Below are 423,872 nucleotides of genomic sequence, written 5' to 3'. Positions count from 1 at the left end.
TATGGGCCACATGCAAAGCAGGGGGCCCAACAGGGGCGTTCGGGCCGGGGGGGCGGGGGCGGCGCGGATGCTGCGCATCCGCGCCGCCCCCGCCCCCCCGGCCACCCCCGGGTCGACCAAAAAGGAAAGGCCCCGCTCTGCGGGGCCTTGATTTTTGGGCGAAATCCATCGGGGATGGTGCGTGCAAGCACGCACCCTACGCCGGGGTAGGGTGCGTGACCTCACGCACCTCACTTAAGGATCGAGCGACCGGCATATTCGCCGATATCGCCCAGCATCTCCTCGATGCGGATCAGCTGGTTGTACTTCGCCAGCCGGTCCGAGCGCGACAGCGAGCCGGTCTTGATCTGACCGCAGTTGGTCGCCACCGCCAGGTCGGCAATCGTCGAATCCTCGGTCTCGCCCGAACGGTGCGACATGACATTGGTATAGCCCGCGCGGTGGGCCATATCGACGGCGCGCAAGGTCTCGGTCAGGGAGCCGATCTGGTTGACCTTCACCAGCATCGAATTGGCGCAACCCTGCTGGATGCCCATCTTCAGCCGGTTCGGATTGGTGACGAAGAGGTCGTCGCCCACCAGCTGCACCTTCTTGCCCAGGGTCTCGGTCAGGAGCTTCCAGCCCGCCCAGTCATCCTCGGAGCAGCCGTCCTCGATCGAGATGATCGGGTAATCGGCAGCGAGGCCAGCCAGGAAAGCCACGTTCTCTTCGACCGACAGGCTCTTGCCCTCGCCCTTCATCTCATAGCGGCCGCCCTTGAAATACTCGGTCGCCGCGCAGTCCAAGGCCAGATAGATGTCCTCGCCGGGCTTGTAGCCCGCCTTTTCGATCGACTTCAGGATGAAGTCCAGGGCATCCCGCGCCGAGGAGAGGTTCGGCGCAAAGCCGCCCTCGTCGCCGATCCCGGTGTTGTGACCCGCCGCCTGCAGCTCTTTCTTCAGCGTGTGGAAGACTTCCGAGCCCATGCGGATCGCGTCGCGGATATTCGCGGCGCCCACCGGCATGATCATGAATTCCTGGATGTCGATCGGGTTGTCGGCATGTTCGCCGCCGTTGATGATGTTCATCATCGGCACCGGCAGGATGCGGGCCGAGGTGCCGCCGACATAGCGATACAGGGGCTGCTGGGTGAACTCTGCCGCGGCCTTGGCCACCGCGAGCGAGACGCCGAGGATCGCATTGGCCCCCAGGCGGCCCTTGTTCGGCGTGCCATCCAGCTCGATCATCGTCATGTCGATGCCGACCTGCTCGGTGGCGTCGAAGCCGATGATCTCTTCGGCGATCTCGCCATTGACGGCCGCCACCGCCTCCAGGACGCCCTTGCCCATGTAGCGGGACTTGTCGCCATCGCGGCGCTCCACGGCCTCATGCGCCCCGGTCGAGGCGCCCGAGGGCACGGCCGCGCGGCCCATGGCCCCGCTTTCCAGGACGACGTCCACCTCGATGGTGGGATTGCCGCGGCTGTCGAGGATCTCGCGGGCGTGAATGTCGATGATCGTGCTCATGGATTGGTCCTATGGCAGAAGGGTGCTCTCGCATTCCGTTTAGCGGCGGATTGTAACAAGGGAAAGGGTCAAGCGGCCTATCGGCGCAGGATCAGCGTCAGGATGCCCGAGGCGACGATCAGGCCCGCGCCAAGGAGCGTCACCAGGTCGGGCGTCTCGGCGAAGAAGACCGCGCCGATGACCAGCGCGAAAAGCAGCCTCGAATAGCGGAAGGGCGCGATGCGGGCGACATCGCCCGAGCGTGTCGCCTCGATCACCGCCCAATAGCCGCCGGTGCCGAAGACGAAGGCGGCCAGGAGCGAGGCGGTCTGGGCCAGGTCTGGCGTGACGAAGTCCTGGAAGGGGAGCATGCCCAGCGACAGGACCAGGACCGAGCCCACGCCCCAGGCCGAGACCTGCTCGGTCGAGATATCCTTGGGGATATTGCGCGAGGCCAGGTCGCGCAGCGCGAGCCCCGCCACGGTGACAAGCACCCAGGCGGCCGCGGGACGAAAGCCCTCGAGCCCCGGGCGGATCACCAGGAGCACGCCCGCAAAGCCCGCCGCAATGGCGAACCAGCGCCAGGGCGCAACCCTTTGGCCGAAGAAAAGCGCCGCGCCCAGCGTGACCGCCAGTGGCAGGGCCTGGAGGACGGAGGAGACAGTGGCGAGGGGCACCGAGGCCAGGGCCGTCATATAGGCGAAGGTCCCCACCATCTCGCCCGCATTCCGCGCCACGACCGCAGGATGCCAGAGGCCTTTGGTCAGGCTCTGCCTGCGCGCCTTGGTGAGGCCTCCGAAGAAAAGGAGGCCGAGGGCGGTGGTCAGAAGCAGGATCTCGCCCGTGGGAAGGCTTTGGGCGGAGAGTTTCAGGAAAAGGTCCTCGACGGCGAAAAGGGCCATGGAGAGGGTCATCAAGAGAATGCCGCGGAGGTTTGGGGAGAGCGGCATGGGGGTGTTCCTGGGGTCGGGCGGGGCTGGCCCCGGGGGATATTTGATCAAAGGGGGATTGGAAAGGGGGGCTCTGCCGACTGGGGTGGGGGCGCGAAGTGGGGCGGGCGTCCCGCCGACTGTGGGGAGGGCGCTGGGTGGAGGGGGCTCTACCGACTGAGGTGGGCGCGCGAAGTGGGGGGGCGGTTCCGCCGACTTTGGGGGGGGCGGCGGAGGGTGGCCCTGCCGAATGAGCGGGGGGCGGACCTCATCTCCCGGCACGCAGCGCCGAGGACATGATCCATGTGACCAAAGGGGGCGGCTGCACGCGGAATGAGGTCTGGAGCCCCGAGCGGGGGGGGACGACCGGGGGGGCGGAGGGCCTTGCCCCTATGCGCCGCGTCTTGCCGGCTCCGCCCTCTCCCTGGTCAGCCGGGCTTGGCAAAGCGGCCTTGACCTGGAGGCCCCTTGCCTTGCCCTCAGTCCTTGACGCGCTTGGCGTAGAGCTCCAGCCGGTGGCCGATCAACCGATAGCCCAGGCGCGCCGCGATGCGCTCTTGCAGCGCCTCGATCTCGGGATCGACGAATTCGATGACCTCGCCGGTGCCCATGTCGATCAGGTGGTCATGGTGGTCGCGCTCGGCATCCTCGTAGCGCGCGCGCCCGTCGCCGAACTCCAGCCTGTCGAGGATTCCCGCCTCCTCGAAGAGCTTGACCGTGCGGTAGACCGTGGCCAGCGAGATCCCCGCGTCGAGCCGCGCCGCCCTGGCATGCAGCTCTTCGACATCCGGATGGTCCTCGGCCTCGGAGAGGACGCGGGCGATCACCCGGCGCGGGCTCGTCATGCGCAGGCCCCTCGCCTCGCAGCGCGCGATGATGTCAGCCATGGTCCACCTCCTGCCGCCGCTTTACCCAGAGGCCGGGCGCTTGGGAAGGGGGCTTGGAGGCGCGCCGCGCCCGGGGCCGTCCAGAGGGCGCCGGGTCGCGCGATGGAGGAGCAGTCGGCAGGGCGCGGGGGCAGGGGGGGAGCAACGGCCCAGTCGGCAGGGCCCCCGTCCTCCCCCGTCCTCCCTCGCTCCCATCCGCCCTCGCCCCCATCCGCCCTCCAACCCGAAGCGCCGGGTTTCCTCTCGCCCGGCTTGGCGCTAGTCAGGGGATGCGGGCCTTTCCCGCCGGGGAGGGCGTCATGCGCAAGGACAGGCTGGACAGTGTCGGACTGGGCGTGCTTCTCGCCGTGGCCCTGCTCCTCGCGGGCAACCAGATCGTCATCAAGCTGGTGAATGCGGGCATCCAGCCGATCTTTGCGGCGGGGCTCCGTTCGGCCATGGCCGTGGGCTTCGTCGGCCTCTGGCTCTGGTATCGCGGGCTCTGGCCCCGGATGCGGCTTGCCGACCTTGGTCCCGGGCTCCTGATCGGCACGGTCTTTGCGGCCGAGTTCATGGGGCTTTTCATGGCGCTGGACCTCACCACCGTGGGCCATGCCAGCCTGATCATGTATTCCATGCCGCTCTGGATGGGGATCGCCGCCCATGTCTTCATCCCCGGAGAGCGCGCGACGCCGATGAAGGCCCTGGGGCTGGGCCTGGCCTTCGCGGGCACGGCCTGGGCGATCCTGACCAAGGGCTCGGGCGGGCAGGCCTCCTGGCTCGGTGACCTCTGCGCGCTGGTGGGCGCGCTGGGCTGGGCGGGCACGGCCTTCATCGCAAGGGTCTCGCGCCTGCGCCATGCCGGGCCCGAGGCGCAGCTTTTCTGGATGGTCCTGGTCTCGGCCCCGATCCTCCTGGCCGCGGCCCCGCTCTTTGGCCCGCTCCTGCGTGAGCCCCTGCCCATCCATTGGATCGCCCTTGTCCTGCAATCGGCGGTGGTCGTGGCGGGGGGCTTCGTCGCCTGGCTCTGGCTTTTGTCGGTCTACCCGACCTCGACCGTCGCCTCCTTTTCCTTCGTCACGCCGCTCCTGGCGATTCTCGCCGGGCATTTCCTCTTTGGTGAGTCGCTCTCCATGGGCCTGATCGGGGCGGCCTGCCTGGTGTCTTGTGGTATCGTTCTTATCAACCGCAAGGCGAGTTGAGGCCGCAGAATCAACGCTGACCTGTAGACCCCGCTTCACATCCCGGATTAGTCCCAAGCCCCAAACCCCCCTCTCCCCAAGGATTTCAGGCCGCCATCCACAGGCGCCCCCCTTTCGCCCACAGACTAATCCACAGGCGGGGCTGCACCTGCAAAAACGCCACAGTTAGACAGCCTCTCAGGGTCAAGCACAAAATCTGGGGGAACAACGTAAAAAATTCGTTGCCGTCCCCCAGATATTGCGCCAGTTTCCATTCGGCGGGCCAGGGGCGTTGAAAAGACCTCGAAGGGCCTGCGGGGACATCGAGCATCTGCCTTACTCCTGTGACGGGGTGGCGCGTGGCATCTGCCGCGCGGCGGCGGCTTGCGCTTTGCCTCATGGGGACAACGGCGGGGCAGCCTCGCGGAAAAGGGATGTGGTCATGAAGATCGAGCGGAAGTTCACCACGGCGGAAGACGGTGCCTATGGGGCCCTGGCGTTCCAGCTGACGACCTCGGAAATCCGCAATCCCGATGGCAAGGTGGTGTTCCGCAACGAGGCGGTCGAGGTCCCCGAGGGCTGGTCCCAGGTCGCGGCCGACGTGATCGCGCAGAAGTATTTCCGCCGGGCTGGCGTTCCTGCCGTGACCAAGCGCGTCCAGGAAAAGGGCGTGCCGCGCTTCCTCTGGCGCCAGGTCGCCGATCTCGAGGCGCTGGAGCTGCTTCCGGCCGACAAGCGCTATGTGGGCGAGACCTCGGCCCGCCAGGTCTTCGACCGCCTGGCCGGCGCCTGGGCCTATTGGGGCTGGAAGGGTGGCTATTTCTCGACCGAGGCCGATGCCAAGGCCTATTACGACGAGATGCGCTATATGCTCGCGCGCCAGATGGCCGCGCCGAACAGCCCGCAGTGGTTCAACACCGGCCTGCATTGGGCTTACGGCATCGACGGCCCGGGGCAGGGCCATTTCTATGTCGATCACAAGACCGGCGTCCTGACCAAGTCCGAATCCGCCTATGAGCATCCCCAGCCCCATGCCTGCTTCATCCAGTCCGTCCGCGACGACCTGGTGAACGAGGGCGGGATCATGGACCTCTGGGTCCGGGAAGCGCGTCTCTTCAAATACGGCTCGGGCACCGGCACGAACTTCTCCTCGCTGCGCGGTGAGGGCGAGAAGCTTTCGGGCGGCGGCAAGTCTTCCGGCCTGATGGGCTTCCTGAAGATCGGCGACCGGGCTGCGGGCGCCATCAAGTCGGGCGGCACGACGCGGCGTGCGGCCAAGATGGTGATCTGCGACATGGATCACCCCGATATCGAGGAATTCATCAACTGGAAGGTGATCGAGGAGCAGAAGGTCGCCTCGCTGGTGGCGGGTTCCAAGGCGCATGAGGCGCGGCTGAACGACATCTTTGCCGCGATCCGGGCCTGGGATGGGTCGTCGGAGGATTCGGTCGATCCGGCCAAGAACCCGGCCCTGAAATCCGCGATCAAGGCCGCCAAGAAGGCCATGATCCCCGACACCTATACCAACCGCGTGCTGCAATATGCGCGCCAGGGCTTCACCTCGATCGAATTCCCGACCTATGACACCGACTGGGATTCCGAGGCCTATAACTCCGTCTCGGGCCAGAATTCCAACAACTCGGTCCGCGTGACCGACGCTTTCCTAAAGGCCGTCAAGGCCGATGCCCCCTGGGAGCTGAGCCGCCGCACCGATGGCAAGGTCGCCAAGACCGTCTCGGCCCGCGAGCTTTGGGACCAGATCGGCCACGCCGCCTGGGCCTGCGCCGACCCCGGCATCCAGTTCCATGACACGGTCAATGCCTGGCACACTTGCCCGGAAGATGGCCCGATCCGGGGCTCGAACCCCTGCTCGGAATACATGTTCCTGGATGACACGGCCTGCAATCTGGCCTCCTTGAACCTCTTGACCTTCCAGAAGAACGCAAAGTTCGATGCGGAAGCCTATATCCATGCCTGCCGGTTGTGGACCGTCACGCTGGAAATCTCGGTGATGATGGCGCAGTTCCCCTCGAAGGAAATCGCGCAGCTGTCCTATGACTTCCGCACGCTTGGCCTCGGCTATGCCAATATCGGCGGGCTTTTGATGAACATGGGGCTCGGTTATGACAGCCGCGAGGGCCGGGCGCTTTGCGGTGCCCTGACTGCCCTGATGACCGGGATCTCCTATGCGACCTCGGCCGAGATGGCCAAGGAGCTTGGCCCCTTCGCAGGCTATGAGCGCAACCGTGACCACATGCTGCGCGTCATCCGCAACCACCGCGCGGCGGCCCATGGCTCCCAGGCCTATGAGGCGCTGAACGTCGATCCGGTGGCCCTGGACGCCCGCAACTGCCCCGATGCCGACCTCGTGCAACTGGCGCGCGGCGCCTGGGACGAGGCTCTGGCCTTGGGTGAGGCCAATGGCTTCCGCAACGCCCAGACCACCGTGATCGCCCCCACCGGCACCATCGGCCTGGTCATGGATTGCGACACGACCGGCATCGAGCCCGACTTCGCGCTGGTGAAGTTCAAGAAGCTGGCGGGTGGCGGTTACTTCAAGATCATCAACCAAAGCGTTCCGGCGGCTTTGGAAACCTTGGGCTACCCCGGCCACCAGATCGCCGAGATCGTGGCCTATGCCGTGGGCCATGGCTCCATCGCCCAGGCGCCGGCCATCAACCACACGGCCCTGATCGGCCACGGCTTCGGCCCCCGCGAGATCGAGAAGATCGAGGCCGCGCTGCCCACCGCCTTCGACATCCGCTTTGTCTTCAACCAGTGGACCCTGGGCGAGGACTTCTGCCACAAGACCCTCGGCATCCCGGCCGAGAAGCTCTCTGACCCCTCCTTCGACCTGCTGCGGCACCTCGGCTTCACCAAGGCGCAGATCGAGGCGGCCAATGACCATGTCTGCGGCACGATGACGCTGGAAGGCGCGCCGCATCTGAAGCCGCATCACTATTCGGTCTTCGACTGCGCCAATGCCTGCGGCAAGAAGGGCAAGCGTTACCTCTCGGTGGAATCCCACATCCACATGATGGCGGCGGCGCAGTCCTTCATCTCGGGCGCGATTTCCAAGACGATCAACATGCCGAATTCGGCCAGCATCGCGGAAACCCTGGCCGCCTATGAGCTGTCGCATTCGCTGGGCATCAAGGCCAACGCGCTTTACCGCGATGGCTCCAAGCTCTCGCAGCCTCTGGCCAGCGCGCTCATCGAGGATGACGAAGAGGCCGAGGAAATCCTGGCCTCGGGTTCGGCCCAGGAAAAGGCGGCGGTGATTGCCGAGAAGATCGTCGAGAAGATCATCTACAAGGAAATCATCCGCACCAACCGCGAGAAGCTGCCGGAGCGCCGCAAGGGCTATACCCAAAAGGCCATCGTCGGCGGTCACAAGGTCTATCTGCGGACCGGCGAATATGGCGACGGGCGGCTGGGCGAGATCTTCATCGACATGCACAAGGAAGGCGCGGGCTTCCGGGCGATGATGAACAACTTCGCCATCGCCATCTCGGTCGGCCTGCAATATGGCGTGCCGCTGGAGGAATATGTCGAGGCCTTCACCTTCACCCGCTTCGAACCGGCGGGCATGGTGCAGGGCAATGACTCGATCAAGAACGCGACCTCGATCCTGGACTATATCTTCCGGGAACTGGCCGTGTCCTACCTCGACCGCACCGACCTCGCCCATGTCAAACCCCAAGGCGCCGCTTTCGACGACCTGGGCCATGGCAACGACGAGGGCAAGCGCAACGTGACCGAGGTCTCGGAAGCCGCCGCCTCCAAGTCGGTGGAGCTTCTGAAGTCGATCTCCTCGACCGGCTACCTGCGCAAGCGGATGCCGCAAGAGCTGGTGGCGCTGCAAGGCGGCATGGCCTCGCCGGTGGTGGGCTTCTCCGAGGCCGCCTCGACCTATACCGCCACGGCCTCGACCGCGATCTCGACCGGCACCGTGAGCCTGGACCTGCGCACCAAGGCCAAGATGCAGGGCTATGAAGGCGATCCTTGCGGCGAATGCGGCAACTACACGCTGGTGAGGAACGGCACCTGCATGAAGTGCAACACCTGCGGCGGGACCTCTGGCTGCAGCTGATCGGCTGCGCCCTCTTGACGCGACCATCGGGCCCCTGACCTGGGGCCCGACTTTTCCAACACCTGAAAGCCCCCCATGCATATCATCATCGGCACCGACCGCATCACGCCCGAGGCGATCCATCCCTTTGCGGGCGGCGTCATTGCCACCCTGCGGGGCGAGGCCTTGAAGGCGGTGCTGGATGCCACCTTCCGGGGCAAGGGCTCGATCGAGATGTCGGGCGGGGACCTGGACCGCCGCCCGATGAGCGTCACCGCCATCGAGATGGCGGGCCAGGATACGACCGTCACGCTGGTCTGCGCCGGGCCGCGTCGCGACCTGCATTAAGACCGCGCCGCTTCCGCCTGATTTTCCATGATTTATGCCTTTTTCGCACTTCTCTTCCTTGTCCTCGGCCTGCTTTTGTGGCGCGACCATGGGCCGCGCCCCAAGCTGCCCAAGCCCGCTCCCGTCAGCCCCAAGCGCCACCGCCGCAAGGCGCCGCCCCGCCGCGAGATCCTGGTCGATGGCTCCAATGTCATGTGGTGGGACGGCGATACGCCCAAGCTGGAAACCTTGGTCACCGTGGTCTCGCGCCTCAAGGCTGAGGGCTTCACGCCCGGGGTGATCTTTGACGCCTCGGCCGGCCATCGGCTCTTTGGCCGCTACCGCGACGATGCCTATATGGCGGCCGCGCTTGGCCTGCCTGCCGAACAGGTCCTGGTCGTCCCCAAGGGCGAGGTCGCGGACCGGTTCCTCTTGATGACCGCCCGCGACCGCAAGCTCCGCGTCGTCACCAATGACCGCTACCGCGACTGGCTGGAGGAGTTCCCCGAGGCAAAGGGGCGCCTGGTCCAGGGCGGCTTCCAGGGCGGCATCCTCTGGCTCGACCCGCTGATCTGACAGCAAGAGGCTTGACGGAATCGTACGCATGTACAACCCTGTCGCAAAGGGGGGCCCATGGATTTCGTGCATTTCCTCTCCAGCCACATGCTGGACCCGAAGCTTGGCGGCAAAAGGCTCTATCGTGACGTGGTCGAACAGGCCATCCGGGCCGAGGCCCTGGGCTATGACGGCGTCGCGGTGCCGGAACATCACCTGGTCAATATCCTGCTGATCCCCTCGCCTTTGCAGATGGCGGTCAAGATCGCGGCCCATACGACGCGGCTGCGCATCATGACCTCGGTCTGCCAGCTGCCGCTTCGTGACATGCGGATCTTTGCCGGAGAGGTGATCCAGGCCCAAGCGCTTTGTGACGGGCGCCTGATGCTGGGCGTGGGCAAGGGGGCCTTTGCCTATGAGACCGACCGTCTTGGCGTGCCCTTTGCAGAGACCAAGCCGCGGTTCGAAGAGGCGCTCCAGGTGCTGGAGGCGCTATTGACCCGGGAAGAGGTCGCCTGGAGCGGGACGCATTACAACTTCCCCGCCCTGACCGTGATGCCGCGCCCCGAGGACCCGATCCCGCTGATGCTGGGCGTCATGCTGCCTGCGGGGATCGAGGCGGCGGCGGCGAAGGGCTATCACGTCCAGACGACGCCTTTGGGCGCCGCCCATGGCCAGCTCGAGGCGCAGGTCGCGGCCTTTCACCGGGGCCGCGCGGCGGGGGGGCATAAGAACCGCCTCTCCTTGCAGCGCGGGGTCTATCTCGTGGGCTCGGAGGCGGAGCGGCGGCGCATGGTTGACCGCGCGCATCTGTACTACGGCAGTTTCGACAATGTCTTTGGTGGTCCCGGGATCGTCGACAAGGGCGTGATCCGCCCCCTGCCTCGGGCCCAGACGGCGGAGGAGCTGGGGGAGAATATCCTGATCTGCCAAAGGGATGAGATGATCGACCGGCTTGGCGCTTATGGCGATCTGGGGATCGACGAGGTCATCGTGACCTCGGTCTTCGGCCAGCCGCAGGAGGAGACGCTTGCAATGATGGAGAGGCTTGCGACCGAGGTTTTCCCGGCGCTGAGGAGGTAAGAGATGCCCGTAATCCGGATCGAAATGTTTGAGGGCCGCACGACAGACCAGAAACGCGCCTGCGCCGAGGCGGTGACCAAGGCCTGGGTCGAGACCTGCGGCGGGACGCCCCAGTCGGTGACGGTGATCTTCACCGATGTGGCGAAAAGCGATTGGGCGACGGGCGGGCGCCTCGCTTCGGATCCCAAGGAATGACCGGGTTTTCCGTGGCCGGGCAGGGGCCCGCGCTTTTCATGATCCATGGCATCGGGGCGCGGCGGGCGACCTTCGACCGCATGGTCGAGGGCCTGCGCGACCGTTTCACCTGCATCACCTATGACCTGCGCGGCCATGGGTTGACGCCTTGGGACGGCGCTCGGTTCGGGCTCGATGACCTGGTCGATGACCTCGAGGCGCTCCGCGCCCGGCTCGGGATCGAGGCGGCGCATGTCGCGGGGCACAGCCTGGGCGGCATGATCGGCCCGCGTTACGCTTTGCGCTATCCCGAACGGGTGCTGTCGCTGGGCCTCTGGTCCACGGCGGCCTTCCGGACCGAGGATGACAGCGCCAAGGTGCGGGCGGTGGTGGCGGCGATGCGGGAGAAGGGGATCGGCCCGGTGCTCGATACCCTGACCGCGCGCTGGTTCACCGATGACTTCTGCGCGGCGCGGCCGGATGTGATCGACTGGCGCAAACGGCAGGTGATGGCGACCGACCCCACGGTCTTCCTGAATGTCTTCGACATCTATGCCGAGACCGAGATGGCGCCCTGGCTGCATGAGGTCAAGGCGCCCGCGCAGATCATCACCGGCGAGAATGACGGCGGCTGCAATCCCAGGCTGAACCGGCTGATCCAGGGGGCGATGCCGGGGTCGGAGCTGGAGATATTGCCGGGGCTGAAACACGCCATCTTCATCGAGGCGACGGAACAGGTCTTGCCCCATGTCCGGCGGTTTCTCTTGGCCAGGGAAGGTGCGTGAGGGAAGGCGCGCGAGATCACGCAGCCTGCATACCGGCGCGCATGGTGCGTGTGATCACGCGGCCTGCATCATCCGGGGACGCCTCTACCACCTCGCCGCGATGCCCGGGGGAGGGTGCGGGCTTGCACGCACCGAGGCTCAGAGGAACTTCTGCATCAGCACGAGGTCCATGTAGCGACCGAATTTCCAGCCGGCCTCGCGGATCCGTGCGGCCTCGGCATAGCCCATGGCTTCGTGGAAGCGCAGGCCCGCGACATTCTCGGCGCTGACCCCCGCGATCATCTGGTGAGCGCCTTCCTCGCGGGCATGGGCCTCGATCGCGGTCATCAGCGCGCGCCCCATGCCCCGCCCCTTCTCGGTCGGGGCCAGGATGATCGTGTGCTCCATGGTCTTGGAATAGCCGAGCCCCGAACGGAACTGCGCATAGGTCGCAAAGCCCAGGATGGCGCCCTCCTCATCGGCAGCCACCAGGAAGCCATGGCCCGCCGTGGTGCGCGCGACGATCATCTCGGCCACATCTTCGGGGCGCTTGACCACCGGGTTGAAGGTCACGGCGGAATTCTCGATGAAGGGGTTCCAGATCGCGGCGATGGCCTGGGCATCGAGCACGGTTGCGGGGCGGATCATCCCAGGCTCCTTTGACCAAAGGGCGTATCGAAGACGGCGGTCAGGCGCTTTTCCGGGGCCAGCGCGATCTCGACCCGGTCGTCGGCCAGGTGAAGCCCGGCGCGCAGCGCCTCGGCCTCGGGATGGCCGATGACCAGGCGTTGCAGCCGCACTCCCATGTCTGGCAGGGCCAGGGCCGGATGCGGCCCATCCCATTGAATCAGCGCGGGAAAGGCGCCGTCATGGGGCAGGCACCCATCCTCGGGCACCGCCATGCGCCAGCGATACTCCCCCCGCGAGAGCGCCATGGGCACCCCCGTCCCGCCAGGCGCGCGGGCGAGGTCGGCCGAGAGGTCATCGCTTTCCACAACCCAATTCGTGATCCGCGGCGCGCCCTGGAACCGGTCGAGGTCGAACCAGCGCGGACGGCCCGGAGGCGGCGCCTCGGGGTCCACCGCGATGACCTCGAGGTAAAGATCGCCCAGGCCCAAAAGCCGGTTATGCGTGCCGAAGGCCGGATGCTTGCCCCCGCCGGTCAGTTTCACCCCCAACTGCGCCTCGACCCAGGCGACGCCCGCCTCCAGGTTTTCGGCCGCAATCGCGATATGGTCGAAGCGCAACATCAGTTCACCCTCCCCTCGGCCCGCAGCGCCAGGGCCAGAGACTGGAAGCGCGCCTGCGCCACCTCTCCGAACAGGTCGCGCCCGGTGTCGTTCAAATGCAACTCCAGCACCCGTTTCTTGGGCTGCCAGTCGAGCTTGCCCGCCTCGGAGGGATCGCCCGCCGCAAACATCGCGCCAAAGCGCATCGCCTTGCCCAGAACCTCGGCCTGGTTGATGTCTTCATCCGAGAGGAGCCGGAACAGGCTCTCCATCCGGCTGCCCGAACGGCTGTTCTTGTAGCGGTGCAGAAGCGCCAGCCCCAGGAAGACCCGGCCCGGATGGTCAAGGCCCCCGAGGTTCGCCCGCGTCGCATTGTCGAAACAGGCCTCGGCGCGGTAGTCAGGGTGCGCGCGCCAGGTCGTGTCATGCAGAAGACAGGCCGCCTTGATCAGCCGCAGCCGGTCAGAGCTGACCCCGGGGAAAAGCGGCAGGAGGAATTCGTAAAGCTTCTTGCCCGTGCCGGGGATGCGCGCCGCCGTCAGCTCTGCCATCCGCGCGGCCTCGATCAGGGGATCGCGCTTGCGCAGGTGGTCGGGCATGACCTCATAGAGGAGCCCCTCGCGGATGCCATAGGCCGAGACATCCAGCTCGGAGGGTTTCAAGACCGTGATCAACTGCGCCAGGACCTCGCAGGCCAGGGGCACCAGGTCCATCCGCTCCGACGAGGTCCCGGTCCGCGCCCGCAAGACGCCCGCGTCCGAGGCCTGGATCCAGGCGATCGTGTCCAAAAGGCTTTGCGGCTGCATCCGGTATTCATGCAGCACGGTCAAAGGGTAGCTCCGCCGCTCCATATCCAGCCGGGCGATGACCCGCCAGGAGCCGCCGACGAGGTAGATGCGCTCGCCCTCCGACTTGATCTCGTCCTGCAAGGTCTTGAGAACCTTGGCGATATGCGCCGCACGCTCTTTCGGCCCGCCCTTGACCTGCATCAGGCGGAAAGGCCCCAGCGGAGAGGTCGCACGGCGGCCCACTTGCCCGCCCGAAATCCGCGCCAGTTCCATCGAATTGCCGCCGATGTCGCAGACCACGCCCTTGGCATCGGGCCAGCCCAGAAGCACGCCCTGGGCCGAAAGCCTCGCCTCTTCGTCGCCATCCACGACCCAGATCTTGAGGCCGGTCTGCTCCAGCACCTCGCGCTGGAACTCCGGCCCGTCCTCGGCCTCGCGCGCGGCGGCGGTGGCGACGACGGTCATGGTCTCGATCCCCATGCCCTTGGCCAGAAGCGCGAACCGCTTCAGGGCCACCAGGGCGCGCTTGCGGCCCTCGGGGTTGAGGCGCCCGGTCTCGGCCAGGCCCTTGCCAAGCCCGCACATGATCTTTTCGTTGTAGAAATAGGCGGGCGAGCGCGCGGCGCCGTCGAAGACCACCATCCGGACCGAGTTCGAGCCCACATCGACCACGCCCACGCGGCTCAGCGCGCGTGCCTTGGGGTCGTCAAAGAGATGGCCGCCGAAGTGATCCCAATCGGGCTCCGGGTTGCGAATGATCATGAGGTGAGTCTTCCTTGGCCGTCTTGGTTAAGGTGTGGCCGATAGTAGGCCACGGGTCAATCGCGTAGGGTGGGTGAAACCCACCGCTGCGGGCGTGGTGGGTTTCACCCACCCTACTCTCCGGCCAGTTTCGGCACATCCTTGGCCCCCGCCGTGCCACGACCCGAGAGCGAGGGGTTCTCCATGAAGAAGCGGTGGCAGTTGAAGAGGCTGCGGTCGGCGGGTTTCAGGTCGCGTGTATAGGCGCCATCTGGGGCCAGGACCCAGGCCTGCGCCTCATCGGCGAGGTTGGCCGCCATGATCTGGCCCATGATCTGGTTGCGCACCGTCTGGTTGTGGATCTCGACCAGGGTCTCGACCCGGCGCGAGAGGTTGCGGTCCATCCAGTCGGCCGAGGACATGAAGACCCGCGCCGCCTTGGAGGGCAGGCCCTGGCCATTGCCGAAACAAACGATGCGAGAATGTTCCAGGAAGCGGCCCACGACCGATTTCACCCGGATATTCTCGGACAGGCCCTTGATGCCCGGACGCAGGCCGCAGATGCCCCGGATGATCAGGCTGATCTTCACCCCGGCCTGGCTTGCGGCATAAAGCGCGTCGATGACATCGGGCTCGAAGAGCGAGTTCATCTTGATCCATATTTCCGCAGGCCGCCCCGCCTTGGCATGCTCCGCCTCGGCCGCGATCATTTCCAGAAGCCGCGACTTCAGGTTGATCGGTGCAATCGCGAGGTTTTCCAAACCTTGCGGCTGCACATAGCCCGAAAGGTAGTTGAAGACCTTGGTCGCATCGCGCCCCAGTCCCGGGTCGCAGGTCATGAGGCTGAGGTCGGTGTAAATCCGCGCCGTGATCGGGTGGTAATTGCCGGTGCCGTAATGGGTATAGGTCACCAGGTTATCCCCCTCGCGCCGCACCACGGTCGAGATTTTCGCATGCGTCTTCAGGTGGATAAACCCGTAAACCACATGAGCCCCCGCGCGCTCCAGGCGGCGGGATTGGAGGATGTTCGCCGCCTCGTCGAAACGGGCCTTCAGTTCCACCAGCGCCGTGACCGACTTGCCATTCTCGGCCGCCTCGCAGAGCGCCGAGACGATGGGGCTGTCGTGGCTGGTCCGGTAGAGGGTCTGCTTGATCGCGAGCACATTGGGGTCGCGCGCCGCTTGCTCCAAAAAGCGGATGACCATGTCGAAGGTCTCATAGGGGTGGTGCAGCAGCATGTCCTTTTGCCGGATCGCGGCGAAGATATCGCCGTTGTGGTCGCTGACCCGCTCGGGCACGCGCGGCGTGAAGGGCGGCCACAACAGGTCGGGGCGGCTGTTCAGCACAAGCTGCTTCAGGTCCGCGACGCCGAGAAGGCCACGCACCTCGACCATCTCGTTCTTGGAGACCCCAAGCTCCTCCATGATCAGCGCCCGCAGGTCGGGCGGCGCGCCTGCCGAGAGCTTCAGCCGGATCACCTCCCCCCGGCGGCGGCGCTTCAGCGCGGTCTCGAACTCGCGCACCAGGTCCTCGGATTCCTCTTCGACGTCCAGGTCGCTGTCGCGCAGGACCCGGAACATGCAGTGGCCGCGGTCGGTATAGCCGGGGAAAAGCATGTCGAGGTGGAGAAGAAGCAGCTCTTCCAGGGGCAGGAAGCGGTGTTCGCCGGATTTGCCGGGCAGGGGGACGAAGCGCGCGATCTGCTGGGGGATCGGCAAGAGCGCCTTCAGGCTGCGGCGATCGGACAGGCGCTCCAGCTCCAGGGCCAGGCAAAAGCCGGTGTTGGGGATGAAGGGAAAGGGGTGGGCCGGGTCGATGGCAAGCGGCGAGAGCACGGGGAAGACCTTGGAGAGGAAGTTCTCCTCCAGCACCTTCAAATCGCGGACGGTCAGTTTCGACCGCGTCAGGATGGTGATTCCCTCACTCTCCATCTCGCGCTTCAGCTTGTTGAAGACCGACTGCTGCATCTGCATCAGCCGCCGCGCATCCTCGTGAATCAGCGAGAGCTGTTCGGAGGGCGTGCGGCCATCGTCCGACAGCATCGCATCGCCGTTCCTGACCTGCGCCATCAGCCCCGCCACGCGGACCGTGTAGAATTCGTCCAGGTTGGTGGCCGAGATCGACAGGAACCGCAGCCGCTCCAGGAGCGGCACGGCGGGGTTCGAGGCCTCTTCCAGCACGCGCCAGTTGAAGGCCAGCCAGGAGAGCTCGCGGTTGAAGAAGCGCCTGGGGCCTGCGGTCTCGGCGGCGGGATAGGTCGTGGGCTGCGGAAAGGGGGCTTTGAGGAAATCGGCCTGGGTCATGGTCTGGCGCCTTCTTTTGGCGCGATCCTTTCACTCTGCGGCTTCAGTGTCCATAACCTCGGCGGCCAAAGCGCGGGTGATCGGGCGATGCTGGGCCAGGGAGCGGGCGTCGAGGAGCCCGACCAGGTGGCGGGCGGCCTCGACCGACCGCTCCATCCGGGGCAAAAGATAGGGGATCAGGTTGGGGGGCACCTCGACCTGGCGGTCGGCGAAGAGCTTGGCCAGGATGGCCGAGAGCAGGTCATCGTCGGGCGGCTCGATCCGGGCGAGGCTGGAGGCCTGGAGCCGCGACAGAAGGTCGGGCAGGCGCACCCAGTCGCGCGGCGGCTCTGGCGCGGTGAGCAAAAGTGCGCCCCGGTTCAGGCGGTTGCAGAGGTGAAAGAGCGCCTCGGGGTCGGTGACGCGGTGGGCGTCGTCGATCACCACCCGGGCCTCGGGCGGCAGGACCATCAGCGCGGGGCCCAGGTCGCGGGGGTCGAGCCAGATCGTCTCGGCACCAGCCGCCCAGACATGGGCCAGATGCGTCTTGCCCGAGCCCGGCGGCCCGGTCAGGATCAGGCGGCGGTTGGTCCAATCGCCCTCCAGCGTCGCAAGCGCCAGGGCATTGCCCGGCGAGACGACGAAATCCTCCCGCGACCAGGCTTGCAGCGCGGGCAGGTCAAAGGTCAGCTGTCCGTTCAAGGCTCATCCCCGGGCGTGTCTCCGGTGTAGAGGCGGCTTTCCTGGTAACGGGCGATGACGAAGCGGGTCAGCACGCCGATCGTGGCCGACAGGGGCACGGCGACCAGCATGCCGACAAAGCCGAAGAGCCCGCCGAAGACCGAGAGCGCGAACATCAGCCAGACCGGATGCAGGCCCACGGATTTGCCCACGAGGCGCGGGGTCAGGACATTGCCCTCGATGAACTGGCCAAAGCCGAAGATGAAGGCGATGAGGCCTATCTGCAGCCAATCGCCCCAGAACTGGTAAAGCGCAAGCCCGATGGCGAGCGCGCCGCCCAGAAGCGAGCCGATATAGGGGATGACGGTGATGGCGCCCGCGAAGGCTCCGATCACCAGGCCGAACTGCAGCCCCGCCGCCATGAGCGCCGTGGCGTAATAGGCGCCGAGCGCCAGGCAGACCGTGACCTGTCCGCGCACGAAACCCGCAAGGACCGAGTCGATCTCGCGCGCGATCTGGCGAATCGTGGGGGCCTGGGCGCGGGGCAGAAGCCCGTCGATGCGTTCGATCATGTGGTCCCAGTCGACCAACAGGTAAAAGGCCACGACGGGCACGATGACGATGAAGAGAAGTGCCGAGACGACGGACAGAAGCGAGGAGATCACCCCCTGCGCCAGGCTCCCGCCCTTGGCCTGGATGGCCTGGGCGATCTCGGCCAGGGTTTGGCGCATGGTCGAGGTGCTGTCGGAAAGCTCGGGGAACTGGGTGATCAGCTGGGTGGTGAGCTTGGCCGAAATCTCGGGCGCGGCGTTGATCAGGGCGGTGAGCTGGCTGACCAGCATGGGGATGACGGCCAGGACCAAAAGGATGAAGAGCACAAGGGCCGCCAGGGTGATGAGCGCGGTGGCCGCAATGCGCGAGAGGCCCATGCGCTCCAGCCGGTCGGCGACGGGGTCGAGGAAATAGGCGATGGCCCCGCCCACGAGGAAGGGCAGCATCACGGGCCCGAGGAACCAGAGGGCCAGGAAGAAGACCAGGGCGACGATGGCCCAGAAACGTCCGTGGAAGTTGATCGGCACCATGGGCCCCCTGTTGCGTCCTTGGCAGATATCGCCTTGGCGCTGGCGCGATGCAAGGGTGCGGCTGGAAAGGGGGCGCGATTGGGCCCCGTCGGAAGGGGGCGGCCTTCGACGCGCGCGGCTTGGCGTGGCAGGCACCCGGCGCGGGGAAAGCCAGGGCCGGGAAGAAGGACCGGGGGACCTTGTGGAGGAGTGGCCGCGCGTGCGTGGGGGGAGGACCCTGTCCTGCACGGCCAGCCTGGCGCTGACGGAGTGGTCGCGCGTGCGTGGGGGGGGGATTGCGATCGTCATGCGAATTGCATTTCGCGCCAGCGGGGTGCGGCAGCCGCGCCCCGACGGCCTGAAGCAAGACGCCCCTGCATTTCGCGCGCACGTGGGGCCCCATCCCTGCGCCTGATTGCGCAAGGCATCAACACCCCGGATTGCACCGCGCGCGTGGGGGCATCATCAGGACGCCCGCGATGAAACTCATAAACTCCGATTGCACCGCGCGCGCGCGGGGGGGGCGGCCCAGATGACCGCAGCGTGACAGGAATGGATGCCTAGCGCCGAGCGCGCGGGGGGGCGCTGGGTCACAAAGGTCAATCCGCCCCAGGCCAAGCCCTAGCGCCGCGCACGCGTAGGGGGCATCGCTGGCCGTGGGGCTGTGGTTGATGTCGAGGGCTTTGCGCCGCGCGCATGGGGGGCATCCGCTTGGGCGGGCTTAATTATGTGTTGAGCTACGTCCTCTTGCACCTCCCGCGAGCGTTGGGGGCATCCGCCCGGCCCTTTCCACACGGTCCCCCAGGTCGTGTCTTGCAACCCGCGCGCGTGGAGGCATCCGCACCGGGCTGGACAGCTTACATCACGCTTAAACGTCCTTCTTCCCGCGCGTTGAGGCATCGGGGTCCGCTGCTTTCATCAGCAGCCGTGCCCGCTTGCACCTCACGCGTGCGGGGAGGCATCCGCGCCATGGCGTGGCCTCGATGCCCTGCTGCGTATTGCGCCTCGCGCCCGCGTGGGAGCATCCGGGATTTCCCCCAGGCATTTCGTCGCCTTGGCCTGCTTGCACCTCGCCCGTGCGGGGGGCATCCGGGGCTTCGGAAACGAGGTCGGGTGGCCCCGTGCGATGGGGTCGGCGGGGATTGGGAAATACCCTCCACTCGGGGGCGGCCGCGCGCGGAGGGCAGGGGGCTGCGGCCCGACGTTGCCGGTGACTTGGCCGAAAGGTCGCCGCCATGCCCCTCCGGTTTGGTCCGGGGGGACTGACGGAAGCTCTGGCTTCCGCGCAGCATCGCCCTGGCAGCTTTCGGCCTTGCCGGGGGGGCAGGGCCGGGCTTCGGCGAAGGTCTCCCGCAAATGTGGCTTGACGCCCCCGTCATTTGCCCATCCGCCAGTGGAGTGGGCCGTGAACCCACCGCTCGCGCTCGGCCCTCACAACTGTCCCGTGACTTGCGCCATGGAATAGTCCGCCAGACGCGAGGCATGAAGGAATGGGCTCGGAGGTGACGAGGCCACGACCGGGCTTCAAGCTGCGACCGCAAGTGCTGATCCGGGGGCGGTGGCCCCAGACAGGCGGCGATGCCAGGGATCCGGCAGCCCAGGGATTTCGATTCAAGCCGTGGCCCAAACGCCCGCGGCCCGCAACGCGCGTCCGGAGACCGCAATCTCAACTTGCGCGGCGCAGGCCCTCGCTTGCTTGGCCCGAGGAGAACTGGCTGAGCGTCCGATCCAGCGCCACGGCCTCATCCCGCAGCTTTTGCGTGGCCAGCATCGACTGCTCGACCATGCCCGCATTCTTCTGCGCCACCTGGTCAAGCTGGTTCACCCCCAGGTTCACCTCGCCCAAGCCCAGCGACTGCTCTTGCGCCGCCCCGGCAATCGAGGTGACCAGTTGCGAGATGTCGCCCACCCGGGCCACCATCGAGTTCAATACCTCGCCGGCCGATCCCACGGCATCCACGCCGCGCCCGACAAGCTGCGACGAGGTGCTGATCAGCGTCTTGATCTCTTTCGAGGCATCCGAGGACCTTTGCGCCAGGGCCCGGACTTCGCTGGCCACGACCGCGAAGCCGCGACCCGCCTCGCCCGCCCGTGCCGCCTCGACCCCCGCATTCAGCGCCAGAAGGTTGGTCTGGAAGGCAATGTCGTCGATCACCCCGATGATCTGGCTGATCTGGTCAGAGCTGCGTTCGATGCCATTCATCGCTTCGACCGCCGTGCCCACGACCTTGCCGCTTTCCTCCGCCTCGCGCCGAGCCGACTGCACGATCTGCTCGACCTCGCGCGCGGAGTTGGCGGCCGATTTCACCGAGGCCGTCAGCTCGTCCAGCGCCGCCGCCGTCTCTTCCAGCGTGGCGGCCTGGTTCTCCGTGCGGCGCGACAGGTCCTCGGTCCCGGCGTTGATCTCGTCCGCCTGGACGCGAATGGCGCGCGACGAGGCGACGACCCGGCTGATCAATTCGGCAAGACGGCTCACCGTCTGGTTGAAATTCACCCGCAGCCCTTCGTATTCGGACGGGAAGGGATCGCTGATCGCATGGCTCACATTGCCCGAAGACAGCTGCGACAGGCCGACCGACAGGGCGGTCACCACGCTGTGGCTCTCGGCCTGGGCGCGGGAGATCTTGTCCTCCATCTCCAGCGCCTCGCGCAGGCGCGCTGCCACCAGGGCCAGGTAATGCGCGATGCCCGACAGCTCGTCCATGCCCTTGGCCGCTTCCTGCGAGCCGATCGTCTCTTCGGCAATCTTGCGCAGATCGTCACGCACCGTTTGCAAGGGTTTCGAGATCGAGCGTCCCAGGGCCAGGTTCGACACGACGAGGATCACCGCCGAAACCCCGGCCGCCGCGATCATGATCTGAAGCGCGAAATCGACCGTCGCCGAGGCCTCTGCCCCCGCGACCTCCCCCGCCTTGGTGATCTGTTCGCCCAGGGCTTCCATCTTGACTTCAAGGTCAAGGAAAGCGGCCTCGAACTCCGGCAGGGCAGCATCGCCGCCCCCAAAGACCTTCAGTGCGCCCGCGACCACGCCTTCCGCCGCAGCGGCATAGCGTTGAACCAGGGGTTCGACCTCTGCGACCGTGGCCAGGGTCGCTGGATCGAGATCCAGGAGCTTCAGCGCTGCAATCTCGTCGACGAAGATCTTGGCATGGTCGGTCGTATCGGCGCGGATCGCATCCTTGACCTCTGCCGGGGCCATCGGACCCTTGAGCATGGCGTTCAGCACATCGCCGCGCAACGCATCATGCATCATGTCGCCGTTCATCGAATGCAATACAGCCCGGGTCGAGATCGTGGCATGGTCCAGCCCGGAGGAACTGCGCGACAGGCCGACCTCACCGGCGATGAACGTCAAGGCAAGCCCGATCAGGGTGACCAATCCGGCAAGGCGCAACCGCCCCTTCAACGAAAGGCCAAGGCCCGGCCTGGTTTTCGAACGCTGCACTGGCATCTCCATCACAAGGCTAAACACGCAAGGGCAAGATGGCCTTGATTCCTTGAAACCCGGTTAACCCGGCCCCATTGACTTGCCTGCCCCCTGTCAACCCGCTAGGAACGTTGCAAACCCTGGAGGCCCTCATGCGTCTGTCGCGCTATTTCCTGCCCGTCCTGAAAGAAAACCCCGCCGAGGCGCAGATCGTCTCGCACCGCTACATGCTGCGCGCCGGCATGATCAAGCAGCAGTCGGCGGGCATCTATTCCTGGCTGCCCTTGGGCCTGCGCGTCCTGAACCGCATCCAGGAGATCGTGCATCAAGAGCAGGTCCGCGCCGGTCACATCCCGCTTCTGATGCCGACGCTGCAACCGGCCGACCTCTGGCGCGAGAGCGGGCGCTATGACGACTATGGCCAGGAGATGCTGCGCATCAAGGACCGCCAGGGCCGCGAGATGCTTTACGGGCCGACCAACGAAGAGATGATCACCGATATCTTCCGCGCCCATGTCAATTCTTACAAGGACTTGCCGCTGACGCTCTACCACATCCAGTGGAAGTTCCGCGACGAGATGCGCCCGCGTTTCGGCGTCATGCGGGGGCGCGAGTTCCTGATGAAGGACGGCTACAACTTCGACGTCGACCGCGACGCGGCGCTCCATGCCTACAACCGCCACATGGTCTCCTACCTGCGCACCTATGAGCGGATGGGCCTGACGGCGATCCCGATGCGGGCGGCCTCGGGTCCCATCGGCGGCGACAACACGCATGAATTCCTGGTCCTGGCCCAGACCGGCGAGTCGGAGGTCTTCTACGACGACCGCGTCACTGCCCTGAAACTGGGCTCCCGCGAGGTCGATTACGACGACCGCGCCGAGGTGGCCGGCGTCTGCGCCGAGTTCACCACGCTTTACGCCCGCACCGACGAAACCCATGACGCTGGCCTCTTCGAGCAGATCCCCGAGGAACACCGCAAGGTGGGCCGTGGCATCGAAGTGGGTCAAATCTTCTATTTCGGCACCAAGTATTCCGAAGCCATGGGCGCCGTGGTCACCAATGACAAGGGCGAGAAGGTCCCGGTCGAGATGGGCTCGCATGGCATCGGCGTGTCGCGTCTTCTGGGCGCGATCATCGAGGCCAACCACGACGACAAAGGCATCATCTGGCCGGAAGGCGTGACGCCCTTCCCGGTCGGCATCGTGAACCTGAAGCAGGGCGACGCCGCCGCCGACGCCGCCTGTGCATCCTTGGAAAAGGCGCTCCTGGCCAAGGGCCTGGAGCCCCTCTACGACGACCGTGACGAGCGCGCAGGCGCCAAGTTCGCCACCATGGACCTGGTGGGCCTGCCCTGGCGCATCACGGTCGGTCCGCGCGGCCTGGCCAATGGCGTCGTGGAACTGACCTCGCGCCGCACGGGCGTCTCGGAGGAACTGACCCCCGAAGCCGCCGTCGAGCGCATCGCGGAAATCTACGCCGGTCGCTGAGCGGCCCGCTGACCGGGAGCCTATGGCTCCCGGTCGTCAGAAGACCTCGGCCACCGAGGGCGGGGCGATGCGCAAGGACCAGGCCCGGACCAGGACGGCGACGCCCAGGGTGAAGATCACCAGGGTCGCCAGGTTCGACACGATGCTCAGCGCGAAGAACGGCACGGGGGAGTCGATCCAGGCCGCGCTTCCCGTCAGGAAAAACAAAGTGATCAAGAGGACGGCGATCACCACCGTGCTCAGGATTGGGCCGATGAAGAGCCCGCCCAGCACGGGCAAGGCCGTCCGCCCGGCCCGGGCAAAGGCCTGACCGGGGCTGAAGCTCTCTCCGGCGACCGCGGCCGGAAGCGCCATCCCCGACAGGGCGGTCCAGAGCAGGGAAATCGCGAACCAGGCCGTGAACAGGGTGCCGAGGAAGACCTCGGTCGGCGTGCCGCCGGCCAGGACCATGGCCGCGCCGATGGCCAGGACAATGGGCGGGACCACAAGCAACAGCACCGGCAGGATCACCTTGCGCATCGACTTCGAGAAGCCCGCCAACAGGGGCTCCTGCTTGAGCATATGGCCCAGAAGCCCCTGGGTCAGGGCAAAGGTCCCGATCAGCAAGGGGCCGAGGTAATAGCTCTCCTTGATCGACAAGAGGCTTGGCAGCGACAACACAACGGCAGCGATCGCGTAGAAGACCGGGTTCTTGCGCAGGCAATCGGCGGTCATGGCATAGATCGAAAACATAATTCCCTCGGGGGCTTGATATTGCCCAAAGAGAATGCTAAGGCCGCCCCGCCGTCAACCCCCGGACCCAAGGCCCGCCCCCGCGACAACAGCCGGATTTTGCGACAGCGAAATCCGGAGAAAAGCCGTGAAGGGGAGGGCTTGGCCCTCCCCTTCTCCTTTGGGTTCAGTCGAAGACCGCCGCCTGCCGCAACGAGGGGTCGAGCCCCCGGTCGATCCGCCGGGCCGAAACGAAAAGCGCGGCCTGGCCGAAGACCAGCGCCAGTCCAAGGGCAACCAAGCCGGGCAGGTTGTTGAAAACAATATAGGCCATCGAGAACCCGAAAAAGCGCGCGGTCAGGGATATCACGGCCACCTGCAGCAGCACAAAGGCCGCCAGGGCGATGACCAGGGGCCCCGCCAGGGCCAGACCCAAGAGCCGCCAGATCCCCTTGCCCAGCCAAAGCCGCAGGATCGGCAGCGCCCCCGTCTCGGTCTGGGTCGCAAGGGCGGGCAGGGCCGGCCAAAGCACCAGCGCCAGAGCCAGCCCGAGGAGGACGAAGCCAAGTTGGAGCAACTGGCCGTAGAATCCAAAGGCAAAAGAGGTAAAAGACCCAAGACCCACCTGGCTCATGACAAAGCTCTGCAAAAGCGTGACGACCAGGCCCGGAAGGGCAAGCAGCACCCAGACCCGGCCCAGCGGCCTCAGATCCCTTAAGCTGCGTGGCAAGAGCGGCCGTTGCAGCACCAGGTGGCGCTGGATCGCCAGGCACAGAAACGCCGTCGGCAGGTTGGCCAGGGCCGAGTTCAGCACCAGGACCAGGGTCAAGCTCTGATCCCCGAAGAGGTTCCCTTGGATCATGCCGCGAAAAAGCGGGAAAACCGACAGCAAGAGCCGCAAGATGGCCCAAATCACCAGCAGCCCGGCCGCGCGACCCAAAAGGCGGAACCCGATCTCGTACATTTGCCGCATGATCTCTCCTTTCGCGTCAGGCTAGGCGATGGATGCACCTCCCGCAAGCTCTGGACTTCCCGCGCTTTTCCGCGTTTCCTTTCGCCCAAACGGAGGGGACCATGAAACAGGCACTGATCACTTGGGGCGGTTGGGACGGGCATCAGCCCGACAAGGTGGCGGCTTTGTTCGCCGAGGACCTGCGCGCGGCGGGCTTTGGGGTCGAGGTGCATGACACGCTCTCCTGTTTCGACGATGCGGAGCGGGTCAAGACCTTCGACCTCATCGTCCCGGTCTGGACCATGAGCACAATTGCGAAAGAGCAGTCCCAGGCCGTCGCCGATGCGGTGGCGGCGGGGACGGGGCTTGCGGGCTGCCACGGCGGCATGTGCGACGCCTTCCGCAACGATGTGCTCTGGCAATTCATGACCGGCGCGCAATGGGTGGCGCATCCGGGCAATGACGGGGTGGAATACCAGGTCCGGGTGACCTCGGACCATGAAGTCGTCGCGGGCATCGTCGATTTCGGCGTCAAGACGGAACAGTATTACCTGCATGTCGACCCGGCCGTGAAGGTCCATGCGGTCTGCGACTTCCCCCTGGTGGACGGCCCCCATGCGGCCAATGGGCCGGTGCAGATGCCCGTGGTCTTCACCAAGATGTGGGGCCAGGGCTGCGTCTATTACAACGCCTTGGGTCACCAGGCCAATGTGATCGACCATGGCGCCCCGCGTGAGATGCTGCGGCGGGGGATGCTCTGGGCGGCACGCTGAGATTGGGGGATTTTGCATCCCCCAAACCCCCTGCAGGATATTTATGAAAAGATGAAAACGAGGTCACGCAGGGTTCATGGGGCCCGGCTTGACCTTTCGGCACCTTTGGGGCCAAGGTCGCGGCCAAAGTCGGAGGCCGCATGACACGTCCATTCTCGGGGTTCGAATTCCTGATCGCCTGGCGCTATCTCAGGGCGCGGCGGGCGGAGGGCGGGGTCTCGGTCATGACCTGGATCACGCTTTTGGGCATCACGGTCGCGGTCTTTGCCCTGGTCGTCACGCTCGCCGTGCGGGCCGGGTTCCGGGCGGAATTTGTCGATACGATCCTGGGCGCCAATGCCCATGTCTCGGTCTATCCGGTTGGAGAGGTTGACGAAAACGGCAACCTCATCCGGGGCTTCACCGATTACGCCGCCCTGACCGAAAAGGTCCGCACCGTGCCGGGGGTGACCTATGCCGCGCCCATGGTGCGGGGACAGGTCATGGTCTCGGCCAATGACCAGGTCGCGGCGGGGGATGTCCATGGCATGGCCAAGGCCGACCTGGAGGCCTTGCCCCGGATCGGCACCGGCTCCAAGGCGCAGGGCTCGCTGGCCGATTACGACCAGGGCGTGGCCTTGGGGTCGGAGCTGGCGCGGACCCTGGGTGTTGGCATCGGCGACAAGGTCAAGCTGATCTCTCCGGACGGGCCCAAGACCGCCTTCGGCCAGGCGCCGCGCGTCAAGGCCTATCCGGTGGTCTATATCTTCACGGCCGGGCGTTTCGACATCGACAAGGTCCGGGTCTATCTGCCCTTCGCCGAGGCGCAGAGCTTCTTCAACCGCGAGGGCCAGGCCGACGAGATCGAGGTCATGGTGGCGGACCCCGACCATGTCGAGGCGATGACCGATCCGCTTCTGGGCGCGACTTCCCCCAATGGCAGCCTTTGGACCTGGAAGCAGAGCTACGGGAATTTCCTGCGCGCCCTGACGATCGAGGACAATGTCATGTTCATCATCCTCTCCATCGTCGTGACGGTGGCGACCTTGAACATCGTCTCGGGCCTGATCATGCTGGTCAAGAACAAGGGCCGCGATATCGGGATACTCAGGACCATGGGGCTGACCGAGGGCTCGATCCTGCGGGTCTTCTTCCTCTGCGGCGCCTTTACCGGGACCATCGGGACCGTGGCGGGGGTGGTGTTGGGATGCCTGTTTGCGCTTTACATCGACCCGATCTTCTCGTTTGTGAACTATTGGTCGGGCGGCGGGGTCTGGGATCCCTCGATCCGGGGGATCTACAACCTGCCCGCGCAGTTGCAGCTGGGGGACGTTGCCTCGGCTGCCGGGCTGGCCCTTGGGCTCTCTTATGTCATCACGATCTTCCCGGCGCGGCGTGCCGCGCGGATGAACCCGGTGGAGGCCTTGCGCCATGAGTGACACGCTGGTTCTGGAGGGGATCGACAAGGGCTACAACCGGGGAAAATCCGGCGAAGTCATGGTCTTGCGCGGGGCCTCCCTGCGGCTTGCGCCCGGTGAGGTCGTGGCCCTGGTCGCGCCCTCGGGGGCGGGGAAATCGACGCTTCTGCACATCGCGGGGCTTCTGGATCAGGCCGATGCGGGGACGGTGACCTATGGGGGGCGCGCCATGGGCGGCCTGTCGGACCGCGAGCGCACGGCGGCGCGGCGCGGCGAAGTGGGCTTCGTCTACCAGTTCCACCACCTTCTGCCCGAGTTCACCGCGCTGGAAAATATCGTCCTGCCGCAGCTCGCCCATGGCGTGCCCAAGGCCCAGGCCGAGGCGCGGGGACGGGATTTGCTGGGACGGGTCGGCGTCCTGGACCGCGCCGGGCACCGTCCGGCCGAGCTTTCGGGCGGCCAGCAGCAGCGCGTGGCCTTTTGCCGGGCCCTGGCCAATGGGCCGAAGCTCCTCCTGGCCGATGAGCCTACCGGCAACCTCGACCCCGAAAACGCCGCCCATGTCTTTGCCGTGCTGATGGAGATCGTGCGGGAGACCGGGCTCTCCGCCCTGATCGCCACGCATAACATGGAGATGGCGGCGCGGATGGACCGCCAGCTGCGGCTGGACCAGGGAAGGATCGTCTAGGCCGTCCAGCTTGCCAACTGGTCCAGCTCCACCAGGCTGAAGCTGCGGATGCGGTCGGGCTGGTGCCGTTCGACCATGCCCTCGGGGCGGCCATCGGGGTGCTCCACGAAGCCAACCCGCTCGATGGCCAGCATCTCTTCGACCGCGAGGCCGATCCTCTCCCCCTCGACCCGGACGACGATGACGGCGGAGAGCGGTCCGAAATCGACCCTGCCGCCGACGAGGATCTGCGACAGGGCAAAGATCGGCAAGAGCCCGCCGCGATGCGAGATGGTGCAGAGATGGAGGCCTTGCGAATCCGTGTCGATCACGGATTGCGGCAGGCCGACGATCTCTTCAACGGAGTCGATGGGCAGCGAGAAATCGCCGCCCGCGCGGAACAAGAGCGCCGTGCCGCGCCGCCCCCGCATGCGGGCGCCCTGCGCCTGGCCCGCGCCGCTGCGCCGCGTCAGGCTGGCGAAGGCGCCCAAGGCGGGGTCCTGCATGATCCGGTCGGGGTCCAGCACGTGATACCAGCGGTCCTCGGCGACGGGGACGACACCGAGGAAGAGGTCGCCGCGCCGGGCCAGGACCCGGGGCATCGGCGAAATCAGGCTCTTTTTGATCTGGATGATGTCGCGCACCCGGTCGGCGCGCAGGGCCAGGCGCTTCTCTCCGCCGAAATTCAGCACGATGGCCCCGGCCGCCTTGGGTCGGCTGCCCTGATGCGGCATCCCGCACATCAAGAGCGGGTTGATCAGCGCGATTTCAAGGTCAAGCCGCTGGATCGACCCCTCGCAGGGGCCCGAGACCAGTGTCGCGCCGCCGACCTCTGTCTCGGGGACCGTGCCATGGACCCGCGCGACGGGCAGGACGAAATCCCGCCCGTCGAGTTCGAAGAGCAGGTATTGTTCCGAGATGTCGCTGACCTTTGCGGTCGCGCGCTGGTCACGGGTGGCGGGGATGCCGAGGGAAATCAGGGCAGAGGGCTCCAGCATGGCGACGGCCAGATCCTCGATCAGGCCGAGGCGGGGGAAGATCTGCTCCTCCCGCCCCGTTGCGGCGGTGGCGATGTCCTGAAAGCGGATGTGGTCGCCCAGGACGATGCGCCGCGTCGCCTGGGCGCGGAAGGCGACGAGGCCGGTCTGGATCCGCAGGACGACGAGGATGCCGGGCGCAGTCGCGGGCCAGCCGAGGAGCGCGGCGAAATCCACCACCGGCACGGCAAGCCCGCGCAGGGCCAGGCAGCCGATGACGCCGGGCCCGGAGGAGGCGAGGGGTTGCAGTTCGTGCGGTTCGGGGATGACCTCGCGGACATGGACGACCTCGACGCCGATGACCTTGTTGCCGCAGTCGATCAGCGCCACCGAGGCGGCCGGCTGGGGTTGCCGGTTCCCGTCGGGGCGGCCCCCGGCCTGATCGGCCACCTCTTCTGCCGCCAGAGGGAGCGCTTCCCCGGGCAGGGTCCCGGCGCCGGAGGGGAAAGACGTGTCCATCAGGCGACCTTGGTCACCGCGGCCAGGGTCGAGATCTGGCCCACGACCTCGCGGCTGACGGTCTCTTGCTCTTGCGCCGAGGTCGAGATGTCGTCGATCGAGCGCGCCGTCTCTTCGACGGAGGAGACGATGCGGCCAAAGGCCTGGCGTGCGGCATCGGACCTTTCGGTGCCCAGGTTCACGCGGCTGGTGCTTTCCCCGATCATCCGGCTGATCTGCATGGCCGCGGCCGAAGATTTCTCGGCCAGCTTGCGCACCTCGTCGGCCACGACCGAGAAGCCCACCCCGTATTCCCCCGCCCGCGCCGCCTCGATCGCGGCGTTGAAGGCCAGCAGATTCGTCTGATTCGCGATGTCCGAGACGACCTTGACCATCTCCGCGATCTCGGACGAGGACTTGGCGATCAGCTCGATGGCCGAGATGGCGTTGTTCAGCGCCTCGAACCCGGTGGAGGCATTGGTCTTCGTCTCGGTCGAGAGCTTTTTCGCCAGGTGGGTCGAACCGTTGATATGGCTGATCGAGCCGGTCAGCTTGTCGACCGAGCCCTGCATGGCGGCGGCCTTTTCCCGGATCAGGTTTTCAAGCTGGACCTGGTCGGTGATGTCATGGGCATATTTGATCACGCCCACCGGCTTGCCGTGATGATCCAGAAGCGGTGAATAGGCGGCCTGGATCCACAGGTCGCGGCCATATTTGCCGACGCGGTGATAACGGCCGTGGCGTGTCTGGCCGCGCCCAAGGTCCAGCCAGAAATCGCGATACTCCTGGCTGCGGATATGTTCGGGCGTGCAGAACATCGCGTGATGCTGCCCCTTGATCTCGCGCAGCGAATAGCCCGAGACGCGCAGGAAATTCTCGTTCGCGGTGAGGATATTGCCCTCGAGGTCGAATTCGATCACGGCCTGGCTGCGGTCGATGGCCTGGAACTTCGAGGCGAATTCCGTGTCGCGCTGGCGCTGTTCGGTGATGTCGGTCGCGAATTTCACCACCTTGAGCGGCTTGCCGTCCATATCGAAGACCGGGTTGTAGCTGGCGCGGATGAAGCGCTCGCGGCCCTGGGCATCGATGCGCAGATAGACGCCGGCATCGAACTCCCCCTGGCCGAGCTTGGCCCAGAAGCTGCGATAGGCCTCGGACTCCGCCATGTCGCGGGGCACGAAGATGCGGTGATTCTGGCCGATGATCTTGTCCAAGGGATAGCCGATGAAATCGACGAAATTCTGGTTTGCCGCGAGCACCTTACCGTTCATGTCGAACTCGATCACGGCCTGGCTGCGATCGATGGCACGGACCTTGCCCTCGTAGTCGGCGATCTGGCGGCGACGCTGGGAAATGTCATCGGCCACTTCCAGCACATAGGCCAGCCCGTGGTCGAGATCCTTGACCGGCACCAGCGTCGTTTGCAGGAAGAAATCCTGCCCATCGGGCCGATAGCGCCGCACCTCGCCGGAATGACCCAGGCGGCTGGCCTCTTCCCACTGGCGCGCGAAATCAGGGTTCGCCTTGCCGTCGCGCGTCCAGAAGCGGGAGGCGGGTTTGCCCACGATCTCGTTCAAGGGCAGGCCGACCAGGTCGACGAAAGAAGCGCTGGCCCGGGTGATCTCGCCGTTTGGCGCATATTCGACCACGATGCGGCCCCTGGACAGCGCCTCCCAGCGCGATGAGCGATCATTGGCGGCGCGACGCTCTTCGGTGACGTCCATCGCGACCTTGACCACGCGCGAGAGCGTGCCATCCGGCCCCAGGATCGGCGAATAGGTGGCACGCAGCCAGACCGGCTGGCCATCCGCGCGCAGCCGCTTGAATTCACCCGATTCGAAGTCGCCCTCGCCGAGCTTCTTCCAGAAGGCCTTGTAGGCGGGGCTGCGGGTGTATTCCGGCTCGCAAAGGATCTTGTGGTGCTGACCCTCGATGTCCTTCTCGGCATAGCCCATGAGGTCGAGGAAGGTCTGGTTCGCGGTGATCACCTTGCCGTCCGGGTCGAATTCGATGAAGGCCATGGCCTTGCCAAAGGCCTGGAGCCTGCCGGCATCCTCGGTCGCGGCCACTTTCGCGGCGGTCACGTCCATGGCGAATTTCACCACCCGGATGACGCGGCCCGCCTCGTCGCGGATCGGCGTGTAATTGGCGCGGATCCAGACCGGGCGCCGCGACTTGGTGATGCGCTCGAACTCGCCATCCATGACCTCGCCTTGGGCGAGCCTGTCCCAGAAGTCGGCATAGGCGGGCGAGTTGACATGGGTGTCGCGGCAGAAGATCGCATGGGACCTTCCAAGGATCTCTTCGATCTCGTAGCCCATCAGGTTCAGGAAATTCTCGTTCGCGCGCAAGACCTTGCCATCGGGCGTGAATTCGATCGCGGCCTGGGTGCGGTTGACGGCATCGAGCCAGCCCTGCAATTCGCTGTCCAGAACCATCGAACGGCCGACGACGATGACCACCTCCTCGCCCGCCGGGATCGCATGGCCCTGGACCGTGGCGAAGCCCGTTTCGTCGACGGCATGGGCCACGAAACTCTGGGCCTGGCCCTGACTTGCGGCGGTCAGAAGCTCTTCGATCTTGTCGCTTTCGCGGAACAGCTCGGTGATCAGCCGCCCCTCGGCCGGGCCGGTCTTCGACAGGACCTCGACCGCCTTGGCATTGGCCGAGAGGATGACACCATCCGTCGCCCGGCATCGCAAGATGACATGGGTCGCGGTGAAGGCCGCCAGCAGGCCTGCTTCTTCGGATTGGTTGAGCTTGAACGACATCGGGGCACTGTCCTCGCAAAGTTTGTCGCGACGCTAGGACAGAAAGCTTAATGGTCGCCTAAAGCAAAAGGGCCCCCGGTCTCCCGGAGGCCCTGATCATGCAGGGGGAGCGGTCAGGCCAGCTTGACGCGGATCATCTGCCAGGAATGCGGCGGCAACTTGGCCTGGAGACGTCCATCGGCGACCTGCGCGCCCGAGCCCTTGTGCGGCACGACGGCGGCCTGGTCGGTCAGCGAGTTGACCGCGTTCAGGTCGGAATGCGTCATCACCTGGTGGTCGATCACCGTGGCCGCACCAAAGCCTTGAAGGGCGAGGTCCAGCTCGAAACTCTCGGTCGCATGGCGGTTGACGGCAAAGAAGCTCAGCGTGCCGGCCTCTTCGTCATGGGTGCCGGAAATGTCGATGAAAGGAACATTGTCGGCCACATCGGCGTCATAGCCCGGGCAGGTGACAGCCAGCTGCAGAGCCTTGCCGCGCCCATAGATCGAGGCGAAGTAATAGGGGTAATAGATCGACTGCCGCCAGGCCGCGCCGCCCGGCTCGGTCATGATCGGGGCAATGACATTCACCAGCTGGGCGATGCAGGCCACCTTCACCACATTCGACTTGCGGATGAAGGTGTTCAGGATGCAGCCGACCTGCAGCACGTCCTCGAAGTTGTAGATATCCTCCAAGAGACGCGGCGCATGGGGCCAGCCGGAGTTGCCCTCGAGGATCGCGCGGTCTTGCGCATTGGAGTGATACCAGACGTTCCACTCGTCAAACGAGATATGGACATCGCGCTTGGAGCGCTTGTTGGCCTTCACCAGATTGATGACGCTTTCGATCGTACCGATGTAATTGTCCAGTTTCGCGTTCAAGGCCAGGTAGTTGGCGGTGTTCTTGGCGCGGTTGGCGAAATACATGTGGAGCGAGATCAGGTCGACCGACTCGTAAGTATGCTCCAAGACGATCCTTTCCCATTCGGGATAGGTCTTCATATCGGCATTCGAGCTGCCGCAGACGATCAGCTCCAGTGATTTGTCGAAGGCCCGCAGGGTCTTGGCGGTCTCATTCGCCAGGCGGCCATATTCCTCCGCCGTCTTGTGACCGACCTGCCAGGGCCCATCCATCTCATTGCCCAGGCACCACATGCGCACATCCCAAGGCGCCTCGCGGCCATTCTTCTTGCGCAGGTCGCCCCAGTGGCTGCCGGTCGGGCCGTTGACATATTCGACGAAATTCCGCGCCTCATCCAATCCGCGCGAGCCGAGGTTGATGGCCAGCATCGCCTTGGTGCCCGCGCTGTCGCACCAGTCCATGAACTCATGGATGCCGACCTTGTTCGACTCGGAGGTATGCCAGGCGAGGTCCAGCCGGGTCGGACGTTGGTCCTGTGGGCCGATGCCGTCTTCCCAGTTATAGGCCGAGACGAAATTGCCGCCGGGATAGCGGACGTAAGGAATCTTCAGGTCGCGGACCAGGTCCATCACGTCCTGGCGCATGCCGTTCTTGTCGGCGGTCGGATGGCCCGGTTCATAAATGCCGGTATAGATCGCGCGGCCCAGGTGCTCCAGGAAGGCGGAATAGATCCGGTCGTCGATCTTGGCGATGGTGTAATCGCGATGCGCGGTGACTTTAGCTTTCATGGCCGTCCCTCCTCGAACGGGCCGGAGACTCCGGCGTATTTGCTTTTCTGGTATACATCAGAAAAACGGGTAGCTCGTCAAGCCTGAGGGCGGCCCGCCGCTGTCATCCGCATCACGATATCCTGGTCGTAGTTGCCGAAGCCCCGACCAAAGATGTTGACGCCGCCCGGGTGGCGGGCGTTCTCGCGCACCTCGATCTTGAAGCGGACCGAGCGATGGGCGGGCAGGTCGACATCCTTCAGCGCCACCGGAGAGATCTTGACGCCGTCGACGAAAGTCCCTTCGGCATTGATCGAAACCGACTTCAGCATGCCATACTGGCTGCCCTTCAGCTTCCACCAGGAGGGCGTGTAGATCCCGCGCTGATCGCCGAAATCCCCCGGCGAGGTCCAGGTCCCGATCTCGACATTGTTGACCAGGAAAGTGATGTCCGAGGGCCAGTTCGACTCCGTCCCCGGCGCCTCGGAGGAGAGTTCCAGCGAAAACTCGACCTGCTCGATCTCGCCCTCCATCAGCCTGACATTGTTGGGAAATTGGTATTCGACAAAGCCGCGGGTGAACCACAAAAGCCCCGCCGACATGCGGCGCGGGTCAAGGAAAGTATCGGGCACATCCAGGAGCCCGATGATGCCTTCGGGTGCGCAAAGACCGCAAGGTGCCGAGACCTCGCAAGAGGTGTAAAGCCCCAAGGGCATGGCGACATCGACCGTGTTCGAGCCCTTGGTCGCGGGGTCCTTCTTGAACATCACCATGATCTCGTCAAAGAGCGTGTGGCAGACCTTCTGGTTGCCCTTCTTCGCCCTTTGCGTCTCGGTGCGGATCAGCCCCGCTTCCTCCAGCATCTGCACATGGGCCGAGACCGAGGACTGCGGCAGGTCCAGCGCGCCGGCGATGGCATTGACGTTCTGCGGCCCCTGGTCGGCCAGGAGTTTCAGGATATCGACCCGCACCTTCGATGCCAGCGCCTTCAGCGTCTCGATGCCCTCGGAGGGGTCGATGATCAGAAAATTGCGGCTCATCAGGGTCTTGGCCTCCGGCTTCCCGGGAAACCTGCCCGGCATGACAGAAGTGTGTATCAGAGAATCAGGTTTGGTCAAAGGTTGTGCGCGGGAAATGCTGCAAAGATCGGAAAAACAGCTATCATGGGTTGAGTGATCCTGCATGATTCGGCCTGTCCCGGTGGGTTTCCCATGGAAATCCCCATGGTCGGCCTGATAAAATCATGGATCATGATGTATATCAAAAAACCCGATTGACAGATGGCCGCTGGGCTTCATAATCCGCACACCAGATGGGCAAGGTCCCGGGGGAACGTCCTGCGCGCGCCGGCAGGTCACGAGGAGTTCGGGCGCCGGGGGAGACCCTGCAACGCGAGGGAGGAACAAGAATGAGAAAGCTTTTGGGCGCGGCAGCGCTCGGTCTTGTCATGGTCGCTGGTGGCGCCATGGCCAAGGAAACCGTTGTCTGGTGGGATTTCCTCGGCGGCGGTGACGGCGTGCGGATGAAGAAGCTCATCGAGGACTTCAACGCCGCCAACAAGGACACCGTCGAGATCCAGGCCACGACGCTGGACTGGGGCACGCCCTTCTATTCCAAGGTCCAGACCTCGACCGCCGTGGGCGAGGGGCCGGACGTCATGACCTATCACGCCTCGCGCCTGCCCTTGGGCGTGAGCCAGGGCTCCATCGCCGAGATCACGGCCGATGACATGGCGGCCATGGGGCTCTCGGCCGACAGCTTCGCCCCCGCCACCTGGGACGCGGTGCAGGTCGATGGCAAGCAGTATGCCGTGCCCTTCGACACCCATCCGATCGTCCTTTACTACAACAAGGACCTGCTTGAGAAATCCGGCCTGATCGGCGCCGATGGCCTGCCCACCGGGCTGACCGGGCTCGACAACTTCAACGCGGCGCTCGCCAAGCTGAAGGCCGATGGCAACGAATGGCCCATCGTCCAGGTGACGGCCGACGGCGGCTTTGCCTTCCGCACCGTCTATTCGCTTCTCTGCCAGCAGGGCGGCCAGATCGGCAATGACGGCGACTGGTTCCCGGGCGACAGCGTCGACAAGCTGGGCACCGCGATCAACGTCATCTCGACCTGGGTCAAGGAGGGCTGGAACCCCGCCAAGACCGACTATCCGACGACGGTTGCGCTGTTCACCTCCGGCAAGGCGCCCTTCATGATCAACGGCGTCTGGGAAGTCCCGACGATGGACGACCTGAACAAGCAGGGCAAGCTCTTCAACTGGGGCGCCATCGAGATCCCGGCGCTCTTCGACAAGACCTGCACCTATTCGGACAGCCACACCTTCGCCATCCCGGCCAATGCCGGCAAGGAGGTTTCGCCTGAGAAGCATGCGGCCGTGCTGCAAGTCATCAAGTTCATGGCCGACAACTCGCTCTTCTGGGCGACGGCGGGTCACGTTCCGGCCAACAAGGCCGTGACCGAGACGCCGGAATACAAGGCCATGCAGCCCCAGGCGACCTATCAGCCCCTGACCGCCAATGCCGTCTTCGACCCGAAGTCGGTGAATGCGGGCGTGGCCTCGCCGCTCTTTGACACCGCGGGCAATGCGATCACGCCTGCGATGAACGGCGAGCTCGACCCGATGGATGCCGCCAAGCAAATTCAGGAAGAACTGAACGCAATGTGACGTTGCCGTCCTGAAACCTGGCTGCCGGGGCTTCTCCCATGGCCCCGGCAGCCTCAACGTCTCGCCGCAACGTCACTTGGGGTCCCATGCTCAGAAACCGACGCACCGAATTGCTGACCGCCTTTGTCCTGGTTGCGCCCTTCCTGGCGGTCTATGGCTGGCTTTTCCTCTATCCGACCTTCCAGATGATCGAGATGACCTTCCTGAAGGCCCCCTTGATCGGAGAGGGCAAATGGGCGGGATTTGCCAATTACGCCAAGATGTTCCGCGATCCGGTGATGCGGATTGCCGTGCTGAACACGGCTTACTTCGTGCTTCTGACCGTGATCCCGGGAACCATCGTGGCTTTGTCCATCGCGCTGATGGTGCGCAGGCTGAAGGGCTTCATGCAAAGCCTGATCCTGGCGGCGTTTTTCCTGCCCTATGTCCTGCCGGTGACCGTGGTCTATGTGCTCTGGGACTGGATGACCAACCTGCAATTCGGCATGCTGCAGGGCCCCATCGCGCTGATCGCCGGAGAGCCCACCAACATCTGGCGCACCACCGGCTGGTTCATGCCGGGCGCGGCCATCCTGACGATCTGGTGGACCAACGGCTTTTCCATCCTGCTTTTCCTCGCCGGTCTGCGCAACATCCCCGCCGAGCTTTACGAGGCCGCCGAGCTGGATGGCGCCACCCGTTGGCAGATGTTCACCCGGGTGACCTTTCCGCTTCTGTGGCCCGTCACCGTGCTGTGCCTGACGATCCAGCTGATCTTGCAGCTGAAGATCTTCGACCAGGTCTATCTCTTCGCCCAGGGCGGGCAGACCCGCGCGACCATGGTCATGGTGCAGTATATCTACGAACAGGCCTTCCAGAAGAACAACGGCGGCTATTCCGCCACCATTGCGCTCGCGCTTTTCGTCATCGTCCTGGCCTTCTCGCTCTTCCAGTTCCAGGTCCTGCGGGTGAGGAGCGTGAAATGAGCGAGCACAGCGCCACCCCCGCCCGCCGCTTCGATCCGGGCGCGATCCTTCTGACGATCCTGACGCTCATCGCGGCCTTCATCTGGTTCTTCCCGATCTATTGGGGCCTGGTGACCAGCTTCCGTTTCGACGACGAGACGGTGACGGATTTCAGCCTGATCCCGACCAACCCGACGCTGAAGAACTATATCTTCACCATCCAGAACTCTGACCTGCCGATCTGGTATCTGAATTCGACCATCACTTCGGTGGGCGTCACGGTGCTGGTGCTTCTGATGTCGGCCTGCACGGGCTATGCGATCAGCCAGCTCCAATTCCCCGGGAGGAAGGCGCTCTGGTGGATGATCCTGGCCTCCTTCATGGTCCCGGTCTCGGCGCTGATCGTGAACCACTTCATCATCATCGCCGATGTGAAGCTTCTGAATTCGCATCTCGGCATCATCCTGCCCATGCTGATCGCGCCCGTTACCGTGATCATCTACAAGCAGTTCTTCGACGGATTGCCGCGCGACTTCCGCGAAGCCGCCGTGATGGATGGCGCGACCGAGTTCCAGCTTCTCTTCCGCATCTTCCTGCCGATGAACTGGGGCATCACGACGGCCCTGGCGATCATCACCTTCATCGGGGCATGGAATTCCTTCCTCTGGCCCTTCCTCGCCACCCAGGACGAAAAGATGATGACCGTGACGGTCGGCATCTCGGCCGTCCAGGATGCCTATGGCGTGGCCTATGGCAGGCTTCTGGCGGGGGCCGTGCTGGCCGGTCTGCCGGTTTCCCTCGCCTATCTGTTCTTCCAGCGCCGCGTGACGCAGGCGATCACATTGACCGCCGGGATCAAGGGTTAAGACATGGCTCAAGTCGAACTTTCCAACATTTCCAAACGTTACGGCGCGGTCGAGGTCATCAGGGACCTGGGTCTGACCATCAAGGACGGCAGCTTCTGCGCCCTCCTTGGTCCCTCGGGCTGCGGCAAATCCACCATGCTGCGGATGATCGCGGGGCTCGAGGCCGTCACGGGCGGGACGATCAAGATCGGTGACACCGACGTGACCCATACCGCGCCGAAATCGCGCGGCGTGGCCATGGTCTTCCAGTCTTACGCCCTGTATCCCCATCTGACGGTGGCCGAGAACATCACCTTCTCCATGTCGCTGGCCGGTGCCCCCAAGGCCGCCCAACGCGCTGCGGCCGAGAAGGTGGGCAAGCTCCTGCAACTCGATCAGCTCCTTGACCGCCGCCCCGCCGCACTTTCCGGCGGCCAGCGCCAGCGCGTCGCCATCGGGCGCGCCCTGGTGCGCGACCCCAAGGTCTTCCTCTTCGACGAGCCGCTGTCCAACCTCGACGCCCTGTTGCGCGTCCAGATGCGGCTGGAGCTCGCGCGGCTCCATGCCGACCTCAAGACCACGATGATCTATGTGACCCATGACCAGGTCGAGGCCATGACCTTGGCCGATCAGATCGTGGTGCTCGACAAGGGCAAGATCGCCCAGGCGGGCAGCCCCTGGGAGCTTTACAACCAACCGGCCAACCGTTTCGTGGCGGGCTTCATCGGCTCGCCGGGGATGAATTTCCTGGCCGGGCAGGGCACGGCCAAGGGCATCACGCTCCGCGACGGGACCGAACTGGCCTTGACCCGCAGCGCGCCGGGCCCGGTCGAACTGGGCCTGCGCCCCGAGCATTTCACCATCGCCACCGATGGCCCGATCCGTGGCCGCGCCTCTGTGGTGGAATACCTCGGCAATACCTCTTACGCCTATATCGACACCGACCACGGCCCCATGGTGGTCGAGGCCGATGGCGCCGGGATCAAGGCGGGCGACCAGGTGGGGCTTGTCCCGGACCTGTCAAAGGCCCATCTCTTCGATGCAAGCGGAGCCGCCGTCTGAAGGCGCTTCGACAACAGGGTGGAACACATGGATTATCGGCGTCTTGGCAAATCTGGCCTGCGGGTCAGCGAGTTTTCCTTCGGCTCCTGGGTGACCTTCGCCAAACAGGTCGATATCCAGCCCGCCAAAGAGCTGATGACGGCGGCCTATGACGCCGGGATCAACTTCTTCGACAATGCGGAAGGCTATGAGGCGGGTCGCTCCGAAGAGGTCATGGGTCAGGCGATCCATGAACTCGGCTGGAGCCGCGACAGCTATATCGTGTCGTCGAAAGTCTTCTGGGGCGGTGCCAAGCCGACGCAGAAGGGCCTCTCGGCCAAACACGTCACCGACGCCGCCCATGCCGCGCTGCGCAGGCTGCGGGTCGACTACCTGGACCTCTATTTCTGCCACCGCCCCGATGTGGACACGCCCATCGAGGAAACCGTGCGGGCGATGCACAACCTGGTGACGCAGGGCAAGGTCCTCTACTGGGGCACTTCCGAATGGAACGCCCAGCAGATCACCGAGGCCCATCTTGTGGCCCGGGTGAACAACCTGACCCCGCCCACCATGGAGCAGCCGCAATACAACCTCTTCGAGCGCGACAAGGTCGAGGGCGACTACCGCGCGATCTATGATACCTTTGGCCTTGGCACGACGATCTGGTCGCCCCTGGCCTCGGGCCTCCTGACCGGGAAATACAACGAGGGCATCCCGCAAGACGCCCGCGCCGCCCTGCCGGGCTATGAATGGCTGAAGGAGATCTTCACCTCCGAACGCGGGCAAAAGCGCATCGAACAGGCCCGCGCCTTGGGGCGTATCGCCGATGGGGCAGGGCTGACGCTGACCCATATGGCGCTTCTGTGGTGCCTGCATAACCCCCGCGTCTCGACCGTGATCCTCGGCGCCTCCAGGCTCAGCCAGTTGCAAGAGAACCTCAAGGCGCTGGAGCACAAGGCGAAACTGACGCCGGATGTGCTGGACGCCATCGAGGCCGTGGTGCAGAACCGTCCCGCAGAGCTTCAACGTTTCTAAAGGCATCATGGATATCTTCGGTCAGATCAACGGGCAGGACATTCCCGTCTACGCGCTTCGTTCCACCGGCGGTCTGACCGCCAAGGTCATCCCCTGGGGCGCGCGGCTGATCAGCCTGCGCACCCCCTCGCGCATCGGCAAGATGGGCGAGATCATCCTCGGCCATGACCGGCTGCAGGACTACCTCGACCACCCGACCTATTTCGGAGCGACCTGCGGCCGCTATGCCAATCGCATCGCGGGCGGGCGCTATGGCGATGTGCAGCTCGATATCAACGAGGCCCCGAACCACCTGCACGGCGGCTCCCAGGGCTTCGACAAGGCGATCTGGCAGGTCGCCGACCATGGCCCCGCCCATATCCGCCTGACCCATCTCTCCCCCGATGGCGACATGGGCTATCCCGGCGCGCTTTCCGCCTCGGTGACCTACCGGTTCGAGGGCGACGAACACCTGATCATCGAGATGGAGGCCAGGACCACTGCCCCCACCGTCGTGAACCTGGTGAATCACGCCTATTTCAACCTGAAAGGCGCGGGCGATATCCTCGACCACCAGATGATGGTCTCCGCCGAGGCCTATACGCCCGTGGGCGCAGGCCTGATCCCGACCGGAGCCCTCGCCCCGGTGGAGGGGACGAAATACGACTTCCGCCAGCCCACCCGCATCGGCGACCTGGCCGGAGACGATGGCTATGACCACAACTGGTGCCTGACCGGAGCCGCCCCGGCCGTCCGCATCCTTGAGCCCAGCTCCGGCCGCGCCTTGGAGCTCACCACCAACGAGCCCGGCGTCCAGATCTACACCTGCGGCATGATGCCCGAGGCCACCCCGGGCCGCGCGGGCGCCGTCTATGGCAAATTCGCAGGCCTGACGCTGGAGACCCAGAAATACCCCGACAGCCCGAACAACCCCGCCTTCCCCTCGGCGGCCCTGAACCCCGGCGAGACCTACCGCCACGTCATGGATTTCCGGTTCTTCACGGTCTGACAGGCCGGACTGGGGCGCTGCCCCAGACCCCGGGATATTTGCGCCAAGTTGAAAGGGGATGGGCGGAGGCCTTGATCCGGGGGCATCTCCCCTTGGGCCGCGATGTCTTTGGCTTTCAATTTGGCCCAAATATCCCCGCCGGAGGCTCCGCCCGCGTCGCTTGCGCTCCCTTGCCCCTTTCATACTGACCCAAATATCCCCGCCGGAGGCCCCGACATCCCCGGGCGTTCCCGCCTCAGATGATGGCGCCTTCGACAAAGGGGCGGCCTTCCGCGATGCGGGTGAAAGAGAAGGGCGACAGGTCCAGCGTCTGATAAGCGCCATGGACCAGGAGCTCCGCCGTGCCGCGCCCCATGGCGGGGCTTTGCTGCAGACCATGGCCGGAAAAGCCGTTCATGAACAGGAAGTTGCTCACCTCCGGATGCGCCCCCAGGATCGCGTTCTGGTCCAGCGTATTGTAGTCGTATTGCCCGACCCATTCGCGCACCACTTTCACCGCCTCGAAGGCCGGGATGCGGGTGGCAAGGGTTGGCCAGACCAGGTCCATCCAGAGGGAATGGTCCATCTGGAAGTCGGTCGGATCGGCGGCGAGATCCTCGGCGCCTTGGGCGCCCGCCAGGTAGGTGTTCACCCCGTCTTGCCGCACATGCACGCCCGAAGGGTCGATGGTCAGGGGCAGGTCGCGCACCAGGGGCTTTTCGGTCTGGATCAGGAAGGCATAGCGCTTGCGGGGCTCGATCGGGATCTCGATCCCGGCCATGGCAGCAGTCTTCGCCCCCCGCGTGCCGCTGGCATTGACCACCGCGCCGCAAGCCACCACTGCGCCCGAGGCCAGGGTCACACCGGTCACCCGGGCCCCCGCGCGGGTGATGCCCACGACCTCGTCCTGGACATATTCCGCCCCCTGCCGCCTTGCCATCTTGCGGAACCAGTCAAAGACCGTGATCCCCTCGAAATAGCCCTCGTCGCGGGTATTCAAGGACCCCAGGGTCACGCCATCGAGGTTGTAGAACGGATATTCGGCGGCGATCTCCTCGGGCGTCATCAGCCGCGTCGGCGTCCCGCATTGGGCCTGCACGGCCTGGTTGGCGCGCAAGGTCGCCTCCCCTTCCGGGGTGCCCGCGAAATACATATAGCCGAAGGAGCGGATCGGCAGCAGGGGCGCCTCCTCGCCCATCCACTTCGGCAGGTTCTGCACGAATTCCGCGCCGAACTGGCTGACGCGGATGTTGACCTCGTTCGAATATTGCTGGCGGATCGAGGAATGCGACAGCGAGGTCGCGGCATATTCATAGGTCGGATCGCGTTCGACCACCAGGACGCGGCCCTGGAAATCCGGGTCTCGCGTCAGCCAATAGGCCGTCGAGGACCCCATGATCGCCCCTCCGATGATGACGACGTCATAGGTCTGATGCTTGGGGGCCATGGTCTGTCCTTTCCTCTTGCGCCCAACCTAGCCGATGCCCCGGCCGCGCCAAGCCCAATTGCGACGTCCTTTTGTCATGCACGGCGCGCAACCCCGTCATGTTGCAGCATCTTTCGCTGTGAGGGCCCTTCGTTTCGCGGTAAGCTTCCTTCAAAGGACCTCCCGATGAACGAATTGAAATTCAAGCCGCTCAAGGCGGCGCTCTTCATGGCTTTGGCCGTCTTCCTGTTTTCCTGCATGGATGTCCTGACAAAGCATATGGCCGAGAGCTTTCCCGCGCCCTTCGTGGTGGCGGCGCGCTATGCGGGGAACCTGGTGCTGCTCCTGGCGCTGGTCGCCCCGCGCGAGGGGAAGCGGATCGTCCATCTCGGCCGGCCCTGGCTCGTGATCCTGCGCGGCGCCTGCCTTTCGGCGGTTTCCCTCACCGCAGCCCTGGCCTTCCAGCGCATGCCGGTGGCCGAGACCATCGCGGTCGTCTTCCTCGCCCCCTTTGCCGTCACGCTCCTGGCCGGGCCGCTGTTGGGAGAAAAGGTCCAGCCGATCTCTTGGATTGCCGCCGCCGGGGGCTTTGTCGGCGTCTTGATGATCGTGCGGCCGGGCTCTGGGCTTGACCCGCTTGGGGTCCTTTATGCCGGGCTGACGGCGGGGGGGAGCATCGTCTACAACATGCTCTCGCGCAGCCTCGCGCGGACCGAGACCTCCTGGTCGATGATGTTCTGGACGGCGCTGGTCGGCACGGTGATCTTTTCCAGCGTCACCCTGGGGCAGGGGGCGATCCCGGTGCCGCAGGGCATGGACCTGGTCTTCTTGGGCGCCATGGGGGCCCTGTCGCTGGTGGGGCATCTCCTCTTTACCCAGGCCTTCCGCTATGCGCCGGCCTCGACGATCTCGCCTGTCAACTACCTGCAACTGGTCTGGTCGGGGATCCTGGGCCTTCTGGTCTTTGGCCATATGCCCGATCCTTGGGCGCTGGCCGGGATGGCGCTGATCGCCGTTTCAGGCGTCAGCGGAGCGCTTTATCCGCTGATCCAGCCGCGCTTTGCCCGGAAAATCGGCGGGCTTGCCTGAAACTTGGGCGATTTTTCGGCCGCTGGGGGCCCTTGGCCCGCATGGGGCTGTAAGCCCCGCCCGCCCGTGCTAGGGATGAACCCCAAGCGCGGAGGCACTTATGGCGATCACGGCATCCATCCACCACCTGACCCATTACAGCTATGACACGCCGGTGCTTTTGGGCCCCCAGGTCATCCGCCTGCGCCCCGCACCCCATTCGCGCACCCGCGTCATCTCGCATTCGCTGAAGGTCTGGCCGGAGAAGCACTTCGTCAACCACCAGCAGGACCCTTTCGGCAACTGGCTGGCGCGGTTCGTCTTCCCCGAGCCCGCGAGTGAGTTCAAGATCGAGGTCGACCTGGTCGCCGACATGACGGTCTATAACCCTTTCGACTTCTTCGTCGAGGATTACGCCGAGCATTTCCCCTTCACCTATGCGCCCGACCTGGCCAGCGATCTGGCCGCCTATACCAAGCCCGACCCGATGACCCCGGCGCTTGAGGCCTTTTTGCGCACGGTGCCGCGCGACCGCATCCGCTCGGTCGATTTCGTGGTGAACCTGAATGCCGCGATCTCGGGGAAGGTCGCCTATACGATCCGCATGGAGCCCGGGGTGCAGACGCCGGAAGAGACCTTGACCATCGGCTCGGGCTCTTGCCGGGATTCGACCTGGCTTCTGGTGCAGGCCCTGCGCAACCTCGGCTTCGCCGCGCGCTTCGTCTCGGGCTACCTGATCCAGCTGAAGCCCGACCTGAAGGCGCTGGATGGGCCTTCGGGGACCGAGGTCGATTTCACCGACCTCCATGCCTGGGCCGAGGTCTATCTGCCGGGCGCGGGTTGGATCGGGCTGGACCCGACCTCCGGCCTTCTGGCGGGCGAAAGCCATATCCCGCTGGCGGCCACCCCCCATTACCGCTCCGCCGCGCCGATCTCGGGCGGCTATGCGGGCCAGGCCAAGGTCTCCTTCGACTTCGCGATGGAGGTGAAGCGCGTCGCCGAACATCCCCGCATCACCAAGCCCTTCTCGGACGCCTCCTGGGACCAGCTGAATGCGCTTGGCCGCAAGGTCGATGAGGCGCTGAAGGCCGGTGACGTCCGCCTGACCATGGGCGGCGAGCCCACCTTCGTCTCCATCGACGACTACGAGGCGGCGGAGTGGAACACCGCCGCCGTCGGCCCCACCAAGCGCATCCTGGCCGACAAGCTGATCCGCCGCCTGCAAACCCGCTTCGCCCCCGGGGGCTTCCTGCATTACGGCCAGGGCAAGTGGTATCCGGGCGAGAGCCTGCCGCGCTGGACCTTCTCGCTGTACTGGCGGACCGATGGCCAGCCGGTCTGGCAGAACCCCGACCTGATCGCCGCCGAGACGGCGCAGGGCGCCACCGCGCTCCAGGCCCAGGAACTCTTGCGCGAGATCGCGGCAGAGCTGACCCTGGACGAGACCTGCATCCTGCCCGCCTTCGAGGACCCCGCCCAATGGCTGGTCAAAGAGGCGAACCTGCCCGAGAATGTCACACCCTCGAACTCCAAGCTGAAAGACGCCGAAGAGCGCCACCGGCTTTCGACCGTCTTCAACCGCGGCCTGACCGAGCCCGTGGGCTTTGTCCTGCCGGTGCAGTCCTGGCAGAGCCGCGCGGCGCCGGGCCGTTGGCGGACCGAGCGCTGGCGCTTGCGGCGCGGTTTCATGTTCCTGGTGCCGGGGGACAGCCCCGTCGGCTACCGCCTGCCGCTTGATAGCCTGCCCTGGCTTTCGGCGGCGCAATACCCGTTCCACAACCCCGCTGACCCGACCGTGGAAAAGCCCCCGCTGCCGCCCGTCGCGGCCCTGGAGCCCGGGCGGAAATCCCAACCCCGCGCCTCTTTCGTGGCCGATGCGCCCCAAGGCGCGCAGGTGATGCAGGGAAGCCCGGTGGCCGAGGTCGATGGCTATATCCGCACGGCGCTCTCGGTCGAGGCGCGGGACGGCCGCCTTTGCGTCTTCATGCCCCCGGTGGTGAACCTGGAGGATTATCTCGACCTCCTCCACGCCGCCGAATCCGCCGCTCGCCGCCTGGGCCTCCCCGTCCATATCGAGGGCTACGCCCCGCCCCATGACCCGCGTCTGAACGTGATCCGCGTGGCCCCTGACCCCGGGGTGATCGAGGTCAATATCCACCCCGCGACCTCTTGGGAGGAGTGTGTGGCGATCACCCAGGGCGTCTATGAGGATGCCCGCCAGTGCCGCCTGGGTGCGGACAAGTTCATGATCGACGGCAAGCACTGCGGCACCGGGGGCGGCAACCATGTGGTGGTCGGCGGCGCCACGCCCAACGATTCGCCCTTCCTGCGCCGCCCCGATCTGCTGAAATCGCTGATCCTGCATTGGAACCGCCACCCCTCGCTGTCCTATCTCTTCTCCGGCCTCTTCATCGGCCCGACCTCCCAGGCCCCCCGCATCGACGAAGCCCGCCACGACGCGCTTTACGAGATGGAGATCGCGCTTTCCGCCATCCCCGGGCCCGACCAACAACAGCCCTTCCCCTGGCTGGTCGACAGGCTCCTTAGAAACATGCTGGTGGACTCGACCGGCAACACCCACCGCGCCGAGATATGCATCGACAAGCTTTACTCCCCCGACGGCCCCACGGGTCGCCTCGGCCTCGTCGAATTCCGCGGCTTCGAGATGCCGCCCGACCCGCGCATGAGCCTGGCCCAACAGCTGCTCCTCCGCGCCCTCATCGCCCGCTTCTGGCAGACCCCCGCGACCGGCGAACTCACCCGCTGGGGCACCAAGCTGCATGACCGTTTCATGCTGCAACACCATGTCTGGGAGGACTTCCGCGAGGTCCTCGCCGACCTCCGCGACCACGGCTTCCCCATGCAGGAGGAATGGTTCCAGGCCCAGGCCGAGTTCCGCTTCCCCTTCTGCGGCGAGGTCGAGGCCGAGGGCTGCAAACTGGAACTCCGCCAGGCGCTGGAGCCCTGGCATGTCCTGGGCGAGACCGGGGCCATCGGCGGGACGGTGCGCTATACCGACAGCTCCACCGAAAGGCTGCAGGTCAAGCTCACCACCCCGAACCCCGCCCGCTACAAGGTCACCTGCAATGGCCGCGACGTGCCCTTGGAAGACGGCGTGGGCGGCGTGCGCTACAAGGCCTGGGCGCCTGCAAGCGCTTTGCACCCGGTCCTGAAGATCGACGCGCCCCTGACCTTTGACATCTATGACACCTGGTCGGGCCGCGCCATCGGAGGCGCCACCTATCACGTCGCCCACCCGGGCGGGCGCAACTACGACACTTTCCCGGTGAACGGCAACGAGGCCGAGGCGCGGCGCCTCGCCCGCTTCCAGCCCTTCGGCCATCACGGCGGCCAATATGCCCCGCCCCGCGAACGTCGCCACCCCGAGTTCCCGATGACGCTTGACCTCCGGCGTCCGGCGGGTCTCTGATGGCTGCCCGTCCTCCGAAGAAACCCCCCGGTTTCGCCGAGGGCGGCGAGGAGCGTTTCGTGGAGAAGGTGAAGTCCCGCTACCGGCCCCTGGCCGATACGCCTGACGAGATGGTGGAGGCTGACGGCAGCCTCCGCCCGCTTTGGCGCGACTTTGCCCGGGCTTTCGGCGGCTTTGGCCCCGAAGAGGTCGAACGCCGCCGCATGCGGGCCGAGCAATACCTGCGCGACTCTGGGGTCTTTTACCGCCAATACGGCGCGGGCGGCTCGGTCGAGCGTCCCTGGCCCTTGTCGCCCATCCCGGTGATGATCGCCGAGGCCGAATGGGCCGAGCTTGTGCCCGGCCTGATCCAGCGCGCCGACCTGCTTGAGGCCGTGATGGCCGATCTTTACGGCGAAAACCACCTGATCGAGGGCGGGCACCTGCCGCCCGCGCTGATCGCGCAGAACCCCGAATGGCTGCGCCCGATGGTGGGGGTTCCGCCGCAATCGGGCCACCACCTGCATTTCATCGCCTTCGAGATCGGACGCGGCCCGGATGGCGGCTGGTGGGTGCTGGCCGACCGGACCCAAGCGCCCTCGGGCGCGGGTTTCGCGCTGGAAAACCGGGTCGCGACCTCGCGCGCCTTTGCCGAGCTTTATGCCGAGGGCCATGTCCATCGCCTGGCGGGCTTCTTCCGCGACTTCCGCGATGCGCTTTTGGGCCTGCGCCAGGACCGCGATGCAAGGGCCGCCATCCTGACCCCGGGGCCCTTGAACGAGACCTATTACGAACATGCCTGGATCGCGCGTTACCTGGGGATCACCCTGGTCCAGGGCGAAGATCTCGTCGTCGAGCAGGGCCGCCTGATGGTGCGCACCGTCGCGGGGTTGAAGCCGGTCGATGTGCTTTGGCGGCGGCTGGATGGGTCCTATGCCGATCCGATGGAGCTGGACCCCGGCTCGCGGCTGGGCACCGCCGGCATGGTCTCGGCGCTGCGGGCGGGGGGGCTGACCATGGTCAACGCGCTGGGGTCTGGCGTGCTGGAGACCCGCGCGCTCATGGCCTTCATGCCCGCGCTGGCCAAGCATCTCTTGGGCGAAAAGCTGAAGCTGCCCAATATCGCCACCTGGTGGTGCGGCGACCCCGAAGCGCGGGCCCAAGTGGCGCGCGACCCCGCGAAACTGCTCTTGTCGGACGCTTTCGCCACAGGTCTGCCCTATGACCGGGCCGAGGCGATCACCTCGGCCGAGGCGCTCTTCCCCGAGGCCCTGGCCGCGCTTTTGGACCGCGACGGCCCAAGGCTGGTGGCGCAAGAGGCCGTGACGCTCTCGACCACCCCCGCCCTGGTCGATGGCAAGCTCGCCCCGCGTCCCATGAGCTTGCGCGTCTTCCTCGCCCGCACCAAGGACGGCTGGCAGGTCATGCCGGGTGGCTTCGCCCGCATCGGCGCCTCGCCCGATCCCACCGCCATCGCCATGCAGCGCGGAGGCTCTGCGGCCGATGTCTGGATCGTCTCGGCCTCCGAGGTCGAGGCGGTGTCCATGGTCCCCGCCCCCGGCAGCTATCAGCGCATCGCCCCCGGGGCGCTGCCGTCGCGCGCGGCGGACAACCTCTTCTGGCTCGGCCGCTATATCGAGCGGACCGAGGTCATGGTCCGGCTGCTGCGGGCCCGCAACATCCGCCTGGCCGAGATGGGGGCGCTGGCGCAGCCCCTGCTGACCGCCATGGAGCCGATGTTCAAGGCGCGCGGCATCGAGACCGGAGGCATAAAGACGGGGCCGGGCATCCCCGGCGCGCTTCTGGATGTGCTGGCCTCGGCCATTGGCTCTGCGGGCCAGGTCCGCGACCGCTTCTCGCCCGATGCCTGGCTGGCGCTGACTGACCTGAACAAGACCGCCCGGCGCATGGCGCTGTCTGTGACGCCAGGGGATGACGCCGCCCGCGCGCTCTCGGCCCTCTTGCGGAAACTGGCGGGGATCACGGGGCTCGTGCATGAAAACATGTATCGCTTCATGGGCTGGCGCTTCCTGACGCTGGGGCGCCTGCATGAACGCGCCATGGCGATGACCGAGCTTCTGGCCGTGCTGGCCGACAGCAAGACCCCCGGTGTCCTCGACCTGGCCATCGAGATCGGCGATTCCGTCCTGACCCACCGCCGCCGCTTTACCGTCGCGACCTCGCGCGAGACGGTGATCGACCTTTTGGCCCTGGACGCGATGAACCCGCGTTCCATCCGCCACCAGATCGAGGGCATGGGCGAACAGGTCGCCATGCTGCCCGGGGCATCGGACCACGGGGTCCTCTCGCCCCTGGCCCGCGCCATGCTGCGGCTGACGACCGACCTTGCGGTGGAAAGCCCCGAGACGCTGGACGAAGAGGCGCTCTGGGCGCTTTATGGCCGGATCGGCGAAGTCTCCGACCTGATGACAGAGGCTTACCTGCGGTGATCTACGATCTGAAACTGGTGATCGCCTATGAATTCGACCGCCCGACCGGGGGCGGGCGCCAGCATCTGCGCATCTCTCCGGCCGATGTGCCGGGCGAGCAGACGCCCTTGCGCCAGGACATCACCATCCTGCCCGCGCCCCGCGAACGCCGCAGCTTTACCGATTTCTGGGGCACCGAGGTGCTGGAGCTGGTCATGCCCCCCGGCCTGACCGAGTGCCGCATCGCCCTGACCGCCCGCGTGATCCGCCATGACCCGGGCCCGGCGCTGGACATCTCGCCCCCCCCTTCGGGCCTGGGGGCCGAGCTGGCGGAGGTCTGCACCCTGGGCGGCAGCTCGCCGCAGCATTTCCTTGGCCCCTCGCCGCGCATCCCGCCCGACGAGGCGATCACGGCCTTTGCCGCCCGCGCGATGGCGAAGGCGCCGACGACCCGCAGTGCGATCGAAGCCCTGGGGCGCGCGCTGCACGCCCATATGACCTTCGACGCCAAGGCGACCGAGGTCGATACGCCGCCCTCCGTGGCCTTTGCCCTGCGGCGCGGTGTCTGCCAGGACCTGGCGCAGATCATGATTGCCGGTCTTCGGGCGCAGGGGATCCCGGCGGGCTATGTTGCGGGTTACCTGCGGACCCTGCCGCCTCCGGGCAAGCCGAGGCTGGAGGGGGCGGATGCGATGCATGCCTGGGTGACGGCCTGGGCGGGCATCGAGACCGGCTGGCTGGCCTATGATCCGACCAATGCCTGCTGGGCCGGGATCGACCATCTGACCGTGGGGCAGGGGCGCGATTATGGCGACGTGGCGCCGGTCACGGGGTCCTTGCGCACCGAGGGCGGCCAGCGCGGCACCCATGCCGTGGACCTGGTGGACGTGGCCGCAACGTCACGCCGCCGCGAGGTCTGAGCGGCCCCGCTTGGCGGCGCCCGCTGCTTTTGCTATGGATCAGGCTTGCTGGCCGGGATGCAGTCCGGCTGGATGGGTCCTTGGGGTGTGGCATGTCCGGTTTCGAATATCGTGTGGTTCCTGCGCCGCGTCGCGGGGAAAAGGCGCGCGGCGTCAAGACGACGGAAGAGCGCTTTGCCCTGGCCTTGACGCAGCTGATGAACAAGCTTGGCCGCGAGGGCTGGGAATATCAGCGCTCCGACACCTTGCCGGTCGAAGAGCGGGTCGGCCTGACGGGGTCGAAGACGACCTATCAGAACATGCTGGTCTTCCGCCGCAGCCTGGCCGAGCAGGAATGCGAGTCGGTGGCGACGATGGATCGCCCGGCGGAATGGGCGCCGCGCCTGGGCACTGGCACCCCCGTGCCCGAGGCCCTGACGGCCAGCCTTGCGCCCGCCGTCCCCGCCCTTGGCGCTGCGACCAAGCCCGAGGGTGCGGCTCCGGCCCTGGGTCCGGCAAAGGCCGACCTGGCCGCCGAATAGGACTATAGTCGTGCCAGGGCCCGGGGCAGGGCCTCGGCCAGGATGTCCAGGGCGGTTGTATCGCCCAGGCTGATGCGGATGCAGCGGTTCAGCGGGGCGGGCCCCGGCATCCGCACGAAGACGCCCTCCTGGCCAAGCGCCTCCAGCAGGGCGCGGGCATGGGTCCCGTCGCGGCCCGCATCCATCGTCACGAAATTGGTGGCCGAGGGCAGGGGGATCAGCCCATTGTCGCGCGCGATCTGGCCCAGCCGCGCGCGGGCCTGGTGGGCCCAGGCGCGCAGGCCCTCCAGATGCGCCTTGTCCGACAGCGCCGCGATCCCCGCCAGTTGCACGGGCCGCCCGAGGCCGAAGTGGTTGCGCACCTTGTCGAAGGCCTGTGCGAGGTCCGGCGCGCAAAGCGCATAGCCCAGCCGCAGCCCCGCCAGGCCGTAAGCCTTGGAGAAGGTGCGGAAGCGGATCACCCTGGGGTCATCGGCGGGAATCGGCGCCTCGGTCCCCTCGGGGGCCAGGTCGACATAGGCCTCGTCCAGAAGCATCAGGCAGCCCGCGGGCAGGTGGTCGCGCATGGCCGCGATGGTGGCGCCAGGGTGATGCGAGCCCATGGGGTTGTCGGGATTGGCGATGTACAAGAGCCGCGCCCCGGTCCGACGGGCCAGGGCCAAAAGCGCCTCCGGGTCCTCGTGGTCGTCGCGGTAGGGGGCAGAGTCCAGCATGGCGCCCATGCCGGCGACATGGAAGCCAAAGGTCGGATAGGCGCCCTGCGAGGTGACGGCATGGTCGCCCTGGGCCAGCATCAGCCGACAGACGAGGCCGAGGAGCCCGTCGATCCCTTCGCCCACCACGACATGGGAGGGGGTGACGCCGTGATGGGCCGCGATGGCGGCCTTCAGGTCATGGGCCTCGGGGTCGCCATACATCCAGGCCTCGTGGGCTGCGGCCGACAGCGCGGCCACAGCCTTGGGCGAGGGGCCGTAGAGGCTCTCGTTGGCACCAAGGCGGGCGCGGAAGGGGCGCCCCATGCGGCGCTCCAGCGTCTCGGGGCCGGTGAAGGGGACGGAGGTGGGGAGGGCTGCGGGGATGGGGGAAAGGCCGATCATGGCGGCAGAGTGCCAAAGAGCGGCGCCCTTGCCAAGAGGAGCGCGCCGAGGGGCGCGCAAGTCCCTTGTCTCGCCTCTGCGCCAGGGCGCAACCGGCTCGGGAGGGTGAAGTGCTGTGCGCATGGCCGTCCATTTCAGCCCAGCCGACCCGCCTCCTTCAAGCCTGCCAAAACATCCACGGGGTCTCCAAAGGGGGCAATGGCCCCCTTTGGGCAGGGGGGTCGGGGGGCGGCAGCCCCCCGAATGCGGGGGGTGCGGGGGGCGGCAGCCCCCCGCCTTTCGGGGCCGCCGCGCGGGCCGAGGGGGCTTGCCCCCGAGGCCCCTTGCTCTCAGTCCTGGCTCTCAGTCCTTGCCGCGGAAGGGCTGGACATATTGCAGCGCCATATCCCAGGGGAAGAAGATCCAGGTGTCCTGGCTCACCTCGGTGATATAGCTGTCGACCATGGGCTTGCCCTTGGGCTTGGCATAGACCGTGGCGAAATGCGCCTTGGGATAAAGCGCGCGCACCAGTTCCAGCGTCTTGCCGCTGTCGACCAGGTCATCGACCACCAGGATTCCGGTGCCGTCGCCCATCAGCTCGGCCTGGGGCGACTTGGTCACCACCGCCTCCGAGCGCTGATCCGCCGCGCCGCCGCCCATGTGGTAGCTTTTCACGCTGATCGTATCGACGACCCGGATATCGAGCTCGCGCGAGACGATCATCGCGGGGACAAGGCCCCCCCGCGTGATCCCCACCACCGCTTTCCAGGCGCCATTGTCCGGCCCCTTGCCATCCAGCCTCCAGGCCAGGGCGCGGGCGTCGCGGTGGATCTGGTCCCAGCTGACATGGAACCCTTTTTCATGCGGCAGACGGTCGATCATGATGCCTCTCTCAGGTAACGGCGACCTTCAGCCCGAAGAGGAAGAGCATCCCTCCGAACAGCCGGTCCAGCATGGTCTTCAGGCTGATATACCGCGCCCGGGTCCGGTCAAGCGAGAAGATGCGGGCAACCGACATGTTCCAGACGGTTTCATTCACGAAGATCACGGCCAGGAGCGCCAGGTATTGCCAGAAGGGCGTCCCGGGCGGCACGGTGCCGAGGAAGATGGCCGACATGACGACGACGGGCTTGGGGTTGGTCAATTGTGTCACCACGCCGAGCCAAAGCGCCGAGAGGGCGCCGCGTGGTGTCTCGGTCGCCGGGCCCTCGGAGAGCGGTTCGCGCGCATGGCGCCAGAGCTTGATCCCGGTCCAGACCAGGTAAGCCCCGCCGCCCAGCTTCAGGGCGGTCAGCGCCCAGGGCGCCCAGGCGAAGACCAGGCCCAGGCCCGACATGGCGCAGATGGCCCAGAAACAGGCGCCCAGCCCGATCCCCATGGCGAGGAAGCTGCCGACCCGGAAGCCCTCGGTCAGGCCGGTGCGGGCCGACATCAGGACCGCGGGGCCCGGAGAGATCGCGCCCATCAGGGTCAGGAAGCAGAAGCCGAGGAAGGCTGCGAGGGACATGGGAAAGACCACTTGAGAGGGGGGGCGGGCCTCCGGGGCATCGAGCCCCGGAGGCCCGCGCTGCCGGGGCCCTTTGCGGCAGGGCTCAGTCCTTGCGGCCGGTGACCGCGTCGATATCGGGCGCGTCCACGGCCTTCATGCCCACGACATGATAGCCCGCGTCGACATGAAGATTCTCGCCGGTCGTCCCCGAGCCCAGGTCGGAGAGGAGGTAAAGCGCGGCCTTGCCGACCTCTTCCTGGTCGACATTGCGGCGCAAGGGCGAGTTCAGCTCGTTCCACTTCATGATATAGCGGAAATCGCCGATGCCGGAGGCCGCGAGCGTCTTGATCGGCCCGGCCGAGATCGCATTGCAGCGGATGCCGTCCTTGCCCAGGTCCTCGGCGATATACTTGACCGAAGCCTCGAGCGCGGCCTTGGCGAGCCCCATGACGTTGTAATGCGGCATGACCTTTTCGGCGCCGTAATAGGTCAGGGTCAGAAGGCTGCCGCCATGGTTCATCATGGCAGCCGCCCGCCGCGCCACGGCGGTGAAGGAGTAGACCGAGATATCCATGGTCATGGCGAAATTCGCGCGGCTGGTGTCGACATAGCGCCCGCGGAGTTCCGCCTTGTCGGAAAAGCCGATGGCATGGACCAGGAAGTCGATCTTGCCCCATTTCTGCTCCAGACGGGCAAAGAGCGCATCCATGCTCTCCTCGTTCGACACGTCGCATTCCACCATCTCGTCCATGCCGATGGAGGCGATCAAGGGCTCGACGCGCTTCTTCAGGGCCTCGCCCTGGTAGGAGAAGGCGATCTCGGCGCCATGCTCGGCCAGGGTCTTGGCGATCCCCCAGGCGATCGACTTGTCATTGGCAAGCCCCATGATGAGCCCGCGCTTGCCCTGCATCAGTCCGGTTGACATTCGCTTTTCCCCAGCCACCTATCCGAAGCGCAGGTTTAGGCTATCGCATCCGCCGCTTCAAGGGAGGCGGCGCTTTTGGAGGACCATGATGGACCGCACGGGCATCTTTGCAGGCGAGGACCCCTTCGTCATCGCCAAATCCTGGCTGACCGAGGCCGAGGCCTCCGAACCCAACGACCCCAATGCCATTGCCCTGGCCACGGTCGATGCCGATGGAATGCCCAATGTCCGCATGGTGCTGTTGAAGGACATCGAAGAGGCGGCCTTTGTCTTCTACACCAATTACGGGTCGAAGAAGGCGCAGGAAATCGCCAGCGGGAAGGCGGCCTTCGTTCTGCACTGGAAGAGCCTGCGGCGCCAGATCCGGGTGCGGGGCCTCGTGACCAGGGAAGAGGGCCCCCAGGCCGATGCCTATTACGACAGCCGCAGCCTGAAGTCGCGTCTGGGCGCCTGGGCCAGCGCGCAAAGCCAGCCCCTGTCCTCGCGCGGGGCGCTGATGGCCGAGGTCGCCCGCGTGACGGCCGCCCAGGGCCTGAACCCCAGGCGTCCGCCATTCTGGGGCGGGTTCCGCATCACGCCGCTGGAGATCGAGTTCTGGGCCGACGGCGCCTTCCGCCTGCATGACCGCTTTCGCTGGAGCCGCGCAGAGGTCGCTCAACCCTGGGATGTTCAGCGTCTAAATCCCTGATTGAAAAAGCCTTTCACCGCAATCCGCCTTGCACTGCCAAAGGCGGATTGCGCGATATGGACCTATCCTTTGGGACAGTTGGTCAAGTTTTTTTTAACTAGGGTCTTGCGCAGGCGAAGCGTTTTCGCCCATCCATTGGCCTGCGAGACTTAGAAAGAACTCCCTTGGACATGGAAGACGACGGCAATCCGACCCTGACCGTTCAGGGTCGCGTCAAGTGGTTCGATCCCGGCAAGGGATTTGGCTTCATCATCGCCGATGAGGGCGGGACGGATATTCTTCTGCATGCCAATGTGCTGCGGAACTTCGGCCAAAGCTCGATCTCGGACGGGTCGATCATCTCGGTGCGGGTGCAGCAGACCCAGCGCGGACGCCAGGCGGTCGAGGTCATCTCGATTGCCCCGCCCGAGGGCGCGGTGCTGAACCTCTCCGACGACGGCGACCCCTTGCCGGCGGTCCATGACGACCTGGTGCTGGAGCCCGCGCGGGTGAAGTGGTTCGACAAGGAAAAGGGCTTCGGTTTCGCCAATGTCTTTGGCCGGGCCGAGGATATCTTCATCCATATCGAGGTGCTGCGGGTCTCGGGCTTTGCCGATCTGACGGCCGGGGAGGCCATTGGCCTGAAGTCGGTCGAGGGCAAGCGCGGGCGAATGGCGGTGCTGATCCACTCCTGGGAAATGGCGGTGCGCAAGTAGATGCGGTTTGCCTGGTGTCTTGGGCTTCTGGTCTTGCCGGGCGCGGCCCTGGCCTGCGGACCCGACGAGGTGACCTTCCGCGACGCCAAGGCGCGCTTCACGGTCGAGATCGTCGATACGGCGACGGAGCGGGCGCAGGGGCTGATGAACCGCGAAAGCCTGGGATCGGCCCAGGGGATGCTCTTCGTCTATGACGCCCCCGGACATCCGCATTTCTGGATGAAGAACACGCTGATTCCGCTGGATATGATCTTCATCGGCCCCGATGGGCTGGTGACCCGCGTCCATCCCGATGCCGTGCCCCATGACGAGACCTCGATCGACGGCGGGGCAGGGGTGCAATATGTGCTGGAGATCAACGGCGGATTGGCGGGCGCCATCGGGCTGAAGCCCGGCGATGCGATGATCTGGCAGGGCCTGGGCGATGCGGCCCTGATGCCCTGCAACTAGGCCTTTCCTTCGCCGCAGCGGCCTTGTAAACGGGAACGCGTCGGGGCGTAGCGCAGTCTGGTAGCGCGACGGTTTTGGGTACCGTAGGCCGGGGGTTCGAATCCTCTCGCCCCGACCATATCCCTCAAGGTGCTGGCGATGCTGAGTTTTGATCCTTCGTGGACGCGCGACCTGCCGGGCACCTTTCTGCGCGATGCGCCCTTCCGCGCCCCCGCCCCGCGCTACGTCGCGTTGAACCTGCCGCTGGCACGGGACCTGGGACTGGACGCCGGGGACCTCTCCGCCCATCCCGAATGGTTCGCGGGCCAGCCGCCCCAGGGCGCCGAGCCCGTGGCCCTGGCCTATGCCGGCCACCAGTTCGGCAATTTCGTGCCCTCGTTGGGCGATGGGCGCGCGCATCTGCTGGGCGAGATCCTGACGCCCCTGGGCCGCCGCGACCTTGCGCTCAAGGGCTCTGGCCGGACGCCCTTTTCGCGCGGCGGCGATGGCCGCGCGGCGCTGGGGCCGATGCTGCGGGAATACCTGGTCTCCGAGGCCATGGCGGCCATGGGGGTTCCGACGACGCGCAGCCTGGCCGTCGTGGCGACCGGCGAGGTGATCCTGCGCCAAGAGGGGCCCTTGCCGGGGGCGGTGCTGGTGCGGGTGGCCGCAAGCCATATCCGGGTGGGCTCTTTCGAGTTCCTTTCGGCGCGGGGCGAAGAGGACAAGCTGCGCGCGCTCCTGGCCCATGCGATCACCCGCCACGACCCCGACCTTGCGCCCGACGATGCGCTGGGGTTCTTCGACCGGGTGACGGGGCGCCAGGTGCGGCTGATCGCGGAATGGATGGGGCTGGGCTTCGTTCATGGCGTGATGAACACCGACAACATGGCGCTGTCGGGGGAGACCATCGACTATGGGCCCTGCGCCTTCGTCGATGCCTATGACCCGGGGGCGGTCTTCTCTTCGATCGACCGGCGGGGCCGCTACCGGCTCGAGAACCAGCCGAAGATCCTGGCCTGGAACCTCGCGCGGCTGGCCGAGACGCTGATCCCGCTGATCCCCGGCGCGACTGAGACCGTCGTGGGGCTTTTGAACGACAGGCTCGAGGCGATTGCCCCGGCCTACGAGGCAGCGTTCCTCGCCGTCATGGCCCGCAAGCTGGCGCTGCCCGCGCCCGATGCCGCCCTGACCGAGGGTTTCCTGAAGGCGGTGGAGGGGCTTGACTGGACGGCTTCGCTGCGCAGCCTTGCCGGGGAACCCGGGGTATACCCCGGGCTACGCGGGTGGCTGACGGAGTGGCAAAAGTTCCGGCTCCCGGACTACGCGACCCGCATCCGCGCAGCCAACCCGGCGGTGATCCCGCGCAACCACCTGGTCGAAGAGGCCCTGACTGCCGCGACCCGGGGCGACATGGCGCCCTTCGAGGCGCTGCTTGCCGTCTGCCGCAAGCCCTTCGACGACGCGCCAGAGCGCTTCACCCTGCCGCCGCCCACCGGCTTCGGCCCCTATGTCACCTACTGCGGGACCTGAGGCGCGGCCCCCTTCCGATTTCATTGGTCGATAAATATCCCCGTGCGGCGGGCTCCGATCTCTCCCCCGGCGTTGACCTTTGCCGCCGCAGAGGCTTTGATCACGCCATGAATCCGCGTTCCGACATCCACGACCGCCTCGCCGCCTCCTTGCGTGACGCCCGCAAGGCGCGCGGCCTGTCTTTGGACGCCGTGGCCAAGCTGTCGGGCGTCAGTCGGTCGATGGTCAGCCAGATCGAGCGGGGGGAGAGCTCTCCGACCGTGGCGACGCTCTGGAACCTGACCCAGGCCTTGCAGGTCGATTTCGCGGGGCTTTTGGAGGGCAAGGTTGCGCCGGGGATCGGGGTGGTGCGGGCCGATGCGGCTCCGGTCATCGCGGGGCATGGGGTGGGGGTCCGCATCCGCATCCTCTCGGCGCCGGAGGCGGCAGGCAAGCACGAGGTCTATGACCTGGATTTCGACGCAGGCGGAGAGCTGGTCTCGGACCCGCATTCGCCGGGCTGCCGCGAGCATCTGACGGTGATCTCGGGGCGCTTGCGGGTGGAATCGGGCGATGAGGCCGAGGTCTTGGGGCCGGGGGATACGGCGCATTACCCGGCCGACCGCCCCCATGCGATCAGGGCAGAGGGCGCGGCGCGTGCCTTTCTGATCGTGCAGGACAGCTGACAAGGCCGGGGGCTCTGCCCCCGGACCCCCGGGATATTTGAGCCAGTATGAAAGCGATATCCGTTTTGGCGGATATCTTTCCGCTATCTTGACTTTGGGGCGTGGCGGGGTAATATCCGCCAAAACGGATTAGGTTCTGTGATGGCGGATGAATTTCTGGATCATATCGGCGCGGTGCTGAAGGGCATCGAGGCCGAGGGGCTGATGAAGCGCGAGCGTGAGATCACCTCTCCGCAAGGGGCCAGGGTCACCGTGGCCCGCCCTGGTGAACCGGGCCGGAGGATGCTGAACCTTTGCGCCAACAATTACCTTGGCCTGGCGGATGATCCGCGCCTGGTGGCTGCGGCGGAGGCAGCGACGCGGTCCCATGGCTACGGCATGGCCTCGGTCCGCTTCATCTGCGGGACGACGGACCTGCATCGGGCCCTGGAGCGGCGCCTGGCCGCCTGGCTGGGGCATGAGGATTCGATCCTCTTTGCCGCCTGTTTCGATGCCAATGGGGCAGTGTTTGAGCCGCTTCTCGGCGAGGAGGATGCGGTGATTTCCGACAGTCTGAACCATGCGAGCATCATCGACGGGATAAGGCTCTGCAAGGCGCGGCGGTTCCGCTTTGCCAATGGGGATATGGCGGACCTCGAGGCGCAGCTTCGGGCCGCGCGCGAGGGCGGGGCGCGCTTCGTCATGGTGGCGACGGACGGGGTTTTCTCGATGGATGGCTATTTCGCCGATCTGGGCGCGGTCCGGCGCTTGTGCGACGCCTATGGCGCGCTCTTGATGGTGGATGATTGCCACGCCACGGGCTTCGTGGGCCCCAAGGGGCGGGGGACGCCCGCGCGGGCGGGGATTGCGGCCGATATCCTGACCGGGACCTTCGGCAAGGCCCTGGGCGGCGCGCTTGGAGGCTATGTGGCCGGGGCTCAGCCGGTGATCGACCTTTTGCGCCAGAGGGCGCGGCCCTATCTTTTCTCGAACGCCCTGCCGCCTGCGGTGGTTGGAGCGGCGCTGGCGGCCATCGACATTGCCGAGGCCGCCGATGACCGCCGCGCGCAGCTCTCGGAGAATGCGGCCTATTGGCGGGCGGGGCTGGAGGCCTTGGGCTTCTCGCTTCTGCCCGGATCGCATCCGATTGTCCCGGTGATGCTGGGGGATGCGCCTCTCGCACAGTCCTTCGCGCGGGAGCTGGATGCCGAGGGCGTCATGGTCTCGGCCTTCTTCTTCCCGGTCGTGCCGAGGGGCAAGGCACGGATCCGGACGCAGATGAATGCGGCCCTGACGCGGGAGGATCTGGATTTCGGCCTGGCGGCATTCGGGCGGGCGGGCAAAGCCGTGGGGGTGTTGTGATGAAGGTCCTGGCGAAGACGAAGGCAGAGGTCGGGCTTTGGGCGGAAGAACGCTCGGTCCCCGAGATCGGACCCGAGGATGTGCTGATCAAGGTGAAAAAGACCGGGATCTGCGGCACGGATATCCATATCTGGAACTGGGACGACTGGGCGGCGCGGACGGTTCCGGTGGGGCTGGTCACGGGCCATGAGTTTGCCGGAGAGATCGTGGCCAAGGGCGCGCTCGTCGAGGGGCTGGAAATCGGGCAACGCTGCTCGGGTGAGGGGCATTTGATCGGGAAGCTCTCGCGTCAGTCGCGGGCAGGGCGCTTTCACCTCGACCCGGCCACGCGGGGGATTGGCGTGAACGAGCCCGGTGCCTTTGCCGAATACCTGCGGCTGCCTGCCTTCAATGTCGTGCCCTTGCCGGATTCGATTGACGATGACATCGGGGCGATCCTCGACCCCTTGGGCAATGCGGTCCATACGGCGCTCAGCTTCGACCTGGTGGGCGAGGATGTGCTGATCACCGGGGCGGGCCCCATCGGCATCATGGCGGCGGCGGTGGCGCGGCATGTGGGGGCGCGGCATGTGGTGATCACCGACGTCAACCCGGCGCGGCTGGAGCTGGCGGGGCAGGTGGCGGATGTGACGCCGGTCAATGTCGCCAAGGAGGACCTGGCCGAGGTGAAGTCTCGGCTGAAACTCGCCCAGGGCTTCGATGTCGGCATGGAGATGAGCGGCAACCAGCAGGCGCTCGACCAGATGGTCGAGAGCCTGGTGATGGGCGGGCGGATCGCCATGCTGGGGATCCCGCCGGGGAAATCTCCGGTCGACTGGAGCCGGATCGTCTTCAAGGCGATCACGATCAAGGGGGTCTATGGCCGGGAAATCTTCGAGACCTGGTACAAGATGATCGCCATGCTGGAGAACGGGCTGGACGTGCGCAAGGTGATCACGCACCGCTTCAAGGCCGTCGATTTCGAAAAGGGCTTCGAGGTGATGCGCTCGGGTGCCTCGGGCAAGGTCGTGCTGGACTGGAGCTAAGTGGAGCGCGCAAGCGCGCAAGTCATTCATCTCGCCTCTGGCCTGCGGCCAACCGGCTCGGAGTTGCGCTCCGCGCTTGGATATTTGGGCAAATGTGAAAGGGAAGCGGCGCCTCAGTCATCCGCTCGCCAGTGATCTGAGGCCCAGTTGCCCGCGCCCCGGCCAGCCGCACCCTGAGGTCTTTCAACTTGGCTGAAATACTCATTCTGCTCTGGACGACGAAGCCTCCAGCTTTGTCTATCAGGCCAGACCTCGCGCAAACCCCTGCGTCTTTCATACTGGCCCAAATATCCACGGGGTTTCCAAAGGGGAGCGTGCTCCCCTTTGGTTGGGGGGTGCGGGGGGCGAAAGCCCCCCGCTACCGCCGGTGGCAGGCCAGGGCGCAAGCCCGCAGACCTGCCACCGGCAAACCCGCTCAGACCAGGGCGCCCTCCGCCGAGATCCGGGTCTTGCCCCCGAGATAGGGGTGCAGCGCGGCGGGCAGCTCCACCGACCCATCCGCCTGCTGGCCGTTTTCCAGCACCGCGATCAGGCAGCGGCCGACGGCGAGGCCCGACCCGTTCAGCGTCGCGACGTATTCCGGTTTGCCGCCGCCTGCGGGACGATAGCGCGCATTCATCCGGCGGGCCTGGAACTGGCCGCAGGTCGACACGGACGAGATCTCGCGGAACTTGTTCTGGCCGGGCAGCCAGGCCTCGAGGTCGAAGGTCCTTTGCGCGCCAAAGCCCATGTCGCCGGTGCACAGGACGATGGTGCGATAGGGGATGCCCAGTTTCTCTAGGATCGCCTCGGCGCAGCGCCGCATGCGTTCCTGTTCGTCGAGCGCGGTTTCCGGGGTGCAGATCGTCACCATCTCGACCTTTTCGAACTGGTGCTGGCGCAGCATGCCCGTCGTGTCCTTGCCCGAAGACCCGGCCTCCGAGCGGAAGCACTGGGTATGGGCGGTCATGCGGATCGGAAGCGCCGCCTCTTCCAGCACATCCCCGGCCACCGAATTGGTCAGCGTCACTTCCGAGGTCGGGATCAGCCACCAGCCATTGGTCGTCTGGTAGCTGTCCTCCGCAAACTTCGGCAGCTGGTTGGTGCCATACATGGCGTCCTCCTTGACCAGGACCGGGGTCCAGGTCTCGGTCAGGCCATGTTCTTCGACATGGGTGTCCAGCATCAGCTGCGAGAGCGCGCGGTGGACGCGGATCACCGCGCCCTTCAGCACCACGAAGCGCGCGCCCGAGAGCTTGGCGGCGGTCTCGAAATCCATCCCGGGCTTGACGCCTGCGATGTCGAAATGCTCTTTCGGCGCGAAGTCGAAATTGCGCGGGTTGCCCCAGCGGTGGATTTCGACATTGGCCTCCTCGTCGGCACCATCGGGAACGACGTCCAGCGGCAGGTTCGGGATGGCCATGAGCATGTCGCGCAAAGCCACGTCCTCATCCTCGGCCTCGGCGGTCAGCTGGGCGATATAGGCCTTCTTGGTCGCCACCTCGGCGCGGATGGCCTCGAAGGTCGCATTGTCCCCGGCAGCCTTGGCCGCCCCCGCTTTCTTCGACAGAGCATTGGCCTCGGCCGTGGCGGTTTCGGCCGCCAGGATCTTGGCCCGGCGATCCGCATCCAGCGCCAGGATTTCGGACGACATCCCCGACAGGCCCCGACGCGAGAGCGCCGCATCGAAAGCGGCGGGGTTTTCACGGATGGCGCGGATGTCGTGCATGGTCTGTCCTTTCAGCAAGGGAACCCGGGGTTCCGCCCCCCATATGCCGCAAAGAGGGCCCTTGGTGAAGGGGAAAGGCGCCTGCCAGCGCCCCCAAACCCGCCCTCTCGCCCCTTGCCTTGCGCCGGACCCTTCCCATCTGTAGGGTGCGGCGCAAAATCAGGGGAGAGCGCCTCCCCCAAAAGGACCATGACATGAACCTGACAGAGCTCTTCGTCTCTCCCGCCTATGCCCAGACTGCCCCCGGTTCCACCGGCTCGATGATCGGTGGCCTCCTGCCCATGGTGCTGATCTTCGGCATCATGTATTTCCTTCTGATCCGTCCGCAGCAAAAGAAGATGCGCGAGCTGAAGGCGATGATCGAAGCCGTGCGGCGCGGGGACCAGGTCGTGACCGGTGGCGGCATCCTCGGAAAGGTCACCAAGGTCGGCGAAGACAACACGGTCGAGATCGAGATCGCCCAGGGCGTCAAGGTCCAGGTCATCAAGTCGACCATCACCCAGGTTCTCTCCAAGACCGAGCCGGCGGCGTAAACCATGCTGCATACCCCCCTCTGGAAACGGGTCCTCGTCTGGGCCGCGGTTGTGCTGGGCCTTTACCTCGCCATGCCCAACCTGTTCTATTCCCGGGTCGAAACCCATAACGACGCCGCGAGCGAGATCGAAAAGTCCGGTGGGGGGGCCACGCCCGAGCAAGAGGCCGCGCTGGCGGCCTGGCCGTCGCTTTTGCCGTCCAGCCTGGTGAACCTTGGCCTCGACCTGCGGGGGGGCGCGCATCTTCTGGCCGAAGTGCAACTGGCCGATGTCTACAAGCAGCGGATGGACAGCCTCTGGCCCGAGGCGCGCGACGCGCTCAAGGCCGTGCGCGACCAGACCGGCGGCATCAAGCGGGCCCAGGCGCCGAATGGCGTCTTGAAGATCGCGATTTCGAACCCGGAAGGGATGCAAGCGGCGCTGGAGGCCCTGCAGCCCCTGGCCTCGCCGGTCGTGTCGCTGACCGGGGCGGGGTCGTCCAACTACGAGATCAGCGGGGCGGGGACGGAGATCACCATCGTCCTGTCGGAGGCCGAAAAGGCCGCGACTGACACGCGGACCATGCAGCAGTCCTTGGAGATCATCCGCCGCCGCGTCGATGCGGCCGGCACGCGCGAACCCTCGATCCAGCGCCAGGGGGCTGACCGCATCCTGATCGAGGTCCCCGGCATCGGCTCGGCTGAAGAGCTGAAGGCGATCATCGGGACCACGGCGAAGCTGACTTTCAACACGGTGGTGGGCACGACCCAGGACGCCGAGGCCAACCCGGGTCCCGGCAATATCGTGGTCAAGGATGCCGAGCGCGAGGGGCTTTACTATATCCTCGACGAGGCCCCGGTGGTCTCGGGCGACAACCTGGTGGATTCGCAGCCCTCCTTCGACCAGAACGGCCAGCCTGCGGTCTCTTTCCGCTTTGACACGACGGGGGCGCGGAAGTTCGGTGAATATACCGGTGCCCATATCGGCGAACCCTTCGCCATCATGCTGGACAACACGGTCATCTCGGCGCCCACGATCCAATCGGCCATCACCGGCGGATCGGGCATCATCACGGGCTCTTTCACCATCGAGGAATCGACCAATCTCGCCGTGCTTCTGCGCGCGGGCGCCCTGCCTGCGGGGATGAAGTTCCTGGAGGAAAAGACCGTGGGCCCGGAGCTTGGCCAGGATTCGATCGACGCGGGCCGCGCGGCCGCCGTCATCGGCCTGATCGCGGTGGGCGTCTTCATGGTGGCGAGCTATGGTCTCTTCGGCGTCTTCGCCAATATCGCGCTTCTGATCAACCTCGGCCTGATCTTCGGCATCCTGTCCTTGATCGGCGGCACGCTGACGCTTCCTGGCATCGCGGGGCTTGTCTTGACCATCGGCACGGCGGTCGACGCCAACGTTCTGGTCTATGAACGGATCCGCGAGGAGCTGCGCCAGGCGAAATCCGCTGCCCGCGCCATCGAACAGGGCTATGAGCGCGCCATGTCCGCCATCGTCGACGCCAATGTGACGGCGATGATCACGGCCCTGGTGCTCTTCTACTTCGGCTCTGGCCCGGTGCGCGGCTTTGCCGTGACCCTGGCCATCGGCATCGTCACCTCGGTCTTTACCGCGCTTTACGTCACGCGGCTCCTGATCGAAATTTGGTACAACCGGGCACAGCCCAAAACTCTGGTGGTGTGACCCATGGCTTGGCGTTTGCGGCTTGCCCCTGAAAAGACCAATATCAACTTCTTCAAGGCGCAGTGGCTGACCTTCGGGGGCTCGGCCCTGCTGATGGTTCTGTCCATCGTCGCCTGGGCGGTGATGGGGCTGAACTACGGCATCGACTTCAAGGGCGGCACGACGCTGCGCACCGAAAGCGCGGTTTCCATCGACACCGGCGCCTATCGTTCGGCGCTGGAGGGCCTGGGGCTCGGCGATGTCGCGATCTCGGAGGTCTTCGACCCGGCCTTCGGGCCCGACCAGCATGTCGCCTCGATCCGGCTTTCGGCCGAAGAGGGCGACCAGGTGACCGAGGCGCAACTGGCCTCGGTGCGCGCGGCGCTGGTGGCGATGGAGCCCACGCTGAAGGTGATCTCGGTGGAGACCGTGGGCCCCAAGGTCTCGGGCGAGCTGGTGACCTCCTCGCTTCTGGCGGTGGCGGTGACCTCGCTGGGGATCCTGGCCTATATCTGGATGCGGTTCGAGTGGCAGTTCGCGGTGGGCGGCGTCGTGGCGCTCTTGCATGACGTGATCATCACGGTGGGGATCTTCGCGGTCTTCCAGCTGAAGTTCGACCTGACCATCGTGGCGGCTTTGCTCACGACCTTGGGCTATTCGATCAACGATACGGTGGTGGTCTTCGACCGGCTGCGGGAAAACCTGATCAAATACAAGACCATGCCCTTGCGCGATGTGATGAACCTCTCGGTGAATGAGACGCTGGGCCGGACCCTGGCCACGGCGATGACCACGCTTCTGGCGGTGGGCTCGATGCTGGTCTTCGGCGGCGATGTGATCCGCGGCTTCAGCTTCGCGATCTTTGCGGGGATCATCCTCGGCACCTATTCCTCGGTCTATGTGGCCAAGAACCTGGTGCTGTTCATCGGGCTGGACCGCAGCGAAAAGCCCAAGGGCGGGGCCAAGGGCGATCACGAATTCGCCAATATCGACGCGTGAAGGACCCCGGGGTATACCCCGGGCTACGCAGGAGAATGCGATGGAGCTGAACGAGATCACTTACGGCACCGCCCAGGCGATCGAGGGCTATGGGCCGGGCTTCTTCCGCGTCGGCGGCCATGTGCTGCGCGGCGCGCTTCTGGTGACGCCCTGGGAGGCCGGCCCCTGGGGCGGCCTTTCGGACCCCGATGCGGTGCTGGCGCTGCGCGACAAGGTCGACGTCGTGCTTTTGGGCATGGGCCGCGACATCGCCCATCCCCCGGCCGCCTTCCGCGCCGCCCTCGAAGAGGCGGGCCTCGGGCTCGAGGTCATGTCCTCCCCCGCCGCCGCCCGGACCTATAACGTGCTTCTGTCCGAAGGCCGCCGCATTCTGGCCTGCCTTCTGCCCGTCGACTGAGCGTTCCAAATTGAGCGCCTGCGGCGCAAGTCTTTCATCTCGCCTCTGGCGCTGACGCGCCAACCGGCTTGGGCGCCTTGCAGGCGCAGCCTCCGGCGGGGATATTTGGGCCAGTGTGAAAGGGAAGGGGGGCGTCTTGCCGGGGCCTATCTGAGCCCCTGTGCAATGCAAGGCTGCGGTTCCAAGGTCTGCGTCATGTCCTCTGGGCAAGGCCTGCGATGGACAACCCTAGCCTCAGGTCTCGCGCTTGCCAGCCTCACACCCGCTGGAAGAGGCCGCTCCCTCTCCGCCCGCGCCCTTTTCCCTTTCACATTGGCCCAAATATCCTCGGTGGGGTCCGGGGAGGCAGACAGAAACCCCGGGCTTTCCGTCAATGCCGCCCTGTCAGCCAATTGCCAAAGGCCGCAAAGCGCGAGGGCGGGATGCCCAGGCGATCCTCGCGGCGGTCGGCGATGCGCAAAAGGTTGTACATCAGGTGGATGCCCAGCCAGCGGAAGGGCTCGCGTTCCCATTTGCGGACGCGGCGGTTGACCCAAGGCAGCCGCGTGATCTCGGTGTCGCGGCCGAGCGCCAGGTCGGCCAGGGTCCGGCCCGCGAGGTTGGCGGTCGAGACCCCAACGCCGACATAGCCTCCCGCCCAGCCGAGCCCCGTGTCGCGGTCGAGCCCCACCGTCGCGCACCAGTCGCGCGGCACGCCGATGACGCCGCACCAGGCGTGCTCGACGCCGTAGGGGGCCGCCTCCGGGAAGTGGCGGTGCAGGACCTCGGTCAGGCGGCGGATCGTCTCGGCATCGGGCTCGCCGTTCCTGTCCATCTTGGAGCCGAACTTGTAGGGCACCCCGCGCGCGCCCACGGTGATGCGCCCCTCACGGGTCTTCTGGCAATAGCAATAGGCATTGGCGGCGTCTTCGACGAGCTCAGCATTGTCCCAGCCGATCTTGGCCCAGACCTCGGGCGGCAGGACGGGCGTGGCGATTTGGGCGGAGTTCAGCGGGATCCAGTCGCGCTCATAGCCCGGGAAGCCGGGGGTGAAGCCTTCCGTGCAGCGCAGGATGATCGGCGCCGTGACGCGGCCCTTTTCCGTCACCACCTCGCCCTTGGCATAGGAGGTCACGGCGGTGTCCTCATAGATCACCGCGCCCGCGCGTTCGACGGCTTCGGCCAGGCCCCGCACCAGTTTCGCTGGCTGCACCCTGGCCACGCCTGAAATCGCCATGCCGCCCAAGGCCCCGGGGATCGAGATCCGCTGCGCCACCTGTTCCGCCGTCAATTCCCGCGTCCGATACGCCTGGCCCCATTTCGCCTGATGTGCGACGCTCTCCTTCAACCGCGCCATCTGGGCCTTGTTCTGGGCGAACATCAGGATCTCGGTGCGCAGGATATCGGCATCGATGTTTTGATCCGCACAGGTGCCGATGATCTCGTCCACCGTGCCCTCCAGGTGCCGGGCCATGTCCAGCACCCCGTCCTGCCCATGGGTCGCGGCATAGCGGTCATGGTCCCAGGCCAGCGTCCCCATGCACCAGCCGCCATTGCGCCCCGAGGCGCCAAAGCCCGCGAATTCCCGCTCCAGCACCACGACCTTCAGCCCCGGCGCCTCGCGCATCAAATACCAGGCCGCCCAAAGCCCGGTGAAGCCCGCCCCTATGATCGCCACATCGGCCGAGATATCGCCGGGCAGGGCGGGCCTGCGGGTTTCGGGCAGGCCGATATCGGCATACCAGAAGGAAACGTCTCCGATTTTCATGTCTGCACCTCTTTGGGCCAGAAGGCTCTGCGCCAGCTTGGGGCGGGATTTGATCAAAGGCAAGCGGGGAGGGGGGCGCTGCCCCCCGCTTCGCTCCCCCCGGGATATTTATGAAAAGATGAATGAAAAGAAGGAAACCCCGCGCGCGCTGCCTGCCCTGTATTTCATCTTTTCCGAAATATCCCCGCCGGAGGCGCTTTGAGCCGGAGGGCGCATGCCCGCAGGCGAGGCAAAGGCTTGCGGCGTCAGCCGCTCCTTTGGATCAGCGTGCGTCACCAAGCCAGGCGGTGAAAGAGGATAGCGGCGCGCGGGGCGGGCGGTCTTTCGGCCAGACGAGGTAATAGCTGCCTGCCGCCGGGATGGCGGGGCCGAAAAGCGGCCTCAGGCGTCCCGAGGCCAGGTCCTCCTCGATCAGGAACAGGGGCAGAAGCGCTGCCCCCATGCCATGGATCGCGGCCTGCTGCATCGTGGCGAATTGGTCGAAGAGCATGGCGGGGGGGCGCTGGCCCGGCATCCCGTGATGGGCGAACCAGCGGTGCCAATCACCTGACCGGCTTTCCAGCTGCAAGAGCGGCAGGGTCAGGACCTGGTCCGGGGTCTCAGTCCGATAGCTCGGCGCCGCGACGGCGAGGATCTTTTCCTCCATCAGCTTCAGATAGGCCGCACCCGGCCAATCCTCGCGGCCGTAGTGGATCGCGGCATCGAAGGGCGCGTCAGTGAAGTCGAAGGGCTTCAGCCGGGTGCTCAAGTTCACCGTCACCTCCGGGTGGGCCTTGGCGAAGCCCGCGAGCCTCGGCGCCAGCCAGCGCATGCCGAAGGCGGGCAGGATGGCAAGGGACAGCGTCCCACCGCCCGGATTGGCCCGCAAGGTCAGCGAGGCCTGGGCGATCCGGGCCAGGGCCGCCCGGGCCTCGGCCACGAAATCCTGCGCGGCAGGCGTCAGGCTCAGGCGGCCTTTTTCGCGGATCAGGAGGGGCACCCCCAATTGCGCCTCCAGCGTGGTCAACTGATGCGACACCGCCGATTGCGTCAGGTTCAGCTCCGCCCCGGCGGCCGAGGCCGTGCCGAGGCGGTCCAGCGCCTCCAGCGCCAGAAGTGAGGGCAGGGAGGGCAGATAGCGGCGGGGAAGCATGAGTTTTCCTCATGGGAGATGGAGAAGGTTTCGTTGGAAGCTAGCAGGCTTTCATGGCAAAGTCAGGAAAATCCATGAGGTGCAGCCATGACCCGTCCGACCCTGAAAGCCAAAGACGCCCCCGATCTGGGCAAGTTCGACTGGACCGATCCCTTCCGCCTGGCCGACCAGCTGACCGAGGAAGAGCGCATGCTGGGCGAGGCCGCCCGCGCCTATGCCCAGGACAAGCTGCAACCCCGCGTCATCAAGGCCTATGCCAATGAGACGACCGACCCGGAAATCTTCCGCGAGATGGGCGAGATGGGCCTCCTGGGCGCCACGATCCCCGAGGAATACGGCGGGCTCGGCGCCTCTTACGTGGCTTACGGCCTGATCGCCCGCGAGGTCGAGCGGGTCGATTCGGGCTATCGCTCCATGATGTCGGTGCAGTCCTCGCTCGTCATGTATCCGATCTATGCCTATGGCACCGAGGAACAGCGCCGCAAATACCTGCCCAAGCTCTCGTCGGGCGAGTGGATCGGCTGCTTTGGCCTGACGGAACCGGATGCCGGATCGGACCCCGCCGGCATGAAGACCACGGCCAAGAAGACCGCCAATGGCTATGTCCTGAACGGCGCCAAGATGTGGATCTCCAACGCGCCGATCGCCGATGTCTTCGTCGTCTGGGCCAAGTCGGAAGCCCATGGCGGCAAGATCAAGGGCTTTGTCCTGGAGAAGGGGATGAAGGGCCTGTCGGCGCCGAAAGTGGGCGGCAAGCTGTCCTTGCGCGCCTCGATCACCGGCGAGATCGTCATGGACAATGTGGAAGTCGGCGAAGACGCGCTTTTGCCCCATGTCGAGGGGCTGAAAGGGCCGTTTGGCTGTCTCAACCGGGCGCGCTATGGCATCGCCTGGGGCGTCATGGGCGCGGCGGAGTTCTGCCTGCATGCCGCGCGCAACTATGGGCTGGACCGCAAGCAATTCGGCAAGCCCCTGGCGGGGATGCAGCTTTACCAGCTGAAGCTTGCCAATATGATGACCGAAATCTCGCTTGGCCTCCAGGCCGCCCTGCAGGTGGGCCGCCTGATGGACCAGGCGCAAGCCGCGCCCGAGATGATCTCGATCATCAAGCGCAACAACTGCGGCAAGGCGCTGGATGCCGCGCGGCTCTCGCGTGACATGCATGGCGGCAACGGCATCCAGGAAGACTTCCAGATCATGCGCCACATGGTGAACCTCGAGACGGTCAACACCTATGAGGGCACCCATGACGTCCATGCCCTGATCCTGGGCCGCGCCATCACCGGTGTGCAGGCTTTCTTCTGATTGACGCCGCCCCCGAAACAATAGGCCCGCTCCCAGCCCGGGGGCGGGCCTTTTCCTTTGCGGCCAAGGGTTTTTCTTCGGCGCCGCGCAAGGCTTTGGTTGTCGCAGGCCCTTTCCCTCGTTAATCATGTCAGGCGCGGGCCCGCCCGTGATGTGACCGGTTGGAGAGTTCAGATGACCGCGCGAGCACGCCTTTATCGCAAACGGCTTTTGGCCAGCGGTGCCCTGATCCTCTGGGCGCCCTTGGCCCTGGCCCAGGCGGTCGAGAAACACCCCGCGCCGATCCTGCATGGCATTGGCACCGCGCGGCTGGATGCCGGGGCGCTCTTGCAGGGCTCGACCGATGCGACGCCTTTCGGCGTGGGGCTTTCCGGGGTCATGCTGGTCGATGCCCATGAAAACGGCGCGGCCCGGGCCAAGACCGGGCCGGGGGTCGATATCTCCCAGGCCGGGGCCACGGCGCAGGGCATTGCGCCGAAACTGGCGCCCTTCCTGGGCCAGCCCCTGTCCTACAAGCTGATCTCCGAGATCACAGCCGCCGTCACCGCGCATTACCGCGAGAATGGCCGCTCGCTGGTCCTGGTCACCGTGCCGCCGCAAGAGATCACCACGGGCATCCTGCAGGTCAACGTCAACACTTTCCGGCTCGAGGCGCCCCCGGTCCTCGCTGGCGATGCGACCGACGGCGATCATGTCGCGCGCCAGATCCGTCTGCGTCCGGGCGAAGAGGTCGATACGGCCAAGCTGATGGACGATGTGACCTGGCTGAACCTGAACCCTTTCCGCAAGGTCGCCGTGGCCTTCGAGCCCGGCCAGACCGCCGATGGCACGCGGCTGACCCTGCAAGTCCAGTCCAAAAGGCCCTGGTCGGCCTATGTCGGCGCCTCGAATGCCGGGGCCGATGGCACGGGCGCGGTGCGGGTCTTTGGCGGGTTCAACGTCTCGGCCCTGCCCTGGAAGGACCAGCAGCTCTCCTACCAGATCAACATGGCGCCCGGTTCGGGCGGGTTCTGGGACACCGAGGGCACCAAGGGCTATGTCAGCCACGGGCTTAGCTATTTCGTCCCGGTGACCCTGGACAGCGGCTTTCGCTTCAAGGCCACGGCGGGCTTGACCCATGTCTCCAGCTTTGCCGAGCCCGATGCGGTGTTTTCCACCGGCACCACGACGGATGGGGCGACGTTCGAGCTCTCCTTCCCCCTGCCGCGCAAATCCGGCACCTGGGCCTTGGTGCCCGAGCTTTACCTGGGCCTCGGCCAGGACGACTACAGCCGCCGCCAGTATTTCGGCGGGGCGATCTTTGCGACCGAGGCCAGCCGCCTGACGCGGGTGACGCTGGGCCTGCGGTCGTCGTTGAACGGGCGGCTCTTCGGGCGGCCCACCCATGGCGACTTCGACCTGTCATTGGTGACCGGGCGGCAAGAGGGCGCCACGGACAGCGATTTCAGCTATGCCAAGTTCCGCATCGGCCAGGAGATCAGCCTGGAGGGCGGGGCGCAGGTCGCACTGCGGCTCGCGGGGCAATATGCGCCGGGCGACCTGCATCCACTGGAGCAGCTGGGTCTTGGCGGCGACAGCACGGTGCGGGGCTATGGCGCCAATGCGGTCTCCAGCCAATCGGCCGTCAGTGCTTCGGTCGAATACCGCCTGACGCCGATCGATGTGCCCATCGGGGGCAAGACCGGGCAGTTGCGCCCGCAGCTCTTCGCCGACTGGGGCTTTGCGGCGGCGACGGCGACGACCGCTTCGGCGCATCTGGCGGGCATCGGCCTTGGCGGGACCCTTTCGGTGGGCGAGGATTGGGAGGCTTCCCTCACGCTGGCCAATGCCCTGAACGACGCCGGATCGGTCGAGGCCGGCGATGTCTCGGTCGCGCTGCGCCTGATCGCGAGGTTCTGATGCGGGCCCTGGCTCTCTTTCTTCTGGCCGCGCCCGCCTGGGCCGAGACCCCGCAGCAGACCACGGCGACCTATGACAATTGGACGGTGGTTTGCCAGGGGCCGGCCTGTGAGGCCGTGACAAGGCTGAACGTCAAGGGCCAGGACGGCCAGCTTCGCCCGCTGTTGTCCATGTCGTTCGCGTCGGGGCAGAGCCTGCGTTTGCAACTGCCCTTGGGCGTCGATCTGACCGCCGCGCCCGAGGTTCGGACTGATCCGCCGACTGCGCTGCGCTGGAAGACCTGCGTGGCTGCGGGCTGCCTGGCCGAGGCGGTGCTGGAGCCTGCCACGGTCAAGCAGATGACGGCCAAGCTTGAAGAGGTCGTGGTCCGTTTCGTGGCGCTTGGCCCCGAGGCGGGCAAGACCATCGAGGTTCCCGTGTCGCTGAAAGGGTTCGGCGATGCGGTCAAGTCATTGAAATAGACGGGGGACGACATGGCGCGCGCAAGGGTCTATCCGGGGTTCCGCCTGTCCGTGATGGCGATGCTGCTCTTGGGCTCGGCCTGGCCCGCGCGGGCGCAAGAGCTGCCACGCGACCCGGTCATCGTGGCGGGGGATATCACCGTCCAGGTCGCACCGGGGCGGATGGAGGTGGGCCAGGGCTCGCAGTTCGGCATCATCGACTGGGGCGCCTTTGGCATCGGGTCGGGGGCCGGGGTGCATTTCGCCAATGGGTCGGGGGCGACGCTGAACCGGGTGACGGGGGGCGAGGCTTCGGCGATCCTCGGCGGGCTGAGTGCCACGGGCTCGGTCTACCTGGTCAATCCTGCGGGCGTGGTGGTGGGCGCCTCGGGCGTGGTGGATACGGGCGGGCGCTTTGTCGCCTCGAGCCTGGATGTGACGAACGAGGATTTCCTGAACGGCGGAGACCTGAGTTTTGACGGCGCGGGCGGAGTAGTGATGAACCTTGGCCGCGTGGGGTCTTCGGGCGGGGATGTGGTGCTGATCGCGGGGGATGTGGTCAATGACGGCACGCTGACCGCGCCCAATGGCACGGTGGGGCTTGCGGCCGGGCGGCAGGTTCTCTTGCGCGATGCGGCGGTGGATGAGGGCTTGATCTCGGTCCTTGTGGGGGCGGGCGATGTGACCGACCGCGGCGCCATCGCCTCGGCGGCGGCGGAACTGCGCGCCAAGGGCGGCAATGTCTATGCGCTGGCGGGCAATACCGATGCGGTGATCGCGGCCACGGGGGTCGAAAAGGTCAAGGGCCGCGTCTTCCTGACCGCAGGCGGGGGCAAGGTCGTCGCCCAGAAGAAGGTCACCGCCCAGGATACCTCGGGCGGCAAGATCACCCTGACCGGCGACGACATCGACCTGGCCTCCAGCCTCCAGGCGGGCGCGGGCGGCACGGTGATCGTCAAGGCCCAGGACGAGACCACGTTCAGCGGCATGATCCAGACCGGGCCTGAGGGCTTCGTCGAACTGTCGGGCGGGCATATCGCCTATGACGGGTCCATCGACACCCAGGGCGGGACCGTGCTGATCGACCCGCGCAACATCGAGATCGCCGAGGCCAATGCCTCGCCCTCCCTCTCGGATGCGACCCTGCTTTCGACCAGCGATGTGCTGGCGCTCTTGTCCACGGGCAACCTGATCCTGGACACGACGACCCTGGCCACGGCGGCTTCGGGGACCATCGCGGTCACAGCCTCGATGACCTATTCCAGCGCCAACAGCCTGACCCTGCTGGCGGGGGGCGATGTCTGGATCCTGGGCAACCTGCAAAACGGCGGCACGGGGGATGTGACGGCGGTTGCGGGTTGGGACGGGGCGACGGCCTTTGACGCGGGCGCATTCGATGCGGCCGACCTGACCACGACCACGCTCTTCGGCCAGTCCAACGGGCTGACCTATAACCTGAACGGAGGGAGCTTTGCTGCCTCGGGCACGGTCCATGTCGGGCAGGGCGGCTTCACCTCCAGCACCTCCTTCGGGTCGCGCGATGGGGCGACGCGGGTCTATGGCAGCGATATCGACATCACGGGCGGGACCTCGGCCTTCTCCTTCAGCTCGAACCCCTATGCGCAGCTGGGCTATCACCTCACGGGCGGCGGCGACCAGGGCAGCGTCAGCGGAGCGATCACGGCGCGGGCGACCGGGTCGGTCTGGGTCCAGGCGGGCAGCGGGACCAATGCCTATGCGCTGATCGGCCATGGCGGCAACGAGCTGGCGGGCGATGTTGCGACCCCCACGGCCAATCTGTCGGGCGCCATCACGGTCGAGGCCGGGGAGGACCTGACCATGGCGGGCAGCTCTTCGAATGGCACGGATTCGGCCTATGCCATGATCGGCCATGGCAGCCAGGACTTCACCTTCATGCTGCAAGGCGGGCGGACCGGCGCCATCACCCTCGACATCGGCGGCGAGCTCAGCATCCAGGACGGCGGCAACTTCACCAACTCGGCCTGGATCGGGCATGAGACGGGCTCCGGCACGGTCTCGGGCTCGGTCACGGTCACGGCGGCGCGGATGGATGAAGACGCCGCGAGCGCGGTGTCGGGGCAATCCAGCACCGATGTCGGCCGCTGGGCCGATCTGACCCATGACGGCGAGGTCCGCCTGACCCTGACCGACAGCGACCTTTTGCTGACGGGCGACACGTCCTTCATCGACACCGAGGGCCTTTCGATCACCTCGGCCAGTGACCTGATCCTTCAGACCTCGGGCGCGCTGACGCTGGATACGGGCTTCTTCTACGGCAATGACGGGACGGGTGGGCTGGTGCTGGCGGCCTCCTCGGTCGACAACCAGGCCGGGGACGGCGCCTTTCTGGACATCGGCGGCGGGCGCTACATCTTTTCGACGCGGCCCGACCAGGACGCGGGCCTTCTGGGCGACGTGGCCTTCGACGGGCTGGTCTATGGCACGACCTATGACCCGACCGACCCCAAGGGCGGCCAGCAAGCCCTTGGCAACGTGATCTATTACAGCGTCACCCCGGTCGCCACGACCTCGGATGCGGTGATGACCTATGGCGATCTCACCATGCCGGTGACCTCGACCCTGGTGGTCGAGGGGGTCGAGGTCGATGCCGCAACCTTCGGCTTGTCGATCCAGCCGCGCACGGACAGCTCGCTGACCTTCTCGAACACCGGCTACATCAACGCGGGCACCTATCTGCAATCGCTGTTCACCGAGGTGACGGCGACGGCGGCGACCCAGGTCCTGGGCCTGGACGAGACCTTCGGCGACCTGACCGTCAACCGCGCGCTTTTGACCGTCTCGCTGGCCGACCAGTCCAAGGGCTATGACGGGGTGGGGCTTTACGACGGGGTCGTGAGCTATACGGGCTTCATCGACAGCCGCGAGGATGCAAGCCTGATCACCACGGGGCCGAGCTTCACCTACCTGGGCGGCGATGGCAGCGGGGTCAATGCCGGAGCCTATACGGTCCTGGCCTCGGGCGCGGTGATCTCGGGGGGCAACTACGACTTCGACTATACCGACAGCGCGACCCTTGTCATCGACCCCAAGGTCCTGACGGTCAGCTTCCTGGGGCCTTTCACCAAGACCTATGATGGCACCACCGATGTCACGCTGACCGAGGGGGATTTCGTCGTCGCGGGCCTGGTTGGCGGCCAGACCATCACCATCAGCCAGACCCAGGGGAGCCACAACACCGCCTCGGCCGGCGAGACCACGGTGACGGCTGACCTGTCCGATACCGCGCTCTGGTCGATCACGGGGGGGAGCCTCTTGAACTACTCCATCCCCACCCTGGTTTCGGGTGAAGGGCAGATCGACCGGGCGACGCTGGTGGTCTCGATCATCGGCACGCCGACCAAGCCCTACGACGGGACGCGGGATGCGGTCCTGACGCCTGGGGATTACTTCATCAGCGGTTTGGTGGCCGGAGAGAGCATCACCATCCTTCAGACCGCAGGCACCTATCTGACCGCCGAGCCCGGTTCGCAATCGGTGGTGGCCACGCTGGCCGATGCCGATTACCAGGGCGATGGCGAGACCGATCTTGGGAATTACACCCTGGACCCGGCGGCGACCGGGGTGGGGCTGATCGTGGCCGAAACCCCCGCCTCGCCCATCGAGCCCACGCCCGTTGCCTTTACCGCCGGGACCGAGACCGAGGCAGAGCCCGAGCCGCCCTTGCTGAACGGCTCGATCGAGGTGATCCAGACCGAGACGACGGGCCGCATCCTGGAAGAGATCCAGAGCGGCACGAATTTCTGCCGCGAATTCGTCGATCCGCAATATGCCATCGACTGCCTCTCGGACCGCTTGCAATCTGTGGCCGATGGGCTTTCGGCGACCGGGGAATATTCCGAGGTCCGGGCGGCCCTGGAGGATGCGGCCTCCGACCTGCATGCGCTGGCCGTGCAGAATGCCTCGGCGGCGCTGAGCCGGTCGGTCGGGCGGGCGAGCGATGGGTCGGGCCAGACCACGGGGCGGCCCCTGACGGCGGTGGACGAGGCGCTTCTGGCCGGTGCCAATGCCCAGGCGGCCGCGATCATCGCCAACACGCAACTGGTGCTTCTGCGCTCGGCCGCCAATTCCGACCGCCGCCGCGTGGCCTTCGAACAGGTGGGCGAGGTCCTGGGCTCGACCGTGGTCCTCTTGCGCTCCTGATCCGCAAAAGCACCGCCGCCCCGGGCTCGAGCCCCGGGGCCGCGACCGTAAGATCGCGTCCGATCCACAAAAGCACTGCCGCCCGGGGCGGCTTTGCGCTGGTGGTCAGCGCGGCGCGGCCACCGAGCCGCGTTCGACCAGGGTGCAGTCGATCTTGACCCGCGTGGGAACCAGCGGACCCGACCGCTCCAAGAGCCGCGCCACGGCCCAACGCGCCATCTCTTCATGCGGCAGGACGACCGTGGTCAGGGGCGGGGTCATCTGCTGGGCCAGGACGTCGTCGTCGAAGCCCACGACCGAGATATCCTGGCCGACCCGCAATCCCGCAGCCCTGATCGCCTCATAGGCGCCCAGCGCGATGCGGTCGGCAAAGCAGAAGACCGCCGTCGGGCGCTGATCCAAGAGCGCCGCCATCCGCGCCCGGCCGGTGGCCAGCGTCCAGGCGGGTTCGCTGACGAGGTCGGGGTCGAATTGGATGTCATGGCTCGCCAGGGCCATCTTGTAGCCCGCCTGCCGGTCGTTCGAGGCCTGGCCCCAGCTCTCGCCCGGGATATGGGCGATGCGGCGATGGCCCGCCTTGATCAGCGCCTCGGTCGCGGCAAAGGCGCCCAGCACATCGCCCGGCACCACCGAAGGATAGACCCCGCCCGCATCATGGCCGTTCAAGAGGATCGCGGGCAGCCGCGCCAGCCCCGCAGGCGGCGTGATCTCGCGGGTCAGAAGCGAGGCCAGGATGACGCCCTCCGCCCCCATGGAGGCGAATTGCCGCAGCGCCGCCTCCTCCTGCACCGGGTCGGCCTCGGTCACCACGACCATGACCATGGCGCCGCTTGCCGCAGCCTCGGCCCGCGCGCCTTCCAGGAAGGGGGCGGCAAAGGGCGTATAGCTGACATCGTCGATCATCAGGCCGATGATGCGCTGCCCCTCCGCCCGGGAGGGTTTGCGCGCATAGCCCAGGGCCTGGGCCGCCTCCTGCACCCGGGCGCGGGTTTCGGGCGCAATGCGGGCATTGGCCACCTCGTTCAGGACCAGCGAGACCGTGGCCTGGCTGACCCCCGCCGCCAGGGCGATATCGTTCATCGTTGGTCGCTTCATCACGGGCCCTCCCGCCCCCCTTATGGCGCCTTGCGATGGCCTTGCCAATGGGGTGATAATCCCGTAAGCTAATATTATTATCACGCGGGAGGACAAGATGCGACCGATGATTTCCCTGGATGGGTTCTGGCAGTTCCGCCACGAGGGCGACGCTTCTTGGCGCCAGGTCACGGTGCCCAACCCCTGGCAGGCGGATTGCGCCGATCTGCGGCTGACCTCGGGCCGCGCGGTGTATCGCCGTCAATTCGCCCATCCGGGGCAGGGCGCCCATGTCCTGCGCTTTGGCGCGGTCAATTACCTGTCCGAGGTCTTCCTGAACGGCGTGAAACTGGGCGAGAACGAGGGCGGCTATCTGCCCTTCGAATTTCCCCTGCCGGATGGTCTCTTGAAGGCCGAGAACGAGGTCGAGGTCCGGGTCCTTTTGCCCGATGGCCGCCCGAACGACCGGGGCATCGACTTCGCCGATATCCCGCATGGCAAGCAAAGCTGGTATGGGCCCCTGGGCGGCATCTGGCAGTCGGTGGCGATCGAGACTCGGGCGGCCGCCCATCTCAAGCATTGCGCCATCACCGCGCTGCCCTCGGGCGAGATCACGGTGAAGCTGGAATTGTCCCACGCCGCCAAGGGCTTGCCCGTCACCCTTGCCGTGGGCCCGGTCTCCGCCACCCTGACAGGGGCCGAGACCCTGACCGCGACGCTCACCCATCCCGCGCCGACCCTCTGGTCGCCCGATCACCCCAACCTGCATGAGCTGGTGGTGACGCTGGGCGATGACGTGACGCGCCACCGCTTCGGTTTCCGCTCCTTCGAAGCGCGGGGGGGCAGGATGTATCTGAACGGAGAGCCCTTCCATCTGCGCTCGGCCTTGGACCAGGATTACTGGCCCGAAGGCATCTGCACGCCTCCTTCGGTCGAGGCGCTGGAGGATCAGTTCCGGAAAGCGAAAGAGCTCGGCCTGAACAACCTGCGCTATCACATCAAGGTGCCCGACCCGCGCTATCTGGAGGTCGCCGACCGCCTGGGCATGACGATCTGGTACGACCTGCCCAACCCGGGGCGGCTGACCGACGGGTCAAAGCGCCGCCTGAAAGAGACCATGGCGGGGATGCTGAAGCGCGACGGCAACCACCCTTCGGTGATCATCTGGACCTTGATCAACGAGGATTGGGGCATCCGCCTTTGTGACGACCCGGCGCATCGCGATTGGCTGGCGGGGATGGTGGATTGGCTGAAGGCAGAGGACCCCTCGCGGCTGGTCTGCGACAACTCCCCCTGCCAGGGGAATTTCCATGTGAAGGGCGACCTCGACGACTTCCACTACTACCGCTCGATCCCTGAACGCCGCGACGAATGGGACGCCCTGGTGCGTGAACACGCAGCGGGGGCGGCCTGGACCTGGACGCCCTTTGGGGACGGGGTGCGGAAGGGGGACGAGGTCAAGATCTGCTCCGAATTCGGCGTCTGGGGCCTGCCGCAGCCCGCCCAGGTGAAGATCGACGGTCAGGAGCCCTGGTGGATGGAGACCGGGGCGCTTTGGGGCGATGGCGCGGCCTATCCGCATGGGATCGAAACGCGCTTTGCGGGCCTCGGGATGGATAGGGTCTTCGGGAGCCTCGAGGCCTTCGTGACGGCCGCCCAGTGGTATCAATTCGGCAACCTGAAATACGAGATCGAGCGGATGCGGTCCGAGCCCTCGATCATGGGCCATGTCATCACCGAGATCACCGATGTTCATTGGGAAAGCAATGGCTTGCTTGACATGAACCGCAACCCGCGCGTCTTTCACTCCCGCTTCGCCGAGGTGAATGGCGCGGTCGCCATCGTGCCCGACATCGCGCGCTATTCCGCGCGCTCGGGCGAGGTCTTTCGGTTCAAGGTCAAGGTCGCCTCGGGGGAAAGGACGCTTCAGGCCGGCGAATTGCGCTGGGCGGGCGGGTCTTTGCCCTTTGCCGGCGCGTCCCCGCTTGAGGTGGTCGAGGTCGGAGAGGTCGCCCTGACTTTCTCTGCCACTGAGAACCGTGTCGAAGAGATCGTGCTGGAGCTGGTGATCGGCGGCCAGGTGATCCAGACCAACCGCGTCCAGATCCTGCTCTTCGCCCCCCGCGCGCGGCCCCTGGTGAAAGTCGCGGCCCAGGGCGCCCTGGCCGACCGGGCGCGCACCTTGGGCTATACCCTCGTCCCCGCGCCCGAGGCCGAGGTCGTCCTGGCCCATGCCCTGTCCGACCCCGACATCCGCGCCTTGCAGGCGGGGGCACGGTATCTCGTGCTGGCCGATGGCAACATGAAGACCGAAGGCAACCTCAGGGTCGAACAGCGCGGCCGCGAGCAGCCCTTCATCCCCGTGGTGGACGATAGGCCCGGCGTGCCGATCGGCCCGGTTTTCCCCTTGCCGAACATCACCTTGCAGGCGCGTCACGGCACGATGTGGCGCGGCGACTGGATCGCGGGCTTCACCTGGCTGCGTCGCGAGGGCGCCTTTGCTTCGATCCCCGGCGGGCCGCTCCTGGACGTCGCCTGGTCGGGCGTCGTGCCGCGCCATGTCATGCATGGCTGGGCCCAGTGGGAGTTCGCGGGGCCGGTGATCTCGGCCGTCGTGGTGGGCTGGGTCCACAAGCCCGCCGTCCTGATCGGACGCCGGACGGTGGGTGAGGGCGAGATCCTGGCCTCCACCTACCGCCTGATGGGGGCGGATGATCCCCTGGCCGATGCGCTTTTCGACGCGCTGGTGGCCGAGACCGCTGACCCCCAGGCCTGAGGCGGCAGAAAAAACGCGCGCGGGGTCAAGAACCTCGCGCCGGTTCACCTTGCGTTAAACCCGCCCGGCCTAGGGTCCGGCATGACCATTTCGGACCCCAAACTGGCCAGCGAACTGGCAGAGCGCGACCGGCAATTGTCTGCGCTCCGCGCGACATTCCTGATCGCGGCCCACCATGGCGTGGCGCTGCGTCCAGAGGATTTGCCGCGCCTGGTCGAGGGCGACATCACGCCCTCGGTGCTGAAGGCTTTGGGGTCTTCGGGCTTCCAGGCCCGGCTGATCGAGAAGGCCGGGTGGAAGGTGCTTTCGGGCCTCGGCGCGGCGGTGCCCGCCATGACGGGGCGGCGCGACGGGTCCTGGGTGATCGTCGTGGCGCTGATGCCCGATCAATCCGTGGCCTTCCTCGACCCGGGGGAAGAGGCGCGGGGCGTGCAAACCCTTTCCAAGGCTGACTTTTTGGCCCAATGGGACGGGCGGCTGATCCTGGCGCGGCCCAAGGCAAGGGCCGAGGATCAGGCCTTTGGCCTGCACTGGTTCTGGGCCGCGATGCGGTCGCAGGGGCGGCTTCTGGGCGGGGTCGCGGTGGCCGTGATCCTCGGCAACCTCATCGCCTTTGCGCTGCCCCTGCTGTTTCAGGTCCTGATCGACCGGGTCATCGCCCATGGCGCCTGGAACACGTTGATTGCCATCGTCACGATCTATGTCGCCATGTCGCTGTTCGACGCGGGCTTTGCCTATACGCGCCAAAGGCTGATGCTGATCGCGGGGGGGAAGGTCGATGCGGTGACCGGCGCCCGGGCCTTCTCGCATCTCATGGCGCTGCCCCTCTCGGTCTTTGAGACGACGCCGGCGGGTGTTCTGGCGCGCAACCTGCAACAGACCGAAAAGATTAGGGGATTCCTGACGGGGAGGCTCTTTCAGACCCTGTTGGACGCGGCCTTCCTGCCGCTTTTGCTGGGGGTTCTGGTCATGCTCTGCGCCCCCCTGACCGGGGTTGTCCTGGGCTTTGCCCTGGCCATCGCTGCGGTCATCGGCCTTTTGCTGCCGATGTTTCAGCGCCGCTTGAACGCCTTGTACCAGGCCGAAGCCTCGCGCCAGGCTTTGCTGGTCGAGACCCTGCACAACATGCGGGCCGTGAAGTCGCTGGTCCTGGAACCCGCCCGTCGCAAAAGCTGGGAGGATAGCCTTGCCGGCATGATCCGCCGGCAATGGGATGTGGGCGGGGTGGCGGCCTTTGCCTCCTCGGCCACGGGGCTTTTGGAAAAGCTCATGCAGATCAGCGTCATAGGCTATGGAGCGGCCCTGGTGCTGGAGGGGCGGCTCTCCACCGGCGCGCTTGTGGCCTTCGTCATGCTGGCGGGGCGGGTGACCGGCCCCTTGATCCAGATCGTGGGCCTGATCAACGAATACCAGGAGGCGGCCTTGAGCCTGAAGATGCTCGGCGGCCTCTTGAACCAAAAGCCCGAACGCGGCACGACGGCGCGCCCCGCCCGCCATCCGATCCAGGGCCGGGTGAAGTTCGACGCCGTGGGTTTCACCTATCCCGGCGCCGCCACCCCCGCGCTGAAAGAGATCAGCTTCGAGATCGTCCCCGGTCAAGTCATTGGCGTCGTTGGACGATCCGGTTCCGGCAAGACGACCCTGACGCGACTGGTGCAGGGGATCGAGGTGCCGCAGACCGGGCTGATCCAGATCGACGGGGTGGATATCCGCCAGATCGACCTCGACCACCTGCGCCGCGCCCTTGGGGTGGTCTTGCAGGAAAACCTCCTCTTCCGCGGCACGATCCGCGACAACATCTGCATGGCGCGCCCCGAGGCCAGCCTCGAGGAGGTGATGATCGCCACCAAGCTCGCCGGCGCCGAAGAGTTCATCAAGCGCCTGCCCCAGGGCCTCGACACCCCGGTCGAGGAGGGCGCCGCCAACCTCTCCGGCGGGCAGCGCCAGCGCCTTGCAATCGCCCGCGCCCTGATGAGCGCGCCGAAGATCCTGGTCTTCGACGAGGCGACTTCGGCCTTGGACCCCGAATCAGAGGCCGTGGTGAACCGCAACCTCGCCGCCATCGCAAAGGGGCGGACGGTGATCGTGGTCTCGCACCGGCTCTCCTCCCTGGTGCGATCCGATGCGATCCTGGTTCTGGACCAGGGCCAGGTCGTCGACTTCGCCCCCCATGCCACGCTCTTGGAACGCTGTGACATCTACCGCCATCTGTGGGCCCAGCAGACCGAGCATCTGACATGAGCATCGCGCGCGAAGCCCTTGATTTCCAACCCGAGCTTGAGGCCCTGGTGGCCGAGGCGCCCCCTCTTGCGCTCAGGCTCTGGCCCTTTCTCGCGGCCGGTCTCTTCGTCGCGCTGGTGACCATCGCAGCCCTCGTCCGTCTGGATATCGTGGTCTCGGGCCAGGGGCGTCTCGCCGCCGATGTGCCGCCGACGATCCTCTCGCCCATGTCCCGCGCCGTCCTGCGCGAGCTTCTGGTGCGGCCGGGTGACCATGTCGAGGCGGGCCAGGTCCTGGCCCGATTGGATGCCACGCTGCCCGCAGCCGATCTCGCAGCCCTCCGCGCCCAGGCCGAGGCTTTGCGCGCCGAAGCCGCCCGGCTCCAGGCCGATCTCGACGGCGTGACGCTGGCCGCGACGACCCCCGCGCTGGCCCGTGAAGCCCTTGTGCAGGGAGAGGAATTGGCCCTCGCCCAGGCCCGCCGGGCCGAGGCCATGGCCCTGCGCGACGCCGCCCGCGACGCCCTGGCCGCCGAAGAGATGGCGGGCCCGGGCCTCACCCAGCGCCTCGCCATCGCTCGCGAGGTCGAGGGGATGCGCGACCAGCTCGCCGCGCGCCAGACCGGCTCGCGCCTGACGCAGCTTCAGGCCGAGGGGGACCGCATCGCCGCCGAGCAGGCGCTGGCCGCCCATGAGGCGCGGCTGAATGACCAGACCGCGCGTCTCGCCGCTGCCGAGGCCGCGCTCCGGGCCTTTGACAGCGACGCCCGCCGCGCCGATCTGCAAGCCCTGGCCGATCTCTCCCCGCGCCTCGCCGCCGCCGAAGAGGCCCTGTCCAAGGCTGAGCGCCTCGCCGATCTGACCGCGCTGACAGCGCCCGGTCCTGGCACCGTCGTCGCCGTGGCCGAGGGCGGTCCGGGCTCCTCCGTGGCCGAGGGTGCCATGGTCGTCGTCCTCGTTCCCTCCGACGTGCCCCTGGTGGCCGAGGTCACGATCCGCTCTGCCGATGCGGGCACGGCGGCGGTGGGTGACCCGGTCGAGGTCAAGGTCGATGCCTTTCCCTGGCGTCGCCACGGCAGCCTGACCGGGCGGCTCCTGGACATTTCCTCCGCCTCCTTCACGCCCGAGGGCGGGGGGGAGGCGCGCCATACCGCCAGGGTCGCCCTTTCGGGCGATCTGACCAACCTCGCCCCCGGCGCGGGACTCTTGCCGGGCATGACGCTGACGGCCGATGTGAAAACCGGCAGCCGCAGCCTGCTTGATTACTTCCTCGACCCCCTGATGCGCGGGATCACCGAATCGCTGCGCGAACCCTGATCCAGCCCCCCCCTGATCCAGAAAGGACAGACCATGACCATCGCCAACCATCCCTCGCTTGCCACCGCAGAGCTCGTGCCGCCCCTGACGCGCACCGTGCTGCATGTCGGCTGCGGCATGGCGGATCCCGCCAAGCTGCCCGCCGCCTTCTTCCCGGCGGGGGAGTGGAGCGAGTGCCGGCTCGACATCGACCCCGGCGTGGCGCCCGATATCGTGGCCTCGATCACCGATATGTCGGTCGTGCCCACGGGCTCGGTCCAGGCGGTCTGGTCGGCGCATAACCTGGAACATCTCTTCCCGCACGAGGTGCCGCTCGCGCTGTCCGAGTTCCACCGCGTGCTGGCGCCCGGCGGTTTCGTCCTGGTGACCATGCCCGACCTGCAACAGGTGGCGGCGCTGGTGGCCGAGGGGCGGCTGGAGGATGCGGCCTATATGTCGGCCATGGGGCCGATTTCGGCCATCGACATGCTTTACGGCCACCGCGCCTCGATCGCTTCGGGCAATCATTTCATGGGCCATCGGGGGGGCTTCGTGGCGACTTCGCTGGCCAGTCACCTGGAGCGGGCGGGCTTCCAGGCTGTCCGGGTGCAGCGCGACGGGCATTTCGCGCTTTGGGGCTCGGGCGTGAAGGTCTGAGGGGAGCGCCCCTTCCGCGGGGTCTTGTCGAGAAACCGAAGGCCCTATCCCGTCAATCAAGGGGGTAAGGCGCGGTTTTGGCAGTCCTTGGTCCGGTGGAGGCCTTGAAAAGGCCGCGCGAGAGGCGCGGCCTTTTCATGCCTGGAGGGAGTTATCTGCATTGGCAGGCAGTCGCTGGCCGCCTCGCCGTGGCACCAAACCGACGAAGGTTCCGTTTGCGGCGCATGCCCGCCTTTGGGGCGGGGGTGATCTGCCGTGTATCGAGACTATAGGCGCAGTGGGCAGGGCCCTGTTTTGGGAGCGGGCGCAGACCGGGGAGCTGCCGAGTATCCAGACCAGTTGCTCAAGGGGCCGGGGCACGGTTTGGGAGGGGGAGAAAACTGGGAAGCCGCCGCGTATCGGGACCACAGGCACAAAGGGCCAGGGCGCGGTTTTGGCGGGGGGCGCTGGTCTGGCATTCGCCGACTTGGCTCCACTCTGGGCACCAAAAGGGGCGGTCGGCAGCCTTTCCGGCAGAGGCCAAGGAAAAACCCCGGGACTTGCCCGGGGTTTGCTTGCCCTGTCTTGATCGGTGCCCTCAGGGGCGCTTGATGACCGAGGAAATGGCGGCCTCGAACCTTTGCGTGAAATCGGCCGCCTGGCCCAGCGTCCGCTCCCAGGCGCCGCCCGCCAGATGGGCGCGCATCTTGCCATGCAGCGCGGGATCGGTGGCAATCGCGATCGCCTTGGCCTCGTAATCGGCGGGGGAGGTCGCGATCCCCTCCACCGAACCCACCGCCGTCAAGAGGCTGGAGGCCATGCGGGCGGCGAAAGCGCGGCCTTGCAGGGTCACCATGGGCAGGCCCATGCGCAAGGCATCCGAGGCGATGGTCCCGGCATTGTAGGGATTTGTGTCGAGGAAGAGATCGGCCAGGGCCAGCCGCGCGCGATAGCGGTCGGGATCGACGCGGGCGGCCCAGATCAGCCGCTCGGGCGCGAGGCCCTTTTCCGCCCAGCGGGCCGAGAGCGCCGCCTTGCTTTCGGGATTGTCATCGACCAGCCAGAGCACGGAATTCTCGACCGAGGCCACGATCTTGCACCAGCTCTCCCACATCGAGGCGGTCAGCTTGTAGTGATGCGACATGCAGGTGAAGACGAAGGCGCCCTCGGGCAGGCCCTCGGCGGCGCGGCTGACGGCGGGCAGGTCGGGCTTGCGGCCGTCATTGGCCTGGTAGCAGCCCGCGATGCGCAGGGGCCTCGGCGCATAGTCCGCCTCGAGCTCGGGCGGAATGGTGATCTCGTCGCAGAGGATATAGTCGAGCTCGGGCAGGGGCACGGGGCCGATATAGCCGAGGTAGGTCGCCATGACCGGGGCGGGCTTCCAGCGCAGGATACCCAGGCGCGCGCCCTTGGTCAGGCCGTTGAGGTCGATCAGCACGTCGATCTCATCGGCCACCATGGCACGCGCCGCAGCCTCATCCGTCAGGCCATGGATCGGGACATGGTGGTCCAGGGCGCCGAGCACCCGGGCGCGGATGTCCGAGCCATCTTCGGGCGAGGCGTCATAGCCATAGACCTCGAACCGGCTGCGGTCATGCAGCTCCAGCAGTTCGGCGATCAGGAAGCTCATCGCATGGCGGCAGAAATCGGTCGACAGATAGCCGATGCGGATCCGGTCGTGCTTGTAACCGAAGGAGGGCGCCAGGCGTTCGGGCGCGGGCGGGGTCTTGCGGGCGATCCAGTCGGCCGCACCCTCGGCCTGAAGCTTCGGATCGTCCCAGAGCGCCAGCGAGGCCAGGGGGCCGCAGTGGAAGGCGGCCTCGTCCGCGGTCACGCCGGGCACGGAGAGATCGGTCACCGGCCAGGCGGTCATCCTTTGCCGCAGGTGGACCAGGTGCTGCTGCACATCCGGCTGGTGCGGCGCGATCAGAAGCGAGGACCGCAGCTCATCTGCCGCCGGGCCAAGGCGCCCCTGCACCTCCATCACGCGGCCCATCTGGTTGTGCAGGACCTGGCGCATGGCGGGCGGGGGCAGGGCGGAGCGCCAGGCGCCCAAGGCCGCATCGACCTGGCCCGACGCCTCCAGCGCGGTGCCGAGGTTGATGGCGGCCTCGACCATGTCGGGTTTCAGGCGCAGCGCGGTGCGGTAAGCCTCGGAGGCGCCACCCGCATCGCCACGCTTCATCCGCAGGACGCCCAGGTTGAACCAGGCGGCGCAGGAGGACGCCTCGACCCCATGGGCGGCAAGCCAGAATTCGTAAAGGATCAGCCCATCGGTGTCATTCGCCCCCTCGGCCAGTTGCACGACGCCCAGGAGATCGAGCCCCGCGACCGCGCGGCCGAGATAGGCCAGCTCGCCCGAGGGGACCTGGGTCAGGCCGCCGGGCCGCGCCATGGCCCGCAAGAGGCTGGCTTCGTCACCGGGCATGGGAAAGGGCAGAAGAAAGGGCATCGACATCGGGCTACCTCCGGGTTGTGGGGGAAGATCATCGTAAATAGGTGAACAAGAAGTGAACAAACCCTGGAAACTCCGAATTTTTCGCCGATGCGGGCGCTATCGATTCAAATTTTGCGGATTTTAACCCTGATAAACCGGCGGCCCGCCCCCCGGTTCAAGCTTCTGTTCACCCTTTCATAAGCCCTGCCTGACAGCCTTTCGGAGAATATCGCGCCCAGAACGGGCAGCGGAGGGGCGGGATTTCCTTGCCCGCCACCCCATAGTCAGACGGAGCCCCCCATGACGACGATCTCTTCGCTTACCACTGCCCAGATTGCCGCGCTGTCCACGACGGCGATTGCTGCCCTGACCACGGCCGATATCCGGTCGCTGACCACGGTGCAGATACCGGCGCTTTCGACGGCGCAGCTGGCGGTGATGACGACGGCGCATATGGCGGCCTTGCTCAGCACGCAGGTGGGCGTCCTGACCACGGCCCAGGTCGCGGCGCTGACCACGGCCCAGGTCGATGCGCTGACGGCATCCGCGGTGGGGGGGCTGACCACGGCGGGTGTCGTTGCCTTGACCACGGCGCAGGCGGCGGCGCTGGATTCGGGCCAGGTGGCGGCGATTTCGACGGCAGCGATGGCGCAGATCCAGACGGCGGACCTTGCAGCCCTGACCACGACGGCGATCAAGGGCCTGACCTCGGCGCAGCTTCTGGCGCTGGGCACGGATCAGCTCGTGGCCCTGACCACGGCCCAGGTGGCGGCCCTGTCGGTGGGCAATGTCGGCAAGCTGACCAGCGGCGACCTTGGCGCCCTGACGACGGCGCAGATCGGGGCGCTGTCGACGGCGCAGGTCGCGGCCATCACCTCGGCGCAGATCCTTGGCCTGACCACGGCCCAGGTCGCCGTCCTGACCACGGACCAGGTCGCGGCCCTGACCACGGCCGCGCTCAAGGGCCTGACCACGGCCGATGCCGTGGCCCTGTCCACCGCCCAGGCGGCGGTCCTGACCTCGGCCCAGGTGGGCGCGCTCTCGGGCGCCACGCTGGCCAAGCTCGAGACGGCCGATCTGGCCGCCCTGACCACCGCAGCCGTGAAGGGGATCGGCTCGGCCACGGTGACTTCCCTGACGACGGCGCAGGTCCAGGCCCTGACCACGGCCCAGGTCGCAGCCCTGGCGACGGCGGCCGTGTCGAAGCTGACCACGGCCCAGGTGGGCGCCCTGTCCACGACCCAGGTTGCGGCGCTGACCACGGGGCAGGTGGCCTCGCTGACCTCGACGCAACTGGCGGCCATGACCACCGGCCACCTGGCCGCCTTGGGCACGGCCCAGGTCCGCGCCCTGACCGTGGGCGCGCTTGCGGGCCTGGGTTCGGGCGATGTCGCGGCCCTGACCACGGCCCAGGCTGCCGTCCTGACCTCGTCGCAACTGGCAGGCATTTCCTCTGCCGCCATTGCCGGGCTCGAGACTGCCGATATCGTCGCCCTGACCACCGGAGCGGTCAAGGGCCTGACCTCGACCCAGGCCGCCGCGCTGAGCTCGGCCCAGATCGGCGCCCTGTCCACGGCGCAACTGGTGCAGCTGACCCCTGCGGTCATCGGCCGCTTTGCCTCGACCGCCATGGCGGGCCTGTCGACGGCCCAGGTCGCGGCCCTGACCACGGCCCAGGTCGCCACCATCACCTCTGCACAGCTTTCGGCCATGGGCACGGCGCAATTCGCCGTCTTGACCACGGGCCAGATCGCGGCCCTGTCCACCGCAGCCCTGCCGGGCTTCGGCTCGGCCGATATCGCGGCCCTGTCCACCACCCAGGTCGGCGCCATGAGCTCGGTGCAGATCGCAGCCCTTTCGACCGCGGCCATCGCCAACCTCTCCACCGCGGCCGTGGCCTCGCTCTCGACCACGGCGGTCAAGGGGCTGACCACGGCGCAGGTGGGCGCCCTGACCACGGCCCAGACCGCCGTCCTGACCACGGCGCAGATCGCGGCCATGGTGCCCGGACAGGTCGCCAAGATCTCGACCGCCGGGATCGCGGCCATGGGAACCGACCAGATCCGCGCCATCACCACGGCCCAGGTCGCCTCGCTGGGCTCGGCCCAGCTTGCCGCCATGACCACGGCCCAGGTTGCGGCCCTGACCACGGGGCAGGTCGCCGCCCTGACCACCGGCACGCTCCAGGGGCTTGAGACCGCCGATGCCGTGGCCCTGACCACGGCCCAGGTCGCCGCGCTGAGCTCGGCCCAGATCGGCAGGCTGACCAATGCGGTCCTGGCCAAGCTCGAGACCGCCGATATCGCCGCCCTGACCACCGTCTCGATCAAGGGGCTGAGCTCGACGCAGATTCCGGTCCTGACCACGGCCCAGGTCGCCGCGATCGAGACGGCGGATCTGGCCGCCATGACCACGGCGCAGATCGAGCGGCTGACCACGACGCAGATGGGGGCCCTGACCACGGCCCAGGTCGCGGCGCTGACCACGGGGCAGGTCGCGGTCCTGACCTCGTCGCAGTTCGGTGCGCTGGGCTCGGATCAGATCGCGGCCCTGACCACGGCACAGACGGCCGTCCTGACCACGGCGCAGCTTGCCGGGCTCTCCACCAGTGATTTCGCGGCCCTGACCTCCGACCAGGTGGCCGCGATGACCACGGCCCAGATCGCGGCCCTGACCTCGACGCAGCTTGGGGCGCTGTCTTCGGACGCGGTGGGGGCGCTGACCACGGCCCAGGTCGTGGCGCTGACCTCCGGCGCCTTGGCGGGCCTGTCGACGGCGGGCGCGGGGGCGATGACCACGGCCCAGGTCGCGGCGCTGAGCTCGGTGCAACTGGCGGCAATCGGAACGGCGGCCGTGGCGGCCCTGCCGACCGAGGATGTGGCGGCCCTGACCGTCACCGCGCTGGACGGGATGACCACGGCCCAGGCTGCGGCGCTGAGCTCTGACCAGATCGGCGGCTTGACCACGGCGCAACTGGTCAGCCTGACCACGGCGCAATTCGCCGTCCTGCGCAGCGCGGGGATCGGGGCCCTGTCCACCACCCAGGTCGCGGCCCTGACCACGGCCGAGATCGCGGCCATGACCACGGGCCAAAGCGCGGCCCTGACCACCGAGCAGGTGGCGGCCCTGACCACGGCCCAGGTCGTGGCCCTGACGACGGCTGCCGCCTCGAACCTTGCCACCGACCAGGCAGAGGCCCTGACCACGGCCCAGGCCGCCGTGCTGAGCTCGGCCCAGGTTGCGGCCCTGTCGACCGACGTGGTCGCAGCGCTCGAGACGGCGGACCTCGCGGCCCTGACCACGGCTGCGCTGCGGGGGCTTTCGACGACCCAGGCGGGGGCCCTGGGCTCCGACCAGGTCGCGGCGCTGCGCACGGCGCAACTGATCGCCCTGACCACCGGCCAGTTGACCGCGCTGTCGACGGCGGCGGTGGCCAATCTCGGCACGGCCCAGGTGGCGGCCCTGACCACCGCCCAGGTCGCGGCGCTCACCACGGCCCAGGCCGGGGCCCTGACCTCGGACCAGGTGCCCGCAATGACCACGGCGCAGATCGCCGTCCTGACCAGCGGCGCGCTGGGCGCGCTGTCGACCGACGCGGTCGAGGTGCTGACCACGGCCCAGGTCGCGGCCCTGGGCACGGCGCAGATCCTGGCCTTGCCCTCGGCCTCCATGGCGGCCCTGACCACGACCCAGGTCGCGGCCTTCTCGACCGGGCAGATCGCAAGCCTCAACTCCGCCCAGGTGGGCGCCCTGACCACGGCCCAGACGGCGGCCCTGACCACGGCGCAGATCGCGGCCCTGACCACGGCGGCCCTGGCGGGCCTGTCCTCGGACGCGGCAGAGGCGCTGACCACGGCCCAGGCTGCGGCCCTGACCTCGGCCCAGGTCGCGGCGCTTTCGACCGCAGCCGTGGCCGCTCTTGAAACAGCGGACCTGGCCAAGCTGACCACCGCCGCGATCCGGGGCCTGACCACGGCGCAGATCGGGGCGCTGGGCACCGCGCAGGTCGCCAACCTGACCACGGCCCAGGTCGCTGCCCTGACCACGGCCCAGATGCGCGAGCTGCCGACGGCCGACCTTGCCGCCCTGACCACGACCCAGGTCGCGGCCATGACGACGCAGCAGGTGGCCTCCCTGACTTCGGCCCAGGTCGGGGCCCTGACCACGGCGCAATTCGCCAAACTGACGACGCAGCAGGTGGCCGCGCTGAACACCGCCGCCATCGCGGGCCTCTCGACCGAGGCGGCCGTGGCCCTGACCACGACCCAGGCCGGCGCCCTGACCTCGGCCCAGGTCGCGGCACTCTCGACGGCGGCGGTCGCCGCGCTGGAAACGGCGGACCTCGCCAAGCTGACCACCGCGGCGATCCGGGGCCTGACCACGGCCCAGGTCTCGAACATGGGCTCTGACCAGATCGCGGCCCTGACCACGGCCCAGGTCGCGGTCCTGCCCACGGCGACGATTTCCAAGATCGGCACGGCAGCGCTGGCGGCCATGTCCACGACCCAGGTGGCGGCCTTCACCAATGCCCAGATGGGGCAACTGACCTCGGCCCAGGTCGCGGCGGTGACCACGGCGCAGATGGCGGCCTTCACGGCCGGACAGGTCGGCGCGCTGACCACGGCCAGCCTTGCGGGCCTGTCCTCGGACAACCTGGTCGCCATGACCACGGCCCAGGCGGCGGCCCTCTCCTCGGCCCAGGTCTCGGCGCTGTCCGCCTCGATCATCGCCGAGATGGAGACGGCGGATCTTGCCGCCATCACGACCAGTGCCATGCGTGGCATGGGGACGGCAGCGGTGGCCGCCCTGACCACCGACCAGATCGACGCAATGACCACGGGCCAGGTCGCGGCCCTGTCCACGGCGGCGATTGCCCATCTGTCCACCGATCAGATCCAGGCCCTCGGCACCGACCAGGTCGCGGCCATGACCACGGGCCAGGTCGCAGCCCTGACCTCGACCGAGGTCGAGGCGCTCTCGACCGCCCAGATCGCCAACATGACCTCGACCCAGGTCGCGGCCCTGTCGACGGCGGGCCTGGCCGGGCTGACCTCGGATGCGCTGGAGGCGCTGACCACGGCCCAGGCCTCGGCCCTGACCTCGGCCCAGCTTGGCGCCATCTCGGACGGGATCTTCGACGCGATGGAGACGGCCGATATCGCGGCCCTTTCGACCTCGGCGATGCGCGGGCTGACCTCGGCCCAGGCGGCGGTGCTGACCACCGACCAATTGGCAGAGATCACGACGGCGCAAATCGCCGCCATCGGAACGGGCGCGATCCTTGGCCTGTCGACCGACCTGGTGGCGGCGCTTGCCACCGACCAGGCCGCAGCCCTGACCTCGGCCCAGGTCGCGGCCCTGACCTCTGCCCAGGTCGGCGCGCTGGAAACCGAAGACCTCGCGGCCATGACCACGACCCAGGTCGCGGCCTTCTCGACGGCGGGCCTTGCGGGCCTGACCTCGGATGCGCTGGTGGCCCTGTCCACGGCCCAGTCTGCCGCCCTGACCTCGGCCCAGATCGGCGCCATCGGGGTCTCGGTCCTGGCCGAGATGGAGACCGCCGATCTGGCCGCCGTCACCACGACGGCCCTGGCCGGCCTGACCACGGATCAGGTCGCGGGCCTGACCACGGGCCAGGTCGTGGCCCTGACCACGGGGCAGGTGGCGGCGCTTGGCACGGCCCAGGTCGCGGCGATCTCGATCGCGGCCTTCGATGACCTGTCGACCGATCAGCTGGCGGCCCTGACCACGGCCCAGGCGGCGGCCCTGACGGCGGACCAGATGGGCGCGGTGACCACCGAGCAGATGGCCGCCCTGACCACGACCCAGGTCGCGGCCCTCTCGACCTCGGCCCTTGCCGGTCTGGGCAGCGCCGCGCTGGAGGCGATGACAACCGCCCAGGCTTCGGTGCTTGGCTCGGACCAACTGGGCGCGATTTCGGCCAATGTCATCTCGGCGCTGGAAACCGCCGATCTTGCGGCGGTGACGACCACGGCCCTGGCCGGGATGACGAGCGACCAGATCAGCGCGATGTCCTCGACCCAGGTGGCGGCGATGACCACGGCGCAGGTCGCGGTCCTGGGCACGGGCCTGGTGGCTGCGATCTCGACCGATGCCGTGGCGGCGATGACCACGGCCCAGGTGGCTGCCCTGACCACGGCCCAGGCGGCGGCCCTGACCTGGGACCAGCTTGCGGCCCTGACCACGGCGCAGGTCGCGGCCATGTCCTCGGCCCAGGTTGCGGCGCTTTCGACCGATGCGCTGCCCGGCCTGACCACCGACAACATCGTGGCCCTGACCACGGCCCAGGCGGCGGCTCTGACTTCGGCCCAGCTTGCCGTGATCGATGCGACCTATCTTGCCACGATGGAGGCGGCCGATTTCGCCAAGCTCTCGACCGGGGCGCTGGCGGGTCTGACCACGGACCAGGCGGCAGGCCTGACCACGCAGCAACTGGGCAGCCTGACCACGGCCCAGGCTTCGGTGCTCAGCACCGATCAGTTCGCGGCCCTCTCGACCGATGCCATCGGCGCCTTGTCCACCGATGTGGCGGCGGCGCTTTCGACGGCCCAGGTCTCGGTCCTCGGCTCCGCCCAGGTCGAGGCCTTGACCACGGCCCAGATCGCGGCCCTTACCACGGCCAGCATCGCGGCCCTGGGCTCGGATGCCCTGGCGGGGCTTTCGACCGATGACATCGTGGCCCTGACCACGGCCCAGGCCAGGGCCCTGACCTCGGCCCAGGTCTCGGGCCTGGACAGCGACCAGGTCGCGGCCTTCGAATCGGCCGATCTCGCTGCCCTGACCACGGCGGCCCTGCGCACCATCGGCACGACCGAGATCGCGGCCCTGTCCACCGACCAGGTGCGTGCCCTGACCACGGCCCAGGTGGCGGCCCTGACCACGGCCCAGGTCCGCGCCCTGCCGACCGATGGGGTGGCGGCCATGGCCACGGCCCGGATCGCGGCCCTGACCACGGCCCAGGTTGCGGCCCTGTCGTCCGAACAGCTTGCCGCGATGACCGGAACCCAGGTGTCGAAATTCTCGACGGCCCAGGTCCTGGCCCTGTCCACCGCCGCGCTCGAGGGTCTGGGGACGGCGGGGGCTGCGGCCCTGACCACGGCCCAGGCCGCGGTCCTGACCTCGGCCCAGATGGCGGCCTTCGGTTCGGCAGCGGTGGGCGCCCTGACCACGGCGGATGTCGCGGTCCTGTCCACGGGGGCGGTGCGCGGCATCACCACGGCGGGGATCGCGGCCCTGACCTCGGACCAGGCGGCTGTCCTGACCACGGCGCAGGTCGCGGCCCTGACCTCGGCCCAGATCCCGGTCCTGGCCACCTCGACCGTGGCCGCCCTGACCACGGCCCATGTCGCCGCCCTGACGACCAGCCAGATCGCGGCCCTGACCACGGGACAGGTGGAGGCCATGACCACCGCCCAGGTCGCGAAGCTCAGCACGACGCAAGAGCGCGCCCTGACCACGGCCCAGATCGCGGCCATGACCACGGCCCAGGTCGCGGCCCTGACCACGGCCCAGGTCGCGGCCCTGACCACGGCCCAGGTCGGCGCCCTGGAGACGGCCGATATCGCGGCCCTGACCACGGCGCAGGTGGCCAGCCTGACCACGGCGCAATTCAACAGCCTGACGCTGCAACAGTTCGGCGCCCTGACCGGCAGCCAGCTTGCGGCCCTGACCACGACCCAGATCGCCAAGCTGACGACGGCGCAACTGGGGGTCCTGTCCACCGACTCGGTCGCGGGCCTGACCACGGCCCAGGTCGCGGTCCTGACCACGGCGCAACTGGCCTCGCTGCCCACGGGCGATATCGCGGCCCTGACCACCGACCAGGTCGCGGCCTTGACCACGGCGCAGCTGCCCGGGATCACGACGGCCCAGATCGCCGCCATGACCTCGGACCAGGTGGCAGCCCTGACCACGGCCCAGGTTCCGGTTCTCAGCACGGCCCAGGTCGTGGCGCTGGGCTCTGACCAGGTGGCGGCCCTGACCACGGCGCAACTGGGCGTCATGACCACGGCGCAGTTGACCAAGATCGACACGGGCGATGTCGCGGCGATGACGGCGACCCAAGTCGCGGCCTTGTCCTCCGCCCAGCTCGTGGCCATGACCACCGGCCAGGTCGCGGCCCTGTCCTCGGATGCGGTGGCAGGTCTCGGCACGGCCCAGGTCAACAAGCTGACCACGGCCCAGGTCGCGGCGCTTGGCTCGGCCCAGGTGACCGCCCTGACCACGGCCCAGATCGGCGCCCTGACCACGGCGCAATTCGCCAAACTCTCGACCGAGGGGGTGGGGGCCTTGTCCTCGACCCAGCTTGCGGCGCTCGCCACCGGCCATGTCGCGGTCCTGACCTCGGCCCAGATCGCGGCCTTGTCGACCGAGCAGGTCTCGGGCCTGACCTCGACCCAGATTGGCGCGCTGACCACCGCAGCCCTGACCGGGTTGACCTCGGATGGGCTGGTGGCCCTGACCACCGAACAGGCCGGGGCCCTGACCTCGGGCCAGGTCGCGGCGCTGGCCACCTCGGTCATCGACGCGATGGAGACGGCGGATCTTGCCGCCCTGACCACTTCGGCGGTCAAGGGTCTGACCACGGCCCAGGTCGTGGCGCTGGGCTCCGACCAGGTGGCGGCGCTGACCACGGCCCAGGTGGCGGCCCTGACCACGGCGCAGGTCTCCAAGATCGAGACGGCGGATGTCGCGGCCATGACCACGGCCCAGGTGGCCGCCCTGACCACGGCGCAGCTGCAAAAGCTGACCACGGCCCAGGTCGCGGCCATCGGCAGCGACCAGGTCGCGGCCATGTCCACGGCCCAGGTCGCGAAACTGACCACCGCCCAGGTCGAGGCCCTGACCACCGCCCAGGTCGCCAGCCTGACCACGGCGCAGATGGCGGCCCTGACGGCGGCCCAGGTCGCCAAGCTCTCGACCGACAGCATCGCGGTGCTGTCGGGCAGCCAGATCGGCGCCATGACCACGGCGCAGATGGCAGGGCTTGGCTCGGCCCAGGTTGCGGCGCTTTCGACCGAGGCGATCTCGGGACTGACCACGGCGCAACTGGCGGCCATCTCGACTGCGGCCCTGGCGGGCTTCGACACGGCCGATGTCGTGGCGCTTTCGGCCACCCAGGCCGGGGCGCTGACTTCGGCCCAGGTCGCGGTCCTTGGCACGGCCCATATCGCAGCCTTCGAGGTCGAGGATCTTGCCGCCCTGACCTCGACGGCGGTCAAGGGTCTGACCACGGCCGGGATCGGCGCGCTGTCGACCGACCAGGTCGCGGCCCTGACCTCGGCCCAGCTGGCGGCGCTGTCCACGGCCCAGGTCGTGGCCCTGTCGACCGACCATGTCGCGGCCCTGTCGGCGACCCAGGTCACCGGCATGACCTCGGCGCAACTGGCAGCCCTGACCACGGCCCAGGTCGCGGTTCTCGGCTCTGACCCGATTGCGGCCCTGTCCACGGCGGCGGTGGCGGCCCTTTCCACGGCCCAGGTCGGCGCCTTGACCACGGACCAGGTCGCGGCCCTGACCACGACGCAGATCGCGGCCCTGACCAGCACGCAACTGCCCGCGCTGTCGACCGGCGACATGGCCGCGCTGACGGCCGATCAGGCGGCGGCGCTGACCACGGCGCAGCTGATCCTGCTCTCGACGGCGCAGGTCGCGGCGATTGGTTCTGACCAGGTCGCGGCGCTCTCCACGGCCCAGGTCTCGAAGCTGACCACGGCCCAGGTCGCGGCCCTAACCACCGACCAGGCCTCGGCGCTGACCACGGCCCAGGTCGCGGCCCTGACCACGGCGCAGATCGCCAAGGTCACGACCGCGCATCTGACCGCGATGAGCGTGGACCAAGTGGCGGCCCTGACCACGGCCCAGGCCGCGGTCCTGGGTTCGGCCCAGGTGGGCGCGCTGTCGACCGACCAGGTGGCCTCGCTGGGCTCGGCCCAGGTGGGCGCCCTGGCGACCGGGGCCCTTGCGGGGCTTGGCACCGACGACATCGTGGCGCTGAGTGCCGACCAGGTCTCCGCGATGGGCTCGGCCCAGGTTGCGGTGCTGACCACCGCCCAGGTCGCCGCGCTGGAGGCTGAGGACCTGGCCGCCATGACCACCGCCGCCCTGCGCGGCATGGGAACGGCTGCCTTCGGGGTCCTCTCGACCGACCAGGTCGCGGCCCTGACCACGGCCCAGGTGGCCAGCCTGACGACCGCCCAGGTCGGGAGGCTCGACACCGGCGACATCGGCGCGATGAGCGCGGACCAGGTCGCGGCGCTGGGCACGGCTTCCGTCGCGGTCCTCTCTTCGGGCCAGGTCGGTGCCCTGACCACGGACCAGATCGCGGCCCTGACCACGGCCCAGGTCTCTGCCCTGACGACGGGCAGCCTTGCGGGCCTCGGGACCGACGATATCCCGGCCCTGACCACGACCCAGGCCGGGGTCCTGAGCTCGGCCCAGGTCGCGGTCCTGGGCACGGCGGTCCTGGCGCAGATGGAGGCGGAGGATTTCGCCGCCCTCTCGACCTCTGCGATCCGGGGCCTGACCACGGCCCAGATCGTGGCGCTCTCCACCGACCAGGTCGTGGCGATGACCACCGACCAGGTCGCCGCCCTGACCGCGACTCAGGTGGTGAAACTGACCACGGCCGATATCGCGGTCCTGGGCACCGACCAGGTTGCGGCCATGACCACGACGCAGATCGCGGCCCTGGTCTCCTCCCAGGTCGCGGCCCTGACCACCGACCAGATCGCGGCCCTGACCACGGCGCAGGTCGCGGCCCTGACCACGACCGGTCTCTCGGGCCTGTCCAGCGACGACATCCCGGGCCTGACCACGGCCCAGGCGGCGGCGCTGACCTCGTCGCAGGTCGCGGCCCTGGGCACGGCGGTCCTGGCGCAGATGGAGACGGCGGACTTTGCCGCGCTCTCGACCTCGGCCATCAAGGGGCTGACCGGCAGCCAGATCCATGCGCTCAGCAGCGATCAGATTGCCGCCATCACCACGGCCCAGGCCGCCAACCTGACGACCTCGCAGATCGGCCAGCTCTCGACCGACCAGGTGACGGCCCTGTCGACCGAGGCCATCGTGGCTTTCGGGACGGCGCAGATGGCGGGCTGGACCACGGCGCAGATCGCCAGCCTCTCGACCGACCAGATCGTGGCGCTGGAGACTGCCGATATCGCGGCCATGACCTCGACCCAGACCGGGGCCTTCACCTCGAGCCAGATCGCGGTCATGTCGAACGACCAGATCTCGGCGCTGTTCATCTGACCAAGGCGCCCCCCTTCACCGGGGGGCGCTCTCTTTCCACCGCGTAGCCCGGGGTATACCCCGGGTCTACCTGTTCCGCCCCAGCGCCCCCGCCGTCAGCAAAGAGATCACGACGAAGGGCAGGCCCACGGCAAAGGCCGCGCGGATGCCGAAGCCATGGGCAACATGGCCCAGCATCGGCGGCCCGATCAGGAACATGATGAAGGCGAACTGCGCCACGGCCGCGATATTGACCGAGGCCGGGCGGTCGCCGCGCCGCGCCGCTGCCGAAACCGCCAGCGGAAAGATCGCGGAGGTTCCCAGGCCCATCAGCGCAAATCCCAAGAGCGAGAGGCTCGCGAAGGGCGAAAAGACCACGATCAGGCAGCCGACCAGCAGCGAGGCCAGCAGCACCCGGGCCAGGCCCGCGGGCGAATAGCGTTCGACCACGCCATCGGCGAAGAAGCGCATCGCGCCCTGCAGCACGGCGAATGAACTGACCGCGATGCCTTGCCAGAACTCCGATGCCTGGAACGCATCGCGCATGTAGATGGCCGACCAATCCATGCTGGCGCCCTCCAGCAGCATGGCGGGCACGGTGACCAGGATGATGAGCAGCACGCCCGGGGTGGGCAGGGCGAAAAGCGGGGCCTCATGCGTGTCGGTGCTTGGCGAGGGGTCATAGCCCCACAGCGCCACCAGGGCGCCCAGGGTCACGATGGGGATGACGATCAGCAAATGATCCTGCGGCGAAATCCCCGTGGCCGCGATCCGCGCGCCGAAGAGCCCCGCCGCGAAGAAGCCGATCGACCAGAAGGCATGGGAGCGGTTCATGATCCGCCGCCCGATCCGCGCCTCGGTCCGGTCGGCCTCGGCGTTCAGCATCAGCTCGATGCAGCCGATGGCCACGCCGGTCGGGATCAAGAGCAGGAAGAGCGTCAGGGGATCGGGCGCCCGCACGGCCATTGCGTAAAGGCAGGCCAGGATCGGGATGGCCAGGGGCAGGGCGCGGCCATAGCCGATGCGCTCCATCAGCTTGGCCGAGAAGGACAGGGACAAGAGCGTGCCGATGGGCGCCCCGATCAACCCCATCCCAAGCTCGGCCGTCGTGACGCCCATGCCCGCCTGCACATCGGCAAGCCGGGGGAAGATGTTCCCCATGGCGAAGGAATAGGTGACAAAGCCGGCGTAAACACGGGTCTGGGGCGCGAGGTTCAACATGGGCGCTTTTCTGATGCGCCTGACCGCTGGCCGCAAGTGGAAAACGGTTTACATCCCTTTGGCCTCTTGCGGGCGGCTTCTGGCTTGGTATTCTGCCAGTGAACAAGTTTTACGGGGAATAAACCTGATGCGCTATTCCGGCTGGCGAATCATCAAGGAGGCCCTGACCGGCCACAAGGGTTGGGGCCCGGTCTGGCGCGACCCCGCGCCCAAGTCCGAGTATGACTATATCATCGTCGGCGGCGGCGGGCATGGGCTGGCCACGGCCTATTACCTGGCCAAGCAGTTCCGGCAGGCCCGGATCGCGGTGCTGGAGAAAAGCTACCTCGGCTCGGGCAATGTCGGGCGGAACACGACGATCATCCGGTCGAACTATCTCTTGCCGGGCAACGAGCCGTTTTACGAATTCTCGCTGAAGCTCTGGGAGGGGCTGGAGCAGGATTTCAACTACAACGCCATGGTGTCCCAGCGCGGCATCGTCAACCTGATCCATACCGATGCGGCGCGGGATGCGGCGACGCGGCGCGGCAATGCGATGATCCTGAACGGGGCGGACGCGGTGCTGTTGGACCGCGAGGGCGTGCGGGCGATGTACCCCTGGCTGAACTTCGACGATGCGCGCTTTCCGATCAAGGGTGGCCTCTTGCAGAAGCGCGGCGGGACGGTGCGCCATGATGCGGTGGCCTGGGGCTATGCGCGGGGCGCCGACCTCGCAGGGGTCGACCTGATCCAGAACTGCGAAGTGACGGGGATGCGGATCGAAAATGGCCGGATCCTGGGGGTCGAGACCTCGCGCGGGTATATCGGGGCCAAGAAGGTGGGCGTCGCGGTGGCGGGGTCCTCGGGCCGGGTCATGGCCCATGCGGGGATGCGGTTGCCCATCGAGTCCCACGTGTTGCAAGCCTTTGTTTCCGAAGGCTTGAAACCTCTGATCGACGGGGTCATCACCTTTGGCGCGGGGCATTTCTATGTCAGCCAGTCGGACAAGGGCGGGCTGGTCTTTGGCGGCGATATCGACGGCTATAACTCTTACGCGCAGCGGGGGAACCTGCCGGTGATCGAGGATGTGGCCGAGGGCGGCATGGCCTTGATGCCCGCGATTGGGCGCGCGCGGCTTTTGCGCGCCTGGGGCGGGATCATGGACATGTCGATGGACGGCTCGCCTATCATCGACAAGACGCCGATCGAGGGGCTCTATTTCAACGGCGGCTGGTGCTATGGCGGCTTCAAGGCGACGCCGGCCTCGGGCTGGTGCTTTGCCCATCTCCTGGCCACCGATACGCCGCATCCGACGGCCACGGCCTATCGCTTCGACCGGTTCCTGAAGGGCGCCATGATCGACGAAAAGGGCCAGGGTGCCCAACCGAATTTGCATTGAGGATGAAAGACTTGTCGCTTCATCTTCATCTTGGCAAGGACTGACCCATGCTGATCCCCCATCCCCTGCTTGGCCCGCGCGATGCGCAGGAATTCGTCTATCTCGGCGACGCGGCGCTGATTGACCGCCCGGACGGCGCCGATATTCCGACGATGCACGATTATCTTTACCTGCGCGACAACCCGGCCGGAGAGCATCGCGAGCTTTGGTATCACGAGCAGGGCGACCGCTCCTGGCTTGTGGTCACGCGCAACACGGTGACGCATGAGATCCTGAAGGTGGAACTGGCCCGCGACGTGGCCCGGGCGAAAGGACGTTCGAAATGACCCGGATCGCAGGCGGTCTGATCGACCGCTCCAGGACGCTGACCTTCACCTTTGACGGGCAAAGCTTTCAGGGGCATCCCGGCGATACCCTGGCCTCGGCGCTCTTGGCGGCCGATGTGCGGCTGATGGGGCGGAGCTTTAAGTATCACCGGCCGCGCGGGGTGTTGACCTCGGGCTCCGAGGAGCCGAATGCGCTGGTCGAGGTGCGGACGGGCGGGCGGCAGGAGCCCAACACGCGCGCCACGGTGCAGGAGGTCTTCGAGGGGCTGACGGCGCGCTCGCAGAACCGCTGGCCGAGCCTCTCCTTCGACGCGCTGGGGATCAACGACCGGCTGAATTCCTTTTTCGCGGCAGGGTTTTACTACAAGACCTTCATGTGGCCCGCGAAGTTCTGGGAAAAGCTCTATGAGCCGATCATCCGCCGCGCGGCGGGGCTTGGCGCGCTGACCCGCGAGGCGGATCCGGACGCTTATGACAAGGGCTTCCTTCACGCCGACCTCCTGGTGGTGGGCGCGGGTCCTGCCGGGCTGATGGCGGCGCTGACGGCGGGGCGTGCGGGGCTGCGGGTGATCCTGGCGGATGAGGATTTCCTTCTGGGCGGGCGGTTGAACGCGGAAAGCCTTGCTGTCGGTGAGCAGGGCTCTGCCGACTGGGCCCGCAGTGCTGCAGCGGAACTGGCGGCCCTGCCGACTGTGCGCTTGATGCCGCGGACCACGGTCTTCGGTGTCTTCGACCATGGCATCTACGGCGCGGTCGAGCGGGTCAGCGACCACCTTCCCGCGCCAGTCCAGGGCCAGGTGCGCCAGACCCTGTGGCGGATCTATGCGCCCCAGGCCATCATGGCGACGGGCGCCATCGAGCGGCCCATCGCCTTTGACAACAACGACCGGCCGGGGGTCATGCTGGCCGGGGCGCTTCGGGCCTATGCCAACCGCTGGGCCGTGGTGCCGGGGCAGAGGGTCGCGGTTTTCGCCAACAACGACGATGGCTTGCGCACCGCCGTCGATCTTCAGGCCAAGGGCGTCGACGTGGTCGCCGTCATCGACAGCCGCGAGGGCGGCGCGCTCTTGCCGGGCATCCGCCATTTGCGCGGGGCCTCTGTGGTGGACACTTCGGGGCGCCTGGGCCTGACCGGGATCACGGTCGAGCACAGGGGCCGGCGCGAGACCTTGGCGGTCGATGCGCTTGGCGTCTCGGGCGGGTGGAACCCGAACCTCGGGCTGATGCAGCAGCACCGCGCGCGGCCGGACTGGAGTGACGAGATCGCGGCCTTCGTTCCGGCGCGCGGCCCCAAGGGGCTGGTGGCGGTCGGGGCGGCGGCCGGGGTCTTCTCGACCCATGGCGCGCTGCGGACGGGGGCCGAGGCCGCGCGGGCCGCTGCCGAGGCCCTGGGCCGCCAGGCGCCCTATGCCCTGCCCAAGGCCGAGGATGCACCTTACCGCATCGCGCCCCTTTGGGCCGTCAAAGGGGCCTCGCGCGCCTGGGTAGATCAGCAGAACGACGTGACCGTCAAGGATGTGAAGCTGGCCCACCAGGAGGCTTTCTCGGATGTCGAGCATCTCAAGCGCTATACGACGCTGGGCATGGCGACCGACCAGGGCAAGACCGGCAATCTCCTGGGCGCCGCGATCATGGCAGAGCTCACGGGGCAAAGCATTGAAGCCACGGGCCAGACGACCTATCGGCCGCCCTTCACGCCGGTGTCTCTGGGCGCCCTGGGCGGCCGGTCGAAGGGCCGCGACTTCAAGCCCTTCCGCCTGACGCCCTCGCATCACTGGGCCAAGTCGCAGGGCGCGGTCTTTGTCGAGGTCGGCATGTGGCTGCGCACCCAGTGGTTGCCCAAGGCGGGCGAGACCGAGTGGCGGCAATCGGTCGACCGCGAGGTTCTGGCCACCCGCGCCTCGGTCGGCATCTGCGACGTGACGACGCTTGGCAAGATCGACGTGCAGGGCACCGATGCGGCGGCCTTCCTGGACCGGGTCTATGCCAACAATTTCGCCTCTTTGGCCATCGGCAAGTGCCGCTATGGGCTGATGCTGCGCGAAGATGGCATGGTCTATGACGATGGCACCACGGCGCGGCTGGGTCCGAACGAATATGTCATGACCACGACCACGGCCAACGCGGTCCTGGTCTTCCGCAACCTGGAATATGCCCGCCAGGTTCTGTGGCCGGATCTGGATGTGCAGATCATCTCGACCACCGAGGCCTGGGCGCAATATTCGGTGGCCGGTCCCAATGCCCGCAAGCTGTTGCAAAAGCTGGTGGATCAGGACATCTCGGACGCAGGCCTGCCCTATATGGGCTGCGCGGAGATCACCATCGGCGGCCTGCGCGCGCGGCTCTTCCGGATCAGCTTCAGCGGAGAGCTGGCCTATGAGATTGCCGTGCCCGCGCGCTATGGCGATGGCTTGATCCGGGCGCTGGTGGCGGCGGGCGAAGAGTTCGGCGCCGTGGTCTATGGCACCGAGGCGCTTGGCGTCATGCGGGTCGAAAAGGGCCATGTGGCGGGCAACGAGCTGAACGGGACCTCGACCGCCTTGAACATGGGGCTGGGGAAGATGGTCAGCCGCAAGAAGGAGGCCATTGGCGTGACGCTCTCGGGGCGTGAGGCGCTGGTGGCGGAGGATGGGCTCCGGCTGGTCGGCGTCAAGCCGGTCAACCCCGCCGATGCGATGAAGGCGGGCAGCCATTTCCTTAAGATCGGCGCCGCGCCCACGGTGGAGAATGACGACGGCTGGCTGACCTCGCTGGTCTACTCGCCGCATCTGGGCCATTACATCGCCCTGGGCTACCTGCGGGATGGGGCCAGGCGGATGGGCGAGAAGATCAGGGTCGTGAACCTTCTGGCCGGGACCGAGATCATGGCCGAAATCGTCAGCCCGCATTTCATTGATCCGCAAGGGGAGCGTCTGCGTGGATAAGCTGTTGAAACCCCTCACCGCCCTGGGCAAGGCCGAACCGCTGCGCGAGACGATCGGGCCCTGGGAGCTGGTCGAGCGCGTCGATGTGGCCCTGGCCTCGGTCGCGCCACGCCGGGGCCGCGAGGCCGAGGTCTCTGCGGCCGCCGCCAAGGCGGGCGTGCCGGTGCCGGGTGTGGCCAGGGCGGCAGAAGGAGAGGTCTTCGCAAGCTTCTGGCTGACCCCCGACATGTTCATGGTCGAGGCGCCCTTTGCCAGCCATGAAGACATCCGGCCGAAGCTCTTGGCGATCCTGGGCGATGGCGCTAGCGTGACCGAGCAGACCGACGCCTGGGTCCGCTTCGACCTGACGGGCGCGGGGCTGGAGCGGGTGTTCCAGAAGCTGTGCAACGTCGATCTGGGGGCGGCGCCCGAGGGCTTTGCCACCCGCACGGTGATCGAGCACATGGGCTGCTACCTGATCAAGCGAAACGGCGTGACTCTTTACGGGGCGCGGTCGATGGCGGGGTCCTTGCACCATGCCATCCACCTGGCTGCGGGGACAGTTGCCTGAGGCCGAGTTTCCCTGTAGTAAACAAGGATGTTTCTGTAGGGATTGCCCATGGACGACCTGCCCCTGCCCAAGATCAAGCCGGCCTTTTCCCAGGACCCGCACCGGGTCCGCGAGCTGACCGAGCGCAACCTGGAATCCGCCATTGGCCGCGAGGTGCGCCAGTTCCGCCGCCAGCAGGGGCTGACGGTGGCCGACCTGGCCTCTGCCACGGGGCTTTCGATCGGGATGCTCTCCAAGATCGAGAACGGCAATACGTCTCCGTCCTTGACGACCCTGCAGGTCCTGGCCCATGCCTTTTCCGTGCCGATCACGGCCTTCTTCAAGGGCTATGAAGAGCGCCGCGAGGTGCAGCATGTGAAGGCGGGCGCGCATCTGGAGGTCGAGCGGCGCGGCACGCGGGCGGGGCATCAGTATAACCTCTTGGGCCATATCGGGTCGAATGACTCTGGCGTGGTGGTCGAGCCCTATATCATCTCGCTTTCCACCGAGGCCGATGTCTTTCCGACCTTCCAGCACGAGGGGCTGGAGCTCTTGTATGTGCTGGAGGGCGAAGTGACCTATCGCCATGGCGACCAGCTTTTCCACCTGAGGCCCGGGGACAGCCTGTTCTTCGACGCCGATGCCCCGCATGGGCCCGAGATCCTGAACAAGCTGCCCGCGCGTTATTTGTCGATCATCGCCTATCCGCAGAACGGGTGACAGGCGCCGGGGAGGTTTCACACCTCCCCGGACCCCTCCGTGGGATATTTGTGCCAAGGTGAAAGGGAAATGGGGGCGCGCGGTTGGCGGCGCCCTTTTGCTTTGCTCAGGGGCGGGGCGCGGTTTGCAGCCTGAGGGCCTGGCGCAGTCTTGCGGTGCGGTAGGCCTCGGGGATCGAGAGCGCCCAGATGAAGAGACCGCCTGAAAGCTTGCCCACCAGCGAGGTCTCGGGGGCGGCGGTCACCAGGGTGAGGGCGCCGAACAAGAGGATGAAGAAGACGAAGATCAGGCCTCGGAAGGGTTGACCGTTCCAGACCTGGCCCGAGCCGGGCAGGAGAATGGCGGAGAGCAGGATCAGCTGGGGGCTCATGGGTTCAGGCTTTCGGAGAGGGTGATCAGGCGGTCCATCACGGCCTGGACGGCCTTAGGGTTCAGGCTGGCTTGCGGCAATTCGGCCTCGCGGAAGATGAGATAGGCGTTGCGGGGCGCCTCTTCGGCCAGGATCACCAGGCGCAGGCCCTTGGGGGAGAGGGTCAGCTCCTTGACCTTGGGGTCCTGGAACAGGGGGGCGAGGCTCGGGATCAGGTCGCGGGGGAGTTGCGCGGGGTCACTGGTGCGCAGGGTGCAGTCGGGAAAGCCCTCGGGCAGGGGGACTTCGAAAGGCAGGTTCGCATGGGTCGAAAAGGGTTCAAGGCCCGAGGGGCGGGCCATGATCCGCGTCTCGGCGGCCAGGGGCTGGGGCTCGGTCAGGGTCACCATCAGCCAGAGGCAGGGGAGTTTGCGGAAGGAGAGCGCGTCGGGGATCGCTTGCAGGTCGAAGCTCTGGCCGCCGTGGGTCAGGCTGGCGCGCGCGAAGCCCGAAGGCGTGAGCCGCGTCAAGCGGGGCTGCAGCCCGGCGAAATATTCCGCGCGGCGGGATTTCAGGGCCCGGGCGGCGCGCAGATAATCCAAGGCGCCCTTCAGGAGAAGGGCGAGGAGGGCGGCGCCTGCGATCAGGGGGAAGACCTGGGTCATGGCATGGCCCCCCGGGCGAACCCGGGGGGCGCTTTCTCAATAACCCTTGGGCCGGGGCCAGGGCATGGTGAACTGGGCCGCACGCGCCACGAAGCGATAGCGCCAGAAGTGGAACCAGAGCGAAGCCACGATGTAGAAGACGATCATCGCGACAAGCTGGGTGCCATAGCCCAGGAAGACCGCAAAGAAGGTCACCGCGCAGAGGGTCAAGAGCACGATCGAGGGCAGCGGGTGGAACGGGTGTTCATAGCCGCGCTTGATCGAGTCCATCGGCCATTTCCGCCGGAAGAGGATCATGTTGATCGGCATGAACGTATAGCCCAGGAGCCCCGAGAGGATCGAGAAGGTGATGACCTGGTCCAAGGGCGCTCCCAAAGCGAAGGCGAGCGCGATGGGCACGAGGAAGACGATCGACCGATAGGGCGTGCGGTACTTCGGATGGACCGCGCCGAACCAGCCGGGCAGGTACTTGTCGCGTCCCAGCGAGAACCAGGCGCGCGAGGCGTCGTTGATGCAGCCATTGGCCGAGGCCAGCGTCGCGAACAAGGTGCCGACACCCAGAAGCACGACCAAGGGCTGCGAGCCCGTCAGCCGCGCCGCGTCGAAGAGCGGCGCCACCGAGCCATTGGTCCCGTCGCCCAGGAACTCCCAGGGGATCAGGCCCGTGCAGATATACCAGGTCAGCGTCGCCGCGATCAGCAGCGTCATGATCCCCGCCAGCGTGCCGAAGGGCAGGGCGCGGGCCGGAGAGCGGACCTCTTCGGCTGCCTGGGTCGTGCCCTCGATCCCGAGGTAATACCACAGGCCGAAGTGCATGGCCGCCAGGACCCCGATCCAGCCATAGGGCAGGGCGGCGGCGCCCTCGAACAGCGCCTTGTGCTGCATCATCGAGCCGCCGAGGACGCCCGAGGTCGAGAGGAACAGGATGATGATGGCGGTGAAGGCAATCGCGGTGATGACCAGGTTGAAGGTCAAGGTCGCCAGCACGCCGCGATAGTTCAGCCAGGCCAGGAAAAGGATCGAGAGGACGATGAAGGGCTTCTGGTTCAGCTCTCCCTCATAGCCCGTCAGCGCGGCAACCTGGCTGATCAGGTAGCCCGCCGTGATCGCATTGGCGGCTTCCAGCATCGTATAGGCGAAGACCAGGTAGAGGCCGACGTTGAAGGCCATGAGGGGCCCGACGATATGCTTGGCCTGGGTATATTGGCCCCCGGCGGCGGCGACGGTCGAGGTGACCTCCGAGTCGATCATGGCGACGCAGGTGTAAAGGATCCCCGCCAGCCAGCAGGCGATCAGCGCGGCATAGGCGCCGCCCTTGCCCACGGCAAAGTTCCAGCCCATGTATTCGCCGACCAGCACGATGCCCACGCCAAGCGCCCAGACATGGGCCGGCCCCAGGACGCGCAGCAGCCCGACCTGGGTGCCATGCGGCCCCATCCCGTCGCGGGTCTTCGAGGTGATGTCGAACTCAGCCATGACGCTCCTCCACCATGGCTTCCAATTCGCCTTCGCGCGACGAGGTCAGGACCTCTTCGTCATAGGTCGCATCGGTCTTCAGCCAGTCGATGACGATGTAAAGCCCGAAGACCGCAGAAAGCCCCCAGGCGGCATATTCCATGAGATTCCAGAAGCTCATCTCAGTCCCCGAATTTTTCAGAGATGACGTCGCGGTATTCCTTCTCGGAGAACCGCAGCACCAGCGCGTAATAGGCGATGATCACCACGATCATCACCGCCAGGGCGCCCCAGTTGATCGCATAGTCGAAGCGGGCGAAGACGGCCGGGATATCCGAGGGCGCGGTGAAGCCAAGCGCCTGGTATTGGGCCGTCTGGGTGGCGTTCAGGCCCATGGCCTCGAAGGAGACCAGCTTGGCCGGGTCGGCCTCGACCTTGGCGCCTCCGGCCAGCCCCATGTAGAGGGGGACGTAAAGCGCGCCGAAGGTCATCGTCATCAGGATGACGACATCGAAGAGCTGGCTGAGCTTGGATTGCTTGGGGGGGGCATATTTCATTTGCGCACCCCGCGCGCCTGGTCCAGGAACTTGATGTCCAGCCCATAGATGAAGTCGCGGTCCTCGCGGTAATGCCGCAGCATGGCCATGATGGCTGCCGTGTTGAAGACCAGGATGACCGCTCCTGCGCACAGAAGGATGGTCCGGGCCGCGCCCTCGGGGGCAAGGTCCCAGGTGGCCAAGGCCACGAAGATGATGGAAAACCAGAGCCCCAGCACGAAAGCCCACGCGACCGTCACGTCGCGCTTGTGCATGGCCCCGATCCTTTGATCGAGATCCGACATGTTCCCTCCCTGAAGGCCGTTTCGCCGGGGGGTGGCCGCGACCCCTTCTCTGTCCGGCAATTTTGTTTTCCCGTAGGAAAGCGCCCCCTGCGACATTCTGTCAAGAATTTACTCATCCTGCCTGAAAAAAGGGCGGGAGAGGGGGTGTGCATTAGCTATGGGCAAAAAACTTTCCTGACAGTTGAAATGTGGGAATCCCGCTGTTAGGGTGTCGGAAAGGAAAGGAGACTCAGCCATGTGTGGAATTGTCGGGCTGTTCCTCAAGGACAAAGCCTTGGAGCCCCAGTTGGGCGCCATGTTGACGGATATGCTGATCACCATGACGGATCGGGGGCCCGATTCCGCGGGCATCGCGATCTATTCGGACGCGGGCAAGGGGCTGGCGAAGATCACGGTGCAGTCCTCTGATCCTGGCAAGGATTTCAAGGATCTGGATGGCGATCTTGCGGCGGCCCTGGGTCAGCCGGTGACCATGCTGATCAAGGACACCCATGCGGTGATGGAGGTTCCCCTGGACCAGATGGAGGCCGCGCGGACGGCGCTGACCCATCTGCGGGCGGGGATCAAGATCATGTCCTCGGGGGAAACCATCGAGATCTTCAAGGAAGTGGGCCTGCCCAAGGACGTGGCGGCGCGGTTCCAGGTGGCCAAGATGGGCGGGACCCATGGCATCGGGCATACCCGCATGGCCACCGAATCGGCGGTCACGACCATGGGTGCGCATCCGTTTTCGACCGGCTCGGATCAGTGCCTGGTTCACAACGGGTCCTTGTCCAACCACAACGGCGTGCGGCGGGAATTGCGCCGCCAGGGCATGACGTTTGAAACCGAGAACGACACCGAGGTTGGCGCCGCCTTCATCAGCCACAAGCTGAAGACCGGCGAGACCCTGGGCAACGCCCTGGAGGCCACGCTGACCGACCTTGACGGCTTCTTCACCTTCGTCGTCGGCACCAGGAACGGCTTTGGCGTGGTGCGCGACCCCATCGCCTGCAAGCCCGCCGTCATGGCCGAAACCGATCAATACGTGGCTTTCGGGTCGGAATACCGCGCCCTCGTCAACCTGCCGGGGATCGAAACCGCCCGGGTCTGGGAGCCCGAGCCTGCCACCGTCTATTTCTGGGAACGCTGAAGATGCAGACCTTCGACCTTGCGGCCAAGGGCCTGCGTGAGCTGAACTCCTCCCTTCACGCGCTGAAGGGGACCACGAACATGACCGAATGGGAGGTCATCAATCCCAAGGGCGCCCATGCGATTGCGGCGGGCGTCGATGCGCCGGTGGATATCACCGTCAGGGGCTCGACCGGATATTACTGCGCGGGGATGAACAAGCAGGCGACGATCCGGATCAAGGGCTCGGCCGGCCCGGGCGTGGCCGAGAACATGATGAGCGGCACGGTGATCATCGACGGCGACGCCAGCCAATATGCCGGCGCCACGGGGCGCGGGGGCCTTCTGGTCATCAAGGGCAATGCCTCCTCCCGTTGCGGGATTTCGATGAAGGGCATCGACATCGTGGTCCATGGCTCCATCGGCCATATGTCCTGCTTCATGGCGCAGTCGGGCAACATGGTGGTCCTGGGCGATGCGGGCGACGCCTTGGGCGATAGCCTCTACGAGGCGCGGCTTTTCGTCCGGGGCTCGGTGAAGAGCCTCGGCGCGGACTGCATCGAGAAAGAGATGCGGCCCGAGCATCTGGCCCTCTTGGCTGACCTCTTGAAGCGCGGTGAGGCGGATCACAAGGCCAAGCCCGAAGAGTTCAAGCGCTATGGCTCGGCCCGCAAGCTTTACAACTTCAATATCGACAATGCCGAGGCCTATTGATGAGCGATTTCCCCCATACTCCGCCGAAGCAGTCCTGGACCTTCTCGAACGACGTGAATGCGGAAATCCGGCGCGCTGCTGCGACGGGCATCTATGACATCCGCGGCGGCGGCTCGAAGCGGCGCTTGCCGCATTTCGATGACCTTCTGTTCCTTGGGGCCTCCATTTCCCGCTACCCGCTGGAAGGCTACCGCGAGAAATGCGCGACCGATGTCTGGCTGGGCACGCGCTTTGCCAAGAAGCCGATCCACCTGGATATCCCGGTGACCATCGCGGGCATGTCCTTTGGCGCGCTTTCGGGGCCTGCCAAAGAGGCCCTGGGGCGCGGGGCTACGGCTGCGGGCACCTCGACCACCACGGGCGACGGCGGCATGACCGAGGAAGAGCGCGGGCACTCCAAGACCCTGGTTTATCAGTATCTCCCCAGCCGTTACGGCATGAACCCCGACGACCTGCGGCGCTGTGACGCCATCGAGGTCGTCGTGGGGCAGGGCGCCAAGCCGGGTGGCGGCGGGATGCTGCTGGGGCAGAAGATCAGTGACCGCGTGGCCAATATGCGCAACCTGCCCAAGGGCATCGACCAGCGCTCGGCCTGCCGTCACCCGGACTGGACCGGCCCCGATGACCTGGAAATCAAGATACTGGAGCTGCGGGAAATCACCGATTGGGAGAAGCCGATCTATGTGAAAGTCGGCGGCGCGCGGCCCTATTACGACACGGCGCTGGCCGTGAAGGCGGGCGCGGATGTGGTCGTTCTGGACGGGATGCAGGGCGGGACCGCCGCCACGCAGGACGTCTTCATCGAAAACGTCGGCATGCCGATCCTGGCCTGTATCCCGCAAGCCGTGAAGGCGCTGCAGGACCTCGGCATGCACCGGAAGGTGCAGCTCATCGTCTCGGGCGGGATCCGCTCGGGCGCCGATGTCGCCAAGGCCATGGCGCTTGGGGCGGATGCGGTGGCCATCGGCACGGCGGCGCTGATCGCCCTGGGCGACAACGACCCGGCGCTCGAGGAGGAATACCGCAAGCTCGGCACCACGGCCGGCGCCTATGACGACTGGCACGAGGGGAAAGACCCCGCCGGCATCACCACCCAGGACCCGGCGCTCTTCAGCCGCTTTGACCCCGTGCTCGGCGGTCGTCGGTTGAAGAACTACCTGAAAGTGATGACGCTGGAGGCCCAGACCATCGCCCGCGCCTGCGGCAAGAACCACCTGCACAACCTGGAACCGGAAGACCTCTGCGCCCTGACCATCGAGGGCGCCGCCATGGCGGGTGTGCCCTTGGCGGGGACCAACTGGATCCCGGGCCGCAACGGCTTCTGAAACAGACCGGGGCATCCAAGCCCCGGCATTCAAAAAATCCAACAGGAGTAAGACCATGGCCAGAGACCTTGCCAAATGGGCCAAGGAAAAAGGCGTCAAGTATTTCATGATCAGCTATACCGACCTGTTCGGTGGGCAACGTGCCAAGCTGGTCCCGACGCAAGCGATCAACGACATGGCCGAGGAGGGCGCGGGCTTTGCAGGCTTTGCCACCTGGCTGGACCTGACCCCCGCCCATCCCGACATGATGGCCGTTCCCGATCCGGACTCGGCCATCCAGCTTCCCTGGAAGAAAGAGGTCGCCTGGGTCGCCGCCCGCGCCACGATGGAGAACAAGCTTCTCGCCCAGGCCCCGCGCAATGTGCTGGAGCGCCTGATCGGCGAGGCCGCCAAGGAGGGTCTGCGCGTCAAGACCGGCGTCGAGCCCGAGTTCTTCATCCTCAACGCCAATGGGACCGCCGTCAGCGACCCCTTGGATAATGCCGAAAAGCCCTGCTACGACCAGCAAGCCGTGATGCGCCGCTATGACGTCATCGCCGAGGTCTGCGACTATATGCTGGAGCTCGGCTGGGAGGCTTACCAGAACGACCACGAGGACGCGATCGGCCAGTTCGAGATGAACTGGAAATACGACGACGCGCTGCAAACCGCCGACAAGCACAGCTTCTTCAAGTTCATGATGAAGTCGGTGGCGGAAAAGCACGGCTTCAAGGCGACCTTCATGCCCAAGCCCTTCAAGGGCCTGACGGGCTCGGGCTGCCATGCCCATATCTCGGTCTGGAGCCTGGATGGCAAGAAGAACGCCTTCTCGGACCCGTCGAAGGAGCTCTCGCTCTCCGATCAGGGCCGCAGCTTCCTGGGCGGGATCATGAAGCACGCCAGCGCCCTGGCCGCGATCTGCAACCCGACGGTGAACAGCTACAAGCGGATCAACGCGCCCCGGACTTCCTCGGGCGCGACCTGGGCGCCCAATACCGTGACCTGGACCGGCAACAACCGCACCCACATGGTGCGCGTCCCCGGCCCTGGCCGCTTTGAACTGCGCCTGCCCGATGGCGCGGCCAACCCCTATCTGCTTCAGGCCGTCATCATCGCGGCGGGGCTGGATGGCGTGCGGACCAATGCCGATCCGGGCCGGCGCTATGACATCGACATGTATTCCCAGGGCCATACGGTCAAGGGCGCGCCGAAGCTGCCCTTGAACCTCCTGGATGCGCTGCGCGAATACGACAAGGACAAGACCCTGAAGGCGATGATGGGCGAGGACTTCTCGAGCGCCTATATCAAGCTGAAGACCCAGGAATGGAACAGCTACGCCAGCCATTTCTCGGCCTGGGAGCATGAGAACACGCTGGATATCTAAGGGGCCATTCTCCCCCGGCTCCTCTTCTGCCCCGGCTGTCACGGCCGGGGCTTTTTCTTGTGGCACGCCCGGAGGGGCTCGCCCCCTCCGGACCTCCCGCGGGATATTTGGGTCAAGCTGAAAGGGGCCTAGTACATCGAGTTGCGGTAATCGACCTCGAGTTGGTCATCCAGCCGCTTTTGTTCGGCCGCATCTTCGGGCGCGCCGGTGGTCTGGTCGAGGATCATCTTGACCAGCGAGGGCATTTCGCGCCGGTCCTGCCGCGCCTCGGGGTCCCAGAGGCGGGAGCGGCGGAAGGCCTTGGCGCAGTGCAGGAAGGCCTCTTCGATGGTGACCACGATGGCGACGGTGGGTTGGCGGCCCTGGACGGCCAGCCGCGCGAGAAGGGCAGGGTCGCGGGTGACATGGGCGCGGCCATTCACCCGCAAAGTGTCGTCAAAGCCCGGGACCATGAAAATCAGCCCGACGGAGGGGTTGGCGATGATATTGGACAAAGTATCCAGCCGGTTGTTTCCGGGCCGGTCGGGGATCAGCAGGGTCCGCTCGTCCAGCACCTGCACGAAGCCGGGCGCATCGCCGCGCGGGCTGACATCGGCGCGGCCCTCGGGCGACTGGGTGCCGATGCAGACAAAGGGCGCGCGGGCGATGAAGGCCAAGGCATGGGGGTCCAGCCGCGCCAGCGACTTTTGCAGCGCGATGGCATGGGTCGCGGGGATAAGCGCGCGCAGGGCGGCCTCGTCCTGCACCAGATAGGCGTCTTGCAGATTATGTGATGTCATCGGCTCCTCCTCCGGCTGATTAATTTCAGCGACTGAAAAATAGGCGGGGGAGGAGATTCGGTCCAGCCCTTACATCACCGCGCCCATGGCCCAGGGCACGAATTCCGCCCCGCCAAAACCCAGTTCTTCGCTCTTGGTCTTGGCGCCCGACGCGGTGGCGATGAAGCTCTCGAAGATCTCGCGGCCCTTCTCCTCCAGCGAGACGCCGGTGATGATGTCGCCCGCGTTGATGTCCATGTCCTCGGACATGCGGGTGTACATTTCCGTGTTGGTCGCGACCTTGATGCAGGGCACGGGCTTATAGCCCGAGACCGAGCCGCGACCCGTGGTAAAGACGATCAGGTTCGAGCCCGAAGCCACCTGGCCCGTGACCGAGCAGGGGTCATAGCCCGGGCTGTCCATGAAGACGAAACCGCGCTCGGTCACGGGTTCGGCGAATTTGTAGACCTGGGTCAGGGGGGCGGTGCCGCCTTTGGCGACGGCGCCGAGCGACTTCTCCAGGATCGTCGTCAGCCCGCCGCGCTTGTTGCCGGGGGAGGGGTTGTTGTCCATCTCGCCGCCCAGCTTGGCGGTGTAATCCTCCCACCAGCGGATGCGTTCGATGATCTTCTGGCCGACCTCTTCCGAGACCGCACGGCGGGTCAGCAGGTGCTCGGCGCCGTAAATCTCCGAGGTCTCGGACAGGATCGTCGTCCCGCCATGGGCCACCAGCAAATCCGACGCATGACCCAAGGCAGGGTTGGCGGTGATGCCGGAATAGCCATCCGACCCGCCACATTGCATCCCCACGACCAGGTGCTCCAGCCCCGCAGGCTTGCGGGAGATCTTGTTCACATCCACCGCCAGCTCTTTCAGCATGGCGACCCCACGCTCCACCGACTTGCGCGTGCCCCCCATGTCCTGGATCGTCATATGGCGGAAATTCCCGTCGCCGCGCAGCTTGTCGGGGCCCACCAGGCTTGCCACCTGCATGACCTCACACCCCAGGCCCGCCATGATCACCCCGCCGAAATTCGGGTTCCGTGCCCAGCCCTGCAGGGTGCGGTGCAGGGTCTCATAGCCCTCATCCTTGCCGCTCATGCCGCAGCCCGTGCCATGGACGATGGGCACCACCCCGTCGATATTCGGGAAATCCTCCAGCCAACCGGCCTTTTCGACCGCTTCGGCAATGAACTTCGCCACCGAGCCCGAGCAGTTGACCGAGGTCAGAATCCCCAGGTAATTCCGCGTCCCCACCTTGCCGTCGAAGCGATGATAGCCCATGAACTGGCGCTCTCCGCCTGCGGGCTGGGGGTGACGTTCGGAGGCAAAGGCATAGTCCTGCGTATGCGCCCCCATGCCAAGGTTATGGACATGCACATGATCCCCCGGCCCGATCGCCCCCAAGGCCGCCCCGATGATCTGGCCATAGCGGATCACATTCTCTCCGGCCCCGATCTCCCGCACCGCGATCTTGTGGCCGCGCGGCACCGGGCGGGGCAGGGTGACGCCCTCGACCACTGCCCCCGCGCCAAGATCCGACAGCGCAATGACCACATTATCGGCGGGATGCAGGCGGATGAATTGAGCCATGGGCTTACCTTTGCTATCGGGGCAGTTGACTGCGGGCGCGACCCCGCTAACATGTTAGTATGCTACAGCCGGATATGACAGAACATCAAGACCCCCCACCTGCTGCCGAGGTGCAACTGCCGCCGCGCAGGCCGCTGCGCCCCCTGGACCAGTTCCAGGGCACCCTGGCGCAGCGCGTCCATGCCTCCTTGCGCGAGGCGATCCTCTCCATGTCGCTGCGCCCGGGCGATATCGTCCGCAAGCCCGAGATCTGCGAGACCCTTGGCGTGTCGCGTTCGCCGGTGTCAGAGGCCGTGGCGCGCCTGGCGGTCGAGCACCTGGTGCGCATCGTGCCCCAGGCCGGGACCTATGTGGCGCGGTTTTCGCTGGACGAGGTCCGCGAGGGCGCCTTCCTGCGCGAGGCCCTGGAGTTGGCCGCCGTCGAACGTGTCGCCTCGACCGTGACGGATGAGCAGCTGGTGCTCTTGCGCCGCAACCTGCGTCTGCAAGAGGCCCTGGTCGAGGATCTGGACATCGCGGGCTTCTACCAGACCGACGCCGCCATGCATGAGCTGATCCTGTCGCTGACCGGCTTCCGCCGCGTGGCCTCCTTGGCGGACTCGGCCTGGGTCCATGTCAACCGCGCGCGCCAACTGCTTTTGCCGGCCAAGGGCCGCGTCCAGGCCACCCTTGACGAACACCGCGCCATCATCGCCGCCATCGAGGCCCGCGACCCCGCCGCCGCCCGCGAAGCGACGCGGAGCCACCTGGGCAAGCTCGTGGGCTTCCTCGAGCCGCTTGCGCTCACCCATCCCGACCTTTTCGAGCCCGATTGATGATCCCGAACAAGCCGAAATATGCCGCCCGTTTGAATGCCTTCAAACTGGGGCTGAAGAATCCGACCGCCGCCGACCTTCTGGCCCGCATCGCCGAGGTCCCGGGGATCGGCGCCGCCGACCTGAACTACCCCGACCATTTCGCGCATCATTCGCCCGCCGAAATGGCCAAGGTGATGGAGGGCCATGGCTTGGCGCTGAACGGGCTGGCCATGCGCTATTACACCGACCCGGGGTTTCGGCTTGGGGCTTTCACCAACCCCTCGCCGCAGGTCCGGCAAGCGGCGGTCGATATAACCAAGCGCGGATTGGACGCCCTGGCCGAGATGGGCGGGCAGGTGATGACGCTCTGGATGGGCCAGGACGGCGTCGATTATGCCTTCCAGGGCGATTACACCACCATGTGGGAGACGACGCTGGAGTGCCTCGCCCAGGTCTGCGACCACAACCCCGCCCTGGATATCTCGCTGGAATACAAACCCAACGAGCCCCGCGCCTTTTCCCTCATGCCCGACCTTGCAACCAATCTTCTCGCCTTGCGTGAACTTGGTCGTGCAAACACTGGAATTACCCTGGATTTCTGCCATGTCCTCTTTGCCGGAGAAATCCCCGCCCAGAGCGCCCAACTCGCCGCCCGTTACGCGCGCATCCTCGGCGTCCACCTGAACGACGGCTATGGCAAGCGCGACGACGGCCTCATGGTCGGCGCCGTCCACCCGATGCAGACGGTGGAGCTTTTCATGGAGCTCGACGCCCAAGGCTTTGACGGCGTGATCTATTTCGACACTTTCCCCGATCACGCAGGCCTGAACCCCCAGGCCGAGGCGGCGGCCAATGTCGAAATGACCGACCGCCTGCGCGCCTGCGCCAAGCGCTTGGCCGCGAACCCCGCGCTCAAGGCCGCCCGCGAGACCCAGGACGCAGCCGGAGCCCTCCGCGCAGTCGCCGCCGAGCTTTACCGGTAGGAAGCGGGGGCTGCCGCCCCCGCACCCCCGCAATCGGGGGGCTGCCGCCCCCCGCACCCCCCGCTTCAAGGGGAGCACGCTCCCCTTGAAAATCCCCGTGGATATCTGGGCCAGTTGAAAGGCTGGGCGCGTCTGGGGGAGGGGCTGTGGTCGAAAAGGGCAGTGAGTATTTGGGCCAAATTGAAAGGTAAACCGCGAGCCTGGGCGATGCGCCTTTTGTGAGTATTTGGGCAAGTATGAAGGACAAGCCGCGCTCAGCTTGGCGCTGTGCTTCCTGATTTCATACTTGCACAAATATCCCGGGGGCACGGGGGCAGCGCCCCCGCCTCTCCACCCGCGACCGACTAGAGGTCATAGAACTCCACCGCCGTACCGCCATAGATGCGCCATTGATCGGGCAGCGAAAGGCTTGCGGTCAGGTGGCGCGCCGCATGGAACCAGCGGTCGTATTCGCAGCGCAGCCGCACCACGGGCCAATCGCTGCCCCACATGATCCGCTGCGGCCCGAATTCCTTGACAATATGATCGACATAAGGATGCAGACGCTCGACCGACCATTCGGGCCTGTCTTCGGTCACCAGGGCCGAGAACTTGATGCAGGCCGAGGTTTCTCCCGCCAGACGGCTCATCCCCTCGGCCCAGAAAGAGAACTGCTCGGGGTTGCGGATCTCGGGCTTAAGGCAATGGTCCAGCACCGTGCGCATGCCCGGATAGCGCTTCAGCACGGTCAGGAAATTCGCCATGTGGCGCGGGAAGCCGAGCGCGTCGAAGGTCAGCCCCAGGTCCGCCAAAGCGGCAAAGCCCCATTGCACGTCCTCCCTCAGCATCCAGTCGACGTCCGGAATGTCCTGGATCATCGGCCGCACGCCCTTGAACTTGGGGTGATGGCGCAGGCGTTCGAGCGTGCGCCGGTCGGAGGGGTTCTCGAAATCCACCCAGCCCACGACACCCTTCACGAAATCCGAAGCATCGGCGAGGCCCAGCATGTATTCGGTCTCGTTCACCGTTGCCGCCGCCTGCACGAGGACCGTGCCGTCGACCTGGTTCTGCACCAGCGTCCCCACCAGGTCGGCCGGGCCATAGACCCGGTCCAGCACCGGGTCTCCTTTCGGCATCCAGTCATGGTCCCCGCGCGCGGGGTTCCAGAAATGTTGATGGCTGTCGATGATCATGGCACCTCCACTGGCGCATCCTCGCGCAACAGGCCCTCGGATTTCAACGCGGCCCAGAGCGCCCCGGGGATCACGGCCCCCGCCGCCCTTGCATTGGCCTGGACCTGGTCGGGCCCGACACCCCCGGGGATGACCGAGACCACGGCGGGATGGCAAAGCGGGAACTGGAAGGCCGCATCGACCAGCCTCACCCCATGTTCGGTGCAGATCGCCTCGATCCGCGCCACCTTGGCCAGCACCCAATCCGGCGCCGGGTCGTAATTGTAAAAGGCCCCGGGCCGCGCGCCGGTCGCCAGCACGCCGGAGTTATAGGGCCCTCCCACCACGACCCCGATGCCGCGTTGCGTGCAAAGCGGCAGGAAGGAGGTGAGCGCCTCTTGCTCCAAGAGCGTATAGCGGCCCGCCAGGAGAAAGATGTCGAAGTCGCCGCGCTCGGTCAGCCACTGGGCGGGTTGCCATTCGTTGACGCCCGCGCCAAAGGCCCGGATCACGCCCTGGTCGCGAAGCTCCAAAAGCGCCCGGTAGCCGCCCGCCATGAACTCATCGAGCCGGGCCTGAAGCGCCGCCACCGTGCCATGGTTGAAGATATCCAGGTCATGGGCATAGACCACGTCGATCCGGTCAAGCCCGGTGCGCTCCAGCGTGAACTCCAGGCTCCGCAGCGTGCCGTCATAGGAGTAGTCATAGACCTCGCGCCGATTGGGCACGCCGAACCATTTGCCGATGCCGTCGCGGGTTTCGGGGCTAGCGGGCTTCAAGATCCGCCCGACCTTGGAGGAGACGACGAAGCCCTCCTTACCCCGTAAGGCCCGGTTCAGCCGGGTTTCCGAGAGCCCCAGGCCATACAAGGGCGCCGTGTCGTAATAGCGGATCCCCACCTCCCAGGCGGCGGCGAAGGTGGCGTCGGATTCCTCCTCCAGCACCTCGCGGTAAAGCCCTGCGATCGGCGCCGTGCCAAAGCCCAATTCGGTGAAGCTCAGCGTCCCGCGCCCGCCCCGGTCCCATGTTCTTGTCTTCATTGCGTGCCTCCACTGATATGACTAACATGCCAGTGCGAGTCATGTCAGGGGGGGATATGCAGAATTTCCGCAGAGTGTTCGGGGCGGGCAAGCCCGTCATCGCGATGGTCCATCTGGGGGCGCTGCCGGGCTCGCCTTTGTACGACGAAAGCGCGGGGATCGAGGGGCTGGTGGAGGGTGCAAGGGCCGACCTCCGCGCCCTTCAGGCGGCGGGGTGTGATGCCGTGATGTTCGGGAATGAGAACGACAGGCCCTATGAATTCAAGGTCGATGTGGCCTCGACCGCGACCATGGCCATGGTGATCGGGCGGCTGCGGGGGGAGATCACGGTGCCCTTCGGGGTGAACGTGCTCTGGGACCCGATGGCCTCGGTGGCCCTGGCTGCGGCCACGGGGGCGGGGTTTGTGCGCGAGATTTTCACCGGGACCTATGCCAGTGACATGGGCCCCTGGACGCCCAATGCCGGGGAGGCGATGCGCTATCGCAATAGGTTGGGGCGGCGCGATCTGGCGATGCTGTATAACGTCAGCGCGGAGTTCGCCGACAGCCTCGACCGTCGGCCCTTGCCCGACCGCGCGCGCTCGGCGGTGTTTTCCTCGGTGCCGGATGCGGTCCTGGTCTCGGGCGCGATCACCGGAGAGGCCGCGCGGATGGAGGACCTGGAGGGCGTCAAGCGGGTGCTCCCGGATGTGCCGGTGCTGGCCAATACCGGGGTCAAACATGCGACCGTGGCCGATGTGCTGGCGGTGGCCGATGGCTGCATCGTGGGCTCGGCCCTGAAGGTCGATGGGCATACCTGGAATGCGGTGGACCCGGAGCGGGCGAAGGATTTCATGGCGCGGGTGAGGGCCACGCGATGAGGGCGCGGCTGCGCGACAGCCTCAGGCAGTTGATGGTCATCCCGGGGCTCTCGGGGCATGAGGAGCGGGTGGCGGCCTGGCTGAGGGCTCGGCTTGACGCTTTGGGGATCGGGAACCGGACGGACCGGCTCGGCAACCTGATTGCGACGATTCCGGGTGATCTGTCAAAGCCTTCGGTGCTGATCTTCACCCATATGGATCAGCTTGGTTTCTTCGTCCGCAAGATCGAGGCCGATGGGCTGATCCGGGTCGAACGCATGGGCGGCGTGTCAGAGCGGGCCATGGCGGCGCAGGAGGTGGTTCTCTGTGGGGCGAGGGGCGACGTGCCGGGGGTGATCCTGAACAAGGCCCATCACGCGACCACGCCGGAGGAGAAATACCGCGTTCTGACCGCGCCGGAGATCCGCATCGACACCGGGCATGGGTCGAAGGCGGCAGTGGAGGCAGCGGGGATACGCATCGGCACGCCGGTCTGCTATGCGGGCCGGGTGATCGAACTGGCCGGGGAGCGGATCGCGGGCACCTCGGTCGATGACCGGGCGGGCTGTGCGGCGCTTCTGGAGCTGGCGGCTTTGCGGGTCGGGCGCGAGGGGCCGACGGTGCATTTCCTCTGGTCGGTGCAGGAGGAGTTCAACCTGCGCGGCGCCGTGGTGGCGGCGCAAAATCTGAAGCCTGACATCGCCTTGCAGATCGACCTTATGCTGGCCACCGATACGCCCGACATGGCCGACCGGGGCGAGATGGTGCTTGGCGGGGGCCCAGGGATCAGCCTTTACTCCTTCCACGGGCGCGGGACCTTGAACGGGGTGATCCCCCATCCCGCCCTGGTCACGCTGATGGAGGAGACGGCGGAGGCCAGGGGCATCCCCCTGCAACGCTCGGCTCAGGTGGGGGTTCTGACCGACCTGAGCTATGTCCAGCTTCTGGGCGATGGCGTGGCGTCTTTGGACGTGGGTTTCCCGATGCGGGGCTCTCATTCGACGGTGGAATGCTGCGATATCAGGGACTTGGAGGGGCTTGTTCACCTTCTTGACGGCGCCCTCGACCGCATCCCTCCGGCCATGAAGCTGGAGCGTTGAATGGTCACCCTGGGCGTCGATATCGGGACCTTCGAATCCAAGGGCGTGCTGGTCGATGCCGGGGGGCGAGTGATCGCCCAGGCCTCTCGTCCGCATGAGATGATCGTGCCGCAAGCGGGCTGGGCCGAACACCGCGCGGAGGAGGATTGGTGGGGCGATTTCGTCTTCATCGTCAAGGCCTTGCTGGCGGATGCTAAAGTTGCCCCGCAAGAGATCAAGGCCGTCGCCTGTTCGGCCATCGGGCCTTGCATGCTGCCGGTAGACCGCGACGGCCGCCCCCTGATGAACGGCGTCCTCTACGGCGTCGACACCCGCGCCAGTGCCGAGATCGACGCTCTGAACACCGAACTGGGAGAGGCCGCGATCCTGGATCATTGCGGCAATGCCCTGACCTCTCAGGCCGTGGGGCCGAAGATCCTCTGGCTGCGGCGGCAGTGCCCGGAGATTTGGGAAAAGACTGCGCGTATAGACACTTCGACGACATATCTCACCTGGCGCCTGACCGGAGAGCATGTGATCGACCACTATACGGCGGCCAATTTCGCGCCGCTTTACGACATCAAGGCCCAGACCTGGGCGCCGATGACCGAGATTTGCCCGGTCGAGATGCTCCCCCGCCTGATGTGGAGCCACGAAGTCGCGGGCCATGTCACGGCCAAAGCCGCCGCCGAGACGGGCCTCGCGCCTGGCACCCCCGTCCTCTGCGGCACGATCGATGCGGCGGCGGAGGCGGTCTCGGTGGGCGTCGCCGCGCCCGGCGAGATGATGATGATGTATGGCTCCACCATCTTCATCATCGAGGTGACCGACCATCTGCTGGCCGATCCCCGCCTCTGGCACGCGCCCTGGCTTTTCCCGGGCCAGTTCGCGGCCATGGCGGGGCTGGCGACCTCCGGCACCCTGACCCATTGGTTCCGCGACCACTTCGCGCGCGATCTGCCGCGCGACCAGGCCTTCGCCACCCTGACCCAGGAGGCGCTCGCCTCGCCCAAAGGCGCCAAGGGTCTGATCTGCCTGCCCTATTTCTCGGGCGAGCGGACGCCGATCCATGACCCCCAGGCCAAGGGCGTCTTCTTTGGCCTGGACTTGACCCATGGCCGCGGCGACCTCTACCGCGCGGTGCTGGAGGGGATCGCGGCCGGCACCGCCCATGTGACCGAGACCTACACCCAGGCAGGCGCCGCGCCGCGCCTCGTCCGTGCGGTGGGCGGAGGCACGAAGAATGGCCCCTGGATGCAGGCGACCTCGGATTTCACCGGCCTGACCCAGGAGGTGGCGGGGATCACTTTGGGGGCCTCTTATGGCGATGCTTACCTTGCGGCCCTGGCCGTGGGGCTCGCGCAGCCCGGCGATATCGCGCGCTGGAACCCGGTGGCGGAACGGGTGACGCCCGCGCCCGCCCCCGGTTACGCAAAGCAATACGAGGTCTTCAAGGCGCTTTACACGAGCACCCGCCACCTGATGGGCTCCCGATGAGATACGAGCTCTGCACCCCCCATCAGCTGCGCCAGGCCCAGGCGGAGAACCTGCCCCTGGTCCTCGCGCTTGGCGTGCAGGAATATCACGGCGAGCATCTGCCCCTGGGCGTCGACCTCCTCGCCGTCACGCGCTGCCTCGACCGGCTGGAGGCCGAGGCGCCTGACCGAATGGTGATCCTGCCAAGCTTCGCCTATGGCGCGGCCTCCCATGCCGTGGCGGGGGCGGAGAGCTTCACGCTGCATCTGCCGACCCAGGCCTTCCAGCCCCTGGCCGAGGCGCTGTTTGCCGCGCTGCTAAAGGCGGGGTTTCGCAACATCCATGGCGTGATCCATCACCAGACCGAGAATTTCGCCCAAGGCATGCCGACCGACCTGACCTTCCGCCTGGCCGCCCGCAACGCGGTCTTTGCCCATCTGGAGGCGACACGTGGCCCGGGCTGGTGGGGCGCCAAGGGCATGGAGACCTATTACGAGGCCCATGCCCAGGGTGAGAACCCCTTCAACTGGGTGCAGATCCATCCCCTGATGCCGCCAGAGGTCGCAGAGCATTTCCCCTTCGATCATGCCGGCGAGGGCGAGACCGCGCTGATGCTGGCGCTTGCCCCCGAGACGGTGGAGCAAGCGCGGATGGCCGAGAATGACACCTGGTATACGGCCTCTGCGCCGCGTGCCTCGGCCGCGCAGGGAGAGGCCGGTGTGGCGATTATCTTGGCCCATCTGAAAGGCCTTTTGGGGCTTTGAGGGTGCAAGCCGCAGGCCCCCGCGCTATCCTTGGGCAAACAAGGCCTGCGGGTCGCAACGGAGGAAGCCATGAAACTGCCGCATGACCATATCGACCCCGAGGGGCTTCAGGAGTTTTCGGTCGTCTTCACCGACCGGAGTTTGAACCACATGTCGGCGCGGTTCCAGGGCGTGATGCGCGAGGTCTCGGCGGGGTTGAAGGAGGTCTATGGGGCCAGCGCCGTGGCCCTGGTGCCGGGCGGCGGGACCTATGGGATGGAGGCCGTGGCGCGGCAGTTCGGGCGGGGCCGGGCGCTGGTGGTGCGCAACGGCTGGTTCTCTTACCGCTGGAGCCAGATTTTCGACGCCATGGGGCAGGCGGATGTGACGGTCGTCATGGCGCGGGCGGCGGGGAATACGGTGGCGGCCAGCTTCGCGCCGCCGCCCCTGGCCGAGGTCGTGGCGAAGATCCGCGAGACGCGGCCCGAGGCGGTCTTTGCCCCCCATGTCGAGACCTCGTCCGGCATCATCCTGCCCGATGCCTATATCGCGGAAGTGGCAGCGGCGGCGCATGAGGTGGGGGCGCTTTTCGTGCTGGATTGCATCGCCAGCGGCTGTGTCTGGGTGGATATGGCGGCGCTTGGGGTCGATGTGCTGATCTCGGCGCCGCAGAAGGGCTGGTCGGCCTCTCCGGCGGTCGGGCTGGTGATGATGGGGCCGCGGGCGGAGGAAAGGCTTCAGGCGACCACGTCGAACTCTTTCGCGCTGGACCTGAAGAAGTGGCGGGCGATCATGGAGGCCTATGAGAAGGGGGGGCATGCCTATCACGCCACCATGCCGACCGATGCCATCCTGGGCTTTGCTTCGGCCATGGCCGAGACCCGGGCCATGGGCTTTGCCGAGGCCAAGGCGGCGCAATGGGAGCTGGGCGCGCGCGTGCGGGAGATGCTGGAGGCACGGGGTGTGGTCTCGGTCGCGGCCGAGGGCTTCAAGGCGCCGGGGGTGGTGGTGAGCTTCACCAGCGATCCCGAGGTGCAGAATGGCGCAAAGTTCAAGGCCAAGGGCTACCAGATCGCGGCGGGTGTGCCCTTGCAGGTGGGCGAGGGGGCAGAGTTCCGGACCTTTCGCCTGGGGCTCTTTGGGCTCGACAAGCTGAAGGATGTGGGGGCGACGGTGGAACGGCTCCGCCTGGCGCTTGACGCAGCGCTGGCTTAGGGAAGGCTTCGGGCCACGGGGTTTCTCAAGGGTTTGCCATTGGTTTCGCCATTGGTTCAAGAAACCAAGGGCATGGTCACCCTCTTGAGGCGGGGGTGCGGGGGCGGCAGCCCTCGCTTTTGCCGGTCGGCCTGCTGCGGGCTGGCGCCCTTGCCTCCGACCGGCGGAAGCGGGGGGCTTTCGCCCCCCGCACCCCCCAACCAAAGGGGAGCACGCTCCCCTTTGGAAACCCCGTGGATATTTGGGAAAAGATGAAATCAGCCGAGGCCGAGGCCGGCTTTCATCAGGGTGCGGCGGATCGGCGTGATGGCGTGGAGCGCGCCGAGGCCCATGGCGCGCAGGTTGCGCAGCGGCTGGGCCTCGGCCATCGAGGCGCGGTTCAAGGCGTCGATGCCGAGGGCGCGGGCGGTGACATCGGTGTGGCGGGCCCTGTGATAGGCGTCCAGCATCGCGGCATCGCCGAGCGTTGCGGGGCTGGCGGTCGCAAGGTCCAGAAGGCTGCCAAGGTCCCTCAGGCTCATGTTCAGCCCCTGGGCCCCGATCGGCGGGACGACATGGGCGGCCTCGGCCATCAGCGCCAGGCGCTCGCCCGACATGCGATGCGCCCATTGCGTGATGATGGGCCAGGTGGCCCTGCCGCTGACGAGGGTCAGGGGGCCGAGGACGCCGCAGGAGCGGGCGTTCAGCGCCTCCTGGAAGGCCGCATCGGGCAGGGTGGCCAGGCCAAGGGCCTGCGCCGCGCGCTCCATCCAGACCACGGCCGAGGCCGGGCGTCCCTGGTGATCGGGCAGGGGGACCAGTGTGAAGGGGCCACCGGAGCGGTGGATCTCGGTCGAGACATTGCCATGCGGCTGGTCATGGGTCACGGCGCAGACCACGGCCTTTTGGCCATAGCGGATGGTTTTCACCCCGATCCCGGCCGCCTGGCGCATGGTGGAATTGCGGCCATCGGCGGCGATCACCAGCCTCGCCGTCACCTGGGCGCCGTCCGAGAGCGTCACACGGGCCTCGGTCGCGCGGGTGGTCATCGAGGTCGTGGCGAGGCCGGGGCGGAAGGTGACATTGGGCAGCTCGGAGAGCCGCGCTACCATCTCGCGCCGCAGGAGCCAGTTGGGCAGGTTGTAGCCGAAGGGCTGATCCGAGATTTCCGCCGCCACGAAATCGCGGGTCATGCGGGCCACGGGCTGGCCCGTCTCGGACAGGGGACCCCCGGCGTCGACGATGCGCATGACCTGCAACGCAGAGGCGAAGGGCAGGAGGCGCTCCCAGAGGCCCGCGGCTTGCAGGAGCTTGACCGAGGGCGTGAGGAACGCCGTGGTGCGCAGATCGGCGCCGGGCGTGGCGAGATCGGTGACCGGCGGGCTGGGCTCGACGATCAGGACACGGAAGCCCGCGGCTCCGAAGGCGCTCGCCGCCGTGAGCCCGGCGACGCCGCCGCCGGAAATCAGGATATCGGTCTCATGCATAACGGCCTCCATGCTCTCAATCTAGGACGGAAGGCGGGCAAAGCACAGGGTCAAAGCGCCGCGGGTCAGGGGCGTGCGATGATGATGAGGAAGGTGAACATCACCGGGACGAAGGCCAGGGCAGTCAGGGTCAGGGCGACGAGGCCCCAGGTCTTGACGGCCAGAACGAGGGCGGTGAGGAGGATGACGAGGAGGTAGTAAAGCGTCGAATGATCGCGCTCGATGGCGCGGGTCATCGGACCGACAAGGGGGATGGAAAGCGGAATGGACATGGCTGCGGCTCCTGTTTGCCGGGCGGTGGTGCCATGGCGACAGGGCGCTGTCAGGTGGACAGATTGTCCGGGGTGACGCCCTTGGCCTCCGGTCGGGCCAAGAGCAAGGCCGGTCGCCGGGGAGCGCTGGTGAGGCTTCAAGGGGTCCGGGCGCCTAGCGGGAGGCGGCCTTTTCGGTCCCGAGCCGCCGCAGAAAGCGCGCGAGGTCGCTGGTGTGGTGGTGGATATGGCGGGCCGGCGTCGGCTTGGGGGCGACATGGACCGTGCGCATCCCCATCTCATGGGGCGCCACGAGGTTGCGGGGGTCGTCTTCGAACATGGCGGCCCGGGAAGGGTCGGTGCCGTCCTGGGCGAAGACCGCTTGGTAGGCCTGGGCCTCGGGCTTGGGGCGGAAGTCAGCGCTTTCAATGCCATAGACCGCGTCGAAGAGACCTGTCAGGCCGCGTGCCTCCAGCACCCTTACGGCGTAGGGAATGCATCCATTGGTATAGACGATGCGGCGGCCGGGGAGCTTTGCGAGGGCCTGGGCGAGGTCGGGGTCGCGGGGCAGGACGGTGAAGTCGATGTCATGGACCTCGGACAGATAGGGGCCCGGGTCGATCTGATGCTCGCGCATCAGGCCGGAGAGGGTCGTGCCATAGGTCTCCCAATAGTGGCGGCGCAGGCGGTCGGCCTCGGTGCGGCCGACCTTCAGCGCCTGCATGACCCAGGCCGTCATCTTGACCTCGATCTGGTCGAAGAGCCGGTATTCGGGCGGGTAGAGCGTGTTGTCGAGGTCGAAGACCCAGGTGGTGATGTGGGAGAAGTCGCGCATGGGGCGCAGGGGTAGCGGATTGGGCGGTGGCTGGGAAGGGGCTTGGTGGAGGTCCGGGCGCGCCCGGGCGGTTGCGGGGGGGCGGATCAGGGCTTAGGGTGGCGGAAAAAGGGGGCGAGATGGCGAAGGATGCCTATACGCTGATCCTCGAGGCGATCGAGGGGGGGCTTTATCACCCGGGCGACCGGCTGGTGGAATCAGAGCTGGCGGAGCGGTTCGGCGTCAGCCGGACCCCGGTGCGCGAGGCTTTGCAGCGGCTGGAGACCCAGGCCATGGTGACCCGTGATGGCCGCAGCCTGATCGTGGCCTCGCTGGATCACAACCAGTTGGCGGAACTGTATGCGGTGCGCACCGAGCTGGAGGGCCTGGCCGCGCGGCTTGCGGCGCGGCATGCGACAGAGGAGGAGGTGCGGGTTCTGCGCTCGATGGTCGAGGAGGACCGCGCCAAGGTCGGCGGCGACCCGCGCGAGCTTTCGCGGGCCAACAAGCGCTTCCACCGGCTGATCCATTTGGCGAGCCACAACCGCTTCCTGGTGCAGCAGCTGGACCTCGTGCATCGGTCGATGGCCCTGATGGCCACGACCTCCTTTGCCGCCGAGGGGCGCGATGGGGTGGCGATCGGCGAGCATGACCGGATCGTGGCGGCGATCGAGGCGCGGGACGGCGAGGCGGCTTACCAGGCCTTGAAGGTCCATATCTCGCGGGCCTACGAGACGCGGTTGCGCGTCGATGCGGGGGAGTTGAAGCTGAGGTAGGGGGCCAACCGGTCGCGGATTTTCCGCAGGAAAATCCGCGACCGGTTGGCGGTGGCCGATCTTGCCAAGGGCAAGATCGGCCACCGCCAACCCCCATGTCCGAAGAAGAAGCGGGTCCGCGAGGGACTGGATTTTTCTTTGAAAAATCCAGTCCCTCGCGGAGGGCGCCGCCCTGGCCTGCGGCCCGGGCGGCGCGGGCTTGCGGTTTGCGTTTTGCTGCTGGGGTCCGACAGGACGCGGATTTTCCGCAGGAAAATCCGCGTCCTGTCGGAGGGGGCCGATTTTCCTTCGGAAAATCGGCCCCCTCCGACACGCAGAGAATGGCTCTTGATGGCCCTTTGGGGGGGGGCCTCCGTGACCCTGTCGCAAGCCTCAGTGGAAGGCGCCGTGGGTGGTCTTGTCCCAGTAGAAGGGCTTGTGCAGCATCTCCCAGGCGGCCTTGTAGGCGGCGAAGGTTTGCAAGGGGAAATAGGCCGTCAGCGTCGGCACCCAAAGCCAGGACAGCTTCTGCCCCGACCGCTTCAGCCCCAGGACCCCGATGCCGATGTTCAAGACCTCGCAGAGCATGAAGACCGCCGTCAGGGCCTGGACCCCGCTAGCGCCGAGCCAGGGCGACAGGGGATGGGCGAGGCCGAACATCAGCCCCCACATCCCCCAAAGGAGCGGCGCGAACAGGGCCTGGCTCAGCGAGCCGAGGAAGAGGATCTGGAAGCCCAGGAAGGCCTTGAACCCCAGCTCGCGATAGAGCGTCACCGGGTGGCGCATATGGGTGATCCAGGTCATCATGTAGCCCTTGACCCAGCGCGACCTCTGCTTGACCCAGGCGAGGCCGTGGCAATTGGCCTCCTCGAGCGTGGTCGAGGCCAGGATCTCGGTCCGATAGCCCCGCCGCGCGAGGCGCATGCCCAGGTCGGCATCCTCGGTCACGTTCCAGGCATCCCAACCGCCCAGGCGTTCGAGGATATCCCGGCGGAAGAACAGGGTCGTGCCGCCCAGGGGCAAGGGCATCCCCAGACGCTCCAGCCCCGGCAGGATCACGCGGAACCAGCCCGCATATTCGATGGTGAAGCAGCGGGCGAGCCAGTTCTTGCGCGGGTTGTAGAAGTCCAGGGCGCCTTGCAGGCAGGCGACCTCGGGGCCTGCGCCCGCGAAATGCGCGACCACGCGGCGGATCTGCTGGGGGTCGGGCATGTCCTCGGCGTCATAGACCCCGATGATCTGGCCGCGACACTGGGTCAGCCCATGGTTAAGCGCGCGCGGCTTGGTCTTGACCCGCCCCCCCGGCACCACGACGACCCGCATCCAGCCCGGCAGGTCGGCCCGGGCCAGGGCCTTGCGGGTCATCTGGTCCTCTTCCTCGACGACGAGGCAGATGTCCAACAGGTCCTTGGGGTAATCCAGTTTCCCCAGCCGTGCCACCAGCCGCGAGGCAATGTCGCTTTCGCGGTAAAGCGCCACCATGACCGAGACCACGGGCAGGCGGGCCAGGGTCGCAGGCTGGGGCCTCTGGATCGGCTTCAGCGAGGCGATGAAGGCCGCGACCTTCATCCCGGTGGCCAGGACCAGGGTCACCACGGCCCAAAGCGTTAGCGCGGCGAGGATCGGCTGGATGAACAACAGCGCCACGGCCCCCGCGATGGCGAGCCCGCGCAGGGCCGTGCGGCTGGCCTTGCGATAGGTGCGGCAACTGTCCAGGACCGGCACCATGGTCTCGGCCGAATGGGCCAGCGCCTGCCCGCGTGCGGCCAGGAGCGCGGCCTCGATCCGCATGGCCGGGGCGAGGCTTGGCAGCACCTTGCCGAAGATCGCCTGGAGCCGCGGGGCGAGGCGCGCGAAGCTTTCGGGGTCGGCGGCGGCGATCAGCGTGGCATCGCCGATCTGGCGGAGCGGCAGGATGCGCTCGGCCAGGCAGAAGCTGGCCTCGAGCCGGTCGATCAGGCGCGGGTCGGGCGTCAGGCGCGGGTCGGCCGGGCCGATCCCGGTCAGGCGGTGCAGGGCGGCGAAAAGCGGTCCCTCTTCGGCCAGGCCCTGGTCGAGCAGCAGGTCGACGAGCCGCCCGCCCGGACGTTCGGAGAGCCGCGCCAGGCCCTGCAACAGCGCATGGGGCGCCAGCACGCCTTCGCGCAAGAGCCGAAGGGCCAGACGCTGTTCCGCCTCGGGGAGTTCCGCCCCCGGAGCCGGAAAGCTCTGGGGGTTATGGACAAAAGGGCGGAGGGGCCCTCCGACCGGAGAGACCGGGCCGCCGGTCAGGCCGTGCACCTGGCCCACCGGACCGCCCAAGGCGCGCCCCGCGACCGCGACCGGCCCGCCGATCTGGCCCGCGATGAGGCCCCCACCGACCGGCCCGCCGGGGGCGATTTCGCGGTGGAGCGGGTGGACTTCTGTCCCCTGGGGCAAAGTGCGCAATGTCGCGGTCATGGGATCCCATCCTTGCGGCAAGGCCTTCTGGCCCGGCTTACAAGTCCAACATCGGTGGCCGATGGTTAATGGGCGCTTAACATTGCGGGCCCCGGGGCGGCGGAAAGCCGGGCCGGGGGGAGGTTGCCTGTGGATAAGTCCGGGAAAAGCGTTAATGCCCCCGGATGTTCTTTTTCTGTTCTGACATCAAAAGGTTAACACAACGCAAAAGGGGTCGGAGAACCCGACCCCTTCAACCCAGGCGCGAATCTCTCAGGCGGCGCGGCGGGCGCGCATGGCGGCGGCGAAGCGCTCGAAGAGGTAGAAGCTGTCCTGCGGCCCGGGCGAGGCCTCGGGGTGATACTGGACCGAGAAGATCGGCTTGCCGTCCACCGCGATGCCGCAGTTCGACCCGTCGAACAGCGAAACATGGGTCTCGGAGACGCCCTTGGGCAGGGTCTGGCTGTCGACCGTGAAGCCGTGGTTCATCGAGGTGATCTCGACCTTGCCGGTGGTCAGGTCCTTGACCGGATGGTTGGCGCCGTGGTGGCCGTGGTTCATCTTGACGGTCTTGGCACCCAGGGCGAGCGCCAGCATCTGGTGACCAAGGCAGATGCCAAAGAGCGGCAGGTCGGCCTTGAGCACCCCCTGGATCATCGGCACGGCATAGGCGCCGGTGGCCGCCGGGTCTCCGGGGCCGTTGGAGAGGAAGACGCCCTCGGGCTTGTGGGCCAGGACATCCTCGGCCGTGGCATTGGCGGGCAGGACGACGACCTCGCAGCCCGCAAAAGCCAGGCAGCGCAGGATGTTGCGCTTGGCGCCGTAATCCACCGCCACGACCTTCAGCCCCGGCCCCTCGCGCCGCGTATAGCCCTCGGGCCAGGCCCAGGTCTTCTCGTCCCAGGTATAGCTTTGCGCGCAGGAGACATCCTTGGCGAGGTCGAGACCCACGAGACCCTTCCAGGCCCGGGCCTTGGCCACCAGGGCGCCGAGGTCGAACTTGCCTTCCGGGTCATGGGCCAGGGCCACATGCGGCGCGCCCTGCTGGCGGATGGCGCGGGTGAGCCTGCGGGTGTCGATGCCCCCGATGCCGATGCGGCCGACCGATGCCATCCAGGATTGCAGGTCGGCGGTCGAGCGCCAGTTCGAGGGCTCGGTCGGGTCCCATTTCACCACCATGCCGGCGGCGACGGGGGTGGCCGTCTCGTCATCCTCGGGCGTGGCCCCGGTGTTGCCGATATGGGGGAAGGTGAAGGTCACGACCTGGCCCGCGTAGGAAGGGTCGGTCATGATTTCCTGGTAGCCGGTCATCGCGGTGTTGAAGACGAGCTCCGCCACCGTCTCTCCCGTGGCGCCAAAGCCGCGACCGTAGAACACCGTGCCGTCAGCGAGGGCGAGGCAGGCGGTAGGTTTGTCTTGCGGCATGGGAAACTCCGGGTGAGGGGGGCGGATAAACGGGCTCCTGATAGGGGGGGCGGGGGGCGGGGTCAATGGGAAAGAGGGGGAGTTGAGGCGGGAAGGGGGGCGGCGTAAGGTGGCGGGCAAAAGGGAGACGGTCATGGAATTGCAGCAAAGGCTGATGGGCGAGATCAAGGAGGCGATGAAGGCCAAGGCGGCAGAGCGCCTGGGCGCCTTGCGGCTGATCCTGAATGCCTTGAAAGAGCGCGAGATCAATGCGCGGGGGACGGATGGCGCGGCTGGCGACGAGCTGGCAGTCTTGGCCAAGATGGTCAAGCAGCGCCAGGAATCGGTCAAGGTCTATCTCGAGGGCGGGCGCCCCGAGCTCGCCGCCAAGGAAACCGCCGAGATCGCGGTGATCGAGGAATTCCTGCCCAAGCAGCTTGGCGCGGCGGAGGTCGAGGCGGTGGTTACGGCGGCCATTGCCGAAGTGGGCGCCACCTCGGTCAAGGATATGGGCCGGGTCATGGGCGTCTTGAAGGCCAAGTATACCGGCCAGATGGATTTCGGCGCGGTCGGCGCCTTGATCAAGGCGAAGTTCTGACCCCGGGCTACGGGCTGTGCAGGGCAAGGAAGGCCTCGCAGGCCTGCCTTGCGGCCTCGGGCGGCATGGATGCGGGGTCGATGCAATGCTGCAAGGACAGCCCGTCGATCAGCGCGATGAGCGCCGGCGCCAGGGCCTCGGGTCGGCCCGCCTCTTGCAGCGCCAGGCCCACCCGCGTCACATAGGCGCCATAGCGGCTGTGGTGCTCTTCGGTCAGTTCGGGCGTATTGGCGATGGCCTGCCACAGGGCGAGCCAGATGTTCAGCCTGGACCGGTTGAAGCGGGCGGGGTCGAAGACCATGGCAAGGAGGCCCTGAAGGCCGCTGCCCTCGGCCTCGGAGAGGTCTTCGTCGTAAAGCTGGGCATAGGTGGCGGCCATGAGCCCCGCCATGGAACCGAAGTGATGGGTGATCAGCCCGCGCGAGACCCCGGCCCGGGCGCAGATCCGGTCGACGGTGAAGCCCGCGATCCCGTCCTCGGCCATGGAGGCGCAGGCGGCCTCGATCAGCATGAGGCGGCGGTCTTCGGCAGAGAGGCGGGTGAAGCGGGGCATCTTGTCCTTTGTGGAAAGCGGCAGGGGGGCTGTCGGCCCCCTGCACCCAAAGAGAGTATTTGAGCCAAGGTGAAAGGGCAAAGGGGATTGCGGGTCGGGCCGCGCTGGGGGCTTGGCCGGGGGATTTGGGGCCATGGGGGCTGTCGCGCGCGGAAAGCGGCAGGGGGGCTGTCTGCCCCCCTGCACCCCCCGAGGATATTTGTGCCAATGTGAAAGGGGAAGGGGCGCGTTCGGGGGGAAGGTGCGGCCTGACCCGGGGTTTACCCCGGGCTACGCGGCGGGGCGAGAGTCCTTTGGGGTCAGAGGAGGCCGCGTCCCGCGAGGTTGCGCATCAGGGCGGCGGTGCCGAAGGTCCATTCCGGGGCCTCGGTCGCGAGGCGCACGGTGTTGGTGAGGGCTCCGAGCGCGGGGGTGGCGATGGTGACCTCGTCGCCCAGGTGATGGGTGAAGCCCTGGCCCGGGCCGTCGCGGTCCTGGATCGGCGCGAACATCGTCCCGCAGTAAAGGAAGGCGCCGTCGGGATACTGGTGATGGCGGCCAAGGGTTTGCGCGGCAAGATCGGCGGGGTCGCGGGAAATCTCGGCCATGGAGGAGCGGCCCTCGAGGCGGAAGCCGTCTTCTCCGGTGACCGTCAGGGTCAGGGTGAGGCTGCGGACATTGTCCAGCGAGAAGCTCTCGTCGAACAGCCGCAGGAGCGGCCCGAGGGAGGCGGAGGCGTTGTTGTCCTTGGCCTTGCCGAGGAGGAGAGCCGAGCGGCCCTCGACATCGCGCAGGTTCACGTCATTGCCGAGCGTGGCGCCGAGGATCGTTCCGCGCGAGGAGAGCGCCAGCACGACCTCGGGCTCGGGGTTGTTCCATTGGCTGATCGGGTGGAGGCCCACGCTGGCGCCCTGGCCGACCGAGGCCATGGGCGGGCATTTGGTGAAGACCTCGGCATCGGGGCCGATGCCCACTTCCAGGTATTGGCTCCAGAGACCCTCCGCCTGCAGGAGCCGCTTGACCTCGGTCGCCTCCGGCGAGCCGGGTTTCAGGTCGCGGAGCGAGGTGCCGAGGATACCCGCGATGCGCGCCCGGATCGCGGCGGCGCGGGCGGCGTCACCTGCCGCGCGCTCTTCGATCACGCGTTCGATCATCGACCGGGCGAAGGTCACCCCGCAGGCCTTGATCGCCTGGAGATCGGCCGGGGAGAGGAGCCTTGTGCCGGTGCTCTCCCTCGCGGCCAAAAGCGGCGCCAGTTCCGACAGGGGCCGGTCGGGCAGGGCCTTCAGGTGACCCACGGGGTCGGGCAGCTCCAAAAGGTCGCGCATCGTGGGCGCCTGCCGCGTGGTGACGTCATGCAGCCAGCCCGCCCGCAGATGGACGAGGACGGGCCCCGTCCCCTCGACCCAAAGGCGGCCGACGAAGGTTCCGGTGCTGGGGAAATCGCTCATCTTGGCCTCCTGTTTCGCCGCAGGGGAGAGCGCGGAGCGGGGAATGTCAAGCGGGCGAGTCGCGGGGCGGGCGCCTTGGGGGCGATGACCCAAGTGAGACCGGTCGGGATGACCTCCGCAGGGACTGGCGTGATTCTGGGCGAGGGGCGGGGGGTTCTGCCCAGTTCTGGGCGCAAGCTGGCTGCCGGGGCGCCGGATGGTGCGGCAAACTGCCCTGTGGTTTCCTGTCAGTGAGAAAATTTGACACAGGGGGATGAGGGCGCTTAGTCTGGACACAAAGAAAAACCGCGTGCGGAAACAGGGAGTGACTTATGACGAAGATGCGTGTGGCGGTGATCGGGGCGGGGCCTTCGGGGCTGGCGGCTTTGCGCGCCTTTCAATCGGCCAGGGCCAAGGGCGCCGAGATCCCGGAAGTCGTCTGCTTTGAAAAGCAGGGCGATTGGGGTGGCTTGTGGAACTATACCTGGCGCACGGGCTTGGATGAATATGGCGAGCCGGTCCATTGCTCGATGTATCGCTATCTCTGGACCAATGGCCCGAAGGAAGGTCTGGAATTCGCGGACTATTCCTTTGAAGAGCATTTCGGCAAGCAGATCGCGAGCTATCCGCCGCGTGCGGTGATGTTCGACTATATCGAAGGCCGGGTGAAGAAGGCCGGGGTGCGCGACTGGATCCGCTTCCGCCACCCGGTGCGCTTCACCCGCTATGACGAGGCCACGGGCAAGTTCACCGTGACCGCGCATGACCTGGTAAAGGACAGCATCTATGATGAGGTCTTTGACCATGTCATCGTCGCCTCGGGCCATTTCTCGACGCCGAATGTGCCGGAATACCCGGGCTTTGGCATCTTTGGGGGCCGCGTGCTGCATGCCCATGACTTCCGCGACGCGATGGAGTTCAAGGGCAAGGACCTGCTGATTCTGGGCTCCAGCTATTCGGCCGAGGACATCGGCTCGCAGTGCTGGAAATACGGCGCCAAGTCGATCACGGTGGCCTATCGCAATGCGCCCATGGGCTTCGACTGGCCGGAGAACTGGAAAGAGGTTCCGGCGCTGGATCATGTCGACGAGACGACGGCCTACTTCAAGGACGGGACTTCGAAGAAGGTCGATGCGATCATCCTCTGCACCGGCTACAAGCACCATTTCCCCTTCCTGCCCGATGATCTGCGGCTGAAGACGGCGAACCGGCTGGCGACGCATGACCTGTATAAGGGCGTGGTCTATGTCCACAATCCCAAGCTCTTCTACCTCGGCATGCAGGACCAGTGGTTCACCTTCAACATGTTCGACGCCCAGGCCTGGTGGGTGCGCGATGCGATCATGGGGCGGATCGCGCTTCCGACCGACAAGCAGGTCATGCTGAAGGACGTGGCCGACCGCGAGGCGGGCGAGGATGCGGGGCAGGACGCCCATGACGCGATCCACTACCAGGCTGACTACGTCAAGGAGCTGGTGGCCGAGACCGATTACCCCAGCTTCAACGTGGACGGCGCCTGCGAGGCCTTCTTCGAATGGAAAGAGCACAAGAAGAAGGACATCATGGGCTTCCGCAATCATGCCTACCGGTCGGTGATGACCGGGACCATGGCGCCGGTTCACCACACGCCCTGGAAGGACGCGCTGGAGGATTCGATGGAGGCCTACCTGCGCAACTGAGGGGGCCCGGGGTTGGTCGGGGTTCGCCCCACCGCCCCCAAGGCCCCGCCGCCCTGGGGCAAGCCCGGGGCCTCGACCTGTCGGGACGACCCGCGCCACAAGGTCGAGGCGCCCTGGGTCAAGCCCGGGGCGGCGCAGTCTGGGTGGCCCAGTTTGGGCTTAACACCGCATTAACCAATCGCCGTCACGATCGGCCCCGAGGCAAGCGCCCGGGGCCCATTGCGTTGCCCTGCCGCTTTCTTCAGCACCGGGGGCCTTGGCCCTTCGCATCCGCAGCAAAGGGAAACAATTTTGCCTGACCGTGAAAATTTCCTTTGGCGCAGACCCGAAGTCATGTTTGCATGGCCCCAGCGCGGCGACGGGGTCGAGGGGACCTTGCCTGCGTGCAACAAAGACCGCGAACTTCGGGAACGGGGAAATCGCGGTTCCACCAAAAGGGAGTGGACAGATGTCGAATGAAGGAGGTTCGGGCCAACTGGTCCGGGCGCTGGACTGGAAGGGGGCCTTCTGGGTCGCCGCGGGGGTGCCGCCGCTGGTGCTGTTTTCCATCGGCGGGATCGCCGGGACCACGGGCAAGGTTGCCTTTGCGGTCTGGATGATCTCGATGGTGATGGGCTTTCTGCAAAGCTTTACCTATGCCGAGATGGCGGGGATGTTTGGCAACAAGTCGGGGGGGACCTCGGTCTATGGGGCGACGGCCTGGCTGCGCTATTCCAAGCTGATCGCGCCGCTCTCGGTCTGGTGCAACTGGTTCGCCTGGTCGCCCGTGCTGTCCCTGGGCTGCGCGATTGCGGCGGGCTATATCCTGAACGCGCTTTTCCCGATCCCGGCGGCCGACAGCCAGATGGTTCTGGACTGGGTCGCGGCCAATCTCGCGAGCTATACGGCCGAGACGCAATCGGTCATCGACTATCTCGCGGCCAATGCGGGCACGGCGCCTGCCGATGCCATCACCGCCGTCGCCACCGCTGACGGCGTCGCTGCCCTGACCCCGGCCTTCCGGGTCTGGGAGGCCGCTGCCGTCTCGATCCCGGGGCTGGGCACACTGCATTTCAACTCGACCTTCGTCGTGGGCGTGGCCCTGATGTCGGTCATCCTGCTGATCCAGCATGGCGGCATCGCCTCGACCGCCTCGGCGCAGAAATGGCTGGCGATCATCGTGCTGGTTCCGCTTCTGCTGGTGGGCCTGGTGCCGCTCTTCACCGGGCAGATCGACTATATGAACGTCACGGGCCTGGTGCCGCCCACCGCCGCCTATTCGGGCGTGGATGGCGATTGGAGCATCGGGGGCTGGACCCTGGTCATCGGCGGCCTCTATATCGCGGCCTGGTCGACCTATGGGTTTGAGACCGCAGTCTGCTATACCTCCGAGCTCAAGAACCCCGCCACGGACACGTTCAAGGCGATCTTCTTCTCGGGGCTTCTCTGCATCGTCTTCTTCTTCCTCGTCCCCTTCGCCTTCCAGGGCGTCCTGGGGCAGGAAGGCATGCTCGCGGCGGGCATCGTCGATGGCACGGGCGTGGGTGAGGCCCTGGGCAACATGATCGGCGGCGGCAAGGTCGTCACGCAGATCTTCGTCATCCTGATGATCATGGCGCTTTTCCTCGCGATCATGACCGCCATGGCGGGCTCCTCGCGGACGCTCTACCAAGGATCGAAGGACGGCTGGCTGCCCAAGTATCTGTCGGGTGTGAACGCCAATGGCGCGCCGCACAAGGCGATGTGGACGGACTTTGCCTTCAACGTCTTCCTCCTGGCGCTGGCCTCGGATGTGAGCGGCTATTTCTATGTGCTCGCCATCTCGAACGTCGGTTACATCCTCTTCAACTTCCTGAACCTGAACGCCGGCTGGATCCACCGCATCGACAGCGCCCATATCGCGCGGCCCTGGAAGGCGCCGACCTGGCTTCTCTCGGTCAACACGCTTTTGGCCTTCGTCAACGCCATGTTCCTCGGCGCGGGCGCCAAGGTCTGGGGCTATTCCGGCGCTCTGTGGTCGGGGATTATCTTCGCGGCCCTCATCATCCCGGTCTTCTGGTTCCGCCACTATGTCCAGGACGGCGGCAAGTTCCCGAAAGAGGCTTATGAGGACTTGGGCCTCAAGGAAGGCGACCTCGGCGAGAAGAAGGCCGGCATCCTGCCCTATCTCGCGCTGGTGGCCGGGGTCGTGGTGGTCTTTGCGGCCGACTGGTTCTTCGTCCTGCCGGGCTGAGATCGCTGAAATCGCGGGGAAGGGGGCGCTGGTCGCCCCCTTTTTCATCTCTGGTGCAGATGTTTCCCTATGATGAAATAAAGTTGCATTTGAGTGTTGATTTCTGGCCCCGACATGGCCAGACTTTGCCAAAATCACCGATAACGGGGAGGTAACGATGACGAATTCCTGGCGATTCTCGACCTTGGGCGACCGGCACCGGGCCTTGGGCTCCAAGCTCGAAGACTGGTCCGGCATGGGCACGGCCTGGAGCTATGATGGCGACCCGGATGCCGAATACATGGCGATCCGCACCAAGGCCGGGCTGATGGATGTCTCGGGGCTGAAGAAGGTCCATATCACGGGGCACGCGGCCAGCCATGTGATCGAGCGGGCCACGACGCGGAACGTCGAACGCCTGATGCCGGGCAAGGCGATCTATGCCTGCATGCTGAACGACGCGGGCAAGTTCGTCGATGACTGCATCATCTACCGCATGGGGCCGAACAGCTTCATGGTGGTCCATGGCTCGGGCCAGGGGCATGAGCAGCTGACCATGGCCGCCACCGGCCGCGATGTCTCGATCCGCTTCGACGACAACCTGCATGACCTCTCGCTGCAGGGCCCGCTGGCGGTGGACTTCCTTGAAAAGCACATCCCCGGCGTTCGGGCTTTGCCCTACATGTCCCATATGGCGACCAGCCTTTTCGGCAAGCCCATCACCCTGTCGCGCACCGGCTATACCGGCGAGCGCGGCTATGAGATCTTCGTGCGCGGCCAGGACGCGGGCGAGGTCTGGGACCGCATCCTGACCGAGGGCCGCGACATGGGCATCATCCCCTGCCGCTTCACCACCTTGGACATGCTGCGGACCGAGAGCTACCTCCTCTTCTTCCCCTTCGACAATTCCGAGATGTATCCTTTCGAGAACGAGGGCCCGGGCGACACGCTCTGGGAGCTGGGGCTGGACTTCACGGTGTCTTCCGGCAAGGTCGGCTTCCGGGGTGCGGAAGAGCATTACCGCCTGAAGGGCAAAGAGCGCTTCAAGATCTGGGGCCTGAAGCTCGAGGGCAAGAACGTGCCCGGCAACGGCGCCCCGGTCTTCAAGGGCGGCAAGCAGGTCGGCGTCGTCACGCAAGCCATGTATTCGCCCCTGAACGACTGGACGGTGGCCATCGCCCGCTTGCCCGTCGATTGCGCGGTGGATGGCGCCGATGTCGAGGTCCGTTGCGGCACCCATGGGCCGATCAAGGCCAAGACCGCCTCCTTGCCCTTCTATGACGTGGAAAAGAAGCGGCGTTCCGCGAAGTGACCAGACTGCCGGGGGCGCGCGGGCGCGACGCTGCGCCTCCGGCGGGAGTATTTGAGCCAAGATGAAAGACGAAAGATGAGCTTCCCGCCCTCGATCAAGAGCCGACCTGTCTATGGTGTCCTGTCCCCGCGCCCGGGGCAGGCGCATCTGATCATTGCCGATGGAGAGGGGGCAGGGGCCGTTGCCGACCTCTTCGCCTCGGGTCCCGGGATCGCGGAACGGGCCCATGTGCTTTACACGCCGGGGCCGAATGGGACCGATGACTGGGCGGTGATCGCGGGTCTTGGCGCGGCCCAGGCGCAGAGGGCGGCCTCGGTGCCGACGCTGCTGTTTCGCCTCGCGCGGGTGCTTCTGGACGCCAAGGCGGGGACGCAGTGCTATCTCGCGGGGTCGGAGGGGCTGATCGGTCAGGCCGAGCGCGACCTGATGGCGCAAGGCGTGCCGCACCAGGACATCCAGAAAGAGCATCGCGGCTCGACCGTCCGGCGCGTGCAATGCGTCCATTGCAAGGGCGTGACCGAGAATGTGCGCACCGATCCCTTCCAGTGCAGCCATTGCGGGTTGCATCTTTTCGTGCGCGACCATTACTCGCGCCGCCTCGCGGCCTTCCAGGGCGTCTGCATCGACGCCGAAGAGCCCGGCAACATCCCCCCGCCGGTGGAGAAATTCGCATGAGCGTCGCCAAGCTTCTGGTGCGGGTCGCCGAGGTCGAGAAGATCAACGACCTGATCACCCGCTTCCGTTTCGTCGCCCGCGATGGCGGCTTGCTGCCCGCCTTTTCCGGCGGCGCCCATGTGGTCGTCGAGATGGAGGACCATGGCACCCGCCGGATGAACCCCTATTCGCTTTCCGGCGACCCGGAGGACCGGACGGGCTATGAGATCACCGTGCGCCGCGATGACGCCGGGCGGGGCGGGTCGATATACATGCACCGTCACGTCTCCCCGGGGATGGAGATGGTGATCTCTCACCCGGTGAACCTTTTCCCGCTGGATGGCCGGGCGAAGAAGCATCTCTTCCTGGCGGGCGGCATCGGCATCACGCCCTTCAAGGCGATGATCCACCAGCTTTCCCATATCGGCGCCAAGTGGGAGCTGCATTACGCCACCCGCAACCCCGCGCTTTGCGCCTATGGCGACCAGCTCAAGGGGCCGGTGCATTTCTACTATGACGACCTCAAGTCCTTCATTCCGCTGCGCGATCTGCTCGCGCGACAGCCGCTTGGCACCCATGTCTATTGCTGCGGCCCGAAGGGGATGCTCTCCTGGGTCCGCGCCACGGCGGCCGAGCTGGGCCTGCCCGAACACTCCGTCCATTTCGAGGAATTCACCGCGCCCCAGCCCGGCGCGCCCTTCGACGTGGAACTGACCCTGACGGGCAAGACGATCCATGTCCCCAGCCACCAAAGCCTCCTGGAAGCGATGGAGGCCAATGGCGTCGATGCGCCCTATCTCTGCCGGGGCGGGGCCTGCGGGCAATGCGAATGTCAGGTCGTCAAGGCCGAGGGCCAGATCCTGCACCGCGACCACTGGCTGACCGACGAGGAAAAGGCCAGCAATTCCAAGATCATGCCCTGCGTGAGCCGCTTCGAAGGCCGCTCTCTTGCGATCGAAAGGTAACCCATGCTGGATCTGAAACCCGACTTTGGCGGCTTCTTCAAGGACGAGACCTTCGTCGGCGATTTCACCTTCGCCAACAGCCCAAGCGCCGTCCGCCGCTTTCCCTTCCCCTTCGACCGTGACCAATACATGTATTCGGTCAATATCGAGCCCCATGTCCCGACCCGCCCCGGCTCGGTGCTGGAACACGCTTTCGACATCGACGAGCATTACGTCAGCGAGATGCGCGACCGGGCGCGGGTCCTGGCCCGCGATCCGCTGCGCTGCCAGAGCCTGCCGCATATGGAGCTGGCGGGTTGGGACCTCGTGGAGCTCATCATGGAGAGCCTGAGCCGCGACTATCCGCAGTGGTTCACGCTGGAGCGTTCGGGCAATGACTGGCATTGGGTGAACAAGCCGCTCGGCATCGACCAGCGCTTCACCTTCCTCGATCCTTCGACGCTGCCCTATGGGCCGATGGAATATATCACCCGCCAGATGCAGGGTGATTTCACGCTGCAGGACGAACGGGATGGCAATCTGTGGGTCGATGCCGGGATGGTGACGACCCAGGCCGACTGGAGCCTCGATTTCGACATCGGCATGAACTTCTTCGAATGGCATGCCCCGGTGCCCCTGGCGCATGAGAAGGGGATCTTCGACCGCGCCTTGAAGTTTCTTCTGAAACTTCAACACGGTGCGCCAGTGCGGCGCTTCAACTGGACCATGACGGTCAATCCCCTCTTGGACACCGCGCCCGAGACCTATCCGGAATGGGGCCCGTCCAAGACCACGCTGACCCAAGCCAATCTCGGCGCCAAGCAGCATCTGCGGGTCGAGCTGCAATCGCTCTTCCGCCTGCCGCGCTCCAATGCCATCGCCTTTTCGATCCGCGCCTACCTCGGCTCCTTCCAGGACCTGGTGACCGTGCCGAAATGGGGCCGCCGCCTGCACCGCGTGGTGCGCGACCTGCATCCGGACCTCGCGGCCTACAAGGGCTTCCTGCGCAACCGCGATGCCATGGTGGAATGGCTGTCGAAATATGACGACGGCGCCCCGACCTCGCCCGGCATCTGGCCCGAGGATTGAGATGAACGCGCCCGGGATCCAGCCCCTGACCTTGGGCTTCCTGATGTTCCCGGGCTTTCCCATGGCCTGCCTGACCCAGGCCATCGAACCCCTGCGCGCGGCCAACGAGATCACCGGCCGCCGCGCCTTCCGCTGGCTCCTGCTGGGCGAGACGAGCGACCCGGTGCGCTCATCGGCCGAGGTCATCTTCATGCCCGACCGCAGGCTGGACCGGGCCGGAGACCTGGACCAGCTTTACCTCCTGGCGCCGCCCGATGCGGGCTTTGCCTCGCCCCGGACGCCTGCCACGATCCGCAGGCTCGACCGCGAGGGTGTGGTTCTGGGCGGCTTTTCGGGCGGGGTCTTTCCGCTGGCCCGGGCCGGGGTCATGGGCGGTCACCGCGCCTCGGTCCATTGGTGCTATGACAGCGCCTTCAAGGCCGAGTTCCCCGCCGTGACGGCAGAGGCCGCCGTCATCACCCGCGACCGCAGGCGGTTCACGGCCGCCGGCGCGGGGGCGGTCTTCGACCTGATGCTGCGGCTGGTCGAGGAGCGCCTTGGCCCCCAGGTCATGACCGAGGTCGCCTGCTGGTTCCAGCACCCCTCCGTGCGCGAGGATCACGCCCGCCAGAAGGTCCCCGTCCAGGGGGCGCCCGCCACCGCCGATGCGCTGCCGCGTGCGATCCGCGAGGCGCTGCGGCTTTTCGATGCCCATGTCGACGAGCCGCTGCGCATTCCGCAAGTGGCCGAGGCGCTGGACATGAGCCCGCGCCATTTCGAGCGCCTCTTCAAGCGCGAGACCGGGCAGAGCCCCTTGCGCTATTACCGCCAGTTGCGGCTGACCAAGGCCCGGCAAAGGGTGCTCTATTCCGACGAGAGCCTGACCGAGATCGCGGCCTCGGTGGGCTATCCGCGCGCCGACTTGATGGCGCGGGACTATGCGGCGGTCTTCGGCCTGAGCCCGCGCGACGACCGCAAGGCCCTGGCCAGCCGGGGGCTGATGACCCCGTAACACCCAATGACGCTCCCGCCCCGCCGCGTAGCCCGGGGTATACCCCGGGTTTGCGCCCCCCTCAAAGCGACAAGAGCCCCAGTCCCGCAAAGACCAGCCCGATCCCGGCCCCTTGTTTCAGCGTGACTTTCTCGCCCAGGACCGCCCAGGCCAAAAGCACCGTCACCATCCCGAACAGCGACGAAACCACCGAGGCATAGATCGCCATCGGCAGGGCTCCGGCCGCAAGAACCGCCGTCAGGGCCACGCCGTCCAGCACGCCCATCGCCGCCAGGGTCGGAAATTGCCGCAGTGCAGCACGCACCCCCGCGGGGTGCAGCATCAGGAGCCCCAAGGCCGTTGCTGCGCTTGCACAACGTGCAATGGTGGGGGCGAGGTAAGGGTCCAGGGCCTCGGTCGCCTGGTGGCCCAGGGCAAAGGCCGTGGCCATGCCAAGGCAGGCCAGCACCGCCAGCGGCAGGGCGCCCCTCTGCGCCGCCCCGCCCTCGTGGCCAAAGATCGCCACGATCCCCACCCCCGCCACGATCAGCCCCGAGGCGATCCAGTCCGAGGCGCCCAGCGAGACCCCCGCCATCGCCGCAAAGACCAGGGCGGGCAGGGGATAGGCGCCGATCACGGGGGCCACCAGCCGCGCAGGCGCCCGGGCGAAGGCGTGATAGAGGCAGAGCGAGGCCGCGAAATAGGCGACCCCCGAACCCACCGCAAAAAGCCCCGCCCCCAGCGTCAGCCGCGAGGCATCACCCCAGGCCAGGCCGAAGGGCAGGACGACCAGCGCCGCCACGGTCATGACACTGGCGATCTGCGGGCCAACCCGCGCCCCCGGCGAGATGCGCCGCACCATCAGGTCATGCGTCCCCCAGCCCAGGGCCGCCACCAGACCCAGCAGAAATGACAGCATGACCCCTCCTTGTGCTTGCGCGGTTTTCACCCCGTGTTATGCTATCAGTGAACATATTTTCCGGTCAATGAACGCCATGCTCGATCTTCCGACTGTAACCGCTGGCCCGCCAAAGCCCAGCCGGATTCTGACCCCCCGCGACCTGCAGCGCCGCTCGGGGGTGGAGCGTTACGAGATCCCCGGCGGCGGGGCTCTCATGGTCGAGCTGGACCAGGGTGACCAGGTGACCGTGATGAACCCCGAAGGCGGCCAGGAGGCCGAGCTTCTCGCCGCCGATCATGCGGGCCGCATCGACGGCGCGGTGATCGGCGTCAGGACCGACCAGGAGGGAGAGGGTCTGCGCGCCCTGATCACGGCAGGTGGCCCGGGCATGGCGCGGCTGCGGCAGGGCATCGCCAAGCGCGGCATCGACCTTGGGCGCGCCAAGTCCCTGCGGCTCTTCGGGCCACAGACCCCCGCGAAGGCCGAAGCCTCCTTTACGGCGCAGCAGAAGGGCTGGCTGATCCTCGCAGCCCCCGGCGCCGCGATGGAGCCCGCCACGCAAGCGACCCTGACCCCCCTGATCCTGACCCTGAAGCGCGCCAATCCCGGTTGGGCGGCGCTGCATGACCTGCCAGAGCCCTTGGCCGATCCGCTGCAAGATGTCCGGGTCAAGTCGGCCACGGCAAAGGCCTATCACGTCAAGGCGGGGGACTATATCCAGATCATCGACGTCGATGGCCGCCAATGCACGGATTTCCAATGCTTTTCCGCCCGTAAACTCGACAAGGGCCTGCAACGCCCGCTCGACGTGACGACCTCGCGCACCTTCATGGGCCATGCCTATAGCTCCCCGGGTCTGCACGCCAAATACTACGACCAGGACTGGGAGCCCCTGGTCGAGGTCATCCAGGACACGGTCGGCCGCCACGACGCCTTCGCCATGGCCTGCGCGGCGAAATATTACGACGACATCGGCTATCCCGGCCATGCCAACTGTTCCGACAACTTCAACGGCGCGCTGACGCCCCATGGCGTCGAGGCCCGCCCCGGTTGGATGGCGGTCAACTTCTTCTTCAACACCGGGATCGACGCCCATGGCTTGCTTTACGCCGACGAACCCTGGAGCCGCCCGGGCGACTATGTCCTTCTGCGGGCGCTGACCGACCTTGTCTGCGTGAACTCCTCCTGTCCCGATGACACCTCGCCCGCGAATGGCTGGTATCTGTCGGATATCCATGTCCGCATCTATGACGGCGCCGAGCCCTTCAAGCGGCAGATCGCCTATCGCCCCACGCCAGAGGCAGCCCCCCGCATGACCCAAGAGACCGCCTTCCACCCCGAGACCTCCAAGCTCACCCGCAATTTCAGCGAGTATCGCGGCTATTGGCTGGCCAATTCCTATGCCAATCAAAGCCCGATCGACGAATACTGGGCCTGCCGGCAACGGTCTGCCATGATCGACCTCTCGCCCTTGCGGAAGTTCGAGGTGACCGGCCCCGATGCCGAGGCGCTGATGCAATGGGTCCTGACGCGGGATGTGAAGAAACTGGCCGTGGGGCAGGTGGTCTATTCGGCCATGTGCTATCCCCATGGCGGCATGATCGACGACGGCACGCTGTTCCGCCTTGGCCGCGACCAGTTCCGCTGGATCGGGGGCGACGATTACGGCGGGGTCTGGATCCGCGAACAGGCCGAGAAGCTGGGCTTGAAGGTCATGGTGCGGTCTTCGACCGACCAGCTGCACAACATCGCCGTCCAGGGGCCCGAGAGCCGCGAGATCTTGAAGCGGATCATCTGGACCGCCCCGGTGCAGACCGCCATCGAGGAGCTGGGCTGGTTCCGCTTCACCGTCGCCCGCCTCGGCGGGCCGGAGGGGGCGCCGCTGGTCGTCTCGCGCACGGGCTATACGGGCGAGTTGGGCTATGAGATCTTCTGTCACCCCAAGGATGCCGTGGCCGTCTGGCAGGCCGTGCACGGGCAGGGCGTCACGCCCATGGGGCTCGCTGCGCTGGACATGGTGCGGATCGAGGCCGGGCTGATCTTCGCGGGCTATGACTTCTCCGACCAGACCGATCCTTTCGAGGCCGGGATCGGTTTCACCGTGCCCTTGAAGTCCAAGCCCGACGATTTCATCGGCCGCGACGCGCTGATCCGCCGCAAGGAAACCCCCGCGCGGAAGTTCATGGGGCTGGAGGTCGAGGCCAGCGTCGACATCGGCCATGGCGACTGTATCCACATCGGTCGCGCCCAGGTCGGAGAGGTCTGCTCGGCCATGCGCTCGCCGCTTCTGGGCAAGCAAATCGCGCTGGTGCGCATGGACGCCGCCCATGCCGAGCCCGGAACCGAGGTCGAGGTCGGCAAGCTGGACGGCCAGCAAAAGCGGCTCCCGGGGCGTTTGACCACGCTGTCGGCCTATGATCCCAAGAAGACGCGGCCCCAATCATGAGGCTTCTGTCGTGATCCCGATGATCGACCGGATCGGCGGAGAGGCCGCGCTTCACGCCATGGTGACACGGTTTTACGACCTGATGGAAACCGCGCCCGAAGGCGCGCGGATCATGCAGATGCATCTCGAAGGCCATGGGCTGGCCCATGTCCGCCCCGAGGCCTTCGACTTCCTCTCGGGGTTCTTCGGTGGGCGGCGGTATTACCTGGAACACCACGGGCACATGAATCTCCGCGAGATCCATGCCCATGTCGCGATCAGGCTGGAGGATGCCGAGGCCTGGCTTGGCCTCATGGACCGCGCCATGGCCGAGACCATCCCCGGGGCAGAGGCTGCGCAGATCGGTCAGGCCTTCCGCCGCGCGGCCCTGGCTTTGGTGAATGCGTAAGGCAGCGGTGGGTTTCACCCACCCTACACCCGATGGCGTAGGGTGGGTGCCAACCCACCGGTCACGAGGCCCGCGCCACCAGGACCGAGCAATGCGCCGATCCCGCCACGGCCGAGGCCACCGAGCCCAGCACCAGCCGCTTGATCCCGTGCTTGTCGCCGGTGCCCATGACGATCTGGTCAAAGCCCTCCTGGTCGGCATAGGCCACGATGGCCGGGCCCGGCTCACGGGCGATCAGCTCGATGCCGTCGACATCGGCAACCCCGCAGCCCTTGGCCTTGGTGACGGCCAGGTCCAGGATCTCGCGCACCTGTTCGGGCGTCCAGTGGCTGATCGTAGGCCCCTTGACCCCGCCATGGGCGATGTTCACCACGCAAAAGCGCAGGGGCTTGGCCGTCAGCCGCGCCAGCTCGGCCGCCTTGGCCACCCCAACCATCGAGTGATCGGTCCCATCCGTCGGGCAGAGAATCTTCGCAGACATCTGAGGTCTCCTGTCATGTTGCCTTTATGGTGGGATAGCGCGGAAAAGCCCTTGTTTCCTTGACCTGGGTCAAAGGGAAACCGCCTGCGCCAGGGGCAAGGAGCCTCTGTGCTGGCAAGATGGGATGCTGGACGGATTGGCTGGGGCGCTAGGGATCGAACCTAGGAATGTCGGTACCAAAAACCGATGCCTTACCGCTTGGCGACGCCCCAACCGTGCGGCTCTCTTAGGCAATCGGGCGGGGGATGTAAAGCCATGAGCCCGCGAAATCTGCGCGAGTTTTCGGGCCTTTGGCGGGCGGACTTCGCCTGCTGGCGGATGGTCATTGGTGATGTGAAGGATTGGCTGGGGCGCTAGGGATCGAACCTAGGAATGGCGGTACCAAAAACCGCTGCCTTACCGCTTGGCGACGCCCCAACCGTGTCGGGGTGTTTAGCCAAAGCGCGGGGGGGCCGCAAGAGGGTCCTGCGAAAAATCCGCGCCGTTTTCTTTACCCGGTTGCCCAAGTCCCGGGCCGGGCTTAACAGGGCCGGATGAAAACATATGACGCAATCATCCTTGGGGCTGGCGCGGCCGGCATGATGGCCGCCATCGAGGCCGGTCGGCGCGGCCGCCGCGTTCTGGTCATCGACCATGCCAAATCCGCCGGAGAGAAGATTCGCATCTCGGGCGGCGGGCGGTGCAACTTCACCAACATGACGGTCAGCGCCGAGCGCTTTCTTGGCCAGAACCCGCGATTCGCGCTTTCGGCGCTGAAGCGCTTCGGGCCCTGGGACTTCATCTCCCGGGTCGATGCGGCGGGCATCACCTGGCACGAAAAGGCGCTGGGGCAGCTCTTTTGCGACGGCAAGGCCACGCAGATCGTCGAGCTTCTCTTGCGCGACATGGCCGAGGCGCGGGTGGAGCTCTGGCTCGACTGCGCCATCGGTGAGGTCCGCGAGGGCTTTACCCTGGCCACCGCCCGGGGGGATGTGACGGCGCCGAGGCTGGTGGTGGCCACGGGCGGCAAGTCGATCCCGAAGATGGGGGCGACCTCCTTCGGCTACAAGCTGGCCGAGGCCTTCGGCCTGCCCGTGACCGAGACCCGGCCTGCGCTGGTGCCCCTGACCTTCGCCACGCAAGAGCTGGAATGGATGGCGCCCCTGTCGGGGGTCTCCTTGCCGGTCGTGGCGCGGGCCGAGGGCGGGCCTGCCTTTCCCGAGGCGCTTCTCTTCACCCATCGCGGGCTGTCGGGGCCTGCGGTCTTGCAGGTCTCGAGCTATTGGCGCGAGGGGCAGGGGGTGAAGGTCGATCTTCTGCCGGGGGTCGATGTGGCTGCGGTCCTGCGCGCGGCGCGGGGGGCGAATGGGCGGCAGGGCCTGGGGGCGGCGCTGGCGGGGGTCATGCCCGAGCGGCTGGCGCGGCATCTCGGGGGGGGGCTTGCGCCCGAGGCTGCGATCTCGACCCTCTCCAACGCCGCTGTCGAGCGGATCTCGGCCGCCCTGCATGGCTGGCAGATGACCCCGGTGGGCTCGGAGGGCTACCGGACGGCGGAGGTGACGCTGGGGGGCGTCGATACGGCGGCGCTCGATGCCCGCACGATGGAGGCCAAGGGGGTTCCGGGGCTTTATTTCGTGGGCGAGGTCGTGGATGTGACGGGCTGGCTCGGGGGGTATAATTTCCAATGGGCCTGGTCCTCGGGCTGGGCGGCGGGGCAGGCGCTGTGAGGCGCTTGCACGCGTGCAAATGCGTGCAAGGCGCTGATATAAAACGGTTATGCCGTTTGCGTTAAGGTTTCGGTAACCGGGCTTGCACGGCGGAGTCACGATCTTGGGCGGGGCGCTTGCGGCCCGCCCCGCCTCCCCGGTCCATGCTCCCGCCCACCCACCCCGCATGGACCGGGGAGGCGGGGCTGCATCTGGCCCCCGATATCGGCGCGGGGCTGGACATGGGGCCCCGGATCGGGAAGCCTCGGGTTGACAGGAGATCATAGCATGAGGCCCTGGGCTCCGCTTTTGCTTTGCGCCTTGCCGGGGGCGGCGCTTGCCGGGGAGCCCGCGTTTTCCTGCGCGGGCGCGCTCTCGGTCCCGGAGGCTGCGATCTGTGCCGCGCCCGACCTCGCCCTGGCCGACCGGGTGCTTTCCGCGCTTTACGGCAAGGCCCTCGCGGCGGAGCCGGGCCAAAGACCTCGCCAGCGCGCCTTCCTGGCCGAACGGGACGCTTGCGTCAGCGACACAACCTGCCTGCGAGAGGCCTATGGTGGGCGGATCGCGGAACTGGGCGGCCTCTCGGGGTTCGACCTTGGCCTGACCGAATTCCGCTGGGTGGCGCCGCTGGAGGGCGCCTCGGTCTCGGGCCTCTGGGCGCCGGAAGCCTCCGACGACGGCCACCTACGCGGCCCGGCCCTCTTCGAGGTGACCCTGGCCGAGACGCGCCTTGTCCTGGTCGCGCCGGAAATCGCCCTGGCCCGCGATCTCCCGCCCAAGGACCGGCCGCTGCGGCTGACCTGGGCGGACCGGGCCCTCTCTGGCGCCTGCGAGAAGAATGGGGAAGACATCTGTCTTTATCCCGGCGAAGGCCCCTTCGACCTGCAAGACCTGGATTTCGACGGCGCCCCCGAGGCTTTGATCGCCGATGCCGGGGCAGGTCAGCGCGGCGTGCCGCTGATCTGGGTCTATTCGCTGCCCGAGGGGCGCGACCTCTCCCGCGACCACGCGGTCTTTGGCCGGATCGACGGGCTGACGCAAGTCAACCTGACCCGCCGAGAGATCGTCATCATGACTTCCAGCGGCGCCTGCAGTTCCTCTGCGGACACCTATGCCGCCGAGCGCAACTTCGCCCTGGTTGAGATCGAGGCCTGGAGCACGGAGGGCGAGGACTGCCACCACGACCTGACCCGCATCGCGCCGGATGGAAGCCGCCGCACCACGCGGATCGAGGACTGATCCCCTTTCACATTGACCGAAATATCCCGGGGGTGGAGGGGGCTGGCCCCCTCCTTACAACCGCACCGGATCGGCCTTGGCCAGCCGGTCGAGGTCCATCAAGAGCTGCACCAGCTTGGCCATATCCTTCAGATGGATCATGTTCGGCCCATCCGAGGGGGCGCGGTCGGGGTCTTCATGCGTCTCGATGAAGACGCCCGCGATGCCCAAGGACACGGCCGCCCGCGCCATGGCGGGGGCGAAGCGGCGGTCGCCGCCGGAGGAGCCGCCCTGGCCGCCGGGGGCCTGGACGGAATGGGTGGCATCCATGATCACCGGGTAGCCGGTCTGGGCCATGATCGGGAAAGACCGCATGTCGGCCACCAGCGCGTTATAGCCGAAGCTCGCGCCGCGCTCGGTCAAAAGGATATTCTCATTGCCGGTCGAGGCCACCTTGGCGGCCACATTGGCCATGTCCCAGGGCGCAAGGAACTGGCCCTTCTTGATATTCACCACGGCGCCGGTCTGGCCTGCGGTCAGAAGCAGGTCGGTCTGGCGGCAGAGAAAGGCGGGGATCTGGATGACATCGACCACATGGGCGGCCTCCACCGCCTGGGCCGCGTCATGGATATCGGTCAGGACGGGCATGGTCTTGCGCACCGTCTCCAGCACCTTCAGCCCGGCCTCGATCCCCAGACCGCGCTTGCCCGACAGCGAGGTGCGGTTGGCCTTGTCATAGCTCGCCTTGAAGACATATTGCGCGCCCGCGGCCGCACAGGCCTCGGCCATCACGCCCGCGATCATCTGGGCATGGTCCAGGCTTTCGAGCTGACAGGGCCCCGCGATCACCAAAAGCGGCCTGTCGTTGCCGACGGTCAGCCCGCCGATCGTCACGTCTTTCATCATCACCCCGAGACTTGTTCGCGCAGGATCGCTGCGGTCATCGAGACCATGAGGTAAAGCCCCAGGAAGATCAACATGACGACCAGGGTATCCTCGAACGCCTTGGGGTAAGAGGCGCTGTCGGGGGGGACGGGGCGGACCGCGAGCTCCAGGTAGCGGGTCTGGCGCTGCGCCTCGATCCGGGAGGTTTCCATGGCAGAGGTGGCCTGGGCCAGCATCATCTGCCGCGTCGCGACCTCGGCCGTGGCCATGGCGAGGTCGGATTGCACGGTGGCCAGCGAGGGCCCGGCGCCCTCGGTCTCGGTCAGGCCGGAGCGGAGCTTGGCGATCTCGGCCTCCAGCGTGGCGATGCGGGTCTTGACCGGGTCCAGGCGGGCCTGGTTCGGTTCGGCATTGGACTGGATCTGCGCCAGGGCCAGGCGTTCCTGCAGAAGCTGGCTGTCGAGGGCGGCGATCTGGCTGGTGACGAGGCCGGCCTCGACCTCGGAGGAGAGGGTCTTGTACTTGGTTTGCAGGTTCACGAGGTTGGTCTGGGCGTCCTGCAGCTTGGCCGTGGCATCGGCAAAAGCCTCTTTCGCGCTGTTTTCCTGGTCGCGGCGCAACTTGGCCGAAAGCTGGTCGACCCGCTCTTCGGCATAGCCGATCAGCGCGGTCGAGAACTCCACCGCGACATTGGGGTCGGCGGCAGAGACCTCGAGGTTGATCAGCCCCTCGGTCGGGTCATAGCTGACGATCACGTATTTGGAGTAAAGCGAATAGGCCGCGCCATTGCCCGCCTCGGGCGACAGGCGTTGCAGCGGGTCGATCTTGGGGTCCGAGAAATGCGCGCGGAAGCCCTTGTCCTGGTCCAGCCGCTGCATGGCGTCGGTGGATTGCAGGAAGTTCTGCACGGCGACGGAATCCTGCGAGGTGGCAAAGGAGGTGCCCGAGAAGAGCCCGGCCATCTGGGAGGCGGCGGTGGATTGCTGGATCACGAATTTCGAATGCGCCGTATACATCGGCGTGGCGACGGCGAAGAAATACCAGCCCGCGACGATGGTGGGCAGAAGGACGAAGATCGCGAGCTTGGCCCAGAGGAGCGCATAGCGCTTGCGGCGGCGGCGGACGAGGTCGGCCTGGATGCGCCGCACCTCGGCCAGGTGGCTGTCCTCGGCCCGGACCTCGGTCGAGGGCAGGGGGGCGGGCTTTACCGTCTGGGGCAGCTTGTTGGCCTCGGGCGGGACGGTCAGGGCGCGGGAGGCTTCTGGCGCGGGGTCGGCGTCGCCCTGCACCAGCTCCAGCACGGCGGAGCGGCCGAAGGGGTCGATGCCGGCCTGGCGCAGGAGCCTGACGGCGTCGAAATCGGAAGTGGCGGGCAGGTTGTGCTTTTGCGCCATGCGCCGGGCGATGCGGAGCTGGCGGCCGGTCAGACCCTCTTGCCTGATGCCGTCGATCTCGGGGCCTGCGGGGGCGTCGGGGTCGCTGGGGGCGGCGGGGCGGACGAAGCTTTGATTGCCGAAGCCGTCCTCGTCACCCTCGGGCATGAAGGCGTCATCGGGGATCGTCCCGGTGGGCTGCCGCGTCGCAACGGCGGCCTGTTCAGGGGCGCTGGCCGGGGCGGCGCTTGCCGCCACCGTTGCCGAGACTGGCCCCGAGACTTGTGCCGAGACTGGCACCGCGACGGGGCGCGGCGGCAGGGGCTTGCTGGCCGGTTCGGCCGGCAGCGGGCTCAGGCGATAGCGGTCAACTTTGAGCTTCATAGTCATAAAGCTGTTTCGCCTCTTCGAGGGTTTCGAACTGGTAGAGCTGGCCGTTCTTCAGCACGGCGGCCGAGCGGCAGAATTTCTCAAGCGTCTTGGGCTGGTGGCTGACGACGATGACGGTGGCCTTTTGCAAACGGTCGCGCAGGATCGCTCCCGCCTTCTTGTTGAACTCGACATCGGTGGACGACGGCATCCCCTCGTCGATGAGGTAGATGTCGAACTCCAGGGCCAGCATCAGCGCGAAGTTGAAGCGCGACTTCATGCCCTGGCTATAGGTCCCCACCGGCATGTCGAAATAGGCGCCGATCCCGCAGAGCCAGCGACAGAAGGCCTCGATATAATCGGGGTCCAGCGCATAGAGCTGCGCGATGTAGCGGCAGTTTTCCTTGGCGGTGTGCTTGGGGATCACGCCGCCCATGAAGCCCAGGGGGAAAGAGATGCGCGAGGTGCGGCGGACCACGCCCTCATCCGGCTTCTCAAGCCCCGCCATCATGTTGATGATCGTGGTCTTGCCCGTGCCGTTCCTGGCCAGGATCCCCAGCGAATTGCCCAGCGTCACGCGAAAGGACGCCCGGTCCAGGATGACCTTGCGACCGGCCTTGGTCGCGAAGCTCTTGCTGACATTCTCGAACTCGATCATGCCGTCCGTTCCGCCTTTCAGGGCCATATCGCCGAAAGGAGCGGCCTCAGCCGCTTTCGACCCTTCTGGCCTAGCGCATTATCCTTAACGCATCCTTTCCGCCAGAGCGTCAAGGAGGGGGGGCAAATCGCACCATCGCGAGATTCCCCCCGAATGGATACAATACCGCGCAATCTGGCAGGAATAAGGCCCGGGCCCGCAACAAAGCGGTTCACGTGCTTGTGTCGTCAGCTCGGGCGCATCAGCCGCGCAAGGCCAAGCGCCAGGGGCCCGAAGAGGAGCGACAGCGCGAGGCCCGCCCGCGCCCCCCCGGCGGCACCGCCGCCGCCAAGCCCCTGATCCAGCGCCAGGAGCGGCAAGGTCAGGCCCGGCGCGAGCAAAAGCGCCACCAGCACCAGGTCGCGCAGCCGGAGACCCGGCGGCAGGCGCGCCCCCATGAGCCCGATGCCAAGCCCGATGCCAAGCAGCAGCCCCACCGGCCGCAGCGCCAGCGCCCCCAGCGTGCGCGCCACATCGGGGCCGAGGATCGCGAAATCGACGCCTCCCGCCGTCAGCCCGAAGAGGAAGGCCACCACGGGCAAGAGCGGGAGAATCCGGGCCTCCAGCCGGTTGAGCGGGTCCTGAAGGCGGTTCTCGGCCTCGGCAAAAAGGCCCAGGCCATGGGCGGCATGGGGGATCAGCGGGATCAGCGGCAAGAGCGCCAGGGCGGCGGGCAGGCCCGCCATCAGGACCGAGGCCCAGGTGATCAGCGCGGTGACGAGGATCGGCGCCAGGGCCTGGCCGCGCTGGTGCTGGCGCTCGCTGGGGCCGGTCGGGGCGAAGCGGGCGCGGTAGACCAGGGGGGCGAGGGCTGCGGGCAAAAGCCACAGGAGCTTGGCCGCCCCGGCCAGGCGATTGGCGCTGTCGGGCACCTCGGGCGAGGGGAGGAGGGCGGTGAGCGCCAGCGTGAGGCGCTCGGCCGCGATGCCGCCCGCCGCGATCATGTCGAGCGCGAGGGCCAGGAAGAGGAGGAGGGGCAGGGCCGGATGCCCCGGCCCGAAGATGCGGCGCCCGAAGGCCCAGGCCAGCGCCAGGTCCGCGCCGAGGCAGAGGCTCCACCCCGCGATGCCGGGCAGGTCCGAGAGGCCGAGGAGGCCCGTGACGCTCCAGAGGAACAGGGGGAGGCAGAGCGCGCCGAAGAGCGCCGGAGCGATGAGCCGCTTTTGTGCCGGTGCGGCGAGAATGCCCTTTTCGAGGCGCAGGGATTCGAAGAACTCCTTGCCGAGGACGAAGAGGAAAAGCGCCATGAGCCCCTGGGTGACGAGGGTCTGGGGCGTGAGGCGCGGGAAAAGCGCGAGGTCGGGCAGGAGCCGGTATTCGATCGCGTCGTAATAGGCGGCGGGGGCGAGGTTGACGGCGAGGGTGGCCGTGGCAGCGCCGAGGAGCAGGGCGAGGGCCAGGCGGTCGAGATGGGGAGAAACGCGGATCATGGGGCCTTCGCCGTCAGGTTGGGGGCCGCTTCGGCCTTCTTCGCAGCGCCCGAGTCGGGCGCCTTGCCCCCAGAGGATGCCGGGCGAGGCGGGGTGTCAACGGGGGGAAGCGAGGGGGCGAAGCGAGAGGGCAGCTGCCCCCTCGCGCTCCCCTGCCCTGGGGAGGCCTTGGCCTCCCCCGGACCCCCACGGGGGGATGGCTTGAGGGCGGGGTTTTGGGGGGAGGGGTGGCGCTTCGGGCTCCGGGGGGCGAGGGGGCTGCCGCCCCCTCGCGCTCCCCTGCTTGGGGCGAAGGCCTTGGCCTCCCCCGGAGCCCCCTCGGGGCGCCAAAGGACTTGGGTTACAGCAGGCGGATCAGGGCGAGGATCAGGCCCAGGATCAGGGCGTCGGCCAGCCAGAAACTCGGGGCGGGCAGGGCGCGGGCCAGGGTGTGTGCCCGGGCGCGGGAATTGGGCTGGCGGGAAAGCGGCGAGGGCGAATGGCGCAAGGTCGGGGCCTCCTTTGACCAGCGGACCTGTCGAGAGTGGCACCAGGGCATGAAAAAGAGGTTAACGCCTGAAAAAGCCAAAGGGCGCCGCTGGGGCGCCCTTTGCAACGGGGTGTTCGGGAGGCTTTAGGCCGCGAGGTTGCGCAGCACATAGTGCAGGACGCCGCCGTGCTTGACGTAGTCGATCTCGATCTCGGTATCGATGCGGCACTTCAGCTGCACCTCTTTCACCGAACCATCGGCGAAGGTGATGGTGCAGGGCACGAGGCTCAAGGGCTTCAGGTCGCCGTCGAGGCCATGGATCGCCACGACCTCGTCTCCCTTCAGACCGAGCGTCTTGCGGGTGTCGCCATTCGTGAACTCGAAGGGGATGACGCCCATGCCGACGAGGTTCGAGCGGTGGATCCGCTCGAAGCTCTCGGCGATCACCGCCTTGACGCCCAGAAGCGCGGTGCCCTTGGCGGCCCAGTCGCGCGAGGAGCCCGCGCCGTATTCGATGCCGCCGAAGATCACCAGGGGGGTGCCCTGCGCCTGCCAGGCCATCGAAGCATCAAAAATCGAGGTCTGCGCGCCATCGGGGCCCTTGGAGAAACCGCCCTCGACGCCATCGAGCATCTCGTTCTTGATGCGGATATTGGCGAGCGTGCCGCGCATCATCACCTCGTGGTTGCCGCGCCGGGCGCCATAGGAGTTGAACTCGGAGACCGGAACGCCGCGCTCGGTCAGGTACTTGCCCGCCGGGGTCCCGGCCTTGAAGCTGCCTGCCGGGGAGATGTGGTCGGTGGTGATCATGTCGCCGAAGAGGCCGAGGATGCGGGCGCCCTCGATGTTCGAGATCACGCCCGGGGTCTTGGACATGCCACGGAAATAGGGCGGGTTCTGGATATAGGTCGAGGAGGCGGGCCAGTCATAGGTCTCGGCCTCGGTGACCTCGACGCCTTGCCAATTCGCGTCGCCTTTGAAGACATCGGCGTATTTCTTCAGGAAGGCGGCGCGGGTGACGGTGGATTCCACCAGGTCGGCGACCTCTTTCGTCGTGGGCCAGACGTCTTTCAGATAGACCGGGCCATTGGTGCCCTGGCCCAGGGGCTCGGTGGTCAGGTCGATGTTCAGGTCACCGGCCAGCGCATAGGCAACGACCAGGGGCGGGGAGGCCAGGTAGTTGGCGCGGACATCCGGGGAGATGCGGCCTTCGAAGTTGCGGTTGCCGGAGAGGACGGCGGTCGCCACCAGGTCGCCTTCGGCGATGGCGGCGGAGATCGCCGGGTCCAGCGGGCCGGAGTTGCCGATGCAGGTGGTGCAGCCGTAACCCACCAGGTTGAAGCCGACGGCATCGAGATCCTCTTGCAGGCCGGCGGCCTCAAGATATTCCGACACGACTTGCGATCCGGGGGCCAGAGAGGTCTTGACCCAGGGCTTGGACTTCAGGCCGAGCTGACGGGCTTTGCGCGCCACGAGGCCCGCGCCGATCATCACGTAAGGATTGGAGGTATTGGTGCAGGAGGTGATCGAGGCGATCACGACCTTGCCCGAGGACATGGTGTAATCCTGACCCTTCACGGCGACTTCGACGCCTTGCGGGCGCTTGAAGGAGGCTTCCATCTCTTTGGCGAAAGAGGCTTTCGCATCGGTCAGCGGCAGGAAGTCCTGCGGGCGCTTCGGGCCCGAGATGGCGGGGACGATGGTGCCCATGTCCAGCTCAAGCGTCGAGGTGTAGATCGGCGCGTAGTCCGACCCGCGCCACATGCCGTTGGCCTTGGCATAGGCCTCGACCAGCGCAATCCTGGCCTCGTCGCGGCCGGTGTTCTTCAGGTAGCGGATCGTCTCGCCGTCGATCGGGAAGAAGCCGCAGGTCGCGCCGTACTCGGGGGCCATGTTGGCGATGGTGGCGCGGTCGGCGAGGGGGAGATGGTCGAGGCCCTCACCGTAGAATTCGACGAACTTGTTCACCACGCCGTGCTTGCGCAGCATCTGGACGACCTTCAGCACGAGGTCGGTGGCGGTGGTGCCCTCCATCATCGCGCCGGTCAGCTTGAAGCCAACGACCTCGGGGATCAGCATCGACACCGGCTGGCCGAGCATCGCGGCCTCGGCCTCGATCCCGCCGACGCCCCAGCCGAGGACGGCCAGGCCGTTGACCATGGTCGTGTGGGAGTCGGTGCCCACGAGGGTATCGGGGTAAGCCACCTGGACGCCGTTCTGGTCGGCATCGGTCCAGACGGTCTGGGCCAGGTATTCCAGGTTCACCTGGTGGCAAATCCCGGTGCCGGGGGGCACGACGCGGAAATTGTTGAAGGCCTTCTGGCCCCATTTCAGAAAGACGTAACGCTCCATGTTCCGCTCATATTCGCGGTCCACATTCGCCTTGAAGGCGCGGGGCGTGCCGAATTCGTCGATCATGACCGAGTGGTCGATGACCAGATCGACCGGCACCAAGGGGTTGATCTTGGCGGCGGAACCCTTCAGCCCGATGATCCCGTCACGCATGGCGGCGAGGTCGACCACGGCCGGAACCCCGGTGAAGTCCTGCATCAACACGCGGGCCGGGCGATAGGCGATCTCGCGCGGGTTCTTGCCCCCTTGCGCGCCCCATTCGGCAAAAGCCTTGATGTCATCCACGGTGACCGTCTTGCCATCCTCGAAGCGCAGCATGTTTTCCAGCACCACCTTCAGCGAGGCGGGGAGCTTGGAGAAATCGCCAAGGCCTGCGGCCTGGGCTGCGGGGATCGAATAGTAATCGACGCTGGCGCCGCCCGCCGTAAGCGTGGTCCGGGTCTTTGCGCTGTCATGTCCGACGGTGACGGTCATCATGGCCTCCATGGGTGGGATGCCCCCTTTTGCCGCAATGCGGCACATGGGGCAAGAAACTTCGGGACGGGAATCATCTGCCTCGCATCCATTGTATGCAATTGTATGCCGAATTGCCAGAGGCTGGATAAAATGCGCTGCATTGGCCGGGCCAGGCGCATTCTCGGGGGCATTCTCGGGGGCATTCCCGGGCGCAACCCTGGGTGGAGGCCCGTTGGAGGCTCGACGCTTTCCGGGACAGTCAAGGCGCGGACAGGGGCAGAAAATACCCCAGCCCGCGCCGAGGTCGCAAAACCTTGATTGGCTGCAACGGCGGAAAGGGATTAGAAGCGAGGCAGTTCTAGGGGACCTTTCGATGAGATCTGCGCTGATTGGCGCCGTGGTGGCCTGTGCCGCCATGGGCGCTCCCGTGATGTCGCAAGAGACCGTGCAACTGGGCACGGTGGTCGAACTTTACACCTCCCAGGGCTGCTCTTCCTGCCCGCCGGCCGATGAATACCTGCGCGACCTGGCGGCTCAGCCGGGGGTCATCGCCCTGTCGCTGCATGTCGACTACTGGGATTACATCGGCTGGAAGGACAGTTTCGGCCAGGCCCGTTTCACCGACCGGCAGAAGGCCTATGCCCTGGCCGAGGGGTCCCACACGATCTACACGCCGCAGATGATCGTGGCGGGGGGCGCGCGGATCGAGGGGGTGAACCCCGGCGCCGTCTCGGAGGCCATCGCAAAGGCGCAGGGCCAGCCTGCGCCCCTGACGCTGCGCCTGACGCGGGAGGGGGACCAGATGCGGATCGCCGCCGATGCCCCGCAAAAGGCCCTGGGCCCGATGCGGGTCCAGCTCGTGCGCTTTCTGCCCGAGGCCCAGGTGATGATCGAGGCGGGCGAGAATGCCGGGCGGATGGTGGATTACACCAATGTCGTGACTTCCTGGGCGGTGGTGGGCGAATGGGACGGCATGGCGCCCCTGGCGCTGACGGCCGATGTGCCGGGGCCGGAGGGCGTGGTCGTGATCGTCCAGGCCGAGGGGCCGGGGCCCATTCATGCGGCGGCGCTGAGCCGCTGACGACTCATGGCGGGTGCCGGATCGCGCTTGGGTTGCGCCCGCGCGGCCCCCGGGGAACAGGCTTCTCTTGTTCGTGCCATGGCGCCCGGAAATCCGGCAGCGCCCTTCAGGACTTGGCGCCCCTTTGCGCGGCGCTTGCGTCGTTTCGGTCCGCAAAGCGGCGCAATATGTCCTGTCACGCGAAATGTGACAAAAAACCGGGCGGCGGGCGGCATGGGCTGGCGATGCGCCGTTGACAGGTCGCCCCCCCTGCGAAGTAAGCTTGCGCGCAGGGATACCCGGGCCGTCGTGGAACTGTCATCTGCACGGCCTAGACACCCAAATGAACGGGGAACAAACCTCGGTCCATTCCGCTGCAAGGCGGTTCACAAAGGGAGACTGACTTGACCAAGAACATCACTCTCAGCCGCCGCGGCTTCATGGCGGCCACCGCTGCCCTGGCTGCTCCGGCCATCATCTCGTCGAAAGCGCTGGCCTCGTCGGGCGAGCTGAACTTCACCGGCTGGGCCGGTTACGACAAGCTGAAGGCGGAAGTCTTCCCGGCTTTCGAAGCCGCCACCGGCATCAAGGTGAACTTCACCGAACTGCCCGACCAGGACACGATGTTCGCCCAGGCCAAGGTGGCGCTGCAATCGGGCGGGATCGACATGATCGAGCCGACCATCGACCGCGTCGGCGCCTGGAACGAGAACGGCCTTCTGGGCGCTTTCGATCCGGCCAAGCTGGCCATGGACAACTACCTGCCGGGCCTCGCCGATGGCGCGGCTGGCAAGCGCAGTGCGGATGCCAATGGCGCCCTGCTTTATGTGCCGTCGAACTGGGGCACCGAGGCGCTGGTCGTCAACACCGCGGGCGCCAAGCTGTCGTCGCCCGCCTCGCTGGGTGACCTCTTCTCGGCCGACAACCAGGTCGTGCTGCGTCCGCATTCGGCCCTGGCCGCCATGGGCCGTTACCTGGATGCGCAGGGCAAGCTGCCCTTCCCCTGGCTGGACGGCTATTCGGACATGGCCAAGATGACCCAGCTCTGGGACATCGCCCTGGCCGAGGCCATCAAGGCCAAGGGCAACGTCGTCCAGTTCTGGTCGGGCGAGAACGAGGCCAATGCCGGCTTCACCGCCAACGGCGCGACCGTGGGCCTGTGCTGGGATTCGACCGGCTTCAACCTGCGCAACGACGGCTATTCCTATGTCGCTCCGGCCGAGGGCGCCTTCGCCTGGCACCAGGGCTTCGTCATGATGAAGAACGCCGTCAACATCGACCAGGCGCATGAGCTGGCCAAGTGGGTCTCGACCGCCGATGGCGCGGCCATGTGGGCCACCGCCTTCTCGTCGAACCCGGTCGGCAAGGGCTCGGCTGAAAAGCTGAACCCCGATGTCGCGGCCTATTACTCGGGCACCTTCAACGACGAGGCCCTGTCCAAGCTGTGGTGGTGGCCCGACCAGTCGGCCGAGTTCATCGCCAAGCGCGGGGAATATGCCGACAAGTACAAGGCTGCCTGATCGCAGGACAGTCCAGGAACGCCGGGTCTTCAGGGCCCGGCGTTTTCAATGAACCCGCCCGGGCCTCGGGCGGAGCAATGAAACGACGGCCGGGCATAGACCCGGGCCGCAGGGAACGGGGAGACGGATCCTATGGGTGCAGGGATCGACCTTGACAATGTCGTCTGCGATTTTGGCAGCTTTCGCGCGGTGGACCATGTGAATGTGTCCATCCAGCCGGGCGAGTTCTTTTCTTTCCTCGGGCCATCGGGCTGCGGCAAGACCACGATCCTGCGGATGATCTCGGGCTTCAACGACCCGACCTCGGGCTCCATCCGCATCGGCGGCAAGGACACCCTGGGCCAGCGCCCGAACCAGCGCCCGACCGCGCTGATCTTCCAGAACCTCGCGCTTTTCCCGCTGATGACGATCTGGGAGAACATCGCCTTCGGGCTCGAAGTCCGCGGCGTGGGCAAGGCTGAACGCCGCGCCAAGGCCGAGGAGCTTCTGGCTCTGGTCGATCTGCCGGGGGCGGCGGACAAGATGGTGAGCCAGCTTTCGGGCGGCCAGAAGCAGCGCGTGGCGATTGCCCGCGCGCTGGCGGTGGAGCCCGATGTGATGCTCCTGGACGAGCCCCTGTCCGCCCTGGACCTGAAGCTGCGCCAGCACATGCGCGCGGAGCTTCGCGCCATCCAGAAGCGGACGGGCGTGACCTTCATCTATATCACCCATGACCAGGGCGAGGCCCTGGCCATGTCCGACCGCGTGGGCGTCATGTCCCAGGGGCGGTTGCAACAGGTCGCCGACCCGCGCGACATCTACAACAACCCGGTCAACGGCTTCGTGGCCTCTTTCGTGGGTGAAAACAACATCTTCACCGGCACCGTGGGCGCCACCGCCTCGGGCATGGCGCGGTTTGACACGGCCCATGGCCAGTTCCGCGCCCGGCTGGGCGAGACCGGCGGCGCCGCCGTCAAGCTCTACGTCCGCCCCGAGCACACGCTTTTCGCAACCGAGCCGGGGGTCGAGAACTCGCTGCCCGTCACTGTCACCGAAGTGGCCTTCGAGGGCAGCTTCATCTCGGTCCATGCCCATTCCGACAGCGGCGCCTCGCTTGTGGCCGAGTTGCGCAACGACGGGGGCCAGATGATCCCCGAGACCGGGCAGAAAGGGTTCATGACCTTTGCCGCCGAACGCGCCTCGATCCTGCCCGATGGCATCGTGAGGGCCAAGTGAGATGGGAGACCTGCTGAAACGCTATGGAGGCACGCTGACCGGCGCCTTCGTCCTGCTCACGGCCTTTTGGCTCTTGATGCTGATCATCCTGCCGAACCTGGCGCTCTTCGAGACCTCGTTCCGGCCCTATCTGCCGGTGGCCGAGATGGGCGGGCCGCGCGATGTCTATTCGGCCGACAATTACGTGAAGTTCTTCGAAAGCCCGGGGCCCATGTCGGTCTTCGGGTTTGAGATCGCGGTGCCGCTGCGGGCGCAGACCTTCCTTTACACGGTCTTCTATTCCGTCGTGGTGACCGTGGTGGCCTTTGCCTTCTCTTACCCGATCGCCTTTTACCTGGCCAAGGTCGTCAGCCCCAAATCGGTGCCGACGCTGATCCTGCTGCTCTTCATCCCGCTTTGGGTCTCCGAGGCTTTGCGGGCCTTCGCCTGGTATATCATCCTGACGCTGAACGGGCCCTTGAACGCGGCCCTGGTGGGGTTGGGGATCATGGAGAAGGCCGTGCGTTGGCAGCAGGGCGTCTTCACCAATTACGACGCCATCGTGATTGGCCTCGTTTACAACTATATCCTCTTCATGCTCTTCCCGATCTACAACGCGATGTCCTCCTTGGACACCAACCAGATCGAGGCGGCGCAGGACCTGGGCGCACCCTGGTGGAAGACCCATCTGCGCATCGTCCTGCCGCATTCCAAGCCCGGGATCGCCAGCGGTTCCGTCATGGTCTTCATGCTGGCGGCGGGCTCGCTCCTGGTGCCGACGACGCTGGGCTCGACCCGGTCGAACTGGTTCACCCAGACGATCCAGCAGGCCATGCTGGAGAGCCAGGACTGGAACACGGGTGCCGCCTATTCCTTCCTCTACCTGCTCCTTTGCACCGTGGTCGTCTTTGGCGTCATGCGGCTGTTCAAGGTGCGGCTGTCTGACATTGCCCGGTAAGGAGGAGAGACCATGACCGACAAGATGCGCAAGCTCCTCTATCATATCTACATGGGCAGCTTCCTGTTCTACCTGCTCGTCCCCCTGGTGATCATGTCCGGGGCGGCCTTCAACAACAACAAGACGCCCTCGGTCTATCCCTGGAAGGGCTTCAGCAGCCAATGGTTCGTCGAGCTGTGGAACGACGGGACGATGTGGACCTCGTTTGGCAACACGATCTGGGTGGCGCTGGCAGTGGTGGCCATCGCGGTGCCGCTGGGAGCGGCGGGAGCGATCCTGATCAACTCGATCTCGGGCTGGTCGCGGTCTTTCCTGTATTTCTTCATGGTGGCGCCGATCCTGGCGCCGGGGGCGGTGATCGGGATTTCCACCATCCTGTTCTGGAACAAGCTCTCGGTGCCGGTGGGCCTGCATCTGAGCGTGCTGGGCCAGGTGAGCTATATCGCCTCCTTCGTCATGCTTTTGGTCCTGGCGCGGTTGCAGAGCTTTGACCAGAACCTGGAAGAGGCGGCCCTGGACCTGGGCGCGAGCCACAACCAGGTGCTGCGGCGCATCCTTCTGCCGCATCTTTACCCGGCGCTTGGGGCAGGGGCGGCGATTGCCTTCTTCCAGTCGATCGAGAACTTCAACGTGACGCTCTTTACAAGGGGCACGCAGAACACGCTGACGGTCTATGTCTTCTCGAAAGTGCGCTCGGGCATCACGCCCTCGATCAACGCCCTGGCCTTCCTCCTGATCGCCGCGACCCTGGTGGCCGCGCTGATCTACGAAGTCCGCCGCCGCCGGGCTGCGGCCCTGGAAGCGGCCCGCGAAGCCGAAGGCCGCCGCGCGGCCGAGGCCGAAATGGTCTGAGCGGGGTCCGGGAGGGGTCAGAGGCATGAAATGCCACTGACCCCTCCCGGAGGAAGCCGGGGGGCTGCCGCCCCCCGGACCCCCCGCTTCAAGGGGAGCACGCTCCCCTTGAAAATCCCCGTGGATATTTTTTCCAAGTTGAAAATGCAAAGGGCGCCTCAAACAGGGCGCCCTTCGTCTTTCATACTTGCACAAATATCCCGGGGGAGGTCTGGAGGGGCCCCGCGGGTCCCTCCAGGCGGGGTCCGGGGCGGCAGCCCCCGGCTTGGGCGGGGTCCGGGGCGGCAGCCCCGGCGTCCCCCGGCGGCCTCAGGCGGTGCGGCTGGGGGTTTGCGCCTCGAACCAGCGGAAGAGGAGCACGATCAGCCCGGTCAGGCACATGTAGATCAGGGCCAGGAGCAGAAGCGGCTCGTAGATGATGAACGTGTCCTGGCGGATGCGACCGGCCACGGCATAGGTTTCCATGATCGTGATGGTCGACAGGAGCGGCGTCGATTTCAGCTGCAGGACGGTCTCGCCGCCGATGGTGGGCAGGACGCGTTGCAGGGCCTGGGGCAGCCAGATGCGGCGGAAGAGGGTGAAGCGGGGGATGCCCATGGCCTTTCCGGCCTCGAGCTGGCCATGGGGGACGGATTTGAAGGCGCCGCGCATGACCTCGCCCTCATAGCCCGCCACCGAGAGCGAGAGCGCCACGACGGCATAGGGCCAGGCCTGGCGCAGAATGGGCCAGAGCTCGCTTTTCTGCACCCAGGTGCCGGGGAAGAGCGACCCAAGCCCGTAATACAGGAGCCAGATCTGCATGAGCAGGGGCGTGCCGCGGATCACGGTGCAGAAGACGCGGGCGGGGGCGGCGAGATACCAAGGGCCCACGGCCTGGGCCAATCCGATCGGGATGGCCAGGACCATGCCCACGGCCATGGTCACCACGGTCAACCAGATCGAGAGCCAGATGCCCTTGACCAGCAGCAATTGGTATTTCGGATTGGCCAGCCAGTCCCAGCGGCCATAGATCACCGCCAGGGCAACGAGCCCGAGGCCCACCGCCGCCATCACCACCCGGTGCGGTTTCCAGAACCCCTCCATCAGCCCCTCACGTCACGTTGCCCGCGCCGCGCCCATTTCTCGATCCGGCCGAAGCCATAGATCGAAACCAGCGAGATCACGAGGTACAGGGCCATGGCGGCCGGGTAGAAGGTGAAGAAGGCCTTGGTCGTGGCCGAGGCCTGGTAGGTCGCCTTTGTCAGCTCGGCGAAACCGATGACGGCCAGAAGGGCGGTGTCCTTGGTGGCGTTCAGCCAGAGGTTCCCGAGGCCCGGCACGGCATTGGCGGTCATCAGCGGGAAGATGATGCGGCGGGCCACCAGGAAGGGCGACATGCCCATGGCGCGGGCGGCCTCGATCTGGCCATGGGGCACGGCGAGGATGGCGCCGCGCAGCACTTCCGTCTGATAGGCGCCCTGGACGAAGGCCAGGACGACGACCCCTGTCAGGAACTGCGGCAGGACGATGGTCTCGCGGCCCATGGCCACCAGGACCTCGTTCACCAGGCCCGGGACGGCATAGTAAAGGATCAGGATCAGCACCAGCTCGGGCACGGCGCGGACCAGGGTGGTGTAGACGGCGGCCAGGTCCTTGGTGACCGGGCCGCCGTAAAGCTTGCCGAAGGCCCCGGCCACCCCGATCCCGAAGCCAAGCGCATAGGCGCCAAGCGCAATCAGGATCGAGTTGCCAAGCCCCAGGAGAAGCGTGTCCCCCCAGCCGCATTCGCCAAGGCCGAGAAGCTCGAAGGACGAGAGTTGCGAGACGGGGGGACAGGCCATTACTTGCCGTAGATGTCGAAGTCGAAATAGTTCTTCGAGATGGCGTCATAGGTGCCATCGGCGCGGATCGCGGCAATCGCCTCGTTCAGCTTGGGCAGGAGCGGATCGCCCTTGCGCAGGCCAAAGCCCACACCGGCGCCGAGGATCTCGGCGTCATCGGCCACGGCACCGACCGACTCGCAGCAGGCCATGCCGGCTTCCGACTTCAGGAAGGCGTCCATGGCGATGGAATCGCCCATGACCGCATCGACACGGCCCGCGGCCAGGTCCTGGTTGTGCTCGTCCAGCGTCTGATAGGTCTTCACCTCGGCGGCCACCGAGGCGAAATACTTCTGCGTATAGGCCTCATGCGTGGTCGAGACCTGGACGCCGATGATCTTGCCGGTCAGGCCAGCGGCGTCCGGGGTGATGCCCGAACCCTTGGCGGTGACGATCATCGCGGGGGTGTTGTAATACTTGTCCGAGAAGTCGATGGTCTGGGCGCGCTCGGCGGTGATCGACATCGACGACATGATGACGTCGATCTGGCCCGAGGTCAGGGCGGGGATGATGCCGTCCCAGGCCGTGGGGGTGATGACGCATTCGATCTGCGCCTGCTTGCAGATCGCGTTCATGAAATCGACTTCCCAGCCCACCCAGTTGCCGGAGGCATCGGGCGAGGTGAAGGGCGGATAGGGCTCGGCCGCGACGCCGATCTTCACCGGCTCGGCGAAGGCGGCGGTGCCGAGGGCCATGGTGGCCACGGCGGCGAGAAGGATCTTTTTCATCGGGATCTCCTTGTTGAGCGTCCGCTTGTGCGGAATTTTGGGGCCTTAGCCCACGGTTTTCAGGAACTGCTTCAGCCGTTCCGACTTGGGCGCGCCGAAGAGCATTTCGGGCGGGCCTTCTTCTTCGATCACCCCGTTGTGGAGGTAGATCACATGGCTTGCCACATCGCGGGCAAAGCGCATCTCGTGGGTCACGAGGATCATGGTCCGGCCCTCGTCGGCCAGGCCCTTGATCACTTGCAGGACCTCGCCCACCAGTTCGGGGTCAAGCGCAGAGGTCGGCTCATCGAAGAGCATGGCCTTGGGGTCGATGGCCAAGGCGCGGGCAATGGCGGCGCGCTGCTGCTGGCCGCCCGACATGAAGGCGGGATAGGCGTCTTCCTTGGCGGCCAGGCCCACGCGGTCAAGCAGTTTGCGGGCGCGGGCCACGGCTTCGTCCTTGGGCACTTTCAGCACATGGACGGGAACCTCGATCAGGTTTTCCAAGACCGTCTTGTGAGTCCAGAGATTGAAGTTCTGGAAGACCATGCCGAGGGACTGCCGGATCCGCTCCAGCTGCTTGCGGTCGGCCGGAGAGCCATCGGGCTTCATCTTGACCTGCTCGCCCGCGACCTCGATCTGGCCGCCCGAAGGGGTCTCGAGGAAGTTGATGCAGCGCAGCATGGTCGACTTGCCCGAACCCGAGCCGCCGATGATGGCCACCACGTCGCCGACCTTGGCGGTCAGCGAGACGCCTTTCAGCACCTCGTGGCTGCCAAAGCTCTTGTGCAGGCCAGTCACGCGGATAGCGTCAGGCTGCGACGAAATCGCAGATGTCATTCAGAACTCCCCGGTCCGGCATGTTTCTGCCGTTTCAGGCAGTTGAACCAAGGCGGCGGGATTGTGCAAGCGAATATTTCGCGGCCCGGAGAGAGGCTGCCTATTCCATGTTCGTATGGCGGGCCCGCATGTCCTCGCTGCCCTGCTGAAGGCGGTCCCGCAGGGTCAGGACCAGAAGCTCGAAGGCCAGGAACATCGTGCCCTCGAAGACCGAACCCATGGGCAGAATCGAGGAGGGCGCGGTCTGGTCGCGCGCCATGGTCTGCACCGGGATGACCATGCGGACATCGGCGGCGCGGGCATCGGGGCCATCGGGCTCGGCGGTGATGCAGGCGACCTTGGCGCCTGCGCCCCGCGCCTGGGCGATCAGCGCGTTGACGGTGGCCAGTTTCCCGGGGCCGGAGGAGACGAACAAGAGGTCGCCGCGTCCGATGGGCGGGCAGGACATGTCGCCCTGCACATGGACATCGCAGCCCAGGTGGTAAAGCCGCATGGCCAGCGCCCGCATCATCAGCCCCTCGCGCCCGCAACCATAGACCACGATCTTGCGGGCCGAGGCGATGACCTCGGTCAAGATGCGGAAGTCTGCGGCCGAGATGGCAGCGGCCCCCTGGGCCAGCTCCATCGCGGCGGAGGTTGCGAGATCGGGAAGGCTCATGACCGGCTCCAATGCACATCCGCGGCGGGGATGGTGATGCCGTCATGGGTGACGGCATGCGGATTGTAGTTGATCAGGAAGGTCCAGTCACCAGAGGTCCTGCGTCGCAACCCCTGCGGCATGTGTTGGATTTTAAGCTTAGTTTCAAGGGCCAAGGAGGTGACGATGCGGTCCAAAGCCTCGTCATCGGCCCAGCCGCAGAGGTAGTGGACATTGCCCTGGCGGATCAGCGCGGGGAAGCCGTCGAGGGTCATCTCGACGGTATGGGGGCTTTCCACCTTCTCGCGCCAATGCTTGAAATGGCCGCCCAGGGCCAGGGGGACGGTGACGTCCGGCGGGAAGCTTTCGACGCGGGCGACGGTCGCCTGAAGGCCCGGCAGGTTGGGCGGCAGCGGGATGGGGGTGGCGAAGTCCTCGGTCTTTGCATTGGTCCGGGGGCCTGCAAGGACCAGGCCCTTGTAATCGGCCAATGCGGCCTTCATGGCAGGCGTCAGGGTGGCGACACCGGGGAGCGCCACGATTTTATACGCCGTAAGGTCGGAAGTATCGGGCGGCAGGATGTCGATATCGAGGCCGAGGCGACGGAAGGCGCGGTAGGTGTCGAAGGCCAGGCGGAAATAGCTGAAGTCCCTGCCTTGCGGCTGCGTGGTCCAGGCCCAGTCCGACTTGTAGTCGAAGACCAGGGCGACATGCGCCTTGGTGCCCGCCACGTCGGGCAGGTCTTTCAGTTCGCGGGCGACGCGGGCCACTTCCTCATAGGCGGGGGCGGGGGCCGAGTCGGGGCGCAGGATGCCCGCGTGCATCGTCTCTTGCGCGAAGGGGGCCTGGCGCCAGCGGAAATAGCTGACCACTTCGGCGCCATGGGCAAAGGCCTCCCAGGCCCAGAGCCGCGCCATGCCGGGCAGGGGATCGGGGTTCCAGGGCGCCCAGTTCACCGGGCCGGGCTGCTGCTCCATCACCCACCAGCGACCACCGACCGCGTCCTTGCCGGAGCGGCGCGCGCCCACGGCACGGTAGAGGTCGTGGTGGAAGGCCTGGAAGTCGGGATCCCCCTGCCGCAGGAAGTGGCGCTTGTGGGCATCCGAGGCGAAACCCCGGTCGGAGAGGAAGCCGATGGGATAGGCGTCCCAGGTCGCGATTTCCAGGTCGTCACCTACGTCGAAATGGTCGAAATCGGTGACCTGGCCCATGTAGTTGTGGCTGATGGGGGCAGGCGAGTGCTTGCGGATGATCTCGGTCTGCAGGCGGTTGAAACTGACCACCTCTTCGGAAGCAAAGCGGCGGAAGTCCATGACCCAGGCGGGGTTGGGTTCCGTCACGGTCAGGTTCGGCAGGCCGATCTCGGAGAAGTCGCGGTATTCCATCGACCAGAAGACATTGCCCCAGGAGCGGTTGAGCGCGTCGATGGATTGGTAACGCTGCGCCAGCCAGTCCTGGAAGGCGCTCTTGGCGGCCTCGGAATAGCTCAGCACCGTCTTGTGGCAGGCATATTCATTGTCGGTCTGCCAGGCGGCGACATGGGGGTTTTTCCCATAGCGCACAGCCATTTCCGTCACGATCTTCGCGCAGTCCTGGCGATAGCCCCGGTGCGAGAAGTCATAATGGCGGCGCGAGCCAAAGCCCCGCTGATGGCCCAAGCTATCCACCGCCAGCATGTCGGGCCATTTGTCCAGCATCCAGCGCGGCGGCGTCGCGGTCGGCGTGCCCAGAACCACCTTCAGCCCATGGCGGCCCAGGGTTTCGATGGACCGGTCCAGCCAGTCCCAGTCATAGCGGCCGGGCTCGGGCTCCATCCGGCTCCAGGCGAATTCGGCGATCCGCACATAGGTCAGGCCCAGTTCGGCCATGCGGCGGGCGTCTTCCTCCCAGACCGTTTCGTTCCATTGTTCGGGGTAGTAGCAGACGCCAAGCGCACGTTTCATCATCGCCTCAGGGCAGGAATTTCGGTTCGTCCAGGCCCTCGCCCACGCCCTCGAAGGCGAAGACCTTGCCGGAGTTCGGGTATTGGGCAATGGCCTCGGGGGACATCTCTTCCAGCGCCGTGGTGACATAGAGCGTCTTCAGCCCCGGCCCACCAAAGGCGCAGCATGAAGTATGGGGCGCATCCACCTTGACTTCCTTGAGGAATTCGCCCGTGGGGGAATAGCAGGCGACGCGGCCCAAACCCCATTGCGCGTTCCAGAAGTTGCCCGCCGCGTCGATAGTCGCCCCATCGGGATAGATCTCGGTGCCGGTGAAATCGAGGAAGACCTCGCGCTCTCCTGCGGGCCAGCCATCGGCATCCAAAGCGACCTTCCAGACGGTTTGCGCCATGGTGTCGGCGAAATAGGCGATATCCCCCTCGGGCGAGAAGCAGATCGCATTGGGGATCGAGACCCCGTCGTAAAGCTTGCGCGTCGCGCCCTTGTACAGGCGATAGATCGCCCCCTTGCCCTTGCGCGCGGCGGGGTCCTTGACCAGGGTCGAGGTCCAGAAGCCGCCCTGGCGGTCCACCTTGCCGTCATTCGGGCGGCGGTCGGGCTGATCCGCCTCGATCGGCACCAAGAGCTCGGTCTCGCCGGTTTCCAGCGACATGAGGTAAACCCCGCCCTCGCAGGCCACGACCGAGACGTAATAGCCCACGGCGCCGAGCGCGCTGCCCATGCCCGGCAGGTCCCATTCGCGCGGGCCATTGCCGTCGACCGAACGGAGCTTCTTGTTCAGGATGTCGAACCAGAAGGGGCGCATTTGCGAGGGGTGCCAGAGCATGCCCTCGCCCAGGTCGTTGATGCGGTCGTCGAAGATCATTTCAGGGCCTCATCATAAGCGGTGACGGTTTCACGCGCGCGGGCGGCGACCTCGGCCACTGTCAGTCCCGGCGTGTAAAGCGAGGTGCCGATGCCGAAGCCGTCGCAGCCCGCCTTGATCCATTGCGCGAAGTTCTGCGGCCCCGCGCCCCCTACGGCGTAAACCTGGGTGCCCTTGGGCAGGACGGCGCGGATCGCCTTGACGCCGTCGGGGCCGATGAGGGAGGCGGGGAAGATCTTCAGCCCGTCGGCCCCGGCCTTCAAGGCTGCAAAGCATTCCGTGGGCGTCATGACGCCGGGCCAGGAGGCCATGGCCCTGCGCTTGGTCTCGGCGATGACCTCCGGGTCGCAGTTGGGCGAGACGATCAGCGTGCCGCCTGCGTCCTGGACCTGGGCCACTTGTTCGAGCGTCAGGACGGTGCCCGCGCCGATCTGGACCTCGGACCCAAAGGCCCGCGCCATCTGGCCGATGGAGTTCATCGGATCGGGCGAGTTCAGCGGCACTTCGATGCGGGTGATGCCTGCGGCGATCAGGGCCTCGGCCATGGGCAGCGCCTCGGGCGGGGTCAATCCGCGCAGGATGGCGATGATGTTGCGCATTTACTTCTCCAGTTTCAGGCGGAGCGAGGCGAGGCCCGCAAGGGTGCAGGCGGTGGCGTCGAGGGTGTCGGCCTTGAGGCCCTGGGTGGCCAAGGCGCGGGCATAGGAGGCCGAGAGCTTCTCGGCGCCGATCAGCTTGACCTGCTGGCCCAGCCAATAGGGCTTGGCGCCTGCGAGTTCGATGCCGATGAGGAGGCCCGAGAGCCGGGCCTTGGCAGAGGCGCCGGGCAGGGCGTGCAGAAGCCCTTCCGCCCGCAGGGAAAAGAGGCGCGCCGCGATGCGGTCGGGGCGGGAGAGGGCCTCGGACAGGCCCTCGTCGAAGGCGGCGTCATCCCAGCCCTCGGCCATGGAGTGGCGCAGGACGGACTGGGTGGAGAGGAGGGCGAAGAGCTCTCCGGTCATGAAGGTCTGGAAGGAGGTGACCTCTCCGGCGCTGACCTGGGCCCATTTGGAATGGGTGCCGGGCAGGCAGAAGACGCCGTCGAAAGCGGGGTGAAGGGCCAGCGCCCCGGCGAGCTGGGTCTCTTCGCCGCGCATGACATCGGCGGGGCGGGACTGCGAGAGGCCGGGGGCGATGCGGACGTCGAGGCGGGGGTCGGTGGTCTCGACCCTTGTCAGGCCAAGGGCATCGGTGGGGGTGCAGGGGACGGCGCGGTAGGTGGCCTCGCGCCAGCCCTGCCGCGCGCCCACCATGCCGCAGGCGAGCACCAGGGTTTTCCCGTCAAGCCAGGGCTCGACGAGTTCCAGAAGGGCGGCCTCGAATTCATGCGGGGCGAGCTTGCCCATGCCCTTGGGGCTTTCGCCATGGGCCACCGGGCCATCCGGCCCCATGGCCCAGGCGCGCAGGTTCGACGTGCCCCAATCGACAGCAATCCAGTTCATCAGGCCCCCCCTTTGGTTGGCCGCAGTTTTGCCCCGAGAGGGGCAGAAGGGCAACCGTTTTCCGGGGTGGGGGAAAATTTTAGTAAACAGGTTCGCGCGGGGGAGGCTGCGTGATCTCACGCATCACCGGAACGGTCGCGCGGAAAGGGTCGAGGTCCCGGGGCTCAAGCCCGGGGCGGCGGGGGGATGGGGTACCGTCGTTCTGCGTAGCCCGTTGTATACCCCGGGTCTCAGCCCTTCTTCACCAGCCGCGCAGCGTGCAACAGCGGCTCAGTATAGCCCGAAGGCTGGGTGCGGCCCTTGAAGACCAAATCCCGCGCCGCGTTCCAGGCGACCCCGTCATAGGCGGGCGCCATGGGGACATAGGCCGGATCGCCCGCATTCTGGCGATCCACCACCAGCGCCATCTTGCGGAAGGCGGCCTCGACATCCTGGGCGCTGACCACGCCGTGATGCAGCCAATTCGCGATATGCTGGGCCGAGATGCGGCAGGTCGCGCGGTCCTCCATCAGGCCCACGTCGTTGATATCGGGGACCTTGGAGCAGCCCACCCCCTGATCGACCCAGCGCACGACGTAACCCAGGATGCCCTGGGCATTGTTCTCGACCTCGCGCGCCACCTGTTCGGGCGTCCATTTCTGATAGGAGGCGAGGGGGATTTCCAGGATGGTTTCCACATAGCTCCGCCGCCCGCCCGCAGCCAATTTGCGCTGCACGGCAAAGACATCGATCCGGTGGTAGTGCAGCGCATGGAGCGTGGCGGCGGTGGGCGAGGGCACCCAGGCGCAATTGGCCCCGGCTTTCGGATGGTCGATCTTTTGTTCCAGCATGGCGGCCATCAGGTCGGGCGCCGCCCACATGCCCTTGCCGATCTGCGCCCGGCCCGAAAGGCCACATTCCAGGCCGATATCGACATTCTGGTTCTCATAAGCCCCGATCCAGGACTTGCGCTTGATGAAATCCTTGCGGCTGAAGGCGCCGGCCTCCATCGAGGTGTGGATCTCGTCCCCCGTGCGATCGAGGAAGCCCGTGTTGATGAAGGCCACGCGGTGCTTCGCCGCCCGGATGCATTCCTTGAGGTTGACGGAGGTCCGCCGCTCCTCATCCATGATGCCGAGTTTCACCGTATTGGCGGGGAGCCCCAGGAAAGCCTCGACGCGGGTCATGGTCTCGACCGCGAAGGCGACCTCTTCCGGCCCATGCATCTTGGGTTTCACCACATAGACCGAGCCGTGATGCGAGTTGCGCAGGCCCGCGCCCCGGCGCAGGTCGTGCTTGGCGATCAGGACCGTGATGGCGGCATCCATCAGGCCCTCGGGGACCTCGCGGCCCTCGCGGTCCAGGATGGCGGGGTTGGTCATCAGGTGGCCCACATTGCGCACCCAAAGGAGCGCGCGGCCCTTCAGCACCTTGGTCCCGCCATCGGGGGCGGTGAAGGTCCGGTCCTCGTTCAGGCGGCGGGTGACCTGGTGGCCGCCCTTGTCGAAAGAGGCGGTCAGGCTGCCCTGCATGAGGCCCAGCCAATTCTCATAGGCGCCGACCTTGTCTTCGGCGTCCACACAGGCCACCGAATCCTCGCAATCCATGATGGCCGAGACGGCGCTTTCCACCACCACATCGGCCAGCAAGGCCTGATCCCGGGCGCCGATGGGGTGCGCGCGGTCGAAGACCAGTTCGACATGGAGCCCGTTGTTGACGAGCAAAACCGAATCCGGCGCCTTGGGATTGCCCTTGAAGCCCGCGAATTTCGCAGGCTGCATCAGGGGCAGGTCATCGATCAGAAGCGCTCCGTCCTTGACGTAATAGCGGCGGACATCGGCGTGACTGGCGCCGGCAATCGGGAAGGCCTCGTCCAGGAAGACGCGGGCCCTGGCGACCACGCGGGCGCCATGGCCGCGCTCATAGGGGCCCTTGGGCGGGGTGCCAATCGCGTCGGTGCCGTAAAGCGCGTCGTAAAGGCTGCCCCAGCGCGCATTGGCGGCGTTCAGGGCATAGCGCGCATTGGTGATCGGCACGACGAGCTGGGGCCCGGGGATCTTGGCGATCTCGGGGTCGACGCCCTCGGTCTCGATCTGGAAATCGGGGCCTTCGGGCTGCAGGTAACCGATCTGGCGCAGGAAGAAGACATAGGCCGCGGGGTCATGGGGCTTGCCGCGCTGGCTGATGTGCCATTGGTCGATCGCCTGTTGCAGCGCCTCGCGCCGGGCCAGAAGCGCGCGGTTCTTCGGGCCAAGCTCATGGATCAGGGCAGAGAACCCCGCCCAGAAGGCCTCCGCCTCGGTGCCCGAGCCGGGCAGGGCGCGGGTCTCGATGAAAGTGGCGAGGCTTGCCTCCACCGCCAGGCCATTGCGCTCTACCCGTGCCATCGTCACCTCCATTTTCCGCCATCTGACCGGAAGGCCGCGGCCATGGCAAGCCGGGGCTTTGGCTGAAGCCGTATCAAACATTGCAGGAAAGTGCGGGGATTGCGGCGGCCCTGGCCCTCAAAGCGCTTTGAATTGGCGCTCTTGGGTGGTATTGCGGCGCCATCACGGGGGAGCTCGGGGAAAGCATGGAATATCCTGACCAGTCTTTGGGCGATCTGTTCACCGATCTGCACCTGTCGGGGCTTTGGCCCGATGGCAAGGTGATCTCGGATGCCGTGCTGAAGGCCCCGGCCGAGGAGATCGTCGCGGCATGGTACGCGGAGGCCCCGACCGATCTGCGCGCCTTCTTCGACCGCTGGTTCGCCCCCGTCTCGGCCGGAGAGGCGGGGTATCGCACCGATCCGCGCCATGGGCCGCTGGAGCATCTGGAGGCTTTGTGGCCGCATCTGACGCGGGCGGCCGATGCGCCGGAGCGCTCCTCGCGCGTGCCCCTGCCGCATCCTTATGTCGTGGTCGGAGGGCGCTTCCAGGAGGCCTATTACTGGGACAGCTATTTCACGCAACTGGGGCTCTTGAAGACCGGGCGTCATGGCCTGGTCCGCGACATGCTGCGGAATTTCGCCTGGGCGGTGCAGAGCTTTGGCCTGATCCCCAATGGCTTTCGGACCTATTTCCTGACGCGCAGCCAGCCGCCGTTTTTCCCCTCGATGGTGCGGGATTATGGGCGGGCCATCGGCGATCTTGCGGCGGCCTACCGGGAGTTCGCGCCCGAGATGGAGGCGGAATACCAGTTCTTCCTGGACCGCCGTCATGAGGGCGGCCTTGCGGCCTATGCCGACGAATCCCAGGCGCCCCGGGTCGAGATGCTGGGCCATGACCTGAAGACCGGGGGGGCGGCGTCCTATTTCCTGAACCTGCGGGCGGCTTGCGAGTCGGGCTGGGATTTCTCGGCGCGCTGGTATGGCGCGGGGGGGATCGAGACGATCCGGGCCCATGAGCTTTGGGCGGTGGATCTGAATTCCATCCTTCTGGTCAACGAGGAGATCCTTTTCGAGGCCACGGGGAAAGAGGTCTATGCCCAGGCGGCCGAGGCGCGGCGGAAGGCGCTGCAAGAGCGCTTCTTCGCCGATGGCTTCTTCCGCGATGTCGAGATTGCCACGGGGCGGGCCACGGGCTTCACCTCGGCCGCCGGGCTCTTTCCGCTTTGGGCGGGGGCGGCCACGGTGGAGCAGGCGGCGGAGGTGGTGGCCCATATGAAGGCGTATCTTTGGGCGCCGGGGGGGCTTTTGACCTCGGATGTGGTCTCGGGCGAGCAATGGGACGCGCCGAACGGCTGGGCGCCCTTGCAGTGGATCGCCATCCAGGGGCTGCGGCGGTACGGGTTCCACGCCGAGGCGGAGGAGCTGCGGCGGCGCTGGCTGGCCACCTGCGATGCGGTCTTTGCCGCCACGGGGAAATTCATCGAGAAATACAATGTGATGGAGCCCCTGGGCGCCTCGGGTGGCGGGGAATATCCGCTTCAGGACGGGTTCGGCTGGTCGAACGGGGTTTACATCGATCTGCAGGAATAGCGCTGGAATTTTCGTTCCAGCTTGATAGAACCTTGTTCCAGACCCCAACAGAAGGGCCCCGGGACATGGTCGAGACCGAAGACGAGATGCGCGCGCCCGCCACGGTGGAAGAGTTCCGCCTGAGGCTGGCCGAAGTGCTGGACGACCTGCCCAAGCGCCTGCGCCAATGCGCCGATTATATCGCGGCCAATACCGACCGGATCGCGGTCTCGACCGTGGCGGAGCTGGCCGCCGGGGCGGAGGTCCCGCCCTCGGCCCTGATGCGGTTTTGTCAGATCCTGGGGTTTTCGGGCTTTTCCGAGATGCAGCGGCTCTTCCGCGAGGCCTATTCGCCCGGCTTTCCCGATTACTCGACGCGGCTGAAGAACCTGCGGGCGGGGGAGGCGGGGTCTCCGGCCGCGCTGCTGGCGGAGTTCGTGGAGGCGGGGCGGCTCTCGCTCGAGGCCCTGGCCAAGCAGACCGACGAGGCGGCGCTGGGGCGGGCGGTGGAGGTGCTGACTGCGGCGGGGACGCTGCACCTGGTGGGGTTTCGGCGGGCCTTTCCGGTGTCGAGCTACCTGGCCTATGTGCTGGAGAAGATGGCGGTTCCGGCCATGCTGCACGGCGGTCTTGGCAAGCTGACCCATGGCCATGCGCTGCGCCCCGGCGATGCGGTCCTGGCCATCACTTTCGCGCCCTATTCGGAAGAGACGATCCAGATGGCGGCCGAGGCCGCCGCGCGCGGGCTGCCGGTCGTGGCCCTGACCGACCGCATGACCTCGCCCCTGGTGCGGCATGCCTCGGTGGTGCTGACCGTGCCGGAGGTGGATTTCGGCGCCTTCCGGTCCCTGTCGGCCACGATTGCCATGGCCATGGCCCTGGCGGTGGCGGTGGGGACGGCGCGGGGCGGGGCCTAGGTCCGGGTCTTGCCTGCGGGCTGACGCCCTTGTCGCGACCCGGAGGTAGCGGGGGCTGCCGCCCCCGCACCCCCGCTTCAAGGGGGCCACGGCCCCCTTGAAAATCCCCGTGGATATTTGGGGACCCGTGAAAACGAGGGGAGGTCCTTGGAAAGGGGCTTTCATTTTTGAAATGCGTGGAATATTTATTCCACAGCGCCGGGCGATTCCCGGGAGCGGCTGGGAGGAGTGCCATGAAGAAGCTGGACGTCATCACCATCGGGCGGTCGTCGGTCGACCTTTACGGCGCCCAGGTCGGCGGGCGGCTGGAGGATATGGGGTCCTTCCAGAAGTATATCGGCGGCTCGCCCACCAATATCGCGGCGGGGACGGCGCGGCTGGGGCTGAAGTCGGCCTTGATCACGCGGGTGGGCGACGAGCATATGGGGCGCTTCATCCGCGAGGAGCTGGCGCGGGAAGGCGTCGATGTGCGGGGGGTGAAGACCGATCCGCAGCGGCTGACGGCGCTGGTGCTTCTGGGCATCCGGGACGAGAGCCAGTTCCCCCTGATCTTCTACCGCGAGAATTGCGCCGATATGGCCTTGTGCGAAGACGACATCGATCCGGGCTTCATCGCCGAGGCGCGGGCGGTTGTCGCCACGGGGACGCATCTGTCGCATCCGCGCACCGAGGCGGCGGTTCTGAAGGCGCTGCGCCTGGCGCGGGAGGCGGGGGCCCAGACGGCGCTGGACATTGACTACCGCCCGAACCTCTGGGGCCTGGCGGGCCATGGCGACGGCGAGAGCCGCTTCATCGAATCCGCCGCCGTGACGGCCAAGCTGCAGGGCACGCTGCATCTTTTCGACCTGATCGTGGGCACGGAGGAGGAGTTCCACATCGCGGGCGGCTCCACCGATACGATTGCGGCCCTGCGCGCCGTGCGGGCAGTCTCGGGGGCGACCCTGGTCTGCAAGCGCGGGCCCATGGGGGCCGTGGCCTTCACCGGCGCCATTCCCGATACGTTGGACGAGGGGCAGTCCGGCCCCGGCTTCCCGATCGAGGTCTTCAACGTGCTGGGCGCGGGGGATGGCTTCATGTCGGGTCTCTTGAAGGGCTGGCTCGATGGCGAGGCCTGGCCAGTGGCCTTGAAATATGCCAATGCCTGCGGGGCTTTCGCGGTGTCGCGCCATGGCTGCACCCCGGCCTATCCCTCCTGGGAGGAGCTGCAGTTCTTCTTGGGGCGCGGGGTTGTCGAAAAGGCGCTGCGCAAGGATGCGGCGCTGGAGCAGGTCCATTGGGCGACCAACCGGCACAAGGACCTCTCGACCATGCGGGTCTTTGCCTTTGACCACCGCATGCAGCTGGAGGCCATGGAAGGTGCCACGCCCAAGAAGATCGGCGCCTTCAAGAAGCTGTGCCTGAGGGCAGCCTTGCAGGTCAGCGCGGGACGTGCGGGCTATGGTGTGCTTTGCGACAGCCGTTTGGGGCGTGAGGCGCTGTACCAGGCGGCGGGCACGGGCCTTTGGATCGGGCGGCCCGTCGAATGGCCGGGCTCGCGGCCCCTGAGCCTCGAGCCCGAGCTGGGGCCGGATTTCGGGGGCCTGCAGGAATGGCCCTTGGAACATGTCTGCAAGGTCCTGTGCTTCTATCACCCCGATGACACGCCCCAGATGAAGGCCGAACAAGAGGCCACGGTGGTCCGGCTCTTCCACGCCTGCCGCCGCAACCGGCTGGAGATGCTTCTGGAGGTCATCCCCTCCAAGGTCGGGCCGGTGGATGACGAGACGACCGCCACGATCATCCAGCGCTTTTACGACCTGGGCGTCTATCCCGACTGGTGGAAGTTGGAACCCTTTGCGACGGATGCGGCCTATGAGAAGGCCTGCGCGGCGATCACGCGGAACGACCCCCATGTGCGGGGCGTGGTGGTCCTGGGGCTCGATGCGCCCTCCGAACAGCTGGCGGCCTCTTTCGCGCTGGCGGCACGGCATCCCCTGGTCAAGGGCTTTGCCGTCGGCCGCACGATCTTTGGCGAGGCGGCGCGGGGCTGGCTGGGCGGGGCCTTGTCGGATGAGGCGGCTGTCGCGATGATGGTCGAGAAATATCAGGGGCTTTGCGCCGTGTGGGATGCAGCCCGGGGGAGCAAGTGATGGGAACGATCCGTTTGACGGCCGCCCAGGCCATGGTGAAATGGCTGTCCGTGCAGATGACCGAAGAGGGCGAGCGCTTCATCGAGGGCGTCTGGGCGATCTTTGGTCATGGCAATGTGGCGGGCCTGGGCGAGGCCCTGCATGGGGTCAAGGATATCCTGCCCACCTGGCGCGGGCACAACGAGCAGACCATGGCCCATGCCGCCATCGCCTATGCCAAGACGATGAAGCGGCGCCGGGCGATGGCGGTCACGACCTCGATCGGGCCGGGGGCGACCAATGTGGTGACGGCGGCGGCCTTGGCCCATGTCAACCGGCTGCCCTTGCTGATCATCCCGGGCGATGTCTTTGCCAACCGGGCGCCCGATCCCGTGCTGCAGCAGATCGAGGATTTCGACGACGCGACCGTGTCGGCGAACGACTGCTTCCGCCCCGTGGTGCGCTATTTCGACCGGATCTCGCGGCCGGAGCATCTTCTGACCGCGCTTCCCCGTGCCATGCGGGTGATGACCGATCCGGCCAATTGCGGCCCGGTCTGCCTGGCCTTCTGCCAGGACACGCAAGCGGAAGCCTATGACTACCCGGTGGAATTCTTCGTGCCGAAAGTCTGGTATATCCGCCGCCCCGAGCCCGATCAGCGCGAGCTGGCCGAGGCCGTGGCCGCGATCCGCGCCTCGGAGCGGCCCCTGATCGTGACGGGCGGCGGGGTGATCTATTCCGGCGCGGAAGCAGCGCTCCTGGACTTTGCGCGCCGCCACAACATCCCCATGGTCGAGACCCAGGCCGGCAAGGGCGCGGTCGACTGGGAGGAGAAGCTGCACTTCGGCTCTCCGGGCGTCACGGGGACGGGCTGCGGCAACCAGCTTGCCGCCGAGGCCGACCTGGTCATCGGGGTGGGGACGCGGTTCCAGGACTTCACGACCGGGTCCTGGACGGTGTTTTCGAGGCCCGGGCGCAAGGTGCTGTCGATCAACATCCATGGCTATGATGCGGGGAAACGCGGGGCTCAAGCGCTGGTGAGCGATGCCAAGGTGGCGCTCGAGAAGATCAGCGCGGCCTTGGGCGACCACCGCTTCGCCGATCCCGATTTCGCCGCGCGGGAGGCCTGGTTCGCCACGACGGATGGGCTTTTTGCCGCGCCCAAGGGCAATGAGCTGCCGACCGATGCCCAGGTGATCGGCGCGGTGCAGCGCAATACCGGCAAGGATTCGGTCGTCATGTGTGCGGCCGGCACCATGCCCGGGGCGCTGCATGTTCTGTGGCGCGCGGCGCAGGGCGGCTATCACATGGAATATGGCTTCTCCTGCATGGGCTACGAGATCGCGGGCGCCATGGGGATCAAGATGGCGTCTCCCGGGAAACATGTGGTCTGCATGGTGGGCGATGGCTCTTACATGATGGCCAATTCCGAGCTGGCGACGGCGGTGATGATGGGCATTCCCTTTACCGTGGTCCTGACCGACAACCGGGGCTATGGCTGCATCAACCGGCTCCAGCGCGCGACGGGCGGGGCAGGGTTCAACAATCTGCTCGATGACAGCTACCACGTGAACCCCGCGCATATCGACTTCGTGGCCCATGCGGGCTCGATGGGGGCGCAGGTGGTGAAGGTGGCGGGGATTGCGGAGCTGGAGGCCGAGATGGTCAAGGCCAAGACGGCCTCGCTGCCCACCGTCATCCTGATCGAGACCGATCCCATGCCGGGGACGGGCGCGGGCGGGACCTGGTGGGATGTGGCGGTGCCGGAAGTCTCCGACCGCGCCGAGGTCCGGGCGGCGCGGGAAGGCTATGAGGCGGGCGTCAAGCGGCAGTTCCTGCTGAACTGACGCACTGGAGGGGTTTCACACCCCTCCAGACCACCCCGTGGGATATTTGTGAAAAGATGAAATCAGGGGGCCGGAATGGTTGATCTTCTGCGGAAACCCAAGGGCGTGCGGGGCAAGGTGCATGACATCTCTGCAGCCGATGCGGGCTGGGGCTTTGTGGGCTTCGGGCTTTATCGGCTGGAGGCGGGGGATGTTGCCACCGAGTTGACCGGCGACCGCGAGGTCATCCTGGTGCTGGTCGAGGGCAAGGCCAGGGTCTCGGGCGCGGGGCAGGACTTTGGCGAGATGGGCGCGCGGATGGATGTCTTCGAGAAGACCCCGCCGCATTGCGTCTATTTCCCGGGCGGGGTCGAGTGGCGGGCCGAGGCCACGACCTCTTGCACGCTGGCCGTCTGCTCGGCGCCCTATATGGGGGAGTACAAGGCGCAAAGGCTGGGGCCCGAGGGGATCTCCATGGCGCCGCGTGGCGCGGGGGCCAATCTGCGGCTGGTGAACAATATCGCCATGGAGGGGCGGGATGTGGCGGGCTCACTCCTCGTGACCGAGGTCTTCACGCCGCAGGGCAATTGGTCCTCCTATCCCAGCCATCGCCATGACGAGGATGACTTCCCCCGCATGACCTACCTGGAAGAGACCTATTACCACCGGCTGAACCCGGGGCAGGGCTTCGGGGTGCAGCGGGTCTATACCGAGGATGGGTCCCTGGACGAGACCATGGCGGTCAAAAGCCATGACGTGGTCCTGGTGCCCAAGGGCCACCATCCCTGCGGCGCGCCCTATGGCTATGAGATGTATTACCTCAACGTCATGGCGGGGCCGCGGCGGAACTGGCGGTTCCAGAATGACCCGGATCATGACTGGATCTATCGGCGGGACAATCCGACGGTGTAACAGAGGGCGCGTCCATTGGGCGCGCCTTTTGCCTTTGGGGGGCGAAGGCGGGGGCCAGCCCCCGCACCCCCGCTGGAGGGGGCACGCCCCCTCCAGACCACCCGTGCCGTTTTGGCAATCGGGGCTCTGTGCTGGGCCCCTTGTGCCAGGGGGCCTTCTGACAATTCAGCGCTTGCGCGACGACGTCATGCGCAGGGGTCTGCTTTCACATTGGCCCAAATATCCACGGGGTTTCCAAAGGGGAGCGTGCTCCCCTTTGGGCGGGGGTGCGGGGGCGGCAGCCCCCGCTTCCTCCGGGAGTTTTCCGTGGCATTTCATGCCTCGGAAAACTCCCGGACCCCGTCAGATCGCCATTTGTTGCCCCATCTCGACCACGCGGTTCGAGGGCAGGCAGTAGAAGGCCGTCGCATCGGCGGCCGATTTCGACAGGCCGATGAAGAGCCGCTCCTGCCAGAAGGGCAGCCCGTGGTGCTTGGCCGAGCGGAAGGTGCGGCGGTTCAGGAAGAAGCTCGTCGTCATGATGTCGAACTTCTCGCCGCGCTTCCTGGCCAGCGACAGGGCCTTGGGGACATTGGGTGTCTCCATGTAGCCGAAGGTCATGATGATGCGCACGAAATGATCGCTCAGCCGCTCCATCGTGATCTTCTTCTCATCCGAGACCGTGGGCGTATTGGCCACCTGCACGGTCACGATGAAGTTCTGGTTGTGGAGCACCCGGTTGTGTTTCAGGTTGTGCAAAAGGGCCGAGGGCGCGGTGTCGGGGTCTTGCGTCAGGAAGACCGCCGTGCCGGGCACCGACATGGGCTGGCTCTTTTGCAGCATGGCGATGAGCTTCGGCAGGGAAATCGCCGAATCCGCCGCCTTGCGCTTCACATGGATGGTGCCGCGCACCCAGGTCCAGATCAACAGGCACATGGTCATGGCCAGGATCACGGGCACATAGCCGCCATCCAGGAGCTTCATCAGGTTGGCGGCCAGGAACATCAACTCGACCACCAGGATCGGCGCGATGACGGCCAGGACCAGGACCAGCGGCCATTTCCAGGCCCGCCAGAAAAGGATGAAGGCCAGGATCGAGGTGATGACCATATCCCCCGTCACGGCAATCCCATAGGCCGAGGCCAGCCGAGTCGAGCTCTCGAAGGCCACGACCAGGATGATCACCGCGATCATCAGGATCGAATTGACCTTGGGCATGTAGATCTGGCCGTGCTGGGTCTCGGAGGTGTGACGGATCTCGAGCCGGGGCAGAAGACCCATCTGCACCGCCTGCTGCATCATGGAAAAGGCGCCCGAAATCACCGCCTGGCTGGCAATGACCGCCGCCGCCGTGGCCAGGATGACCATGGGAAGCAGCAGCCACTCCGGCACCATCAGGTAGAAAGGGTCCGAAGCGCCGGCCGGGTTGTTCAGCACGAAGGCGCCCTGGCCCAGGTAGCTCAGGGCCAGGGCCGGGAAGACCAGGCCCACCCAGGCCAGGCGGATCGGGCGGCGGCCGAAATGGCCCATGTCGGCATAAAGCGCCTCGCCCCCGGTGACGGCCAGGAAGACCGATCCCATGACGAAGAACGAGGCCAGGCCGTGGTTCATCAGATAGCCCACCGCGTGATGGGGCCCGAGCGCCTCCAGGATGCGGGCATCGTCGCCCAGGTGCCAAAGCCCCATCCCCGCCATCGCCAGGAACCAGACCACCATGATCGGCCCGAAGAAGCTCGAGACCCGCTCGGTCCCCTGGCTTTGAAACAGGAAAAGCCCGATGATGATCCCCAATGTCGCGGGCACGACAAAGGGCTGGAAGCCCGGGGCCACCAGCGCCATGCCCTCGACCGCCGACAGGACCGACATGGCCGGCGTGATCATCGCATCGCCGAAGAAAAGCGAGATCCCCACGACGCCAATCGCGATCAGCCACCCCGGCCGCCGCTTCAGCGCCTGCTGGACCAGGGCCACGAGCGAGAGCGTGCCCCCCTCGCCCCGGTTGTCGGCCCGCATGATCAGAAGCACGTATTTGACCGTGACGATCAGGATCAGCGTCCACAGAAGCAGCGAGACGATTCCCACGACCTCTTCGGCGGATTTTCCGTCCCATTTCGACCAATGCAGGGATTCGCGCAGCGCGTAAAGCGGCGAGGTCCCGATGTCGCCATAGACGACGCCGACAGAACCGAGGATCAGTTTTGCCAGGTTTTGTTGAGGAGCATGGCCCTGCGGCATGGCCGGTTCGGGCTTGGCCGCCTCGGGAGAAGAGGCGGGCGTGTCTTGCGAGCTGTTGTCGTTCATGACCTTGGCCAGTGACCTGTCTAGGCGCGCTAGCTACACCCGCCGCGAGGCTTCGTCCAGCGATCCCGTCACGACCCTGTGAGAAGTCCTGGCGGCTGCGCCATAATCGGCCCGAAGTCTTGCCAATCCGTCAACTTCGGCACAGGCAGCGCGAAGGGGCCCATCCCCCTGAGCCCTGCAACGAGGGGCACAAGCCCCATGGCTCCCGGCCCTTCAGGCCTCCCCCCAAAAGGCCCCGACCCGCATGGCCCCGACCCGCATGGCCCCGACCAGCATGGCTCTGGGCGCCCTACGGAACCGCGCTCTAGACCTCAGACCCCGTAGCCCCCTCCTGCCAAGAGTCCCTCTCCAGGGAAAATACGCCCCCTCTTTCCCCGTTCATGCCGGCCCCTTTCATACTTGCTCAAATATCCTCGGGGAGGTCTGGAGGGGCAGACAGCCCCTCCAGCGCGGTCCGGCAGAACAGGGTCTGAGGCCCGGCCGCGGCCTCTGCCGCCCCGGGCACAGGCACAGGGCCTGCCCGACTGGGGCTCTCCGGCCCAATCCGCGCCACCCCCGTGCCGCAACAAGGCTCTCGCCCCCCTCAGGGCGCCAGAAGCTTGCGGAAAAGCTGGTCCAGGAAGCTCCCGGCCTCGGCGAAAGGGTCGTGGCCGGGGCCAAGCACCGCGCGGACCTGGACGTCGAAATCGGCGTAATGCTGGGTCAGGGCCCAGATCGAAAAGACCAGGTGGGTGGGCGGCATCTTGGCGATGCGACCTTCTGCCATCCAGGCCGAGAGGACCGCGCATTTCTCCTCGACCAGGCTTTTCAGCGCGCCCTCGATTTCCGGCATCAGGCGGGGGGCGCCTTGCAGGATCTCGTTGGCGAAGAGCCGGCTTTCGCGGGGGAAGTCGCGGGCCAGTTCGATCTTGCGCTTCACATAGGCCAGGACCTCGGCCAGGGGTTCGCCCTTGGGGTCCATCGCGCGCAGGGGATCAAGCCAGGTCTGCAGCTGCTGCTCGAGAAGGCTGAGGTAGATCGCATCCTTGGAGGGGAAGTAATACAGCAGGTTGGGTTTCGAGAGCCCCGCGGCTTCCGCGATCTGGTCCAGCGTCGCGCCCCGGAACCCATGGACGGAAAAGACGTCGAGCCCGGCCTCGAGGATGGCGCGGGAGTTGCGCTCCTGGATGCGGGTCATGGGTTTGGTCTTCATCTTCTGCCTTTGCTGTCCTTTGGCCCCATCCTGACCCGGGGCGCCCTGCCGCCCCTGCCGCTTGGGGAGGGGGGCGCCGCCCCCTTCCTGTTCGCTCAGCCGCCCTGTTCGCTCAGCCGCCCCGTCTGCTCAGCCGCCCCGTCTGCTCAGCCGCCCTGTCGCGCCAGTTGGCCGAGGGCCTCGACCACCAGCCTGTGGTCCTCGACATCCGGCAGGCCCGAGACCGTGGCCACCGCCACCATGGCCGCGCCGAGCTTCACCGGCACGGCCCCGCCGCTCATCGCGTGATCGGCCTCGCTCAGCCCCTCGTCCGCCAAGGTCCGCCCCTTGGCCGCGAAGACCTGCTTCACCACCAGCGAGGCCTTGCCGGTGTAAAGCGCCAGGTTCGACTTCCGCCGCGCCCAGTTGTCGTTCTGCGCGGCCGAGCCGGGCAGGGCCGCATGAAAGAAACAACGGTTGGCGTCGCGGATATCGATGACCACGGGCAGGTCACGCTCCCGAGCCAGGCTGACCAGGATATGGCCCAGTTCCAGCGCCACATCCTCGTCCCAGGCGGACAGGGACAGGGCGGAGAGTTCGGCCTCAAGCTCTTGGGTTGTCATCGCGCGTCTCCCTCTTTCGGCCAGCATGGCGGATTGAGGGACGCGGGAAAAGGGGGCATTTCGGATAGGGGGGCCCATCGAGCCGGGGCCCCTGCCTGTGCCGTGTTGCGTTCCGCGTCCCTCTTCCGGGTCGAGGTCCCGGGTCGGGGCCCGGGACAGCCTGGCGCTTGCGGCCCGTCCAGCGCGGCCCGTCCAGCGCGGCCCGTCCAGCGTGGTCAGTCCAGCGCGCCGATCCCGCGCAAAAGGATCTCCTTGACCGCCGCCGTGGCCCGGCGCCAGTCCTCGTCGCTCAGCGGCCCGCGGTTCAGGGTGGCGATCTGGTGGCCGAAATCGGCGTAATGCTGGGTCGTGGCCCAGATCATGTAAAGGAGGTGGCGGGGTGCTATGGGCTTGATCTTGCCCGCCGCGATCCAGCCCTCGATCCGCGCGATGCGGTCGTTCGTCCAGTCGCGCAAGGTCGTCTCCAGGTAGTCCTGGATCACCGGGGCGCCATGCATGACCTCATAGGCCCAGACCTTGGACCCATCGGGATGGGCGCGGGAAATCGCCATCTTGGCCTCGATATAGGCGCCGATCCCGGTCACCGGGTCATCGGCCACATCCATGGCCTCGGCCGCCTCGAGCCAGATCTCGAAGATGTTCTGCACCACGCGGCGGTAAAGGTCTTCCTTGGTCGCGAAATAGTAATGCAGGTTGGCCTTGGGCAGGCCCGCCATATCGGCGATGAGCTGCATCGTGGCCCCGCCAAAGCCCGCCTCGGCAAAGACCTTCTCGGCCGCCTTCAGGATCAGGGCCTCGTTCTGTTGCCGGATTTCCGTGCGCTTGAGGGGCCGTGCCGCTTCGTTCATCGCTTCCCTGCAAATTTATCTTGACCGATTGGTCAGGTCGGGCGTTCACTCTGACCATAAGGTCAGGAAAAGAGTCGCGGCAAGGGCGTTAAGACCCTCAGGCGACAGGGAGACGAAAATGGCGGTCAGCGGCGGCAATCATCGCATCAATTCTGCGCGTCTGTGGCAGAGCCTGGAAGATATGGCCCTGATCGGGCCGGGGGTTGCGGGGGGCTGCAACCGCCAGACCCTGACCGATGCCGATGCCGAGGGGCGCAGGCTCTTCCAGTCCTGGTGCGAGGCGGCAGGCATGACCATGGGCGTCGACACGATGGGCAACATGTTCATGACGCGGGCAGGGGAGGATCCTTCTGCGCTGCCGGTCTATATGGGCTCGCACCTAGATACCCAGCCCACGGGGGGCAAGTATGACGGGGTCCTGGGGGTGCTGGGTGCGCTCGAGGTCGTGCGGACGATGAACGACCTCGGGATTCGCACCAAGCATCCCATCGTGGTGACCAACTGGACCAACGAAGAGGGCGCCCGCTTTGCCCCTGCCATGCTGGCCTCCGGGGTCTTCGCGGGGCTGCATACCGAGGACTATGCCAAGGGCCGAAAGGACCTCGACGGCAAGCTCTTCGGCGAGGAGCTGGCGCGGATCGGCTGGGTTGGGTCCGAGGTCACCGGCGCCCGCAAGATGAAGGCCATGTTTGAACTCCATATCGAGCAGGGCCCGATCCTCGAGGCCGAGGGCAAGACGATTGGCGTGGTGACGCACGGGCAGGGGCTCTGGTGGCTGGAGATCACCCTGACGGGGAAGGATGCCCATACCGGTTCGACGCCGATGGCGATGCGGGTGAATGCGGGGCTTGGCATGGCGCGGATCACCGAAAGGGTGCATCAGATCGCCATGGCCCACCAGCCGAACGCGGTGGGCGCGGTGGGGCAGGTGAAGGTCTTCCCGAACTCGCGCAACGTGATCCCGGGGAAGGTTGTCTTCACGGTCGATATCCGCTCGCCCGAGTTGGAGAAACTGACCCTGATGCGCGGCGAGGTCGAACGCGCGGCCCATGCGGTGGCCGCCGAGCTGGGCCTCGGGATTGCGATTGAGGCGGTAGGCCATTTCGACCCCGTCACCTTCGACCCCTCCCTGGTCGAGATCGTCCGCACCCAAGCCGAGCGCCTGGGCTATTCGCACATGAACATCGTGAGCGGTGCAGGCCATGACGCCTGCTGGATCAACCGCGTGGCGCCCACGACGATGATCATGTGCCCCTGCGTCGATGGCCTGAGCCACAACGAGGCCGAGCTGATCTTCCCCGAATGGGCGGCGGCGGGGGCGGATGTGATGCTGCATGCGGTCTTGCAGGTGGCGGAGGTTGTCGAGTGAGGCTCGGCGACCTTCCTCCCAACTTTGCGACGTATATTTGCAGCCATCTCGCGGCGGGCGAACGCAGCGTGGAGAGGGTCTGGCTAGAACTGGACGGAGACCTTTGGATGTGCTGTGGAGAAGAAGACGATGATTTCACTGACGGCGAAGCCTGGAAAATCGTTGGCCTGAAGCATCTTCTTGCCAGCGATCCCTCGATACCGACGCTTCTTGACCTTCCCGCAGGCTTCCAGTTGTCGCGCGAGGCCAAGGTCTGGACGGTTTCCCCCTTGATATTCCGGAGCACCTAAAATGACCACCATCATCAAGAACGGCACCATCGTCACGGCGGATCTGACTTACAAGGCCGATGTCCGCATCGAGAACGGGGTGATCACCGAGATCGGGCAGGGCCTCAAGGGCGGCACCGAGCTCGACGCGACCGGGGCTTACGTCATGCCGGGCGGGATCGACCCGCATACCCATCTCGAGATGCCCTTCATGGGCACCTATTCGGCCGATGACTTCGAATCCGGCACCCGCGCGGCGCTGTCGGGCGGCACGACCATGGTCGTCGACTTCGTCCTGCCGGGCCAGGGCCAGGGGCTGATGGACGCAGCCCAAATGTGGCACAACAAATCCGGCCGCGCCTCTTGCGACTATTCCTACCACATGGCCGTCACCTGGTGGGGCGAGAAGGTCTGGGAGGACATGGCGGCCTCCGTGAAGGCCGGCATGACCTCCTTCAAGCATTTCATGGCCTACAAGGGCGCCTTGATGGTCAATGACGACGAGCTCTTCCAGTCCTTCCGCCGCGTCGGAGACCTCGGCGGCCTCGCCATGGTGCACGCCGAGAATGGCGACGTGGTGGCGGAGCTGACGGCGAAGCTGATCGCGGAAGGCAACGTGGGCCCCGAGGCCCATGCCTATTCGCGCCCGCCCCAGGTCGAGGGCGAGGCCACCAACCGCGCCATCATGATCGCCGACATGGCGGGAGTGCCGCTCTACGTTGTCCATACCTCGTGTGAGGAGGCCCATGAGGCCATCCGCCGCGCCCGCCAAGCTGGCAAGCGCGTCTGGGGCGAGCCCCTGATCCAGCACCTGACGCTGGATGAGAGCGAGTATTTCCACCCCGATTGGGACCATGCCGCCCGCCGCGTCATGTCGCCCCCGTTCCGCAACAAGCAGCACCAGGACAGCCTTTGGGCGGGTCTGCAGTCCGGGAGCCTCTCTTGCGTGGCCACCGACCACTGCGCCTTCACCACCGAGCAAAAGCGCTTCGGCCTCGGCAACTTCGCCAAGATCCCCAATGGCACTGGGGGGCTCGAGGACCGGATGCCGATGCTCTGGACGCATGGCGTGGCGACGGGGCGGCTCACGCCCAACGAATTCGTGGCGGTGACCTCGACCAATATCGCCAAGATCCTGAACATGTATCCCAAGAAGGGCGCGGTCCTCGTGGGCGCCGATGCCGACCTGGTCGTCTGGGACCCCGAGAAGGAGAAGACCATCACGGCCTCGGCCCAGCAATCCGCCATCGACTACAACGTCTTCGAGGGCCAAAAGGTCAAGGGCCTGCCGCGCTATACAATGACGCGCGGCCATGTGGCGATCAACGACGGCAAGGTGGAGACCCGCGAGGGCCATGGGAAGTTCGTCGCCCGCGAGGCGCGCCCGGCCGTGAACCGCGCGCTGAGCCAGTGGAAAGACCTGACCGCCCCGCGTCCGGTGGCGCGGACGGGCATCCCGGCGACGGGGGTGTAAGGGGTGCAGGGCTATACGGACAGGCTCTATTGGCGCATAGCTGCAGTCGGGATGCTGACCAGCTTCCTTTCAGGAGCTTTGCTGTCGGCCCTGTTCAGCCTAATTACGTTAAAGGACGACGGGGTCGCCCTTTCCGTGCACCTTGGCACAGCCCTGATGATGGGCCTTGGCGGATTGATCTTCGGTGCCCTGGCTTGGCTGCCCTTGATGATCCTCTGGAACGCCGTGCTGTTCCGCCTCGGCCACCGCTTTGCGCTCCGGCCCCTTGCGGCAAGCCTGTCGGCCGCAATGGCCTTCGTCCTGACCGCAGCGGCATCTTCGGTCACCTTTGGCGGCGGGGACTGGCCCGGTGTGCGGCAGGTGGCGATCTTCGGCGGCTGGATCTTGGGGACCACGGGCCTGGCCTGGTCCCTGACCCTCTGCGCCTTCGGCGCCACCGAGGAGCTGAAGCCATGAGACAAGGGTCCAAGAGCGGCTTGGGGTCCCAGGGCCGAGCAGTGCAGCGGTGCTCCGGGCAGGCCAAAGGCCCCACGGAGGGAACCGTCGCATGACCCTGCTCCCCCTCCTCCACGACCGCATGGGCTTCGACGCGATCTACGCGCAATCCGTCATCGTCGTGCTTTGCGGCGTGGCCATCGAGGCGGGGCTTTTCATCATCTATCTCGGGTTCAGCGGTGATCTCCAATATGCGCGCATGTCCTCCGAGGTGCTCTTCCCCCTTGCCGTTGTCGGAGCTTATTTCCTCGTCACCGCCAGCCTCGGCTACGGCCTGGCCTTTGCCCTCTGCCAGAGCCTTGACCTGCGCCCCTGGCTCGGGCGCGTCGTGGCGCTCATGGCCGCGCCGCTGTGCTCGGGCCTGGCAGCAGTCGTGGTGATTGCGGTGATGGAGGGGTTCAACGGCGGTGAATTCGACAATGGGCCTGCGCCCGTCGAGGTGCTGTTCATGGCAACCTTGTTCTCCTACGCCACCCTCGGCCTGCCGCTCCTCGCCGCCGCCGTGCTCGCCGCCCGCACAATCAGAAAAACCCGCGTCAACGCGGAAGCCGTCTTCGGAGGAACCAATTGAGCCAAACCGCAAAGCCAGCCCCGGGCCAGCAAACCGCCCCCGCCATAGAGGCCAGGGGCGTCAACCTGGTCTTCCAGACGAATGACGGCCCGGTCCAGGCGCTGAAGGACGTGAACCTCACGATCAACCAGGGCGATTTCGTCAGCTTCATCGGGCCCTCGGGCTGCGGCAAGACGACCTTCCTGCGCGCCATCGCGGCCCTGGAGCATCCGACCTCCGGCACCCTGACCGTCAACGGCATGACCCCCGACGAGGCGCGCCGCAAACGCGCCTATGGCTATGTCTTCCAGGCGGCGGGCCTTTACCCGTGGCGCACCATCGCCAAGAACATCTCGCTGCCCCTTGAAATCATGGGATTTTCCAAGGACGAACAAGAAGAGCGCACCCAGCGTGTCCTCGACCTCGTCGACCTCAAGGGCTTTGGCCAGAAATTCCCCTGGCAGCTTTCGGGCGGCATGCAGCAGCGCGCCTCGATCGCCCGGGCGCTCGCCTTCGACGCCGATATCCTCCTGATGGACGAACCCTTCGGAGCGCTCGATGAAATCGTCCGCGACCGGTTGAACGAAGAGCTCCTGAACCTCTGGGCCCGCACCGGCAAAACCATCGGCTTCGTCACCCATTCCATCCCCGAGGCGGTTTATCTTTCGACCAAGATCGTCGTCATGTCGCCGCGCCCGGGCCGTATCACCGATGTCATCGACAGCCCCCTGCCGAAGCACCGCCCCCTCGACATCCGCGACACGCCCGAGTTCATCGAAATCGCCCACCGCGTCCGCGAGGGCCTGCGCGCCGGTCACGCCCATGACTGAGCGCCCCTCTTTCATACTTGCCCAGATACGCCCCTGCGCCCCCGGCCGCCAAAGCCCCCTCATGGCTTTCAATTTGGCCCAAATATTCCCGGGGGTCTGGGGGCAGCGCCCCCAGGCGAGGGTGCAGTCATGAACGCCGTCACCCTGACATACCTCGCGATCTCCACCGGCGTCTTCATGGTGGCGAATTCCCTCCTGAAAACCTATGCGACAGGCCAAAAGCCCCTGATCCTCATCGCAGCCCTGGCCGCCTTCTGCCTGGGGAATTTCCTCATGGTCAAGGTCATGCAGGGCAACGGGCTCGGCCTTGCCCTTGCGCTGAGCCTGGTCTTCCAGTTGGTCGCCATCACGCTGATCGCCTTTCTCTTCTTCGGCGAGCGGCCCACCTCCTTGCAGGTGGCGGGCGTGGTCCTGGGGATCGTCTCCATCGCCATGATCGCCTGGCCGAAAGGAGGCGTCTGATGCGCAATGCGGGTCCTGTCCTGGCCGTTCTCGGCCTGATCCTGGCGCTGTGGTATGCGGGGGCGGTCTGGCTCAACGCGGCCTGGACCTATGACCAGGCCTCCCGCAACGGGACCGAGGTCACCATGGCGCTCCTCCTGTCCGACACGATGGCGCAGGAGCGTCCCGTCCTGCCGCCGCCGCACCAGGTGGCGGGGGAGCTTTGGAAGGGGCTGACGGCCTGGGCGCCGAGCTCGAAGAAATCGCTGGTCTATCATGGGCTTGTGACCCTGACCGCGACCTTCTGGGGCTTTGTCTTCGGCACGGTCCTGGGCTGCCTGATGGCCGTTGGCATCGTCCGCTCGCGCGTGATCGAGCTTGGCCTCATGCCCTGGGCGGTGATTTCGCAGACCATCCCGGTCGTGGCGCTGGCGCCGATGATCGTGGTCCTCTCCAACACCCTGGGCTTCGGAGAGCGCATCGGCGTCGAAAACCAGCTCGTCTCCAAGACCATCATCGCCGCTTACCTGTCGTATTTCCCGGTCCTGGTCGGCATGGTCAAGGGGCTGCGGGCGCCCGACCAGATGCAGCTGGACCTCTTGAAGACCTATGGCGCCTCCGAGATCCAGACCTTTCGGCTGCTGCGGCTGCCCTCCTCGATGCCTTACCTTTTCGCCTCGCTGAAGGTGGGCATCGCGGCCTCGCTCGTCGGTGCCATCGTGGGGGAACTCCCCACCGGCGCCATCGAGGGGCTTGGCGCGCGGATGCTGATCGGCTCGCAATTCGGATCGCCCATCATCGTCTGGGCCGCGCTGTTCGCGGCGGCGATCCTGGCGGGGGTTCTGGTGGTGGTGATGGCCGGCGTCGAGCGGCTGGTTCTGAAAAAGATGGGGATGGCGCAATGAAGAGCTCTGCACTTGCGCTGCGCGAAGGCGTCATCGCGGTTGCCGGAGGGGTGGGCCTCGTGGTCCTGGCCTTCCTCTGGGCGCGGTCTTCGGTGGGCCAGATCGACGCGCCGCAATACGGCCCTGGCTGGAGCTTCTGGCTGATGCTGGCGGCGGCCGTCCTCTTCGCCTGGGACCTCTCGCGCCTGGCCATCCGCCGCGCGCCGCGCCTGGCCCAGGTGCTGGTCCCCGTCCTCGGCGGCCTCTTCGCCCTTGGGCTATGGGAGGTCCTGACGCGGGCGTTCGAGGTCCCCGAGGTCATCCTGCCCGCGCCCTCGGCGATCTGGGGCGCCATCCTGGCCAACCTCGACCTCCTGCGCGACGATTTCATCCAGACCGTGCTCAAGGGCGCCGTGACGGGCTATGTCATGGGCGCGGCGGCGGCGGTGCTGGTCGCGGTGCTCGTCGACCGCGTGCCCTTCCTGCGGCGCGGGCTTTTGCCGGTGGGGAATTTCGTCTCGGCCCTGCCCATCGTCGGCATCGCGCCGATCATGGTCATGTGGTTCGGCTTCGACTGGCAGTCCAAGGCCGCCGTCGTCGTCGTCATGGTCTTCTTCCCGGTCCTGGTGAACATGGTCGCAGGCCTCGCCGCCGCCGACCGCATGCAGCGCGACCTGATGGAGACCTGGGGCGCGACCCCCACCCAGCGCTTGCGCTATCTGAGCCTGCCCGCCGCCATGCCCTTTCTCTTCAACGGGCTGAAGATCGCCGCCACCCTCGCGCTGATCGGTGCTATCGTGGCTGAAAATTTCGGCTCTCCGACGCTGGGCATGGGCTTTCGCATCTCGACCGCGGTGGGCCAGCTTGCCCTTCCGCTCGTCTGGGCTGAAATTGCCGTGGCGGCCCTGGCCGGTTCGGTGTTCTACGGTTTGGTGAGCGCGGCAGAGCGCCGCGTCACCTTCTGGCATCCCTCGCAAAGGGGGAAATAATGACGGATAAACAAGGAGGTCTACCAATGAAGAAACTGATGATGACGGCCATGGGCCTGGCGCTTCTGTCCGGCGGCGCCTGGGCGGAAACCGTGAAGCTGCAGCTGAAATGGGTGACGCAGGCCCAGTTCGCGGGCTATTACGTGGCCGAGGCCAAGGGCTATTACAAGGAAGAGGGCCTCGAGGTCGAAATCCTGCCCGGCGGCCCCGATATCGCCCCCGCCCAGGTCATCGCGGGCGGTGGTGCCGATGTGATCATCGACTGGATGCCCTCGGCGCTCGCGGCCCGCGAAAAGGGCCTTCCGCTGGTGAACATCGCCCAGCCCTTCAAATCCTCGGGCCTGATGCTGACCTGCCTGAAGGAAACCGGCGTGGCCTCGCCCGCCGATTTCGCCGACAAGACCCTGGGCGTCTGGTTCTTCGGCAACGAATATCCCTTCCTGTCCTGGATGTCGCAACTGGGTCTGAAGACCGATGGCAGCCCGGGCGGCGTCACCGTGCTGAAGCAGGGCTTCAACGTCGATCCCCTGCTGCAAAAGCAGGCCGCCTGCATCTCGACCATGACCTATAACGAATATGGCCAGGTGCTGGATGCCGGGATCAAGGCCGAGGACCTGGTGACCTTCAAGTATGAAGAGCAGGGCGTGGCGACGCTGGAAGACGGGCTCTATGTGCTTGAAGACAATCTGAAAGATCCGGCTTTCGAAGAGAAGATGGTCAAATTCGTCCGCGCCTCGATGAAGGGCTGGAAGGATGCCGAGGCCAATCCGGACGAGGCCGCGATGATCGTGCTGGAGGCCGACCAGACCGGCGCCCAGACCGAAGCCCACCAGAAGTTCATGATGGGCGAAGTGGCCAAGCTGACGGCGGGCTCGAACGGCGCGCTCGATGAGGCCGACTACAAGCGCACCGTGGCGACCCTGATGGCGGGCGGCTCTGACCCGGTCATCACCAAGGAGCCCGAGGGTGCCTGGACCCACCAGATCACCGACAAGGCGCTGCAATAAGCCTTTGACGGGGATTTTCGGCGGCGCGCGGGGGAACCCGCGCGCCGTTTTCTTTGCGAAATTCCGGTTTGGTTCTCGCATCCTAACCATTTGATAACCGCTTTCGGCCAGTCTGAGGCTCAAGGCAGGGTGTCGATGGCAGAAGCAGGAATCATTCGCAAAAAACTCGCCGCATCGCGGGTCGATCGGGCCGAGGGTGGTCCGGGCGCCGACCGGGCATGGCGGGTCTCGCTGGCAAGGTCGGTTCAGGATCACCTGAAACTGTCGCTGGACGTGCGCAGCCTGTCCATCGAACGGCGCTCCTTGGCCGAATTGGCAGAGCTTGTGCCCGAACGCGCGCTGATCGCCATCCTTGAAGGCCCGCAAGAGGGTCTGGGTGCCATCATCATCAGCCAACCCGTCCTGACCGGCTTCATCGAGGCGCAGACCATCGGTCGCCTGCGCAGTCAAGAGATCGTGCCGCGCAAGCCCACCCGCACCGATGCCGCCATGGTGGCCACCGTGGTCGATGCGGCGCTTGCGGGGCTCGAGGCGCAATTGGCCGAAGAGGCGGATCTCGTCTGGGCGGGGGGCTTCCGCTATGCCTCTTTCCTCGACGACCCGCGTCCGCTGGTCCTCCTCTTGGAGGATGCGCCGCTGAAGCTTCTGCGGGCGGAGGTCTCCCTGGGCGGCGGGGTGCGGCAGGGCTCGATCCTCCTGGCCGTCCCGGCCGAGGGGCGCGGTCGCCAGCCCGCCAGCGTCAGCGACGAGGCTCCGGTCGAAAGCCACGGCCCGGCCTTTGCGACGCTCTTGGCCGAAAAGGTGCTGGATGCCCAGGCCAGGATCGATGCGGTCCTCGCGCGGGTGACCCTGTCGCTGGGCCAGATCATGCGGCTCGAGGTCGGGGCGGTGCTGCCTTTGGGCGAGGCGGCGCTGGACGCGATCCGGCTCGAGGGGCTGGATGGCAAGCATGTGGCCGATGGCAAGCTCGGCCAGAATCGCGGCCTGCGCGCGATCCGCATTGCCGAGGCCAAGGGCCTGCGCACCGCCACGGGCGAAAGCGAGGGGCAGATGGGCGGCCTGTCGCTTGGCGGGATGGCGGGCCCGGGTGCTGGCCTGGGTGCTGGCCTCGAGGCCGGGTTGGGCGATCTGGGCGGCGGCTTCGACATGCCCCAGCCCATGGCCGCAGACCTTGGCAGTTTCGACTTCGGCGCCGGGGAGGGCGGTGATTTCCCGGCTGCGGGTCTCGATCAGGGCGGCGATTTCCCCGCGATGGATTTCCCCACGATGGACCCCGACGCGCTTGGAGAGTTCCTTCCGACGGGGACAGACTGACGGCGCTCCCCTGTGCCCTGGCGGGGCAGGGCCAACCAGGTGATTGGGTCTGACCCGTTTGGCGGGGCTCCCGCGCCTCGCCCGCTGACGGGGTTGCTGCGTGACACCCGGAGCGACCTCAACCTGGCCCGCGTCCCGCCTGCTTACGGGGCTGCTGCGTGACACCCGGGAACGACCTCGACCTGGCCCGCGTCCCGCCCGCTGACGGGGCTGCTGCGTGACACCCGGGAACGATCTCGACCTGGCTCGCGTCCCGCCCGCTGACGGGGCTGCCGCGTCGCACCGGGAACGACCTGGACCAGGCCCGCGTCCCGCCCGCTGACGGGGCTGCCGCGTCGCACCGGGAACGACCTGGACCAGGCCCGCGTCCCGCCCGCTGACGGGGCTGCTGCGTGACACCCGGGACGACCTCGACCTGGCCCGCGTCCCGCCCGCTGACGGGGCTGCTGCATGACACCCGGGACGATCTCCTCCTGGCCCGCCTCTCACCCGCTGACGGGGGCCGCTCCTCGACGAGACCCGACCATGCGCCTGAACGGGTCCAGGCCGAAGCACTCTTGATGTCAGGGCAGGGTGGCCGCCTCGGCCAAGACCTCTTTGCTGCGGCCCTGGCAGGTTCGGAAGTCCGGGCACCAGCGGGCGTGGTGTCGAGCCTCTGGCACATCGCCGCCAGGGAGCGATTTGGCGGAGCCGTCTGATCGCCGTCGGGAGATGGCCACGGACGCGGCTGCCGGTGTCTCCATGCCTTCCCCTTTGCCGGGGAGATCGCGGGCCGCAGAACCCGCCAGCCTTGCAGGCGCGGCCAGGCCAGGAGCCTGGAACCCGGGCCCCAGGGGAGACTTGCCCGCCTGGAACGGGGGGAGAGAGCTCCGCGCAGATCGTCTCCACCAGGGGATTGCGCATCGGTTCAAGCCCAAGGCGAAGGGCCAGATCCGTCGAGGCCTCGCCTGATTTCCGCGATCCCTGGGGCGGTCATGACGTTCTGCGCCTGCGAGCGGTCCGGGCGACTGTTTGCACGGGCCGCGCCTCAGCACCAGGAATCGCCCCTTGGCCCCCCGCCATCTCAGACACGGATCCGTGTCGCATCCCGCACCGAAGGGGGGCGAACAGGGCGGTCTTCGTGGCCCGCGCAATGCTGCCAGACAGCAGGCGGGACATCCTGGAGCCGTGAGCGCATGCCAAGGACGGGGCCAAGGTCCCAGGCGTTCTGCGCAATCGGGTCCTCGGTGCGCTGCCCCTGTATCGACCAGGCCCCTCACCACAAGGTCAATTCATCCCGTGCGCCATCCCGGACGGGCCAAGGGTCGTCCCAAGGGCGGTCGAGCTTCCGCCGGAGAACCGACCCTTCCCGATCTTGCGCGAACCAATGGCCAAATGGGCGCAGGATGCGGACCAGTGACCTTCGCCTCGGCCGATCCATTCCAAGGGCTTCGCCAATTCAAAGGGCCGCCGCCCAAAGAGCGATTTGCGCGGGGCGGCAGGCTTTCTCCGACAGGATGCGCGGCGAGCGTATCGGCAAGGCGGCATCGGGGGATTGTCCACCAGGCCTGGCCCGGGGTCGTGCCTTTCCCCGCAGGCTCGCCCGAAAGACGCGGGCCGATCTTCTCCCGCATCTCATCGCGACCTTGAAGGAGAAGAACCGGCGCGGATTTCGCCCGCCTGGACAGGTCCCAAGCGACGAGGCGGCGAAGTCGAACCATCCGGCGGCCGAGGCCAAAGCGGCCGAAGAGAAGCCCCCGTCCGCGCGCGGCACAATGGCCCCTGAGCCTGCTGGCGTGTCCAGTAATGCCCGAATCCCCCGTCCGCGCATCGCAAAAGGTCAGATATCAGCGCCACCCGCTTCGACGAACGCATTCCCGAGGGCCTGACATCGGCCAACCAAGCGCCAAGGGCCGGGCCATCTTTTCCTGGCACCCGGAAAGCCGAGGCGCGGGGGCGTGATGGCCGCAACGCGTGATCAGTCTTCTCCACGCGTGGAAGGCTGGTCGATGGAGGTGCCGGAGGTGGCAGTGGCCGCCCAGTCTTATCCACGCGCGCGGAAGGCTGTCGCAATCGCCTCTTGGGTCCAGGGGCACAGCGGGCCAAGGTTGCGCGGCCTTCCCTGCGCGCGGTGCCCTGGTCAAAGGCTTTGCGCTATCGGCCCGCCCCGGTGGAGCGGCACAGCCACCCTGCCGCGCTGGTCGAACCGCTTGCCCTGTCACCGATCCCCCGGGGGCGTCTCCTGCCCCCCAGGCCGGGGTCGCGCCTGGAACCGGCAGCCTCCACCCCGGGCCTCGACCCATGGCGCCGCTGCCCCCGCCCTGGTTGCGCATGGACCGGGCCCTCTTCCTGCCTCCGCCCGCTTGCCCAGGGGCTTTCCCTTACGGCACCGGCGCCCGGCCAGGGCCCCCAGGGCGTGAACCCGGGGCGGACCGCTGTCCTTGCAGCTTCTACCCTTGGAGATCAATGGCCGCCTCGTTGGGGCAGGGGAGTGGGCGCCAGGCACCGACCCCTCCCCCGGCGCGACCCGGGAGAGGTCCGGAGAGGGTCCCCCTCTCTGGCTGCCGCCGCCGCGCGGGCCGAGCCGCCAGGCGAGGCCCCCTGTCCCCGGGGTCAGCCGCGCAGTGCCGCGATCCGCGCGCGCAAGCCTTCCAGGTTGTAGCCAAAGCGCGCCGGGATCGCGATGCGCTCCTCGGTCGAAAGCGGTCCCGGCGCCGACATGGCCCAGGCGCAGGACGACCGGTTGCCGCTGGCGCAATAGGCAAAGACCTTGCCGCCCCCCGCAATCGCCGCCCCCTGCGCCGCCAGCACGGCGTCCGAGAAATCCCCCGGCCGGATCGGGTTGACCACGAAGGCCAGGCCCTGCGCCGCTGCGGCCTCTGCCATGACCTCGGCCGACCACTCCGCCGGGATCTCGCCATCGGGGCGGTTGTCGATCACCGTGGTGAAGCCCAGGCCCTTGAGCGTGGCCATGTCCTCTGGCGTGATCTGGGGCGAGACGGCGTAGTCGGGCGTCAGGTGGCGGATGTCCATTTGGCTTCCTTTCGGCAAGGCGGAGCCGCGGCTCCGCAAGGGCTTTGCAAGGACCATACCGCCACACATGGCGACAAGAAAGCCCACACCGCCCATCCCGCCAAAGCCCAGCACGGCCAGCGCCGGCCCGGGGCAAAGCCCCGCCAGCGCCCAGCCCGCGCCAAACAGCACCGACCCCAGGACCAGGTCGCCCCCGATCCCCCTCCGCGCCGGGCCGGGCATTGCATCGCCCAGGACCGAGACGCGGCGGCGGGCGGCGATCCTCCAGGCCAGGACCATGGGCAGGATGGCCCCGCCCATGACGAAGGCCAGCGTCGGGTCCCAGTCGCCGAAGACATCCAGCCAGCCCTGGACCTTCAGCGTATCGGTCATCCCCGAGACCAGAAGCCCCAGCCCGAAGAGCCCGCCTGTCAGGAAAGCCGAAAGCGCGCGCATCAGAGCCACCCCAGCGCGTGGCGCAAGAGCGCCATGGTGACGCCTCCGGCCAGGATATAGAACAGGGTGGCGACGATGCCGCGCCAGGACAGGCGCGAGATGCCGCAGACCCCATGGCCCGAGGTGCAGCCATTGGCCAGCCGCGTGCCGAATCCCACCAGGAGACCTCCGCCCAGGATCAGCGCCCAGTTGCCTGTCAGGTTGGTTTGCGCCCCCCAGGCCCCGGCCAGGAGCAGCGGCGCCAGCACCAGTCCCGCCAGGAAGGCCAGCCGCTCGAGGCGGTTCTGCCGCTCCGTGCCATCGACCAGCCCGCCCAGGATCCCCGAGGCCCCCATGATCCTGCCATGGATCAGCAGGTAGAGCGCCCCCGCCGTCCCGATCATCAGCCCGCCCGCCAGGCCCCAAAGCCAATCCGCCTGCATCCCGCCCTCCTGTTCACTCGCCGCCATGGGCTTGGCATGTCTCTTGACGTGGATCAAGGCAGGATGCGGCGTCCTGGCCCAAGGTCGGGGCAACCAAGGAGGCGAGACATGAAAACGACTGCGGAGCGCAAGGCCGACCTTCTGGCCCGGGCCGAGGCGCTGACGGTGCGGACCAAGGGGATCGCGGCCGAGTTGATCAGCCATGATGCGCAGGACTGGGAAGAGCTTGCGACCGAACGCGAGGGCGATGAGGTGCTGGAGGGGATGGGGCTCGAGGCCCAGTCCGAGCTGCGCGCCATCTCTGCCGCCCTGGCCCGGATCGAGGCGGGCGACTATGGCTTCTGCCAGACCTGCGGCGCCGAGATCGCCCAGGCGCGGCTGGATGCCGTGCCCTTCACGCCCTTTTGCAAGGATTGCGCGAAATGACCCAGGTTCATGACAGCCTGGCGCGGGCCTGGGGCGAGGTCACGCGGGATATCGTCCTGACCGGCCTGCGGGCCGAGCTCGATGGCCTGACCGCGATGTTCTCGGCCCTTTATGCACCGGGCCCCCTGCCGCCCCAGGCTGCAAGCGGGGCGGAAGAGGACGAGGATCTCGTCCTGGACAACCTGCCGGTCTGAGGCAAGGCGCAAGGAAAAGGCGGCGCGTCCGGCATCCGGGCGCGCCCGATTCCGGGCCTGACTCATGGACTTGACCTTCGCCTGAAACCGGGCATGACCCTGGCACTGGGTCTGGTGCTGGCCCTGACTTTGCCCCCCCTCTTTCCACCCTAGGGCCCTGGCTTTGGCCCCGTGCATGGGTTCCAGCCGTCCACCCCGCGCCAGGCCGGTTCTGCCTCACCCCGAGAGCCCCACTTCCCCCGCTTCGAGCAACCCTTTCCCCCGCGACCACCGCTTCCCCCAGCCCGAGCAGCCCTTTCCCCCGAGAGCGCTGCTTCCCCCGTCTCAAGCCTTGTTCTCCGCGCCCAAAGTCCTCCGCCGCGCGGCCCTGTCCTCCTGTCCGCCGCGCCACTTACTTCGGCGCATCACCCCCTCCCTCGGACCTTGCTGCCTTGTCCTGGCCCTCTGCCGGTCGCCCCCGCCACATTCCCCCGCCACATCCCCGATCCCCGCCGCTCTCCTTCGCGCCCCATGGACAAGCGCGGGAAATTCGCTCTGTAATGCGGCAGGTGGCTTCGGGGGGCGCAGATGGCAGAGGCAAGCGGCGGGCTGGTTCGGGTGGACCGCATGGGACAGGTGGCCGTCCTGGTCCTGACCCATCCCCCGGCCAATCTCTGGACGCAAGGCATGGCCGCGCCGATGATCGCGGCGCTTGACCGGATCGAGGCCGATGCTTCGGTCTCGGCGGTGATCCTGCGGGGCGAGGGGCGGGGCTTCTCTGCCGGGGCGCCGCTCGAGACCGCCCTGACCCCTGACCCGGACCTCGCCCGGGTCTGTGCCCGGATCGAGGCCTGTCCCAAGCCCGTCATCGCCGCCTTGCACGGCATGGCGCTGGGGGCCGGCTGTGCCCTTGCCCTCGCGGCCCATTGGCGCATCGCCCATGAGGGCGCGGTCATCGGCCTGCCCGAACTGGGCCTTGGCCTGATCCCCGGCGCGGGCACGACCCAGCGCCTGCCTCGGCTGATCGGGGCGGAACAGGCCCTGCGCCTGATGCTGGAGGCCCGCCCCATCTCGGCCGCCGAGGCCCTGGCGCTTGGCCTGGTCGACGAGGTCTGCACCGGTGTCCTCGGTCAGGCCGCCCTGGCCATGGCCGGGCGTGGCCTCGCGCCGCGGCGGCTGTCGCAGATGATGCCGCGCGACCTGTCGCGCCTGCCCGCCGTGGTCGAGGCGGCGCGGGTCCAATTGGGCGCCACCCCTTTGCCCGCCGCCTGGAAGCTGGTCGATTGCGTCGAGGCCTCGGGGCTTTTGCCCTTTGCCATGGGGCTCAACATGGAGGAGGCGGCCCTGGGCGACCTGATCGCCACGCCCGAGGCGGCGGGCCTGGTCCATGCGCTGCGGGCCGAACGCCTGGCCCTTGCGCCGCCCCAGGGCCAGCCCGCGCCAGGGGTCCGGACCGTGGGGATCTGGGGGGCCACCGATGTCGGCGCCGAACTTGCGCTGCAGGCCGTCCGGGCGGGGGTCGAGGTCGTGCTGGTCGATGCCGACCGCGGCGCCTTGACCGGGACCCTGGCCAGCGTGGTGGGCGCGCTGGATGCCGAGGTTGCGGCGGGGCGGCTGACGCCCGAGGCGCGCGAGGCGGCCTGGGGCCGGATGGCGGCGGGGCAGGGCGATCTCCCCGAGGGGCTGGACCTGGTCTTCGTGCCTCCGGGGGTGGAGGGCGGGACTTCGGCGCCCGAGATCGTGCTGGGGGCTGCCAGCCTGGGCGTCGGTCTGACCCTGGGCGAGGGGGTGGGGGCGCTGTCAGAGCTGTCCTGCGGGCCGGGGGCAAGGGCCGAGCTGGTGGCGCGGGCCCGGGCCTTTGGCCAAAGGCTGGGCTGGCGGGTGGTCTCGGTCGGCCCCGGTGGCCCGGTCGAGCTGGGCCTGCGCCTGGCGCTTGAAGCCGCGGTCGAGGCGCTGTCTGCGGCCCATGGCGCGGCAGAGGTGCGGGGCGCCTTCGCGGCTGCGGGCCTGGGCGGCGGCCAGGGGGGCACGGCCGCGCCCGCGATCCTGCGCGCGGGGCTTGCGGCGCTGGCGGCCGAGGCCGCGCGGATGCTGGAAGACGGAAGGGCGGCGCGGCCTTGCGACATCGACGCGGTGGCGGTGCTGTCGGGGCTCATGCCGCGCTGGCTGGGCGGACCCTTGCACCAGGCCGACCGCCGGGGGCTTTTGCTTCTGCGCGCCGACCTGCGCAAGCTGGGGCCTGCGCCGGTCTTTGCCGTCTCGCCGGTGATCGACCGGCTGATCGCCGAGGGCGGGCGCTTCGGGCTTTGAAAAAGGCCGGGGCCCTAGCGCAGGAAGAGCCCGGCCACGACCAGCATCAGCCCAAGGACGGCCAGCCCCATCGAGGCGAGGTTCAGCCTTATCACCCGCTCCATCAGCGCGCGGGCCTCGGCATCCGCCAGGGTCTTGGCCTTCATCGAAAGCCTGCCGCATTGCAGAAGACCAAAGACCCCCGTCAGCGTGACGAAAGCCCCACCCCAGATCATCGCCGTGACCCATTCCTGTGACATGCCGCGCTTCCTTGTCTCTTGCACCTGACGCCCCCGGCGCTATAGCTGCCAGCCGAACCCATGACCAGAGGCACTCCCATGTCGAACGATCCCTATTCCGTCACCGCTGACGAGCTGAAGCAGTTCATCGAACGGGTGGAACAGCTGGAAGCCGAAAAGAAGGACATTGCCGAGCAGATCAAGGAGACCATGGCCGAGGCCAAGGGGCGCGGCTATGACACCAAGGCGCTCCGCAAGATCCTCGCGCTCCGCAAGAAGAAGCCCGACGAGCTGGCCGAGGAAGAGGCCGTGCTCGAGGTCTACAAGGCCGCGCTGGGGATGATCTGAGACCAGGCCCGCTGCCGTGATGCGGCGGTGGGCCCGCTCCTCGGGCCCTGTCCCGGCGGTTTACGATTTTTCGAAGAAAAATCGCCACCGCCGGGAGGGAGGCGATTTTTCTTCGAAAAATCGAAGCCCGCCCGGCAAGACCCGGCTTTGGGCCGCCTCAGGGCCGGATCAGCGTCACGCCCGGCATCTCGGCCAGATAGGCCACATCTTCCAGATACCCTTCGGTCAGCGCGGCGATGGTGCCCTCCGTCCAGCCCTCCATCTCGACCTCCTGGGCGACCTTGGAGGGAATGGCGAACTTCTCCAGGAAGGCCGAGACCACCCGGCGGCGCCCCGCCACGGAACTCACCGGGTGGCTTTCCACATAGGCCTTCATCCGCGACAGGCCCTCTTGCGACATGATCTCGGCCAGAAGCGCGCCCTCGTCCTCGAGCACCGTTCCCGGCGCATGGCCCGAGACCGCCTGAAGCACCTCCGGCCAGATCAGGGGCGTATCCTCGTCGCACCACAGCGTGATCGAGGCCTCGGGATTGGCCTCGAGGATGCGTTCGACCACATCCGACCAGCGCAGGTCGAAAATGTCCATCCCGGCGGTAAAGGCCTCCAGCGTCGGCTTGCCGCCCTTGATCCCCTTTTGCCGGTGAAAGACCTGCGGCAGAAAGCTTGCGGGGTTTCGGATGGCCAGGTGGAACTCGGCCTCGATCTGGGGAAAGACCTGGGCGAAGGCGCGGGTCCGGGGTCCCGCCGAGGGATAAAGCATCCCGTCCACCGCCCAGGGGATGAAGGCCAGGAAATTGTCCCAGGAGAGGATCAGCCGCTCGGCCCGGTCTTCCTCCATGATCTGTTCCAGCACCAGGGCCTGGGTCTCGACCGTTGCCGCCTGTCCCTTCAGCGCGATGGCCGTGTCGCGCAAGAGGTTGCGATAGCGCGTGGGTCCCGGCACGACGATGCCCTGCTGCCCCAGCAGGCCACGGTTCTTCAACAGGCAGCGCAAGAGGCGCTCTTCATCGGTGCAATGCGCCCCGAGATGATAGACGATCCGCATCTCCTGCCCCCGTTTCTGCTTTTGCCCCGAATATACGGGCTTTTCTGGACAGGGGAACCTCTTTCCGCTAGTGCCTGCGCATGACCCAGCAAAAGACTCAGGCAAGGCAGGATACCCCTCGGGCAAGGCAGTTCTTCCGCCCCGATGGCTGGAGCCTTCTGGCCGTCGCCATCACCGCCCTTGTGATGGTGCCGGTGCTGTCGGTCCTGTGGATCGCGGCTCATCCGACCGAGAACATCTGGCCGCATCTTCTGTCGACCGTCCTGCCGCGCTATCTGTGGAACACGGCCGTCCTGGGCGCCGGCGTGGGGGCCCTGGCCACCGCCATCGGCACCGGGGCCGCCTGGCTCTTGACCATGTATCGCTTCCCGGGGAGCCGCTGGCTCGACCGCGCCATGCTTTTCCCGCTGGCGATCCCGGCCTATATCGGCGCCTATGCCCTGGTCGATTTCCTGGACTATGCGGGCCCGCTGCAAACCGCGCTTCGGGCGCTGATGGGGTGGCAATCGGCGCGGGACTATGCCTTCCCCGAGATCCGCTCGATGGGCTTTGCCATCCTGGTCCTGGCCTCGGCCTATTACCCTTACGTCTACCTCCTGGCGCGCTCGGCCTTCCGCGAGCAATCGGGCGGCAGCTACGAGGTGGCCCGGGCCCTTGGCGCCTCGCCCCTGGGGCTGTTTCTGCGGGTGGGCCTGCCCTTGGCGCGGCCCGCCATCGCGGCGGGGCTGGCCCTGGTCTTGATGGAGACGCTGGCCGATTTCGGCGCGGTGCAGCATTTCGCGGTGCAGACCCTGACGACGGGGGTGTTTTCGACCTGGCTCAACTCGGACAATGCGGGGGGGGCGGCGCAACTGGCCTTTGTCATCCTGACGCTGATCCTGTTCCTGGTGCTTTCGGAACGCGCCAGCCGCCGGAGGGCGCTGTTCCACAAGCCCTCGCGCGCGACGCGGCCCGTGACGCCGATGCGGCTGACCGGGCCCTGGGCGGTGCTGGCGACGCTGGCCTGTCTTCTGCCGCTGGGGATGGGCTTTGGCCTGCCCGTGGGCGTCATGGCGGGCCATGCCCTGCGCCACCCTTCGGTCTGGCTTGCGCCGGGGCTGGGGCAGGCCATGCTGAACACGCTGGTGGTCGGAGCCCTGGCCGCCGCCCTGACCGTGGGGCTGGCGCTGCTCCTGGTCCATGCCCTGCGCCAGGGTCCCGAGCGCCTGTCGCGCGTCGTCCTGCCCCTGACCTCGCTCGGCTATGCCGCGCCGGGCGCCGTGCTGGCCGTGGGCATCCTGATCCCACTGGCCGCGCTGGACCATCGCCTGGCCGATGCGATCCTGGCCGTGACGGGCACTGACCCGGGGCTCTTGCTGACCGGGACGGCGGCCGCCGTGGTCCTGGCCTATGTCATCCGGTTCTTCGGCGTGGCACAGGGTGCGATCGAGACCGCCTTCGGCCGGATTTCCCCGGTCCTGCCCCTGGCCGCCCGCGCCTTGGGAGAGAGCCCCACCGGGGTTCTGCGCCGCATCCACCTGCCCTTGATGCGCGGCTCGGTCTGGACGGCGGTGCTGATCGTCTTTGTCGACAGCGTCAAGGAGCTGCCTGCGACCTTGATGCTGCGGCCCTTCAATTTCAACACCTTGGCCACGCGGGCCTATGACCTGGCCAGTCTTGAGAAGATCGGCCAGGGCGCGCCCGCCGCCCTGATCGTCGGCGCCGTGGGCCTGGTCGCTGTCTGGGCGCTCTTGCACGAAGAGCGGTGAGCCTTTCGGGCACCGGATCGGTCGTCCGGCAGGCGCCTGGGCCAGACAGGCGCCAAGCCCGGTTGCAAGGCCCGTCCCTTGGCGCTAAAGAGACCCCGGGCCGGTGTAGCACAGCGGTAGTGCAGCGCTCTTGTAAAGCGAAGGTCGGGAGTTCAATCCTCTCCACCGGCACCATTCGATCTGGAAATTGCGGGCAAAGACAAGGCGCTTGGCGTTTTGTTCAGGTCCTGTCTCCCTGTTTGCCCCCCTTGGCTGCGCGATCCACGGTTGCCGAGCCCGGGCCCGAGGCTTGCCGGGCAGGATGAGGCTGAAAACCGGGGGATCGTTCGGCAGCCCCTCGCGCAGCCTTCCGCCGAAGGGACAATCCTCCGTGCCCTTCCGCAGCGGAGATGATCGGGGCCATGACCCGCGAGACCAGGGCCCTGCGCGCCCGGCCTTGCGACGGGATCGCGGGCGCTTTGCCCGGCTTGGTCCGAAAGGGTGACCCCGGCGGGCCGCGTTTCGACCGGACCCAAGGCCCGGCACGGATCATCTGCGCTGCGCAGGCCCTGGCATCGCCCTCTGTTCCCCGCAAGTCGCCACGGCACCGGAGGGGCGCTTCCCTGCGCGGTGATGTCAGCCGGATAAGGGGCCCCGGGACGCGCGGTCACCTTATTTTCTTGTGCGAATCGCCCGGCGGGCGCAGCCTCTCTCGCAATTTTTGAAGGAATCACATTTACGGGAGGTGCCGCCATGGCGGGCCAGCAGAGCTATGACCAACTCAACCAGGAGACTCAGGACTGGACCCAGGACCTGATCGACCAGGCGGTCGAGAAGTCGCTGGAGGACCTGCAGGACAAGCTGACCCAGAAGGCCGGCGCGCTTCAGGCCATGTCGACCGATCCCGACCTTGCGGGCCTGCCCAATGTGGGCACCGTCGTCAAGGACATCGGCGAGTTCAAGAGCCAGGTCGACAACCTGACGACGGTCGTCACCGCCGTCACCTCGGCCGTCACCGCGGCGCGCAGCCTCAACACGCTCAGCTGCGGCGAATACGAGACCGGGCCGAACAAGGCCTATGGCAGCTCGGTCCAGCTTTTCGAGAACTCCAGCAATGCGGCGCTGAACCTCTTGCGGGCGGCCTCGGCGGGGTTGACGGCGGCGGCGCTGATCCCCGGGGCCCAGGCGCTGGCCATTCCGGGCGCGGGCCTGGGCCTGACCGTGCAGGCGCTGGAGGCGATCCAGGCCAAGGTGGCGGCGATCCTGTCGGCCATCTCGGAGATCGGCACGATCAGCGGAGAGATGTCGGGCATTGTCGGCGACTACATGTCGGTCGATCCCGTGGGCGATGCGCGCCGGCTGAAGGCGGAATACAAGGGCTTGCCGGTGCAGAACAATACCGGCGGCGGCAGCTCGACGCCGCCGCCCGCGCAGCCGACCTCGGGGACGGGCAATCCGTTCAGCGCCATCTGGGACCCGCTGGTCCTGGACCTCGATCGCGATGGGGTCGAGATGACGGCGCGCGGGGCGCCTCCGGTGTTCTGGGATGGCGATGGCAGCGGCGTGTCGCGGATGACGACCTGGGTCGATCCCGATGACGGGCTCTTGGTGCGGGACCTCGATTTCGACGGGCTGGTCGATGGCCAGGCCGAGCTTTTTGGCTCTGAGAGCGTCAATGCGCTGGATGACCTGGCCCAGGCCGATTCCAACGGCGACGGGGTGATCGACGCCCGCGATGCGATCTGGGGAAGCCTGCGCGTCTGGCGCGACCTGGACCAGGACGGCCAGACCGATGCCGGAGAGCTTGAGACCCTGACCGAGGCCGGGATCGTCAGCCTGGACATCGCGAACCAGGGCGGCCAGGGCTCGGCCTTGGCCGATGCGGTGGCCCAGGGCTTCGGTCGGTTCACCACGGTCGATGGGCTGACCCACGAGATGGCGGCGGTGGGCCTGGCCCAGGACGGTTTCGTCACCAACCCGTCAGTCCCCGCCGGGGTGACGATCACCGCCGCGATCCTCGCCCTGCCGCAATTGCACGGCATGGGCCAGGCGCCCGACCTGCGGCTGGCCATGGCGCTGGACCCCGCCTTGCAGGCCAGCGTCCAGGCGCTGCGCGACACCGGGGCCAGCCTGTCCGGGCCCGAATTCCACGCCGCCTTCGAGGCCATGGTCCAGGATTGGGTCGGGGTCGAGGAGGCCGGTTTCGCCAGCAAGGAGGCCTTTGCCGCGGCCTTCCTCGCCCAGATCCTGCAAACCCGCCCCGGCCTCGGCTCGGGCCTCCTGGCCGCCCAGGAGCTTGGGACCTATGAAGAGATCCTCGACAGCCTCGCCCTGCGCTTCGTCATCGCCCTGGCCAAGTCCGACCTGGCCGAGGGTCATCCCGAGACCGTCTTCAGCCCCTTCGCGCTCTTTGCCTATGACGAGGTCACGGGCGGGATCAGCGGTTTTCCCGAAACCGTGGTGCAGGGCATCCTGGATCACCTGCCGCCGGATCGGGCGGGGGCCATCGCGGCGCTGGAGCAGACCCTGCCGCTTCTCTCGTCGCTGCAATGGGATTTCTACGACCGCAACCAGGCGGCCTTTCGCGCCGACCTTTCGGCCTGGCTCTCGGCCCTGGACGCGCGCGGGCTGACCGCGCTGGCGGTCGACCTCGCCTCTGGCGCGGCGCATCTGGCGGGCACGGGCGCGGCCGAGACGATCCGCCTTCCCCATTCGCATTTCCTTTCGGCCGCCGACAGCGATGTCATGGTGGTCGATGCCGGGCAGGGCAATGACCTGATCCAGCACGACCCCGTCACCGACGATGCCCTGGGCGAGGATGTGACCACGCTGCTTTACGCCCAGGGCGATGGCGATGACACGGTCGATGCCGCGGGCGCCGATCACATCCTGCACCGGATCGTCCTGACCGACATCGCCTCGGCCGATGCGGTGATCCGCATGGGGGCCGATGGGTTCTCGCCGGTCATCACCTTCCGGGGCGGCGGGTCGATCACCTTCACCGGCGTCACCCGGGCGGATTTCGCGCTGCAGGTCTGGTTCTCGGACGGGGTGGTGGCCGATCAGTTCGAGATCATCTCGGGCGCGGGCGGGCTGACCAACGAGACGATCTTCGGCGGCATCGGCGATGACCAGATGGACGGCGGCGGCGGCTCGGACCGGCTGGAGGGGCAGGGCGGCGACGACACCTATCACCACTTCATCGGCAGCGGGCGCGATACGGTGGTCGAGCTGGCCTTTGGCGGCACCGACACGCTTTGGCTCCATGACTTCGACCGGTCGCTCATGCGGGTGGCCAATGTGGCGGGCGACGCGGTCCTGACCTTTACCGGCTATTCCTCCGAGAAGGTGACGCTGAAGGGCCAGTTCGCCCTGGGCTTCTTTGCCACCGAATTCGCCAATGTGGTCGAGACGATCCGCTTTTCGGATGGCTCTACCCTCGATGCGCGGGGCCTGGTCGAGCTTCTGTACCAGGGCCAGATGACCAATGGAAACACGGCGATCACCGGGACCTCGGTGGCGGAGACCTTCCACATCGGGCGCGGCTTCGACACGGTGACGGGAGGGGGCGGGGCGGATGTCTATATCCGCGACGCGGGCCAAACCGGCGCCGATACCGTGGCGGGGGGCGGGGCCGAGGTCGTGCTGGCGGGGCTTGTCCAGGCGGATGTGCGGCTGACCAAGGTGGGCAGCTCGCTCTTGTTGAACGTGCCCGGCACCGCCGATCTGACCATCGAGGACCAGTTCGGCACCCTGGGCTTCGGCACGGTGCAGCGCGTGACCTTCGGCGACGGCAGCTATCTGACCTCCGACCGGATCGCGGCGCTCTTCACCCCGGTCACGGCGGCCACGATCCTGGGGCTTGGGACGAACGACACGCTGGACGGGACCTCGGGCGCGGATGGGTTCAACGGCCGGGGCGGAGACGACCTGATGCGGGGCGGGCTGGGGGGCGACACCTACCGCTGGGCGCGCAACGGGGGCTCGGACACGATCACCGACCTGGGCAACGGGTCCTGGGTCGAGACCGACCGGCTGATCCTGACGGGCGTGGCGCGCTCGGACCTGGGGATCGAGCGGTTGCAGAACGACGACCTGCGGCTGACCGACCTCGTGACCGGCAAGACCCTGACCGTGACGCAGCATTTCTTCGGCAATTCGGCGCTGGAGGAGATCCGGCTGGATGGCGGGGTCACCCTGACCCTGGCCGAGATCAATGCCGCCGCCGTCCGCAGCGGCAGCGCGGCGGATGACACGCTGAACGGCACCTCGGGCGCCGAGGCGCTGGACGGGCTGGCGGGCCAGGACCAGATCGACGCGGGCCAGGGCAATGACACGCTGACCGGGGGCCTGGGCAACGACACGCTGGCGGGGCGCGAGGGGACCGATACCTATGTCGTAGCTGGCCTGGGCCAGGGGCAGGACCTGCTGATCGACGCGACGCCCACCGGGGTTCCCGATGGCGACACCTTGCTTCTGACCGGGGTGACCCTGGCCGACCTGCAATTCCGCCTGATGACCGAGACGCTGGGCGACGACCTTTTGATCCTCATCGGGGCCGGCGGGGACAGCGTGCAGGTCAAGGACATGTTCTCTCCCAACCTCTTCGGCGAGGATTTCCGCGGCATCTGGCGGCTGGTCCTGGACGACGGCACGGTCCTTGGCCGCGACGACCTGCGGGCCCTGGCCGAGATCAAGGGCACTTCGGGGGCGGATTTCATCGAGGGCACGACCTCGGACGACGTGATCCGGCTGGATGCGGGCAATGACACCGTGACCGGGGGCGGCGGCGGGGATGACGATTTCCACTGGGGCGCGGGGGATGGCGACGACCTGATCCTGGTGCAGGGCCCGGCCTCGGATGCGGGCCTCGGCCGCCTGCACCTGGAGGGGCTTCTGCCCGGCGATGTCGCGCTGGCCCGGATGCCCAACGACGACCTGCGCATCACGAACCTGGCCACTTCCGAGGTCCTGACCCTGTCGGGCCAGTTCAAGGTGACCTTCGCGGGCGTGGTCTCGGGCGTCAGCACCCTGGTCTTTGCCGATGGCAGCACCATGGACCGCGAGGCCCTGGCCCTGGCCTTGCCCCTCGCGGGCGACGGGGCGGCCAATTTCATCGGCGGCGGCTTTGCCAATGACGTGCTGCAGGGCGGCGCCGGGGCCGATACGCTGGATGGCTCGATGGGCAGCGACCTTTACCTCTGGAGCAAGGGCGACGGCAACGACCAGATCTTCGACGGCAGCTTCGTCGCGGGCGACATCGACATCATCGCGCTGCAGGACGTTCTGCCGGGCGAGGCCAGCTTTGCCCGCGATCCCCTGGACCCCTATTCGCTTTTGGTGACCATCCAGGCGACGGGCGAGGTGCTGCAGATCGTCTCGGCCTTCACGACGAACCCGGCCGTCAAGATGCTGCGCTATGCCGATGGCAGCCTGCTCGACCTTTTGGAGCTTTCCGACCTGCCGATCCTGGGCACCTCGGGGGCCGACAGCATGACGGGCAACGAGCTGGGCACGGTCTTTTTGGCCGGGACGGGCAATGACACGCTGGACGGGGGCCTTGGCGACGACACCTATGTCTGGCGCCCGGGCGATGGCAGCGACCGGATCTACGAGGCCGTGAACCTCGATGGCGGCGATGTCCTGCGGATGGAGGGAGTGCGGCTGGCGGATGCCAAGTTCGTCCGCACGGCCTTTGACCGCCTGGTGGTCAGCGTCAAGGGCCAGCCGGGATCGGTCGCGATCTACCACGCCCTGTCCGAGGCCGGCGCCGGGATCGAGCGCTTCGTCTTCGACGACGGAGTGCTGAGCTTTGCCGAGGTCCGCGACCGCCTGGCCCTGGTCACGGTCTCGGGCGGGGGCGGGGGCAACGACACGCTGATCGGCTCGATCGGCAACGAGCTCTTCCTGTCGGATGGCGGCGATGACCTGATCCAGTCGCTGGGCGGGCGCGACCGGATCGTCGTGGGGCCGGGCACCGGGGCGGATCGGCTGGAGGGCTTCATCGGCGGCGCCTTCGGCACGGTGATCGAGGTGCAGGGCGGCCTGGTTCCCGATTTCGCGACGCTTCTGGGCCTTGCGGCCCAGGTCGGCGCGGATGTCCTCCTGACCCTGGCGCCCGGGGTCAGCCTGACCCTGGCCGAGACGCAGCTCTCCGACCTCGATCCGGCGAATTTCGGCTTCATCCCCCTGCCCATCGATGCCGATGGCCTCTTGACCGGAACGCTTCTGGCCGACAGCATCCTTGGGGGCATCGGCAACGATACGTTCAACGGCAGGGCGGGTGGCGATACGCTGGTGGGCGACACCGGAAACGACACGTTCGAGCTGCGCGACGGCGACGGGGGCGACACGATCGACGGCGGCGCGGGGATCGACGGGGTGGTCTATTACGGCGCCGGCAATGTGACGGCGAACCTGGCCACGGGCAGCCTCTCGGTGGCGGGCGTGGTCAGCCAGCTCACGGCGGTCGAGATGGTGGCGACCGGCGGCGGCGCCGACAGGTTCGTCGGCGATGCGCTCGAGAACGCGGCGACGCTGGGCGAGGGGGCCGACACGGCCCAGGGCGGAAGCGGGGCCGATTACCTCTATGGCGGCGGCGGGAACGACAACTTGCAGGGTCAGGACGATGGCGACCTGCTTTATGGCGACACGGGCGATGACCTGCTGAACGGCGGCGCGGGCAATGACTTCCTGATCGGCGCCGTTGGAGCGGACAGGTTGATCGGGGCTGCCGGAAATGACCTCTTGAACGGCAACGAGGGCAATGACCAGCTGGAAGGTGGTGGCGGCAACGACATCCTGGCGGGCGGGGAAGGGGCGGATGTCCTGACCGGGGGCTCGGGCGCCGATGTCTTCCGCTTTGACTGGACGACGGAGGGGGGCGACGAGGTGGCGGACTTCACCACGGGCCTCGACAGGGTCGAGCTTGCCGCGAACGGCTTCGAGGCCCTGGTGCCCGGCCTCTTGCAGGCCGCGGCCTTCCAGAGCGGAACCTCGGACCTGGCGCTGAGCCTGGATGTGCGGGTCTATTTCGAGACCGACACCGGCATCCTGCGCTATGACGCCGATGGCTCCGGGGCCGGACTTGCGGTTGTGCTGGCAACCCTGACCTTCGGCGGGATCATCGGGCAGACCGATATCCTGGTCACCTGAGCTTCCCGCCGAAGATCGACAGCGACGGAGGCTCCGATTTGAAGTCTCGCGGAGAGGTGAAGACCAGGGGTGTCGACAGGCCGGGACCAGGATGCGGTTTTCGGAGCCGTGACGGGAGAGCGCAAGCTATCGGGCTTGGCTGCCGATCCCGGCCTGCATGGGATCATGGGGGAGGCCGTCGCTGCCGAAACGGCCCGTCACCCGGGGCCAGGCGCGTGAAGTGAGCCCGCGACGGCCATTGGCCCGACAGGGCGGGCGATAGCGGTGGTCGAGACCCCGGCGGAGATGGGACCAGGGCACGCCAGGTGAGGTCCAACAGGGTGCTTGATTGCCCGTCTCCGGCCCCATCGATCCGGGGCACCCCCGGGCAGGGTCCAGGGGATGCCACCCAAACCCACGGTTCCGTGATCCGAATGCGCCCCTCCTGCGTAACCCTTGGGCCATCGCCGGACAGGATGGCGGTCTTTCGGATTGGCAGGACGGACATGACGCCTTTTCCCCTGGTCGCAGCCTTGGTCATCGGGCTTTCCTCGGCAGCCGCGGCCGATGGATTCGTGCCGGTGACCGAGCGCGAAAGCTTCCTCGACCTTCTCGATGCACGCGAGTTGCGCCATCCGATCTATGGCATCCGGCTTCTGGTCACGGCGGATGGCAAGATCAGCGGCGATGCGCTTGGCTGGCCGGTCACGGGGACCTGGGACTGGAAGGACGGCTATTTCTGTCGCGAGATGGATTGGAGCGGCACGCCCATCCCCTTCAACTGCCAGTTGGTCGAGGTGACCGAGGACCAGCGCCTGCGCTTCACGGTCGATCGGGGCGCGGGGGACGCGGCCACCTTTCGCCTGCAATAGCGCCGGGTTTCATGACTTTCCCCTGCGGGCGGCTTCTGGCAGTCTGCGGGCAAAAGGGAGAGGTCCATGGACAAGGTTGCACTGATCACGGCGGGCGGCAGCGGTATGGGGGCGGCGGCGGCGCGGCGCCTGGCAGGCGAAGGCTGGAAGGTGGGGGTACTCTCCTCTTCGGGCAAGGGCGAGGCGCTTGCGGCAGAGCTGGGCGGCGTCGGGGTGACGGGGTCGAACACCTCGACGGAAGACCTGCAACGGCTGGTCGACCTGGCGATGGACCGCTGGGGGCGGATCGACGGGCTGGTGAATTCGGCCGGCCACGGGCCGCGCGGACCGCTCTTGGAGATTTCCGACGAGGATTGGCACCGGGGCATGGAGGTCTACCTGATGTGCGTCATCAAGCCGGTGCGGCTGGTGGCGCCGATCATGCTGGCGCAGGGCGCGGGGGCGGTGGTCAATATCTCGACCGCCTGGGCCTTCGAACCCTCGCCGATGTTCCCGACCTCGGCCGTCTTCCGGGCGGGGCTGGCGAGCTTCACCAAGATCTTCGCCGATACCCATGCGGCAAAGGGGCTGCGGATGAACAATGTCCTGCCGGGCTGGATCGACAGCCTTCCCGCGACGGAGGAACGCCGCGCCTCGGTGCCGATGGAGCGCTATGGCACGAGCGAGGAGATCGCGGCCACGGTGTCGTTCCTCTTGTCCGAGGGGGCGGGCTATATCACCGGGCAGAACCTGAAAGTGGATGGCGGGCTGACGCGCGGGGTGTAAGGGGCTCTGCCGACTGGGGGGGCGGGCGCCAATGGCCTGCCTCGCCCCGCCGACTGCGGCAGGGGCGCTTCGGTGGGGGGCTCGCCCCGGGCAAGGGCGGCCAGTGCGGCAAGCCTTGCCGGGCTCGGGAACCTCGGGCCCAGTCTCCGTGGTGCAGTCGGCGGGGCGAGGCTGGCCGGGTTCAGCGCAGGGCGGCCAGTCGGCGGGCCAAGTCTGCCCCGAGGTCGCGGCGTTCCTCGGGTGTGAGGAAGGCGCCGATCTCGACCTCGCGGCCATTGCCCGACAGGGTCAGGTAAAGCGGCACCGGTCCGCCCGTCTCGTAAAGCGTCAGGCGGACCCAGTGCGGATTGGCCTCCCAGCTTTGCAGGCGGCGGGATTGCCGGGTCAGGGTGACGCTGTCGCGGCTGAGGATCAGGGTCTCGCGGATCGCCCGGTCGGACTGGTTGCGGCGGATGGCCGCCCAGAGCGCCGAGACCGTGCCCGCGACGAAGGCCAGGATGACCCAGAGGGTCTTGTGGCCGAGCTGGGTCGCCATGGGAAGCGAGAGCCCGGTGCTGAGAAGGCCCATGGTCCAGGCAAAGCCCCTGGGCCCCAGCGAGCGATGAGGCCAGAGGGTCAATGTCTCGGGATCGGTCCAGCGGTAGGGCATGGGGCAAGTATAGAACCGGCGGCGCTGGCGGAAAGCCCTGATCCAAAGGCGCGTGGCAAGCCACGCAAGATTTTTTCCTCGCCTCTGGGCCTTCGGCCCAACCGGCTTTGCGGGGGGCTGGTCTGCATCCGGGCCAGGCGGCGTTGCGGAAATCCATGGCCTTGGGAAGGCGCGGCAGGCGGGCAGGGCTGCGAAAGGGAAAGGCCCCGGGTCTCCCCGGGGCCTTGGTGTCGCGCATCCATCCCAGTCTCAGTGGGCGTGGGAGTGATCCCAGTCCTTCTGCTTGGGCAGCTGCTCGAAGGTGTGTTCGGGCGGCGGGTTGGGCAGGGTCCATTCCAGCGTATCGGCATATTCGCCCCAATAGGCCTTCTCGGTCACCTTCTTGCCCCAGACCAGCGTGTAGAAGACCACGCCGATGAAGAAGACGAAGGAGGCGAAGGAGAGGAAAGCGCCCCAGGTCGAGATCTCGTTCCAGTAGGCATAGGCTTCGGGGTAGTCGATATAGCGGCGCGGCATGCCCTGGCGGCCCAGGAAGTGCTGCGGGAAGAAGGTCAGGTTGGCGCCGATGAACATGGCCCAGAAGTGCAGCTTGCCTGCCCATTCCGGATATTGACGGCCCGACATCTTGCCGATCCAGTAATAGATGCCCGCGAAGATGCCGAAGACGGCGCCCAATGACATCACGTAGTGGAAGTGCGCGATGACGTAATAGGTGTCGTGATAGAGCCGGTCCACGGGGGCCTGGCTCAGCATGATCCCGGTCACCCCACCGACGGTGAAGAGGAAGAGGAAGCCGAAGGCCCAGAGCATCGGCGTCTTGAACTCGATCGAGCCGCCCCACATCGTGGCGATCCAGGAGAAGATCTTCACGCCGGTGGGCACCGCGATGACCATGGTGGCCAGCATGAAGTAGCTCTGCTGGGTCAGGGACATGCCCACGGTATACATGTGGTGCGCCCAGACGACGAAGCCCAGGACCCCGATGGCGACCATGGCATAGACCATCGGCAGGTAGCCGAAGATCGGCTTCTTGGCGAAGGTCGAGATGACATGGCTGATGATGCCGAAGGCGGGGATGACGATGATATAGACTTCCGGATGGCCGAAGAACCACAGGATGTGCTGGTAGAGGATCGGGTCACCGCCGCCGGCCGGGTCGAAGAAGGTCGTCCCGAAGTTGCGGTCGGTCAGCAGCATGGTGATCGCGCCCGCCAGGACCGGCAGCGACAGAAGCACCAGCCAGCCGGTCACGAAGATCGACCAGGCAAACAGCGGCACCTTGTGCATGGTCATGCCCGGCGCGCGCATGTTCAGGAAGGTGGTGATGATGTTGATCGAGCCCAGGATCGACGAGGCGCCCGACAGGTGGACGGCGAAGATCGCCAGGTCCATCGCATAGCCGTCTTCGCGCGACGACAAGGGCGGGTAAAGCACCCAGCCCACGCCCGAGCCCGTGCCACCTTCGCCACCCGGGGCGAAGACCGACAGGATGCCCAGCGAGGCGCCCGCGACATAGAGCCAGTAGCTCAGATTGTTCATGCGCGGGAAGGCCATGTCCGGGGCACCGATGTGCAAGGGCATGAAATAGTTGCCGAAACCGCCGAAAAGCGCGGGAATGACGACGAAGAACATCATCAGGACGCCATGGCCCGTGATGATCGTGTTCCACAGGTGGCCATCGGGCGTGCATTCACCATTCGCGAGGAAGCGCATGCCCTCGGCGCACATGTATTGCACGCCTGGGTCTTTCAGCTCCATCCGCATGTAGACGGTGAAGATGACCGAGATCAGGCCGACGAAACCGCCGGTGAAGAGATAGAGGATCCCGATGTCCTTGTGGTTCGTCGACATGAACCAGCGGGTGAAGAACCCTTTCTGCTCATGGTCGTGGCCATGGATGGCTGCGTCCGCCATTGGCGTCTCCCGTTATGCCCTTTCCGGGCGTTCTCGTTTCCGTGCCGGAGCAGAGTCCCTCCCCGCGCCGCATAGAGGCGTTCTAGTGCGGGACGGGGCTTTGGGCAAGGATCAAAGCGGGGCGGAAGGCTTGAAAATATGAGGATTTGCCCCAGCGATCGCAAGGGGGCGGCGGCAGGCTTCACAGGTTTGTTTCCAAGGCGGAAACGGGAAAGCGGCTGTCCGTCTTTGACTTTGTGGCAAAAACAAGGCCAAGTCGGGCCAGGGATTTGGCCCGGGGTCTGGGCGCAAGGGTTTGGGGAATTTCATGGCGACGGTGACTTTGACGGCGGGCAGCGACCTTTACCCTGGCGCGGGGGGCAATGCGGGCTCGGACAGCATCCTGGGCCTGGGCGGGCGCGACACGATCGCGGGCGGGCTTGGGCTGGACACGGTGCGGGGCGGGCAGGGGGACGATGTCCTGTCCGACACGGTCGCCTTCCTGGGCGCGGGCGTGGTCTCGGGCCGGGTCTTCGGCGATGACGGCGACGACCGGATCACGGTGACGGGGGTGCTTTCGCCCACCGGCCAGCGCGGCCTGGCCGAGCTGTTCGGCGGCAATGGCCGGAACTGGTTCACCGTCTCGGGCTGCGATTTCCACGTCAACGGCGAGGAGACCCGTGGCGACGGCTTCGACACGCTGGAGCTGACGGTCAGCCAGGTGAAGCTCGTGAGCGGCTTCTGGGACCTGGACGGGGCCAAGGCCACGATCATCGGCATCGAAAAGGTGATCCTGCACGGGACCTCGGCGGCGGATGTGCTGTTCCTTTACCAGGGTTATGCGTCGCATGATGCCCTTTACCTGATCGACGGGGGCGACGGGGCGGACAGCCTCCGTGGCGGCTACCGCGAGGATACGCTTTACGGCGGCGACGGGGCCGACACGCTGGACGGCTTCGATGGCGCGGACCTGCTCTATGGCGGGGCGGGCGGCGATCTGTTCCGCCTCCCGGGGACCGAGGATGACACGATCTATGGCGGCGCGGGCGACGACCGGGTCGAGATGCCGGGAACCAGCTTCCGACCGGACAGTCCCTGGACCTTCTTCCTGGACGGCGGCGCGGGGACGGATGTGCTGGCCATCGGCCGTATCGTGACCGAGCTGCGCGTCGTGCGGGGCACGGATGGGTTGACGGTCACCTACGGCGGCAAGGACTTCTTGGCAAAAGGTTTCGAGGTCCTGGAGCTCGGCGCGGGCAGCGGCGACCGACTGACCCTGGGCGCCGAAAGCGACAAGGTGACCTTCTGGGGCCAGTCGGTGACGGCGAACCTTGCGGGCGGAAACGACGTGGCCGATCTGCTCTTGGCCTATGATTTCACCGATCCGGCCACCGGGCCCATCTTCGTCGATGGCGGGCAAGGCTTTGACAAGGTCACGCTGGACGGGCTGTTTTCGGCGGACAAGCAGGGGATCACCCTGACCTCGACGGCGATGGACCTGTCCTTCACCTGGGGCCCGGGCCGGACGGGTCAGCTGAAAGGCTTCGAGCAACTGACCATCACCGGCTCGCGCCTGGGCGATCACCTTGACTTCTCGAACTATTTCGGCGGGGTTGCCAGCTTTCAGCAAAGCAACATCGCAACCGACAACGACTGGATCAAGGGCGCCCGGAACAACGACTTCCTGGGCGCGGGGGCGGGGAATGATACGGTCGACGGCTTCATCGGCAACGATTCGATCCGGGGCGGGCAGGGGGCGGACCTTCTGACCGGGGGGCAGGGCCTGGACGTCTTCGTCTTTGACGCGGTCAACCACTCGACCGCCACCGCCTTTGACACGATCACCGACTTCACCCAGGGCCAGGACCGCCTGGACTTCCACACAATGCGCCCCGTCCTGTCCTTCATCGGCACTGGCGCCTTCACCGCCGCGAACCAGGTCCGCGCCAGCGCCCATGACGGCGCGGTCTGGATCGAGGTCAACACAATCGGCACCTCTGGCGCCGAAATGGTCATCAAGCTGGCGGGCCTGACCGACGCCAGCCTGATCACCGCCATTGATTTCCTGTTCTGAGAGCAAATGATGAAAACCATCCTGACCGCCGGGGACGACCTTTTCCCCCTGACCGCCCTGAACCTGCAAGGCGCCGACCTGATCGACGGGGGCGCGGGCAATGACACGATCAAGGCCGGCAATGGCGATGACACGATCATCGGGGGCCTGGGCAATGACGTGCTTTGGGGCGGCGGAGGGGATGACCTCTTCGACGCGACCCAAGGCCAGGACACGATCCTGTGCGGCAGCGGCAATGATGTCGTGCTGGTGGACCTCGACCTCCTGGCGCCTGGTCCGCTGCCCGAGCTGCATGGCGGCACGGGCTTCGACACGCTGGACCTTTTGGTCAAGGGCCGCTTCGCGGAACCCGCGCTGCATCCGGTCACCGTCACCAAGCTGCCCAATGGCTTCATCCTGGACATGGACGGCCAAAGCTACCGCGCCGATGGCTTCGAAAAGCTGACGCTGCGGGCCGAGGCGCTTTATTTCACCGGCGCCTCCGAGGTCGACGAGATCATCCTGACCGGCTTCGGCAGCCGGGTCTCGCTGGGGGCGGGGGATGACACGTTGCGCCTGATCCGCACGGCGCAGCAGGTCCAGTCCGAAGTCTTCAACGGGGGCGAAGGCTTCGACCGGATGATCCTGGACTTCAGCGGCATGAATTCCTATGCGGATGTCCAGTATGGCCGGATCCTGACCGGCGGTTCCGGCATCTTCGTGAACTTCGAGGAGGTGGTGATCCTCGGCGGCAAGGTCTCGGACAAGCTCTGGGCGACGGACTACAGCACGGTGACCTATATCATCAGCCAGCCCGAGGGCGTGGCGACGGATGCCGATTCGATCCGGACGGGCACGGGCAACGACTGGCTGGATGGCGGCTCGGGGCGCGATACGATCGAGGGCAGGGCCGGGGATGACACGATCATCGGCGGCTCGGGGATGGACTGGCTGAGCGGCGGGGCGGGGGCGGACCATTTCGCTTATGTCGCGACCGGGCAATCAGGGCCTTCGACCTGGGACACGATCTCCGACTTCCAGCTCCATGCGGCGGGGGGAGGCGATGTGATCAACCTTTCGGGCCTGGACTGGGCTTCCGGCAGCTACATTGGCCAAGGCGCCTTCACGGGGCTGAGGCAGGTCCGCGCCGTGGCCCATGATGGCGCCGTCTGGATCGAGGTCAATGCGACGGGCACCCTGGCGCCTGACATGGTCATCAAGCTGGCGGGGCTGACCGATGCCGCCCAGGTGACGGTCGCCGATTTCCTGATCTGAAGGCTTCGCATGAAAAAGGCCGGGCAAGTCATTGCCCGGCCTTCGCAATTTCAGCGGCGCTTACTGCGCGGGCGCGACCGAGGCCAGGTAGGCCGCCACATCCTCGCCGCCCTTGGCCAGCTTGAAAGTCATCTTCGACTTCAGCTTGTCATCGCCGGTCTTTTCCTCGATCCACTTGGTCGGGTCGACGACATAGGCCGCGATCATCGCCTCGTCCCACTTGGTGCCATCGGCGCCGGCGGCAATCGTGCCCTCGCCATATTTGAAGCCCTCGGCCGTGCCGATCTGGCGCCCGACGACGCCGTAGAGGTTCGGGCCGACCTTGCCGCCCTTGACGACCTCGGTGCCATCGGGGGCAGTGATCGCGTGGCAGCTCTTGCACTTCTTGAAGACATCCTCGCCGGCCTTGGCGTCACCGGCAAAGGCCGGGGCGGCGAGAAGCGCGCCAAGCGCAAGGGAAAGGGCAAAGGGGGTGAATTTCGACATGGCAGGTCCCTGACGGTATAGGATGACGACATGAGTCGTGACAAAGCGCGGTCCAGCCGCAACTTACCCGCGCATCCTTGCCCGAACAACGGTTAACAACAGGTCAAAGCCCGCAGGTCGATTTTGTCGCATCCGGGCCGAAATGCTTGGGGAACTCGGCCAGAAGCGCGGCGTCGAGGTCGGCCATGGTCACCGGAAGGCCCAGATCGACCAGGCTCGTGACCCCGTGGTCGCTGATGCCACAGGGCACGATGCCCGAGAAATGGTCCAGGTCGGGCTCGACGTTGATGGAGATCCCGTGGAACGAGACCCAGCGGCGCAGGCGGATGCCGATGGCGGCGATCTTGTCCTCGGCGGGCTGGCCCCCCAGGCCCGGACGGTCGGGCCGCACGACCCAGACCCCGACACGGCCCTGCCGCCGCTCGGCCTTGATGTTGAACTGCGCCAGCGTGCCGATCACCCAGGCCTCCAGCGCGCAGACGAATTGGCGCACGTCGCGGCCGCGTCGCCCAAGGTCCAGCATGACATAGACCACCCGCTGGCCGGGCCCGTGATAGGTGTACTGACCGCCGCGCCCGGCCGGGAAGACCGGTAATCGCTCGGGATCGACCAGGTCTGCGGGCTTGGCCGAGGTGCCGGCGGTGTAAAGCGGGGGATGTTCGAGGAACCACAGCGCTTCCTCTGCCTCGCCGCGCGCGATGGCCTCGGCCCTTGCCTCCATCTCGCGAAGGGTGTCCGTATAGGGGGCAAGGCCGGGAAGATGGGTGATCTGAACCATGGGGCGAAGATAGGCAAAGCGGGGCGCTGAAAAAAGGGTGAAAAAGCCCCTTTTCATCCGGGAAAGCCTTCGCTATGAAGCCCCCATCCAAGCCGGATCGATGCGGATGTGGCGGAATTGGTAGACGCGCAGCGTTGAGGTCGCTGTTCCTTAACCGGAGTGAAAGTTCGAGTCTTTTCATCCGCACCAATCCAGCTTGGATCTTGAACAGGGCGCAGCGCAAGCTGCGCCCGTTTCGTTTGGCCCAGGGCCCTGGGCGCTTTTGCACGAAAAAGCGGAGATTCCCGAAAAGCCTGTTTGCGCAAACAGCCCCAGGACAGAATCGCCCCTTGGCCTCGGCTTGGCGATTGGCGCGGCAATTTTCGCCCTTGGCAGGAAAATCCTTGTAACCCGTGGTGAAAAAGACGGCGTTTCTCGCCTGAATGCGGCGCAAAAACCCCTTTTCCGCGCTTTTGCATGGCGCATCCTTGACCGCATCAGAAGTGAATTGCACAGCAAGCCTCCATCGGCTTAAGTCGCAATCAACGGGACCGAAAACAGGCCCGACCGGGGAGACGTAAAACCTATGACCAGCCCGAACGAGGCGTTCGTCGCTTTCGAGCATGTCCAGAAAAGTTACGACGGCGTGTCGCTGGTCGTGAAGGATCTGAACCTGGCCATCGGCAAGGGAGAGTTTCTGACCATGCTCGGGCCCTCTGGCTCGGGCAAGACCACCACTCTGATGATGCTGGCGGGCTTCGAGACCGCAACCCATGGCGAGATCAAGCTGGACGGGGTCAACATCAACCTCGTGCCGCCGCACAAGCGCGGCATCGGCATGGTCTTCCAGAACTATGCGCTTTTCCCGCATATGACGGTGGGGGAGAACCTCTCCTTCCCGCTGGAAGTGCGCGGCATGGGCAAGTCCGAGCGCGAGGCCAAGATCAAGCGCGCGCTCGACATGGTGCAGATGGGCGCCTTCGCCAACCGCCGCCCGGCGCAGCTTTCGGGCGGCCAGCAGCAGCGCATCGCCTTGGCCCGGGCGCTGGTGTTTGATCCCAAGCTTGTCCTGATGGACGAGCCGCTGGGCGCGCTGGACAAGCAGCTGCGCGAACATATGCAGTTCGAAATCAAGCACCTGCACGAATCTCTTGGCATCACCGTCGTCTATGTGACCCATGACCAGGGCGAGGCCCTGACCATGTCCGACCGCGTCGCGGTCTTCAACGATGGCCGCATCCAGCAGCTGGCCCCGCCCTCCGACCTCTACGAACGCCCCGAGAATTCCTTCGTCGCGGGCTTCATCGGCGAGAACAACAAGCTGCAAGGCACGGTCGAAGAGATCGGCCAAGGCACCTGCACCGTGCGTCTGGCCACCGGAGAGGTGATCGACGCCACCCCGGTCAACGTGACGCAAAAGGGCCAGAAGACGCTGGTCTCGATCCGCCCCGAGCGGGTGGAATACAAGCCCGAGCTCTTCCCCGCCGGTGCCCATTCCATCGACGCCGAGGTGCTGGAGTTCATCTACATGGGCGACATGTTCCGCACCCGTCTGCGCGTCGCGGGCTCGGAAGACTTCGTCATCAAGTCCAGGAATACCCAAGGCCAGCGCATGCTGCGCCCGGGGGAGAAGATCAAGGTGGGCTGGCATCCGCAGGATGCACGGGCGCTTGACCCATAAGCCCAGCCTTGGGACCAAACCGGGGTCAACCCGGAACTTATAAATTCAACAAGGAGACCAGAATGAAGAAACTTCTCATCCTGACCACCGCGCTTTCGACCTTTGCCTTCGCGGCACAGGCTGACGTGACGGTGATGTCCTGGGGTGGCGCTTACGGCGCCGCGCAGACCGAGGGCCACCTGAAGCCCTTCACGGCTGAAACCGGCATCGGCACCGTCATGGTGGACAGCGACAACCCCGCCACCCCGATCAAGGCCATGGTCGAAGCGGGCAACGTCACCGTGGACGTGGCCTCGGTCGAATATGCCGACGCGATCCGCCTCTGCGACGAAGGCGTGCTCGAGACGATCGACATGGCCGCGCTGCCCCCGGGCGACGATGGCACCCCGGCGGCGGAAGACTTCATCGCCGGTGCCGTGACCGATTGCGGCGTCTCGACCGACGTCTGGGCCACGGTCTTCGCCTATGACACCACCAAGTTCCCCGAAGGCCCGAAGACGGCTGCCGATTTCTTCGACCTGGCCAAGTTCCCGGGCAAGCGCGGCCTGCACAAGGGCGCCAAGGCGGTCCTGGAATTCGCGCTGATGGCCGATGGCGTCGCCCCGGCTGACGTCTACACCGTCCTGGGCACCCCCGAGGGCGTGGACCGCGCCTTCGCCAAGCTCGACACGATCAAGAAGGACGTCGTCTGGTGGGAAGCGGGTTCCCAGGCGCCCCAACTTCTGGCTGACGGCGAAGTCGCCATGACCTCGGCCTACAACGGCCGGATCTTCAACGCCGCCATCGCCGAGGGCAAGCCCTTCCAGATCGTCTGGGATGCGCAGATCTACGAGAACGAAATGTATGTCGTTCCGAAAGGCGCGCCGAACAAGGACCAGGCGATGCAGTTCATCGCCTATGCGACCTCGACCAAGGGTCTGCGTCAGCAGGCGCAGCACATCTCCTATGGTCCGTCGCGCCATTCGTCGCTGAAAGAGCCGCTGATCTTCCAGGACGGCAAGACCGAGATGGGCCCGCATATGCCCACCGCCCCGGCCAACATGGCCAATGCGCTGGGTTCGGACTTCCAGTTCTGGGTCGACCATGACGCGGAACTGAACGACCGCTTCAACGCCTGGCTGGCCGCGAACTAAGACCCTGGGGCCGCCCCGCGCGGGCGGCCCCTTTTTGACCCTCGGGTCCGCGTTTTCCCCCGGAGATCCCCATGGCCGATGTCTCACAGGCCCCTTTGCAGACGGCCGATGGTCGCCCGCTGAAAGCCGCTTTGGCCAAGGCCCAGGCCCGCGCCAAGCGCCGCGCCTTCCTTCTGGTCCTGCCGCTTCTGGCCTTCGTGCTTCTGACCTTCGTCCTGCCCATCCTGCAGATGCTGCAGCGGTCCTTCTATCACGACGGTTTCTCGGCCAATGCGCCCGCGACGGTCGCCTGGCTGGAGGAACATCCCCAGGGATCCGAGATCGATGAGACCGCCTATGCCGCGCTGGTCAGCGACCTGGCCGCCATGCAAAAGGCCAAGACGGCGGGGGCTGCGGGGACACGGATCAATTACACCTATCCGGGCACGATCAGCATTTTCAAAGAGGCCGCGCGTGAGGCTGCCAAGCTTCAGCCGCCCTACAAGGCGGCCCTGGTGGCGCTGGACAAGAAATGGGAGGACCCGCTTCTCTGGGTGACCTTCCGCCATGCCGCGAGCCCATGGACCACCGACTTCTACATGGTCTCGATGGACCTGCGCCGCTCGACCGACGACGGCTTGCAGCGCGCAGAGCCCGAGATGCGCATCCATCTGCAGCTTTTCGTCAAGACCTTTGGCCTTTCGGCGCTGATCACCGGGCTTTGCCTGCTCCTGGCCTTTCCGATTGCCCATCTTTTGGCCATCCTGCCGATGCGCAAGTCGAACCTTCTGATGATCCTGGTGCTTTTGCCCTTCTGGACCTCGCTTCTGGTGCGGACCTCGAGCTGGATCGCGCTGGGGCAGGAGAGCGGCATCGTCAATGACATCCTGGTGGGCATCGGGATCGTGGCCGACGACAACCGCATCCAGATGATGTACAACAAATACGGCACGATCCTGGTCATGACCCATGTGCTTCTGCCCTTCATGGTCCTGCCGCTTTACTCGGTCATGCGGGTCATCCCGCCGTCTTACGCCCGCGCCGCGCGGAGCCTGGGGGCGACCTCCTGGACCACTTTCCGCCGCATCTATCTGCCCCAGACCCTGCCGGGGATCGCGGCCGGCTCGCTCTTGGTCTTTATCCTCGCGGTGGGCTATTACATCACCCCGGCCCTGGTCGGCGGGGCGGATGGCACGCTGATCTCGAACCTGATCTCCTTCCACATGGCCAAGGCGAACTGGAGCCAGGCTGCCGCGCTGGCCGCGATGCTCCTTGTCCTCGTCCTTATCCTCTACTGGCTCTATGACCGTCTCATCGGCATCGACCGCCTGAAACTCGGGTGAAACCATGGCCCTTCCCGTCTATGCCTCGCCTTTGGAGCGCGTCTGGTATTACGCCTTCCGCGTGATCTGCGCCCTGGTCTTCGTCTTCCTGATCGCGCCGATCCTGATCGTCATTCCCCTGTCCTTCAACGTCGAGCCCTATTTCAGCTTTACCGAGAAGATGCTGGCCCTGGACCCCGCGGGCTATTCCTGGCGCTGGTATGACACGCTTCTGACCTTTGGCGTGAACGCGCCCGAGGATGCGGTGCGCGATGGCTCATGGTGGGCGCAGGTCTGGGCGGAGGCGACCTGGATCAAGGCCGCGAAGAACTCGCTCTGGGTCGGGTTCTGGGCCACGATCCTCGCCACCGTCCTGGGGACCACGGCGGCCCTTGGCCTCTCGCGGCCCGAGATGCCTTACCGGAGGCTCATCACCGCGATCCTTCTGTCGCCGATGATCGTGCCGATCATCATCATCGCGACGGGGCTCTTCTTCGCCTATTCCTCGACCTGCCTGCCGCAGGGCAATATCCTGGCCGATGCCTTCTCGCCCTTCCTCTCGGCCAAGGGCTGCCTTGCGAACACCCACCTGGGCATCATCATGGCCCATGCGACGCTTGGCATCCCCTTCGTCATCATCACGGTGACGGCGACGCTCTCGGGCTTTGACCAGAGCCTCATCCGCGCCTCGGCGAGCTTGGGCGCAAGTCCCCGGACGACCTTCTTCAAGATCATCATGCCGCTGATCCTGCCCGGCGTGATCTCGGGCGGTCTCTTCGCCTTCGTCACCTCCTTCGACGAGGTCGTGGCCGTGCTCTTCATCGCAGGCCCCGACCAGCAGACCATCCCGCGCCAGATGTGGAACGGCATCCGCGAGGCGATCTCTCCGGCGATCCTCGCGATTGCCACGATCCTGGTCATCGTCTCCATCGCGCTCCTGGCCACGGTCGAGCTTCTGCGCCGCCGGTCCGAACGCCTGCGCGGAGTGACGCCACAATGAACGACTACGAGGCTGGCCGCCTGAACCTGCCCTTCGTCGGCATCGCGACCTTTGGCAAGCGCCCTTACGTCGGCGACTGGAGCGCCATCGACGCCGATGTCGCGGTCCTGGGCGCGCCCTTTGACTTTGGCACCCAGTTCCGCGCCGGGGCCCGTTTCGGGCCAAGGTCGGTGCGCGAGGCCTCGACGCTGTTCTCCTTCGGCCATGCCGGGGCCTATGACCACGAGGAGGACGCGACCTATCTGCCGAAATCTGTGCGGATCGTCGATATCGGCGATGCCGATATCGTCCATACCGATACGGCGAAAAGCCACGCCAATATCCGGGCCGGGGTTCAGGCGATCCTGGCCGCAGGCGCGCTTCCGGTGGTGATCGGCGGAGACCACAGCGTCAACATCCCCTGCATCGAGGCTTTTGAGGGCCAGGGCCCCATCCATATCCTGCAAATCGACGCCCATCTCGATTTCGTCGATGAGCGTCACGGGGTGAGGGTCGGCCACGGCTCCCCCATGCGGCGCGCGGCAGAGAAGCCCTGGGTGACGGGGCTGACGCAAGTGGGCATCCGCAATGTCTCCTCCACCGCAAAGGACGGCTATGACGCTGCCCGCGCCATGGGGTCGGATATCCTCTCTGTCCGCCAGTTCCGCGCCTTGGGCCCCGAGGCCGTCGCCGCCCGCATTCCGGCAGGCGCAAGGGTCTATGTGACGCTCGACATCGACGGCTTCTGTCCCTCGATCGCCCCGGGCACCGGCACGCCCAGCCACGGCGGGTTCCTCTACTACGAGGTTCTGGAACTCCTGCAACAGGTGGCCAAGACCCATGACGTCGTGGGCATCGACCTGGTGGAGGTCGCCCCCGACTATGACCCCAGCCAATCGACCCAGATCCTGGCCGCGCAAGTGCTGTTGAACTTCCTGGGCTTCATCTTCCACGCCAGGGGCGCGCGGTAAGGAAGAGCCTCCGGCGGGGATATTTCAGCAAATATGAAAGGGCGCCCGATCCAGGGCGCCCTTTGGCTTTCAATTTGGCCGAAATATCCACGGGGATTTTCAAGGGGGCCGTGGCCCCCTTGAAGCGGGGGGCCGGGGGCGGCAGCCCCCGGACCCCCCCTGGTTACGGCAAGACCGACAGCCAGAACCACACGGACAACAGCGCCAGCCCCGTGCCCCACAGCACCGCCGAAGCGGCCGAGCGGCGGCCGATCCCGTACATATGGGCAAAGAGATAGGCATTGGCGCCGGGCGGCATGGCGGCCGTCACCACCGAGGAGCGCATCGCGCCGATGTCCAGCGTCAGAAGCTGGCCCATGCCCCAGGTCACCGCCGGATGCACCACCAGCGCCAGGCCCACGATCAGCGCGATGACGCCCTTGTCTCCCTCGGGCTTGTAGCGCCACAGAACCCCGCCCAGACCAAACAGGGCGGTGGGCAGGCCCGCCTTGCCCAGCATCTCGGCGCCCGCATCCAGGGCTCCGGGCAGGGGCAGGCCCGACAGGTTCACCGCAAAGCCAAGCGCCAGGCCCACGACCAGCGGTTGCTTGCCGATGGCGCGGGCGACCTTGATCCCCAGAACGCGGGGCGAGAGGCCCTGGCCCTTGTGCCGCACCAGCTCCATGAAGGTGATGCCAAAGGCGTAGAACATCGGCGAATGCATGGCGATGATGGCGTAATTGCCGGTCAGGGCACCGGTCCCATAGGCGCGCTCGGTGATGGGCAGGCCCAGAAGCAGGGTGTTCGAGAACATCGCGGCAAAGCCCACCGCAACACATTCGTCCAGGGGGCGGCGGAACAGCTTCCAGGTCGCGAAGAAGGCCAGGAAAAAGCACAAAAAGGCCCCGGCGTAGAAGCTGGCCAGAAGGCCCAGGCCGAAGTCGGCCTTCAGGTCCATATGCACCGCCTGGCGGAACAGGAGGCAGGGCACGGCAAGCCCTTGCGCAAACCACATCAGCGCGTCGATGGCCGGATCGGTAAAGCGCCCGGCCCGGGCCAGGGCATAGCCCGCGCCCAAGACGACGAAGACCGGCAAGATGACGTCGAGGAGAAGGCCCATCAGAGGGTGATGACCTGGCCGTCGAAGGCAGGTTCGACGCCCGGGGGCAGCTCCTCCACCAGGGTCGCGTAATCCATGTCCAGGTGCATGTTGGTGATGACCGACCGCTCAGGGCGCGCGCGGGCGATCCAGTCCAGCGTCATGGCAAGATGCGCATGGGTCGGATGGGGCTTGCGGCGCAGGGCATCGACGACCCAGCACTTCAGCCCCATCAGATGCGGCCAGCTCTCCTCGGGGATGGCGACCGCATCGGGCAGATAGGCGAGGCCGCCCACCACGAAGCCCAGGGCCTCCATCGCGCCGTGATCGGCGGTGAAAGGGGTGAAGCGGATGGGACCGCCCGCGCCAGGCACCTCGAAGGGCCCGTCGATCGTGTTCAGCGTCAGGATCGGCGGATAGGGCGAGTTCTTGGGCTGGACGAAAGCATAGCCGAAGCGGGCGATCAGGGCCTCTTCGGTCGGGCCATCGGCCCAGACGGGCAGGCGGTCGCGCAGGTTGAAGACGATCTGGCGCAGGTCGTCGATGCCATGGGTGTGGTCGGCATGGGAATGGGTATAGACCACGCCGTCCAGAGTGCCGACGCCTGCCGACAGAAGCTGTTCGCGCATGTCCGGCGAGGTGTCGATCAGCACCCGCGTCACGCCCTTTGGCCCGGTCTGCTCCACCAGCATGGAACAGCGGCGGCGGCGGTTCTTGGGGTTGGTCGGGTCGCAATCGCCCCAATCCCCGCCGAGGCGCGGCACGCCGCCCGAGGAGCCACAGCCCAGGATGGTAAAACGCAGGCTCATCTTGCTGCCTTCGTGAAGAGCCGGTCGAAATTGGCTGTGGTGGCGGCCGCGAACTCGGCCTCGGTCACGCCGAAGACCTCGGCGCCCTTGCGGGCGGTGAAGGCGGTATAGGCGGGCTCGTTCCTTTTGCCGCGATGGGGGATCGGGGCCAGGTAGGGGCTGTCGGTCTCGAGGAGGATGCGGTTCAGCGGCGCATCGGCGAAGATATCGCGCAGCTCCTGGGATTTCGGGAAGGTCGCGATGCCCGACATGGAGAGGTAAAAGCCCATCTCCAGCGCGGCCTCGGCGAGCCTGCGGCCCGAGGAGAAGCAATGCATCACGCAAGGATAGGGTTTCACCGCCATCCCCTCGGCCAGGATCGCCTCCATATCCTCGTCGGCGGCGCGGGCATGGATCACCAGGGGCAGCTGGGTTTCCTGCGCGGCCTCGATATGGATGCGCAGCGAGGTCTTTTGCACCTCGGCGCTTTCGGCCGTGTAGTGGTAATCCAGCCCCGACTCCCCGAAGCCCACGAATTTAGGATGGGCTGACAGCGCCACCAGCTCCTCGACCGAGGTCAGGGGCTCTTCGGCGGCCGACATCGGATGGGTGCCTGCGGTGTAGAAGACGCCGTCATGGGCCTCGGCCAGGGCGCGGACCCGGGGCTCGTGCTTCAGCCTGGTGCAGATCGTGACCATGCGCGTGACCCCGGCCTCGCGGGCGCGGGCGATGATCTCGGGCACCTGGCCCTCGAAATCGGGGAAATCCAGGTGGCAATGGCTGTCGACGAGTTCAAAGGACGGCATTTGTCACCTGTGGGCGTCACCGCTGCGAGATCAGGGCCGCCGTTTCTTCCATGCGCAGGAACATATCTAGGATGAGCGCGGAAGGGTCAAGGTTCACCGCCCGTGCCGCGCGCGCGCGCAGGCCCAAATGTTGCGCCAAGTCGGCCCAATCGCGCGCCATGCCCGGATCCTGGGCGAGGCGCTCGATCAGGGCGGCCTCGCCGGGGGCGGCCTCGGGGGGGATCTCGCGGGTCGTGCCCGCCCGGGCGAGGCGGGCGAGGAAGAGGTCGATGAGGGTCACGGTCAGGTCGAAGGCCTCGGGCCGCTTGCGGTCGGCGGCCTGGTCGGCCAACTGGCGGGCGAGGCTGCGGTCGAGGCGGGGCAGGGTCTCGATCAGCCGGACGAGGGCCGCGTAAAGCGCGAGCCCGTTCAGATGGGTCAGGCGGAAGGCCTCACCGACAGAGCCTCCTGCCAGTTCGGCCAGGGGGGCGGGGTCGATGACGCCGGCCCCCGCCGCCTCCATCGCCCGGGCGAGGTTCGGGGCCGAAAGCGCCATGAGCCGCAGGTCGCGGGTGCGCGAGCGGATCGTGGGCAGAAGGCCTGCGGGCTGATGGGTGACCAGAAGGAAGGTGACCTTCGGCGGAGGCTCCTCCAGGAGCTTCAGGATCGCATTGGCGGCGTTGCGATTCAGGTCATCGGCCGCGTCGATGATCACCACGCGGCGGCCGCCATCGGCGGCAGAGAGGCCGAGGAAGTTCCTGAGGGCCCGGGTCTCGTCCACCGTGATCTCGGCGCGGAGCTTCTCGCCCTTGTCGTCCCAGGGGCGGCGGAGGAGGAAGAGCCGAGGCTCCGACAGGGCCAGGAGCCGGTGGGAGACGGGGTGATCCTCGGGGATATCCAGGCTGCGCGGCGGCGGGGGCGCGAACATGCCCTCATCCTCCGGCGTCGCCAGCAGGAACCGCGCGATCCGCCAGGCCAGGGTCGCCTTGCCCACGCCCTTGGGGCCCGTGATCAGCCAGGCATGGTGCATCCGGCCCGAGTTGAAAGCATCCAGAAACAGGGCCTCGGCCTTTTCATGGCCCAGAAGCACATGGGTCTCGCGCGGGTGGGGGGCGCCTTCCAGGCGGTCGGGCTCGAGGGGCTCGGTCATAGATGCGACAGGATTTCGGCGGCGATCTCGGCCTGCGAGCCGGTGCCGTCGATGACGCGGAAACGGGGGGCCTGGGCCAGGGCGAGGAAGCCCGCGCGCATCCGCTCTTGCATGGTGAGGCCCATCTCTTCGAAGCGCATCTCGACGCCCGCGCGGGTCTGGGCGCGGGAAAGGCCGACCTCGGCGGGCAGGTCGATCAGGAAGGTCAGGTCGGGCTCGACCCCGATCATCAGGGCGTGAAGCTGATCCACCGTGGCGGACAGGTCCCCACGAGAGATGCCCTGGTACATCCGGGTGGAATCCGCGAAACGGTCGGTGATCACGGTCGCCCCCCGGGCCAGAGCCGGACGGATGGTCTTTTCCAGGTGGTCACGGCGGGCGGCGGTAAAGAGCAGGATCTCGGTCTCGGCAGACCAGCGGTCGGGGTCGCCCTCCAGCACCAGGCGGCGGATTTCCTCGGCACCCGGAGAGCCTCCGGGCTCGCGGGTCAGGACCACCTCCTCGCCCCGCGCGCGCAGGGCTTCGGCCAGAAGACGGGCCTGGGTGGATTTGCCAGACCCGTCAATGCCTTCGAAGGAGATGAACCGCCCCATCAGATGCCGTATTGGCTGCGCAGCTGCGTCAGGGCCACGAACATCCGGTCGACGAAGCCCGCAGGGGCCACCTCGGCCGTGGTCACCAGGTCGACGACCTGGTCGGGCAGTTCCGGGCGGCGGATCACCAGCTTGGCGACCTTGGCGCCCTTGGCGATCGGGGCCTCCAGCGGGCCGGTATAGATCACCTCGGCCTGGACCTCCTTGCCGGTGCCGGCCGGGATCAGGAGCCTGACGTCGCCCTCGGTCGCGAGCCCCACCTTGGGCGCGGCGCCGAGGAAGACATCGGCCTCGGCCACCTGAACCCCGGCCTTGACCACGGTCTTCAGGGCGAATTGGCGAAAGGCCCAGTTGGCGATCCGCTCGGCCTCCTCGGCGCGTTCCTTGTCGGTGGCCAGCCCGTTGAAGACGAAGACGATCCGCCGATCCCCCTGCTTGACCGAGCCCACGAGGCCGAAGCCCGCCTCTTGCGTATGGCCGGTCTTCAGCCCATCGGCGCCGGACACCACCCCCAGGATCGGGTTGCGGTTGTTGGCATTGGCCGGGGCGCGGTCCTTGTAGTTGTATTCGGTCTCGGCGAAATAGGGGTAATACTCCGGATAGGCCGTGATCAGATGCACGGCCAGAAGACCCAGGTCCTTCATCGACATGCGCTGATAGGGGTCAGGCCAGCCCGAGGAATTGGCGAAGGTCGATTGCTCCAGCCCCAGGGTCTTGGCGCGCTCGGTCATCTTGCGGGCGAATTCCTCCTCGGAGCCCTCCAGCCCCTCGGCCACCACGGTGCAGGCGTCGTTGCCGGAATTGACCACCATGCCGCGGATCAGCTCTTCGACCGTGGGGCGGTCGGTTTCCTGCAGATACATGGTCGAGCCGCCCATGGCGGTGAAGCTCATCGCCTTGGCCGAGACGCCAAAGGTCGTGTCCATCTGGACCCGGCCCTCTTTCAGCGCCTCGAAGAGCATCTCGATGGTCATCAGTTTCGACATCGAGGCGGGGGGCACGGAGTCCGAGCCGCCCTTGTCCAGGAGGACCGTGTTGGTCGTCATGTCATAGACCCAGGCATGGGTGGCCTTGGTCTCGAAGGCCTGGGCCGTCGTCACCGACAGGACCAGGGCCGCAAGGAAAGAGATCAGACGCATGGGCGGGCTCCTTCAGCGTTTCAGAAGGTAGGCATCCTGGAAACCGGCCGATTTCACCGTGGCCAGCGTGGCGGCATCGCCCTTGGTGGTCACCGACCACAGGTCCTTGCCCTGGCTGGTTTCCTTGGCCGAGCGGGCCTCGATCCCCACGGCTTTCAGCACATCGACCGCGCGCTTGGCATTGGCCTCGACCGAGAAGATGCCGACCTGGATCGTGCGGCCAGAGGCGGCGGCGGGTTGCGTGGTCTTGGGCAGGTCGGCGCCGAGCGCTTCGGCGCCCGTATCGGCGGCGGGCTTGGCGGCGGGCTTGGCGGTGGGTTTGGCGGGTGGGGCTTCGGAACCCGCGACCGTTGCCGTCTCGGGCGAGGCCGCGTCGATGGCGGCGGCGGCCGTGGTCACCACGTCGCCCTCGATCGGCATGGCTTCGGTGTTGCTGTCCAGAAGCGGCGCCTCGGCCTCGGGCTCGGCGACCGGGGCCTCTTCGCGGCGCAGCGCCGTGACAGAGATCGTCGCGGGCTCACCGGCCAAGAGGCCAAGCGCCTCGGCGGCGTCGGAGGAAAGCTGCAGTTTCGGACCGGGCAGGGCCTCTTCGCGGCGGAAGAGGCCGCCGATCACGAATTTGCCATTGGCCGGGTTGCGCAGGATGACGCGTTCGGGGTCCTTGGCATCGGCCGAGGCGACCCAGACGCCGCCCAGCGAGGGTCGGCCATCCCAAAGCGCCTTGTCCTCGGTCTGGAAGATCTCGGGCGCCTCGACATCGCGGTCGACCAGCCGCGAGGAAGTGGCTGCGGGCGCCTCCCCCGTCAGGGCCGCGTCGCTGGTCGCCCCCATTTCGCAGCCCGTCAAAGCCAGCGAGGCCACCCCCGCCAGAACCCAAACCGACCGCATCCGTCCCGTGACTTGCCGTGCCATGCCCGAACCTCTGATTTGCCCGCGGTCTTGTGCCGCGTGAAGCTTGCAAGGGCGCCTGTCGCCCCCTTGGCGCGCATCATAGCGGCAAGCCCCGCCGCAGGGAAGGGGCGGGGCGGGTTTCTTGCCGATCCGCCCCACTGGACCCCGGCGCCGCTTCTGGGTAGAGAGGGCCAACGGAAGTGTGGCCGAGTGGTTTAAGGCTCTGGTCTTGAAAACCAGCGTGGGGGGAACCCCACCGTGGGTTCGAATCCCACCGCTTCCGCCAAACCATCTCGCAAGCCGCCCGGCGCTGTGCTAACCTGTCTGTCCAACAGGGGGTGTCCCATGCGCGATCTGAAACCGAAACTCAGCCCCGTCGACCCGGTCTGGAGCCGCATCCGCGACGAGGCGGCGGCGGCCGTCGTGGCCGAGCCGCTGTTGGGCGGGTTGATCCATGCCAGCCTCTTGCATCACGCCAGCCTGGAGCGGGCCCTAGCTTACCGCTTCAGCCAGAAGCTGGCGAGTTCCGAGATGTCCGAGCAGATCCTGCGCGAGATCGCCGATGAGGCTTACGGCGCGGATCCTGACCTCGGCCAGGCAGCGCGGGCCGATATCATGGCGATCTATGACCGCGACCCGGCCTGCCACCGGTTCTTGCAGCCGGTCCTGTTCTTCAAGGGCTTCCAGGCGGTTCAGGCCTACCGGATCGGCCATTGGCTCTGGAACCAGGGCCGCCGGGATCTTGCCTATTTCGTGCAGATGCGGGTGTCAGAGGTCTTTGGCGTCGATATCCATCCTGCCGCCCGGATCGGGCGGGGCCTGATGATCGACCACGCCCATTCCATCGTGATCGGCGAGACAGCGGTGGTGGGCGACAATGTCTCGATGCTGCATTCGGTGACCCTGGGCGGCACGGGCAAAGAGGATGGCGACCGTCACCCCAAGATCGGTGACGGCGTCTTGATCGGAGCCGGGGCCAAGGTCCTGGGCAATATCACCATCGGCCATTGCTCGCGGATTGCGGCGGGCTCGGTCGTGCTGATGGAAGTCCCGCCCTGCAAGACGGTCGCGGGTGTTCCGGCCAAGATCGTGGGCGAGGCGGGCTGTGCCCAGCCCTCGGTCTCGATGGATCAGCGGTTGAAGGATTGCGACTGCGGGGATCTTTGAGGGGGCCCCGGGCTGCGAAGATCGTCGTCGGTCGCTTTTGTCCTGACCCCCGGGAGGGTTTCACACCCTCCCGGACCCTCCCGTGGGATATTTGTGAAAAGATGAATGGAAAGAGGGCGCCTCGGTGACGGGGCGCCCTTTTCTCCCCGCCGCCCCGGGCTTGACCCGGGGCCTCTACGCGAAGAGAGCTCCCGGATGAGACAAAGGCCCGAGGTTTCCCCCGGGCCTTTTGATCTCTTGCGCTTCGGCCTCAGGCCAGCATGGCCATGGGGTTTTCCAGAAGCTCGACGATATGCTTCAGAAGCTCGTCCCCGAGCGCCCCGTCGATGACGCGGTGATCGACCGAGAGGGTCATCGACATGACCGTCGCCACGCCCAGGGTGCCATCCTTCAGGACGACGGGCTTCTTCAGCCCCGCACCGACCGCCAGGATCGCGCCATGCGGCGGGTTGATGACGGCGTCGAAATTCTCCACCCCCATCATGCCAAGGTTCGAGATCGCAAAGCTGCCGCCCTGGTATTCATGGGGCGCGAGCTTCTTGGTCTTGGCCCGGGATGCCAGGTCCTTCATCTCGGCCGAAAGGGTCGAGAGCGTCTTCTTGTCGGCATCCTTCAAGACCGGGGTGAAGAGCCCGCCCTCGATGGCCACGGCGACCGCGACATCCGAGGGTTTCAGCTTGAGGATCCGGTCGCCTGCCCAGACCGCATTGGCATTGGGCACGGCTTGCAGCGCCGCCGCACAGGCCTTGATGATGAAGTCATTGACCGAGAGCTTGACGCCGCGCGCCTCGAGCCCCTTGTTCAGCTGCTCGCGGAAGGCCATCAGCGCATCGAGGCGGACTTCCCGGCGCAGGTAGAAATGCGGGATGGTCTGCTTGGCTTCGGTCAGCCGCGCCGCGATGGTGCGGCGCATGCCGTCCAGAGGCACCTCGGTATAGGCGCGGTCGGCGTACATCTTCATGACCGTTTCCGCCGCCATGCCGGTGGGCATCGCGGCCTTTGCCGGAGCCGCTGCCACGGGGGCAGGGGCAGGGGCCGCGATGGCGACCGGAGCCGGGGCGGCCTTGGCGCCCTCGACATCCGAGCGCACGATCCGGCCATGCGGACCCGAGCCCTGGACCTTGGTCAGGTCCAGACCCTTTTCCGCAGCAATCCGGCGGGCCAGCGGCGAGGCGAAGACGCGGGCGCCCTGGGCCACGGGGGCCTTGGGCGCGGCCACGGGGGCCGCAACCACTGCCACGGGCGCAGCTGCCACCGGCGCCGCCTTCACGGCCACTTCCGCCGAGCCGCCCTCTTCGATCAGCGTGGCGATGGCGGTGTTCACCTTCACCCCCGAGGTGCCCTCGGCCACGAGGATCTTGCCGATGGTGCCTTCATCCACCGCCTCGAATTCCATCGTCGCCTTGTCGGTCTCGATCTCGGCGAGGATCTGGCCGGATTTGACCACATCGCCCTCCTTGACCAGCCATTTCGCGAGCGTCCCTTCCTCCATCGTCGGAGAGAGCGCCGGCATCAGAATTTCAACAGCCATGGTTCACCCTCACCGATAGCAGACGGATTTGACGGCGGCGACGATCTCGGCCGGCGTGATCAGCGCCAGCTTCTCCAGGTTCGCCGCATAGGGCATCGGCACGTCCTTGCCGGTGCAGGTCACTACGGGCGCGTCCAGGTAATCAAAGGCGCGCTGCATGATCGTCGAGGCCAGGTGATCGCCGATGGAGCCCACCGGGAAGCCCTCTTCCACCGTCACGCAGCGGTTGGTCTTTTGGACCGAGGCGAGCACCGTGTCATAGTCGATGGGCCGCAGCGTGCGCAGGTCGATGACCTCGGCGCTGATGCCCTCTTTGGCCAATTCGTCCGCGGCGGCCAGGGAGTGCTTCATCCCGATGCCGAAGGAGACGATGGTGACGTCTTTCCCCTCGCGCCAGATGCGGGCCTTGCCGAAGGGGATGGTGAAGTCGGGCAGGTCGGGGACCTCGAAGCTCTGACCGTAAAGGATCTCGTTTTCCAGGAAGACCACCGGGTTCGGATCGCGGATCGCCTGCTTCAACAGACCCTTCGCGTCCGAGGCCGAATAGGGCATCACCACCTTCAGCCCCGGGATCGCCGCATACCAGGCGGCGTAATCCTGGGAGTGCTGGGCGCCGACGCGGGCCGCAGCCCCATTGGCGCCACGGAAGACGATGGGGCAGCCGAGCTGACCGCCGGACATGTAATTCGTCTTCGCGGCCGAGTTCAGGATATGGTCGATGGCCTGCATGGCGAAGTTGAAGGTCATGAACTCGACGATCGGGTTCAGACCGCCCCAGGCCGCGCCGACCGCGATGCCGGTGAAGCCCATTTCGGTGATCGGCGTATCGACCACGCGCTTCGGCCCGAACTCATCAAGGAGACCTTGGGAGATCTTGTAGGCGCCCTGGTATTCGCCCACCTCTTCGCCCATCAGCATGACGTTGGGATTGGCGCGCATTTCCTCGGCCATGGCCTCGCGCAAGGCTTCCCGCACGGTCATGGTCTTCATCGGCGTGCCTTCCGCCCAATCGGGCGAGGCCTTGGAGACCACCGCCACCGGCGCGGCAGGCGCAGCCGCCACCACGGGGGCCGCAGCGACCGGGGCAGGGGCGGCCTTGGGTGCCGCCGTCTCCCCCTCTTCGCCCATCAAGAGGATCGGCGTGTTCACCTTCACCCCCGATGTCCCCTCGGCGACCAGAAGCGCCCCAACGCGCCCCTCGTCCACCGCCTCGAATTCCATCGTCGCCTTGTCGGTCTCGATCTCGGCGATGATCTGGCCGGACTTGACCTGATCCCCCACCTTCACCAGCCATTTCGCCAGCGTGCCCTCTTCCATCGTGGGCGAGAGCGCCGGCATCAGAACTTCAACTGCCATGGTCATCCCCCTCAGGCGTAAATGTCGGTGTAGAGTTCCGAAACCGAAGGCTCCGGGCTTTCCTTGGCGAACTCTGCGCTCGCATTGACCACGTCCTTGATCTCGCGGTCGATGGCCTTGAGATCCTCTTCCGAGGCCAGGCCGGGGGTCAGCAGCAGGTCGCGGACATGTTCGATCGCGTCCTTCTCGGCCTTCATCTTCTCGACCTCTTCACGGGTCCGATACTTGGCCGGGTCCGACATCGAGTGGCCGCGATAGCGATAGGTCATCATTTCAAGGATGTAAGGCCCGTTGCCCGCACGGCAATGCGCCACGGCCTTCTCGCCCGCAGCCTTGACCGCCAGAACGTCCATGCCATCGACCTGCTCGCCCGGGATGCCATAGGCCAGCCCGCGGCCAAACAGCGTCGTCGACTTGGTCGACCGCTTCACCGAGGTCCCCATGGCATAGCCATTGTTCTCGATGACGAAGATCACCGGCAGCTGCCAGAGCTCGGCCATGTTATAGGTCTCATAGACCTGGCCCTGGTTGGCCGCGCCGTCGCCGAAATAGGTGAAGGTGACGTTGTCGTTGCCCTTGTACTTGTCGGCCATGGCCAGCCCTGCGCCCAGCGGCACCTGCGCCCCCACGATCCCATGCCCGCCATAGAAGTGCTTGGCGCGGGAGAACATGTGCATCGAGCCGCCCTTGCCCTTGGAATAGCCGCCCTCGCGCCCCGTCAGTTCGGCCATGACACCATTGGCATCCATGCCGCAGGCCAGCATATGCCCGTGGTCGCGGTAAGAGGTGACGCGCTTGTCGCCCTCTTTCGTGCAGGCCTCGAGCCCGACGACGACGGCCTCTTGCCCGATGTAAAGGTGACAGAAGCCGCCGATCAGCCCCATGCCGTAAAGCTGCCCCGCCTTCTCTTCGAATCGGCGGATCAACAGCATCTCGCGGTAGTATTTCAGCAGCTCTTCCCGCGAAACATTGGATTTCGCAGCCTCTTTCTTGCCGGCCAATGGCGCCTCCCATGAAAGATAGTTCAACGTTGAACTACTTATACCACATCGGCGAAACAAAGCAAACAGCGCAGCGCATGGCGCCCCTGCGCTGCCTGCATGGCTTTCACATTGGTCAAAATATCCCGGGGGAGAGGCCCGCAAGGGCCTCGGGGGCAGCGCCCCCCGACGCAAAGGCTTGCGGCGGAACGCCGCTCCGCCTGGTTCAAGCGCAGGTCAGCGGATGACGATCTCGTCGGCGCGCACATAGCCCAGGACCGAGCGCACCTGCTCGTCCAGGAGATCCATGTCGAGGTAATGATCCGACAGCCGCCGCGTCAGGTTCTTCAGCTCGTCCAGCTCCCCCGCCAGCCGGTCCCGCTCTGCCGTCAGCGCCGCGATTTCCCCGGCGGTCTGGGCCTGGCGAAAGACGCCGTAATCGCCCTGGATCGCGGCAAAGCCGAAGTTGCCGCCGATCGTGGCGATGATCGCGAAATAGGCCATCGAGGCCATCCGGCGCGGATTGGTCTGGGTCATGCGTCTTGCCTCTGCCGCCCACTTGCGGGGCTTGGGGGCATCTTGCCAAAGCCACCCAGAAATTCCAAGCAAAATCAGGGGGAATACTGCACATCCGTCTCGAACTGGCCCGAGATCTCGCGGCAGCGCGCATTGGGCGCCACGACCACGGGGTCCTTGTCGCCCGAACAGACCCTGGCCGAATAATGCCCGGTCACATGGCCATAGCCGGATGTCTGGCCCGGCTCTTGCGGAACGAAGCTGTCCACCACGACCTCGACCGGCTTGCCCGCCGAGGTCCAGCGCCGCCCGCGGAAGCCCTCGGTGATGGACCACTCCACCAGCCCTTCGGTCGTGGCCCCGGGCGCCTGGCCCGGCGTCCAGCTCTCGTAATGGCCATAGATGCGCAACACGCCCTTCCGGGCATCGGGATTGTCGTCGGGATAGGCCGTCAGGTAAAAGCCGCGCGCCTCGATCCCCTCGCCGAACCAGGCCGAGGCATCGAAGGCGCCGATCGAGAAATCATAGGTGGTCAGGACCTGGGTCTTGCCGCCCTCGACCAGTTCGGCAAGGCCGAGCTTGGGCGGGTAGCCAGGCGGCAGATCCTCCGCCGAGGGCTCTAGGACGACCTGGGCGGCCAGGGGGTGCAGGGTCAGGGGCAGGGCGGCAAGCAGAAGAACGGGCAGGATCAAACGCATGGTTGCTCCAAGGGAAACGGCCCGGGAAGTCTCCCCGGGCCGCTCTCTGACGTCAAGACAGGATGTCTTCCGGCCGCCCCATCCCGGCCAGGTCGCCCCTGTCTCAGGCTTTGCCCTTGTAGATATCGACCATGGTCTGCAACAGGCCCATGGCCTCGTCGCGCGGGCGCTGGAAGCAGTTGCGCCCGATGATCGAGCCGTTGCCGCCGCCATCCCGGATCGCGCGGGCATCGTCCAGGACCGAATCCGCGCCCTTGGCCGCCCCGCCCGAAAAGACGATCAGCCGCTTGCCGTTCATCACCGAGCGCACGCATTCCCGCACCCGGTCTGCCTGGGTCGCCAGCGGGATATGCCCCGCCTGGAAGGCCTTCTTGGCCTCGGGCTGGCTCAGGTGATCGGTCGAGAGCTTGACCTTGATGATATGAGCGCCAAGCAAAGCCGCGATATGGGCGGCATAGGCCGTCACATCGGCCGCCGTCTCGCCATCCTTGTCCAGGTCCTCGCCGCGCGGATAGGACCAGATGATCGTCGCAATCCCCTTGGCCGCAGCCTCGCGCCGCATCTCGGCGATGTCCGAAAACATCTCGAGGCTGGCCGAAGAGCCCGGATAGATCGTGAAGCCGATGGCCGAGCAGCCCAGCCGCAGCGCATCATCCACGCTCGCCGTGATGGCCTGGGTCTTCGGCGCCACCTTGGGCAGCAGCGAGTTGGAGGAGTTCACCTTCAGGATCGTCGGGATCTGGCCCGCAAAGGTATCGGCCCCGGCCTCCAGCGGCCCCAGGGGCGCGGCATAGGCCGAAAGCCCCGCATCCACCGCCATCTGGTAATGGTAATGCGGGTCATAGGCGGCGGGGTTGACGCTGAACGACCGCGCGGGCCCATGTTCGAAGCCCTGGTCGACCGGCAGGATGATCATCTTGCCCGTGCCGCCGAGCTTGCCCTCCATCAGCATGCGGGCGAGGTTCCCCTTCACGCCGGGGGTCTCCCCCTCGTAATGGGACAGGATCTTTTGGACGATCCGGGTGGTGCGCATCTTGGCCTCCCTGAATGACTTTGCCGGGCCTTTATTCACGCGGGTTTCCGCGCTGTCCATGATGTTTGCGCAAACATCTCCGACGAAGTCGCCGCAGGGGGCGGCGCCGTGACTTTCGCGCCAGTTGCAGGATGCCCATGCAAAAGCTAAGAGGGCTCATGACCAATTCCGATCCCCGCCGACTGATCCGCATCGCGCGCGAGACGCCCGATGCCGCCGAGCCGCCGCCCGAACCCTTGGACCTCGGCCTGCGCGTGCGCGAGCTGCGGAAAGCGAAAGGCTGGACCCTGGACCAGGCCGCCGCCCAGGCCGGGCTGGCGCGGTCCACGCTCTCCAAGATCGAAAACGGCCAGATGTCGCCCACCTATGACGCGGTGAGGAAGCTGGCCGAGGGGCTGAAGATTTCCGTCCCGCAGCTGTTCACGCCCGCCGCCAAGGCCCAGGTCTCCGGGCGCATGGCGGTGACCAAGTTGGCCACGGGCCAGGCCCATGTGACGGCCACTTACGAACACGAACTCCTCGCCGGGGGCCTGCGCACCAAGCAGATGCTGCCCTACCGCGCCACGATCCGCGCGCGGTCGATGGAGGATTTCGACGGCTGGGTCCGTCACGAGGGCGAAGAGTTCCTCTATGTCCTCACCGGCATCGTCCGCCTCTATACCGAGTTCTACGAACCCGTGGACCTCAAGCGCGGCGACAGCGCCTATTACGACGCCACCATGGGCCATAACGTCGTCAGCCTGTCGGAAGAGGATGCGACGATCCTCTGGGTAACATCCCTCTCGTAGCCGGGGGGCTGCCGCCCCCCGGACCCCCCGCCCAAAGGGGAGCACGCTCCCCTTTGGAAACCCCGTGGATATTGATGAACAGATGATTGGAAAGGGGCGCCCCTGGCCGTGGTGCCCCCTTTGCTTTCATGCTGGCCAAATTTCCCGGGGGAGGTCTGGAGGGGCCCCGCGGGTCCCTCCAGGCGGGGTCCGGGGCGCGGCAGCCCCGGCGTCCCTCAGCCGCCCATCCAGCCCGAGACGGTATTGGCCCCGGCGGATATATCCTGGCCCACGCCCGAAACGGTGTTGCAGCCCGCAAGCGCCGTCAACACGGCGAGGATCATCAGTTTCTTCATGGCTCTGCCCCTTCTCTTATTCTTGATACCACCAGACATCCGGCAGGAACCCCAGCCAGTCGCCATAAAGCGGCAGGCGTTCGGGGTGATGCAGGCTGGCCTTGTGGGCCACGCGGCTGACATCGGAATACCAGAACGGGATCACATATCGCCCCGAGGTCAGCACGCGGTCAAGAGCCTGCACCGCCGTCACGAAGTCCTCGCGGTCTTTTGACCCCACCATGGTCGCCACCAGCCCATCCACGGCCGCCGAGCCCACGCCCATGTAATTGCGCGTCCCCTCCGCCGTCACCCCATCCGAGCCCCAGTACAGTAGCTGCTCGTTGCCGGGCGAGAGGCTCAAGGACCAGGCATTCCAGATCATGTCATAGTCGTATTTCGTGACCTGCTCCTTGTAAGAGGCGCTGTCCTTGGTGGTGATCGTCAACTTGATCCCCAGCTTCTCCAGCGACTGGGCCCAGAAATTGGCCGAGGCGATGGCATCCTCGGCGCCGACGGCCAGGAGCATCTCGATCTCCATGGCCTCACCGGCGGCATTCTTCAGGACACCGTCCTGCACCGTCCAGCCTGCCTCCTCCAGAAGGCCAGCGGCCTTGCGGATCGCGGCCCGGTTGGCCTCGGTCCCGTCGCTGACCGGCAGGGCATAGCCCTCGAGCGCGCCAGGCAAGAGGTCGGCCTTCCAGGGCTCCAAGAGCGCCGCAACGGGCGCCGAGGCGGGGTTGGCCACATCCCCCGCCAGTTCGGAGTTGGAGAAATAGCTCGTGATGCGCGGCAGCTTGCCCGCGTTCAGCGAGAGGTTCATGAACTCGAAGTTGAAGCTCTGGATCAGCGCCTCGCGCACCCGCCAATCGGCGAACTTGGCCTTGCGGGTGTTGAAGACGAAGCCGTTCATCCCCGAGGGCCGCTGGTGGGCGATCTCTTCCTTGACCACCTCGCCCGAGGCCACGGCGGGGAAGTCGTAATCCGTCTCCCACTTGGTGGCATTGCTCTCGCGGTAAAGGTCGATGTCGCCCGCGCTCAGGGCCAGCTGGATGACGGTCGGATCGGCGAAGTAGAGATATTCGATCGCATCGAAATTCCACAGGCCCTGGTTGAAGGCCAGATCCTTGCCCCACCAGTCGGGATTGCGCTTGAAGCTGATCTTGGCGCCCGCTTCGACCTGGTCCACGACATAGGGGCCCGAGCCGATGACCGGCTCCAGCGAAGAGGCGGCGAAGTCGCGGGTTTCGAACTGCGCCTTCTTCAGGATCGGACGCAGGCCCAGAAGCAGCGGCAACTCGCGGTCGGGGGCGGCAAAGGTGAAGCGCACCGAACGCGGGCCGGTGGCCTCGGCCTTGGCCACCTTCTTCCAGGCCGTCAGATAGCGCGCGGCCCCCTTGTCGGGCGTGCCCAGGGTCTCCATCGACCAGAGCACGTCCTCGACCGTGACGGGCGAGCCATCCGAGAATCGGGCCCCCTCGCGCAGGGTGAATTCGACGAAACTGCGCTCTTCGTCGGTGTCTATCGATTCGGCCAGAAGCCCGTAAAGCGAGAAGGGCTCGTCATAGGACCGGCCCATCAGCGTCTCGACCGTCAGGGGCGAGACCGCGCCCGGCGCCTGGCCCTTGGTGATGAAAGGGTTGAGCGAATCGAAACTGCCCGCCTCGCCCAGGGTCAGCTTGCCACCCTTGGGCGCCTGGGGGTTGGCCTGGGGCAGGGCCACAAAATCCGGTGGAAGCGCGGGGGCGCCATACATAGCTATGCCATGGCTGGGCTCGGCCTGGGCAGGCAGGGCAAGGAGCCCCGAGATCAGGCAAAGGGCCGAGACCCGGGCCAGGCGGGCAATCGCGGGCCGCATGATTGGGCGCATCTGGGGGCGCATCGTCAACAATCCTTTCAACTTCCGAACATGGTTGAAGACTAAGCCCCTGCGCGGCCCTTTTCAAACCTTTAGCTTGAAGTGTTAATCCGGGAGGGCTATATAGAACTCACTGCTCGATAGGTTTCTTGCCTGTATGAAACCTGCCTCAACGACTTGACGCCAGCCTCGCGCTGGCGTTTTTTTTGGCCCTCGCGGCGGGCGGGTGCAAGGTCTTGCGGGGCGGGGTTCAAGGAATCTTGATCGGCCGGGACGCGGTCGGAAGCGGCGGGCCACGACGAAGGCTCGGGTTGGGCCCCGGGGACCAGGCGCTGCGCCAACGGCAAGCCAGGGCGAATCGCGCAAGTCGAATCACGAACCGCGCCCCGCCCTTTGCATTCTCCGCAGCGCAGCATTAGCCTTGGGCCCATGGGGCCGAATGGGCATGAACACGAAGGAGAGCATCATGGCGGAACTTTCAGGCAAGCGGGCCGTGGTGACCGGGTCGAACTCGGGGATCGGGCTGGGCGTGGCAGAGGCGCTGGCGGCGGCGGGGGCCTCGGTCGTCCTGAACTCCTTCACCGACCGGCCCGAGGATCACGCCCTCGCCGCCGACCTCTCCGCCCGCCACGGGGTCGAGGTGCGCTACATCGCCGCCGACATGAGCGATGGGGCCGCTTGCCGGGCGCTGGTGGCAGCGGCGGGGGGCTGCGACATCCTGGTGAACAATGCGGGCATCCAGCATGTGGCGCCGATAGAGGACTTCCCCCCGGCGATGTGGGACCGGATCATCGCGATCAACCTGTCCTCGGCCTTTCACACCACGGCGGCGGCCCTGCCGGGGATGAAGGCAAAAGGCTGGGGCAGGGTGGTGAACATCGCCTCGGCCCATGGCCTGACCGCCTCGCCCTTCAAATCGGCCTATATCGCGGCCAAGCATGGGGTCGTGGGCTTCACCAAGACCACGGCGCTGGAAGTGGCGGGGATGGGCATCACCGCCAATGCGATCTGCCCGGGCTATGTTCTGACGCCCCTCGTCGAGGCGCAGATCCCCGACCAGATGAAGGTCCATGGCATGGACCGCGAGAGGGTGATCCGCGAGGTCATGCTCCTGCGCCAACCCTCGCGCCAATTCGCGACGGTGGAGCAGATCGGCGGGACGACGGTCTATCTGTGCTCGCCCTCCGCCGACCAGGTCACCGGCACGACGATCAGCGTGGATGGCGGCTGGACGGCCCTGTAAGCGGAGCGCCTGCGGCGCATGCTTGTCATCTCGCCTCTGGCGCTGCGCGCCAACCGGCTCGGAGATTGGCTCTGCTGGAGAAGTTTCTGACCAAATGAAATGGGGGCGCCGCAAACCTGCCGCGCCCCCGTTTCCTCTTTCACACTGGCCCAAATATCCCCGCCGGAGGCAGGCTTGAGCCGGTTGGCGCGTCGCGCCAGAGGCGAGAGAAAAACAATGCGCCGCAGGCGCGCTACCAGGTCAGGCCTGTCCGCCCGCGCCATCCTTGGTCACGGGATAGACCAACCCGCCCGAGGCCACGAGTTTGGCCGCCTCTTCCGGCGTCAGGTCCAGCTCGATCACATCCTTGCGCGGCACGAAGACCACGAAGCCGCTGGTGAAGGGCGTCAACCCGATGAAGACCGAGATCACATCGGGCCCCAGCCGCGTCGCAATCTCGCCCTTGGGACGGGCCGAGATCAGGCCCAGCGTCCAGACCCCGGGCCTGGGGAATTCGACCAGGCAGGTCTTTTCGAAGGACGACTCGGTCTTGTTGAAGACCGTCTCGGCCACCTGCTTCAGCGCGGAATACAAGGACCGCACCACCGGCATCCGGTCGACCAGCCCATCGAGCTTGCCCAAGACCGTCCGCCCGATCAGCCCCTTGGCCACCCAGCCCACCGCCGTGGTGAAGATCAGGAAGACGATGACCCCCACGCCCCGGATGGGGAAGGAATGGCCCGGGCCGAAGTAATATTCCGTCAGCGCCTGGGGGTGATAGCCCTGCGGGATCAGGGGCAGGATCCAGCCATCCAGGTAACCCACCACCGACCAGATCAGGTAGAAGGTCAGCCCGATGGGCAGGACGACGACGAGGCCGGTCAGGAAGGAGGCCCTGAGCGTGGCGACAAGGCTGCGGGAGCGGATGGGATCGGACATGGCGCCTCTTATGGCAGGGCTTGCGGCTTTGGGGAAGGCTGGCTTGGCGAAAAATGGTCACCCGGGGCCTGGCCTGCCCGGGAGATGGGCAGACCTCGCCAGATGTTCGACCCGGGGGCCCGATGCCCCCCGCCTTTGGCTCTTTCAGCCCCTTTGGGCGACCAGCGCCCCGGCGATGCCAGCGGCGAGCCTTGCGTTGTTCAGGACCAGGGCGATGTTGGAGTCGAGCGACCTCCCCCCGGTCAGCTCGAAGATCCGCTGCAAGAGGAAGGGCGTCACGGCCTTGGCGGCGATGCCCTTGGCCGTGGCCTCGGTCAGCGCCTGTTCGATCACCGGCATGATCTCGGAGCGGGCGATCTCTGCCTCCACCGGGATCGGGTTGGCGACGAGCTGGCCGCCCTTCAGCCCCAGGGAGCCGCGCAGGCGATGGGCTGCGGCGATCTCGGCCGGGGTCTCCATCCGCAGGGGCGCCTTCAGCCCCGTGGAGCGCGACCAGAAGGCCGGGAAATCGTCCTGGCCATAGGCTATGACCGGCACGCCCTGGGTTTCCAGCACTTCCAAAGTCTTGGGCAGGTCGAGGATGGCCTTGGCGCCGGCCGCCACCACGGTCACCGGGGACAGTGCGAATTCCAGGAGGTCGGCCGAGATGTCGAAGGAGTTTTCCGCCCCGCGATGCACCCCGCCGATGCCGCCCGTCGCAAAGACCTCGATCCCCGCCAGCGCCGCGCAGATCATCGTGGCGGCCACCGTCGTGGCCCCCGTGGCCCCGGTGGCAAGGCAAGCCGCGAGGTCGGCGCGCGAGAGCTTCATGACGCCCTTGGCCTGGCCCAGCGCCTCCAGCGTCTCACCCGTCAGGCCCACATGGATGCGGCCCCCCATCACGGCGATGGTGGCGGGGACGGCACCATGGGCGCGGACCTCTGCCTCGACGGCACGGGCGGTTTCCACGTTCTGCGGAAAGGGCATGCCATGGGTGATGATGGTCGATTCCAGCGCCACGAGGGGCAGGCCGCGGGCCTTTGCGTCGGCCACTTCGGGCGAGAGGGTGATCGTTGCGTGCAGGCTCATGTGCCCACCTCCTTGGAAATGTAATCGGCGGCGGCCTTCAGCGCGGCGTCAAGCGCCGCCTTGGGCGAGGCGCCCTCGCGTTCGGCCACGATATGGGCGGCCATGAACGTATCGCCCGCCCCGGTGATGCGGCGGACCTGGACCTTGGGCGGATGGCCGATGTGGATGCCTTCTCCGGCCATGCCCTTGGCGCAGGGGTTGGCGCCATCGGTGACCAGGACCCGGGCCGCACCGCGCGCAAGCATGGCCTCGGCTGCGGCAGGGGCATCGGCATCCGGGCAGTCGCCGATCTGGCGCGCCTCGGCGAGGTTGACGTAAAGCGTGGTGCCGGGATGGGTCAGGAGGGGCCTAAGCCGCAGGGCCTTGCCCGGAGAGGCCGGGGCCACCCGCAAATCGGCGCGCTCGAAAAGCGCAGAGCCCGCGATCTCGGTCAGAAGCGCTTCGGTCAGGTTGCCATCCAGCGCGATCATGCCCGCCCAGGGCGCGGATGGCGTGCCGAGGCGCCCGTCCGAGAGCGCCTTCAGGATGGCCGCACCCTCGGCCTCCAGCGTATGGGCATCGGCGATGGCGGCCACCAGGCCTCCGCCGGATTCGATGGCCATGTAGCGGTCGGTGGGCCTGTCGGTGCGGTGGATGTAATCGGTGATCATCCCCCGCGCGGCGCAGGCGGCGACCAGGTCCTGGCCCTCGGCATCGCGGCCCACGGCGGTCAGGAGCCCGGGGCGCAGGCCAAGGCGGGCGAGCGTCAGGGCGATGTTCAGGGCCACGCCCCCCGGCAGGCGGGTGATGCGGCCGGGCACATCGCCGCCCGCGCCAAGCGGCACGGAGGCGCGGCCGATGATGTCCCAAAGGACCGAACCGATGCAGAGAATATCTGGCTTGGGGGCAAGGGCGCTCATGGCCGCGTCATGCACCGGGGCGCGGGGCGAAGCAAGGGGGAAGCGGGGGCCGCTTCCCCTGGGCTCACGGGATGATGCGCGAGTATTTCACGCCCTCGATCGTGGCGCCGACGATCAGGCCCTGCTGGCCAAAGACGAAGACCGTGACGGGGTCAAGCTCGGTCGTGTCCTTGCCGAAGTTGCCGCCCTCTTCGGGCGTGGCATATTCGACGCCCGCGCCTGCGACCCAGCCGTTCGAGCGGCGGAAGTTCTCCAGCGCCGCATCGGTCATGAAGAAGATCGCATGGGCATATTGCTGGGCGCCGATCTGCAGCCCGATCGAGGCCGAGGTGGCGGAATAGTAATCCACCGTGACATCATTGATCCTGAGCGCGCCGCGGCCAAAGGAGCCGCCGATGCCGATGCCCATTTCGGTGACCAAGGGCATGTAAAGGATGCCGCGCGCGTTCTGGGCGATGGCGCGGGTGTTGGGATAGACCGACTGCAGGTAATCGCGCGTGGCATCGACGCGCGCATCGATCCTGGCCGCTCCATTCGAGCCGACGCCATTGCCCAAGAGCCCCGCATCGCAGGCCGCAAGCCCCATGGCGCCCGCGCCCAGGACCACGAAATTCCGTCGAGAAATCATGTTTCGCCTCATCGGTTGCTGGGCTTCTTCAGGCCCTTGGAGAAGAGGATAGCAGGAGCCCCCTGCCTCTCCAAGGGTTCTGCTTTGCACTGGCGAAGGCCTGCCGATGGGGCGCTTGGCGGCGGAGGGGCCTCGGGCAAGCCCTCGGCCCGCGCGGCGGCGGGTGCCGGAGAGGGCGCTGCCCTCTCCGGACCTCTCCCGGAGTATTTGGGCCAAGTTGAAAGGGGAGGGAGGACAGAGGTCCGGGGGGGGCGCCGGGAAGGTCACTTGGGGGCGGGCTGGAGGGGTTTGCTGGAAGCCGGCGGAGTTCAGAGCTGCTTGCGAGGGTGGCCTCGGGCAAGCCCTCGGCCCGCGCGGCGGCGGTGGCCGGAGAGGGCGCTGCCCTCTCCGGACCTCTCCCGGGGTTTTGCGAAAGCGTGAGGGGGGCAGGGTGCCGGGTTGCAGGTGTCCCGGGGTTTGGTGAGGTGACCTCTTGCCGCCTGGGACTCTTGGACCCTGGCGGGCGCGCTGAAGGCGTGACTCTGGCGCGCATATCACCAGCGGCCCGCCTGCCGCCCGCTTGCCTTTCACATTGGCCCAAATATCACCGCCGGAGGCATCCAGCCGCACCGCAGGCGCCGCGCCCGCCAGTCCCCTTCTTCCCTTTCAACTTGGCCCAAATAGTCCCGCCGGAGGCACCCCTGGCGCCCCTGGCGCCCGGTCGAGCCGGAGGGCGTCAGCCCGCAGGCGAGGGACAGGAATGCGGCCGCAAGGCCGCTCCGCCTGGAAACCTTACCAGGTCAGACCCGCACGGATCGCCTTGGCGGCTTCGGGGGCGAAATAGGTCAGGACCCCGTCGCAGCCGGCGCGGCGGAAGGCCATCAGGCTCTCGATCATGGCCTTCTTCCCGTCGATCCAGCCGCGCTCTGCCGCGCCCATGATCATCGCATATTCGCCGCTCACCTGGTAGGCATAGGTCGGAGCGCCGAACCTGTCCTTCACCCTCCGGCAGATATCCAGGTAGGGCATGCCGGGCTTCACCATCACCATGTCGGCGCCCTCGGCGAGGTCGCGTTCGATCAGCCGCAGGGCCTCGTCGCTGTTGGCGGGGTTCATCTGGTAGGTCTTCTTGTCGCCCTTGAGCGCGCCCGAAGCGCCCACCGCATCGCGGAAGGGTCCGTAAAAGGCGGAGGCATATTTGGCCGAATAGGACATGATCGCCACATCCTTGTGACCTGCCGCCTCCAAGGCGCCCCGCAAGGCGCCGATCCGGCCATCCATCATGTCGGAGGGCCCCAGGATATCGGCCCCCGCCTCGGCCTGGGCGAGACCCATCTTCACCAGGGCCTCCACCGTCTCGTCGTTCAGGATCACCCCGTCGCGGACCAGCCCGTCATGGCCGTTTGAATTGTAGGGGTCCAGCGCCACATCCGTCATCACCGCGATCTCGGGCACCGCCGCCTTGATCGCCCGGATCGCGCGGTTCGACAGGTTATCGGGGTTCCAGGCCTCTTCGCAGGTCTCGGTCTTCACCGCAGGGTCGGTATAGGGAAAGAGACAAATGGCCGGAATCCCCAGACTGGCCGCCTCTTCAGCCGCCTTGACCACCAGGTCGACCGAGCGCCGCACCACGCCCGGCATCGAGGCGATCTCTTGCGTCACCCCCACCCCGTCGCACAGGAAGACCGGCCAGATCAGGTCGCCCACCGACAGGCTGTTCTCCTGGGCCAGGGCGCGCAGGGGGGCGCTGGACCGCAGACGGCGGAAGCGGGTCGTGGGGAAGGGGGCAGAGATGGGGCGCATGGGCAGGTCCGGGTGCAGGGCTGGCCCTTGGCCCGGGGGCGCGAGAGGGCTGGCGGGTGGCGTATGGCCACAGGCCGTCTGGCTCCGGTGCGCGCCCCTCTCCGGGTGGCATGGTCCGGCCCCGGGGGCAAGCGCTTTACGGAAAACGGCTTGCAGCTTTCGCAAACGACTGACATGGAATGCACGCAGGCTCAAGGTGAAACGCTGATGTCCGACCCGACGCTCCTCCTCGATCTGATCGACTTCCGGTCCTTTTCCAATCTCTGGTACTGGATCGCGCTTTGCGTCATCTGGTCTTCGGCCAGCCATTGGGTCCTGGGCGTGCCCCATGACATGGTGAGCCGGGCCAAGCGCCATGGCGGGCAGGCGCAAGAGGACCTGGAGCTTCTCGTCCGCATCAACACCGACCGGATGCTGTTTCATTCCCGCGAATACGGGCCCTGGCTCGTCGGCATCGCGACCTTCATCCTGGCCATGCTCTTGACCCTGGCCGCGCTTTACGACAGCGAATTCGCCCTGGCGCTTCTGCTGATCATGGCGCCGCTCTTCGTGCTGTTCTATCTCTCCCTGCGCGCGGCCCTCCTGATCGAAGGGGGCGAGGGGCGGGGCGAGGCGCTCTTTCGTCGCCTTTTCCTCACGCGGCTCATGGTGCAGGGGTTGGGCATGGTCTCGATCTTCGTGGCCGCCATGGTCGGCATGTATGTCAACCTGACGCATTTTATCCCGCAATGACGACACGGATCCTGCTTGGCGGCGCCCCCGAGGGCTATGACGCGCGGCTCCTGGCGCGTGAGGCACAGGCCCATCCCGTCCTCCATATCGCCCGCGACGACCGCCGGGCCGAGGCGATGCGCGCAGCCTTGGCCGTCCTGGCGCCGGGGCTGACCGTCTTGGACTTCCCGGCCTGGGACTGCCTGCCCTATGACCGCGTCTCGCCCAACCCCGAGATCGCCTCGCGCCGGATGTCCACCCTGGCGGCCCTGGTCGCGGGTATCCCGGGCAATTTCGTTCTCTTGACCACCGTCAATGCCGCGACCCAGCGCGTCCCCGCGCGGGAGGTGGTCGCGGGCGCCTCCTTCATCGCCTCGGTCGGCGACAGGGTGGATGAGAAGAAGCTGAAAGCCTTCCTCGCCAATATGGGCTTCTCGCCCGTCTCCACCGTGGCCGAGCCCGGGGATTATGCCCTGCGCGGCGGCATCGTCGATATCTTCCCGCCGGGGCGCGGCGGGCCGGTGCGGCTCGATTTCTTCGGCGACCAGCTCGACGGCATCCGCCGCTTTGACCCCGAGACGCAGAAGACCGTCGGCAAGCTGAAATCGGTGGAATTCGCGCCGATGTCAGAGGTCCTGATGGACCCCGCCGCAATCTCGCGCTTCCGCCAGAACTACCGGGTGGAGTTCGGGGCAGGCGGCTCGGATGACCCGCTTTACGAGGCCGTCAGCGCGGGCCGCAAGCACCAGGGGATGGAGCACTGGCTGCCCTTCTTCCATGAGCGGCTGGAGACGCTCTTCGACTATCTGCCCTCTGCCGCTGTCATGCTGGACGACCAGGTGACCGCCATGCGGCTTTCCCGCTGGGAGGGGATCGAGGATCAATACGACAGCCGCCGCGAGGCGATGAGCGCCAAGGGGCGGATGGATTCGGTCTACAAGCCCTCGGCGCCGGGGTTGCTCTACCTGGACGATGCGGGGTTTGAGGCGGCCGTGGCGGGGCACCGCGTGATCCAGCTCTCGCCCCTGCACCAGCCGCCGGGGCCGGGTTGCCTCGATGCAGGCGGGGAGATCGGGCGGTCTTTCGCGCCGGAGCGTCAGCAGGAAAGCATAAGCCTTTTCGGCGCCTTGGCCGATCATCTTAAAGCGCGGCTTCGCGAGGGTCAGGTGGTCATCGCCTCCTTCTCGGAGGGTGCGCGGGAGCGGCTTTCGGGCCTCTTGCAGGACCAGGGGATCAAGGGCCGCGAGGTCAAGGACTTCCGCGAAGTCCCTGAGGGCAAGGGCGATCTCTTCCTGATGGTCTGGCCCCTGGAGGCGGGGTTTACCGCACCGGGCCTGACGGTGATCTCCGAACAGGATGTGCTTGGCGAGCGCATGGTCGGCAAGCCGCGCAAGAAGCGGAAAGCGGAAAACTTCCTGCGCGAGGTCGATACCCTGACCCCTGGCGACCTGGTGGTCCATGTCGAACATGGCGTTGGCCGCTACCTGGGGCTGGAGACGATCACCGCCCTTGGCGCCCCCCATGCCTGCGTCGCTTTGGAATATGCCGAAAGCGCCAAGCTTTACCTGCCGGTCGAGAATATCGAACTCCTCAGCCGCTATGGCCATGAAGAGGGCCTTTTGGACCGTCTCGGCGGCGGCGCCTGGCAGGCCAAGAAGGCCAAGCTGAAAGAGCGCATCCGCGAAATTGCCGACCGCCTGATGCGGGTCGCCGCCGAGCGCGCTTTGCGTCACGCGCCGATCCTGGAGGCGCCGCACAGCCTCTGGGAGGCCTTCGCCGCCCGCTTCCCCTATACCGAGACCGATGACCAATTGGCCGCGATTGCCGATGTGGTCAGCGACCTGGAGAAGGGCTCGCCCATGGACCGGCTGATCGTCGGCGATGTGGGGTTTGGGAAGACCGAGGTTGCCATGCGCGCGGCCTTTGTCGCGGCGCTGGCGGGGCAGCAAGTCGCGGTGATCTGCCCGACGACGCTCCTCGCCCGCCAGCACTACCGCAGCTTTGCCGAGCGCTTCCGGGGCTTCCCGATGCAGGTGAAACCCCTCTCGCGTTTCGTCTCCACCAAGGAGGCCAATGCGACCCGCGCAGGCCTCGCCGATGGCACGGTGGATATCGTCGTGGGCACCCATGCGCTTCTGGCCAAGGGGGTCAGTTTCAAACGCCTCGGCCTGATGATCGTGGACGAGGAACAGCATTTCGGCGTCGGCCATAAAGAGCGGCTGAAAGAGATGCGGAGCGAAATCCACGTCCTGACCCTGACCGCCACGCCCATCCCCCGCACCCTGCAACTCTCGCTGACCGGGGTGCGCGACCTCTCGATCATCGCGACGCCCCCGGTGGACCGCCTGTCCATCCGCACCTATGTCTCGGAGTTCGACTCCATCACCATCCGCGAGGCCCTTCTGCGCGAACACTACCGCGGCGGGCAAAGCTTCTATGTCGTCCCCCGCATCTCTGACCTGCACGAAATCGAGGATTTCCTGAAGACCCATGTCCCGGAAGTCACTTACGTCATCGCCCATGGGCAACTCGCCGCCGGAGAGCTCGACGAGCGGATGAACGAGTTCTACGACGGCAAATACGATGTGCTTCTGGCGACGACGATCGTGGAATCGGGCCTCGATATCCCGACCGCCAACACGATGATCATCCACCGCGCCGATATGTTCGGCCTGAGCCAGCTCTACCAGATCCGAGGCCGCGTGGGGCGGGCGAAAACCCGCGCCTATTGCTACCTGACCACCAAACCCCGCGCGCCCCTGACGCCTCAGGCCACCAAGCGCCTGCGCCTCCTGGGCTCCCTGGATACCCTGGGCGCGGGCTTCAACCTCGCCTCCCATGACCTCGACCTGCGCGGCGCTGGCAACCTTCTGGGCGAGGAGCAGTCCGGCCATATCAAGGAAGTGGGCTATGAGCTTTACCAGCAGATGCTGGAAGAGACGATTGCCAAGATCAAATCGGGCGAAATCAATGGCCTGAGCCAGGTCGATGACAACTGGAGCCCCCAGATCAACCTCGGCGTGCCCGTGATGATCCCCGAGGATTACATCCCTGACCTCGATATCCGCCTCGGGCTTTATCGCCGCCTGTCCTCCCTGCAGACCAAGGTGGAGCTCGAAGGCTTCGCCGCCGAACTCATCGACCGCTTCGGCCCCCTGCCGAAAGAGGTCAACACGCTGATGGTCATCGTCCGCATCAAGGCGCTCTGCAAGAAGGCGGGCATCTCGCGCCTGGACTGCGGCCCCAAGGGCGCCAATGTGCAGTTCCACAACGACAAATTCGCCAATCCGGCGGGGCTGGTGGAATTCGTCAAGGCGCAAGGCTCCGGCGCCCGGGTGGCGGGCAACAAGATCGTGCTGATCGGCGACATGAAGACCGAGGCCGAGCGGATCAAGGCCGCCCATGCCATCGCGCGCGACCTGGCCGAGAAGGCCTCTCCCAAGGCCAAGGCCATCGCTGGCTGAACCCCCGGGAGGGTTTCACACCCTCCCGGACCCTCCCGTGGGATATTTATGAAAAGATGAAGAGAAAGCGGGCGCCGGACCTGATTTCATCTTTTTCCAAATATCCCGGGGTGAGGCCCGCAGGGCCGAGGGGCAGCGCCCCTACTTTCTGAGCAGTCCCGAAAGACCAAAGGCCAGGATCGAGAAGACCAGCGAGCCGATCATCAAGGGCAAGGGCGTGCCGTCGAAGGCCTGGCCCACCGGAATGGCCAGGAGCACCGAGCCCACGGTCGAGGTCGCCGCGATCAAGGACGAGGCAAAGCCCGCGATATGGCCCAGGCTCTCCATCGCCATGGCGTTCAGGTTGCCCATGGTCAGGCCCATGGCGGCAAAGCCGCTGATCGTCCAGAAGAGGAAAAGCGCGAAGGCCAGGTTGCCCGAGACCAGTCCGAAGTGGAAAAGCCCCAGCGTCGCCAGGGTCAGCACGACCTGGGCCCCATAGGCACGGCGGACCATCTGGCGCATGCCGAACCGCACGACGAAGCGGGCATTGATGGCCGATCCGCTCATGGCGCAGACCGCGATCACGGTGAACCACAGGGGGAAGCTGGCCGCACGGTCGAAATACTCGCGGAAGATGCCTTCCATCGAGGAGAGGTTGGCGAAAAGCGCCCCCGCCGTCAGGGCCTGGGCCGCGGTCGAGATGAGCGCGATGCGGTGGGTCACCAGCTCGCGCGCGGCCTGGGCCAGCTTGGACAGCGACAGGGGGCGGCGCGCCTCGGGGGGCAGGGTCTCGACTTGGCGGAGGAGGAACCAGGTGTGGACCACCAGCGAGAAGACCATGAAAACCAGGAACAAGGCCCGCCAGCCCGCCACCAGGATCACGCCCTGGCCCATCAGGGGGGCCACGGCGGGGACCAGGGTGAAGACCATCATGACGAAGGACATGATCCGCGCCATGGCCGAGCCCTTGTACATGTCTCGGATCAACGCCGCCCCCACCGCGCGGGGGCCTGCCGCGCCCAGGCCCATCAGGACGCGGGCGGCGAGAAGGGTCTCGAGCGTCGGCGCCATGAAGCAGACCGCGGCCCCCAGGATGTAGAGCCCCGCGCAGGCCAGCATGACGGGCTTGCGCCCGAAGCTGTCCGACAGGGGGCCCGAGATCAGCGTCCCCACCCCCATGCCGAAGATGAAGCTGGTGATGACCAGCTGCGCCAGGTTGGGAGCATCGGGCGAGAGGCTGGCCGCGATCTGCGGCAGGGCGGGCAGCATCGAGTCGATGGCCAGCGCCACGACCGCGAAGAGCATGGCATTGAGCGCGACGAACTCGCGCTGCGACATCAGGGCTTTGGTCATGTCAGGTTTTCCGGTGGCGCAGGAAAAGGCCTGCCGCCGCAGCCGTGATGCCCAATTCCAGAAGGAAGGTCCAGTGCAGGACGAAAGAAATCACCCAACTGTCATATGTCGCAGGCACTTCGGCCAGGTGGATCATCCTGTCCGACCAGGGCCAGAGCCACATGACATCCCCCGCCACGGTATCAAGGCACAGATGCAGCCAGACCCCGGCAAGGAAGGCCAGCGCCCATCCCAGCCTTGCCCCGCGCAGGACGACCAGCGCCACAAGGCTCACCCCGGCCCAGAAGGCGGGCAGGTGGGTGAAATAGGCGTGGTGGTGGATCCTCCCCCCCTCCAGCCAGAAGCGGATCATGTCGAGGTCGGGAAAGACCGCGCCCGCAAGGCAAGCCGCCATGCGCCATCCCGCGCCCCGGGCCAGGAGATAGCCCGAGGGCAGGTGGGCGATCAGCATCAGCCCTTCTCGGCCGCCAGTTCCGCGATGACCTGGCCCCAGAGCTCGGGCGGCTGCGCGCCGGAGAGGACATATTCATTGGCGATGACGAAGGTCGGCACGGCATTGACGCCGCGCCCCCGGGCATGGCTCTCGCGTGCCAGGATATCGGCGCGGTCGGCATCGGTGGCCAGAAGCCGCGCCATGGCGGCACGGTCCAGGCCCGCTTCCTCGGCGATATCGGCCAGGGTGGCGTGGTCACCGATGTCGCGGCCCTCGACCCAATAGGCCCGCATCAGGGCCGAGACCATGGGCGTCTGCCGCCCCTCGAGCCCGGCCCAATGGATCAGGCGATGGGCGTCCAGCGTGTTGGGGATGCGCTTGGGCGTATCGGGGTCCATCTGCACCCCCGCCTTGGCCGCGATGTCGCGGAAGCGCTGGTGGATCTGGTCCAGTTGCGCCGCACCGAAACGGCGCGAGAGGTAGTCGCGCTTGTCCACCCCGCCCTCAGGCATATCGGGGTTCAGCTGGAAGGGATGCCATTCGACCTCGAACGGGTGGTCGGCATGGGCCTCCATCGCGCGGTCGAGATTGGCCTTGCCCAGGTAGCACCAAGGGCAGACGGGGTCGGAGAAGATATCAAGCTTCATGGGGCTCTCCCTTTTATGCGGGTTTTCCCGATGCCTGACGCAGGGTCAAGCGCCAAGCGGTGAAAATCCGCGGCATGGGCGCAAGGCTGCTAGTCGGCACCAATCACTCCGGGCGGCGGAAGGCCAGCCAGATCAGCGAGCCGCCCGCCAGGATCAGGAAGGGCAGCATGGCGAGGTTGACCGCCTGCCAGCCCGCGATGACCGAGGAACCCGAGCAATTCATCAACCCGCCCGATGACATCGAGGCGATGGTCACGCCGCCAAAGACCAGGAAATCGTTCAGCCCCTGCATCTTGCCGCGCTCTTCGGGGCTGTGGGAGGCCGTCAGCATCGTGGTCGCCCCGATGAAGCCGAAGTTCCAGCCGATGCCCAGAAGGATGAGGGCCACGAAGAAGTTCTCGAGCTCGACACCCGCGATGGCAACGGCTCCGGCGGCAGCCAGGATGAAAAGGCCGATGCCCATGATCTTTTCCACGCCAAAGCGGGCGATCAGGTTGCCGGTGAAGAAAGAGGGCACGAACATGGCCAGCACATGGGCGGCGACGACATTGGCGGCATCCGAGGTCTGATAGCCGCAGCCCACGACGGCGAGCGGCGATGAGGTCATCACCAGGTTCATCAGCGCATAGGACACGGCGGCCACGATCACCGCCACTCGGATGCGCGGGTCGGACAGGAGCTGGCGGCGCGTGCGGCCTCCGGCGGCGCCCTTGTGCTGGACCGGGGTCGGGATCTTGAGCAGGAAGAACAGCCAGACGAAGACCAGGTTCAGCGCGATGACGGTCATATAGCTGCCGAGGAAGGGAACAGCGGCGGATTCGGCGGTCAGCTTGACGATCTCGGGGCCAGTGATGGCGGCGACAAGGCCCCCGGCGGTGACCCAGGAGATGGCCTTGGGGCGGAAGGCGGCGCTGGCGGTGTCAGCGGCGGCAAAGCGGAAGAAGCCTTGGCTTGACTGGTAGATGCCCGAACAGAAGGCGCCCAGGAGGAAGAGCGGGAAGGACCCCAGCGACAGGGCCAGGGCGCAAAGGGCGGCGCCGGCCATGCCGCCCATGGTGCCTGCGATGAAACCGGCGCGGCGGCCGTAGCGCGACATGAGGGCGGAGAGCGGATTGGCGCTCATCATCGAGCCCACGACGGTCGCGGTGATGGGCAGCGTTGCCAGGCAGGCATTGGGTGCCAGCATCTTGCCCGCAAGACCTCCGATGGTGAAGATCAAGGGCATCTGGGCGCCAAGCGTGGCCTGGGCCAGGATCAGCACGATCAGGTTGCGTTTGGCGAGGGAGTCGTCAGGTTGGGCTGCGCTTGTCATGGGGACAGGCGTAGAACGACATTCTCCGCACCACAAGGGGCTGAGGGGGGGACATGAGGATCATTCAGGGGCCGGAGGACCTGGCCGAGGGGGCGGAGTGGCTGGCCCGCGCTTGCCCGGTGATGGCGGGGGTCCTGGCGCGGGTCGGGCCCTTGCCCCTGCGCAGGCGTCCGGATGGGTTTGGCGCGATCCTCGATGCGATCGTGGGCCAGCAGGTCTCGACCGCTTCGGCTGCGGCGATCTGGGGGCGGCTTCAGGCGGCGGGGATGGTGGAGGAAGGGGCGGTGGCTGCGGCCGAGGAGGAGGCGCTTCGGGCGCTTGGCCTCTCGCGGCCGAAAGCGCGCTATGCCCTGGCCGTGGCGCGGGCGGGGGTGGATTGGGCGGCCTTGCGCGACATGCCCGACGACCAGGTCATCGCGCGGCTGGTGGCGCTCCCCGGGGTCGGGCCCTGGACGGCGGAGATCTATGCGATGTTCGCCCTGGGAAGGGCGGATGTGCTCGCCTCGGGCGATCTGGCGCTGCAAGAGGCGGCGCGGGTGGCCTATGGGCTGGAGGCGCGGCCGAAAGCGGCGGAGCTTGCCGAGATGGCCCGGGCCTGGAGCCCTTGGGCAGCGGTTGCGGCCCGCGCGCTCTGGGCTTACTACCGCGCCGTCAACCAGCGCGAGGGCATCAGGTGAGCAGGATATTGCGATTCGGCCGCAAGGCGGCGGCCAATGGCCAGGCGAAGAGCCTGGTGGTCTTTGTCCATGGCTATGGGGCGGATGGGTCCGACCTTCTGAGCCTCGGCGATGTCTTGGGCGATCACCTGCCCGACACCGCCTTCGTGGCGCCCGATGCGCCCGAAGCCATCCCCGGCGCGCCCTTTGGCCGCCAGTGGTTCGGCATCCCCCGGTTCGACGGGACATCTGAGGAGCGGGCGCGGGCCGGGCTTGCGGCCTCCTCCGAGGATCTGAACGCTTTCATCGACCAGCGCGCGGGTTACGAGGGGATCGGCGCGGATCGGGTCGTCGTGGTGGGCTTTTCACAGGGCGCCATGCTGTCCTTCAACGCGATCCCGATGCGGGAGGCGCCGGTGGCGGCGGTCGTGGCGATCTCGGGGCAGCTTCTGCATCCGCCGGGTCTGGCCGTGGCGGTATCGAAGCCGCCCTTCCTGGTCATGCATGGCGACGAGGACGAGGTCGTGCCCTTCGCCTCGATGGCCGAGGCCTGCAATGCCTTGGTCGAGAACGGCTTTCCGACCTATGGCCATGTGATGGAGGGGACGGGCCATGGCATTGCGCAAGACGGGCTGGCGCAGATGCTGGGCTTCATCCGGCAGGTCCTCGGTGGCTGAGGGCTGAGGATTATACAGTGCAAGGCCGTCTGCTTACGGGGTAAGTGGGTGGCCTTATGCTGTAAGGGTGGGCAAGCTGCGGGGCGGAGACCCGGGGTATACCCCGGGCTACGCGGGGAGACGGGTGCGTCTCTCCTTGAAGGGGGGCGCTTGCCGAGAGGGAGGGGCCTCGCCTTCGGCTCGGCCCGCGCGGCGGCCCCGGCGGGGGCGCGGGCCTGGCGGCCCGGCGCACTGGGGGGCGCCCCCAAGGGGGGGAACGCCGCGCCCTCCCGGCTCAGGAGTTCATCTCGTAGGCACGTTCGCCATGGACGGAGAGGTCGAGGCCGTTGACCTCGGTCTCGGCGTCGACGCGGAAGCGGGTCAGGGCGGCGCAGAGCTTCACCAGGGCAAAGGTCACTGCGGCGGTCCAGAGGCCGACCACGACCAGGCCGCCGAGCTGCGCGGCCCAGGTGCCTGCGCCAAAGACCGCGACCATGACCGTGCCGAAGATCCCGCCGACGCCATGGACGCCAAAGACATCGAGCGTGTCGTCGATCTTCCAGCGTTGCTTGACCACGATCACCGCCTCTTGGCAGAGAACCCCCGCGACAGCGCCGATCACCAGGGCCTCCCAGGGCGTGACATAGCCCGAGGCCGGGGTGATCGAGGCCAGGCCCGCCACCGTCCCCGTCACCACGCCGATGGTCGAGACGCGGCCGAACTTGATGCGCTCCCAGAGCGCCCAGGAGAGGGTGGCGGCGGCGGCCGAGAGATGCGTCACGGTGATCGCCATGGCGGCCTGGCCATTGGCGGCGAGCGCCGAGCCGCCGTTGAAGCCGAACCAGCCGACCCAGAGCATGCCCGCGCCGATCATCACCATGCCGGGGCTATGCGGCGGCGTGGTCTTGCTGCGGCGCGGCCCGAGGAGGGCTGCGACGATCAGCGCGGCGAGGCCCGCCGTCTCATGCACCACGATCCCGCCGGCAAAGTCGCGCACCCCGGTCTCGCCGAAGATCCCGCCGTCCGACAGGAAGCCCCCGCCCCAGATCCAGTGCGCCACGGGCACATAGACCAGCACCATCCAGAGCCCAGTGAAGAGCAGCGTAAAAGCGAAGCCCGCGCGCTCGACCCAGGCGCCGAGGATCAGCGCGGGGGTGATGACGGCGAAGGTCATCTGGTAGGCGAAGAACAGGATCTCGGGCAGGTTGCCCTTGGCCGTGTTGGCGTCGAGGCCGAGGAGCATGACGCGCGAGAGGTCTCCGATCCAGGGTCCCGGGGTGAAGGCCAGGGAATAGCCGATCGCGAGCCACAGGACCGACATCAGCGCCGCGATGGCAAAGGTCTGGGTGAAGACCGAGAGCACGTTCCGCGCCCGGACGAGGCCGCCGTAGAACATGGCAAGGCCGGGCAGGGTCATGAAGAGGACAAGGGCGGTGGCGATCAGGATGAAGGCCGTGTCGGCCGGGTTGATCTCGGGGGTCATGGCGGCTCCGTTCGCAGGGACTGGGATGGGGTGCCGATTCCGGGCTGCCTTGGAAATGGGCTTTGCGCGCCAGATGGGGTGAAAATGCGGGCGATTTGCGATGTGATGCAAAAATGGGCGGAATGCGGGTGAGGATGACCTTTTGCGGGCGAAATGGGAAGCGCGGTGCCTGGGGGAGGACGCGGGGGGCCAGCCCCCCGACCCCCGCTGGAGAGGGGTGCGACCCCTCTCCAGACCTCTCGCGTTTGGGGTGGAGTTTGGGGGCGGTGCCTGTGGGGAGGACGCGGGGGGCCAGCCCCCCGACCCCCGCTGGAGAGGGGTGCGACCCCTCTCCAGACCTCTCGCGTTTGGGGTGGAGTTTGGGGGCGGTGCCTGGGGGGAGGACGCGGGGGGCCAGCCCCCCGACCCCCGCTGGAGAGGGGTGCGACCCCTCTCCAGACCTCTCGCGGGATATTTCCAAGCGGAAGCCTCGGCGGTGAGGTCAGGACAGGGCGCGGGCCAGAAGGCCGAGCGCGTGGTCGCGGGCAAGGCTGCGGACCTGCGCGCGACCCTGGGGGCCGAAGTCCAGCGTCTCGGTCGCGGTGCCCGCCGGGGTCGCGAGACCGAAGCAGACGCGGCCCTCGGGCTTGAACTCGGAGCCGCCGGGGCCCGCGATGCCGGTGATCGAGACCGCGAGATCGGCGCCCGACTGCCGACGCGCGCCCTCTGCCATCTCGCGGGCGACGGGTTCGGACACGGCGCCATGGGCGGCAAGCGTGGCCGCCAGAACGCCCAGCATCTCGATCTTGGCGGCGTTGGAATAGGTGACGAAGCCCCGGTCGAAGACATCCGACGAGCCCGGGATATCGGTCAGGGCCACGGCCACCAGGCCCCCGGTGCAGCTTTCGGCCGTGGCGATGCGCCAGCCCCGGGCTCGGGCGGCGGCAAGCAGGGACAGGGGGTCGGTTGGCGTCATGGAAAGGTCTCGCTCTGGAGGGCCGGCCTCTCGGGGCCTTGAATGTCGCGGGGCAAGGTGTCAGCGCATCAGCACCAGCGGAATGTGGTAGAGCGCGGCCAGGACCACGCTGGCGAGGCCCGCGAAGAGCCCCGCCCAAAGGTCGTCCTCCATCACCCCATCCGGGGTTCCCTTGCGGTCGGCCCGGCCCACCAGCCAGGGCTTCCAGATGTCGAAAAGGCGGAAGAGCGCAAAGGCAAAGACCCAGGCGGGCCAGGGCAGGTCATGGAAGGCCCCGCCGACCTGGCAGGCGGCCTGCGACAGAAGCCCGCCCGAATCGCAGGTCCAATCCTCCCGCATCCGCGCGAGGAAAGCCGCGCCATTGGCCGAGAAGGTGAAGCCCGCCGTCGGGAACAGCAGGGCCAGCCACTGGCCCGCAACCTCGTCGATCACGACTTCCGAGGGGTCCTCGCCGGGCGAAAGCCGCGCGCGGCAGGCCCAAAAGCCCAGGGCCGTCGCCAGGACCGTGGCCGCCAGCAGAACCCAGAACGAGAGCTTGAAGAGGACGACCCCGACCAGGACCGAAGCCAGGCTGGCCCAGGTGCCGGGGGCAGGGCGCAACTTCCCGATCCCGAAGACGGTGGAGACGAGATAGACCATGACGCGGGGAACTCCTTCAGCCAGAAACCGGCCAACAGTCGGCGGGGCGGCGGTGGGCCTTGGGCGCCGGGGGCGCAGTCGGCGGGATCAGCTCAAAAGCACCGCCGTGGCCAGGGCCGCGATTCCCTCTTCGCGCCCCGTGAAGCCCAGGCGTTCGGAGGTCGTGGCCTTGACGCTGACCCGGGTCGCATCGACCCCCATGATCTCGGCGAGCCTGGCCTGCATCGCCCCGGCATGGGGGCCGATCTTCGGGCGCTCGCAGACGATGGTCACGTCGCAATTGCCAAGATCAAAGCCGCGCGCCCGCGCAAGGCCCATGGCATGGGCCAGGAAGATCGCCGAATCCGCGCCCTTCCACTGCGGGTCGCTGGGCGGGAAATGGCGGCCGATGTCGCCCTCCGACAGCGCGCCATAGATCGCATCGGTCAGGGCGTGCATCGCCACATCGGCATCCGAATGGCCCAAGAGCCCGCGGCCATGCGGGATTCTGACCCCCGCAAGCCAGACATGATCGCCCTCGCAAAAGGCATGGACGTCATAGCCATTGCCCATCCGCACATCCATCGCCCTCGTCCCCTTCGCCATCAGCGCCTCGGCCCTTGCGAAATCACCGGCAAAGGTCAGCTTGAGATTGGTTTCCTCGCCCTCGACCATGGCCACGTCAAGCCCCATCTGCCGCGCGACCTCGACATCATCGGCCGCCCCTCCGCCATGGGCGCGGTGGGCGGCGAGGATCGCGTCATAGCGGAAGCCCTGGGGCGTCTGGGCGCGGTAAAGGCCGGTCCGGTCGCGCGTGCCGGTCACTTGGCCCGAAGCCCCGGTCCAAAGCGCATCGGTCACCGCCAGCGCGGGCGCCGCCCCCGAAGCGCTGTCCAGGGCCCCCAGGACCCGCGCGATCAGGGCAGGAGAGACCAGGGGCCGTGCGCCGTCATGGATCAGGACCCGGGTCACCCCGCGCCCCGCCAGCGCCTCCAGCGCCGCCCGGACCGAATCCTGCCGCGTGGCGCCGCCCTCGACCACCAGCTCGGCGGGCAGACCCTCGGCGCGGGCGCGGTCCCCGGGATGGATGACCAGGACCCGCAAATGGCCTGCAAAGGCTTGCAGCGCATGGGAAACCACGGGTTGACCCGCCAGGAGGCGCCATTGCTTGGGCAGGCCCTCTCCGGCGCGGGTGCCGCGTCCTGCGGCGACGATGATGGCGGCGGTGGTCATGGGGCCTCGTTCCCGGCTTCGGCGCCAACTTAGCCGCGAAAGCCAGCGGGGTCAAAAGCCGAGGCCCGGGGCCGCAATGCGCCTCTATCCGGGCAGGAAGGGCGCGGAAAATGCCGCTGGCCCCGGGGTGCTGCGTAAAATATAGGCATTGCCTGATTTAAAGGCAGGAATGCGCCCGCTTTCCTTGCCTCTGCCCCCAAGCCCCCGCAGATTGCGCTTAACCCGAGGATCCCCCGTGCAGATTGCCAGCCATCCCCTTGCCACCCCCGTTCTTCTCGCCCCCATGGCGGGGATCACCGACCTGTGCTTTCGCCGGGTCGTGGCGGGCTTCGGCGCGGGGCTGGTGGTCAGCGAAATGGTGGCCAGCGAAGAGGTCATGCGCGACCACCCCGAGATGAAGGCCCGGGCCGAGATGGGGGACCATGGCCTGGCCTCGATCCAGCTCATCGGCCGCGAGCCGCATTGGATGGCCGAGGCCGCGCGCATGGTCGAGGCCAATGGCGCGCAGATCATCGACATCAACATGGGCTGTCCGGCGAAACGGGTGACGACGGGGGCTTGTGGCTCGGCGCTGCTCAAGGATCTCGACCAGGCCATGTCCCTGATCGAGGCGGTGGTGGGCGCGGTCAAGGTGCCGGTCACCTTGAAGACGCGGCTTGGCTGGGATGACGACAGCCTCAACGCCCATATCCTGGCCAAGCGGGCCGAGGGCGCGGGCATCCAGATGATCACCATTCACGGCCGCACGCGCTGCCAGTTCTACAAGGGCCGCGCCGATTGGGCCAAGATCCGGGCGGTCAAGGAGGCGGTCTCGATCCCGGTCATTGCCAATGGCGACATCACCGGGGCGAGCGAGGCCCGCATGGCCCTGGAACACTCCGGCGCCGATGGGGTCATGGTGGGGCGCGGGGCGCAGGGCGCGCCCTGGAAGCTCGCCGAAATCGCGGCCGCGCTTTACGGCCAAAAGCCGCCGCGCATCCCCCAAGGCGCCGACCTCGCCGATCTGGTGATCGCCCATTACGAGGCGATGCTGGCCTTCTATGGCCTGCAATTGGGCCTGCGCTGCGCCCGCAAGCACCTGGGCTGGTACCTGGAAGCCGCGGGCCTGCCCCATCACCGCGACGAGGTCCTGACCCTGACCGACCCCGCCGAGGTCATCACCCGCCTGTCCGAGATCTTCACCGAGGAGGCCCGCGCCGCATGACTGACCAGGTCTTCGCCTCTTTGCCGATGCCTGCGCTTCTCGTGGGCAAGGATGACCTGATCACCGATGCCAATTCGGCGGCGGAGACCTTTCTGAACGCCTCGGCCAGGATGCTGATCGGCCATCGGCTGACCGAGAAACTGTCGATCGACATCGACATCCTGGCCTCTTGCGCCAGGGCGCGGGTCAACCAGGCCGATATCAACATCAACGAGGCCCAGGTTGCGACCCATGAACGCGGCTCGGTCCAGGCCCAGATCCAGATCGCGCCGATCCATGACACGGGCTCGCTGCTTCTGATGATCTCGCCCCGGATCATGGCCGACCGGATCGGCCGCGCGCGCCATGCCTCCTCTGCGGCCAAGTCGGCCATCGGCATGGCCGAGATGCTGGCCCACGAGATCAAGAATCCGCTGGCGGGCATCTCCGGCGCGGCGCAGCTTCTGTCGATGGGCCTTACGGCGGAAGATCGCGAGCTGACCGACCTGATCGTCGAGGAAACCCGCCGCATCGTGAAGCTCCTGGAGCAGGTCGAGCATTTCGGCAATGTCCGCCCGCCCGAATGCCGCGCGGTCAATATCCACGACGCCCTGGACCGCGCCCGCCGCTCGGCCCAGATGGGCTATGGCAGTCACATGATGTTCGTCGAGGATTACGACCCCTCGCTGCCCGCCACCTGGGCCGATGCCGATCAGCTGATGCAGGTCTTCCTGAACCTGATCAAGAACGCCTCCGAGGCCTCGAAGGACCGGCGCGGTGTCATCCGGCTGCGGACCTTCTATGACCTGAGCCTCCGCCTGCGCCGCCGCGACGGCACCGGGGCCAGCCTGCCGCTTCAGGTGGAAATCATCGACGACGGCCCCGGCATCCCGCCCGACATCGCCGCCGACATCTTCGAGCCCTTCGTTTCGGGCCGCGAGAATGGCACGGGGCTTGGCCTCGCGCTGGTCTCGAAAATCATCACCGACCATGGCGGATTGATCGGGGTCGAATCTGTCCCCGGCAAGACGGTCTTCCGCATCTCGCTGCCCATGGCGCCCAAGGAAAAGAAGGAGTTGTAAATGGATGGCACGGTTCTGGTGGCGGATGACGACCGCACGATCCGCACGGTCCTGACCCAGGCGCTGACCCGGGCGGGCTGCAAGGTCCATGCCACATCGTCCTTGATGACGCTGATGCGCTGGGTCGAAGAGGGCAAGGGCGACCTGGTGATTTCCGACGTGATCATGCCCGACGGCAATGGGCTCGAGGCCCTTCCGCGCATCAGCCGCATCCGGCCCGGCCTGCCGGTCATCGTGATCTCGGCGCAGAACACGATCATGACGGCGATCCAGGCGGCCGAGGCCGAGGCTTTCGACTATCTGCCCAAACCCTTCGACCTGCCCGACCTGATGAAACGCTCGGCCCGGGCGCTGGATTCGAAACGCCGGGCGGCGGCGGCCGTGGTCAACCCCCCGCGCGAGCCGGGGGACGATCTGCCGCTGGTCGGGCGCACGGGGGCGATGCAGGCGCTCTATCGGCTGGTCGCCAAGGTGATGAACACCGACCTTCCCGTCCTGATCACCGGCGAATCGGGCACCGGCAAGAGCCTGATCGCCAAGGCGATCCATGATTTCAGCGACCGCCGGTCGCAGCCCTTCGTCGTGGCGCAAGCGGCGGATTTGGGCGGCGTCGACGGCATCGCGCAACTGGTCGCCAAGGCCAAGGGCGGCACGCTTCTGATCGACGAGGTCGCCGATTTCGACGAGGACGGCCAGGCGCGCCTGGTGCGGATGCTGGATGTGGCCGACGACCACGCGCCCCGCGTCCTGGCGACCAGCCAGGCCGATCTTGCGGCCAAGGTCGAAGAGGGCAAGCTGCGCAAGGACCTCTTCTATCGCCTGGGCGGGGTCTCTTTCAACGTCCCCCCGCTGCGCGAAAGGGTCGAGGATATCCCGCTTCTGACCGACCATTTCCTCGCCAAGGCCGAGCGCGAGCTGGGCGCCGTGCGCCGCCTGACGCCCGAGGCGCGGGCGATCCTGCGCGCCTTTCCCTGGCCCGGCAACGTGCGCCAGTTGGAGAATGTGCTGAAGCGGCTCCTGGTGACCTCGTCGGAGCCCGACATTTCGGCGGCAGAGCTCGAGGCGACTTTGGGCGGCCCGCAGCCGACCGAGCCCGCCAAGGCCGGGGCGGTCGAAAATGAAAAGCTCTCGCAATCCGTGGCCCGCCACCTGAAGCGCTATTTCGACCTGCACAACGGCCAGCTTCCGCCTGCAGGCGTCTATGACCGCGTCCTGCGCGAAATCGAGCTGCCCCTGATCGAGATCGCGCTTGATGCCACCGCCGGCAACCAGGCCAAATGTGCCGATCTTCTGGGGATCAACCGCAATACCTTGCGCAAGAAGATCACCGATCTCGATATCCGCGTGACTCGGCGTCGCAAGCTGATGTAATCTCGCAACAGGACGCGGCTTTCCGGTGACGTTACCGGAAAGCCGCGCCCTGTGACAAACGGGTCGCAGAACCCGGCGGGAGGTTGATTGAGAAAGACGGCGGAGCCCCGCTGGTTGACGCGCCTGACGCGTCTGCGCCGGCAAAGACAGGTCCAGACCGCGATGGCGCTGGGGCTTGCGCTTTTGGGGCCTGCGCTTGCCGTGGCGACCTTTCTGACCCTTGGGCCCTTGAACCTCGGCGCCTCATCGACGGCGCTGCGCTTGGTGCTTTTGGCCGACCTCGTCTATGTCCTGGTCATCGCGACCATGGTCCTGCGCCGCATCATCCAGATCGTCGCCGACCGCCGCTCGGCCAGCGCGGGCTCTCGGCTTCACCTGCGGCTGACGCTTGTCTTTGCGACCGTCGCGCTGATTCCCACCGTGCTCGTCGCGATCTTCGGCGTTCTGACCGTCAACATCGGTCTCGAGGGCTGGTTTTCCGACCGGGTGCGGGGGGTGATCGGGGCCTCGCTGGACGCGGCCGAGGCCTATGAGGCCGAGCAGACCGCCAACCTGGAGGCCGATGTCCAGGCCCTGGCCGCGCTTCTGGTCCAGGCCCATGACACCCAGGGCCTTGTATCGGATGGAGAAATCCGTTCCGTCCTGGTCCAGGGGCAAAGCCAGATCCAGCGCGGGCTGAAAGAGGCCTACCTGGTTTCGACCAAGGGCGAGATCAGGGTGCGCGGCGACAAGTCCTATCTCTTCGATTTCGAGGCCCCGACCCAGGCCGAGATCGCCCAGGCCGAGGGCGGCTCGGTCGTCATGATCCCCGATTGGCCGAATTCCGAGCTGCGCGCCCTGGCGGACCTTCCGGGCTATCCGGACCGGCTGCTTTACGTCTCGCGCCGGGTGGATGGGCGGATCCTGGGGCTTTTGGACGAGACGCAGGAAACCGCGACGCTTTATCAGCAGCTGGAGGCGGAGCGGGGCAAGATCCTCTTCAACTTCGGCCTTCTATACCTTGGATTCGCTGTGATTTTGATCGTGGCCTCGGTCTGGGGCGGGCTTTGGTTCGCTGAGCGGCTCTCGCGTCCGGTGGGGCGGCTGGCGGGGGCGGCGCAGCGGGTTGGCGCGGGGGACCTCGACGTCCAGGTCCCGGAAGACGAGGGCGAGGACGAGATCGCCATGCTGGGGCGGCTTTTCAACCAGATGACCCGGCAACTGCACGGCCAGCGGAAAGCGCTGGTCGAGGCGCATGACCGGACCGAGGACCGGCGGCGGCTGTTCGACAGCGTTCTGTCCAACGTGACGGCGGGGGTGATCGGTCTGGATGCCGAGGGCCGGGTCGATGTGATCAACCGCGCCGGCCTGCGGCTCTTGGACGTGACGGAGGCATCGGGCAAGACCCTTGCCGATGTGGCTCCGGAGTTTCTTAGCCTTTTCAGCAGGCTGCACGTCGAACTTGGAGCAGCGGTGCAAGACGAAATCCGCCTCTCGCGCCGGGGTCAGCTGGAAAGCCTGCTGGTTCGCATGTCCGAACGGCGCGGTGAGACGGGCGAGGTCGAGGGCTACGTCGTGGCCTTCGACGATGTGACCGACCTTGTCTCGGCGCAGCGGATGGCGGCCTGGGGCGATGTGGCGCGGCGCATCGCGCATGAGATCAAGAACCCGCTGACGCCCATCCAGCTTTCGGCCGAACGCATCCGCCGCAAGTTCAGGACCCAGGTGCAAGAGCCTGATGATCTTGAACAATTGGCCGATGTGATCATCCGCCAGACCAATGACCTGCGCCGGATCGTGGACGAGTTCTCGAAGTTTGCGAGGATGCCCGAACCCGACCGCCGCGAGACTGACCTGACCGCGCTCGTCAAGGCCGCGGTGATGTTGCAGGAAAACGGCCTGCCGGGCGTGCAGTTCATCCGCGACCTTCCCGCGACGCCGGACATGATCGAGATCGACGCCACGATGATCGGCCAGGCGCTGACGAACCTTATCAAGAATGCCGGGGAAGCCATTGACGAACAACGTGAAAAGACTCCAGGGATGGAGCCGGTGATCAAGGTCACTTTGACCGCGTCCGAGACCCATTCCCTGATCCGGATCGAGGACAACGGCCCCGGGCTGCCGCATGATCGCACGCGGCTTTTCGAACCCTATATGACGACCAAGGAAAAGGGCACCGGTCTTGGCCTGCCCATCGTGAAGAAGATCATCGAAGAGCACGGCGGGACCCTGGTCCTGACCGATGCTCCGGTTTTTGACGGCTGCACCCATCACGGCGCGATGGCGGAAATCCGGCTTCCGCGCGCGACGCGGGCCAGGGGGCGCAGTCCAGTTTTGCAAGCCCAGCAAGGAGGGGGAGCATGAGTATCCTTATTGTCGACGACGAAAAAGACATCCGCGAGTTGATCGCCGATATCCTGAAGGACGAGGGCTATGCCGTTCGTATGGCAGGAAATTCCGACGACTGCATGGCGCAGATCAATGCGGAGCCGCCGAGCCTGATGATCCTGGATATCTGGCTGAAGGACAGCCGGATGGACGGGATCGACATCCTCAAGGCGGTCAAGCGCGACAACCCGGACGTGCCCATCGTCATCATCTCGGGCCATGGCAATATCGAGATCGCGGTCGCCGCCATCAAGCAGGGCGCTTACGACTTCATCGAAAAGCCCTTCAACATCGATCAGCTGATGGTTGTGGTCAGTCGCGCGATGGAGACGGCGCGGCTGCGGCGCGAAAACTCTGAACTCAGGCGGCGCGAGGTGACTTCGGCCGAGATGATTGGATCAAGTCCTGCCTTCAAGGTCTTGAAATCGAACATCGAAAAGGTCACCAAGTCCAACGGCCGCGTGATGCTGACCGGGCCTGCCGGTTCAGGCAAAGAGCTTGCGGCGCGGCAAATTCACGCGCAATCGGCCCGCGCCTCGGCCCCCTTCGTCTCGGTCTCTTCCGCCTCGGTCGAGCCGGAGCGGATGGAGGAGGTGCTGTTTGGCCGCGAAACGGCGGATCGTGGCGTGGAAAAGGGGCTTCTGGAGCAGGCCCATGGCGGCATCGTCTATTTCGACGAAGTGGCCGACATGCCCTTGGGAACGCAGTCGAAAATCCTGCGGGTGCTGGTCGAGCAGCAGTTCACGCGGCTTGGCGGGTCGGACAAGGTGCGGGTCGATCTGCGGGTGATCTCCTCCACCTCGCGCGATCTGCGGGCGGAAATCGCCGCCGGCCGCTTCCGGCAAGAGCTTTACGACCGGCTGAACGTCGTGCCGATCCAGGTCCCCTCGCTGGAGGAGCGGCGCGAGGATATCCCCGAGCTGACCGCGCATTTCATCGAGATGTTCCACAAGACCCAGGGCCTGCCCCTGCGCCGCCTGACGCCGGAGTCGGAGGCCGTCTTGCAGACCATGGCCTGGCCCGGCAATGTCCGCCAGCTGCGCAACGTGATCGAGCGGGTCCTGATCCTCGGCGATGGCGCGGGCCCGATCGAGGCGCGCGAACTGCCGCAGCCCGAGGCGCAAAGTGATTCGGGCGCGCGGCTGGTCCTCGGCGGTGCCATGGCGACGCTGCCTTTGCGCGAGGCGCGCGAGGTCTTCGAACGGGAATACCTGCTGACCCAGATCAACCGTTTCGGCGGCAATATCAGCCGGACGGCGGGTTTTGTCGGCATGGAACGCTCGGCGCTGCATCGCAAGCTGAAGTCTCTGGGCGTCGTTTCTTCGGCAAAAGGCGGGGGTGAGGGTGAGGATGAGGTGTAAATAGGGCTGGAATCTCGGGCTTTGCCGTTCCATAGTGGCGCCGGGTGACCCCGCGACAGGGCAGAACGGACCCGCCACAGAGAAAAACAAGGGCTATAACATGGCTGGCGACAAACAGAATTTGCAGGATGCCTTTCTGAACCATGTCCGCAAGGCAAAGGTTCCGGTGACGATTTTCCTCATCAACGGGGTCAAGTTGCAGGGTGTCATCACCTGGTTCGACAATTTCTGCGTGCTTTTGCGCCGCGATGGGCAAAGCCAGCTCGTCTATAAACACGCGATCTCGACCATCATGCCGGGCGGGCCGATCACGCTGTATGAAGGCGAAGAGTGACCGAGGACCTGGACGAAGACTTCTTCGCAGAGCGCCAGAAGCGGAGCGGTCATGAGACGGCCGAAAAGCTGACGCGTGCCTGGGTCCTGCATCCCGATGTGAAAACGACGAAAAAGCGCCGCCTGGCCGAGCATGGCCTGGCCGAGGCGGTGTCGCTGGCCCGTGCGCTGCCGGGGCTGGAGGTCGTGGGCTCGGAGGTCGTGCGCCTGCCCAAGGTGCATCCGGGGATGCTTTTTGGGACCGGCAAGATCGAAGAGATCAAGGGGCGGATCAAGGAGCATGAGGTCGACCTCGTGCTGGTCGATGGCATGGTGGGCCCCGTGCAGCAGCGGAACCTCGAGAAGGAATGGGGCATCAAGCTTCTGGACCGGACCGGGCTGATCCTGGAGATTTTCGCCGACCGCGCGCGGACGCGGGAAGGCGTCTTGCAGGTCGAACTGGCGGCGTTGACCTATCAGCGCTCGCGCCTGGTGCGGGCCTGGACCCACCTCGAACGCCAGCGCGGCGGGTTTGGTTTCGTGGGCGGCCCGGGTGAGACTCAGATCGAAAGCGACCGGCGGGCGATTGATGAGCAGGTCGTGAAGCTGAAGCGGCAGTTGGAAACCGTGAGCCGCCGCCGCGAGTTGCAGCGCGCCGGACGGCGTAAGGTTCCCTTTCCGATCGTGGCGCTTGCGGGCTATACCAACGCCGGAAAATCCACGCTTTTCAACAAGATGACCGGGGCGGAAGTCCTGGCCAAGGATATGCTTTTTGCCACCCTCGATCCCACGATGCGGGGGCTGGAGCTGCCTTCGGGGCAAAAGGTGATCCTGTCGGACACCGTAGGCTTCATCTCGGACCTGCCGACGCAATTGGTCGCGGCCTTCCGCGCCACCCTGGAAGAGGTGCTCGAGGCCGACCTGATCCTGCATGTCCGGGATATCTCGCATCCCGAGACGGCGGAGCAGGCGGCGGATGTGGCCGATATCCTGACCTCGCTTGGCGTGACTTCGGCCACGCCGCAGTTCGAGATCTGGAACAAGCTCGACCTTGTCACCCCCGATGCGCGGGCGGCCCTGGAGCTGGCGCAAGAGGGCCGGGCAGGGGTCTTTGCGCTGTCGGCCTTGACCGGCGAGGGGATCGGGGCGCTTTTGGAGGCGATCTCGGGCGTTCTCTCCGAGGCGCGGGTCCAGGCGGACCTGGAGCTGCCCTTTGCCGAGGGGCGCAAGCATGCCTGGCTGCATGAGCAGGGTGTGGTGCGGCAAGAGACCGAGGGCGAAGCGGGCTGGAGCCTGGCGGTCGAATGGACCGACCGACAGGCCGCGCTGTATCGTCGCCTGTAACCCACGGATTTCCCATCATATTCCAGGCCCGCAGTTCTGTCGAACCTGCGGGCTTTCCGTCATTTGATCAAAACGCTGGCGCGCGGGGCGGGGCTCTGCTATCCTTCACGTATTGAATGGAGATTCAAAATGACCCCGACTGCCGCACCCAAACCCCGTCCCGAGCGTCGCAACGAGGATTTCGCAGCCCTGGACCAGGCCCATGCGCTGCATCCCTGGCAGCATTTCCAGGGCATGGCGCGCGAGGTGCCCTTGGTCATCACCGAGGGGCAAGGCTGCATGGTGACCGATACGACGGGGCGCTCTTACCTCGATGCGGTGGGGGGGGTCTGGTGCACCAACATCGGGTTGGGACGGCGCGAGATGGCCGAGGCGATTGGCGCGCAGGCCCTGAAGCTCGCCTATGCCAATCCTTTCGTCGATGTGACCAATGATCCGGCGGCGCTTCTGGCGGCCAGGTTGGCGGAGCTCGCGCCCGGCGACCTCAACCGCGTGCATTTCACCACCGGGGGCTCGACGGCGGTGGATACGGCGGTGCGGATGGTCAGCTATTACCACCACGCGCGGGGCAATCCCGGCAAGACCGATATCGTCAGCCGCGAGAACAGCTACCACGGCTCGACTTATCTCTCGCAATCGGTGGGCAAGCGGAATGGCGACCGGATCGAGGAGTTCCGCTACAAGACGGAAGGCATCCATCACCTGAGCTGCCCCAACCCCTATCGCCGCCCGGCGCATCTGACCGAGGCGCAGTTCTGTGACGAGCTGGTGGCAGAGTTCGAAGCCTTGATCGCGCGGGTGGGGGCCGACCGCATCGGTGGCTTCATCGCCGAACCGATCCAGGCTTCGGGCGGCATCATCATTCCGCCGGAAGGCTATCTGAAGCGCATGTGGCAGCTCTGCCAGCGCCACGACATCCTCTTCATCGCCGACGAGGTCGTCACGGGCTTTGGCCGCATCGGCCACTGGTTCGCGAGCCTCGCGGAATTTGGCGTCCAGCCCGACATGATCACCTGCGCCAAGGGCTTGACCTCGGGCTATATCCCTTTGGGCGCCTTGATCTTTTCGGACCGGATCTACCAGGCGATGTCCCAGGGCCCCTCGGGCTGGTTCACCTCTGGCTATACCTATTCCGGCCATCCCGTGGCCTGTGCGGCGGGCCTGAAGAACATCGAGATCATGGAGCGCGAGGGTCTCTTGCCTCATGCCGCCAAGGTGGGCAGCTATTTCGAGACCCGGCTTCAAGCCCTGTCGCATCTGCCCCTGGTGGGCGATGTGCGCGGCCGCAAGCTGATGCTCTGCGTGGAGAATGTGGCTGACAAGGCCACCAAGGCGCTCTTGCCGGACGAGGCGAATGAGAGCAAGCGCATCTCGAATGCCTGCGAGGAGATGGGTCTCCTGGTCCGCCCGATTGGCCATCTGAACGTCATGTCTCCGCCCCTGACGATCACGGAGGGACAGGTGGATTTCGTGGTCGAGACGCTGGAGAGGGCCATCGCCCGCGTCACGGATGACCTGGTGCGCGAGGGGTTCAAGCTGGGCTGACGGCGTCGAAGCGAAGCATCCCGGAGAAGGGGGGCCTCGCCTGCGGCTCGGCCCGCGCGGCGGCCCCGGCCCGGGGGCAAGCCCCCGGACCCCCATTGCGCCTGCCGATCCGGTCGCTCCGGGGGATGCCCCGGGGAGGTTTCACACCTCCCCGGACCCCTCCGTGGAATACTTGCGCCAAGCTGAAAGAGCAAACTTGCCCGCTGACGAGAGGCGGCGGGAAGGGTCAGGGTTTCGGTCCCTCGGCGTATTCGTCTTTCAATTTGGTCCAAATATTCCGGGAGAGGTCTGGAGAGGGCGGCGCCCTCTCCAGTCACCGCCGCCGCGCGGGCCGAGCCGAAGGCGAGGCCCCCCCGGCCCGGGTCAACTCCCCCGGTAGGTCGAATAGCCAAAGCCCGAGATCAGCAGCGGCACATGGTAATGCGCGGTCTCATCCGAGATGCCGAAGCGGATCGGCACCTGGTCGAGGAACAGGACCTCGCCCGAGACCTGGCCCGTCGCCCTCAGGTAATCGCCCGCGTGAAACACCAGCTCATATCCGCCCGCCCGGAACTCCTTGCCCTTCAGCAGCGGCACATCGCTGCGGCCATCCGCATTGGTCACGACCTCGGCGATCTTCTTGTGGCTGTTGCCCGTCACCCGGTAAAGCCAGATCCGCACGCCCGCCGCAGGCACCCCGCGGCCCGTATCCAGCACATGCGTCGTCAGGAACCCCTCTGCCATCCTTGCCTCCCTTTTCCGCAACTCTAGCCAGGGGCCGCCCCGCTGTCGCGCCCCTCTGTGCCAGAAAGCACCTATCGGCATTATTTGATACCCCCCGCGCCCGCCCGGGCCTAGTCTGGCGCCATTGGAGGCGAAAATGATCCGTTACCCTCGTGACTTCCGTGGCAATGGCCGCAATCCCCCGCAAGCCAACTGGCCGAATGGTGCCCGCATCGCCATCTCGCTGGTCCTGAACTACGAAGAGGGGGGCGAGAACAATCTGCTGCATGGCGACAAGCAGTCCGAGGCTTTTCTCTCCGACATCGCGGGCGCCGCACCCTGGCCGGGGATGCGGCATTGGAACATGGAATCGATCTATGACTATGGCGCGCGGGCCGGGTTCTGGCGGCTGCATCGGCTCTTTACCGGCCTTGGCCTGCCGGTGACGATCTATGGCGTGACCTCGGCCTTGGCGCGCAACCCCGAACAGGTCGAGGCGATGAAGGAGGCGGGCTGGGAGATCGCCTCCCATGGTCTGAAATGGGTCGATCACCGCGACATGGATCCAGCCGAGGAGGCCCGGCAGATCGCCGAATCCATCCGCCTGCATACCGAGGTCGTGGGCGCGCCGCCGCGCGGCTGGTATACCGGGCGCTGTTCGATGAACACGGTGCGGCTGACGGCCGAGACCGGGGCTTTCGACTGGATTTCCGACACTTACGACGACGATCTGCCCCATTGGGCCGAGATCGGCGACAGGGACCAGTTGGTCATCCCCTATACGCTCGAGGCCAATGACATGCGCTTCGCCACGGCGCCGGGCTATACCGACGGCCAGCAGTTCGAGACCTATCTGCGCGATACCTTCGACACGCTCATGGAGGAGGGCGGCCGGATGTTCTCGATCGGCCTGCACAACCGGCTGATCGGGCGGCCTGGCAAGATGGCGGGGCTGAAGCGTTTCCTCGATTACGCCATGGCCCATGACGGGGTCTGGTTCGCGACGCGGGGGCAGATCGCGGCGCATTGGGCCCAGACCCATCCCCATCGCCGGATCGAGCGGCCCAGCCAAATGGACCGCGCGCGCTTTGTAGCACTTTACGGCGGGATCTTCGAACACTCACCATGGATCGCCGAGGGCGCCTTCGACCTGGAGCTTGGGCCCGCCCATGACTGCGCCGTGGGCCTGCACAATGCGCTCGCCCGCATCTTCCGCAGCGCGCCCCCCGAGGCGCGCCTGGGGGTCCTCAAGGCCCATCCCGACCTTGCAGGCAAACTGGCGGCGGCCAAGCGCCTGACGGCAGAGAGCACGGCCGAACAGGCCTCCGCCGCGCTGGATGCCCTTACCGATGAAGAACGGGCCAAGTTCACGGAATTGAACGAGACTTACACCGCAAGGCACGGCTTTCCCTTCATCATCGCCGTGCGCGACCACTCGAAAGCTTCGATCCTCCAGGCCTTCCAGACCCGCATCGCAAATGACACCCCCACCGAGTTCCAGACCGCCTGCGCCCAGGTCGAGCGCATCGCTCTCCTCCGACTGAAAGCCCTTTTGCCATGACCTATCACCTCCCCCAGGGCGGCCTGCCGCCGCAAACCGCCTTGATGACCCAAAGGGCCGTCTTCACCGAGGCTTACGCCTTCATCCCGAAGGGCTGCTTTTCCGACATCGTGACGAGCTTCCTGCCGGGCTGGACCCAGACCCGCCTTTGGCTGATCGCGCGCCCCATGTCGGGCTTTTCCGAGACCTTCAGTCAGTATGTGATGGAAGTGGCCCCAGGCGGAGGCTCCGACGCGCCGGATGCCGATGAGGAGGCCCAGCACTGGCTTTTCTTCACCAGCGGAAAAGCCTCCCTGACCGTGGCCGAGGTCACGACCGAGGTCTCCACCGGCTCTTACGCCTATATTCCCGCAGGCATGCCCTGGCGCCTGCGGGCCGAGGGGAGCGAGCCCACCCGCTTCCACTGGATCCGCAAGCTTTACGAGCCCGCCCCCGGCGTGGCGGCCCCTGCGCCCTTCATCACCTCCGACCAGGAGACGCCCATCCGCTGGATGCCCGACACGGGCGAACGCTGGGGCACGACGCGTTTCGTCGACCCCCAGGACCTCTCCCACGACGCCCATGTCAATATCGTCACCTTCGAGCCCGGCGGCGTGATCCCCTTCGAGGAGACCCATGTCATGGAGCATGGGCTTTACGTGCTGGAGGGCAAGGCGGTCTACAAGCTGAACCGCGATTGGGTCGAGGTCGAGGCCGGGGATTTCATGTGGCTGCGCGCCTATTGCCCGCAGGCCTGCTATGCGGCAGGCCCGGGGCGGTTCCGCTATCTCCTCTACAAGGACGTGAACCGCCATGCCAAGCTGCGCGGGGTCTTGCGATAGGGTGGCGTAGGGTGCGCTTCAGCGCACCGCTCCGGAGTGGTGCGCTGAAGCGCACCCTACACCGCGAAGGGGACGGCGCGATGAATCCCGCCCTTCGCCATTCCCCCCGGTCGGGCGGGGATGGGCCTGGCCCTTGCCCGAATCCCTGGACCAAGCTATCCCACCCCCACCGGATAGGCTGCGTCTCCGGGGCATGAGGCCAAAACGACGGGGCTCCCAACTTATGGAGTTGACGATGGCCCTCGAAGACGCCAAATCTGAAGTCGATACCGCTTTCACCCGCACCCAGCACAGGGGCTATGCCTTTGAAAATGCCTTTGGGGGCGCGACCTCTTTCCTGCGCCGCACCTATACCAAGGACCTGACCGGCGTTGACCTCGCCGTGACCGGCGTCCCCTTCGACCAGGCGGTGACCCACCGCACCGGCACCCGCTTTGGCCCCCGCGCGATCCGCGAGGCGTCGAGCCTCATGCCCTATGACCCCCCGGCGGGCTGGCCCACCAACCCCTTGGAAGAGCTCGATATCATCGACTACGGCGACCTGGCCTTCGATTATGCCAAGGTCAGCGATTTCCCCGACACGCTCACCGCCCATATCCGCAAGATCCTCTCCGCAGGGGCGGGCTCGATCACCTTGGGCGGAGATCACTACATCACCTTCCCGATCCTGCGCGCCTATGCCGAGAAGTTCGGGCCCCTCTCCCTCATCCATTTCGACGCCCATTCCGACCTCTGGCCGGACGACGACCTGACCCGCATCGACCACGGGACCATGTTCTACAAGGCGGTGAAGACCGGCCTCGTCGACCCCAAGCGCTCGGTCCAGATCGGCATCCGCACCACGACCGAGGATTACCTGGGCGTCAACGTGATCACCGCCCGCGAGCTGCATGAAAAGGGCACCGACTGGGCCGTGGCGCGGGCGAAGGAGATCGTGGGCGACCACCAGACCTATGTGACCTTCGACATCGACGCGCTGGACCCCGCCTTCGCGCCCGGCACCGGGACCCCGGTCTGGGGCGGGCTGGCTAGCTGGCAAGCCGCCGCCATGCTCCGCGACCTCGCGGGCATCAACATGGTGGGCGGCGACGTGGTCGAGGTCTCGCCCCCCTATGACACGACCGGCGCCACCGCCATCGCGGGGGCCCATGTTGCTTATGAGCTGATCTGCCTCTACCACTGGGCCAGAACACAACGATAAACCCTTGGGGTAAGCCATGAAATCTGCAGCCCTGCTCATCCTGACCATCCTGGCAGGGCTGCAGATCTATATCCGCCTCGCCGTGGCCGACCCGGCCGAATGGCACATCGACCTCGCCACAGCCCGGCCCGAAAGCCTGATTCCCAACCCCTCGCCAGAGATCACGGTCCAGGTGGATGGCGCCTTCGTCGACCTCACCCCTGCCGACCCCCAAGCCACCCTGGCCCGGCTCGCCGAGATCGCAGCCGCGACCCCCCGCACCACGGTCTTCGCAGGCTCCGTGGCCGAGGGCCATGTCACCTGGGTCACCCGCTCGCTCCTCTGGGGCTTCCCCGACTACACGACGGCGCAAATCACCCCCCAGGGCCTGACGATCTATGCAAGGTTGCGCTTCGGGCGCGGGGATTTGGGGGTGAATGGGGCGCGGCTCAAGGGCTGGCTGGGGCAGTTGTAAACAGACTGGAGGGAGCCGCGGGCCCCCTCCAGACCTCCCCCGGGATATTTGAGCCAAGTTGAAAGGGGCTGGGCGCGCTTTCGCTTTCACCTTGGCACAAATATCCCGGGGTCCGGGGCAGCGCCCCGGGGGTGTCTCCTTGACCCAAGCCCGAAATCCGGCCAAACCCGCCCCATGCTGCCAACCGACAAACTCGCCCAGATCGAATCCCGCTTCGAATATGTCGAGGCGAAGCTGAACGCCGGGGGCGCGCCTTCGGAGATCGCGGAGCTTTCCCGCGAATACACCAACCTGCGTCCCGTCGTCTCCCAGATCGCCGAGTGGCGGCAATCGCTCGCCGACCTCGCCGAGGCCGAGGCGATGCTGGCTGACCCCGAAATGCGCGCCCTGGCCGAAGAGGAACTGCCAGGCCTGAAGGCACGCATCCCCGAGATGGAGCAGGCCCTGCGCCTCGCGCTCCTGCCCAAGGATGCCGACGATGCCAAGCCCGCCATCCTGGAAATCCGCCCCGGCACCGGGGGCGACGAGGCCAGCCTCTTCGCCGCCGACCTCGCGCGGATGTATCAGCGCCATGCCGAGCGCATGGGCTGGTCCTGGGAGGTGCTGGAGGAACAACATTCCGACCTCGGCGGCATCAAGGAGCTGACCGTGCGCATCGCGGGCGAGGGGGTCTTTGCCCGCCTGAAATACGAGAGCGGCGTGCACCGCGTCCAGCGCGTGCCCACGACCGAGGCCCAGGGCCGCATCCACACCTCCGCCGCCACCGTGGCCGTCCTGCCCGAGGCCGAGGAGGTCGAGATCGACATCCCCGCCAGCGACATCCGCATCGACACGATGCGCTCCTCTGGCGCCGGCGGCCAGCACGTCAACACCACGGATTCTGCCGTCCGGATCACCCACTTGCCCACCGGCATCATCATCACCTCGTCCATGAAGTCCCAGCACCAGAACCGCGCCACCGCCATGGCCGTGTTGCGGGCCCGCCTGCATGACATGGAGCGTGAGCGGATCGACTCTGCCCGCAGCGCCGACCGCAAGTCCCAGATCGGGTCAGGCGACCGGTCGGAGCGCATCCGCACCTATAACTTCCCCCAAGGCCGGATGACCGACCACCGCATCAACCTGACGCTCTATTCGCTCGCCCAGATTATGGAGGGCGGCTTGACCGAAACCATCGACGCGCTCACCGCCCATGACCAGGCGGCGAAACTGGCCGAAGCCGAATGACGGCCCAACAGGCGCTGATCGCCGCCGTGGCGACCTTGCGCGGGGCAGGGGTCGAAGACCCGGCCCGCGACGCCCGCCTCCTCCTCGCCCAGGCGCTGGAGATCGCCTATGACCGGCTGAACATGCACCTGCATGACGCCATTCCTGAACCCGCCCAAGAGCGCCTGGCTGCCCTCGTGAAAACGAGGGCCTCCCGCGTGCCCATGGCGCAGATCCTGGGGCATAGGCTCTTCTGGGGCCGGTCTTTCAAGGTGACGAAAGACACGCTCGACCCGCGCCCCGAGACGGAAGTTCTGGTCCAGGAGGCCATCTCGCGCCCCTTCTTCAACGCGCTCGACCTTGGCACCGGGACGGGCTGCATCCTGATCTCTTGCCTTATGTCGATGCCCATGGCGCGGGGCCTGGGCGTCGATCTCGCGCCCGAGGCATTGAAGGTCGCCGAAGAAAACGCGCGGACCCATGGCGCCAAGGCACGCTTCATGGTCTCGGACTGGTTCGGCGCGGTCCAGGGCCGTTTCGACCTCATCGTCTCGAACCCGCCCTATATCGCCGAGGCCGAGATGGCCGCGCTTTCGCCGGAAGTCCTGCATGAGCCGCTTATGGCCCTGACCCCCGGCGGCGATGGGTTGGAGCCCTACCGCATCATCGCCCGAGGCGCCCCCGCACGCCTGCTGCCCGGCGGCCGACTGATCGTCGAGATCGGCCCGACCCAGGGCGCGCAAGTGGCCGGGTTTTTCGCCGCCCAGGGCCTGGGCGATATCCGCATCCTCAAGGACCTCGACGGCCGCGACCGCGTGGTCTCAGCCGAAAAACCGGCGGAAAACCGTGACTGCGCCGCCACCTGAGGCGTATTGTCCGGCATCCAAGGAAAAATCTCCTTGCCGTGGCCCGCGTCCTGTGATTATCAAGCCCCACGCAGGCAGGTGCAAGACGCCGCCCGCGCCTGCCCCTCCATCCGCAGTTTCCTTGGTCGCTTTGACCTGTGGGCGCGGGATGGATCATCGGATCAAAGGACCCCATGCGCTCTTCCAAGTCCCGCTCGCGTTCGAAGCAGAACCGCCCGCGCACACTCGGCAATATCATCAACCGGGTGTTCGACAGCTCGGGCCCCGAGGGCAAGGTGCGTGGCACGCCGGCCCAGCTGATCGAGAAATACCAGTTCCTCGCCCGCGACGCCCAGCTGTCGAATGACCGGGTGGCGGCCGAGAACTTCCTGCAACATGCAGAGCATTACACGCGCCTCCTCGCCGAGGCGCAGCGCGAGATGTCGGCCGAGCAAGAGGCGCGGAACCAGACCCATCAGCAGAACGGTGGCAATGGCAATGGCAATGGCGGCCAACGCCGCGAGGACTATCGGCCCGAGTTCCGCCAGGACTACCGGGATGGTGACGAGCAGCCCGATATCTCGGGTCATGACGTGATCGACGTGATGGGCGATGAGGATGTGGGCCTGGTCGCCACGCCCGAAGCCCGCCCCGAGCCGCGCGGTGACTATCGCGAGCGCCAGGATCGGGACCGCCAGGATCGGGGTCAGGACCGGGGAGACCGCAACCAGGGCCAGAACCGGGGTGATCAGAACCGGGGAGAGCAGAACCGGGGCGATCAGAACCGGGATGGCAACCGCAACGGCAATGGCAACAACCAGCGCCGCACTTATCCGCCGCGCGTCGATCAGCGCGACCAGAACCGTGGAGAGCAGAACCGGGGCGACCAGAACCGGGGCGACCGCAACGAGCCCCGTCGTGATGAACCCCGTCGTGATGAACCCCGCCGTGATGAGCCTCGCCGTGAGGAAGCCCGCCGCGAGGATCGGCCGCGCGCCGAGGTCCGCCCGGAGGCGCCCCGTTCCGAAATCGCTCCCCTCGAAGAGCGCCAGGCTGAAAAGCCGGTGACCCAGGCCGCGCCCCTCCAGCCTGCTCCCGTCCAACCCGCGCCCGTCCAGGCCGAGGCCCCCGCTGCTCCCGAGCCGCGCAAGGCCACGGCCAAGGCTGCGAAACCCGCTCCGGCGGCCGAGCAGCCCGCGCTCTTCCCCTCGGCCGAGGGCGAGACTCCGGCTCCGGCGAAGAAGCCCCGTGCCGCCTCGACCCGCAGCAAGGCTCCGAAGAAAGAGGCCGATGCCGCCCCCAAATCCGAGGGCAGTGCCGACTGAACCCAGCGGAGCGCGCCAAGGCGCGCAAGCCTTTGCCTCAGCTTCCGCGCCAGGGCGCGGAAACTTCAGGCTGGTTCGCAGCGGATATGTTGAAACAGACGAAGAGGGTCGCGCCGCAGGGTCAGCGCCCCTTTTCATTCACTCAGGCCCAAGCCGCGCAAGATCGCGGCCTGAGCCCAGGCTCCCATGCCGACGACCACATCCGATGGCCAAGACCAGGCACCTGCCGAAACCGCCTTGACCTCACCCCTCGACCTTCGGCGCCCCCCTTTCCCTTTCACACTGGCCCAAATATCCCCGCCGGAGGCATGGCGCGGCCCAGGCCGCGCCCGGAGCCGGAGGGCGCAAGCCCGCAGGCGACAGAAAAGCTTGCGGCAGAGCCGCGCCTTTGGGTCAGGTTTGACGGGCAGCGACCGCGCGGGCCAGGGCGCAAAAGGCCTCCAGCCCGATTTCCTCGGCCCGGGCGGTGGGGGGGATGCCCACCTGCTCCAGCAGGGGCTCGACATCGCCCAGGGGCTTCAAGGACGACCGCAGCATCTTGCGCCTCTGCCCGAAGGCCTGGGCCACGACCCGGCTCAGCACCTTGGCATCGGCCGGAAAGCGCGGCTGGGCCAAGGCTTTCAGATGGACCACGGCGCTGTGGACCTTGGGCGGCGGGGTAAAGGCCTCGGGCGGCAGATGCATCACGATCCTGGGGTCGCTGCGCCATTGGCAGAGGATCGCGAGGCGCCCGTAATGGTCATCGCCCACCTTGGCGGTGATGCGCAAAGCGACCTCTTTCTGGAACATCAGGGTCATCGAGGTCCAGAAGGGCGGCCAGGAGGGCGGGGTCAGCCAGCGGGTCAGAAGCTCGGTGCCCACGTTGTAAGGCAGGTTGGCGGCGATGCGGATCGGCGGGGTCAGGTGCTCCAGCGGGTCGATCTGCAAGGCATCGCCCTCGATCACCGTCAGCCGCCCGGGGTAATGGGCGGCCACTTCCTCCAGGGCCGCGATGCAGCGGCGGTCCTTCTCGACCGCCACGACGCGCCGCGCGCCCTCCATCAGAAGCCCGCGCGTCAGGCCGCCGGGGCCGGGGCCGACCTCCAGGATATCCGAGCCCGGAAGATCCCCCGCCATCCTTGCGATCTTCGAGGTCAGGTTCAGGTCCAGGAGGAAGTTCTGGCCCAGCTCCTTCTTCGCCGCCAGGTCATGGGCGCGGATCACGGCACTCAGAGGGGGCATTCCATCGGGAGAGGACATCTTACACCGTAAAGGGGGCGAGCTTGGCGCCGGTCAGGGACAAAAGCACTGCGGGCGCGATCAAGAAGATATGGTTGGGCGTGCCAGCCGCCGCCCAGACCAGGGGGAAGTCCATGAGCCTTGGGTCCATCCAGAGCGGCGATTGGGTGAGATGCCCCACCGGTGAGACCCCGCCGATGGCAAAGCCGGTCACGGCACGCACCTGGGCCGCATCGGCCCTTGTCAGCGCCTGGCCCGCCAGGACCGAGGCGCGCCCCGCATCGACCTGGTTGCCGCCCGCCGTCAGGAAGAGGCAAAGCGAGCGCTCACCCTGGAAGAGGATCGACTTGACGATCTGGTCGATCTCGCAGCCCGCCGCCGCTGCCGCCTCGGCGGCGGTGCGGGTCGAGGCGGGGGTCTGAAGGATCGTGACCTCGACCCCCTTCAGGGCCTCCGTCACGCGGGCAAGGCTTTTCGACATGGGCATCTCCTTGGCGATGCTTTTGTCACCCCGCAGGCCCTGCCGCAAGCCGCCATGCGGCTTGCTCCCTTGGGGAGGCCGACAAGCCGGGGGCCTTTTCAAGCCGCCCGCCCCATGTTAGATGCCCGGGGCAATTCGGCGCCAAACGGCGCCCAAAACCCGGAGTTTCCCATGGCGATCGAACGCACCCTCTCCATCATCAAGCCTGATGCCACCAAGCGCAACCTGACCGGCAAGATCGTTGCCAAGTTCGAGGATGCGGGCCTGCGCGTTGTCGCCTCCAAGCGCATCGCCCTGACCACCGCCACCGCGGGCGAGTTCTATGCCGAGCACAAGGAGCGCGGCTTCTATGGCGAGCTGGTGGCCTATATGGCCTCCGAGCCCGTGGTCGTTCAGGTCCTGGAAGGCGAGAATGCCATTGCCAAGAACCGTGAAGTGATGGGCGCGACCGATCCGGCCGCCGCCGCCGAGGGCACGATCCGCAAGGAATTCGCGCTGTCCAAGGGCGAGAATTCGGTCCATGGCTCGGACAGCCCGGCCTCGGCCGCGCGCGAGATCGCCTTCTTCTTCTCGGGTCTCGAACTGGTCGGCTGATCGGTTTTCGCATGACGCTTCGAGGGCCGCGCCGAGAGGTGCGGCCCTTTTGCTTTTGGCTTGGTCCTGCCGACTGCGGGGCCGGGTCTTGTCCTCCAACTTGGGCCCTGCCGACTGGGGGGGCAGCGTCCTGGCGCGATCAGGGCGAGTGTTGTGCCTCTTCGGGGGAGGGTGAAGGGGGGCGCTGCCCCCCCGTCCCGTTCCGGGACTCCCCCCGGGATATTTGGGCCAGTGTGAAAGACATGACGCTTTGCGCAGGGCTCGCCTCCGGGCGGAGAGCCTCAGGGGGAAGGGACCGCGCGGGGATGAACCTGGTTTCGGCAGGGCGACCATGGGTCTTTGCCGCGCCGCATCAGTCGGCAGGGCCTGACCCGGCAGTCGGCGGGGCGAGGTTGGGGCTCTGGCGTGGCCTGGCAGTCGGCAGGGCTGCCCCTCAGGCCGGGATCACGCCGATGGCGCGCAGGGCCTGGTCCAGGGGGCGGGGCAGGGTCTTTGCGCCGGGGGGCGCGGCATAGGCTGCGGCTTCGACCTCGGCCTTCAGCGCGTCGAATTTCGCCCGCAACGCGGCCTTCTCGGCACCTTTGCAGTCGTTCCACGGCCGGCCTTGCAGCGCCATGACCAGAACGTAATAGCCGATGAAATGCGGGGGCTGCCCTGCGGCGAGAAGCCTGCGATAGGCCTCATGGGCGCCGAGCGCATAAAGCTCTTCGGCCGTGGTCAGGCCGGCCTTGGCAAAGCTCGCCTCCGAGGCGGGGCCAAGGTTCCTGATCGTCGATATGGCAGCCATGGAAACCTCCGGTCCGGGCGGTCAGTCTAGACCCTGCCGCCCGAACCGAAAAGGTCTTAGAGCGCGGCCCAGTCGCGGAAGATCGGCTGGGGCGCCTGGCCGCCGGTCTGCTGCGGCGTCGCGGGCTGCTGGCCCTGTTGCTGCTGCTGGCCCGCGTCCTTTTGGGTCGTCTGGTTCGAAGAGGACATCTCTGCTCCTGGTATCTGCGGCGTTCTGCCTGTCGTTTCAACTCTCTGCAACCTTACACCCGATTGGGGCAAAGGTCTGGCATTGCGGCGTCAGATACTGGGACTGTGGCCCAAGTGCAATCTTTCAGGCAGGGGGAAAATCCGCCGCATCTTCACCTCTTTGCGACCAGGCCGGGCAGGAGACGCCCCGGTCAGGTCTTTGCCGCCTGCCCTTATCTTGGGCACAGACGCAAAGCGCTTGTCATCTCGGGTCCGCCTCGCCATTCTGACCCTGCCGGGGGCGCTGAAGGAGAGGGGTGCGTTCAAAGCGCTTTGAAAATGTCACATTGCGTGAAATACTGCTGTCAAGGCCCGTGAGTTTGCGAAATGTTTGCGCTAACATGAGCGCGGTTTGAAAGCGGGAATCAGTCGGGCCCGGGGGGGCTTGCTTGACGAGGCCAAGGCAGGGGATAGGCTTGTGGCAGCAAGAACAAGAACGGCGGACAGAAACGTGAACCAGATCACCCTCTCTTCCAAGGACCTTCAGGCCGATGTGCTGCGGCACCTGACCTCGACCTTGGGCAAGGACCAGCCCAATGCCTCGGTGTTCGATTGGCGCATGGCGCTGTCTTTCGCCATCCGCGACCGGATCGTGGCGCCCTGGTTCGCCTCGACCCGCCGGACCTATGCCGAGGACCGCAAGCGCGTCTATTACCTGTCGATGGAATTCCTGATCGGCCGCCTCCTGGAGGATGCGACCGTCAACCTCGGCTTGCGCGAGGCCTGCGTCGAGGTCATGGCGAATCTCGGTCAGGATTTCCGCGCCCTGGTCGAGGACGAGCCGGATGCCGCGCTCGGCAATGGCGGCCTGGGGCGCCTTGCGGCCTGTTTCATGGAGAGCATGGCGACGGTGGGCTGCCCGGCCTATGGCTATGGCATCCGCTATGAACACGGGCTCTTCCGCCAGCGTTTCGTCGGCGGCCAGCAGGCCGAGATGCCGGAAGACTGGCTGACCCACCGCTATCCTTGGGAGTTCGAGCGCCCGGAATCGGCCTATACGATCGGCTTCAAGGGCCATGTCGAGACCCATGACGGCCGCGAGGTCTGGGTTCCCGGAGAGACGGTCCAGGCCCAGGCTTATGACACGCCGGTCATCGGCTGGCAGGGCAAATGGGCCAATACCTTGCGTCTGTGGTCGGCCAAGCCGACCTCGCTCTTTGACCTGGAACGCTTCAACCGGGGCGACTATGCCGCCGCCGCCGAGCCCGAGGCCCTGGCGCGGACCCTCAGCCGTGTCTTGTATCCCGACGACACGACCTACCAGGGCAAGGAGCTGCGTCTGAAGCAAGAGTTCTTCATGACCTCTGCCGCGCTGCAAGACATCCTGCGACGCTTTACCGCCAACCATGCCGACCTGCGCGCCTTGCCCAAGCATGTCGCCATCCAGATGAACGACACCCATCCGGCCATCGCCGGGCCCGAGCTCGTGCGGCTTCTGGTCGATGAGCATCGGCTCGATTTCACCGAGGCCGTCCATATCGCGCAGAAATGCCTGGGCTATACCAACCACACGCTTCTGCCCGAGGCGCTGGAGCGTTGGGCGACCTTCACCTTCGGCACCACCCTGCCGCGCCATATGCAGATCGTCGAGCGCATCGATGCCTGGCACAAGGACGAGCACCACTCGCGCCCGCATTACGTCGGCATCGTCAAGCACCACGAGGTGCGGATGGGGGAGCTCGCCTTCATCATGGCGCATAAGGTCAATGGGGTCTCGGCGCTTCATTCCGACCTGGTGAAGCAGAGCCTTTTCCCCGAGCTGAACGCGCTTCACCCCGGGCGGATCATCAACCAGACCAATGGCGTGACCCCGCGCCGCTGGCTGAAGATGTGCAACCAGCCGCTCGCGGGGCTGATCACGCGCACCATCGGCGAGGGTTGGGAAGACAATCTCGACCGCCTGCGCGAGCTGGAGCCCGCCATCGAGACCAAGGCTTTCCGCAAGGACTTCATGGCGGCCAAGCGCGAGAACAAGGTGGCCACCGCCGCCTGGATCAAGGCGCAATGCGGCATCACGGTCTCTCCGGATGCGCTTTTCGATGTGCAGATCAAGCGCATCCATGAATACAAGCGCCAGCTTCTGAACATCCTGCAGACGGTTGCCCATTGGAACCGGCTGAAAGAGAACCCCGGCGGCAACCATGTGCCGCGCGTCAAGATCTTTGGCGGCAAATCGGCTCCGGGCTATGCGGTGGCGAAAGAGATCATCCATCTGATCAACGACGTGGCCTCGGTCATCAATGCTGATCCGGTGACGGGGGATCTTTTGAAGATCGTCTATCCGGCCAATTACAACGTCTCGATGGCCGAGCACCTGGTGCCCGCCGCCGACCTGTCGGAGCAAATCTCGACGGCCGGCAAAGAGGCATCCGGCACCGGCAACATGAAGTTCATGATCAACGGCGCGCCGACCATCGGAACGCTGGACGGCGCCAATGTCGAGATCCTGAAGGAGGTGGGCGCAGAGAACTTCTTCCTCTTCGGCATGACCACTGAGGAGGCCTGGAAGCGCCGCGAAGACCCCGACCACTCGCGCAAGGCCATCGAAGCCTCGCCCGCGCTGAGCCTCGTCCTGCAACAGATCGCCGAGGGCCGCTTCTCGGCAGGCCAAACCGACCGCTATCATGGCCTCGTCCACCGGGTCTGGCACCACGACTATTTCCTCGTGGCCTCGGATTTCGACGCCTATGATCGGGCCCAGCAAGAGGTTGACCGCGCCTTTGCCGATACCGACCGTTGGGCGAAGATGGCGGCCCTGAACACGGCGCGCTCGGGCTTTTTCTCGTCGGACCGCACGATCCGGGCCTATATGAAAGACATCTGGGATATCCCTTCGGCGCTGTAACGGCGCCGGGGGCTGAAGGGGGAGGGGAGCATGACTGCAATCGACATGGGGGCCGCCTGGGCGGTCGTCGAGGGGCGACATGGCGATCCTTTCGCCGTTCTGGGGCCTCACCTGGCGGGGAAAGAGTGGCGGGTGACGGTCTTCGTCCCCGGCGCAACCCGGGTTTCGATCCTGCCCAAGGGCAAGGCGTCGAAGCCGGTCGAGATGGAGGAACTGATCCCCGGCCTCTTCGTCGGTCTTCTGCCCAAGCGGGTCGAATATCGTCTGCGGGCGGGCAATGACCATGCCGAATGGGAGTTCGACGACGCCTATCGTTTCGGCCCCGTTCTGGGCGAGATGGACGAATACCTCCTGGGCGAGGGCACGCATCAGCGGCTCTGGCAGGTCCTGGGGGCGCATCTGATCACGCATGAGGGTGTCGCGGGCGTCCATTTCGCGGTCTGGGCGCCGAATGCGCAAAGGGTCTCGGTGGTCGGCGATTTCAACATCTGGGACGGGCGGCGCCACCCGATGCGGCGGCGCGGTCCGACGGGGGTCTGGGAGGTCTTCATTCCCGGGCTGAAGGATGGGGTGTCCTACAAATACGAGATCCGCACCCATGACGGCGTGGTCCAGCCCCTCAAGGCCGATCCGGTGGGCTTTGGGTCGGAACATCCGCCCGCCAATGCCAGCGTTGTGCGCGATATCTCGCCGCGTGAGTGGCAGGATGCGGAGTGGCTGAAGACGCGTTCGGAAACTCTGCATGTCGACGCGCCGATCTCGGTTTACGAGGTGCATCTGGGCTCCTGGAAGCGGGCGCCGGGCAACCGGATGCTGTCTTACCTCGAGATGGCCGAACAATTGGTCGATTACGCGGCCGACATGGGCTTCACCCATATCGAGATGCTGCCGGTTTCCGAATATCCGTTCGACGGCTCCTGGGGTTACCAACCGGTTGGTCTCTTTGCCCCCACGGTGCGGCATGGCACGCCGCAAGAGTTCCGCGCCCTGGTCGATGCGGCCCATGCGAAGGGGATCGGGATTCTCCTCGATTGGGTGCCCGGCCACTTCCCGACCGATGCCCATGGGCTCGGCCGTTTCGACGGGTCAGCGCTTTACGAACATGCCGACCCGAAGGAGGGGTTCCACCAGGACTGGAACACCTTCATCTACAATTACGGGCGGACCGAGGTGCAGAATTACCTGGTCAGCAACGCCTTGTATTGGCTCGAGGAATTCCACGTCGACGGGCTGCGCGTCGATGCGGTCGCCTCGATGCTTTACCGCGATTACTCGCGCAAGGATGGCGAGTGGATCCCCAACAAGGACGGCGGCCGCGAGAATTACGAGGCCATCGCCATGATGCGCCGCGCCAATATCGTGGCTTACGGCGAGGTTCCGGGTATCATGATGGTGGCCGAGGAATCCACGGCCTTTCCGGGCGTCTCCCGCCCGGTGGACCAGGGCGGCCTGGGCTTCGGCTTCAAGTGGAACATGGGCTGGATGAACGACACCCTGTCCTACATGCAGAAGGACCCGCTTTACCGGAAGTATCACCACAACCAGATGACCTTTGGCATGGTCTATGCCTGGTCGGAAAACTACATCCTGCCGATCTCCCATGACGAGGTCGTTCACGGCAAGGGCTCGATGCTGGGCAAGATGCCGGGCAATGCTTGGGAGAAATTCGCCAACCTGCGGGCCTATTACGGGTTCATGTGGGGGCACCCGGGCAAGAAGCTGCTCTTCATGGGCCAGGAATTCGCGCAAGGCGCCGAGTGGAACCACAACCAGTCGCTGGACTGGCACCAGTTGGAAATCCCCGAACATGCGGGGGTGCAAAGCCTCGTGCGCGACCTGAACCGGGTCTACCGCGACAACCCCGCGTTGCATGTCAACGACACGCGGCCCGAGGGCTTCGAATGGATCGACGGTGGCGATGCCGAGGGCTCGACCTTCTCTTGGCTGCGGAAGGCCAAGGGGCATCCGACGGTGCTGGTGGTCTCCAACATGACCCCGGTGGAGCGGCGCATGCGGATCGGCCTGCCGGGCGGGCGGAAGTGGGAGGAAATCCTGAACACCGACGCGAGCCACTATGGCGGCGGCAACCGCGGCAATCTGGGAGGGTTGGTCGTGGAAGATCAGGGCTGGAACGGGCAGGCGCAATCGGCCATGCTGACCCTGCCACCCCTGGCGACCTTGTATTTTCGTGAAGGATAACAGCGGCAAAGCCGCGAGAGGGAGGATATGATGCAACCGAAACCCAATGCGAGGCTCTCGTCTCAGGCCATGGCTTTCGTTCTGGCGGGGGGGCGGGGGAGCCGCCTCAAGGAGCTGACCGACTTCCGCGCCAAACCGGCGGTCTATTTCGGCGGCAAGACGCGGATCATCGACTTCGCGCTGTCGAATGCGCTGAACTCCGGCATCCGCAAGATGGCGATTGCGACGCAGTACAAGGCGCATAGCCTGATCCGCCATATCCAGCGCGGCTGGGGCTTCTTCCGGGCGGAGCGGAACGAATACCTCGACGTGCTGCCGGCGTCTCAGCGCATGGACGAGGTCAACTGGTACCGCGGCACGGCCGATGCGATTGCCCAGAACATCGACATCATCGACAGCTATGGCATCAACTATGTCGTGGTCCTGGCGGGCGACCATATCTACAAGATGGATTACGAGGTCATGCTGCAGCAGCATGTGAACTCGAAGGCCGATGTCACCATCGGCTGCCTGACCGTGCCCCGTGCCGAAGCGAGTGCCTTCGGCGTCATGGCGGTGGATGACACCCTGCGCATCACCCAGTTCCTGGAAAAGCCCAAGGACCCGCCCGGCATGCCCGGCGATCCGACCCATGCCCTGGCCTCCATGGGGATCTATGTCTTCGACTGGAAGTTCCTGCGGGCGCTGCTGATCGAGGATATGAACAACCCCAATTCCACCCATGACTTCGGCTTCGACCTGATCCCGGCCATCGTCAAGGGCGGCAAGGCCATGGCGCACAAGTTCAGCGATTCCTGCGTGAAGAGCGGCTTGGAGACCGAGCCCTATTGGCGCGATGTGGGGACGATCGACGCCTTCTGGCAGGCCAATATCGACCTGACCGACTTCGTGCCGAAGCTGGATATCTATGACAGCTCTTGGCCCATCTGGACCTATGCCGAGATCGTGCCGCCCGCCAAATTCATCCATGACGAGGATGGGCGCCGGGGCCAGGCGATTTCCTCGCTGGTCTCGGGCGATTGCATCGTCTCGGGGTCGGAGGTGCGCAACTCGCTCCTGTTCACCGGGGTGCGCACGCACAGCTATTCCGCCCTGGAATACGTGGTCGCCCTGCCTTACGTGACGGTCAACCGCAATGCCTCCCTCAAGAATTGCGTGATCGACCGTGGCGTGATCATCCCCGATGGCCTGGTCGTGGGCGAGGATCCGGAGGAGGATGCCAAGTGGTTCCGCCGGACCGAGACCGGGATCGTGCTGGTGACGCAGACCATGCTGGACGCCAGGGCGGCGAAACTGGGCTGAGGTGTGTCTTGCGGAACGGCCGGGGAGGTTTCACACCTCCCCGGACCCCTCCGTGGGATATTTTTGAAAAGATGAATGGGAAGGGGCGCGGTTGCGGCCCTTTGGCGCGAAAGAAAAGAGGGCGCAGGTATGAAGCTGAAGGGTCGGGTTCTGTCGGTGGCCTCGGAATGCGTGCCCCTGGTCAAGACCGGGGGGCTGGCGGATGTGGTCGGGGCCTTGCCGCAGGCCTTGGCGCCTTTGGGCTGGGAGATGCGGGTGCTTTTGCCCGGCTACCGCGCGCTTCTGGCGCGGGCCAGGGATTGGCGCGAGGTCTTTGCCGAAGAGGGGCTTTTCGGCGGACGGGGCCGGGTTCTGGCCGGAGAGGTCGGGGGCGTCGAGGTCCTGCTTCTGGACGCGCCGCATCTTTATGACCGCGAGGGCGGGATCTACAACGGGCCCGGCGGCGATTGGTGGGACAATCCGCAGCGCTTTGCTGCGCTCTCCTGGATCGCGGCGAGGATTGCGCGCGAGGGGCTGGGGGATGGCTGGAAGCCCGATGTGCTCCATGCCCATGACTGGCAGGCGGCCCTGGCGCCCGCCTACCTGGCCTATCACGGCTCGGGCGGGGTGGGCTCGGTCCTGACCATCCACAACATCGCCTTCCAGGGCTGGGCGCCCTCCAGCCTCTTGCGCGAGTTGCGCCTGCCGCCCGACCAGTTCCACCCCGGGGCGCTGGAGTATTACGGCGGGCTTTCGACGCTGAAAGCCGGGCTGGTGACGGCGGACCGGATCACCACGGTCTCGCCGACCTATGCGGCGGAGCTCTCCCGCCCCGAGTTCGGCATGGGGCTGCAAGGCGTGATCCAGGCCCGGGCCTCGGTCGTCTCCGGCATTCTCAATGGGGTCGATACCGTGGTGTGGGACCCGGAGACCGAAGTGTCCCCCTTTACCATCAAGGATATGGGCGGCAAGGCGGGGGCCCGGGCGGCCTTGTGCGCCGAGTTTGGCCTGGATGTCCCGGGGCCCTTGGCCATCGTCGTCTCGCGCCTGACCGATCAGAAGGGCATCGACCTGATCCCCGCCGTCCTGCCGGATTTCATCGCGGCGGGGGGCGGGCTTGTCGTCCTGGGCTCGGGCGCGCCAGAGCTGGAAAGCGCGATGCGCGACCTGGCGGAGCGTTATCCCGGACGCGTCGGCCTGCGCATCGGCTATGACGAGGCGCTGAGCCACCGGATGTTTGCAGGCGGCGATGCGGTGCTGGTGCCCTCGCGCTTTGAACCCTGCGGGCTCACGCAGATGTATGGGCTGCGCTATGGCTGCTTGCCGGTCGTGGCGGCGGTGGGGGGGCTTGCCGATACGGTGATCCATGCCAATCCGGCCGCCGTTTCAGCTGGTGTGGCGACCGGCGTGACCTTCCATCCGACCGATGCCACGGCCTTTGCGCAGGCCTTGCGGCAGTTGGTGGCCCTGCATGGCGATCGCAAGCTCTGGGCCAAGGTCCAGAAGAACGCGATGAAGCAGGATGTCTCCTGGGGGGCCTCGGCGGCCGAATATGCCAGCCTTTACGAAGGGTTGATGGCGTGACGCCGCGCTCGAACCTGCCGGGGATCCTGCCGGGCCTCTCCCTGGCGCCCGGTCGGCCATTTCCCCTGGGCGCCACGCCGGACGAGGGCGGGGTGAACTTCGCCGTCTTCTCGGCCAATGCCCATTTCATCGAACTGTGCCTCTTCACCGAGGATGGCCGGCGCGAAACCGCCCGCATCCTGATGACGGAGCGTGACGGCGATATCTGGCATATCCGCGTCGAGGGGATGAAGGCGGGCCAGCTCTACGGCTTCCGCGCCCATGGGCCTTACGAGCCCGAGGCGGGGCACCGTTTCAACCCGCACAAGCTGCTTCTGGACCCTTACGCGAAATCCTGGGACGGGCGGCTGAAGTGGTCGGATGCGCTGATGGGCTACAAGATCGGCTCGGCCCGGGGCGATCTGTCCTATGACACGCGTGACAGCGCCTTTGCCGTGCCGAAATCGGTCGTGGTGGACGAGCGCGCCCTGCCGCCCCTGCCGCCCGGCCCCGGCACGCCCATGGCCGAGAGCCTGATCTACGAGGCCCATGTCAAGGGCCTGACCATGCGCCATCCGGTCATCCCCCAGCAGCTGCGCGGGCGCTATGCCGGGCTTTCGCATCCGGCGGTGATCGACCACCTGGTCAAGCTTGGCGTCACGGCGGTTGAACTCCTGCCGGTTCAGGGCTTCTTCGACGACCGTTTCCTGGTCGCCAAGGGGCTGACGAACTACTGGGGCTATAACACGATGGGCTTTTTCCTGCCCGAGCCGCGCTATTCGGCCCGCCCGGGCCGTGGAGAGTTCCGCGAAATGGTCTGGCGGCTCCACCAGGCCGGGATCGAGGTCATCCTCGACGTGGTCTATAACCACACCGGAGAGGGCGACGAACTCGGCCCGACGCTCTCTTTCCGCGGCCTCGACAATGCCAGCTATTACCGGCTTGCGGGCGGCGGGCGGCATTACATGAATGACAGCGGCACGGGGAACTCCCTGAACCTGACCCATCCGATGGTCCTGCGGATGGTGATGGATTCCTTACGCCACTGGGTCACGCATTTCGGCGTGGATGGCTTCCGCTTCGACCTTGCGACCTCGATGGGGCGCGAGGTGCATGGCTTCGACAGTGGCGCGGGCTTCTTCGATGCCCTGCGGCAGGACCCGGTCCTCGCCCGCGTCAAGCTGATCGCCGAGCCCTGGGACATCGGTCCCGGCGGCTACCAGATGGGCGGCTTTCCCCATCCCTTTGCCGAATGGAACGACAAGTTCCGCGACGGAGTGCGCCGCTATTGGCGCGGCGATGCGGGGATGACGGCGGAGCTTGGACGGCGCCTTTTGGGGAGCGCCGAGAACTTCGACCACCATGGCCGCCCCGCCACGGCGTCCTTGAATTTCGTCACTGCCCATGACGGGTTTACGCTGCAAGACCTGGTCTCTTACACCGTAAAGCGCAACCTGGCCAATGGTGAGGACAACCGCGACGGCCATTCGGAAAACCACTCCGACAACCTGGGCCATGAGGGCGCCACCGAGGACGCCCGCATCAACGCCGCCCGTGCTTTGCGCAAACGCAACATCCTGGCCACGCTGATGCTGGCCCAGGGCACGCCGATGATCCTCGCAGGTGATGAGATCGGCCACAGCCAGGGCGGCAACAACAATGCCTATGCCCAGGACAATGAGGTCACCTGGATCGACTGGGCCAAGGCCGATGCCGCCCTGGCCGCCTTCGTGGCCAAGCTTGCGGCGATCCGCGCGGGCCATCCCGTGCTCTGCCAGCGCCATTTCCTCCACGCTCGCAAGCGCCATAACGAGGGCCTGCCCGATGTGATCTGGCGCCGCGCCGATGGCCAGCCGCCCGAGGCCTTCGAATGGCATGACCCCGCTTTCCGCTGCCTTTGCGTGGAACTCCGCATGGCCGCCCAGGGGCCTGAGGCCGATGACGTGATCTTCGCCGTCTTCAACACCGGCCCCGAACAGGCCCTGACCCTGCCGGGCACGGTTCCGGCCTGGTCGCTGATCCTTGACACGACGCGGCCCGACCTCGTGCCGCAACCTGCAGGCGCGGGCCAGACCGTGCCCGCCAATGCCGTCCTCGTCTTTACCGCCGCAGCCTTGGGAGGCCAGCCATGAGCAAGATCACCGTGAAAACCCAACCCATCGCGGGGCAAAAGCCCGGGACGTCCGGCCTGCGCAAGAAGACCCCGGTCTTCATGGGCCCGCATTACCTGGAAAACTTCGTCCAGGCGATCTTCGACACGGTGGGCACGGTTGGGAAAACCTTCGTCCTTGGCGGAGACGGGCGCTATTTCAACGACCGCGCGGCCCAGGTCATCTTGCGGATGGCGGCGGCCAACGGCGCCAAGCGGGTCATCGTGGGGCAGGGGGCGGTTTTGTCCACGCCCGCCGCCTCGCACCTGATCCGGCTGAACAAGACCGATGGCGGGATCATCATGTCGGCCTCCCACAACCCCGGCGGCCCGAAGGAGGATTTCGGCGTCAAGTTCAACATGCCCAACGGCGGCCCCGCGCCCGAGGCCGTGACCGAGGCCATGTACAAGCGCACGACCGAGCTCACCGAGTATCACATTCTCGAGGCGCAGGATGTCGACCTCGGCACCGTGGGGCGGCATGCCTTGGGCGACATGGTGGTCGATGTGGTCGATCCGGTCGCCGATTACGCCGACCTGATGGAGAGCCTCTTCGATTTCGACAAGATCACCGCCATGTTCGCGGCCGGTTTCCGGATGCGGATGGATTCCATGTGCGCCGTGACCGGACCTTACGCCGTAGAGATCCTGGAGCGTCGCCTCGGGGCTGCGAAAGGCACCGTCACCCATGAAGTGCCGCTCCCGGATTTCGGCGGCATGCATCCCGACCCCAACCCCACCTGGGCCCATGAGCTGATGGCCGAGATGATGGGCGAAGGCGCGCCCGATTTCGGCGCGGCTTCGGATGGCGACGGCGACCGCAACATGGTCGTGGGGCGCGGCATCTATGTCTCGCCCTCGGATTCCCTGGCGGTGCTGGCGGCCAATGCGCATCTCTGCAAGGGCTACCGCGCGGGCCTGAAGGGCGTGGCGCGGTCGATGCCGACCTCGGCGGCCTCCGACCGGGTGGCGGCCTCGCTTGGGATCGCCAGCTACGAGACCCCCACCGGCTGGAAGTTCTTCGGCAACCTCCTCGATGCCGGCAATGCCACGATCTGCGGCGAAGAGAGCTTCGGCACCGGCTCGGACCACGTGCGGGAAAAGGACGGGCTCTGGGCCATCCTGATGTGGCTCAACATCCTGGCCGTGCGCGGCGAAAGCGTCGAGGCCATCGTCAAGGGACACTGGGCCAAGTTCGGGCGCAACTACTACTCCCGCCACGATTTCGAAGCCATCGCTACCGAAAAGGCCGATGCCATGATGGCCGCGCTGCGCGCGAGCCTCGCCAGCCTCGCAGGCCGCAAGCTGCAAGGCATGGAGGTCTCGGGCGCCGATGACTTCTCCTATACCGATCCGGTCGATGGCTCGGTCTCGGCCAAGCAAGGCGTGCGGGTGAATTTCACCGACGGCAGCCGCATCGTCTATCGCCTCTCCGGCACCGGAACCGAGGGCGCAACGCTCCGCGTCTATCTCGAGCGCTATGTGCCCGGGCCGGATGGCCTGGACCGCGATGCGCAAGAGGCGCTCTCCCCCGTCATTGCCGCCGCCCATGAGCTGGCGGGGATCGAAGCCTTCACCGGCAAGGTCGCGCCTGATGTGGTGACCTGAGGTCGGGGGGCTGCGCGCCCCCCGAACCCCTGCGCCAAGGGGTAGCACGCTCCCCCTTGGAACCCCCGTGGATATTTATGAAAAGATGAAACGCAAAGGGCGCCTCGATCAGGGCGCCCTTCGTCTTTCATACTTGCACAAATATCCCGGGGGAGGTCTGGAGGGGCCCCGTGGGTCCCTCCAGGCAGGGGGTCCGGGGGGCGGCAGCCCCCCGGTTGGGCGACGCCGTCCAGGCGGCGCAATCCCTCAGCCACGCAGCCCGGTCTCTTCCAAAAGCCCCATCCGCTTGGCCTCATAGTAATAGCCCTTGGAATACCAGGACACCGCGCGATCCTGGTTCCGGCGCGAGACGAGCCAGGCGCCGCGCAGGTATTTGCCCGCATATTTCAGGTTGGTTTCGGCATCGAGCAGGTCCTCGGGCTCGCCGCGAAAGCCCATGGTGCGGGCGGTCTGCGGCAGGATCTGCATCAGCCCGTAATAGGGGCCGTTGCGGGCGCCGGGGTTATAGCCGCTTTCGCGCTGGATGACGCGGTGGATCAGGCTCTCGGGCATGTCGTAGAGGCGCGCATATTTCGCCACCAGCCGGTCCATGGCGGGCGTGCGTCCGGCATAGCGCGCCTCGGGTTCACGGCGGCGGCCGCAGGCGGCGAGCGCCGCAAGGCCAAGGATCATCAGGCGGCGGTCGAGCATCTTGTCCCTCTCATTTTCCTCGCCTGATAGCGGCGCCTTGGCTTTCTGCCAAGTCCCCGGCGTCCAATGCCGGATTTTCCGGCAAAGCCCCGCGCGGGGTGGCCTTTGTCATGGCCCCGTCACGCAAGCTTGTCAAAAACCGGGCAGGGCGCAGATGCGGGGGGCTTGCCACTGAGGAAACGCCAGATATAGTGATTCCATGCGCAGAACGGCGCATTTTGTGCCTGAAGCGCGGACCCGAAGGGAAGGTCTCGGCTTTGGACGGTGATTTTCGAACTTCTTTCGTGCGCGACCCTGCGACGTTGAAACACTGCCCCGCGCTGGTGTTGAACGCCGATTTCAGGCCGCTTTCCTACTACCCGCTCTCGCTCTGGCCCTGGCAAGAGGCGATCAAGGCCGCCGTGCTCGACCGCGTCACGATCCTGACCGAATATGACACGACGGTGCGAAGCCAAAGGACCGAGTTCCGCTTGCCCTCGGTCGTGGTGCTGAAAGAATTCGTCCAACCCCAGAAGCGCGTGGCCTTCACGCGCTTCAATCTTTTCCTGAGGGACGAATTCTGCTGCCAATACTGCGGCTCGCGGGGCGATCTGACCTTCGACCATGTGATCCCGCGCTCGCGCGGGGGGATCACCTCCTGGGAGAATGTCGTGGCCGCTTGCAGCCCTTGCAACCTGCACAAGGGCAACAAGACCTTGAAGCAATCGGGCCTGCATCTGCGCCGCCCGGCCCGTGCGCCCACGCCCGAGGAAATGCAGGCCCATGGCCGCCGTTTCCCGCCGGGCCACCTGCACGAGAGCTGGATGGATTATCTCTACTGGGATACCGAGCTGGACGCCTGAGAGGATGCGGCCCTGTCCCTGGGCCTGGGAAATCGGCCTTGCGGTATGCCGGGGCAAAGCGTTTCCTCTCTGCTGCTTTGCGTGAATGGCGCAGTGGGGAGAGTTCCCCCCCGATGGGCAGGAGAGCAAGGCGGTCTCGACGCGGACTTTCGGCCTCGGGACGGTCGCTCCAAGGAAGCGGCCTGCTCAGGTGGTCGCTTCACCGGCAAACAGGCGGCAGGCGAACCTCTTTTGCCTGCACGGGTCACTTCCCGCAGGTGGATGACTTGCCGTCACGGAGCTTCCCGACCGGATTGCGTCTCCCATCCCCCATTTGCGGCCGCGCCGGTCACAGGGCCGCATGCCGCAGACCCTGAGTGCTCCGTTACGGACCGGGAGCGTTCACGGGCCTTGGGTCCCCTTGCCCAAGGGCCTTGTCCGCCGACCCTGACGGGCTGCACCGGGGGCGAGCCCTGGATCCTTCTGTCCGGGTCGACCCCGGGGCCGAAAGCTGCACCCGTGTCTCTTTCCCGCGCGGGGGAGCCGCCTTGGTCGCGAAACATGGCGGTCCCGCCGAGAGGGAATGCCTCAGGGGGCCCATGCCTGGCCACAAGCAACGCCCTGTCAAGACGCGGACCCTTTCCCGCCCTTCTGCCCGTTTGGACATAGGGCCAAGGCCCACCCCCTCGATCCCCGAGGTCCGCCGTCCGGACCGCCGATCGCGGGACCATTGCTCTTGGCACCCAGGCCTTGCTTCCCCCCGGGCGCTGCGGAAAACCCCGATGGCCAAGGAAACTTTCCGGATCCAGGAGGCCGCCATGGCGCATGTTTGCCTCTTCATCGGCATCCGAGGCTCGCCTTTCCCTGCCCGCCGCGCAGCGCGAGAAACCCAGGTCCAAGAGGCGGGCAGGCGGTCCCTTTTCCTTGTAGCCTGGCGGGCCAGGCCGGTCCCCTTCGTCCCACAAGCCGACCCATGAAAGCCCGCCCTTCCCGCGCCGATGGGTGCAGCCTCCAACTCCGCAGCCGTCGGGTTCAAGCCCAAGACCGCCATTCTGCCGCCGCGCAACAGGCCCTTGTGCCTGAGGCGCAGCTTGACGCCTCGTCACCTAAGCGAAAGGACGGCGGCCCTTCCCACCTGCTGCAATGCAAGCGCCAAAGACGCAGCAGGTCTGTTGTTCTGCTTGCGCCGGGGGCCTGCCTTCAGCCTTGGTCAACCCAAGGCCGCAGCTTCGGTGCCCCTCCGCTTCCGCCAGGGACCATACCCGGCTCAGGCGACGCCCGCCGGGCCTCCGTCGCCCCCCACATGTCGCGGGAGGTCCGGAGGGCCCGGCCAGGGTCCTCCGGCGGGGTGGGTGCGGGAGGGGCTGGCCCCTCCCGCTTCCCGCGTGCAGCCGATGCTGCGGCCTTGCCGCTGCTTCGGCTGCGCGCCACTCATTGCTCGGGTTCCACCAGCACGACCTCGCCCGAGCCTTCCAGCTGGCGGATCGCCATGACGATGGCCCCCATCGCCTCCTCGGCATCCTTTTCCTTGATCTTGCCGCGCCCCGCCATTTCCTCTTTCAAGGTCTGGGTCAGACGCTGCGACAGGTTGGACAGGATGTGTTCTGCGGAAGGCACCAGGTCGGGGACCCCCATGGCATAGGCCAGGGCCGTGACGATCAGGTTCTGATCCACCAGGCGGATGACCTTGGGCACATCCCGCGGCCCGAGCCGCGCCTTGATATGTTCGAAGGTGAAGATGTTCTTCTTCACCACCTCGGCGAAGTCCTTGTCCTGCTCCAGCAGGCCGCGCAACACCTCGTCCCGGGTCGAGGCGGCGGCGACGTTCAGGATCGCCCCCACCCTCTCCCCGGGACCGGCGTCAAAGGCCTTCAAGGGCTGACTATCCAACTGCGTGGCCAGCGAGAGGCCGATGCGGTGGACCGTGTCGGGATCGACATTGCCGGTCAGGGAGACCGCATAGGCCACGGCCCGCGCCCGTTCCCCGGGCAGCTTGGCCAAAAGCTCTGCCGCGCGGGGGACGGGAAGCTTGGAGAGGACCACGGCGCAGACCTCGATGCTTTCCTCCTCCAGCACCGGAACGATGCGCTCCAGCGACATGGCGTTGATCCGCTCCCAGGGGTCGACCGAGGCATTGCCGCCCGAAAGCCTGCGCAGCCGCGAGGCCGCATTGGCCGACATATGGCCATCCATCATCGAGAGCGCACCCTCGAGGCCGCCGGGAAACGACAGCCCGACCTGTTCCAGCTCGCCCAGGAATTCCTCGACCACGGCCTTCAGCGTCTCGCGGCTCACGCGGCGCATCTTGCCCAATTGCTGGGTCAATTCGGTCTGCATATCCTCGGGGAGCGAGGTCACCTTGAGCGGCGCGCCTTCGGACAGCATGAGCCGCACGATGATCGCGGCCTTTTCCTTGGGGTGGATCTTCGGGCGTGAAGCCGGAAGCAGGGCCGGGGCGCCAAAGCCCTCGGTATTGGTCAGGGATGCCAGCATCGCAGGATTGAACGCCATGAAACCTCCGATTCTTCAGACCGGGTCAGGATGGCGCTTCCCGGTTAAGGTGAGGTTTAGACGGATTGTTTTCAAAGGCCGGGGCAAAATGCAAAAGGGGTCAGGCGCGCCTGGCCCCCTGGGCTCCATCCCGGGCGCTTCAGCCGAAGACGCGGGCAAAGATCGTGTCGACATGCTTGGTGTGATAGCCCAAGTCGAACTTCTCCTCGATCTCGGCCGGAGACAGCGCGGCGGTGACTTCCGGATCGGCCAGGAGCTCGGTCTTGAAATCGGCGCCCTTTTCCCAGACCTTCATCGCGTTCCTTTGCACGAGGCGGTAGCTGTCCTCGCGGCTCACGCCTGCCTGGGTCAGGGCCAGAAGCACGCGCTGCGACATGACCAGGCCTTTGAACTTGTTCATGTTGCGGAGCATATTCTCGGGATAGACCACCAGCTTTTCGACGACGCCCGCCAGGCGGTGCAGGGCGAAATCCAGCGTGATCGTGGTGTCCGGCCCGATGGCGCGCTCGACCGAGGAATGGCTGATGTCGCGCTCGTGCCACAAAGCCACGTTCTCGAGGGCGGGCGTGACCGCACTGCGCACCAACCGCGCAAGCCCCGTCAGGTTCTCGGTCAGGACCGGGTTGCGCTTGTGCGGCATGGCCGAGGAGCCCTTTTGGCCGGGCGAGAAGAACTCTTCGGCCTCCAGCACCTCGGTGCGCTGCATGTGGCGGATTTCGGTGGCGATATTCTCGATCGAGGAGGCGATCACGCCGAGCGTGGCAAAGAACATGGCATGACGGTCGCGGGGGATGACCTGGGTGGAGATGGGTTCCGGCGCCAGGCCCAGCATCTTGCAGACATGTTCCTCGACCGAGGGGTCGATATTGGCGAATGTCCCGACGGCGCCAGAAATCGCCCCCGTGGCGATCTCGGCCCGCGCGGCGACCAGGCGTGCGCGGCCGCGTGCCATCTCGGCGTAAAAGCGGGCGAAGGTCAGGCCCATGGTGGTGGGCTCGGCATGGATGCCATGGCTGCGCCCGATGCGGATGGTGTCCTTGTGCTCGAAAGCGCGGGTCTTGAGGGCTGCCAGGACCCGGTCCATGGCGACCAGAAGCAGGTCCGAGGCGCGGCACAATTGGATATTGAAGGTCGTGTCCAGCACATCCGAAGAGGTCATGCCCTGGTGGACGAAGCGCGCCTCGTCATTCCCGATGATCTCGGCCAGGTGGGTCAGGAAGGCGATGACGTCATGCTTGGTGACGGCCTCGATCTCGTCGATGCGGGCGACGTTGAAAGTGGCGTCCTTGGCCTTCCAGACGGCCTCGGCATTGGCCTTGGGGATCACGCCGATGGCGGCTTGGGCGTCGCAGGCATGGGCCTCGATCTCGAACCAGATCTTGAAGCGGGTCTCGGGGGACCAGATTGAGACCATCTCGGGACGGGAATAGCGCGGGATCATGCGTAAGGCCTCCAATTGCGATGCCGCCCCTTAGCGCGCGAGGCCAGCGGAGTCCAGCGGAGCGCCTGCGGCGCAAGGTTTTCATCTCGCCTCTGGCGCGTCGCGCCAACCGGCTCGGGGATGCCTCCGGCGGGAGTATTTGCGCCAAGTTGAAAGAGCAAAGGGCTTCGTGTCTTTCAATTTGGCACAAATATCCTCGGGGGGGCGAAGCGGGGGGCAGACAGCCCCCCTGCGGCTGTTCCGGGGCGTCACCCCATCAGGCGGGGATCCATCGGATAGGTCGTCAGGTTCTCGACCCCGGTTTCGGTGATCAGCACCTGTTCTTCCAGCTTGATCGAGAAATCCCCACCCTCGGGCGAGACCAGCGCCTCGACGCAGAGCACCATGCCGGGTTCGATCACATGGTCGAAACTGCCCTCCACCCAAGAGTCCGGATAGGGCACATAAGGCCATTCGTCGCAAAGCCCGACCCCATGCATCTTGCAGGAATACTTCTGCGCCCAATAGTTCGGCGCCAGCTGGTGGCCCTGGTGGACAAGGTCGCGGATGCGGGCGCCGGGTTTCAGCATGGCCATGTTCTGGGCAATATGGTCCAGACCATGGGCATAGGCCGAGATCATGTCGGGCCTTGGCGCGCGGTCGCCCACCCACCAGGTGCGGGAGATGTCGATGCAGATGCCATAGACGCCGATGAGGTCGGTATCGAAGGCCACGATCTCGTTGTTGCCCACGATCCGGGGGCCGCATTCCTGGAACCAGGGGTTGGTCCTTGGGCCGGAGGCCAGGAGTCGCGTCTCGATCCACTCGCCCCCCCGGCGGATATTGCCACGGTGCAGTTCGGCCCAGATCGCATCCTCGGAGACGCCGCCCTTGGGGACTTCGGAGCGGGTGAAAGCCTCCATCTCGGTGATGGCCTGGTTGCAGGAGACCATGGCGCAGCGCATCGCGGCGATGTCCTCGGGGCCCTTGATGGCGCGGACACGCTCAGTCAGCTCTTCGCCCTCCATGACCTCGAAGCCCGCACGGTCGAGCGCGCGGAGCCCGTGGATCATGATCTTGTCGACGGCCAGGCGGCGGTTTGACCCGGCATGGGCGCGGATCACCTCGTCGACCTGGGCGGCGAAGTTTTTGGCATCCCCGGGCGAGGTATCCCCTGTCACCGAATAGAAGAAACTCGCCCCCGTGCGCAGCTCTTTCACCAGGGGGTTGAAGGTCACGAGGAAGGGCGAGTTCTTGTATTCCCACATCACCATATGGCCATCGGCGCAGATCAGGCAGGCGCGGAAGGGGTTATGCGCGTTCCAGAGCTGCATGTTGGTCGTGTCGGTGGCATAGCGGATGTTCATCGGGTCGAACATCAAGAGCCCGGCATAGTCCCGCGCCTGGATGCCCTTGACCAGGGCCGCCCAGCGGTCATGGCGCATCTTCTCCAGGTTCGGAGGCCGGACCCCCGCCGCCTCCCATTCGGCAAAGGCCAGTTGCGTCGGGCCGATCTCGATGCGGTCGTTGTCATTGGGGCTGCCATCGGCGAGCCTGTCGCCCCGGGTCGGGTCGATCTTGCGCGGGAAGGTCTGGGTCATGGGGCTCCTCCTGCGGCCAGTCTGAAGCGGCGAGGCGGGGCGTCGCGACGATCCGCGACGGTTCCTGTCGCAATCGTCATGTTTCTTGACGGACCGCGCCGCGCTGGACTAGACCTTTTGCCATTCCACGGCCCGGCGACGGGTCGGTTCCATTTCATTGCGCCGCGAGGGGGCGGCCGCCATTCGAGGGTCAAGCCATGACAAGCTTCGTGATCACAAACGCCAATACCACGGTGCGGACGCTCAATGCGGGCGAGCTGGGCTTCATTTCCGTCCAGGGCATCCTGTCCAGCGAGCTCGACATCCCGGTTTCGATGAACGATGGCATTCTTGACATCGCGGGCCATGTCATCGGCGGATCGACCGGGGTCGGGCACAACGGCGGCTCGATCCTGGTGGAGGCGAGCGGCGCGATCTCGGCCGGGTTTTACGGCATCCTGACCTCGGGCCTGGGACGGATCACCAATCTGGGCACGATCTTCGGCGGGACCGAGGGCATCTTCGCGGCGGGTCCCCGGCTGACGCTGGACAATCGCGGCACGATCTCGGGCGGGGTGACGACTTCGGGCTTCGCGGCGGGAGAGGGGACGATCTCGGTCGTGAACTCCGGCACGATCACCGGGGAGCTGACCCTGGGCTCGGTCTCGGTCATGGCCAGGGTCGTGGTGCAGAACACCGGCCTGATCTCGGGCGACAATGGCGGGTTGCGGACGGTGCAGCTGAATGCGGCCGATGACACGGTCGTCAATGCCGGGACGATCCTGGGCGGGATCTCGCTGGGCAGCGGGGCCGATCACTTCGACGGATCGGCCGGCCTTCAGGGCCTGGTCGAGGGCGATGGCGGGGCCGATACGCTGATCGGCGGCACGGGGACGGACACGCTGCGCGGCGGGACCGAGAACGATGTCCTGCGCGGTGGGGCGGGCGACGACTTCCTGTCGGGCGACGGGGGGCGCAACCAGCTCTGGGGCGGAGAGGGCGACGACACGCTGCAGGGCGCAAACGACTGGGACACGCTGATCGGCGGCGCCGGAGACGACACGATCACCGATGCGGGCGGGGCCCGCAACCGGATCGACGGCAATGGTGGCGACGACCAGGTCACCTCGGGCAGCGGCAACGACACGATCCGGGCCGGGGATGGCGAGGATGTCGTCACCTCGGGCGCGGGCAATGACCAGAACAACGGCGGCAATGGCGCCGATACGATCTTTGCGGGCGAGGGGAACGACACGCTCATCGGGGCCGAGGGCCAGGATGTGCTGTGGGGCGAGGCGGGCACGGACTTCGTCCAGGGCGGGGCCGGGGATGACACGGTCCTGGGCCAGGACGGCGATGATTTCCTGCAGGGCAATGCCGGGGATGATGGCATGGATGGCGGCACCGGCAACGACTATTTGTCGGGCGGGGCGGGCGACGACCAGATCGGGGGCGGCGACGGGGTCGACACGCTTCTGGGTGGGCTTGGCAACGACGTCCTGACCGGGGGGGCGGGGGCCGACCGTTTCATCTTCCGCCGCGACCCGGGGGTCGAGGTCGTGAACGATTTCCAGCACGGGGTGGACAAGGTGGACCTCGCCGTCTTCGGCATCGGCAGCTATGTGGCGCTCAGCGGGCGCATCGCCGAAAGCTGGGCCGACCAGTCGGTGACCATCGACCTGATCGATTTCGGCGGCGGATTGATCCGGCTTGTCGGGGTGCAACTGACCGAGAATCCCTCGAACCTCGGCGTGCCCTTGCTGGATGGCGGGGATTTCATACTGTAACCCCTTTTCCCTACGGCCCGAACCGGGCATTCAGGCGGGATGGAGCCCATTCTTCAGACCCGCCTCGACCCCTTGCCCTGGACCGTGCCCGCGCTGTGGCGCCTGCCGGGGATCGTGCCCATGCAGATGTCGGACTGGCTGCGCGTCGATGACGCCTATGCCGCCCAGATGGCCGAGCGCGAGAGGCTCATCGCCACCGCGCCGGTCCATGCCCTGACCGAAGAGGCGCGGCCCGCGGCGGAAGAGCTTTACGACACGGCCCTGGCCCATCTGCCCCCGGGTTTCACGCGGCAGGGTCAGGCCATGCGCCGCCCCGATGGCGTGCTGGTGGAGCTCGACCGCAGCCAGCCGCTTTTGACCCTGGGGCGGCTCTTGCAGGAAGACTTCTGCCTGATGGAGGCGCGGGGCGAGGAACATGTCCTGACCGGCGCCATCCTGTGCTTTCCGGCGAGCTGGACCCTGGCCGAGAAGCTGGGCCATCCGCTGACCACGATCCATGTGCCGGTCAAGGGCTATGCGGGCGACCTCGCGCGGCGGGTGCAGCGGCTTTTCGACATGATCCGCCCGGGGCAGCCCCTGTACCGGATGAACGCTTTGCTTTACGCCAACCCGGCCCTGCATCAGCCCAAGTCGCAGACCGATTACCGCCCCCGCAGCGGCGAGCGCCCTTTCATGCGGTCAGAGCGGCAGTCGCTGGTGCGCCTGCCGCTGACCGGGGCCGTGGTCTTTTCGATCCATACCGTGGTCATGGCGGCCGAGCGCCTCTCGCCCGCCGATATCGCGATCCTGACCGAACAGGGCCACTGAACTCAGGGCGCCGTGTTCGAGGTCTCGGCCTGGGCGGCCGGTCCCATCGGGCCCTGGATCAGCCCCATGGCCAAAAGCAGGAAGGCAAGAGCCCGGACCGAGCTGCGCATCGGCCGCAGGACCGGCAAGGAAAACCGGGGCGCGGGCCCTGGCGACAGACGCGCCAGCCAGGCCCAGGGCCGGGGCGCGGCCAGGGGCGCGGCCTGGCGCTGGGGCACCGGGGCGCAGGCTTCGGCCCGGCTCCACATCCGGTCGGCCAGGCTGTCGACCGGGGGCAGGCCGTTCGAGCTGCCGCTGAGCGGCTCGTCGAAGAGCGCAGCACTTTCCGCATCAAAACCCGGGACCTCCGCCGCGCCGGGGGCATGTTCGAAGGTCGGGAAGCGGCTCTGGATCGTGCGGGCGATGAGCCGGGCGAGGGCGGAGGCGATCTCTTCGGCATTGGGGCCTTCGAAGACGACGCCAAGCGTCAGGCCGGACTGGGCCGGGGTCTCGGCCTCGCGCAGGGCCAGGAGGATGCGCGCCTCGGGAAGTTCAAAGCGGATGAGCTCCTCGGCCTCCCACAGCACGATCGGTGTCTCTTCCAGCGCCTCCTGGATGATCCCGTCGATGACGGCCACCAGCCGCGCCGGGCCGACACTGAGGCCGCCCGGATTGGTCAGCCGCTCGATCACCTCGGCACGGGCAGAGGGGGAATAGGTGTGAAAAACACTGTCACTCGCGAACCGATTGTCATAGCGACCCATGGTCAGTCTCCCGGTTTTTCCTGAGCTGGTTATGGTTAAGGATTGTGGAGGGAAACGGAGCAAATCTGGGAGAAAGAAAGGTATTGTTAACCAATGCGCCTTGTTTCCGCCGCAAAGACAATCGGGGCAAGCCGCTGGGGATTGTCTCTGGAAATGGCAGGGACTGTGGAGCGCCCCGGGGCGCTGCCCCGGACCCCGGAATACTTGGGCAAATGTGAAAGGGGAAGGGGCGCGGGTGCCGGAAGGGGGAGCGAGGGGCCCGGCGGACGGCATGGGCGCCTTGAGGAGCAGGCGAAAGGGGCGCGCAGAGGCGCGACTTAGGGGCTCAGCCCGCGTCGCGCTTCATCCGGCGGGCCTGCGCTGCGGCATTGCGGCCCCAGCGGCGGTCGCTGGGGGTGGAGGGCAGGATCATCACCCCTTCCTCGCACCGAAACCGCACATGCTTGCCGCCGAATTCGACTCCCAAGACTGAGAGGCCTGCCGCCCGGCACAGGCGGGCGCAGTCGCGCAGGTGCTTAGAGGCCATGGTCGGGCTCCTTCTGTTCGTCTTCGGCGAGGGCGTCCTGCGTCATGTTCGCGATGCAATCCAGCCATTCCCTGTCCTTTTCGGTCAGACAGGAGGCGAGAAAGGCGATCCGGTCGGCCTTGCGGTCATTGGAGCGCAGCTCGGCGGGAATGTCCTGGATCCGCACCCGCCCATGCTCCAGTGCCCAGGCGGCGGCGATGTCCCCGCCGCTGATGGCGATGAGATCGTCCTCGAAGAGCCTCTCGGGCAGGTTTCCCCGGCCCAGAAGGTCAGAGAAGGCGTGAGGGTTTGCCGCCTTTGCCGCAGTCCGAATGAAATCATGGAACGGGTCGAGGGCGGGGGGCTCGATGTCGAAGCGGTCGGCGAAGACCTTGTCCAGATGGCGGCCAAAGATGTCGGCACGGGCGATGGAGGCCTCTTCGGCACAGAGCACCTCCCCCAGCCGCCCGGTGGCCATGTCGGCGGCGCCCTGCAAATGGGGCGCGACGACGGGCCGCGTCTGCCGGGCGAGGTCCAGGTCGGCGCGGCGCTTGGCGAGGCTCATCTCGGCCACCAGCGCATAGAGGGCGGGGGCGGCCTTGAGGATATCGGCGGGGGAGACCCCATAGCGATGCCCGACGAGGTCAAGGTTCAGCCGCTCGCTGCCGGTGAGGGTAAAGGCATGGCGGTAGGAGTAGGCGTTTGGGTCCTGCTGTTGGCGCAAGTCGCCGGGGGCCGGGGGCTGAGCAAGGTCTTCGGGCGTCACGCCGAGGGCCCTGGCGAGGCGGGTCACAGTGGTGGTTTGCGAGTTGTGGTCTTCGGCATCGAGGATGCGGTCGATCGTCTTTTCGCTCACCTTGGAGCGGGCGGCAAGGTCAGCAGCGCGGCGGAGTTCGGTCTTGGCCATCAGGTGGCGCAGTTTGTCGGGGTTGATGTGCATTTGGAGGCTCCTTGTTCTGGATAGCCTCATATTCGGAGTATTTTGTCCGCAATGACATAGACATTTTTGGACGAAATGCGATTCTGTCCGAGGTGACTTAGACATTAAATCTCGCCTCCCCGTCTGCTTTCTGTCCGATTTGTGTCTAGGCAAGGCTTTTGGGGCGATGCTTCCGCCCTCAGGACTTGCCAACCTGTCCGGATTGGACAAACCACCTTGACCGCGATCCGAATCGCCCGCAAAGCAAAAGGGGCGCCCTTGGCTGGGCGCCCCTTTCCCTGTGCAGCCTTGCGGCTCAGCAGGAGTAGTACATCTGGTATTCCACCGGGTGCGGCGTGTGCTCGAAGTTGTAGACTTCTTGCCACTTCAGCTCGGCATAGGCCTCCAGCATCTCGCGGGTGAAGACGCCACCTTGCAGCAGGAAGTCCATGTCCTTCTGCAGCTCTTCCAGCGCCTCCCGGAGCGAACCGCAAACCGTCGGGATCGCGGCCAGTTCTTCCGGCGGCAGGTCGTAGAGGTCCTTGTCCGAAGCCGGGCCCGGGTCGATCTTGTTCTTGATCCCGTCGAGGCCCGCCATCATCAGGGCGGCGAAAGCCAGGTAGGGGTTCGCGCTCGGATCGGGGAAGCGGGCTTCGACACGCTTGGCCTTGGGCGATTCGGTCCACGGAATACGGACGCAGCCCGAGCGGTTGCGGGCGGAGTAAGCGCAGAGCACCGGAGCCTCGAAGCCCGGGATCAGGCGCTTGTAGGAGTTGGTCGAGGGGTTGGTCAGCGCGTTCAGCGCCTTGGCATGCTTCAGGATGCCGCCGATGAACCACAGGGCTTCCTGCGACAGGTCGGCATACTTGTCACCCGCGAAGAGCGGCTTGCCGTCCTTCCAGATCGACATGTTGACATGCATCCCCGAGCCGTTGTCGCCCTTCATGGGCTTGGGCATGAAGGTCACGGTCTTGCCATAGGCGGCCGCGACGTTGTGGATGACGTACTTGTACTTCTGGATGTTGTCGGCCTGACCGATCAGCGAACCGAAGACCATGCCAAGCTCGTGCTGGCAGGTCGCCACTTCGTGGTGGTGCTTGTCGACCTTGATGCCCATGCGCTTCATGGTGGAGAGCATCTCGCCGCGCAGGTCCTGGGCTTCGTCCACCGGGTTCACCGGGAAATAGCCGCCCTTGTAGCCCGCACGATGGCCGAGGTTGCCGCCCTCAAAGGAGGCATCGGTGTTCCAGGCCGCCGCTTCGGCGTCGAGCTGGAAGGACACCTTGTTCGGCGCGACTTGATAGCGCACGTCGTCGAAGATGAAGAATTCGGCTTCCGGCCCGAAGTAAGCCGCATCGCCGATGCCCGAGGACTTGAGGTAAGCCTCGGCCTTCTTGGCGATCTGACGCGGGCAGCGGTCATAGGCCTCGTTCGTGTCGGGCTCGACCACGTCGCAATGAACGCAAAGCGTCTTTTCGGCGTAGAAGGGGTCGATATAGACCGAGGAAGCATCGGGGATGAGCTTCATGTCGGACTGGTCGATCGACTTCCAGCCAGCGATGGAGGAGCCATCGAACATGAAGCCTTCCTCGAAGAAGTCCTCGTCCACGAGATCCGCCACAACGGTGACGTGCTGAAGCTTGCCTTTCGGATCGGTGAAGCGAACATCGACGTATTCGACTTCCTCGTCCTTCATCAGCTTCAGAGCATCTTTGATCGCGCTCATCTTTTAGCCTTTCAGGGTTGGTGTTTACAAAGGGGTCCGCGTGATCCGGTGCCCCGGTGTTCTGGAATGGGTCAGACCGCGTCGTCGCCGGTTTCGCCGGTGCGGATGCGGATGGCCTGTTCGACGGGCGAGACGAAGATCTTGCCGTCGCCGATCTTGTCGGTGCGGGCGGCCGAGATGATCGCCTCGATGGCGGTCTCGACCATGTCATCGGTCAGAACGACCTCGATCTTCACCTTGGGCAGGAAGTCGACGACATATTCGGCGCCCCGGTAAAGCTCGGTATGGCCCTTCTGACGGCCGAATCCCTTGACCTCGGTGACGCTCAGGCCCTGGATGCCGGCCTCCTGGAGGGCCTCTTTGACCTCGTCCAGCTTGAACGGCTTGATGATGGCCTCGATCTTCTTCATGCCTTGCCCCCCTCCGCGAAATCTGCGGCGCGTAATCCTTGGGCTTGTCTCAGCACTTGCCGCGGGCGGGGACAATGGGGCAGGCTGCATGGGCAGCGGAGGCGCCCGGGATTTTGGCGAAGGAGCGTAAATTTTGCGCGGGACGGCTGAAAAATAGGCAGAATGAAAACTGGAAAAGCCATGAGCGAGCAAAAGGCCCCGAAACAGCCGCAGAACGGGGGCGGCGCAGGTCCCTTGGGCCTTAGGGAGGGCGCCCGGCGCTTTCCCGCCGAGCTTTTGACCGCCGCCCAGATGCGCGCGGTGGAGGCCGAGGCGATTGCCTCGGGCGCGGTCACCGGTCTGGAGCTGATGGAGCGGGCAGGCGCCGGGGTGGTGGAGGCGGTGTTCGAGGAATGGCCCGAGCTCGCCTTGGCGCCTGAAGTCGTGCCGGGGCAACCCCCGGCCCCCCGCCGCGCCGTGGTGCTCTGCGGGCCGGGCAACAACGGCGGGGATGGGTTCGTGGTCGCCCGGCTGTTGAAGGGGCTGGGCTGGGCGGTGGAGGTCTATTTCTATGGCGACGCAGACAAGCTGCCACCGGATGCAAGGGTGAATTATGAGCGGTGCGGAGGGATAGCCGAGGTTCGTGCCTGGGATGACGCGGCACAAAAGCAGCGGTTCGAAGCAGACCCTTTGGAATTCCACCTCGTGGTGGATGCCATTTTCGGGACAGGCATGACACGGGCCATGCCTGAGGATACCTACTTGACCTGGCATGGGTTGATGCCATTGCCGCTTGTCCCGGCGCACGCGCCTGGAGAGATCCGTTTTGTTGCCATAGACTTGCCAAGTGGCGTGTGCAGTGACAGCGGACACGATTTCGGTGCTTTTCCCGCGCATCTTACCGTGACCTTCCATCGTCCCAAGATCGGCCACTTCATGGTGGAAAACTGCCTCAACTATGGCGGAGCGCCTGGCTGCGGCAAGCTCGCTGTCGTGGATATCGGGCTACCCCGGACGCATGTTGTCGGGGCGGTCAAGCAGGCGGTTCCCGACATCGGTGGCTTGAAGAAATCATTTGGCCACAAGTTCTCATACGGTCATGCGGTGGTGGTCTCCGGCCCTGCGGGGGCCTGTGGTGCCACCCGCATGACCTCGCGCGCCGCCTTGCGGGTCGGCGCAGGGCTCGTGACCCTGGCCTGCCCGGCCGAGGCCATGGCCGAGAATGCCGCCCGTCTCGATGCCGTGATGCTGAAACCGCTGGCCGACGCGGAGGCGCTGACCGCGCTGCTCTCTGACGCCCGCATCAATGCGCTCTGCCTGGGGCCCGGGTTGGGCCTGGATGCGCGGGCGGCAGGGTTGGTCAGGGCGGCGCTCCTTGCGTCGAGGTCCCGGGAGGTTGCAAAGGTTGGGCCAGGGACCGCGGGGCGCTTGGGGCAGGGGGCGGAGCCCCGGGGTATACCCCGGGCTACGCAGGCGGATTCCGTCGCGCCCGATGCCGGGGCGGTGCGTGAGGATCACGCAGCCTCCCGCCGTCTCGTCCTCGATGCCGACGCTCTGACCCTGGTCTCTCGCGACCCCGCGCTCTTTGCCCTGTTGCACGAGGGCTGCATCCTCACCCCCCATGGCGGCGAATTCGCCCGCCTCTTCCCCGACCTCGCCGCCAGGCTGTCCGAGCCCGCTGTGAAGGGCCCCGCCTATTCCAAGGTCGACGCCACCCGAGAGGCCGCCGCCCGCGCGGGCTGCACCGTGCTTTACAAAGGTCCCGACACGGTCATCGCCAGCGCCAACGGCACCTGCGCCATCAACGCCGCGACCTACGACCGTGCCGCCCCCTGGCTCGCCACCGCAGGCTCTGGCGATGTGCTGGCTGGCCTGATCACCGGCCTCCTCGCCCGTGGCTTTCACCCCCAGAACGCCGCCGAGACTGCCGCCTGGCTCCATGTCGAAGCCGCTCGCGCCTTCGGCCCCGGCCTCATCGCCGAGGACCTGCCCGAGATGATCCCAAAGGTCTTCCGAGACCTGGGTCTTTGAGGCCCGGGTCCACCTTAACCTGCAGCCTGCTTTCATGCTTGCCCAAATACTCACAACCATTTCAATGAGCCGCGCATCACCCAGGCGCGCTCTGCCTTTCAACTTGGCCCAAATTTCCACGGGGATTTTCAAGGGGAGCGTGCTCCCCTTGAAGCTGGGGGCTCGGGGGACGGCAGTCCCCCGAATGCGGGGGTGCGGGGGCGGCAGCCCCCGCTACCTCCAAGAGAAAAGGGCGCCCGCAAGGGCGCCCTTTTCTCTTGGACCCGCGGCCCGCCTCAGGCCGGAACGGCAAGCCCTTCGCAGGCCAGTTCCAGCCCGCCCGCATAGATGACCTCGGCGCTGTCCAGCACCAGGGAGAAGAGGCGCACCTCCTCCACCACTTCGGCGCGGATATATTCGCCATCGCAGAGCCGCGCGGCCGGAACCACGGCGGCGGCCTGGCCGTAAAGCGCCTTGGCGCGCCAGTCGCGGATGAAGATGCCCTGGGCCTCCGAGACGAGGACCGCCTCGGCCGGTTTGCCCACGCCAAGCGCATCGGCCGCGATGCGGACCATGCGGGCGTTGCGGACCACGGTGACCTCGACCCTTGCGACGCGGCGCGAGCCTGCGCGGGTCAGGACCCGGTCGCCCGGCGCGAGGAACTCGACCGGCAGGGCGCCATCCAGCGTCAGGATCGTGGTCCCGCCCGCAACCCCGGCCAGCGTCACGGCATCGACGCCTTGCGCCAGACCCGTGTCAATCGAAGACGTCGCCGCCATGGAAGGTTCTCCTGCATCATGCCTCTGCTCTTTTGTTTTTCCCCAAGAATATGGCAAGATTGGGTTAACGGCGAGACCCTTTGGCGACAAAGCCCCCGATATCCCCCCGAAATCCGGCAGTATTCTGCGAAAATTGTTTCCAATCCCCAGCCGGATCGCCTGATTTCCCGCCAGGCACTGGCCGGCCGTCCGCTGAATTTTCCTCTCGCATCCCCCCTTGTCCTTTGCTAGAAGGGCGCGGATTTTGCGGGCAGGTCTCCACCGGGGGCCCCCGTCAGATTGCGGGTGTGGCGGAACTGGCAGACGCACTGGATTTAGGTTCCAGCGCCGCAAGGCGTGGGGGTTCAAGTCCCTTCACCCGCACCAGTTTGGGATGAGAAGGACGAAACATGCAGGTCACCGAGACCCTGAAGGACGGGCTGAAGCGCGCCTATACGATCACCGTGACGGCGGCCGAGCTTGAAGCCAAGGTCACCGAAAAGCTGGTCGAAGCGCAGCCCGATGTCGAAATCAAGGGCTTCCGCAAGGGTAAGGTTCCCTTGGCCATCCTGCGCAAGCAGTTCGGCCAGCGCATCATGGGCGATGCCATGCAAGAGGCGATCGACACGGCGATGAAGGATCACTTCGACGCCACCGGCGACCGCCCCGCGCTGCAGCCCGAGGTCAAGATGGTCGGCGGCGAGAGCTGGGCCGAGGGTCAGGATGTCGTGGTCGAGATGACCTACGAAGCCCTGCCGCCGATCCCGGAATTCGACGCCTCGACGCTGAGCCTGGAAAAGGTCGCCGTGAAGGCCGCCGAAGCCGATGTCGAAGAGGCGATCAAGAACCTGGCCTCCTCGGCCAAGTCCTTTGAAGACCGCAAGAAGGGCGTCAAGGCCAAGGACGGCGACCAGGTCACGATCGACTTCAAGGGCTCGATCGACGGCGTGCCGTTTGACGGTGGTGCTGGCGAGGATTACCCGCTGGTTCTGGGCTCGAACTCCTTCATCCCGGGCTTTGAAGCCCAGCTCGTCGGCCATGCCGCCGAGGAAGATGTCGATGTGAAGGTCACCTTCCCCGAGAACTACGGTGCGGCGCACCTGGCGGGCAAGGAAGCGGTTTTCGCTTGCAAGATCAAGGCCGTGAAAAAGCCGGTCGAAGCCAAGATCGATGACGAGCTGGCCAAGAAGTTCGGCGCCGAAGACCTCGCGGCCCTCAAGGGCCAGGTCTCGACCCGGCTCGAGGCCGAATATGCCGGCGCCGCCCGCGCCGTGCTGAAGCGCGCTTTGCTCGACCAGCTCGATGCCGCCGTGAAGTTCGACCTGCCCCCGGCCCTGGTCGAGGCGGAAGCCAACCAGATCGCCCACCAGCTCTGGCACGACGAAAACCCCCATGACCATGGCCACAACCATGGCCATATCGAGACCACCGACGAGCACAAGAAGCTCGCCGAGCGTCGCGTGCGTCTGGGGCTCCTCCTGGCCGAGATCGGTCGCAAGGCCGAGGTCACCGTGACCGATGCCGAGATGACCCAGGCCGTGCTGACCGCTGCCCGCCAGTATCCGGGCCAGGAACGCGCCTATTTCGAGTTCGTCCAGAAGAACGTGCAAGTCCAGCAGCAGCTGCGCGCGCCGATCTTCGAAGACAAGGTCGTGGATCACCTGGTCGCCCAGGCCAAGGTCTCCGACAAGGAAATCTCGAAGGACGAGCTGCAAAAGCTGGTCGATGCTTTGGACGAGATGTAATCCCCTCAGGGATTGCCGGAAAGGCCGCCCTTCGGGGCGGCCTTTTTCATTGGGGCCTGTCCTTGATGACGTCGGGTCCTGGGGCGATTGGATCAAGGGGCCTTGCCGGCGGAAGGGCTAGAAGACCTCCTTGCCGGGCGGATCGGCCCTTTCGGTGGTCACGACATAGGTCCCGGCCGCGATGATCACGGCCATGCCGACCCAGCCCATGCCATCGGGCAGTTGGTCGAAGAAGAGCCAGCCCCAAAGCACGCCCCAAAAGGCGAAGGTGAATTCGAAAGGCGCCACGGTCGCGCTGGCGCCGATGCGGTAGGCCTGGGTCAAGAGCGTCAGGCCCACGGCCGCGATCAGCCCGCAGGCGGCCATCAGGGCGGCATCGGTGGCTGTGGGCGTCACCCAGGCGCGGGTCAGGAAGGACAGCGAGGGGTGGAGCCCCGCCTCCATGGCTCCGCTGCCGAAGGCGAGCGCCAGGCCCAGCGAGCAGCCGAGGAAGGCGAGGTTCCCCCAGAAGGCCATGGCGGCCGCGCTGTCCTTTTGCCCCATGCGCCGCGCCATGACCATCGAGAGCGCATAGGCCAGGCCGCAGAAGACCGGCAGGAGGGCTGCGGGGTCAAAGAGCGCCCCGGGGCGGACCATGATCACGACGCCAAGGAACCCCAGGCCAAGCGCGACCCAGCGGTGCAGCGCCACGCGCTCGCCCAGCCAGAGGACGGCCAGAAGCGTGATGAACAAGGGCGCGGTGAAGTAAAGCGCCACGGTCGTGGCCATGGGCAGGGCAGCCAGCGCCAGGTAATAGGCGGTATAGGCCAGGAAATTCAGGATCCCGCGCCAGAGCATCATCGGCCAGCCCCGGCTGATGAGGCCCGGGAAGCCGCCATCCAGCACCCGCACCAGCACCAAGAGGCAGGGAATGGCGGCCAGGGACCGCAGCACCATGGCCTCGGACAGCGGATAGCGGTCTGAAATCAGCTTCAGGATCAGGTCCTGGACGGAAAAGATCGCGATTCCGGCGCAGAGACAAAGGATGGCGGCAAACTTGCGGGACGAGTGTTCCATCGCGCCAAGACAGCCCAAGGCGCGGCGCTTTGCTGGCCCAAGGGCGACCTGCGATGACGCGGAACGCCCGGGGCCTTGGGGAAATCTGCCCCTGTCCGCCAGGCTCTTCCGCTAGATCAGGAAGATATCCGAGGCCGCAAGCGTCGTTCCCGCCGTCAGCCGCAGCATCAGGTAGGTGCCGCCCGCAGGGTCATCGCCATTGGGGTCCCATTCGAGCCAAAGCTCTCCCAGGTCGGCCCTCTCGCGCAACACGAACTGCGCCGCCTCGCCTTGCGCCGTGCCGAAGGACAGAAGGTCGTCGGGCAGGGGGCCCGGATCGCTGGGCCCGAATTGCAGAAGGCTGCGGGCAAAGCGCAGGCTGTCGCTTCCGGAGGTGAAATCCATGATCAGATGCGGCGAGACCGCGTCGAGGCCAAAGACGAAGCGGTCGGCCCCTTCGTCGCCCCAAAGCACCCCGGCCCCCGCCTTGCCACCCCGGATCACGTCGTCGCCCGCGCCGCCATGGACCGTGTCCTCGCCCGGGCCGCCGTTCAGCACATCGCTGCCCTCGCCGCCGAAAAGCTGGTCATTGCCCGTCCCGCCCGAGACCGTGTCGCGGTCCTCGTCTCCGTAAAGGATATCGGCGCCCCTGGAGCCCCGCAGCAGGTCCCGCCCCCCGCCACCATGGCCGATATCGTCATAATAGCCGCCGTAAAGCGCGTCATTGCCCGCGCCGAAGAGGACATAGGCGGCGCCCACGACCACGGTCTCGTAATTCTCGAAGCCTTGCAGCGTGTCCCCGGTGCCGCTGATGGTCTGGGTGGCGTCATCGACCACCAGGGTCACGGGGCCGGTGGAGTTGATGCGCAGCGTGTCGGTCCCCGTGCCGCCCTGGACCCTGTGACCCCGGCCGATGTCGACATGGGCGAAGTCATCGCCCGCGCCGAGGTCGACGACCGAGGCATCGACGTGATCGACCAGCCAGACCGAATCCGCCAGCGCGCTGCCGATGATCCGGTGATGGCCCTCGGAGGCGATATAGGCATAGAGCTTCTCGACCGAGACCAGGGTAAATGCGCCGCCATTGACCGAGGAGGCCCGGGGCGTGCCCGAGAAGTCGATCTCGATATCCCCCGTGGGGCTCTGCGGCGACATGAAGAAGGCGGCCGTGTCGATCCCCGCGCCGCCGTCGATCACGAGGCCAAGGCCGCCCGAGAGCACCTGGATCATGTCGTTGCCGGTCCCGCCATAGGCCTCGCCCGCGCTGCCCGAGAAGGTGCCGAGCATGAGCGAGTCGTTGCCCGCCCCGCCGTAAAGCGTGTCGACATCGCCACCGCCCTGAAGCTTGTCGTCGCCGGTGCCGCCGTAACCGATGTCGCTGCCCGCCTGGCCGAAGAATGTGTCGTTGTCGGCGCCTCCGAAGAAAGTGTCGGCGCCGTCCCAGCCATAGGCCACGTCATCGCCCTTCCCGCCAACGAAGCGGTCCGCGTTCCAGGTCCCGGCAAAGGTGTCGTTCGCATCGGTGGCGGGAAAATTGGCCATGGCGGGCTCCTGGGCGTTGAAATCGGGGGGAAGCAGGATGAAAGGCGAGGCAAACGGCGTTTCTTCGGGCAAAGATAGCAAAACTTGATCGGTTTTCAAAACGTCCTGACGCGGCCCGGCGGAAATGCCCCAGGGCATGGGCAAGGAAAAACCGCGCGAGGTTGCCCCCGCGCGGTTTCAAGACTGTCGCAGACCTTAGCGCGCGTCGCGCGGGTCGAAGTCGTTGGCTGCGCCGATATCGTCGAAGAGCTCGGCGATTTCGAATTCCGCCGCCGCTTCGGCTTCGGCCGCCAGTTCCTGGATCGACTTGCCCGAAGCTTGCAGCTCGGCCTCTTCGACCGAACGGGCGACGTTCAGCTTGATCTTGGCCGAAACTTCCGGGTGCAGCGTGACCGTCACCGGGTGGACACCCAGTTCCTTGATCGGGCGGTCGAGCACGATCTGGCCACGGTTCACTTCGAAGCCGCCTTCGGTCGCCACTTCGGCGACGTCACGGGCGGTGACCGAACCGTAAAGCGCGCCGACGTCCGAGGCCGAACGGATCAGAACGAAGATCTGACCGTCGAGCTTGGCGGCCACGGCTTCGGCTTCCTTCTTGGTCTCGAGGTTATGGGCCTCGAGATGGGCCTTCTTGGCTTCGAACGAAGCGATGTTCGAGGCCGAGGCGCGAAGGGCCTTGCCCTGGGGCAGGAGGAAGTTGCGGGCGTAGCCGTCCTTGACGTTGACGACATCGCCCATCTGGCCAAGCTTGGCCACGCGCTGGAGGAGAATGACTTGCATGTTTATCTCCTCACTTCACGGCATAGGGGAGCAGGGCGAGGAAACGCGCGCGCTTGATGGCGGCGGCGAGTTCACGCTGCTTCTTGGCCGAGACGGCGGTGATGCGGGACGGGACGATCTTGCCGCGCTCGGAGATGTAGCGCTGCAGGAGACGGGTGTCCTTGTAGTCGATTGCCGGAGCATTGTCGCCCGAGAAGGGGCAAACCTTGCGGCGACGGAAGAAGGGCTTGTTGGCCATGGGTCAGATCCTTTCTCAGCGACGCGGGGCGGAAGAACGCTCGGGACGATCGCCGAACGAACGCTCGGGACGGTCGCCACGGTCGGGGCGGTCGCCGAAGGAACGCTCGCGACGCTCACCGCCGCCGAAACCACCCTCGGGGCGGTCACCGCGCTCACGGTCGTCACGCTTTTGCATCTGGACCGAGGGGCCTTCCTGATGGGCGTCGACCTTGATGGTCAGGACGCGCATGACGTCGTCATGCAGGCGCATCAGGCGTTCCATTTCCAGCACGGCCGCCGAGGGGGCGTCCGAACGCAGGAAGGCATAGTGGCCCTTGCGGTTCTTGTTGATCTTGTAGGCCATCGTCTTGACGCCCCAGTATTCGCGCTCGACGACCTTGCCGCCGTTGTCCGCGAGGACCGTGGAGAAATGTTCGATGAGACCTTCGGCCTGCGCGTTGGACAGGTCCTGACGCGCGATGAAGACATGCTCGTAAAGCGGCATGTGAACTCCGGTTTCATGGCGCACTTCATAGGACGGGCAAGAGCCTCGCGGCCCGTCCACGAGAGGCTGCGCCGGTTCATGGGTATGCGAGGATTGGGGGCTTATAGCCGGGAGGCCGGGAAACGCAAGGGTTTTATGCCGGAGGCATCGGGGGGCTGCCGCCCCCCGAACCCCCCGCTTCAAGGGGCCCACGGGCCCCTTGAAAATCCCCGTGAGTATTTCCTCCAATTTGAAAGATGAGGCTCTGCCCGTGGGTCTTCATGCTGGCGCAGGTCTTCCCTTGCCCATTGCCAGGACGTTTCCGCTTTCAATTTGGCCGAAATACTCACGGGGGTTCCAAGGGGGAGCGTGCTCCCCCTTGGCCGGGGGGTGCGGGGGGCGGGAGCCCCCCGCTTACCTCGCGCTCTCCGGCAGACCTGCGATGCGGTCGAAAGCCCAGGTAAAGACCCAGGCATAGCCCATGTAAAACAGGATCAGCCCCAGCTCGTAGACAAAGGCCGTCCAGAGGTCGACGGACAGGAACCAGGCGGTAAGGGGCAAAAGGAGGGCCGTCATGCCGCATTCGAAGAGCAGGGCATGGGCGGTGCGGCGCAGGAGAGAGCGGCCCTTGACGGGCTGGCGCGCCTCCCAGGCCTCGAAGGCCGTGTTGAAGACAAAGGACCAGGCCAAGGCGATTGCGGCCCCACAGACCGAAAGCGCCAGTGTGGCCTCGGCCGGGGCGCCGGAGAAGAGCCGCAACACGGCGGCCCCCATCAGGATGGCAAGGGTTTCGAAGCTGACCGCATAGACGATCTTGCGGCGGAGGGGGGACATCTGGATCATTTCGCAGCTCGTGCGGCCCAGGGCTCGGCAAAGCGCCGCAGCGGGGCGGCGCCGTCCTTGTCCTGCGGCGCAACAGGTGGGGTCCGGCTTCTCCGGCCCCGCAATCCTTGCAATATAGGCACCGCGGCTGCGGGGGCAAGGGGTCAGGCCCAGGCCCACGCCGGGCTTGCCTGCCACGGGGGGGAATAGTATGCGCAAGCCAAGGCCCCGCCGCGACAAGGGGCGCAGCGTAATGGGGGATCAGATGCGCGCATTCGTCTTTCCGGGCCAGGGGGCCCAGGCCATCGGGATGGGCCGTGCCCTGGCCGAGGCCTATCCGGCCTCCGCCGCCGTCTTCGCCGAAGTGGACGAGGCGCTTGGCGAAAAGCTCTCGGCCCTGATCTGGGAGGGCGATCTCGAGACCCTGACCCTGACGGCCAATGCCCAGCCTGCGCTGATGGCGACCTCTTTGGCGGCCTTCCGGGCGCTGGAGGCCGAGGGGCTGGCCTCTTGCGATTTCGTGGCGGGGCATAGCCTGGGCGAATATTCGGCGCTTTGTGCGGCAGGGGTCTTCGGGCTGGCCGATGCGGCGCGGCTGTTGCGCATCCGCGGCCGGGCCATGCAAGAGGCCGTGCCGGTCGATGTCGGCGCCATGGCGGCGCTCTTGGGGCTGGACTTCGCGCAAGCCTCCGAGGTCGCCTCCGAGGCCGCCCAGGGCGAGGTCTGCCAGGCCGCCAATGACAATGACCCGGCCCAGGTCGTGGTCTCGGGGCACAAGGCGGCCGTCGAGCGCGCGCTTGAGATCGCCAAGGCCAAGGGCGCCAAGCGGGCGATCCTTCTGCCGGTGAGTGCGCCTTTCCATTGCGCGCTGATGCAGCCTGCGGCCGATGTCATGGCAGGCGCCCTGGCCGAGGTTGCCTTTGCCGCGCCGAAAGTGCCGGTCGTGGCCAATGTCCGCGCCGAGGCGGTCAGCGACCCTGCCGTCCTGAAGGCCCTGCTGGTCGAACAGGTCACGGGCTCGGTCCGCTGGCGGGAATCGGTCCAGTGGATGGCGGCGGCAGGGGTCACCGAGTTCTGGGAGGTCGGCGCGGGCAAGGCGCTTTCGGGGATGATCAAGCGGATTGCCAAGGAGGCCGCGACGCGCGCGGTGGGCACGCCGGAGGATGTGGCGGGCCTGAAGGGCTGAGGTCGCCCCTGAGGGGCGCCCGGGGCGGTTGAACACCTCCCCGCGAGCCCTCCTCAGGATATTTGGGACCAATGAAACGGGCGGGCGCGCCCTCTTGGTTGGGGCGGCGCATCGGGCCGCAAGGGAAACGGGCGGCGCTTACGGCTGCGCAACAGGGGCGGGGCCCCAGGCAGGAGATGACATGTTCGATCTGACGGGGAAGACGGCGCTGGTGACGGGCGCTTCGGGGGGGATCGGGGCGGATATCGCCCGGGTGCTGCATCGGGCGGGCGCCAAGGTGGCGCTGTCGGGCACGCGGGTGGAGCCGCTTGAGGCGCTCGCCGCCGAGCTTGGCACCGGGGCTTTCGTCTGTCCGGCCAACCTCGGCGATGCGGCCAGCGTCGAGGCCCTGCCCAAGGCGGCCTCGGAGGCCATGGGGGGGCTCGATATCCTCGTGAACAATGCAGGCGTCACGAAGGACAACCTTTTCATGCGCATGTCCGATGAGGAATGGGCCCAGGTGATCGAGGTCAACCTGACCTCGACCTTCCGGCTGTGCCGGGCGGTGTTGCGCCCGATGATGAAGGCGCGCTGGGGGCGGATCGTGAATATCTCCTCGGTCGTCGGCGCCACGGGGAACCCGGGGCAGGGCAATTATGCCGCCTCGAAAGCCGGGATGGTGGGGATGTCCAAGTCGCTGGCGGCCGAAGTGGCCTCGCGCAACATCACGGTCAATTGCGTGGCGCCGGGCTTCATCGCCACGGCCATGACCGACAAGCTGAATGACGAGCAGAAGGGCCGTATCCTGACCCAGATCCCGGCGGGGCGGATGGGGTCTCCGGGCGATATCGCGGCGGCGGTGCTTTACCTCGCCTCGAACGAGGCGGGCTATGTCACGGGCGCCACCTTGCATGTCAATGGCGGCATGGCCATGCTGTGATTGCCCGGGACGTGACGTGGCAAGGGCGCGTTTCGCCCCGAACCGGTCGCACTTGGGAAACAGTTTGCCTTGCGCGCGCGGGCTTGCTATAGGCGCGCAAGGTGAGAAGGCGAAAGCCAACCCCTGAAAAGGGACAAAGCGCCCCCTTGACGGCGCACCATTCGAACGGGGGCGACCCCAACGACAGAGGAAGAGATATGAGCGACATCGCGGATCGCGTTAAGAAGATCGTCGTCGAACACCTGGGCGTGGAGGCCGAGAAGGTCACCGAGACCGCCTCGTTCATCGACGACCTGGGCGCCGACAGCCTCGACACGGTCGAGCTGGTCATGGCTTTCGAAGAAGAGTTCGGGATCGAAATCCCGGATGACGCTGCCGAAACGATCCAGACCTTTGGCGATGCGGTGGGCTTCATCACCAAGGCGCAATAAGCACTCGCCCCCGGGCAGTGGCTATGGCGGGGCTCCCTTCGGGGAGCCTTTTGCTTTGGGGGGGGGCGGGGCCCCGGGGGCGGTTCTGCCGACTGCCAGGGCCCGCTTTTACGCAACGCGGCGCCCTGCCGACTGGGCCCCGGTCGGGACGGGATCCGTCCCGGCAGTCGGCAGGGCGCGCCCCGGCGGGCAGGACAGGCGGCGCAGTCGGCGGAGCCCCCTTGCCCTGGGCGTGCCATCTTGTCAGGCTGCGACAAGGGGCAGGAAGGTCAGCGGGCAGGAAGTTCAGCGGGCAGGAAGTTAAGCGGGCAGGAGGTCAGCATGGCGACTTTGGGAGAAATGTTCGGTGCGGGCGGGGCTTCGACCTTCTTCGACCTGCCCGAGGCGGATTGGGCGGCCTTGTCGGCCGATATCGTGCTTTTTGGCGCAGCCGGCGCCACGCCCTATCCCTCGGTGGGCTTCTACTGCGCCGGGGGGCCCCAGGCGATCCGGGCGGCCGCGGTGGCCTATGGGGCGGCGCGGGGGCATATGCATTTCGACCTCGGCGGTCCGATGCTGCCCCCGGGCCTGCGCGTGGTCGATGCGGGCGACCTGGATCAGGACCCCCGGACGCCGGAGGCCAACCGGGGACGCATCCGGGCGGCCACCGAAACCATCCTGGCCGCAGGCGCCGTCCCCATCCTGGTCGGCGGCGACGATTCCCTGCCCATCCCGATGCTCGAGGGCCTGGCCGCGCTTGGCCGGACCCTGACCATCCTGCAGATCGACGCCCATATCGACTGGCGCGACGAGGTCCAGGGCGAGCGCCTTGGCCTGTCCTCGCCCATGCGCCGCGCCTCCGAGATGGTCCATGTCGCGCGGATCATCCAGGTGGGCCAGCGCGGCATCGGCTCGGCCCGAGTCGAGGACGTGGCAGAGGCCCGCGCCTGGGGCGTCCAGTTCGTGCCCATGGCCGAGATTGCCCGCCAGGGCCTTGGGCGAGCCTTGGCCTCCATCCCCGAGGGCGGTGATGTGGTCATCTGTCTCGATCTCGATGCCCTGGACCCCGGCATCATGCCTGCCGTCATCGGACGGACGGCGGGGGGGCTTGGCTACTGGGACATCATGGACCTGGTCGAGGGCGTCGCGGCAAAGGCGAGGATCGTGGCCTTCGACATGGTGGAATTCATGCCGGAACGCGATATCGACGGGCAGGGCGCGCTGACGGCGGCCCAGCTTCTGGCCGGGGTCCTTGGCGTCATTGCGCGGCAGCGTGGCTAGAGCAGGAAGTCCGAGGCCGTGAAGGCGATGCTTCCGGTGGCGCGGATCGTATAGTCGATCACGCTGTCTCCGTTCAGGTCCATGTGCAGCGAGGTCGTGCCACTGACGATCTCGTAGCGCAACTGCCCGGCCACATTCGAAAAGGCTGCGGTGCCGATGAAGAGGAAAGCATCGTCCGAGAGGCTGTTGACCCGGTTGGCGTCCAGCGCCGAGAGGTCGATCCGGTCCTCGACCTGCAGGAAGTCGGTGATCAGGTCGGGATTGACCTTGGACATCTCGTTCACGCGGCGAAAGCGGAAGATGTCGCCATCCGCGCCGCCGGTGAGCTGGTCGGTGCCCGTGCCGCCGTTCAGGATGTCATCGCCATTGCCGCCCGACAGCGTGTCGTTGCCGCTGTTGCCCTCCAGCGAGTCGTCCCCCGCGCTGGCGATCAGCTGGTCGTTGCCGATGGCGCCGAAGAGCCGGTTCTCGCCATTGTTGCCGGTGATCGTGTTGTTCAGGTTGTTGCCGAAGCCGTTGAAGTCGGCGCCCTCGAGCAGCGTCAGGTTTTCGAGCCCGTTGCGCAGGCGGAAGCTGGATTCGGCAAAGACCTGGTCGATGCCTGGGTCGCTCGCGTTCTCGGTGATCGGGGTCGACCCCGAGCTGACGTAATAGGTGTCGCTGTCGTCGCCGCCGGTGATGGTCTGAATGCCGAGGATGCGCCCGCCGCGCAGGTCCATGATGTCGCTGCCCGCGCCGAGATCGACGCTGCCCACCAGGGTCGCGGCATTGGTCAGCGTATCGCTGCCCGCCCCCGTGGTGATGTTGCCCTGGATCTTGCCCGCGTGGTTCGAGATCGTCACGGCTCCGCCCAGCGAGAGGATATCGCCCAGGATCGTCCCGGTGTTCGTCACGCTGGCGCTGTCGAGGTCGAGGTAGATGGCCTTGCCCTGGCCGTCGATCCGGCCGGAATTCACGATCTCGGCCGAGCTCATCAGGCTTTGGCCCCGCTCCAGCGCGATGGCGGCAGCGGCGGGATTGCCGGTGTCCACGCGGGCGAAGGTGATGGTGCCGGTGTTCAGGATATGGGGGGCGAAGTCATAGGTCTGGTTGGTCTTGCCAAAGATCACCGCGTCATGCGAGCCGGTCATTTGCCCATGGTTCACGATGCGGTCCGCGGCGCCCGAAAGGGTCACCGCCTGACGTCCGATGATCTCGCCGCTGTTGACCAGGATGGCCGAGGCCTCGGCGCCGTTCGAGGCTTCGTTGATGGCGACGCCGGTGCCCGAGGAGGAGATGAGGCCCTTGTTGTTCAGCCGCGCGCCAAGGCCCATGCCAAAGGCGGTGGGGCTGTCGAGCTGCACGGTCAGGGCGGCCGAGAGGGGCGTATTGGCTGAATAGATGCTGCCCTGGTTGTCAAGCGTCGTCACGGCGGCGCCGAGGTCTCCGGTCAGGTGGAAGCCGTAGGCGGCGGTCATCATCACGGTGGCCGTGGCGCCGATGATCACCTGGTCTCCGCCCAGGAGGTCGATGTGGCCCACGTTCATCAGCCCGTTGACCGAGACGCTGACGCCCTGGCCCGTGGCATAGATGCCGGTCTCGAAGACCGTCATCCAGCTGACGAAGGAGCTGGATGCGGTTTGCAGGAAGATGTCACCCGAGGCGAGGTTGTAGAAGATATCCGCGCCGATGTTGTTGTTGAACATCACATAGGTCGTCATCCCGGCCTCCCCGGTTGCAAAACTTTATTCAACATAAGCCAAACCCCGCAGCGAGCAAGTGTCGCGCGGGGTTGACAGGGTTAACGGGCGTGGTTTTCGGGCTATTCGGCCGCCATGCCCGGACGCAGGCGCGGCTGTTGCACCGCCTCGAGCTTGTCGCGCAAGGAGGCCTGTTCGGCCGCCAGGAGTGCGATGCGCTCGGCCAGGACCTCGTTGCCCTCGGGCTTGACCTCTTTCTCGCCCTTGCCGAAAAGCCCGCCGAAGACCTTGCCCAAGGCCCAGGAGAGGTCGTCCATCATCAGGTAGAAGGAGGGCACCACGACCAGCGAGAGCACGGTCGAGACGATGATGCCGCCGATGACCGCCGTGGCCATGGGCGCGCGGAAGGCACCGCCCTCGCCCACGCCAAGCGCCGAGGGCAGCATGCCCGCCGACATGGCGATCGAGGTCATGACGATGGGCTGGGCGCGCTTGTGGCCGGCCTCGATCACCGCGCTGACCCGGTCCATGCCGCGCGCCCGCATCTCGATGGCGAAGTCGATCAAGAGGATGGCGTTCTTGGCCACGATCCCCATCAGCATCAGGATCCCGATCATCACCGGCATCGACAGGGCCGAGCCCGTGACGATCAGCGCGATGGCCACGCCGCCCACCGAGAGAAGCAGCGAGAAGAGGATGGTGAAGGGCTGGATGATCGAGCCGAAGAGCAGGATCAGCACCGAGAGCATCAAGAGCAGGCCCAGCAGCATCGAGTTGATGAAGGAGGCGAACATCTCGGCCTGGACCTCGGAATCGCCCGAGGCCACGAGCCTGGCGGTGCCCGGCAGCTTGAGGTTCTTGGTCGCCGTATCGAAGTCCGTGCCCGCCGTGCCCAGGGCCACGCCCACTGGCAGGTTGGCCGCGATCAGGACCAGCCGCTGACGGTTGAAGCGCTTGACCGTTGCAGGGCCTTCGCCCAGCTTCACATCGGCCACGGTGGACAGGGGCACCATGGCACCGGTCTTGGTCTGGACTTTCAGGTTGGAAATCCGCGCCACATCCTCGCGGTTGACCTTGTCGAGCTGCACCCGGATCGGGATGAGCTTGGAATCGAGGCTGACCTTGGGGAGGGCCGCGTCGAAGTCACCCACGGTGGCCACGCGCACGGTCTGGGCGATGGCTGCAGCCGTCACCCCCAGCCGCGCGGCCTCGTCGGCGCGGGGCGTGATCTGAAGCTCGGGACGCGGCAGGGCGCCGTCGGCGATCACGTCTTCCAGCGTATCCACGTTGCGCAGGGCCTCGGTGATCATCCGTGCGGCGGCGTTCAGATCGGCGTCGTTGTCGGCCAGAAGCGAGTAGGAGAACTCGGGCTGCCCCCGGTCATCCAGCTTGCGGACGCGGATATCGGGGATCTGGGCCAGGCGCTTGAAGACCTCGGCCGAGATCTCGTTCTGCGGCACGGGGCGGCCCTTGTTCTCCACCTGGGGCAGAAGCGGGCCGATCAGGGGAATGCGCGAGGCGACCTGGCTGAGTTTCAGAAGCAGCGAATGGTCCAGCGGTTCGAGGATGACGTTGATCGTGGCATTGCGCACATCCAGCTCGCCCGTCGGAGAGGTGCCGCCCATGATCAGGATGTTCTGGACATGGGGGATGTCCTTGAGGCTGTCATAGATCTGGTCGGTGGCCCTGCGGGTATCCTCCAGCCGCGAGCCGGGGGGGAGCTGGGCAAAGACCGTGACGCGGCCATTGTCCTCGGGCGGCAGGAAGGAGCCCGGGATGGTCATCATCAGGCCGATCGAGCCCGCGACAGTGATGACGGCGGCCGCGAAAGTCGCGTAATACCAGCGCCGCGAGGTCGAGGCCGTGACAAAGCGCATATAGGCGCGGGTGACCGGGCCGTCGGCATGGTCATGCTCGGTCCCGCCATCCTTGGCGCGCATCAGGTAGGCCGCCATCATCGGTGTGATCAAGCGCGCCACGACCAGCGAGAAGAAGACCGCAACGGCGACCGTGATGCCGAATTGCCGGAAATATTGCCCCGGGATGCCGGGCATGAAGGAGACCGGCACGAAGACCGCGATGATGGTCGAGGTCGTGGCGATGACGGCGAGGCCGATCTCGTCGGCGGCCTCCATCGCGGCCTTGAAGGGCGATTTGCCCATCCGGATATGGCGGGCGATGTTCTCGATTTCCACGATGGCATCGTCGACCAGGATCCCGGTCGCCAGGGTCAGCGAGAGGAACGAGACCAGGTTCAGCGAGAAGCCCAGGAGGTCCATGACCCAGAAGGTCGGGATGGCCGACAAGGGCAGGGCCACGGCGGAAATCAGCGTCGCGCGCCAGTTCTTGAGGAAGACGAAGACCACGATGACGGCCAGGAGCGCGCCTTCCAGGAGGGTGGCGATCGCGGCCTCGTAATTGCCATAGGTGAATTTCACCAGGTCATCGACCTTGGTGATCTGCACCTCGGGGTAGTCCTTGGCGATGCGCTCGATTTCCTTGAAGGCGGTTTCGGCCGCCGTCACCTCGGAGGCCCCCTTGGAGCGGTAGATGCCGAAGGTCACGACCGGCGTGTCGCCCGACATGGCGAAAGAGCGCAGCTCACGCGTGGTGTCCGAGATCGTGCCGAGGTGGTCGAGGCGCACCTGCGTGCCCGAGGGGAGCGCGATGGGGGTGGCGGAGAGGCGGGCCACGTCCTGGGTGTCGCCCATGGTGCGGATCGCCTGCTCGCCCGCGCCGAACTCGGCCCGGCCCCCGCCGATATTGGCATTGGTGATCTTGAGCTGGTTCGAGACCGCCTGCGCGGTGATGCCGTAGCTGTCCAGCCGCACCGGGTCCAAGGCGATCAGGATCTCGCGGTCGGCGCCGCCCGCGATATCGACGCGGCCGATGCCGGTCTTGCCTTGCAGGCTGCGCTTGATCACCTCGTCGACGAAGGTCGAGAGGTCCTGGTAGGTGAAGGAGGACGAGGAGACGGCATAGGTCAGGATGGCCTGACCCTCGATGTCCATCTGGGTGATGTTCGGGGTTTCGACATCGGCGGGCAGGTCCTGGGCGATGCGGTCGATCGCGTCCTTGGTGTCTTGCAGCGCCTTGGCGGTGGGAACCTCCATCCGGAATTCGACCGCCATCGAGGCATTGCCGTCCGAGATGTTGGTGGTGATGTTTTTCACCCCCGCAACGCCGGCAAGCGCGTCCTCGATCACCTTGGCGACCTGGCCTTCAAGCTCGGCGGGCGCGGCGCCGGGCTGGTTGGCCGAGACCAGGATGATCGGGACGTCGATGTTCGGGAAGCGGGTGATGGGCAGGGCGTAAAAGCTCTGGATGCCGACAAGCAGCAGCATCGCAAAGGCCAGAAGCGGCGCCACGGGATTTCGGATCGACCATGCGGAGAAGTTCATCTGTCAGTCCTCAGTTCGTGGCGGGGACGGGGTTGATCTTGTCGCCGTCGGCGACGAAAGAGCCCGCGCGGGTGACGATCTGGTCGCCCACGGCCAGGCCCGAGGTGATCTCGACCCAGCCGCCCTCGCGGATGCCGGTGGTGACCACGGTGCGGTGGACCACGCCGTCCTTGACGGCCATGACCGTGGTCTCTCCCGCCTCGGAGCCGATGGCGGTGACGGGGACGGCTGTCGTCTCGCGGCTGGCCACGACGATATTGGCCTCGGCATACATGCCGGTATGGACACCCGGACCGGCCTCGATGGCGATGCGGGCGCGGCCCATGCGGGTGAGGCTGTCCACGCCGGGCTCGATCAGGCGGATCGAACCTTCAAGCGCCGCGACATCGGCGGCGAGCTGGATCTTGGCGGTCATGCCGGGAGCGAGGCGGGGCATGTCGCCCTCGGCCACATCGGCGCGCAGTTCCAGCGCGCCCTCCTTGATCAGCACGAAGAGCGGACCTCCCGCGGCCGAAGCCACGGCGCCTACCTGGGCATTGCGGGTCAGGATCACGCCCGAGACCGGGGCCTTGATCTCTGTCCGCGAGAGCATCAGGTCGACATTGGCCAGTTGGGCCATCAGCGTATCGACCTGGGCCTGGGCTGCGATCAGGGCCGCGCGGGCCTGGTCATTGGCGGAAACCGAGGTCGCGCCCTGTTTCAAAAGCGCATCCGAACGGTCGGCGGTCTTCTTGGCCTCGGCCGCCTGGGTCTGGGCCGAAGCCAGCGTCGCCTTGAGCTGGCTTTGCTGGAGCTCCCAGGTTGCGGTCGAGAGCTTGGCCAGGACCTGGCCCGCCGTCACCACCTCGCCCACATCGGCAAAAAGCGCCTCGATGGGCTGGCCCTCGACCAGGGGGGCGACGGAGACCTCTTCGACGGCGGCGATCAGGCCCGAGGCCAGCACATGGTCGGTCAGGGTGCGGGTTTCGACCTGGGAGACGGTGATCGCGGGCAGGGCCACCTCGACGGCAGGGGCTGCGGGCTCGGTCTCTTGCGCCAGGACGGGGGCGGCGGCGAGGGTCACGGCGAGGAGAAGGGCGAGGCGCATGAAAGGTCTTTCGCGAGTTCGGACGGATGAGATACGGCGGGACAAGCTTGGCGGATCAATCTGGCGCAGGTGCGGCAGAAGAGAGGATTTCGTCGAGCCGCTGGTCGATGGTCTCGGCGATCATGGCGCGGATGGCCGCGATGTCGACGTCTTCACCCGGATGGACGCAGGCGGCGGCCTTGAAGAGCGTCAGGAGGAAGGCCGCATGGGTGGAAAAGCGGCACTTCGCCTCGGCGATGGGCAGATGGGTGGCGGCGGCGAAGACGGCGACGAGCTGGCCGCGCACCTCGGTCTCGATCAGGCGATGGGCCTCGGCCACTTCGGGCGTGCGACGCGCGGCGGCGTCGATCTCGGCCCAGAGCGCGGAATCCTCCGAGCAGGTCGGCCCCATGATCCGCTCGCGCAGGCCCATGCGCAAAGCGGCCATCGGGTCGGGCGCGGCGTGGATCATGCCGAAGTCGCGGCGGATTTCTTCGGCGTCCAGGAGGACCATGGCGCGGATCAGCGCCGCCTTGGAGGGGAAATAGCGGTAGAAATTGCCCACCGACATGCCAGCCGCCCGCGCCAGGTCCTGCATCGAGGCGCCGTCGAAGCCCTTTTCCACGAAAGCCTGACGGACGGCCATGAGGATCTCGGCCTGGCGGGGGTCCACCACGGGCAGGGCATCGGCAAGGGGGGCGGGCGCGTGGTTCATCGGCTCGTGCGGTGGGAGTGAACGTTCATTCAGCGATATGACGCGCTGCGGCAAAATGTCAAGGGCCGGGGTCCCGATATGAGGCCATGGAGGCGAAAATGTTCCGACCATTTACATTCATATCAAATTTATGTCAACCGCCGGGCAGGTTGCAGGCTGCGGATTGCGCGTGTATCAGGCGGGAAAGGGCGCGGGCTCGCGCCGGTTGACAGAGAGGGGCAGGATGCGTCGCGTTGTTGTCACGGGATTGGGGATGGTGTCGCCTTTGGCCTGCGGGGTCGAGGCAACTTGGGAGCGGCTTTTGGCCGGTCAGTCGGCGGCGGGCAAGATCACCCGCTTTGACCCTGTGAACGTGCTGACGCAATATGCCTGCGAGATCCCGCGCGGCGATGGGTCGAACGGGACCTTCAATCCGGATGACTGGATGGAGCCCAAGGAACAGCGCAAGGTCGATGACTTCATCATCTATGGCATGGCGGCAGCCGTGCAGGCGGTGCAGGATTCGGGATGGGTTCCGGCCGATGAAGAAGAGCGCTGCCGGACCGGCGTCATGATCGGGTCAGGCATCGGGGGCTTGCAGAACATCGCCGAGACCGCCGTGCTGATCAAGGAGAAGGGGGCGCGGAGGGTTTCTCCGTTCTTCATTCCCGGAAGCCTGATCAACCTGGTTTCAGGGCAGGTCTCGATCCGCTTCGGCTTCAAGGGGCCGAACCATTCGGTGGTGACGGCCTGTTCGACCGGCGCCCATGCGATTGGCGATGCGGCACGGCTGATCCAGTGGGGCGATGCGGATGTCATGGTGGCGGGCGGCACGGAAAGCCCGATCTGCGAGATTGGCATCGCGGGCTTCAACGCTTGCAAGGCCCTGTCGTCCAAGCGCGCGGATGAGCCGGAGAAGGCAAGCCGCCCCTATGACGCCGACCGCGATGGCTTTGTCATGGGCGAGGGCGCGGGGATCGTGGTCCTGGAGGAATACGAACACGCCAAGGCGCGCGGCGCCAAGATCTATGCCGAGGTCCTGGGCTATGGGCTTTCGGGCGATGCCTATCACATCACCGCTCCGTCCGAGGATGGCGATGGCGGCTTCCGGTCGATGCAGATGGCCTTGAAGCGGGCCGGGCTTGGGCCCGAGGCGGTGGATTACATCAACGCCCATGGGACGAGCACCATGGCCGATACGATTGAACTAGGCGCCGTGGAGCGTTTGCTGGGCGAGCATGCGGCCAAGGCCACGATGTCCTCGACCAAGTCGTCCATCGGGCACCTTCTGGGGGCGGCGGGCGCGGTGGAGGCGATCTTCTGCATCCTGGCCATCCGTGACCAGGTGGCGCCTCCCACGATCAACCTGGACAATCCGGCGGTGACGCCGAAGCTGGACCTGGCACCCAACAAGGCGGTCAAGCGCAAAATCGACGTGGCGCTGTCCAACTCCTTCGGCTTTGGCGGGACCAATGCCAGCCTTGTCCTGGGCAAAGTCTGATGTGGCGCTCGGTCGCCTCGAATGCGCTGACGCTGTTCATCGTGGCGCTTCTGGCCCTGGGGGGGGTGATCCTCTGGGGGCAGAAGCAATACGAGGTGGCGGGGCCGCTCGGCCAGGCCATCTGCTTCAAGGTCGAACGCGGCGCCTCGATGAGTGCGGTTTCGGCGGGGCTGGAGGCGCAGGGGGCGATTTCGGATGCCAGGATCTTCCGCATCGGGACGACCTACTCGGGCAAGTCGGGGCAGCTGAAGTTCGGGAGCTATTTGCTGGAGCCCGCGATCTCGATGGCGCAGGTGGCCGAGCGGCTGACCGTGGGCGGCCAGTCGACCTGCGGCCAGGATGTCAACCTGCGCATCGGGGTGGCGGGGGCCGAGGTCATCCTGCGGTCCTATGATGCGGCGACGGCGGGGCTGGTCGAGGTGGCGAAGTTCGACCCCTCGGGCGAGGTGCCGCAGGTCTACAAGGACGCGGTCGATGACCCCGACCTGCGCTGGCGGGTGACCTTGGCCGAAGGGGTGACGAGCTGGAACATCGTCGAGGCCCTGAAGGCGGCCGACTTCCTGAGTGGCGAGATCAAGGAGGTTCCGGCCGAGGGCGTGCTGGCGCCCGATTCGTACGAGGTCTCCAAGGGCGATGACCGGGCCGCGCTGATCGCCAAGATGCAGGCGAGCCAGTCGGCGACGCTGGCCGAGGCCTGGGCCAAGCGGGCCGAGGGCCTGCCCTATGAGACGATGGAGGAGGCGCTCATCATGGCCTCGATCATCGAGAAGGAGACCGGGGTGGCGGAGGAGCGCGGCAAGGTGGCCTCGGTCTTCCTGAACCGCTTGCGCGACGGGATGCGGCTGCAGACCGATCCCACGGTGATCTATGGCGTGACCAAGGGGCAGGGGATCCTGGGCCGGGGCTTGCGGCAGAGCGAGCTGAAGCGGGAGACGCCTTGGAATACCTATGTGATTCAAGGGCTTCCCGCGACGCCGATCTGCAACCCGGGCAAGGCCGCCATCGAGGCCGCGCTGAACCCCGAGACGACGGATTTCTTCTATTTCGTGGCCGATGGGACGGGGGGCCATGCCTTTGCCTCGACCCTGGAAGAGCACAACAAGAACGTCGCCAAGTGGCGCGCGCTGGAGGCGGCGGGGGCCGAGGGCGATGGCTCGGGGACGGGCGACGGCAACTGAAACCGGGGGGTGTTGCGTCGGGTGGTTAACAAGAGGTTAACGCCCCGCACGCTAAGTCGCTGATATCATTCGATTTTTCGTTTGACTTTCCGAACGGTCCATGGCATATGTTTGGACATGATGGAAGAGGTGGGCAAGCGGCCCGGGTACAGCGCCCGGCGCCGCTTTTCCTTTTCCGGCTATGGGAAGGCAGGTCCATCAGGCATGAGCATACATTTCGCAGCCGGGGATGAAGACCCCGTCGATCTGGCAGAGGTGACCGAAACGCTCCTCAGGGAGGCGGCCGAGGAATTGGCGCGCGCCTTGAAGAAGGTGAAGGACGGCACCTTGGCCGATGTCAAAAAAACGCCAGCGCTGGCCCGCGATCTGCGGGACGCTTTCGAGTTGATGCAGGAAGAGAGGGGCCGTTTTGATAAACTCCGCAAACAGGCTGCCGGGACTGTCGGAACCCGCGCGCTCGACTTTTCTGCCGCCCGGGACGAGATCGGGCGCCGCCTGGCTTGCCTCCGCGACGCAGGAGAAGGTTGACGAGTTCCTGGGCGGGCTGTCGGACAATGCGCTTCTGTCGCTGCCCTGGCTCTTCGAATTCTGGGCGCTGCCGCATCAGTTGCCGCCGCCGGGGGCCTGGAAGACCTGGGTGATCATGGGGGGCCGGGGCGCGGGCAAGACAAGGGCCGGGGCGGAATGGGTCAGGTCCCAGGTCGAGGGGCCGACGCCGGAGGCTCCGGGCCGGGCACGCCGCGTGGCGCTGGTGGGCGAGACGGTGGACCAGGTCCGCGAGGTCATGATCATGGGGGACAGCGGGATTCTCGCGTGTTCTCCGCCCGATCGACGGCCGGAGTGGCAGGCGACGCGGAAACGGCTCGTCTGGCCGAACGGGGCGGAGGCGATGGTTTTCAGCGCCCATGACCCGGACAGCTTGCGGGGGCCGCAGTTCGATGCGGCCTGGGTGGACGAGCTGGCCAAGTGGAAGAAGGGCCAGGAGACCTGGGACATGCTGCAATTCGCGCTGCGGCTGGGGGAGCATCCCCAGCAGGTGGTCACCACGACGCCGCAGAATGTGGCCGTCCTGAAGGCGATCATGAAGAACCCCTCGACGGTCAGCACCCATGCGCCGACCTCGGCCAACAAGGCTTACCTGGCCAAGAGCTTCCTCGAGGAGGTCACGGCGCGCTATGCCGGGGACAGCCTGGGGCGGCAGGAGCTGGAGGGCGAGCTGTTGGAGGACCTGGAAGGGGCGCTTTGGAGCCATCATCGCCTGGATGCGATCCGGGTGGAGGAGGTGCCTCGGCTGAACCGGATCGTGGTGGCGGTGGACCCGCCGGTGACCTCGACCAAGGCCTCGGACGAATGCGGCATCGTGGTCGTGGGCGCCATGACGGAGGGGCCGGTCAACACCTGGCGGGCAGTCGTCCTGGAGGATGCCTCGGTCAAGGGAGCCTCGCCCGATGGCTGGGCCCGGGCGGCGGTGGCGGCGATGGAGCGGCACAATGCCGACCGGATGGTCGTGGAGACCAACCAGGGCGGCGAGATGGTCGAGCAGGTGGTCAGGTCCATCGATCCGCTGGTGCCCTTCAAGCGGGTGACGGCGACCAAGGGAAAATACTTGCGGGCCGAACCGGTGGCCGCGCTTTACGAACAGGGCCGGGTGGCCCATGTGCGGGGGCTGGCCAAGCTGGAAGAGCAGATGTGCCAGATGACCCATGCGGGCTATCAGGGCAAGGGCTCGCCGGACAGGATGGATGCGCTGGTCTGGGCCTTGACCGAGGTGCTGATCGAAGGGTCCAAGGGCATCGGCAAGCCGCAGGTGCGCGGGCTTTAGGCCGGTTGTCTCCGGCGGGCTTGCGCCCTTGTCGACTACCGGCGGAGGCCGCGGGGGCTTTCGCCCCCCGGACCCCCCAACTTGGGGGGAGCACGCTCCCCCCAAGGACCCCCGTGGATATTTTTCGACCAATGAAATGGGTTGGGCGGGTCGCCTGACCTTTGGGGGCCGCTTCGGCGGGCCTTGGGCTGCGCCTTTGGGGGCGCGGCACTGGACAGGTTTGGCCGTCGGGCGGCCCTGCAATCAAGGAGAGGCTGAATGGTCCTGGATTTTCTGAGGCGCGGCGCGGGGTCTCCCGTGGTCGAAAAGAAGGCCTCCGCCGTCGGGCGGGTGGTGGCTTGGGGCTCCTCGGGGCGGGTGGCTTGGTCGCCCCGGGATGCGGTGAGCCTGATGAAATCGGGCTTCCTGGGCAATCCCATCGGGTTCCGGGCGGTCAAGCTGATCTCGGAGGCGGCGGCGGCCTTGCCTTTGGTCTTGCAGGACCAGGGGCGGCGCTATGACCTGCATCCGGTGTCCGAGCTGATCCGGCAGCCCAATGCCCACCAGGGGCGGGCGGAACTGCTGGAGGCGCTTTATGGGCATCTGCTCTTGACCGGGAATGCCTATGTCGAGGCGGTGCCGGGAACGGGCGCGCTGCCGGGGGAGCTGCATGTCTTGCGCTCGGACCGGATGAACGTGGTGCCGGGGGCGGATGGCTGGCCTGCGGCCTATGACTATGTCGTCAACGGGCGGACGCATCGCTTTGCGGTCTCGGCGGAATATCAGCCGATCTGCCATATCAAGAGCTTTCATCCGCAGGACGACCATTACGGGCTCTCGCCCATGCAGGCGGCGGCGGTGTCGGTGGATGTCCATTCCTCGGCCGCGACCTGGTCCAAGGCGCTGCTGGACAATGCGGCGCGGCCTTCGGGCGCCATGGTCTTCAAGGGGACCGATGGGGCGGGGACGCTGACCAACGAGCAATACGAGCGGCTGGTGGGCGAGATCGAGGCCCATCACCAGGGCGCGCGGAATGCGGGGCGGCCGATGCTGCTGGAAGGGGGCTTGGACTGGAAGCCGATGGGGTTCTCTCCCAGTGACATGGAGTTCCATGAGACGAAGCTGTCGGCGGCGCGGGAGATCTGCATCGCCTTTGGCGTGCCGCCCATGCTGATCGGCATTCCGGGGGATGCGACCTACGCCAATTACCAGGAGGCCAACCGGGCTTTCTTCCGCCTGACGGTTCTGCCCCTGGCAACGCGGGTGACGGCGGCTTTGTCGTCCTGGCTGAGCGGTTTCACCGGCGAGGCGGTCGAGCTGAAGCCGGACCTGGACCAGGTGCCGGCGCTGGCCGTGGAACGTGACCAGGTTTGGGCACGCGTCGCGGGGGCGGACTTCCTGACGGCGGATGAGAAGCGGGCGCTTCTGGGCCTGCCATGTGTTCACCGTCTCGGTCATCAGCGATGCCAATGGCTTCATGACGGCCAAGACGGTCGCGGCCGAGGTCTCGGATGCCCTGGTCGGTGCGCAGCTGACCCTGACCCGGGGCGCGCTTGTGGGGCTTTATTTCCTGCGCGCCACGGCCAAGCGCCTGAACACCGGGGACGCCCGGCGGATCGACCTGACCTTCCGGGCGCGTGTCGCCTTCTGATCGATGTTTGCCCGCCTGGTTTCGACACGGGATTTCGCCGTGTCGGACGGGCTCCAATCAACCTTACGGAGTAAGACATGGCTGTTCAAAGCGGCAAGGACCTGCTGATCAAGGTCGATCAGACGGGGAGCGGGAGCTATGAAACGCTGGCGGGGCTTCGCGCCACGCGGCTGACCTTCAACGCCGAAACCGTGGATGTGACGACGCTGGAAAGCTCGGGCGGCTGGCGGGAACTGCTGGGCGGCGCCGGGGTGAAATCGGCGGCGCTGTCGGGGTCGGGCGTTTTCCGCGATGCCAATACCGACGCAAGGGCGCGGCAGATCTTCTTCGACGGGGTGATGCCGAATTTCCAGGTCGTCATCCCCTCGTTCGGAATCGTCGAGGGCGCCTTCCAGATCACCTCGATCGAATATGCGGGCACCTACAACGGCGAGGCCACCTATGACATGGCCCTGGCCTCGGCGGGCGCCCTGACCTTCACGGCGCTCTGATGGCCAATCCTTTCACCGGAGAGGTGACGCTGCACCTGGACGGCGTGCCTCATGTGGCCAAGCTGACGCTGGGGGCCCTGGCCGAGTTGGAGGATCAGCTTGGCGCGGGCAGCCTGATCGAGATGATCGCGCGGTTCGAGAGCCACAAGTTCTCGACCCGCGATGTCCTGATGCTGGTCGTGGCGGGCTTGCGAGGCGGTGGCTGGCAGGGGACGGCGGCGGACCTCTTGAAGGTCGAGATCGGCGGGGGACCCCTGGTGGCGGCCAAGGTCGCGGCGATGCTGCTGGCGCGGGCCTTTTCGGTGCCGGGTGAGAGCTGATGGATTGGCCGGGCCTGATGCGGGCGGGGCTTTTCGAGCTTCGGCTGACGCCCGAGGTCTTCTGGAAGCTGACGCCCATCGAACTGCGGATCATGCTCGGGGCGGACAAATCCGCCCCGGTGCTCACTCGGGCGCGGCTGGAAGAGCTGGCGGCCCTTTTCCCCGATGGAGAGCCCAATGGCGGAAGTGACAGAACTGACGGACCAGATCGCGGCGCTTGAGACGACGCTGACCGGGACGGTGGGCATGGTTTCGACCTTTGAAGCCGAGCTGTCCAAGATGCAGGAGAGCCTGGTCTTCACCGGACGCGAGGTCAGCACCCTGGCCTCGGGCTTCAGCAACGGGCTGACGCGGGCCTTCGGCGATGTGGTCTTCGGTGGCTCGCGGCTGGATGATGCCCTGCGGGGGCTGGCCAGGAGCATGACCCAGACGGTCTTCAACACGGCGCTGAAGCCGGTGAGCAACGCGGTCGGCGGGTTCCTCGCCGGTGGGTTGAACTCGCTTCTGGGCGGGGCCTTTGCCAATGGCGGGGCGTTTTCCTCGGGTCGGGTGATGCCCTTTGCGCAAGGCGGCATCGTGAGCTCTCCGACGGCCTTTGGCATGCGGGGCGGCACCGGGCTTATGGGCGAGGCGGGGCCCGAGGCGATCATGCCCTTGACCCGTGGCGCCGATGGCAAGCTGGGCGTGCGCGCCCAGGGCGGAGGCGGCGGCGTCACAGTGGTGATGAACATTTCGACCCCGGATGTGGCGGGTTTCCAGCGCAGCCAGAGCCAGATCGCGGCCCAGGCCATGCAGGCCCTGTCGCGCGGCAACCGCAATCGGTGAGGCAAAGATGGCATTTCATGATGTGAGATATCCGACGAACCTCTCTTTGGGGTCGAGCGGCGGCCCGGAGCGCCGGACCGAGATCGTGACCCTGGTCAATGGGTTCGAAGAGCGCAACTCTCCCTGGTCGGACAGCCGCCGCCGCTACGATGCGGGGGCGGGGATGCGGTCGCTGGATGACCTCGACACGCTGATCACCTTTTTCGAGGCGCGGCGCGGGCAGTTGCATGCGTTCCGCTGGAAGGACTGGGCAGATTACAAGACCTGCCGGCCGTCGCTGGTGGTCAGTGCGACCGATCAGGTCATCGGCACGGGAGATGGGACGCGGGTGACGTTTCAGCTTTCGAAGACCTATGCCTCGGGTTCGGGGAGCTGGACGCGGGTGATCACCAAGCCGGTGGCCGGGACGGTGAAGATCGCCGTCAATGGGTCGGAGCGGGTGCCGGGGGCGGATTTCTCGGTGGATGCGACGACGGGGGTTGTGACGCTGCAACTGCCGCCCGCGGTGGGGGCCACGGTCACGGCGGGCTGCGAGTTCGACGTGCCGGTGCGCTTTGACACCGACCGGATCGCAGTCACCATCGCCACCTTTCATGCAGGCGAAATCCCGCAGGTTCCGGTGATCGAGGTGCGGATATGAGCGCGCGCGACGATCTTCTGACGCATCTGGGGACGGGGATCTCGACGGTCAGCACCTGTTGGGCGGTGACACGCAAGGATGGGCTGGTCCTGGGCTTTACCGATCATGACCGCGACCTGACCTTCGAGGGGGTCACGTTCAAGGCGGCCTCGGGCATGACGGCGCGGACCTTGCAGCAGACCAATGGCCTGTCGGTGGACAATACCGAGGCCATGGGCGCGCTGTCGGATGCGGCGGTGACAGAGGAGGACCTGATCGCCGGGCGCTTCGACGGGGCCGAGGTCGAGAGCTGGATCGTCAACTGGCAGGATGTCAGCCAGCGGATGAAGAGCTTTCGCGGGGCCTTTGGCGAGGTTGTCCGGTCCTCGGGCGCCTTCCGGGCCGAGTTGCGCGGGCTGGCCGATCAGCTGAACCAGGTCCAGGGGTTGAGCTATCAGCGCTCGTGCTCGGCGGTTCTGGGGGATGGGCGGTGTCGCTTTGACCTGGACCAGGCGGGGTTCTCGCTGGAGACCGTGATCCTGGGGATCGAGAGCCCGGGGGTCTACCGGATCGCCCGCGCGCCCTCGATCACCGAGGGCTGGTTCGACCGGGGGCGGGCGCGGATGCTGAGCGGCGGGTCCGAGGGTCTGGTCGGGTTGGTGAAGTTCGACCGGGACGATGTGGCGACGCGGCGCATCGAGCTTTGGGTGGATTTCGGCGTGGCTCCGGTGGTGGGCGACGTCATCCGGCTGGAGGCGGGTTGCGACAAGATGGCGGCGACCTGCCGGGGAAAGTTCAACAACTTCCTGAACTTTCGGGGCTTTCCGCATATCCCGGGTGAAGACTGGATGACCTCTTACCCGATTTCCAGCGGGGCCAATGATGGGGAAAGCCTGTTCAAATGACAGAAAACATGGGGCGCCCCGATGTGGTGGCCGAGGCGCGGGACTGGATCGGGACGCCCTATCTGCACCAGGCCTCGTTGAAGGGGGTTGGGTCGGATTGCCTGGGGCTGCTGCGTGGAGTCTGGCGGGCGCTTCTGGGCACCGAGCCCGAGGCCATGCCGCCCTATACGGTCGACTGGTCGGAGGCGCGGCGCGACGAGGTCATGCTGGAGGCCGCGCGGCGCTGGTTGCTGCCGGGCGGCCCGGACTTCAAGGCGGGTGACGTTGTGGTCTTTCGCATGCTGCAGGGCTTTGTCGCAAAGCATCTGGGCATCGTGGGCGAGGGCGGCGCGGCGCCGCGCTTCATCCATGCCTATACCGGGCACGGCGTGGTTGAAAACGCGCTGACGGCCCCTTGGGTCCGGCGGATTGCCGGGCATTTCGTTTTCCCCAAAGGAGACTGAGACATGGCGACGATTCTTCTGTCGGCGGCAGGGGCAGCTTTGGGGTCCGGCTTTGGCGGGACGGTCCTGGGTCTTTCCGGAGCCGTGATCGGGCGGGCCGTCGGGGCCACCATCGGGCAGGCCATCGACCAGCGCATCCTTGGCGCCGGTTCGGCCCCGGTGGAACAGGGGAGGATCCAGCGCTTTCCCCTGACCTCGGCCAGCGAGGGTGCGCCGATCCCCCGGGTCTGGGGGCGGATGCGGGTTTCGGGAGAGGTCATCTGGGCCACGCGGTTCCTCGAGACCGCGAATCGGTCGCAGGGCTCCAAGGGCTCGCCGCGCCCGGCTTCGACCAGCTACAGCTATACGATCAGCCTGGCGATTGCGCTTTGTCAGGACGAGGCGCGGCGGCTGGGGCGCGTCTGGGCCGATGGGATGGAGGTGCCCAAGGGCAGCCTGGACCTGCGCTTCTATCCGGGCTCCGAGGACCAGATGCCCGATCCCAAGATCGAGGCGGTCGAAGGGGCAGGGCAGGCGCCCAGCTATCGCGGCGTGGCCTATGTGGTGATCGAGGACCTGGACCTGAGCCGCTTCGGCAACCGGGTGCCGCAATTCACCTTTGAAATCTTCAAGGGCACACAGGAAGCTGCGGCCGACCTGGCCGACGTGGTCAAGGGTGTGGCACTGATCCCCGGGACGGGGGAATATGCGCTGGCGACGACTCCGGTCAGCTTCAACGACGGGCCGGGGGTCAGCCTTTCGGTCAATGTTCACACGCTGGAAGACCGCACGGACTTCTCCCAGTCTCTGGACCAATTGGGCGAGGAACTGCCTCGGGTCGAGTCGGTCTCGTTGGTCACCAGCTGGTTTGGCGACGACCTTCGTGCGAGCCAATGCAAACTGCGTCCCAAGGTGGATCAAGCGGCGACGGATGGAGCCGAGATGCCCTGGAGGGTCTCGGGCCTGACACGGGCCACGGCGCAGGTTCTGCCCTCGGTCGGGGGCAAGGTGATCTACGGCGGCACGCCGACCGATCAATCGGTGGTCGAGGCAATCCAGGCGATCCAGGGCGCCGGCAAGGCCGTGATGTTCTATCCCTTCGTGCTGATGGAGCAAATTGCGGGCAACACTCTGCCGGACCCCTGGTCGGATGCGGGGACCCAGCCCGTTTTGCCCTGGCGCGGCCGGATCACGTTGTCGGTTGCGCCGGGTCGCGCCGGGTCGCCCGATGCGACGGCAGCGGCCGAGGCCGAGGTTGCGGCTTTCATGGGAAGCGCCCTGCCGTCGCAGTTCAGCCATGCCTCGGGCGAAGTCGTCTACACCGGGACCGAAGATTGGGGCTATCGCCGTTTCATCCTGCACTATGCGCATCTTTGCGCGCTGGCGGGTGGGGTCGATGCCTTTTGCGTCGGCTCCGAACTGCGGGGCCTGACGCAAATCCGCGGGACCGGAGGCAGCTTCCCCATGGTCGAGGCGTTGCGGCAACTGGCGGCCGATGTGCGCGGCATCCTGGGTGCCGGAACCAAGATCAGCTATGCGGCGGACTGGTCGGAATATGGGTCATACCAGGTCGACGGGAACCTCTATTTCCCGCTCGATGCCTTCTGGGCCGATGCCAATGTCGATTTCGTTGGGATCGACAACTACATGTCCCTGTCGGATTGGCGCGATGGGTCGGACCATCTGGATGCGTCCTACGGGTCGATCTACAACCTCGACTATCTCAAGGCCAACGTGGCAGGGGGCGAGAACTATGACTGGTTCTATGCCTCGGATGTCGCGGCGGCTGCCCAGTTGCGCCAGCCCATCGAAGATGGCGCTTACGGAGAGGCTTGGGTCTATCGGAAAAAGGATCTGACGGGATGGTGGAGCCATGCGCACCATCCCCGTATCGCGGGTGTGCGGCAGGCGACGGCGACGGGCTGGGTGCCGGGGTCGAAGCCGATCTGGTTCACGGAATACGGCTGCGCGGCCATCGACAAGGCGACCAACCAGCCGAACCTGTTCCTTGACGCCTATTCCTCGGAATCGGCGCTGCCCCGCGCATCGAACGGGAGGCGCGATGACCTGATCCAGCTGCAATACATGCGGGCTGTGAACGCCTATTGGGGTGACGCAGCCAACAATCCGGCGGCGACCCTCTACAGCGGTCGCATGCTGGACATGTCGCGGGCCCATGTCTGGGCCTGGGATGCGCGGCCCTTCCCGCAGTTCCCGACCGATGGTGACCTGTGGTCGGATGGCGTTAACTATGCGCATGGCCACTGGCTGAACGGGCGCACCGGAGGATTGCCGCTTTCGGCGCTTGTCGCTGATATTTGCGGCGATGCCGGGCTGGTGGACGGCATCGATGCCTCGGGAGCCCATGCCCTGGTGCGGGGCTATACGGTCAACGACATTGGTTCGGCGCGCCAGGCGCTGCAGCCCCTGGTTACGGCCTATGGACTGAACATCGCCGAGCGCGAGGGCGTTCTGCGGTTCACGCTGCGCAGCGGTCTTGCGGCGACCTCGCTCGACCGGGCCGAGCTGGCGATCTCGTCCGACCTGGACAGCGGGATCGAGGCCGCGCGGGCCAGCGTGGTCGAGACCCCGGGCCGGATCCGGCTCAGCTATGTCGAGGCCGAAGGGGACTATGAGACCCGCAGCGCCGAGGCGATCTTCCCCGATGAGACCTCTTCGGCGGTTGCGGGCTCGGAGTTGACCCTGCAACTGACCAATCCCGAGGCGCGCACCATCGCCGAGCGCTGGCTGGTCGAGTCGCGCGTGGCAAGGGATGGGGTGCGGCTGGGTCTGCCGCGCTCCATGCTGGGGATCGGGGCGGGGGATCTCGTCAAGCTTGATGGCCAGTCCTACCGCATCGACAAGGTCGAGGCGGGCGAGCAGCTCTTGATGGAGGCCGTCCGGGTCGATCAGGGCGCCTATCTTCCGGCCGAGGATATCGACTCCACCACCTCGCGCGCGGCGGTCCGTGCGGCCGCCTCGCAGGTCTTCCCGCTGTTCATGGATCTTCCTCTCCTGACCGGCAGCGAAGACCCTGTCGCGCCCCATGTCGCGGCGACGGTCAGCCCATGGTCTGGTTCGATCGCGGTCTGGAGTTCGGCCAGCGTCGATGGGTTCTCGCTGAACCGTGCCCTGGACGTGCCCTCGATCCTGGGCATCACCATGACCGAGATCGCCTCGGCGCCTTCGGGCGTCTGGGACCGGGGGCCTGCCCTGCGGGTCAAACTGTCTTCGGGCACGCTGTCTTCGGCCTCGGAGGACGATGTGCTGAACGGGGTCAATGTGGCGGCCATCGGGGATGGGACGGCGGGCAACTGGGAGATCATCCAGTTCCAGGAGGCCACCCTCGTCGCGCCGCGCACCTATGACATCCGCGTGCGGCTGAGGGGGCAGGCGGGGACGGATGGTGTGGCGCCGGACCATTGGCCGGCGGGCAGCTACTTCGTGCTGCTGGATGGCGCGGTGCCGCAAATCGACTTGCCGCTCTCGGCTCGGGGGCTGACGCGGAATTACCGGGTCGGCGCCCTGGAGCGGGGTTTTGCCGATGCCAAGGTCGTCAGCCGAAGCCTGGCCTTCGACGGCATCGGATTACGACCCTACTCGGTTTCGCATCTCGAGGCCACGGGGGCGGTGGGAGGGTTGATCCAACTGGCCTGGATCCGGCGGACCCGGATCGACGGCGACAGCTGGCAAAGCGTTGAAGTGCCGCTGGGGGAAGAAAGCGAGCTCTACGAGATCACGGTCTCGCAAGGCACCACGGTCCTGCGGCAAGAGGTCAGCGCCTTGCCCGCCTGGGCCTATACGCCGGTGATGCAGGCCGAGGATGGCGTGACCGGAGCGGTGACGATCGCGGTGGCCCAGGTCTCGACCCGGTATGGGGCAGGGCCTGCGGTGACGGTCACGGTCTGAAGCCAAGGGCGCAAAACACAAAGGGGCGGCGGGGATTTCCCTGCCGCCCCTTTTTTCATGTCCAAATGGGGGTCAGACCAGCAAGAGATCGCTGGCCGACAGCGTCGCCAGGCCCTGGAAGCGGATCATCATGTCGCAAGTCCCATCGCCCGTGGTGTCGATCCGCAAGGCCAGCCCGTCGTAATGGGCCGAGGCTCCGGAGGCCGAAAATCCCCCCGTCTCGAAAGAGATCGGCCCCAGATCGGTCAGGTCGATCTTGTCGATGCCCGAGACGAACCCCTGGACGAGATCCGCCGTCATGGCCGTGGCCCCGCTGTCGCCGCTGCGCAAGACGATCACGTCGCAGGCCTGCACGGTCTCGGTCAGCACGAAGCGATCCGCCCCCGCGCCGCCTTCGAAGAGGTCGGCGCCCTCTTCGCCCAGCAGCCGGTCCGCCCCCGCTCCGCCGTAAAGACTGTCCGCCCCCGTGCCGCCGCGCAGGAAGTCGGCGCCGTCGCCGCCCGACAGCAGGTCCGCGCCTTCGCCACCAAGGACCCGGTCCGCATCCGCCCCGCCGTAGAGACTGTCCGCCCCCGCGCCGCCTTGCAGCAGGTCCGCGCCCGCTTCGCCCATGATGCTGTCGTTGCCACCGTCGCCCAGGAGCGCGTCGCTTCCCATGCCGCCGTGGATCGTGTCGTTGCCGATACCCGCCGAGACCCGGTCATTCCCGGCTCCCATCAACCAGAGCTCGTGCTCCGCCCCCGTGAAGACCGCGCTATAGGCGCCGCTTTCCAGCCTGTCGTCCTGCGCCGTGCCCTGGAAGGCCACCACCCCATTGACGAAGTAGTTCACCCAGGCCGCAACCTTTTCCACCGTCCGGCTCAGCGCGCCATCCTCGTTCAGGAACTTCCCCCCCACCGTGGCGAAACCGAAGTGGAACATCCCGTCGGCCACGGTGTCGACGAAGTTCCGGCCCTTGAAGGTGAGGCTCCCGCCATCGCCCTGAAGCAGGTGAAACCCGGTCTCCGCCCAGCTGGCATCGTCGCCATGGGCCAGTTGGAACTGGGCGAAGAGCCCGGGATCGGCCTGGATCGTGGCCGAGACCGCCTGGATGTCGGTCACCGAGATCAGTCCATCGGCATTCGCGCCAAGCCCATCCAGCGTCTGCGCCAGCAAGTTGGACAGCGTGGTGGCCGCAGCCAGGCCCTGGGCCAGATCAGAGCCAGAGACCGACGCTGCGAGCCCCGGGTCGGCTGCGAGGGCATCGGGAATGCTGGAAAGATCGATCGACATGGGTGCCTCCGAGGGTTGTTATGACCCAGTCTGGATCGGCGGCACCCATGGCGGCCAAGGGTTCGAATTGTGCCGCGATCAGGTCATTTCCCAAGAGTTTTCCGGATCGGCCCGCTCTCCAAGGTGACGCGCCACGACCCTTCCTTCCTCCAGCGCGAAGAGATGCAGCCAGCCCTTGCCCACCAGATGACCCAGGCCCGGGTGGCGGCGGATCACCTGTGTCATCGCGTCCCGGGGGGCCTCGACGAAGACCGAAAGCCGCAGGGCCTCGTGCTGAGGCGCCGCGCCATCGTGCAGCGCCTGGACCGGAAGGCCCGGGCGCAGGGTTCCGCCATTGCCCTCGATCACCCCGATCCCGCCCACGACATTGTGGATCAGCTTGTTGCCGCCGCCAAAGAGCTGCGGCGCCACGCTGCTCCCATGATATTGCAGGCTGATCCAGCTTGCGACCACGACCGGAGCCGTAAGGATCAGCTCCAGCGTCGCGAAGTCCTTGTCCTTGCGCCAGTCATAGCTGTGCAGGAAGGCCCGGCCCTGCAGGTCGCGCCCCCGCGTCACGCTGCGCGGCGCTGCGATGAAGGCGCTGCACCCCGCAAGGCCCCATTCGGGGCGCTGCTCGGCCCAGTCGCGCGCCCGCCGGTCCGGGCCCGGGCCGGGCAGGCGCCGCGCCCGCTCGGCCCGCGCGATCCCCCCCGCCTTCGCCAGCCAGGCCTCGGCCCTTTGCAGATCGGCCTCATGGTCGGGCGCGGGCCTGTCGCGGTAAAGCTGCACCCGGTCGGTCACCGTGTCATGCAGCCCCGCCACGAAAAGCGTATCCTCTGGCAGCGCCAACCCCAGGGCGGGCAAGCCCGCCCTTGTCTCGGGGTCATTGAGCAGCCCCGCCAGAAGCCGGGCCGAGACCTCTCCGGTCTGCCCGCAACAGGCCCCGCAGTGATAGGCGCTTTCCTGCGGATTGTTGGTCATCCCCGCGCCATGACCCACCAAGAGCACCACCCTTGCATGGCCCTCCGTCAGGCTCATGGCCCGCAGCACCGCCGCCGCCGTCCGGGCCTTTTGCGCGGCGCTCAGCGCGGTCTCGAACCGGGGGTGCGGCCCCGCTGGCAGCGGCGCGCCCCCAAGCCCCAGACCGTCGCGCAAAAGCTTGACCCCATAGGCCGGACCCGCTGCCTCGACGAAGGCAAAGGAGGAAACCGCCGCCTGCCGGAACCGGCCCCAGGCCCGGCTGGCCCGGGCGGCGATCCGGTCGCTGGCCTCGTCGGGGCCATGGCTGGTCGAGACCAGGGCAGGGGACAAAAGAGCGGGCAGATGGGCTTGCAGCGCGTCCGTCCCCCCAGGGCGATGCGCCAGGGGCAGGCCGAAGAACCCCGCAAAGCCCAGGGTCTCGATCCCCGGGTCGCGGGTTTCCAGCGCCCGGCGCAGCACTTCGGACCGCACGTCGATGCAAAAGGCCGCCTGCAGCGCAGGCCGCCCGACAGAGGGCAAGGGCCCCGACAGCACCGAGGCCAGCCGCCGCTGATGCGCCCGCTCGGCCGCCCCCTGCAAGATCACGTCCAGCACCTGGTCGGACGACGGATCGAGGCCCGCGCCATGTTCCGCGACGACGGCCCGCCAATCGCCCGCGACCTCGGGGCAATGGGCCAAAAGCGCCTCCTCCCAGATCAGCCGGATGGCCAGCAGTTCGGTCATCACGGGCAGGGTCTCGCCCGCAAGCTCGGCCTGCCAAAGCTGCCAGCGCCCATGCATCGCCCAGCCGCCCAGGTCCACCAGGAGCCGGTGGAAGCAGGTCTCCGCCGCCTCCGCGCCGATCCCAAGCCGCGCCGAGGCCCGCAGGATCGCCCGCTCGGCCGTGTCCGGCGCCTCGGCCACCTGGGCGCAAAAGCCCCGCAGCCCCGCGATCTCGGGCGTCAGGTCATGGGTCGCCCATTCGACCCAGGCCGCATAGGCCCCCCGCCCCGGACGCGGCGTCCACAGCGCCTGGCCCCGGTCGAAATGCCCCGCCGCCCAAAGCCCGAGGCTGCGGGCGATCAGCGCGGGCCAGTCGCAGCCGGTGACCCTTTCGACCAGGTGGGCCAGGGTCGGCAAGGCCCGCGGCTCGGGCGAGGATGCGTGCATCCGGGCCCGCAGATCGCCAAGGCTCTCCGGCTTGCCCGGCAGGGCCGAAGCCGCCAGCGCCGCCGCCAGGTCCTCATCGCCGATCCGCCCCGCCTGGACCTGCGCCACCAGGTCCGCGCGCGCCTGCGTCACCCGCACCCCCGCCACCCGCGCCAGCCGCGCCGAGGCCTGGGCCAGGCTCTCCTGCACCTGGCCGAGGAAGGGGTTCACCGCCACCGTGGCATCCAGCGGAAAGGCCGGAGGCAGGGCACGCACCGCAGCCTCCGCCGCCCGCAACAGGCTCTGCGCATCGGGTTCGGCGGTCAGGTCATGTTTCAGGAACATCGCGATCTCCGTCGTTTCAGGATTTCATCGGGCTGCGAAAGCCGCCGATCAGGCGGTCCAAGAGCGCATTCAGGTAAAGCCCATTGGCCAGGTGGACCCGCAGCCCCGCCGTCGAGGGGTGATGGGCCCAAAGCGGAAACAGCGCCTGGGCAAAGGCCACCAGGCCAAAGGACAGGACCGCCAGGACGATCAGCGCGCCTTCCAGCGCCCCCACTTGCGGCGCCGGGGGCAGGACCGGCCCCCACAGCATCTCGGCCAGGACCTGGAAGCCGAAATAGGCCAGGGCTGCGGCGAAAGAGGCGGCCAGGGTCCGCCGCGTCAGGGCGCCGGGCGCGGCATCGGCCATGCCCTGGGCGATCAGGTAGGACACGCCGAAGATCAGCATCGCCCCCAGGGCCAGCGCCTGGGGCGACTTCTCTCCGGCCAGCACGGCAAAGCCCGTGGCCACGACCAGGTAAAGCCCCAGCGCCAGGCCAAAGGACTGCGCGACCGCCCGCAGGCCTGGCACCGCCACCGGCCCCGGCTTGCGCTGCGCCGCCACCGTCTGCACCGCCCCGCCCGAGGCGAGGAAGGCATGGGCCTTGTAAAGCGCATGGGCCAGGATGTGCAAAAGCGCCAGCGCCCAAAGTCCAAGCCCGCATTGCAGCAGCATGAAGCCCATCTGCGCCACGGTCGACCAGGCCAGCGCCGTCTTGACCGCGCTTTGCGTCAGCATGACCAGGGCGCCGAACAGCGCGGTGAACCCGCCGAGTATCACAAGGGCCGCCATGACCCCGGGGCTTTGCTGCACCAGCCCCGCCAGCGAGATCAGCATGAAGCCGCCCGCCGCGATGATCCCCGCATGCAACAGGGCCGAGACCGGGGTCGGCGCCTCCATCACCTCGGTCAGCCAGCCATGCAGCGGAAAACTCGCGGTCTTCAGCACCGCCGCAAGCGCCAGAAGCCACAGCCCCGGCACTGCCGCGCCCTCCAGCTCTGCCACCCGGTTCAGGCCCGCGATCTCGACCGTGCCTGTGCCCAGTCCCAAGAGCCCGATGGCCATCGCCAGCGCCACATCGCCCGCCGCCCAGACCCGGATGAACTTGGCCGCCGCCCGCTGCGCCTCTGGCCGCTCGGGGTAGAACAAGAGAAGCTGGCGCAGAACCAGCGCCAGGGCCACGAAGCCCGCAAGGACCAGGGGCAGGTTGGCGGCCTGGATCACGACCATGACCGAAGCGATGGCCGCAAGCGTCAGGGCATGGAACCGCCCCTCCCGCGCCTCGCCATCCATCGCGCGACGGGCAAAGCGCAGGACGATCCAGCCGGTGAACCCCACCAGCACCGACAGCGCTCCGCTGATCGCATCCAGCCGCATGAGCGCAATTCCAAAGGGGGCAAGTTCCAGCGGGCCCCGCAGCACAAGCTGCCCAAGCCCCGCAAGGCCCAAGGTCAAGGAGGCCAGGCCAGCGATCTCGGCGACAAGCGGCAAGGCCCCCGGACGCCGCCCCGGACGGCGCATCAGGCCCCAGGCTGCGACAGCCAGGATCAGCGGGGCCAGGGCAGGCAGGGGAAGGTTCTCCATCGCGGTCTCCGGTTATGACAGGACAGCGGCAACCTAGGGCTTGTGATGCTTTCAGAAAATTACATATATTGCGGGAAATCGTTCTGTGTGGTGGATGAATGGCCCAGCTGAACCTGCATCACCTGCGGCTTTTCCGCGCCGTGGCCAGCGATGGCACCCTGACCGGGGCCGCGCGGGGGCTGAACCTGTCGCAATCCGCGCTTTCGACCCAGATCCGCGCGCTCGAGGCGGCCCTGGGTCAGGACCTCTTCGAAAGGCGTGGCAGGGGCCTCGTGCTGACCGAGGCCGGGCGCATCGCGCTCGACCATGCCGAGGCGATCTTCCGCACCGCCGAGGATCTTTCGGCCACGCTGCGCGAGACGGGACGGGCGCGGCGCGCGCTGCGGGTGGGGGCGCTTGCCACCCTGTCGCGCAACTTTCAAATCCAGTTCCTGCAGCCCCTGATCGGCCGCCCCGATGTCGAGGTCGTGCTGCGCTCGGGCTCTCAGGACGAGCTTCTGCGCGGGCTGGATGGCCTGGCGCTGGACGTGATCCTGACCAATCTCGCCCCGGCGCGGGACGCCTCCAGCCCCTGGCTGATCCACCGGCTGGACGAACAGCCCATCGGCCTGATCGGCACGCCCGAACGCGTGGGCCCCGCGCGTGTTGGCCCCGTGCCCCGCGACCTGGCACGGCTGCTGGCCAGCCAGCCCCTGATCGTCCCGACCCGCGAGACGGGCCTGCGCGCCGCCTTCGACGCGCTTGCCGCAAGGCTCGGCGTCGCGCCGATCTTCGCGGCCGAGGTCGACGACATGGCGATGATCCGTCTTCTGGCCCGCGCCAATGCAGGCCTCGCCATCATCCCGCCCATCGTCGTGCGCGACGAATTGCAGGCGGGCTCCCTCGTCGAGGCCTCGCGGCTCGAAGGCATAAGCGAGACCTTCTATGCCGTCACCCGGGAGCGGCGCTTTCCCAACCCCCTGCTGGCCGAGGTTCTCCCCGCCTGAGCCGGTTGGGGCGCCAGCCCCAGAGGCGAGGCAAAGGAATGAGGGCGCCTCTGCGCCCTCTCCTCTGCCTTCAGGGGTCAAAGCGGCAGATGGGTCTTGCGGTGCAGGGCCTCCATCACGAAACGCGACCGCACGCCCTTCAGCGGCACCTTGTCGGTCAGGCGCTGATAGACCGCGTCATAAGCGGGCATGTCGGGCACCACGATGCGCAGCATATAGTCGGACTGGCCGCCCAGGCGCAGGACCTCCATCACCTCGGGGAAGGAGGTGACGGTGGCCAGGAAGCGGTCGCGCCATTCAGGCGTGTGGTCCATGGCCTCGACCTCGGTCAGGACGGTGAGGCCCAGGCCCACGGCGCCCGGATCGACCAGGGCGACGCGGCCGGTGATGATCCCCTGCGCCTCCAGCTTCTGCACGCGCTTCCAGCAGGGGGTCTGCGACAGGCCGACACGGTCGGCCAGCTGCGCGATGGGCAAGGTCGCATCGCGCATCAGCTGCGTCAGGATCTTGCGGTCGATCTGGTCAAGGGCCTTGGTCATCACATGCACATTCATGATTTCATGCCGATATGAAGCTGCGGACGAAGTCGCTTGCCGGGCGGGCGCGGATGTCCTGGGGGCGGCCGATCTGCTCGATCCGGCCCATGGACATGACGACCACCAGGTCGGCGAGCTCCATGGCCTCGTCCTGGTCATGGGTGACGAAGACCGTGGTCAGGCCGGTCGTGTCATGGATATCGCGCAGCCCCTGGCGCAGCTCCTTGCGGACCTTGGCATCCAGGGCGCCAAAGGGCTCGTCCAGAAGCAGCATCCGGGGCTCGATGGCGAGCGCCCGGGCCAGGGCCACGCGCTGACGCTGGCCGCCCGAGAGCTGGGTCGGATAGCGCTTGCCGATGTCGGGAAGCTGGATCAGCTCCAGGAGGCGCGTGACGCGGCGGGTGATCTCGGCCTCGGCGGGGCGCTGGCGACCGCGGGCCCGCAGGCCATAGGCGATGTTTTCAAAGACCGTCATATGGCGGAACAGCGCATAGGACTGGAAGACAAAACCCGCCCGGCGTTCCTGCACCGTCAGGCCCGTGGCGTCCTGGCCGTCAAACAGCACCCGGCCGGTGTCAGGGAACTCCAGCCCGCCCAGGATGCGCAGCAGCGTGGTCTTGCCCGAGCCGGACGGCCCCAGGAGCGCCACCAGCGCCCCCGAGGGCAGGGCGAGCGAGACCGGATGCAGGGCCGCCGTCGCGCCGAAGAGCTTCGAGATTTCGTCGATGTCGATTTGCATGGGGAGACCTCAGTGGCGACGGTTGGCGGCAAGCTGGCTGGCATAGCGCCATTCCAACAGGGTTTTCAGCGCGAGGGTGACAAGGGCCAGGAGGGCCAGGACAGCGGCCATCGAAAAGGCCGCGACCGATTGGTACTCGTTGTAAAGCATCTCGATGGAGATCGGCATCGTCGCGGTCAGGCCCCGGATCTTGCCCGAGACGACGGCCACGGCGCCGAATTCCCCCATGGCGCGGGCGTTGCAGAGGAGAACGCCATACAGAAGCGCCCAGCGGATATTGGGCAGGGTGACGGTGAAGAAAACCCGCCATCCCGATGCGCCCAGGGTCAGGGCGGCCTCTTCCTCGGAGCGGCCCTGTTCGATCATCACCGGGATGATCTCACGGGCGACGAAGGGGAAGGTCACGAACATCGAGGCCAGGATGATGCCGGGCAGGGCGAAGACCACGGGGAAACCATTGGCCACCAGCCAGCCGCCGAAGGCCGAATTGGCGCCGAAGGTCAGGACGATGCAAAGACCCGCGACGACCGGAGAGACCGAGAAGGGAATGTCGATCAGCGTCAGCAGGAGCGCCTTGCCCTTGAACTGGAACTTGGTGATCGTCCAGGCGGCGGCGATCCCGAAGATGGCGTTCAAGGGCACCGAGACGGCGGCCACGATCAGCGTCAGCCGGATCGCGTCCACCGCCTCGGGATGCGAGAGGCTTTCAAGCGCGACGGGCAGGCCATCGGTCAGGGCCTCGGCAAAGACCGTGATCAGCGGCGCGCCGACCAGAAGTGCCATGGCCAGGACGGCGAAACCGATCAGCGCGGCCCGGACCGGCCGGGGTTCAGAGGTCACATGCGAGATGACGGTGTCAGACATGTCCAATCCTCCGGCGGCTGATGATCTGGACGAGGTTGATGATGAGCAAAAGCCCGAAGGAGATGGCCAGCATGGCGATGCCGATGGCAGCGGCGGCGGGGTCGTCGTATTCCTCGAGCTTGATCACGATCAAAAGCGGCGCGATCTCGGTCTTGAAGGGCAGGTTGCCCGCGATGAAGATGACCGAGCCATATTCGCCGACCGCCCGGGCCAGCGAGAGGCCAAAGCCGGTCAGGGCGGCGGGCATCAAGAGCGGCAGGATGACCCGGCGGATGGTGTAGAACCGCGAGGCGCCGAGGGTCGCCGAGGCCTCCTCGACCTCGCGCTCGATTTCCTCGACCACGGGCTGGACGGTGCGGGTGACGAAGGGCAGGCCGACGAAGATCAGGGCGATCAGGATGCCCCATTGGGTATAGGCGATCTTGACGCCCATTTCCTTGAAAAGGCTGCCAAAGGCGCCGTTCGGGGCGTAAAGCGCGGTCAGCGCGATGCCCGCGACGGCGGTGGGCAGGGCGAAGGGCAGATCGACCGCCGCGTCCAGGATGCGCCGCCCCGGGAAGCGGTAGCGCGTCAGGACCCAGGCCAAGACCAGGCCAAGCCCGAGATTGATCACGGCGGCGATCAGCGACAGGCGGAAGGACAGCCAAAGCGATGCCGCCACGCGCGGCGAGGTCGCAGAGCCCCAAAGCGCGGGCAGGCCAGCCGAAAAGCCCTCGACGAAGAGGGCCACGATGGGGATCAGCACGACGATGGACAGCATCGTCAGTGTGACCCCCAGGCCGAGCGCGAAGCCCGGCATGGGGGAACGTTGAACGATCATTGCGCGGTGTAGATCTGGTCGAAGATGCCGCCATCGGCGAAGTGGGTCTTCTGCGCTTGCGCCCAGCCGCCAAAGTCGGCGATGGTGGCCAGGTCAAGCTGCGGGAAGCGCGCCACGTCGGCCGGATCGGCCTTGGACGTGTCCCAGCCGCGGTAGAAGTTCTTGAAGATGATGGCCTGGGCTTCCGGGGTATAGAGGAAGTTCAGATAGGCCTCGGCCAGGGGGCGCTGTTCGGGCGTCACATTGGCATCGACCACCGCGACCGGCGGCTCGGCCAGGATCGAGACCGAGGGGACGACGATGTCATATTGATCATCGCCCAATTCCTTCAGCGCCAGGTAAGCCTCGTTCTCCCAGGCCAGGAGCACGTCGCCGATCTCGCGCTGGGTGAAGGTCGTGGTCGAATCCCGCGCGCCTTTGTCCAGCACCGGCACATGGGTATAGAGCGCCTTGACGAATTCCTGCGGGTCCTGGCCGTTCTTCTGCGCCCAGGCCCAGGCGGCCAGGTAGTTCCAGCGCGCCCCGCCCGAGGTCTTGGGGTTCGGCGTGATCACCTCGACGCCATCCGCCACCAGGTCGCCCCAGTCCTTGATCCCCTTGGGGTTCCCCTCGCGCACCAGGAAGACGATGGTCGAGGTATAGGGCGAGGAGTTGTGCGGCAACTTGGACTGCCAATCCTTGGCCAGCTTGCCCTCCTTGGCGATCTTGTCGATATCGGCGGCGAGCGCCAGGGTCACGACCTGGGCATTCAGCCCCTCGATCACCGCGCGGGCCTGGGAGCCCGAACCGCCATGGCTCGCCTGGATTTCCGGCTTCGGATTGCCCTGGGCTTCCCACCAGGTGGCAAAGGCCGCGTCGATCTCGGCATAAAGCTCGCGGGTCGGGTCATAGCTGACGTTCAACAGCGCTTCGGCCTCGGCCTGGGGGGCCGCAACGAGGCTTGCCAGCCCCAGAACCAGCGCCGCCACACCCGTGCGCAGGTGGCGCAGGACCGGCCAGCCGGTCAGGTGGCGCGCGCCGGTCGAGATGGTGACGCGGCCGTCGGGGCGCTCGGCCACCTTGTCGCCTTGGGCCGTGACGGTGCCCGCCAGGATGATGGTCGTCAGCATGATCTTCTCCATGGAAACGTGTCAGAGATTCGCCTTGCGGCGTATTCCTGAAATGTCCACCAAGTTTGTCGTGTTTAGCAAGAGAAGAATATCGTCTATTTTTGTCGTGATTAGAGAATATCTCTCTCCGCAAGCCCGCGCTGGGGGAAGGACAGGGCGGATCGTCGCCCTTGTGCCCTGCCTGGACGTTAGACCGGGCTTAACTTCGCCCGCGTAATCCATTGCTTTCGCCCCGGGCATGGTCTTGCTAGACAGGACGGGCAATCGGGGTTAAAACGGTGTCCGTTAGCGCTAACGGCGTCAGGCAAGCGAGGTTCGGATGGTCTCCCGCGTCATTCCAGTGGATAATTTCGACCTGGTGATCTTTGGGGGCACGGGCGACCTTGCCCGCCGCAAGATCTTTCCGGGTCTCTACCGTCGCTTCCTGGCGGGGCAGATGAATGTCGACAGCCGGATCATCGGCGCGGCCCGTGCCAAGTATTCCGACGACGAATTCCGCGCCTTCATCGAGGCGGCGCTGGTCGAATTCGTCGCCAAGGACCGCCAGGACCCCGCGCAGATCGCGGCCTTCCTCGCGCGGCTGCATTATGTCGCGGTCGATGCCAAGGAAGAGGGCGGCTGGGAGCTTCTGAAATCCACCCTCCGCCAAAACGTGGTGCGGGCGTTTTACTTCTCCGTCGCGCCCTCGATCTTCCCCGACCTGGCGGAACGGCTCCATTCCCACGGCATCACCGACGCCTGGTCGCGCATCGTGGTGGAAAAGCCCTTTGGCCGCGACCTGGCCTCGGCCCGCGCCTTGAACGAGGTGCTGGCCAAGTATTTCACCGAGGCGCAAATCTACCGCATCGACCACTATCTCGGCAAAGAGACGGTGCAGAACCTGATGGCGGTGCGCTTCGCCAATATCCTCTTCGAGCCGATCTGGAAGGCGCAATACATCGACCACGTGCAGATCACGGTGGGCGAGACCGTGTCGGTCAACGGTCGCGGCGCCTATTACGACAAGTCGGGCGCGATGCGGGACATGGTGCAAAACCACCTGATGCAGCTTCTGTGCCTGATCGCGATGGAGCCGCCCTATCACTTCGACCCCGACGCCGTGCGGGATGAAAAGGTCAAGGTCATCCGGGCGCTTCAGCCGGTTCCGCCGCAGAACATCGTCCGGGGCCAGTATCTCGCGGGCAATGGCGAGGGCGGCTACCTGGAACATTGCGAGGATGCGAATTCCAAGACCGAATCCTATATCGCGATGAAGGTGGAGATTGCGAACTGGCGCTGGAAGGGCACGCCCTTCTACCTGCGCACGGGGAAAAGGCTGCGGGCGCGCAGCTCGGAGATTGCCATCCACTTCAAGGAACCCCCGCATTCGATCTTCGACGGCGAGAAGGGCTGGAAGGAAAACGTCCTCGTCATCCGGCTGCAGCCGAATGAAGGCATGAACCTGATGGTGATGATCAAGGAGCCCGGCCCCGGCGGCATGCGCCTGATGCAGGTGCCCTTGGACATGACCTTCGCCGATGCGCTCGGGGTCGAGGCCGAGGATGTGCCGGACGCCTATGAGCGCCTGATCATGGACGTGATCCGGGGCAACCAGACGCTCTTCATGCGCGGCGACGAGGTCGAGGCCGCCTGGGCCTGGACCGATCCGATCATCAACGGCTGGGAATCGCGCGGCGACAAGCCCCAGGGGTATGACCCGGGCTCTTCGGGCCCCGAGGATGCCCTGATGCTGATGCACCGCGACGGCCGCCGCTGGCGGGAAATCAAATGAGCTTCAAGGAGTATCCTTCCCGCGAGGCCCTGATGGCGGGCCTTGGCCAGACCATCGCAGGCGAACTCCGCGCCGCGCTCTCCAAGGGGGCGGCCACGCTCTCGGTCCCCGGTGGCACGACGCCCGGGCCCATCTTCGATGCGCTGGCCCAAGAAGATCTCGATTGGCCCCGCGTCGCCGTCATGCTGAACGATGAGCGCTGGGTGGGCGAAGAGTCCTCCCGCTCCAACACGCGGCTCCTGAAGGAACGCCTTTTGGTGGCCAAAGCCGCCCGGGCCCGCCTGGTACCACTTTATGCGCCCACCGAGACGCCGGAAGAGTCCCTGGACAAGCTGGCCGAGGGCATAATCCCCCATCTGCCGATCACCAGCCTGCTTCTGGGAATGGGCGCCGATATGCACACGGCGAGCCTTTTCCCCGGCGCCGACAAGCTCGCCCAGGCCTTGGCGGGCAATGCCCCCGTCCTGATGGCCCTGCGGGCCGAGGCCGCCGGAGAGCCCCGCATCACCCTGACGGCGCCGGTCCTAAAACAGGCGCGTCACATCCACATCTTGATCACCGGGCCGGAAAAGCTTGACGCCTATCAGCGCGCCCTGACCCTTTCGCCGACGGAGGCCCCCGTGGCCGCCGTCCTCCCCCAAGCCACTGTTCACTGGGCCGCCTGACATGACCAAGTTTCAGCCGCTTCTCGACCACCACGCCAAGGTGGCCTCCCGCCCGATCCTGAGCCTCTTCGGCCATGGCGCCCAGAACCACCGCGCGCAGAATTTCTCGGTCAGCGCCGATGGCATGATCTTCGACTATTCGAAAACCAATATCGACGAGACGGGCCTGGGGCTTCTCCTCGCGCTGGCCGAGGATGCGGGCCTGCAAGCCAAGCGCGCCGCGATGTTCGGCGGGGAAAAGATCAACGAGACCGAGGGCCGCGCCGTCCTGCACACCGCGCTCCGGGCGGGGGATCAGGCCGTGGTGACGGTCGATGGGAAAGACGTCTTGCCCGAGGTCCGCGCGGTCCGCGCCCGGATGTATGACTTCGTCCGCGCCGTGCGCGACGGGTCCTTCAAGGGGCAGGGGGGCGCGATCACCGATGTGGTGAACATCGGCATCGGCGGCAGCGACCTCGGCCCCGCCATGGCGACGATTGCGCTCTCGCCCTATGCCAATGGCCCGCGCCTGCATTACGTGTCGAATGTCGACGGCGCCCATATCGCCGATACGCTGAAGGGTCTTGATCCGACGACGACCCTGGTGATCGTGGCCTCCAAGACCTTCACCACGATCGAGACCATGACCAATGCCAATACCGCCAAGGCCTGGATGGCCAAGGCGGTGGCGAACCCTGCCGCACAGTTCTGTGCTGTCTCGACGGCCCTGGACAAGACCACGGCCTATGGCATCGACCCCGCCCGGGTCTTCGGGTTTGAGGACTGGGTCGGTGGCCGCTATTCGATGTGGGGCCCCATCGGCCTCGGCATCGCGCTTGCCGTGGGGCCGGAGGCCTTCGACGCCTTCCTCGCCGGTGGCCGCGCCATGGACGACCATTTCCGCACCGCGCCGCTCGCCCGCAACATGCCCGTGCTTCTGGCGCTGGTGGGGCTCTGGCACAATCAGGTCTGCGGCCATGCGACCCGCGCCGTGCTGCCCTATGACCAGCGCCTGTCGCGCCTGCCCGCCTATCTCCAGCAGCTGGAGATGGAGAGCAACGGCAAGCGCGTGTCGATGGATGGCGCGGACCTGCCTTATGCCTCGGGCCCCGTGGTCTGGGGTGAGCCCGGGACCAATGGCCAGCACGCCTTCTACCAGCTGATCCACCAGGGCACCCGCGTGGTTCCTTGCGAGTTCCTGGTGGCCAAGAAGGGCCACGAGCCCGAGCTGGCGCATCAGCATCTCCTCCTGGTGTCGAACTGCCTGGCGCAGTCCGAGGCGCTTCTGCGCGGCCGCTCGCTGGAGGAGGCCACGGCGATCATGGCGAAAAAGGGCCTGACCGGGGCCGAGCTGGAACGCCAGGCCCGCCACCGCGTCTTCCCGGGCAACCGCCCCTCGACGACCCTGGCCTATGAGCAACTGACGCCCTTCACGCTCGGCCAGATCATCGCGCTTTACGAACACCGGGTCTTTGTCGAGGGCGTGATCCTCGGCATCAACTCCTATGACCAATGGGGGGTGGAACTCGGCAAGGAGCTGGCGCTGGCCCTGCAACCCATGCTGGAAGGCCGCGCGGGGACCGAAGGCAAGGACGGCTCGACCGCCGCCCTGGTCGCCTGGGCCCGCAGCTGATCCAAAGGAGAGGGCCCCAAGGGGCCCTCACTGTTTCATCTCGCCTCTGGGCCTGCGGCCCAACCGGCTCGGCGCATTGCCTCCGGCGGGGATATTTGGTTCCGTGTGAAAGGTCAGGAGCGGCTGTGCTTTTGACCTCGCCGCGAACTCGGATCTGACACAAGACCTCTCCCCAGATCCGTCTTTCATACTTGCACAAATATCCCACGGGGGTGCGGGGGTGTGAAACCCCCGCTTCTTGCAACGGGTGCGGAGGTGTGAAACTCCCGCTCTTCGGGCGGGTGCGGGGCGCCCGTCTCGGGCGCGCCACCATCGGAATCCCCCATGAAAAAGCGCGCCGCGGAGATCCGGGCGCGCTTTGGCTTTCAATTTGGCCCAAATACCCCCCGGGGGGGTAAGGGGGGCAGGCAGCCCCCCTGCGACCGTCACGCCAGGGCGGCGGTGACGATGATCTCGACCAGGTATTTCGGAGCGGCCAATTTCGCCTCTCCCGTCGCGCGCGCGGGGGTGTGGCCCGCCGGGACCCATTGATCCCAGACCGCGTTCATCTCGGCAAAGGTCGAGATATCGGCCAGCCAGATCTGCGTCGACAGGATCCGGGTCTTGTCGGTGCCGGCCTCGGCCAGGATGCGGTCGACCTGCGCCAGGCAATCGCGGGTCTGTTCGGCCACCGAGGCGCCCTCGCCGACCTGGCCCGCCAGCCAGACCACGCCATTGTAGCACACCGCTTCCGACATCCGCGCGCCAACGCCGATCCGCTTGATTTCGCTCATCTCAAATCTCCCGTGATGGATGGGGGCTGACTAGCCGAAAGGGCGAGAAAGGGCAACGGGCGCCTGCATGGCAGGACCAAATCGCATCGGTTTCTGACGGGGGAAGCTTGGAGCGGGTGAAGGGAATCGAACCCTCGTATTCAGCTTGGGAAGCTGCTGCTCTGCCATTGAGCTACACCCGCAATGAGCGCAGAGCTACAGTCCTGCCCTTGCTTCGTCAAGCGGTTGGAACGGGGTCAGCGCAGAAATTCCTGTGCCTGCGCCTAGGCAAGGGGGGCCGAGAGCCCCCCTCTTTGGCGTCAAGGATCAGCTTTGGCTCAGCAGGTCGATCAGGAAGTTCGCCGCGGTCAGGTGATGCGTCCCGCCCAGTTGCAGCGTCAGGTCGGCCTGGCCATTGCCATCGATATCCAGCAGGACGAAGAGCTTTTTCGCCTGCTGGCGCAGGACGATCTCGCCCGCCTCGCCGTGGAAGCCCATCGTGTCGCTGATATGCAACCTGTCCGAGAGGGCGGTGAAGTCGATCACATCGGCCGCATCGTTGAAATAGCGGATTCGGTCCTGCGCGGCCCTGGTGCTGTCGGAGGCCGCCTCATAGACGAAGACATCCGCCCCCGAGCCCGCCATCAGAAGATCAGCCCCCGCGCCGCCGGTGATCGTGTCAGACCCGCCCCCCGAGGAGATCGTGTCGCGGCCAAGCCCGCCCTCGATCTGGTTGTTGCCCGATCCTCCCGAGACCTGGTCATCGCCATCCCCGGAAAGGATCACGTCATTGCCTGCCCGGGCGAAGATCGTGTCGGCCCCGTCGCCGCCCAGAAGCCGGTCCGTGCCATAGCCCCCCGTCAGCGTGAATCCGGTCAAGGCCGAGACCTGGTAGACCGCCACGCTGTTCGTGGCCACATTGTCGGGGATGTCGTTCCAATGCCCATTGGTGTAGATCTCGCCATTGTCTTCGATGCCGAAGTTGTTGGGCTCGCCCGTGTACCAATTCTGGTAGTCAGAGACCCAGGTGCCATCCACCCAGGCCCAGCCGCCGCCGGGCTCCTCGACGCCTGCGCCCTCCTGGTAAAGCCCGATCCAGGCCTTGCCCGACAGGACCGTCATCACCGCATCCTGTTCGGCCTGGTTCTGGATGCAGGCGAGCAGCCAGCCAGGGCCGCGTGCGACACCAAGGGCATTGGCCTGGTTCCAGGTCAGGTTGTCATCATATTGGACATTGACGAAAATCTTGTCCGCCTCGCGGACCATGGTCAAATACATTGCTTTCTCCTGCGTCAAATCCTTTGGAATTTCCCAATCCATGCCGATGCTTGCCGATTCTGTCAAAGGCTGCGGTATCGGGCTCTGGACCTTGGCCCGGCTTTCCGGCATATCTTGCGGCAGATTACGGAGAGGCTCCATGAACTTCATCAAGCGCCTGCTGACCTGGTGGAACGGCCAGACCCTGAACACCCAAGTTTTCACCGCCCGCCATGGCGTGAAGGTGGGCGAAGACGCCGAGGGCAACATCTATTACCAAAGCCGCGATGCCAAGAAGCGCTGGGTGATCTACAACGGCGAGATGGAAGCCTCGCGCGTGGGGCCCGACTGGCATGGCTGGCTGCACCACACCTGGGACGAGCCGCCGACCAAGGCGCCCTTGAAGCACAAGGCCTGGGAAGCGCCTCACCTGGAAAACCTGACCGGGACCCAGGCGGCTTACGCGCCGCCCGGCTCGATCCGCAAGGGCCAGGCCGTGGCCCGCGCCGATTACGACGCCTGGTCGCCGGAGTAAGTCATGGCCGAGAACCGGGTGGAAATCGCGGCCGGAGCCCTGGTTCTGGTCCTTGCCCTGGGCTTCGCGGCCTATGCGGGCAAGGGCATGGGGCTGGCCGATGGCGGCGACAGCTATGAGCTGCGCGCCTCGTTCCGCTCGATCCAGGGCGTGGGCCTGGGGTCGGATGTCAAGCTGGCAGGCGTCAAGGTCGGCACCCTGAGCGAGCTGACGCTCAACCCCGAGACCTATATGGCCGATGCGGTCATCACCGTGGACCGCTCGGTCCAACTGCCCAGCGACAGTGCGATCCTGATCTCCTCCGAGGGGCTTCTGGGCGGCAATTACATCGAGCTGCAGCCCGGCGGCATGCCCGATTACCTCGCCCCCGGCGATGAGATCGAGGATACCCAAGGCGCGGTCTCGCTGATTTCCTTGCTGATGAAATTCGTCAGCTCCAAGGCCGACAGCGGAAGCACCGGCAATTGATCCGCGCGGCGCTTCTCCTGGCCCTGCTGGCAGGGCCCGCGCTGGCCGAGACCAAGCAGGCTTCGGGGGGCACGCTGCGGGTTCTGGATCGGCTGTCGGACAAGGTCGAGGACATCCATCTCGACACGGGCACGGCGGGGCCGGTCGGGCGGCTGACCCTGGCGCTGGACGATTGCCGCTATCCGGAGGGCGAGCCTGCGGGCTCCATCGCCCATCTGACCATCATCGATGGCGAGAATGCGGTCTTCAAGGGCTGGATGTTGGCGGCAAGCCCGGCGCTGAATGCGCTGGACCATCCGCGCTTTGACGTCTGGCTCTTGCAATGCGACGCGCCCGCGGCCGAGGCTCAGCCCGAGGCCGAAGGCGGCTGAAGGATTTCGGGCTGCGGGTCTGCGGGATATCCCATCGGGTGAAAGCTGGCGGGCAGGGGCAGGGCCTCTGACAGGCGTGTCTCATAGACCCGGCGCGGGACCTCCACGGCGCCAAGGCTGGCCAGGTGGTCGGTCAGGAATTGCGTATCAAACAGCCGGAAACCCCCGGCCCGCAAGCGGTGCATCAGGAAGGCCAGCGCCATCTTCGACCCATTGACCTGGGCCGAGAACATGCTTTCCCCGAAAAACGCCCCTCCCAAGGCCACGCCATAGACCCCGCCCGCCAGGGTCTCGCCCTCCCAGACCTCCAGGCTATGGGCATGGCCCATCTGGTGCAGGCCGCGATAGGCCGCAAAGATCGCCGGGTTGATCCAGGTCTCGGGCCGGTCGGCGCAAGCCCGCACCACGGCGTCGAAAGCGGTGTTGACCGTGACGCGGGGGCGCAGCCGCTTCATGTGGCGCATCAGGCTGCGCGAGATGTGGAAGCCGTCGATGGGCAGGATGCCGCGCCGCTCGGCCGTGACCCAGCGGACCTCCATGGCCTCGCGGCTCTCGGCCATGGGAAAGATCCCCATCGCATAGGCGCGCAGCAGGATTTCGGGGCTGAGGGCAAGCATCTGGACGGAACCCGTAGCCCGGGGGGCACCCCGGGATTTGAAAAGGGCCGCCCCCTGCGGGACGGCCCCAAGTCTCAGCCATAGGTCTTGGCGAGCCACTTTTCCAGCCAGTGGATGTTGTAATCCCCCGACTGGATGGCCGGATCGTCCAGAAGCGCGTCAAAGAGCGGCATCGTCGTCTCGATCCCGTCGATGATCAGCTCCGACAGGGCGCGGCGCAGACGGGCCAGGGCCTCGGGCCGGTCGCGGCCATGGACGATCAGCTTGCCGATGAGGCTGTCGTAATAGGGCGGGATGGAATAGCCGCCGTAAAGCGCCGAATCCATCCGCACGCCAAGCCCGCCCGGCGCGTGGAAGACCTTGACCTTGCCCGGACGCGGGGCGAAGTCGGGGAGACGTTCCGCGTTGATCCGCACCTCGATGGCATGGCCATTGATGACCAGGTCGTCCTGGGTGAAGGACATCTCCAGCCCGGCGGCCACCCGGATCTGCTCGCGCACCAGGTCCACGCCGAAGATGGCCTCGGTCACCGGATGTTCGACCTGAAGACGGGTGTTCATCTCGATGAAATAGAACTCGCCGTTTTCATAGAGGAACTCGATGGTCCCCGCGCCGATATAGTTGATCTTGGCCACGGCCTCGGCGCAGACCTTGCCGATGGCGGCACGCTGCGCGGGGGTGATGACGGGGCCGGGGGCCTCTTCAAAGACCTTCTGGTGGCGGCGCTGCAAGGAGCAATCGCGTTCCCCAAGATGGACGGCCTTGCCCTTGCCATCGCCAAAGACCTGGATTTCGATATGACGTGGGGTCTGGAGATATTTCTCCATATAGACCTCGTCATTGCCGAAAGCGGCCTTCGACTCGCTGCGCGCCGTGCGGAAGGCCACTTCCAGCTCGGAAGGGTTCTGCGCGACCTTCATGCCGCGCCCACCGCCGCCCGCCGTCGCCTTGATGATGACCGGATAGCCGATTTCCTCGGCGACCTTCAGCGCGGTTTCCGTATCGGGCACGCCACCATCCGAGCCCGGGACGACCGGGATGCCCAGCGCCTTGGCGGTCTCTTTCGCGGTGATCTTGTCGCCCATGATGCGGATGTGCTCCGCATTCGGCCCGATGAAGGTGATGCCGTGGTCCTGCAAAGCCTGCGCAAAGGAGGCGTTTTCCGACAGGAAGCCATAGCCCGGATGGACCGCTTGCGCCCCCGTGATCTCGCAGGCCGAGATGATCGCCGCCTTGTTCAGGTAGCTTTGCGTCGAGGACGCAGGCCCGATGCAAACCGACTCATCGGCCAGCCGCACATGCATGGCATCCGAGTCGGCGGTGGAATGGACCGCGACCGATTTGATCCCCATTTCGCGGCAGGCGCGGATGACGCGCAGCGCAATCTCGCCGCGGTTGGCGATCAGGATCTTGTCAAAGATGGGTTGAGCCATGAAGCCTCACTCGACGATCATCAGGGGCGCGCCATATTCGACGGCCTGGCCGTCGCTGGCGAGGATGCGCTTGACCGTCCCGGCGCGGGGCGCGGGGATGTGGTTCATGGTCTTCATCGCCTCGATGATCAGCACGGTCTGACCCTCGGCGACCTGGGAGCCCACGGTGACGAAGGGCGTGGCACCGGGTTCGGCCGCGAGGTAAACGGTGCCCACCATGGGCGAGGTCACGGCGCCCGGGTGTTGGGCGGGGTCTTCGGGCAGGGCCACTGCGGCCGGAGCGGCGGCGGCGGGGGCAGCGGCAGGCGCCGCAGCGGCGACGGGGGCCGGGGCATAGGAGACCGGGGCCGCCTGGATCACCTGCGGCGGCTTCTTGACGACCTTGACGTCAAGGCTGTCCTTTTCGCCATATTCGCGCTTGACCGCGATCTCGGTGAGGTCGTTCTTGTTCAGAAGCTCGGCCAGCGCGGCGATGAAAGTGACATCCGCATCGGGGGAATTCTTGCTCATGCAGTCCTCTTTAGCCTGTGTTGTTGTGCGGTCCCGGCGAGCCTTTCCGGTCCAATTCGGACCCCGGTATAGCGCGGGCCTGCTCAAAGGGAAAGCATCCCGTTACCGCAAGCGGCCAAGGCCGGGCCGCAAAAATTTCCGGCGAATGCTTCCGACGCGGGCGGGGCGCGCGGTTTTTTCGCTGCCGATGAAATTTACCGTTTGATAAAAAATCTCAACCGTGCATTCTGATCCCCAAGAGCCAGCAACTGGCCAGCTTAGGAGGTATGATGACGAATTCTCCCCTGACACCGGGGATCGCGGCGGCACGCCTCGACCCCGCCACGATCCAGGCCAATTTCGCCGACCACATCCCGGCCTTCGACGCCCATGAGGCGCGGGTGGCGGCGGACCGCTGTTATTTCTGCCATGATGCGCCCTGCATGACGGCCTGTCCGACCTCGATCGACATTCCGCTCTTCATCCGCCAGATCGCCACCGGCACGCCGGATGCGGCGGCCAGGACGATCCTGGCGCAGAACATCATGGGCGGCATGTGTGCCCGCGTTTGCCCGACCGAGACGCTCTGCGAAGAGGTCTGCGTGCGTGAAGTGGCCGAGGGCAAGCCGGTCGAGATCGGGCGGCTGCAGCGCTTTGCCACCGATGGGCTGATGGCCAAGGGGGTGCATCCCTTCACCCGGGCCGCCCCGACGGGCAAGCGGGTCGCCGTGGTGGGCGCCGGCCCTGCGGGGCTTTCGGCCGCGCATCGCCTGGCGATGAAGGGCCATGAGGTGACGGTCTTTGAACGCAAGGCCAAGCTTGGCGGGCTGAACGAATATGGGCTGGCCGCCTACAAGACGACCGAGGATTTCGCGGCCAGGGAAATCGACTGGCTCTTGCAGATCGGCGGGATCACGGTGAAGACCGGGGTGACGCTGGGGGTCGATGTGACCCTGGCGGGCCTGGAGGCCGATTACGACGCTGTCTTCCTGGGGATCGGTCTGGCCGGGGTGAACGCCTTGAACGCTCCGGGTGAGGCGCTTTCGGGCGTCATGAACGCCGTCGATTTCATCGCGGGCCTGCGGCAGGCGGACCTTGCGACGGTCGCGGTGGGCCGCGATGTCGTGGTGATCGGCGGCGGCATGACGGCGGTCGATGCCGCCGTCCAGTCCAAGCTTCTGGGCGCCGAGAATGTGACCATGGTCTATCGCGGTCCCAAGGAGCGGATGAGCGCCTCGCTTTACGAGCAGGAGCATGCGACCTCGGCCGGGGTGAAGATCATCTACGGCGCCGCTCCGGTGCGGATGATCGGCCAAGGCAAGGTGGAGGGCGTTGAGTTCACCAAGGGCGGCGAGAGCTTCACGCTCAAGGCCGACCAGGTCTTCAAGGCCATCGGCCAGGCGCTGGAAGGGGCCCCCATCGCGCAGGAGGGCAAGAAGCTCGCCAAGCGTGCGGGCAAGGTCTGGGCGGGCGGTGATTGTGCCTCGGGGGGCGAGGACCTGACCGTCACCGCCGTGGCCGAGGGGCGCGATGCGGCCGAGGAAATCCACGCGGTGTTGATGGGGGCGGTGCGCTGAAGCGCACCCTACGAGGTAACGGAAATGGCAAATCTTTCGTCTGATTTCATCGGCATCAAATCCCCCAACCCCTTCTGGCTGGCCTCCGCGCCGCCGACCGACAAGGCCTATAACGTCGAGCGCGCCTATGAGGCGGGCTGGGGCGGGGTGGTCTGGAAGACCCTCGGGAGCGAAGGGCCTCCGGTCGTCAACGTCTCGGGCCCGCGTTACGGCGCGATCTGGGGGGCGGATCGCAGGCTCCTGGGCCTCAACAACATCGAGCTGATCACCGACCGCCCGCTGCAGGTGAACCTCGACGAGATCAAGATGGTCAAGCGCAAGTGGCGCGACCGGGCCCTGGTGATCTCGCTGATGGTGCCCTGTGACGAGGAGTCCTGGAAGGACATCCTCCACCGCATCGAGGATACCGAGGCCGATGGGGTGGAGCTGAACTTCGGCTGTCCGCATGGCATGGCCGAACGCGGCATGGGAAGCGCGGTGGGCCAGGTGCCGGAATATATCGAGATGGTCACGCGCTGGGTGAAGAAACACTCCCGCATGCCCTGTATCGTGAAGCTGACGCCCAATATCAGCGATATCCGCAAGCCCGCCGAGGCCGCGCATCGGGGCGGCGCCGATGCGGTCTCGCTGATCAACACGATCAACTCGATCACCTCCGTCGACCTGGACCTCTTTGCGCCTCAGCCCACCATCGACGGCAAGGGCACCCATGGCGGCTATTGCGGCCCCGCCGTGAAGCCCATTGCGCTGAACATGGTGGCCGAGATCGCGCGCAACCCCTTGACCCGCGGGTTGCCGATCTCCGGCATCGGCGGCGTCACGACCTGGCGCGACGCGGCAGAGTTCCTGGCCCTTGGCGCCGGCAATGTGCAGGTCTGCACGGCGGCCATGACCTATGGCTTCAAGGTCGTGCAGGAGATGATCTCGGGCCTGTCGGAATACCTGGACGACAAGGGGATCGCGCTCTCCGACCTCGTGGGCCGCGCCACGCCCAATGTCACCGACTGGCAGTTCCTGAACCTGAACTACGTCACCAAGGCGCAGATCAACCAGGACGACTGCATCAAGTGCGGGCGCTGCTATGCGGCCTGCGAGGACACCTCGCACCAGGCCATCGCCATGAGCCCGGACCGGACCTTCACGGTCAAGGACGAGGAATGCGTCGCCTGCAACCTCTGCGTCAATGTCTGCCCGGTGGACAATTGCATCACCATGGTCGAGATGCCCAAAGGCGCCACCGACCCCCGCACGGGCCGCCAGGTGGGCGATTATGCCAACTGGACGACCCATCCGAACAACCCCTCGGTGGCGGCGGAGTAACCGGGCGGCGAACCCGGGGTATACCCCGGGCTACGCGGTGGACACAGAGCGCCGGGAAAGACAGGGGCGCTCTCATGCAGCTTGCGTAGCCCGGGGTATACCCCGGGTTCCCTAATCGACAGCGCAGGTCTCGGACGTGAGATAGGCATCGGTCTGCTGCAACTCCGTGCCCGTCCAATGCCAGAACAGGAGGCAACGGGGCTTGCCCGACGTGGTGAAACCTGTCGGACCCTCGAAGACCAGGTCGCCCTTCTCCAGCCAGGCAGCCGAGCCCGGCGGGGTGGAGAGCGCAGGGTCCGTGACCCTCCAGTTCCCCCCGTCCTGCACCAGGATCAGGGTCGGGCAATTCTGCACGCCGCAGCCGCCCACCAGCCAAAGGAACGCCGCCCCACCGTCCGGGAACATCTGCACCTCGGTCGCCTCGCAGAACTCCTCCGCCTTGCAGGTCGCCTCGGCCAAAGACTCCACCTCTGGTGGGGGCGCTTGGGCCTCCCCCAAGGCGGGCGCGGCGGTCAGGAGGGCGGCGAAGATGGCGAAACGCGGGAAGGATGGGCGCATGGGGGCTCCGTTCTTCGGCACCCTGATCCGCCAAGGCCAAGCCCGTCAAGGCCGCGCCTCTTCCCCTTTCAGCTTGGCACAAATATTCCACGGGAGGGTCTGGGAGGGTGTGAAACCCTCCCGGGGGTTCGGCAAGAGACCGGCCTGCGCGGGGAAATCGCCGCCCGCTCCCCGGCAGGTCTTCCCTTGCATCCGCGCGCAATAGGCATATCTCCGGACTGAAAGGGGTCCTTTCCATGCGCTATTCCCTCCTCGACCTCGCCCCCGTGGCCGAGGGCCAGACCGCGGCCCAGGCCCTGGCCCAAACCGCCGACCTTGCCCAACATGCCGAAGTCTGGGGATACCACCGCTTCTGGCTGGCCGAGCATCACGGCATGCCCGGCATCGCCTCAGCCGCCACCGCCGTCGTCATCGGCCATGTCGCGGCGGCCACCAAGCATATCCGCGTCGGCGCGGGGGGCATCATGCTGCCCAACCACGCGCCCTATGTCATCGCCGAGCAATTCGGCACGCTCGAGGCGCTTTACCCCGGCCGCATCGATCTTGGCCTTGGCCGCGCGCCCGGAACCGATGGCGCCACGGCAAGGGCCCTCCGCCGCGCCATGGACCCCGATGATTTCCCGCAAGACGTGGTCGAGCTCTTGCACTACCTGGACGACCCGCACCCCGAGGCCCGCATCCATGCCTTCCCCGGAGAGGGTGCCAAGGTGCCGCTCTATATCCTCGGCTCCTCGACCTATGGCGCCCAGGTCGCGGCGCATCTGGGCCTGCCTTACGCCTTTGCCAGCCACTTCGCCCCTTTCCAGCTGGACGAGGCCTTCTACCTTTACCGCACCCATTTCCGCCCTTCGCAATGGCTGAGCGCGCCCCATGCCATGATGGCCATCGGGCTTTGCGCCGCCGAGACCGATGCGCAGGCCCAGTTCCTGCGCTCCTCCCAGCTCCTGGCCTTTGCGCGGCTGCGCCAGGGGCGGCCCGGGCGGCTTCCGGCGCCGACCCATGATCTCTCCGAGATCCCCGCCTCCCAGAGGGCCGAGGTCGAAAAGGTCCTGGGCTGCTCTGCCGTGGGATCCGATGAGACGATCAGGGCGCGGCTGGCCGAGCTCATCGCCCGTCACCGCCCCGACGAGGTCATCCTGACCGGCATGACCCATTCCCACGAAGCCCGGCTCGACAGCTTTCGCCGTGGCGCGCGGGCGATGCAGGAGCTTGGCGCCGAGGCCGCTATGGCGTGACCAGGGTCAGCCGGTCACCCGGCCCAGCGCCGCGCAACTCGCGCTCGACCAGGGTCGGTTTCGGCAGGGGCGGGGCGATTACCACGATCTTGCCCGCATAGCGCAGCGCCTCGAGCTGCTCGACCACGGTCATTGCATCGCAACTGCCGGTGAACAGCGGCAGGACGATGCGGTCAGGGCGCAACTCGGCCAAGAGTGCCGCCGAAAGGTCGCTGCTGGGGCGCATCACGGCATGGGTCAGCGGGATCGGCCCCTTGGGCGCCAAGAGCTCCTGGCAATCCAGGGCCAGAACGCGCTCTTCCCGCAGGGCGGGAAGTTCGGCAAGTCTTGGATAAAGGACGACGGGGGGCTTGGTCATGGTCGAATCATCTTGTGGCTCGGGAAGTTTCAACCTGCGGTCACAAAACTTCCATGCTTTGGTCGCTACAGGCGAAATGAACCGCTCAACTGGGCTTCACAAGTCACAATAGTTTAACGAACGGAAAGTAAAAAACCATGCCGAACGAGGCCTTCCTGCGCGAATTTCTGGCCGCAATGCCCGATCCTGCGCTGCTTGTCGGTCGGGATGAGCGGCTGGTGGGGGCCAATCCGGCAGCCGAAGCGCTTTTGGGCGCGGGGATCGCCGGGCGCCACCAGGCCTTCGTGCTGCGCCACCCCGAGATTCTCACGGCCATCGCCGAGGCCTGGGCTGGCCGCCGGTCCGAGGCGCGCCACGTGATTCCCCGCGCCAGTCACGAGGTCATCCACCGCATGACGGCGGCCAAGGTTGGGGATTTCGTGCTTTGCACCTTCCAGGACCTGACCGACCGCGAGCGCATGGACCAGATGCGCCGCGATTTCGTCGCCAATGTCAGCCATGAGCTGCGCACCCCCCTGACCTCGGTCCTGGGCTTCATCGAGACCCTGCGCGGCCCCGCGCGCGAGGATGCCGCCGCCCGCGACCGGTTCCTCGCCATCATGCAGACCGAGGCCGAGCGCATGGTCCGCCTGGTGCGCGACCTTCTGAACCTGTCACGCGTCGAGACGAAAGAGCGCCAGCGACCGACCGACCGCCATGACGTGACGCTGTTGATCCGTTCCGCCGCCCATTCCCTGCGCCCCCAGGCCGAGACTGCGCGGGTCAAGCTGGACCTTCAGGGCTTCGACCAGCCGATCGAGATCGCGGTGGACCCCGACCAGATCACCCAGGTGGCCACCAACCTGATCGAGAATGCGATCAAGTATGGCGGGGCGGACAAGGTGGTGACCGCGCGCCTGGCCGTGGAGGAGGGGCCGCGCCGGCCGCTCCTGCGTTTTGCGGTGACCGACCAGGGCGAGGGCATCGAATCGCACCACCTGCCGCGCCTGGCCGAGCGATTCTACCGCGTCGACAGCCACCGCTCTCGCGAGAAGGGCGGCACGGGGCTTGGCCTGGCCATCGTCAAGCACATCGCCCATCGCCACGGCGGCAAGCTGGTGATCGAAAGCGAGATCGGACGGGGCTCGACCTTTACCCTGCTCTTGCCGATGGGCTGAGGGGGGCGCCAGGCCCCCGGGCCTTTCATGCGCCCAGGTTTGCAAGGCCCTGAAGCCCTCCCGCGATTGCCGCGCCTTTTCCACATGTTCCAGGATCTTCCCGGATCGGGTCTCGCCCCCTGGCCGGTTCCATCAGGCCGGGCCTGTCACGGACCTTGCCCCGGGGTGACAAAATCCGGGCCGGGGCAGGGCGCTGTCATGAGACTGTTACAAATCCGTCGCAAAAGCGCAGTCGAGGCGCATTAGACGGGCCTCAACGGTGACACACGGTCACCGGATCACTTGGAGATGCTCATGTCTTTCACCAAAGTTTCCGTCTCGGCCCTGGCGATCCTCGCGGCCTCGACCGTCGTGGCTTCGGCCCGTGACCAGCTGCAGATCGCTGGGTCCTCGACCGTTCTGCCCTATGCGACCATCGTCGCCGAAGCCTTCGGCGAGCAGGGCAGCTTCCCGACCCCGGTGGTCGAGGGTGGCGGTTCGGGCGCGGGCCGTGCGGCCCTGTGCAAGGGCGTCGGCGAAGACACGATCGACATCGCCAACTCCTCCTCCAAGATCAAGCAGTCGGACATCGACACCTGCGCCGCCAATGGCGTGACCGACATCATGGAAATCCGCATCGGCTATGACGGCATCGTCTTCGCCTCGGACATCGCTGGCCCCGACTTCGCCCTGACCCCGGCGGCCGTCTACTCGGCCATCGGCGCCAAGGTTGCCAAGGACGGCGCCCTGGCTGACAACGCCGCCAAGACCTGGACCGATGTGGACGCCGCTTTCCCGGCGCAAGACATCCTGATGCTGATCCCCGGCTCCAAGCACGGCACGCGCGAAGTCTTCGACATCAAGCTCCTGGAAGAAGGCTGCAAGGCCACCGGCGCCTATGACCTCTACCTCGCCACGGCCGAAGGCGCCGACGACAAGGAAAAGGGCGCCAATGCGCTGAAGGCCTGCCACACCCTGCGCACCGATGGTGTCCAGGTCGAGATCGACGGCGACTATACCGAGACCCTCTCGCGCCTGGATGCCAACAAGCAGGCCGTCGGCGTCTTCGGTCTCTCGTTCTACGAGAACAACACCGACAAGCTGAAGGTCGCCACGATCAACGGTGTGGTCCCCTCGGTCGAGACCATCGCTTCGGGTGACTACCCGGTGTCGCGCCCGCTCTTCATGTATGTGAAGAAGCAGCATATCGGCGTGATCCCCGGCCTGAAGGAATATCTCCAGTTCTTCCTGTCCGAGGACATGGTCGGCGCTGATGGCGCCCTGGTGGCCTATGGCCTGGTCGCGGATCCGGAAGTCGAGAAGGTTCGCGCCATGATCGACGCCGAAGAAGTGATGGCTCCGCTGCAATAAGACCCTGGCGGGAGGGCGGTCTGCGCCCTCCCGCTTCCTTCAATTCGAGACCGCGCCATGAGCATCGGCCTGCTTTCCCTGATCCTTCTGGCCCTTGCGACGGCCGGTTACCTTGTTGCCCGGACCCGCGCCGTGGCCAGTGCCGGGGGCGATGCGCGCCGCTTGCACTCCTTGCCCGCCTTCCATGGCCGCCTGACCGCCATGTCGGTCCTGGTCCCCGCCGCCGTCATCCTGATCCTGTGGCTGATCTTCGAGGGCTTCGCCATCCGCGGCGCGGCCCTGTCGCAGCTGAAGCCCAGCGATGTCCCCGACGGCAGCACGATGGACCTGATCATGTCCGATGTGGGCCGCATCGCCGACGGGCTGAACCAGCTCGAGGCGCGCGGCACCGAACTGGCCCCGCTTTTGGCCTCGCCCGATGCCCTGGCCGCCGCGCTGAAGGATGTGGGCGTGGCCCAGGGCGGCGCGCCGACCCCCGACACGATCCTCGCGGCCCAAGCCTCGCGTGAGGCGCTGCGGACCTCGCGCATCGGCCTGTCCATCGTGACCCTGGCCGCTGCCGTCGCGGGCCTGGTCCTGGTCCTGCGCCGCATCACCCCTGAATTCCGCGCCCGCAACGCGACCGAGGCCCTGTCGATGTGGCTTCTGATCGGCGCCTCGCTGATCGCGGTGGGCACGACTTTGGGCATTGTCCTGTCGCTTCTGTCCGAGACGCTGCACTTCTTCCGGCTTTACGACTTCAGGGATTTCTTCTTCAACCTGACCTGGAACCCCAAGTTCACCGGAGGCTCCGACCTTGGCATCTGGCCGCTGATCTGGGGCACGATCTATGTCTCGGCCATCGCGCTGGCCGTGGCCGTGCCGATCGGGCTCTTCTCGGCGGTCTACCTGGCCGAATATGCCTCCAAGCGCACCCGGGCCTATGTGAAGCCCCTCATCGAGATCCTGGCGGGCATTCCCACCATCGTCTATGGCCTTTTCGCCCTGGTCACCGTGGGCCCGCTTCTGCGCGACTGGATTTCCATTCCGATGGGGATCGGCAATTCCTCGTCTTCGGTCATGACGGCGGGCCTGGTCATGGGGATCATGGTCATCCCCTTCGTCTCCTCGCTGAGTGACGACATCATCAATGCCGTGCCGCAGTCCCTGCGCGACGGGTCCTTGGGCCTTGGCGCCACGCCGTCCGAGACCATCCGCCAGGTCGTGCTGCCCGCAGCCCTCCCGGGGATCGTCGGCGCCATCCTCCTGGCCGCCTCCCGGGCCATCGGCGAGACCATGATCGTGGTCCTTGGCGCCGGTGCGGCCGCCCAGCTTTCGCTGAACCCTTTCGAGGCCATGACCACGGTCACGGTCAAGATCGTCAGCCAGTTGACCGGCGACACCGAGTTCAACTCGCCCGAGACCCTCGTGGCCTTTGCGCTGGGTCTGACGCTCTTCACCCTGACGCTGTGCCTGAACATCGTCGCGCTGATCATCGTGCGCAAATATCGCGAGCAATACGAATGACCGACATGACCGATCACCCGCTGCTCATGCCCGATGCGCGCACCAAGGCCCGCAACGCCGCCGAGCGCCGCTTCCGTGCCTATGGCCTGACCGCCATCACCCTGGCGCTGGCCGCCCTGGTCTGGCTCCTGGTCTCGATCTTCTCGGCCGGCTTGCCGGCCTTCAAGCAGACCTTCATCACCTTCCCGGTGACGCTGGATGCGGCGACCTTGGACAAGTCGGGCAAGCTCGACCCGGTCGAAATGGCCAAGGTCACGACCATCGGCTACGGCAAGCTGATCGACAAGGCCTTCGCGGCCGAGATCGAGGCCAAGGGCATCGCTCACGAGGTCAAGCCCAAGGAACTGGGCGACATGATCTCGGAGCAGGCGGGTGCAAGCCTGCGCGACATGGTGCTGGCCAATCCGGCGCTGGTCGGCCAGACGATCCAGTTCCAGGCCCTGGCCAATGGCCGGATCGACGGCTACTTCAAGGGCCGCGTCACGATGGAGACCGCCTCGCGCGACAAGAACACCTCGCCCGAAAAGCTGGCCCTGGCGGACAAGCTGCGCGATGCGGGCGTGATCGCGGTCAAGCTGAACCCGGGTTTCCTGACCATGTCGGATGCCTCCGACAAGCGACCCGAGGCCGCGGGTCTCGGCGTGGCCATCCTTGGCTCGCTTTACATGGTGGTCATCGTCCTGTGCCTGGCCCTGCCCATCGGTGTCGCGGCCTCGGTCTATCTCGAGGAATTCGCGCCGAAGAACACCTTCACCGATATCATCGAGGTGAATATCGCCAACCTGGCTGCGGTGCCCTCGATCGTCTATGGTATCCTCGGCCTCGCGATCTTTATCAACTTTGCGGGCCTGCCGCAGTCGGCCCCCATCGTGGGCGGCCTGGTGCTGACGCTGATGACCCTGCCGCGCATCATCATCCCGACGCGTGCCGCGCTGAAGGCCGTGCCGCCCTCGATCCGCGATGCGGCGCTGGGGGTTGGGGCGTCCAAGCTGCAGACCGTGACCCATCACGTCCTGCCGCTCGCCGCGCCCGGCATCCTGACCGGCACGATCATCGGCCTGGCCCAGGCGCTTGGTGAAAGCGCGCCCCTGTTGCTGATCGGCATGGTGGCCTTCGTCAAGGACTTCCCCGGACTGCCGCCGCAGGGGCTTTTCGACCCCGCCGCCGCCTTGCCGGTGCAGATCTACAACTGGACTCAGCGCGGCGACCCGGGCTTTGTCGAAAGGGCCTCGGGGGCGATCATCGTCCTCCTGGTCTTCCTGGTGGTGATGAACGCAGCCGCAATCTATCTGCGTCGCAAATATGAACGTCGGTGGTAAGAAGATGTCGGTGATCGAAATGAAACTGGAGCGCGAAGTGGCCGCCGAAACCATCAAGATCCAAGCCCGCAAGGTGCAGGTCCATTATGGCACGAACCATGCCCTGAAGGATGTCGATGTCGATATCCTGTCCAAGAATGTCACGGCCTTCATCGGGCCCTCGGGCTGCGGCAAGTCGACCTTCCTGCGCTGCCTGAACCGGATGAATGACACGGTGGCTTCGGCCAAGGTCTCGGGCTCGATCCTGCTGGACGGGGCCGATATCTACGACCCCCGCGTCGATCCGGTGCAGCTGCGCGCCAAGGTGGGGATGGTCTTCCAAAAGCCCAATCCCTTCCCGAAGTCGATCTATGACAACGTGGCTTACGGGCCCAAGATCCACGGTCTGACCCGGTCCAAGGCGGAACTCGACGAGGTCGTGGAAAGCTGCCTGCGCAAGGCCGCTTTGTGGAACGAGGTCAAGGACCGCCTGCAATCGCCGGGCACCGGGCTTTCCGGCGGCCAGCAACAGCGACTGTGCATTGCCCGCGCCATCGCGACCTCGCCCGAGGTTCTCTTGATGGACGAACCCTGCTCGGCCTTGGACCCCATCGCCACGGCCCAGGTCGAAGAGCTGATCGACGAGCTGCGCTCGCAGTTCTCGGTGGTGATCGTGACGCATTCGATGCAGCAAGCCGCCCGCGTCTCGCAGCGCACGGCCTTCTTCCACCTGGGTCACCTGGTGGAATATGGCGAGACCGGCACGATCTTCACCAACCCCAAGGACCCGCGCACCGAGTCCTATATCACCGGCCGGATCGGCTGAGGAGGCGAACATGAACACCGAACGTCACATCGCCTCGGCCTTTGACCGCGACCTCGAGGGCATCCAGGCGCTCGTCGTCAAGATGGGGGGCCTGGTGGAGGCCGCCTTGGCCGATGCGGCCACCGCGCTGGAAACCCGCGACGAGGCCATGGCCGAACGCGTCCGCGCCCAGGACGGCGCCATCGACGCGCTGGAGGTCCAGGTCAATGACGAATGCCTGCGCCTCATCGCGACGCGGGCGCCGGCCGCCACCGACCTGCGGGTCGTGCTGACCGTGATGAAGATCGCAGCCAGCCTCGAGCGCTGCGGCGATTACGCCAAGAACCTCGCCAAGCGCAGCCTGGTCCTGAACCAGATGCATGTGGTCGAGGGCGCCACGGCCTCGATCCGCCGCATGGCGCGGCAGGTTGGGCTGCTGTTGAAGGACGCGCTGGACAGCTTCATCCACCGCGATGTCGAACTGGCGGCCTCGGTGCGCCAGCAGGACCGCGACGTGGACCACATGTACACGGCGCTCTTCCGCGAATTCCTGACCCATATGATGGAAGACCCGCGCAACATCACCGCCTGCATGCATCTGCATTTCATCGCCAAGAACATCGAGCGCGTGGGCGACCATGCCACGACGATTGCCGAGCAGGTGATCTTCCTCGCCACCGGGCAGATGCCCTCCGAGCCGCGTCCCAAGGCGGATTCGGTGAACATGGGGAAGGACTGATGGCCCAGCCCGTGGTTCTCCTGGTCGAGGACGAGCCCGCCCAGCGCGAGGTCCTGGCCTATAACCTCGAGGCCGAGGGCTTCGTGGTGCAGCGCGCGACCAATGGCGAAGAGGCGCTGGAGCTGGTCTCCGAGGCGGCGCCCGACCTGATCCTCCTGGACTGGATGATGCCGCATGTCTCGGGCCTGGAGGTCTGCCGCCGCCTGAAGCTGCGCCCGGAGACGCGGGGCATCCCGATCATCATGCTCTCGGCCCGGTCGGAAGAGGTCGACCGGGTGCGGGGTCTGGAGACCGGGGCGGATGACTATGTGATCAAGCCCTATTCGGTGGTCGAGCTCATGGCCCGTCTGCGCGCGCAACTGCGCCGCGTGCGCCCCGCGACGCTCGGCCTGGCGCTGGAATGGCAGGACATCCGGCTCGACCCCGAGACCCACCGCGTGACCCGCGCGGGCGAGGTGCTGAAGCTTGGCCCGACCGAGTTCCGGCTTCTGTCAACGCTTTTGGAGAAACCCGGCCGCGTCTTCTCGCGCGAGCAGCTCCTGGACCGCGTCTGGGGTCGGGATATCTATGTCGACAGCCGGACGGTGGATGTCCATGTCGGTCGTCTGAGGAAAGCCCTCTGCGCCTTCGGTGGTGACGACCCGCTGCGCACGGTGCGCGGCGCAGGCTATGCCCTGGGGTAAGTGTTGCGGCCGGGGGGCCACGTCCTGACGGACGATGCCCCTTCGGCCGCGGAAAGCGGGGGGCTTTCGCCCCCCGCACCCCCCAACCAAGGGGGAGCACGCTCCCCCTTGGATCCCCCGTGGATATTTGAGCCAGTATGAAAGGGGCGCGGGGCGTGAGCTTTGCGCCTTTTTGTTTTGGAGGTGTTTGCCAAGCTCCGCGGCATGGGGACCAGGGCGGCGGCGCTGATGGTTCAATGGTCCAGGCGCTCGTTCCAAGGCCGAATGTGCCGCGATGATCGGTTCTTTCCCTTTCACCTTGGCCCAAATATCCCGGAGGGGTGAGGGCGCAGCCCGAGGGGAGGCAGCGCCTCCCCTGCGACTTTGGGTTGCGGGCTGGCCCGTTCCTCCTGCGGAGGCCCGTGCTGTGCCCGCCCGAGCGGGGGGCTTTCGCCCCCTGCACCCTCCAACCAAAGGGGGCCACGGCCCCTTTGGAAACCCCGTGGATATTTGGGGAAGTATGAAAGAGGCGAAAGCCTTATGCCCTTGCGCTTTCAAACTGGCCCAAATGCGCGAAAACATGTCGCGGGAGGTCCGGAGGGGGCGCAGCCTCCTCCGGGCTGGGGGTGGGCCGGAGGTCCGCCATTGGTCCGAGGACCGACGGCCCGGGGGGGATGGCAATCCCCCCAAATTTGGCCCCCCAATCTTCCCGCTCAGGGCGCGGGCACCAGCGTCGTGACCCCCACCGCCCCGGCCCGCGCCAATTGCGGGTCCAGTGTCATGGGGACATATTCGCCCCTCCGCCAAAGTTCGGACAGGTCGTCGTAGTGCCGCGACAGGGGATGGCCTGACTCCCCCGTGGCAATCACGAAGACCGAGCTCTCGGGGTCGGCGAAGTCATAGACCCCGCGATAGCCGCCGCCATGGACATTCTCGTAGGGGGTCTCGCCCGTTCCCACCGTCCGTCCGCGCATCAGGGTGAAGTCCCCTCCGCTCGTGCTTTGGCGGATGTTCACGAAATACTGCAAGATCGGGACCTCGCCCAGGACCGGGTGGTCATGGGCCGCCTCATGGGCATCGCCCCAGCGCCAGCTCTCGATCTTGGGCCCATAGGTCTCGGAGAGGCCCAGGAGCGCATCGTCCAGCGCGAGCCTCGCGATCTCGGAGCAGCTTTCGACGGCGGCCGATTGCACCACGTCGCACCAGACCGAGGCGCCATCGGTGTTGCGGTAGACCCGCTCGATGAATTCGGGCGCGGGGCGCAGGAACTGGTCGGCGAGCGGGCCCACCTCGTCGCGCATCAGCCGCGCCTGGATCGCCCGCAGCCAGGCCTCGGCGATCAGCGGCTCGGGCAGGTGCTCGTTCTCCTCGCCGTTCCAGGCGGCCAGAAGCGTCAGGGCATCCTGCCTCTGGCGCTCGGGCGTTCCTTGGACGGCGGGCTCCCCGGTGAACCAGAGGTCCTTGCCGATCAGGGGCAGAAGCGTGCGCAGGGTGGGGGAGACGGTATCGAGCTGCGCCTCCATGAAGGAGGACCTTGTATGGACCTCGCGGGTTTTCATCAGCGTCAGCCAGCGCTGGATGCGCTGGGTGTCGCCCCAGGTGAAGGAGACATGGCGCGGGAAGGGCGCATCCACGATCTTGTTGTTGGTATTGCCGATCAGGCCAGCGGCGGGGTTCAGGACGCGCAGGTTCTCGGCATAGGGGAAATAGCCCGTCCAGCGGTTCTTGCCCTGCCAGCCCGGGGCGGGCATCCGGCCTTGGGTCGCATGGGCCGGGTCGCGCATCGGCATCTTGCCCACGAGCTGCATGGCGATGTTGGAAGCATCGACCAGCATCAGGTTCTGGCTGGGGGCCACGAAACCCTCCATCGCGGCCAGGCCCTCCTCGACGCTTTGCGCCCGCATCAGCCGCAAGCCCGCGCTCATCGTCGTGTCGGCGCCGTCCAGCGCCGTCCATTCCAGCGCGGGCACCGCACCGGCGGGGGTCACCGTGCCCAGGTCGTAATGCGCCCCGGGCAGGATCGGGCCGCTCTCGCTCCACCTTTGGGTGATGGTGACGGGGGCGGCATCCTTGACCTGGATGATGGTGCGGCGGGAGGTGAAATCCTTGGGGCCCTCTGGCGTCAGGTATTGCTCGGGGTTCGCGGGGTTGACCTTCTCCATCACCACGTCCTGGTCATCCAGGTAGGAGGAGGTCAGGCCCCAGCCGAGCTTCTCGGACCGGCCCAGGAGGACAAGGGGCATGCCGGGGATCGTGGCGCCGATCACGTCGCCGGTGGAGAGCCTGAGGCGCGCCAGGTACCAGGTCGAGGGCGCGGTGAAGCCCAGGTGCGGGTCATTGGCCAGAAGCGAGCCCCCGGCGGCCGAACGCGCCGGGGAGGCGGCCCAGGCATTCGACGCCCCCGCCATATCGGCGGAGGGGAAGGGCGAGAGCGGCAGGTCCAGCGTCGCGCGGCGCGCCTCTGGCAAAGGGCTGCCATAGGGGCCGGGCATCAGCTGCGAATATTGCGGCAGGGCGGCGATGCCGGGGCCCGTCACATCGGGCAGAAGGTCGCGCAGCCTTGCGGGAGAGATGGTCTGGGAGAGCTCGGCCCGCAGGACCTCGTTGTCCAGATGGCCCGAGAGCTGCAGCGCCATCAGCTTGATGATGGCCAGCGAATCGGCCGGCGCCCAGGCGTCGATCTGGGCGGGAAAGAGAAAGAACTCCGGTGCGCCGCGTCCCAGGGCGTTTGCGTTGACCTGGCCGATCCAGGCATTGACCCCATCGGCATAGGCCTGCAGCGCCGCCTTGGTGTAATCATCCTGCACGGCCACCGAAGAGAGCGACAGGGTGTAAAGATCAAGCCGACGCAGAAGCTCGTCGGTCTTCAGCGTGCGGGTGCCGAAGATCTCCGACAGCCTCCCTTGCGCCGTCCGCCGCATCAGCATCATCTGCCAAAGCCGGTCCTGGGCATGGGCGAAGCCCAGGGCGTAATAGGCATCCGTGTCGCTGGCCGCGAAGATATGGGGGATGGCATTGGCATCGCGCACGATCTCGACCGGGGCGGCGATTCCCGGGACCTCCCAGGTGGCGGCGTAATCGGGCAAAGAGCGCGACAGGAAGTAATACAGGATCAGAAGGGCCAGGAGCCCCAGGCCGATCAGGGCGATGAAGCCGCGCAGCGTCCAGCGGAAGGCGGTCAGCATGGGGTGCGTCCTCTTTGGGTCTGCTTGACGTTTCTGGCGGTTCTTCCTCTAGTCGGAAAGCAAGGATCGCACAATTGGGGAGGCCGTGATGGCGAAGGTGGCATTTCTGGGCTTGGGGGTCATGGGCTTCCCCATGGCGGGGCACCTGGTGGCCAAGGGACATGAGGTCACGGTCTGGAACCGGACGGCGGCGCGCGCCGAGGCCTGGGGGGCGCGGCATGGCGGCGCGGTCGCGGTTTCGGCCGCCGATGCCGCGCGCGGGGCGGAGTTCGTCATGGCCTGCGTGGGCAATGACGACGACCTGCGACAGGTCGCAAGGGCGGCCTTTGCGGGCATGGCGCGGGGGGCGGTCTTCGTCGATCACACCACGGTCTCGGCCAAGGTGACGCGCGAACTTTCGGCCGAGGCTGCGGGCCTGGGCTTTGGCTTTGTCGATGCCCCGGTCTCGGGCGGGCAGGCGGGGGCGGAGAACGGCGCCCTGTCGATCATGTGCGGCGGCACGGAGGCGGATTATGCCGCGGCCGAGCCCGTCATGGCCTCCTATGCGCGGATCCGCCGGCGGCTGGGCGAGAGCGGGGCGGGGCAGATCGCCAAGATGATGAACCAGATCTGCATCGCGGGGCTCGTGCAGGGCCTGTCCGAGGCTTTGGCCTTTGGCGAGAAGGCCGGGATGGATGGCGCGGCGGTGGTCGAGGTGATCTCCCAGGGGGCTGCGGGGTCCTGGCAGATGCAGAACCGTCACAAGACCATGCTGGAGGGCAAGTTCGACTTCGGTTTCGCGGTCGACTGGATGCGCAAGGACCTGAAGATCTGCCTCGAGGCGGCATCGGAGGTCGGGGCGAGCCTGCCCGTGACGGCCCTCGTCGACCAATTCTACCAGGAGGTCCAGGCCATGGGCGGTGGGCGGGGCGACACATCCTCCCTGATCCGGCGTCTGAGGGGGTAGGTTTGGTCGCCGTTGACGGATTTTCGAAGAAAATCCGTCCCCCGCGACCGGAGGCCGATTTTTCTGCGAAAAATCGGTGTGCCGGGCGCCAGGGCTTGGCCGGAAGAAGGGGCAGTCCTGGGGCAAGATGCCCGGAGTTTGGTCGCCGTTGACGGATTTTCGAAGAAAATCCGCCCCCCGCGACCGGGAGCCGATTTTTCTGCGAAAAATCGGGCGACGGGGCGCAATCCCTTGGCGGGGCAGGGCTGGTGCCCTGCTCTTGCAAGCTCGGGAGGGGTGTTTTTTGCAGCTTCGGCGCGGAAATTTGCAGGACTTCGCAGATTCGTCCCCTCCGGCCGGAAACTTAAACCATTCTTTAACCAATCTTCCGCAAGTCTGAACCTATCGAATTCGATTGAAATGTTCCACTTTTGTGCTTAACAAGGTGAGAACAGGTCAGGAACATCGACCATGCATGCCGCAGCCTTGCGGTGGATCATCAGATTGCCGCGCATCTGCGGCTCGGGCATAAGGGGACGACGATGGCAGTGGCAAACCTCTTCGAATTGGACGGAAAACGCGGCATGGACAAGAAGGACGCCGAAAAGGCGAAGGCGCTGGAATCGGCGCTGGCTCAGATCGAGCGGCAGTTCGGCAAGGGCTCGATCATGAAGCTCGGGCAGGAAAATTCGGTGATGGATGTCGAGGCGACCTCGACGGGCTCCCTGGGGCTGGACATCGCGCTTGGCATCGGCGGCCTGCCGCAGGGCCGGATCATCGAGATCTATGGGCCGGAGAGCTCGGGCAAAACCACGCTGACGCTGCATTGCGTGGCCGAGGCGCAGAAAAAGGGCGGCGTCTGCGCCTTTGTCGATGCCGAACATGCGCTGGACCCGTCCTATGCCAAGAAGCTGGGCGTCAACCTGGATGAACTTCTGATTTCCCAGCCCGATACGGGCGAGCAGGCGCTGGAGATCGTGGATACCCTGGTCCGTTCCGGCGCGGTCTCGGTCATCGTGGTCGACTCGGTCGCAGCCCTTGTGCCCAAGTCCGAGATCGAGGGCGATATGGGCGACATGCAGATGGGCTCCCAGGCGCGCCTCATGTCCCAGGCCATGCGCAAGCTGACGGCCTCCATCGGGCGCAGCAATACCATGGTCATCTTCATCAACCAGATCCGCATGAAGATCGGCGTGATGTTCGGCTCGCCCGAAACCACCACCGGCGGCAATGCGCTGAAGTTCTATGCCTCGGTGCGCCTGGATATCCGCCGCACGGGCTCGATCAAGGACCGCGACGAGGTCACCGGCAACGCCACCCGCGTCAAGGTCGTCAAGAACAAGGTCGCCCCGCCCTTCAAGGAGGTCGAATTCGACATCATGTATGGCGAGGGGATTTCCAAGACCGGCGAGATCCTCGACCTCGGCGTCAAGGCGGGCATCGTCGAGAAGTCGGGCTCCTGGTATTCCTACAAGGACGAGCGCATCGGGCAGGGGCGTGAGAATGCCAAGATCTTCCTGAAGTCCAACCCCTCGGTCGCAGCCGACATCGAGCACCGCATCCGCAATGCCTCGGGGCTTGATCTGTCCATGTCGCCCGAGGACAAGGCCGAAGTGATGGAGGACTGAGATCGGCCAAGCCTCGGCCTCACAGGGGCAAAGGTTTTTCCTTTCGGTCAAAGGGCGGCCCGGATTGGGCCGCCCTTTTCATATCCGGTGGACAGGCCCCCCGCATGGGGCTAAACGGTTCTCGATTTACCACTCCGCGCGCCGCAACACCTGGCGCCAAGCCGCAGGAAATGGGACCATATGCCCTCGCTGAACGACATCCGCTCGACCTTCCTTGGGTTCTTTGAGAAGAACGATCACCGCGTGGTGGAGTCTTCGCCCCTGGTGCCGCGCAATGACCCGACGCTGATGTTCACGAACTCGGGCATGGTGCAGTTCAAGAACTGCTTCACCGGGGTCGAGACCCGCGACTACAAGCGCGCCACCACGGCGCAAAAGTCGGTGCGGGCGGGGGGCAAGCACAATGACCTCGACAACGTGGGCTATACCGCGCGCCACCATACCTTCTTCGAAATGCTTGGGAATTTCTCCTTCGGCGACTATTTCAAGGAACAGGCGATTTCCTACGCCTGGGAGCTTCTGACCAAGGGTTTCGACATCCCGGCCGACAAGCTCTGCGTCACGGTCTATCACACCGATGACGAGGCCGCCGGTTACTGGAAGAAGATCGCGGGCCTGCCGGATCACCGGATCATCCGCATCGCCTCGGACGACAACTTCTGGCGCATGGGGCCGACGGGGCCTTGCGGCCCCTGCACCGAGATCTTCTTCGACCATGGCGACAAGATCTGGGGCGGTCCGCCCGGTTCCGCCGATCAGGATGGCGACCGCTTCATCGAGATCTGGAACAACGTCTTCATGCAGAACGAGCAGTTCGCGGATGGCACGTTGAAACCGCTGGAGATGCAGTCGATCGACACCGGCATGGGGCTGGAGCGGATCGGGGCTCTCCTGCAGGGCAAGCATGACAATTACGACACCGACCTGATGCGCAACCTCATCGAGGCTTCGGCCCATGCGACCAGCTCCGACCCCGATGGCGCGGGCAAGACCCATCACCGGGTCATTGCCGACCACCTGCGCTCGACCTCTTTCCTGATTGCCGATGGCGTGATGCCCTCGAACGAGGGCCGGGGCTATGTGCTCCGCCGCATCATGCGCCGCGCCATGCGCCATGCCCATATGCTGGGCGCCCAAGACCCGGTCATGCACCGCCTGGTGCCCGCCCTGGTCCGCCAGATGGGCGCGCAATATCAGGAACTGACCCGTGCGCAGACGCTGATCGAGGAAACCCTGAAGCTCGAGGAAACCCGCTTCCGCCAGACGCTCGACCGGGGCCTGCGCCTTCTGGACGACGAACTCGCCCGCCTGCCCGAGGGTGGAGCCCTGCCGGGCGCGGCCGCCTTCAAGCTTTACGACACCTATGGCTTCCCCCTCGACCTGACCCAGGACGCCCTGCGCGAAAAGGGCCGCGAGGTCGACGTTCAGGGCTTTGAGGCCGCGATGGACGAACAGCGCCAGAAGGCCCGCGCCTCCTGGGTCGGCACCGGTGAGGCCAAGGACGCCAAGATCTGGTTCGAACTGGCCGAGGCCCATGGCACCACCGAATTCCTCGGCTATGACACCGAGACCGCCGAGGCCAATATCCTGGCACTGGTGCGCGACGGGGCGGCCATCGGCTCGGCCGCGACGGGCGAGGCCGTGCAGGTCGTGGTCAACCAGACCCCCTTCTACGCCGAAAGCGGCGGCCAGGTCGGCGATGCGGGCTTCATCCGCACCCAGACCGGCCTGGTCGAGATCACCGACACCCGCAAATCCCAGGGCGTCTTCATGCATGTGGGCCGCGTCATCGAGGGCCAGGTCGCCAAGGGCCAACCCGCCCAGTTGGAGGTCGCCCACACCCGCCGCGCCAAGATCGAGGCCAACCACACCGCGACCCACCTCCTCAACGAGGCTTTGCGCAACGCGCTCGGGTCTCACGTCGCCCAGCGCGGCAGCCTGAATGCCCCCGACCGGTTGCGCTTCGACTTCGCCCATTCGACCGCCATGTCGGCGGAGGAAATCGCCAAGGTCGAGGATGAGGTCAACGCCATCATCCGCCAGAATGGCCGCGTCGAGACCCGCGTCATGACCCCCGACGCCGCCCGCGCGCTCGGCGCACAGGCGCTCTTCGGCGAGAAATACGGCGAGGAAGTCCGCGTGGTCTCCATGGGTGAGGCGCTCGGCTCGGGCAAGGGTCTGGACGGCAAGACCTATTCCCTTGAACTCTGCGGCGGCACCCATGTGACGCGCCTGGGCGAGATCGGCGGTTTCCGCATCGTTTCGGAAAGCGCGTCGTCGGCGGGCGTCCGCCGGATCGAGGCCCTGACCGGCCCCGCCATCCTGGAAGACCTGCGCCGCCAGTCGGCGATCCTCGAGGCCCTCGGCCGCGAGCTTGGCTCCGCCCCGGAGGAATTCGTGGCCAAGGTCCAGAAGCTGAAGGCCGATCTGAAGGCCGCGCAGGGGGAGGTGGGCCAACTCCGCCGCGACCTCGCCACGGGCGGCAGCGCGGGGGTCGAGGTCAAGGAGATCGGCGGCATCAAGGTCATCGCGCAGGTGCTGCAGGGCGTCTCGGGCAAGGACCTGCCGGCGCTGATCGACCAGTTCAAGGCGCAACTGGGCTCGGGCGCCGTGGTGCTGATCGCCGACACCGGGGCCAAGCCCGCGGTGGCTGCGGGGGTGACCAATGACCTGACCGGACGGATCAGCGCCGTGACCCTGGCCAAGGCGGCGGTCGAAGCCTTGGGCGGCAAGGGCGGCGGTGGCCGTCCCGACATGGCCCAGGGTGGCGGCGCCGATATCGCCCTCGCCCCGGCCGCCCTGGCCGCCGTCACCGCCGCATTGGAGGCGTAAATGCCGCAAGCCTTCTGGATCGCCCATGTCGAAGTGACCGACCCCGAGCGCTACGCGCTTTACGCGCGCGGCGCCACCGAGGCCATCGCGGCCCATGGTGGCAAGTTCCTCGCCCGCGCGGGTCGTTACGTGCAGCTGGAGGGCAAAGACCGCGCCCGCAACGTGGTCGCGATCTTCCCGAGCCTGGAAGCGGCGGTGGAGTGCTATCACTCCCTGGCCTACCAGGCGGCGCTGGTCCATGCGCAGGGGGCGGCGGCGCGGGACCTGGTGGTGGTCGAGGCCGCCGAATGACCCCGGGCCGCCGACAGGGCGGCCCAGGCATCACAGCGATTTCTTAACCCCTTGGGCCGCAGACTGGGCCCAAAGGAGCCTCCCATGTGCCGCTGGGCCGCCTATACCGGTGAACCGATCTTCCTGGACGAGATCATCTCGCGTCCGGGGCATTCGCTGATCCATCAAAGCCATAACGCGACCCAGACCCATACGGCGATCAATGCCGATGGCTTCGGCGTCGCCTGGTATGGCGAGCGGCCCGAACCCGGGCTCTTCCGCGACGTCCACCCGGCCTGGAGCGACCCGAACCTGAAAAGCCTGACGGCCCAGGTGAAATCCGGGCTCTTCCTCGCCCATGTCCGCGCCTCGACCGGGACGGCCACCAGCCGCAACAATTGCCATCCCTTCGTGCATGGCCGCTTCAGCTTCATGCACAATGGCCAGGTCGGCGGCTATGAGACCTTCCGCCGCGATGCCGACATGCTGATCCCGGACAGCCTCTACCACTCGCGCAAGGGGGCGACGGACAGCGAGGCGATCTTCCTCGTCGCGCTCGCCGAGGGGCTGGAGGCCGACCCCCGCGCCGCGCTGGAACGTGCCTCGGCCCGGTTCATCAAGCTGGCCCGCGCCAAGGGAAGCCTGCCGCATCTGCGCATGACGGCGGCCCTGTCGGATGGCACGACGCTTTACGCCGTAAGATATGCGACCGACGACCGTGCGCCCTCGCTTTACCACCGCTACTCCGAGACGAGGGGGGGCATGGCCGTGGTCTCCGAGCCGCTGGAAGACGATCAAGAGGGTTGGACCGAAATCGCGCCCGCTTCCTTTTGCACCTTCAAGGGCCCCGAGGTGAAGGTCGAACCCTTCTATCCCTGCCGCTGCGCCGAGGCCGCCTAGGGGGCGCTGCCTCCGGGACTTCGCCTCTTCTCCGGGATATATTGGAACAGATGAAAGGGGGCCGAGGCGCCCTTTGGCGAGAGCGCGGCGCCAAGCGTCAGGCTTTTCGGTTTTATTGCCGCAACCAGGCCTGCGCAGCATCACCCGCCGCAAAGGCCACCTTGCCCTTCCCGCTATCTGCCCTCGCCAAGGATCACCCCCGCCCGCTGCTTTCAATTTGGCCCAAATATTCCGGGGGGGCGAAGCCGGGGGCAGCGCCCCCTCCGCCCGCAGTCATGCAAAAGCGGCCCCCGAAGGCGCCGCTTTCACTTCAGACTTGCACAAACATTCCGGTTGCGCGACCGCTTCGACAAACCGGTCGCGCGGGGGCAGAGCCCCAGCCTTGGGCCGTCAGTCCTTGCGGCTCTCGCGCTTGCGCTCGTTGGGATCGAGCAGGCGCTTGCGCAGGCGGATGACCTTGGGCGTCACCTCGACCAGCTCGTCATCGTCGATATAGGCGATGGCCTCTTCCAGCGACATGCGCTGGAAGGGCGTCAGGCGGACCGCTTCGTCGGTGCCCGAGGCGCGAACGTTGGTCAGCTTCTTGCCCTTCAGCGGGTTCACTTCGAGGTCATTGTCGCGCGAATGTTCGCCGATGATCATGCCGACATAGACCGCTTCCTGCGGGCCGATGAACATCTTGCCGCGGTCTTCGAGGTTCCACAAAGCATAGGCCACCGAGATCCCGGCCTCGGTCGAGATCAGCACGCCCTGGCGCCGACCCTGGATCGGGCCCTTGTGCGGCACCCAGCCGTGGAAGATCCGGTTCAACACGCCCGTACCGCGCGTATCGGTCAGGAACTGGCCCTGGTAGCCGATGAGGCCCCGCGAGGGGACATGGGCGATGATCCGGGTCTTGCCGACGCCCGCGGGCTTCATCTCGACCAGGTCGCCCTTGCGCTCGCCCGTCAGCTTGTCGATGACCGCGCCCGAATATTCGTCGTCGACATCGACGGTCACTTCTTCGACCGGCTCATGGCGCACGCCGTCCACGTCCTTCATGATCACGCGGGGACGCGAGATCGAGAGCTCGAAGCCCTCGCGGCGCATGTTTTCGATCAGCACGCCCATCTGGAGTTCGCCACGGCCCGAGACCTCGAAAGCCTCGCCGCCGGGGGTATCGGCGATCTTGATGGCGACGTTGACTTCGGCCTCTTTCATCAGGCGGTCGCGGATGACGCGGCTCTGCACCTTGTTGCCGTCGCGACCTGCCAGGGGCGAGTCGTTGATGCCGAAGGTGACCGTGATGGTCGGCGGGTCGATGGGCTGGGCGGGGATGGCGGTGTCGATCGACAGGTCGCAAAGCGTATCGGCCACGGTGGCCTTGGACATGCCCGCGATGGTGACGATGTCACCCGCCACGGCCTCTTCGATCGCCTGCTGGCCCAGGCCCCGGAAGGCCAGGACCTTGGAGACGCGGAACTGCTCCAGCCGCTCGCCGTCACGCGACAGGGCCTTCAGCGTGGTGCCCGCCTTCAGTGTGCCGGCCTCGACGCGGCCCGTGAGGATGCGGCCGATGAAAGGGTCGGCGGAAAGGGTCGTCGCCAGCATCTGGAAGGGCTCACCCGCGCGGGACTGCTGCTTGGGCGAGGGGACATGGGCCACGATCAGGTCAAAGAGCGCGTCCAGGTTCTGACGCGGGCCGTCGAGTTCCGTATCGGCCCAGCCGGAACGGCCCGAGGCATAGACATGCGGGAAATCGAGCTGCTCGTCGCTGGCGCCGAGGTTCGAGAAGAGGTCGAAGACCTCGTTCAGCGCGCGGTCGGGCTCGGCATCCGGCTTGTCGACCTTGTTGAGCACCACGATGGGGCGCAGGTTCAGCGCCAGCGCCTTGGCCAGCACGAACTTGGTCTGGGGCATCGGGCCCTCGGCCGCATCGACCAGGAGGCAGACGCCGTCCACCATCGAGAGGATGCGTTCGACCTCGCCGCCGAAGTCGGCGTGGCCGGGGGTGTCGACGATGTTGATGCGCACGCCGTTGTGTTCGACCGAGGTGCATTTCGCCAGGATGGTGATCCCGCGTTCGCGTTCGATGTCATTGCTGTCCATCGCCCGTTCGGAGACTTGTTGGCCTTCGCGGAAGGCGCCGGATTGTTTCAGAAGCTCGTCGACGAGGGTCGTCTTGCCATGGTCAACGTGCGCGATGATCGCGATGTTGCGAAGCTCCATCGGGGGGCCTGCTTTCAAATATGCTGCGGTTGCACGCGCCTTACACGGGCGAGGCGCGAAAGGCCAGAGGTTTCGCTTGTGACCCGCCCGGAGGGGCTGCCGGCCCCTCCGGCCCTCCCCCGGGGATATTTGGGAAAAGATGAAATGCAAGGGGGCGCACCCGTGTCGCGGCTGCGCCCCCTGTCGTCTGTCACTCTGATGCCGCCACGTAGCCCGGGGTCGTGACTCCGGGTCTTTGGGGGCAGGGTAGGGTGCGCTTCAGCGCACCGTTACCCCACCAGGGCCTTGTTCAGGTATTCGTCCACCTTCTCCAGGTAGCCCATGGTCGTCAGCCACTTCTGATCGGGGCCGACCAGGAGAGCGAGGTCCTTGGTCATCCAGCCATCCTCGACGCAATCGACCGTGACCTTCTCCAGCGTGGTGGCAAAGCGCATCAGCTGCGCATTGTCGTCCAGTTTCGCGCGGTGCTTCAGGCCCCCGGTCCAGGCGAAGATCGAGGCGACCGAGTTGGTCGAGGTCTGCTGGCCCTTCTGGTGCTGACGGTAGTGGCGGGTGACGGTGCCGTGGGCGGCCTCGGCCTCGACGATCTTGCCATCGGGCGTCATCAGGACCGAGGTCATGAGGCCCAAGGAGCCGAAGCCCTGGGCCACGGTGTCGGATTGCACATCGCCGTCATAGTTCTTGCAGGCCCAGACATAACCGCCCGACCATTTCATCGCCGAGGCGACCATGTCGTCGATCAGGCGGTGTTCGTAATGGATGCCCGCCGCCTTGAATTTGTCTTCGAACTCTTCGGCGTAAACCTTGGCGAAGATATCCTTGAAGCGGCCGTCATAGGCCTTGAGGATCGTGTTCTTGGTCGAGAGATAGACCGGCCAGCCCTTGAGCAGACCGTAGTTGAACGAGGACCGGGCGAAGTCGTGGATCGAGTCGTCCAGGTTGTACATGCCCATGTAGACGCCGGCGGAGGGGGCCGAATAGACGTCCTTCTCGATCACCGTGCCGTCGTTGCCGACGAATTTCATGGTGAGCTTGCCCGCGCCGGGGAAGTGGAAATCGGTCGCGCGGTATTGGTCGCCAAAGGCATGGCGGCCGATGACGATGGGCTTGGTCCAGCCGGGGACCAGGCGGGGGACGTTCTTGGCGATGATCGGCTCGCGGAAGATCACGCCGCCCAGGATGTTGCGGATCGTGCCATTGGGCGACTTCCACATCTGCTTGAGGCCGAACTCCTCGACCCGCTGCTCATCCGGCGTGATGGTCGCGCATTTGACGCCTACGCCGTATTGCTTAATGGCGTTCGCGCTGTCGATCGTGATCTGGTCGTTCGTGCGGTCGCGCTCTTCGATGCCCAGATCGTAGTACTTCAGGTCGATATCCAGGTAGGGCAGGATCAGCTTTTGCTTGATGAAGTCCCAGATGATCCGGGTCATCTCGTCGCCGTCGAGTTCGACGACGGGGTTGGCCACCTTGATCTTGGTCATGAAAGCACCTTGGGTTGGGGGATTCGCTTGGGTTCTGCATAAGCGAAATCGGGGCTAAAAGAAAGTCGGTATGCGAAGGTATACCGTTTAATTTTCGCCACGCCGCGCATGGGTGACGGCGCGGAACAGGGCTGCGGCAAAGGTCAGGGCAAGGGAGACGAAAAGCGCTGGAATGAGCAGAAAGAAGCCGTCATCTCCCTTTCGGTCGCAAGAATGATAGGCCCCCGGGTGGCTAAAGAGCCAAAGCAGGAAGCCGATGAAGCAAAAGCCTGCGACCCAGGCGGCGCGGTCGGGCTGTTTGGGGCCCAGCGCGAGAAGGGCCAGGGGCAGGGCGGGCAGCAGAACGAAGAGATTGGTCCAAGCAGGCTGCTGCGGGGTCACCAGCATCCAAAGCGCGGGGCCGATGTGGCGGTCTTCCCGGATGCAGGTCTGCCAATCGGTAAAGGTCCAGTTGATCCCGGCCAGGGCGATCAGGCTGGCGGCCAGAAGCAGGGCCAGGAAGCCCGCGCGGTTCATGGTTCGAACCAGGCCCGTGTCTTGGCGCGCACCCAGTCCCAAAGCCGAGGCGCGCCCTTGGCGATCTTGGAGCCGACCCTCTGGTCCAACTGCTCGGAGGTCACCTCGTACTCCACCCAGGTTCCGCCGCCGGACATCAGGTTCGCCATGACGGGCTGCACGCGGTCGAGGCTTTTGGCGAAGAGCGCGTCGGGGGTCTCTGCCGCTTCGAACTCGTCCCAAAGCGCGCGGAACTCGGCTGCGAGGTCGGGGGGGAGGAGGCCGAAGATGCGATCCGCCGCCTTGGCCTCGGCCTCTTGGGTGTCGGTGGAGCCATGGGCCGTGCCGCCCTTGGAATGGATCGGCACATCGCCCACGTCGATCTCCACGAGGTCATGGAGGAGGAGCATGCGGATCACCCGGTCGATCTTCACGGCCGGATCGGCCTGATCGGCCAGCGTCATGGCGTAAAGCGCCAGGTGCCAGGAATGCTCGCCGGAGTTCTCCCGGCGACTGCCATCGACCAAGGTCGTGGCGCGCAGGACGCTCTTCAGCCGGTCGGCCTCGTTCAGGAAGGCGAACTGGGCGGACAGGCGGTCATCGGTCTCAGAGGCGGTCATGAGGGCATCCTGAAAGCAAAAGGCCGGGGTTTCCCCCGGCCCAGATCACAGCGGCCAAATCACAGGGGCTCGGCCGCGCGGCCCGCCTTCAGCGCGGCCTCGAGCCATTTGCGCGAGCGTTTTTCGGCGATGCGGACGCGGTAGGCCGTGGTGAAGGCCTCGAGAAGCGTGGGCGAGCCGTCGCCCACCACCTTGGCCAGCTTGTCGAACAGCCGGTCGTCGCCCAGCTTCTCCATCGCCTCGATCACGTCGCGGGCCAAGGCATCGCCCAGTTCCTCGACGACCGACATCAGCGCGTGACCTCGGTCAGGCGGCGGCGGACATAGGTCGAGACGCTCTCGATCATCGGCTTCATGTAAAGCTCGTCGTCCTTGAAGAAGTGGTCGGCGCCCTCGATGACCTCATGGGTGATGGTGATGCCCTTCTGTTCGTGCAGCTTGTTCACCAGGGCGGTCGTGTCCTTGGGAGGCGCGACCTTGTCGGCGGAGCCGTTGATGATCAGGCCGGACGCCGGGCAGGGGGCGAGGAAGGAGAAGTCGTAAAGGTTGGCGGGGGGCGCCACCGAGATGAAACCGGTGATTTCCGGGCGGCGCATCAGAAGCTGCATGCCGATCCAGGCGCCGAAGGAGAAGCCCGCGACCCAGCAATGCTTGGCGTTGTTGTTCATGGACTGCAGGTAATCCAGCGCCGAGGCCGCGTCCGACAACTCGCCGATGCCCATGTCATACTCGCCCTGGGACCGCCCCACGCCGCGGAAGTTGAACCGCAGGACCGAGAAGCCCAGGTTGTAGAAGGCATAGTGCAGGTTGTAGACGACCTTGTTGTTCATCGTCCCCCCGTAGTTCGGATGGGGATGCAGCACGATGGCGATCGGCGCGTCCTTTTCCTTTTGCGGATGGTAGCGGCCTTCGAGACGGCCTTCGGGACCGGCGAAAATAACCTCGGGCATGTGACCTCGCCTGATGACCAATTCTTGACGAATTCGGTCGGATAATTTAGAACCATTCCAAACCGGGTGTCCGGGATGGGGCTTGGGCTTTCAGGTAAGGGAGCCCGGGCTTTGCGTCAATGGCCGTCGGTGATTTGGCCGCATCGGAGGGGCAGGATGAAGCTTTCGACCAAGGGACGTTACGCGATGGTGGCTTTGGCCGACCTGGCGCTGGCGGAAGCCAAGGGCAGGGGGGCGGAGGAGCTGATGAGCCTGGCCGAGATCGCCAAGCGGCAGGATATCTCCTTGCCCTACCTGGAGCAGTTGTTTGTGAAACTGCGCCGGGCGGGCCTGGTCGAGGCGGTGCGGGGGCCGGGCGGGGGTTACCGCCTCGCGCGGCCGCCGGTCGAGATCCGGGTCTCGGAGGTGCTGGAGGCGGTCGAGGAGACGGTGGACGCCTTGCACACCGGGGCGGGGGCTTCGGGGGCGGTCTCCGGCACCCGGGCGCAGTCGCTGACGAACCGGCTCTGGGAGGGGCTCTCGGCCCATGTCTATGTGTTCTTGCACCAGACGCGGCTGTCGGATGTGATCCGCAACGAGATGCGGCCTTGCCCGGCGGTGCCGCAGCTTTTTGCTGTGGTCGACGAGTAGGCGGACAGCGCCGGGGGTTTCACACCCCCGGACCCGTTAGAAAGCCGGGGGTTTCACACCCCCGGACCCCCGTGGGATATTTATGAAAAGATGAAAGACGAAGATGCGCGTCTATCTTGACTGGAATGCGACGACGCCTTTACGGGCGGAGGCAAGGGCGGCGATGGTCGCGGCCATGGATGTGATGGGCAATCCCTCGTCCGTGCACCAGGAGGGGCGGGCGGCGCGCGGGCTGTTGGAGCGGGCAAGGGCTCAGGTGGCGGCGGCGCTGGGGGCGGAGGGGGCGGATGTGGTCTTTACCTCTGGCGCGACGGAGGCTTGCGCCATGGCCCTGGGCGGAAGGGGCTTTGCTTGCTCGGGGATCGAGCATGACGCGGTCTCAAGCTGGTGCGATGTGTCGCTGGCGGCCCCGGGTGGCCTGGTGACGGTGACAGAGCCTGCGCGGACGGCCTTGCAGCTGGCCAATTCCGAGACCGGGATCGTGCAGGACCTGCCCGAGGGCCTGGGGTTTTCTGACCTGACGCAGGGTTTTGGCAAGCTGCCCCTGGCCTTCAACTGGCTGGGCTGCCAGATGGGGGCGGTTTCGGCCCACAAGTTGGGCGGGCCCAAGGGGGTTGGCGCCCTGGTTCTGCGCCAGGGGCTGGATGTGGCGCCCGTGTTGCGCGGCGGTGGCCAGGAGATGGGGCGGCGGGCGGGGACGGAAAACCTCATCGGTATAGCTGGTTTCGGGGCGGCGGCAGAGGCTGCGGCCAGGGATTTGGCCAATGGGGTCTGGGAGCGGGTGGCCGAAGTTAGAAAGACTCTAAATCAGGCCTTGGCAGCGCTGGGATTTGATACTATTTCCGTCGGGAATAGCGCGCGAAGCCTGCCCAATACGATCTGCCTGATTGCCCCCGGTTGGAAGGGCGAGACGCAGGTCATGGCCATGGACCTTGCGGGCTTTGCTGTGTCGGCCGGGTCGGCTTGCTCGAGTGGCAAGGTGCGCGCCAGCCGGGTGTTGAAGACGATGGGCCATTCCGAAGAGCTGGCGGGTCAGGCGATCCGCATCTCCTTGGGGCCCGATGTGACGGAAGACCAGGTCCTGCGCTTTGCCGAGGTCTGGGGGCGGGAATACCGGCGGGTTCTGTCTCGTCGCGCATGAAAGGGATGTGACATGGCCGATCTGGAAGTCCGCGAGGGCGTGGACCGCGAGACCATCGAAACGGTCGCGGGCATGGGCGCCTATAAATACGGCTGGTCCACCGAGATCGAGATGGACTATGCGCCGAAGGGGCTGAACGAGGATATCGTCCGGCTGATCTCTTCGAAGAACCAGGAGCCCGAGTGGCTCCTGGAATGGCGGCTGGCGGCCTATCGGCGCTGGGTCTCGCTGGAGGAGCCGCATTGGGCGATGCTGGACTATCCGGCGATCGACTACCAGGACCAGTATTACTACGCCACGCCCAAGAGCATGGCGGTGAAGCCGAAGTCGCTGGACGAGGTCGACCCGAAACTGCTGGCGACCTATAAGAAGCTGGGGATTCCGCTGAAGGAACAGGCGCTTCTGGCGGGCGTCGAGGATACGGGCGAGCGCAAGGTCGCGGTGGACGCGGTCTTTGACTCGGTGTCCGTGGGGACGACCTTCAAGGCGGAGCTGGCCAAGGCGGGGGTGATCTTCTGCTCAATCTCGGAGGCGGTGCGGGAACATCCGGAGCTGGTGCGGAAGTATCTGGGCAGCGTCGTGCCGCCTTCCGACAACTTCTTTGCGACCTTGAACTCGGCCGTCTTCTCGGATGGCTCCTTCGTCTATATCCCGCCGGGCACGCGCTGCCCGATGGAGCTTTCGACCTATTTCCGCATCAATGCCGAGAACACCGGCCAGTTCGAGCGCACGCTGATCGTCTGCGACAAGGGGGCCTATGTGAGCTACCTTGAGGGCTGCACGGCCCCCAAGCGCGACACGCACCAGCTTCATGCGGCGGTGGTCGAGATCGTCATCCTGGAGGATGCCGAGGTCAAGTATTCCACCGTCCAGAACTGGTATCCGGGCGACGAGAACGGCAAGGGCGGCATCTATAACTTCGTCACCAAGCGCGCCGATTGCCGCGAGGCGCGGGCCAAGGTGATGTGGACGCAGGTCGAGACCGGCTCGGCCATCACCTGGAAGTATCCGTCCTGCATCCTGCGGGGCGATGACTCCCAGGGCGAGTTCTACTCGATTGCGATTGCCAACAATGCCCAGCAGGCCGATACCGGGACCAAGATGGTCCACCTCGGCAAGCGGACCAAGTCGCGCATCGTCTCCAAGGGCATCTCGGCGGGCCGGGCGCAGAACACCTACCGGGGGCTGGTGTCCATGCACCCGAAAGCCTCGGACAGCCGCAACTATACCCAATGCGACAGCCTGCTGATCGGTGACAAATGCGGCGCCCATACGGTGCCCTATATCGAGGTCAAGAACGCCTCCTCCCGCGTCGAGCATGAGGCGACCACCTCCAAGGTGGACGAGGATCAGCTCTTCTACTGCCGCTCGCGCGGCATGGATGAGGAAGAGGCCGTGGCGCTGGTCGTCAACGGTTTCTGCCGCGAGGTCCTGCAGGCCCTGCCCATGGAATTCGCCATGGAGGCGCAGAACCTCGTCGCCATCTCTTTGGAAGGGTCGGTCGGATGATCGTCACCACAACCGACAGCGTCGAAGGCAGCCGCATCACCGCTTATCACGGCATCGTGGTGGGTGAGGCGATCATGGGCGCCAATATCGTGCGCGACATGTTCGCCCGGGTCACCGATATCGTCGGCGGCCGCTCGGGCGTCTATGAAACCAAGCTGCAAGACGCAAGGCAAACCGCCCTGGCCGAGATGCAGGCCCAGGCCCGCGCGCTTGGCGCCAATGCCGTCGTCGGCGTTGACCTCGATTACGAGGTCATCGGTGACTCCATGCTCATGGTGTCGGCTTCCGGCACCGCTGTTACTGTCTCCTGAGGAAATCATGCTTGAAATCAAGAACCTGCACGTCAAACTTGAAGCGGAAGACAAGCAGATCCTCAAGGGGGTCGACCTGAAGATCGGCGCCGGAGAGGTCCATGCGATCATGGGGCCGAACGGGTCGGGCAAATCGACCTTGTCCTATGTGCTGTCGGGCCGCGAGGGCTATGAGGTCACCGAGGGCGAAGCAACGCTGGATGGCGTGGACCTGTTGGAGATGGAGCCCGAAGAGCGCGCGGCGGCGGGGCTCTTCCTCGCCTTCCAATACCCGGTGGAAATCCCGGGCGTGGGCAACATGGTCTTCCTGCGCACCGCGCTGAATGCGCAGCGCAAGGCGCGCGGCGAGGAAGAGATCAGCGCGGGCGATTTCCTGAAGCTGGTGCGCGAAAAGGCCAAGACCCTCAAGATCGACGCCGAGATGTTGAAGCGCCCGGTGAACGTCGGCTTCTCGGGCGGCGAGAAAAAGCGCAACGAAATCCTGCAGATGGCCATCCTGGAGCCCAAGATGTGCATCCTGGATGAGACGGATTCGGGGCTTGATGTCGATGCGATGAAGCTCGTGTCCGAGGGCGTCAATGCCCTGCGGTCCGAGGGCCGCAGCTTCCTCGTGATCACCCATTACCAGCGGCTTCTGGACCATATCAAGCCGGATGTCGTGCATATCATGGCGGCGGGGCGGATCATCAAGACCGGCGGGCCGGAGCTGGCGCTTGAAGTCGAAAACAACGGTTACGCCGATCTCCTGGAGGGCGTGGTCTGATGGGACTGATCGCTCCAAAGGCCGAGGCGCTGGCCGCACGGCTCGGCGCGCTGACCGCCCAGGCCTCCTTGCCCGAGGCGCGGGCGCGCGCACTGGACCGCGTCGGCGCATCGGGTCTGCCGCATCGCCGCGACGAATACTGGCGCTATACCGATCCCGCCTCGCTGGTGGCGCCCCAGGCCCCCAAGGCCGCGGTCTTCGACCCGCGCGACGAGGCCCCGCTTTTCGATGCAATCGACCGGCTGAAGATCACCTTCGTCGATGGCGTCTTCGCGCCGGACCTGTCCGATGACCTGACCCTTGCCGGCGTCGAGATCTCGCGCCTGGCCGCGCCTGCACCCTGGGCAGAGGGCGCCTATGGCGTGCTGGAGGCCCTGGGGCAAAGCCCGGTCGCCCGTCCCCTGGCGGCCTTGAACACCGCCTTTGCCACGGATGGCGTGCTGATCCGGGTGACGGGCAGGGCGGCCAAGCCTGTCAGCCTGATTTACATCCATAAATCAGAGACTTCGGACGCGATGCTCCACCACTGCGTGAGCCTTGATCCCGGAGCCGAGTTGACGCTTCTGGAAAACGGCCCGGCGGCGGCGCGGTTCAACAAGGTGCTGGAGGTCGAGGTCGCCGACGGCGCCCGCTTCCACCACATCCGCGCCCAGGGCCGCGACCATGAGCGGCGCGCGGTGACCCATATCTTCGCCCGGCTCGGCGCCAAGTCGCTCTTCAAGAGCTTTACCCTTTCGGCGAACGGCATCCTGACGCGCAACGAGGCGGTGATCACCTTTGCGGGCGACGAGGCCCGCGCCCATGTCGCAGGCGCGGCCATGGGCGATGGCGCCTTCCATCACGACGACACGGTCTTCATCACCCATGGCGCCGTGGCCTGCGAAAGCCGCCAGGTTTTCAAGAAAGTGCTGAAACACGGCGCGGTCGGTGTCTTCCAGGGCAAGATCCTGGTCAAGCCCGGCGCGCAGAAGACCGATGGCTACCAGATCAGCCAGAGCCTTCTCCTGGACGAGGACAGTCAGTTCCTCGCCAAGCCCGAGCTCGAGATCTATGCCGATGACGTGAAGTGCAGCCATGGCTCCACCTCCGGCGCCATCGACGAAACGGCGCTCTATTACCTCCGGTCGCGCGGCGTGCCCAAGCGGCGGGCGCAAAGCCTTCTGGTCCTGGCCTTCCTTGCCGATTCCATTGCCGAGATCGAAGACGAGGCCATCGCCGAAGACATCCGCGCCAGGCTGGAATCCTGGTTGGAGAGGCACGAAGACTGATGCCCCTGACGCGCGATATCGTCGAAAGCTGGAAAGCCCCGCGTCGGGTGATCCGGCGGCACCAGGCGCGGGCGCGGTCGGAAAGCTTCCTCTTCGCGCTGCTCTTCGTCTTTTTGCTCCTGGCCATGGTCTCGGTCGCGCCCTTCCTCGCGCGCCAGGCCGTGATCGAGGCCAAGCCTCTGCCGCCCTATATCCTGGCCGCCTGTTTCGGCGCCCTGGTCTCGGTGCCGGTCTTTTACCTCTTGGCGGCGGTTGGTCACCTGACCGCCAAGCTGATGGGGGGGACGGGAGGCTTTTACGACGGGCGGCTGGCGCTGTTCTGGGCGCTGGTCACGACGACTCCGGCGCTGCTTCTTTATGGCCTGGTGCGGGCCATGGCGGCCGACAGCCCGGCGACGCCCTTTCTGGGCCTGGGCGTCTTCCTGATTTTCCTGGGGTTTTACAGCGTCATGCTGCGCGAAGTGGAAAGCCGATGAACCTGAACGCGGTGTTGCGTCTCTTGCATCAAAGCTATGACCATCCGCAGGACACTGCGCGGTGGTTGATGCGGCTCGGGCTGCCGCGCTCCCAGGCCTTCATGGCCCTCGGGCTGACGGCGGTGATCGGCAGCCTGATGTCCTCGCTGGCGCAGATGATCAGCGACCGGATGCCAAGGGGCACCGTGCCGCCGACCGAGGACCAGGCGGCGGCCATGGCGGCCTTCGAGGCGGCCTTCAAACCCATGCTCGACCTGATGGCCTCACCCCTGGGGCTTGCGGGGTTTCAACTGGCGGGGACGGTCTTTACCTGTTTCCTGATGCACCGGGTTGGCCGCCTCTTCGGCGGCAAGGGCACCTGGCCCGAGACCTTGATCCTGATGGCCTGGCTTCAGGTTATCATGACGCTCTTGCAGCTGGTGCAACTGTTTCTGGCCCTGACCCTGCCCATCGTGGCCCTGCCGGTGGCGCTTTTCACCATCTTCTCGTATTTCTTCCTGCTCAGCCACTTCACCGCCGCGCTCCATGGCTTTGCCTCGGTCGGCAAGGTCTTCGGGGGGATCATCGCCACGGGCATCGCGGTGACCTTGCTGCTTGCGGTCCTCTTCTTCCTGACCCTTCCGGTGCAACATGTCTGAAGCCTATGACGTCGCAGCCATCCGCGCCGATTTCCCGATCCTGTCGCGGCGGGTGAACGGGCGGCCCCTGGTCTACCTCGACAACGGCGCCTCGGCGCAAAAGCCCGAAGTGGTGATCGAGGCGATGAACCGCACCTATCGCCAGGGCTATGCCAATGTCCACCGGGGTCTGCATACCTTGTCGACCGAGGCGACCGAGGCCTATGAGGGCGTGCGGGGCAAGCTCGCGCGCTTTCTGGGCGCCGACGAGGAGGAGATCGTCTTTACCACCGGCTCGACCGAGGGGATCAACCTGGTCTCCTATGCCTGGGCCGCGCCGCGCCTGCAGCCGGGGGATGAGATCGTCCTTTCGGTGATGGAGCATCACGCCAATATCGTGCCCTGGCATTTCCTGCGGGAAAGGCAGGGGGTGGTGCTGAAATGGGTGGAGTGTGATCAGAACGGCGACCTTGACCCTCAGGCGATGATCGCGGCCATCGGGCCCCGCACGCGGCTGGTGGCGGTGACGCATATGTCGAATGTCACGGGCACCGTGGTGGACGTGGCCGCCATCGTGAGGGGCGCCCATGCACAGGGCGTGCCGGTCTTGGTCGATGGCTCTCAGGCCGCCGTCCATATGCCCGTCGATGTGAAGGCCCTGGGCGCCGATTTCTACGCGGTCACGGGCCACAAGCTTTACGGGCCCTCGGGTTCGGGCTGCATCTATATCCGCCGCGAGCGGATGGAGGAGATGCGTCCCTTCCTCGGCGGTGGCGACATGATCCGCGAGGTGACCCGCGATGCGGTGACCTGGAACGACCCTCCGATGAAGTTCGAGGCGGGGACGCCGGGGATTGTCCAACAGATCGGGCTTGGGGTGGCGATCGACTACATGATGGGCATCGGCATGGAGCGTATCGCGGCCCATGAGCTGGCCCTGCGCGACTATGCGCGCGAGCGGCTCCGGGGGCTCAACTGGTTGAATGTGCAGGGCGATTCGGCGACCAAAGGGGCGATTTTCTCCTTCACCATGCAGGGCGCGGCCCATGCGCATGACATCTCGACCATCCTCGACAAGAAGGGCATCGCGGTTCGGGCGGGGACGCATTGCGCCATGCCCTTGATGAGCCATCTGGGGGTGGGGGCGACCTGCCGCGCCTCTTTCGCGATGTATAACACGCTGGATGAGGTCGATGCCCTGGTGGAGGCCCTGGAGTTCGCGCGGGAATTGTTCGGCTAGGCGCTTGCGGGGCGGTCGCAAGGGAGTATTTGGGCCAAGCTGAAATCAGCAGGCGATATAGGCGCAGGCCGGGAACCAGTCACCATGCGTTGCCCGCAGCCAGCTGACCGCCACGATGGGCGGGAGCGAGAGCGCAAAGGCGGTGAGCCAGATCAGCACCAGCCGCAGGGCAAGGGGTCGCTGCACGGTGCCTTGCGCCTCGGGCGGGCAGATCAGGGTCAGGGGCCAGAGGATCACCGCATAGACCGCCATATTGGGCAGGATCAGCAGGGCTCCTGCCACGGGATTGGCCAGCAGCGCGAAAAGGCTGCCCTCGGAGAAGAGGCCCCAGCCGCCCGCCGCCAGGAACAGGTCCCAGCGCCCGAAGGCCAGTTTGCGGTGCCAGAAGGCGAGGGAGAGGATGATGCCGGTAAAGGCGAAGAGGTTGAAGGCGATGAACTGGCCCGCCGCCTGAAGCATCCGAAGCGGCCCGGCGCCCTCGGTCATTGCGTGGAGGAGGCCCGCGAGCGTCTCTTCGAAGATCACCGCCAGGTAGCCGGCTGCGACCATGGCCAGGCCCAGGGGAAGGGCGCTTAAGGCGCGGCTGAGCCTTGCGGCAAAGGTCGCGCGCCTTGTCCAGGCCAGCGCGCCGAGGGCCAACAGGATCGGGTAATAGGCCGGCACCAGCGACCCAGAGGCCAGGCCCACAAGCCCCGCGAAGGCAAGCGTCGTGAGCCCCACGGGCAGGAGCATCGGGCGGGGAACGGGGGCCAGGGGGGCGGGACCGGGATACATGGGGGGAGTTTGCCCCTTGGCCCCGCGCTTGCCAAGTCTCTGGCCGGGCCATCGGAATTTTCCCGCGCGCCTCCGCGTGAAAATCGCCCGCTTTGGCGTTGCACCCCGGCGCGGCTGTCGCTATAGAAGCGCTCAGGCACCCATAGCTCAGCTGGATAGAGTGTTGCCCTCCGAAGGCAAAGGTCGCACGTTCGAATCGTGCTGGGTGCGCCATCTCCCCCAAGTCGTGTCGGTTCGGCCCGTGAGGCTTCAGAAGTGACGGATCCGATGAAGCGGCTGGCGGATTTCATTCGCAGCGGCCGACACCAGACTGAACCGATCCCCGATGACATCCGCAAGGATGGATTGACCTGGCTTGCCGAGCAGCTGGCGGCATCGCGGGCGCGATACAGCAACCCCATGGAACCACCCTGGCTCTTCTTGCCGGACATTCCTGCGGGGAGCATAGGGTGGCGGATGGGGCCGGGCGAGGAATACTGGATGGACTTTCTCGTTTGGTTTCGCGGGCTTTCGGGGTCTGAACGTGGCGCCTATATGCACCGTGTTCCCGAGCCGCAGGACTGGGTAGGCTTCTACGATTCGCTTCTTGTGTCGTGAGCGCCGGTTCGGCGCGGTCCGGTTGGATTTGCCCTTGGCTTGCGACGTCAACGGAAGGGGGCTTGTCCGATTGCCTCTTGTCTTGCCCCCCTCGCTTTGGCAGGCAACGCGCATGACAAAGGTCGCGGGCCATTTCGGAGAGATCTTGCAGGGCAGGCTGGGGGAGGATGGTCCCCTGGCCCTGGTGACCTGCCCTTGTCCGGGGTTTTGGGCCGAGGCGCGGGTCAGGCCCTCGCGCAACCTTACACTCTATGGCAGCCCGGCGGTCAGCTTTCTGCGGCTGAAAGCGCTGCTGATCGGCCTTGGCCTGCCGCTGGCCGGGCGCTTTACCCTGCGTGTCACCATGCCGCCGGGAGGTGGGGCCGGGGCCTCGACCGCGGGGCTCGTGGCCTTGGCGAGAGCGGTTGGTGTTCCGCCCTCGCCCGAGCTGATCGAACTGGTGCGCGAGATCGAGGGCGCCTCTGACCCGCTGGTCTTTCCCCATCCCGAACGGCTGATCTGGGCTTCGCGTGAGGGGCGGGTCCTGGACCTCTTGCCGCCCCTGCCGCGCTTCCAGGTCCTGGGCGGCTTTTGGGGAGAGGCCCAGCGGACCGAGCCGCGCGACTTGGCCTTTCCCGATGTCACCGACCTGGCCGCAAGGATCCGGGGCGCCGACCTGCAAGCCCTGGCCCAGGTCGCCAGCGCCTCGGCCCAGCGGTGCTTGGGCCTGCGCGGCCCCAAGGGCGATCCGACCGAGGCCCTGGCCGCGCGTCATGGCGCGCTGGGATTCCTCATCGCCCATACCGGAAGCGCCCGGGGATTGATCTTTGCGCCGGGAATGGCGCCCAGGGCGGCGGAGGCAGACTTGCGCGCGGCGGGGTTTTGCAAGATCACCCGGTTCAGCGCGGGAGGGTAAGATGTTCGCAGGAACCATGGTTCTGGCTTTGGCGGTGGATGCGGTCCTGGGCTGGCCTGACCGGATCTATGACCGGATCGGCCATCCGGTGACCTGGCTCGGCGGGCTGATCGACCGGCTCGAGCGGCGGTTCAACCTTGGGACCGACGGTTTCGCGCTGCGGCGGCTGAAGGGGCTGGGGGTCTGCCTCCTCGTCACCGGCGTCGCGGCCTTCGCGGCTCAGCTCCTGGTCTGGGCCTTGCCGGGCGGGCTTTGGGGCGCGGTGCTGACCGGGATCCTCGCCTGGCCCCTGGTGGCGGCGCGGTCGCTTTATGACCATGTGGCACGGGTGGCGCGGCCCCTGGCGCGGGGCGATCTGCAAGGCGCGCGCGATGCCGTGGCGATGATCGTGGGGCGCGATCCGAACCTTTTGGACGAGGCGGGGGTGGCGCGGGCGGCCCTGGAGTCCCTGGCCGAGAACACCTCGGACGGGGTCGTGGCGCCCTTGTTCTGGGGCGTTCTGCTGGGGCTTCCGGGGATTGCGGCTTACAAGGCGATCAACACGATGGATTCGATGATCGGCCATATGAGCCCGCGTTACCGGGCCTTTGGCTGGGCGGCGGCGCGGCTCGATGACCTGGTGAACCTGGTGCCCGCGCGGCTGACGGCCCTGTTCTTCGTCGCGGCCTCGGGGTCGGGGTGGCGGACGGCGCTCAAGGTCATGCTGGTCGATGCGGGCCACCACCGCAGCCCCAATGCCGGCTGGCCCGAGGCGGCGCTGGCGGGGGGGCTTGGCGTCAGGCTCTCGGGGCCGCGCGTCTATGACGGGGCTTTGTCGTCGGAGCCTTTCGTCAACGCGGGCGCCCCGGACCCCACGCCCTATGACCTCGGGCGCGGGTTGGTGGCCTATCTGCGGGCCATGGGCGTCATGGCGCTCGTCATGGTCCTGGGGGCGCTCTTGTGAGGGATCATGGCGGCAATATCGAGGCGGCGAAGGCGCGTTTCGGCGGTGCGACCTGGATCGACCTGTCGACGGGCATCAACCGCGAGGCCTATCCGGTCGCGGTCTCGGCAGAGAGTTTCGCAGCCTTACCGCGTAAGTCTGCGCATGAAGCCCTGATCCAGGCAGCGCGCCAGGCCTATGGGACCCAGGCGCCGCTGGTGGTTCTGGCCGGCGCCCAGGGGGCGATCCAGATGGTGCCGGGGGTCATGGCTCCGGGTCTCGCCCGGGTGGTCTCGCCCACCTACAACGAACATGCGGCCTGCCTTGGGGCGCAAGGGTGGCGGGTGGAGCCGGTTGCGACGCTGGAGGCGCTGGCGGGGGCCGATATCGGCGTGGTGGTCAATCCGAACAACCCCGATGGGCGGATGTGGTCGCGGGATCAGGTCCTGGCCCTGCGCGGCAAGGTCGGGCTTTTGGTGGTGGACGAGAGCTTTGCCGATCCGGTTCCGCAGGTCTCGGTGGCCGATCAGGCCGGCCCCGGGCTGATGGTGCTGCGGAGCTTCGGCAAGTTCTATGGCCTGGCAGGCATGCGGCTGGGCTTTGCGCTGGGGGAGGAGACCCTGGTGGCGCGGATGGCGGAGCTTGCCGGCCCCTGGCCGGTCTCCGGCCCAGCCTTGGAGGTCGGCGCCCGGGCTCTCCTGGACCGTGCCTGGGCAGAGGCCACGACGGCACGCCTTGGCGCGGAGGCCCTGCGGCTGGATGCATTGGCGGCCGCCTGGGGTTGGAGCCTCGTCGGCGGCACGCATCTTTTCCGCACCTATGAGACCGGCGACGCAAGGGCCGCGCAAGAGTTCCTCGCCCGCCACGGCATCTGGAGCCGCATCTTCCCTTGGTCCAAGGGCTGGCTCCGTCTCGGCCTTCCCGGCCTCACGGAATGGAGCCACCTGGAAACCCTGTAAGCGGGGTTTCCAAAGGGGAGCGTGCTCCCCTTTGGGCAGGGGGTCCGGGGGGCGGCAGCCCCCCGGCTTCCGCCGCAGTGGCATATTGGCCTGCCAAGGCCATTCATGCCGCGCGGCCCCTCACCGCGCCAAGTCGATCAGCCCCGCGACATCCAGATGCGCCTCGACATGGTCGGCCAGGGCATCGAGCGTGGCCTGGACCTCCGCCCCATGGTTGCGGTCCGAGGCCGGGAGCCCCAGCGCCCGCAGAAAGGCGGCGCGGAAGGCATCCGAGGCGAAGAGCCCGTGCAGGTAAGACCCCGTCACCCGCCCATCCTCCGAGATGGCGCCTTCAGACTGGCCCTCCACCTCGGCAAAGGGGCGGGTGCGGTCGGGGCCCTCGGTGCGGCCGATGTGGATTTCGTAGCCTTCCAGTGTAAGGCCGCTGGCAAGATGCCGGGCCTTGGTCCGGGTCAGCCGCTTGTCCGGTGTCATCTCGGTGGTCACCTGCAAGAACCCGAGGCCCCGGGTCGAGCCCGGGGCGCCTTCGATCCCTTGCGGATCGTCGATCTCCAACCCCAGCATCTGGTAGCCGCCGCAGATGCCCAGGATGCGGCCTCCGCGCCGGTAATGGGCGATGAGGTCTGTGTCCCAGCCCTGTTGGCGCAGAAAGGCCAGGTCGGCGCGGGTGGATTTCGACCCCGGCAGGATCACAAGCGTCGCATCCCCCGGGATGGGCTGGCCCGCGCCCAGCATCACGACCTCGATGCCGGGTTCGGATTTCAGCGGGTCGAGGTCGTCGAAATTGGCGATGCGGCTGAACTGCAGGCAGACCACCTTGGCGCCCTTGTGGGGGGAGGCGGAGATATCCAGCGCATCCTCGGCCGGGAGCCGCCAGGCGTCGCGGAACCAGGGGAGCGTGCCGAAGCCCTGCCAACCCGTGCGCTCGGCAATCATGCGGTAGCCGTCGTCAAAGAGGCTGGGATCACCGCGAAACTTGTTGATGATGAAGCCCTTGATCCGGGCGGCATCCTCGGGGTCCAGCACGACCTGGCTCCCCACCAGCTGCGCGATCACCCCGCCCCGGTCGATATCGCCCACCAGGACCACGGGCACGCCCGCCGCCTCGGCAAAGCCCATGTTGGCAATGTCTCCGGCGCGCAGGTTGACCTCGGCCGGAGAGCCCGCGCCCTCGACGATCACCAGGTCATGGGCGGCTTTCAGGCGATGGAAAGACTCCAGCACCGGTTCCATCAGCGAGGGTTTCAGCGCCGCGTATTCCCGCGCTTTCACCGTCGCCACCCGCCGCCCCTGGACGACGACCTGGGAGCCCACCTCCGACTCGGGCTTCAACAGCACCGGGTTCATGTCGGTATGCGGCTCCAGCCCGCAGGCGAGGGCCTGAAGCGCCTGCGCCCGGCCGATCTCGCCGCCATCCACCGTCACGGCGGCGTTGTTCGACATGTTCTGCGGCTTGAAGGGCGCGACCGAGAGGCCCCGCCGCACCATGGCGCGACAAAGCCCCGCCACCAGCATGGATTTGCCGACATTGCTGCCCGCGCCCTGGATCATCAGGCTTTTCATGCGCTAATCCCCAGAACTTCGGGAAGCCGGTCCCGCGTGTCTTCGGTGAAATGGAAGACCCGCCAGCCGCGCTCCTCCGCTGCCTTGATGTTCTTTTCCGCGTCGTCGATCAGCAGGATATCGGCAGGCTCCAGCCCCGCCCAGGCCTCGATCTGCGCATAGAACCCCGCAAAGGGCTTGCGCACCCCCATCGCCCCCGAGGCAAAGATGCGCTGGAAGCGATGGGCGCCGAGGCAGTCCCAGATATAGCCCGCCCGGTGTTTTTCGTTGTTGGTGGCGATCACGCCGGGCAGGGGACAGACCGAGGCCCAGGCGGTCACCTGGTCATCCAGCACGATGTCCTTGGCCAGCCAATAGTCCAGCACCTCCCGCGCGGGCATGGCCACGGAATGCGCCTCCCGCCAGGCTTCGAGCAGGTCCAGAAGGTCGCGCTCTCCGGCCAGGACCGCCTCGAAGCGCCCCGTGCCCCAGACATAATCGGCGAAACGCTCGGGGTCGGCCCCGGTATCGGCGCGGAAGCTCTCTTGCCAGGCGAAGAAATCGCCCCGGTAACCCCGGTTCAGGACCCCGTCGAAATCCCAGGCGACCAGCTTCAAAACTCGACCCCGGCTTGGGCCTTGATGCCGGAGCGGAAAGGGTGCTTGACCAGCGTCATCTCGGTGGCGAGGTCGGCCGCCGCAATCAGCGCCTCGGAGGCGCCACGGCCGGTCAGGCAGACATGGGTCAGGGGCGGCTTCTCGGCCAGCGTCGCCAACACCTCGGCCTCGTCCAGATAGCCATAGCGCAGCGCAATGATGATTTCGTCCAGGAGGACGAAACGAATCTCGGGGTCCTCGATCAGTTCCTTCGCCTTGGCCCATCCGGCCTGGGCCGCGGTAATGTCGCGGGCCTTGTCCTGGGTCTCCCAGGTGAAGCCCTCGCCCATGGCGTGGAACTGGCAGAGGTCGCCGAAGTTCTGCGTCAGAAGGCGCCGCTCACCGGTGTCCCAGGCGCCCTTGATGAACTGGACGACCGCACAGGGCATCTGATGCGCGATGCAGCGCAGGATCATGCCGAAGCCCGAAGAGCTTTTGCCCTTTCCGCTTCCGCTATGGACGATGACCAGGCCCTTTTCGCCCGACTTGCCCGCCATGATCTTGTCGCGGGCGGCCTTCTTCTTGGCCATCTTGGCGGCGTGGCGGGCCTCTTCCGAAAGGGGCGTGTCGGTTTCGGGGTCTGACATGGCGGCTCTTATCCTTGACGTATCCATGACATCCTGCCACAGCAGGGGCGAAGCTGGTGTCTGGCATACGACAGACCAAAAGGGAATGCGACAGGTCGAAAGCCTGGAAGCAGCCGCCCCCGCGACCGTGACCGGAGAGGTCGCCCATGGCCACTGAGGTTTACCTTGGGAAGGCGGGCGACCGGGAACCCTCCGCAAGCCGGGAGACCTGCCAGCTTTGGGAACTTGGGCGGACGGGGTGTTCCGCGGCGGTTGGGCTCTTGGCCCCTCTGTCGCTGCATATCCCCTGAAAGGTAAGATGGGCGCGCGACTGCATATCTGCATGACCTGCAAGGCGGGCTTGGCGGTTCCCGAGGGCGAGAAGCCTATGGGGGCGCAGCTCTGGGAGGCCGTCGCCGCGCTGGAGTCCCCCGAGGGCGTCGAGGTCATCCCCGTGGACTGCCTCAGCGCCTGCAACACCGGGGCGGCCGTCGCCTTGTCGATGAAGGGCGCCTGGGGCTATGTCTATGGCCGGATGGTGCCCGAGAATGCCGCCGATATCCTTGCGGGCGCGGCGGCCTATGCCCGCACCCCTGACGGTCTCGTGCCATGGCGCGAGCGTCCCGTGATCTTCCGCAAGCAGTCGCTTGCCCGTATTCCCCCGATGGAGGCCTGACATGGACCTGTCCAAAATCCCCGTAACCGTGATCACCGGCTTCCTTGGCGCGGGCAAGACCACGTTGATCCGGCATTTGATGGCCAACCCTCAAGGGAAACGCCTCGCCGTGCTGGTCAATGAATTCGGCACGGTGGGGGTCGATGGCGAGATCCTGAAGTCCTGCGCTGATGAGAACTGCCCGGAAGAGAACATCGTCGAGCTGGCCAATGGCTGCATCTGCTGCACCGTGGCCGAAGATTTCATCCCGACGATCGAGGCCCTGCTGCGGCTCCCGAAGCGGCCTGATCACATCCTGATCGAGACCTCGGGCCTCGCGCTGCCGAAGCCCTTGTTGAAGGCCTTCGACTGGCCGGGCATCCGGTCGCTGATCACGGTGGATGGGGTGATCACGCTGGCCGATGCGGAAGCCGTGGCCAATGGGGTTTTCGCCGGAGAACTGACCGAGGCGCAGATTGCCGCCGGGGAACATGACACGCCGCTCGGCGAGGTTTTCGAGGATCAGCTGGCCTGCGCCGATATCGTTCTGCTGACCAAGGCCGACCTGGCTGGCGAGGCCGGGCTTGAGGCCGCGCGCAAGGTCATCGCCTTTGAGGCCGAGGAGAAGGGCCGGGTGCTCCCGGTTCTGCCGGTGACCGATGGGGTGGTCGATCCCCGCGTGATCCTGGGGCTGGGCAAGGCGGCCGAGGATGACCTGGCCGCGCGGCCGTCTCATCACGACGGAGAGGATGGCCATGAGCATGACGATTTTGATTCTGTCTCGGTTGACCTGCCGGAGATGGACTCGGTCGACCAGCTTTTGACCGCCATCGGCCATCTGACCGAGGGCGGGGCTTTGCGGGTCAAGGGCTATGTCGCGATCAAGGGCAAGCCGATGCGGCTTTTGGTCCAGGCCGTGGGGGCGCGGGTGCGTCACCAATACGACCGGCCCTGGGGCGCGCATCGCGCGGGGCATCTCGTGGTGATCGGCGAGAAGGGCAATATCGACGCCTCGGCCATCCACGCGGTCCTGGGGGCCTGAATGCACGTCACCTTCCGCGAGAGCCATGGGTTGGAGGAAACGGCGGCGCCGTTCGATCCCGACCAGGCGCCTGCGGATATGGTGGTTCTGTCTTTCAGCGACAGCGACCTCGGCGCCTTTGCGGCGGGGTGGAAGCGGGCGGCGGGGGATTTGCCGAGCCTGCGGCTTTGCAATCTCGTGGCGCTGAAACATCCCGTCTCGGTCGATACCTATGTCGAGAAGACAGCGCAGGGGGCCAAGGCGATCCTGGTGCGGCTCATTGGGGGTGAGGCCTATTGGGCTTATGGGCTGGCGTCGTTGCAGGACCTGGCACGGCGGCGAGGGATAGCGCTCGCGGTGCTGCCCGCAGATGGGCGGCCCGATGCGCGGCTGGATGAGCTTTCGACCCTGCCGGTTTCGACCCTGCGGCGGCTGTCGGCGCTTTGCGATGCGGGGGGCGCGGTGGCGGCCCAGGCGGCACTCGCGCAACTGGCGCTGGCGGCGGGGCTTTATGCGCCTCCGGTTCTGGGCGAGAAAAAGGTCCCCGATTGCGGGTTTTACCAACCCGGGGTCGGGGTCGTGGCCGATGGAGAGCCGAAGGGCGTGGCGGTGGTCTTCTACCGCAGCTATCTGACCGCCGCTGATACCGATGCGGTCGATGCCTTGATCCGCGAATGCCAGTCGCGGGCCCTGCCGACTTATGGGATATTCGCCCCCTCGTTGAAGGGCGGCTCTGCCGACTGGGTGGCCAGCGCCTTGGGAAGGCTTCGCCCCCTCGCCGTGGTGAATGCGACGGCCTTCTCGGCGCGGGGAGAGCACGGGTCTCCGCTGGACACCGGGGCGCCGGTCTTCCAGGTGGCCCTGTCCACGGCGCGGCGGCGGGATTGGGCGGGCTCGGCGCGCGGACTTTCTCCCGCCGATCTGGCCATGCATGTCGTGATGCCCGAGGTCGATGGCCGCATCGGGCTCGGCGTGGTGTCCTTCAAATCGCCGGGCAAGCGCGATCCCGACCTGCAGTTTTCCCGGTTCGCCCATCGCGCCGATCCTGACCGGGTGCGGGCGGCCATCGACCGGGTCTGCGCCTGGCTGCACCTGGGGGCGACGCCCAAGGGTCAGCGCGACCTGGCGCTGGTGCTGTCGACCTATCCCGGACGGGCGCATCAGATGGCGCATGCCGTGGGGCTGGACGCGCTGGCCTCTTGCCAAGCGGTCGCCGCGCGCCTGGGTCACGAGGGCTATGACGTCGCGCCAGCGGCGCTTCGGCTGGAAGACCTGACATGGCCGGTCTCCGATTATCTGCATGCCTTGAAGATCTTGCCCGCCGAACTTCGCGCGGATTTGGCGGTCTGGGGCAGGGCGGAGGATGACCCCTCGGTCAAGGACGGCGCCTTTCACTTCCCGGCGCAGCGCATGGGCCGATTGCTGGTTTGCCTGCAACCCGAAAGGGCCTTGGCCGACCGTGAGGGCAGCTATCACGATCTGAGCCGCGTGCCGCGCCATGCCTATGTCGCCTTTTACCTGTGGCTGAAGTCGCAGGGCATCCACGCGCTGATCCACATGGGCGCCCATGGCACGCTGGAATGGCTGCCGGGGAAATCGGTGGCGCTTTCGGATAGCTGCTGGCCCGAGGCCCTGACCCCTTGCCCGGTGATCTATCCCTTCATCGTCAATGACCCCGGCGAGGCGGCCCAGGCGAAACGCCGCCTGGGGGCCGTGACCCTGGGCCACCTGCCGCCGCCCCTCGCCGATGCCGGGACGCCTGAGACTCTCCTGCGTCTGGAACGGCTTCTGGACGAATACTCCACCGCCGATGGCATCGACCCCGCCCGGCGCGACCGTCTGATCCGCTCGATCCGCGAAGAGGCGCGGGGCCAGGGGCTGGAGGAGGACCTTGGCCTGCCCGAGGAGGCCTCTCCGGCCGAAGCCATCACCCGCATCGACCGTTTCGTCTGCGACATCAAGGAAAGCCGCTTTGGCGAGGGGCTGCATGTCTTTGGCGCGACGGGGGAAATGGAAGGGCTGCTGACGGCCCTCGACGGCCGTTTCGTGCCACCGGGGCCGGCCGGTTCGCCCGCGCGGCGGTCGGACGTGCTGCCCACGGGGCGGAACCTGTTCTCGGTCGATCCCCGCGCCGTGCCCTCACGCGCCGCCCATGCCCAGGGGGTGAAGCTTGCCGAAGAGCTGATCCGGCGGCATTTGCAGGACCAGGGCGACTATCCGCACGGGCTGGTGGTCGATCTCTGGGGCTCGGCCACGATGCGCACCGCTGGCGAGGACTTCGCCATGGCGCTGCACCTGGCGGGGTTGAAGCCCATTTGGGACGAGGGCGCGGGCCGCGTCTCGGGGGTCGAAATCCTGCCCCTGGCGCTTTTGGGACGGCCCCGGATCGATGTGACGCTGCGGGTCTCCGGCCTGTTTCGCGATATTTTCCCGGGACTTGCCGGGCTTTTTGAAACCGGCTGCGCGGCGCTTGCCCTGCGGGAGGAAGCGCCCGAAGACAATCCCTATCTCGCCCGCGCCCCCCGGGTCTATGCGCCCGAGCCCGGACGTTACGGGCTTGGCATGGGGGCGGATGACTTCTCTCCCGAGGCCCGCAAGGCCGCCGGAGAGGCCTGGATCGCGGCCTCCTCCTGGGCCATCGGCGCGGATGGCGAGGCGCATGAGGCCCGGGCGGCGCTGATCGGTCGGCTGAAGGGCGCGGACAGTTTCGTCCATTCGCAGGACCTCGCGGAGAGCGACGTGCTTCTGGCGCAGGATTATGCCAGCCACGAAGCCGGGTTCGCCGCGGCGATGGAGAGCATCGGGCAAGTGAAGCCCGCGCTCTATCATCTTGACGCAACAGGGGAAACCGCGCGGGCCCGGACACTGGGCGAAGAGATCGCCCGTGTCGTGCGCGCCCGGGCCCAGAACCCCGCCTGGGCCAATGCCATGATGCGCCACGGCTTTCGCGGTGCGGCCGAGATCGCGGCGACGCTGGATCACATGGCAGCCTTTGCCCACCTGGCCCAGGTCGTGCCGGCGCATCTCTTCGACCTCTACCACGAGGCGACGCTCGGCCGCGACGATCTGCGCGATTTCCTTTCGCGCGAAAATCCGGCAGCGCTTGCCGCAATGGAGGACTGCTTCCGCCGCCTGGCCGAAGCGGGGCTCTATGTGACGCGCCGCAACTCGATCGCAATGGAGCTTCATCGTGCAAGCACCTGAATTCAAAGTGCAAGGCTGGTGCCCCGGCGCCCTGCGGCCGATGGAATCCGGTGACGGGCTGGTGGTCCGCATCCGCCCGCGCCGCGCCAGCTTCTCCGCCGATCAACTGCGCGCCATCGCCGAGGCCGCGCGGACCCATGGCAATGGCGTGATCGAACTGACCGCGCGGGCCAATCTGCAACTGCGCGGGGTCACGGCCTCTTCTCATGGACCGCTCTTGCAGGTGTTGGAGCGGCTTGGTCTTCTGGACCAGGACCCTGCCGTCGAGGGGCGGCGCAATGTCGTCCTCTCGCCCTGGCGCAGCACAGCGGATGCGGACCTGGCCGAGGAGCTTTACAGGGCCATTGCAGAAGGCCCTGATTTACCGGGCAAATTCGGTTTTGCCCTGGATATGGGGGAGCGGCGGGTCCTGGCCGATACCCCTGCCGATATTCGACTGGAGCGCGGCGCGAAGGGCTTGATCCTGCGGGCCGATGGGGTCTCGGGCGGGATGGACGTGACGCGTGAGACCGCGGTGACCGAAGCCATGCGCCTGGCGCGCTGGTTCGTCGAGACCGGTGGCGTGACCGAGGGGCGCGGTCGCATGGCCGCCCATGTGAAGCGCCTGGCCTTGCCCTTTGACACCGGCGCAATCCCGGCTCCGAAAGCGGCTGATCCGCTGCCGGGCCAAAGGGAGGACGGCGCTCTTATTGCCTTTGAATTCGGCATCTTGCGGGCCGAAGCTCTTGTAGCTCTCGCCCAGGCCGCGCCTGAGATTCGCATGACTCCCTGGCGCATGGTCTTCCTTCCCGGTGCCAAGATGCCCGACATTGCCGAGGCCATCATCGGCCCCGATCCCCGGCTGAAGGTCTATGCCTGCACCGGCGCGCCCGGCTGTCCGCAGGCCTTGCAAGAGACCCGAAACCTCGCGCGAAGGCTGGCGCCCCTGACCCCTGGGGTGCTGCATGTCTCTGGGTGCGGCAAGGGCTGCGCGCATCCCGGCGCTGCAGACTTTGTGCTTTCTGCCACGCGCCAGGGCTTTGTCCTTGCACGCGGCGCCCGCGCCGGGGCAGAGGGCCTGCATCTGAAGCCCGCCGAAATCACTGAAGAAACCTTCTCCAAGGCCATGTAATGCCTCATCAATACGAAAAAGACGGCGCCACGATCTATGTGCAGAGCTTTGCGACGATCCGCCGCGAAGCCGATCTCGCGCGCTTTACGCCCGAGGAAGAGGTCGTCGTGGTCCGCATGATCCATGCCGCCGGGATGGTCGAGCTTGCGCCGCATGTGGTCTTTTCGCCCGGCATGGCGATTGCGGCCCGCGCGGCGCTGGAGGCCGGGGCGCCGATCCTTTGCGACGCGAAAATGGTCTCGGAGGGCATCACGCGGGCGCGGCTCCCGGCCAAGAACGCGGTGATCTGCACCTTGCAGGACCCTTCCGTCCCGGCGCTGGCGGCTGAAATCGGCAACACGCGCTCGGCTGCGGCCCTGGAGCTCTGGCGACCGCATCTGGCGGGCGCGGTGGTGGCCATTGGCAATGCGCCTACCGCTTTGTTCCATCTTCTCAACATGTTGGAGGATGAAACCTGCCCGCGCCCCGCCGCGATCATTGGCTGTCCGGTGGGTTTCATCGGCGCTGCCGAAAGCAAGGAGGCGCTGATTGCGGCGCCGCCGGTGCCCTCGGTCATCGTGCGCGGCAGGCTCGGCGGTTCGGCGATCACGGTGGCGGCGGTCAATGCGCTGGCCTCGCGGAAGGAATGACATGGGAAAGCTGATCTGCGCCGGCCTCGGACCCGGAGACCCCGACCTCATGTCGCTGCGCGCCCACCGCGCGGTGACCGGAGCGGCCGACGTGGCCTATTTCCGCAAGGCCGGTCGCGCGGGCCAGGCGCGGCGGATCGTCGAGGGGCTGTTGCGCGGCAATGTGGTCGAACATGCGATGGAATATCCGGTGACGACCGAACTGCGCTTCGACACGGTCGAATACAACGACGCCTTGGCCCATTTCTACGACGATTGGGCGGGGCGGCTCGAGCGCTTGCTGCAAGACAGGGATGTGGTCGTCCTCTGCGAGGGAGACCCCTTCTTCTATGGCTCTTTCATGCATCTTTACAGTCGCTTGGCGGGCAAAGTTCAGATCGATGTCATTCCCGGGATCACGGGCATGACCGGTTGCTGGACGGCCTCGGGCCAGCCGATCACCTGGGGCGACGACGTGCTATCGGTGCTGATGGGCACCCTGCCGGAGGAGGTGATGCGGGCCCGGATGGCGGAGGCGGATGCCCTCGTCGTCATGAAGACCGGTCGCAACCTGCCCAAGATCCGCGCAGCCTTGGACGCCGTCGGCAAGCTTGACGCCGCCTTCCTGGTCGAGGCCGGGACCATGCCGAACCAGCGCATCCGCCGCCTCGCCGAGGTCGAGGGGGAATGTCCCTATTTCGCCATCGTCCTCGTCCACGGTCAAGGACGCCGCCCGGAGATCCTGGAATGACGGGCCGCGTCGATATCATCGGCATCGGTCCGGGGGATGAGGCGCTCATCACGCCCGATGTCCGCGCGGTTCTGGACCAGGCCACGGATGCCGTGGGCTATATTCCCTATGTCGAGCGGGTGGCGGGCCCGGGGCTGCGGCTGCATCCTTCCGACAATCGGGTGGAGCTGGACCGTGCGCGCCATGCTTTGCAAATGGCGCTGCAAGGTCAAAGAGTTGCCGTGGTTTCTTCAGGTGATCCGGGCGTCTTTGCCATGGCTTCGGCCGTCTTCGAAGCGCTGGAGACCTGGCCCGAGGCGCAAGGGGTCGAGATCGCGGTCCATCCCGGCATAACGGCGATGCTCGCGGCCTCGGCCACGCTCGGCGCGCCCCTGGGCCATGACTTTTGCTGCATCAACCTCAGCGACAACCTGAAGCCCTGGTCCCTGATCGAGCGACGCTTGCGGCTGGCGGCCGAGGCGGATTTCGCCATGGCCTTCTACAATCCCCGCTCTGCCTCTCGCCCCGAAGGTTTCGCGAAAGTTTTGGAGGTTCTTCTTGCAAGTGGTTGCAGTGAAAGGTTGATTTCCTTCGCGCGCAATGTCTCGCGTCCCGATCAGAGCCTGCGGACCTTGCCCCTGAAAGAGGCGACGCCCGAGATGGCCGATATGCGGACCTTGGTGATCCTGGGGAATTCGGCCACGCGGCGGGTCGGGCGCTGGGTCTATTCGCCGAGGTCGGCATGAAGCCAGCTCATGACCTCTGCCACGGTCTCGACCCTGTGGCGCGGCGGCACAGGGGGGCGGTCGACCAGGATCACCCGCAGCCCAAGCGCCCGCGCCGCATCGAGCTTTGCCCTCGCGCCAATCCCTCCCGCGTTCTTCGAGACCACGACTTGAACCTTCCGCTCTTGCATCAGCCGCAGGTCGTCCTCATAGGCAAATGGACCGCGCGAGAGGATGACCTCGGCGGCAAAAGGCAGGTCACGGGGTGGGTCGACCAGGCGCAAAATGTAGTGATGCTCAGGTCTTGCAGTGAAAACTTCAAGCTGCAGGCGACCGATTGCAAGGAAGACCCGGGCGGGCGCCGAGGGCAGGGCCTGGACCGCATCCTCCATCCTGGGCACCAGGAGCCAGTCGTCGCCGGGCCCCGGCCTCCAGGGCTTGCGCTCCAGCGCGATCAGCGGCGTGCCCGTCTCGGAACAGGCCGCGACCGCATGGGTGGACATCTGCGCGGCAAAGGGATGGGTGGCGTCGATGACATGGGTGATGGCCTCGCTTCGCAGGTAATCGACCAGGCCCGCCACGCCTCCAAAGCCACCGACCCGCTGCGGCAAGGGTTGCATGACCGGGGAATCCGTTCTTCCGGCATAAGAGAAAACGCCTGCAATACCATGGTCTGCAATGGTTTTCGCCATCAGGCTCGCCTCGGTCGTGCCGCCCAGAAGAAGGATGCGCATCGTGTCTGACCCTTGGGTGACAATCATCGGTGTGGGGGAAGATGGACCGGAGGGGCTGTCCTCCGCAAGCCGGGAAGCGCTGGTCGGGGCCGAGATCGTCTTCGGCGCCCCGCGTCACCTGGAGCTTCTTGCTGTCGCTGGCGAGCCTTTTCCGGTGCCGTTTTCCACCGCGCCGATCCTGGCCGCGCGGGGCAGGAAGGTGGTGGTTCTGGCCTCTGGCGATCCGTTCTGGCATGGGGCGGGCGGGTCGCTCATGACCGATCTTCAGCCCGGGGAGTGGGTCAGCCATCCCGCGCCTTCGACCTTTCAACGGATGGCCAACCGTCTTGGCTGGCGGATGGAGGAGGTTCTGTGCCTTGGCCTTCATGCCGCGCCGCTTTCGCGGTTGCGGCCGGTGCTGGGGCGGGGGCGTCGGATCATCGTGACGCTGCGCGATGGGGCTGCCGTCACGGAGCTTGGCGCCTTTCTGACGGCGCAGGGCTTTGGCGCCTCGACGCTGCACCTGGGAGAGGCCCTGGGCGGGACGCGCGAACGTCACATGAAGATTGTGGCGCAAGAGGCCGGCAATTATCATTTTTCCGCGCCGGTCATCGCGGGGATCGAGGCCCTGGGGCAGGGGATTCCCCTGGCCTCCGGACTGCCGGACACGCTTTTCGACCATGATGGCCAGATCACAAAGCGCCCTTTCCGGGCTCTGACGCTCAGCGCCTTGGCGCCGCGGTTTGGGGATGTGCTTTGGGACCTCGGCTGTGGCTCGGGGTCGGTCTCGATTGAGTTCCTGTTGGCGGCCCCGGGCGCCACGGCCCATGCGGTCGAGGCGGATGAGGCCCGCGCGACCCGGGCGCAGGGCAATGCCGAGAGCTTCGGCCTTGCGCACCGCTGGCATCTGCATCGCGGCAAGGCCTTGGAAAAGCTGGACGATCTGCCGCCTCCCGATGCGGTCTTCGTCGGTGGCGGTGCCAGTCTTGCGCTTTTGGATGCGCTTTGGCCGCGCTTGCCAGAGGGGGCGCGGCTGGTGATGAACGGCGTGACGCTGGAAACCGAGGCGCTGCTTTATGCCGCGCATGGCTTGCGGGGAGGCCAGCTCCTGCGTATCGACATCGCCGAGGCCGGGCCTCTGGGCAGCCGTCACGGCTGGGAGGCGGCGCGGCCCGTCGTGCAATGGAGCGTGGTGAAATGAGGATCGCAGGCCTGGGGTTTCGCAAGGGGGTCAGCGCCGAGAGCCTGGCCGAGGCCCTGGCGCAAGTGGCGCCCTATGACGCCTTGGCGACGGTCGCAGGCAAGGCGATGGAGCCGGGATTGCAGCGTCTTGTCAGTGACTTGGGGCTGCCTTTTCACGCGGTCTCACAAGAGGCGCTTCAGGCCTCGGAACGCGCCGGTTCCGCCCTTGCGCGGCTCTTTTACAAGACCGGCTCGGTGGCGGAATCCGCAGCCCTGGCCGCAGCCGGCCCCGGCGCACGCCTCGTCGTCGCCAAGGTCAAAACAACCGACGGCATGGCCGTTGCAGCCGTCGCGGAGGTGTCATGATCCATTTCATCGGGGCGGGACCGGGGGCAGCCGACCTTATCACCCTGCGCGGCCGCGACCTGATTGCCGCCTCTCCGGTCTGCCTTTACGCGGGCTCCCTGGTGCCCGAGGCGCTGCTTTCCCATTGCCCGCCGGGGGCGAAGATCGTCAACACCGCGCCCCTGTCGTTGGAGGCGATCACGGCCGAAATGGCCGAGGCCCATGCGCAAGGTCTTGATGTGGCACGGCTTCACTCGGGCGACCTTTCGATCTGGTCGGCAATGGGAGAGCAGTTGCGGCGCCTGCGCGACCTGGGGATCCCCTATGACGTGACGCCGGGCGTGCCGAGTTTTGCGGCCTCGGCGGCGGCCTTGGGGGCCGAGTTGACGCTTCCGGGCCTCGCGCAAACCGTGGTTCTGACCCGGACGCCGGGGCGGGCTTCGGCCATGCCGGAGGGGGAGGATCTGAGGGTCTTTGCCGCGACGGGGGCGACGCTGGCCATTCACCTGTCGATCCACGCCCTGCCGCAGGTCGTGGCGGATCTGATGCCGATCCTGGGCGATTGCCCGGTGGCCGTGGTCTGGCGCGCGACCTGGCCCGATCAAAGGGTGATCCGGGGATCTTTGTCGACGATTCAAGCCCTTGTCGGGCCAGAGGTCGATCGGACCGCCCTGATCCTCGTGGGCCGCGCCCTGGGCCAGGAAGGCTTCGAGGAGAGCCGCCTCTACGCCGATGACTATGACCGCCGCTATCGTCCGCGCGGCACCGAACCGCGTTTTCCGGAGGCGTCATGAAGGGCTTCCTGATCTCGGCCCCTTCGTCGGGCTCGGGCAAGACCTTGGTGACCTTGGGAATTTCCCGCGCCCTGCGGCGCAGGGGGCTGGCGGTTCAGTGCTTCAAATCCGGCCCCGACTATATCGACCCGGCCTTTCACCGCGCGGCCACCGGGCGGGCGAGCTTCAACCTCGACACCTGGGCCATGGGGCGCCCGATGATCGAGGCGCTGCTGACCGAGGCGCAAGGCGCCGATGTGGTCGTGGCCGAGGGCTCGATGGGGCTGCATGACGGCGTGGCGCAGGCGGGGGCCTTTGGGCGCGGCGCCTCGGCCGACCTGGCTATGGCTTTGAATTGGCCCGTTGTTTTGGTGGTTGATGTCTCTGGCCAAGCGCAAACCTGCGGGGCGGTGGCCCTGGGGTGCCAGGCCTTTCGCCGGGGTCTGCGGCTGGCGGGGGTGATCCTGAACAAGGTCGCCTCACCGCGGCATGAGCGTCTGGCGCGCGCGGGGGTCGAGGCTGCGGGCCTTGCGGTGCTGGGCGCCCTGCCGCGTCGCAAGGGGGCCGAAGTGCCGGAGCGGCATCTGGGGCTTGTCCAGGCCGAAGAGCTGCCCGAGCTCGAGGCCGTGCTGGAGGCGGCGGCGGACCTGGTGGAGACCCATGTCGACCTGGACGCGATCCTTGCGGCCTCGGCGCCGGTCACGGGGCAGGGCGCCTTGCGCCTTGCGCCCCCGGGTCAGCGCATCGCCCTGGCTCGGGATGAGGCTTTTTCCTTTATCTATCCGCATCTTCTAAGCGGGTGGCGGGCTGCGGGGGCCGAGATTCTGACCTTTTCGCCCCTGGCCGATCAAGCGCCGCCGCAAGCCGATGTCTGCTGGCTGCCGGGTGGCTATCCCGAGTTGCACGGGCCCCGCCTCGCCTCGGCGACGCGCTTCATGGCGGGCCTGCGCGGCTTTGCGGGCCCAATCCATGGCGAATGCGGCGGCTATATGGTTTTGGGCGAGGCGCTGGTGGACGCCCAGGGGGTCAGCCATCCGATGGCGGGGCTCCTCGGCCTGGTGACCTCTTTCGAGAAGCGCAAGATGCACCTGGGCTACCGCCTGGCCGAGATCGAAAATCCGCCTCCGGGCCTGGCCGCGCGCTGTCGCGGACATGAGTTCCACTACTCGAATATCGTCGCGCAACCCGATGAACCGCTTGCGAAAGTCATGGATGCCGATGGGCAGCCCGTGGCCGAGACCGGCTCGCGGCGAGGTCGCGTGACGGGGACCTATTTCCACATGATCGCCGAGGCTTGAATGTTCGTCTCCTTCGTCTCCTCTGGCCCCGGCGATCCCGATCTTCTGACGGTCAAGGCCGCGCGGCTCATCTCTCAGGCCGATGCGATCCTCTTCGACGACCTGTCCTCGGGGCCGATCCTGGCGCTGGCTCGGGCGGATGCCGACCTGGTGGGGGTCGGAAAACGGGCAGGGCGCGTCAGTCCGAAACAGGACCAGGTGAGCCGCCTGCTGGTCGATTATGCCAAGTCCGGTCAAAGGGTTGTGCGGCTGAAGTCGGGCGACAGCGGCATGTTTGGCCGCCTGGAAGAGGAAATCGAGGCCTGCCGGGCGGCGGGCATTGCCTATGAGATCGTGCCGGGCGTCTCCTCGCCCTTTGCGGCGGCGGCGGCAGCGGGGATTCCGCTTTCGCGTCGGCTGACAGCGCGGCGGGTGCAGTTCGTGACGGGGGCCGATATCACCGGGGGGATGCCGCCGGACCTGAACCTGAAAGCCCTCGCCGATCCCCTGGCGACGACGGTGATTTTCATGGGAAAACGGACCTTTGCGGCGCTTTCTTCAGAGCTTGTGAAGGCCGGTTTGCCGCCCGATACGCCCGCGATGCTGGCCGAAAGCGTCTCGACCCCCGATCAGCGGATCACGCGGTCGACGGTCGCTGACCTTGGCGCGGCCTTGGCCCAGGCCCATGACGGCCCGGCCTTGATCCTTCTGGGACCCTTGATGGAATGATTGATACAAGAAAATTGGGGACTTACAGGCTGAACCTCATCGGCATCGGGACGGGTAATCCCGACCATGTCACGGCCCAGGCCGCCAAGGCCCTGAACGCCGCCGACCTGATCCTGATCCCGCGCAAGGGAGAGTCCAAGGCCGATCTCGCCGACCTGCGGCTCCAGATCCTGTCGCAGGTGCTGACGCGGCCTATCCCCTTGGCAGAGTTCGATTATCCGACCCGCGACGCGAGCGGTGACTATGAGACCGGCGTCAACGACTGGCATGACGAGATCGCGCGGCGCTGGCATGCCGCCATCGCACCGCATGAGCCGCGCGAGGTCGCGCTCCTCGTTTGGGGCGACCCGTCGCTCTACGACAGCACCTTGCGCATCGCGAGCCGCCTCGGCGCCGAGACCCGCGTGATCCCGGGCCTGACCTCGATCCAGGTCCTGACCGCCGCCCATGGCGTCACGCTGAACGAGATCGGCCGGCCCGTGATCATCACGACCGGCCGCCAATTGCGGGACGGCTGGCCCGAGGGTGCGGAGACCGCCGTCGTCATGCTGGACGGTCAATGCAGCTTCCAAACCCTTGACGCGGAACGTTTCCACATCTGGTGGGGCGCCTATGTCGGCATGAAGGAGGAGCTTCTGATCGCGGGCAAACTCTTCGACGTCGGCACGCAGATCGTGGAAACCCGCGCGAAGGCCCGGGCGGAGCATGGCTGGATCATGGATATCTACCTGCTGCGGCAGGTATCAAAGTGACATAATACTGATTATCGGATCCAGAGTGGCGCCTTGGTGCGCGCTATTCTGGAATGCGACTTTTCATGGTTCCTTGATGTTTGGGACCAGACAAGGAGCTGAGAATGAAGATCCGGTTTTCCCATCTTTCCGTCTCCGAGCGGCGCAAGATCGAGCGCTGGC

359 protein-coding genes, 9 tRNA genes, 3 pseudogenes and 1 riboswitch are annotated in these 423,872 nt (G+C 66.5%); of the genes and pseudogenes, 214 read left to right on the top strand and 157 right to left on the bottom strand.

All coding sequences use genetic code 11. From position 1 onward, the window contains the following. Positions 1-230: 230 nt before the first annotated feature. The 3 genes from eno to GV832_RS01840 all read right to left on the bottom strand — a co-directional run bounded on the left by eno (position 231) and on the right by GV832_RS01840 (position 3,300). Positions 231-1,505: a phosphopyruvate hydratase gene (eno, locus tag GV832_RS01850; RefSeq protein WP_168773099.1), complete on the bottom strand. Its 1,275-nt coding sequence runs from the start codon at positions 1,503-1,505 to the stop codon at positions 231-233. Positions 1,506-1,582: 77 nt separating this feature from the next. Further along, positions 1,583-2,434 carry a DMT family transporter gene (locus tag GV832_RS01845; protein ID WP_168773098.1) on the bottom strand — a complete coding sequence of 284 codons (852 nt, stop codon included), beginning with the start codon at positions 2,432-2,434 and terminating at the stop codon, positions 1,583-1,585. Between the two features lie 458 nt (positions 2,435-2,892). Continuing rightward, entirely contained in the window at positions 2,893-3,300 is a 408-nt protein-coding gene (locus tag GV832_RS01840) for a Fur family transcriptional regulator (protein WP_168773097.1), read from the bottom strand. A 299-nt stretch (positions 3,301-3,599) separates the two neighbouring features. On the opposite strand from GV832_RS01840, the gene GV832_RS01835 reads away from it, so the two are divergent. The 7 genes from GV832_RS01835 (at position 3,600) to GV832_RS01805 (ending at position 11,456) form a co-directional block, all read left to right on the top strand. After that, the gene (locus GV832_RS01835; RefSeq protein ID WP_168773096.1) at positions 3,600-4,481 is read left to right on the top strand and encodes a DMT family transporter; all 882 of its coding nucleotides are present in this window, start codon (positions 3,600-3,602) and stop codon (positions 4,479-4,481) included. Between the two features lie 421 nt (positions 4,482-4,902). Then, on the top strand, positions 4,903-8,553 hold the full coding sequence (locus tag GV832_RS01830) for a vitamin B12-dependent ribonucleotide reductase (RefSeq protein WP_168773095.1): 3,651 nt from the start codon (positions 4,903-4,905) through the stop codon (positions 8,551-8,553). A 75-nt stretch (positions 8,554-8,628) separates the two neighbouring features. Then, complete coding sequence (locus tag GV832_RS01825; RefSeq protein WP_168773094.1) at positions 8,629-8,880, top strand: hypothetical protein; 252 nt, start codon at positions 8,629-8,631, stop codon at positions 8,878-8,880. Positions 8,881-8,907: 27 nt separating this feature from the next. Continuing rightward, a complete protein-coding gene (locus GV832_RS01820; RefSeq protein ID WP_168773093.1) occupies positions 8,908-9,435 on the top strand; it encodes an NYN domain-containing protein in 528 nt (175 codons plus the stop codon). A 57-nt stretch (positions 9,436-9,492) separates the two neighbouring features. Next, positions 9,493-10,497, top strand: coding sequence for an LLM class flavin-dependent oxidoreductase (locus tag GV832_RS01815; protein WP_168773092.1), 1,005 nt, complete (start codon positions 9,493-9,495; stop codon positions 10,495-10,497). A 3-nt stretch (positions 10,498-10,500) separates the two neighbouring features. After that, the gene (locus GV832_RS01810) at positions 10,501-10,692 is read left to right on the top strand and encodes a 4-oxalocrotonate tautomerase (protein ID WP_168773091.1); all 192 of its coding nucleotides are present in this window, start codon (positions 10,501-10,503) and stop codon (positions 10,690-10,692) included. Beyond that, a complete protein-coding gene (locus GV832_RS01805; protein ID WP_168773090.1) occupies positions 10,689-11,456 on the top strand; it encodes an alpha/beta fold hydrolase in 768 nt (255 codons plus the stop codon). Before GV832_RS01810 ends, GV832_RS01805 begins: the two co-directional genes overlap by 4 nt. A 138-nt stretch (positions 11,457-11,594) precedes the next feature. On the opposite strand, the gene GV832_RS01800 is transcribed toward GV832_RS01805, so the two are convergent. The 7 genes from GV832_RS01800 to GV832_RS01770 form a co-directional block, all read right to left on the bottom strand. Further along, on the bottom strand, positions 11,595-12,083 hold the full coding sequence (locus GV832_RS01800; RefSeq protein ID WP_168773089.1) for a GNAT family N-acetyltransferase: 489 nt from the start codon (positions 12,081-12,083) through the stop codon (positions 11,595-11,597). Beyond that, entirely contained in the window at positions 12,080-12,685 is a 606-nt protein-coding gene (locus GV832_RS01795; RefSeq protein ID WP_168773088.1) for a VOC family protein, read from the bottom strand. The genes GV832_RS01800 and GV832_RS01795 overlap by 4 nt, the downstream gene beginning before the upstream one ends. Further along, the gene (locus tag GV832_RS01790) at positions 12,685-14,214 is read right to left on the bottom strand and encodes a Ppx/GppA family phosphatase (protein ID WP_168773087.1); all 1,530 of its coding nucleotides are present in this window, start codon (positions 14,212-14,214) and stop codon (positions 12,685-12,687) included. The genes GV832_RS01795 and GV832_RS01790 overlap by 1 nt, the downstream gene beginning before the upstream one ends. Positions 14,215-14,327: 113 nt before the next feature. Then, positions 14,328-16,496: an RNA degradosome polyphosphate kinase gene (locus GV832_RS01785; protein ID WP_168773086.1), complete on the bottom strand. Its 2,169-nt coding sequence runs from the start codon at positions 16,494-16,496 to the stop codon at positions 14,328-14,330. Positions 16,497-16,526: 30 nt separating this feature from the next. Beyond that, the gene (locus tag GV832_RS01780; protein WP_168773085.1) at positions 16,527-17,177 is read right to left on the bottom strand and encodes a P-loop NTPase family protein; all 651 of its coding nucleotides are present in this window, start codon (positions 17,175-17,177) and stop codon (positions 16,527-16,529) included. Next, positions 17,174-18,238 carry an AI-2E family transporter gene (locus GV832_RS01775; protein WP_168773084.1) on the bottom strand — a complete coding sequence of 355 codons (1,065 nt, stop codon included), beginning with the start codon at positions 18,236-18,238 and terminating at the stop codon, positions 17,174-17,176. The genes GV832_RS01780 and GV832_RS01775 overlap by 4 nt, the downstream gene beginning before the upstream one ends. A gap of 1,645 nt (positions 18,239-19,883) precedes the next feature. Further along, positions 19,884-21,662, bottom strand: coding sequence for a methyl-accepting chemotaxis protein (locus GV832_RS01770; RefSeq protein WP_168773083.1), 1,779 nt, complete (start codon positions 21,660-21,662; stop codon positions 19,884-19,886). 134 nt (positions 21,663-21,796) lie between these two features. Here GV832_RS01770 and proS point away from each other — a divergent pair, with 134 nt between their 5' ends. Beyond that, complete coding sequence (gene proS, locus GV832_RS01765; RefSeq protein WP_168773082.1) at positions 21,797-23,134, top strand: proline--tRNA ligase; 1,338 nt, start codon at positions 21,797-21,799, stop codon at positions 23,132-23,134. Between the two features lie 36 nt (positions 23,135-23,170). On the opposite strand, the gene GV832_RS01760 is transcribed toward proS, so the two are convergent. Both GV832_RS01760 and GV832_RS01755 read right to left on the bottom strand, forming a co-directional pair. Beyond that, a complete protein-coding gene (locus GV832_RS01760; RefSeq protein WP_168773081.1) occupies positions 23,171-23,866 on the bottom strand; it encodes a hypothetical protein in 696 nt (231 codons plus the stop codon). A gap of 166 nt (positions 23,867-24,032) precedes the next feature. After that, the gene (locus GV832_RS01755; RefSeq protein ID WP_168773080.1) at positions 24,033-24,818 is read right to left on the bottom strand and encodes a hypothetical protein; all 786 of its coding nucleotides are present in this window, start codon (positions 24,816-24,818) and stop codon (positions 24,033-24,035) included. Positions 24,819-24,919: 101 nt separating this feature from the next. Here GV832_RS01755 and GV832_RS01750 point away from each other — a divergent pair, with 101 nt between their 5' ends. The 3 genes from GV832_RS01750 to GV832_RS01740 all read left to right on the top strand — a co-directional run bounded on the left by GV832_RS01750 (position 24,920) and on the right by GV832_RS01740 (position 27,655). Continuing rightward, the gene (locus GV832_RS01750; RefSeq protein WP_168773079.1) at positions 24,920-25,570 is read left to right on the top strand and encodes a ThuA domain-containing protein; all 651 of its coding nucleotides are present in this window, start codon (positions 24,920-24,922) and stop codon (positions 25,568-25,570) included. 140 nt (positions 25,571-25,710) lie between these two features. Next, positions 25,711-26,988, top strand: a complete 1,278-nt coding sequence (locus tag GV832_RS01745; RefSeq protein WP_168773078.1) for a lipoprotein-releasing ABC transporter permease subunit — start codon at positions 25,711-25,713, stop codon at positions 26,986-26,988. After that, the gene (locus GV832_RS01740; protein ID WP_168773077.1) at positions 26,981-27,655 is read left to right on the top strand and encodes an ABC transporter ATP-binding protein; all 675 of its coding nucleotides are present in this window, start codon (positions 26,981-26,983) and stop codon (positions 27,653-27,655) included. The genes GV832_RS01745 and GV832_RS01740 overlap by 8 nt, the downstream gene beginning before the upstream one ends. On the opposite strand, the gene GV832_RS01735 is transcribed toward GV832_RS01740, so the two are convergent. From GV832_RS01735 to GV832_RS01720, 4 genes are all read right to left on the bottom strand, one after another. Then, the gene (locus GV832_RS01735) at positions 27,652-29,130 is read right to left on the bottom strand and encodes a chemotaxis protein CheW (RefSeq protein ID WP_168773076.1); all 1,479 of its coding nucleotides are present in this window, start codon (positions 29,128-29,130) and stop codon (positions 27,652-27,654) included. The genes GV832_RS01740 and GV832_RS01735 overlap by 4 nt on opposite strands. Then, positions 29,130-31,880, bottom strand: a complete 2,751-nt coding sequence (locus GV832_RS01730) for a methyl-accepting chemotaxis protein (RefSeq protein ID WP_168773075.1) — start codon at positions 31,878-31,880, stop codon at positions 29,130-29,132. Before GV832_RS01730 ends, GV832_RS01735 begins: the two co-directional genes overlap by 1 nt. 113 nt (positions 31,881-31,993) lie before the next feature. After that, the gene (arfA, locus tag GV832_RS01725; protein ID WP_168773074.1) at positions 31,994-33,508 is read right to left on the bottom strand and encodes an arabinosylfuranosidase ArfA; all 1,515 of its coding nucleotides are present in this window, start codon (positions 33,506-33,508) and stop codon (positions 31,994-31,996) included. Positions 33,509-33,585: 77 nt separating this feature from the next. Beyond that, positions 33,586-34,527, bottom strand: a complete 942-nt coding sequence (locus GV832_RS01720; RefSeq protein ID WP_168773073.1) for an ArsR/SmtB family transcription factor — start codon at positions 34,525-34,527, stop codon at positions 33,586-33,588. A gap of 368 nt (positions 34,528-34,895) precedes the next feature. Between GV832_RS01720 and GV832_RS01715 the strand changes: the two genes are divergently transcribed. The 6 genes from GV832_RS01715 (at position 34,896) to GV832_RS01690 (ending at position 41,017) form a co-directional block, all read left to right on the top strand. Next, positions 34,896-36,161, top strand: coding sequence for an extracellular solute-binding protein (locus GV832_RS01715; RefSeq protein ID WP_168773072.1), 1,266 nt, complete (start codon positions 34,896-34,898; stop codon positions 36,159-36,161). 86 nt (positions 36,162-36,247) lie between these two features. After that, positions 36,248-37,126, top strand: coding sequence for a carbohydrate ABC transporter permease (locus tag GV832_RS01710; protein WP_168773071.1), 879 nt, complete (start codon positions 36,248-36,250; stop codon positions 37,124-37,126). Further along, entirely contained in the window at positions 37,123-37,971 is an 849-nt protein-coding gene (locus tag GV832_RS01705) for a carbohydrate ABC transporter permease (protein WP_168773070.1), read from the top strand. The genes GV832_RS01710 and GV832_RS01705 overlap by 4 nt, the downstream gene beginning before the upstream one ends. A 3-nt stretch (positions 37,972-37,974) precedes the next feature. Then, positions 37,975-39,012 carry an ABC transporter ATP-binding protein gene (locus GV832_RS01700; RefSeq protein ID WP_168773069.1) on the top strand — a complete coding sequence of 346 codons (1,038 nt, stop codon included), beginning with the start codon at positions 37,975-37,977 and terminating at the stop codon, positions 39,010-39,012. 27 nt (positions 39,013-39,039) lie between these two features. After that, entirely contained in the window at positions 39,040-40,029 is a 990-nt protein-coding gene (locus GV832_RS01695) for a potassium channel beta subunit family protein (protein ID WP_168773068.1), read from the top strand. A 7-nt stretch (positions 40,030-40,036) separates the two neighbouring features. Next, the gene (locus GV832_RS01690) at positions 40,037-41,017 is read left to right on the top strand and encodes an aldose epimerase family protein (protein ID WP_168773067.1); all 981 of its coding nucleotides are present in this window, start codon (positions 40,037-40,039) and stop codon (positions 41,015-41,017) included. Between the two features lie 235 nt (positions 41,018-41,252). On the opposite strand, the gene GV832_RS01685 is transcribed toward GV832_RS01690, so the two are convergent. Continuing rightward, a complete protein-coding gene (locus GV832_RS01685) occupies positions 41,253-42,443 on the bottom strand; it encodes an NAD(P)/FAD-dependent oxidoreductase (RefSeq protein ID WP_168773066.1) in 1,191 nt (396 codons plus the stop codon). A 165-nt stretch (positions 42,444-42,608) separates the two neighbouring features. Between GV832_RS01685 and GV832_RS01680 the strand changes: the two genes are divergently transcribed. The 5 genes from GV832_RS01680 to GV832_RS01660 all read left to right on the top strand — a co-directional run bounded on the left by GV832_RS01680 (position 42,609) and on the right by GV832_RS01660 (position 50,769). Then, positions 42,609-43,511, top strand: a complete 903-nt coding sequence (locus tag GV832_RS01680) for a DMT family transporter (RefSeq protein WP_168773065.1) — start codon at positions 42,609-42,611, stop codon at positions 43,509-43,511. 100 nt (positions 43,512-43,611) lie between these two features. Then, the gene (locus GV832_RS01675; protein WP_168773064.1) at positions 43,612-46,920 is read left to right on the top strand and encodes a transglutaminase family protein; all 3,309 of its coding nucleotides are present in this window, start codon (positions 43,612-43,614) and stop codon (positions 46,918-46,920) included. After that, entirely contained in the window at positions 46,920-49,349 is a 2,430-nt protein-coding gene (locus GV832_RS01670; protein ID WP_168773063.1) for a circularly permuted type 2 ATP-grasp protein, read from the top strand. Before GV832_RS01675 ends, GV832_RS01670 begins: the two co-directional genes overlap by 1 nt. Beyond that, on the top strand, positions 49,346-50,248 hold the full coding sequence (locus GV832_RS01665; RefSeq protein WP_168773062.1) for a transglutaminase family protein: 903 nt from the start codon (positions 49,346-49,348) through the stop codon (positions 50,246-50,248). The genes GV832_RS01670 and GV832_RS01665 overlap by 4 nt, the downstream gene beginning before the upstream one ends. Before the next feature lie 92 nt (positions 50,249-50,340). After that, positions 50,341-50,769: a DUF4177 domain-containing protein gene (locus GV832_RS01660; protein WP_168773061.1), complete on the top strand. Its 429-nt coding sequence runs from the start codon at positions 50,341-50,343 to the stop codon at positions 50,767-50,769. 2 nt (positions 50,770-50,771) lie between these two features. Here the strand turns inward: GV832_RS01660 and GV832_RS01655 are convergent, their stop codons facing one another. From GV832_RS01655 to fabI, 4 genes are all read right to left on the bottom strand, one after another. After that, the gene (locus GV832_RS01655) at positions 50,772-51,866 is read right to left on the bottom strand and encodes a pyridoxal phosphate-dependent aminotransferase (protein WP_168773060.1); all 1,095 of its coding nucleotides are present in this window, start codon (positions 51,864-51,866) and stop codon (positions 50,772-50,774) included. Positions 51,867-52,208: 342 nt separating this feature from the next. Then, a complete protein-coding gene (gpt, locus tag GV832_RS01650; RefSeq protein ID WP_168773059.1) occupies positions 52,209-52,727 on the bottom strand; it encodes a xanthine phosphoribosyltransferase in 519 nt (172 codons plus the stop codon). A 10-nt stretch (positions 52,728-52,737) separates the two neighbouring features. Next, positions 52,738-53,352, bottom strand: a complete 615-nt coding sequence (locus GV832_RS01645; protein ID WP_168773058.1) for a LysE family translocator — start codon at positions 53,350-53,352, stop codon at positions 52,738-52,740. A gap of 85 nt (positions 53,353-53,437) precedes the next feature. After that, on the bottom strand, positions 53,438-54,259 hold the full coding sequence (gene fabI, locus GV832_RS01640; protein ID WP_168773057.1) for an enoyl-ACP reductase FabI: 822 nt from the start codon (positions 54,257-54,259) through the stop codon (positions 53,438-53,440). A gap of 85 nt (positions 54,260-54,344) precedes the next feature. Between fabI and pdxH the strand changes: the two genes are divergently transcribed. The 8 genes from pdxH to tdh all read left to right on the top strand — a co-directional run bounded on the left by pdxH (position 54,345) and on the right by tdh (position 60,635). Continuing rightward, entirely contained in the window at positions 54,345-54,947 is a 603-nt protein-coding gene (gene pdxH / locus GV832_RS01635) for a pyridoxamine 5'-phosphate oxidase (protein WP_168773056.1), read from the top strand. Positions 54,948-55,117: 170 nt separating this feature from the next. Further along, positions 55,118-55,642 carry a cold-shock protein gene (locus GV832_RS01630; RefSeq protein WP_168773055.1) on the top strand — a complete coding sequence of 175 codons (525 nt, stop codon included), beginning with the start codon at positions 55,118-55,120 and terminating at the stop codon, positions 55,640-55,642. Next, positions 55,643-56,092, top strand: a complete 450-nt coding sequence (locus tag GV832_RS01625; protein ID WP_168773054.1) for a DUF192 domain-containing protein — start codon at positions 55,643-55,645, stop codon at positions 56,090-56,092. A 41-nt stretch (positions 56,093-56,133) separates the two neighbouring features. Further along, positions 56,134-56,210: transfer RNA gene (locus GV832_RS01620), tRNA-Pro, on the top strand. A gap of 20 nt (positions 56,211-56,230) precedes the next feature. Next, the gene (locus GV832_RS01615) at positions 56,231-57,604 is read left to right on the top strand and encodes a protein adenylyltransferase SelO (RefSeq protein WP_168773053.1); all 1,374 of its coding nucleotides are present in this window, start codon (positions 56,231-56,233) and stop codon (positions 57,602-57,604) included. 107 nt (positions 57,605-57,711) lie between these two features. Next, complete coding sequence (locus GV832_RS01610) at positions 57,712-58,269, top strand: helix-turn-helix domain-containing protein (protein WP_168773052.1); 558 nt, start codon at positions 57,712-57,714, stop codon at positions 58,267-58,269. A gap of 141 nt (positions 58,270-58,410) precedes the next feature. Next, positions 58,411-59,610: a glycine C-acetyltransferase gene (locus GV832_RS01605; RefSeq protein ID WP_168773051.1), complete on the top strand. Its 1,200-nt coding sequence runs from the start codon at positions 58,411-58,413 to the stop codon at positions 59,608-59,610. After that, entirely contained in the window at positions 59,610-60,635 is a 1,026-nt protein-coding gene (gene tdh, locus GV832_RS01600) for an L-threonine 3-dehydrogenase (RefSeq protein WP_168773050.1), read from the top strand. Before GV832_RS01605 ends, tdh begins: the two co-directional genes overlap by 1 nt. A 415-nt stretch (positions 60,636-61,050) precedes the next feature. Here the strand turns inward: tdh and serS are convergent, their stop codons facing one another. Beyond that, complete coding sequence (gene serS / locus GV832_RS01595) at positions 61,051-62,343, bottom strand: serine--tRNA ligase (RefSeq protein ID WP_168773049.1); 1,293 nt, start codon at positions 62,341-62,343, stop codon at positions 61,051-61,053. 260 nt (positions 62,344-62,603) lie between these two features. On the opposite strand from serS, the gene yajC reads away from it, so the two are divergent. The 4 genes from yajC to GV832_RS01575 are packed head-to-tail and all read left to right on the top strand — an operon-like array spanning position 62,604 to position 65,922. Then, positions 62,604-62,876, top strand: coding sequence for a preprotein translocase subunit YajC (gene yajC, locus GV832_RS01590; RefSeq protein ID WP_168773126.1), 273 nt, complete (start codon positions 62,604-62,606; stop codon positions 62,874-62,876). 3 nt (positions 62,877-62,879) lie between these two features. After that, complete coding sequence (secD, locus tag GV832_RS01585) at positions 62,880-64,547, top strand: protein translocase subunit SecD (protein WP_168773048.1); 1,668 nt, start codon at positions 62,880-62,882, stop codon at positions 64,545-64,547. Between the two features lie 3 nt (positions 64,548-64,550). Next, positions 64,551-65,525 (top strand): protein translocase subunit SecF, encoded by a 975-nt coding sequence (gene secF / locus GV832_RS01580; RefSeq protein ID WP_168773047.1) that lies wholly within the window; start codon positions 64,551-64,553, stop codon positions 65,523-65,525. A gap of 40 nt (positions 65,526-65,565) precedes the next feature. Beyond that, the gene (locus GV832_RS01575; RefSeq protein WP_168773046.1) at positions 65,566-65,922 is read left to right on the top strand and encodes an Mth938-like domain-containing protein; all 357 of its coding nucleotides are present in this window, start codon (positions 65,566-65,568) and stop codon (positions 65,920-65,922) included. A gap of 370 nt (positions 65,923-66,292) precedes the next feature. On the opposite strand, the gene GV832_RS01570 is transcribed toward GV832_RS01575, so the two are convergent. Then, entirely contained in the window at positions 66,293-67,669 is a 1,377-nt protein-coding gene (locus tag GV832_RS01570; RefSeq protein ID WP_168773045.1) for an NAD(P)/FAD-dependent oxidoreductase, read from the bottom strand. Between the two features lie 262 nt (positions 67,670-67,931). After that, on the bottom strand, positions 67,932-68,801 hold the full coding sequence (locus tag GV832_RS01565; protein ID WP_168773044.1) for a LysR family transcriptional regulator: 870 nt from the start codon (positions 68,799-68,801) through the stop codon (positions 67,932-67,934). Between the two features lie 87 nt (positions 68,802-68,888). Here GV832_RS01565 and GV832_RS01560 point away from each other — a divergent pair, with 87 nt between their 5' ends. The 4 genes from GV832_RS01560 to GV832_RS01545 all read left to right on the top strand — a co-directional run bounded on the left by GV832_RS01560 (position 68,889) and on the right by GV832_RS01545 (position 76,627). Next, positions 68,889-70,106, top strand: coding sequence for an acyl-CoA dehydrogenase (locus GV832_RS01560; protein ID WP_168773043.1), 1,218 nt, complete (start codon positions 68,889-68,891; stop codon positions 70,104-70,106). A 174-nt stretch (positions 70,107-70,280) separates the two neighbouring features. After that, positions 70,281-72,005 (top strand): ShlB/FhaC/HecB family hemolysin secretion/activation protein, encoded by a 1,725-nt coding sequence (locus GV832_RS01555; RefSeq protein ID WP_168773042.1) that lies wholly within the window; start codon positions 70,281-70,283, stop codon positions 72,003-72,005. Next, the gene (locus GV832_RS01550) at positions 72,005-72,466 is read left to right on the top strand and encodes an invasion associated locus B family protein (protein WP_168773041.1); all 462 of its coding nucleotides are present in this window, start codon (positions 72,005-72,007) and stop codon (positions 72,464-72,466) included. The genes GV832_RS01555 and GV832_RS01550 overlap by 1 nt, the downstream gene beginning before the upstream one ends. Positions 72,467-72,478: 12 nt before the next feature. Then, positions 72,479-76,627, top strand: a complete 4,149-nt coding sequence (locus GV832_RS01545; RefSeq protein ID WP_168773040.1) for a beta strand repeat-containing protein — start codon at positions 72,479-72,481, stop codon at positions 76,625-76,627. Between the two features lie 105 nt (positions 76,628-76,732). Here GV832_RS01545 and GV832_RS01540 read toward each other — a convergent pair whose 3' ends face one another. Then, entirely contained in the window at positions 76,733-77,722 is a 990-nt protein-coding gene (locus GV832_RS01540) for a LacI family DNA-binding transcriptional regulator (protein WP_168773039.1), read from the bottom strand. Positions 77,723-77,819: 97 nt separating this feature from the next. On the opposite strand from GV832_RS01540, the gene GV832_RS01535 reads away from it, so the two are divergent. The 4 genes from GV832_RS01535 to GV832_RS01520 all read left to right on the top strand — a co-directional run bounded on the left by GV832_RS01535 (position 77,820) and on the right by GV832_RS01520 (position 84,649). Beyond that, entirely contained in the window at positions 77,820-80,477 is a 2,658-nt protein-coding gene (locus GV832_RS01535) for a glycoside hydrolase family 2 protein (protein WP_168773038.1), read from the top strand. An 81-nt stretch (positions 80,478-80,558) separates the two neighbouring features. Continuing rightward, positions 80,559-82,718: a peptidase domain-containing ABC transporter gene (locus GV832_RS01530; RefSeq protein ID WP_168773037.1), complete on the top strand. Its 2,160-nt coding sequence runs from the start codon at positions 80,559-80,561 to the stop codon at positions 82,716-82,718. Further along, positions 82,715-84,013 carry an HlyD family type I secretion periplasmic adaptor subunit gene (locus tag GV832_RS01525; protein WP_168773036.1) on the top strand — a complete coding sequence of 433 codons (1,299 nt, stop codon included), beginning with the start codon at positions 82,715-82,717 and terminating at the stop codon, positions 84,011-84,013. Before GV832_RS01530 ends, GV832_RS01525 begins: the two co-directional genes overlap by 4 nt. A 33-nt stretch (positions 84,014-84,046) precedes the next feature. Then, complete coding sequence (locus GV832_RS01520; RefSeq protein WP_168773035.1) at positions 84,047-84,649, top strand: class I SAM-dependent methyltransferase; 603 nt, start codon at positions 84,047-84,049, stop codon at positions 84,647-84,649. Positions 84,650-85,226: 577 nt separating this feature from the next. Here the strand turns inward: GV832_RS01520 and GV832_RS01515 are convergent. Next, the gene (locus GV832_RS01515; protein WP_227754170.1) at positions 85,227-87,086 is read right to left on the bottom strand and encodes an O-linked N-acetylglucosamine transferase, SPINDLY family protein; all 1,860 of its coding nucleotides are present in this window, start codon (positions 87,084-87,086) and stop codon (positions 85,227-85,229) included. 279 nt (positions 87,087-87,365) lie between these two features. Between GV832_RS01515 and GV832_RS22275 the strand changes: the two genes are divergently transcribed. Further along, positions 87,366-98,339 (top strand): beta strand repeat-containing protein, encoded by a 10,974-nt coding sequence (locus tag GV832_RS22275; protein ID WP_168773034.1) that lies wholly within the window; start codon positions 87,366-87,368, stop codon positions 98,337-98,339. A 66-nt stretch (positions 98,340-98,405) separates the two neighbouring features. Here the strand turns inward: GV832_RS22275 and GV832_RS01505 are convergent, their stop codons facing one another. Next, entirely contained in the window at positions 98,406-99,539 is a 1,134-nt protein-coding gene (locus tag GV832_RS01505; protein ID WP_168773033.1) for an MFS transporter, read from the bottom strand. A gap of 127 nt (positions 99,540-99,666) precedes the next feature. Between GV832_RS01505 and GV832_RS01500 the strand changes: the two genes are divergently transcribed. The 5 genes from GV832_RS01500 to GV832_RS01480 are packed head-to-tail and all read left to right on the top strand — an operon-like array spanning position 99,667 to position 105,416. Next, positions 99,667-100,917, top strand: a complete 1,251-nt coding sequence (locus tag GV832_RS01500; protein ID WP_168773032.1) for a sarcosine oxidase subunit beta family protein — start codon at positions 99,667-99,669, stop codon at positions 100,915-100,917. 47 nt (positions 100,918-100,964) lie between these two features. Beyond that, positions 100,965-101,243, top strand: coding sequence for a sarcosine oxidase subunit delta (locus GV832_RS01495; protein ID WP_168773031.1), 279 nt, complete (start codon positions 100,965-100,967; stop codon positions 101,241-101,243). Continuing rightward, a complete protein-coding gene (locus tag GV832_RS01490; protein ID WP_168773030.1) occupies positions 101,240-104,167 on the top strand; it encodes a sarcosine oxidase subunit alpha family protein in 2,928 nt (975 codons plus the stop codon). The genes GV832_RS01495 and GV832_RS01490 overlap by 4 nt, the downstream gene beginning before the upstream one ends. Before the next feature lie 4 nt (positions 104,168-104,171). After that, positions 104,172-104,717 (top strand): sarcosine oxidase subunit gamma, encoded by a 546-nt coding sequence (locus tag GV832_RS01485; protein WP_168773029.1) that lies wholly within the window; start codon positions 104,172-104,174, stop codon positions 104,715-104,717. 48 nt (positions 104,718-104,765) lie between these two features. Further along, the gene (locus GV832_RS01480) at positions 104,766-105,416 is read left to right on the top strand and encodes a helix-turn-helix domain-containing protein (RefSeq protein WP_168773028.1); all 651 of its coding nucleotides are present in this window, start codon (positions 104,766-104,768) and stop codon (positions 105,414-105,416) included. A gap of 106 nt (positions 105,417-105,522) precedes the next feature. Here GV832_RS01480 and GV832_RS01475 read toward each other — a convergent pair whose 3' ends face one another. The 6 genes from GV832_RS01475 to GV832_RS01450 are packed head-to-tail and all read right to left on the bottom strand — an operon-like array spanning position 105,523 to position 108,726. Beyond that, complete coding sequence (locus GV832_RS01475; RefSeq protein WP_168773027.1) at positions 105,523-105,786, bottom strand: hypothetical protein; 264 nt, start codon at positions 105,784-105,786, stop codon at positions 105,523-105,525. Then, positions 105,783-106,430: a hypothetical protein gene (locus GV832_RS01470; protein WP_168773026.1), complete on the bottom strand. Its 648-nt coding sequence runs from the start codon at positions 106,428-106,430 to the stop codon at positions 105,783-105,785. Before GV832_RS01470 ends, GV832_RS01475 begins: the two co-directional genes overlap by 4 nt. Before the next feature lie 36 nt (positions 106,431-106,466). Then, entirely contained in the window at positions 106,467-107,906 is a 1,440-nt protein-coding gene (locus GV832_RS01465) for an APC family permease (RefSeq protein WP_227754169.1), read from the bottom strand. Continuing rightward, a complete protein-coding gene (locus GV832_RS01460; RefSeq protein WP_168773025.1) occupies positions 107,899-108,066 on the bottom strand; it encodes a hypothetical protein in 168 nt (55 codons plus the stop codon). Before GV832_RS01460 ends, GV832_RS01465 begins: the two co-directional genes overlap by 8 nt. 1 nt (position 108,067) lies before the next feature. Then, the gene (locus GV832_RS01455; protein WP_168773024.1) at positions 108,068-108,442 is read right to left on the bottom strand and encodes a hypothetical protein; all 375 of its coding nucleotides are present in this window, start codon (positions 108,440-108,442) and stop codon (positions 108,068-108,070) included. Further along, the gene (locus tag GV832_RS01450; RefSeq protein ID WP_227754168.1) at positions 108,439-108,726 is read right to left on the bottom strand and encodes a hypothetical protein; all 288 of its coding nucleotides are present in this window, start codon (positions 108,724-108,726) and stop codon (positions 108,439-108,441) included. Before GV832_RS01450 ends, GV832_RS01455 begins: the two co-directional genes overlap by 4 nt. A gap of 235 nt (positions 108,727-108,961) precedes the next feature. On the opposite strand from GV832_RS01450, the gene GV832_RS01445 reads away from it, so the two are divergent. From GV832_RS01445 to glnT, 4 genes are read left to right on the top strand one after another with little or no spacing between them, the layout of a single operon-like run. Continuing rightward, positions 108,962-109,858: a class II glutamine amidotransferase gene (locus GV832_RS01445; protein WP_168773023.1), complete on the top strand. Its 897-nt coding sequence runs from the start codon at positions 108,962-108,964 to the stop codon at positions 109,856-109,858. A gap of 2 nt (positions 109,859-109,860) precedes the next feature. Then, positions 109,861-110,550: a GltB/FmdC/FwdC-like GXGXG domain-containing protein gene (locus GV832_RS01440; RefSeq protein ID WP_168773022.1), complete on the top strand. Its 690-nt coding sequence runs from the start codon at positions 109,861-109,863 to the stop codon at positions 110,548-110,550. Beyond that, on the top strand, positions 110,550-111,875 hold the full coding sequence (locus GV832_RS01435; protein WP_168773021.1) for an FMN-binding glutamate synthase family protein: 1,326 nt from the start codon (positions 110,550-110,552) through the stop codon (positions 111,873-111,875). Before GV832_RS01440 ends, GV832_RS01435 begins: the two co-directional genes overlap by 1 nt. 55 nt (positions 111,876-111,930) lie before the next feature. Then, positions 111,931-113,238: a type III glutamate--ammonia ligase gene (gene glnT, locus GV832_RS01430; protein ID WP_168773020.1), complete on the top strand. Its 1,308-nt coding sequence runs from the start codon at positions 111,931-111,933 to the stop codon at positions 113,236-113,238. A 128-nt stretch (positions 113,239-113,366) separates the two neighbouring features. Here the strand turns inward: glnT and GV832_RS01425 are convergent, their stop codons facing one another. Beyond that, a complete protein-coding gene (locus tag GV832_RS01425; RefSeq protein WP_168773019.1) occupies positions 113,367-114,017 on the bottom strand; it encodes a pyridoxamine 5'-phosphate oxidase family protein in 651 nt (216 codons plus the stop codon). Positions 114,018-114,086: 69 nt separating this feature from the next. Continuing rightward, on the bottom strand, positions 114,087-115,589 hold the full coding sequence (locus tag GV832_RS01420) for a UxaA family hydrolase (protein WP_168773018.1): 1,503 nt from the start codon (positions 115,587-115,589) through the stop codon (positions 114,087-114,089). A gap of 74 nt (positions 115,590-115,663) precedes the next feature. On the opposite strand from GV832_RS01420, the gene GV832_RS01415 reads away from it, so the two are divergent. Both GV832_RS01415 and GV832_RS01410 read left to right on the top strand, forming a co-directional pair. Next, complete coding sequence (locus GV832_RS01415; protein ID WP_168773017.1) at positions 115,664-116,404, top strand: GntR family transcriptional regulator; 741 nt, start codon at positions 115,664-115,666, stop codon at positions 116,402-116,404. Continuing rightward, a complete protein-coding gene (locus tag GV832_RS01410; protein WP_168773016.1) occupies positions 116,404-117,369 on the top strand; it encodes a sugar phosphate isomerase/epimerase family protein in 966 nt (321 codons plus the stop codon). The genes GV832_RS01415 and GV832_RS01410 overlap by 1 nt, the downstream gene beginning before the upstream one ends. A 344-nt stretch (positions 117,370-117,713) precedes the next feature. On the opposite strand, the gene GV832_RS01405 is transcribed toward GV832_RS01410, so the two are convergent. Together GV832_RS01405 and GV832_RS01400 are read right to left on the bottom strand one after the other, a co-directional pair. Beyond that, positions 117,714-118,541, bottom strand: a complete 828-nt coding sequence (locus tag GV832_RS01405) for an amidohydrolase family protein (protein WP_168773015.1) — start codon at positions 118,539-118,541, stop codon at positions 117,714-117,716. Further along, a complete protein-coding gene (locus GV832_RS01400; RefSeq protein WP_168773014.1) occupies positions 118,538-119,560 on the bottom strand; it encodes an aldo/keto reductase in 1,023 nt (340 codons plus the stop codon). The genes GV832_RS01405 and GV832_RS01400 overlap by 4 nt, the downstream gene beginning before the upstream one ends. 56 nt (positions 119,561-119,616) lie before the next feature. On the opposite strand from GV832_RS01400, the gene GV832_RS01395 reads away from it, so the two are divergent. From GV832_RS01395 to GV832_RS01375, 5 genes are all read left to right on the top strand, one after another. Further along, positions 119,617-120,420, top strand: coding sequence for a BtpA/SgcQ family protein (locus GV832_RS01395; protein WP_168773013.1), 804 nt, complete (start codon positions 119,617-119,619; stop codon positions 120,418-120,420). After that, entirely contained in the window at positions 120,417-121,499 is a 1,083-nt protein-coding gene (locus GV832_RS01390; RefSeq protein ID WP_168773012.1) for a M42 family metallopeptidase, read from the top strand. The genes GV832_RS01395 and GV832_RS01390 overlap by 4 nt, the downstream gene beginning before the upstream one ends. Then, entirely contained in the window at positions 121,500-122,975 is a 1,476-nt protein-coding gene (locus GV832_RS01385) for an FGGY-family carbohydrate kinase (RefSeq protein ID WP_168773011.1), read from the top strand. Beyond that, positions 122,972-123,718, top strand: coding sequence for a creatininase family protein (locus tag GV832_RS01380; RefSeq protein WP_168773010.1), 747 nt, complete (start codon positions 122,972-122,974; stop codon positions 123,716-123,718). Before GV832_RS01385 ends, GV832_RS01380 begins: the two co-directional genes overlap by 4 nt. 69 nt (positions 123,719-123,787) lie before the next feature. After that, complete coding sequence (locus GV832_RS01375; protein WP_168773009.1) at positions 123,788-124,912, top strand: aminotransferase class V-fold PLP-dependent enzyme; 1,125 nt, start codon at positions 123,788-123,790, stop codon at positions 124,910-124,912. 257 nt (positions 124,913-125,169) lie between these two features. Here GV832_RS01375 and GV832_RS01370 read toward each other — a convergent pair whose 3' ends face one another. The 3 genes from GV832_RS01370 to GV832_RS01360 form a co-directional block, all read right to left on the bottom strand. Beyond that, a complete protein-coding gene (locus GV832_RS01370; protein ID WP_168773008.1) occupies positions 125,170-126,378 on the bottom strand; it encodes a UbiH/UbiF family hydroxylase in 1,209 nt (402 codons plus the stop codon). 65 nt (positions 126,379-126,443) lie between these two features. Beyond that, positions 126,444-126,650 (bottom strand): hypothetical protein, encoded by a 207-nt coding sequence (locus GV832_RS01365; protein ID WP_168773007.1) that lies wholly within the window; start codon positions 126,648-126,650, stop codon positions 126,444-126,446. Between the two features lie 154 nt (positions 126,651-126,804). Beyond that, positions 126,805-127,464, bottom strand: coding sequence for a pyrimidine 5'-nucleotidase (locus GV832_RS01360; RefSeq protein WP_168773006.1), 660 nt, complete (start codon positions 127,462-127,464; stop codon positions 126,805-126,807). A 119-nt stretch (positions 127,465-127,583) separates the two neighbouring features. Between GV832_RS01360 and GV832_RS01355 the strand changes: the two genes are divergently transcribed. Further along, complete coding sequence (locus tag GV832_RS01355; RefSeq protein ID WP_168773005.1) at positions 127,584-128,219, top strand: GntR family transcriptional regulator; 636 nt, start codon at positions 127,584-127,586, stop codon at positions 128,217-128,219. A gap of 372 nt (positions 128,220-128,591) precedes the next feature. Here GV832_RS01355 and GV832_RS01350 read toward each other — a convergent pair whose 3' ends face one another. Both GV832_RS01350 and carA read right to left on the bottom strand, forming a co-directional pair. After that, positions 128,592-130,637 carry a glycosyltransferase gene (locus GV832_RS01350; RefSeq protein WP_227754167.1) on the bottom strand — a complete coding sequence of 682 codons (2,046 nt, stop codon included), beginning with the start codon at positions 130,635-130,637 and terminating at the stop codon, positions 128,592-128,594. A 252-nt stretch (positions 130,638-130,889) separates the two neighbouring features. After that, entirely contained in the window at positions 130,890-132,041 is a 1,152-nt protein-coding gene (gene carA, locus GV832_RS01345; RefSeq protein WP_168773004.1) for a glutamine-hydrolyzing carbamoyl-phosphate synthase small subunit, read from the bottom strand. Between the two features lie 133 nt (positions 132,042-132,174). Here carA and GV832_RS01340 point away from each other — a divergent pair, with 133 nt between their 5' ends. After that, positions 132,175-132,618, top strand: coding sequence for a GatB/YqeY domain-containing protein (locus tag GV832_RS01340; RefSeq protein ID WP_168773003.1), 444 nt, complete (start codon positions 132,175-132,177; stop codon positions 132,616-132,618). A 7-nt stretch (positions 132,619-132,625) separates the two neighbouring features. On the opposite strand, the gene GV832_RS01335 is transcribed toward GV832_RS01340, so the two are convergent. Next, positions 132,626-133,171, bottom strand: coding sequence for a TetR/AcrR family transcriptional regulator (locus tag GV832_RS01335; RefSeq protein ID WP_168773002.1), 546 nt, complete (start codon positions 133,169-133,171; stop codon positions 132,626-132,628). Positions 133,172-133,470: 299 nt separating this feature from the next. Continuing rightward, positions 133,471-134,601: a fumarylacetoacetate hydrolase family protein gene (locus tag GV832_RS01330; protein ID WP_168773001.1), complete on the bottom strand. Its 1,131-nt coding sequence runs from the start codon at positions 134,599-134,601 to the stop codon at positions 133,471-133,473. A gap of 311 nt (positions 134,602-134,912) precedes the next feature. Between GV832_RS01330 and GV832_RS01325 the strand changes: the two genes are divergently transcribed. The 7 genes from GV832_RS01325 (at position 134,913) to GV832_RS01295 (ending at position 143,440) form a co-directional block, all read left to right on the top strand. Next, positions 134,913-136,259, top strand: a complete 1,347-nt coding sequence (locus GV832_RS01325) for a trimethylamine monooxygenase (protein WP_168773000.1) — start codon at positions 134,913-134,915, stop codon at positions 136,257-136,259. A gap of 448 nt (positions 136,260-136,707) precedes the next feature. Beyond that, a complete protein-coding gene (locus tag GV832_RS01320) occupies positions 136,708-138,471 on the top strand; it encodes a trimethylamine N-oxide permease (protein ID WP_168772999.1) in 1,764 nt (587 codons plus the stop codon). A gap of 157 nt (positions 138,472-138,628) precedes the next feature. Continuing rightward, the gene (locus GV832_RS01315; protein ID WP_168772998.1) at positions 138,629-139,762 is read left to right on the top strand and encodes an aminomethyl transferase family protein; all 1,134 of its coding nucleotides are present in this window, start codon (positions 138,629-138,631) and stop codon (positions 139,760-139,762) included. A 75-nt stretch (positions 139,763-139,837) separates the two neighbouring features. Then, on the top strand, positions 139,838-140,437 hold the full coding sequence (locus tag GV832_RS01310) for a dimethylamine monooxygenase subunit DmmA family protein (protein ID WP_168772997.1): 600 nt from the start codon (positions 139,838-139,840) through the stop codon (positions 140,435-140,437). Next, positions 140,434-141,381 (top strand): PDR/VanB family oxidoreductase, encoded by a 948-nt coding sequence (locus tag GV832_RS01305; protein ID WP_168772996.1) that lies wholly within the window; start codon positions 140,434-140,436, stop codon positions 141,379-141,381. The genes GV832_RS01310 and GV832_RS01305 overlap by 4 nt, the downstream gene beginning before the upstream one ends. A 3-nt stretch (positions 141,382-141,384) precedes the next feature. Beyond that, entirely contained in the window at positions 141,385-142,449 is a 1,065-nt protein-coding gene (locus GV832_RS01300) for a heme-dependent oxidative N-demethylase family protein (RefSeq protein WP_168772995.1), read from the top strand. Position 142,450: 1 nt separating this feature from the next. Beyond that, complete coding sequence (locus GV832_RS01295) at positions 142,451-143,440, top strand: GlxA family transcriptional regulator (RefSeq protein ID WP_168772994.1); 990 nt, start codon at positions 142,451-142,453, stop codon at positions 143,438-143,440. Positions 143,441-143,501: 61 nt separating this feature from the next. On the opposite strand, the gene GV832_RS01290 is transcribed toward GV832_RS01295, so the two are convergent. Continuing rightward, entirely contained in the window at positions 143,502-144,338 is an 837-nt protein-coding gene (locus GV832_RS01290) for an EamA family transporter (RefSeq protein WP_168772993.1), read from the bottom strand. 76 nt (positions 144,339-144,414) lie between these two features. Between GV832_RS01290 and GV832_RS01285 the strand changes: the two genes are divergently transcribed. Both GV832_RS01285 and GV832_RS01280 read left to right on the top strand, forming a co-directional pair. Further along, the gene (locus GV832_RS01285) at positions 144,415-146,766 is read left to right on the top strand and encodes a trimethylamine N-oxide demethylase (RefSeq protein WP_168772992.1); all 2,352 of its coding nucleotides are present in this window, start codon (positions 144,415-144,417) and stop codon (positions 146,764-146,766) included. 19 nt (positions 146,767-146,785) lie between these two features. Continuing rightward, entirely contained in the window at positions 146,786-147,154 is a 369-nt protein-coding gene (locus GV832_RS01280) for a group II truncated hemoglobin (protein WP_227754180.1), read from the top strand. 61 nt (positions 147,155-147,215) lie between these two features. Here GV832_RS01280 and GV832_RS01275 read toward each other — a convergent pair whose 3' ends face one another. The 3 genes from GV832_RS01275 to GV832_RS01265 all read right to left on the bottom strand — a co-directional run bounded on the left by GV832_RS01275 (position 147,216) and on the right by GV832_RS01265 (position 148,052). Then, positions 147,216-147,635: a universal stress protein gene (locus GV832_RS01275; protein WP_168772990.1), complete on the bottom strand. Its 420-nt coding sequence runs from the start codon at positions 147,633-147,635 to the stop codon at positions 147,216-147,218. Positions 147,636-147,772: 137 nt separating this feature from the next. Further along, positions 147,773-147,847 (bottom strand) — tRNA-Gln (locus GV832_RS01270). Between the two features lie 130 nt (positions 147,848-147,977). Next, positions 147,978-148,052 (bottom strand) — tRNA-Gln (locus GV832_RS01265). A gap of 116 nt (positions 148,053-148,168) precedes the next feature. On the opposite strand from GV832_RS01265, the gene GV832_RS01260 reads away from it, so the two are divergent. Together GV832_RS01260 and GV832_RS01255 are read left to right on the top strand one after the other, a co-directional pair. Further along, positions 148,169-149,341, top strand: a complete 1,173-nt coding sequence (locus GV832_RS01260) for a BaiN/RdsA family NAD(P)/FAD-dependent oxidoreductase (RefSeq protein WP_168772989.1) — start codon at positions 148,169-148,171, stop codon at positions 149,339-149,341. Positions 149,342-149,608: 267 nt separating this feature from the next. Further along, a complete protein-coding gene (locus GV832_RS01255; protein ID WP_168772988.1) occupies positions 149,609-150,559 on the top strand; it encodes a lysozyme inhibitor LprI family protein in 951 nt (316 codons plus the stop codon). Positions 150,560-150,613: 54 nt separating this feature from the next. Here the strand turns inward: GV832_RS01255 and kdsA are convergent, their stop codons facing one another. The 6 genes from kdsA to acnA all read right to left on the bottom strand — a co-directional run bounded on the left by kdsA (position 150,614) and on the right by acnA (position 158,587). Beyond that, entirely contained in the window at positions 150,614-151,441 is an 828-nt protein-coding gene (kdsA, locus tag GV832_RS01250) for a 3-deoxy-8-phosphooctulonate synthase (protein ID WP_168773121.1), read from the bottom strand. Positions 151,442-151,443: 2 nt separating this feature from the next. Beyond that, a complete protein-coding gene (locus tag GV832_RS01245) occupies positions 151,444-153,180 on the bottom strand; it encodes a KpsE/RkpR family capsule polysaccharide export protein (RefSeq protein ID WP_227754166.1) in 1,737 nt (578 codons plus the stop codon). Beyond that, a complete protein-coding gene (locus GV832_RS01240; RefSeq protein ID WP_168772986.1) occupies positions 153,164-153,823 on the bottom strand; it encodes an ABC transporter ATP-binding protein in 660 nt (219 codons plus the stop codon). The genes GV832_RS01245 and GV832_RS01240 overlap by 17 nt, the downstream gene beginning before the upstream one ends. Positions 153,824-154,050: 227 nt before the next feature. Further along, the gene (locus GV832_RS01235; RefSeq protein ID WP_168772985.1) at positions 154,051-155,292 is read right to left on the bottom strand and encodes a Na+/H+ antiporter NhaA; all 1,242 of its coding nucleotides are present in this window, start codon (positions 155,290-155,292) and stop codon (positions 154,051-154,053) included. 340 nt (positions 155,293-155,632) lie between these two features. Next, complete coding sequence (locus tag GV832_RS01230) at positions 155,633-155,779, bottom strand: hypothetical protein (protein ID WP_168772984.1); 147 nt, start codon at positions 155,777-155,779, stop codon at positions 155,633-155,635. 126 nt (positions 155,780-155,905) lie between these two features. Continuing rightward, positions 155,906-158,587, bottom strand: coding sequence for an aconitate hydratase AcnA (gene acnA, locus GV832_RS01225; protein ID WP_168773120.1), 2,682 nt, complete (start codon positions 158,585-158,587; stop codon positions 155,906-155,908). Positions 158,588-158,942: 355 nt separating this feature from the next. Here acnA and GV832_RS01220 point away from each other — a divergent pair, with 355 nt between their 5' ends. From GV832_RS01220 to GV832_RS01200, 5 genes are all read left to right on the top strand, one after another. Next, the gene (locus GV832_RS01220) at positions 158,943-159,650 is read left to right on the top strand and encodes a DUF1223 domain-containing protein (protein ID WP_168772983.1); all 708 of its coding nucleotides are present in this window, start codon (positions 158,943-158,945) and stop codon (positions 159,648-159,650) included. 383 nt (positions 159,651-160,033) lie between these two features. Next, positions 160,034-161,149, top strand: coding sequence for a type 2 periplasmic-binding domain-containing protein (locus GV832_RS01215; RefSeq protein ID WP_168772982.1), 1,116 nt, complete (start codon positions 160,034-160,036; stop codon positions 161,147-161,149). A gap of 132 nt (positions 161,150-161,281) precedes the next feature. Further along, positions 161,282-162,364: an ABC transporter ATP-binding protein gene (locus tag GV832_RS01210; protein WP_168772981.1), complete on the top strand. Its 1,083-nt coding sequence runs from the start codon at positions 161,282-161,284 to the stop codon at positions 162,362-162,364. Between the two features lies 1 nt (position 162,365). Then, a complete protein-coding gene (locus tag GV832_RS01205) occupies positions 162,366-163,301 on the top strand; it encodes an ABC transporter permease (protein WP_168772980.1) in 936 nt (311 codons plus the stop codon). 12 nt (positions 163,302-163,313) lie between these two features. Then, on the top strand, positions 163,314-164,153 hold the full coding sequence (locus tag GV832_RS01200; protein WP_168772979.1) for an ABC transporter permease: 840 nt from the start codon (positions 163,314-163,316) through the stop codon (positions 164,151-164,153). A 309-nt stretch (positions 164,154-164,462) separates the two neighbouring features. Here GV832_RS01200 and GV832_RS01195 read toward each other — a convergent pair whose 3' ends face one another. The 10 genes from GV832_RS01195 to GV832_RS01150 form a co-directional block, all read right to left on the bottom strand. Beyond that, positions 164,463-165,236, bottom strand: a complete 774-nt coding sequence (locus GV832_RS01195) for an ABC transporter permease (RefSeq protein WP_168772978.1) — start codon at positions 165,234-165,236, stop codon at positions 164,463-164,465. Continuing rightward, the gene (locus tag GV832_RS01190; RefSeq protein WP_168772977.1) at positions 165,236-165,973 is read right to left on the bottom strand and encodes an ABC transporter permease; all 738 of its coding nucleotides are present in this window, start codon (positions 165,971-165,973) and stop codon (positions 165,236-165,238) included. The genes GV832_RS01195 and GV832_RS01190 overlap by 1 nt, the downstream gene beginning before the upstream one ends. After that, positions 165,973-166,740: a transporter substrate-binding domain-containing protein gene (locus tag GV832_RS01185; RefSeq protein ID WP_168772976.1), complete on the bottom strand. Its 768-nt coding sequence runs from the start codon at positions 166,738-166,740 to the stop codon at positions 165,973-165,975. The genes GV832_RS01190 and GV832_RS01185 overlap by 1 nt, the downstream gene beginning before the upstream one ends. A gap of 45 nt (positions 166,741-166,785) precedes the next feature. Continuing rightward, positions 166,786-167,559, bottom strand: coding sequence for an ABC transporter ATP-binding protein (locus GV832_RS01180; protein WP_168772975.1), 774 nt, complete (start codon positions 167,557-167,559; stop codon positions 166,786-166,788). 100 nt (positions 167,560-167,659) lie between these two features. Further along, positions 167,660-168,217, bottom strand: coding sequence for an SIS domain-containing protein (locus GV832_RS01175; protein WP_168772974.1), 558 nt, complete (start codon positions 168,215-168,217; stop codon positions 167,660-167,662). Next, positions 168,214-170,139 carry a beta-galactosidase gene (locus GV832_RS01170; protein WP_168773119.1) on the bottom strand — a complete coding sequence of 642 codons (1,926 nt, stop codon included), beginning with the start codon at positions 170,137-170,139 and terminating at the stop codon, positions 168,214-168,216. Before GV832_RS01170 ends, GV832_RS01175 begins: the two co-directional genes overlap by 4 nt. Positions 170,140-170,146: 7 nt before the next feature. Continuing rightward, a complete protein-coding gene (locus tag GV832_RS01165) occupies positions 170,147-171,004 on the bottom strand; it encodes an SMP-30/gluconolactonase/LRE family protein (protein ID WP_168772973.1) in 858 nt (285 codons plus the stop codon). Next, positions 171,001-171,603, bottom strand: coding sequence for a 2-dehydro-3-deoxy-6-phosphogalactonate aldolase (locus GV832_RS01160; RefSeq protein ID WP_168772972.1), 603 nt, complete (start codon positions 171,601-171,603; stop codon positions 171,001-171,003). Before GV832_RS01160 ends, GV832_RS01165 begins: the two co-directional genes overlap by 4 nt. Next, positions 171,604-172,485 carry a 2-dehydro-3-deoxygalactonokinase gene (locus tag GV832_RS01155; RefSeq protein WP_168772971.1) on the bottom strand — a complete coding sequence of 294 codons (882 nt, stop codon included), beginning with the start codon at positions 172,483-172,485 and terminating at the stop codon, positions 171,604-171,606. It lies immediately after the preceding gene. A gap of 230 nt (positions 172,486-172,715) precedes the next feature. After that, complete coding sequence (locus GV832_RS01150; protein ID WP_168772970.1) at positions 172,716-174,851, bottom strand: malate synthase G; 2,136 nt, start codon at positions 174,849-174,851, stop codon at positions 172,716-172,718. A gap of 185 nt (positions 174,852-175,036) precedes the next feature. On the opposite strand from GV832_RS01150, the gene GV832_RS01145 reads away from it, so the two are divergent. From GV832_RS01145 to iolB, 5 genes are all read left to right on the top strand, one after another. Next, entirely contained in the window at positions 175,037-176,422 is a 1,386-nt protein-coding gene (locus GV832_RS01145) for a trehalase family glycosidase (protein ID WP_168772969.1), read from the top strand. Positions 176,423-176,487: 65 nt separating this feature from the next. Then, positions 176,488-177,318: a MurR/RpiR family transcriptional regulator gene (locus GV832_RS01140; protein ID WP_168772968.1), complete on the top strand. Its 831-nt coding sequence runs from the start codon at positions 176,488-176,490 to the stop codon at positions 177,316-177,318. A 233-nt stretch (positions 177,319-177,551) separates the two neighbouring features. Next, entirely contained in the window at positions 177,552-179,447 is a 1,896-nt protein-coding gene (locus GV832_RS01135; RefSeq protein WP_168772967.1) for a bifunctional 5-dehydro-2-deoxygluconokinase/5-dehydro-2-deoxyphosphogluconate aldolase, read from the top strand. Then, positions 179,447-181,273: a 3D-(3,5/4)-trihydroxycyclohexane-1,2-dione acylhydrolase (decyclizing) gene (gene iolD / locus GV832_RS01130; RefSeq protein ID WP_227754165.1), complete on the top strand. Its 1,827-nt coding sequence runs from the start codon at positions 179,447-179,449 to the stop codon at positions 181,271-181,273. Before GV832_RS01135 ends, iolD begins: the two co-directional genes overlap by 1 nt. 75 nt (positions 181,274-181,348) lie before the next feature. Then, entirely contained in the window at positions 181,349-182,164 is an 816-nt protein-coding gene (gene iolB, locus GV832_RS01125) for a 5-deoxy-glucuronate isomerase (protein ID WP_168772965.1), read from the top strand. A gap of 342 nt (positions 182,165-182,506) precedes the next feature. Here iolB and GV832_RS01120 read toward each other — a convergent pair whose 3' ends face one another. From GV832_RS01120 to GV832_RS01105, 4 genes are all read right to left on the bottom strand, one after another. Then, positions 182,507-184,444 (bottom strand): potassium transporter Kup, encoded by a 1,938-nt coding sequence (locus GV832_RS01120; protein WP_227754164.1) that lies wholly within the window; start codon positions 184,442-184,444, stop codon positions 182,507-182,509. Between the two features lie 583 nt (positions 184,445-185,027). Beyond that, positions 185,028-185,636 (bottom strand): TetR family transcriptional regulator C-terminal domain-containing protein, encoded by a 609-nt coding sequence (locus tag GV832_RS01115; protein ID WP_168772964.1) that lies wholly within the window; start codon positions 185,634-185,636, stop codon positions 185,028-185,030. A 146-nt stretch (positions 185,637-185,782) separates the two neighbouring features. Then, positions 185,783-186,238 carry a heme-degrading domain-containing protein gene (locus GV832_RS01110; protein ID WP_168772963.1) on the bottom strand — a complete coding sequence of 152 codons (456 nt, stop codon included), beginning with the start codon at positions 186,236-186,238 and terminating at the stop codon, positions 185,783-185,785. A 215-nt stretch (positions 186,239-186,453) separates the two neighbouring features. After that, complete coding sequence (locus GV832_RS01105) at positions 186,454-187,086, bottom strand: TetR family transcriptional regulator C-terminal domain-containing protein (protein WP_168772962.1); 633 nt, start codon at positions 187,084-187,086, stop codon at positions 186,454-186,456. Positions 187,087-187,204: 118 nt separating this feature from the next. Here GV832_RS01105 and GV832_RS01100 point away from each other — a divergent pair, with 118 nt between their 5' ends. The 11 genes from GV832_RS01100 to GV832_RS01050 all read left to right on the top strand — a co-directional run bounded on the left by GV832_RS01100 (position 187,205) and on the right by GV832_RS01050 (position 196,708). Beyond that, positions 187,205-188,455 (top strand): Zn-dependent hydrolase, encoded by a 1,251-nt coding sequence (locus GV832_RS01100; protein WP_168772961.1) that lies wholly within the window; start codon positions 187,205-187,207, stop codon positions 188,453-188,455. Beyond that, a complete protein-coding gene (locus GV832_RS01095; protein WP_168772960.1) occupies positions 188,452-188,745 on the top strand; it encodes a hypothetical protein in 294 nt (97 codons plus the stop codon). Before GV832_RS01100 ends, GV832_RS01095 begins: the two co-directional genes overlap by 4 nt. Before the next feature lies 1 nt (position 188,746). After that, positions 188,747-190,198, top strand: coding sequence for a dihydropyrimidinase (hydA, locus tag GV832_RS01090; RefSeq protein ID WP_168772959.1), 1,452 nt, complete (start codon positions 188,747-188,749; stop codon positions 190,196-190,198). 51 nt (positions 190,199-190,249) lie between these two features. Further along, positions 190,250-190,654: a hypothetical protein gene (locus GV832_RS01085; RefSeq protein WP_168772958.1), complete on the top strand. Its 405-nt coding sequence runs from the start codon at positions 190,250-190,252 to the stop codon at positions 190,652-190,654. A 91-nt stretch (positions 190,655-190,745) separates the two neighbouring features. Further along, positions 190,746-191,264, top strand: a complete 519-nt coding sequence (locus tag GV832_RS01080; RefSeq protein ID WP_168772957.1) for a hypothetical protein — start codon at positions 190,746-190,748, stop codon at positions 191,262-191,264. Beyond that, the gene (locus GV832_RS01075; protein WP_168772956.1) at positions 191,261-192,073 is read left to right on the top strand and encodes an ABC transporter ATP-binding protein; all 813 of its coding nucleotides are present in this window, start codon (positions 191,261-191,263) and stop codon (positions 192,071-192,073) included. Before GV832_RS01080 ends, GV832_RS01075 begins: the two co-directional genes overlap by 4 nt. A gap of 129 nt (positions 192,074-192,202) precedes the next feature. Further along, positions 192,203-192,535: a hypothetical protein gene (locus GV832_RS01070; protein ID WP_168772955.1), complete on the top strand. Its 333-nt coding sequence runs from the start codon at positions 192,203-192,205 to the stop codon at positions 192,533-192,535. Further along, positions 192,535-193,419 carry an ABC transporter permease gene (locus tag GV832_RS01065; protein WP_168772954.1) on the top strand — a complete coding sequence of 295 codons (885 nt, stop codon included), beginning with the start codon at positions 192,535-192,537 and terminating at the stop codon, positions 193,417-193,419. Before GV832_RS01070 ends, GV832_RS01065 begins: the two co-directional genes overlap by 1 nt. 143 nt (positions 193,420-193,562) lie before the next feature. After that, positions 193,563-194,387 carry an ABC transporter permease gene (locus GV832_RS01060; RefSeq protein WP_435531737.1) on the top strand — a complete coding sequence of 275 codons (825 nt, stop codon included), beginning with the start codon at positions 193,563-193,565 and terminating at the stop codon, positions 194,385-194,387. Between the two features lie 26 nt (positions 194,388-194,413). Then, entirely contained in the window at positions 194,414-195,394 is a 981-nt protein-coding gene (locus tag GV832_RS01055) for an ABC transporter substrate-binding protein (protein WP_168772952.1), read from the top strand. Positions 195,395-195,529: 135 nt separating this feature from the next. Next, positions 195,530-196,708: a FliM/FliN family flagellar motor switch protein gene (locus tag GV832_RS01050; protein WP_168772951.1), complete on the top strand. Its 1,179-nt coding sequence runs from the start codon at positions 195,530-195,532 to the stop codon at positions 196,706-196,708. A 2,592-nt stretch (positions 196,709-199,300) separates the two neighbouring features. On the opposite strand, the gene GV832_RS22480 is transcribed toward GV832_RS01050, so the two are convergent. Then, the gene (locus GV832_RS22480) at positions 199,301-200,155 is read right to left on the bottom strand and encodes a DUF6691 family protein (RefSeq protein ID WP_354001913.1); all 855 of its coding nucleotides are present in this window, start codon (positions 200,153-200,155) and stop codon (positions 199,301-199,303) included. Continuing rightward, entirely contained in the window at positions 200,155-200,577 is a 423-nt protein-coding gene (locus GV832_RS01035) for a YeeE/YedE family protein (protein WP_168773116.1), read from the bottom strand. Before GV832_RS01035 ends, GV832_RS22480 begins: the two co-directional genes overlap by 1 nt. Positions 200,578-200,685: 108 nt before the next feature. Here GV832_RS01035 and GV832_RS01030 point away from each other — a divergent pair, with 108 nt between their 5' ends. The 3 genes from GV832_RS01030 (at position 200,686) to GV832_RS01020 (ending at position 203,486) form a co-directional block, all read left to right on the top strand. Further along, positions 200,686-201,003, top strand: a complete 318-nt coding sequence (locus tag GV832_RS01030) for a TraR/DksA family transcriptional regulator (protein ID WP_168772950.1) — start codon at positions 200,686-200,688, stop codon at positions 201,001-201,003. Continuing rightward, the gene (locus GV832_RS01025; protein WP_168772949.1) at positions 201,000-201,197 is read left to right on the top strand and encodes a hypothetical protein; all 198 of its coding nucleotides are present in this window, start codon (positions 201,000-201,002) and stop codon (positions 201,195-201,197) included. Before GV832_RS01030 ends, GV832_RS01025 begins: the two co-directional genes overlap by 4 nt. A gap of 567 nt (positions 201,198-201,764) precedes the next feature. After that, positions 201,765-203,486: an enoyl-CoA hydratase-related protein gene (locus tag GV832_RS01020; protein WP_168772948.1), complete on the top strand. Its 1,722-nt coding sequence runs from the start codon at positions 201,765-201,767 to the stop codon at positions 203,484-203,486. Positions 203,487-203,500: 14 nt separating this feature from the next. On the opposite strand, the gene GV832_RS01015 is transcribed toward GV832_RS01020, so the two are convergent. Further along, a complete protein-coding gene (locus tag GV832_RS01015; protein WP_168772947.1) occupies positions 203,501-203,725 on the bottom strand; it encodes a hypothetical protein in 225 nt (74 codons plus the stop codon). A gap of 78 nt (positions 203,726-203,803) precedes the next feature. On the opposite strand from GV832_RS01015, the gene GV832_RS01010 reads away from it, so the two are divergent. Then, the gene (locus GV832_RS01010; RefSeq protein ID WP_168772946.1) at positions 203,804-204,052 is read left to right on the top strand and encodes a DUF2312 domain-containing protein; all 249 of its coding nucleotides are present in this window, start codon (positions 203,804-203,806) and stop codon (positions 204,050-204,052) included. A gap of 157 nt (positions 204,053-204,209) precedes the next feature. Here GV832_RS01010 and GV832_RS01005 read toward each other — a convergent pair whose 3' ends face one another. Further along, the gene (locus GV832_RS01005) at positions 204,210-205,097 is read right to left on the bottom strand and encodes a hypothetical protein (RefSeq protein ID WP_168772945.1); all 888 of its coding nucleotides are present in this window, start codon (positions 205,095-205,097) and stop codon (positions 204,210-204,212) included. A gap of 80 nt (positions 205,098-205,177) precedes the next feature. On the opposite strand from GV832_RS01005, the gene GV832_RS01000 reads away from it, so the two are divergent. The 5 genes from GV832_RS01000 (at position 205,178) to GV832_RS00980 (ending at position 215,595) form a co-directional block, all read left to right on the top strand. Further along, complete coding sequence (locus tag GV832_RS01000) at positions 205,178-206,845, top strand: ABC transporter permease (RefSeq protein WP_168772944.1); 1,668 nt, start codon at positions 205,178-205,180, stop codon at positions 206,843-206,845. 99 nt (positions 206,846-206,944) lie between these two features. Then, positions 206,945-207,019, top strand: a tRNA-Thr gene (locus GV832_RS00995). Between the two features lie 558 nt (positions 207,020-207,577). After that, the gene (locus tag GV832_RS22270) at positions 207,578-213,979 is read left to right on the top strand and encodes an SPM autocatalytic domain-containing protein (RefSeq protein ID WP_168772943.1); all 6,402 of its coding nucleotides are present in this window, start codon (positions 207,578-207,580) and stop codon (positions 213,977-213,979) included. A gap of 485 nt (positions 213,980-214,464) precedes the next feature. Next, complete coding sequence (locus GV832_RS00985) at positions 214,465-214,830, top strand: dihydrodipicolinate reductase (protein WP_168772942.1); 366 nt, start codon at positions 214,465-214,467, stop codon at positions 214,828-214,830. 66 nt (positions 214,831-214,896) lie between these two features. Next, on the top strand, positions 214,897-215,595 hold the full coding sequence (locus GV832_RS00980) for an SDR family oxidoreductase (protein WP_168772941.1): 699 nt from the start codon (positions 214,897-214,899) through the stop codon (positions 215,593-215,595). A 181-nt stretch (positions 215,596-215,776) separates the two neighbouring features. Here the strand turns inward: GV832_RS00980 and GV832_RS00975 are convergent, their stop codons facing one another. Continuing rightward, a complete protein-coding gene (locus tag GV832_RS00975) occupies positions 215,777-216,244 on the bottom strand; it encodes a DUF2244 domain-containing protein (RefSeq protein WP_168772940.1) in 468 nt (155 codons plus the stop codon). 249 nt (positions 216,245-216,493) lie between these two features. Further along, entirely contained in the window at positions 216,494-218,158 is a 1,665-nt protein-coding gene (locus GV832_RS00970; protein WP_168772939.1) for a cytochrome c oxidase subunit I, read from the bottom strand. A gap of 307 nt (positions 218,159-218,465) precedes the next feature. On the opposite strand from GV832_RS00970, the gene GV832_RS22265 reads away from it, so the two are divergent. Both GV832_RS22265 and GV832_RS00960 read left to right on the top strand, forming a co-directional pair. Next, positions 218,466-220,211, top strand: coding sequence for a calcium-binding protein (locus tag GV832_RS22265; protein WP_168772938.1), 1,746 nt, complete (start codon positions 218,466-218,468; stop codon positions 220,209-220,211). A 6-nt stretch (positions 220,212-220,217) separates the two neighbouring features. Beyond that, positions 220,218-221,465 carry a calcium-binding protein gene (locus GV832_RS00960; protein ID WP_168772937.1) on the top strand — a complete coding sequence of 416 codons (1,248 nt, stop codon included), beginning with the start codon at positions 220,218-220,220 and terminating at the stop codon, positions 221,463-221,465. Between the two features lie 60 nt (positions 221,466-221,525). On the opposite strand, the gene GV832_RS00955 is transcribed toward GV832_RS00960, so the two are convergent. Both GV832_RS00955 and lipB read right to left on the bottom strand, forming a co-directional pair. Next, complete coding sequence (locus GV832_RS00955) at positions 221,526-221,951, bottom strand: c-type cytochrome (protein ID WP_168772936.1); 426 nt, start codon at positions 221,949-221,951, stop codon at positions 221,526-221,528. Positions 221,952-222,054: 103 nt separating this feature from the next. Beyond that, the gene (lipB, locus tag GV832_RS00950; protein ID WP_227754163.1) at positions 222,055-222,729 is read right to left on the bottom strand and encodes a lipoyl(octanoyl) transferase LipB; all 675 of its coding nucleotides are present in this window, start codon (positions 222,727-222,729) and stop codon (positions 222,055-222,057) included. 102 nt (positions 222,730-222,831) lie between these two features. Between lipB and GV832_RS00945 the strand changes: the two genes are divergently transcribed. The 7 genes from GV832_RS00945 (at position 222,832) to speB (GV832_RS00915) (ending at position 228,773) form a co-directional block, all read left to right on the top strand. Further along, positions 222,832-222,918: transfer RNA gene (locus GV832_RS00945), tRNA-Leu, on the top strand. 7 nt (positions 222,919-222,925) lie between these two features. Then, a complete protein-coding gene (locus GV832_RS00940; protein ID WP_168772934.1) occupies positions 222,926-223,243 on the top strand; it encodes a hypothetical protein in 318 nt (105 codons plus the stop codon). Between the two features lie 51 nt (positions 223,244-223,294). Then, the gene (locus GV832_RS00935) at positions 223,295-224,389 is read left to right on the top strand and encodes an ABC transporter ATP-binding protein (protein WP_168772933.1); all 1,095 of its coding nucleotides are present in this window, start codon (positions 223,295-223,297) and stop codon (positions 224,387-224,389) included. Positions 224,390-224,451: 62 nt separating this feature from the next. Further along, positions 224,452-225,522, top strand: coding sequence for an ABC transporter substrate-binding protein (locus GV832_RS00930; protein WP_168772932.1), 1,071 nt, complete (start codon positions 224,452-224,454; stop codon positions 225,520-225,522). A gap of 71 nt (positions 225,523-225,593) precedes the next feature. Continuing rightward, positions 225,594-226,844: an ABC transporter permease gene (locus tag GV832_RS00925; protein WP_168772931.1), complete on the top strand. Its 1,251-nt coding sequence runs from the start codon at positions 225,594-225,596 to the stop codon at positions 226,842-226,844. A gap of 4 nt (positions 226,845-226,848) precedes the next feature. Further along, positions 226,849-227,823: an ABC transporter permease gene (locus GV832_RS00920; protein ID WP_168772930.1), complete on the top strand. Its 975-nt coding sequence runs from the start codon at positions 226,849-226,851 to the stop codon at positions 227,821-227,823. Next, a complete protein-coding gene (gene speB, locus GV832_RS00915; RefSeq protein ID WP_168772929.1) occupies positions 227,820-228,773 on the top strand; it encodes an agmatinase in 954 nt (317 codons plus the stop codon). The genes GV832_RS00920 and speB (GV832_RS00915) overlap by 4 nt, the downstream gene beginning before the upstream one ends. Before the next feature lie 163 nt (positions 228,774-228,936). Here the strand turns inward: speB (GV832_RS00915) and GV832_RS00910 are convergent, their stop codons facing one another. From GV832_RS00910 to GV832_RS00880, 7 genes are read right to left on the bottom strand one after another with little or no spacing between them, the layout of a single operon-like run. Then, positions 228,937-229,872 carry an AEC family transporter gene (locus GV832_RS00910; RefSeq protein WP_168772928.1) on the bottom strand — a complete coding sequence of 312 codons (936 nt, stop codon included), beginning with the start codon at positions 229,870-229,872 and terminating at the stop codon, positions 228,937-228,939. Next, entirely contained in the window at positions 229,872-230,660 is a 789-nt protein-coding gene (locus GV832_RS00905) for an MBL fold metallo-hydrolase (RefSeq protein ID WP_168772927.1), read from the bottom strand. The genes GV832_RS00910 and GV832_RS00905 overlap by 1 nt, the downstream gene beginning before the upstream one ends. After that, positions 230,657-231,445, bottom strand: a complete 789-nt coding sequence (locus GV832_RS00900; RefSeq protein WP_168772926.1) for a TatD family hydrolase — start codon at positions 231,443-231,445, stop codon at positions 230,657-230,659. Before GV832_RS00900 ends, GV832_RS00905 begins: the two co-directional genes overlap by 4 nt. A gap of 16 nt (positions 231,446-231,461) precedes the next feature. Beyond that, entirely contained in the window at positions 231,462-232,574 is a 1,113-nt protein-coding gene (locus GV832_RS00895; RefSeq protein WP_168772925.1) for a DNA polymerase III subunit delta', read from the bottom strand. After that, positions 232,571-233,167, bottom strand: a complete 597-nt coding sequence (gene tmk / locus GV832_RS00890) for a dTMP kinase (protein ID WP_168772924.1) — start codon at positions 233,165-233,167, stop codon at positions 232,571-232,573. The genes GV832_RS00895 and tmk overlap by 4 nt, the downstream gene beginning before the upstream one ends. Next, positions 233,167-234,306, bottom strand: coding sequence for a D-alanyl-D-alanine carboxypeptidase family protein (locus GV832_RS00885; protein ID WP_168772923.1), 1,140 nt, complete (start codon positions 234,304-234,306; stop codon positions 233,167-233,169). The genes tmk and GV832_RS00885 overlap by 1 nt, the downstream gene beginning before the upstream one ends. Positions 234,307-234,318: 12 nt before the next feature. Further along, a complete protein-coding gene (locus GV832_RS00880; RefSeq protein ID WP_168772922.1) occupies positions 234,319-235,218 on the bottom strand; it encodes an SPOR domain-containing protein in 900 nt (299 codons plus the stop codon). Between the two features lie 175 nt (positions 235,219-235,393). Here GV832_RS00880 and GV832_RS00875 point away from each other — a divergent pair. Together GV832_RS00875 and cysE are read left to right on the top strand one after the other, a co-directional pair. Further along, positions 235,394-235,483 (top strand) — tRNA-Ser (locus GV832_RS00875). 59 nt (positions 235,484-235,542) lie between these two features. Next, the gene (cysE, locus tag GV832_RS00870; RefSeq protein ID WP_168772921.1) at positions 235,543-236,364 is read left to right on the top strand and encodes a serine O-acetyltransferase; all 822 of its coding nucleotides are present in this window, start codon (positions 235,543-235,545) and stop codon (positions 236,362-236,364) included. 250 nt (positions 236,365-236,614) lie between these two features. Here cysE and GV832_RS00865 read toward each other — a convergent pair whose 3' ends face one another. The 6 genes from GV832_RS00865 to GV832_RS00840 all read right to left on the bottom strand — a co-directional run bounded on the left by GV832_RS00865 (position 236,615) and on the right by GV832_RS00840 (position 242,478). Further along, complete coding sequence (locus tag GV832_RS00865; protein ID WP_168772920.1) at positions 236,615-237,895, bottom strand: dihydrolipoamide acetyltransferase family protein; 1,281 nt, start codon at positions 237,893-237,895, stop codon at positions 236,615-236,617. 9 nt (positions 237,896-237,904) lie between these two features. Next, on the bottom strand, positions 237,905-239,251 hold the full coding sequence (locus GV832_RS00860; RefSeq protein WP_168772919.1) for a pyruvate dehydrogenase complex E1 component subunit beta: 1,347 nt from the start codon (positions 239,249-239,251) through the stop codon (positions 237,905-237,907). An 11-nt stretch (positions 239,252-239,262) separates the two neighbouring features. Then, positions 239,263-240,252 (bottom strand): pyruvate dehydrogenase (acetyl-transferring) E1 component subunit alpha, encoded by a 990-nt coding sequence (pdhA, locus tag GV832_RS00855; protein ID WP_168772918.1) that lies wholly within the window; start codon positions 240,250-240,252, stop codon positions 239,263-239,265. 216 nt (positions 240,253-240,468) lie between these two features. Further along, on the bottom strand, positions 240,469-240,744 hold the full coding sequence (locus GV832_RS00850) for an FtsB family cell division protein (protein WP_435531736.1): 276 nt from the start codon (positions 240,742-240,744) through the stop codon (positions 240,469-240,471). 98 nt (positions 240,745-240,842) lie between these two features. Then, the gene (locus tag GV832_RS00845) at positions 240,843-241,445 is read right to left on the bottom strand and encodes a hypothetical protein (RefSeq protein ID WP_168772916.1); all 603 of its coding nucleotides are present in this window, start codon (positions 241,443-241,445) and stop codon (positions 240,843-240,845) included. Between the two features lie 103 nt (positions 241,446-241,548). Beyond that, positions 241,549-242,478, bottom strand: a complete 930-nt coding sequence (locus GV832_RS00840; protein ID WP_168772915.1) for a class I fructose-bisphosphate aldolase — start codon at positions 242,476-242,478, stop codon at positions 241,549-241,551. A 158-nt stretch (positions 242,479-242,636) separates the two neighbouring features. Here GV832_RS00840 and GV832_RS00835 point away from each other — a divergent pair, with 158 nt between their 5' ends. Next, the gene (locus GV832_RS00835; RefSeq protein ID WP_168772914.1) at positions 242,637-243,266 is read left to right on the top strand and encodes a helix-turn-helix domain-containing protein; all 630 of its coding nucleotides are present in this window, start codon (positions 242,637-242,639) and stop codon (positions 243,264-243,266) included. A gap of 215 nt (positions 243,267-243,481) precedes the next feature. Here GV832_RS00835 and GV832_RS00830 read toward each other — a convergent pair whose 3' ends face one another. After that, a complete protein-coding gene (locus GV832_RS00830; protein WP_168772913.1) occupies positions 243,482-243,601 on the bottom strand; it encodes an entericidin in 120 nt (39 codons plus the stop codon). Between the two features lie 16 nt (positions 243,602-243,617). Further along, positions 243,618-245,450: an extracellular solute-binding protein gene (locus GV832_RS00825; RefSeq protein ID WP_168772912.1), complete on the bottom strand. Its 1,833-nt coding sequence runs from the start codon at positions 245,448-245,450 to the stop codon at positions 243,618-243,620. Positions 245,451-245,904: 454 nt separating this feature from the next. Between GV832_RS00825 and GV832_RS00820 the strand changes: the two genes are divergently transcribed. Continuing rightward, positions 245,905-246,681: a 3-hydroxybutyrate dehydrogenase gene (locus GV832_RS00820; RefSeq protein ID WP_168772911.1), complete on the top strand. Its 777-nt coding sequence runs from the start codon at positions 245,905-245,907 to the stop codon at positions 246,679-246,681. Between the two features lie 240 nt (positions 246,682-246,921). Here GV832_RS00820 and GV832_RS00815 read toward each other — a convergent pair whose 3' ends face one another. The 5 genes from GV832_RS00815 to hemB form a co-directional block, all read right to left on the bottom strand. Continuing rightward, positions 246,922-247,599, bottom strand: a complete 678-nt coding sequence (locus GV832_RS00815) for a DUF502 domain-containing protein (RefSeq protein WP_168772910.1) — start codon at positions 247,597-247,599, stop codon at positions 246,922-246,924. Between the two features lie 144 nt (positions 247,600-247,743). Then, positions 247,744-248,667 carry a pseudouridine-5'-phosphate glycosidase gene (locus GV832_RS00810; RefSeq protein ID WP_168772909.1) on the bottom strand — a complete coding sequence of 308 codons (924 nt, stop codon included), beginning with the start codon at positions 248,665-248,667 and terminating at the stop codon, positions 247,744-247,746. Then, a complete protein-coding gene (locus tag GV832_RS00805; RefSeq protein WP_168772908.1) occupies positions 248,664-249,566 on the bottom strand; it encodes a PfkB family carbohydrate kinase in 903 nt (300 codons plus the stop codon). Before GV832_RS00805 ends, GV832_RS00810 begins: the two co-directional genes overlap by 4 nt. Before the next feature lie 64 nt (positions 249,567-249,630). After that, entirely contained in the window at positions 249,631-250,194 is a 564-nt protein-coding gene (locus GV832_RS00800) for a lipid-binding SYLF domain-containing protein (protein WP_435531735.1), read from the bottom strand. Positions 250,195-250,965: 771 nt separating this feature from the next. Continuing rightward, on the bottom strand, positions 250,966-251,976 hold the full coding sequence (hemB, locus tag GV832_RS00795; RefSeq protein WP_168772906.1) for a porphobilinogen synthase: 1,011 nt from the start codon (positions 251,974-251,976) through the stop codon (positions 250,966-250,968). Between the two features lie 174 nt (positions 251,977-252,150). Here hemB and GV832_RS00790 point away from each other — a divergent pair, with 174 nt between their 5' ends. After that, positions 252,151-252,708, top strand: coding sequence for a component of SufBCD complex (locus GV832_RS00790; RefSeq protein ID WP_227754162.1), 558 nt, complete (start codon positions 252,151-252,153; stop codon positions 252,706-252,708). Continuing rightward, positions 252,705-256,151: a transcription-repair coupling factor gene (gene mfd / locus GV832_RS00785; protein WP_168772904.1), complete on the top strand. Its 3,447-nt coding sequence runs from the start codon at positions 252,705-252,707 to the stop codon at positions 256,149-256,151. Before GV832_RS00790 ends, mfd begins: the two co-directional genes overlap by 4 nt. A gap of 141 nt (positions 256,152-256,292) precedes the next feature. Here mfd and GV832_RS00780 read toward each other — a convergent pair whose 3' ends face one another. The 4 genes from GV832_RS00780 to GV832_RS00765 all read right to left on the bottom strand — a co-directional run bounded on the left by GV832_RS00780 (position 256,293) and on the right by GV832_RS00765 (position 259,878). After that, complete coding sequence (locus tag GV832_RS00780) at positions 256,293-257,486, bottom strand: multidrug effflux MFS transporter (RefSeq protein WP_168772903.1); 1,194 nt, start codon at positions 257,484-257,486, stop codon at positions 256,293-256,295. A 1-nt stretch (position 257,487) separates the two neighbouring features. Beyond that, positions 257,488-257,937, bottom strand: a complete 450-nt coding sequence (locus tag GV832_RS00775; RefSeq protein ID WP_168772902.1) for a metal-dependent hydrolase — start codon at positions 257,935-257,937, stop codon at positions 257,488-257,490. After that, the gene (locus GV832_RS00770; protein ID WP_168772901.1) at positions 257,937-258,566 is read right to left on the bottom strand and encodes a DsbA family oxidoreductase; all 630 of its coding nucleotides are present in this window, start codon (positions 258,564-258,566) and stop codon (positions 257,937-257,939) included. Before GV832_RS00770 ends, GV832_RS00775 begins: the two co-directional genes overlap by 1 nt. Positions 258,567-258,669: 103 nt before the next feature. Further along, on the bottom strand, positions 258,670-259,878 hold the full coding sequence (locus tag GV832_RS00765) for an MFS transporter (RefSeq protein WP_168772900.1): 1,209 nt from the start codon (positions 259,876-259,878) through the stop codon (positions 258,670-258,672). A 53-nt stretch (positions 259,879-259,931) separates the two neighbouring features. On the opposite strand from GV832_RS00765, the gene GV832_RS00760 reads away from it, so the two are divergent. Both GV832_RS00760 and GV832_RS00755 read left to right on the top strand, forming a co-directional pair. Beyond that, a complete protein-coding gene (locus GV832_RS00760) occupies positions 259,932-260,555 on the top strand; it encodes a DNA-3-methyladenine glycosylase family protein (RefSeq protein WP_168772899.1) in 624 nt (207 codons plus the stop codon). Continuing rightward, positions 260,552-261,211 (top strand): alpha/beta hydrolase, encoded by a 660-nt coding sequence (locus GV832_RS00755; RefSeq protein WP_168772898.1) that lies wholly within the window; start codon positions 260,552-260,554, stop codon positions 261,209-261,211. The genes GV832_RS00760 and GV832_RS00755 overlap by 4 nt, the downstream gene beginning before the upstream one ends. A gap of 274 nt (positions 261,212-261,485) precedes the next feature. On the opposite strand, the gene GV832_RS00750 is transcribed toward GV832_RS00755, so the two are convergent. The 4 genes from GV832_RS00750 to GV832_RS00735 all read right to left on the bottom strand — a co-directional run bounded on the left by GV832_RS00750 (position 261,486) and on the right by GV832_RS00735 (position 265,479). Further along, positions 261,486-262,661: an ammonium transporter gene (locus GV832_RS00750; RefSeq protein ID WP_168773115.1), complete on the bottom strand. Its 1,176-nt coding sequence runs from the start codon at positions 262,659-262,661 to the stop codon at positions 261,486-261,488. A gap of 493 nt (positions 262,662-263,154) precedes the next feature. Beyond that, positions 263,155-263,628 (bottom strand): CinA family protein, encoded by a 474-nt coding sequence (locus GV832_RS00745; protein ID WP_168772897.1) that lies wholly within the window; start codon positions 263,626-263,628, stop codon positions 263,155-263,157. 60 nt (positions 263,629-263,688) lie between these two features. Beyond that, positions 263,689-264,267 (bottom strand): phosphatidylglycerophosphatase A family protein, encoded by a 579-nt coding sequence (locus GV832_RS00740; protein WP_168772896.1) that lies wholly within the window; start codon positions 264,265-264,267, stop codon positions 263,689-263,691. An 87-nt stretch (positions 264,268-264,354) separates the two neighbouring features. Then, positions 264,355-265,479 (bottom strand): bifunctional 2-C-methyl-D-erythritol 4-phosphate cytidylyltransferase/2-C-methyl-D-erythritol 2,4-cyclodiphosphate synthase, encoded by a 1,125-nt coding sequence (locus GV832_RS00735; protein WP_168772895.1) that lies wholly within the window; start codon positions 265,477-265,479, stop codon positions 264,355-264,357. A 235-nt stretch (positions 265,480-265,714) separates the two neighbouring features. On the opposite strand from GV832_RS00735, the gene dusB reads away from it, so the two are divergent. The 8 genes from dusB to GV832_RS00695 all read left to right on the top strand — a co-directional run bounded on the left by dusB (position 265,715) and on the right by GV832_RS00695 (position 276,047). Next, a complete protein-coding gene (dusB, locus tag GV832_RS00730) occupies positions 265,715-266,683 on the top strand; it encodes a tRNA dihydrouridine synthase DusB (protein ID WP_354001911.1) in 969 nt (322 codons plus the stop codon). Continuing rightward, on the top strand, positions 266,680-267,744 hold the full coding sequence (locus tag GV832_RS00725) for a two-component system sensor histidine kinase NtrB (RefSeq protein ID WP_168772893.1): 1,065 nt from the start codon (positions 266,680-266,682) through the stop codon (positions 267,742-267,744). Before dusB ends, GV832_RS00725 begins: the two co-directional genes overlap by 4 nt. Beyond that, on the top strand, positions 267,745-269,115 hold the full coding sequence (locus GV832_RS00720; RefSeq protein ID WP_168772892.1) for a response regulator: 1,371 nt from the start codon (positions 267,745-267,747) through the stop codon (positions 269,113-269,115). An 87-nt stretch (positions 269,116-269,202) separates the two neighbouring features. Further along, complete coding sequence (locus GV832_RS00715) at positions 269,203-271,461, top strand: sensor histidine kinase NtrY-like (RefSeq protein WP_435531734.1); 2,259 nt, start codon at positions 269,203-269,205, stop codon at positions 271,459-271,461. Next, on the top strand, positions 271,458-272,846 hold the full coding sequence (ntrX, locus tag GV832_RS00710) for a nitrogen assimilation response regulator NtrX (protein ID WP_168772891.1): 1,389 nt from the start codon (positions 271,458-271,460) through the stop codon (positions 272,844-272,846). Before GV832_RS00715 ends, ntrX begins: the two co-directional genes overlap by 4 nt. A gap of 100 nt (positions 272,847-272,946) precedes the next feature. Next, complete coding sequence (gene hfq / locus GV832_RS00705; RefSeq protein WP_168772890.1) at positions 272,947-273,180, top strand: RNA chaperone Hfq; 234 nt, start codon at positions 272,947-272,949, stop codon at positions 273,178-273,180. Then, positions 273,177-274,502 (top strand): GTPase HflX, encoded by a 1,326-nt coding sequence (gene hflX, locus GV832_RS00700; protein ID WP_168772889.1) that lies wholly within the window; start codon positions 273,177-273,179, stop codon positions 274,500-274,502. Before hfq ends, hflX begins: the two co-directional genes overlap by 4 nt. Positions 274,503-274,631: 129 nt before the next feature. Then, complete coding sequence (locus tag GV832_RS00695) at positions 274,632-276,047, top strand: aminotransferase (protein WP_168772888.1); 1,416 nt, start codon at positions 274,632-274,634, stop codon at positions 276,045-276,047. Between the two features lie 363 nt (positions 276,048-276,410). Here the strand turns inward: GV832_RS00695 and uraH are convergent, their stop codons facing one another. Then, positions 276,411-276,770, bottom strand: a complete 360-nt coding sequence (uraH, locus tag GV832_RS00690) for a hydroxyisourate hydrolase (RefSeq protein ID WP_168772887.1) — start codon at positions 276,768-276,770, stop codon at positions 276,411-276,413. A gap of 136 nt (positions 276,771-276,906) precedes the next feature. Here uraH and puuE point away from each other — a divergent pair, with 136 nt between their 5' ends. The 7 genes and pseudogenes from puuE to GV832_RS22675 all read left to right on the top strand — a co-directional run. After that, a complete protein-coding gene (puuE, locus tag GV832_RS00685; RefSeq protein WP_168772886.1) occupies positions 276,907-278,310 on the top strand; it encodes an allantoinase PuuE in 1,404 nt (467 codons plus the stop codon). Next, positions 278,307-279,131 carry a bifunctional allantoicase/(S)-ureidoglycine aminohydrolase gene (locus GV832_RS00680; RefSeq protein ID WP_168772885.1) on the top strand — a complete coding sequence of 275 codons (825 nt, stop codon included), beginning with the start codon at positions 278,307-278,309 and terminating at the stop codon, positions 279,129-279,131. Before puuE ends, GV832_RS00680 begins: the two co-directional genes overlap by 4 nt. A gap of 235 nt (positions 279,132-279,366) precedes the next feature. Beyond that, positions 279,367-280,332: an agmatinase gene (gene speB / locus GV832_RS00675; protein ID WP_168772884.1), complete on the top strand. Its 966-nt coding sequence runs from the start codon at positions 279,367-279,369 to the stop codon at positions 280,330-280,332. Between the two features lie 16 nt (positions 280,333-280,348). After that, the gene (locus GV832_RS00670) at positions 280,349-280,786 is read left to right on the top strand and encodes a DUF1499 domain-containing protein (RefSeq protein WP_168772883.1); all 438 of its coding nucleotides are present in this window, start codon (positions 280,349-280,351) and stop codon (positions 280,784-280,786) included. Between the two features lie 174 nt (positions 280,787-280,960). Then, entirely contained in the window at positions 280,961-282,013 is a 1,053-nt protein-coding gene (gene prfA / locus GV832_RS00665) for a peptide chain release factor 1 (protein ID WP_168772882.1), read from the top strand. Further along, positions 282,010-282,858, top strand: coding sequence for a peptide chain release factor N(5)-glutamine methyltransferase (gene prmC, locus GV832_RS00660; RefSeq protein ID WP_168772881.1), 849 nt, complete (start codon positions 282,010-282,012; stop codon positions 282,856-282,858). Before prfA ends, prmC begins: the two co-directional genes overlap by 4 nt. A gap of 173 nt (positions 282,859-283,031) precedes the next feature. After that, positions 283,032-283,281, top strand: a pseudogene (locus tag GV832_RS22675) (DUF4167 domain-containing protein); the annotation flags it as partial. Between the two features lie 1,274 nt (positions 283,282-284,555). On the opposite strand, the gene rsmA reads toward GV832_RS22675, so the two are convergent. Both rsmA and GV832_RS00645 read right to left on the bottom strand, forming a co-directional pair. Continuing rightward, positions 284,556-285,401, bottom strand: a complete 846-nt coding sequence (gene rsmA, locus GV832_RS00650; RefSeq protein ID WP_168772879.1) for a 16S rRNA (adenine(1518)-N(6)/adenine(1519)-N(6))-dimethyltransferase RsmA — start codon at positions 285,399-285,401, stop codon at positions 284,556-284,558. 1 nt (position 285,402) lies between these two features. Next, positions 285,403-285,861: a YbaK/EbsC family protein gene (locus GV832_RS00645; protein WP_168772878.1), complete on the bottom strand. Its 459-nt coding sequence runs from the start codon at positions 285,859-285,861 to the stop codon at positions 285,403-285,405. A gap of 171 nt (positions 285,862-286,032) precedes the next feature. Here GV832_RS00645 and ndk point away from each other — a divergent pair, with 171 nt between their 5' ends. Beyond that, the gene (ndk, locus tag GV832_RS00640) at positions 286,033-286,455 is read left to right on the top strand and encodes a nucleoside-diphosphate kinase (protein ID WP_168772877.1); all 423 of its coding nucleotides are present in this window, start codon (positions 286,033-286,035) and stop codon (positions 286,453-286,455) included. A gap of 433 nt (positions 286,456-286,888) precedes the next feature. Here ndk and GV832_RS00635 read toward each other — a convergent pair whose 3' ends face one another. After that, a complete protein-coding gene (locus GV832_RS00635) occupies positions 286,889-287,242 on the bottom strand; it encodes a TfoX/Sxy family protein (RefSeq protein ID WP_168772876.1) in 354 nt (117 codons plus the stop codon). A gap of 56 nt (positions 287,243-287,298) precedes the next feature. Beyond that, a complete protein-coding gene (locus tag GV832_RS22260; RefSeq protein ID WP_265332494.1) occupies positions 287,299-287,430 on the bottom strand; it encodes a hypothetical protein in 132 nt (43 codons plus the stop codon). A gap of 490 nt (positions 287,431-287,920) precedes the next feature. On the opposite strand from GV832_RS22260, the gene GV832_RS00630 reads away from it, so the two are divergent. From GV832_RS00630 to GV832_RS00605, 6 genes are all read left to right on the top strand, one after another. Continuing rightward, a complete protein-coding gene (locus GV832_RS00630) occupies positions 287,921-290,314 on the top strand; it encodes a glycogen/starch/alpha-glucan phosphorylase (protein WP_168772875.1) in 2,394 nt (797 codons plus the stop codon). A 30-nt stretch (positions 290,315-290,344) separates the two neighbouring features. Continuing rightward, the gene (gene glgB / locus GV832_RS00625; RefSeq protein ID WP_168772874.1) at positions 290,345-292,513 is read left to right on the top strand and encodes a 1,4-alpha-glucan branching protein GlgB; all 2,169 of its coding nucleotides are present in this window, start codon (positions 290,345-290,347) and stop codon (positions 292,511-292,513) included. A 30-nt stretch (positions 292,514-292,543) separates the two neighbouring features. After that, positions 292,544-293,815, top strand: coding sequence for a glucose-1-phosphate adenylyltransferase (gene glgC / locus GV832_RS00620; protein WP_168773113.1), 1,272 nt, complete (start codon positions 292,544-292,546; stop codon positions 293,813-293,815). 129 nt (positions 293,816-293,944) lie between these two features. Beyond that, complete coding sequence (gene glgA / locus GV832_RS00615) at positions 293,945-295,378, top strand: glycogen synthase GlgA (protein WP_168772873.1); 1,434 nt, start codon at positions 293,945-293,947, stop codon at positions 295,376-295,378. Further along, positions 295,375-297,489, top strand: a complete 2,115-nt coding sequence (gene glgX / locus GV832_RS00610; RefSeq protein WP_354001910.1) for a glycogen debranching protein GlgX — start codon at positions 295,375-295,377, stop codon at positions 297,487-297,489. The genes glgA and glgX overlap by 4 nt, the downstream gene beginning before the upstream one ends. Further along, positions 297,486-299,114, top strand: coding sequence for an alpha-D-glucose phosphate-specific phosphoglucomutase (locus tag GV832_RS00605; protein ID WP_168772872.1), 1,629 nt, complete (start codon positions 297,486-297,488; stop codon positions 299,112-299,114). The genes glgX and GV832_RS00605 overlap by 4 nt, the downstream gene beginning before the upstream one ends. A gap of 246 nt (positions 299,115-299,360) precedes the next feature. Here GV832_RS00605 and GV832_RS00600 read toward each other — a convergent pair whose 3' ends face one another. Next, the gene (locus GV832_RS00600) at positions 299,361-299,804 is read right to left on the bottom strand and encodes a transglycosylase SLT domain-containing protein (RefSeq protein ID WP_168772871.1); all 444 of its coding nucleotides are present in this window, start codon (positions 299,802-299,804) and stop codon (positions 299,361-299,363) included. A 257-nt stretch (positions 299,805-300,061) separates the two neighbouring features. Here GV832_RS00600 and GV832_RS00595 point away from each other — a divergent pair, with 257 nt between their 5' ends. Next, the gene (locus GV832_RS00595; RefSeq protein ID WP_168772870.1) at positions 300,062-300,646 is read left to right on the top strand and encodes an HNH endonuclease; all 585 of its coding nucleotides are present in this window, start codon (positions 300,062-300,064) and stop codon (positions 300,644-300,646) included. A 1,410-nt stretch (positions 300,647-302,056) separates the two neighbouring features. Here GV832_RS00595 and GV832_RS00590 read toward each other — a convergent pair. From GV832_RS00590 to dddP, 3 genes are all read right to left on the bottom strand, one after another. Continuing rightward, positions 302,057-303,136, bottom strand: a complete 1,080-nt coding sequence (locus tag GV832_RS00590) for a flagellar motor switch protein FliG (protein ID WP_227754159.1) — start codon at positions 303,134-303,136, stop codon at positions 302,057-302,059. A gap of 139 nt (positions 303,137-303,275) precedes the next feature. Next, a complete protein-coding gene (gene purB / locus GV832_RS00585; RefSeq protein WP_168772869.1) occupies positions 303,276-304,577 on the bottom strand; it encodes an adenylosuccinate lyase in 1,302 nt (433 codons plus the stop codon). A 248-nt stretch (positions 304,578-304,825) separates the two neighbouring features. Then, positions 304,826-306,157, bottom strand: coding sequence for a dimethylsulfonioproprionate lyase DddP (dddP, locus tag GV832_RS00580; RefSeq protein WP_168772868.1), 1,332 nt, complete (start codon positions 306,155-306,157; stop codon positions 304,826-304,828). Between the two features lie 197 nt (positions 306,158-306,354). On the opposite strand from dddP, the gene GV832_RS22255 reads away from it, so the two are divergent. Further along, positions 306,355-307,923 carry a calcium-binding protein gene (locus tag GV832_RS22255; protein ID WP_168772867.1) on the top strand — a complete coding sequence of 523 codons (1,569 nt, stop codon included), beginning with the start codon at positions 306,355-306,357 and terminating at the stop codon, positions 307,921-307,923. A 39-nt stretch (positions 307,924-307,962) separates the two neighbouring features. Further along, positions 307,963-308,730, top strand: coding sequence for a heme-dependent oxidative N-demethylase family protein (locus tag GV832_RS00570; protein WP_168772866.1), 768 nt, complete (start codon positions 307,963-307,965; stop codon positions 308,728-308,730). Positions 308,731-308,732: 2 nt separating this feature from the next. Here GV832_RS00570 and GV832_RS00565 read toward each other — a convergent pair whose 3' ends face one another. The 5 genes from GV832_RS00565 to GV832_RS00545 all read right to left on the bottom strand — a co-directional run bounded on the left by GV832_RS00565 (position 308,733) and on the right by GV832_RS00545 (position 313,033). After that, positions 308,733-309,473: a hypothetical protein gene (locus tag GV832_RS00565; protein ID WP_168772865.1), complete on the bottom strand. Its 741-nt coding sequence runs from the start codon at positions 309,471-309,473 to the stop codon at positions 308,733-308,735. Positions 309,474-309,798: 325 nt separating this feature from the next. Continuing rightward, on the bottom strand, positions 309,799-309,999 hold the full coding sequence (locus GV832_RS00560; RefSeq protein WP_168772864.1) for a hypothetical protein: 201 nt from the start codon (positions 309,997-309,999) through the stop codon (positions 309,799-309,801). Then, positions 309,989-310,918, bottom strand: a complete 930-nt coding sequence (locus GV832_RS00555) for a helix-turn-helix domain-containing protein (RefSeq protein ID WP_168772863.1) — start codon at positions 310,916-310,918, stop codon at positions 309,989-309,991. The genes GV832_RS00560 and GV832_RS00555 overlap by 11 nt, the downstream gene beginning before the upstream one ends. Positions 310,919-311,213: 295 nt before the next feature. After that, a complete protein-coding gene (glnA, locus tag GV832_RS00550; protein ID WP_168772862.1) occupies positions 311,214-312,623 on the bottom strand; it encodes a type I glutamate--ammonia ligase in 1,410 nt (469 codons plus the stop codon). A gap of 71 nt (positions 312,624-312,694) precedes the next feature. Then, positions 312,695-313,033 (bottom strand): P-II family nitrogen regulator, encoded by a 339-nt coding sequence (locus GV832_RS00545; protein ID WP_168772861.1) that lies wholly within the window; start codon positions 313,031-313,033, stop codon positions 312,695-312,697. Positions 313,034-313,213: 180 nt separating this feature from the next. Between GV832_RS00545 and GV832_RS00540 the strand changes: the two genes are divergently transcribed. Continuing rightward, on the top strand, positions 313,214-315,043 hold the full coding sequence (locus GV832_RS00540) for an NAD(P)H-hydrate epimerase (RefSeq protein WP_227754158.1): 1,830 nt from the start codon (positions 313,214-313,216) through the stop codon (positions 315,041-315,043). Positions 315,044-315,318: 275 nt separating this feature from the next. On the opposite strand, the gene GV832_RS00535 is transcribed toward GV832_RS00540, so the two are convergent. Next, the gene (locus GV832_RS00535; protein WP_168772860.1) at positions 315,319-315,801 is read right to left on the bottom strand and encodes a Hint domain-containing protein; all 483 of its coding nucleotides are present in this window, start codon (positions 315,799-315,801) and stop codon (positions 315,319-315,321) included. 281 nt (positions 315,802-316,082) lie between these two features. Here GV832_RS00535 and GV832_RS00530 point away from each other — a divergent pair. Next, a tRNA-Leu gene (locus GV832_RS00530) sits at positions 316,083-316,167 on the top strand. 23 nt (positions 316,168-316,190) lie between these two features. Then, complete coding sequence (gene tig / locus GV832_RS00525; RefSeq protein ID WP_168772859.1) at positions 316,191-317,525, top strand: trigger factor; 1,335 nt, start codon at positions 316,191-316,193, stop codon at positions 317,523-317,525. A 117-nt stretch (positions 317,526-317,642) separates the two neighbouring features. Here tig and GV832_RS00520 read toward each other — a convergent pair whose 3' ends face one another. The 6 genes from GV832_RS00520 to GV832_RS00495 all read right to left on the bottom strand — a co-directional run bounded on the left by GV832_RS00520 (position 317,643) and on the right by GV832_RS00495 (position 322,428). Continuing rightward, on the bottom strand, positions 317,643-318,581 hold the full coding sequence (locus GV832_RS00520) for a DMT family transporter (protein WP_168772858.1): 939 nt from the start codon (positions 318,579-318,581) through the stop codon (positions 317,643-317,645). Between the two features lie 111 nt (positions 318,582-318,692). Continuing rightward, complete coding sequence (locus GV832_RS00515) at positions 318,693-320,102, bottom strand: calcium-binding protein (RefSeq protein WP_168772857.1); 1,410 nt, start codon at positions 320,100-320,102, stop codon at positions 318,693-318,695. A 195-nt stretch (positions 320,103-320,297) separates the two neighbouring features. Next, positions 320,298-320,882, bottom strand: coding sequence for a 50S ribosomal protein L9 (gene rplI, locus GV832_RS00510; protein ID WP_168772856.1), 585 nt, complete (start codon positions 320,880-320,882; stop codon positions 320,298-320,300). Positions 320,883-320,892: 10 nt separating this feature from the next. Then, positions 320,893-321,120: a 30S ribosomal protein S18 gene (rpsR, locus tag GV832_RS00505; RefSeq protein WP_002720283.1), complete on the bottom strand. Its 228-nt coding sequence runs from the start codon at positions 321,118-321,120 to the stop codon at positions 320,893-320,895. A 15-nt stretch (positions 321,121-321,135) separates the two neighbouring features. Beyond that, the gene (rpsF, locus tag GV832_RS00500; RefSeq protein ID WP_168773109.1) at positions 321,136-321,606 is read right to left on the bottom strand and encodes a 30S ribosomal protein S6; all 471 of its coding nucleotides are present in this window, start codon (positions 321,604-321,606) and stop codon (positions 321,136-321,138) included. A 393-nt stretch (positions 321,607-321,999) separates the two neighbouring features. Next, positions 322,000-322,428 carry a PACE efflux transporter gene (locus GV832_RS00495; RefSeq protein WP_227754157.1) on the bottom strand — a complete coding sequence of 143 codons (429 nt, stop codon included), beginning with the start codon at positions 322,426-322,428 and terminating at the stop codon, positions 322,000-322,002. A 244-nt stretch (positions 322,429-322,672) separates the two neighbouring features. Between GV832_RS00495 and fabD the strand changes: the two genes are divergently transcribed. From fabD to GV832_RS00475, 4 genes are all read left to right on the top strand, one after another. Continuing rightward, positions 322,673-323,593 carry an ACP S-malonyltransferase gene (gene fabD / locus GV832_RS00490; RefSeq protein WP_168772855.1) on the top strand — a complete coding sequence of 307 codons (921 nt, stop codon included), beginning with the start codon at positions 322,673-322,675 and terminating at the stop codon, positions 323,591-323,593. A 181-nt stretch (positions 323,594-323,774) separates the two neighbouring features. Next, positions 323,775-324,512 (top strand): 3-oxoacyl-ACP reductase FabG, encoded by a 738-nt coding sequence (gene fabG, locus GV832_RS00485; RefSeq protein ID WP_168772854.1) that lies wholly within the window; start codon positions 323,775-323,777, stop codon positions 324,510-324,512. A 197-nt stretch (positions 324,513-324,709) separates the two neighbouring features. Then, entirely contained in the window at positions 324,710-324,943 is a 234-nt protein-coding gene (locus GV832_RS00480) for an acyl carrier protein (RefSeq protein ID WP_168772853.1), read from the top strand. Positions 324,944-325,264: 321 nt separating this feature from the next. After that, positions 325,265-326,203 (top strand): arginase family protein, encoded by a 939-nt coding sequence (locus GV832_RS00475; protein WP_168772852.1) that lies wholly within the window; start codon positions 325,265-325,267, stop codon positions 326,201-326,203. Here GV832_RS00475 and GV832_RS00470 read toward each other — a convergent pair. The 4 genes from GV832_RS00470 to GV832_RS00455 all read right to left on the bottom strand — a co-directional run bounded on the left by GV832_RS00470 (position 326,200) and on the right by GV832_RS00455 (position 333,064). Continuing rightward, on the bottom strand, positions 326,200-327,903 hold the full coding sequence (locus tag GV832_RS00470) for a calcium-binding protein (RefSeq protein ID WP_168772851.1): 1,704 nt from the start codon (positions 327,901-327,903) through the stop codon (positions 326,200-326,202). The genes GV832_RS00475 and GV832_RS00470 overlap by 4 nt on opposite strands. Before the next feature lie 101 nt (positions 327,904-328,004). Next, positions 328,005-331,283 carry an efflux RND transporter permease subunit gene (locus tag GV832_RS00465; RefSeq protein WP_168772850.1) on the bottom strand — a complete coding sequence of 1,093 codons (3,279 nt, stop codon included), beginning with the start codon at positions 331,281-331,283 and terminating at the stop codon, positions 328,005-328,007. A gap of 10 nt (positions 331,284-331,293) precedes the next feature. Continuing rightward, positions 331,294-332,370: an efflux RND transporter periplasmic adaptor subunit gene (locus GV832_RS00460; RefSeq protein ID WP_168772849.1), complete on the bottom strand. Its 1,077-nt coding sequence runs from the start codon at positions 332,368-332,370 to the stop codon at positions 331,294-331,296. Positions 332,371-332,425: 55 nt separating this feature from the next. After that, positions 332,426-333,064 carry a TetR/AcrR family transcriptional regulator gene (locus GV832_RS00455; RefSeq protein WP_168772848.1) on the bottom strand — a complete coding sequence of 213 codons (639 nt, stop codon included), beginning with the start codon at positions 333,062-333,064 and terminating at the stop codon, positions 332,426-332,428. A gap of 223 nt (positions 333,065-333,287) precedes the next feature. Here GV832_RS00455 and fabF point away from each other — a divergent pair, with 223 nt between their 5' ends. From fabF to GV832_RS00390, 14 genes and pseudogenes are all read left to right on the top strand, one after another. Next, a complete protein-coding gene (gene fabF, locus GV832_RS00450) occupies positions 333,288-334,544 on the top strand; it encodes a beta-ketoacyl-ACP synthase II (RefSeq protein WP_168772847.1) in 1,257 nt (418 codons plus the stop codon). After that, on the top strand, positions 334,544-335,722 hold the full coding sequence (mltG, locus tag GV832_RS00445) for an endolytic transglycosylase MltG (protein WP_168772846.1): 1,179 nt from the start codon (positions 334,544-334,546) through the stop codon (positions 335,720-335,722). Before fabF ends, mltG begins: the two co-directional genes overlap by 1 nt. Before the next feature lie 117 nt (positions 335,723-335,839). Then, the gene (locus GV832_RS00440) at positions 335,840-336,250 is read left to right on the top strand and encodes a hypothetical protein (protein WP_227754156.1); all 411 of its coding nucleotides are present in this window, start codon (positions 335,840-335,842) and stop codon (positions 336,248-336,250) included. Next, positions 336,189-337,544, top strand: a complete 1,356-nt coding sequence (locus tag GV832_RS00435) for a DNA-packaging protein (protein ID WP_168773107.1) — start codon at positions 336,189-336,191, stop codon at positions 337,542-337,544. Before GV832_RS00440 ends, GV832_RS00435 begins: the two co-directional genes overlap by 62 nt. A 258-nt stretch (positions 337,545-337,802) precedes the next feature. Continuing rightward, a pseudogene (locus GV832_RS00430) lies at positions 337,803-338,966 on the top strand (phage portal protein); the annotation flags it as partial. Next, positions 338,938-339,174, top strand: a pseudogene (locus GV832_RS21870) (DUF3168 domain-containing protein); the annotation flags it as partial. The pseudogenes GV832_RS00430 and GV832_RS21870, both read left to right, overlap by 29 nt. A gap of 77 nt (positions 339,175-339,251) precedes the next feature. After that, positions 339,252-339,665: a phage major tail protein, TP901-1 family gene (locus GV832_RS00425; RefSeq protein WP_168772843.1), complete on the top strand. Its 414-nt coding sequence runs from the start codon at positions 339,252-339,254 to the stop codon at positions 339,663-339,665. After that, positions 339,665-339,985, top strand: coding sequence for a gene transfer agent family protein (locus GV832_RS00420; RefSeq protein ID WP_168772842.1), 321 nt, complete (start codon positions 339,665-339,667; stop codon positions 339,983-339,985). The genes GV832_RS00425 and GV832_RS00420 overlap by 1 nt, the downstream gene beginning before the upstream one ends. Then, the gene (locus GV832_RS00415; RefSeq protein WP_168772841.1) at positions 339,985-340,206 is read left to right on the top strand and encodes a rcc01693 family protein; all 222 of its coding nucleotides are present in this window, start codon (positions 339,985-339,987) and stop codon (positions 340,204-340,206) included. The genes GV832_RS00420 and GV832_RS00415 overlap by 1 nt, the downstream gene beginning before the upstream one ends. After that, positions 340,163-340,810, top strand: a complete 648-nt coding sequence (locus GV832_RS00410) for an RcGTA-type gene transfer agent tail tape measure protein (RefSeq protein WP_168772840.1) — start codon at positions 340,163-340,165, stop codon at positions 340,808-340,810. The genes GV832_RS00415 and GV832_RS00410 overlap by 44 nt, the downstream gene beginning before the upstream one ends. A 7-nt stretch (positions 340,811-340,817) precedes the next feature. Next, the gene (locus GV832_RS00405) at positions 340,818-341,450 is read left to right on the top strand and encodes a DUF2460 domain-containing protein (RefSeq protein ID WP_168772839.1); all 633 of its coding nucleotides are present in this window, start codon (positions 340,818-340,820) and stop codon (positions 341,448-341,450) included. After that, a complete protein-coding gene (locus GV832_RS00400; protein WP_168772838.1) occupies positions 341,447-342,334 on the top strand; it encodes a phage/gene transfer agent baseplate hub protein in 888 nt (295 codons plus the stop codon). Before GV832_RS00405 ends, GV832_RS00400 begins: the two co-directional genes overlap by 4 nt. After that, positions 342,331-342,777, top strand: coding sequence for a C40 family peptidase (locus GV832_RS00395; protein WP_227754155.1), 447 nt, complete (start codon positions 342,331-342,333; stop codon positions 342,775-342,777). The genes GV832_RS00400 and GV832_RS00395 overlap by 4 nt, the downstream gene beginning before the upstream one ends. A gap of 3 nt (positions 342,778-342,780) precedes the next feature. Next, positions 342,781-346,665 carry a baseplate multidomain protein megatron gene (locus GV832_RS00390; RefSeq protein ID WP_168772836.1) on the top strand — a complete coding sequence of 1,295 codons (3,885 nt, stop codon included), beginning with the start codon at positions 342,781-342,783 and terminating at the stop codon, positions 346,663-346,665. Between the two features lie 72 nt (positions 346,666-346,737). Here the strand turns inward: GV832_RS00390 and GV832_RS00385 are convergent, their stop codons facing one another. The 3 genes from GV832_RS00385 to GV832_RS00375 all read right to left on the bottom strand — a co-directional run bounded on the left by GV832_RS00385 (position 346,738) and on the right by GV832_RS00375 (position 351,934). Continuing rightward, entirely contained in the window at positions 346,738-347,937 is a 1,200-nt protein-coding gene (locus GV832_RS00385) for a calcium-binding protein (RefSeq protein ID WP_168772835.1), read from the bottom strand. 78 nt (positions 347,938-348,015) lie between these two features. Next, positions 348,016-350,373, bottom strand: coding sequence for a YbcC family protein (locus GV832_RS00380; RefSeq protein WP_168772834.1), 2,358 nt, complete (start codon positions 350,371-350,373; stop codon positions 348,016-348,018). A gap of 16 nt (positions 350,374-350,389) precedes the next feature. After that, the gene (locus GV832_RS00375; protein WP_168772833.1) at positions 350,390-351,934 is read right to left on the bottom strand and encodes a proton-conducting transporter transmembrane domain-containing protein; all 1,545 of its coding nucleotides are present in this window, start codon (positions 351,932-351,934) and stop codon (positions 350,390-350,392) included. 98 nt (positions 351,935-352,032) lie between these two features. Between GV832_RS00375 and GV832_RS00370 the strand changes: the two genes are divergently transcribed. Beyond that, positions 352,033-352,920: a LysR family transcriptional regulator gene (locus tag GV832_RS00370; protein ID WP_168772832.1), complete on the top strand. Its 888-nt coding sequence runs from the start codon at positions 352,033-352,035 to the stop codon at positions 352,918-352,920. A 77-nt stretch (positions 352,921-352,997) separates the two neighbouring features. Here the strand turns inward: GV832_RS00370 and GV832_RS00365 are convergent, their stop codons facing one another. The 5 genes from GV832_RS00365 to GV832_RS00345 are packed head-to-tail and all read right to left on the bottom strand — an operon-like array spanning position 352,998 to position 356,988. Then, a complete protein-coding gene (locus GV832_RS00365; protein ID WP_227754154.1) occupies positions 352,998-353,459 on the bottom strand; it encodes an Lrp/AsnC family transcriptional regulator in 462 nt (153 codons plus the stop codon). Between the two features lie 19 nt (positions 353,460-353,478). Next, positions 353,479-354,195 (bottom strand): sulfate/molybdate ABC transporter ATP-binding protein, encoded by a 717-nt coding sequence (locus GV832_RS00360; protein ID WP_168772831.1) that lies wholly within the window; start codon positions 354,193-354,195, stop codon positions 353,479-353,481. A gap of 9 nt (positions 354,196-354,204) precedes the next feature. Then, complete coding sequence (gene cysW / locus GV832_RS00355; protein WP_168772830.1) at positions 354,205-355,059, bottom strand: sulfate ABC transporter permease subunit CysW; 855 nt, start codon at positions 355,057-355,059, stop codon at positions 354,205-354,207. Then, positions 355,052-355,879 (bottom strand): sulfate ABC transporter permease subunit CysT, encoded by an 828-nt coding sequence (gene cysT / locus GV832_RS00350; RefSeq protein WP_168772829.1) that lies wholly within the window; start codon positions 355,877-355,879, stop codon positions 355,052-355,054. The genes cysW and cysT overlap by 8 nt, the downstream gene beginning before the upstream one ends. Continuing rightward, positions 355,876-356,988 carry a sulfate ABC transporter substrate-binding protein gene (locus GV832_RS00345; RefSeq protein ID WP_168772828.1) on the bottom strand — a complete coding sequence of 371 codons (1,113 nt, stop codon included), beginning with the start codon at positions 356,986-356,988 and terminating at the stop codon, positions 355,876-355,878. The genes cysT and GV832_RS00345 overlap by 4 nt, the downstream gene beginning before the upstream one ends. 319 nt (positions 356,989-357,307) lie before the next feature. Between GV832_RS00345 and zwf the strand changes: the two genes are divergently transcribed. From zwf to pgi, 3 genes are read left to right on the top strand one after another with little or no spacing between them, the layout of a single operon-like run. After that, the gene (zwf, locus tag GV832_RS00340) at positions 357,308-358,759 is read left to right on the top strand and encodes a glucose-6-phosphate dehydrogenase (protein WP_168772827.1); all 1,452 of its coding nucleotides are present in this window, start codon (positions 357,308-357,310) and stop codon (positions 358,757-358,759) included. After that, positions 358,756-359,424 (top strand): 6-phosphogluconolactonase, encoded by a 669-nt coding sequence (gene pgl / locus GV832_RS00335; protein WP_168772826.1) that lies wholly within the window; start codon positions 358,756-358,758, stop codon positions 359,422-359,424. Before zwf ends, pgl begins: the two co-directional genes overlap by 4 nt. 1 nt (position 359,425) lies before the next feature. Next, positions 359,426-361,036: a glucose-6-phosphate isomerase gene (pgi, locus tag GV832_RS00330; protein WP_168772825.1), complete on the top strand. Its 1,611-nt coding sequence runs from the start codon at positions 359,426-359,428 to the stop codon at positions 361,034-361,036. A gap of 425 nt (positions 361,037-361,461) precedes the next feature. Here the strand turns inward: pgi and GV832_RS00325 are convergent, their stop codons facing one another. From GV832_RS00325 to GV832_RS00315, 3 genes are all read right to left on the bottom strand, one after another. Next, the gene (locus tag GV832_RS00325; protein ID WP_168772824.1) at positions 361,462-361,809 is read right to left on the bottom strand and encodes a RidA family protein; all 348 of its coding nucleotides are present in this window, start codon (positions 361,807-361,809) and stop codon (positions 361,462-361,464) included. 108 nt (positions 361,810-361,917) lie between these two features. Then, a tRNA-Gly gene (locus GV832_RS00320) sits at positions 361,918-361,991 on the bottom strand. 124 nt (positions 361,992-362,115) lie between these two features. Then, complete coding sequence (locus GV832_RS00315) at positions 362,116-363,066, bottom strand: M10 family metallopeptidase C-terminal domain-containing protein (protein WP_168772823.1); 951 nt, start codon at positions 363,064-363,066, stop codon at positions 362,116-362,118. 139 nt (positions 363,067-363,205) lie between these two features. On the opposite strand from GV832_RS00315, the gene GV832_RS00310 reads away from it, so the two are divergent. The 3 genes from GV832_RS00310 to GV832_RS00300 are packed head-to-tail and all read left to right on the top strand — an operon-like array spanning position 363,206 to position 364,419. Beyond that, positions 363,206-363,580 (top strand): NADH:ubiquinone oxidoreductase subunit NDUFA12, encoded by a 375-nt coding sequence (locus GV832_RS00310; RefSeq protein ID WP_168772822.1) that lies wholly within the window; start codon positions 363,206-363,208, stop codon positions 363,578-363,580. A 3-nt stretch (positions 363,581-363,583) separates the two neighbouring features. Continuing rightward, positions 363,584-364,048 (top strand): outer membrane lipid asymmetry maintenance protein MlaD, encoded by a 465-nt coding sequence (mlaD, locus tag GV832_RS00305; protein ID WP_168772821.1) that lies wholly within the window; start codon positions 363,584-363,586, stop codon positions 364,046-364,048. Beyond that, positions 364,045-364,419: a DUF2155 domain-containing protein gene (locus GV832_RS00300; protein ID WP_227754153.1), complete on the top strand. Its 375-nt coding sequence runs from the start codon at positions 364,045-364,047 to the stop codon at positions 364,417-364,419. Before mlaD ends, GV832_RS00300 begins: the two co-directional genes overlap by 4 nt. Here the strand turns inward: GV832_RS00300 and aat are convergent. The 3 genes from aat to accB all read right to left on the bottom strand — a co-directional run bounded on the left by aat (position 364,395) and on the right by accB (position 366,979). Next, positions 364,395-365,036: a leucyl/phenylalanyl-tRNA--protein transferase gene (gene aat / locus GV832_RS00295; RefSeq protein WP_168772820.1), complete on the bottom strand. Its 642-nt coding sequence runs from the start codon at positions 365,034-365,036 to the stop codon at positions 364,395-364,397. The genes GV832_RS00300 and aat overlap by 25 nt on opposite strands. A 74-nt stretch (positions 365,037-365,110) precedes the next feature. Further along, the gene (accC, locus tag GV832_RS00290; RefSeq protein WP_168773104.1) at positions 365,111-366,457 is read right to left on the bottom strand and encodes an acetyl-CoA carboxylase biotin carboxylase subunit; all 1,347 of its coding nucleotides are present in this window, start codon (positions 366,455-366,457) and stop codon (positions 365,111-365,113) included. 18 nt (positions 366,458-366,475) lie between these two features. Further along, positions 366,476-366,979 carry an acetyl-CoA carboxylase biotin carboxyl carrier protein gene (gene accB / locus GV832_RS00285; protein ID WP_168772819.1) on the bottom strand — a complete coding sequence of 168 codons (504 nt, stop codon included), beginning with the start codon at positions 366,977-366,979 and terminating at the stop codon, positions 366,476-366,478. 269 nt (positions 366,980-367,248) lie between these two features. Here accB and GV832_RS00280 point away from each other — a divergent pair, with 269 nt between their 5' ends. Together GV832_RS00280 and preA are read left to right on the top strand one after the other, a co-directional pair. Beyond that, on the top strand, positions 367,249-368,535 hold the full coding sequence (locus GV832_RS00280; RefSeq protein ID WP_168773103.1) for an NAD(P)-dependent oxidoreductase: 1,287 nt from the start codon (positions 367,249-367,251) through the stop codon (positions 368,533-368,535). 24 nt (positions 368,536-368,559) lie between these two features. After that, positions 368,560-369,855, top strand: coding sequence for an NAD-dependent dihydropyrimidine dehydrogenase subunit PreA (gene preA, locus GV832_RS00275; protein ID WP_168772818.1), 1,296 nt, complete (start codon positions 368,560-368,562; stop codon positions 369,853-369,855). 111 nt (positions 369,856-369,966) lie between these two features. Here the strand turns inward: preA and GV832_RS00270 are convergent, their stop codons facing one another. Then, the gene (locus GV832_RS00270) at positions 369,967-370,413 is read right to left on the bottom strand and encodes a hypothetical protein (RefSeq protein WP_168772817.1); all 447 of its coding nucleotides are present in this window, start codon (positions 370,411-370,413) and stop codon (positions 369,967-369,969) included. A 236-nt stretch (positions 370,414-370,649) separates the two neighbouring features. Between GV832_RS00270 and GV832_RS00265 the strand changes: the two genes are divergently transcribed. Next, positions 370,650-371,648: an LLM class flavin-dependent oxidoreductase gene (locus GV832_RS00265; RefSeq protein WP_168772816.1), complete on the top strand. Its 999-nt coding sequence runs from the start codon at positions 370,650-370,652 to the stop codon at positions 371,646-371,648. Here the strand turns inward: GV832_RS00265 and GV832_RS21865 are convergent. Next, a complete protein-coding gene (locus GV832_RS21865) occupies positions 371,638-372,006 on the bottom strand; it encodes a hypothetical protein (protein ID WP_227754151.1) in 369 nt (122 codons plus the stop codon). The two genes, GV832_RS00265 and GV832_RS21865, sit on opposite strands and share 11 nt — an antisense overlap. A 137-nt stretch (positions 372,007-372,143) precedes the next feature. Here GV832_RS21865 and GV832_RS00255 point away from each other — a divergent pair, with 137 nt between their 5' ends. From GV832_RS00255 to phoB, 7 genes are all read left to right on the top strand, one after another. Next, positions 372,144-373,163 carry an ATP-binding protein gene (locus GV832_RS00255; RefSeq protein ID WP_168772815.1) on the top strand — a complete coding sequence of 340 codons (1,020 nt, stop codon included), beginning with the start codon at positions 372,144-372,146 and terminating at the stop codon, positions 373,161-373,163. A 294-nt stretch (positions 373,164-373,457) separates the two neighbouring features. After that, positions 373,458-374,513 carry a substrate-binding domain-containing protein gene (locus GV832_RS00250; protein WP_168772814.1) on the top strand — a complete coding sequence of 352 codons (1,056 nt, stop codon included), beginning with the start codon at positions 373,458-373,460 and terminating at the stop codon, positions 374,511-374,513. A 57-nt stretch (positions 374,514-374,570) separates the two neighbouring features. Next, a complete protein-coding gene (gene pstC, locus GV832_RS00245) occupies positions 374,571-376,019 on the top strand; it encodes a phosphate ABC transporter permease subunit PstC (protein ID WP_168772813.1) in 1,449 nt (482 codons plus the stop codon). After that, the gene (gene pstA, locus GV832_RS00240; protein WP_168772812.1) at positions 376,016-377,338 is read left to right on the top strand and encodes a phosphate ABC transporter permease PstA; all 1,323 of its coding nucleotides are present in this window, start codon (positions 376,016-376,018) and stop codon (positions 377,336-377,338) included. Before pstC ends, pstA begins: the two co-directional genes overlap by 4 nt. A 4-nt stretch (positions 377,339-377,342) precedes the next feature. Then, the gene (gene pstB / locus GV832_RS00235) at positions 377,343-378,143 is read left to right on the top strand and encodes a phosphate ABC transporter ATP-binding protein PstB (RefSeq protein ID WP_290427066.1); all 801 of its coding nucleotides are present in this window, start codon (positions 377,343-377,345) and stop codon (positions 378,141-378,143) included. Positions 378,144-378,153: 10 nt separating this feature from the next. After that, positions 378,154-378,861, top strand: a complete 708-nt coding sequence (gene phoU, locus GV832_RS00230) for a phosphate signaling complex protein PhoU (protein WP_168772811.1) — start codon at positions 378,154-378,156, stop codon at positions 378,859-378,861. After that, a complete protein-coding gene (gene phoB / locus GV832_RS00225; protein WP_227754150.1) occupies positions 378,861-379,544 on the top strand; it encodes a phosphate regulon transcriptional regulator PhoB in 684 nt (227 codons plus the stop codon). The genes phoU and phoB overlap by 1 nt, the downstream gene beginning before the upstream one ends. A gap of 692 nt (positions 379,545-380,236) precedes the next feature. Here the strand turns inward: phoB and GV832_RS00220 are convergent. After that, positions 380,237-382,708 (bottom strand): penicillin acylase family protein, encoded by a 2,472-nt coding sequence (locus GV832_RS00220; protein ID WP_168772810.1) that lies wholly within the window; start codon positions 382,706-382,708, stop codon positions 380,237-380,239. 88 nt (positions 382,709-382,796) lie between these two features. On the opposite strand from GV832_RS00220, the gene GV832_RS00215 reads away from it, so the two are divergent. The 5 genes from GV832_RS00215 to GV832_RS00195 all read left to right on the top strand — a co-directional run bounded on the left by GV832_RS00215 (position 382,797) and on the right by GV832_RS00195 (position 389,263). After that, the gene (locus tag GV832_RS00215) at positions 382,797-383,654 is read left to right on the top strand and encodes an NAD(P)-dependent oxidoreductase (protein ID WP_168772809.1); all 858 of its coding nucleotides are present in this window, start codon (positions 382,797-382,799) and stop codon (positions 383,652-383,654) included. Between the two features lie 521 nt (positions 383,655-384,175). Continuing rightward, entirely contained in the window at positions 384,176-385,261 is a 1,086-nt protein-coding gene (gene recA, locus GV832_RS00210; protein WP_168772808.1) for a recombinase RecA, read from the top strand. 180 nt (positions 385,262-385,441) lie between these two features. Continuing rightward, on the top strand, positions 385,442-388,093 hold the full coding sequence (gene alaS / locus GV832_RS00205; RefSeq protein WP_168772807.1) for an alanine--tRNA ligase: 2,652 nt from the start codon (positions 385,442-385,444) through the stop codon (positions 388,091-388,093). Then, on the top strand, positions 388,094-388,384 hold the full coding sequence (locus tag GV832_RS00200) for a DUF1330 domain-containing protein (protein ID WP_168772806.1): 291 nt from the start codon (positions 388,094-388,096) through the stop codon (positions 388,382-388,384). 84 nt (positions 388,385-388,468) lie between these two features. After that, a complete protein-coding gene (locus tag GV832_RS00195) occupies positions 388,469-389,263 on the top strand; it encodes a class II glutamine amidotransferase (RefSeq protein WP_168772805.1) in 795 nt (264 codons plus the stop codon). 390 nt (positions 389,264-389,653) lie between these two features. On the opposite strand, the gene typA is transcribed toward GV832_RS00195, so the two are convergent. From typA to GV832_RS00165, 6 genes are all read right to left on the bottom strand, one after another. Continuing rightward, the gene (gene typA, locus GV832_RS00190; protein WP_168772804.1) at positions 389,654-391,471 is read right to left on the bottom strand and encodes a translational GTPase TypA; all 1,818 of its coding nucleotides are present in this window, start codon (positions 391,469-391,471) and stop codon (positions 389,654-389,656) included. A 269-nt stretch (positions 391,472-391,740) separates the two neighbouring features. After that, positions 391,741-392,955, bottom strand: coding sequence for an NADP-dependent isocitrate dehydrogenase (locus tag GV832_RS00185; RefSeq protein WP_168772803.1), 1,215 nt, complete (start codon positions 392,953-392,955; stop codon positions 391,741-391,743). Positions 392,956-393,042: 87 nt separating this feature from the next. Further along, positions 393,043-393,471, bottom strand: coding sequence for a hypothetical protein (locus GV832_RS00180; protein WP_168772802.1), 429 nt, complete (start codon positions 393,469-393,471; stop codon positions 393,043-393,045). Then, on the bottom strand, positions 393,468-394,070 hold the full coding sequence (locus GV832_RS00175; RefSeq protein WP_168772801.1) for an HD domain-containing protein: 603 nt from the start codon (positions 394,068-394,070) through the stop codon (positions 393,468-393,470). Before GV832_RS00175 ends, GV832_RS00180 begins: the two co-directional genes overlap by 4 nt. A gap of 59 nt (positions 394,071-394,129) precedes the next feature. Beyond that, a complete protein-coding gene (locus tag GV832_RS00170) occupies positions 394,130-394,360 on the bottom strand; it encodes a hypothetical protein (RefSeq protein ID WP_168772800.1) in 231 nt (76 codons plus the stop codon). Next, positions 394,360-395,019, bottom strand: a complete 660-nt coding sequence (locus tag GV832_RS00165; protein ID WP_168772799.1) for an alpha/beta hydrolase — start codon at positions 395,017-395,019, stop codon at positions 394,360-394,362. Before GV832_RS00165 ends, GV832_RS00170 begins: the two co-directional genes overlap by 1 nt. A 156-nt stretch (positions 395,020-395,175) precedes the next feature. Here GV832_RS00165 and iscR point away from each other — a divergent pair, with 156 nt between their 5' ends. The 9 genes from iscR (at position 395,176) to GV832_RS00120 (ending at position 402,974) form a co-directional block, all read left to right on the top strand. After that, positions 395,176-395,649: a Fe-S cluster assembly transcriptional regulator IscR gene (iscR, locus tag GV832_RS00160; protein ID WP_168772798.1), complete on the top strand. Its 474-nt coding sequence runs from the start codon at positions 395,176-395,178 to the stop codon at positions 395,647-395,649. Between the two features lie 103 nt (positions 395,650-395,752). Further along, complete coding sequence (locus tag GV832_RS00155; protein ID WP_168772797.1) at positions 395,753-396,790, top strand: cysteine desulfurase family protein; 1,038 nt, start codon at positions 395,753-395,755, stop codon at positions 396,788-396,790. Positions 396,791-396,802: 12 nt separating this feature from the next. After that, the gene (sufB, locus tag GV832_RS00150; RefSeq protein WP_168772796.1) at positions 396,803-398,299 is read left to right on the top strand and encodes a Fe-S cluster assembly protein SufB; all 1,497 of its coding nucleotides are present in this window, start codon (positions 396,803-396,805) and stop codon (positions 398,297-398,299) included. After that, entirely contained in the window at positions 398,296-398,610 is a 315-nt protein-coding gene (locus tag GV832_RS00145; protein WP_168772795.1) for a YbjQ family protein, read from the top strand. Before sufB ends, GV832_RS00145 begins: the two co-directional genes overlap by 4 nt. A gap of 7 nt (positions 398,611-398,617) precedes the next feature. After that, positions 398,618-399,373: a Fe-S cluster assembly ATPase SufC gene (gene sufC / locus GV832_RS00140; RefSeq protein ID WP_168772794.1), complete on the top strand. Its 756-nt coding sequence runs from the start codon at positions 398,618-398,620 to the stop codon at positions 399,371-399,373. Further along, positions 399,373-400,641, top strand: coding sequence for a SufB/SufD family protein (locus tag GV832_RS00135; protein ID WP_168772793.1), 1,269 nt, complete (start codon positions 399,373-399,375; stop codon positions 400,639-400,641). The genes sufC and GV832_RS00135 overlap by 1 nt, the downstream gene beginning before the upstream one ends. Beyond that, positions 400,641-401,117: a hypothetical protein gene (locus GV832_RS00130; protein ID WP_168772792.1), complete on the top strand. Its 477-nt coding sequence runs from the start codon at positions 400,641-400,643 to the stop codon at positions 401,115-401,117. The genes GV832_RS00135 and GV832_RS00130 overlap by 1 nt, the downstream gene beginning before the upstream one ends. Next, positions 401,114-401,755 (top strand): Yip1 family protein, encoded by a 642-nt coding sequence (locus GV832_RS00125; protein ID WP_168772791.1) that lies wholly within the window; start codon positions 401,114-401,116, stop codon positions 401,753-401,755. Before GV832_RS00130 ends, GV832_RS00125 begins: the two co-directional genes overlap by 4 nt. Continuing rightward, a complete protein-coding gene (locus GV832_RS00120; protein WP_168772790.1) occupies positions 401,748-402,974 on the top strand; it encodes a cysteine desulfurase in 1,227 nt (408 codons plus the stop codon). The genes GV832_RS00125 and GV832_RS00120 overlap by 8 nt, the downstream gene beginning before the upstream one ends. Before the next feature lie 45 nt (positions 402,975-403,019). Here GV832_RS00120 and GV832_RS00115 read toward each other — a convergent pair whose 3' ends face one another. Continuing rightward, positions 403,020-403,748 carry a hypothetical protein gene (locus tag GV832_RS00115; RefSeq protein WP_168772789.1) on the bottom strand — a complete coding sequence of 243 codons (729 nt, stop codon included), beginning with the start codon at positions 403,746-403,748 and terminating at the stop codon, positions 403,020-403,022. 136 nt (positions 403,749-403,884) lie between these two features. Here GV832_RS00115 and GV832_RS00110 point away from each other — a divergent pair. The 5 genes from GV832_RS00110 to GV832_RS00090 all read left to right on the top strand — a co-directional run bounded on the left by GV832_RS00110 (position 403,885) and on the right by GV832_RS00090 (position 407,121). Further along, a tRNA-Arg gene (locus GV832_RS00110) sits at positions 403,885-403,961 on the top strand. A 54-nt stretch (positions 403,962-404,015) separates the two neighbouring features. Continuing rightward, on the top strand, positions 404,016-404,345 hold the full coding sequence (locus GV832_RS00105) for a hypothetical protein (protein ID WP_168772788.1): 330 nt from the start codon (positions 404,016-404,018) through the stop codon (positions 404,343-404,345). 112 nt (positions 404,346-404,457) lie between these two features. Continuing rightward, a complete protein-coding gene (locus GV832_RS00100; protein ID WP_168772787.1) occupies positions 404,458-405,240 on the top strand; it encodes a propanediol utilization protein in 783 nt (260 codons plus the stop codon). A gap of 1 nt (position 405,241) precedes the next feature. Further along, positions 405,242-406,183, top strand: a complete 942-nt coding sequence (gene cbiB, locus GV832_RS00095) for an adenosylcobinamide-phosphate synthase CbiB (protein WP_168772786.1) — start codon at positions 405,242-405,244, stop codon at positions 406,181-406,183. Further along, complete coding sequence (locus GV832_RS00090) at positions 406,180-407,121, top strand: threonine-phosphate decarboxylase (RefSeq protein WP_168772785.1); 942 nt, start codon at positions 406,180-406,182, stop codon at positions 407,119-407,121. The genes cbiB and GV832_RS00090 overlap by 4 nt, the downstream gene beginning before the upstream one ends. 120 nt (positions 407,122-407,241) lie before the next feature. Here the strand turns inward: GV832_RS00090 and GV832_RS00085 are convergent, their stop codons facing one another. The 3 genes from GV832_RS00085 to cobO are packed head-to-tail and all read right to left on the bottom strand — an operon-like array spanning position 407,242 to position 409,906. Continuing rightward, positions 407,242-408,684: a cobyric acid synthase gene (locus GV832_RS00085; protein WP_168772784.1), complete on the bottom strand. Its 1,443-nt coding sequence runs from the start codon at positions 408,682-408,684 to the stop codon at positions 407,242-407,244. Continuing rightward, a complete protein-coding gene (locus tag GV832_RS00080; RefSeq protein ID WP_168772783.1) occupies positions 408,681-409,280 on the bottom strand; it encodes an HAD family hydrolase in 600 nt (199 codons plus the stop codon). Before GV832_RS00080 ends, GV832_RS00085 begins: the two co-directional genes overlap by 4 nt. Continuing rightward, positions 409,277-409,906, bottom strand: a complete 630-nt coding sequence (gene cobO, locus GV832_RS00075; protein WP_168772782.1) for a cob(I)yrinic acid a,c-diamide adenosyltransferase — start codon at positions 409,904-409,906, stop codon at positions 409,277-409,279. The genes GV832_RS00080 and cobO overlap by 4 nt, the downstream gene beginning before the upstream one ends. A 37-nt stretch (positions 409,907-409,943) precedes the next feature. After that, positions 409,944-410,136: riboswitch (cobalamin riboswitch) on the top strand. Between the two features lie 68 nt (positions 410,137-410,204). Between cobO and GV832_RS00070 the strand changes: the two genes are divergently transcribed. Genes GV832_RS00070 through cobJ form a run of 7 tightly spaced genes read left to right on the top strand, consistent with a single transcriptional unit; the run spans position 410,205 to position 417,960 of the window. Further along, the gene (locus tag GV832_RS00070; RefSeq protein WP_168772781.1) at positions 410,205-410,561 is read left to right on the top strand and encodes a DUF1636 family protein; all 357 of its coding nucleotides are present in this window, start codon (positions 410,205-410,207) and stop codon (positions 410,559-410,561) included. Position 410,562: 1 nt separating this feature from the next. Further along, the gene (gene cobW / locus GV832_RS00065) at positions 410,563-411,582 is read left to right on the top strand and encodes a cobalamin biosynthesis protein CobW (protein WP_168772780.1); all 1,020 of its coding nucleotides are present in this window, start codon (positions 410,563-410,565) and stop codon (positions 411,580-411,582) included. After that, the gene (cobN, locus tag GV832_RS00060; protein WP_168772779.1) at positions 411,583-414,765 is read left to right on the top strand and encodes a cobaltochelatase subunit CobN; all 3,183 of its coding nucleotides are present in this window, start codon (positions 411,583-411,585) and stop codon (positions 414,763-414,765) included. After that, positions 414,752-415,876, top strand: a complete 1,125-nt coding sequence (cobG, locus tag GV832_RS00055) for a precorrin-3B synthase (RefSeq protein ID WP_168772778.1) — start codon at positions 414,752-414,754, stop codon at positions 415,874-415,876. The genes cobN and cobG overlap by 14 nt, the downstream gene beginning before the upstream one ends. Next, positions 415,876-416,505 (top strand): precorrin-8X methylmutase, encoded by a 630-nt coding sequence (locus GV832_RS00050; RefSeq protein WP_168772777.1) that lies wholly within the window; start codon positions 415,876-415,878, stop codon positions 416,503-416,505. Before cobG ends, GV832_RS00050 begins: the two co-directional genes overlap by 1 nt. A 1-nt stretch (position 416,506) precedes the next feature. After that, positions 416,507-417,235, top strand: a complete 729-nt coding sequence (locus GV832_RS00045) for a precorrin-2 C(20)-methyltransferase (RefSeq protein ID WP_168772776.1) — start codon at positions 416,507-416,509, stop codon at positions 417,233-417,235. After that, positions 417,232-417,960: a precorrin-3B C(17)-methyltransferase gene (gene cobJ / locus GV832_RS00040; protein ID WP_168772775.1), complete on the top strand. Its 729-nt coding sequence runs from the start codon at positions 417,232-417,234 to the stop codon at positions 417,958-417,960. The genes GV832_RS00045 and cobJ overlap by 4 nt, the downstream gene beginning before the upstream one ends. On the opposite strand, the gene GV832_RS00035 is transcribed toward cobJ, so the two are convergent. Then, on the bottom strand, positions 417,939-418,673 hold the full coding sequence (locus tag GV832_RS00035; RefSeq protein WP_168772774.1) for a cobalt-precorrin-6A reductase: 735 nt from the start codon (positions 418,671-418,673) through the stop codon (positions 417,939-417,941). The two genes, cobJ and GV832_RS00035, sit on opposite strands and share 22 nt — an antisense overlap. 1 nt (position 418,674) lies before the next feature. Between GV832_RS00035 and cbiE the strand changes: the two genes are divergently transcribed. The 6 genes from cbiE to cobF are packed head-to-tail and all read left to right on the top strand — an operon-like array spanning position 418,675 to position 423,710. Further along, the gene (cbiE, locus tag GV832_RS00030; RefSeq protein WP_168772773.1) at positions 418,675-419,853 is read left to right on the top strand and encodes a precorrin-6y C5,15-methyltransferase (decarboxylating) subunit CbiE; all 1,179 of its coding nucleotides are present in this window, start codon (positions 418,675-418,677) and stop codon (positions 419,851-419,853) included. Continuing rightward, positions 419,850-420,200 carry a cobalamin biosynthesis protein gene (locus tag GV832_RS00025; protein WP_168772772.1) on the top strand — a complete coding sequence of 117 codons (351 nt, stop codon included), beginning with the start codon at positions 419,850-419,852 and terminating at the stop codon, positions 420,198-420,200. The genes cbiE and GV832_RS00025 overlap by 4 nt, the downstream gene beginning before the upstream one ends. Continuing rightward, positions 420,197-420,973 (top strand): precorrin-4 C(11)-methyltransferase, encoded by a 777-nt coding sequence (cobM, locus tag GV832_RS00020; protein WP_168772771.1) that lies wholly within the window; start codon positions 420,197-420,199, stop codon positions 420,971-420,973. The genes GV832_RS00025 and cobM overlap by 4 nt, the downstream gene beginning before the upstream one ends. Further along, positions 420,970-422,250, top strand: a complete 1,281-nt coding sequence (locus GV832_RS00015) for a cobyrinic acid a,c-diamide synthase CobB (protein ID WP_168772770.1) — start codon at positions 420,970-420,972, stop codon at positions 422,248-422,250. The genes cobM and GV832_RS00015 overlap by 4 nt, the downstream gene beginning before the upstream one ends. Next, positions 422,251-422,958 (top strand): uroporphyrinogen-III C-methyltransferase, encoded by a 708-nt coding sequence (gene cobA / locus GV832_RS00010; protein WP_168772769.1) that lies wholly within the window; start codon positions 422,251-422,253, stop codon positions 422,956-422,958. Next, positions 422,955-423,710: a precorrin-6A synthase (deacetylating) gene (gene cobF, locus GV832_RS00005; RefSeq protein ID WP_168772768.1), complete on the top strand. Its 756-nt coding sequence runs from the start codon at positions 422,955-422,957 to the stop codon at positions 423,708-423,710. Before cobA ends, cobF begins: the two co-directional genes overlap by 4 nt. The last annotated feature ends 162 nt before the right edge of the window (positions 423,711-423,872 follow it).

The organism is Stagnihabitans tardus (assembly GCF_009925085.1).
GTDB classification, from domain to species: Bacteria; Pseudomonadota; Alphaproteobacteria; order Rhodobacterales; family Rhodobacteraceae; genus Stagnihabitans; species Stagnihabitans tardus.
This window is presented reverse-complemented; position numbering and strand designations above follow the sequence as displayed.

Bases quoted from the DNA above. Each gene is read 5' to 3' on its own strand.
- eno (WP_168773099.1), bottom strand. From the start codon at position 1,505: ATGAGCACGATCATCGACATTCACGCCCGCGAGATCCTCGACAGCCGC.
- GV832_RS01845 (WP_168773098.1), bottom strand. From the start codon at position 2,434: ATGCCGCTCTCCCCAAACCTCCGCGGCATTCTCTTGATGACCCTCTCC.
- GV832_RS01840 (WP_168773097.1), bottom strand. From the start codon at position 3,300: ATGGCTGACATCATCGCGCGCTGCGAGGCGAGGGGCCTGCGCATGACG.
- GV832_RS01835 (WP_168773096.1), top strand. From the start codon at position 3,600: ATGCGCAAGGACAGGCTGGACAGTGTCGGACTGGGCGTGCTTCTCGCC.
- GV832_RS01830 (WP_168773095.1), top strand. From the start codon at position 4,903: ATGAAGATCGAGCGGAAGTTCACCACGGCGGAAGACGGTGCCTATGGG.
- GV832_RS01825 (WP_168773094.1), top strand. From the start codon at position 8,629: ATGCATATCATCATCGGCACCGACCGCATCACGCCCGAGGCGATCCAT.
- GV832_RS01820 (WP_168773093.1), top strand. From the start codon at position 8,908: ATGATTTATGCCTTTTTCGCACTTCTCTTCCTTGTCCTCGGCCTGCTT.
- GV832_RS01815 (WP_168773092.1), top strand. From the start codon at position 9,493: ATGGATTTCGTGCATTTCCTCTCCAGCCACATGCTGGACCCGAAGCTT.
- GV832_RS01810 (WP_168773091.1), top strand. From the start codon at position 10,501: ATGCCCGTAATCCGGATCGAAATGTTTGAGGGCCGCACGACAGACCAG.
- GV832_RS01805 (WP_168773090.1), top strand. From the start codon at position 10,689: ATGACCGGGTTTTCCGTGGCCGGGCAGGGGCCCGCGCTTTTCATGATC.
- GV832_RS01800 (WP_168773089.1), bottom strand. From the start codon at position 12,083: ATGATCCGCCCCGCAACCGTGCTCGATGCCCAGGCCATCGCCGCGATC.
- GV832_RS01795 (WP_168773088.1), bottom strand. From the start codon at position 12,685: ATGTTGCGCTTCGACCATATCGCGATTGCGGCCGAAAACCTGGAGGCG.
- GV832_RS01790 (WP_168773087.1), bottom strand. From the start codon at position 14,214: ATGATCATTCGCAACCCGGAGCCCGATTGGGATCACTTCGGCGGCCAT.
- GV832_RS01785 (WP_168773086.1), bottom strand. From the start codon at position 16,496: ATGACCCAGGCCGATTTCCTCAAAGCCCCCTTTCCGCAGCCCACGACC.
- GV832_RS01775 (WP_168773084.1), bottom strand. From the start codon at position 18,238: ATGGTGCCGATCAACTTCCACGGACGTTTCTGGGCCATCGTCGCCCTG.
- proS (WP_168773082.1), top strand. From the start codon at position 21,797: ATGCGTCTGTCGCGCTATTTCCTGCCCGTCCTGAAAGAAAACCCCGCC.
- GV832_RS01760 (WP_168773081.1), bottom strand. From the start codon at position 23,866: ATGTTTTCGATCTATGCCATGACCGCCGATTGCCTGCGCAAGAACCCG.
- GV832_RS01755 (WP_168773080.1), bottom strand. From the start codon at position 24,818: ATGCGGCAAATGTACGAGATCGGGTTCCGCCTTTTGGGTCGCGCGGCC.
- GV832_RS01750 (WP_168773079.1), top strand. From the start codon at position 24,920: ATGAAACAGGCACTGATCACTTGGGGCGGTTGGGACGGGCATCAGCCC.
- GV832_RS01745 (WP_168773078.1), top strand. From the start codon at position 25,711: ATGACACGTCCATTCTCGGGGTTCGAATTCCTGATCGCCTGGCGCTAT.
- GV832_RS01740 (WP_168773077.1), top strand. From the start codon at position 26,981: ATGAGTGACACGCTGGTTCTGGAGGGGATCGACAAGGGCTACAACCGG.
- GV832_RS01735 (WP_168773076.1), bottom strand. From the start codon at position 29,130: ATGGACACGTCTTTCCCCTCCGGCGCCGGGACCCTGCCCGGGGAAGCG.
- GV832_RS01730 (WP_168773075.1), bottom strand. From the start codon at position 31,880: ATGTCGTTCAAGCTCAACCAATCCGAAGAAGCAGGCCTGCTGGCGGCC.
- arfA (WP_168773074.1), bottom strand. From the start codon at position 33,508: ATGAAAGCTAAAGTCACCGCGCATCGCGATTACACCATCGCCAAGATC.
- GV832_RS01720 (WP_168773073.1), bottom strand. From the start codon at position 34,527: ATGAGCCGCAATTTTCTGATCATCGACCCCTCCGAGGGCATCGAGACG.
- GV832_RS01715 (WP_168773072.1), top strand. From the start codon at position 34,896: ATGAGAAAGCTTTTGGGCGCGGCAGCGCTCGGTCTTGTCATGGTCGCT.
- GV832_RS01710 (WP_168773071.1), top strand. From the start codon at position 36,248: ATGCTCAGAAACCGACGCACCGAATTGCTGACCGCCTTTGTCCTGGTT.
- GV832_RS01705 (WP_168773070.1), top strand. From the start codon at position 37,123: ATGAGCGAGCACAGCGCCACCCCCGCCCGCCGCTTCGATCCGGGCGCG.
- GV832_RS01700 (WP_168773069.1), top strand. From the start codon at position 37,975: ATGGCTCAAGTCGAACTTTCCAACATTTCCAAACGTTACGGCGCGGTC.
- GV832_RS01695 (WP_168773068.1), top strand. From the start codon at position 39,040: ATGGATTATCGGCGTCTTGGCAAATCTGGCCTGCGGGTCAGCGAGTTT.
- GV832_RS01690 (WP_168773067.1), top strand. From the start codon at position 40,037: ATGGATATCTTCGGTCAGATCAACGGGCAGGACATTCCCGTCTACGCG.
- GV832_RS01685 (WP_168773066.1), bottom strand. From the start codon at position 42,443: ATGGCCCCCAAGCATCAGACCTATGACGTCGTCATCATCGGAGGGGCG.
- GV832_RS01680 (WP_168773065.1), top strand. From the start codon at position 42,609: ATGAACGAATTGAAATTCAAGCCGCTCAAGGCGGCGCTCTTCATGGCT.
- GV832_RS01675 (WP_168773064.1), top strand. From the start codon at position 43,612: ATGGCGATCACGGCATCCATCCACCACCTGACCCATTACAGCTATGAC.
- GV832_RS01670 (WP_168773063.1), top strand. From the start codon at position 46,920: ATGGCTGCCCGTCCTCCGAAGAAACCCCCCGGTTTCGCCGAGGGCGGC.
- GV832_RS01660 (WP_168773061.1), top strand. From the start codon at position 50,341: ATGTCCGGTTTCGAATATCGTGTGGTTCCTGCGCCGCGTCGCGGGGAA.
- GV832_RS01655 (WP_168773060.1), bottom strand. From the start codon at position 51,866: ATGATCGGCCTTTCCCCCATCCCCGCAGCCCTCCCCACCTCCGTCCCC.
- gpt (WP_168773059.1), bottom strand. From the start codon at position 52,727: ATGATCGACCGTCTGCCGCATGAAAAAGGGTTCCATGTCAGCTGGGAC.
- GV832_RS01645 (WP_168773058.1), bottom strand. From the start codon at position 53,352: ATGTCCCTCGCAGCCTTCCTCGGCTTCTGCTTCCTGACCCTGATGGGC.
- fabI (WP_168773057.1), bottom strand. From the start codon at position 54,259: ATGTCAACCGGACTGATGCAGGGCAAGCGCGGGCTCATCATGGGGCTT.
- pdxH (WP_168773056.1), top strand. From the start codon at position 54,345: ATGATGGACCGCACGGGCATCTTTGCAGGCGAGGACCCCTTCGTCATC.
- GV832_RS01630 (WP_168773055.1), top strand. From the start codon at position 55,118: ATGGAAGACGACGGCAATCCGACCCTGACCGTTCAGGGTCGCGTCAAG.
- GV832_RS01625 (WP_168773054.1), top strand. From the start codon at position 55,643: ATGCGGTTTGCCTGGTGTCTTGGGCTTCTGGTCTTGCCGGGCGCGGCC.
- GV832_RS01615 (WP_168773053.1), top strand. From the start codon at position 56,231: ATGCTGAGTTTTGATCCTTCGTGGACGCGCGACCTGCCGGGCACCTTT.
- GV832_RS01610 (WP_168773052.1), top strand. From the start codon at position 57,712: ATGAATCCGCGTTCCGACATCCACGACCGCCTCGCCGCCTCCTTGCGT.
- GV832_RS01605 (WP_168773051.1), top strand. From the start codon at position 58,411: ATGGCGGATGAATTTCTGGATCATATCGGCGCGGTGCTGAAGGGCATC.
- tdh (WP_168773050.1), top strand. From the start codon at position 59,610: ATGAAGGTCCTGGCGAAGACGAAGGCAGAGGTCGGGCTTTGGGCGGAA.
- serS (WP_168773049.1), bottom strand. From the start codon at position 62,343: ATGCACGACATCCGCGCCATCCGTGAAAACCCCGCCGCTTTCGATGCG.
- yajC (WP_168773126.1), top strand. From the start codon at position 62,604: ATGATCGGTGGCCTCCTGCCCATGGTGCTGATCTTCGGCATCATGTAT.
- secD (WP_168773048.1), top strand. From the start codon at position 62,880: ATGCTGCATACCCCCCTCTGGAAACGGGTCCTCGTCTGGGCCGCGGTT.
- secF (WP_168773047.1), top strand. From the start codon at position 64,551: ATGGCTTGGCGTTTGCGGCTTGCCCCTGAAAAGACCAATATCAACTTC.
- GV832_RS01575 (WP_168773046.1), top strand. From the start codon at position 65,566: ATGGAGCTGAACGAGATCACTTACGGCACCGCCCAGGCGATCGAGGGC.
- GV832_RS01570 (WP_168773045.1), bottom strand. From the start codon at position 67,669: ATGAAAATCGGAGACGTTTCCTTCTGGTATGCCGATATCGGCCTGCCC.
- GV832_RS01565 (WP_168773044.1), bottom strand. From the start codon at position 68,801: ATGCTTCCCCGCCGCTATCTGCCCTCCCTGCCCTCACTTCTGGCGCTG.
- GV832_RS01560 (WP_168773043.1), top strand. From the start codon at position 68,889: ATGACCCGTCCGACCCTGAAAGCCAAAGACGCCCCCGATCTGGGCAAG.
- GV832_RS01555 (WP_168773042.1), top strand. From the start codon at position 70,281: ATGACCGCGCGAGCACGCCTTTATCGCAAACGGCTTTTGGCCAGCGGT.
- GV832_RS01550 (WP_168773041.1), top strand. From the start codon at position 72,005: ATGCGGGCCCTGGCTCTCTTTCTTCTGGCCGCGCCCGCCTGGGCCGAG.
- GV832_RS01545 (WP_168773040.1), top strand. From the start codon at position 72,479: ATGGCGCGCGCAAGGGTCTATCCGGGGTTCCGCCTGTCCGTGATGGCG.
- GV832_RS01540 (WP_168773039.1), bottom strand. From the start codon at position 77,722: ATGAAGCGACCAACGATGAACGATATCGCCCTGGCGGCGGGGGTCAGC.
- GV832_RS01535 (WP_168773038.1), top strand. From the start codon at position 77,820: ATGCGACCGATGATTTCCCTGGATGGGTTCTGGCAGTTCCGCCACGAG.
- GV832_RS01530 (WP_168773037.1), top strand. From the start codon at position 80,559: ATGACCATTTCGGACCCCAAACTGGCCAGCGAACTGGCAGAGCGCGAC.
- GV832_RS01525 (WP_168773036.1), top strand. From the start codon at position 82,715: ATGAGCATCGCGCGCGAAGCCCTTGATTTCCAACCCGAGCTTGAGGCC.
- GV832_RS01520 (WP_168773035.1), top strand. From the start codon at position 84,047: ATGACCATCGCCAACCATCCCTCGCTTGCCACCGCAGAGCTCGTGCCG.
- GV832_RS01515 (WP_227754170.1), bottom strand. From the start codon at position 87,086: ATGTCGATGCCCTTTCTTCTGCCCTTTCCCATGCCCGGTGACGAAGCC.
- GV832_RS22275 (WP_168773034.1), top strand. From the start codon at position 87,366: ATGACGACGATCTCTTCGCTTACCACTGCCCAGATTGCCGCGCTGTCC.
- GV832_RS01505 (WP_168773033.1), bottom strand. From the start codon at position 99,539: ATGTTGAACCTCGCGCCCCAGACCCGTGTTTACGCCGGCTTTGTCACC.
- GV832_RS01500 (WP_168773032.1), top strand. From the start codon at position 99,667: ATGCGCTATTCCGGCTGGCGAATCATCAAGGAGGCCCTGACCGGCCAC.
- GV832_RS01495 (WP_168773031.1), top strand. From the start codon at position 100,965: ATGCTGATCCCCCATCCCCTGCTTGGCCCGCGCGATGCGCAGGAATTC.
- GV832_RS01490 (WP_168773030.1), top strand. From the start codon at position 101,240: ATGACCCGGATCGCAGGCGGTCTGATCGACCGCTCCAGGACGCTGACC.
- GV832_RS01480 (WP_168773028.1), top strand. From the start codon at position 104,766: ATGGACGACCTGCCCCTGCCCAAGATCAAGCCGGCCTTTTCCCAGGAC.
- GV832_RS01475 (WP_168773027.1), bottom strand. From the start codon at position 105,786: ATGAGCCCCCAGCTGATCCTGCTCTCCGCCATTCTCCTGCCCGGCTCG.
- GV832_RS01470 (WP_168773026.1), bottom strand. From the start codon at position 106,430: ATGACCCAGGTCTTCCCCCTGATCGCAGGCGCCGCCCTCCTCGCCCTT.
- GV832_RS01465 (WP_227754169.1), bottom strand. From the start codon at position 107,906: ATGGCTGAGTTCGACATCACCTCGAAGACCCGCGACGGGATGGGGCCG.
- GV832_RS01460 (WP_168773025.1), bottom strand. From the start codon at position 108,066: ATGAGCTTCTGGAATCTCATGGAATATGCCGCCTGGGGGCTTTCTGCG.
- GV832_RS01455 (WP_168773024.1), bottom strand. From the start codon at position 108,442: ATGAAATATGCCCCCCCCAAGCAATCCAAGCTCAGCCAGCTCTTCGAT.
- GV832_RS01450 (WP_227754168.1), bottom strand. From the start codon at position 108,726: ATGTCGGATCTCGATCAAAGGATCGGGGCCATGCACAAGCGCGACGTG.
- GV832_RS01445 (WP_168773023.1), top strand. From the start codon at position 108,962: ATGTGTGGAATTGTCGGGCTGTTCCTCAAGGACAAAGCCTTGGAGCCC.
- GV832_RS01440 (WP_168773022.1), top strand. From the start codon at position 109,861: ATGCAGACCTTCGACCTTGCGGCCAAGGGCCTGCGTGAGCTGAACTCC.
- GV832_RS01435 (WP_168773021.1), top strand. From the start codon at position 110,550: ATGAGCGATTTCCCCCATACTCCGCCGAAGCAGTCCTGGACCTTCTCG.
- glnT (WP_168773020.1), top strand. From the start codon at position 111,931: ATGGCCAGAGACCTTGCCAAATGGGCCAAGGAAAAAGGCGTCAAGTAT.
- GV832_RS01425 (WP_168773019.1), bottom strand. From the start codon at position 114,017: ATGACATCACATAATCTGCAAGACGCCTATCTGGTGCAGGACGAGGCC.
- GV832_RS01420 (WP_168773018.1), bottom strand. From the start codon at position 115,589: ATGGCTCAATTCATCCGCCTGCATCCCGCCGATAATGTGGTCATTGCG.
- GV832_RS01415 (WP_168773017.1), top strand. From the start codon at position 115,664: ATGACAGAACATCAAGACCCCCCACCTGCTGCCGAGGTGCAACTGCCG.
- GV832_RS01410 (WP_168773016.1), top strand. From the start codon at position 116,404: ATGATCCCGAACAAGCCGAAATATGCCGCCCGTTTGAATGCCTTCAAA.
- GV832_RS01405 (WP_168773015.1), bottom strand. From the start codon at position 118,541: ATGATCATCGACAGCCATCAACATTTCTGGAACCCCGCGCGCGGGGAC.
- GV832_RS01400 (WP_168773014.1), bottom strand. From the start codon at position 119,560: ATGAAGACAAGAACATGGGACCGGGGCGGGCGCGGGACGCTGAGCTTC.
- GV832_RS01395 (WP_168773013.1), top strand. From the start codon at position 119,617: ATGCAGAATTTCCGCAGAGTGTTCGGGGCGGGCAAGCCCGTCATCGCG.
- GV832_RS01390 (WP_168773012.1), top strand. From the start codon at position 120,417: ATGAGGGCGCGGCTGCGCGACAGCCTCAGGCAGTTGATGGTCATCCCG.
- GV832_RS01385 (WP_168773011.1), top strand. From the start codon at position 121,500: ATGGTCACCCTGGGCGTCGATATCGGGACCTTCGAATCCAAGGGCGTG.
- GV832_RS01380 (WP_168773010.1), top strand. From the start codon at position 122,972: ATGAGATACGAGCTCTGCACCCCCCATCAGCTGCGCCAGGCCCAGGCG.
- GV832_RS01375 (WP_168773009.1), top strand. From the start codon at position 123,788: ATGAAACTGCCGCATGACCATATCGACCCCGAGGGGCTTCAGGAGTTT.
- GV832_RS01370 (WP_168773008.1), bottom strand. From the start codon at position 126,378: ATGCATGAGACCGATATCCTGATTTCCGGCGGCGGCGTCGCCGGGCTC.
- GV832_RS01365 (WP_168773007.1), bottom strand. From the start codon at position 126,650: ATGTCCATTCCGCTTTCCATCCCCCTTGTCGGTCCGATGACCCGCGCC.
- GV832_RS01360 (WP_168773006.1), bottom strand. From the start codon at position 127,464: ATGCGCGACTTCTCCCACATCACCACCTGGGTCTTCGACCTCGACAAC.
- GV832_RS01355 (WP_168773005.1), top strand. From the start codon at position 127,584: ATGGCGAAGGATGCCTATACGCTGATCCTCGAGGCGATCGAGGGGGGG.
- GV832_RS01350 (WP_227754167.1), bottom strand. From the start codon at position 130,637: ATGACCGCGACATTGCGCACTTTGCCCCAGGGGACAGAAGTCCACCCG.
- carA (WP_168773004.1), bottom strand. From the start codon at position 132,041: ATGCCGCAAGACAAACCTACCGCCTGCCTCGCCCTCGCTGACGGCACG.
- GV832_RS01340 (WP_168773003.1), top strand. From the start codon at position 132,175: ATGGAATTGCAGCAAAGGCTGATGGGCGAGATCAAGGAGGCGATGAAG.
- GV832_RS01335 (WP_168773002.1), bottom strand. From the start codon at position 133,171: ATGCCCCGCTTCACCCGCCTCTCTGCCGAAGACCGCCGCCTCATGCTG.
- GV832_RS01330 (WP_168773001.1), bottom strand. From the start codon at position 134,601: ATGAGCGATTTCCCCAGCACCGGAACCTTCGTCGGCCGCCTTTGGGTC.
- GV832_RS01325 (WP_168773000.1), top strand. From the start codon at position 134,913: ATGACGAAGATGCGTGTGGCGGTGATCGGGGCGGGGCCTTCGGGGCTG.
- GV832_RS01320 (WP_168772999.1), top strand. From the start codon at position 136,708: ATGTCGAATGAAGGAGGTTCGGGCCAACTGGTCCGGGCGCTGGACTGG.
- GV832_RS01315 (WP_168772998.1), top strand. From the start codon at position 138,629: ATGACGAATTCCTGGCGATTCTCGACCTTGGGCGACCGGCACCGGGCC.
- GV832_RS01310 (WP_168772997.1), top strand. From the start codon at position 139,838: ATGAGCTTCCCGCCCTCGATCAAGAGCCGACCTGTCTATGGTGTCCTG.
- GV832_RS01305 (WP_168772996.1), top strand. From the start codon at position 140,434: ATGAGCGTCGCCAAGCTTCTGGTGCGGGTCGCCGAGGTCGAGAAGATC.
- GV832_RS01300 (WP_168772995.1), top strand. From the start codon at position 141,385: ATGCTGGATCTGAAACCCGACTTTGGCGGCTTCTTCAAGGACGAGACC.
- GV832_RS01295 (WP_168772994.1), top strand. From the start codon at position 142,451: ATGAACGCGCCCGGGATCCAGCCCCTGACCTTGGGCTTCCTGATGTTC.
- GV832_RS01290 (WP_168772993.1), bottom strand. From the start codon at position 144,338: ATGCTGTCATTTCTGCTGGGTCTGGTGGCGGCCCTGGGCTGGGGGACG.
- GV832_RS01285 (WP_168772992.1), top strand. From the start codon at position 144,415: ATGCTCGATCTTCCGACTGTAACCGCTGGCCCGCCAAAGCCCAGCCGG.
- GV832_RS01280 (WP_227754180.1), top strand. From the start codon at position 146,786: ATGATCGACCGGATCGGCGGAGAGGCCGCGCTTCACGCCATGGTGACA.
- GV832_RS01275 (WP_168772990.1), bottom strand. From the start codon at position 147,635: ATGTCTGCGAAGATTCTCTGCCCGACGGATGGGACCGATCACTCGATG.
- GV832_RS01260 (WP_168772989.1), top strand. From the start codon at position 148,169: ATGAAAACATATGACGCAATCATCCTTGGGGCTGGCGCGGCCGGCATG.
- GV832_RS01255 (WP_168772988.1), top strand. From the start codon at position 149,609: ATGAGGCCCTGGGCTCCGCTTTTGCTTTGCGCCTTGCCGGGGGCGGCG.
- kdsA (WP_168773121.1), bottom strand. From the start codon at position 151,441: ATGAAAGACGTGACGATCGGCGGGCTGACCGTCGGCAACGACAGGCCG.
- GV832_RS01245 (WP_227754166.1), bottom strand. From the start codon at position 153,180: ATGAAGCTCAAAGTTGACCGCTATCGCCTGAGCCCGCTGCCGGCCGAA.
- GV832_RS01240 (WP_168772986.1), bottom strand. From the start codon at position 153,823: ATGATCGAGTTCGAGAATGTCAGCAAGAGCTTCGCGACCAAGGCCGGT.
- GV832_RS01235 (WP_168772985.1), bottom strand. From the start codon at position 155,292: ATGATCCGCGTTTCTCCCCATCTCGACCGCCTGGCCCTCGCCCTGCTC.
- acnA (WP_168773120.1), bottom strand. From the start codon at position 158,587: ATGACCGTCACCGTCGGACATGACAGCGCAAAGACCCGGACCACGCTT.
- GV832_RS01220 (WP_168772983.1), top strand. From the start codon at position 158,943: ATGAGATCTGCGCTGATTGGCGCCGTGGTGGCCTGTGCCGCCATGGGC.
- GV832_RS01210 (WP_168772981.1), top strand. From the start codon at position 161,282: ATGGGTGCAGGGATCGACCTTGACAATGTCGTCTGCGATTTTGGCAGC.
- GV832_RS01205 (WP_168772980.1), top strand. From the start codon at position 162,366: ATGGGAGACCTGCTGAAACGCTATGGAGGCACGCTGACCGGCGCCTTC.
- GV832_RS01200 (WP_168772979.1), top strand. From the start codon at position 163,314: ATGACCGACAAGATGCGCAAGCTCCTCTATCATATCTACATGGGCAGC.
- GV832_RS01195 (WP_168772978.1), bottom strand. From the start codon at position 165,236: ATGGAGGGGTTCTGGAAACCGCACCGGGTGGTGATGGCGGCGGTGGGC.
- GV832_RS01190 (WP_168772977.1), bottom strand. From the start codon at position 165,973: ATGGCCTGTCCCCCCGTCTCGCAACTCTCGTCCTTCGAGCTTCTCGGC.
- GV832_RS01185 (WP_168772976.1), bottom strand. From the start codon at position 166,740: ATGAAAAAGATCCTTCTCGCCGCCGTGGCCACCATGGCCCTCGGCACC.
- GV832_RS01180 (WP_168772975.1), bottom strand. From the start codon at position 167,559: ATGACATCTGCGATTTCGTCGCAGCCTGACGCTATCCGCGTGACTGGC.
- GV832_RS01175 (WP_168772974.1), bottom strand. From the start codon at position 168,217: ATGAGCCTTCCCGATCTCGCAACCTCCGCCGCGATGGAGCTGGCCCAG.
- GV832_RS01170 (WP_168773119.1), bottom strand. From the start codon at position 170,139: ATGAAACGTGCGCTTGGCGTCTGCTACTACCCCGAACAATGGAACGAA.
- GV832_RS01165 (WP_168772973.1), bottom strand. From the start codon at position 171,004: ATGATCTTCGACGACCGCATCAACGACCTGGGCGAGGGCATGCTCTGG.
- GV832_RS01160 (WP_168772972.1), bottom strand. From the start codon at position 171,603: ATGCGCAACATCATCGCCATCCTGCGCGGATTGACCCCGCCCGAGGCG.
- GV832_RS01155 (WP_168772971.1), bottom strand. From the start codon at position 172,485: ATGAACTGGATTGCTGTCGATTGGGGCACGTCGAACCTGCGCGCCTGG.
- GV832_RS01150 (WP_168772970.1), bottom strand. From the start codon at position 174,851: ATGGCACGGGTAGAGCGCAATGGCCTGGCGGTGGAGGCAAGCCTCGCC.
- GV832_RS01145 (WP_168772969.1), top strand. From the start codon at position 175,037: ATGGAATATCCTGACCAGTCTTTGGGCGATCTGTTCACCGATCTGCAC.
- GV832_RS01140 (WP_168772968.1), top strand. From the start codon at position 176,488: ATGGTCGAGACCGAAGACGAGATGCGCGCGCCCGCCACGGTGGAAGAG.
- GV832_RS01135 (WP_168772967.1), top strand. From the start codon at position 177,552: ATGAAGAAGCTGGACGTCATCACCATCGGGCGGTCGTCGGTCGACCTT.
- iolD (WP_227754165.1), top strand. From the start codon at position 179,447: ATGGGAACGATCCGTTTGACGGCCGCCCAGGCCATGGTGAAATGGCTG.
- iolB (WP_168772965.1), top strand. From the start codon at position 181,349: ATGGTTGATCTTCTGCGGAAACCCAAGGGCGTGCGGGGCAAGGTGCAT.
- GV832_RS01120 (WP_227754164.1), bottom strand. From the start codon at position 184,444: ATGAACGACAACAGCTCGCAAGACACGCCCGCCTCTTCTCCCGAGGCG.
- GV832_RS01115 (WP_168772964.1), bottom strand. From the start codon at position 185,636: ATGAAGACCAAACCCATGACCCGCATCCAGGAGCGCAACTCCCGCGCC.
- GV832_RS01110 (WP_168772963.1), bottom strand. From the start codon at position 186,238: ATGACAACCCAAGAGCTTGAGGCCGAACTCTCCGCCCTGTCCCTGTCC.
- GV832_RS01105 (WP_168772962.1), bottom strand. From the start codon at position 187,086: ATGAACGAAGCGGCACGGCCCCTCAAGCGCACGGAAATCCGGCAACAG.
- GV832_RS01100 (WP_168772961.1), top strand. From the start codon at position 187,205: ATGGCGGTCAGCGGCGGCAATCATCGCATCAATTCTGCGCGTCTGTGG.
- hydA (WP_168772959.1), top strand. From the start codon at position 188,747: ATGACCACCATCATCAAGAACGGCACCATCGTCACGGCGGATCTGACT.
- GV832_RS01085 (WP_168772958.1), top strand. From the start codon at position 190,250: ATGCTGACCAGCTTCCTTTCAGGAGCTTTGCTGTCGGCCCTGTTCAGC.
- GV832_RS01080 (WP_168772957.1), top strand. From the start codon at position 190,746: ATGACCCTGCTCCCCCTCCTCCACGACCGCATGGGCTTCGACGCGATC.
- GV832_RS01070 (WP_168772955.1), top strand. From the start codon at position 192,203: ATGAACGCCGTCACCCTGACATACCTCGCGATCTCCACCGGCGTCTTC.
- GV832_RS01065 (WP_168772954.1), top strand. From the start codon at position 192,535: ATGCGCAATGCGGGTCCTGTCCTGGCCGTTCTCGGCCTGATCCTGGCG.
- GV832_RS01060 (WP_435531737.1), top strand. From the start codon at position 193,563: ATGCTGGCGGCGGCCGTCCTCTTCGCCTGGGACCTCTCGCGCCTGGCC.
- GV832_RS01055 (WP_168772952.1), top strand. From the start codon at position 194,414: ATGAAGAAACTGATGATGACGGCCATGGGCCTGGCGCTTCTGTCCGGC.
- GV832_RS01050 (WP_168772951.1), top strand. From the start codon at position 195,530: ATGGCAGAAGCAGGAATCATTCGCAAAAAACTCGCCGCATCGCGGGTC.
- GV832_RS22480 (WP_354001913.1), bottom strand. From the start codon at position 200,155: ATGCGCGCGCTTTCGGCTTTCCTGACAGGCGGGCTCTTCGGGCTGGGG.
- GV832_RS01035 (WP_168773116.1), bottom strand. From the start codon at position 200,577: ATGCAGGCGGATTGGCTTTGGGGCCTGGCGGGCGGGCTGATGATCGGG.
- GV832_RS01030 (WP_168772950.1), top strand. From the start codon at position 200,686: ATGAAAACGACTGCGGAGCGCAAGGCCGACCTTCTGGCCCGGGCCGAG.
- GV832_RS01025 (WP_168772949.1), top strand. From the start codon at position 201,000: ATGACCCAGGTTCATGACAGCCTGGCGCGGGCCTGGGGCGAGGTCACG.
- GV832_RS01020 (WP_168772948.1), top strand. From the start codon at position 201,765: ATGGCAGAGGCAAGCGGCGGGCTGGTTCGGGTGGACCGCATGGGACAG.
- GV832_RS01015 (WP_168772947.1), bottom strand. From the start codon at position 203,725: ATGTCACAGGAATGGGTCACGGCGATGATCTGGGGTGGGGCTTTCGTC.
- GV832_RS01010 (WP_168772946.1), top strand. From the start codon at position 203,804: ATGTCGAACGATCCCTATTCCGTCACCGCTGACGAGCTGAAGCAGTTC.
- GV832_RS01005 (WP_168772945.1), bottom strand. From the start codon at position 205,097: ATGCGGATCGTCTATCATCTCGGGGCGCATTGCACCGATGAAGAGCGC.
- GV832_RS01000 (WP_168772944.1), top strand. From the start codon at position 205,178: ATGACCCAGCAAAAGACTCAGGCAAGGCAGGATACCCCTCGGGCAAGG.
- GV832_RS22270 (WP_168772943.1), top strand. From the start codon at position 207,578: ATGGCGGGCCAGCAGAGCTATGACCAACTCAACCAGGAGACTCAGGAC.
- GV832_RS00985 (WP_168772942.1), top strand. From the start codon at position 214,465: ATGACGCCTTTTCCCCTGGTCGCAGCCTTGGTCATCGGGCTTTCCTCG.
- GV832_RS00980 (WP_168772941.1), top strand. From the start codon at position 214,897: ATGGACAAGGTTGCACTGATCACGGCGGGCGGCAGCGGTATGGGGGCG.
- GV832_RS00975 (WP_168772940.1), bottom strand. From the start codon at position 216,244: ATGCCCTACCGCTGGACCGATCCCGAGACATTGACCCTCTGGCCTCAT.
- GV832_RS00970 (WP_168772939.1), bottom strand. From the start codon at position 218,158: ATGGCGGACGCAGCCATCCATGGCCACGACCATGAGCAGAAAGGGTTC.
- GV832_RS22265 (WP_168772938.1), top strand. From the start codon at position 218,466: ATGGCGACGGTGACTTTGACGGCGGGCAGCGACCTTTACCCTGGCGCG.
- GV832_RS00960 (WP_168772937.1), top strand. From the start codon at position 220,218: ATGATGAAAACCATCCTGACCGCCGGGGACGACCTTTTCCCCCTGACC.
- GV832_RS00955 (WP_168772936.1), bottom strand. From the start codon at position 221,951: ATGTCGAAATTCACCCCCTTTGCCCTTTCCCTTGCGCTTGGCGCGCTT.
- lipB (WP_227754163.1), bottom strand. From the start codon at position 222,729: ATGGTTCAGATCACCCATCTTCCCGGCCTTGCCCCCTATACGGACACC.
- GV832_RS00935 (WP_168772933.1), top strand. From the start codon at position 223,295: ATGACCAGCCCGAACGAGGCGTTCGTCGCTTTCGAGCATGTCCAGAAA.
- GV832_RS00930 (WP_168772932.1), top strand. From the start codon at position 224,452: ATGAAGAAACTTCTCATCCTGACCACCGCGCTTTCGACCTTTGCCTTC.
- GV832_RS00925 (WP_168772931.1), top strand. From the start codon at position 225,594: ATGGCCGATGTCTCACAGGCCCCTTTGCAGACGGCCGATGGTCGCCCG.
- GV832_RS00920 (WP_168772930.1), top strand. From the start codon at position 226,849: ATGGCCCTTCCCGTCTATGCCTCGCCTTTGGAGCGCGTCTGGTATTAC.
- speB (WP_168772929.1), top strand. From the start codon at position 227,820: ATGAACGACTACGAGGCTGGCCGCCTGAACCTGCCCTTCGTCGGCATC.
- GV832_RS00910 (WP_168772928.1), bottom strand. From the start codon at position 229,872: ATGGGCCTTCTCCTCGACGTCATCTTGCCGGTCTTCGTCGTCTTGGGC.
- GV832_RS00905 (WP_168772927.1), bottom strand. From the start codon at position 230,660: ATGAGCCTGCGTTTTACCATCCTGGGCTGTGGCTCCTCGGGCGGCGTG.
- GV832_RS00900 (WP_168772926.1), bottom strand. From the start codon at position 231,445: ATGCCGTCCTTTGAACTCGTCGACAGCCATTGCCACCTGGATTTCCCC.
- GV832_RS00895 (WP_168772925.1), bottom strand. From the start codon at position 232,574: ATGACCGAGCCCCTCGAGCCCGACCGCCTGGAAGGCGCCCCCCACCCG.
- tmk (WP_168772924.1), bottom strand. From the start codon at position 233,167: ATGGGGCGGTTCATCTCCTTCGAAGGCATTGACGGGTCTGGCAAATCC.
- GV832_RS00885 (WP_168772923.1), bottom strand. From the start codon at position 234,306: ATGCGTCTGATCTCTTTCCTTGCGGCCCTGGTCCTGTCGGTGACGACG.
- GV832_RS00880 (WP_168772922.1), bottom strand. From the start codon at position 235,218: ATGGCACGGCAAGTCACGGGACGGATGCGGTCGGTTTGGGTTCTGGCG.
- cysE (WP_168772921.1), top strand. From the start codon at position 235,543: ATGCGCGATCTGAAACCGAAACTCAGCCCCGTCGACCCGGTCTGGAGC.
- GV832_RS00865 (WP_168772920.1), bottom strand. From the start codon at position 237,895: ATGGCTGTTGAAATTCTGATGCCGGCGCTCTCTCCGACGATGGAGGAA.
- GV832_RS00860 (WP_168772919.1), bottom strand. From the start codon at position 239,251: ATGGCAGTTGAAGTTCTGATGCCGGCGCTCTCGCCCACGATGGAAGAG.
- GV832_RS00850 (WP_435531736.1), bottom strand. From the start codon at position 240,744: ATGGCCTCGATGGCCTATTTCGCGATCATCGCCACGATCGGCGGCAAC.
- GV832_RS00845 (WP_168772916.1), bottom strand. From the start codon at position 241,445: ATGCGTTTGATCCTGCCCGTTCTTCTGCTTGCCGCCCTGCCCCTGACC.
- GV832_RS00840 (WP_168772915.1), bottom strand. From the start codon at position 242,478: ATGCGCACCACCCGGATCGTCCAAAAGATCCTGTCCCATTACGAGGGG.
- GV832_RS00835 (WP_168772914.1), top strand. From the start codon at position 242,637: ATGACCAATTCCGATCCCCGCCGACTGATCCGCATCGCGCGCGAGACG.
- GV832_RS00830 (WP_168772913.1), bottom strand. From the start codon at position 243,601: ATGAAGAAACTGATGATCCTCGCCGTGTTGACGGCGCTTGCGGGCTGC.
- GV832_RS00825 (WP_168772912.1), bottom strand. From the start codon at position 245,450: ATGCGCCCAATCATGCGGCCCGCGATTGCCCGCCTGGCCCGGGTCTCG.
- GV832_RS00820 (WP_168772911.1), top strand. From the start codon at position 245,905: ATGGCGGAACTTTCAGGCAAGCGGGCCGTGGTGACCGGGTCGAACTCG.
- GV832_RS00815 (WP_168772910.1), bottom strand. From the start codon at position 247,599: ATGTCCGATCCCATCCGCTCCCGCAGCCTTGTCGCCACGCTCAGGGCC.
- GV832_RS00810 (WP_168772909.1), bottom strand. From the start codon at position 248,667: ATGAGCCTGCACGCAACGATCACCCTCTCGCCCGAAGTGGCCGACGCA.
- GV832_RS00805 (WP_168772908.1), bottom strand. From the start codon at position 249,566: ATGAGCGCCCTTGCCCCCAAGCCAGATATTCTCTGCATCGGTTCGGTC.
- GV832_RS00800 (WP_435531735.1), bottom strand. From the start codon at position 250,194: ATGATTTCTCGACGGAATTTCGTGGTCCTGGGCGCGGGCGCCATGGGG.
- hemB (WP_168772906.1), bottom strand. From the start codon at position 251,976: ATGCGCCCCATCTCTGCCCCCTTCCCCACGACCCGCTTCCGCCGTCTG.
- GV832_RS00790 (WP_227754162.1), top strand. From the start codon at position 252,151: ATGGAATGCACGCAGGCTCAAGGTGAAACGCTGATGTCCGACCCGACG.
- mfd (WP_168772904.1), top strand. From the start codon at position 252,705: ATGACGACACGGATCCTGCTTGGCGGCGCCCCCGAGGGCTATGACGCG.
- GV832_RS00780 (WP_168772903.1), bottom strand. From the start codon at position 257,486: ATGACCAAAGCCCTGATGTCGCAGCGCGAGTTCGTCGCGCTCAATGCC.
- GV832_RS00775 (WP_168772902.1), bottom strand. From the start codon at position 257,937: ATGCTGATCGCCCACCTGCCCTCGGGCTATCTCCTGGCCCGGGGCGCG.
- GV832_RS00770 (WP_168772901.1), bottom strand. From the start codon at position 258,566: ATGAAGCTTGATATCTTCTCCGACCCCGTCTGCCCTTGGTGCTACCTG.
- GV832_RS00765 (WP_168772900.1), bottom strand. From the start codon at position 259,878: ATGACAAGCGCAGCCCAACCTGACGACTCCCTCGCCAAACGCAACCTG.
- GV832_RS00760 (WP_168772899.1), top strand. From the start codon at position 259,932: ATGAGGATCATTCAGGGGCCGGAGGACCTGGCCGAGGGGGCGGAGTGG.
- GV832_RS00745 (WP_168772897.1), bottom strand. From the start codon at position 263,628: ATGACGCCAACCGACCCCCTGTCCCTGCTTGCCGCCGCCCGAGCCCGG.
- GV832_RS00740 (WP_168772896.1), bottom strand. From the start codon at position 264,267: ATGGTCTATCTCGTCTCCACCGTCTTCGGGATCGGGAAGTTGCGCCCT.
- GV832_RS00735 (WP_168772895.1), bottom strand. From the start codon at position 265,479: ATGACCACCGCCGCCATCATCGTCGCCGCAGGACGCGGCACCCGCGCC.
- GV832_RS00725 (WP_168772893.1), top strand. From the start codon at position 266,680: ATGACTGACCAGGTCTTCGCCTCTTTGCCGATGCCTGCGCTTCTCGTG.
- GV832_RS00720 (WP_168772892.1), top strand. From the start codon at position 267,745: ATGGATGGCACGGTTCTGGTGGCGGATGACGACCGCACGATCCGCACG.
- ntrX (WP_168772891.1), top strand. From the start codon at position 271,458: ATGAGTATCCTTATTGTCGACGACGAAAAAGACATCCGCGAGTTGATC.
- hfq (WP_168772890.1), top strand. From the start codon at position 272,947: ATGGCTGGCGACAAACAGAATTTGCAGGATGCCTTTCTGAACCATGTC.
- GV832_RS00695 (WP_168772888.1), top strand. From the start codon at position 274,632: ATGACCCCGACTGCCGCACCCAAACCCCGTCCCGAGCGTCGCAACGAG.
- uraH (WP_168772887.1), bottom strand. From the start codon at position 276,770: ATGGCAGAGGGGTTCCTGACGACGCATGTGCTGGATACGGGCCGCGGG.
- puuE (WP_168772886.1), top strand. From the start codon at position 276,907: ATGATCCGTTACCCTCGTGACTTCCGTGGCAATGGCCGCAATCCCCCG.
- GV832_RS00680 (WP_168772885.1), top strand. From the start codon at position 278,307: ATGACCTATCACCTCCCCCAGGGCGGCCTGCCGCCGCAAACCGCCTTG.
- speB (WP_168772884.1), top strand. From the start codon at position 279,367: ATGGCCCTCGAAGACGCCAAATCTGAAGTCGATACCGCTTTCACCCGC.
- GV832_RS00670 (WP_168772883.1), top strand. From the start codon at position 280,349: ATGAAATCTGCAGCCCTGCTCATCCTGACCATCCTGGCAGGGCTGCAG.
- prfA (WP_168772882.1), top strand. From the start codon at position 280,961: ATGCTGCCAACCGACAAACTCGCCCAGATCGAATCCCGCTTCGAATAT.
- prmC (WP_168772881.1), top strand. From the start codon at position 282,010: ATGACGGCCCAACAGGCGCTGATCGCCGCCGTGGCGACCTTGCGCGGG.
- rsmA (WP_168772879.1), bottom strand. From the start codon at position 285,401: ATGTCCTCTCCCGATGGAATGCCCCCTCTGAGTGCCGTGATCCGCGCC.
- GV832_RS00645 (WP_168772878.1), bottom strand. From the start codon at position 285,861: ATGTCGAAAAGCCTTGCCCGCGTGACGGAGGCCCTGAAGGGGGTCGAG.
- ndk (WP_168772877.1), top strand. From the start codon at position 286,033: ATGGCGATCGAACGCACCCTCTCCATCATCAAGCCTGATGCCACCAAG.
- GV832_RS00635 (WP_168772876.1), bottom strand. From the start codon at position 287,242: ATGGCTGCCATATCGACGATCAGGAACCTTGGCCCCGCCTCGGAGGCG.
- GV832_RS22260 (WP_265332494.1), bottom strand. From the start codon at position 287,430: ATGTCCTCTTCGAACCAGACGACCCAAAAGGACGCGGGCCAGCAGCAG.
- glgB (WP_168772874.1), top strand. From the start codon at position 290,345: ATGACTGCAATCGACATGGGGGCCGCCTGGGCGGTCGTCGAGGGGCGA.
- glgC (WP_168773113.1), top strand. From the start codon at position 292,544: ATGCAACCGAAACCCAATGCGAGGCTCTCGTCTCAGGCCATGGCTTTC.
- glgA (WP_168772873.1), top strand. From the start codon at position 293,945: ATGAAGCTGAAGGGTCGGGTTCTGTCGGTGGCCTCGGAATGCGTGCCC.
- GV832_RS00605 (WP_168772872.1), top strand. From the start codon at position 297,486: ATGAGCAAGATCACCGTGAAAACCCAACCCATCGCGGGGCAAAAGCCC.
- GV832_RS00600 (WP_168772871.1), bottom strand. From the start codon at position 299,804: ATGCTCGACCGCCGCCTGATGATCCTTGGCCTTGCGGCGCTCGCCGCC.
- GV832_RS00590 (WP_227754159.1), bottom strand. From the start codon at position 303,136: ATGGCGTTCAATCCTGCGATGCTGGCATCCCTGACCAATACCGAGGGC.
- purB (WP_168772869.1), bottom strand. From the start codon at position 304,577: ATGATCCCGCGCTATTCCCGTCCCGAGATGGTCTCAATCTGGTCCCCC.
- dddP (WP_168772868.1), bottom strand. From the start codon at position 306,157: ATGACCCAGACCTTCCCGCGCAAGATCGACCCGACCCGGGGCGACAGG.
- GV832_RS22255 (WP_168772867.1), top strand. From the start codon at position 306,355: ATGACAAGCTTCGTGATCACAAACGCCAATACCACGGTGCGGACGCTC.
- GV832_RS00570 (WP_168772866.1), top strand. From the start codon at position 307,963: ATGGAGCCCATTCTTCAGACCCGCCTCGACCCCTTGCCCTGGACCGTG.
- GV832_RS00565 (WP_168772865.1), bottom strand. From the start codon at position 309,473: ATGGGTCGCTATGACAATCGGTTCGCGAGTGACAGTGTTTTTCACACC.
- GV832_RS00560 (WP_168772864.1), bottom strand. From the start codon at position 309,999: ATGGCCTCTAAGCACCTGCGCGACTGCGCCCGCCTGTGCCGGGCGGCA.
- GV832_RS00555 (WP_168772863.1), bottom strand. From the start codon at position 310,918: ATGCACATCAACCCCGACAAACTGCGCCACCTGATGGCCAAGACCGAA.
- glnA (WP_168772862.1), bottom strand. From the start codon at position 312,623: ATGAGCGCGATCAAAGATGCTCTGAAGCTGATGAAGGACGAGGAAGTC.
- GV832_RS00545 (WP_168772861.1), bottom strand. From the start codon at position 313,033: ATGAAGAAGATCGAGGCCATCATCAAGCCGTTCAAGCTGGACGAGGTC.
- GV832_RS00540 (WP_227754158.1), top strand. From the start codon at position 313,214: ATGAGCGAGCAAAAGGCCCCGAAACAGCCGCAGAACGGGGGCGGCGCA.
- GV832_RS00535 (WP_168772860.1), bottom strand. From the start codon at position 315,801: ATGGCGGCGACGTCTTCGATTGACACGGGTCTGGCGCAAGGCGTCGAT.
- tig (WP_168772859.1), top strand. From the start codon at position 316,191: ATGCAGGTCACCGAGACCCTGAAGGACGGGCTGAAGCGCGCCTATACG.
- GV832_RS00520 (WP_168772858.1), bottom strand. From the start codon at position 318,581: ATGGAACACTCGTCCCGCAAGTTTGCCGCCATCCTTTGTCTCTGCGCC.
- GV832_RS00515 (WP_168772857.1), bottom strand. From the start codon at position 320,102: ATGGCCAATTTTCCCGCCACCGATGCGAACGACACCTTTGCCGGGACC.
- rplI (WP_168772856.1), bottom strand. From the start codon at position 320,882: ATGCAAGTCATTCTCCTCCAGCGCGTGGCCAAGCTTGGCCAGATGGGC.
- rpsR (WP_002720283.1), bottom strand. From the start codon at position 321,120: ATGGCCAACAAGCCCTTCTTCCGTCGCCGCAAGGTTTGCCCCTTCTCG.
- rpsF (WP_168773109.1), bottom strand. From the start codon at position 321,606: ATGCCGCTTTACGAGCATGTCTTCATCGCGCGTCAGGACCTGTCCAAC.
- GV832_RS00495 (WP_227754157.1), bottom strand. From the start codon at position 322,428: ATGATCCAGATGTCCCCCCTCCGCCGCAAGATCGTCTATGCGGTCAGC.
- fabD (WP_168772855.1), top strand. From the start codon at position 322,673: ATGCGCGCATTCGTCTTTCCGGGCCAGGGGGCCCAGGCCATCGGGATG.
- fabG (WP_168772854.1), top strand. From the start codon at position 323,775: ATGTTCGATCTGACGGGGAAGACGGCGCTGGTGACGGGCGCTTCGGGG.
- GV832_RS00480 (WP_168772853.1), top strand. From the start codon at position 324,710: ATGAGCGACATCGCGGATCGCGTTAAGAAGATCGTCGTCGAACACCTG.
- GV832_RS00475 (WP_168772852.1), top strand. From the start codon at position 325,265: ATGGCGACTTTGGGAGAAATGTTCGGTGCGGGCGGGGCTTCGACCTTC.
- GV832_RS00470 (WP_168772851.1), bottom strand. From the start codon at position 327,903: ATGACGACCTATGTGATGTTCAACAACAACATCGGCGCGGATATCTTC.
- GV832_RS00465 (WP_168772850.1), bottom strand. From the start codon at position 331,283: ATGAACTTCTCCGCATGGTCGATCCGAAATCCCGTGGCGCCGCTTCTG.
- GV832_RS00460 (WP_168772849.1), bottom strand. From the start codon at position 332,370: ATGCGCCTCGCCCTTCTCCTCGCCGTGACCCTCGCCGCCGCCCCCGTC.
- GV832_RS00455 (WP_168772848.1), bottom strand. From the start codon at position 333,064: ATGAACCACGCGCCCGCCCCCCTTGCCGATGCCCTGCCCGTGGTGGAC.
- fabF (WP_168772847.1), top strand. From the start codon at position 333,288: ATGCGTCGCGTTGTTGTCACGGGATTGGGGATGGTGTCGCCTTTGGCC.
- mltG (WP_168772846.1), top strand. From the start codon at position 334,544: ATGTGGCGCTCGGTCGCCTCGAATGCGCTGACGCTGTTCATCGTGGCG.
- GV832_RS00440 (WP_227754156.1), top strand. From the start codon at position 335,840: ATGATGGAAGAGGTGGGCAAGCGGCCCGGGTACAGCGCCCGGCGCCGC.
- GV832_RS00425 (WP_168772843.1), top strand. From the start codon at position 339,252: ATGGCTGTTCAAAGCGGCAAGGACCTGCTGATCAAGGTCGATCAGACG.
- GV832_RS00420 (WP_168772842.1), top strand. From the start codon at position 339,665: ATGGCCAATCCTTTCACCGGAGAGGTGACGCTGCACCTGGACGGCGTG.
- GV832_RS00415 (WP_168772841.1), top strand. From the start codon at position 339,985: ATGGATTGGCCGGGCCTGATGCGGGCGGGGCTTTTCGAGCTTCGGCTG.
- GV832_RS00410 (WP_168772840.1), top strand. From the start codon at position 340,163: ATGGCGGAAGTGACAGAACTGACGGACCAGATCGCGGCGCTTGAGACG.
- GV832_RS00405 (WP_168772839.1), top strand. From the start codon at position 340,818: ATGGCATTTCATGATGTGAGATATCCGACGAACCTCTCTTTGGGGTCG.
- GV832_RS00400 (WP_168772838.1), top strand. From the start codon at position 341,447: ATGAGCGCGCGCGACGATCTTCTGACGCATCTGGGGACGGGGATCTCG.
- GV832_RS00395 (WP_227754155.1), top strand. From the start codon at position 342,331: ATGACAGAAAACATGGGGCGCCCCGATGTGGTGGCCGAGGCGCGGGAC.
- GV832_RS00390 (WP_168772836.1), top strand. From the start codon at position 342,781: ATGGCGACGATTCTTCTGTCGGCGGCAGGGGCAGCTTTGGGGTCCGGC.
- GV832_RS00385 (WP_168772835.1), bottom strand. From the start codon at position 347,937: ATGTCGATCGATCTTTCCAGCATTCCCGATGCCCTCGCAGCCGACCCG.
- GV832_RS00380 (WP_168772834.1), bottom strand. From the start codon at position 350,373: ATGTTCCTGAAACATGACCTGACCGCCGAACCCGATGCGCAGAGCCTG.
- GV832_RS00375 (WP_168772833.1), bottom strand. From the start codon at position 351,934: ATGGAGAACCTTCCCCTGCCTGCCCTGGCCCCGCTGATCCTGGCTGTC.
- GV832_RS00370 (WP_168772832.1), top strand. From the start codon at position 352,033: ATGGCCCAGCTGAACCTGCATCACCTGCGGCTTTTCCGCGCCGTGGCC.
- GV832_RS00365 (WP_227754154.1), bottom strand. From the start codon at position 353,459: ATGACCAAGGCCCTTGACCAGATCGACCGCAAGATCCTGACGCAGCTG.
- GV832_RS00360 (WP_168772831.1), bottom strand. From the start codon at position 354,195: ATGCAAATCGACATCGACGAAATCTCGAAGCTCTTCGGCGCGACGGCG.
- cysW (WP_168772830.1), bottom strand. From the start codon at position 355,059: ATGTCTGACACCGTCATCTCGCATGTGACCTCTGAACCCCGGCCGGTC.
- cysT (WP_168772829.1), bottom strand. From the start codon at position 355,879: ATGATCGTTCAACGTTCCCCCATGCCGGGCTTCGCGCTCGGCCTGGGG.
- GV832_RS00345 (WP_168772828.1), bottom strand. From the start codon at position 356,988: ATGCTGACGACCATCATCCTGGCGGGCACCGTCACGGCCCAAGGCGAC.
- zwf (WP_168772827.1), top strand. From the start codon at position 357,308: ATGGTCTCCCGCGTCATTCCAGTGGATAATTTCGACCTGGTGATCTTT.
- pgl (WP_168772826.1), top strand. From the start codon at position 358,756: ATGAGCTTCAAGGAGTATCCTTCCCGCGAGGCCCTGATGGCGGGCCTT.
- pgi (WP_168772825.1), top strand. From the start codon at position 359,426: ATGACCAAGTTTCAGCCGCTTCTCGACCACCACGCCAAGGTGGCCTCC.
- GV832_RS00325 (WP_168772824.1), bottom strand. From the start codon at position 361,809: ATGAGCGAAATCAAGCGGATCGGCGTTGGCGCGCGGATGTCGGAAGCG.
- GV832_RS00315 (WP_168772823.1), bottom strand. From the start codon at position 363,066: ATGTATTTGACCATGGTCCGCGAGGCGGACAAGATTTTCGTCAATGTC.
- GV832_RS00310 (WP_168772822.1), top strand. From the start codon at position 363,206: ATGAACTTCATCAAGCGCCTGCTGACCTGGTGGAACGGCCAGACCCTG.
- mlaD (WP_168772821.1), top strand. From the start codon at position 363,584: ATGGCCGAGAACCGGGTGGAAATCGCGGCCGGAGCCCTGGTTCTGGTC.
- aat (WP_168772820.1), bottom strand. From the start codon at position 365,036: ATGCTTGCCCTCAGCCCCGAAATCCTGCTGCGCGCCTATGCGATGGGG.
- accB (WP_168772819.1), bottom strand. From the start codon at position 366,979: ATGAGCAAGAATTCCCCCGATGCGGATGTCACTTTCATCGCCGCGCTG.
- GV832_RS00280 (WP_168773103.1), top strand. From the start codon at position 367,249: ATGACGAATTCTCCCCTGACACCGGGGATCGCGGCGGCACGCCTCGAC.
- preA (WP_168772818.1), top strand. From the start codon at position 368,560: ATGGCAAATCTTTCGTCTGATTTCATCGGCATCAAATCCCCCAACCCC.
- GV832_RS00270 (WP_168772817.1), bottom strand. From the start codon at position 370,413: ATGCGCCCATCCTTCCCGCGTTTCGCCATCTTCGCCGCCCTCCTGACC.
- GV832_RS00265 (WP_168772816.1), top strand. From the start codon at position 370,650: ATGCGCTATTCCCTCCTCGACCTCGCCCCCGTGGCCGAGGGCCAGACC.
- GV832_RS21865 (WP_227754151.1), bottom strand. From the start codon at position 372,006: ATGACCAAGCCCCCCGTCGTCCTTTATCCAAGACTTGCCGAACTTCCC.
- GV832_RS00255 (WP_168772815.1), top strand. From the start codon at position 372,144: ATGCCGAACGAGGCCTTCCTGCGCGAATTTCTGGCCGCAATGCCCGAT.
- GV832_RS00250 (WP_168772814.1), top strand. From the start codon at position 373,458: ATGTCTTTCACCAAAGTTTCCGTCTCGGCCCTGGCGATCCTCGCGGCC.
- pstC (WP_168772813.1), top strand. From the start codon at position 374,571: ATGAGCATCGGCCTGCTTTCCCTGATCCTTCTGGCCCTTGCGACGGCC.
- pstA (WP_168772812.1), top strand. From the start codon at position 376,016: ATGACCGACATGACCGATCACCCGCTGCTCATGCCCGATGCGCGCACC.
- pstB (WP_290427066.1), top strand. From the start codon at position 377,343: ATGTCGGTGATCGAAATGAAACTGGAGCGCGAAGTGGCCGCCGAAACC.
- phoU (WP_168772811.1), top strand. From the start codon at position 378,154: ATGAACACCGAACGTCACATCGCCTCGGCCTTTGACCGCGACCTCGAG.
- phoB (WP_227754150.1), top strand. From the start codon at position 378,861: ATGGCCCAGCCCGTGGTTCTCCTGGTCGAGGACGAGCCCGCCCAGCGC.
- GV832_RS00220 (WP_168772810.1), bottom strand. From the start codon at position 382,708: ATGCTGACCGCCTTCCGCTGGACGCTGCGCGGCTTCATCGCCCTGATC.
- GV832_RS00215 (WP_168772809.1), top strand. From the start codon at position 382,797: ATGGCGAAGGTGGCATTTCTGGGCTTGGGGGTCATGGGCTTCCCCATG.
- recA (WP_168772808.1), top strand. From the start codon at position 384,176: ATGGCAGTGGCAAACCTCTTCGAATTGGACGGAAAACGCGGCATGGAC.
- alaS (WP_168772807.1), top strand. From the start codon at position 385,442: ATGCCCTCGCTGAACGACATCCGCTCGACCTTCCTTGGGTTCTTTGAG.
- GV832_RS00200 (WP_168772806.1), top strand. From the start codon at position 388,094: ATGCCGCAAGCCTTCTGGATCGCCCATGTCGAAGTGACCGACCCCGAG.
- GV832_RS00195 (WP_168772805.1), top strand. From the start codon at position 388,469: ATGTGCCGCTGGGCCGCCTATACCGGTGAACCGATCTTCCTGGACGAG.
- typA (WP_168772804.1), bottom strand. From the start codon at position 391,471: ATGGAGCTTCGCAACATCGCGATCATCGCGCACGTTGACCATGGCAAG.
- GV832_RS00185 (WP_168772803.1), bottom strand. From the start codon at position 392,955: ATGACCAAGATCAAGGTGGCCAACCCCGTCGTCGAACTCGACGGCGAC.
- GV832_RS00180 (WP_168772802.1), bottom strand. From the start codon at position 393,471: ATGAACCGCGCGGGCTTCCTGGCCCTGCTTCTGGCCGCCAGCCTGATC.
- GV832_RS00175 (WP_168772801.1), bottom strand. From the start codon at position 394,070: ATGACCGCCTCTGAGACCGATGACCGCCTGTCCGCCCAGTTCGCCTTC.
- GV832_RS00170 (WP_168772800.1), bottom strand. From the start codon at position 394,360: ATGTCGGTCGTCGAGGAACTGGGCGATGCCTTGGCCCGCGACGTGATC.
- GV832_RS00165 (WP_168772799.1), bottom strand. From the start codon at position 395,019: ATGCCCGAGGTTATTTTCGCCGGTCCCGAAGGCCGTCTCGAAGGCCGC.
- iscR (WP_168772798.1), top strand. From the start codon at position 395,176: ATGAAGCTTTCGACCAAGGGACGTTACGCGATGGTGGCTTTGGCCGAC.
- GV832_RS00155 (WP_168772797.1), top strand. From the start codon at position 395,753: ATGCGCGTCTATCTTGACTGGAATGCGACGACGCCTTTACGGGCGGAG.
- sufB (WP_168772796.1), top strand. From the start codon at position 396,803: ATGGCCGATCTGGAAGTCCGCGAGGGCGTGGACCGCGAGACCATCGAA.
- GV832_RS00145 (WP_168772795.1), top strand. From the start codon at position 398,296: ATGATCGTCACCACAACCGACAGCGTCGAAGGCAGCCGCATCACCGCT.
- sufC (WP_168772794.1), top strand. From the start codon at position 398,618: ATGCTTGAAATCAAGAACCTGCACGTCAAACTTGAAGCGGAAGACAAG.
- GV832_RS00135 (WP_168772793.1), top strand. From the start codon at position 399,373: ATGGGACTGATCGCTCCAAAGGCCGAGGCGCTGGCCGCACGGCTCGGC.
- GV832_RS00130 (WP_168772792.1), top strand. From the start codon at position 400,641: ATGCCCCTGACGCGCGATATCGTCGAAAGCTGGAAAGCCCCGCGTCGG.
- GV832_RS00125 (WP_168772791.1), top strand. From the start codon at position 401,114: ATGAACCTGAACGCGGTGTTGCGTCTCTTGCATCAAAGCTATGACCAT.
- GV832_RS00120 (WP_168772790.1), top strand. From the start codon at position 401,748: ATGTCTGAAGCCTATGACGTCGCAGCCATCCGCGCCGATTTCCCGATC.
- GV832_RS00115 (WP_168772789.1), bottom strand. From the start codon at position 403,748: ATGTATCCCGGTCCCGCCCCCCTGGCCCCCGTTCCCCGCCCGATGCTC.
- GV832_RS00105 (WP_168772788.1), top strand. From the start codon at position 404,016: ATGAAGCGGCTGGCGGATTTCATTCGCAGCGGCCGACACCAGACTGAA.
- GV832_RS00100 (WP_168772787.1), top strand. From the start codon at position 404,458: ATGACAAAGGTCGCGGGCCATTTCGGAGAGATCTTGCAGGGCAGGCTG.
- cbiB (WP_168772786.1), top strand. From the start codon at position 405,242: ATGTTCGCAGGAACCATGGTTCTGGCTTTGGCGGTGGATGCGGTCCTG.
- GV832_RS00085 (WP_168772784.1), bottom strand. From the start codon at position 408,684: ATGAAAAGCCTGATGATCCAGGGCGCGGGCAGCAATGTCGGCAAATCC.
- cobO (WP_168772782.1), bottom strand. From the start codon at position 409,906: ATGTCAGACCCCGAAACCGACACGCCCCTTTCGGAAGAGGCCCGCCAC.
- GV832_RS00070 (WP_168772781.1), top strand. From the start codon at position 410,205: ATGGGCGCGCGACTGCATATCTGCATGACCTGCAAGGCGGGCTTGGCG.
- cobW (WP_168772780.1), top strand. From the start codon at position 410,563: ATGGACCTGTCCAAAATCCCCGTAACCGTGATCACCGGCTTCCTTGGC.
- cobN (WP_168772779.1), top strand. From the start codon at position 411,583: ATGCACGTCACCTTCCGCGAGAGCCATGGGTTGGAGGAAACGGCGGCG.
- GV832_RS00050 (WP_168772777.1), top strand. From the start codon at position 415,876: ATGCCTCATCAATACGAAAAAGACGGCGCCACGATCTATGTGCAGAGC.
- GV832_RS00045 (WP_168772776.1), top strand. From the start codon at position 416,507: ATGGGAAAGCTGATCTGCGCCGGCCTCGGACCCGGAGACCCCGACCTC.
- cobJ (WP_168772775.1), top strand. From the start codon at position 417,232: ATGACGGGCCGCGTCGATATCATCGGCATCGGTCCGGGGGATGAGGCG.
- GV832_RS00035 (WP_168772774.1), bottom strand. From the start codon at position 418,673: ATGCGCATCCTTCTTCTGGGCGGCACGACCGAGGCGAGCCTGATGGCG.
- GV832_RS00025 (WP_168772772.1), top strand. From the start codon at position 419,850: ATGAGGATCGCAGGCCTGGGGTTTCGCAAGGGGGTCAGCGCCGAGAGC.
- cobM (WP_168772771.1), top strand. From the start codon at position 420,197: ATGATCCATTTCATCGGGGCGGGACCGGGGGCAGCCGACCTTATCACC.
- GV832_RS00015 (WP_168772770.1), top strand. From the start codon at position 420,970: ATGAAGGGCTTCCTGATCTCGGCCCCTTCGTCGGGCTCGGGCAAGACC.
- cobA (WP_168772769.1), top strand. From the start codon at position 422,251: ATGTTCGTCTCCTTCGTCTCCTCTGGCCCCGGCGATCCCGATCTTCTG.
- cobF (WP_168772768.1), top strand. From the start codon at position 422,955: ATGATTGATACAAGAAAATTGGGGACTTACAGGCTGAACCTCATCGGC.